This window comes from Leptospira dzoumogneensis (assembly GCF_004770895.1).
GTDB classification, from domain to species: Bacteria; Spirochaetota; Leptospiria; order Leptospirales; family Leptospiraceae; genus Leptospira_B; species Leptospira_B dzoumogneensis.
On the sequence record NZ_RQHS01000005.1, the window covers coordinates 114,121 to 575,493 of the forward strand.

The window sequence follows — 461,373 nt, forward strand, 5'->3', positions numbered from 1 at the left end:
AGTTAAGGACTGGGAACCCTTCTCCGCACGTTTAGAAATATCTTCAAAGGAAACTAAGGTCTCGTCTACTTGCCCTTTCGTTTTTTCGATCGCAGAAGAAAGTTTTTCCACTTCCGAAACCAAATTGCTCATGCTGTTCGCATTCTCTCCCGCGATAGAAGAGATGGAAGTTGCTACTCCTGAAATTTCTTCGATGGATGCGGAGACTTCTTCGGTAGCTGCTGACTGGGATTGTATATTGGAGCCGAAGTCCAAGACTACGGTTCTCATCTCTCCCGAATCTGCAGAAAGAATTTCTGCCGTATTTCTGATCAGTCCGATCAACTCTGACTGTCCTTGTAACATTCTATGAAAACTTTCATAAAAATCAAAAAGTAGATCTTTGGAGTTTGTTTCTATTCTCGCAGTTAAGTCGCCTTTACTGACTTTCTTAAATGAATCTTGTATGGTTTGGAATGTTTTAGCAAGCCAAGTGCCTGAAAAAATCCCCATACATAAAGAAAAGAAAACTCCGACTCCCGCGGAGATGGAGGCTGCCGATCCGAATTTTTCAGCGGGTAGAATTCCTAAAATATAGAATGTTCCGAGTATGGAACCGAGCACCAAAGAAGTGAAAATGGAATAAGAGAAAAAATAATAGAGCCTAAGTTTGAATAACATCGAGATTCCTTTTCTGTATAGGACGGAGATCTTTTTTGGAACCTATTCTAAGTCAGTCTTAAATTGAAAATAGATCCGGATCCAGCGGACCTTCTTCTTTTGTTTTGAAAGTATAAGTGCAGAAGTTTCCCTGTCTGGAAATCCAATTTCCGCCCCTTAAGGGATGGAAATTGCAAATTTTTTCTGTCAGTTGGGCTCTGAGACTGCTTAAAATCCAAAATTCTTGACTTTTTTAGAATATTTCGGAAACTTGAGAGGTATTTTAGCACTCTAACTTGCAGAGTGCCAATAAGAATAGATATGGAACTATCCCAAAGACATAGGATGATCCTAAAGGCCACTGTGGACGAGTTTATCCAAGAAAACCGTCCTGTTGGCTCTAAAACCTTATTCGACAAACATGATATAGGTTTGTCCCCGGCTTCTATACGTACTGTTCTTAAAGAACTGGAAGAGATGGGGTATCTTGCTTCTCGCCATACTTCGGGGGGAAGGATCCCGACAGAGATAGGTTATCGATTCTATGTGGATTCTTTAGTGGTTCTTTATGAGTTAACCATTAAGGAAAAACAAAGGATCCAGGAAGAATACCTGAAGATGCAGTTCAAACTGGATCAGATACTAAAGGCGACTGCGAGTGTTCTTGCTAGTCTTTCCAATTCTGCGGGTGTTGTTTTAGGGCCGGCCAAAAGTCTGGACACTCTCAAACATGTGGAACTGATCCATGTCCATGGGGACGAGGTCCTGATGATCATGGTAATGAGATCCGGAGCGGTGCTGAACCGCAGCGTATTCTTGGATCGGAATTATAGCCAAGAGGAATTATATCAGATCTCGAAATATCTGAACGATAACGCGAAAGGTTATGATATGTTCGAGATCCAGGAGAAGGTGATCCCTTCCCTATTGCTGAGAAAAGACGGACCATTAGATTTTTATAAAGTGTCCGGAGTGATCTCCGCCGCGATGACGCCGGATAATTCCGAAGTGTCTTTGTATATAGATGGTCTCAAGAATTTATACGGAAGATTTAAGGACGAAGACGAAGAGGAAAGGTTGAACCAGGTCCTTTCGCTTTTGGATGATAAAAGATTCCTTACTCGGATGTTCGGAGATTATTCCGAACATGACGGAGTTTATACCGTCATAGGAAAAGACGGAGACGGAAGAATGGGCGGAGTGAGTATCATCACTTCCGGATATAGAATGGGAGAAAAACGGATAGGCGCTATGGGGATCATAGGTCCTCAGCGGATGGATTATCATAGAGCCCTTCCACTTGTGGATTTTACTTCGAAACTGGTTTCGGAGATGATCACGCGTATTAGTAAGTAGTAATGAACCATGCAAGGAAATGATAGAGAGATGAGTCAAGAAGAAGCGGTCGCAACGCCTACCGGAGAAAATTCGGAAGGATCCCAAAAACCGGAAAGCGCAGAGGAAACTTTACGCAAGGAATTGGAAATTGCGAAAAAAGAGATCGAGTCTTTAAAAGATTCTTGGACTCGCGAAAGAGCCGAGTTCCAGAATTATAAAAGAAGATCTGCACAAGAATTCTCTAATATAAAAAGAGAAGCGGTCAAATCTTTGGTAACTGAGTTTTTGAGCCCTATCGATAATTTGGATCGTGTAGGTTCCGGTGCAAACGTTACGGAAGAAGTGAAACCTTTCGTAGACGGAGTAACGATGATCCTAAAGGAATTTTATTCCGTATTAGAAAGATCGAACGTGTTCAGACAATATCCTCAGGGAGAGGCATTTGATCCGACTTTGATGGAAGCATTGTCTTCCGAAGAAGGGGATCAATACAAAGAGGAAACTGTGATCGAAGTATATCAGGCAGGATTCTATATTAAGGAAAATGAAGATAAGTTCTCCTTAAGACCTGCAAGGGTGAGAATCGGAAAACCCAAAGCTTAATGCTTTGGGCCTTAGGCGCAGGTCGCCTTGAGTAAATCGAATTAAATCATGAATAACCGCCGAGGAAGGATCCAGTGGCGGAAGGAGAAACCAAAATGTCAAAAGAGAAGATTATCGGAATCGACTTAGGGACCACAAACTCTTGCGTTTCCGTTATGGAAGGTGGGGACCCTGTAGTAATCCAGAACTCCGAAGGTGCTAGAACTACTCCGTCTATCGTTGCTTTTACCGCTAAGGGAGAAACTTTGGTAGGCCAGTTCGCCAAGAACCAAGCAATTACGAATGCGGTTAATACAATTCGTTCCGCAAAAAGATTTATAGGACGCAGATTCAACGAGATCGAACAAGAGATGAAGCACGTTTCCTATAAAGTGATCAAAAGTGGTAATGACGGATTAAAATTCGAAACTGCCACCGGAGAGTTCACTGCTCAAGAGATCTCTGCTCGTGTTCTTCAAAAGATGAAACAAACTGCAGAAGATTATCTGGGTCAAAAAGTGACCAAAGCAGTGATCACTGTTCCTGCTTATTTCAATGACGAACAACGTCAGGCTACTAAGGACGCAGGTAGAATTGCCGGTCTGGAAGTGGAAAGGATCATTAACGAGCCTACCGCTGCTGCGCTTGCTTACGGTTTCGATAAGAAGAAGAGTAACGCAAAAATCGCAGTTTACGACTTAGGAGGAGGAACCTTCGACGTTTCTATCCTTGAGTTGGGTGACGGAGTATTCGAAGTTAAATCCACTAACGGTGACACTCACTTAGGCGGGGACGATTTCGATATGGTCATCATGGAATGGATGATCGAAGAATTCAAAAAGCAGTACGGGATCGATATCTCTCAAGACAAGAATACCGTTCAACGTTTGAAAGAAGCTGCGGAGAAGGCGAAAATCGAACTTTCCGGAACCATGTCCACTCAAGTGAACCTTCCGTTCATCACTGCCGATGCAACCGGACCGAAACACTTGGATATGAATCTGACTAGAGCTAAGTTCGATCAGTTGACCAGCCGTTTGGTGGAAAGAACTCGTATTCCATGTGAGAACGCTCTACGCGATGCAGGCTTAAAAGCTTCCGACATCGACGAAGTGATATTAGTGGGAGGATCCACTCGTATCCCTGCGGTCCAAGAACTTGTAAAAGGAATTTTTGGTAAAGAACCGAATCGTTCCGTAAACCCAGACGAAGTAGTTGCAATCGGTGCCGCTATCCAAGGTGGAGTTTTAGCGGGAGAAGTTTCAGACGTTCTTCTTTTGGATGTAACTCCACTTTCACTCGGTATAGAGACTTTGGGTGGCGTGATGACCAAGTTGATCGAAAGAAACACTACGATCCCAACCAAAAAATCTCAGGTGTTCTCTACCGCTGCGGATAACCAAAATGCAGTGTCTATCCATGTTCTCCAAGGAGAAAGGGATATGGCTGCAGGTAACCGCACACTCGGAAGATTCGATCTAATCGGAATCGCACCTGCACCTAGAGGAGTTCCTCAAATCGAAGTTACATTCGATATCGATGCGAATGGTATCGTGCATGTTTCCGCAAAGGATCTGGGAACCGGTAAAGAACAAAAGATACGTATTGAATCTTCTTCCGGATTAAGCGAAGACGAGATCTCTAAAATGGTAAAAGACGCGGAAGCACATGCTGCTGCAGACAAGGCCGCTAGAGAACTTGTAGAAGCTAAGAACGAGTTAGATACGATCACTTATTCTTTGGAAAAAGCGGTTACGGACGCTGCGGATAAACTTTCGGACAGCGAAAAACAATTGGCGAATGACGAGATCAAACGTGCAAGAGAAGCGATCGAATCAGGCGATATCGGTCGTATCAACGCTGCGAAAGAGTCCATTACTAAGAGAGCTTCGGAGATAGGTTCCAAAATTTATTCTCAAGGGGCTCCGGGTCAGGAAGCAGGACCAGGACCTAACGGTGCGGGACCAGGAGAAGGTGCCGACAATTCCCAGGCTAAGGGAGAAAAGGTCGTGGACGCAGACTATACCGTAGTGGACGATGAGAAAAAGTAACTAAGACATGAGTGACAAAAGTTACTACGATATCCTCGGAGTTTCCAAATCCGCGACTGATGAAGAGATCAAGTCCGCGTATCGGAAGTTAGCTATTAAATATCACCCCGATAAGAATCAGGGTGATAAAGCTGCTGAAGAGAAATTTAAGGAAGCTACCGAGGCCTACGAAGTTTTAAGGGACGCTAATAAACGCCGCATGTACGACCAGTACGGCAAGGCCGGAGTGGGTGCAGGCGCTCAAGGCGGATTTGGAGGAGGAGCATATACTGACTTCTCCGATATCTTCGGTGATTTCGGAGATATTTTCGGCGACTTCTTCGGAGGAGGAAGAGCTGGAGGCGGCGCTCGCAGATCCGGTCCTCAACGTGGCTCAGACCTTCGTTATAATTTAGAAGTTTCCCTCGAAGACGCTGCTCTTGGCAGGGAATATAAAATCGAAATTCCAAGACTAGAAACCTGTGTAGATTGCGGAGGTTCCGGTGCGAACAAGGGAAGCACTCCTGCTACTTGTCCGGACTGCGGCGGCTCAGGCCAGATACGTAGATCACAGGGATTCTTCTCCGTTGCAACTACATGCGGTACTTGTCGTGGAAAAGGAACAATCATCTCTAATCCATGCAAGACCTGTCATGGACAAGGCCTGGTAGAAAAAAGACGTACCATCAATATTAAGATCCCACCTGGTATCGAATCCGGCAGCAGACTAAAAGTTTCCGGAGAAGGGGAAGCAGGACCTAACGGTGGTCCTCATGGTGATCTATATGTGGTAACACATATTAAGAAACACGAATTATTCGAACGCCAAGCAAACGACTTGATCTTGAATAAAAAGATCAGCCTAACTCAAGCAATCTTAGGCGGGGACATCGAAGTCCCAACCATAGACGGCAAAAAGGTGAAGATGAAAATTCCGGAAGGAACCGAGTCAGGCCAGGTGTTCCGTTTGAAAGGTCATGGAATTCCGTATCTAGGCGGATATGGAAAAGGGGACCAACATGTGATCGTTCGCATCGAGATCCCTAAAAAACTGACTAGACGACAAAGAGAATTGATCGAAGAATTTGCCCGTGAGTCCGGAGAATCCGTTTCCGGTTCCAAGGGTAAAATTTTTACGAATAAGTAATATCCACAAAAAGGAAGTTTCATGACTAACAAAGTCAAGATCGGAGTAATCGGGACAGGCCATATGGGCCAATACCACGTTAACGTGGCGAAAACATTAAGCGATGCGGAGTTGATCGGTATTTACGACTCCGATTCCGAAAGAGCATCTCAGATGGCGGAAAAACATAAAACTTCCGCCTTCTCCACTGTAGACGATCTGATCAAACATACTGATTCTGTGATCATCGCTGTGCCTACATTCTTACATCATGAAATCGGTAAGAAGGCGCTTCTTGCAGGAAAACATGTTTTGGTGGAAAAGCCGATCGCAGAAACTTTAGAACAAGCAAAAGAGCTAGTGGATCTTGCTTCTAAAAACAATTTGGTCTTACAAGTAGGTCACGTTGAACGTTTTAACGGAGCGGTTCTTGAACTCGGAAAGATCGTGACTGAACCTTTATTGATCGAATCCAGAAGACTAGCCCCTTTTAATCCTAGAATTAAGGATGTGGGAGTAGTTCTGGATATGATGATCCACGATATAGATATCGTTTTGAATCTTGTAAAATCTCCCGTCAAATATCTAAGTGCAGTGGGGACCAAAGTGGTTTCCGGTCACGAAGATATTGCATCCGTTATTCTCCATTTCGAGAACGGCGCGATCGCGAATATTTCCGCGAGCAGAAATACACAATCCAAAATTCGGACCCTGAATATCACTCAGAAAGACGTGTACATCACATTGGATTTTAGCGACCAAGAGATCGAGCTTCATAGGCAAGCGACTTCGGACATCCTGCTTAGGACCGGAGAGATCAAATATCGCCAAGAATCCATCGTTGAAAAGATCTTTGTTCACAAGGATAATCCTTTAAAACAGGAACATGAACATTTTGTAAAATGTATCCTGAAAGAAACGGAACCTTTAGTGGATGGAAGATCCGATATCCAAACTCTGGAAATCGCGTACAGAATTTTGAAAGAGATACATAAAAACTGATCGGGTAGTATGGAAAACGGATTCAGCGGGAAAGTATTAATCTCTAATTCATCTATTGTAACGGATTATTTCAATCGTACGGTGATCCTAATGGTGGAACACGATCAATCAGGTGCATTCGGTCTTGTGCTGAATAAGAAGATGGATGTCGCATTGAGCGAAGTGATCCAAGGAATTCCGGAAGGAATCGACGGTTCTTCTCCGATCTATTCCGGAGGCCCTGTTGATCCTACGTTTGTTTCTATTCTTCATGATAATCCTAAATTAAAACAACCCGGGATCGAAGTTATCCCCGGTGTGTTTCTTGCCAGAAGTTTCGAAGCTCTGGTGGAACTATTAGAACATCCTGATAAAACAAAGTTTAACGTATACCAAGGATATTCCGGTTGGGGAGCTTCTCAATTAGAGGGTGAGATGGAACGTAAATCTTGGGTGGTTCACGATCCGAATGCTGAGTGGATCTTTACTGAAGATCCGGAGGCAACTTGGCAGGAAGCCTTAAAGAGCAAAGGTGGATTGTATAAGTATTTCGTGGAACATACTAAAGATCCGATGTTGAACTAAGATGATCTCTTCTTTGATCGGAACGGAAATTTTAGCCGGCATGATCACTCCGGCCGTTTTGATTTCGGCCAGTGCGAGTTTGATCTTTTCTACTGCGAACCGTTTGGGTAGAATATTCGATCGAGTTAATTTACTCAAAAATGAGATAGAAGGTGTCGTGGACGGAAAACTTTCTTTTCCGGAAGAACGACAAGCATATCTAAGAAGACAATTAAAGATCCAAAAGAAAAGAGCGAATCTGATCCAAAGGTCTATGGCTGCACTTTATACTGCGACTTTGTTTTTTGTTTCTTCCAGTTTGAGTCTGGGGATTATAGTAGCTATATCGAGCCCGGCGTCTTGGATTGCTACCGGACTCGCTTTGATCGGCGGGATTTTTTTGTTTATAGCAAGCAGTCTTTTACTGTACGAAAGCCGTTATAATTTGAATTTTATCCAAGGCCAGATAGAATTTGCGGAATTTCTGGAAGATAAAGTGGAGAAGAAGTCCGACAGTCCTTCCTCCAAAAGATAGGAGTCCTATTTGAAAAAGGTTTTATATTCACTTTCTATCATATTCTTTTTAGGCTCTGCCGGATTTATCCAAAATCTTTCTGCAGACGGTTGTTATCTTTGTTCCGTAAATAGTTCGGATGCTTGCAGGGACTATTGCAGATTTTCAGGATCCGATTCCTTCGACACAAGAAAACGTTGTGAGACTAAGGGATGTAAGATCACAGGAACCGCGGCCTGTCCGACCGCTTCTAATTATAAGGTTTGTTCTGTGAGAGTTGATTTGAAACCGGCAGATCTACTTGCCGGTCGGAAATAATTTATTTCATCCTACAGGCGCTTTCTAACTGATGCACCATTCACCACACTACAGGCGCATCCCATACCATTCTGCACCGTTATCTAGTGAACCCGGCCGTTCGATATTCGACGACCGGTCCTAACTTAAACTTCCTTCAGATATAAAGTAGGACTTCTTTTCCATTCGCCTCTTAAGGCACCGAAATACATTCCTACTACTGCGATATTCAGAGAAATATAAAAGATACCTATTTCTAACCAAGGAATACTTGCCTGTATTTCGAATATGATCTCAGACATATAAGAAGAAACTCCCCAAACCAAAACAAAAGCCAACACGAAAGATAGATTCGCTAAAAGTAAAGACTCCGCCAGAAAGTATTTTCGTAAGAATGTTTTGGTTCCGCCAATGATCCGAAGAAGAGAAGTTTCTTCTAATCTTTCCTTTCTACTTAATTCTAAGGAAGAAAGTATCAATAGAAGAGAAGATAGAACGATCAGTCCCGTCATCCAACGGATCGCAAAGGACATCTTTTCTAAAATTCCTAAGAAAGATTGAACTGCCTTTTCGGTATCTACGATCGTAAGATTCGGAAATTCATTCGATAATTCTTTTTGGAGAGAATATCTGGAGTCGGAAGATCCCAATAAAAACGAACTTAAGTAAAACTTAGGAGCCTTTTCCAAAATCCCTTTTGAAAATAGGACCACGAAGTTCGGTCTCATGTCCGACCAGTTGACCGTTCTGAAATTTCGAATGGTTCCGGTGACTTCTACCCCGCCAATGGAAAAGGAAAGTTTATCTCCTAGATCCACTTTTAAGTTTTTAGAAAATTCTTTTTCAACCGAGATTTGATCCTCTTCTCCCTTTCTCCAAAAATCTCCATCTGTAACTTTTTCAGTGGGGTATAAATTCTCCCTATAAGATAAGAAATATTCTCTGGTCCTTGCAGTGGATCTCCAATCTCTTCTGAGAGCGGAAAGTTCCATATCTTCCTTTTTAACAAGTTCTCCGTTTACATGAGTGAGCCTTGCTCCGATCACAGGTGCGGTTAAAAGTTTTTCTACTTTATATTTCTCGGCCGTCTGTTGGAAACTTTCCAGTTGTTCCGGTCGTATATCCAACACGAACATATTCGGTCTTCTTTCCTTATCTTTTGCACCGCTATACTCTAATAAGCTATCGCTTAGAAAAATGCTGAGCAATAGAACGAAAACGGAAGAACCAAGTCCTACAGAAACCCAAGAAAGTCCTGTTCTAGGTCTATCTAGTTTTCTTAATGCCATTCTTACACTTGCGGAGAATTCGGATCTTTGTAATAAAAACCGGATCGCAAAACGGATCCCTAAAATCCCGAGATAAACAACCACAGGTAAGAAGAGTAGAGTTGCACAAAGTATCAACCCTTTGATCCAATCTCCGGTTTCCCACCAAGCTAATACAAAAAATAATCCGAACACTGCAATGAACGAGATGGATTGTTTTAATTTCAGTTTCGGAACGGAAGAAAGTTCATTTGCAAAATCCGATTTAAGAGCATACATCGGACTTAGGTTTCTCGTAGCGGAAAGACTTTCCCAAGCGGAAACCAATGGAACTACCCAAGCTAGAACAAAAGCCCAGAAAAATGCTTTTAGATCCGGGATTAATTTCGGTTCAAAAATGAATTCCTTATCCGCCATATTCGGGATCTGAGTTTGTAAAAAACTTCCGAATAAAAATCCGAATATCGCTCCGATCGTGGATAATATTAGAAGTTCGGAAAGTACAAGACCTAAAACTAAGTTCGGTCCGGCTCCTAAACATTTATACACTGCGAATGTAGAGGATTTTGCTCTTACAACCGCTCTGCTTGTAAGAAGGATAGAGATCCCTCCCAAGAAGAATGCGCATAATGCCAATAAGGAAAAGAAATCTAATGTGTTCGTAAGGAACTTTTGGGATCCTGAATTTGCTTCCGTACTTTCGTATAGGATCAGATCGTTTTTGGCGAATTCTGAAAATTTACTCTTTTTGAATGCACTTGCGTCCGTTCCGTTTGGTAGAAGGATCGGCACCTGGTAACTGATCCTAGAACCTCTCTGCTCTAATCCTGTTTCCGCTAAAGATCCCTTTTTTATAATGGAACTTGGGGCCATGGAGAGAAAATTCCCCGCCATTCCCGGTTCTTTTAAGATACTCCCTTTTAATACGAAGTTACTTTCTCCTAATTGGACCTTGGAGCCTATCTTAAGCTTTAAGTTTTTGATCAGCCCGCTTTCTAAAAGTATTTCACCCGGTTTTAATTTGCGAAAAAGGCCTTTAGGTTCGGTTTCTAATTCGCCAAAATAAGGATAATCTCCTTGGATTGCTTTGATCAAAGATAAGCTGGAATCCTGGGAATCAGGGTTTCGGAGCATAGAAGGGAACTGTACTAATTCGGATAATTTGCTTCCTTTTGGCAATTCCTTCCAAAGAAACGCTGTTTGTTCAGAGGTAAGCGGAGAAGGGCTCGTAACCACCAGATCCGAACCCATGATGTTTTTGGCTTCTCTGATGATAGAAGAGGTAAATTGGTCCCTATAAGAATGAACTGCAAGTACAGCTCCAGTCCCGATTGTGATTGCAAGTATGATCTGTAAGGAAGAAGTCTTTTTAGAAAAGATCTCTCTGAACATTACCCTTAGAAAAAATCTAATATTCATTTTTTCTTCCTAGATACTGTTTTCTTAGAGGAAGTTTTAGGCTTTGCACCGCTCAAAATCACTCCGTCTCTCATTTCTAAGATCCTATCCGCCATGGAGGCAACCTTAGGATCATGAGTAACAACTAACAAAGTGGATTTGCGGTCTCTATTTAGTTGCTTGAGAAGGGACATTATATTTTCACCATTCTTCTTATCTAAGTTTGCAGTAGGTTCATCCGCAAAAAGAAGTTTAGGTTCATGTATAAAAGAACGAGCGATCGCCACTCTCTGCTCTTCTCCGCCTGAAAGTTGGCTTGGAAAGTTATGCGCTCTATGCGCGATACCTACCTTCTCCAGCCAATACATTGCTTTTTCATGTATTACTTTTTCTGAAAGTTTTGTCGTCAGAGCAAGGGGGAGTGAAACGTTCTCTAAGGCGTTTAACGTCTTGATCAGTTGAAAATTTTGGAATACAAATCCTATTTTTTCTCCTCTGATCTTTGCCAATTCGTCTTCCGACTTATCAAATAGAGATATTCCATCCAGAAGTACGGATCCTGAATCGGCTTTATCTAATCCGGCCGAAACGGCGAGCAATGTAGACTTGCCTGAACCGGAAGGACCGATCACTGCAACGAATTCTCCGGACTTTACTTGGAATGAAACATCTTTTAATACATTAAATGTTTGGTCTGCAACTGTGTAAGACTTGTTTAATCCTGATATTGATAACAACTGATCACCTTCCTTTCGTTTTGACTGACCTAAACTCGGCACTTGACAGGAAATTAATTTCTACCTGAAAAAAACCACACTTGAAAATCTATTCCAAATAAAACCGCGCTCAGAATTTTTTTAAAAAAAATTGCAGTCATTTTCACAAACTTCCAACCTAATTTTTTTTGACTCTAGAGTGAGCCGATTTTATAAAGTAACTCTCGACGTACGGAGAGAAGTTCCGAAAGCAAGTATCAATCTTCGGACTTATTTACACTCCGTAAATAAAAAGACATTCGATGGAATTTTCTGGGAGCAAAATGCAATTATTAGCAGTGACGGATTTGAACGAAGAAGAAGCGGAACTTACACAAGCGCAAAGTAAGCAATATACATGCAAGGGATGCGGTAAAGAAACACCGAATCTCTTTCAGTACGACCTATGTCGAGATTGTTTGAACCAAACATTTCGTCGACTTATCAAGGTTATTGACTCAGTACGTAAATAAGTCAGAATCTCATCCAATATTTTTGTCCGTTTTCTAAGCAAGAGCTTAGAATTTCACTCCCAGAGAAAGCCGGTTTCCCTCCGGCTTTCTTCATTTCGGACCCGAATTCAACTCTAAGGTTCCCTAGAATTTAAAAACACTTCTTCTAGTAACAATTTCTAATGCCCTTTTTCTTCCTAAAAAGAAGGAAACCTCTCTTATTCAAGATTTTCAGCTCTAGAATCGCCTTCCAGTATAACAAAAAAGAATTGGATTCTAGGCCTAAGGAAAAAACTTCACGGTATGGACTATCCGTTTCGGAAAATTGAATCAAAATGGCAAGATTATTGGGAAAAGAATTCTTCCTTTCGAACGGATCTACGCTCTTCTAAACCGAAGTTCTATTGTTTAGATATGTTTCCCTATCCTTCCGGTGCGGGATTGCACGTTGGTCACCCGGAAGGTTATACAGCCACGGATATTATTTCTCGTTACAAGAGAATGAAGGGTTTTGAAGTTTTACATCCTATGGGTTGGGATGCGTTCGGTCTTCCTGCGGAAAGATACGCAATGCAGACCGGGATCCATCCTGCAATCACTACTAAGCAGAATGTGGACAATTTCAGAAGGCAGATCAAATTGATCGGTCTTTCCTATGACTGGGACAGGGAAATCTCCACCACAGACCCGAAATATTACAAATTTACCCAATGGATCTTCCTGAAATTATACGATTCTTGGTATGATTTCCAGGCTTCTAAAGCTAAACCAATCGCCGAATTGGTGCAAAAATTCGAATCCAAAGGTTCGGAAGGATTTGAGGACCTCGAAACCTTCTCCGCTAAAGATTGGAAAGAATTTTCAAACGCAAAGAAAGAAATCGTTCTTTCCGGATTTCGTTTAGTTTATCAGGCGGAAATTCCAGTAAACTGGTGCCCAGGTCTTGGAACAGTTTTGGCAAACGAAGAAGTAGAAGAATGGGTTGGTAAAGGTTACGAAGTAGTTCGTAAACCTATGAGACAGTACATGATGCGTATCACTGCATACGCAGAAAGATTATTAGAAGATCTTTCTTTAGTCTCTTGGCCCGGTTCTACTCTTGAAATGCAGAAAAACTGGATCGGAAAGAGTGAAGGTTTGGAGCTTATATTTCCTTTTGATCCTTCTTCTCCTCAAAACGGGATCAAGGTGTATACTACTCGTCCTGATACCGTATTTGGAGTAAGTTATATGGTGCTTGCTCCGGAACATCCTTTGGTGGATTCGATTACTACCAAAGAACAATGGGAGAAGATACAGGAATACAAAAAGGTTTCCGCTTTAAAGAGTGATCTGGATAGAACGGAACTTTCTAAAGAGAAGTCAGGTGTGTTCACTGGTGCTTATGTTCTAAATCCTGCGGATCCTTCTAAAAAGATCCCGGTGTGGATCGGTGATTATGTTTTATATGGCTATGGAACCGGTGCTATTATGGCGGTTCCTGCTCACGACCAAAGAGACTATGAGTTTGCAAAAGCTTTCGGGTTGGATATCCTACCTGTAATCGAAGGAGATCTCTCTCAAGGTGCCTTTGATTCTAAAGAATCGATTTGTATCAATTCTTCTTCTTCCGAAATTTCTATCAATGGTCTGAAATATAAGGAAGCTTTTTCTAAAACTGCTGATTGGGCAGAGAAGAAGGGAATCGGAAGAAGAAAGACACAATTCAAACTAAGAGATTGGTTATTCGCTCGCCAAAGATATTGGGGAGAACCTATTCCTTTAGTCCATTATCCTTCCGGAGTTACAAAAGCAATTCCTGAGTCGGAACTTCCATTAGAACTTCCTAATTTATCTGAATTTAAACCTTCTGGAACGGGAGAATCTCCTCTTGCTTTAGCAGGAGATTGGTTGAAGTATAAAGATCCTGAAACTGGTGAGATCGGGACCAGAGAAACAAATACTATGCCTCAATGGGCAGGTTCTTGTTGGTATTATCTGCGTTATATTGATCCTGAAAATCCGGACAAGTTTGTAGATGCAAATCTTGAGAAGGCATGGATGCCAGTGGATCTTTATGTGGGTGGAGCGGAGCATGCTGTTCTTCACTTACTCTATTCTCGTTTTTGGCATAAAGTATTATTCGATCTAGGTTATGTAACCACTCCCGAACCTTTCAAAAAATTGGTTCACCAAGGTCTGATCTTAGGCGAGGACAAAAGAAAAATGTCCAAATCCTTAGGGAACGTGATCAATCCGGACGAAGTTGTTACGAATTTCGGAGCGGATAGTTTACGTCTTTTTGAAATGTTCATGGGACCGTTCGAAATGGTAAAACCTTGGAGCACCAGAGGTGTAGAAGGTGTATTCCGTTTCTTAAATCGTGTTTGGAGATTATATCATTCGGGTGCAGAAGAATCTTTCCGTTTGGAAGATATCGAACCGAACGAAGACGAATTAAAGATACTTCATAGAACTATCAAAAAACTGGATGATGATATTAATAATTTCTCATTCAATACTGCTATCTCTCAGTTGATGATCTTTGTGAACGAGTTAACTCCAAGCCAACGTAGACCTCGTAAGATCCTAGAGCCGTTCTTACTTTTGATCGCTCCATTTGCTCCTCACTTGGCGGAAGAACTTTGGTCCTTAGCGGGAAAATCAGATTCTTTAACCTACCAAGGTTTTCCAAGTTATGAGGAGAAGTATCTGACGGACGATGAGATATTGATCGTAGTCCAGGTAAACGGAAAGTTAAGAGCAGAATTCAAAGCAGCGAAAGAGATTGCAGGGGATGAAGCAATTAAGATCGCAAAATCCTTAGATAAGGTACAAGTCTTCTTGGATGGAAAACAGATTAGAAAAGAGATCTATGTTCCAGGAAAACTGGTGAACTTAGTAGTCGGGTGATTTAAACTGTCCGGCGCGTGTGTGTTGGAGTTCCAACACGTGGGTCCGCTAATGAATAACAAGTTGTTGGAGTTCCAACACCGAGATTAGAGCAGAATTATCTTATTTCAAAAGAATAAACGCTAGTAATCCGACTAGCAGAACTACTCCGACCAGGATCGCGTAATTTAAAGTATTACTTCCTTCGGATTGTTTTGCACCCATACCTGCAGGACGAGGAGCATTCGCAGCAGTTTTAGGTCTGGCTAGACGAACTGGTCTTTCTTCGAATGCTTGTAACAGGACTCCTGCGGGACCTTTTGCAAAAATATGATATTCATTTTTACCGGAAGCGATCGCTACGAAAGAACCGACCACGGGTTTTACGTTCCCGTCTTTGTCCATTGCTCCTAAAGTTTTAGCTAAAGCTTTTTCTTCGGGAGAAACGGAAGGAAGTTGCAGCAGGATCTTGTCTCCTTCGTTCAGATCATCGAAGTCTACTCCGTTTACCGGGGATAAGATTGTTTTAGCTAGGACCACTCTTCCGAAACCTTTTCGGATAGTTTCGATCTGGCGCATAACTGCAGCTTTTTCCGGATCTAAATTTTCTACCGGAGCAGCACCTTCTGCAGGTTCTTCCGGTGGTTTAGGAATAGATTGGATAATACCTGCAAAAAAACTTTTGCCTCTACATTTCAAACTAGATACGTATTCCACGTCAGCTTGGACACGGATCATATTGATCTTCATACTAGTTTTGATCTGGTTCTCCAGCATATTGACTAGAGCTGCTGTATCATTACGATCCCACATTGGATAATATTGTTCTAATATTTGTTTTGTTAATTTAGTATGAAGAATTCTTCCTACTTGATCGGAAAGACCTGGATCAGGAGCTTCTTGTCTTGCTGCTTCTGCAATATCGTGAGAGATCTGACCGAAATCTTCGAAGGTTCTGATCTTCCGGATCACGGAAGAGTTGGAGAATAAGGAATATAATTCTAAAAATTCGTTTTTATATCTGGATAATAATCCTAAAACTACCCCTGCTTTGTTCTCAACATCGATCCTTAATTTTAAAAGATAGGCGTCTTTGATTTTTCCTTGGATAAGTTCGATTGCTTGTTCTTCGGTATGAACGGATTCCAAGGCAAGGTTCATTTGGTTTGCCTGTTCTTGGAGTTTACTTGTCTGAGGATTCTGTTCCATATTGCTAAAGACCTAACCGTAGTAAGGAGAACTTTAGGTCATGTTAAGCCGCTAGCCTTTTCTTGTAACCATTTTTGGTATCTTTGTCTTCTGGGCACATAATTCTGATCCAAGGGGATTTCGACTCTGGCCACTGTTCTATTTTCGGCCTGGCGGCTATAGATCGTAAACAAATGTCGGTCATAGCCGCTTTGGGCTACTAAGATCTCCACCATTGTGATACCCATACCTGCACCTTCTGTGGTATCACCGTATTTCATATAGTATTCGAATAGATTGTCAAATTCTTTAGAATGAACGAACTTCTCCCGGATCCGTTTCTCTTCTCGGACTGCGAGAGTGAAATTATTTTGTACGAATAGAATGATCCGATCCGAACTGAAACTGAGTGTAACTTTTACAAATAGACCGTGCTCTTTCATTTTCCTACGATAGTAGGGAAACTTTCTGCTGACTAGATTTTCCTTAAAAGACTCCATTCCCAAATCATATTGTGATGGATCTGCAATATTCAGCCCTAGTTCCTTAAATAGAACTCGTTTAATCGCTGCTTTGGTCGCATTTACGATCAGCTCTTTTGCGGAAGTAAATATAAGTTCGGTCAGATCCTCTCTTTTGTATTTAGAAAGGACGGTTTGGATGATATGTTTGAGCTTATTTTCGCCCCTGGTACTCAGGACGTAGGTAATGATAGAAATTGGCTCTTCTTTTTTTACGGCCGTCTCGACCTCGAAGAGGAATTCCTGAGGAAGTTCCTCGATTCCCTCGTACATTTGGATTCTCGATTATATGGACCCCGGCTCGCTTACGAGAAAAAAACGAAAAACGCTCAGGAAAAAAGAACGGGAATTTCCAGTGGAAAATGAAAAATTTTAACCTTTCAATTGTAGAAAACCGCTGATTTCGTCCATGACGGCTCCCACTTCAGGTTTACAGGATCGAATAACGTTAACCAATTTCTGATCCGTACCCTGGATTTTTCCTTCATGGAATTTGAGTTTAAATTCCGTGAATTTTAAACCGTGAGCAGTGGAGATTACGACCACCTGATCACCTTTTGCAATAGTTCCCTTACCCATGAGTTTGTATAAAGCGGCAAGCGCCACCCCGGTATGGGGATCATTGTACAATCCGAATAGATCCGTTTTGGCGGAAGCTTCTGAAAGTTCAGCTTCACTTGCCTGCTCCACAACCCCATTGAATTTTTTTAATGTACGAATTGCCTTTTGGACTGATACGGGATTTCCGATCTGTATTGCAGAAGCAAGAGTAGGCTTCGCATCTACAGGACTGAACTCTTCGAAATTTTTAAGATAAGAAAGATAGAGTGGATTTGCATTCTCCGCTTGGGCTAAAACGATCCTAGGAAGTTTATCGATCAGTCCTAATTCTTTAGCCATCTCGAAACCTGCTCCGAGTGCGGAAACGTTTCCTAAATTTCCTCCCGGAATAATGATCCAGTCCGGAACTTTCCATTCCAATTGTTGAACGATCTCGGGTGCGATCGTTTTTTGGCCTTCGATACGAAGACTATTCATTGAGTTCGCAAGATAGATACCGGCTTCTTTGGTAACTTCTTTCACGATCTTCATACAACCGTCAAAGTCCGTTTCGAGTGCGATCACTTTTGCACCGTTGGAAACCGGTTGGATCAATTGGGCTTGGGAAACTTTTCCTGCGGGAAGAAAAATGATCGCAGGTATTCCAGCCTTAGCGGCGTAAGAAGCGAGTGCCGCAGAAGTATCTCCGGAACTTGCACATGCTACCGCTCTGATCTTAACTCCCTTATTCAACATATGTTTTACTTGAGAGAGAAGAACAGTCATGCCCAGATCCTTAAAAGAACCCGTGTGGGAGATCCCACATTGTTTGATCCAAAGGCCGCCTAAGCCGAAATGTTTTGTAAGTCTTTCCGAGTTGAATAGATGAGAAAGACCTTCGCCTGAGCTTATAATCTCTGAGTCTTCTACATGAGGAAGAACCCATTCTCTTTTATTCCAGATCCCCGAGCTGTTCGGAAATTTTACCGAGCCCAATCTGGAATCGAATAGGTCCTTCCATTCCTTACCTGATTTTTCTTTGAGAGCTCCCATATCATGAGAAACCTGTAGAAGGCTTCCACATTTACGACATTCGTATACGATATCATTCAGATCGTAAGTTGCTCCGCAAGAATCGTTGATGCAGCGGAACTCCGCTTTCAACTTGGTGAAGGTAAGGCTCATACTTTAGATAGAATTTAGAATGTCCTTTTTTTTGGCATCAAATTCTTCCTGAGAAATCAGGCCCTGGTCCAGCATGCTCTTGAGTTTCGTAAGTCTCGCGGTAGCATCGTTCTGGTTGGAATTTCCCCCGGCATTGTTCTGTCCCATCATACCGGCCATCATATTGCCCATATTCATTCCCATTCCGAGTCCCATGCCTGCAGACATTCCTTGCCCTGCATTTCCACCTTCGTTCTTGGCGGCAGCTTCTCCAATATCCAACATTCTTTTTTGTTGGTACATTCCGCCAAGAGCATCGATCTCGAATTTGTCTGTGAGGATTTTCTGGATCTTTTGGAAGTTCGGATCGTTTTGATCGAAGTTGATGGATTGAACAAAAAAATCTAAAACTTCTATCCCATACTTGGAGAAGTCAGGTTGGATCTTTGTTTTTCCGGCGGAAGAAGCTTCTTCCAGATGTTGGTTCAATCGAGTGATCGGCTCTCCTGATTTCAGAACAACTTCCGCCAAAAAATCGCTCAGTCGAGTCACGATCATTGGTCTTAAAAAATTATCCACCTCGTCTTGTGAATAAGCCCCTCTTGCGCCTACTACTCCTACCGCAAATGCTTTGGAGTCTACGATCTTGATATTATAAGCGCCGTTTGCTCTCACTCCTAGAGTGATCGTGTATTTAGGGTCTTCTACTTGGATGGGTGCAGGAGTTCCCCATTTTAATTGGATAAGAGCCTTATTGATATAAACTACTTCCGCAGTAAAAGGAGTCTGGCCTCCGAAAGGAAGGTTCACTAGGTTTTCTAAGATAGGAACGTTCCCTGTTTTTAAAGTATGAGTTCCCGGTCCGAAAATATCCAGAGCCTTACCTTCCTTGAAGAAGATAGCCTCTTGGCTTTCGTTCACTACCAATTGTCCGAAGGTACTGATATCGTTACGGGGAAATTTCCATACGATCTCTCCCGGTTTACCCTCGTATTTTATTACGTCTATTAATGCCATAAGAACTCCTTGGAAATATATTATTCACTACTCGACATCCGGCAAATCAAAAATAAGACTATCGTTTTAAGAAGACATCCTTTCGGCTCTTTAAGGCAGAATCGAACTCATCTAATTCGGATCTAAAATTACTAACCCAATTCCTTATGGTGTCTACTGAAACATCAGCGGGGAAGTTAGTAGATTTTACTTTTGTGGATAATTCTTCAGTATGATGGATCAAAGAATAATCCCATTCCGCCAAAGCTTCCAGCTCCGATTCGGTTGCTTTAAATCCGGTACCCAATCCGTTCAGACCGTAACTTGCTCCAATTATTTCGTTTTTGAGCCTTTCTAAGATGGAATATAAGACCTCAGTAGAACCGATTAGGTCCATTCTTCTCTCTCGGACGAAATTTTCTTCGATCCTGCGAATAGGTTCTTTGAGAGAATCCAATTTTTTGGACAATTCATTTCGAGAGATCCTGTCCGCTTCGTAATATTGATGGTTCTTTAAGACTTCTCCATAAAAAGGAAACGCTGAAAGAAAGGATAAGATCTTTCCCTTCTCCGCTTTGAATCTGGAAATATATTGTGAGACCGGGCTGTTCGAAGTCATGTACAGAAGAATGATCCGGAATTTCTTCCCAAGCAAGACAAATACTTCTCTTTTCGTATCATATCCATGAAATCGTAACTTGAGGTCTTGGGCTCTGCGGATTTATTTCTTGCTAGCAGATACCTGAATAGTTTTTAATTCAATTCGGGAAATAGAATCTCTTCATTATGAAATCCTATATACTGTCTATCTTTGCTTCTAAAAAGGGGGAAATAGAATCATTAAACGGGATCAGAGCGATCGGGATCTTGATGGTAATGACCAACCATCTTTGGGTTTTCTCACGAAAAGCAATGGGAGAAATGCCTTTCTGGTTATCTTGGTTTGCGGAGAATCAAACCACCATCGTGGATGTATTTTTCGTACTGGGAGGCTTTCTGAATTACGGAGGAATACTCCAATCTTATAAAAAAGAAAATAGTTTTCCTTATCGAAAGTTCATTATTAACCGTTCTTTGCGGATACTTCCCGCTTATTACGTAGCATTAGCTTTTTCTTATTATTATTTTTATAAACAATCGGAAAATCTGAAACATATACAAAATCCTAGTCCGGATCTGCTTTGGCTGATAACAAAAGGGCAGAAGGCGCTGGACTATGTTTGGGCGGACGGTATCTTCTTATCCAACTTTTTTCCTAGAGTTTTAGATGTGGGTTGGTATATTTCTTTGGAGCAGCAGATCTACTTTTTAACGGTAGTCTTGGGTCCCTTCTTCTTATTTTCCAAAACTAGAAAAGTCAGAGTTATCATATTATCTATCATATATATTATTCCTTTCTTATCTAGATGTTATCTATATTCAAAGGGTGCCATGAATGCCGAGGCACTTTTTTGGACTGAGAACAGATTCGATTCTATGATTGCCGGAATGCTTTTGGCGGAGTATGTGGACTATAAACCGATAGGAGAAAGTTTAGGAAAACTTAAATATTCCATTATCGGGATCACTTCGATCGTATTCATATTGATCTCCTATTCTTTCGATTGGGAACATTTCATTCGATTGACTCTCGCTAATAATTTTTTCAATATCGCCTTGGCTTTAATTATCTATTTGGCAATCCAGAAAGAAGGTATATTCAAAACTACATTAGGATTACCGATCTTCCGTCCGCTGTCTAGGATTACATTTACGGTGTATCTTTGGAATATACCTTTGATGGGGGTCGCTACCGGATGGGCACTCAGAGGGGAAACAATAATTACTTTGAGTGTGCTGCCTAAACTTTATCTCATCTGTTTTGGTTTTGCGATCTTAGCTTCTTGGCCGATCTTTTTACTGATAGAACAGCCTTTTATCTGGTGGAAAGAAAAACCGAAAGTTTTAGAAAATAAGAACGAGGCTAGGACTGCATAGTCTCGTCCTATAAATACGAAATAGTAATATGAAATTCGATTCAGAAATAATCCGTTCGATCAGGCATTCCGTATTTAGCTGGATCAAACTTTCTTTTCCGATCTTATTTGCAATATTCTTCATATTATATTTTAGGATTTTTGTGATCCAATTCTACCTGATCAGCGGCACAAGTATGATGCCTAGTTATAAAGAAAACGATTGGGTCTTGGTCAAAAAATGGGGCTTTCCTGCTCAGATTGGTCCTTGGGTTCTATATATTTTAGAGCCTGATGTGAATAGATTCGATGTATTGGTTTTGGATGGGATCGGGGCAGAACTAAGTTTAAAAAGAGTAGTAGGACTTCCCGGAGATTTTTTCAGATTTTCAGAAGGTAGGATTTTGATAAACGATTCTTCCTTAGAGGAACCTTTCTTGAATTCAGGCTACAAGACACAGGCGCCATCCGCATCCATTCTACCTGTGATCGGAGTCTCCGGAAATATAGGCATCGGAGATTCAGGAAGGATCCCACCGGGTTATGTTTTGGTCTTGGGAGATAACCGAGAATTTTCCACGGATTCCAGAAATTACGGCCTAATTCCTTTCAAAAAGTTGAGAGGGAAGGTAATCTCCAGCTTTTAACATTCTCCGAACTCGGATTTCACTTGTACTAGAAAAGCTCTTTAATCATTCTGAAAAAGACCGAAATTACTAAAAGCGGTTCACTCATCGATGGATTATAACCTTCTCAATCGAAAAAGATTCACCATCTTATTCGTTCTATTATGCGTATTCTTCTCCGGGCTTTTGGTCCGAGTAGGATATCTAGTCTTCTTTAACGATAGAGAGATCGCATTCAAGAATGGAGAAAGGATCTTAAGGGGAGCCATCTATGATAGAAGAGGAATTGAATTGGCATTGTCCATCGATTCTTCTACGATCGGGATCTATCCGGGAAACGTTTATGATCCGAATTTTACCGCAGTACAAATTTCTCCTCATCTGGACATTCCTCCTGAAAAGATAGAATCATTGATCCGGGAAAAAAGCAGATACTTCCTTTTGAAGAGGGAGATAGATGATACAACTGCAAGTCGTATCATGGAGATGGCACTTCCAGGAGTGAGAAGGGAAAGAGAATTTAAAAGAGTTTATCCTCATGGAAGTCTGGCGGCAAGTCTTGTGGGCTTTACCGGAATGGATGATGATAAGGCTCTTTCCGGTTTAGAATATTATTATAATCAAGAATTAATGACACCTACGGAAGCGGATTCCGCGAGAGGTGCAAATGTACATTTGACTCTGGACGGGCTCATTCAATTCAAATTAGAAAAAGCTTTAGGAAAAAGATTCGAAGAAGCGGGAGCTAAAAGAGCGGTAGGACTCCTGATGGAGATCCATACGGGAAGAATATTGGCAATGGCCAGTTTTCCTTCCTTTGATCCGAATCGTTATTCTTCTTTTGAGGAATATTCCCATACAAACTGGGCGATCCGGCATGTGTACGAGCCCGGTTCCACTATGAAAATATTCCTAGCTAGTATACTTCTTAATGAAAACTTAATACATCCTAATGAAAAATTCGATTGTCCTGGATATGTGGATTATGGAAAGACCAGGATCAAATGTACACATGTTCATGGAAAAGTGAATTTGGAAGAGATACTTCAATATTCCTGTAATGCAGGGATCATCAAGGCGGCAGCGAAGATCCCGAACGATGTACTTTACGAATATATGAAACGACTTCGATTCGGAGATAGAGCCGGACTTTTGCCGAACGAATCCGTGGGCTATATGCCGATATTGAACAAATGGACTCCGACCACTCCAATGTTCATGGCAATCGGCCAAGGGATTTCTGTAACTCCGATACAATTAGTTGCGTCCGCTGCTTCCATCGTAAACGGAGGAAGATTCATCACTCCTAGAGTAGTCTCTCATATTACGGATTCCTATGGAGAAGTCCTGCAAGAATTCCAATCCGAAGAAACCCCGGTTGGTATCAAAGAATATTCCACCGAAAGATTGCTGAAAGCGATGACTAGAGTTGTCCAAGCAGGAACAGGAAAGAACGCATACATACAAGAATATTCCATAGCAGGAAAAACAGGAACAGGACAAAAGGCAGTTTCCGGCCGAGGTTACCAAGACGGATTATGGTCTGCTTCCTTCTTAGGATTTTTTCCTGCGGATAAACCTAAGGTGGTTGGTTTGATCCTATTCGATGAGCCTAGAGGAGACAGCCATACTGGAGGAGGACTCGCCGCTCCCGTATTCAGAGAAGTGGTGGAGAATATCATACCCATCATAGAACAGGGAGAAAGAACGGTGAACGTGAATCTTCCTAAATTAGAAAGAAAACCGCTTACGGGAAAATCGGAACGTATACCTGATCTGGTCGGAAGAAGTAAAAGAGAAGTAGTAGAACTATTGGCTCCTTTGGGAGTTCCTTATAAACTTCATGGAAGCGGTTTCTGTTATGAACAAGATCCTTCTCCCGGTTCTTCTTATGAAGGAAAAAGGATAAACGTATTCTTCCAATGAAAGAATTCAGGTTGGATTTACTCGAAAAAAATTTGGCCTCACTTCGCAGCTTCGCGCCGGAAGCCTCCGAGAGAATTGGATCTTCCCGGATCAATTTCGAGATTATTCCTACAAAAACGGAAGATCCTAGTTTAAAGATCGGTAATGTTCTTTTGCATAGTTCTGTGGATCCCCGCAAAGAAGCGGAAAGACAGCTTGCGGATCTGAAAAAAGGGGACGAAGATAGAGCATTTCTATTTTTCGGAGCGGGCCTCGGCTATTCCATACAATATACATTAGGATTTGATAAAATAATCTGTGTATGGATGGAACCTTTTCCGGAGATTATCAAGGCGGCATTTTCACTTTTCGATTTTTCTCCCATGATCCTTTCAGGGAAGTTAAGAATATTTCTCCCTCCATACGAAGAATCCGCATTTTACGAAGGTTTTAAAGGGATCTCAGGGTATCCGGTGAGTTTTATTCCTCATAGAGGAAGTTTACAATGGAAACAGGAAGAATACCAAGAACTTAGATTTTTGGCCGAGACGTTCTTCCATAAAAAAGATGTAAATACTGCTACATTAACTAGGTTCGAGAAGGTCTGGACCGGGAATTTTATCCGGAATCTTCCGGAACTTGTGGATATGCAGCCAATAAACGAATTATTCGGTTTATGCAAATCCAAAGTGGATGTGGTTGTTTGCGGGGCCGGACCTTCTCTCTATCTTTCTTTGCAGGAACTGAAAGAATATAGGGAAAATTTTATATTGATCGCGGTCGATACCGCTCTTCTCATTCTGCAAAAATCAGGAATAGATCCGGACCTTGTATTTAGTGTGGATCCCCAGCCTTTAAATTCTAAATATTTAGAAGGATATTCCGGAAAAGCAAAATTCATATTCGATCCGACCACTTCCTATCATTCATTAAGAATGCCTTATATAGGAAAAAATCATTTTCTGACTTCTTCTCCTTTTCCTTGGATCAAACTTTTGGAGAATGCATCCGAAAGCGGGTTGGGGGCCGTGGATTTCGGGGGTTCCGTTTCCACCAATGCAGCCAGTCTTGCGGAGAAGATGGATGCAAGATCCATTTTACTTTTAGGACAAGACCTTTCCTTTCCTGGCTCTCAAGCGCACTGCAAGGGAGCGATCTTAGAAGAAAGATTGAACTTTTTGGAATCCAGAACTCAAAGAAGAGAACATCATAATTATAAACAAATGACCGCTTTACCTCCTAAGTGGATCGAGTCCGTAGAAGGAAAAAAGCTCAGGACAAATGAAAAACTTCTGATCTTTAAAAAATGGTTCGAAGAAAGACAAAAAGATCGCCCTTGGGCCAACCTAGGTAAAGACGGAGCAAAGTTAGAAGGTATCCTGAATATTACGTTTAAAGAATGGTTTAAAGAAAATCCTTCGAATACAAAAGAGGTTTCCGGGGTAAAAGAGAAGATCCGGATACTTTTATCCTCCAAGATAGATGGAAAAAAAGTATCGGAAGAATTAAACAAGATCCGCAGAGAATTAAAGGAATTCGGGGTCCAAGTCTCGACAGGAGAAATTATTTCCGAAAAAATATACGGTCTTATTCAAAACGGAGAGAAGGATAAAGAGTCCATTCGAAAAGCATTACATGAGATTTCCTTAATAGACGATCGGATCAGTTCTAAAAAAGGACTCACTGAGTTTTTAGGGATCAGCTTACAAAGAGTGATCTTAGCGATTACTGAAGGATACGATACAGAACTCACATTAGAAGAGAAGAAGAACGAAAGACTTGCAGTCGCAAAAAAGAGCCTTCTTCTCTATTCCGGGCTGAAAAAAAGTACGGAAATGAATCTACAGCTTATCAGCAAAACAGTAAGGCGTTTTTAGTATAAAATTATATTTCGCCGCTTTGTTTTAATTTTTGCACTAATTTGCGAGCAACATAACTCACTACCGTATCTACCGTATCGGAAAGAAGTATACTTTCGACTACTTTTTCCGACCAAATAACTTTTCCGGTATCGGAATCCACACAACGGATGCTAAAATTTATTCTTCCTGAAACGTCGGTGGTTGCGGAAGTTATATTCAGATCTTCGACTAAAATTAACCGATCGGCTTGTAAAAGTTTTCCCAGTTTTGAATAATCACGTCCTTGCGTTATTCCGGTCAAGGAAAGCTGGATTTCATTTATAACTTGATCCAATCTTCTCCTTTCCAATATTGAAATCCCATATTTTATGAAATTCTTATTAAGTTCGGAATAAATACTGGAAACAATCGGATCATCTTTAACGGATTTTGAAGTGACGATTAGAGCGTGATTATACTCATTCGTCGAAAAAAAGCGGGAAGCAAGTTCTTTCGATTCTCGGATGTCCTTGAATAGATCGTATTCGAACTGAGCAAATACGACTCTCATGATCGAATAGGTTTTATCCGATGTAGAGTGATCGAATCTATCCGTAAACGTTGAAAGAATGGGACCCAATAGTATGGGAGCTAAACCGAACAATATTCTATGATTTACGGAATATTTGTATGTTCTTATAGTCTTATGTTTTTCCTGATCATACAATTCGAAAGAGACAGATCCGTAAGTCCTATAAATTGCAGGAAACGTTCCTACAGTGAAGAAAAAACCGATCATGGTCAATAATGGAGGTTTCACGTCATCCACCATGGGAACGATCTTGATTTTTATATTAGAATTTGATGATATTAGGAACTTTTGGCTTTTTTGGAATTTTGAGATAATCTCCGTCGAAAGGTATCCGTCAAATTCATCTGTCGGAGTTTGACTCGATCCTTTATCATGCAGCATTTTAATAACCTCTTCTCTTGTAGGAGGGTTAAAATCGAGTCTGACTGGAAGGATCTCTTTGTTTGAAGGGGTACTATGAAAAATGGATTTTGCCCCATAGATATCTCCTTCAATATTCACATGATGAAGAAAGCAGGACGAAAAACAGAAAAGTATTAATAAGTAAAATAGGGATCTTCTCATTTTATCTGGGCACAATTTTCCAAAATGAGGAAATAAGATCATCTATGTTTTCTGCAAAGAGTTGATTCGGAGGTTAGTAATTGTACATAACCTGTAAATAACCCTGCGTAAATCCTGCTTACACAATGGATTTTATCCAAATCCAAGTAAAAATATGCCATAATGTCGTCCTATTACTCAACCAGACTAAAAATCCAGCTTTGAAATTTTTTTTCGTTTTTTGGTTGACTCTATTTGTGCTACGCACTACAAATGGATTGTGCGCCGCACAACGGTGTGCCAAGGAGCTAAAAATGGAAAAACAAATTCTAGATGTACTGAACGCAGGTCTTGGTTTGGTTAAAAGTGGACAAGAAGGTCTGGATAAAGCGAAAGCAGAATTTACTAAGAGTTTTCAAGAACTCGCAGCTAAAGGCGCTTCCGACAATTCCGAAGCATCTGTTCGCGTTCGTGAGTTCGTAGACAAATTCTTAAACGAAGCTAAAGAATTATCTACTGCTGCGACTAAAACCTACGAAGATTCTCGCGCTAAGGCACTTGAAGTTTATAACCAGATTGCAGAAGAAGCTAAGAAATTAGTTCCTGCTGAACAAATCGAAGCTATCAAGGCAAAATTTAGCGAAGTTACTGAGACAGTTAAGAAAACTGCTGCTCCAACTAAAAAAACTGCTTAATCAAAGCCTTTTGAACCTCCCAATATCGGCGGGAGATTCTTCCCGCCGAAAATTTTTTCCGATCCTTCTCCCTATAAGTTCCCTGTTTTTATTTTCGTGTTACGGTCCTGGTCTTAGCAAAAGATACGTCTGTAATTCTGAAAAAATACACAGTGATTCCCATTTTATATGTTCTTTATATAGGTTGTCGGACAACCCGACTGAAGAGGAAAATCGGCAATTCACGGAATGTATGGTGATAGCTACGATGTATGACGACCAAAAATGTGCTAAGGAATCCGATTTGGAACCTTGGTGGCTATAATTAGAAGTTTATGAAAATTTTATCTACCTTTCGCTAATTTCCTTATAAACTTTATACAATCTCTCTACTCCGAGTTTTGTTTCTTCTTCGGATGCGTTGGAGAAGTTCCATCTAAGATGATTTCTTTCCGGTTTGCCAACGAAGAAAGAAGATCCCGGAACTGCAGCGAGTCCTTTCTCCAAACATTTTTGAAAAAGTAGATCCGTATCGATCTCTTGTGGGAATTCCAGCCAGTAGAACAGTCCACCCTTAGAAATTCGTAATGGAAGTGAATTTCCAAAATTATTCTGCAAACAAACAAATGTATGTTCCGATTTCTTTCGGTAGGTTTTTCGGATCAAAGATAAATGTTTTTCGTATTTAGAAGAAGATACAAACCCGTAAACAAGTTCTTGATTTAGAGTAGGGGAATGTAAGTCCACGGATTGTTTTTGTACGATTAGATCTTTTAGGATCTTCTTAGGTGCCTTGATCCATCCTACTCTTAATCCGGGTGCAAGTGTTTTGGAGAATGTTCCGATAGAGATCGTATGTTCCGGACCAAGTTCACATAAGGAAGTCGGAAGTTTTTCTTCAAAGTATAATTCTCTATAAGCCGTATCTTCTAAGATCGGAACTCCGTTCTCTAAGAGTAATTTTGAAAGTGAATTTCGGATCTCCAAAGAATAAGAATACGAAGATGGATTTTGAAAATCAGGAATACAATAAAAGAATTTCGGTTTTTCGGAAGAACTCGCCAAAGCGTACTTTAATTCTTCGAGATCCGGACCTTCTTCCGTATAATGAATTCCTATAAATGTTGGTGCATAAGAAGAGAATACTTGGATTGCGCCTAAGTAACTAGGCCTTTCTAATAGAATGGCTGAACCTTCGTCTATAAAATATCGACTGAGTAGATCCAATGCTTGTTGAGAGCCGGAAGTCAAAAGAATTTCGTCTGCAGAAGAGCCCGGATAATATCGATCTGCGATCCAAGCACGTAAGTCGGAATGCCCCTGCGTGTCTGCGTATTGGAATAGTTTAGCGCCCTTTTTAGAAACGGAAGTTTCAAAAATATTTTTCAGATCTTCAATAGGGAACAAAGTATCATCAGGAAGTCCGCCTGCGAACGAGATCATTCCCGGTGTATCGATCACTTTTAATATATCTCTGGTCACGGACCCGGGAGTTCTTTCAATCCTTGTTGAAGATCTGAAAATTTCGGGACTATTTTCTAGAATTAACTTGCTCATCTTCTTATTTGGTTTATACATTAAATTAGGATTACCATACAGATACAGAAATCATTTTTATGACCGATACAGATCGACTTATCACTAAATATTCTAAGATCGCAAATTCTTTGATAGGAAGGATAGAATCAGGAGAATTTCCTCCGGGTTCTAAACTGCCTTCTCTTCGTAAGATCTGTTTATTCGAAGAGTGTAATCTCTCAACTGCCGTGGAGGCTTTTGGTATTCTACAAGAAAGAGGTTTTATCAGCGGAAGAGAAAGGTCAGGTTATTTTGTTCTTCCTAGGCCCGAATTGTATCCTAAATATAAATTGGAAAAACCGGTAAGAGTCTCGAATCCATCCGTTCCGGAAGAGGTGAGTTCTTTGATGTCGGAACTTGCGGATCCCGGTTTTATTCCTTTCGGTGCAGCGGTACCTGATCCTCAGTTTTTGCCGTACTCTTCTTTGCAGAAATCATATAAGAAATCCTTAAAGGACTCTCAGGTTTATAAATATTCGGATGCCGCGGGTATTTTAGAACTCAGGAAAAAGATTGCGATCCGTTCTTCCGGTAAGGAGAGAAGGGTCCGTCCGGAGGAAGTGTTTATCACCTTGGGTTGTTCCGAGGCGGCATTTCTGGCATTAAGTCTTTCCACAAAACCCGGCGACAAGGTCGCGGTGGAGAGTCCTCTTCATTTTGTTTTGTATCAAATTCTTTCCGAGTTAAAACTAAAAGCGATCGAGATACCTACGGATCCTTTAACGGGTTTGGATCTTCAATCTTACGTTTCCGTAATAAAGAAAGAATCTCCTAAGTTCCTGATCACCATTCCTACTTTTTCGAATCCTAGCGGAAGTCTTATGCCTTTAGGATCCAAAAAGGAACTTCTGAAAATTTCTTCTAAGTATGGTGTGAAAATTTTGGAGGACGATATCTATGGAGATCTGCAACATAACGGAGACATTCGTCCTTCTTCTTTATTGTCCTTGGATACGGAAGGGATCGTGACTCAGGTTTCTTCTCTTTCTAAATCCGTAAATCCGGGTCTTAGGATCGGTTGGATGATCAGCGATCAAATTAGAGTGGAGAATGCTAGGCGTCTTCGTTTAGTGGAAGCAATTTCTTTACCTGCGATCCCTCAACTTGCCGCTTCTTATTTTATAGGATCTCTAGCTCATGAAAGACATTTGAGAGAATTTAGACGAAGGTTGGGAGGTCTCGTACTTTCTTATGCGGATTCTTTTTTGGAATATTTTCCGAAGGGGACCAAGGTCGCCATTCCGAAAGGAGGTTTTCTTCTTTGGATAGAACTTCCTAAGGGAAAAGATTCTAGAATACTTAGATTCCAAGCCGCTAAGAAGAAGATCAGTTTAGTACCTGGAAATCTTTTTTCTCTTTCAGGTAAGTATGTGAACAATTTTAGGATTAATGCGGGAGTTCTAATGGGGCCGAAGGTCATCTCTGCCATCCAGACTCTCGGAAAAATCGCAAAAGAAATTTAGATTGTGGGGCCGTACAGGCTCGAGTTATTGTCCATTGAGAGTATGAATTTAGAAACAGAAATCCAACAACCTACCATTTTATGCGATCCTTCCGGTAAAGTGAATCGGAATGCGATCGGTTGGTCCAAAACTCCCTTACATAGATGTAATGTAAAAGGCCACTGGCTTCGTAAGAAAAAATGGAATTACTGGTGTTTTTACGATCAAAACTTTTTGGCTTCCTTCACTGTTTCGGATATTGATTACGCAGGTGTAATATTCTGTTATTGGTTGGATAGAAGGACCGGAGAATTCCAGGAAGCGACTGTGATCACCCCTTTTGGAAAAGGCACCTTGCTTGGACAAACTGTTTCCAGTACTGCTCGTTACGAGGGTAAAGAAGGATTTTTAGATTTCCAAGTCGACGAGGAAGGAAATTACAAGATCAAAGTAGATTTCCTAAAAGGAACAAACAAATCCATACAAGCGGATATTACATTAGATATTCCTAATCAATGGGAAAGTCTGAATGTTGTAGTTCCTTGGAATAGAAATCGTTTTCAATTCACTCATAAATTATTCGGATTAGGGGCAAAAGGAAAAGTTACAACTTCTTCCAAGTCATACGAGTTCGAGCCTAAAAGTTCATTCGGAGTCCTGGATTATGGAAGAGGTGTATGGCCTTATTTCAGCAAATGGAATTGGGCATCTATGTCTTATCGTCCTGGTGGAAATGAAATTTATGGAATGAACCTAGGTGGCGGCTGGACGGACGGAACAGGGACCACTGAAAATGCTCTTCTGATCAATGGTAGAATTTATAAAATCCCTTCCGTGATCGCTTTTGAATTCGATAAAAAAGATCCTAAAAAACCTTGGATGATCTATTCCAAGGAAAGTAAAGCGGTAGAGCTTGTATTCACTCCTGATTTTCACAGAAAAGCATATTCCAATATGGGTTTAATCTCTTCTAAAGTGGATCAGATGATCGGAAGTTTTGATGGTGTTTTCCGCATCGGCAAAAGTGAATTTAGGATTGAAGGCGGACAGGGCTGGGCAGAAGATCATATCGCCCGCTGGTAGGTTAGAATGATCCAACTTTCCGAATTTTCCACAGAACCTGACGAAGACCTTTCCAAAGAAAAAGCAGAAGAGCTTCGTCTCAAGGAATTGGAAAGGATAGAAGAGCTGCAGATCCGTCTTTTTGCAGGCAAAAAAAAATCTTTGCTTATCATTTTACAAGGAGTGGATGCATCCGGAAAAGACGGAACAGTCAAAAAACTTTTCTCCGCATTAAATCCTTTGGGCTGTACATGCAAGGCTTGGAAGGCCCCTACACAAGAAGAATTGAGTCGTGACTTTCTTTGGAGGATCCATAAAGAACTTCCTCCAAAAGGCTGGATCCAGATCTTCAATCGTTCTCATTACGAGGATATTTTAGTTCCGTATGTTTATGAAAGTTTATCTAAGGATAGGCTGAGAGATAGATTAGAGTTTATCGATTCATTCGAAGAATTTATATCCGAGGAAAACCATACTCATATCCTAAAATTCTTCCTGCATATTTCCCAAGAAGAGCAGATCAAAAGGATAGAAGATAGATTATCCAATCCTGAAAAAAATTGGAAGTTTGATCCAAGCGATCTAGAGGCCCATAAAAATTTCAAAAAGTACCAAGACGCTTATGAGTGGATATTCTCCCATTCCAAAGATCGTTTTCCCTGGGTGATCGTTCCTTCCGACAAAAAATGGTATAGGGATTATCTGATCTCTAAGGCAGTTCGTAAGGAATTGGAAGATATGGACCTCAAATATCCTAAGTTGGAAGTCCAACCGGACCGGATCTGACCCTATTTTCTTTTTCAATTTTTTCTAAATTTTTGTAATTTAGAGGTTGACCTCTATGGTGCGGTGCAATATGAATGGATTGTGCGCTGCACCAAAAGTGTGGCGGAAAAGGAGAGAAAAATGGAAAAACAACTGTTGGACATTCTTAATGCTGGAATCGGACTTTTGAAATCTGGACAAGAAGGATTAGACAAAGCGAAAGTGGATTTAGAAAAAACCTACGGAGAATTAGTAGCTAAAGGTGCTGCGGACAATTCTGAAGGTTCTGTAAAAATCCGCGAGTCTGTGGATAAACTTTTGAACGAGATCAAAGAAGTTTCCACTGTTGCCGGCAAAAACTACGAAGAAACTCGTGGTAAGATCGTTGAGAAGTACAACCAAATCTCCGAAGAGATCAAAAAACGCGTTCCAGAAGGCCAATTAGAAGCTGTTAAAGCTAAATTGACTGAAGTAGCTGAAACAATCAAAGCTACTGCAAAAGGAAAAGCTTAATTTCCGATCGAGCGGGCGAAGGGAAACCTCGCCTGCTAATTTCTTCCCCTTCCTCATTTTCCACTGCTTGACATTTTCTTTTTTCAGGTGTCTTTGCTAGGGATGTTCTCCCGCATAAATCCGGCCTCACCTTTTTTTCAGATATTAACTGTTCTACTTCTATTCTTTCTATCTTCTCAGGTTTGGTCCCAAACTACGGAACCTTCTCCGGATAAAACTATAGAACAAAAACCAAGTCCCATGAACGGACTTCCTCCGGAAAAAACTTCGAGCGGACCGAGCCAGACGGAACTCAGGGAAAAATTCAAGAACCAGATCAGCGGGTTCGCATTTGCCAGGTCGGAAAAATTTTATTCTTTTCAGATCGCGAGGATGTTGGATTCACAATGGGCGATCGGGATCAACGGTTATACTAACACTTATGTGAACCGTTTTGATAATGATACTGCTTATTCTTATTTTCTTCCACCTCATGATTTTTATGGAAGGTTGAGAAACCACCACGAGAAGTATTGGGGAGGAGCGTTATTCGTCCAAAGGTTCATTGCAGATTCTCCTTTTTTTGTTTCTCTTTGGTTGGGAAGGGAACATTACCAAAAGAACCAAACCGCTCTTTATTGGGAGTCCGCGGGTAATACATATCGTTTTGAAAAAGATTCTTATAGTTCCGGTCCAAGGAATTATGCAGGCTTTGGTGTAGGATTCAGATTCCAAACTATATCCGGTCTGTTTTTCGGCTGGGAAGGTGTATGGAATTGGTATACCCCTTATCATAATTCATTCTCAGTTTCAGATCTTTATTATTCGGACAGGACTGCGAATATTGGAGATCTATTATATAGAAAATATGCGTACCAGAATTCAGAAAGATTGCCGGGCTCTAGCTTCGGCCTGAATCTTTTTGTAGGCTGGGCCTTCTAATGAATTCGGATCCATTCCTTCTTCCTAAACCTTGGGTAATCGCTCATAGAGGAGACAGCGGAGAATATCCGGAAAATACGATGAGTTCTTTTCGAAATGCCTGGGAACTTAAGGCGGATTGGATTGAGCTGGACATCACCTATTCCGCTGACGGAAAAATTGTAGTCATTCACGATGATACTTTGGACAGGACCACGGATCAAAAAGGAGAAGTGAAACTTCTTCCATTTAATATGATCCGTAAGGCGGACGCAGGCTCCTGGAAAGACCAAAGGTTTAAAGGGGAGAAGGTGCCGGATCTTTGGGAGGTCTGGGACTATCTTAGGTCCAAGAATATCGGCCTGAATGTGGAGATCAAGTCCGGAGCCTACGAAGAGATACCGATCGAAACTCCTATAGAACAAGAACTCATAGACTATACAAAACGGAATTCTCTCTTTCATAAAACATTATTCTCTTCTTTCTGCTGGGACTCTTTGGTGAGACTCAGAGAATTATCGGTAGAGGCAAAACTTGGCATCTTGATCGGAGAAGAAACTTCTTCCTGGACGGAAGCCTTGGAGCTAGGTTTCAGATTGAACGCATTCAGTTTAAATCTTTCTGCAAAGGGTTTGGATAAGGAAACTGTTTCCAAGATCCAGAAAGAAGGTTTTAAGGTTTTAGTTTATACTTTGAATACGGAAGAAGAGTTGAAGTTCGGAATTGATTTGGGAGTGGACGGGATCTTCACGAATTATCCTAAAAGAATGAGATCCTTGCTTACTTGATCTCTACTCTTGCAAATTGGTCCAGTTCTACCTGCCAATGATCTATCATATTTTTTAGAACCGTTACTACCTTTTCGGAAGGAACATCGTAATTATCCGAAGAGAATGCGTCAGTCTCTTTGAAACCTTCCACATTTTTTAGATCTTCTCCTTCCGCTCTGAATCTATAGATCTCGAATTCTTCCGCCCCTCTCGCTTCTCCATTTTTGATGAAGAACGGTTTGATCAGGCTCATTCTATATTTTCCGAAACGAAAGCCCTGCAAAGATTGCAGGAATTTATAAGCTCCAAGAGCTAATTCCAATTTCATATGATCCGAATATTTTTCAGAACCTAAGAATGTAAGCGCGGAAGTTCCGCCGAATCCTAAATAGACTTCGAATTTAGATCCCTTTTCGTCTTGTACTTTGACTAGATCGATTTCTTTCAGCCTCTCGCCGAATAATGCGAATGCAGCCATTTTGATCTTTTCTTCTTCGTTTAATTGTGCGTCTGCAAGTATCGTTTTTACTTTTTCTTGAGGCGATTTGGAACAAGAAGTTAGTTGGAAGAAGGCCAGAAGGATCATCAATATATGAACATTTGTTTTCATAATAATTCCAAAACCGATCTGCCACATAATATGACTTATTTTCCGAAAAAAATCTATCGTTAAAAAATGCAATTTTGGCGTTCGAGCCTTCAGGAAACGATTTTTTATATAGATACGATACCCCTTCTTTATCCCTTAAGGCTCGGCTTTTCATCGTTAGCTTAAGTCTTTTTGTTTTACTATAATCGTCTAATGGAACATCCGTTATATGTCAGAGCTTTGGAAATAAATTTCCATATTTATTGAGAATCGGTGTAAAACGACTTAACGTTGCCTCGGGCGAAATAATCGATTATTTTAATTGTTAATCGTTAGCCGAAACAGGTCGTCCCTAAGACGAAGAAATTTATTAAAAAAACAGCAACCTAATACAAGTTTTGTCAAAAAATTTTACGCTGTGTTATACGGAAAATTAAAAACACTTTACTAACTTTGTAAGAATATAACTGTTGTTACGTCAGTTAACATTTATGAAACCAAAGAAAGTCACTAACGATGATTTGGAAAAGATCATCGCCGGGGTAAAAACTCAAGCTGTTGAAGCGATCGGTAATTACCTCTACAAAGGATTTCGCATTCAGGTTAGTAAATACAACCTGTCTGGGGCGGAGAGGGTTCAGCTCCTTTACCAAAGGAGAAGGAAAGAAGGTCTTTGTATCGTCTGCGGCACTAAAGTAGGTAAAAAAAATCCGTCTACTGGCAGGTTGTATCGCCTCTGTGAATTCCACCGGAAGAAAATAGATAAAAAAAAGTAATTCATAAAATCCGGGAAACGACTGATAATCTATATAGAGCTTAGCTCTGGTAGGTACTCTTGTTTTCCGGATTTTATTTTAAGGGCATACATTTTCTCTTTTTCTCGAATGCTTCTTCAAAAGTGTTCTGCCTCTCCCGAATCCTAGTCTTAATCCTTCTTATTTTTTCATTCTCCTTCTCCGCATTCGGCCAAGGGGAAAATCCTTCCAAACAAGGACCTTCCGATCCTGACATTTTGTTTAGGATCGCCGAAGAAGCATATAAGGACCGCCGCTTTTACAAGGCAGCGGAAAGTCTTCGTAACTTCTTGGTTCTCTATCCTGGAAATTCCAAAAAAAATAGGGTACTCGGCCTTCTCAAAGATTGTTTTCTGAAGTTGGATCGTCCCGAGAAAGCTTTAGAAGTGAGTCTGGACCTTTATAAAATGGAACCCACAGGAGAATTGGGGTTAGAATCCTACTTGGAAGCCGGGCGCCTACTGGCCAAGATGGGAGAAATCGACCAGGCGAAGCAGATTTTCTCCTCTATTTGCAGACAATCTTACTCCAGAGCAATGGCAGAAAAGGCCGCCCTGGAATTCTCCGGTATCGATCTACTTTCGGATGGGGAAGAATCTTCTCCGGAAGGGGAATCTTGCCGCGAAAAATAAGGAAATACTCGGATTTCAGTCCGAATTCCCTCATCGCGAGCCGATACTAGTTTGTAGTTGAATTCCCACGGAAGAAATTTTTAATCTCTGGTAAGTATGTCCAACGGCTTCTTTCAAATCGTGAATTACCCGAAAGGGTCCTATGTCATCGTCGAAGGCAAGAAAGAAGCCCATAATTTCTTTATCATCCGACAAGGCAAGGTCAGGGTCACCCGCGAAAACCAAGTAGTAGGTGAGGACCCGAATCAACTTTTGGGACCTGGAGATTTTTTCGGAGTGGTTGCTGCAATGAGCCAGCACGCTCAGATCGAATCCGCGATCGCTCTTACTGATGTTTCCTTAATTCAGGTAAGTTATGATCAGTTCGGAACTCTGATCCAAAAAAATACTCCGGTAGCAATGAAGATCATTCGCTACTTCTCCATGAAACTCAGACAGTTCGACTCAACGATCACTCGTCTGTCCTTCCGTACTGCAGTAGAAGAAGATCCGAATCAGTTGTTTGCGATCGGAGAATATTACTTCAATCAAAAGAATACTCTTCACGCCGCGTACGCTTTCCAAAAATATCTACAGTATCTTCCTAACGGCCAATTTGCCACTCAGGCAAAACTAAAATTACAGACTGTTAACCAACCGGTTGCTCCTCCTCCGATAGATTATACAAAATTCAACCGTTCTTACGGTGATAACGAGATGATCTTTTGCGAGCACGAGCCTGGCAGAGAATTATATATCATCCAACATGGGAGAGTTAAGATCACTAAGATCGTGGACTCTAACGAAGTGCTTCTCGCGGTTTTACAAAGCGGGGACATCTTCGGAGAAATGGCATTATTAGATAATAAACCTAGATCCGCTTCCGCAATTGCTTGGGGAGAAGTTCAACTACTCGCGATTAACAAGGCAAACTTCGAAGGTATGGTTAAGGCCCAGCCTCAATTGGCGACTAGGTTGATCACTCTTCTTTCGGAAAGGATTTGGACCGCTTATAAACAGCTTGCTAACTTGCTTATTTCGGATCCTCAAGGAAGGGTAGCTGATACATTACTCACCCTTGTGGAGAAAAACAGAGTTAAGGTTATTCCTAAGTCCACCTACAATTTCGAGATCGGCACTAAAGACTTGATCAAGATGGTTGGATTGACTTATCCTAAGGATGAGAACCTTGTTCTGGATCTGATCTCCAAAAACAAATTTATCAAATTGGATCAGGGAAAAATTTCCTGCACGGATCTTGTGGAATTAGAAAAATTAGTACAAGCATTCCGCAAAAAATCCCAGATAGACGCTAAGATCAAAAAACGTGCCTAATTCAGATCGAGAGGACCGCTTACGTAAAGCGGTCCTTTGGCTCAAGAAAAAAGATCCTGTCACTCAAAAGATCATACAAACCATAGGGCCCTGCACTCATAAGATGATGGGTAATCCTTATTATGTTTTGATCCGTTCTGTGATCAGCCAACAGTTGTCCGTAAAAGCTGCAAGGACAATGGAGAATCGAGTCAAAGAATATTACGGAAATGGAAAACAATTCCCTAAGCCGGATATTCTTGTGAAACTTACCAAGCCTCAATTGAGAAAGGCAGGTCTTTCATTTGCGAAGATAGATACTGTTAAATTGATCTCCAAGGCATACTTAGACGGAAGTATTTCCGACAGAAAACTTTCTAAGCTAGATGACCAGGAAGTTTTGGAGCTTCTCTGCAGTATTAAAGGTGTGGGACCTTGGACCGCTGAAATGGTTTTGATGTTCTCTTTGGATCGCTGGGATCATTTTTCTTATAATGATCTGATCTTAAGAAAATCTATTGAGAATAATTACGGCATCCCAATGAATTCTAAAAAAGAAATTTTAGAATTCACCTCCGAATATTCTCCTTATCGTACTATTTTTTCTTGGTACTTATGGAGAGCGGCAGTAGGGGTTGAGAATTTATAAGACTTATTTGAAATTTTAAAATACCGAGCCCTGGTAATTTTGTTTGGGGCCCGGCGAGTTCAGATAAGAAAGGTTTATTTTTTAATAAGGAACAAAGTTTTTCCGAATTCACAACCGATATGCATCGGATCCTCTTTATTCGAAACGATCGAATCGAATGAGAGACCTTCCGCGGATTTGATGAATACGATTTTTATTTTTCCGACTTCTTTTAATCCGAAATCGCTGCCGGTGACGTTCGCTATCACTAAGGTATCTTGTTTGTTCGTTTCGGTCTTCCAAGTCCCGGTAATTGTTCCGAATCCGTGGCATAGATTAACTTCCATTTCGAATTTGGAATCCCGATCTAAATAAAGATAGGAAGGATAAAAATTTCCGGAGAGAGCTAGATCCGAAGTGTATTCTCCGATGAACCAATTGTTTTCGTCGGGTTGGATGGAGGATAAATAGCCGTCAAAAACGTATCCTTTAAATTCCTGATAAGAAACTAATACCCAGTTTCCAGTTCTTCGTTCGATTCTTTCCTGATCGTTCGCGATGACTGTTTGTTTGATTCGAGTCACCGGCGATAATGTCGGGATAAGTGTGATCGCTTTCGATTTAATTCCGGGTTTTTCGCGGAGAGTTAATCCTGATTTTGCCGTGACGTAAACGATTTTCGGATCATTCGCAGCCAGTGATCCGGATATCATAAAAAAGAGTAGAACTAAGATCGGCATACGTTTCATCGTGTACTCTTTTTCTTCTATAGGATTTGAAAACTTAGATATTGATCCCGGCTGCTTTACAATCCGCTTTGATCATGATCTCTACTAGTTCTTTGAACTTGACCTTAGGTTCCCAACCTAGTTTTGATTTTGCTTTTGCTGGATCTCCGATCAGAAGGTCCACTTCGGTGGGTCTATAAAAAGAAGGATCTACTTCGATCAAAAGTTTTCCGTCCTTCTTATTATAACCTTTCTCTTGGTCTCCTTTACCTTTCCATTCTACTTGTATGTCCAGATGTCTAAAGGATTCTTCTATAAATTCTCTGACAGTATGTGTCTCGTTGGTTGCCACTACGTAATCATCCGGTTCGGACTGTTGCAGCATCATCCACATCATGTTTACGTAATCGGGTGCGTATCCCCAGTCTCTTTTTGCATCTAGGTTCCCTAAGTGGATCGGTCCCCCTTTTCCGGAAACAAGGCCCGCGACCCCAAGAGTTATCTTTCTGGTTACGAAACCTTCTCCCCTTCTTGGAGATTCGTGATTGAATAAAATTCCGTTAGAAGCATGTAATCCGAATGCTTCTCTATAGTTTACTACCGCCCAGTATGCGTATAATTTTGCGACTGCATAAGGCGATCTTGGATAGAATGGAGTTTTTTCGTCTTGAGGAACTGCCTGTACTTTTCCATACAATTCGGAAGTAGAAGCTTGGTAGAATCTGGACTTTACTCCTGTTTGTTTGATCGCATCTAAGATCCTTAAAGTTCCGACCGCGTCCACTTCTGCAGTGTATTCGGGAACTTCGAAAGAAACTCCTACGTGAGATTGAGCCGCTAGATTATAAATTTCATCCGGTTGGACTTTTTCCAAAACCCTGTTCAGGTTACTAGAATCGGTTAAGTCCCCATAATGTAGAAAAAGGTGAGGGTTTCCTCTTAGATGTTCGATCCGATCCCGGTTTAAAGAACTGGTTCTGCGAACGATCCCGTGTACTTCGTATTTTTTCTCCAAAAGAAGTTCAGTAAGATAGGATCCGTCTTGTCCAGTGATCCCTGTAATTAGTGCCTTTTTCATTCTGGAACCAAAAACCCCGGCTTTGTTATTGGGGCAAGAAGGATTAGATTGCCAAACTAGTCTGAAATCCCGATATTTGCAGTGCTTTTAAGAAGAGGTTTAGACTGTACCTTTTACCCAATTTTTCTTTCTAAATTCATAAATGAAAATCAAGGAAAGTGATGAGATCCATACGAATATCGCAGCCCAGATCCCAAGAGTTCCACCTTTCCATACGATCCCGAAAAGATAAGCCAGCGGAAGCATTACCAAATAGGTAAGAAGAATATAGATCCTAAAGACATAGTTCTGCAAACCAGCTCCTCTCAAAGCAGCGCCGATCACCATATGATATGCGTCCCCGATCTGGATGACTCCCAATAATAAGAGTACAGGATAACATTCCTCGACTAATGCTTGGTCTCTAGTCATAGCATACACGATGATTTTTCCTAAAAAAATAAAACATAAACCTATAAAGCCCATCACATGTGCCGAAATGAATGCGGAACGAAATGCAGAATGATAAGCCAGTTTGTATTTTTTAGCTCCCATTGCTTGGCCTAGGATCGTTGTGGCCGCCACTCCAAATGCGTATCCGGGCAAGAATGCAAAGCTCAAGGTAGAAAATAGAACATTGGATGCAGCAACTGCGAGTATAGAGACCAATCCCTGTATCTTGGAAAAGATCACGAATGCAACATTGACTAATCCTTCTTCAAAGCCCGGAGGGATCCCTACTTTGAAAATTTCAATTAAATGTTGTTTGCTCGGGAGAAGGTTTACTCCTTCGAAATATTTCCCTAGTTTATAATAAAAAAAGAATATAGGAAATACCAATAACCCCGCTAATCCGGCTATGGAAGAAGCAAGTCCGGCTCCTCCTATCCCCATGGGAGAAAATCCTAGGTTTCCGTAGATCAATATCCAGTTAAAGATTATGTTTGCGATCGTAGTTACCGCCATGGAAACAAAACCTGCCTTGGTTAATCCAAGACCATCCATAAATCCTCTGAAACAGAATCCCAGAAAATAAAAACCGCTGCCTATAAATCTAAAATATAAATAATCCGTTCCGAGTGCATTGACCGTTTTTTCAGGGCCGATCCAAAACATGATCCATTCCGAGACCCAAGGTCCTGATATAGATAAGAAACATCCTAAAAGTACGGAAAGATAAAGTGTAGAAACTCCAACTTTTCCGATCTCGGATCTTTTACCTTCTCCAAATCTTCTTGCTACTATGATCTGTACTCCCATCGAAAATCCGATCAGGAATGCAACAAGAGTGTAATAACAAGTTCCGCCTATACCTATGGCAGCGATCGCATTTTGGCCTAGATAACCTACCATAACGGTATCCGTAATCCAAACCAAAGATTGGCTGAGCATTCCGAAGACAACCGGCAATGCTAAGGAAAGGATTTTAACGTTCAATCGGCTGGGGCGATATAGTTTGAGTATTTTTTTATGTAAAGAAGCCAAGTAGTTTCCAGCTTTGAGAGGAGGGTTATGCAAACAACATTTTTTCCACGAAAAACGATTTATCCCGGTAACGATAGAGTTAAGATGACTTAAAAGCGTAGAAGAATACATGGATTCGAATCTAGGATTTGCCGATCTTCATAATCATCTATATGGTAGTCTGAAACCTGAACTTCTCAGGCAGATTGGAATAGGTAATCCTTCTCCTCGTTGGGAAATTTTTACAAAACCTTTCCAAGAACTTTACGGAAAGCCCATCAATACCCAAACATTCTTCGAAGATCATAAGTCTTTGGAAGATTTTAAGAAGATCTATTTATTCAATCATCAGGGACCTTTTCCCGAATTCCAGGCAAAGTTCAATCTGATCATTGCACTTTCTAAATTCGATCCTCAAGAGATCAAATTTGTATCTAAACATATTACCAAAGACCAATACGAAGAAGGTGTTGTCTTCGGAGAATATCGTATCATGTATTCTCCTCTGGATACTTATGAGGGAATTTATTCCAAAACTTTAGCTGCTTGCGAGGGTTTTGAAGAAGCGGAATCGGAACTTTCCGGAAAGGCAAAATCCCGTTTAGTAGTTTCCTTACATAGGGACGGAGAAGTTTTTAAAGAATACGAAATGTTAAAAGAGATGATGGAAAAAGATCCTCTCATCAAAAAGTATCTAGTCGGTTTAGATTTTTGTTATATTGAAGAAGGTTTTCCTCCCAAAGGTAAACGGGAATTCCTAAAAGAAGTCCAAAAAGATAATATTGCGGAAACTTCTACGGCACTTACGGTTCTCTATCATGTGGGAGAATCTTTTCTGGATAAAACCCTTCTTTCCGCATCTCGCTGGGTATTGGAAGCGGCGGAATGGGGAGCACATAGACTCGGACATGCGATTGCAGTAGGTTTGGACCCGAATGCTTATCTTGGAAAAAAAGTTTTAGAGTCTGTTTCCGAAAGAGAAGACACTCTCAGGTTCCAATTGGATCATTGGGAAGAAATTTCCAAATACGGAGAATTACCTCCCAAAAAAAGATTGGAATCCGAATTGGATTCGATCCGACATAAGGAGAAGCTGGAAATTTCCGTTACTGAAAACCTGGTCTCTGAAACAAAGGCATTTCAAGAGTATTGTATGGATCGGATCAAAAATACGAATGCGGTCATAGAGTCCTGCCCTAGTTCCAATGAGTATATTGGAATGGTCCGGGATAAAGCTCATCATCCTTTAGTGAGATTCGCTCGTAACGATCTGAAATTTACGATCTCGACTGATGATCCTGGAATTTTCGGAACTAGTATTAAAGAAGAATATGATAAGGCCGAAAGTTTAGGATTGGATACCGAACTTTTGGAAAAGATCAGAAAGAACTCTTTTCTATATACATCCGAAATTCTTTCCGGAAGGATAGTATCAGAACAAGGAGCAGTCCTCGAAAAATGAGATCTTTTTATAGATTAAACAAGTTCCTTGCTCTTTTTATACTTCTTACATTTTCTTTTCCCGTATTTTCTCAGAACCAAAGTGATTTTTCGGATCCGTACGATTATAATTTAAGAAATTATAAGGATGAAAAATCTCCCGATGGATTCAGGGAATATTCTCTTCCTCCTAAAATGGACAAACCGACATTAGTAAGTCCAAAGAATGTGCAGGTTCCTTTCCAAACAGGTCTACCTACTTCTTCAGGAAGCCAAGGAACCAGAAGAACTACCAATCCGGTGCAAGGAAGAGCAGATGACGGGCTTTTTAATCCGATCACTGGAGAAGTAAATACAGAAGCTTTACAGAGACAACAAGACCAAGCAAGAGATCGCAAAAGAAAATTAGAAGAGTTCGGTCACGATCCTCAACCTTATACCGAATCTAGGCTTCGTCGTTTTTCGATCATATTTTTTATGACATTACCGATTGCGGCGGGTGTAGCCTATGGAGCTTTATCAGCTGCAGAACCGGGTTATCAAAAAACATTCGAGGGAGGATGGATCGTGTTCGGTGTAGCTTCTACCCTGGCTCTTGCAAATGCTTGGTTGGATTTAAGGGATTATGATCGAATGAAGTTGGAGAACCAACCGCAAAGCCCTAGTCCGAATCCTACTGTGCCGGATAAACTTTCCGAAACGATACATCCCAGAGCGATCCCGGGATATGGATTGTATTCCAGAAATTTCGAATATAGAATGGAATTCGAATTTTACAATTCTCGTTTCTAATAGAACATGAGCCCATTTTTAGATCCTCAGGTGCGGATAAAGCTAGTTTCCGAATGGGGAAGGATCTCACTCTTCTTCGAAGAAAATATCAAACCGACTTTAAGATTTATATTTGGCGTATTAGGGATTATTTCCCTTTTTATACTGATCTTTCTTTACGGATTTTATTATCCGCCTGAATGGATCCATCCACTTCGTTTAGTTACCATGACCATAGTTTGGTATTTGGTAATTTATGAACTTTTAAGTTTTATATTCACTTTAACACCGTATAAGGCGTATTTAAAATTTCATAAAATAGAAGCCTTGGTAGTCTTAATCGTACTCTTACAATTCTTCTTTGAGGAAAAAATAGAATCTGTTCTTTCCCAGCAAAAAACGGAAGAAGTTGTACTTTTGTTTTTATCCTTAAGCCAATTGACCCTGGCATTCGGAGGGTTTGCGCATTTTTTAAGAAGGGCCAGGCTTTCACTCGGAAAAATTTCTCCTTCATTGGTGATGACCGGAAGTTTTGCGATCCTCATTTTTTTAGGAACTGCTGCCCTATGTTTGCCTAGAGCGGAAGCAAGACCGATCCAATTAGTGGATCTTTTTTTTACTGCGGTAAGCGCGGTATGTGTCACCGGCTTGAGCACGATAGATGTTTCTCAGGATCTGACCGGGACAGGACAAGTGATCTTGATGGTACTTGTACAACTTGGCGGTTTAGGACTGATGACATTGACGGTATTCTTTGCATTAGTTTTAGAAGGACAGGTTTCCGTTACGGAAAAGCTGATCGTGAAAGACTTATTCAGTCAAGAGTCCATAGGAAGAGCAGGTTCCATCTTAAAACAGGTTGCCTACCAAACATTTGCGATAGAAGGGATCGGTTCTATCTTTCTATACTTAACATTTCCGAAAGAATTGGGGCTTACTCATAGAGAACTTATTTTCCAATCCGTATTTCATTCCATAACAGGATTTTGTAATGCAGGCTTTGCACTTTTTCCCAAAGGATTAGCGGAGCCCTATTTCAAAGAGTCTTATTCGTTTCTTTCCATAATGATGATATTGATAGTATTCGGCGGTTTAGGTTTTCCCACTGTAAATCAACTTTTAAAGAAGATTAGATTTGATGGAGAATCTTTTAGGTATCGTTTTTCCCTGGGCTCAAAACTGATCCTGATCACTACATTATTCTTATTACTCTTCGGTTGGATATCCTACTGGGTTTTAGAAAGGAATTTTAGTTTGAAGGACTTGAACTGGTATGATCAGGCATTTCATTCTTTATTCTACTCGGTCACCACAAGGACCGCCGGATTTAATACCTTGGATATTTCTTCTATGGGGATCCCGATGGTGTTCGTGAGTTTATTTTTGATGTGGGTAGGCGCTTCTCCAAACTCCACCGGAGGAGGGATCAAAACGTCTACATTGGCGCTTTCAGTTTTACAGTTTTATCAATTTTTCACAGGAAAAGAAAGAGTGGACGTATTCGGAAGAACGATCGCGGAAAATTCCCTATCCAGGGCTTCAGTAGCGATCGTACTTTCCATGTTTATAATATTTCTGGGGATCTTATTTCTCATCTGTTTCGAGAAACCTTTTCCTTTTCTGGATATTTGTTATGAAGTAGTTTCCGCGTATGGAACGACAGGTTTAACTCGAGGGATCACTTCTAAATTTGAGACCTCCGGAAAACTACTTTTATGTTTTGTAATGTTTGTGGGAAGGGTCGGCGTTCTAACGGTATTATTGGCTTTTGTTCCAAAACCCAAGCCCAGAAGATATTGGTATCCTGAAGAATATGTCGTGGTCGGTTAAAGGAAGGTTCGGATGAGAAAGAAAAGGATTGCAGTCATTGGCCTGGGAGATTTCGGAATAGAACTCGTAAAAAGACTTTATGAAGACGGGCAGGAAGTCACGGCAATCGATCAGGACAAAAACAAAATAGATCGTATCAGAGAATTTTCTACCTATTGTGTCGCGATAGATTCCACGGACGAATCGGAATTGAAAGAACACGGTTTGGATGAAATGGATGCAGTGGTTTTAGCGATCGGAGATAATTTCGAGAATCTGATCGTGACTGCGGATGCTCTAAAAAAGATCGGTGCAATCAATATATTCGCTCGCTATCAATCCGATCTGAACAAAAGGGTTCTGCAGATGTTGGGGATCGAGAACTTATTCAATCCGGAAGAACAAGCCGCTCATTCTATGGCGGAACAACTTGCAAATAGCAGCGTAAAAGGTGTTACATTACTCGGGCAGGATTATAGAATTTTAGAAGCTATGGTCCCGAAACATATGCAAGGTAAAACTGTACAAGGTGCAAAACTTAGAGAAGATTGGAACCTAAATCTGATCACAGTCAAAAGACCCAAAAAGACCAGAAGAAAATCGGACAAAAAAGACGAAGAAGTTTTAGGAATTCCTTCTCCGAATCTAATACTGTCTGAAGGAGATATTTTAGTTCTATTCGGAAAGGCGGAAGATCTAGAACAAATGATCGGAAAACGTTAAGTAAGTTTCTAAAACTTTTATACAAAATCACGTAAATTTGGATGAAAAGGATCCGATTTGGGAGTAAAATTACGTTCGATCCGGTCGAAAGAATATGATGATGAGAATTCCGATCCTTTTGCTATTATTAGGATGCAATTTTTGTTCTCCTCTCCAAGTAAAGTCCCAGGTAGAGGTAGAAAGATCGGATCATATCCGCTACTACGAAAAGACTTACGCATTCCTTCCATTTTTCGGGCAAGCGCCTCCCATTATCATCCGTGAAAACGAAGATCTGATCCGAGAAAAATTCGCGGAGAAGGGTTACAAAGAGGTGGATATCTCTAGAGCGGATCAATTAATACATTATGATATATTAATATTCCCAAGAGGAAGTGTGATCGATCATAAAACCGACCTAGGAGCTTTCGGGGGATGGACCAGTGCACGTGGGATGAGATATCATTCTTACGGCGGGACTTCCAGTAGATTAGCGGCGGTGCCTATTTTGGGAAGTGTGGGAGGATATTCTCCTTTTGCATTTATGGGAAATTTCGGGAATTCCAGGATTTCAGGCGCTAGCCCATATTACGAAAACTTTTACGATGTGATCTTCAAGCTGGTGATCTATGACGGAAAACGTTATAGGGGACTTCCTTCCAGCGTACTTTTAAAAGCAAATGTGGAAGGGGAAGGCAGATCAGGGCCGATGTTCGATGTGATCCCTTATCTAATCACCGGCTTTTTTAAAACATTTCCTAATTTCGCAGGAGAAAAAAACGAGATCATCTCCGAAGAAGAAGTTTGGAGAGGACATTGATCATCCCATAGGATACGGGATCTTTTTAGAAACTTCGTCTATCTTTTTCAAAATATCATCAGACAAGATTAGATCTGATGCCTTTAAACTTTCTTCCAATTGTTCTACAGTATTCGCTCCTATAATTGTGGAAGCCACATAATCGTGTTGTTTGGACCAAGCCACTGAAAGAGTAGTCACACTGATCCCTGCTTCTTTAGCAATTTCGATCAGTTCTTTTGTGGAAGCGAGAGTGCCTTCATTTAGAAAACGGTTTGCCATTCTTCTTTGTCTTTCCGTAGGAAGTTTTGCATAACGTGTGAATCTCGCGTTTTCAGGAGGAGTAGGTCCGTTATACTTTCCGGTCAATACTCCTCCTGCTAAAGGAGAATAGGGGAGAAGGCTGATCTGCTCTCTTCTACAAATATCGGAAAGAGAGTCTTCGAATCTTCTATTCAGAATGCTGAAATTGTTTTGGATGGATTCATATCTTGCGAGTTTATTCGTGCGGGAAACTTCCAGACTTTTCATGGTTCCCCAAGCAGTTTCGTTGCTACTTCCTATATACCTGACTTTTCCTTCGTCTATCAATTCGGTCAAAGCTTCTAATGTTTCTTCGAATCCGAAATCATGATCAGGCCAATGAGTTTGATATAAGTCTATATAATCCGTTCCTAGTCTTTTCAAACTTCCTTCGATCGCGACCTTGATATTTCTGCGATCTAATGCAGTCTTACCTTCTCTCACCGGAGGAGAGAACCATCCGTGTCCTGGGCCGCAGACTTTTGTAGCGATCAGGATGGATTCTCTCTTTTTTGTCTTTAACCAATTGCCGAAAATTTTTTCAGTAGCATGAACATACTCCGCTTCCGGAGGAACAGGATAGATCTCTGCTGTATCATAAAAATCTATTCCTGAATCGAAGGCCTTGTTTAAAATTCGATGTGCTTCCTTCTCGTCGCAACTGGAACCGAAAGTCATGGTCCCCATACAAATTTCGGAAACCACCATTCCAGTTTTTCCAAGCCTTCTTTTTTTCATTTTTACCTCTTTTATTTTCCTTCCGCCCAGGATTCTTTTCTAGGATCGGCTCCGCCGTATAAAATCCCTGTTTTAGGATCTTTTAAAGAAATACAAGGAGCCCCGAAGTCGTATTCCCATTTTTCTCTTTCTTTGACTTCGTAACCGAGAGCTTCGAGCGCATTTCCTTCTTTTTTATAGATCTCTTCTTCTAATTCTATTCTTCCCGGATAATATTTATGAGGAGAGAATGCATCCGGCCAGTTCAAGGACCTGAACCTAGGCGCGTTGACTGCTTCTTGAGGATCCATCCCGAAAACCACTAAATTTAAGAATACTTGGACCACTGCCTGGGTTTGCATGTCCCCACCCGGAGTCCCGAAGCTCATCCAGAATTTTCCGTCCTTAAATACCATAGACGCGTTAGGCGTAATTGTCGGCCTTTTTCCGGGAACCAAAGCTGACGGATGGTTCGGGTCTAAGCGGAATTGGGTCATTCTAATTCCTAATGTGATGTCACCTTCTATGATCGGGGACTGGGGAAAATCGCTCGGAGTTAAGGATAGAGAATTTCCTTTGGAGTCGATGATACTCAGATAAGTTGTGTCTCTCCCTATTTTTCCGGATTCGGTTCTTTCCCAAAAACCGGGAGTAAGATCAAAGAAAGATCCTTGGTTCATCGCAAGAGAGCCTTCTTTTTGAGATGCGATTTTTTTATCGCTTGCGGGAGATTCAAATAAGAAAGGATTTCCTGAAGGAGGAGTTTTTCCGAACGCTTTAGATTGCAGTAGTTTTCTTCTTTCTGCAGCATATTCTTTGCTGAGCAGGCCCTTCTCCGGAACGGAAACGTAAGCGGGATCTCCAAAATATTTTTCACGATCGGCCATTGCTAACTCGATCGCCTGGATCACAGTGTGAACATATTCCTTTGAGTTATGGCCCATTGATCTTAGATCGATACCGTCTAAAATTTGAAGAACGATCGGAACAACTGCACCTTGGTTCCAAGTTCGATTAGAGAAGATCGTATAAGGCCCATAATTTCCTTGTAATGGAACTTCCCAATCTGCGCTGTATCTGACCAAGTCCGATTTAACCATTGTGCCGTCATGTTCTTCATGAGCTTTTGCGATCTTATCGGCTATCGGTCCCTTATAAAAATAATCTCTTACTGCTTCCAAGGAATCGGCGCGGTTTTTACCGGAAGAAGAAGCGGCCTTCTCCGCTTCTGCCAGCTCTTTCAGTGTAGCGGATAATGCAGGTCTCTTGAATCTTTCTCCCGGATGAAGGGGTTTCCACCATTTGTCCCCCACATAAATTTTTGCATTATAAGGAAGAAGAAATTTAAGGCCTAATCTTTTAAAAACACCTATGTTCAGGTTTCTCATTAAGATCCTATGAACAGGGAAGCCTTCTTCTGCGATCTGTATTGCGGGCTTACTTACTTCTTCAAAAGATTTTGTGCCGTATTTTTTGAGAAGTGCAACGATCACATCCGGAGAAGCAGGAACCAATTGAGAAGAATATTTCAACATTGGAATGGAATCATGTCCTCTAGATCTAAAATATTCTATCGTAGCTTTTGCGGGTGCAGTCCCAACTCCTATATAACTATGGACTTTTTTATCCGCTTGGTCGTAATACAATAGCGGGGCCACTCCGGGAAAAGAAGCTTCTTCTCCTTGGGTCACATTCAGAACTAAAAGAGCTGCCACTCCTGCATCTGCGGCATTCCCTCCCTTTTCCAAAATTTCCAAGGCAGCTTTAGTCGCCAAAGGATGACCGCTTGCTACCATTAATTTGGAACCTCGGGCGGTAGGTCTTTCCGTATGATAAGGATCTTGGAAAGGTATTGTCTCTCCCGGTCGGGAAGTTGCATAATAGAGTATTACGAGAACTAGAACGATTACTAGGATCCCTGATAAAGAATACGTTAGGATTTTTTTCATGATCTCCTCTTCACAGCGAGAGTGATCTTTCTCTCTTACGAAAGAACGAGCAAGATCTTTTTCACTTGTAAGGTTCCGAAAGGAATAAACGGAATTTATAACTTTTAAATAGTTGTATAGTCCAATGATAAATAGGGAATCCGAAAGGATCTCCCGGTCACGGTTATAAGAGGCTTAGATTGAGCAGACGTTTTCCTTTTCATTATGCTTGGATCGTTTTAATCGTTACATTCTTCACTTTGATCGTTGCCGCCGGAGTAAGGTCCATGCCGGGAATTCTGATCGTTCCTCTCGAAAAAGAATTCGGTTGGGATAGATCCGCCGTCTCTTTTGCGGTTTCGGTGAACTTATTATTGTATGGACTTGTCGGGCCATTTGCAGCGGGTCTCATGAATCGTTTTGGTATAAAACGAATTATGGTATTTGCGCTCACATTGCTCATATCCGGAATCCTTCTAACAACGATTATGCGAACAAACTGGGAGCTGGTTGTTCTTTGGGGGGTAATGGTCGGATTCGGTTCGGGAATGGCTGCCTTAGTTTTAGGAGCCACAGTGGTCAATCGTTGGTTCGTTTCTCATAGAGGACTTCTCATGGGAATTTTAACAGCGAGCACTGCAACCGGACAGATCATCTTTCTTCCATTTTTAGCCGCACTTACGGAACAAGAAGGATGGAGAAACGCAGTCTATGCGGTTGCTTCTATACTAGGAATACTTTTACCAACCGTATTCTTCTTAATGAAAGATTCTCCTAAACAATCGGGGCTCTTACCTTACGGGGCAAAAAGTGAAGAAGAAGGTGTCCTACCCGTATCCGGAAATCCATTTATAGAAGCGATCTCCGCATTAAGAGTCGGACTGAGATCTAGGAATTTTTGGCTGCTTGCAGGAAGTTTTTTTGTATGTGGGGCGAGTACAAACGGTCTTGTCGGAACACATTTAGTTCCTGCTTGTTCCGATCATGGAATTCCGGAAGTAAGAGCAGCGGGACTTTTGGCATTGATGGGAATCTTCGATCTGATCGGAACAGTAGGTTCCGGTTGGTTATCCGACAGAGTGAATAACAAAATTCTGTTATTTATGTATTATGGATTAAGAGGTATCTCCTTATTATTATTGCCTCAGGCATTCGATCCTGAATCGAATAAACTTTCTATATTTGCGGTATTTTACGGATTAGATTGGATCGCTACTGTTCCGCCTACTGTTGCATTGACTGCTAAAATATTCGGAAGAGAAAAAGTAGGATTGATGTTCGGTTGGGTGGTTGCTTTCCATCAGATAGGAGCTGCAGTCGCCGCATTCGGAGCGGGATATATTAGAACAGTGCAGGGAGAATACGATCTTGCATTCATGTTCGCGGGAGCATTATGTGTGATCACTGCACTTGGGATATTTGCAGTATCAACTGAAAAGGAAGAAGGGAAACTTTCTGAAACACCTGAATTTGCATCATAATTATAATACAATGTAAGTGCGGAAGTGCGCGGGAAGTTTTAGGGCTATTCTAAAAGTTCTACTTTTCCGGAAATAGGAGTGATAGAGCGGATCTTATCCTTTTTATAATCCAATTCGTATAGGGTATAATTATTATAAGGTCTGTATTCTTGGTCTTTGGATTGTTTTACGAATTCAGGATCTCCTAAAAAATAAACGGATCCGTTCTTAATTACGGGAAAACAACCTACAAAAGAAGAATCATATCTTTGTTTTGTTTTTAGATCTACGACTACGATGTTTCCTAATTTTCCGTCCGCTCTTTCAGTGAAGGACAGGACTTTTCCATCGGGACTAAAGCTGATATTTACTTGTTCTTTGTTCTCTCTCGGTTCTTTGGACTGAGGATTTACGGGAAAAGGATAGAATGGATCCGAAAACTTGATCAATTCTCCGGTTAAAGAAGGAAGTTTATAAAGTCTATTTTCCTTCTCGGTTGCCACACGTACTAAAACTAGATCTTCCGCAATCGTATATACATCAGTAATTTGTAATTTCCCGCTTTCTATCCAAGCTAGGGTTTTTAGTTCGGAAGTTTCGAGAGAATATTTATGGATCGGAACTCTGAGTGAATCCTCGCCGTGTTCAGAGTAACGCACTTCGTTACCGATCAATACTATATTCTTTTGATCCGGAGAAACATAAGGCTGGTAACCTGGAAGAGATTTTATCTCCTTCTCCTTTTCGTAATCGTATAAAACGGTTTCCCATCGATCTCCATTTTTTCTGGAGAAGATCACAATGGATTTATCTTTTAAAAATCCACTATTACCCGGAAATGCATCTCTTGTTCCTTGGATCGTCTTAACTTTGGAGTTCGCTAAATTTAATAGATTTAGATCTTTGGAAGTTTTAAAAAGAATATAGTTCTGTTTTCTAAAAACAGGGATCCCTTTCTCTTGGGTTCCGGTATAAACAAGTCCGGTTTTTCCGTTAATGGAGGAAATAGAGATAAGTCTTAAGATACCTTTGTCTTCTTGGACTGCATAAACAGGACTCATAAATGGAACGGGAGTAGGAGTGACCGAGAAGACAGGGCTTTGTAAAATAGTTATGATAAAGGTAGATCCGAGAATCCGGAAGAGAGCAAGGTTCAGAAATTTATTTTTATATGTATCCTTCGCTCGCATACAGTCATTCTCCGAAAAAATCCAGGTTTCGTCAGTAAAATTTATCCGATCTGCCCGGATTGATTTCCCAAAGGGAATATTAGATCAACGTTTGATCTCAAAAGTCCTAAACGTACCTTTAGCATCTTCCCATTGGATCGTAGCTTCCGTTACTTTTGCTTTAGAAGGACCTCTTTGAACTGCTTTGTACAAATCTTCGATAAAAATTTTGTCTCCTTCTACAACAACTTCTACTTCGCCGGTAGGAAGATTCATAGTGTAACCTTTGAGTCGGCATTCCTGGGCTCTTTGCAGCACAAAATATCTAAAACCAACTCCTTGCACGGTTCCTCGGATCCTAATTTTCGCTCTAGATTCGTTTTTTGCAGCCATTCAGTTATTGGAACTCCTACAACTAAATTATACTCCCTCATTCTTGAGAAGAAGCCTTATTTACCATCCAGGAGGAGAAATCCTGCAAAAACTGCCAAAGTATCTCTTTAGATCCTTCATCTGCTTCCCAGTCTTTTATCGCCTTACGATAACAGGAAAGCCATATCCTTCTAGCTTTTTCGTCGATTGGAAATGGAAGATGCCTGGCTCTCATTTTTGGAGGCCCGTATTTTTGAACATAATAGGGCGGACCTCCGAGAACCTGTACCATAAAGTCCGCCGACTTTATTTTGCTCTCTTCTAGATCTTCCGGAAACATCCAACGAATTTCGCTGACAGCTATTTGATCGTAGAAAACGGAAACAAGTTCCCTAATGGAATTTTCTCCTACTTTTGAGAATAATTCTCTAAGACGAGGACTGGGAGGAGGAGGTCCTCCGGGTGGAGTGTAAAATGGCGCACTCATGTAGAAGGTCCCTTCTTCATAAAATCCAAGATCTTAGGTTCAAACTCTTGTACTAACTTTTGATACACATCTAGCTTAAAGGAGACTACGGTCGAAAGACATTCTTGAAATGGAATGAATCTAACTCTTTCAAACTCCTGCTCATGAGCCGTTAGATCGCAGTCTTCCGCTTTACCATCCCAGTATAGAAGATACCATTTTTGGGTTTGGCCTCTATACTTTTTTAGATTAGAGCTTAGATGTAAGGACTCAGGAAAATCATAGTTGATCCAGCTTGGATATTCATAGATGATCTCAGCGTTTTGAATGCCTACTTCTTCTAAAAGTTCTCTTCGAGCGGCTGAGTTAGGATCTTCTCCATCATCTATTCCACCTTGAGGAAACTGCCAAGAGCCTTTAAAATTTAGTCTTTCTCCTACTAAAACCTCTCCTTTAGAGTTGAAGACTACCATTCCCACGTTCTTTCTATACGGTTTGTCCATCTTAGTAGAGATTTACATCATATATTCGATAGACAAGCCTATAAAAAAATTTGGACCTAAAGTAATACACATTTAGTAGAAAAACATGATAAATCAATTGCGGATGGACAAAGAGAGGGCATAAGATTCTTTGGATTAATATTCCGATTCCAATAGTAGGATGTGTTTCTCACGATGTCGGTCAGATATAAAATTCGCAGACCTCAAGTATTTTCAGAAAAGGATTTCGAAATTAGGGAATCCGAGATACCCGGAATCGGAATGGGACTATTCTCCAAACAAGACTTAGTCAAAGGTGATACTGTCGGATTTTATACCGGTAGAGTGCTTAACGATAAGTCTGCTAACTCTTCTAAATACTGTGAGTCCAAATATTTACTTTGGATCTGCAAAGATCATTGGATCTATGGAGAAGGTAAAGAGTCCAACTATACCCGCTATATCAATCATAGCTCTAAGCCGAATGTAAAATTAGTGGTATCCACTCGCTGGAAGACCGCAAGATTCGAAGCAATGCGTAAGATCAAAGCCGGCGAAGAATTATTCTTCGATTATGGAGACGAATATTGGATCCATATAGACATCTCTCCTGTAGAGCAGAACTAAGTTCCGCTTTGACGCTATCAACTTCCGTTTAACAACGAATAGCACGGTTTTTTTCCCAAAGGAAACAAAAAGTTTCAGGGATCGTTCATTAATTTTAACTCCATTTCCCTCAAAGAGTGGATTCCCCTTAAACGATGAGGAATATTGGAACCTGGGGCGAGGTTCTGAATTTATTATCCGACATAAAGAACGGCGGAAGAACTCCCTATATAGAAAATAAGGCGCTGCCTTATTGGACTTGGATCCTTCCGTTAATCCTGTTTCATTTCGCTTCCAAGGCGTCCTTAGCCTTCCAAGTGGATACTGGGATCTCCATATCCTATCTTCCTATTCCTGTAGGTATCATATTATGTTTTTGGTGGGGACCGGCGCGCACGTTACCTGCAATGTATGCCAACGCATTGTTTAGCGCCAATCTATGGGGACTTCATGACGTGGATAAATATCCTATCTATTGTCTCTGGGAAGTTTTGGCGGTGGGAATTTCCTGGCTCTTCTTCATCAAATTCCGAAAAGGAAAAGTTTGGCTTCCCGATCTAAGAGAAACAGTTCGATTTTTACTTTGGGTAGCATTTCCAGCGGCTCTATGTAATGGGTTCTTAGTGGCGGAATGTCTTGTATTATTCGGAGATCTTTCTCAGGATAAGTTGATCGTATCCTCGTTCCAGGGAATGAGTGCCACATTATTCGACACATTAAGCGTTTCGGTTCCGATCTTGTTATGGGTCACTCCTTGGATGGAGCTTAAAGGCTGGGCAAAAACGGAAGGAGCTTGGGAAAATAGAGAGACAAGCTGGGACAGAACTAGGCTTAGAAATTTAAAACCAAGAAAGGTCGCGGAGATTATCTCAGTATTTTTACTCTGCGGGGTTTTCGGCGCAATTATTCCTACTTTAGAATATTGGTTCGTGTTTGCGTTATTCGTTCTTTGGGCCGCATTAAGATACGGGATCACGATGGCTCTTACCGCAAATATTTGGGTTCAGATCATCACCTTGGTATTTCCCGCTCTATTTGATCGTTCCGAACATTACCAATGGTTTAAAGACGATAAAGAACTTATCTTTTTGATAAACTTAGGCATCTTATGTGTGGTCGCTTTGATCACAGGAAGAGCGACAAGCGATTCCAGAAAAGAGCTGCAAAAAAGGAGAAGGATAGAAGGCAAACTTCTACAGAGCAGAGAACAATACCGAAAATTTTTCGAAGAAAATTTATCCGCGAATTTTATCACGGACCCTTCCGGAAATATTCTGGCTGCGAACTCTTCTTTTCTAAAAATGTTCGGTTTTGAAACGCATACGGAAGTTTCTCTCAAAAATTTTGCAGATCTTTTTCCTTCTTACGACGACTATTCCTTTTTCTTACAGAAAATACAGATCGGTTCCAGGTTAGAAACTCACGAAGAATTTTTTCAGGACAAGAACGGATTGCCTATACATACGACTGGGAATTATTTCGCTACATTCAATAAATCAGGTAGTATAGATTCTATCCGAGGATATCTAATGGATGATACTCTTCGTCGTAAACTGGAAGACCAATTAATAGAATCCAAAAAATTAGAAACGATCGGAACGCTTGCAGGCGGGATCGCTCACGATTTTAATAATATTCTGCAGATCATTTCAGGGTATGCGACTAAAATGCAATTGGAATCTTCCAAATTCGCTTCCCTTATGGACATGTCCCGCTCTATCAATGCAGCGGCGGCAAGAGGAGCGATTATAGTTCGCAGACTTCTTTCCTTAGCTAGAAAGGGAGGAGGAGGATTCAGAAGAATTTTAGCCGATCAATTGGTGAATGAAACTGTAGATCTTTTAGTCCCTACATTCTCCGAAAAAATAAAATTCAGAAAAGAATGTAAAGAAGGGCTTCCTGTGATCGTGGGTGATTATTCCCAGTTGGAGCAGGTGCTTATCAATCTATGTTTGAATGCAAGAGATGCACTTCCTGACGGAGGAGAGATCTCTATACGTACATTTGGGGTACAAGGTGCAAACGTCAGGGAATCTTTTCCACTTTCAGAACCTGCGGAATATCTTTGTATAGAGGTTTCGGATAATGGAGAAGGAATGAGTGAAGAAACCAGAAAAAGGATCTTCGAACCGTTCTTCAGTACAAAGACCAAAAACCAAGGAAGTGGACTCGGAATGTCCATGGTCTACGGGATCATGCAAAACCACGAAGGAATGGTGCAGGTCAGTTCTCAATTGGGAATCGGCACCAGCATTCGATTATTCTTTCCGGTAGCAAAAACCAAAACTTCTCGATTTGTAGAATACGCCGGAAAAAGTTCTCAAACATCTACCGGGATCATGCTTGTAGTGGAAGAATCTCCTTATCTGTCGGAAATTTTACAAGAGCAGATGTCCACGCTTGGATTTAGATTGATCAGTGCGGACAGCGCTAAAAAGGCGCATGAAATATTAAATAAATTTAAATCTTCCGCGGTTTTAACGGTAATCGATTTGGATTTCGAAAATCTTTCTTCTTTGGAATTTCTGGAAACGATCAAAAAAGAATGTCCGGAACTGAAAATTTTCGTCTCCGGAACGGATTTCGGCAATGAAACCAAGGAAAAACTTTCCGCCCTAGGAATAAACGACCTTCTCGAAAAACCATATAAGATCCGAGATCTAATAGAGTTCTTCTATACTAAAAGTTTTTAGAATCTATTTCTTCAAAACACTTTTAAATAAATAGATTCTAAAAACTTAAGCAGCCTCTTTTGTTCTAGCATTCTTAAAGAAGAACGCGAAACCTTGGACTAGATCATAGATCGCAGGGATCTGAGCCAAAGAAATCCCGACATCACCGTGAGAGATCAAAGGTGTTAATACTAATTTAGATTTTTTACGAGGAAGATTTTCTTTTAAGATCACTGCCTCTTTTGCAGGAACCACATTGTCGCCTAAACCGTGAACGATGGAAACATGGCAGTCTAAAAGATGAAGTTTATCTTTTACCTGCAGCTCTTGTAAAAATGAACTTTGGGATCCTGCGTTTGCTACGATCTCTTTCCAGATCTTTTCTCTGAAACTTTTATCTTCCCTAAGTTTAAAGAAAACTTCTTTGTTTTCCGGACTGATATTTTCTAAAACCGTCGGAAGTTCCAACGTCTCTCTGGAAAAACTTCCATCCAGGACACATGCTTTTAACGCGAATTCCAGTTCTTGGTTTTCGGATTTGAGAGCATACTTTACAAAATTATAAAGAAGGATCATCCTTCCGTATTCGTCTCCCTCATCGGAAGTCATCACATAATCCAAAGTGGATTGGACATCACAATAAGCACCGATCGTAAGAATGGAAGAGATCTTTTTTCCTACTTCAGGATCGGAAGCGGCAATGAGCCCCATACTACCCGAAAAAGAAGGAGCGATATAGGAAAGTTTTTGGTCCGGGCAATATTCCTTATCGGAAGAGATATTAAGTATCAGCTCTTTTATCTTTTCAACAGTCTCTTTCCGAATTCGGAACTGAGTAACTTCTACTAATAAAGGCGAAATAACCGTATAACCTACTGCCGCCGCAGATCTGCAAACTGCCGCGAATCTTGGGTCCTTATTTCCCAAGTATGCCAATCCATTTACCGCCAAAATGGTTCCGCAGGATTTTCCTTTCGGAGTGTAAAGGATTGCAGGAATTTCAAATTTTTCCGTTTTAACCGTAATCTCTTGTTCAGAGACTTTAGGAGGAGTAGGTAATTGGCAATGAAGGGCAAACTTGGCAGCCTTCCAGAAATATTTCATATTTGTATCCAACCCCGGACTCGTTAAGATCGGATAACAATTTTATGACGATTTGAAAAGTCGGGGAACAGTCGGGCGACTCACTCGCTTTGCTCGTGACCGCGCTCTACGCTCCAATCCGCTTCGCGGGATTTCCGCTGCGATCGCTGTCGCTTAGAAAATCAATATCTTCCGTGCGGAACGGAGAATCCACGTTCCGCCATACCTTCTCCTCTCCCTTCCGGTAATCACTATTCCGCAAATCAACCGATCGAAATGGCGAATTCTACTTTGCAGGCCTTCTTCAAATTCTCACTCTCCGAGAAAAAAACATATGATCACATTAGGGTATTCGAATGAAAAAAGAGAAAAGAAGCAGAACCAAAATTCTGCCCGAGGACAATCCCGCCTTAAGCAAGGAAGAGATCCGGCTCCTGCTAAACGCATCCAGAACTCACGAAAATCATTACCTCTGGTTTAGAATGTTATACTCTTTCGGGCTCCAACTTTCCGAGCTGGTTTCCTTAAGAGTGGAAGATTTGGATTGGTCCCATCATAAAATATTGATCCATCATTCCCGAACCTTAAACCCCAGAAATCCTTCCATTCCGTATTCATTACGAAGGGACCTATGGTTTATTTCTCAGGGCAAACAGGGGGAGGACTTTTTGTTTTCAGGCAGGATAGGCAAACTTCGCCCCAGGACCGTTCAAAAAATGTTTTCTAAGCTGGAAGAAATGACGGGTCTGCCGATTTCAGTTTTTAGGCTCCGGAAAAGTTTAGCTTCTCACCTGATCGAGGCGGGCTGGGACCTGGAAAGTATCCGGGAACAGTTGGGGCTTTCTTCCCAAAAATCCTTGAAAGACTTGCTAGGCCAGAGACCCAAACAGGTTCCGCTCAAAAAATTTCCATTGGAGGAAATTAACGGATCAGCGGCATAATATTCAAAATTTAGGATTTTCCAACTGTAGGAGAATAGAGGAGATGGGAAAAAATTCTTGTAAAACCCCATTTCCTCACTATTTTAGTCTACGGCGAACTTTCCGTTCCCCTTTTGTAATTAAAAAAGGAAATTTTCTTTGTCGGAATATGATCTTATGGATCGTCGCTCGGAGCCTAGCTTGGAAATTAAAACGAAAAAAGTAGGGAAACATACCCTAGTTCAATTAGATGGCAGGCTGGATATCACGCATTCGGACGAGGTAGAGGCAAAACTTCTAGACGATGTCCAAGCCGGAACCGGTGATATCGTTATTAACTTGCAAAATATTTCTTATATATCTTCTTCCGGGATCAGGATCTTTGTAGGAATGGTCCGGGAACTAGAAAAGCAGAATCGAAAACTCAAACTTTGCAATATCACACCTAACGTTAAAAAAGTTTTCGACGTTGTGGAATTGTTGGATCTTTTCGAAGTCTACGAAACCGAACAAGAAGCATTAGCTACCTTAAAATAATCAGCCGGGGGCGCTTTGTATCATGGGTTCCCCCGCTAGCACAGAAGACCGATCTTCCGAAATTTACGGACTCATCGGTCTTTTCTTTTTATCCATACTTTCACTTCTAATATTTAGGATCTCCGGGTTGGAGTTCCCACCTGTATGGCCTGACGAGGTCTTATTCTATTCCCCCTCTTTAGATTTTGCAAAGAATGGACTCTTTCGCACGGAAGTATCGGAAGGTTTAGTAAAAGGAATGGAAACCAAAACACTTTGGATGCCTCCGGTTTTCTTTTTATTAAACGGCTGGGTCCTGAAATTTTGGGGAGAAGGTCTCGAAGTCCTAAGATTATTCGCTGCGATCTTATCAGTTGCAAGTATCTGGATATTTTGGTTTATACTTAAGACATTCGATTATTCTCCGATTGCAAGGTTGGGCGCTTCCTTACTTTTATTCACTGATCTACTATTCTTGAGAGTGGGTTGGACCGCGAGAATGGAAGCTCTTTGTTTGTTTTGGGCACTTCTATCCTTACTAGTACTTGCAAGAAAAGCAAAATGGAAGGGAGATATTCCTCTCCGACAATACGAAACATTCATATCCGGGCTCTTTTTAGGGATCTCATTTTTATCACATCCATTCGGAGCAATTTTCGGAGTGCCTGCATTACTTCTGATCCACCAAGCAAAAGCATGGAAGGTTTGGATGTTTTGGTTGGGCGGTGTGCTGCCGATCCTTGCTTGGGGAATTTGGATCCATCCTGATTGGGGGATTTTTTTCTATCAGTTCGGTGCGCAGTTCGGACGTAAAAAAGATCTATTCCAATCCTTCTCCCCGATCACAAAGATCAAAGTTCTATTAGGCGGATACGAATCTCCAGGACTCAGACTATTCTTTTATTTGGCATTAGCCTACGGACTCTGGGTGGTAAGAGGGGAAATTAAGGACAAACCGAAGTCAGCATTCTTCTTCTCAGCATGGACGGTTTCTATTCTATTCTTTCTGATCTTATCCACTGAATATTATTATGTAATGTATTTATGTATCCCATTGTCCGCTTTGGGAGGATTCTTTTTTGAAAGGATCAGGAGCAGAAGGGTACAGTTTATCGCAGCTATATTAGTATTTTCCAATATTGCAATTTTAGTGAATGCTTATAAGAGGATTGGATTCGGAAATCCTGAATTCGATCTGAAAGATAGATTTTACGAGGTTTTAGGACCCGAACTAAAAGGTTCTAAAAAGATGTATCTGCAGGCAATTCCGGATCCTTATTTCCATATCCGCAGAGAATATCCGAATCTAAAGGTCCTGGAATTTATTCCGGGAGAACTTCCTATTCCGAAAGAGGATTTTATCCAAACATTGGATTCAATCGATACATTCGTATTTTCAGACCGCCAAAAAAGGAATGAATTCGTTCAATCTTATCTAGAAGAGAATTCTTCCAAATTCAGAAAATCCAAGATCACCGCGGAACCTTCTACACTTAGAAAAGTAGCAAATGTAGAAGCGGAAATATATCGCAGAAGATAATTTACGCAGCCTTTTGGGTCTTAAACCTTTCCGTTATCCTTGATCCTTTTGACAAGATTTCGATTCGACTCTTGTCTTAAGATCGCGTTTTCGTATCTTCTGATCTCGGTTTCCGTTTCCGGTTTTATTTTAGGAATAGGGCAGGGTTTCTTATTCTCGTCCAATGCAACGAATGTGAGATACGCAGTCGTTGCGCGAGTCACAATTCCGGTATAAGGATTTTCCTTAGAAACTTGGACACCTATCTCCATAGAAGATCTTCCGGCATAATTCGCGGAAGCCTTTAGGATCACATGATCTCCCAAAGAGATCGGTTCCAAAAAATTCAGTTTGTCCACACTTGCAGTGACAGCTTCTCTTCCGCAATGTCTTTGGGCTACCATGACTGCAATCGAGTCTATCCAAGACATTAGGGTCCCTCCGAAGAGGGTACCATAATGGTTGGTATGGTCAGGCATAACTATATGTCTGGTCTCTACTGAGGATTGTTTCGGCGTTTTTGTGATTTCTTCGGACATCTATAACTTAGACGGACAATCCTAATATTACGTTCTTATAATCGGCATTGCAGAATAAAATCGTTGAATACCTGAGCGATATAAACTCTTTCCTTATATGTAAGAGCGGTACTTCCTGCTGAGATCAATTCACCTGAGTTGGAAAAAATTTCTCTGATAGAATCATCCTGGGCAATCGTAAATATTTTGGTAGGAGAATGAGCTTCCGGGTTGCCCGCATGTTTCAAGAACTTTATCACGGAAGGATGAGTGACGGTGAAGATGGTCCCTTTTTCATCTATTTCTAAATTATCAGGCCCGCTTTCAAGAACGATCGATTTAGGTTCTCCTAATACGATTTTTCCGTTCTCTCTTTTGATATCGAATTTTAAAACGGCTCCTAATCCGAAACCTGCTCTGTATAGGTATTCTTTTCCGTCCGGTCTTTTTACGTATAGGATCCCGTTTCCATAAAACAAAGGATTTCCTAAAGACGACCAAGTTTTTCCGTCAAAGTAAGCGATCTCCGCTCTAGCGATCCTGAAAAGATCTTGGAATAGATATGTAAAATATCCTCCTTCTCCATGATCATTAGAAACAAAAATTTCGTTTTCGGAAGCGACAGATAGATCGTTAGGACTTGTGATCGATGGATCTTGCAAAGTTTGGACATGTTTCCATTTTCCCGCCTTGGATTTTGCGGAAGGTTTTTCCGTTCTTTCGAAAACTTCTATCGCATGTTCTTTATATAGTGTGATATGAGAGATCACATATAGTCTAGACTTTCCATTTTGGTTTAGAAGGCTCATCCCGTGAGGTCTAAAATTTTTAGGATAATCCGTTTCTAATAGTTTGGGTTCAAGAGCGGAAGAATTCAGATCCAGAAAGTAAAGTTTTCCTTCCTGATCTTTGATCCTTCTTTCGTGGGAAGACACATATAATAATCCGGCTTCTCTATCGATCGCTAGATCCTCCGGGCCGGGCATTCCGGAGATCTTGGAACAGCCTTTTAATGGGATATCTTTGATATCCCCGGAACAATTACTGAAAAACAGGCCTAAAACGGCGAATACTAAGGGTAGAAGATAAACTCGCATGGGGTCCAAAGATCTGCCTCAAATCCGGCACTGGCAACCAGATTCGTCGTTTGAGATCCAATTTTATTCTTGCAATTTTTGTGCAGTGCATAAAAATGGAGTTAAAAAGGAATAGCAAGGCATGGATAACCAAAAACTAAACGATTTAATCAATGCCGGAATTGGGGCCGTCCAAACTTCGAAAGAAATTTTCGATAAACTTCTCGAGGATCTAAACGAAGGTAAGGAGAAGGTGGAGCAGAGATTCGACGAACTCAAAGCACAGGGAGAAAAAGACCTGAGCGAAAATGCGTTGAAATTCAAAGTTCCTCTGGCTTGGGGAATCGTTAAAATAGAAGAGATTCGCGAGAATATCTTAAAACAATTTTTAAAGAAATGATGGGCGGATTTTTCCCCTGAAATAGGAAACGATCATGTTTCAATTTTCAGAGGGAAGGAATTCCGCTCTAGGCCGCTATTTACTCTTTCAACTCTCTTTTCTTTTTTTTCTAACTCCGTTACATTCCCAAAAACTTTCTCCAAAAACCGTAACGCCTAACCCGGAGGAGTTGATCCTTATAACTGAGGTGAGTTCCGGTAAGTCGAAGACTGAAAAAGTTTATGGCGCATCGGAATTCCTGAAAAGGGAATATTCTCCTGCTTCTACCTTTAAAACCTATTTAGTTTTGTCTTTGCTCGAGAACAATATCATCGATCCGAAAGAAAAGATAGAATCTGCGGATAAACATATTCCGAATTCTCCCAGGCTTTTGGATCTGAGAGATGCATTGTTTTATTCTTCCAATGATTATTTCGAAAAAGTTTTTCCTAAATTGGGAAAAGAAAAATTGGATCTTACCTTACGTAAGATAGGTTATTTAGAAAACTCTAAATCGAATTCTAAGCTTGCGGATTGGTGGATCGATCTTGCAGGTTTGAAGCATGGAGGAAGGATCAGATTAACTCCCAAGAGTGTTCATTCTTCTTGGTCCAAAATTTTTGAGAACGGTTATGGGCTGAATAAAGATCTAATGGAAGAATGGAAAAAGGCCCTTTTCTGGTCCAAATGTCAGGAAAGAGAGGCTAACGTGTATGGAAAAACCGGTTCTTGGGAAGGAAGTTTTTGGTTCCAAGGAGCTCTGATAAGATCTGAAAACGATTATGTCATATACACGATCTTAAATAGAAGCAAATCAGGATCCAGAACCGGAACGATCACTAGATTTTATAGGTTAGCTGGATGTAAGGTTCCGAGTTTGGAATGAAGAAAGTTTGAAAAGAGGACTTTCGGAGTGACTGGACTTGAACCAGCGACCCCTTCCCCCCCAGAGAAGTGCGCTACCACTGCGCTACACCCCGGTCCTCAGTTGTATAATTTTTCGAGATAGAGCGCTCTGTAAACCGGTTTTTAAAAGAAGGTCTTCGGTTGAATCAAGTATGAAGATCAACAAAGGAAGTCGGGGGATACGAACCAAATGATCTGCCCCCCTTGGAATTTTTCGCGGGGAATATTCACTGCAAGTGCGGAACCGGGAGTGAATAGAAAAGATTTTCCTACTCCTGAAATTCCCAAAAGAGTTTCTGCAAACACGCTCACATCAGGACTATGGCCCACTAATAGGATCGCATCCGAGTTGGAATTATCTTTAAGAAGAGGACAGATCCTGAAGTAGTCTTCGCCTGGAAGAAGATACTCTGCAGATTCTGTTTCTAATTCCGGCCTTAGGATCTTGGAATAAATTTCCGCAGTAGCTTTAGTGCGAACATAAGGACTATGATAGATCTTTTTGATCTTGAAACCGGTTTGAAAGAACCGGGCCATCTTTTCTATGTCTGTGATTCCTTTGGGAGTGAGAACTCTGGAGGAATCTTTACCGTCTTCCGAATTGGGATCGGCTTCCCCATGTCTGGCTATGATGATCTTCATAGAATAAATATAGAATTATGGATACGCGTTCTAATAAAAAGGATTGCTTCGAAAAGCAATGGAACTATCGTCTCCGGCACCTGGTCTAAGGATTTTTGAATGCCTCAATTTGCAATTGAAATAGAGCACCTACGCAAATTTTATCCGAAAGTAAAAGCATTACAAGGAATTGATCTGAAAATTCCACAAGGCGGGATTTTCGGTCTACTCGGTCAGAACGGAGCCGGCAAAACTACTTTAGTCCGTATACTTCTTGGGTTTTCAAAACAGACCGAAGGTTACTGTAAGGTTTTGGGTTTGGAACCTTCTCCTCATGCCAGAACTAAAATAGGTTATCTTCCGGAAAGAATGGCGGTCCCTACTTATTTGAGTGGGAGAGAATTTTTAGAGGCAAGTTTCAAACTCGCATTACTGCCTTCTTCCGTTGCAAAAAAGAAAAGTACAGAGTTCCTAGAAAAGTTAGGTTTGGCAGAAGCCGCCGATCGAAAAATTTCCACTTACTCCAAGGGTATGTTACAAAGATTGGGACTTGCAAATGCACTTGGTGCCGAGCCTGAACTTTTACTTTTAGATGAACCTGGTACAGGTTTAGACCCCGCAGGTTATAAAGAATTCAGAGAATTAATTTTAGAAGAGAACAAGAAGAGAGGGGTCACAATTCTCATCAACTCTCACCGATTATTAGAAGTAGAACAGATTTGTACCGAGATTGGTATCCTTCATAAAGGAAATCTAATGGCTCAGGGGAAACTGGACGAATTAAAACAAGGTAAGGACAGGATACGTATTCGTTTGGAATCCGCTCCTGAATCTTATTTGGAAGAGATCTCTTTGGAACATAAGAAGGACGGAAAAACCTGGGAAATTCGCCCTAAACCGGAAGTGGATCTGAAAAAACTTCCTGCGGTTTTAGTGGAGAAGGGTGCGGAAATTTTCCTCTATGAAAGAAAGACCGAGTCTTTAGAGGATGTATTCTTTAGGCTCACTCAAGGTTCGGAGAATGTAGGATCGTGAACTCTCAAATGGATTTGAAATTTTTTATCTCCTCCGCATTTCGTCAGATCGGTACTCTGCTTCGGTTAACGTTTGTCCAAGTTCTAAGACGTAAGGCGATATTCTTTTATTTTTCTCTGCTTGGATTTTTTCTATTGGGAGAATGGACCTGCACCACATCCGTAGGAGGAGAGACCAGTTACGGCGTTTCTTCTTATATGTATTTTATCCTGACTTCTTTTTGGAGTTTGGTATTTCTGGTGATCCTGACTTCGGACCTTCTTCGCCAAGACATGGACTCACAGGTCCATACTTTATGGTTGAGTCGTCCGGTGGATCCATTCGCGTATGTGGGAAGTAAGGGACTCGCATTACTAATTTGTGTGGTCCTGTTTGTACTTATAGCCTTCGGGATCAGCTCTTGGTTCTCCTTGGAAATTCCTTGGGAGTTCCTTTGGTATCAGGGAACCATGATGTTAGTGTATTCATTTTTTGTTCTATTGGTTCTTTTGGTGACTCTGTTCTCGAACCAATCCCTCGCGATAGTAAGTTCTCTTGGTCTTATACTTTTCAGCTGCATTTTGGATTTTGTAGCCTATAACCAGAACATCGATATGTCTGCGGAAGCAAGCGATGTCAAAAAATTCATTCTAAAAACGATCTACTGGGTTCTGCCCCAGGTCGGGACTGTTTTTTATCATTCTTTCGCGCTTTTTCTGGGGAAGGCCGATCCTAAAAATTTCTACGGACCTTATTCTTTCGTCCAAGTAGGAGCATGGATCGTCATTCTAAAATCCACTCTGTGGTTGAGCACTCGGCACAAAGAGATTTAGGCCCTAAGGGATTCGGGGAATTTAATCTAGGGTTGACAAAACCTGCTCAGCAGTAGGATATAGCAGGCCCTTCCGCCGAGCGAAAATGAATATAAACTGGTACCATTTCGAAAAGGAAGGATACTATCTGAGCGTTCGAAACGTAAACGAACGCATTGAAAAGCTAAATCCTCTCTATATTCGGTTTACCACTTTGAACAAAAGTGTGGATAAACTACTAAGCGTTCTTTTGGACAGGTACCTTGTCTATTTGGATGCCATCTCCCTGAAAGAATCCGTTTTTTCTATCTTAAGAGAAAGCGCGATGAACGCCGTTAAGGCAAATTCCAAACGTATCTTTTTTGCCGAAAACAATCTGAACATTTCCAATCCCGACGACTACGTGAGAGGGATGGCGAATTTCAAAAAGGAAATGATCAAGGACAAGGAAAGATATGCAGCCTTGTTGGAAAAAGTTAAATTCCATTGTTTGATCACTCTTGCTTTTAATCGAACTAGCTTTTTGATGAGGGTCTCTAATAACGCCCCTATCATTGCGGAAGAATTAAAACGTGTAGAAAATCGGATCGGCAAGAGCAAAGAGTATAACGACTTGGGCGAGGTTTTCGCGGATCACGCGGATGATTCCGAAGGCGCAGGTCTTGGACTCGCAATGTCCTTACTGATGTTAAAGAACGAAGGGATTGCTGCTGATTCTTATAAATTAAAGGCAGAAGGCGGGATCACTTCCGCTTATATAAAAATCCCGTTGGACTTCAAACACCGAAACGTTTCTTACCAACGTACTGTGGAAATTATTGCAGAGATAGATAAACTTCCTACATTCCCGGAAAACTTAAATCAGATCATGAGTCTGATCAATAAGCCTGATTCTTCCATCCAGCAGATCACGGAACAAGTCGGAAGGGACGTTTCCTTATCTACTAATATTTTAAAATTAGCGAACTCCGCTTCTTTTGCACAGGGAAGAAAGGTAGAAACATTAGAAGACGCGATCAAGTTGATCGGTCTATCAGAATTAAATAATATTCTTTTAAGCCTCGGAACTAAAAAGATCCTGGAAGAAAGATACAAAGAGTTCGAGCATATCTGGGAGATGTCCAGTCTTTCGGCTTATATTTGCAGAAGACTCGGAGAAAGAATGGGCTGGAAGAAAACATTCCTGACCAATCTGGTTTGTGCCGCTCTTCTTCATAATATAGGTCTTGTACTTTTACTTTCTTTAGAAGGGGATACGATCGAAAAGTTAACCGATATTTCCGGCAAAAAACTTTTACCTTCTACCCTAGGATTGGAAGAGGCTGCACTCGGTATCACACATACTTCTCTAGGAGGTATGATCTGTGAAAAATGGAATTTTTCGGATACTATCAAAGTCGCTGCCGAATACCACCATAGACCGTTGATGGCCAAAAAGGAATCCAGAGATGTTGTATTTGCGGTCTATTTATCCGATTGGATCATAGATTGTTTAGAAGGAAAAGCGGATCCCGCAGCAATTCACTGGGAAGTTCTTCAACATTTCGGTTTTAAAAAAGACGAGGAATGGCTGGAGTTCGGTAAGAAGGTTATAGAAGAATATAAAGCCTTCCAGAAATATTCTTAACCTACGAATCATTTATCAAAAGAAAAGGCGGGAAAGTTTCCCGCCTTTTAACCTTAGTCAATATATTCTGTACATTGGATTGATTCTTTTGCAACTTCCGTATATTGGGCCTTCGGATTGTCTCTTTGCCTCATTCGATCTATCGTATCCATTTTCCTACCTAGTCGGCTTATTCCGGAAATAAATCTTTTGAATTTTCCTTCCAGTACCCATTCCCCATCAAAGAATTCATATTCGTTTGAAACATGAACTCCTTTCATTAATTCGCCTTTGACGAAATTTCCTTTTTCGAGAGTGGCGCAATTCCGATAGATTCTTTTACCGAATCCGTTTTTACAATCCCCCGTTAGGCATATCCAACCGCTATCGTAGAAATTACCTTCTAAGGTTTTTCCATTGGCTAGGAAAATTTTACCCTTACCCTCCGGTTTATTTTCCTTCCATATAGCTTCAATTTTACTTCCGTTCTTGTAAAAGAAAGTCCCCTTCCCGTTGAGTTGGATATCTTCGTACTTGTCAATGCCGACTCCCCCTTCATAACGATCTCCTGGCTTTCCGGCAGAACCATGAATCGGGGAACCGATTGCATATCCATTAATATAGATATTAAACCATCTGCCTGTGCCGAATTCCACAGAACCTATTCCATCCGGTATACCATTCTTTAGCCCACCATTGTATTTATGCCCGTACTGGCTTATTACCGAACCTTCTTTTATAGCATTGCAAGCATCTCCATCCACACATTTCCACGGGACGGTTGCGCAATTGTTGGCCACAAACCAAAATATAGAGATAATTAGGATCGCTATTTTCTTTCCATTCATTCGGGATTCCTATAGTAAATTTAAATAAAGGATTTGAATATATACGTAATGCAAAACGTGGCAATGAAATTAAATTTCGTCGACATTGATTTAGAATATTAATTCTTGTAATAGCTTCTTAGGTCGTTGTGAAAAAAACTTTACAAGAGAGAGGAAGCTTCTAACTATTAACCTAAGTTTGCATATGATTGCCTGATTGTTTACAACCTTTTCCACAAAGGACCCTCGTATCGCGGGGGAGTTACATGAATTAGTCTTATTGACTACCTATAGTTATAGGTTTGGGCAAAATAAATGGACCAACAACCATCTTCGAATTTATCCGTATGGGATGCGGATAGAGAAAAAGAATTTATCAAAATTTCAGAGGATCTAGGCATCTCCGACCCGGTCCCTGCGAGAATTATAGGAGAACAAGGACAAGAGTTTCGACTCGAATTAGGAAGTATAAAAGAAGAAGGTACCGGGACATTAACGGGTGCACTTCGTTTTAATGCGGATTCTAGTTTGGATCTACCGGTCGCAGGAGATTGGGTCCTCATCACAAAATTAAGCGGAGAAGAATATCTAATCCATAAAGTCCTTCCTAGAAGAAGTTTACTCGTACGAAAAACCAAAGGAGAAACCTTAAAACCGGATCCGATCTGTGCGAACATGGATCGAATTTTTCTACTCCATGGTTTAGATGGGGACTTCCAACCAAGAAGATTGGAAAGAACTCTGGTACAGATCTGGGAAAGTAAGGCGACACCTGTAGTCGTACTTACCAAAAAAGATTTGTATTCGAATAGAGAAGAAGAGTTGAGGGAAAAGATCGACATCGTTCAAAAATCTTGTCCTGGTGTAAAAGTATTCTCTGTTTCCAATCATAAACAAGAAGGTTTGGAAGAACTGGAAACGTTTTGGAAAGATGGGTCTACCTCCGCTTTTATAGGATCTTCCGGGGTAGGTAAATCTTCTCTTCTCAATCTATTGATCGGGGAAAGGATCAGATCTGTAAACGAAGTCAGGGAATCCGATTCAAAAGGAAGACATACCACTACGAACAGATGGATGTTCCGTTTGGATTCCGGCGCTTGGATCTTGGACACTCCGGGTATGAGAGAGATCCAACTCTGGTCCGACGGCTCCGGTTTGGAAGAAACCTTTCCTGAAATTTTCGAGGCAGCGGAATATTGTAGATTCCAAGACTGCTCTCACATTAGTGAACCTGATTGCGGAGTAAAACTTGCTATCGACTCGGGAAAAATTTCGGAAGAAAGATTTAAAAGTTATCTGAAACTCAAAAGAGAATTGGAAAGGACAGCGAATTTAAGCGCTCCAAACTCGATTGAATTCAGAGAACAAAAAGCGAAGTGGAAATCCATCCACAAAGAACAAAAAAGGATGCAACAACAACGAGATCGAGAAAGGTATCGTTAGTTTTCGTAAGAGCAGGGGAGATTCTCCTCTGCTCTTCAATCGATCTGAAAAAGATCCACAATCTTATAAAAATCTTCTGCTTTTAATTCTTCCGGTCTTTTATCTAAGGAAATTCCTGCAGATTCTATACATTCTTTTAAGTTAGATCTTAAATTTTCTTCGGAGATGGGAAGAGGAAGACCATTCGGATAAAAAGAATCTAATGGAGCTTCTTTGATAGAAGAGCCTATCTTTTTTCTTTTCCCCCAAAATAAGGTCCTGCATAAAATTTCTAAAACTTGGTAGGATGTTTTTTTAGAAAATCTTCTGTTCGAGACGAATGTAAGAACGCTTGAATCCACATTAGGAGCGGGATAAAAACATCCAGCCTTGATCGTCTTTTTGCTTTGGAATTTTCCGTAAGCCCCCGCATAGATAGAAAGAGAGGAAATCTCTTTAGTGATCCTTTGTGCGAATTCTTTTTGGACTAAAAAAACTGCTCCCTGTAAATTCGGGAGTTTTTCCAAAGAAAGAAGTATGAGTTCTGAAGTGATATAATAAGGCAGATTACCGAATAGGAAACAGTTGCTATTCTCATGATCGGATAATGTTTCTCTTGCATCTCCTAAAATGATCTCTGTTCCGGGCAGGAACTCGTTTAGCCATTTATAATATACTGGATCGATCTCATACAATCTCAGTTTTTTTCCGAGTCCGTAAAGTATATGAGAAAGCGCTCCAAGACCGGGGCCGATTTCCAAGATCAGTTCCGATCTTTGTAGTAGTTCCGGTTCTGCGCTGGAGAATAAAGTTTTTACTGCGTTTGGATCTATTAGAAAGTTTTGTCCCCATTTTTTAAGAGGAGCGGAAGATCTTTCCGATAAAAATTCCCGGATCATATTTGGTTTATAAAACGGGTATTCCGGGGAGCTCATCACTTCCAATAAACTTCCAACCGGGAGCGATTCCAAGCTGTTTTCTAAATCGATTCCATTCTCTTGGATCTTCTTTGATCCCGAATCTTGGGACAATGAGTATGATCCCTTCTCCGATTTTTGTTTTGTTTGCTAATGTAAGAAGAGAGTCTTTTCCCACCTCGAATCGGATCAGTTTTTGGCCCGGATCCGGTAGATGAAATTCTGCTAATTTAGGAATTAAGATCCAATTCTCAAAACCTGAGACCTTTGGTTTTTCTTTTCCTCCATATTTTAGAGAGAGATTTTGATTTCTTTTCAAACATCCAGAGACCCAGTCTAGGCAGGATTCATGTTCTATATAGATCTCGGCGGTTTTAGAATTTCCACAGAATCTTTCCGGATCTTTTCCCAAGGACTTGTATAGGATTTTGGAACTGTATCTACATTTTCCAGCGAGAACCAATCTGTTTTTTTCTTGGATTAGGAATGTGAAACGATCTCCGAAAAATACATCCGGAAGTTTTATCCAAGTGGAAGAATTCGCTAGTAAAAATTGGAAACTGCAACAGGTACAGAATCCTAGAATCCAAATCTTCTTAAGGAGCACGGCTCTGCGGGTTTTGTGATCCACAGAATTAGAAAGATCTAATTCAAAAATTTCTACTTTTCCGGAAGGGAGGAATTTCCATAAGAATAAAAAACTTACAAATAAAAACCAGATCCCTAACCCGAAATACTTTGTGTTTCCTCTATAATAATGTATCCAATTCCAATCTGATTCTCCCCAATAGAGAGTTGTTTTTTCTAAAATTTCCAAAAGGAATAAAACGATTTGCCAGATAGGCTGCGCGAATATGGAGAGATACATCGACTCTAATACTAAAGAAAAATATAATAAAGGAAGTAAGATCCCGCAGATCGGAACTAATATCAGATTTAAACCGAGAGATCCGAAACTATAGCTCCCGAAATAGTAAATTAAAGAGGGTAAGGTTCCGATTCCTGCGGATAAGGAAACTAAAAGATTTTCTCTCCAAAATCCTATAAATCGATCCACGATCGTTTTGTCTTCCGGTACTGGAGGAAGGCATTTTTGGAAACATGGAAGTAAAAGTAAAATGCCGGAAACCGCTCCGAAGGAAAGTAAAAAGGAAACCCCAAAGGAGCGGACCGGATCCCAAAGATAAACAAGTCCGGCAGAAGAAATTAATAGATCTGCCGGTTTAGATCTTCTAAAAAACAAAGATTGTAGAAGTATCCAAGCGGAAAATATCCAAGCTCTTGCGAGAGAGATCGGAAATCCTAAGCAGGCTAAGTAAATTAGTCCGAATAATACCGGGAGAATTCTAGGAATATAATATCCTAAGAATGGAATTCGTTTCAATATTGCGAACATACATCCAATCAAAATTCCTAGATGTAAACCGGAAGCCGCGAATAAATGTAGAATTCCTCCTTCTCTAGCATTCTTCTTAAATACTTTATCTAAACCTTTTGCATCTCCTAAAACTAAACCTATGGAAATTTCTCTGGCTCTGCCTTCTATCTTTGCTCTGTCCAAGGTTTGATTGATTTTTATAGAGAATTCTTTTTTCCAAGAATTGGATTTTTCTAAAAAAGGAGCGGATCTTTTTGTGTAACCGCAAATTGCTAAAACAAAAAATAGGATCACTCCCCAGGAAAAACTCGGGATCTTTTTTCCGGAGAATAGGAGGGAGAAGAATATTATACTAATTGAATGTATTGCGGTCCATATTAGGACCAGATCCGTAAAGAAAACATCTAAGAATAAAGCGGATAGAAGTCCAAGAATTAGATAGGAAAATAAAGAGGAGGGGATCCAGTCCTGGTAGTTTTGTTTCAAGTATTCGCCCATACGAATACTTGTTTCGGGAAATTAGAATTGTGTGCGGAATTCTAATTCCGCTGCAAAATTTGACTTTAAACGGAAACTTTAGAGATCCCGATGCCTAGTTTTCCTCTTACATTATCTAAGATTTGAGAAGAAGCCTCTCTTGCTTTGTCGGATCCTTTTTTCATGACGGATCTTACATACGCAGGATCTGCTGCAATCTTCTCTCTTTCTTTTCTGTAAGGTCCGAAATAATCTAAGACAGTCTCTAATAATGCTTTTTTAAGATCTCCGTAGCCTGTTCCCGGATTTGTAAATCTGGATTGTAGATCTTTTTTGGCGGATCCATCTAAGAAAAGAGAATGGATCGCATATATTATACTTTTCTCATAATCTTTCGCCTCGTCCACTCCTGCAGAGTCGGTCACGATCCCCATTACTGATTTTTTTAACTTCTTCTCATCATCGAAAAAGTTGATCGTATTTCCGTAAGACTTGGACATTTTAGCGCCGTCCACTCCCGGCACGATCGCGGTCTCTTCGTCTATTTCAGGTTCGGGAAGTTTGAAAGTTTCTCCGTATTGGGAGTTAAACTTCTCCGCTATATCTCTTGCGTATTCCAAATGTTGTTTTTGGTCTTTTCCCACAGGCACCTTATCGCTGTTAAATGCGAGAATGTCTGCTGCCATTAATACCGGATAAAAGAAAAGTCCCCCGCTTGGAACGATCCCCTTAGCGACCTTGTCCTTATATGAATGAGCCAATTCCAATTTAGGAACTGTGATGGACATGCTCAAATACCAGGTAAGTTCGGTGACTTCCGGAACTTCTGATTGGATCCAGAATGCACATTTGTCCGGATCGATCCCTAATGCTAAAAAATCGCAAACAGCATCATAAGTATTTTCTGTTTGGTTTTTCGCGGAACTGAAGGTGGTTAGTGCGTGCAAATCAGCTACAAAACAAAATAGATCGGACTTGTTTTGGTAATCGACTAACTTGCGTATAACGGAGAAGTAATTTCCTAAATGTAATTTACCAGAAGGTTGTACCCCGGTCAATATCCTCATTGTTCCTCCGAGGAAGCGAATCGGTTTTGCGGATCGTCGAAAGTTTTTCCGGAAAGACGTTCATACTCTGCTTTTAAGGCGCTGAGTTCTGCATCCAACTTTCTGTGAGCGGTCAGTTTGTTTACGGTAAACTTGTCTTTATAGATGACCGCATAGTTAAATAATAACTGGGCCATATCCACAAAAACATATTCCAAAGTTTTACTATTCAAACGGTTTCCGGAAACCATCGTAGAATCATAATACGGTATAAATCGGTGAAGTACTTTCACTTCTTCCAATACTTTTTCTTTGGAAGCAAGGACTCTTTCGTTCAATTGTCCTTTGGCTTCATAATCTTTTGCTAATAGATGGTTCTCGACCAATACGTTGATCTTTTCGGCGAATTTTCCCATAAATGCGGAAGCTTCCGAAAGTAATCTTAATAAGTTTACCGTGATCTGGTCTTCTACGGATCCGCCGGAAGTGTTTTGGTTAAAATTGGAGAAGGTATACTGAAAGCTAGGATACTTCTTATTGAATGCATCCAATTGTCTGAGAAGATTATTGATCTCTTCTATCTCAGTTTTGAATAAACCAGGTTGGGTAACCAATACGTCCCTATTATGATTTTTGGTCCCAATCTTGACTGTCCCTTCTAAAATAGGAGTGTAACAAGATTGAAAGTCGCGAAGAAGTATATGGATCAGCTTATGAGGCATTCCTTTGTAGGAAGACTTGAACGCGGCCGAGTTCATATTCTCAGGCATATGATGGGCGAAATAATCGTCCACAACCCCGTTTAAGAAATCGAAAGAGATCTTTCCGTTATCATCTATTTTGAAATAACGTTGTCTTAAGCCGTGCAGCTCTTCTTTCTTATTCATTCTTGTCAGAATATCATCCGACAATTTGATCAATGTTGTTTCCACTTCTTTGGTGATATCGGGAGATCCTTGGAATTTGGTCTCGTTAATCGGAGGAACATTCAAAGAATCTAATATTTCTTCCCAGCCGATCACTTTTTTGTTGGAAACAACATAGAATGCTCGGATCGCGTCCGTAAGTTTAGGTCTTCCGTTTTCCAGATTTAATCCGTAATTCAATCCGGAGATGATGGAAGGAAGTTTTACGGATAATTTTTCGTCCTTCTTCACTAATTCAGGAACATGGCCTAGGATAATATCTCTGGCGTCGTTCCTGGAAAGATGGCGCGCGTAATACATCTGCATCTTCAAGGATCTGTTCAAGAAGATCTCCGGTGAAATTTCATCTATAAAAAGAGAGTCCAAAGAGATGAAATTATTAAAGAATTTATTAAAATTCAAGACCACATTATAAACTAAAGGTCTCCAATGTCTCCAGCCTTGGCTTTCCGCAAGTCTGAGAGCCTGTAATGTGGAGATGATCTGATCTTCTTTTAATGCTTTGAATAATCTCTCTACGGAAGGAGCGATCTTTGAATTTCTTCCTAAGAAACCGACTTCGACTGTTCCGGTGTCTTTTGCAAATTTCGTAATATTCGCATTTCCACCGAATAGGTTAGCGAGAAATCCGAGTCCTGCTCCGGCATCCTGTTGTTTTTTTACGGGCCTAGGTGCTGTCTTGGAAGAAGAGGAAGACTGAGATGTTTTAGAAGACTTGTCCTCTTCTTCCGGTCTTTTGCCTGATTCTTCTTTCTTCTTTTGTTCGAACTCTTCGTCGACTTTTTTCATCAAGTCGATTCGTATAAATATATCGTTCGATTTTTGTATGACTTCGTCTATCTTCTGTTGGTGTTCCGGAGAACGTGTCTTTCGATAGAGGTCTGCGAAAACCTTATGGGCGTCTGTGCGAGAAGTAGACAAACTTATTCCCTCTCGTTAAGCGGGTTCTCCACAATTTGCGCGTTTGCAGGTGCTCCGAAATTGAAGAGAGACGCAGGTAAACCTATACCTGTTTGGACTCCGGAAAAACTTACGGAGGTATATTCTCCGGTGGATCTGCTCTTCATTCTGAGAGAACGAGGAGTATTATCCGGACCTAAGGTGACTACGATCTCTTCGTAAGTCCTTGTCGCGGATTTTAGTCGAAGTGAACCTCCCACTGGAGTTACTTCTTCGTATCCGGAGAGTAGGCCGGCCATTCCGCCGGTCATACCTTTTACGTCTTGTTTTCCTACAATTCCTCTGGAAGGGGAATAAAACCAAAGATAACGTCCGTTGGAGGCAATCACCCTCCCATCGGAAAATTTCACATGTATATGATTCGGTTTTTGATAAGAGAGAGTTCCGGTGAGTTCGTTATTGATCGTAATACTCGCCCGAAAACTGGAAATTTCGGCCATCTTTCCGATGACGCCGCTTAACCTTTCCTTGCCAGGATCGGATAAAATAGAAGTGCCGCAGACCAGTAGAACTGCGGCACCCAAAAAGGATAATATACCCTTGGATGAAGCCATAATCGTTCCTACTATGGCTTCATTAGACGAAATTATCCAAGTACTTTTTTAAACTCGTCGGTCAGAGCCGGTACGACTTCAAAAAGGTCTCCTACGACTCCGTAGGTAGCTACTTTAAAGATTGGAGCGTCTCCATCCTTGTTAATAGCCACGATATACTTGGAAGAGCCCATTCCGGCCAAGTGCTGGATCGCTCCGGAAATTCCGCATGCGATATAGCAGTTCGGGGAAACGGTTTTACCAGTTTGACCCACTTGATGGCTATGAGAAATCCAGCCTGCATCGACCGCAGCACGGGAAGCTCCTAAAGCTGCGCCTAAAACGTCCGCCAAACCTTGGAGAACAGGCCAGTTTTCAGGTCCTTTAATTCCGCGTCCGCCGGATACGATGATAGAAGCTTCTGCCAATTGAACCTTGTTCCCGCCGCTTAGATCGGAAGAAACGATTTTAACTTTCGCGTCTCCTGCGGATGGACTTGCAGCTTCAGCAGCTCCTGCCCCGGCTTTTTGTACTACTTCTTGAGAGTTTGGACGAACAGTGAAGATAGCGATCGGGCTGGTAATTTTGAAATTACCGTATGCTTTTCCGGAATAGATCGGCTTCTTAGCCACTACTTTTCCGCCGTCTACTGAAAGACCTACTGCATCCGCTACGATCCCTGCTCCTACTTTTACAGCTACTCTTGGAGAATAATCTTTTCCTTGAGAAGTGTGAGGAACTAAAACTACAGAAGGATTTTTTTCCTTAATAACTCCGGCTACTAAATTCGCCCAAGTTTCTGCGTTGAAGTCTCCTGCATTTACGGTAACTATGCTGTCTGCTCCGACTGCTCCCAGGTCTCCTGCGAATTTTTCAACTCCGGATCCGATGAGAAGAGCGGTAACTTTTCCTCCGAGTGCGTCCGCAATTTTGCGGCCAGCGGAAGTGATTTCTTTGGAGATCTTTTTGAGTTCTCCGTTTTTGAGTTCGCCTACGATTAAAACGTTGCTCACGGGTGTTCTCCTTAGATAACCTTAGCTTCTTCGCGAAGAGCTTTAACAAGTTGCTCTGCGAAACCTTTTGCGTCAGCTGCTTCCAGCTTACGACCAGGAATACGAGGTGGAGGCGGCTCCAATCCTACTACTTCAATCTTGCTTGCAGGATTTCCTAAATCTGCAGGCGTTTTGGTTTCGATAGGCTTCTTCTTAGCTGCCATCAAACCTTTCAAGTTAGGATAACGAGGTTCGTTTAATCCTTTTTGAGCAGTGATTGCTACTGGTAGGCTGGTTTCCACAACTTGGGTTCCACCTTCTACCTCTTTAGTAGCTTTTACGGAAGTTCCGCTGATCTCTAAACTAACTGCGAAAGAAATATGAGCGATTCCTAATCCTTCTGCAACTTGGATCACTACTTGGGAACTATCGCTATCGATAGATTGGCGTCCGCCGATGATAATATCTGCATTTTCAGCTTTCGCGAAATTTGCGATCAATTCTGCGGTTAAAACGGTGTCGAAAGGAACGTAATTGTCCACTTTGATCTGAACGGCACGGTCCGCTCCCATTGCGTATGCTTGGCGTAAAGACTCTTGAACGCGATCTGGTCCTAGAGAGACTGCAATAACCTCTCCACCATTTTTTTCACGTAATCTAAGTCCTTCTTCAATTGCGAATTCGTCGTACGGAGAGATAATCCATTTAATTCCGGCTTCATTGATGGACTTGTCCCCGACTTTGATATTCGTTTCGGTGTCAGGCACCTGTTTCACTAAAACGATGATCTTCATGAACTTTCGTTCTCCAAATAAATAGGGCTATAAACACGAAATTTCTGAAAAGCTTGAATGCAAACTACTTTTTTGCACGTATTCGGGAAATCTAGCCTATCGAAACAGAATGAGTGTTCTGCTCCAAAAATAGATCCAAAATAATCCTAAAATGATAACCAACACATTCGCATCCGATTGAAGGAAGAAGGTTAGGCCCCAGAAAAACGGTAAAAGGAAAAAGCTGATCAGAAATAAGAACCAGATCCAAGACTTTCCGCTAAAAGGGGTAGCGAATGAGGCCTCGATCTCCGAGCGGATCTCTTCTAAACTTTTGGGAAATTTTCCTAGATTGCGGATCGCTAGAACCAAGGCGAGAAGGCAAATCAAAGTTAATACGACAGAATACAGCATGTTGATCCTCGTTCAGGGAATTCTAGATAATTGCAGGGACTTTAAAACAACTTGTCTGTCCTTTTTGGTATGGAATCTGATCTGTACATCGTCTGTTTCCGGATTTTCCACCGAGAATTCGATCCTCATCTTCTTGGAATCTCCGATTCCCGGAGATTCAGGAAAGATCATAGAAGTAGATTGATTAGCAGTTACACTGAAGGTTGCTTGGTCTAGGATTTCTCCTTCGAATTCAGCCCGAAACCTTCCCTTAGGATCTTTTGGAATATAATGATCGTAAGCTTTCAATTCTTCGTAAATAGTCGGTTGGTTCTTACGTTCCGATTTTACCGTCTTTAACTTATACGTAAATTGAGAAGAGTCTATAAAGATCGATTTCTTATCCTGGGCCGATGTGGAACTTGCTCCTAGTTTATAAACCTGTAAGAATATTCCTCTATATATAAGTGTATCCGGATAACGATTTACGGTATCTATAGGATAATTTCCTTCCAAGCTGATCTTATCTACTTTTTCTAAAGTAACAGGCCCGTCTTCCAAATTGAAGTCTTCATCGATCAGGTATATATTCCAGCCGGATTCGATGAGTTTATTCGCTTTTTCTAAAAAAGGACGGGTCTTGCGGATGAGATATGTTTCCTTTCCGCTTAAATAGTGAAGAGGGCTGGCAAGGTCCTGTTTTTTAGTAAAATAAATCGCCTTTTCACTTGGAAGAGAGGTCGATAGTCTTTCGAATTCTTCCGAGTAGCCGGATAACATTCTTTCAAAGAATATTAATCTGTCTCTGTTATATAGATGATATATATAACCTGCAATAATTACGACGATTAGCGCCGATCTAATTGTTTGTTTTTTGATCGGTAACGAATATAGACCGACGACTCCCATGATACATGCGAATGGAATAGGAAATAATACCCAACGCCTAGATGCCCAGAAATGATCTGGGTAAATACTCGGATCGTAAAAGTAAACGAAGGATAGAAGGGTCCCTAATAATAGAAACACCAAAGAACCGGAAAACTGTTTTCGAAATACTAGTAGATCGTATCCTCTAATTCCGAATAATACCAGGATCAAAGGAACATACAATAAAAAGAATAGGAATCCGTTCTTTCTAAAATATGCAAAATCGCTGATTGTATCCGTATTGCTAATTACGGGTTGGATAGAATGCCCAAATGCAATTAACGTAAAGAAGAAGCAGAAAGAAATAATTCTCAGCAGAGTTTTATTCTTCAGGATCGCATTCTTAAACAATTCGATCGATTGTTTTCCAGTCTTTAAATTGGAAAAGAATAATAAAGCGGATAACAAGATAGAAGAAAAAATACAGAATAATGTTAGTTTTAATAACTGATTACTTTTCCATAGATCGATTATGTAAGGTTTGGAATTGATATAGCCGTAGAGAACTCCCAAAATTGAAATGGCAGAATATCCCAAGAGAAAGTTTAAACCTTTTTGAAGAGATCTCTTTCTTAAAAATAATAAATAACCTACGAAGATCACAATCGCAGGAAAATAAATTAAACTATCTATCCTGTTGAAGCTGCTTAGCCCTAATATACCGCCTGCAAAAACCATCCATCCTTTGTGTTTATGGAAAAAATAAAGAGCTAAATACGAAGAGAATAAGATCAATAATTGACCTAATGGTTCTGATAAAGTTGTTCTTACGTTCCAGAGTTGGGCCGGATTGAATGCGCAGAAAAAGACTGCGACCAATGCTCCCCAAGGCCCAATCCATTTTTTCACGATCAAAAATATAAATACTAAGGATAATACTCCAAATATCGAATTCACTCGGAACATCGCATCTAACCCGAATAAATCGACGGATAAGGCTAAATAAGTAGGGAAGAGAGGATAGAAGCGTGGAGAAAGAGAGCCGATTGGGACCAATGGAGAATGATCGGATTCGATTGCAGGATACCCTTGGATGATATTATTCCCTAAAATTTGGGTCAGCTCCTGGTAACGGAAATTGTTAAAATTTAGACCTCCCGTTTTCTGGATCTGACTTCCAAAAACTATATAAACTCCATGGTCTCTATCTCCCTTAATATACTCGATAGGAAAAAGAGAATACATCGCTCCGGCGCTTAGGAGCAGCAATACAAGAATGATATTAGTAAATAAATTTCCTGATTTGTCCCAGCCGGAGATAGGGTTTAATAGAAGATCGATCTTGTGAAAGAATATATATCCGATGAACGATCCGGAAGCTAAAAGTTGGATCAATGTCACAGAAAGGATTTTGTAAGACTCGAATGAAACTAAAAGAAGGGAAATGGATCCTGCGATTAAAATGGAGAGGGTGAGGGAGACTAAGTTTCTGGATAAGGGTTGTGGGAGTCCTTTTTTATGAAGAATGACCGATATAAAATAAGTATTTAGGATGATGCCTAAAAAAAATAAGAAATTTACCAAGGAAATCACTGCCTAATACGAAATAATATCTTATACTCGATTTGTAAAGCTTGTATTTGCTGATCAAGATTTTGGACTTCTTTAATGTAGTTAAGTTCAGTAACTCGTTGCAATTTACAGTGGGTCTCAAATACTTAAGTTGAAACTGAATAGGGAATTAGAATGAAGGGAATCCAAGAAAAAAAAATAGATCTATATAATCCAACCGATGATCATCTTTCTTTGAGAGAAAATGTAAGCGCTTTCGCGAAAGAAAATTTGGATCTACAAGCAAAGGACCATGACGACGATGAATCCTTTAATAAGGATCTGTTTCGCAGATTAGGGGCCGAATTAGGGATCTTCGGTGTCACTGTTCCTCAGGAAGACGGAGGGATGGGATTAGACCCTGTGGCAAGTGTGATCATACATGAGGAATTTTCCGCCTATGATCCTGGATTTACTCTATCATATTTAGCTCATGAAGTACTTTTCGTAAACAATTTCTATCATAGCGGCAATCCTTCCCAAAGAGCAAAATATATGCCTAAGGTTCTCTCCGGAGAATGGGTCGGTGGAATGGGAATGACGGAGCCTGGAGCAGGGACGGACGTTCTGGGAATGACGACTGTTGCGACTCGTAAAGGCGACAAATTCGTGTTAAATGGCAGAAAGCAGTTTATCACGAACGGTATCGTAGGTCAGGTATTCTTAGTATATGCAAAAACCAGTAAAGACTCTCGCAGGACCACTTCCTTTATAGTAGAAAGCTCTTTTCCAGGATTCGGTTTCGGCAAAAAAGAAGAGAAGATGGGAATGAGGTCTTCTCCTACCACCCAATTGATTTTCGAAAACTTAGAAGTGCCTGCAGAAAATCTGATCGGTGCCGAAGACGGTGCCTTAACTCATATGATGAGAAACTTGGAGATTGAAAGAGTAACTCTCGCCGCTCAGTCTTTAGGGATTGCAAAACGTTGTATTGATGTGATGTGCGAATATTCTATTCTTCATAGAGAAGCCTTCGATAAAAAACTGATAGAGTTCGGACAGATCCAAAGATTGCTCGCAGAGTCTTATGCGGATTACCAAGCCGCAAGAGCATTGGTTTATGATGTTGCCTCTAAGATCCATCCTGAAAACCGCAACTCATTAGGAGCTGCTTCTGCAAAATTAGTATCTACCCAAATGGCGGAAAGAGTTTCTAGGAACGCAATCCAGGTCCTAGGCGGTTACGGTTATTGTAGAGAATACCCTGTAGAAAGATTACATAGAGATGCGATCCTGCTTTCTATCGGAGGCGGAACAAACGAAGCAATGCAAAAGAATATAGCTGCTGATCTGAAGAAGTTATATGCAAGCTCCGGAATGTAATCGAAAATTTTCAGAGTCTTCGGGTCGTTCTTTTAGAAAGACGGCCCGGCTTTAAATCCTCGCTTCGTAAAGTTCTTCCCGTATAAGAGCCGTTTAATAAGTTCTGTCTGCAAGGGCATTAGCGCCCAGGGGATGCAGAAATTTCATGAGAAAAAAAGGACCTAAGACGGTCGTTTTAAACAAAAATAAAAGAAATCTATTCTTAACGGTTTTATTCGTTTGTTCGGTCTTCTATCTTATAGATTGTTCTGCCGGCCAAGGCCAGGGAGATCATTCGGTATTCGGAAGAAAGGCTTCATTAACTAGAGAAGGCCTGCAACTTGCTGCAATCGACACTCCTCCGGCAGATCGTCATCTTCATGCGGAACATTATCCTTCTTCCAATGAAAGAAGATTGGACCTGTTTAAATCCAGAGTAGTGGGTTTAGGCGGCGGTTATATGGGAGTCGGGACGGATCAGAATCTAACTTTGATCGCCTGGGCAAGAAGTGAATTCGCTTATCTTTTCGATTTTGATCCTGTAACAGTTTCTATTAATCGACTTCATCTTCATTTTATAGAAATTTCCCCTACTTATCCCGAGTATGAAAAACTTTGGGATCCTAAAAATAAGAATGATGTCCTTCCCATTATAGAAAAAAGATTTTCGAATGATCCGGAATATCAAGTAATTCTAAAGTCTTATCAAATCGCTCTTAGGAAGGGAGCTGTTCCTCAACGTTTAGGAGATTTACATAAGATCTCTAAAGTATATCCTGAATTTACTTCATTCCATAATGATACAAAGGATTATGACTACTTAAGAAATCTGATCTTAGAAGGAAAAATAATCGCGATCGACGGGAATTTATTGGGAGATAAGACCATAAATTCTATTTCCGAAAAGGCAAAAGAATTAGAGATCCCGATCCGCATTTTATATACTTCTAATGCGGAAGAATATTTCAGATATCCGGAAGGAATGAGAAAGAACTTTCTGAATTTGTATGGAGATTCCAGAACTATAGTGATCCGCACTGTAACTAAAGGCGCTAAGGTGTATGGATTTCCGGATGGGGAGATGTTTCCTGCAGCGTTCCCTTTTCATTATAATATCCAATCTCTGGATAATCTGAAGACTTGGTTAACCAAAGAGAATGTTTTATATACGACTATACTTCTTCGGAACCGCAAACCTATCGTAAAAGGATTTTCCTTGATAGAAGCATTGCCTCCGGAACCTAAAAAATGATCCGAAGCTGTATCTTTTGTTTGGGGCTTACATTTTTTGTAGTCCCTTGTTCTTCTCAGAATGTTAAGACCGGTTCTTCAACTGACTCTGTCAGAGTTGTTGCGGTGGGAGACATCATGTCTCACCAAACTCAGATAGATACAGCTTACGATAAAGAATGTGACTGCTGGAAATTCGACGAAGTATTCCAAGAGGTATCTTCCATGATCTCGGAAGCGGACCTTGCAGTCGGAAATCTAGAGACCACTCTTCCGGGAGATCCAAAACAATATACGGGTTATCCTCAATTCGGAGCTCCGGATTCTCTTGCGAAAGCGATCAAGGATATAGGCTTCGATGTACTTTCTACCGCGAACAATCACTCTTGCGATAAGGGAAGATTGGGGGTCGTAAGAACTCTTTCCGTTTTGGATCAATTGGGTCTGAAACATTTAGGGACTTATAAGGACAAAGAAGAATATGAAAAAAATAGAATATTATTTGTCCCTGTAGGAAATCTGAATCTTGCATTTTTAGATTATACATACGGAACCAACGGCTTGGAAATCCCTGCAGGTACTGTGGTCAATCTGATAGATAAGGACCAGATAGCTTCCGATATTGCTCTGGCAAAAAAATCCAAACCGGATGCAATTATCGTAATGTATCATTACGGAACGGAATATCTGCACCAGCCTGACCCTTTCCAAGTAGAGATGGTAGACCATGCATTTTCTTCCGGAGCGGATATAGTCTTGGGAGGGCATCCTCACACTCTCCAAAAATTCGGTAAAAAAACGATTAAGGATAAATTCGGGATCTCAAAAGAAAGATTTTATATTTATTCTTTAGGTAATTTTATCTCCGGACAGGACAGACGTTATGTGGACGGGGGACTTATCCTAAAGTTCTCCCTATCTAAAGAGAATGATAAATTAAATATTTTTGATATAGCTTACGAGCCTGTTTGGGTTTATATAGACAGGACCGGAGCGAGAACCCAGTTCAGATTATTGCCTGTTAAAAAATATTTAAATAATGATCAGGAAAGAAAACTTCCTGAAACTTCTTACCAAAGAATGAAACAATTCTACAAAGATACCGTAGATCTACTCGGTCCTTAATTACAGTTGCGAGCCGCCGATTGAACCTGGGTCGGCGGGAAATCTCGGACCTTCTTCTTATCTTTTCCTATCACTTTATATAAAAAAGGTTCACTCATAAAGTATTTTCCCGTCTAAGATCCGAGGAAAGAAATGAACCTATTATTTACCGAATATACATTAGGAAAGAATAAGCTAAAAAACAGAGTCGTTATGGCTCCTATGACCCGATCCAGAGCGATCGGAAATATTCCGAACGATTTGATGGCGGAATATTATTCCCAAAGAGCAGGCGCTGGCCTATTGATTACGGAAGGTGTTTCTCCTTCTCCCAACGGTTTAGGATATGCAAGGATCCCTGGAATTTTTTCGGAAGAACAAGTCCAGGGTTGGAAGAAGGTAACTGATGCGGTGCATACAAACCAAGGTAGAATATTCGTGCAGCTAATGCATTCGGGAAGAGTGGGAAATCGTCTCAACTTGCCTAAAGGTGCGGAATTAGTAGGACCTTCCGCAATCGGATTGAAAGGGACGACTTGGACTGACGCAGAAGGGAACCAATCTTATTCTTCTCCTAGAGAAATGACCTCTAAAGATATACAAGCTGCCATCCAAGAATATGTAATAGCTTCGGAGAATGCGGTCAAAGCAGGATTCGATGGAGTGGAACTTCATGGTGCTAACGGATATTTGATAGAACAATTTTTACATCCAAGTGCAAATCATAGAACCGATGAATACGGCGGAAATTGGAAGAATAGGAACAAATTCGCTGTAGACGTTGCCACTGCAGTTGTAAAGGCGATCGGAGCGGATAAAGTAGCGATCAGACTTTCTCCTTACGGAGTTTTCAACGATTTAGAAATTCATAATGAAATAGAAGAACAATACAAAGATCTGGCTGCTTCTCTCGGAAAATTGGGACTGGTCTATATTCATATTGTGGATCATTCTTCCATGGGAGCTGTTAAACCGACTGATTCTGTGGTTACTTCGATCAGAGAATCTTATAAATCCGAAAATCCGAACGGGACTTATATTCTTTCAGGCGGATATGATCCTGAACGTGCGAATTCCGATCTGGAGCAAAAGAACGCGGATCTGATCGCATTCGGTCGTAACTTTATTTCGAATCCGGATCTAGTGGAAAGATTGGAGAAGGGGATCCCTCTTGCAGAGCCGGATGCTTCTACCTTTTATACTCCGGGAGAAAAAGGATATACCGATTATCCTGTGGCTTCTCTTTCTAAGGTTTAAGAAAGATCAAAATCCCGCCGTTTGTATCAGCGGCGGGAAAAGAAGAAGGTTAACAGGCGTCCCCGGCACCCCTCAATAAGAACTGCAATGTGCCGTTCTTTAATTCATACAAGGACTTAACGGAAGCGTCGTAACCTATATCAGTAAATAATAATATAGGAACCGGATCTTCTTCCCTATAGATCACTCCTATCAAATGGAAAGAACCTCCGTAAAATCCTAGTTCTTCCGTGAGTTTTTCGGACTTTTCGTAAGAGATCAGAACTTTGTCCGTTCCGAATTTGCGCCCAAGCAGATAGAGATATCTTCTTTCTGCGCCTTTTTTGCGATAGGTGATCCTGCCGGAGAGAAAGGTTTCTTTTTTATTATTTTTGAAAGAATAAACTTCTTCCATTGTAGAATGAAGCCATTCCGTTTCGGGATATCCTCTCGCTTTCCAAGTTGTTTCCGCTAAATTTTTGAAAAGAGTATAATCGGGATCCGTTTTAGCCAGCTCTTGGAGCGGAATAGATTGTAGTTTTAGATCCGGAGAATATACCAACCAATCTTTTTTGGCTTTCACATCTCCTGTAGGTTTTACTTTTAATGCCGGGAGTTCTTGGCATCCATACGTACTAGGGGATGCCGCAGAGAAAGAAGGTCCCTTATCTCCTTCTAATAATGAAAAAGAAGGAAGAGAAGTATTCACACCACTTCTGAATTTATAATCGAATTCATATTCGTCTTTTGCTTCTTGCCAACCTTTTTGGCTGAAGAATGCGAGTGGAACAAAGATCGGAAGATCCTTTGGATCATATCCGGACCAAACGAACCCGATCAATTTATATTCATCTAATGTGTCCGGCGGTGTGAGTCCTAAATACTTTCTGGAAACAAAACCTGTTTTACCGTCTTCTGTTTTGATCTTGCTCCAATCGATCGAGCCTTTTGTTTCATCGGGAAGGATTTTAACCTTGTTTCCCCTGTTTAACGTAAAGATGATCTTTCCGTTTTCAGGAGTTTCCCTAACGTTTAACACGCCTGATGTGATTAGAACATAGTGATATGGATCTGAGGTCTGAGCGACCAAAGAAAGATACAATGGGGGAAGAAGTAATAATAATAAGATCCGGAATTTAAGCGCCATTGCAGCCACAGCATCGTTTTAAGATCCGGGCCCGCAAGAGCTTTTTAATCTTGGATCAGTCTTTCTATCGTTTTCTCGGATAGCTGCTTCATCTGAATATCTTTGCCGGAAAGGTTTTCGATCGATTTCCGGAAATTTTCAGGGTTCTTAAGCATTCCGACGGAGAGCACATTCTCGGATTCAACTTCGTATTTGCGTATAGAATCCATTAGTTGGTCCTTCTTCACTTGGACCTGTTCTCTCAATTGGTTTAGATCCTGATTTGGGTTCTCCACCAATTCTCTGAACAAAGGAGTTTCACCGAAAAGGACATTGATCAGTTCTTCTTTAGGTGTGTTCTTTTCTTCGCTCAATACTCCGAGTTTCATTTGTTCTTTAGAAAGTTGTTCTTGGAGATTCCCCAAGGTTTCTTGAACTTTCAAGTATCTAGAGGTCAGGCTGCTAGAAAACTCGGTTTTGTCGGCTGCGTTTTGGGCTTCCGAGGGCACTCCCGTTCTTCCTGGAACGGAAGATCTCTTGTCGCGGAGAAGTTTCTCTGCTGATGAGACTAGATTCGTAAGTTGAACGTCCATGTTCTTTACCCTCCTTTCGGTGTATCCGGCGAAAACTTTGGAAAATCGGCAGATAAATCCGATTGTTCATTTTCCAAAGAGTTTATGTCGCATCTAAGCGGTTACTCCCTAGGCATATCTGTACTAAGTATCGGACAAACTTTAGAGAACCAATGAATTTTTTTTCGAAATATTCAGTTTTTTCAGAAAAAAATCCGAATAGGTTCTATTGGATTATTTCACTCTTTTTCCGTTCTGTATCTCTTCGGTCGGATATAAGACTACTTCATCTCCTTCTTGAAGACCTTCCGTTAAAAGGGAAAACTTTCCGCTTCTTGCTTCTATCTTCACGTTAGTCTTCTGTGCCTTACCCTTTACCACTTTAAAAACGGCCCAATTCTCTCCTTCTCTGAATAGAGAGGCGGTCGGCAGGATTAACACATTATCTTTGCTGAAGGAAATAATTTTGGCTTGGACGCGGAAAGAATCCCCTAGTCCCTTAGGAGGGGTAATATCTATAATAGTTCTGACCCTTTGTTCTTCTACGCCTAAAGAGGATATTTTAGTGAAGGCAGCCGGTTCCACCAATTTGACTTTTCCTTGGATGGGTTCTCCTCCCCATCCTTCGATCAAAACCGGGTCTCCCGGGTGGATATGTGTGCTGTCTTGAGTAAGCACGTCGCATACGATCTCAAGAGAAGAAGTATTGCCTATGTCTAAAATAGGCGCTCCCATTGCAATAGGACCTTCACTTTCTCTTTGGATGGATAGAATACTTCCTGTGATCGGCGACTTTATTTTTCTATCATAATCCCACCGAACGACTGCAATAGTTTCTCCTTTATCTACTTTTTCTCCCACATGTTTTTCAATTCTTTGGAGTACTCCATTTACCGGGGAGAAGAGAGTGAATTTTTCTTTTACTCTAGTGGTTCCTTCCTCCTCCACGATCTGTTGGTAAGTTCCTTTTATTACTTTTCCAATATCCGCTTGTACAGGTTTCGGGCGGAAGATCCACCAGCCTATCAGGAGTAACAAAACGCCGACTGCCGAGAACCTGGCGATCTTGTTAGAGTATAAGTTTAATAAGATTTCCTTAAGTTGCATTTTTATTCTCTTACCTTTAATACGGAGATCAGATCTAATGATCTTATTTTAATGTAAAGTATCCAGAAACTAAATACAGACGTAATTATAACTGTAAAGATAGAAATTATATACGTTTTCGGAGAAATGAATAAAGGGATCTTGAATCCCTCCGTTTCCACCGTGCTTAATATCCCGTATCCGGAAAAATAACCGAGCAAACAACCCAGAGGCAAGGAAGCTAAGATCACGATGGTTAATTCTCCGGATAATATTATAAAAACTTCCGTTTTAGTAAAACCTAAGATCCTCAAACTTCCTAATTCGAAGGCCCTTTCTGAAAGCGAGATCAATGCGGTATTATAGATCACCCCGACAGAAATAATACATGCAAAAATCATTATAATCAAGGATGTAGTTAATACGCTTCTGGACATCAATTCATAAAATATTTTTAAGGTTCTTGCTCGGGTGGATACTCCTGAGATCTTCGGATAGGATTTTAATTCGTTCAATAAAGATTCTTCCTTGGAGGAGTCCGTCCAAAGCGCGGCAATATTTACCTGATCTCCTTCCCTTAACAATCGATTTAAGGATTGGATCTCCTTATAAGCTCCCTGTCCTAATATTTCGTTGATGACTCCGGTTACTTCGACTTCTGTTTTGATCCTTTGCCCTTCTAATACTTCCAGTTGTATTTTATCACCTTTATGTATCCCGAATTTTTGAGCCAAACCGGAATTTAAAAGGATCCCATCTTCCGGTACAGGAACATTTTGTCCTCTTTCGTCGATCAATCTTCGGAGATAGGAATTTACCGGCATTCCGGTTAGAACGATCTCCTTACTCGAATTTCCGTAACGGATACGGATAGGTACTGCCCTATAACCTTCCGCCAATAAGATCCCTTCCTTCTTTGTTAATTCCAGAATAGAATCGGACGAGATCGAATTCTGAAAATTTAATGTAACTGTGTCCCTTTGCAGATCTTCGAATTGTATTTTTAGAATGGAAGTCATCGTGTCTCTGGAAAACAAACCCAGGATCATGATCATTACGGAAGAAGAAACTCCTAATACGAATAGTAAGGTCCTTCCCGGCCTTCTGACTAGATTCCGGATGGCGATCCTGTATATTACGGGAAGATCCTTCCAATACTCTTCCAAAAAACTTGTGGAAAAATTTTCAGGAGAGGGTGGTCTCATTGCTTGCGCAGGTTGGAGAGAAGTAGCTTTTCGGATCGATAACAAAGAACCCGCCATTCCCGAAACTATTCCGATCAATACCCCTTGGATCGCCAATACTGGATCAAATAGGAATTTTAAGTTCGGAAATTTGTAATAGTCTCCGTATAGATCCACCATCTGTGTACCCAAATAGTATCCGAATATGATCCCTAAAAAGGAACCTATGAGGCACACAAATAATATTATCTTTAAATAATGCAAAGCGATACTTCGATCACCATATCCCAGCGCCTTTAACGTTGCGATCTGTTCTCTTTGTTTAGCGATCATTCTGGATGAAACTATATGGAGAAGGAAGGCTGCTACTCCCAAAAATACCATTGGAATAGAGAATGCAGTCGTTCTTAATTGTTTGAATTCGTCTCTCAGAAAGGAGTGAGATGGAAGTTTATCCCTGTCATAAGAACCTAAGCCGCCGAATGTGGCGAGTTTCAGATCCACTTCCTTGAGCACCGAGTTTTTTTCGGCGGCGGGAGCAAAATCGAATATGATATCGTTTACTGCTCCGCTCATATCGAAGATCTCTTCTACACTTTCTTTTTTCATCCATAAGATCCCGTAGTGTTTGTCATCCGGTAGAAATCCACCCGGGCGAAAAACATACACGTATTCCGGTGAAAGCGCAATCCCGGAGATGGTCAGTACTTTTTTCTTTCCTTCTAAAACTGCAGTGAGTTTGGCACCTGGTTCCAATCGATTCGCTAAGGAGAATGCCTCGCTGATCACAGTTTCGTCTTTTTCTCGAGGTAGCCTTCCTTGTAATAATGCCAAACGGTTTAAACCTTCCGTTAGGGTGACTATTCTGCCGCCGCTCGGAATAGATTCGGATTCAAAATCTAAAACTATATCTTTAATTATCCTTCCTTCCGCATACGATACTCCGGGTATTTTAGAAATATCTAAAATTACGGATTCAGGCGCCTTATGGAGTGAAACGAAACCCTGGGACAGAGAATATTCCGCATAAAAATTATTTCTGGAGACTAGAAGGGAATCATAGGCGCTTAAGGAAGTTAAATAGACCGCGATGCCGGAAGCGATCACCAATGTGATCGTAATAGCTTGGGATTTCCAGGCCAATAATTCCCTAAGGACTTTTTTGTCTAGGACCTTTACCAATGAAGTTTCTCTGTGGAGACTTTATTTGGATTAGGTTTGTCGGATACTATAGATCCGTCCCTCATTTCCACAACTCTATCCGCTATAGAAGCGATGCTTACATTATGTGTGATTATGATAGTAGTTGTGCCCAGCTCTTTGTTGATCTTAGATATTGCATCTAATACGATCTTTCCGGTTTTAAAGTCCAAGGCACCTGTAGGTTCGTCACAGAGAAGTATTTCAGGGCGTTTGACTATAGCTCTTGCGATCGCGACTCTTTGTTGTTCTCCTCCGGAAAGTTGAGAAGGAAAATGATTTTTTCTATCCATTAAGCCGGCTAGTTCCAACGCTTCGGAAGGGGACATTGGATTATCAGAGATGTCAGTAACTAGTTTCACATTCTCTTCGGCGGTTAGACTAGGGATCAAATTATAAAATTGGAATACGAATCCCACATATTTTCTTCTGAACTCCGTGAGATCTTCGTTTTGCCCCGCTTGCAAAGGTCGTTTGTTAAAAAGGATCTCTCCGGAACTAGGAGAATCTAACCCTCCTAATATATTCAATAAGGTGGATTTTCCGCTGCCACTAGGTCCTAACAGAACTGAAAATTCGGATCGAAAAAATCGAACGTTTATATCGGTCAAAGCAGGAACCTTCACTTGGCCCATATCATAAATTTTGCCTAGTTTTACGGTTTCAAAGACCGGATCTTCCGGATCGTTTTTTCCGAATTTTTTCATAAAAGGATGATTTAGATTTAATAACCTAAGTAAAATAAAATTTTCAGGAACGAAATTGATCTATGTTAATACTTTCTAAAGTTTCCATGAGGATCTAACCCTGTTTTTAGAGGATTGTCGGTCTTTTTTCAGAATGTAATTTATCCTTTTTTTAGGGATCTAAGACTATCCGATCTAAAAAAATTTAGATAACGAAATGAAAACTTTGCAAAATCAGACTGGGTCTTTCCGTAGGAAGCGTTGACTAAAATAACTATATCTTTAATATGCAATAAATTATTCACAAACGGAAATTATTTCCGCGAATGAACAGGTTTCACGGAGTTTAGGAATGAAAAACAGAAATGTATTTAGAGTGATTGCGATTGTTGCGTTTTGTCTCAGTTTATTACCGATAGGTTTGTTTGCGGAAGAGGATGATCATTACATCCAGCCGGACGACTATTTTGTTTCCAGGGAAGAATATAACGACCAAACTTATATCAATGTATATATCGCTAAGGAAATGACTCCCGCCTCTGCCACCAAAACAAAAGGAGAAGGGGAATTCCTACAAGTGACCGACGGTAAGAAGTATTGGACTAAAAACTTCTACATGACCCGACTTGCCACCGACAAAGATCTGAAGTTAGGTGTAAAAGTGATCATGTTCGATATGGGAACGGAAGACGGATATAGAGCCCCTGAATCTAAGGAAGAAGCTAGGACTGGAAGCTGGTTCATGGCAAAAATTACGGATACTTCCGATCTATTCAAAGGGATCGTTACTGTTTCCGGAGGATATAAGATCCAAAAGAGTAATATAAGAGTGATCGTTCCAAAAGCGACAGTTACCCCTAAGGGTGGAAAATAATATTATAAAAATCAAATTTTCTTTTTAAGAAGAAAGTTTAGAAGGCCTTCTGGGATCAGGGGGCCTTTTTATTTGGTTCAGACTTTGAGCCTTTTATAAACTACATATAGTCCGGATAGGAATAACATTGGAGTGATCCAACTCGCAAGCCAGATCGGGATCACTTCGTTCTCTCCTAAAGATTTGAAAGAAGGGTCCATTACCATATAAAGAAGTGCTACTCCAATACTCACACCAAGAGAGGAAACAATCGCCATTCTTTTGGTAAAAAATCCACTGGCACATCCTACTAAAGTTAAGACAACGATTAGCAAAGGTTCGGCAAATAATGTATGTTTTGCTATATCCACATCTCCGTATGATAAGCCTTTTTTGATCCGATTTTCTTTCTCTTCCGAAAGTTCGAAGAAGTTCATCTCTTCCACGGAACCTTTTAACTTTTTGAAATAGTCCGGCTTTTCAGGCAGTTTGTATTCCTTCTCCGTGAATTTTTGAACGGAAACTACTTGCAGTTCTTCGTCGAATTTTGTCTCTTCTACACCTTTTAAGATCCAAACTTCTTTTTGGTAATCGAACTTTGCTCTTTGCGCTACCAGAAGATAATCAGGAGTTTGTTCCTGAGTCAGGCAGATATAATTGAATCCACCTTTGATCTCTTCTTCTTTCGTATCGTAATAATAAATATAATAAAAACCTTCTTGGCCCTTGAAATGTTTTTGGTAGACCACTCCCACTAATGTGTTTTGGTCTCCTTCTTTTAACATCTTATGCTCTTCGTTTGCCCTTGCGTTTAAAGGGGCCACGACGGTTTGTTTTAAGAAGAATGCGGCAAACCAAAGTACACAACTGAATGCAACGATAGGAGTCACAATCCTTCGGAAAGAGATTCCTGCGGCCATCATCGCCACCAATTCTTTATTCGCCGAAAACTGGCCCACGGTAAAGGAAACGGAGAATAGAATTGCGATGTTCATGATGTACTGGATGAGCATCTGGGGGAGTCTGAATAGGATAAAAAGCCAGCCGTGGATCTTCCCGCCTTTGGAGGAAGCCATGTCCCCTTTGATATCGCTGTAGGAAGACATAAGGGCCAAAAATCCTAAAGTGACCAAAGCCCCGATAAATATTTTTACAAACTCCGAGAATACGTACTTATCCAAGATCCTGGGAGGGAAAAATTCCTCCTTAATTCTATGGATCCATTCTTTGGGACGGATTTCGGGAAGACTGAATTGCATTCCGAATCCATCATCAAAAGGCCGAGCGATTCCTACGAACCATTTATTTGGGTTGACGATCTTGGCTCTTAAGGGAAGATTTCTCGGTCACAGGAGGAGATCATGAAAAAAAGCGCCATTACGTTCGCAATACTCGCCACTCTTATTTTTACAGTTTCGGTTTCTGCCGAAAAAAGCACGGAAGATCATATTAAGGCACTTTCCAGTGGATCCGATCAGGAAAAAATCGAAGCTTCTCTTTATTTGGGAAATAAAAAAGAAAAATCCGCAGTTCCGGAATTGATCAATCTTCTGAACCGCTCCAACGATCCTAAAGTTGCAGTTCCTGCAGGGATTGCTTTGGGCCAGATCGGAGAAGCCGGCGATACCACAATCGCTTTGAAAAACAAAGTGATCAGCTCTGATAATGGAGATATCGTTTATACTGCTCTCGTTTCTATTCTGAACATCGTGATCAAAAATGAGAAGGCGGAAGACGCTGCGAAAGAAGCCCTTGAGTTTGCGGACAAAAACCGTAGATCAGACGAGTTTGTTTCCGATTTCTTGAACGTTCTCACTAAAAAGCTGAAGGGTTAATCCTTTTAGGTGTTGAGTCCTGAGGAACTGAGTCGTTATTCTAGGAACATTCTTCTAAACGAAGTTAAACGTAACGGTCAGGAAAAACTCAAAAAATCCGTAGTAACGGTAATCGGAGCCGGGGGTCTTGGATCTCCGGCTTTGTTATATTTAGGGGCGGCCGGAGTTGGAAATATCCGGATCATAGACTCCGACATCGTAGATACCACAAATCTACAAAGACAAATCATATTCAAACATTCTGATATAGGAAGATCCAAATCGGAATCTGCATCCGAAAACCTTAGATCTTTAAATCCTTATATAAATGTAGAAGGTATACAGGCTAGACTAAATGCAGAAAATGCAAAAGATCTACTGAGTGGTTCCGATTTGGTTTTAGAAGGTTCCGATAATTTCGATACTAAGTTTCTAGTGAACGATATATGTGTAAGGGAGAAGACCCCTTTTATCACTGCGGGAGTTCTTCGTTTTGAAGGAATGGTGATGGGAGTTCGTCCGGGAAAGGACGCATGTTTTAGATGTGTATATGAAAACCCTCCGGCTCCGGAACATGTACCTTCTTGTGCGGATGCGGGAGTAATAGGTAGTATGGCCGGGATGATCGGAGCTATACAAGCTACGGAAAGCATTCAATTTTTATTAAGTGATTCCGAGAGAGATTCGGGTTTGTTCGGTAAAATTTTGCAAGTAGATTCAAAATCCATGGAATTCCGGACTATATCTACTGCCAGGCGCGAAGACTGTGCTACGTGCGGAACAGTTCACTGAGTTTCTTTTTTAGAGAAGTCTAAAGAATATCCTGCTCCTACGAAGATTGCCTTTGCCGTGGAATTTCCTGCAAGTCCTTGGGTCAAAGATTGGATCAATACCGTATTCACATAGGCGTCTAGAGGACTTCCATTTAAATCCAAATCCCCTCCGAAATGTTCCATCTTATAAGTGAGTTTAGAATATTGGAATCCTGTCCAAAAGAAGACCGAATCTCTCCAATGATAGATTATTTTTCCGGAAATAATTTGGGAGTTTACTTTCCATTGGTTATTCAGTGCCGCTCTTTCTTCGAAAAAACTTCCTACAAGATAAGCGATTTGGTCTCTCGTATAGATTGAATTTCCGTGTAAGAATTGTTTTTGGAATTCCCACCTAGTTTCCCATTTTTCCTTCCATTTGTATTCTAATGCAGCTCCGATAGAAGGACCGCTTAGATAATCGCTAAAACTGACCCCATATTTTATGGTCCAGTCTATAGTATTCGTATTTGCCGGGTCTTTGGGAGAAATTTCGTAAGTAGAATCGTCTTTTCCTTTCTGCCATATTTTATGATAACCTAATATAGGTCGGAGTTCCAAGCCTGATCTGGAAAATGTGGTATAGGAAATTTGAGCGTTTATCTGTTTATAACTGATTGTATGATAGGGAACACCGGGAGTAAATGCTCCCTGGGAAACTGTGGTCCCGGAAAGGTCCGGATATACGATACTTCCTAAATTGTTTACGGATTCCAGAGAGTTTAAGTGAGGTCCTCCTAAGTCCGCTACGATCCGTTTCCAAGTATATCTTAGATTGATAGTTTTTGCGTTTGAGTCCTTTCTATCGGGAGAATTATATATAAATCCTCCATTGCCTCCTAAAATAGAGCCATATTGTTCTACACTTCTATGGAAATTTGCGACTTGGCTTTCATAGCTGCTTCTTCCTATTCCTCCCAGAATTTCGAAACCGTGGCGATTAGATAGAGCAGGGGTTACTTTTTCTTGAGAGGTTTCTTTTGCCTTTGCGGATTTTTCTTCTTGTTCTTTTTTGAGATTTTCTTCTTCCGTCTTTAATTTTGCCTCTAAGGCCGGATCTGGTTTTTCGATCTTTTCTTGCTTAATAGGATCCTTTATATCAGGATTTTTGAATGTAATTCTGCGGATTGATGCTTTTAATATTTCTTCTTCTTTTCCTTCTGCACTTTTGAATCTGATCTTGAATGCACTTTGATGAAGAACTTCTCCTTTCAGAATTCTCCCGTCTTTCATATAAACATATTGGGTTTCGGAAAAAATATTTACCGGAATAAGTACAACTAAGCCTAAAACGAAAATTCGTTTCAAATAAAACATACCGGAAAAATTAGACGATCTTATTTGTTAAAGTCGTACGAGTAAGTCGCACCAATTTGTATTGTGGTGGATTTTGTTTCCTTGAGTGCTCCAGGACCGATAAGAGATTCGAATAATAATTTTCCTAATGGATAACTTTCTGGATCGACTCCCGAGGAATCTCCATTGCCGACGCTCAAGGCGGTCTCTGACATAGTATAAGTCCAACTCATACTATTCAGCCCCATCCAAAAACTGACTCCGTATTTCCAAGGGTATAAAAATTTCAGATCGATGATCGCTCCTTTAGCGACCCATTTATTGTACACATCTATACTTTCCGATTGGGCTTGAGCACTAATAGGCGCGTACGCATTCAGTTGTCTATCGTAAGTCCCAAAACCTTTCATTTGCAGAATATGAAGTCCGGCACGGATCTCGAACTTTTCGAATTTTACATCGTATTGGATCCCGTAGGAAAAACCTTTTAAAACTTCCGCTACAGAAGTAGGTGCCATTCCGAAATATTGGTCGGTAAAGAGCGGAGCTACTCCTGTTCCTAACGTTAAAGAATTTGAATTTTCAGTTTTTGTCCAGAACTGGTGGTATCCGATCACCGGACGAATATCATATTTAGGATGCGGATATACCGAGTACGAAAAATTTCCATAAACATGTTTCATAGAAACATCATAGTTCCCTTGGATAAATTTTGGGAATGTGCCGCTGCTCGGACCATCTATTCCGATTATACTTTGGGTTGCGGTAGATGTTACGGAACTTGCACCCGCTTCTCCTACAAATCTATTCCAAGAATATCTAATTTCCAAAGAGCGCGCTTTTCCACTTTTAGGTTTTGGTTCGATCGGATATTCGAATTTACCGTTGTCTTGGCCCATACTACTTCCGACCGCAATTACATTGTCGTAATAATTTGCTCCTTGGAAGTTTACGGTTCCGGATCCTGCTCCTAAGAATATATCTAAACGATTTCGTTTTGCTTCTTCGATCTGTTTTTTTCTTTTTTCTGTCTTCTCGTCTAAGACCGCTTGTTTTTTAGAATCTTCTTCTTGTTGTTTTGTAATTTCTTCCGGAGTAGGTGTAGGAGGTCCAACAGGAGTTTTATCCTTAGGCTCCGGAGTTTTGGCTTCTTTGAATGCCACTCTTTTGATGTCTTGTTTCGAAATTTCCTTTGTGGAACCGTCAGGAAGTTTGATCACCATTTTGAATGCTGTTTGGGAAATAATCTCCGCGGTGATCACTCTTCCGTCTTTCATATAGATGACTTGATCGTTTGGATGGACAGAAGTTAGGGAGCAGATCATACATCCGAATAAGATTGCCGCTTTGATTTTATTTTTTAGTCTTAGCATTCCGGATCTGGTCCTATTCAATTTCGAATTCTAGGAAAGAATCCTTGTAATGAAAGTAAGATTCAAGCAATAAATTGACATGCCCGAGAACTAAGAGCGGTTATCGTATAACAAATACTACATTGCGACATTCATAGTTTGAGCCGCTGGTTTTCGGGTAAGATCCCGGCTGTTTTTCGGGAAAAGAAGAAGTCATTTGATCCGCTTAGAGGAAACTGCGGACGGATCTTATTAGCTCGGATTCGTTTTCCAGAGCGGTTTCTAATCTGAGATAAAACCATTTATAAAAATTCTTATCCGTTCCAATAAGAGAAGAGATCTTTACCCCGTCTTTTTCCGTACAGATAATGTAATCTTGGCCGGAAGATTTTTCAGAGATCTGAGTTAGATCTTCTTTTGTATAAGAATAATGATCCGGATAGGATCTGGTTTTTAGCTGGGATGGATTTTGATCTTTTAAAGAAGAATAAAACGAGCCCGGATTTCCCAAGCCTGCAAAGCAGAACACAGATTTTCCTGAAAGATCTTTGACGGAAATTTCGGATCCTGCCGAAGAAAGTGGGATTAGTTTCTGGGGAGAGAATCTAAATCTTAAGGTTTGGGAAGGTCTGTATTTTTTGATCCATTTAGATAGTAAACCTTCATATTCTTCCGAAAACTTGGAAGCGACCAGAAAATTTGCTCTGGAAACAGAAGTATAAGATTCTCTTAATAAACCTAAAGGAAGCACAAATTCCATTTTAGAAAGTTTAGTACAATCCAATAAAACTAGATCCAAATCCCTGTTTAAAGCATGGTGCTGGAATCCATCATCCAGTAATACAAATACCTTTTGATTATCCGGTATTTTGTTCTCCGATCTGAATTTTAGATAAGATTCGTATCTATTGCTTCCTACATATACTTCTGCAAATGAAAGATTCTTTTTTAAAAGAAGAGGTTCGTCTCCGATCTCCAAAGGAGGGGAATTTTCGGTAACTCTTCTGATCCCTTTTCCGGAAGAACCGTATCCTCTGCTTAAGATCACGATTGGAATATTTGGAAAATTAGAATGAAGTAATTTAGCTAAATGTAGAGTGAAAGGAGTTTTGCCTGTTCCGCCTACACTGAAATTCCCGACACTGATCGTAACTGCTGAAGGAAGTGTTCTTTTTGTTTTTAGTCTTCTGTCTAAAAAAAATAAGATCTTATAGACCAGGCTAAGTAGAAATAGAACCGGAAAAAATAGGATCTTTCCAAAAGAGATCATCTTCTTTTCTTAAACCGGAGATTCTGCGAATTGCATCTCGTATAATTTTTTATACTTTCCGTCGAGGCGGATCAACTCCGAGTGAGATCCCGATTCTACCACCTTTCCGCCTTCCATTGTGAAAATAGTATCTGCGATCTGAACCGTGGAGAGTCTGTGAGCGATTATGATGACGGTTCTGTTTTTATATAAGGACTCAAGCGCTTGTTGGACAACTCTTTCCGATTCAGTATCCAATGCGGAAGTGGCCTCGTCCAAGATCAATATTTCAGGATCATTCAATAATGCTCTTGCGATGGAGATCCTTTGTCTTTGTCCACCTGACAGCATTACTCCTCTTTCTCCCACTACAGTATCGAAACCGTCTTCGAAAGATAGAATGAAATCGGTGGCGAATGCGAGTTCCGAAACTTCCCTCATTTTTTCTTCCGTAACGTTCTCTGTTCCGTAGCAGATATTCTCTCGGATACTCCCGTTAAATAAGAATACTTGCTGGTTTACGATGGAGATCTTTTTTCGCAAAGAGGCCAGATCTAAATTTCTGAGATCGGTCCCGTCCCAAGTAATGGAACCTTCACTCGGATCGATCAATCTTGGTACTAGGTCCACTAATGTGGACTTTCCCGCACCGGAAGATCCGACTAACGCAATTGTGGATCCTTTTTGTATGGAGAGATTTAGATCGGAGAGAGCGGAGCTTTTTGCTCCCGGATAAGTATATCCTACCGAATCGAATTTTAATTCTTTAGAAAGTTTTTTAGGGTAGATCGGGTTCGGAGGATTTTTTACATCCGTCTCACTATCCAACATTTCAAAAACTCTGGTTCCTGCTGCCACCGCACTCTGGATGGAGTTGGATAACATTCCCATTTGTTTGAATGGTCTGGTTAAAAATACCAAAGTTAAGAAGAAGATCATAAAATGACCTAAGGTCAATTTTTGGAGTTCGATCAAATAAGCTCCGAAAGCCAAAAATATTACGGCAACTATCGAGCTGGAAAGTTCCACCAAAGAAGGGCCGATCTGATGATAGAAATGTCCTTTAAATGTTTTATCAGAAAGATCGTTATTGATTTCCCAAAATCTCCCCGCTTCCGTCTTTTCCATGGAGAATGCGCGGATGACTCTGATACCAGAGATGACTTCCTGCAAATGTCCGTTTAGTGCGGATAATCTTTCCTGTTGATTGCGTGTTGCTTTTCGGATTCGATCCGCAAAAGAAGTTACAGGTCCCATGATCAACGGGACCACGACTAAAACCGCAATGAACATTTCCCAGCTTAAGAAAAGAAGAATGAGCAAATGTGTGATGATATAGAAAAAATCCACCACTGCATCTTTCAGATCGGAGCTGATCAATTTTGCCAAAACTTCCACATCGTTAACGATTCGGCTCATAAAGATCCCTGTCTTCTCTTGAACAAAATGATTGAGAGGAAGTTCTTGTGCCTTAGAATAAAGTTCTAATCGAAGATCTCGGACCGCTAGATAACCGCCCGAGTTGATACAATACACTGCACCCGTTAAGAATAAAAGTTTTGCTAGATAGATCGGAAATATGAATAAACAAAAAAGTAGAACGAGCTGATCTTTAGGAAGAGTGGTTAAATAAAAGTTGGTCTTGATCTTTATATCTGCGGTTAGTGCTTCGATCTTTTGAATAGCTTCTAATTCTTTTCCTTCTTCCCTTTCTTTTAACGCAGTAAATTCTTTTTTGGTGAGTGAGATTTGAAAGTCGGCTTTTCCGCCCTTTCCGATCGCGTTGAAAATCGGAATAACGCTAGTGAGAGAGGCTCCATTGAGTATGGATACAAAAAAGGATAGTACGACCCCGGTGATTAATCTGTATTTATACTTGAAGGAATACCCCAAGAGGCGTCTATAGACGTTCATAGGTCCGGAATGTTTTATCCTAGATTTCTAGACTCGGTCTCTTCCCGGTTTCAGGTCGGACCGAAACCGACTCTTACCTTTTCCCTGGCTTTCCTTCTTTTGTCCCTTCTTTTTTATGATTGTGGAAAAGCGGAAAGAAGTCCCGAAAAACTGGTATTTTCACTGCCTTCTGATCCGATCTCTTTGGACCCGATCCGATCCACTGACTTATCTTCCAGAATTGTTCTAAAATATATCTACCCTAGACTTTTTGAAATAAATGGAGAAGGTACAATCCTTCCTTCTTTAGTAAGATCATATAAATTGGCAGAAGGTCCGTCATCCAAGATCAGAAGATTGATCTTGGAACTTCGCACTGATCCAAAATCAAATGTAAACGCTCCAACAGTTTTAGGATCTTTAGAAAGATTAAGAAATACTCCTGGGCCAAGAAGAAGCACATATTCTTTTTTAAAAGGTGGAAAGGTTCTCTCCGGTTCCAGTTTGGAAATTTATTTCGAAGGCGGCCTCAGAGAAACTTTAGAAAAACTTTCTCTGCCCCAAGCTTGGATCTATTGCGGTCCGCCTGAATCGGTTTGTGGTGATTTTAAATTAGCGGAATGGAAGAGGAATAATCATCTTAGATTAGTTGCAAATCATCGGAGCGAATTGGGTTCCGAGATTCTATTTAGAGTTCTTCCGCAAGCAAGTACAGGATTGTATTTATATTTCAAAGACGAATTGGATCTGATGAAATTGCCCGTATTCCTTCTCAAAAACTCATTAGTAAAAGAAGATCATATTTCCATTCGAAAAGGAGGCGGGGTACAATACATAGCGATCAACTCTAAGGACGCCTGCTTCGATAAGAACTTTAGAAAAGCGTTAAATTATTCGGTAGATAAACGAACAATCATCCGGGTCTTATTGGAAGGTAAGGGAGAAGTTTCCGTAGGCCCTTTTCCAAAATCCATTTCGGATACCTGGACTTCTTCCGAAGAGATTTATCCTTATGATCTTTCAAAGGCGAAAGAATTACTCTCTCGTTCTGTTTGTTATCCTAAAATTTTAGAAAGAGAATTGGAATTTAGGATGAGAGGAGACGAGGAGAACCAAGCAAATGGTGCTGCCGTAGTCCAAAACTTAAAAGAGCTTGGATTAAGGATTAAGATTCTCCCGATGGAAAAAGCAGCATTATATAAAGAGAATGGAGAGGGTAAGGGAGATCTAACATTACTATTTTGGTATGCAGATCTTCCCGGGCCGTTTGCATTTTTAGATCCGTTGTTTGCGGGAGATAGATTTGGGAATGGAGGGAATAGAGCCTTCTACTCTAACCCCAAAATGGAAAAAATTTTCCAAGAGATCAGATCTACCGACAAAACGGATATAAGCCCTCAGATCAAAGAAGCATTTTCACTTTTATCCGAAGATGCTCCTTGGATCTTTTTGTGGTCCCCTTACGAGTTATATTTAGTAGGGGACCGTTTATCTAAAAATCCTAATCGTCGCTCGGATCTTCCTTAGCTTCGGGAAGTTCTAATTCTACCGCGTCTTCTCCGGAAAGAGCTTCTTCGGAACCGTTTGTGGAAGAGGCTCCTTCCGTTTGGGTAACCGTAGGAGTAGTTGCTCCGCCTCCAGGCTGGTCTCCCACGTAATAATACTGTCCATAGAGAGGATGTTTACATTCTGCCTCGTTAGATAATAGTCCGCCTGTCTCCGCGCAGATATCGACTTTCACATAATCTCCATTAAATGGAGTGATAAGACTATCACCAAAACCTAATGTTCTTGCTACATAAGAAACATATCTAAACCAAATAGAACCGCTTGTACCTGAGCCGGAACCGGGGAATGGAGCGCCTAAATCGTTGCCTACCCAAACTGCGGTAACCAAATTCGGATTCACACCTGCGAACCAAACATCTCTTACACCTTTTCTGGAGCCCCAGCGTTTTTGGGCTTCTTTAGGAGATTGAACCGTTCCTGTTTTTCCGCCGAGCGGGAATTTTTCTCCTTCTTTTAATGCGATCTTGAGTGTGCCTTCTTCAGAGACGACCGCTTCTAATAAGTTTAAGGTCATTGCGCAGGCGACAGGATCTAAAATTTGTTCCGCTTCTTTCGGATCAGGCAGAAGGTTTACATAAAGTTCAGATCCTTCGAAATCGGTGATCCTTAAGATCTCAACAGGCTTCACCTTTTTACCGTTATTCGCAATTGTTGCGTATACCGTTGCAAGTTCCTTAGGAGAAAGTTCTCCGGAACCGAGGGCCAATGTAAGATTATGTTGGAATCTTCTGCTCAACTCAGAACTGTCCAGGTCTAGAATTTTTCCGAGAGTATGGATAAAATCACCTACACCTATCTCGTCCATGAACTTGACGGCGATCGTATTCACCGACTGAGCGAATGCGGTTCTGGTTTGCATTGCACCTCTATGCCCTTTATACCAGTTTTTAGGAGCATAACCTCTGATCTTGATCGGCTCGTCCACAACGATAGAAGTAGGAGTGGCGATCCTTTTTTCGAATGCCATCAGATAAACAAGCCCTTTGATCACTGAGCCCGGTTGTCTAACCGCGGAAACAGCACGATTTAATCTGAATATATTAGAAATTTTGTAACTACCGACCATTGCCTCCACATATCCATTCGCAGGATTGATGGAGATCAAACTTCCGTTCATATTTTCAATGATCTTGTTTTGTTTGGCAGCCTCGTCCGTTTTACCCGCTTTTATATAATTCGCTTTTTCTTCCGAAAGTTTTTTGCGAACCGCCTCAATTCCTTCTCTGAGAGAACGTTCTGCCGCTTCTTGTTTATCATAATCTAATGTGGTATACACATTCATACCGCGGCTTTCCAGATCTATCTCCGAGAAGTTCTCGATCACGAATTGGCGGACCCCGAAATTAAAATCGGAAGCTAGATTGATCGTAAAATCCTTATCAAATCCGTACTTTCCTATTTCGGAAGTGATTACAACCTTATCCTCTTCTTCCTTGGTTTCTTCCACCACGTAGAAGGACCTGAATTTACGGATATTCGCATCCACCTTCTTCTCAAAATCCCTTTCGATCGATTTAGGATTCGGATGAAGGTTTTGGTTTTTCCCCATTACGGTCATGACCATCTTCTGCCTTTTGAGAGCTATCTTAGGATTTCGGACCGCATTATAGTTAGAAGGAGCCGGAATTGTTCCTACAAGCAAAGCCGCTTCTGCAGGAGTTAATTCATATGCAGGTTTATTAAAGTAATAACGGGAAGCTTCTTCGACTCCCGTATTCCCTTCTCCCAAGAAGATACGATTCAGATACATCGCCAAGATCGTATTTTTATCGAATTTACTCTCCAGATAGAATGTGCAGTAAAATTCGGTGAGTTTATTGAATACGTTCCGAGCGCCAAGATCCAAAGTAAGTTTAGCCAACTGTTGGGTGAGAGTGGAACCGCCCTGTTTTTGGAAAGTGGTTAGATTGACTATGATCGCCCTGAGTAATGCCGTAAAATTTACACCATTATGTTCGTAAAAGTCCCTATCTTCGGAGCTGAGCAAGGCCCATATTATATTTCCATGATTTGCTAAATTATCGGTACGGATCGGTCTGAATTTCCTACGGGAAAATTCTCCGATCAATTTTCCGTTTTTGTCCAAGATACGGATCGGTTTGATCTCGTTCGGATCGTATGCATCCGAAACTTCCCTCTGGAAAGTCTCTAAATTGCGGGCGACTTCTTCTTGTTTGGTGAGCCACACAACGTAAGATCCTCCGATCAAAAAGGAAAGGATTACGATCCCGGAAATGACCGAGAATTTGAGGATGGATCTCCAGTTTGTTCTAGAATATTGGAGGAGTGCGGCTAAAATTCCAAGGATACGATCTTTGATGTTCATAAGGTCCGTCGGTAGGTTTTCCGCCGTAAGTTAGGGAAAGAAAAGGACTTTTTTTGCGGATTTTTGTCCACATTCTTCTCTCTTATGTCGGCATAAAACATATCCGAAAGGTTTAGAGTACGGACAAATAAAGAGCGATTCTGGTAGACAGTTCTGAAATTCTATGTCCAATAAAGTTTTGCTTTGGGTAACCGAAGAGCATAGGATCATGGAAGACCTGCCTTACAAAAAAGAAATTTCTCTGCGTTTTCAGTCTTCACCTCCTGCAAAGACTGAGATCTGGCCTAAGGTCAGCCTTTTATTCGGAAGAGAAGGAATTCCCACAGATCTGTCTCATCTTTATTTGAACGAGGATGGAGAATCCTGGGCCAATCTTGGCTATTGGGAGAATACAAAAGAATACGGCGCAGCTTGTGCGAATCTCGCGGAACATCTGGGAGCATTGGCCGGATTGGATCTAGATTCTAAACTATTGGATCTGGGATTTGGATGCGGGGACCAATTTAGGATTTGGGAGAACAACTTCGGAGTAAATGTTTCGAATATATACGGGATCAATATCTCTAAGATACAGATCGAATTCGCAAAAAGACGTTATGAAGGAAGAAGCAGCTCTCCTAATTTAATTTTAGGAAGTGTAGAAGGTTTGGCGGAATTCGAGGATAAAACCTTCGATGTGGTGCTCGCATTAGACAGTTTATATTTTATACCCAATAGAAACAGATTGGTCGGGGAAATTTATAGAATTTTAAGACCAGGAGGAGTATTCGTATCCGCAGAGATACTTCTCTCCGATCGAAAAATTTCTTATTGGGAAACTTTCAAAAGAAATTTGATACTCCGAATGGCAAAAATGTCTTCCGATCTCAAAAAGGTAGAAGGTATAGTATCCGAATATTCCGCCCTAGGATTCAACTTCGAAGTTCTAGAAAGAATAGATCCTTTCGTATTTCCAGGATTTTCCCAATTTATATTAGAAAAAATTAAATCGGAAAAAAAGATCCCCAAAAGGCTCGCAGGAAGATATGAAATGTTGGGAGAATATTTCGGCTCCGAAACGATCAAAAAACATTTCGAGTATTGGATCTATAAGGTCAGAAAACCGGAGTAGATCTTAAGATCTCAGAGAACCTTCTACCCATCTTTTTACATCTAAAGAAGTGGAAACTCCGGCTTCTAAAAGCGGCATTCCGTATTTAGCGTAAGAACCGCAGAGCCATACTTTTTTGCCCGGAAGCTCCTGCAGCTCTTTCAGTTCTTCTAAGATCTTTCTGGAAGCAAGGTCTATTACAGGTCTTTCGAATTTGGATCTGCTGATAAAATCCTTTTCATTCGGTTCTACGAGAGGATTCCAGGTTTGAAAAACCGCCTTACCTTTCATAGAAGGAAGTACTTTGTTCAAAAGAATAGTGGCGGTCGCGGTAGAACTATCCCCCGAAAGAGAAAAACACATAGGCGCCCAATGTCTTTTCTGTTTAGGCATGAACTTTTCGTCCGAATGGACCACTACTTCGGAAGCCTCGTATTTTAATCCGGAAAGCAGCGCCTTCTCCTTTGAATATTCGTCTGGAAGAATGGAGATGGCTTGATTGGCGGGAGCAGCGACTACCACCCTGTCAAAAAGTTCTTCTCCACTTTCGAAGATCAGTTTTACTTTATCTTTTTCTAAAACGATTTTTTTAGGATCAGTACTCAAACGAACGGAAGAAGTTCTTTTGGAAAGTTTTTCGGTAACGTCTCTGGTCCCTTTTTCGGGAGTTAGAAATCTGAGGAACTTTAAACCGCTGGAATGATAACCGATTACTACTTCTGCAGGATAATTTTTTGCACTCTCAGAAGTACAAGTATTGATCGTGGAGAACATGGGGATCAAATACAGATCCTCGAATTCTACGGAATAACCGAACCTACTTAAGAACTGAGAGATGGTAAGTTGTTCTCCATCTAACGATTGTAATTCTCTTTCCGATTCTTCGTAAAAGCGGATTGCGTCCGAAAAAATACGTCTAGAAGTTTTATTGGAAAAACAGACCCAATAAGGGATCGGAACAAAATTGCCTCCGATACCCAAAGTGGAAAAACCGAAATAAGTGGTGCCATCCCCGTAATTTAAGGAAAACGAATAGTCCACGGGTCTTACTTCGATCCCCGCTTCTTTATAAAGATCCAAAAGGCAGGGATAATAATTACGTTTGAAAGCTCTGAAGGGAACATCCACACGGATAGAATGTCCGTTGGAGAAAAGGTCGGTACCGTGAGCATCCATACCGACCAAAGGATGTTTTTCTATAAGAGTGACTTCATGTTCTTTGCCCAAGTACCAAGATGCGCTTAAGCCGGCGATTCCACTACCGATGACCGCGATTTTCATTCCGGATTAGAATCCTTTTTTAAAACAAAAATACAAGGTAAAACCTGAATTTAAGGAAGGAATGCTACAAAAAAGGAACCGAACGAATTCAGTCTACGATCTGTAACACAACTCTTCTATTCCTTTGACGGTCTGAAGCGTTGTCATTGGAAGAAATTGGTTGGCTGTCCCCAAAACCTTGGGTCCTGACTCTTTCGCTATCGATCCCGTGTCTGGAGATCAAATAATCTGCCACCGCTTTCGCTCTGTTTTCGGAAAGTTCCAGGTTGCGCTCTTTTTTGCCTACGTTGTCCGTATGGCCCTCGACGGAGATTTTGAGTTTAGGATTCGATTTTAAGAAGTTTGCTAAACGATCTAATTCAGGTTCGGAATCTTTGGAGATCTCGAATTTGTTTGTCTCAAAAAATAAATTGTTCAGAAGGATTTGCCGACCCACTGCCAAAGCGGGAAGACGAAATTCCACATCCAGCTTTGCATCTTCTTGTTTAGATTCCGTGAGATCGATATTCCTAGAAACGGAAAGGTGGCCCGGCTTCTCCGCGTAAAAGCCGTATTTTTCGCCGTAGGGAAGAACTAAACTGAAGGAACCGGTTTTAGAATCGCTTTTGGCACTTCCTCTTTTTTCAAAACGTGTTAAGGATTCGTAATGTATTTCCGCGCCTAAAGGATTTCCTTCTTCATCCAAAACTTTACCATTGATCACAACAACAGGGTTCGGGCGGAAATCGCGGGGAAGATAGGCCATGTACAGCTGACCTTCTTTACTTACATAAGCCCAGTCGCTGTTTACAGGAATAGAAAAAAAGTTTACACCTTTTAAGTTAGAGGAGACCTCGACAGGTTTAGTCCAATTGTCCCAGCCTTCTCCAATTCTTTTGGTCACATATACTGAAAGACCTTTATGACCGTCGCTGCAGAAATAAAGAGTTCTATCGTCTCCCGCTAAAAATGGAGCGGTTTCCTCGGAAGTGGTATTTACTACTTCACCTAAGTTTTTACCGAAAGAAAAAGAACCGTCCGCTTTTTGAATGCTAACATACAGATCCAATTTGCCGTATGAATCAGGCTGCTGGACGGAATAGATCAGTATCCTTCCGGAAGAAGAAAGAGTGGATCCGCCGAATACGGAAGTATTATTTTTCAGATATATATTCGAAAATTCTGGAAAGTTGATCGCCTTAGGATAAGACCAGTTTCCTTTTTCTTTATAACTTTTATATAATGGAACGGTTGCTTTGTTTTGGAGCTGAGTGAGTTTACGAAGATATTCATAAGCGAGTTGTTCCTCCTTTAAACGGAATTCCATCTCGTCTCTTGTGTTCCTCCTCAACTCTTCTCTTTTTTCTTGGAACTCGACTTGTATCTTATGAGAAGCTTCGTCATCACCGAAAGAGCCGAAAACGAATAATTCATTATTACTCGGAAGGACCGCGATCACGGCAGAGTTCAGATCATTATTCAAAGGAGCAGGCATCTCTTTGCCGTCTCTCCAGAAACCTTTGTCGTCCTTCTCCGCAAACCAAATCCTTTGAGTGCCTGATTTACCTTTGCTGGAATACACAGTCCAGAAGATGGATTGCCCGTCGGGAGTCACGGTCGGATTAAAAGCGAAATAACCTCTGTTCACGTAATTCGGGATTCTTTTTAAAGTCCAATCCGCAAGACCCTTGGATTCCGAAAAAGGATAGGTCTCATAACGTATCGGGTCGCAATTTTCTCCCCTCATCTGGCAGAGAACACGAACGGTTTGGTTATGAAGCCTGGAAAGTTCAGGGCTCAGATCGTTGGAAAGCACCTGGATGAAATCGTTTCCCGTACCTAACATTCTGCCGAATTGAAGAAGTTTACCTTCGATAATCCTTTCTTCCGCAAGAAGATCCGAAGAGAAAAGAAGGAAGATAGAAGAAAGAAAAACGGGAAGAAGACGGTTCATATTATATGTTTCGGAGAATAATATCCGAACCGGAAGAGAGGAAAAGAAAAAATTAAAATAAGGAATAGATCAGGCGATCCAACCTGGAAAAAACTTTCGGATCAGAAAAAGACCGACCGATAGAATGCCAAAATTTAAAATAGAAGAAACAAGAATAAAGACAAGCTTGGCCGGCTCTTTGTCCTGAGGCTTGCGGCGACTTGCAGTAAAAGCCGCCCCAATACTCAAAACTAAGCCGGATATAAAGGAAATCTCAGGCAGATCCTTCTTATCATAAATATAGGCGCTCCAATATTCCGAAACCACCAGCATAATACAAAGAACGATCAAAAATACGAAACTTTTAATGAAACCTAAAACATAAAAAGAAGTCGGATTTTTATTCATAAGCCTGTAATTCTAATTTGGAGTTATAGTTTTTCGGTGATCGACTCGGCAAATTTAGCTTCTTCCGGTTTGCATTCTGTGAAGAATAAAGGAAGGCCTAAAAAAGCAGGTGGTGTCGGAACTTGACACTGCGCGTATACACTCCACTCTTTTGCGTAAGGAATAAGAGATGCAGCATAAAGTCCATATACGAATTCTACACATTGATTAATGGAATCTTCGGTATAGTATTTTCCTTCACTAATAGAGGATCTTAAATAAGGATTGATGAAAAGAAAGTTCATCACGGTGATATCGACTCCGGAAACGTTTCCGATCGTTCCCCCGCTTGTGCGATCCGAATAACCGTGAGATGAGCAATCGACGGGTTCATTCGGGATGTTCGTTGAAAATGCGATATTCTGAAGCGCCTTTTGGATCTTTTTTTGAGAGTCTCCGCCGGAAATTGTCCCGGATCCTCCGGAATAGTTACAGTTGATTATTAAAGAAAGGAAAAACAAAATACAAGAGAGGTAACTTAATAAATTCCGCATAATATATCCTATAATTTCAGCTAACGCTGAAATGTCATATTCTTTATGAAGTTATCCCTTGCTCCGAAAGCTCGGACACCGATTTTTAACAATTTTATTAATATGTAAAAGTATAAGCCCAGTAAATCAGAAGCAACTGCAGCGGAAGTCTCAAAAGTAGAGCCCAGGTAGGAGGATCTTTTCTGGTCCTGGATTGGAAATGATACACGTTAGCCGGAAACACAGCAATCAGAAGAAATACCACTCCCCATGCAGCCAATACTTTGGTTTGAGGAAAAAAAAGCCCAAGCCCCAAGGCGATCTCTGCGATACCGCTGAGTTGGACCATAAGTTTATGATAAGGGATCCAAGGAGGCATGATCCTCATATAAAACTTAGGGATCACAAAATGAAGAATACCGGCGATCGTATAGATTGTCGCCATGATCCAGAGACTGATAGATTTAGCGTCTAGGTTTTCCATGGAAAACCATGATAAGACAACTATGGCGACAAGGTCTGCCTTTTTTCTCTGTTTTTATTACGAAACCTTTTCTGTCTGGAATGAGATGACTTGTTGGCGATTTTGAGGAAGGTGAGATATTTTTCTCTGGTGACGAAGGGGCGATTTCTTTCTCGCTGATCGGTGCGAGGTCCGGGAAATTTCAGCATAGGCTTTACTCCTTGCCGGTAAATTTGCCAGTCATTATAGTAAAGGCGAAGAAAGTACAAGCGAAAAAAAAGGATCTTCAAAAAAATTCCGAAACAATTTATTATAAAAGTTCGGGCGCGTCCCTTGCGGTGCAAGGGTCGGTCTTTTACGGACTCGCGGAGTCCCGCTCGGTCCTTCGGACCGGCTTCGCCGTCCTGCAAAGACCTCGCGCGTTAGTTAAAAAGAAAATTAAGGAATAGGGAGCCCTAATTCTTTTTTGATTAATTCATATACCTGGGCATGAGTCGAATGATGGATCTTCTTGCTCTGGCAGCTTGTTATCAAAAATTCCTTCACTTTCGTCTTATCGTTAGGGTAACGACCGGCAACATAGTTGATCTCATGCTCTTGTCCGCAATTGAATAATTCATGATCTGAAGGCATTTTACTCACCTCATAATGTGTTTAAAACGTCATGACTTTTGAACATTTAAAACGAACGGTCAATAAGATTTCGAGCGGATATAGATTGAATATTCTTTATTTTTAAGAAACTGCATAACGTTTTAAATCAATTCTAAGTTGGGAGTCGGCCTTTTCTACGAATTAAATATTTATATTCCGAAATATCTTAGTTCAAAATCATCCGGTTCAAATGCCTCCACTTTAGGGATTAAGAATATAGAGTCTGAGTCACAAGGGAGGATAAGTAAGGAAGTATATAAATGTTCAATGTCTTTTTTTCTATAATAGACGGAGCTTGAACAGGCTCCATTGCAGCCTAGATAGTTTGTGTAATTTGAGATATTGAGTTGAATTACGTCGCTCGGATCGCTTTCGTCCAGGCATTTTACGAATCTAATCAAAGAGGCATTTGAGATTTTATCTAGAGCTTCTTTTCGAGGGATTAGGTTTGTTTGTAGATTGGCTTCGATGTCGATCAAGATGCAGTTTGATAGGAGGAAGAAAAGGCCATACGTTAGGTGAAATTTGAGAATATATTTAATAACGGAAAATGAATTCATTTTCCATAAATAACCGAGATCAATTTTCATTTTGACAAATTCACTTGACACAATATTGAAATACTTCGTTCTTATTCCAAGAAATAAATGAAGTCATGTTTCTTTCTTATTGATGATGAAACACATTATATTATTCATTTCTATTAGTCTGCTAAATTCCTGTGAAATTAGAGAGAGTAAATTGATCTCTGATGATCCTAACTCGGGAATTTTGGTCTTACGTTTAATTGATAATTCTGAAGATAAAGAGTGGTCTCAAATAAAAATCCGGACAGGCTGTTTTCAGGAAACGTATAATGAAGATATATTAGAAAATGAATGTTTGGGAGAAGAATTATTTAGCCAGGCAAGTATAGGCATAGAAAACCGGTTAGAATTTAAAATAAGACCTGGGAAATATTCCGGAAGGATTGTAATTCAGGAAGAAACTTTTTTTTCAGGAAAGACGGTGATTTCTATTGGTCTGTTTAATGAAAAATTTACTCCTCAAAAAAATTGTGATTACCTTTCGAAGAAGATTAACGGGATCACTGCAGATATTTCTCAATGTCCAAATATTATAATCCAATCAGGTAAAAGAACTATTATTGATTTGATTGTAACTAATGAGAAAGAGTCATATTTTTGGAGAGCATTTTGGTCAGGCTTCTTTTCAAGAGGGCTTTCGGCAGGGAGCCGCCAATTTTCCATCAATCATTCTAAATTTATAATGCTCAATGAATAGTTTATGAAATTTTACCCAGCATTTATTAAAAATTGCGCTCCCTGTTAAAATTAGTGGGGATTAATGATAGTCGCTGAATCACGAAATGGGCTTCGAGAATAAGATCTTAGGTATTTATTAAAAAAGAGGAACTGAATGAACATAAGCTTAAAAAACAGAATTCTATTATCTTCAGTTTTAATACTACTTTCCTGTTCCCGAGAACCCTACATAAAACAAATTCCGGCAATTTCTCCTGGAAAAGAAGTAACCCTGAAAATTGATTTTGATAATTCTTTAATGCCAGAATACGGAGAAATGGTGATAACTAAGTTTTGTTTGGGGAGGACTGAGCAAGACTTGGACAGGAATTGTGAGATAGATCCAATCATAAGTTATTATCCTGTTAAATCAAAAGAACCAATGCGTTTAATAATTCCGGAAGGTTACTATCCATATGGGAAAATGACATTTTGGGCGAGGAGCTCCTCCTTCGGCTCTCGGAGTTCGATGGCAGTAGCTTATTTTTCAAAGGATTTTGAAAAGACTTTAGATAAGAAAGATTGCAAATTAAAAGGAGTCTCCTTAGAAGGAAGTGTAAGCATTTTGCGATATAATTGTAAAGGGCTGATATTTAGGAGCAAAGAAGTTCACCTAGTAACATTTCGAGTAGTTGATGAATCCTATATGGATGGGTTAATACTATATACTGCTTTTACTCCTATTCCTTTAGGCGGAGATTATCAAGCCGCTGAAATTAGCTATTCGATACAGAAATAATAAGAGCGATTGCTATATATTTTTCCGAATACGTATTAGCTCCTAACCATCTGTACTTTTAACTTAATCGCCTTCTTAGACTTAGTCGATTTTTTCTTAGAAAGAGAAAGTTTAGAGTAAGTCATCTCTAAAGAATCGGTAACATCTTCCCAGGTGCAGGAAGCGGCGATCTTTCTTGCGGCGAGACCAAGTCTGGCTGCTAACTTTTTATTCTCCGCTAAGAGGCAGGACTGTTCTATAAATTCTTCTTCTTTGTCGAAACCGCAGAGCAGGGCTGACTTGCCGTGTTTGAGATGTTGGTTGGCGGCCGCGTAGTTATAGGCAACGATCGGAAGTCCGGATGCCATTGCTTCTACGATCACGTTCCCGAAAGTTTCTGTGAGACTTGGGAATAAGAATAGATCGCCGGTCGCGTAATGTTCTGCCAGTTCTTTTCCTTTTCTCATTCCTCTGAATATAAAATCAGGATTTTCCTTTTGTAGTTTTTCTTTAGAAGGTCCGTCCCCCACTAAGATCAATTTTGCATTCGGAACTCTGGATTGGAGCCTGCGGAATGTTCTTACTAATAGATCTAAATTTTTTTCCGGAGCTAATCTTCCTACGTATAGAACTCCAAGTTCGGAAGGTTTTAATCCCCATTCCGTCTTTAATTTCGTATTTCTACGAGCAGGATGGAATAGATCCGAATCGATCCCTCTGGAAACCACTTGCACATTCGTGTATCCTTGTTCTGTTAACTGTTCTCTGATCTGAGCAGTCGGGACCAAGGTCATCTGTGTTCTATTATGAAGCCCTTTTAAGTAATTATGGACCAGTTTTCCTGCGAACCCGAATTTATAATATTTCGCGTATGCGTGGAAATTCGTTCTAAAATCGCTGATGATAGGAATTCCGACATGTCTGGCCGCCCTGACTGCCGACCAGCCTAGAGGACCTTCCGTAACAACATGTACTATATCAGGTTTTTCTAATTCGATTAATCTGCGGAGAAGGTATTTTTCAGGAAATCCGAATCTTAGATCTTCGTATAAAGGGATTTTTGCCCCTCTTACCAAGACTTCTCTGTAGTTATTGTTTGCTGTGGCATAGTCGTTATGCCCTTGTTTTGGACGGACCAGAATGACCTCGTGACCTCTTTGTAAAAGATCTCCCAGCATTCTATGAAGCGTTTTGGCGACTCCGTTGATTTCCGGAGGAAATGTTTCGGTCACCACTAAAATTCGAAAGGGACCTGCTTTAGGATAAGAACTTATATATGTCGATGGAAGCATCGACTTTTGATCATCTTAAATTTTTGTATCTACTACGTGAAGAGAGCGTTACTTTTTCATTACAGAGTGCGGACCAAAGTACAGATTATTGTTCGATCCCGGTGGCGAATGCTTTTCTCAAAAGCCTTCCACAGTACACCGATTCCGCATAAGCTAAGCCGGATGTGGAATATCTGGAGATAATCCCATAAGTAGTGACTGTCGGATCTATCCAGGGATAAAATCCGAACTTGCCGGGACTACTGAAAGCGGAATCATTTCCGGAAGAATCTTCTACCCAATGCCCGTAAGAATAATGTACATCTTCAAAAACAAAAGGTGAATACTTAGCTTGCGCCGGATGCGCAGAAGGTAATGTAGGCACCAAGTCCGCGCCTAAATAAGTTCGGATCGTTAAATTGGAATTTAAGATCCTTCTTAAGAATTGTGCATAAACGGAGGCGGAAGTCCGAACTCCTCCCGCAGGCTGGGGAACTGCATAATCAATTCCGGGATTCGATCCTCCGAATAATGTATTCCCTATCTCCGTTGCTAATTGGGCACGAGTGTAATTTGTAAGTGCCGGAGTTAAACCGCTCGGATTCAAGGCGGCATACGCCTGGAAGTGTGCCCCGTTATAATAAAAATAATTTAGATCAACTGAATTATAGTAATTATTATTGTTTGTTCCATCTCTTCCCGGGCCGTTAGTGAAACATGAATTTACTGTAAGAGCCAAGTTACACTTGTTATCATCCAGGTTATCGTAGCCGGATCTCATTCTGAGATAGGATTGTTCTATCGTTGTTGGAGTTCCAACTTTCTGCAAAACATAAGCTCCCCAGATCCATTTAGAAGCGGAAGCGATCAAAAGAACTGTGGATCCATTCACAGAACCGTTTACGGAAGAATATCCATAAGCACCGTTTACATCTCCTATCTCCCAATAAAAAGCACCTAGTTTAGTACAAGTGGAGTTTTTCGTTGCAGTAGCTTCTACCGCATCTAGTTGGGATTGTTTTGTGGAATCTACTACGGTAAATTCCGCCGGGACTTGTATATTCGATAATGCTAATGTAGATATTAGGGAAGAAAGTGGATCTTCGCTGGGCGGAGGAGGGCAGGCAAATAAAAGGGAAACAGGCAGAAGATACAAATAATTTCGCATATAACTCTCTAACTCAATTCGACGTTATCATCCTAGGATAACTGCCGAGTTTAATTGATTTTTCGCTTAAGTTGATTTATTTTTTCTTTTTTGGTTTAGCTGCCGGCGGAGGATTACGCAGCTCATTCAATTTGTCAGTCAGCCATTTTTCGGACTCTATTTCTTTTCCGTCAGGGAATTTGATCTTATACGGAGTCCCTGTGATTGAAGACTTGCTTGCTAACCCTTTGATAAAATCTTCAGTGCTGCTTATCTTACTTTTGGCTGCATCGTATTTTCTAAGTAAGTGAGCCTTTGCCTCATCCAACTTATGTTCCGAACCGTTTCTTATAAAAACACAACCCTTGCAAGAATCTAAGGAAGAAACCAATGTTTTGATCTCTTCCTCCGGCTCTGCTCCGAAAACAAAACTGAAAAAAGAGAATAGAAGAATGGATGAGATTTTTTTCATAGATCGTCACGGAGAATTAAATTGGGTCTGCTTACTTATGGCAACCAAGTATTCGAAATTCTATAATTTTCTTAGGTTCCTTTTTTTCGTGACCGTAAAGATCCACTTCACGTATTATTCCTAAAAGGAAGACTTGGGTGAAAAAATTCGTCTTATTTTGTATATTCTTCTTTGGGTTTACCTCCCTTTATTCTCAAGAACAGACGGCTTCTCCAGAAACAAAAGATAGATCTCGTTGGGATTTGGTTTGGAGAAGTGCCGTTCTTCCAGGTTGGGGACTTCTTCATGCAAAAGAATACAGAAAAGCTAGATTAACTATGGTGATCACTTCTGTCTTAGTTCTTTCTGAATTGAAAGGGCATAAAGAAGAAGTGGAAAAAAAAGAAGAGTTCGAAAATGCCAGGAACCTATTTCTTGTGTATTCTAATTTTTATCCTCAACCTGATCCTGGGATGGTTACTTTGCTAGCAAATTACCAACATAGTAAACGTGATGATCTGGAAGGAGTTCGTAATAGGAATGATCTGAGATTGGGACTTTTAGGTGCAAAATATATTCTTCAATTGGCTTATACGTATTGGAGAGGGATCCAGTGGGAAGGAGATAATTCTGCAGGATTTGATTTTAATATTCGAACTTACGCGCAATCAGATGCAAGAGACCAAGTCAGAGATCCATTCGGAATGGATTTAAGTTATAAATTTTATTTTTAGGACCTTCGTCTTGCCCTTCTATTTAATATCAGGAGAAAATCTTTGCCATTGTTTTCCTTCTTTCCAGACCTGAAATTCTCCGGGTAAAAACTGGGTCCAAATTTCATTTTGGGTCAAAGGACTTGTGGCTAATACTGTAACTATATCTTTTGGATTCGTATGTTTACTAAAATCTATACTTAGATCCGCATCTATTAGTTTGGCTTCCCCGAATGGAGCATGTCTCGTGATATAAACTAACTTTGTGGAACAGTATGCGTATAAATATTTGGAATCCGAAATTAGGATATTCGAAACTCCTTTTTTGCCAAGTCTGGACAATAGTTTTCGGATCTCTCGGGCGAGTAGAGTTTCATTCTTTGGTCTACTTTTAAACTTCTTCTTTAATTCGGAAAGCACCCAACAAAAAGCATATTCGCTGTCCGTGGTCCCGACGGGTGCAAAATCTTTTAACGGTTCCTTCTTCACTCCTTTCAATTGTCCGTTATGAGCGAATGTCCAATAATAACCCCAGAGTTCTCGAACGAATGGATGAGTGTTTTTCAGATCCACCTTACCACGATTTGCCTTTCGGATATGTGAAATGACTAAATTACTTTTGATGGGGAATGTGCGGACTAGTTCCGCGAGCTGTGAATCTGCACTTGCCTGAGGATCTTGAAAGACTCTGCAGCCTTTGCCTTCATAAAATGCGATCCCCCACCCATCTTTATGTGGTCCTGTTTTTCCACCTCTTTGGACAAGACCGGTGAAACTGAAGCATATATCTGTAGGAACATTTGCGCTCATTCCCAAAAGTTCACACATTCTGGACCTCCTCCGTTATATTGGAATAATTGTCGCTAAGACGAATTGTCCTTGTCCAGGACTTTTTTCCTAAAAAGAAATGGCGGAACTCTTGCAGAATTCGAGCCAGAACCCCAATTTGATCGGGTGATTCTTCATATCGACACGGAAACCGGCTGGAGAGGAGGAGAAAGGCAACTTTTTCTTCTCGCAGAAGGTTTAAAAAAACACAAAATCCCTCAGCTCATTCTTTGTAAACCAGGCTCTGCATTAGAGACTCGTGCAAACGATGTTGGACTTCCAACAGTTACTCTCCCTTTAAAAGGAGAATGGGACTTCGGTTCCGTAAAGGCACTCCAAGAACTCATCGTATCTAAAGGGATCAAACTGATCCATGCTCATACTGCAAAGGCACATTCTATCGCTTGGATGGCGAAAGCAAAACATCCTCAAGTGAAACTTGTAGTTTCCAGAAGAGTGGATTTTAGACTTAGAAAGAATTGGTTCAGTAAACGTAAGTATGTTTCCGACAGAGTGGATCTTTATTTAAGTGTTTCGAATCGTATTCGTGAAATTCTGATCATGGATGGAATCGATCCTGCTAAAGTTGTGACCGTATACAGCGGGATCGATCTAGGCGTTTCCAAAAAAGCGAGTGATATATCATATCTTAGAAAAGAATTCAATCTTTCTAAAGATGATTTGATCATAGGAAATATCGCTGCGTTAGTCGATCATAAGGACCAAAAAACATTACTGGATGCTTTGTCCAAAGTGGAGACGGATAAAAAGTATAAGGTCCTAATCGTGGGCGAAGGCGAACTCAGAAAGGAACTGGAGAAGATCGCTTCCGAAAAAAGACTTTTGGATAAAGTGGTCTTTACAGGATTCAGAACGGATATCTCAGAACTTCTTTCCTTATTCGATATCTTCACGTTAACTTCCAAAGAAGAAGGACTCGGGACTTCCGTTTTAGACGCGATGGCATCCGGCTTGCCGATCGTAGCAACAAACGGTGGTGGCATCGCGGAAATGTTAACGGAAGGCAAAGGTGCATTCGTTTCTCAAGTAGGAGATTCGACTTCTCTTGCTTCTTCTTATAAAACTTTATTAGAAGATCCTAAAATTCGAAAATCTATGGGAGCATTTAATAAAGAATCCGTAAAAAGATTCTCCGTTAAAAATACCATCAAGAAAACCGAACTAGCGTATTATAGTTTATTAGGCGAAGAAATTTATTCCAGCTCGAAAGGAAAATCCGGGGAAGCAGCATGAAAAAATTACTCATAGTAGACGGTCACGCGTTCGCATTCAGAGCATATTATGCTTTTGCAGCTTCTAACCTGAAAAATTCCAAAACAGGACAACCGAGCGGTGCAGTCTTCGGGTTTTTTAGAATGTTATTCAAACTTTTCGAAGATTATTCTCCCACTCATGTGGCGATGACATTCGACCCTGGCGGTCCCTTGGAAAGAGGTGCTACATTTGCAGAATATAAGGCAAATCGTAAACCTATGCCGGAAGATCTTCGTCCTCAATTGAACGAGATCATGGAAACCTTAAAGGTTCTGGGTTTTAGGATCCTGAAGATAGAAAAACATGAGGCGGACGATATTATCGGAACACTTGCGGAAAATTATAAATCTTCTGCAAAAGAGATACTGATCTTCTCCGGGGATAAGGACTTATACCAATTATTAGAAAAAAAGAATATTAAAATGCTCAGAGGTAAAAAGGGAGTCACTGAATTTGTGGAAATCGACTCCTCCTGGGTAAAAGAAGAACTAGGTGTGGACGTAAAACAGATCCCTGACTATATGGGGATCGTTGGAGATACTTCTGATAATATTCCTGGTGTAAAAGGGATCGGAGAGAAGGGCGCCACTAAGCTGATCCAAGAATATAAAAACTTGGAAGGGATCTATAAAAATATAGAGAAGATCAAAAATCCAGGCTTAAAAAACAAACTGATCGAACACAAAGACAACGCGTTTATGTCCAGACAATTGGCTACGATCAAAAGAGATTTGGACCTTGGGATCAAGGATGATGATCTTAAACTTCCGGATTATGCTTCCGACGAAGGTATCCGTTATCTAAAGAACCAGGGATATAATGTTCTATCCCGTGACTTAGCTAAATCAGTAGGAAAAGAACCTCCTAAAGATGAACCGGAAGAATCTGCTTCAGGATCTGAAAAAGGTCCGGCGGCCAAAAAAGGAATTTATAAACGAGTAGAAAGTATAGAAGAATTAACCAAACTCGCAAGAGCCTGGAAAAAATCTCCCATCCTTTCTGTGGATACGGAAACCACGTCTCAATACGCTTTTGATGCGGAACTTTTAGGGATCTCTTTGTGTAACCAAGAAGGAACCGGTTTTTATATCCCGGTCACTCATACACAAGAGGGTTTATTCACCAATAAAGATCAACTTCTTCCTTTGGATCAGGTCCGAGAAATATTGGGACCAGTATTAGCAGATCCGAATATTCCAAAAGTTGGTCAGAATATTAAATACGATCTGATCGTTCTCCAAAACCACGGATTCGAAGTGGCAAATATCGTTTTTGATACTATGATCGTGGCCTATATTCTGGCGCCTGAAAGCCGCAGATTTAATATGGACGATCTTGCAGAAGATCTTCTGAATTATAAAACGATCACTTATGCGGAACTCGTAGGAACAGGTAAGAATAAAAAAAATCTTTGGGAAGTGGATCTGGACAAGGTCTCCGAATACGCGGCGGAAGACGCGGATATTACTTTAAGATTATATAATGTTCTTCGCAAATCCTTAAAACAATCCGGTTTAGAGAGTGTGTTCAAGGATATTGATCTACCTTTGATCCCTGTTTTAACTCAAATGGAGAAGGCGGGAATCGCAGTAGATTCGAAATATTTTGCAGAACTTTCCAAAGATTTTCAGAGAGAAGTAAAAGATCTGGAAAAAGGGATCTATAGGGCTGCAGGAAAAGAATTCAATATCGCTTCTACAAAAGAACTCCAAAAGATATTATTCGATGAGCTTCAGTTGAGAGTTGTTAAAAAGACCCAAACGGGCTATTCCACAGACCATGAGGTTTTGGAAGAATTGCTCGGAGAACATCCGATCATCGAAAAACTTTTGGATTATAGGAAATATACGAAGTTGATCTCTACTTATGTGGACACTCTTCCTAGTATGGCTTCTCCTAAAGATCAAAGAATTCACACCAGCTATAATATGACGATCGCTGCGACAGGAAGACTTTCTTCTACGGATCCGAACCTGCAAAATATTCCGATCCGAGAAAAAGAAGGAAGGCTGATCCGAAAAGGATTTATTTCCGGTCATAAGGATTTTGAGATCTTAAGTTTGGACTATTCTCAGATAGAACTCCGGATCATGGCACATATTTCTAAAGATCCTGCTATGATGGATGCCTATAAAAAAGGCATCGATATCCATAAAAGAACTGCCGCTGCAATCTACGGAGTTCCGGAAGATCTGGTCAGTCCTGAAATGAGGGATAAGGCGAAAGTAGTTAACTTTTCCGTAATATATGGAGTCACCCCTTACGGTCTTAGCCGGAATCTCAGAATTCCAAGGGATGAGGCTAAAAGTTTTATAGATAGATATCTAACTCAGTATCCAGGTGTCCAAAAGTATATGGATGATACGATCGCCTTCTGTGAAGAGAAAGGTTATGTGGAGACCATGAAAGGAAGAAGGAGACCTGTTCCGGATATTACATCCACTCATCGTCAGGCAAAAGAGGGAGCCAAAAGGGTAGCGATCAACACTCCTATCCAAGGTACTTGTGCCGATATGATCAAGATTGCGATGATCCAGATCCAAGAAGAGATCGAAAAAAGAAAATGGAAATCCAAACTTCTACTCCAAGTACATGACGAATTGGTATTTGAAGTCTATAAATCGGAAAAAGACGAGTTCCTGAAGGTTTGCAAGAGCCTAATGGAGAATGCACTTCCTCTGGATGTTCCGATCAAGGTAGAAGGAAAATTCGGGCAAAACTGGGACGAGGCTCATTGAAATACTATATTTATATATAGTATTTCTGGGTATTTTCGCACATAAGACTTGTCATATATCGTATATTTCTATAAAATATGATATATGGTATCCTTTCATCCTGAGATTCCTTACGATTTGCCTGAGCTTCCTCCGGCTTTGGACTTGGAGGCTCCGAACTTTCTAAAACTGATCGCGAAAGCTAGGACGGAACTTGGAGAATTGAAAGGTTTCGCATCCGCGTTACCAAATCCGATGCTATTACTTTCCCCGGCCATTATTAAAGAGTCTGTAGCCAGCTCGAATATAGAGAATATTAATACCACCGTTTCTCATGTTTTGCAGCAGTCTCTATTTCCGGAATATGAAAGGAACGACTATGATAAGGAAGTTTTAAGATATAGAAATGCAGTGGAATTAGGTTTTTATGAATTAAGGCGTTTTCCAATTTCATATAGACTGATCGAAAAAGTTCATAAGGAACTGATGTCCGGCAAGGAATCCGGATTTCGAAAATTGCAGAATAAGATCGTAAACTCCAATACTGGAGAACCGATTTACACACCACCTATAGCTTCTAAAATTCCGGAATTGCTCTCAAATCTGGAAAGGTTCCTGAACGAAGACAAAGACGGGATCGACCCTTTGTTAAAGTGTGCGATCTCACATTACCAATTCGAAGCAATCCATCCTTTTTTAGACGGGAACGGGCGTACAGGAAGGATCTTAATGGTACTGTATCTAATTCAGACTAAGATACTTTCACTGCCGATCCTTTATATAAGCGGTTATATTAATAATAATAGATCGAAATATTATGAATTACTTTCCGACGTTTCTCGGAATGGAAATTGGGAACAGTTTCTGGAATTCATGTTGAACGCTTTTTATCTACAGGCAAGATCCACTAAAAATCTATTGTTTAAGATAATTGAGCTCTATCAAACATACAAAACTGAAATTTCTGCGGATCGTCCTAAGTTGGCAAAAAGCGGGATAGTGGAAGCTATGTTTTCTTCACCAGTACTTTCGCCTGTTAGTTTGGCTGAGCGTATTAACGTTCATTATACCACTGCTACACGGTATTTAGCGGAACTTAAAGATGCGAAGTATTTAGTGGATATGAATTATGGAAAATATCATCTATTCATAAATAAAGTCTTGTTGGATCTTCTACAAGAAGACAGCTTTTCGGATGGATCGGAATAGTTAGGATCCTTTTAAGATTAATCTTATCGAAAATCCGATATGATTCGATTTTTGAGTTGTTTGAGAGAGATTTTCTCTTAAAATTCGGCCTCTTAGGGAGAACTTAATGGAAAACTCTTATTCCAGAAAAAAGTTCCTGAAACTTTTAGCGTTATTCGCCGCAGGTATAGGTCTTTCGGAGAATTTGATCTCTCCGTTATTCTCCCAAACGTCCGGAGCTTCTAAAATGTTAAAACGTAAGATCCCAAAAACTGGAGAAGAAATTCCTGCAATCGGTTTAGGCACTTGGCAGACTTTAGATGTGGATCCGGATCCTTCTTCTTTGGCTCCTTTAAAAGAAGTTTTGTCGGAGTTCCTACATACCGGCGGAGGTGTAGTGGATTCTTCTCCCATGTATGGTCGCTCCGAGGAAATTTTCGGGATCTTATCCAAGGATTTTTCAGACGCGGAGAAAAAGAAATTTTTCTTAGCCACAAAAGTTTGGATCAGGGGAGAAGCAGCCGGAAAATCACAGATAGAATCTTCTTTCAAAAAAATGAAAGCTGAGAAAATCGATCTATTCCAAATCCATAATTTACTAGACACTCAAACTCATCTTAAAACATTAAGAGGCCTGAAAGAAAAAGGAAAGATCCGTTATATAGGTCTGACCCATTTTACTACTTCAGCATTTTCCGAAATGGAAAGAATTTCCGAAAAAGAAAAACCCGATTTCTTGCAGATACCGTATTCTATCCAAACAAGAGAAGCGGAGAATCGAATTTTACCTTTTGCACAAGAACATGGAATTGCAGTTTTGATCAATCGTCCTTTCGAAGAAGGTGGACTTTTTAGAAATACAAAAGGTAAAACATTGCCTGAGTATTTTAAAGAATGGGATTGTAATTCATTCGCGCAGGCTTTCTTGAAATATATTCTTTCTCATCCGGCAGTGACTTGTGCGATCCCTGCTACTTCTAAGATCTCTCATCTCAAAGATAATATGGGCGCAGGGCTTGGTAGATTTCCGGAAGGCAAAGAAAGAAAAGTTTTTCTATCCAACCTTCTAGACGCAATGGATTGAAATTTCCTCCTCGTTATTGATTTTACACTTCCCATTCCGAAAGCAGGGAGTACAATATTGCTCCTTCTGGAGGAGTCTATGTCGGAACCGCTTTGGAGAACCCACCCTTTGGCCTGGAAGGCATCGGGGGCTTTCTTTGAATGGAAAAAAAGGAAACTATTCTATCGGATAGGTGGAGAAGGAGAAGCACTTCTTCTTTTACATGGATTTCCCACTTCTTCCTGGGACTGGAAAGATGTATGGGAAACTCTTACTCATCAGTACAAAGTTCTGACCTTAGATTATCTAGGCTTCGGTTTTTCTGAAAAACCTAAAGACGGACATTATTCTATTTTTGAATACGCGGACCAGGCTGAGTTCTTCCTACAAGAGCAAGGTATCAAAAAGGTGCATATTCTCGCTCACGATCTGGGAGATACGGTTGCACAAGAATTGGTCGCAAGGTTCAGGGAAAAATTATCCGGGCAGAGGATAGGCGGTCCAGACTTGGAGTCGGTGTTCTTCTTAAATGGTGGGATCTTTCCGGAAACCCATAGGCCTAGAGCAGTACAGAAATTATTGAACGGTCCACTCGGATTTTTATTCTCCCGTTTAGTGAACAAGACATCCTTCCAAAAAAGTTTTTCAGAAGTATTCGGGCCGAATACTAAACCTGCTCAAGAGGAGTTGGATGGTTATTGGGAATGTGTAAACAACGGAGGGGGGAAGTTGATCTATCACAAGTTGATAAGATACATGAGAGAAAGAAAAATTTTCAGAGATAGATGGGTGGGAGCAATACTCGACTGTCCAATTCCTTATGCGTTGGCAGATGGTCTGGAAGATCCGGTCAGCGGCAAACACGTGGTGGATCGACTCCGAGAAATGAGACCTGATGCGAAAGTGTACGAACTCCCAGGCATAGGACATTATCCTCAGACAGAAGCTGCAGACCAGGTTTTGAAAGCGTACTCAAACTTCAGATCTAATCTTTGATATTTCTCAGATAGTTTGGTGACCGGATTTATTTCCTTGAAAAAAGGAAGAAACCTGCCAGACTGTAAAGAAAGCGAAAGATTAGATGGGTAAGGTTGCATACAATAATCCGCGTTTTTTTGATTTTGTATACGACGACTTTTTATGTGCGGCGGTGGACTCTCACGTCGCTCAATCCGGAGTTCTATTTCACTCTTTGACCAAAGAAAGTGTTTGGGAGCTTTTCGAGATCACTGGGGTTCTGGCAGAACTCAAAAAAAGAGGATACGATTCCTTCCAATTGGATCTTTCCGGAAGTGATGATACCTACCAAAAATTAATTCTCACTTACCAGAACGAAATTTTAGTACATCTACGTTTGAGCATCCAAGAATATAGGATACGTCTCAACGATTACTTCTTCAAAGAAAAATATCTGGTTGTGAATTGGCTCCAGACACGTCATCCGAAACAGGTAGGAAGGGATTCCGCTCGTTTGTACCCGGGACAAGATGTTCCAGGTCTTGGGATCTTTACCGAGATGGCCGACCTGATCGGATTTCTGATCATCTCACTTAGATTGAATGGAGCCGTGATACGTCCCGAATATTTTCATGATGCTGTACTCTTCTCCCGTAAATTCCATTTTTTAGAAGCGGACTCAAAAGCGCTCTATCAAGCTTTAAGAACCGCATTTCCGAAACATTCTATCCGAGCCATCTCCACTCTTTTACAACATGGAAAGATCGTGGATGCAAAACGAGGAGTGATAGAATGGAAACCGATCGAGATGATCTTCTTCTTAGAAAAATCTTTGAACTTCTTCGTATTCAATCGCAAGTTTGAGAAGAAGGTTTCCAAGATACTTTCTACCTACAAACTCTCTCTGGTAGAGGGTGCAGAGGTAGAGTTGGGACTAAATACTTAGCACTATTTTGAACGAGTGTTACGCGATTATTTTTCGGTAGAAAACCGTTTTCTTCTCCCGTCTTATCCATTTATACTATAGGTTTGGCCATTATTCTAGTATCCGGAGGGTCCTCGGATGGAGAAAAGAAAACAGGTGAGGGTAGTACCTTTCCCTAAACAACCAGTTCAACTCCAATTGATGGGAAACGGTTTTTTAGACATTCTTGTCGCCCAGGACGTCAGCGAGGGAGGGATCGCGGTTCGAGTTCCTCATAAATTCGATGGATGTGATATACATTCCAGCGTGGAAATAGTGGTTTCTCTGCCCGGATACAAACCATTTAAAGCATTAGGTAAGATCAAACACTTGAGTGCTTCCAAGGAAGCACAGGGTCTTTTCGGGCTCCAATTCACCCAAATCGACGTAAAAGGGAAGGAATTCCTGCTCGATTATGTCAAAAAACTAGCCTCACTCCGCAGAATGGCAGGATAATCGACCAAGTCCAGTCATCGGAATTTCTTTCCAGCGTAATCCGACTGTAACCATTTAGGATGATAGATAGAAGCATCCTAACAAGGAAAAGAAGGACGACAATGGGATCAGGAACAGTCCAAAAAAAGCAAAAATTAGAACGTAAGCTTGAAGTAAGGATCGCAGAGAACCAACTCGAGATCGAAAGAACTTTAGCTCTTCGTTATGACGTATTCAATCTGGAGCTTGGAGAAGGTTTACCTCAATCCGCTGCTACACGTAAAGACAGAGACGAGTATGATTTATTTTGCGACCACCTTATCGTAGTAGATAAGAACAGAAATGATATGATCGTCGGAACTTATCGTATCCTACGAAGAAGTGTCGCTAAGGCAAACCTCGGATTTTACTCCGACAACGAATTCGATATTACTAAAATTTACGAATTAGAAAGAGAACCTGCAGAGATCGGACGCAGCTGCGTTCATCCTGAATACAGAGACGGATCCGTAATTTCTCTTCTTTGGGGCGGACTCGCTCAATATATGAAGAAGAACAATATCGGATACCTTTTCGGTTGCGGTTCCGTTCACAGCACCGATGCACAATCTGCAAACGATGTTTACGCGTTTTTGAAAGATAAACAAGCTCTTGCTGGAGAAGCTTTCGACGTAAAACCTCTTCCTGGATTCGAAATGCCTGGTTTCGACCAGAACTATTCTCCGGAAGATATGAAAGAAGTTTCTAGAAGGATCCCTGCATTAATTAAAGGGTATATTAGAGCAGGATCGACGATCTGCGGAATTCCTGCATTGGACTCCGTTTTCAAGACTACTGACTTCTTTATCATCTTCGATATCAAAGACATCGAAGCAAGATACAGCAAACATTACTTAGAGTAGAACTTAGGGCTCCCTGAGTTTTCTTAAGGACGGGTCTCATAGAGGCCCGTTTTTGTTTTTAGCCCCTTTTCGGCACCTAAATACGGACCGATACACCTTGACCGTATGAGCTTCTCCTTTTTTTCTATACTAAATTAATTCTAAACAAGCGAAAGCCCAGTTTGGGTGACTCATGAATCAAATCGATTTCCAACATCCCTCTTTTAAGGACCAGATCCGATTTTATGTATTGGTATTTCTGTCCTTTTTGGTCATGAGCGTAGGTTATTATTTAGGGATTTCTTCTTATATTCTTGGTTGGTTCGCTTTCTGTATCTCCGCGTTTTCAGTAGCGGGCAACGATGCAGTCCAAACCGTAGGGACATTTATAGAAAGTAAAAAGTCGGTGCACTGGTTCCCGAAACTTGCAGCATTGGGTGGGCTTCTTGCTTTAGTGTTCGGATACGCTTGGTGGTCTGCAAGCGGAGAAGTTCATTTTCACAGACTGGATAATTTTACTCCTCCCGCAGAATATAATTTTCTGCAGCTCATCGCACCTATCGTTCTAGTCATCATCACTCGGCTGAAATCTCCGATCTCCACTACGTTTTTGATCCTGGGATTATTCGGCGGACAGAATATAGAGAAGATGCTGACCAAATCCTTTTTAGGATACATGATCGCATTCATCACTGCTCTGGTGGTCTGGGGAATTTTAGTAAAAGTAGATCCTAAAGAATATTATGACGATCATATGCCCGATCCAAGAACCGAAAGAAAATGGGCGATCTTACAATGGTTCTCCACTTTATTTTTATGGGCCGCTTGGCTGGCGCAAGACGCTGCCAATATAGTCATATATCTTCCTAGACAATTGAATTGGATGGAACTTGTTGGAGCGGTCTCTATTCTGATCGGTGCTCTTGGTATCATATTATATACCAACGGCGGGACGATCCAAGAGATTGTTACGGAGAAGTCCGACATCCAATGGTCCAAGGCGGCCACTATCGTAGATCTGGTATATGCTAGTATTTTAATATTCTTCCAGAAGATCAGCAATATGCCTATGTCCACCACTTGGGTATTCCTCGGAATGCTTGCGGGAAGAGAGATCGTGTTAAATTTCCTTACCTACAGGGACGCTCCTTATTTGGAGACATTCCGCAAAGTAGGTAAGGATGTTCTTCTTGCGTCTATAGGAATTGCAGTGAGTATTTTTATATTCTTACTCGCTTCTCAGTTTTATCCCGAAAAGACTTCCTTTATTCCTAGATTCTTAAAGTAATCTAAACTTATACTGCATTTTCTATTCTATAGATACATGCTTTCGAAATAGCGGTGCTATCGATTAGATATGCTCTGCAATCTTTCGCCCAACGATCGAATTGATCTGTTTGTTTTAGTTTGGCTACGGCTTTCTCATACAACATACTGCATAGATATCTTGAAGTGATGATCATTAGATTTTCCGCGACCCTTTCTTTGGCCTGATCGTCTTCGATTGATTTGAATTTCGAAATTGCGTCTTCGAAGATTTGAGATTGTTCATTTAGATATTTAGAAGGTGATTCAACCTCTGCTTTGATAGATTCTAGATATTTTTTGAAATTTCCTTCTCCACTCATTCCGGCTACAATCGCACCGACTGCAATTCGAACATGGATCTGGCTTGTTCCTTCGTAGATCGTATTGATCCGGGAGTCGCGAAATATTCTGGCTACATCGTAATCTTCCGTATAACCTGCTCCACCGTGGATTTGGATTGCAAGACCTGCACATTTATGTCCTTCTTCCGAACAATAATATTTAGAGATAGGAGTAAGTACTGTGGCAAGATTTCCCCATTTTTTGACTCTTTCGTCTTTGCGGATCTCTCTATCTTCTTTATTCGCTTTTTCCAAACGGATTTGATGATGCTGGTACATATCCACAACTCGAGCGGTTTCAAATGTGAGAAGTCTCATCGCATTCACTTCTCTTTGGATTTTATGAAGCATTTCTGCTACTGCTGGAATTTGTTCGATCGGTCTTCCGAACTGTTGTCTTTCTTCCGCATACTTTCGGGATTCATAATATGCTCCGGTTGCACTTCCTGGACCACAAGCCGCACTGCCTAGTCTCATGAAGTTTGTCATACCGGTAGTGTATCTAGTAAGGCCGAGACCTTCTTGCCCTAAGAGTTCACCATGGCTATTCTCATATACGATTTCGCAGGTAGGAGATGCATGGATTCCCATTTTTGTTTCGATTCCTGCAACAGTTACATCTTCACTTTTTACCAGGAATACGGATAATCCTCTAGCTCCTCCATTTCCTGTTCTTGCAAGAGTTAATAGACTAGATGGATAAGGGCCGAGTCCGCAGCCTTGGGATATAAAACGTTTTGTTCCGTTTAGACGGTAATACCCGTCTTCCATTTTTACTGCGGTAGTTCTGACGTTATTTAGATCGGATCCGAAATCAGGCTCGGTAAGAGACATTGCAAAAAGGGTCTCTCCGGTCGCTGCTTTTGCTGCAAAGTTTTCTATTTGTTCTTCCGTTCCATATCTAGAAACGATTTGAGCTAAATTGAGTAGTGCGACAGTCATACAAAAAGAAACATCTGCTCTTGCCATGACCATTCCGTAAAATGCGCTAATGGTTCCCGGCATTCCGAGTCCTCCTGCTTCTCTCGAAATGGAGAATGGCATGAGTCCCGTATCTCTGAATTTTTCGTAGATCAATGTGGTTTCTTCCGGAAAAATCACTTTTCCGTTTTCGTAACGTAGATGTTTTTTATCCATTACGCTGGAAAGTTGAGATACATCTCTTCCGAAAAATTCTCCCAAGGATTCAAGACTTGATCTGTATAATTCTACCGCTTCCTCAACGCTAGAAGGAGCCATTTCGTATCTTGGGTTATTCGTTTTTTTATAAATTTCGTGTTCGAAAAATTCTTCGCCTTCCGTTGATTTTACGATAGAAGCCCAATCGATTAAATGTTCGAAAATTAGTTTTAGATCTTCGTCGTCTGTAAAATAATTATTAGCTATCATATATTCCCTTATTTATGCGTTCACAGTAATTTTGTCTTCTTTTCCGATACTATAAGCGGCGTTCAATCCTTCTAAAAACGCTCTCTCTGCATCAATTCCTTTAGAGTCCTTTGCTCCACCTATAACGAATATCTGCTTTTGAGGGTGTAAAGATTTGTAGGTTTCATAAAGAGAACTTTCTTTTTCCTGTCCTACACAAAGTACTAAAGAATCGCATGGATAAAGAACCTCTTCTCCATTTTTCAAAGTAATCTTTAGGCCTTCTTTAGTGATTTCCTTATAGTTGAGTCCTTGGAAAAATTCTACACCGGATGCTTCCAATTCCTGTTTGAGAGCCCAAAAAGTAGTGGGTCCCAAGCCGGCACCATGTTTTCCGCTTCTTCTAAAAATCGCAACATCTCTTTCCGATTTATGAGGTTGAATAACAGCATTCGTATACGAATCGATATTATATTTTTTTGAATAAGATTCTAGATTCGGATCGTTTTCTTCGGTCAGTTTGTGAGCCACATCAACTCCGATCCCTCCTCCACCGATCACCGCTACTTTTTTTCCCGCTTTGAATTTCCCAGTCAGATAATCCGTATAATTTCCGACTGGAAGGTTCTCGATACCAGGCAGCGTAAATTCTCTTGGTTTAACACCTGTCGCAAATATGATCGCATCCGGATCTAATTCTTCAAGCAGCTTTAGATCACAATTTGTATTTAAACGAATATCAACCCCAAGCGCTGGAAGTTCGTTCTTAAAATAACGGATCGTCTCTTTGAATTCGGATTTGCCAGGAATATTCGAAGCAAGTTGGAACTGCCCTCCTAACTGATCGGATTTTTCGAGTAATATAACCGCGTGGCCTAAAGAAGCACTTGCTCTTGCTGCTTCCAGACCTCCTGGTCCGGATCCGATCACCACAACTTTTTGAGGTTTCACATTGGAATCTATTTTGTATTCCAATTCATTCACAGCTTGTGGATTCACTAAACAGGAAACCGATTTATCTATGAAAGCATGGTCCAAACAGGACTGGTTGCATGCAATACATGTGTTGATCCGATTCGATGCACCTGTCCGGATTTTTTTTACGATAAACGCATCTGCAAGAAATGGCCTCGCCATAGAAATTATATCTGCTTGATCCGTATCAAAAATTCTTTGCACTGTGCTTGGATCGTTTACTCTGTTCGATGCGATGATCGGAATACCGGGAGTTTTTTCTTTGATCTTACCAGCAATGTTTGCCCAGGCTCCTCTCGGAACTAATTGGCTTATAGTAGGAATTCTTGATTCATGCCATCCGATCCCTATATTCAAAGCAGATACACCTTCTTGCTTTAGTGTTTGAGCTAGATCGCATACTTCTTCGAAAGTCGGATTTCCTGGAATTAGATCGATCCCTGACATTCTGAAAATGATCGGGAAACCTTCCGGAAGATTTTTTATGACTGCTCGTAAAACTTCTACAGCCATATTCATTCTTCTTTTGGGATCTCCTCCAAAATGATCGTCCCTATGATTTGTTACAGGAGAGAAGAATTGGTTGATGAGATATCCTTCACTCCCCATAATTTCTACCGCCCCGAATCCTGTTTCTTTCGCGAGCTTTGCTGCGATCCCGAAATCTTCCGCAGTTTTCCAACATTCTTCTTCCGTGAGTGCTCTTGGAATATATCTATTGATTGGAGCGCGGAGCGCAGAAGGGCCCACGCAGTTTCTATCGAACGCATATCGTCCTGCGTGAAAAAGTTGTGCGCACATAGTTCCGCTTCCATTTAGAAGACCATTCATCTTCTTTAATTCGGATGCGTGTTCTTCATTTTGTATATTAAAGAAGTGTTTGGATCCTCTTCCTTCTTCATTCACGCTGATCCCGCCGGTGACTATTAAACCTACTCCGCCTTCAAAACGTTTTCCATAGAATGCCGCCATTCTTTCTGCGGTTCCGGTTTTTCCCTCGAGTCCCAGGTGCATAGATCCCATTACAAACCGGTTTGGAAGGGAAAACTTTCCTATGTTTATGGGTTGAAATGCCTTTTCCATTTATAAATTCTCCGCTGAATTCCGTATTAGAGCTATTATTTACCAATGGTAATATAAATAATATAGGATTCAAGAAATAAATTACCACTGGTAAATATGTTCTTGCAAAGAATTGGAAATAGAAAGAATCGTTAGTATGCCTGTAAATAAGAAACGCCGCCAACAGCAGGGTCCGGGAAGGCCGTTTAAAAATGATAAGATCACTGTCAGGGAAGATCTTATATCCGCGGGTACTGAATTATTAAAGACTACTCCTCTAGAAGAGATCTCATTACGAAAAGTTGCGTCTCTTGCAGGTGTGAGTCATGCGGCGTCTTATCATCACTTCGAAAACAAAAACGCTCTTCTTGCTGCGATCTCAGAAAGAGGGTTTCAGAAATATTTCTCAGAGTACCAAAAGGAACTCGAAAAAACGGAAAACGATTTTTTGGGACGTTTCCGTGCTCTTGGCTGGACCTATATTCAGTTTATATTAAATAACCAGCAATTTGCGAGGATCATGTTTGGCGGGATCGATATAAATTTACACCCAACATTGTCCGCAGTTTCTAGAAGAACGTATAGACAACTGCATGAAATCATACGTATGGGCCAAAGACTGGGAGCGATCAAGCCTGGTCAAACACGGGAGAAAACTGTAGCCTCCTGGTCTATGATCCACGGAATAGCGATGCTTTTTTTGGAAGGTAGAATAAAACCCCAAAAGAACAAAGAAGATATGAAAAAGTTTATCTTATCCGTGATTGAATGCGCATATACCGGGATGACTCTTCCTCCACCTGCCTCAAAATAAAAATGAGACTTTGTCCTTCAGAGTCATCCGAGCCAGTATCTATTCTTCAAGCGGAAAGAATTTCATATTCGGACAGATCGATCTTTCTGGTTCTATAAGAATATTCGTAAGTATGACCAGGCCAATTATTCGTGTTCTTACCGGAAGCATTGATATACCAGTTCGTACATCCGGTGTCCCAAACGAATTTATCGAATTTTTTATTTAAAGATGTGTTATAGTTTTGCATACTTCGAGCTTTAGGGATCAATGCTTGGATCCCTTTTTTATTCATTTCGTTCAAGGCAGAAATGAGATAACGCACCTGAGATTCGATCATGTACACGATAGAATTATGAGCAAGGTTCGTATTCGGTCCGTATAGAATATAAAAATTCGGAAAGCCTGCAACAGTTACACCTAGATAAGCCTCTGCACCATTCTTCCAAACCTCATTTAGATCTCGGTTTTTAGTACCTTTTACTTTCATGGGAGAAAGGAACTCGGTAGCTTTAAATCCGGTCCCAAAAACGATCGCATCGAATTTTTTGAGGCCATCCTTGGTCACGATCCCTTCCGGATTCGCTTCCTGAATGGATTCGGAAAGTACTTTTGTATTCGGTTTTGCTAATGCTTCATAATAATCATTCGAAAGAAGAATACGTTTACATCCTGCAGGATAATCAGGAGTTAGGATCTTACGTAGTTCCGGATCCTTGACGAACTTTTTCATATGAGAAAGGCTCATCCATTTTACGATCTTGTTCGCATGATTATTCTTTTGGAATGCGATCATTCTGATCTCGTTCCACATATAGATCTGAAATCTATGCAATAACCTCAACCCAGGAAGATATTTGAATAAGAACTTTTCAAAACCGAAGTATTTACGATCCGGTTTAGGGACCACCCAAGGTGCAGTTCTTTGAAAAACGGTTACCTCCGCTCCTTGGTTTACGATTTGAGGAATGAACTGGATTGCGCTAGCACCTGTTCCGATTGCTGCTACCTTCTTCCCTGAAAAATTGTAAGAAGGATCCCAATTTGCAGAATGGAATATCCTACCCTTAAAACTTTCTAAACCTTTGATAGAAGGTAGAGCAGGGCGATTCAATTGTCCTACCGCAGAAATAAAAACGTCATGCTCTAATGTTTCATTTTGAGAAGTTTTGATCTTCCAAACTCTGGAAGTATCGTCCCAATCAGCGGATTTGATCTCGATCCCGAAACGAATATGAGGAAGAATTCCGTATTTTTCCGCACAATGTTTTAAGTAAGAAAGTATCTCAGGCTGAGCGGAATATTTTCTAGGCCAATCTGGATTCGGTTCGAAAGAAAAAGAATAAAGATGAGAAGGAACGTCGCATGCTGCTCCAGGATAAGTATTTTCCCTCCAAGTTCCTCCTACCGAATTTGATTTTTCGTAAATTACGAAATTATGGAATCCATTCTTCTTAAGTTGTATTGCAGCACATAAACCGCCGAAACCTGTACCTACAATCGCGATAGAGATCGATTTTTCTTTTTTATTTTGTGACTGCATGTTTTACAAACTCCGGATAAATTATATGAACAAATGTTCACAAGGTTTGGGTTTTTAGGTTTCTACTTAAGCGCATCATTGAAAGGAAAATCATTCTAGCAAGTCGATTTTTAAGACTATAATTGTATCGAACCTTGTTAAATATCAACTCAAGGCTTTATATTTGGGAAGAAGGTAGAAAGATCCGAATCATTGCTTCTTTGGAATTTGGAAATTCCAATGTTAAAGAACCTTGGAAAATTCTTAATAAAGCGCTGTGTATTTTCAATCCTTGGCCGGAAGAACGCACCGATATAAGATCCTTTCCTATTTCGTTTTTGATCTGAATGAATAAGCCGTTCTCATATCGAATGGCGATCTTGATTCGTGATTTTGATTCTCCTGAATATTTTACCGCATTACGTAAGGATTCTCTGAACGCATAATATAGAACTTCCTGCACTTCAGGAGGATAGTTTTCCGTTTGAGAATTTATATTTGGATCTATTTCCCAAATTAACGAAGAATCTTTTGCTTCAGAATCCTGAAGTTTTTGCAGCATCGGAATAAGTCCTAATCTGGAAATTTCCAGACCGGTATCGGACATTTCTCTCAATAGAGAAGATATCCTTTTGTGAAGTTCGGTAAGAGAATTTGCATGTTGAGAATCGAGATTTCCCGACTTATCGTTTGAAATTTCTAAAATAAGAGAATGGATTTCAGGAAGTATTTCATCATGAAGGATTTGTCTGGTCTTTTGGTCGGAAAGTCTTTGTTCTTGGATTTTCTTTCTTTGAAGTTCTTCTAGAATATTTCCAGTTTCTTCTAAAAATAAAGAATGTACGAGCCAGGTGCCCGTGACCTGTGCGATCTCAATTTCCTCTTCTGCGAATAATCCTCCGTTTTCCTTTTGACCCAGGATCAAATATGCATCTCCGGTAAGAACACTTTCAATTTTTACTCGGATCACAAAATCGGAAAACCGATCCTTATCTAAGTATTGGATATTAGGATTTTCCGGATTCGGATCTATTTTAGAAAAATCAAATGTTTCCGTCGGAGTATTTTCCGGGTAATATATATTTGTGTCAGATATGTACGGGATCTTTCCTTGGAAAATCAACGCTGCTTTAGTCGCTTCCAATACATCCTTGCATAAATATCCGAAGGAAAGTTTTACTGAACCGGAAGATAAGATCCTTTTTAATACTTCGTTTTGATCGGAACTTACCTGTTTGTTCTTTCGCATCGTAAAAAATCGGGAGAGAAAGAAGGAATAAGAGAATACGATAGGTATTTCCGCTCTTGGATATCCAAGTTTTGCGAAAACAAAATATAAAGAAGAAAGTGCAAAAGATGTATAAACGGAATTTTTCCACTCTTGTTTTAAACTGATCTTAGGCAATATCCTTCCCGTGAGTATTTCGTAAGATGTTAATGCCCAACCTAAAACTAAAATGGAAATACAGATCAGTAATTGGATACATAGAACGAATCCGTAAAAATATTCGGGTTCCTTTTCCGCTTTTAAGATCAAATTTTCTATGATCCCGAATTCTTCTCCTACGAATAGAACAGAGACTAACGATACTACTCCTAATAGGGAAAACCCGATAAGTTTTAAGAAGGGGATCGCTTTTTGTCTTCCTAGTTCAGAGAGACTATTATCTGAAATTTGAAATAAGAACAAACAAAATAATGAAAGGAAAACACAGGCGAAAATATAGACCAAATAAGCGAATTTAAAGGAAAATGGTACAAATTTCCAATATTCAAATAAACTGATATTCCAGGTTTTTCCCGGATTATAGATGAGTAGAATGGTGATTGCGACTAATTGGCAAAAAGCTAAAATATAAAACAAAAAAAGAAAGATCCCTTTCTTTTTCAAAAATCCAAAGAACCAAACGATTACTACGAACCATCCAAATGGGATAAGTATCAGAAGGATCAGTCCCGGGAAAAAATATAAGATAGGAAAAGAAGATACTACTAAGAATCCGTTTTGACCAACGATCGCAGAAAAAGAGAATAATAAGGAAGATACGATTAAAGTAAAAATACTAAAATAGGAAGCTGCGTTTTTTCTTTCTAAATTTGTTCCGGTTGTAGAGCCCAACCAAAACAAATTTGTGGAAAGAAAGATAAAAACGGAACAGATGAATATTTCAAGATCTGTTGTCAATATTAGGCGTCCATGGAATCCTTTCCCCGGAAGAATTCCTGTAAAAAATTTTTTCGTCTTCTTCCCATTCTAAAAAACGATTGGATAATACGATGAGCGCTGCTCTTGTGCGGGCCACTTTTTCGTCGGAGTTTGTTTCGTTCAGTCCCCAAGCGGAATAGATCTGACCGTTGATCCTGCTGATCGTTCTTTTGTCCTTGAATCCGAAACGTTGTGCTATCTGTTCGTTACTAAATCCTTTGGCTAACATTTCCGCTACGGATCTTTCGTTCGGTTCTAATACTGCAAGAGGAGAATTTTCATCCTTCTCCCTTACTTCGGTGACTCTGGATTCGATTTCAGGATCTATAAAACTTTTTCCGTCATACGCCAATCTGATAAGTGGAACCACCATTTGAGGAAGAAGATAGTTTGATTTTCGGACGTACGCATAATGGCTTAAGATCCCGGAACTTCTGAAAGTCCTAAAATATTCATCGCTGTCTTGTATGGAATAAATGACTACGGGTTTACGCGGGAATTCCTTTCGAATGGAAATGATCGTCTCTATTCCGTTCAATTTTCCTGCGAGTCTCACATCTAAAAGAAGAACGTCTGTTTCTCCTTCTAAGCAGTAACGGATCGCATCTTCTCCTGAGTCACAGTCGAATACGGATTTTATTTTTCCGGATCCTTCCATGCCGGAGATCATCGCTTTTCTGAGTTTCAGATTGTCTTCCGCAACTAGTATTTTGAGAGGCTCGGCCATGTGTTCCGGAATTTTAGAATAAGAAGAAGTCGGAGGTCAAGCACTTGAGTGCTTGGACTTATGCACTCGGAAGGTGGGTTTGTTTTTGAAAATTCGATATTCTGGGAGCCATGAAACGAATTTTAGAATTTTCTCTGGCTTTGATCGCATTGTTTGTGTTTTCCCCGGTTTTATTCGGGATCTTTTTATTGATCTCCATCCTCGATCCTGGTCCGATTTTCTTCCTACAAGAAAGATTGGGTATAGGAAAGAAGTTATTTCGGATCTGGAAATTCAGGACCATCAAAGACGGGGCCCCTACTAGGATAGGATCCTTTTTGAGAAGTACCGGTTTGGATGAACTTCCTCAGATCTGGAATATTGTAAAAGGAGACATGAGTATCATAGGTCCCAGACCTTTAACGGAACAGGACGTTTTCAGATTAGGTTGGGGAGAAGAAGGTCTTAGGCGCAGATGGTCTGTTCGTCCAGGAATTACCGGACTTTCTCAATTATACTCCGGAAGAGGATCCAAATATTCACTTTGTTTCGATCTTTCTTATCTTAAAAGAAGAAGTTTCATCTTAGATCTTAAGATCGTAAGTTTAACATTAGTAATGAATCTTTTCGGTAAGAAAAGAATTAGAAATTTATTATGGAGTCTTCTTCAAAAAAGAGACCGAGGATCCTATTGGGGAAATTGGGTAAAACATTTTCGAAAGAATGCAGATCGCCCTTATCCGATTGTCCAGGAGCAAGTCATAGGATTTATTCCTCAAAAGCGACTTCCGGTAGCTAAATCACTTGCAATCTTTCAGTTGGGAGAAGCTGGGGAAGGCAGGATCGCAAAAGATATAGACCATGTAAATATCTACGGAGTGGATCCAAATTATAGAGAAGCGCTTAAACTTTTTGTAAAAGAAGAAGGCAGGCATGCACGTATCCTAGGAGACTGTGTCCGTGCATTAAGAGGAGAACTGATCCAAAACAATTGGACCGAAAAACTTTTTCATTTTGGAAGAAGGCTTTTAGGAACCAGACTCAAACTAATGGTACTTCTCGTCGCAGAAGTGATCGGGATCTGCTTTTATAAAAAGATCGCAGAGAAAATTCCATTCGGCTCCGTAAAAAATGCACTCTTACATATTGCAGAAGATGAAGAAAAACATCTGATCTTTCATTGTACTTTTTTTAAGATTCGTCTTAAAAACCCGATCACTCGATTTTTATTTAAGATCATTTGGAGATTTCTTTCTTTTGCGGCATGTATTTCGGTTTTAATGGACCATCGTAAAACTTTCAAGGCCTTGGAAATTCCGATCAAAGATTGTTATCTACAGTTTAAGAATATTTCCCGGAATACGGAGAGAAAGATCCTACAAACTTTTTTTGTTTGAGAGGTTCTTTCTATGCATATTGTTTTAGTGTTTAGGAGAAAAATTTTGGGTTACGGTTTCGAATGTGAAGAAGTGAAACTAACTCATGAATTGGACCGTATCCAAGATCGTTTGGATCGATATCTATTAGAGAATCATATTCGAAAGAAATGTTTTTCTGCGAAATTAGAAAATTCCGGAAAAATATTCAAAGGGTTTATGGGTTTTCTTTCGGAAGATATTTCTGATTGTCCTGGGGATCTGGAAGAAGTAGAAATTGAAACAGGAAAGTATTTGAAATTCGGGAACTTGCCTGTGAGTGATAATATTACTTCAAGGCTTGTCGTTGATAAAAAAGTCCGGACTTTCCTGGCAGAAAATAATATTAGGACTGATTGGGTGAGATTTTCTTCCGGAAAAAATTCGTATCTCAGAATTATTAATTAGATAATTATAATATTTAAGCAGCTACTTGATCAAGTCTACGAATTAATTATCCTATACGAATGGAATGAAGAAGATATAATATATGAAATCGCCAATTGCTAAAATTGCTTCATAAAAGTAGCCTTGAATTTGGCGGCTTTCATTTTTGATAACTATGCTATTGACGCCTTATCTTGGATTCCAATATAAACTTGGTATTCAGCATCGTTTATCGGCTTATTTAAAATCTGTCGAAGGTGCTGAGTAGAAATTCGATAGGTTTCATTGATTTGTCCAATACCTGTTCTAAGAATCGTTATTGCGCAAAAATATAAGATCGCTGCGATTGAAAATCCGATTAAAGTAGGCGAAGTGAATATCATATAGCGAGCGACCGTTACTTCGTACTTTCGAAGCATAACTTTAAGTTTCTTTTTTAAAGTTTCGTCACTTTCAGCATGTATGCGTTCTCGAAGACCTGAATATAGTCTGTTCTCTACAACTTTACCAGGATAATCTTTTTCCACGCTAATCCGAAATATTAGAGAACTAAGAAAGCTAATTCGATGAGCATATCGAATTGTCCCATTTAGGATAATTTCTAGTTCCTTATATACTTGATCCTCAAAGGAAAGTTTTTTATCTAATGCAAGATCAAATAGAGAATCTCGAATATTAAATAATTCTTCTCGTAAGATGTCCAGACGCAATGGCTTCCAAAGAAAATGCCACATTGCCCACATTATTAATAGACTAAAAAGCGTTGAGATTGCTTCTCCCATTGTTATTCGTCTCCTTGTCTAGTGTCCCCGGTCGGTGTCAAATGGCTACTACTGCGACGAGGGTTAATTTCGTGTTCAAGTTTAGAGATACGTGTACTGCTCCTTTTCACATGTTTCTTGCGTAAATTTCGTTCATATAGACCGAATCCTATCCCCGCTGCTCCGAATATATATGCAAACCATTGATTAGCATTAAGATCGGCTAAAAAGTTGAAAACGACATTATAATTTGTAGTCGTTCCGGCAATGGCTTTAACCGAGTCTGTAATAAAGTAGGTGATAGTAATAGGAACTGTATATTTGCAAATCGTAAGAACATTCCGAGATATTGCTTCTGCCCAAATGGCCTTCGTATTCAAACGCTCTTGTACTTTTAATTCACTTTCGGAAGGGCGAGTCCTTAAGTTTCCTCTCGGCGTGTTATTGCGAGACATAACTTATTTTGTTTCCTGGCTGTACATATTATACAAGTAATTTTCATAAATTTATAAGAATACTCATTCCAGAGGTATAGTGTATCTAACTTAACTCCACTTGCTAATTCAAAAGGAAGAATTTTCATCAGTACTGCGCAACGGATCGCAGCGGAAATCCCGCGAAGCGGATTGGAGCGTAGAGCCGGGTGCTCGCCGCATGGCGAGCATGCGCCCTTATTTTTAATTCCAGCTAAAAGAACCGGATTTGTCGAATTTGAATGGGACTTGTCCTGTTCCGATCTCCGGGGATTCGGTGGTTGCTTTTCCGCTCAGTCGGAATGCAGCGGATCTTTTGGAGACTGCGTTTGCGATCCCTTGTGTGACCGTTCCGAGTGGGAAGGAGGTGCGAACGCTTAGGATGGATTCTTGTCCTTGGTTTTCGATCCGAACCGGTTGGCCTGTTAAGAATTTTTCTTTTTCGAGAGTGAGCTCAAACTCAAATTCAGAAAATTGTAATCTAGATGTGGCTCTGTTTTTTAATACGATCTGGAATTCGGTATCTACTTTTAAGTCGAGCGCTGATAATCCAGCGGCGACTGCCGAGCCTGGGGATTTTTTCTGAGGACCGAGTAACGTGTCTAAGAATGTTGCGGCTTTTTTTGCCAAATCTTCCGTTCCTGCGGAGCTTAAGATTGTAGAAGGATCCGGTTTGATAATTTTGAAATTTCGGATCTCTATGTCGGGAAGGACTGCTGGGATCTTTCTTTCTTCTTCGAATGGAAAGTCGAGTGACGCAGCTCCCGCGATAGATCTGTATTTTTCAGGAATAGGAAGTGAAACTACTCCTTGTACTTTGACTACTAAGTCTATCTTTCCAGGGACTTTCTTGTAAAGTTCTGCAAGGTCATTATACGCGAATGTTAGGTCGACCGGGACAGGTTTGTTGGAATTCCCACCTACTGTTGGGATCTTGGTTTTTGCCTTTGTGAATTGTTGTCCTTCGATCAGGATATTCATCTCTAAATTGGTCGCAGGCAAAGCGATCGGATACGGATTTTTTACTTTCGAATCCACTCTAAGTTTGATCTCGGATAAATTGATCTCGGCAATCGAAACTTTTTCTAAGGTAAAAGAAGGTCTATCTAGGTCTTCGATCTTTTCTTTTACTTTTTTTAAATCAACTTTTTGTAATTGAGCACAACCGAATAGAAGGTTTGCTGCGAGAGTAATTCCGATATAAGCACGCAAGGAAGTTTTTTGGATCATAAACTCCTCCTGAAGGTGAAGTCTTTATTTGGGATTTATGGATTATTGGGAACTAAGTTTTGGAGGCTTGGAAATAAAAAATGGAGTTTTGGGATGAAAGAATGCGGTTTTAGCAATTGAAATTTTACACTAAGGCGATGTTGGAATTCCAACAAAGTACGGGTTGGAAAATGGTTTGAAGAGAGGAAGGTTTTGTGATATGGGATTTTTTTGAAAGAACGGGCTGCGGGTACCACCGGCCGGCCCCCCTTCGCAGCGACAATAGGAGCGAGAAGACGACCGTCCTCGACGAGTCGGTGACCGAGAGAATCGAGGTCAAACGAGACTGGAAATTAAATCAAAACGATACGATCGCATCGAACGTTTTTCGCGGGTACCACCGGCCGGCCCCCACCCAATGAGGGTGGGGGCTAAAATTTACTGCATCGATACAAATTTGACTTCGCTTTGCTCAGTCACCCTACGGGAATCTCGCTCCCTACGGGTCGCTCGATTGGGTGGGGCCCCTTACAAAACTACTTTTTCTTCTTCGAACTAGTTCCCTTCTTAGGTTTGGACTCCACGTCTTGGGCCCATTCACTCAAAGAAGATTGATTATGATTCGTCGAAATCGCAGCGGTTCCGGAATGACCTGCTTCGCTGTGAATGGTCGCTGTCATATCAGGACGGAACTTGCCTTCTATCCATTCTCTGAACTTATCGATACCACCGAAGATAGAAGGAACCACGATCAGAGTAACTAACGTGGAAAGGATCAAGCCTCCTATGATCGCGATACCCATTGCAGTTCTGGATTTCGCAGCTTCTCCGAGACCCAATGCGATCGGAACAGTTCCCATGATCATCGCGATGGATGTCATCAAGATCGGACGTAATCTTACAAGACCTGCTTCGAAGATCGCTTCATCTCTTGTGATACCTCTTTCTCTCACTGCTTGCATTGCATAGTCCACGAGTAAGATCGAGTTTTTAGCGACGAGCCCCATGAGCAGGATGAGTCCGATCATGGAGAATATATTCAACATTTCTCCCGTTAAGAAAAGAGCGAAGAATGCCCCGGAAATTGCAGGAGGGATCGCGAATAAGATCGTGATCGGTGTGATGAAAGATTCATAAAGAGAAGCAAGAACCAAATAGATGAATACCAACGCCAGACCGAATGCCACGATGATGTTCAAGAATAGTTCTTTTAAGTCTTCCGACTGACCTTGGAAATTAAAACGAACTCCCGGTGGAGGAGGGATTTCCTTGGTCAAAATTTTAGTCGCTTCTTCCATCGCAGTTCCGATCGCACCACCCGGTGCAAGGTTTGCATTTACAACAACTGCTCTTGCTCTATCGATACGATTGATACGAGAAGGACCTAAGTTTTCTTTACCGCTGCTGATCGCAGCAAGAGGGATCAATCTGTTTGCGATATTCGGGACCTTGGTTTGTCCATAAGCAGCTCTCAAGTTCCTTTGGTCAGGTTTAAGCCTCATACGGACCTCGTACTCGATCCCTTTATCGTAAAACTTACTAACCTGATCTCCAGCGATCTGGTATCTTAACTCTGAACCTGCAACACCGGGAAGAACTCCTACCAATTGCATTCTGGAATTATCCAAAACGATTTGGTATTCAGGTTTTCCACCTCTAAAGTCGGAGTCGATGTCAGCGAGATCTTTGATACCCTTCAGTCGTTCTATTACTTTTTTGGAATATGCTTCCACTTCTTCCAAATTATTCCCTTTGAGAACCAATTGGAACGGATACTGGACCCCGCCTCCCACTGCGGAATAATCCGAAACCGCAGGCCTTGCATAATCATAGGCCTTTAACATTTTACGGATATCTTCTTTGACAGCGGTAGTGTCCCTGGATCTTTTTTTGGAAGAAACGAGTGCAATCGCCAGAATCGCAGTGTTCGGCTCTCCACCATCCGGTTTACCGATAGTGATCGCGATCTTATCCATTTCAGGGAATTTTTGGAGTTCCGCCAAAACTTGATCGGAAACATCTTTAGTTCCTTGTAAGCTGGTGCCTGGAGGAAGATCCAAAGTCACCATAAACTCACCCTGATCATTCGCAGGTAGGAATGTTTTCTTTACGAAAGCACAACTTACGAAGGAAAGAATGAATATTAAGAAAGTCAAAAGTATGATCTTACCCGGATGGGCCAACGCGTAATGCATTGTGATCTTATAAATTTTTTCCAACCAGTTTTGGAAACGATCGAATGCTTCTACTGCGGCGTTCCTTTTATCATGGGTAAGTTTACCCGCGAAGTAAGCGGACAACATCGGTGCCACAAAAAGACCGTCGAAGAGCGAAATGATCATGGCAAAGACCACAGTCAATCCGAACTGTTTGAAGAACTGACCTACGATCCCTGATAAAAATCCGACAGGGAAGAATACAGCGATCACAGTTAAAGAAGTTCCGATAACCGCAAGAGCCACTTCCATGGTTCCTTTTTCCGCGGCTTCCATCACGGTTGCACCTTCTTCCAATTTACGGAAGATGTTTTCCCGGACCACGATCGCGTCGTCGACGAGTAGTCCTACCGCGAGGGATAAGGCCAAGAGAGTCATAACGTTAATCGTGAATCCCATGATCCACATGATGATGAATGCACCCAATAAGGAGTTAGGTAACGCAAGACCGGTGATGATCGTAGATCTTAAGTTCCCTAAGAAGAAATAAACAGTGATTACCGCGAGTAAGATACCTAGAACGATCGCTTCCGTAACGTCTTCTACGTTGTATCGGATCCATCTGGAACCGTCGCGGATCAATCTGATCTTAGGTTTTCCTTCCAAAGGTTGGATATCCGCATTTAATTTATCGATCCTTTTTAAAACCTCGTCCGCAACGGATACTGTGTTCGCTCCGGATTGTTTATATACATCTATAAATAAAGCGGGTTTAAGTTCTTTTTCTATAACGGCATTTTTATCACCGCCGAAAAGTCTTTTGACTCTTTTTGGAAATTGAACTGTCCAGGTGATAGGATGAGTCAGAAATCCTGCGTCTTCTTCCTCAACTTCGTCACTTTTGGAAGCCCAAAGATAACCTAATGTTTCTTCGTCTTCCGTTCCGTCTCTTACGGTTCCCAATTCTTTTATGAGTACCGAGTTACCAACGTCTCCACCGAAGGAAACGATAGTGTTCTCGATTTGGGAAAGAGTTTCATATCTTCCTAAAGTTCTATAAGAAGTTTCTTTTGCACCAGAATCGAATTTACCAACCGGAACGTTTAATCCGGCGGTCTTTAACCTATTGGCGATGACTACCATAGGCATTTGATAAGAAACTAATTTATTTCTATCTAATTCGATTTGGATCTCTCTTCTAGTTCCACCGACTAACTTAACGGAACCGACACCGGCGATCTGCTCTAACTTAGCCTTAACGGTTTCTTTCGCTAAGTCGTACATTTTTGCCTGATTCAGATCTGCAAACACTGCCAAACGAATGATCGGTTGGTCCGCCGGGTCGAAACGAACTACTTTAGGTTCTTTAATACCGTCAGGAAGTTTAGGACGAACAGATGCGGTTTTATCTCTAAACTGTTGTTCCGCGTATTTGATATCAGTGGAAAGAGTGAATTCGCCTAAAACAACGGAAACACCTTCTTGGTTACGAGAAGTGATCTTCTTTAAACCTGCAATGGAAGAAAGTTCTTCTTCCAAAGGTTTAGAGATCAACTCTTCGATCTCTTCCGGACCTGCTCCGGGGTAAATCGTAGTTACGGTCACTACCGGAATATTCACATCCGGAAAGAGATCCACTCCCATCTTACTAAGGGAGAAGATACCGGTGATCAACATAAGGATCACAATACTGGTAATAAAAATGGGACGTTTAATAGAGAGGAGCGCGATATTCAAGTTGCCTCCGGAGAATCCAACATTTCGAAAATCGAATGAAGGATCTGCTCAGAGGTCCATTGCTATCCATTCCTGAATTTTCGAAAACAAATTCGCAAACTCGATTTAGGAAATTTGGGTGAATGGTTTTGGGATCGGACTAAGTCAGGTTGCGAAAAGAAAAAAATCGAGCCGGACTGGGGGCGGGCCGGAACGAACGTCATACTCTATTGCTAAAACGATTCTAAAATTCATTGGACTGCAGTCGGTTGTGCGGCCGACCCAGCTTTGCTGGCCGGGCTGCTCCGGGTTCGCTATCGCTCATCCCTTCGGGACTTCGCCCTCCGCATCCCTGTCGGTAGCTCTCCTGTAAAACAATATCCTGATTTAGGATACAGGAATGAATCTCTATTCTCCTGACTTAAAATTTTTGAATGGATCTAATAATAGAAAAGACTCCGCTAAAAAATCCGAATTCAAATTCAGAAATCATTTTTAAAAAAATATGATGAATATCAATTCGGAATAAATATTCTAATATAATAAAAATAGAATGTAAATTTTTCATTGACGATCCTATGAGTTTGTTGGCCTCTTCGTATGAAATATAACGAATGGGTGTATGACGTTATGCGAAAAATTTTTTTCACCTTTGTATTTTGTTTTTCTATCCTATTTGGGAGTTCTCTCCAAGCTGATACAGACAGTAGTGGTTCTTCTCTCATTTCAAGTTTTTTGGATCTATTTGGAATTAACTCTTCTGCAGCGAGCTTTCCTTATTCTTCGGAATCCGGATCTGATTACAGTGGAACGGATGCGAATAAGAATGTGAAAAAATATTGGAATCTTAGAAATAAACTCCGAAAGAATTTTATAAAACTTTCCACCGATAAGGGTGGATGCCTTCCGATGGAAGAAGTTAAAATTTCCCTAAACGATCCAAATTATCGTTTGGGAAAATGGGGAGATTCCACAATTAAACTAGGCTGGTATTTGGGTGTACTTGGCTCGGAGTTACATATGCTATCTCGCCCAGACAGTTATCCAGGATACGGAGAGGTGAATGATATCCAAAATACGATACGAGAACTCTTTTGCGCATTTATTACTTTAGAACGTCTTGATCGTTTTGGGGAACAAAGTATCTGGGAAGTGCATCCTGTGAATGTTGCAAAATATCCGGGGACAGAAGGTTATCAATGGCCGGATACACCTGGTTTTTTTGTGAGAGATGATGTTCCTTTCAATGTGATGAGAGATTTAGGTCTAAACGGAGCCGAAGGAGATTACCAAACATGGATTGGGGACCAAGTTTTTCCCACTCCTCCTTATAATCGAGAGATGAGCCAGGACCAAGTAGTTCATTTATTATTAGGTTTAGCAATCGTAAAACATTTGGTACCATTTACATATTCCTACCAAGGAATGAATTTTCAACACCAAGCTCAAATATATGCACGTAGATTAGTGGACTATATGTATGCGGGCCAAAACCAAACTTATGAAATTTTGGGGATTCCCGTAGGCGAAACGAACGTTTCCTGGTTAATCGTAAATCCAGTCTCACCCAAGGTAAATTGGTTCGGATCTTGTCCACTATGTATGGGTTGGTTTGATCCGTTTCATCCGGTCGATCCGGATCATATGGGACAAGTGACTAGAGGGGCGGATGCTCGATTTTTTTCAGCAGGTTTCAATCTTGCCGGAAGTTGGATATCAGGTAAAAGTTGGAATGTCAACCCACAATATTTAGTGGCATGGGGAGGGTTATCCCAATCTGCAGTTTTTACTACGCCGGATAACGCGCATATGGTTATGGCCTTAGCTTCTATCGGAAATGGTTGGGGGCAGGCTACACAAGACCTTCTAGTTGCGCAAGCCGCTCAACATGACTTTTATCTATATCCTCTCTTGCATTCTATTTTGCATTATGGTGGAAGTATCTCAGCATTTTTAGAGAGTAAAACTTTATCCTTTTTAAACTCTGCTCCGTGGAGCGGAACAGGAACCGAGTTTGGATCGGATAGCGGTTGGGCTTCGGAAAACCGATTCATTCGAAATAAAGATATTCATAATCAAAAATCAATATTCCCAATAGAAAGTCATGGGTTAGATTATTTACTTTTGCATAATCTTTTCTTTATAGCAAAACCGAATCAATATTACGGAGTGACTCCAAATCAGCAACCGAACTCAGTTCCGGACTTTTCGGTTCCGAACTGGCCTGTTCCACCTAGTTATAAACTGCCACCGATTGGATATACGGTAGCCGGAACACCTACCTATCTAAATACTTGTACTGCTTCCACGAGTGTGGATATTCCGATCACGATAGAATGGGATGATCCGCATGGAAACAGAGAGTCCGTGGCCATATTATTGGATGCCCAGCCTAGTTCTGGCAATGGGATCGTAACTTCAACCGGAACAAAAAATCGTTTCATTTACCATGGCAAATTCTGGGGCCAATGGTGGTGGGAAGATACTGTCCGATTTAGACTTTTGGATGAAGACGGAAATTCTACTTACTTAACTGCTTTGATCGGTTATCCTGGAGCTATTGCCGCTCCTCCGAATCTCGGAGCGGTCGGATCACCCACACGAGTTGTAGTCAACGGATGGTTTGCAGGAGTTCCATTGTATGGAACCATTGAAATGGAATTCCAGGTCTATGCGATTGACCCGAATTGTACTCCGCCGAAACCTAGTGCTTGGATTATTTCGGGAGTGAGAAATGCGGTCGCCTATCCGATTTCTCCCCTAAGATTTAAGGCAATCGTTGGCTGGACAATTTTGTCTCTCCACGGAAATGCAGGAGTCACTTTACAAGCGGCGACAAGCGTAGGAACAACCGGCACCCAAGAAGTACAAATCAATTGGTAAAGGAATTCATAATGCGAAGGTTGATAACAAAAAACATAACTTTTAACTTAATACTCTTCCTTTTATTAAGCTGCGGTGAAAGGGCTAATCAGAGAGGGGATCGTGATGAATGTAAGGAACAGCTCCATAATTTATATCTATTTTACGGATCTTGTTTGAAAGATCCCCCTGCAGAAGGATGTGATCGGTGGTATTTAGGGGCATTATTGTATCAAGACCACCAATGCACCGGAATGAAAGTGAATGCACCTTTATAATCTAAAATTGCCGGACAAACGGAACTTATAAGTCTGTTTCGCAAAACAATCTCATATCATAAACAAGGGATTATAAAATGAAACGTTTTCTTTATATTTTATTTTTAGGGAGCTTATTCGTTTCGAATTGTTCCTTACTAAAGGCCCCTCGATTTTCTAAAGAAAAATTGGATTCTTATATTTCCACATTCCGGGAATTAAAAGAATCCAACCCATCCTTCGGAGAATTGATCTCCAAACCTAGTCCCGCCTTAATTTTCGAACTTCCTTCGGAGATAGATCCCAAACAAGCGGATACAATCGCGAAAAAAAACGGATTTACCGACTATCGGGAATTTGCACTTTTACATTTTCGTATTAAGGAATTTTACGACCTTTGTAATTCCGAAAAATTCATCGAAGATATGAAGGAAGCTCAGGAAAAATATACGGAGAGCTTTCAGGTCTTCTTAAATGATCCATCTATGCCGGATACTGCGAAGGACCAAATCAGAGAATCTATCCGAAAGGCGAAAGAACTCCAGGAAGAAAATTTTGCTAAGTCAACAAATCAGTTCGAAACTTTACGACTGACCCAAGATTCGGCTTATATCTTTGTAAAAGAGAAGGCCAAAGAATTAAAGGAATTGTATACGATCCAGACCCCTGGAGAAAAGAAAAAAATCTAAGTTTTAGTAAATTCTACGGATTGCCTGAGAGATCCTTTGCACATTATCCTTAGTTAAATTCGGATAGATCGGAATACAATGACCTCTTTGGTACAATCTTTCCCCGTTCGGGAAATCAGAATTAGAAAGTTCAAGAATATGATGGATCGGTTCCGCAACAGTTCTGCGGGTACCAATTTGTAAAGAACGGAAGTATCTTTCTACCTGCTCGTAATTGCCCGGGGCAATGATCACAAAACGATTGAAAGTTTCGGAATTCGGATCGTTAAAGTGGGAACCGACTTGGGAGCCTTGGATGGATTGCAAATAAACTTGAGCGATCTTTCTTTTTCTTTCTAAGATCACACCAAGATTGGATAATTGTTCGATCCCTAAAGCGGCTTGGTAATCGATCATATCGTAATCTAATCTAGGCTGGCCTTCTTTACGTGGATAAGGATCTTTACCTTCTTTTCTGGCTCTGATCTTTTTCGCTAAAGAATCATCATCAGTACAGATCAAAGCTCCATTACCTGTAGTGATCAGATATTCGATCGAAAGGCCACAAATGGAAATTTTACCCTGTTTCCCTGGAGTGAACGTTTCAGTTCTTGCACCGACAGTTTCCGAAAAATCTTCGATTACCGGGCGATTCTTAAAATCGTATTTGGAGAAGTCTGCCAAAGAACCGAAAGTATGATCTAAAACCACAGCCTTAACGGATTCGTCTTCCAAAGCGGAAGATAATCTTTCAGGACAAACATGGAAAGAATGTTTTCCCATATCCACAACCAAAGGTTGCGCTTGCATTAAGAAAATTGCATCTAGAGCGGCAAGAGGAGCGAATGTGGAGATAGCGATTTTATCTCCCGGTTGGATCTCCAACGCCAATAAAGACAGATGGTACGCAGCAGTTAAACTGTTTGCGGAAATTACTTGTTTGGTCCTGAAGGTAGAAGAGAATGCCTTCTCAAACTTATGAGTCACAGAACCGGAAGCTAAATGGTCTTCTACCAACGCCTCTAAAACTGTTTTCAGGTCTTCCCGAGAAAGAGTCGGTTTATGGAATTCGATATCGGTTTTTTTCCGGCTTGGTTTCTCTAAAACTTCGGTTTCCGCGCTCATCTTCCCTTCTCAGGTTCCAGTAATTTTATTATGTCGCATTGTAACCCATGTACTTGGCCCGTAAAGATTTTTTTCAAAATCTTCGGGGCCTAGGACCAACTAGGACATTCAATGCAAATAATCAGAATACCAGCGGAAATGTCTAGACGTTTTCGTACAAGAAAAAAAGGGGGGATCAATCTCCGAAAATTTTCTTACGGATCCCGATCCAGATTTCAGGCAAATACGCCCCAATAATGATCAAAATCAGACCTGTATAGGTCCATTTATTAAAATAAGACTCACCGGCGAAACGAAGAGTGGCTACATTGATGATAGTTGTCCACCATCCGAGTAAAATAAGAATAAGACCTATAAAATTCGGAAAAAGAAAACCTATGATTTTACCCATAAAAACCTCTAACAAAAAGGGACTAAGACGAGAGAATTATCGATATCGGATCTTACTCATCAAGTTGTTTTTTGGGACTTTCTCCGAATTCAAAAACAAGGCAGAGATTTTTCCTTGCCCAGGGACTTTACAAAAACCAAAATTTAGAAACGAGCCATGAAAGAAGAACTAGACAAAGATATAGATCAGGAAATCGAGCCTAGGGAGATGAATCCCACAGAATACAGGCTTCTCACATTATTATTCAATTTTTTCAGATTTCCGGATGGGATCACATTAAGCTCCTTAAGAAAGATCATGGAAGGATTCTATGATAACGAAAACAGAGACTCAGACAGAAGAAAATTATCCAGAGATATAGAAGAGTTAGGCGCCCTAGGATTTCATATTAAATATTATCCACAAAAGAACGGAAAAGATTTCGTATACGTACTCGTAAAAGATCCGCTTTCCAAAACTCTTGAGTTTACCGAAGAAGAACTCAGAGAAATTTCCGCACTTTTATTAAAAGGATACTCGGAAGCTCCAAAATACGAACTCTATACGGCTGCCAGAAAAATATTCGCGGGAGATCTAGAATACTTTCCTGAAATAGCCGAGAGCCCTGAGGAAAATTCGGAAGATTTGGGAGAAGTTGCATTTCAGATCTTGGAAGCGCTCAAAAATCATACACCGATCCGGATCAAATATTACAAAACCTTCCCCGAAGATTCTTATTCGAAAGAAGCGGATCCGATCCGATTGATCCGAAAAGGCGGCCAAGATCATTATCTGCTTGCTTACGATAGAGAAGAAAAAACCAAAAAAAGATTCGTTCTGCCAAAGATCTTATCTGTGGAACTCCTACAAGGAGATCCGCTTTACCAGGCAAGAGGAGCCAAAAAGGAAACGGAAGAAGATCTGATCATACATGCAGGATTATTCCCGGTCCACGAACCCAAAAATGTGGAGTGGATCTGCAAAGAAGAAGGTCTCGTAAAAGCAAAACTATTCCTAACGGGGATCAAATATGCCGAAGAGAAAAATAAACTCAGTTTCCAATCCACCAACCTGGAAGGTCTATTACCATTCTTGTGGAGATGGCCGGATGCAATCGAAACAATTCTTCCTGAAGAATTGAATCATGTATTCAGAAACTCGGTAAAACAGATCTCAGAACTTTACGAAAAAGTATAAAACACTACATGAAACTAAAAAACATCCTATTCTCTTTATTTTCCCTACAGATCTTGCTCACACTCGTAATGAAATATTTCTCCTACCAAGGAGATCTATCCCCGGAACTACATGAAAGAATTCTAAAGTATTTTACCCAGGAAGATATAAACTCAGGGATAGACTACGAAAGAAGAGGATTTTTTGTCTCTATCATAGGTTCCTTGCTGGACTTCGCATTGGCAGGAGCATTTGTATTTTCTCCGATCTCAGTAAAGTTAGAAGAATATATCCGCAGAAAAACGGGAGAGAGGTTCTATCCTACTGTATTTCTATTCTTCGTATCCTTTTATCTTCTAGAATTTATCATTTCATTGCCGTTCAGCTATTATTTCGGATACGTAATAGAACACGAGTTTCAATTCTCCAATATGAATCTAGGAGATTGGATCTTATTTAAGGCAAAATCTTTCGGACTTGGATTTCTATTTGGCGGATTAGTTGTTCTTGTAGTTGCATTCGTGCTTAAAAATCTACCGCGTGCTTGGAAATATATACTTCCAATCTTATCACTTGGCTTCGGGCTACTCATGTCCGTATTGTATCCGATCGTCATCACACCGATCTTCTATGATTACGGTCCCATCCAAGAAGGAAGTTTAAAAACAAAAATCCTAGCACTCAGTCAAAAAGCAAATATCCAAGTAGAAAATATCTATGTGATCAACGAGAGTAAATATTCGGGTCACACAAACGCATACTTCACCGGCTGGGGAGAAAGTAAAAAGATCTTCTTATACGATACACTCATCAATAACCACACGGAAGAAGAAGTAGTAAGCGTACTCGGACACGAAATCGGTCACTGGGTCCACAACCATCAAATGATAGAGATTGCGCTCAGCACTTTGGAAACTTTCCTTTTATGTTTCTTATTAGGATATATATTCCAAAAAGTAAAAGAAGAAGGATTGGTACCATTAAAGGAATTTTATTCTCCTTCTTCTTTACCATTTCTGTTTTTGATATTGTCTCTTGTTGGAACAATACTCGGGCCGTTTTCTGCTACGCTCTCCAGAGTCCTGGAAACCCAAGCAGATAGAGAAGCACTCGTACTGACCAACGATAAAAAATCATTCATCAGCACGGAGATCAAACTGGCAAAAGATAATAAATCCAGGCTGAATCCTCACAAACTGGAAGTGATCTTCGAACATTCTCATCCAACCACAATCGAAAGGATAGAATTCGCAGAAGGCTGGAAGTAGATCTAAAATCTCCATTTTAGTATAAAAATACTTGTATAGATCCGATTTCCGGTAATCATTATTCCGCTAACCCTTAAAAAATGCTCTTTACGACATATGTCTTTTAGCGCATTTTTCGGAAATGTGAAAAATTATCCAATCTCCTGAGTTCGAAGCTTGGTTTCTTCGCCAAGAACCGGGTTTGCAGGAAGATATATTCGCAATATTGAGAGTATTGGAGCAAAAAGGTCCATCCTTAGGCAGGCCTTATGTGGATACTCTTAAGGGAAGTGAAATTACGAATTTAAAAGAATTAAGAGTCCAAAGTAAAGGAAGTCCGATACGAATTTTATTCGTATTCGATTCCGAAAGAATGGCGGTTCTTTTAACGGCTGGAAATAAGCAGGGCGATAAAAGGTTTTATAGTAAATTGATTCCCCTAGCTGAAAAAATTTATGATGATTATTTAGGAAATATCCAATGAGATCTAAAAGACAATATTCTGATTTTTTTACAAACGCTAAAAAGTCTATGAATTTAGAAAGCGTTCGAAGAGCAGAAAGGAAAGCAGAGAACATTCTATTAAATTTGAAACTAGCGGATCTGCGTAAAAAGATCGGTTTAAAACAAACAGAAATCCCTGGTTTTAGCCAAACTAGTATTTCCAGGATCGAGACTAGAGAAGATCTAAAATTATCCACTCTGATCGGTTATATAAACGCATTAGGAATGAATATAGAGATCCGGGCAATTTCCAAATCTGGAAAAAGGAAAAAGGAAAAAGACCGGAATATTCTAATCCTCAAATCATAATCTTTTCTATTTCCGCCAAGGATATTCCATCTGCAGAGCCACGAAAGCAGCTGTGTTTGTTCCGTATTTGGATTCAATCTCCGAAAGATTTTTATCATAAGCAGTCACTGCGGCTATTCCATTCAGATTTTCTAAAATAGAATCCAAGCTTGCGGCTTCTGCTTGTGTTTTATCCACATGTAATAACAAGCCACTTTTGGTTCGGATCTGTTTTTGGTCCGAAACAGAAAATACTTCCGATCTATACGTTCTGGAAAAAGAATCGGCTTGCAGGGCTAATACAACCTCGTCTGTTCCATCCGAAACTCGAACACCCAAGTTTTCATAATTCCAAAAGCCCAGATAATTTTTTGCAGCAGCATACATGTCTTTTCCGCTCAGATAAAAATCGGAACTTTTATGAATGGGTTTCCAATCCTTGGCTCCTAAGCTGATCGCAATTTCTGAGGCCTTTTCTTTTCCTGAAATCGCTTCGATTAGAGCCAAGGAAACCGGAATAGAAGCAGTGATCCCGGTAGTAGTGATGATCTTTCGATCTGCAATGTACCTTCTATCCTTGATCCATGTAGTTTCGGGAAATTCTTTCTCTAACTTAGAAAATGAAAACCAATGACCGGTTGCCTTATGATCTTTCAGAACACCCGAATTTGCAAGGACCCAAACTCCATCGCATACACCTACGATCGTAGAACCTTTTGCAGATTGTTTTTGTACAAAAGATAAAAGACTAGGATCATCCGAATAATGTACCGCAGGCACGATCACATAATCCGCACCTTCAGGATATTCTGAATCGAAAAGATCAAAAGACTTCTCCGCTTCTATTTTTAATGCGGGAAACATTTGGACCGGACCGGTTTTGGGAAAAACAGAGATCACCCTTGCGATTCTCGCAGAAGTTAAAATTCCGTATGGGATCATAAAATCAGTCAGCTCTGTCATTCTGTTCTCGCCGATCACTGCGATGATTGGCTGCTTTCTGCCGAATCTGGATTGATAGGCCGGGATTTTGGAAACTTCTTCTTGGATGGGGACTTTTGAGATTTCGGAAGATATTCCGTATTCTAGAGTTCCGAATAAGAGCAATAGAGCCAAGCTCCCAGAGAAGAATTTTACAAAACGATTTGTTTGGAGGCTAAGATGTTTCATACATTCAGAATACGATCTTTTTCGAAAACGATCGTCCTTCCGTATCCGGACGGACTAAAAAAAGAAAAATCCTGAAAAAATCTGGACATCCAATTCTGATCGGACTCTTTCACTTTATGGATACGTTTCTGGCGTTTGGAGCAGGACTTTCATTCTTATTGGCCGTTTCCGAATTTATCCGAAAAGATAAGGGTCCAAAAATCCAGGGCTTGCGTTCCGGATCCGAAACTAAGTCCATATTTTACCAGCCGATCTGCTTCTTCTTCCTATCTCTTTCTGTAGTGCAATTCCATTTGTATCTGGAATTATCCAACCAGTTAAAGGATTATCTTTGGTTTGCAGAGATCCATATCCCTTTCCTATTTTTCACCGGGCCTCTCGCGTATTTGTATTTTAGAAGATTAGGCGGCTTCCGAGCGAAAGCGCTCAACCTGGTGCATTTTGTTCCTGGACTTGCGGCGTTTTTGTTCCTTCTACCTTTTGTTCTGTCCGATCCGAATTCCAAATTAGAATACGTAAGTGTATTTCCACCTAGAAACATTTATTTCCAGTTCTTATTCGGTCTTTTGGTTTTAGGAACAATTTCCAATTTAGTGTATCCACTTTTGCTGATCGGAAAGATCCGCAAATGGAAAACGTTCGTCCAAAAAGAAGAAGGTAGGGCATTCTCCCCGTTTCTCGCGCTCTTCTATGCGAGTATATTTGTGATCTTCTTGTTTGTGATCGCTCAGATCTTCTTCATGCCTTTGTTTACTGTTGCGGCTGCGGCTCTAACTTTGATCGTATGTTGCGTTTTTCTAAGTGCTTCTAGTTCTCCTGATCTGATCGTTTCTTTTGAAAAAACAGCAAAGGAAGCAGGATACAATGAGACAAGGCTCCAAGGTTTGGATGTGGATTCAGTTATTCGTAAGATGGAAGAACTGATGAGGGATAAAAAACTCTATCTGGATGAGGAGCTTACACTTCCACTTCTTTCGGAAGAATTAAAGATCAAAACCCACCAATTATCAGAGATACTAAATGATAAAATGAGTATCGGCTTTAGAGAATATGTAACCGGATTTCGTTTGGAAGAAGCTTCCAAATTATTAAGAGAAGAGCCTCAAAGATCTGTGCTTGCAGTCATATACGCGGCAGGATTCAAATCCAAATCCGCGTTCCATAAATTATTCCAGGAGAAATACGGATGTTCTCCCGGAGAATATCGTTCTTCTTTTTCTAAAAACTGATTCTTACCATTCTCCGGTATTACTCATACTCTTCCAAGGTTCAGCAATTTCTAAAGATTTTCCCTTTTGGAGTAACTCAATAGAGATCAAATCGGGAGAACGAATGAATGCCATTCTTCCATCTCTAGGCGGGCGATTGATAATCACTCCTTTAGCCTGAAGATTCGCACAGGTTTCGTAAATATTATCCACTTCGAAAGCAAGATGACCGAAATTCCTTCCGCTTGTATAGGCGGAATCTTGATCCCAATTATAAGTTAATTCTATTTCAGGAGAATTCTTATCTAACTCTGATAAGAAAACAAGAGTGTATCTTCCTTCCGGATGATCATGTCTTCTTGTTTCTTTTAATCCTAACTTATTGCAGAAAAAATCCAATGCTTGATCCAGATCTTTTACTCGGATCATTGCGTGTAAGTATTTCATTTTGTGTCCCTTGGAGCGAATCTTCTCTAAAAAGAAGATTTATTCCTTCTTTATCGGAAGGTATTCTGCGGATTTTCCCTATGACAAGCCCAAAGCAAAGGTGAAAAATCGAACAAATTGGAAAATTCCACCATATTGGATTTTTTCGATTTACCCCCAAAAACACCCTTTTTGACCCCATTTTTGCTCACCCGAAAGGCAAAACGCTTAATTGTTGTGCTCAAAAAATAAGCATTTTCCGAATTTGTAATAAAGAATCGGCTTGAAAAAAACAGCCCTCGGGTCGATACTTGTACTATATTCGAGCAGCGGCATGAGAAATCATCCGATTTCGCTTCTTTTTTATTCAATATGAATGGATAGGAGCTAGTTGAAACAAGGTGCTTAGAAAATTAGATAATTCTAATAAATGTAAATGTGATAAATGGTTCTTCGAGTTCGTTTAACAAAAATTTTTAATTTTTTCTTTGTATAAAAATTTTTTTGTTCCATTCGCCTATGCGAGTAGGTCATATGGATATAAGCGAAAACAAGAACAGAAAATATAAAAAATAACTTGAGGTTTCAATTTTATGAAAATCAACAAACTCACTTCTCTTCTATTGGTAGTAGGCTTCTTAGCAGGATCTTCCGTTTTTGCAGTTTCTCAAGATACTGAAGATCGTCTTTTAGAGCAAGCTTTGGTATCCGCTGCGGTTACTAAAGAGCAAAAAGTTGCAGTAGCTACTTACTTAAAAGCAATCGCTCAACAAAAGAACGAAAGAGCTGAAGAGTTAAGAGCATTGGCTAAACGTTCTACTGGCGGAAAATTCCTCGCTAGCAACGCTCAGTCTGAAAAATTCTTAAGACAAGCAAAAGCTCTTGAAGCAGAAGCTGCAAGAACTCAAGAATTTCTAAACAATCTTTAATTAGTAGTCACAAATCCTAAAAATCCATCGACTGCAGGGCGCCCAAAAGGCGCCTTTTTTTGTTATTTAGATACCTTCTTCTCTTTAGGAAAACAACTCATGCTGAAACCTTCTATCATATAACAAATAGCGTCTTTGGTTTCGCATCTCAATGCATCGTTATAAGTAGTACTTTGGATTTCCAGGTCCATACGTTCGCAGACCATTTTTTCTCTGGTAGAAGTTTGGGTATTTGTGTCCTGGCCGAATAGGACTCCGGCGAATAAGAAACAAATTATAAATAATACCGATTTTTTCATCATACTCTCCGGAGAATTCTCTGATTCTATGACCCTTTCAGGTTTCCTCCCTTGAGTCAATCGATTTGGGAATAGGTAAATCTTCGAAAAAAGATTGTGAGACGGTTCGAACCTTCTAATTTGCCCTGATGAGTTTCCCGGGCGGAAAGATTCACTCTAAATGGGCAAAGTTCACGTTTTGTTTTCTATTCCTTCTTCCTTTATTATATCCGTTCTTATTAAAGCCGGGTGAACAATTATACTCGGACCATTTGGGCAAATTTATATTAGGAGAATCCGTGGGAAGAAACGGATTTCTCTCGGGCAATTTGGTTTTACCTTCTCGAAACTTGGACCCGGAAGGAAATTATTGCCCCACTGAATGTATCCGTATCGGTGAAGAACTGATCAGTCCATTCCCCGCAGCATTGGGTTATGTATATGCGATATTTCTTCCTTGGAGCGGGATCGTAGGTGTATATGCCGCGACTGCAATCTTAATACTTTTATCTTTTCTGTTCCTTTCTATTTTATGGGATTGGGATCCGATCTATTTGGGAGTTTTGGTCTTAGCCTCTCCGTTTTTGGTAAACGGATATTTTTTCCCGGATGTGGGCATCGCTTCCTTTTTATTTTTAGGTGGAAGTTTTTTATTTTTAAGATCGGGCCCTTCTACTTTCCGGTTGAGGTTTGTTTTAGCAGGCTTCATTTGTGCTTCTTCAGCTTGGTTTAGGATAGAAAGTATCGTATTCCCGTTAGCATTTATCTTTTTCTTAAGTATATACAAGTTTTCTAATGTAGAAGAAAAAAATAAGATCTTCGCTTATTCGTTTGGCTTTTTGGTAGGAGTAGTACTTTTACTTGGAATTCAATATGTTCTATACGGACATCCTTTAGGTCCAAGATTCTCATTTAACCAACCTACAATGTTCCTGCTTCCCTGGAAGAAATGGAAAATTTACTCGGGACTATTGATCGCAAACCCGAACCGGATCGGTTTTTTCGGTTACACTCCCGGGTTTTTGATCGTTCTGTTCTTCTTTGTATATTATATTTTCTTTAATAAGAGTCCTTTTAAAAGAAATGCCACATCAGAGATCTCGAATCGAGATCTATTTGTTTTTTCCGGCATTACTGCGTTTTTGGCATTGGTAGTTTCTGCTCCAAATGATGGGATCATAGATTTTGGTTCTAGGTATCTTCATTTGAGTCTGCCTGCTTTTGCGGGAATGTTTTTGATCTTGCTCGAGAATATAGGGGAGAAGTTCCGTAGGATCGTAAAAATTGTTCTGTATGCGATCCTTCTCTATTCAGTTTATATCAGTTATTCTTATACTCAGATCCTGGGAAAATACGGAAGAAAGACCACTAAACTGAATGCGATCTATTTGGAGCAAAAGCCTGATCTGGTTGTGGTCCAGATCAGAACATATTCTCAGATTTTGGGTAAATACTTTTTCCAAACTCCTTCCGTATGGCTCATGAGAGAAGTTGATATTAAGAACTTCTTCTCCAAGAATCATCCTAAACAATTTAAGAAAATATTATTCGTTCAAACAAAAGCTTCTATCATGGAAAGTTTGAATGATGCAGATCCTTTTTTGAGAAATAAATATTATGCAAGTATTTCCCAAGCTTTGGGTCCTGATTTTATAAAAGTTTGGTCGGAAAATAAGGAAGATGTTTTGCTCTTTTCTTTGGAAAGAAAGTAAAATCCGGGAAGCGTGTGAGAGATGGAATGTTTTACTCTGCTTCCAGGATGGAAGCAGGTAACCGAAGTGTCGCCTTGTCCAGTCTTACTCGTTCAAAAAGAAGAAGAAAAAGAATCCTGCTGCTTGCGCTCTAGGAATTCCTACTGCACTTCCGATCAAGGAACCATTTTTTCGTACGTCGCCATTGCTATCAATGCGTCCGATCAAACTTCCGTTCTTGCGTACATCTCCGCTGGAATCGATTGAACCCACTAACGATCCATTCATTCGAATATCTCCGTTGGATTCGATTTTACCGATCAGGCTTCCGTTTTTCCGAACGTCCCCGCCGGATTCAAATCTTCCCACGAGAGACCCATTCAGCCTTACGTCCCCACTGGAGTCGATACTGCCGATAAGAGAGCCGTTCTTTCTTAGATCACCTGCCTGTAAGCCCAAGCCGGCGCTTAAAAAGAGGACCGCAGTTATGAGTTTTAAAATTGATTTCATTCTTATATCTCCGTTTTCTTACTCATTTGTATGCCTAAGCTAACAGGTATGAAAATATTTTTTGCGGAATTATTTTCCTGGAAATGTATCGTTCATTCCTTTTGCAGAAGCCGAATCGTAACGTTATTCTCTATTCTATATCCTCATCCGATTCTATTTCCAATTCGCAAAACTTAGAATAGTATTTGGACTGTATCTCTTTTCTTTCTTTTACTATGCCGGAGATTTGAATATAAAAACTGGATTTAAGTCCGTACAATCTTCCATAAACTCCATCTCCTTTTTTATAGGAAACTCTGGAATCTATACGAAATTGTAAGATCCTCTTTCCTATAATTTGAGCTGCGGCCAAGAACACTTGGTCGGAATCAAATAACTCCAGATAAAATTTAGGAAGAAGTTTGAATGTATTTTTTAAAAAAGACGTTTGGGTCATATAAGCGCATTCTATCGGAAAGACCGGACAAATAGGTATCATCCGTCTTAAAATCCCGTGTTTTCGGTTACGATTCTGTAAAAAGAAGGGCCTGAAAAAATCCTTCTCAAATGATACGTATTTTTGATTGTCTGGGAATTTCCCGAAAGAAAGAATGTCCGGCATGAATCCAAGTACGAAAAAACTCCAAACCAAACTAGCGGTGATTCATCTTTTGCAGGAAAACAAAAGAATGAGTTTGGAGGATCTTTCCAAGTATTCAGGTATAGACGATATAAAAGATCTTAAAAAAGAACTCGGAAAATTGTACATGGTGGGTTCTTATCCATATACTCCGGATCAATTTGTGGAATTGGATTATGATGGAGAAACGATAGGTATTCGTATGCCCATAAGCTTGGAGCAGGGTTTGGTCCTAAGCGTTAAAGAGTGGGCTACGATCCGAAAATTATTTTTGGAAGAAGGTGAAAAAGAAACAGTTCCTTCCAGAAAAAAAATACTGAAATCTATATTAGATAAAATTCATACAATTCTTCCTTCTGCTGGGATACCGAGCGAGAACGAGTTAAGGAAGAATATCGAAGACTCCATCTCCGAAGGTAAATCCCTAGAGATCAAATACCGCGCCCAGGGAGAGGCTGAGCCGGGATCCAGGAAAGTGGATCCTTGGGCTCTCTTAAGTTTTAGGGAAGAATATCTGATCGGATATTGCCATTCTAGAAAGGCGCCTAGGACATTTAGATTGGATTCCATTCTTCAATTGAATAGGACCCAGGAGAATGTTGCGGAAATCCCGGACGAAGAGAGAAAGAATGCAATCTCCAAATTGAAAAATTTTGTCCAAGGGGGAGAAGGGGACTCTAATTTCGCAGAGATCTATCACACTGCAGAAGTATATTTTAACCTACATTCCCGTTTACATTTGGAAAGAACTTCTACCAAAAAGCGGATCGGAGATACTACATATTATCTTTCTAAGGCAAGGATCAGGAACCAGGATTGGTTCTTGTCCGTTCTGAAAGGTTTTGGTCCGAATGTAATTCTTCATAATCCACCCGCATTAAAGGAAAGAATGACTGCGTATTGGGAGACAATTTCTTCCGGTTCATGAAATTAGGAATCGATTGACTCTTCTCTCTTTACCATTGATTCAGGATATACCTTGCTTTCTCCCGCAAAGATCAATTTAGGATTAGAGATCCCTTACAAAAGGCCTGACGGATTTCATGAGATCCGAAGTGTATTCTTACGTTTGAATTGGGGAGACGATATCCGGATAGAGCCGATCACTCCGGGTGCTTTTGAGTTGGTTTCCGATAATCAGATCATTTTAGAAAAAAGACGTTTGTATGACGAGGTTTCCGAGAAAGGAGACCTAAGTAAGAATATTCTTTTCAAAACATTTTCCAAGATCAGAGCCCATTACAGAGAACTTCCGGGTGTGAGAATACATCTTACTAAAAAAATTCCACCTGCTGCGGGGCTCGGAGGCGGATCTACAAACGCAGCATCACTTTTCTCTTTTTATTTTGGTCTGAGTCCTGAGTTTAACTCGGATCATATTTTTAAACTGGCGGCTGAGATCGGAGCTGACGTTCCCTTCTTCTTATCCGAAAATCATTGTTTGGTGTCCGGAAAAGGTGAGATCCTAAAGGACATACAAGTGCATCCCGGGCAGGGAATTCTGGCCTTAACTCCTCAGGTGCTTTCGACGGCCGAAATGTACGCAGGTCTCAAAAAGCCTTTACAAGCCGACCCTCCCTCGAAAAGATGGATTTCTCTAGGCAATGACGTCGAGTTTTCTTTAAAAGAAGGAAATTGGGCGGCTTTGAGAGAAAAGCTCGTAAACGACTTCGAGCCTCTTGCCTTCCAAAAGTTTCCCGAACTAGGGAAATTAAAGGAAAGTTTTTTGGCGAATGGAGCTAGTTACTCCTCCTTAACCGGATCAGGATCTTGTATCTATGGTTTGGTGCAAGGATTGGAAATACGGGAAGAGCTGTTAGCCAAAATGCAAACGGAATTTCCCGACCTTACGTTTGTAAGCTTTAATTATTAAAGAACGAAACTGGGCCGTCGCCAAGTGGTAAGGCAGCGGTTTTTGGTACCGCCATTTCATAGGTTCGAATCCTATCGGCCCAGCCACTGTTTGATTTCACCGGATTACTGAATGGACGCCAAAAAGGAAGCAGTCGCCGTAGTATTAGCTGCGGGAAAGGGAACCCGCATGAAGACGGAGCTCCCAAAGGTGGCTGTTCCTTTAAATGGAAAGCCGCTCTTAAACCATGTTATTGATCACCTCAAAGAAGCAGGTATCAATGACATAGTCATAGTTGTAGGCTATAAAAAAGAAGAAGTCCAAGCACTTTGCGCTGGGATTCCCGGCATTCGTTTTGCCGAACAAAAAGAGCAATTAGGCACAGCTCACGCAGTATTAAGCGCCGAAGAATTTGTTAAATCCCATAAAGGTCCTATCCTTGTAGCTTGTGGTGATGTCCCAATGATCACAGGGGACACATTCGCTTCTCTCGTTTCCACTCATGTCCAAAATGAATTCTCCGCTACTCTTCTTTCCGCAAAAGTAGATATTCCTACCGGTTACGGAAGGATCGTTCGTAATTCTTCCGGAGAAGTAACCGCTATCGTTGAAGAAAAAGACGCGGATGCGGAACAGAAAAAAATAAACGAGATCAACACCGGAACTTATGTATTCAGTTCCGAAATTCTTTTCGAATCTCTTAGAAAAATAGGAAACAGCAATGCTCAGGGAGAATATTATCTTCCTGATCTAGTAGAGTTGTACAAAAAAGAAGGAAAAAAGTTGGGCGCAGTAATTCTTAAAAACAGCGGAGAAAGCCAAGGTGTGAATTCTCCTGCAGACTTGGAAAACTTAGCGGCAGTTTTAAATGGAGCGGTTGCAAAATGAGCGGCTCTAATATCGCGGTTTTTTCAGGATCTTCCAATCGTACGATCGCAAATGAAATTTGCCAAGAGTTAGGAATAGCTCCGGGCAAGATCAATCTTCGCAAATTTTCCGACGGAGAAATTGCGGTTAAGATAGAAGAGAACGTAAGAGGAAGAGACGTATTCGTAATCCAATCTACTTCTGCTCCAGCAAACGATAACTTGATGGAATTACTTTTGATCATGGACGCACTCAGACGTGCTTCTGCAAAAAGTATTTCAGTAGTTGTTCCTTATTACGGTTACGGACGCCAAGATAGAAAAGCGGAACCAAGAGTTCCGATCTCCGCAAGAGTTGTAGCAGATCTAATCGAAACATTAGGACCGACAAGAGTGATCGTAATGGATCTTCATGCGGACCAGATCCAAGGTTTCTTCAAAGTGCCTGTGGATAATTTACATTTTAATCCAGTACTGGTAGAATACATCTTAAGCAAGAAATTCGATGACCTAGTCATCGTTTCTCCTGACTCTGGCGGCGCGGAAAGAGCCAGATCCTTCGGTAAAAAAGTGAACGCAACTTTAGCGATCATAGACAAAAGAAGACCGAAGGCAAACGTTTCCGAAGTGATGAATGTGATCGGAGAGATAGAAGGTAAGAATTGTATCCTTCTGGATGATATGATCGACACTGCAGGCACAATCTGCAAAGCGGCCGACGCTCTATTAAAGAATGGAGCTAAGTCTGTGTATTGTGCGGCTACTCACGGAGTTCTTTCCGGAGAAGCTATCGATCGTTTGAACTCTACTCCTTTCACTGAGGTCGTATTATCCAATACGATCGAGATCCCGGAGTCCAAAAAGATCACTAAGTTAAAAACTCTTTCGGTAGCTCCGTTATTCGCAGCTGCGATCCAGAGAATATCGACCAATCAATCGGTCAGCGACCTATTTATATAAGAACAAGGGTAAAGACAATGAGCCACAAATTAGCTGTTAAAAAAAGAACTGAAACCGGCAAGAACATAAACAATCGTCTTCGCGAAGCTGGACAAGTTCCTATTAACATTATCGGAGGCGGAAATGCCGCATCCGGTTCCGTAAACGAGAAAGAACTTGAAAAACTAGTTCATTCCGGGATCCGTCAATCCACTCTGATCGAGTTGGAAGTAGAGGGAGAAGGGATCCAAAAGGTTTTCGTTAAAGAAGTACAACGTTTTCCTGAGATCGACAGAATTCGCCACGTAGACTTCTACAAAGTCGAGCCTGGTAAGAAGATCGTTACTAAGATCGGAATTCGCACCGAGGGAACTGCAAAAGGTTCTAAGATGGGTGGTCAGTTCGACCATTTGATCCATGAGATCCGTGTGAAAACGGTTCCTGAGGATCTGCTTGAGACTCTGGTCCTAGATGTAACCGATCTAGATGTGGGCGATTTTATCAAAGTTAGTAACTTAAAAGTTCCTGCAAGCTGGGAAATTTTAGTTAACGGAGATCCGATCGTAGCAGCAGTTCTAAAAACCAAAGCTTTACTTGCTCAAGAAAGAGCGGAAGCTAAGGAAGCTGCTGGAGCGAAGCCGGGAGCAAAAGCCGGAGCTAAAAAAGGGAAATAATTTCCCCGTCCCCGAGATCTAAAAAATTGGAGTACGTTATTGTATGAAGCTAATCGTCGGACTGGGTAATCCCGGAGACAAATACAATAATAACCGAGCTAATATCGGCTTCAAAATTTTAGACGTGATCGCCAATAATATCAACGTTGAGATCAAGACTAAAAAGAAAAAGTCTTTGATCGGGCGAGGCGATTTCGAAGGAGAAGAGGTCGTATTATTAAAACCTCAGACCTTCAGCGATCTATCGGGAGAGTCCGTTCTATACATAGCTTCCTTCCTGAAAATTCAGGTACAGGATATTCTTGTAATCCACGAAGATTTAACCTTACCCTTGGGTAAAATTGTAGTGGATAAGGGAGCTAACGGGAACGAAAATCCTGGGATCAAATCAGTGATCCAATCCTTACGCTCTCCAAATTTTATCCGCATCCGTATCGGGATCGGTAACGACGAATTTGACGGCACAAATCTGGACGGATTTTTGAAGGAAGATTTCCAACCTTTAGAAAACTTAAGTTTAATCCAGATCATCAACGACGCGGAAGCCGCAATTCGCTCCATCAGTTTGGGCGATATTGAAGACGTGATCGAAAAATACAGATTGTAAAAATCCTTTACTTTTCCGGAAAAAAAGGGACTCTGATTATGGGGAACTTTTTCACTCGAAACGGTTTCCAAATAGTATCCGGTTTACGATTCCGGCAGGTCCAATGCCTGTTTCCTTTAGTCTAAACTACGGGAAGAATGTGGCTCCGAAGAGATGGCGGAGCTTGGGAGTTACACATGAATAACAATAATAAAGGTCTTAGATTACTTATACTTTTTATCTTAGTAATCCTAGGATTAGCACTTCTCGTACCGCAGATCCAAACTGCTCTGGGTAAGCCCAGAATATTACCGTTCTCTCAATTTATGAACATGGTAGAACCGGATGCTTCTTCCAAACCGAAAGGCAAACTGGTTAAGACCACAGATTCCAATTTCCCTGGCTGCGACAAGTTAGTCATGGAAGGAGACATGATCAAAGGTTGTTACGAACCGTTTGAAGAAGGAGCAGCAAAGGCCCCTGTTCGTTTCGAGACCAGGATCGCTCCTATCGACAAAGAATTCCTTTCTTCTTTAAGAAAAACGAATATTGATCTGGAAGTAGTTCCTTCCGAAAACGGACACGGATTCGGAATGTTGAGTTCCTTCCTTCTGATCGCAGTGATCGGTATTTTCGTATTTTACTTTTTCATTATGCGCCAAGTTCAGTCTACAGGCAATAAGGCTTTCTCTTTCGGAAAATCTAAGGCTAAGATGACTGTGGATCCAAAGGTCAAAGTAAGTTTCGCAGACGTTGCAGGATGTGAAGAAGCCAAAACCGAATTGGTCGAAATTATAGAATTCTTAAAAGACCCTAAAAAATTCCAAGCTATGGGTGCAAGGATCCCAACCGGAGTTCTTTTAGTAGGTCCTCCGGGAACCGGTAAAACTCTACTTGCTAGAGCAGTTGCGGGAGAAGCTGGAGTACCATTCTTCAGTATCTCCGGTTCTGACTTCGTAGAAATGTTCGTGGGTGTGGGAGCTTCTCGCGTTAGAGATCTTTTCGAACAAGGTAAGAAAAATTCTCCATGTATCATCTTTATTGATGAGATCGATGCAGTGGGAAGATTGAGAGGAGCCGGATGGGGCGGTGGTCATGACGAAAGAGAGCAGACCCTAAACCAAATGCTGGTTGAGATGGACGGTTTCGAGAAGAACGAGGGTGTGATCGTAATGGCAGCTACTAACCGTGCTGACGTTTTAGATCCTGCGTTACTCAGACCGGGACGTTTCGACCGCCAAGTGATGGTAGATCTTCCTGACTTAGTAGGAAGAGAGCAGATCCTAAAAGTGCATTCTAGAAAAGTTCCTTTAACCAGCGATATCTCTTTGAATTCAATCGCAAGAGGAACCCCTGGATTTACAGGTGCGGATCTTTCTAACCTGATCAACGAGGCTGCTCTACTTGCTGCACGTAAGAATAAAAAACGTGTAACTCAAGAAGAATTAGAAGAGGCTCGCGACAAAGTGATGATGGGCCCTGAGCGTAGATCCTTCTTCATTTCCGAAAAGGAAAAAGAAGTGATCGCGTATCACGAAGCGGGTCACGCGATCTTAGGAACACTTCTGGCTTATACGGAGCCGGTTCACAAGGTTACCATCATTCCGAGAGGAAGAGCATTAGGTCTAACCCAGTCTCTTCCTACGGAAGACAAACATATTCATACTAAAGCGTATTGGCTGGATCAGATCGTAGTTTGTATGGGCGGGTTCATTGCAGAAGAGTTTAAGTTCAAAATGACTTCTACCGGTTCCAGCAATGATATCCAACAAGCTACTAATATCGCGAGAAGAATGGTCTGTGATTGGGGAATGTCCGAAAAACTGGGCACTATCAATTATGGAAGCGGCCACGAAAGTCCTTTCTTAGGAAGGGATATGGGCCAAAGTAATAAGGCTTATAGCGAAGAATTTGCCGCAATGATCGACAAAGAGATCAGAGGGATCGTTCAGACCTGCCTAGATAAGGGAAGAGAACTGGTCCGTAAGAACTCCACCAAGTTCGAAAATCTTGCTAAGGCACTTCTTGCAAAAGAAACGGTTTCTCACGATGAGTTGATGGCGATCGTTCATCCTGCTCACGAAGAAACTAAAAAGAAAACTGAACGTTCTAGCAAAAAGGAGAAGGCGGGAGAAATTCCTAATAAACCCGCATATTCTACCGGCATTGAATGAAATTCTGGCTTTTTAAGACCGAGCCCGACGTTTTTTCCATAGACACTTTGGCTTCTTCTCCCGGCAAAACAGCGCCTTGGGAGGGAGTCAGAGGTTACGGAGCGAGAAATTACCTAAGGGATGAAATCAAAAAAAAGGATCTCATCCTATTCTACCATAGCAGTACTAAACCTCCTCATGTAGCAGGACTTGCGGAAGTAGTCAAAGAAGGTTATCCGGATCATTTTGCTTTTGATAAGAAACATAAGTATTATGATCCAAAAAGTGATCCACAAAAACCGACCTGGTTCATGGTGGATGTGAAATTTAAGGAAAAATTTTCTCGCCCAATTTCGCTAGAAGAATTAAGATCCCACGGGCAACTAAAAGGAATGGTGCTTTTGCAGCCGGGTGGTAGACTTTCCATCCAACCGGTCAGCGAAGAACATTTTCATTATATTTGTAAATTGGCCGGGGCAAAAAGTCTTCCCGGTTAGGGAGATTTTGGTGAATATTTTCCGAAAAATTCGGAATATCAGCTTCATTCTGCTGATCCTCATCCTAGGTATAGGTTCTCTATACTCTCAGGAAGATGTTCCTGTTTTTCCGATCTCCGGTTCTATGTCCGGAACTCCCATAAATAAATTTACTTTTATCCGTAAGATCCGTCCGGGAGAAGTGAAAACTCCTACCGATTTGGAAACAGGTGACTGGACTAGAATGGATAAAGACAGTTTATCTTTCAGTTTCACCGATGATCAGTTTTTAATAAAGTTCAAGATACAAGCTCCTCCTAAAGAAGGAACAATCTCCTGGTATTTAGTTTTGAATAACCCGGGAATGGAAAACCTTACTGTCTTCAAAAGAGTATCGGGACCGCAAGGATGGGCCTGGTCCGAACTTTCCAGGGATATGAGGATGTCCTATATCCAACCTGCATTCTTAATAGAAACTCCTCCCAATAAACAGGAAGAATTTTTAATCCACGCTTCTACTAGAAGATCTCTGGTCCTGAATTTCCAAGCCTGGGCTCCTAAAGAATTCGCTGCTCATATCCAAATGGAGAATTTGTTCTTAGGGATTTTCTTTGGAGCGATCGGGATCATGCTAGTGTATAACGGATTCCTTGCATTTGTGGTAAAGGACTCCAGTTATTTCTTCTATGTTTTGTATTTATTGTTCTATGGACTTTGGCAGATGGCAGTCACTGGAGTCGGCGCTCAGTATCTGATCCCGGCTCCTGCAACTTCTTGGAATGATTATCTGACAGGTTTTGCGTTCTTGTCGGTTGCATTCTCTCTTTTATTCACTCGTTCCTTCTTACATATGGAAAGAGAGACCGGCTGGAAGAATTACGCATTCTTAATATTGTCTGCATTTGCGATTTTAGGATTTATCGCTTCTTTATTCTCCAGTATTTACGGGCCGATGATCTGGGCTGTGTCTTGGTATCCTTTCCTGGCTGCGGTTTTGGTGATCTATTCCGCTGCGATCCGTCTGAGAAGGGGATATCGACCTGCCCGTTATTTCCTATTGGCCTGGTCTGTTCTGATCCTTTTTGTTCTGATAACTGCTCTGAGGAACTTATCCATTATCCAGGATACGGAACTCACTCATTGGTCCGCTCAATTCGGTTCTTTGGTAGAGATGACACTTCTTTCTTTTGCTTTGGCGGATAGGATCAAAACATTAGAGAAGGATTCTCTTCAGGCTCGATTGGAAAATTACGAAAGCCAATTGAAGTTAACCGAGATAGAGCAGGAGCTTAAGATTGCGAGAGAATTACAAGAGTCCATTCTTCCCGATCGCCTGCCTGAAGTAAAAAATCTAAAACTTTCGGTAAGAGGGGAGTTCGCCAGCTCAGTGGGCGGAGACTTCTACGATTTCCAATATTTGGAATCCGGCAAGTTAGGTATCTTTTTATCAGATGTTTCCGGTCATGGTGTTCCTGCCGCGATCATTTCTTCCATGGTCAAGTTGGCATTCTCCATTGAATCCAGAAAGAATGAAGATCCTGCAGAAGTTTTAAGAAGTATTAATAGATCTTTAAGCGGTAAGTATGGAAAACATTTTATTACCGCGGCCTATCTTATAATCGATCCTGCAAATGGAAAGGTGACTTATTCTAACGCGGGGCATCCTCCGATTGTTGCAATAGATAAAGAATCAGGAGAGACCAAGGAAATATTTTTACCCGGCTGGATCATGGGAATGGATCCGAATCTAAAAAACTCCGTGGTTGAATTCCAAATGAAACCTGGAGATCGTTTGATCGTTTATACCGATGGGATCACGGAAGCCAGAAGTAAAAGTGGAGAAATTTTCGGGTTCCAGAGATTTTATAAATTATTAAGCGATCATATGCAATCGCCCGGGGAAAAACTCGGTGAGGATCTGTTTGCTACTGTGAGAAGTTTTACGGGGAATCGAAAACATTTCGAAGACGATCTAACTTTTCTCGTCCTGGATTATTTGCCGATCCCCGATGAGAGCGGGATTAAGGAAATTACTTCGAGCTTTTCAAAAAGCTGATCAGCTCGTTTGAAACTTGGATAGGACGTTTTCTGTAGCTCTTCTTATATTCTTTTTTATATTCTTTATGACAGTTTTTGCAGGATGATTCCAGATCTCCGGAAGCAAGAGCGGTGTCAGTGATCTCTTTCCATTTTGCTTTTTGTTCGTCCAAGGCCCAGTTCGGAACTTCTTTTAAGATCCTTTCGAGAGCCGCCTTATCACCTTTTTTAGCTTTTTTGGAAGCAGGTTTGGTATAATCTTCCATGAAATCGTGTAACGTGGTTTCTGTTGTCCCGGATTGTGCGTAGGAAGTAGAAACGCCTAGTAAGAATAATAAAACGATGCAGATACTTTTAAGTTTACGGTTCATCTAAGAAAGTCCTCTTTTTCCTCTATTTTTAAGTCTTAATAAGTTTAGGGAAGTTCTTTCCGTTTTTTTAGAAAAGAATCCTAGTTTAGAAAAATCAATACACCTTTGAAATTTTGGGAACCTATGAAAAGGTAGAAGTTCGGGATCTTTTAATCTAAGATACGATTCCACTCTTGGTCGTAATAACGTACAAGGCTTTGGTTATCCAATCGATTCGGTTCCGTAGGTACCTTGGACATATCTTGTGGAAATTCCGAAATAGATCTGAGTTCCGTTTCATTCAGGAATTTTAATCCTGCAGGAAGATCTTTTCTGTATCCTCTTAAGTTTCCAACACTTCCTAAAATAAATCCCCATTCTCCGAAAGAAGGAACATATACATGCAATGCCCTGGTATTAAATCCGGATTCCTTGAGAGTGGCTTCTACACACCAAAAGGACATTCTGGCGAATAGAGGAGAAGTGGATTGTATCTCTACGATAGAAAATTCGTTTAGCCTTCTTCTTAAACTTCTGTAAAATGCGGTGCTGTATAATTTCCCGATGGAGAAGTTACTTGGATCCGGAAAATCTATCAGTACCACATCGAATACGGAACTTGATTCTTCTAACCATAAAAATGCGTCCGCGTTCTGTACTTTTACTTTAGGATTTTTTAAACTAGATCCGTTGATCTCCGTCAGGATGGGTTGTTCCGAGAAGATGCGTGTCATCTCAGGATCAAGATCCACCAAAGTGATGGATTCCACACTTGGATGTTTTAAGATCTCTCTAACTGCTAGACCGTCTCCTCCTCCTAAAACCAATACTCTTTTCGGATTCGGATGGGAGAGAAGTGCCGGATGTGCCAATGTTTCGTGGTATCTATACTCGTCTCTGGAACTGAATTGTAAATGTCCGTTCAAAAAAAGTCTGAGTTCACTTTTATATCTGGTGACAATGATCTTTTGGAAATTGGTTTGTTTGGAATATATGATCTCGTCTGAAAATAGATTTTCTTCACTATAATAAGTGATCATCTCCGAAAATGCAAAGCCGAGACCTAATAGAGTCAGTACTAAAGCGGATTTTGCTCTCAATAGGTTTTTGTGTTTTTCGGATAATGGAAGAACGAATGTGCCCCATAAAGCAGTTCCAGCATTCAATAGTCCGAAAAAGAAAGATGTTCTCACCATTCCCAATTTAGGAGCGAAAAAGATCGGAAATGCCAAGGAGGCCAAAAGTGCACCTGCGTAATCCAAGCTGAGCACCTTGGAAACCATATCACGAAATCCTAATTTATTTTTTAGGATCCGGAGAAGTAGCGGTATCTCCATTCCTACAAGGGTCCCGACGGCTACTACGATACTGAATAGCGGGATTTGGAAAATTCTAGTTTGTCCAAAACTTAAGAACAGGATTGCTGCACTGAATCCGCCTAATAATCCTAATGCGAGTTCCACATCCAAAAATTTAGGGATTAGATCTTCTATTAGGTATCTGGAAAGCCAGCTTCCGATCCCCATGGAGAATAAATAAACTCCGATGACTAATGAAAATTGGGTAACTGTTTCTCCAAGCAAGTAGCTTGCTACGGTGCCTGCTAGTAGTTCATATACTAGACCGCAGGAAGAAAGGATTAAGACGGAGATTAATAAGGCTCTCTGCAGTTTATTTTCCCCCCGGGAAATTTCTGGTGAACCATGCGTAATGAGAGCGATAGATCCCAGGATTCTGTCTGACGGTTTTAGGGACCTGATTTACTTCTTCGAAATCAGTGGTGGCTCCGCCTTTTGTGTATTCCGAAAAAAAACCAAGTCCTAAAGACGCTGCGAAGAATGGATAAACAAGACCTTTTAAAAAATTCCACATAATAGATCCTTAAACTCTTTTGGATTCGAATGAATAACTTCTAAAAAAAGTATAGATCAAAGGGAGCCATAAGAAGATAGAAAATAAGAAGAATGGAGCGGGACTCATCACATCTCTTACTATTTTCACGCTGTATTCGGAGCCCCAGCCCACAGGAAAGTCGGATTGGCTTTCTAATCTAAGATAATATCTTCCTGGAGGGATCTCCGCTAAAGATTTAGAATCGGATTTGGATCCTTCCGACCAAGATTCTCCATCGTCTACTCCATGATAATAACTGGTCTCTATGGAAGTATCGTAAGCGGTATCCGTATCTTCATTGATCAGCGCAGCGGAGAAGTATAGATACTTATTGTCCAGGTTAGGAGCTTCGATCTGGATCTCCACATTCTCGTTTGCAGAACCTTTTAGTTCGAATACATCCGTTACGAAAGAATTATCTCTAAAATTAGTACTGCCGATATCCGTATTCGGCACGGAAGTTTGGACGTATCTGAATTTTCCTTGGTATACTACTTGGTTTTTAGCCTTGATACATCCGTAAACTTGGAACACGAAAAATACGGCGGTGAGTGCCGCGGCCACCCATAGATTTCGTTTTAATCTGCTCTTGAACGGATTCGGTTCGCATACTCCGACTATTTCAGGTTTTCTTAATTTAGAAGCGGTGTCCAATGGAACGGAAGACTTCATCGTATCGAAAGGGATAAATACTCCCTTGGACCAGAAAATTTCCTTATCCGTTCTTTCGGAAGAGATCATATAAGGAGGAGAAATAAAATCCTCCATGTAAGCCTTCTCCCCGGCCGAAACTTTCCAATAGAATTCGCCCAATGCGAAATCCGTTTGTGCATCAGTGTTCGCGAACCACTTATAGGATCTTTTCTGGAAGATACGTTTTAGTCCGGGAGCCCATTTAGGAACTCCTTGCAAAGGTTCGAAATAGGTCCAATTGTCCCCATTTTCATTCAACCAAGCGTATCCTCCTCTGTATCTGAGAAGATAATCCGTCCAAGTATAAGTCTCATCATCCACTTCAGTGGATTTTCGTAATACTCCGATTACCTTGGATTCAGGAAGATCCGGCAGCTTGATAGGAGTTCCCAAAGGAAGAAGAACATTATCTCTGGAAACCTGATCGAATTTAGCGATGATCTTTAAGTCCGGGCTTTCAGTATCCATTACGGATCCGCAATATTCGCAAGCCAAGGATTTGGAAAAATCAGGACTGAATTGATTGAGAGAAGCCCCACAACCTTTGCATTCGATCGATTTCGCAGGGATTTGTGCTTGGTTGTATGCTACTTCTTCTTGTCTGAGTCCGGTTAAATTCAATTCTTCTAATGTAGAAAAATTTCCGGAGAATAATAATGCGGGAGATTCGGAATAGTCCAAGGTTCCGAACAATCCGTCTTCACTTGCAAGATCCAATAAGACTGCTTCGTATCCTGTTTGGAATCCGATGGGGAGTTCACCTTCTCCACCTATGCAGGTAGCTTTCATGATCTCTTTTAGGGTCCAGTTTTCTCCTAAGTAAAAACTGTCTCCCGGAGTGATCTTTTCTCTTCTGCCGGATGCGATTACGATCGGATCTTCGTCTCCTTCTAAGCTCGGGATCTTGTCTGTTGGAATTCCGACATTTAGTTTTGTATAATAATAAGAACCTTGTGCTTCTCCCAACCAGGCGGAACTTCCGTCTCCTTCCATGAGATGCCATTCGTTCCAGAAGCCTAATTCGAATTTAAGTTGGATCCTTCCTATGACTCTGAAAGGAATACCTTTGTAATTACCCTGGGTCCCGAGTTGTATGATGGAATGGTCGTCAGAGAGTTCTCCCGCTGTGCCTATCTTTTCCAGATTCACGTCTTTTTTAAGGGAGAGAGTTTTGCAGCTGGAGCAAACCGCATAAACGGAAGCCTTATTGATGATGGGGACTGGGGCTCCGCAATTAGGACAACTTAGTTCGGACACAAAGAAAGGTGATAACTTCGGGAGGATACTCTGTCAATCCTGGTTTTAAGGGGCCGAAAGAAATTTCCTGAATTTTTAAGGGATGACGGAGCGTTTCGCCATTCTTCTTGCCCGATCGCTGGCGGGGTCTATATCTCCCAAAGCTTTTTCCAATTCCTGCAGGCCTGGATTTTCCCAAGTAGCTTCGTATAGATTCGGGGAATTGAAAATATGAAAATGGTTATCGAAATGGATCCGATTATAATAGTCCGCCTTGCTGAACATTGCGCGGTTGATCTCATTATAAATTTCCTCGAATTCCGTGGTTTGGAGATCCGGTTCGAAGTCGGAAAGAAATTTTAGGGAAAGAAGAATGACGTATTCCCTGGATTGTTTTAATAATTTCAGAGCCTCATACAGGTATTGGGTCTTGATCCCGGGTAAATAAGGTCTTGTATTGTCTGCGATCGTTTTCTTTTGGTTGGAGGCTCCGTATTCTCTATAGCCCATTTCCAAATGATGTCTTGCTTCCGCGTCTTTTGTTCTGAGTGCATATTTGGATAAAAAATCCAATTCTCTTCTCACACTTGCGGCGGATGCTTCTACAACCTTCGCATATAATATCACTAATAATCTTTGGGTTTGGCGCATTTCATCGTAAGAATGTGCAAGGTCGAATTGTAAATACAAAGTGAATGTTTCTATATGATGCTGCAAACATCTGCGGAATAATGCCTTATCTTCTTCCGTTCCATAATTGGAGATCGTACTATTGATAGCTTTTAAATGAAATTCGTTTTGTTTTAATCCTCTTTCTACTCGGACTAAAGCTGTCGCTCTGTTACTGTCCAAGTCCGCTTTTGTCTGCTCGAAAGGAAGAACTAAAAATGCGAAAAGAAGACTGATATATATAAAATTTCTTTTCGATCCCATATTAGGATTTTCGGAAATAAGAGGGGTCCAAATTGAACCCCGTTATAGGATAAATTTTACTGAACGATTTTTTGTTTTATGTCCTTTTCCTAAGTCGGAGTGCATTTAGGACCACGGAAACGGAACTAAATGCCATCATAGCGCCTGCAATCCAAGGAGCTAATAGTCCTGCCGCTGCGATCGGGATCCCAAGAGTGTTATAGGCTAATGCCCAGAAAAAATTTTGTCTGATATTTCTGGTCGTTGCCTTTGCGATTAGGATCGCTTCCGCAATTTTTTCCAGATCTCCTTTTACCAAAACCACTCCTGCGGTTTCGATTGCGACTCCTGTTCCCGTACCCATTGCAAATCCTACATCCGCCTTTGCCAATGCAGGTGAGTCGTTGATCCCGTCTCCTGTCATTCCCACCGTTTTCCCCTTGGATTGTAGGTCGGAAAGTATCTCAGCTTTGTCTTTGGGAAGAAGAGACGCATGCACATTTTTGATCCCGACTTTAGAGGAAATATTTTCCGCTACGGACAAATGGTCTCCGGTTAAGAGTAAGGTTTCGATCCCTAGAGAATCTAATTTTTCTAATGCGGATTTTGCATTTTGTCGGATCGTATCTTCAATTGCGAAAATGATCCATGTTGGAGTTCCAACATCGGTGCCAACAGTAAGATCCGCGGTGGAGCTAACGGTTACTGTATTACTGTCGACTGCTATGCCTCTATTAGAGTTGGCATTTTTCTCATTCTCCGATCTTGCCCAAACTACAGTTTTGCCTGCCTTCTCCCAAGAATTAGAGATTTCTAATAGATCTTTAGGTAAACTTTCTTTCTCTTCGAAAAATTCCAACTTTCCTATCTTGATCTCGTTTTGGTTTACTTTAGCAGTGATCCCAAGTCCGGGAACAGTCTGTAAATTTTCAGGAGAAAGTATAGAATGGCCTTTTGATCTTACAAAAGAAACGATCGCTTTTCCTAATGGGTGAGAAGACGCGGATTCTGCGGACGCGGAAGAAGAAAGTAGATCCGATTCTTTCCCTACGAATTTATATTCTGTTACGGAAGGATTTCCTTGGGTAATGGTTCCGGTTTTATCGAATGCGATCAGATTGAGAGAAGCGGTGGTTTCTAAAACTTCCGAATTTCTGAATAAGATCCCTTGGCTTGCCGCTTTTCCTGTTCCTACTAAAATTGAGATAGGAGTGGCAAGACCTAAGGCACAAGGACATGCGATCACTAAGATAGCGATCGATTTTTCCAAAGCGGAACCTAATTCTCCTGCTTCTAAAAAGAAGAACCATAATAAAAAGTTAAATAAAGAGATCAGGATCACAGCAGGAACGAATACTGCGGAAATTTTATCCGCGATCTTTTGGATGGGAGCCTTAGAACTTTGGGCTTCTTCCACTGTTTTGATGATGGATGCGAGTACCGTTTCGGAACCGACAGAGGTTGCTTGTACGATTAGGTTTCCGTTTCCGTTGACTGTTCCTCCGAATACCTGGCTGTCTTTCTTTTTGTCTAGAGGAAGACTTTCTCCTGTTAACATGGATTCGTCTACCGAGCTGAAACCTTCCGTCACGATCCCATCTACCGGAAATTTTTCTCCCGGTCTGACTTGCAGGATATCCCCTTTTTTTACGTACTCAGTCGGGATCTCGGACCAAACTTCTTCTTTTTTGATACGGGCCGTTTCCGGTTTTAATTCCAGTAGGGTTTGGATTGCGGAAGAACTTTTTCCTTTCGCTTCCGCTTCCATCCATTTTCCTGCGAGTATAAAAGAAAGTAATACTGCGGATGTTTCGTAGTATAAAGGCGGAAGTGAATGTATATGCGCGCCTTCTGCCCAGAAAGAGGAGAAGAATAGATCTCCTTGTTGGAGCCCTTGTAATAGGGAAAGTATAAAGCTGTATCCGAATGCTGCAGTGGTCCCTAAGGCAACCAATACATCCATGTTTGCACTTCCGTTCTTGATGGCCCTAAATGCACTTTTATAAAATGGAAATCCGATCCAGAATTGTACTGGGAATGCTAATACAAATTGTACCCAAGGATGCATGAGAGCTTTCGGATTCGGCAGGAACCCCAAAAATGAAAAATGGGAAACCATCGAATAGAATAAAGGAGCCGCAAATACGAGAGAGATCAGAAATCTAGATCTTAATTTGGATCTTTCTTTTCTATGCAGCTCTTCCGTTTCTTTATAATTATTTTCTGAATGCTCTTTTGCGGAATAACCTAATGATTCTACTTTAGAAAATAGTTCCGAAGAATTTACGGACTCATTGAATCTTACGAATGCGGTCTCTCTTCCGAAATTGACCCGAGCCTCTTCTACACCTGGGACTTTGTTTAAGCCTGTTTCTATTCTTCTTGCACAGTTAGCACAGGTCATTCCGAAAAGATCCAAAGTGATCTCTGATGTTTTATCGTCGGTGGAGAAGGTTTTGACTTCTTCTCTAATTTCTGTGTTCATCACTTTACTCCTGGTTGATGGAAACCACAGGATAACCTTCTTCTTCTAATATTTTAGGAAGAGAGGAAATATCCTTTTTGGTCTCGAAACGTGCGGTCTGGGAGTTTAGGTCTACTACAGGTTTAGACTCCGGATCGAAAGATTGGATTGTTTTAGATACTGTCCTTACGCAATGATCGCAGGTCATTCCTGATAATTTGATCTCGTACATTTTAATTCTCCTTGGTCTATAATCCTATTGTCAACCTTCCAATAGTGGGAAGGTCAAGGCCCAAATTCGAAAAAAATCCGGTTTTTCAGAAAAAATGGTCTTTTCTAACCTTCTAATCATTGGAAGGTTATGATTTTATGAATATCGGAGAAGTCGCCAAATTGTCCGGGGTAAACCCGAAATTAGTCCGACATTATGAATCTATCGGATTAGTGTCCAAGCCCATTCGCGCAGATTCAGGATATAGACTGTATTCGGAAAAAGACATACATACATTGAGATTTATCAAAAGAGCAAGAGGTCTAGGATTTTCTTTGCCTGAGATCAAACAACTATTGGGGCTTTGGAAGAATAAATCCAGGGCAAGTGCTCAGGTGAAATCCCTGGCCTTATCACATGTAAAAGAAATGCAGGCCAAAATTTTGGAATTACAATCTATGTGCGATACTCTCAGTCATTTGGCAAAACATTGCCATGGAGATCATAGACCGGACTGTCCTATCTTAGAAGAGTTAGAAGGAGAATAAGCTGTTTTTACGCTTCTAACTTGTTTAAGGAAAGTCGGATAAAATAGAATGATACAAATATAGAGACCAGAGCCGAGATAAGGAACATACTTTTAGGTCCTGAATAAAACCAGATCAATCCGCCAAGATTACTTGCGATCAAAGCGGCAATACTATTCAAACCAGCAAATGTCCCGATGGCGGAAGCGGAATCCGTTTTAGGAATAATATTCGTGATCAACGCCTTGGAAATACCTTCCGTGCTGGCAGCATAGATCCCGTATATGAAAAATAAGGAATAGAAATGGATCGTATTTTCTGCAAATGCCATTCCTCCGTATACGGAAGCAAATGCAAATAACCCGAAGACCAATGTGGGTTTGAGCCCTATTTTGTCCGCTAAGATCCCTGCAGGAAGAGAAAATAAGGCATACACTAAATTATAAAATATGTATATTCCAATCACCTGGGAATCTTCTAAACCTTTCGCTTTTACCATTAAAAGAAGAAAAAGATCCGAACTATTGATCAGCCCAAAAGCCAAAAGGCCGATCACTAGTTTTTTATAAGAGATCGGTGCATTCTTCCAATAGATAAAATGAGATAGAAAGTTCGATCTTTCTTGTATTATAAGTTTTTCTTTCTTATTTTCTTTTAGAAGACCCGAGATCAGAAATGCGGAAAGTCCCGGGATCGCAGCGATAAAAAATAGAATGGAATAATTCTCCGGATAAAAATGCAAAAATACTAATGCGAATGTCGGGCCGAGCACCGCACCTAAAGTATCCATGGAACGATGGAATCCGAAAACAGTACCTTTGGTTTCAGGTGTTGCTTCGTCGGAAAGTAATGCGTCTCTTGCACCTGTTCTGATCCCTTTTCCCAATCGATCCATTGTCCTGGATAAGAAGATCCAAAGTGGGAATGTGAAAAATCCCATGATCGGTTTAGAAACTGCACTTAATAAATATCCGAACTGAACGAATGGAACTCTCTTGCCGTTTTGGTCTGAAAGTTTTCCGAAATAACCTTTGCTAAGTCCTGCGATCGCTTCCGCAAATCCTTCTAAGACTCCGATAAGGACCACGGAGAATCCTATACTCTTTAAATAAAGAGGCATGATAGGATATAACATCTCGCTGGAGACATCAGTGAAAAGACTGATGAAAGAAAGGATCCAGACTGCTTTGGTGATTTTTTTCAGGATAAAGGTTTTTTGTCTTTGTCGAAGAACTTTTTATGGATCAGGTCTTGGATAAGATCCTTGTCTTCTTCTGAAAGGTTGATGAAGATTACGTTCGCTTTTTTTCCGGAGACTCGGATCACTTCCGACTCTAGTTCCATATTTTTACCGTTTATATTTCCAAACAGGATGATCCTGTCTCCTTCGAAAACGGAAGTGCGGGTCTCAAGGCCGGCTCCTCCAGTTCCTATATCAACAATGAATACCGGAAATCTTTGGGTTTTGCCTTTGACTATAAAATCACCGTCGATGGTGATCTTTACGCGAGCGTTCTTCCTCTTCTGTTGAGAAGGGTCCCGGTATTCGTATTTATCGTCGAAAAGGGAATTAGTGCCCGCCATACGACAATCATGCAGAAGTTCGAAATTCAGTCAAAGTGAAATTGTAATCTTCTTCAGGTCCGTCTTCGCAAGGCTGAGAATTCTTGTAAGAGAAATAAACAGAAGCTCCATCCAAAACGATTACCGTTCTGGACACGGAATGTGCGTCTCTTCTGTGCATACAAGGCGATAGAGCGCCTTGCTCGGGTAGATGAGAAGATAAGAATGACTTTGCTATATTTGTAAATCCCGTGGCATCCGGAAGAGAAGAAGGACGAAAATTCGCGTCGAAGGTTTCCCGTCGTGCGACTTGGGCCTTGGGTCCTTGAGTAAAGGAACTTCCGAAGACCGCAAATGTTTCGGAATCCGTTTCCGTTTGGTAAGATTTTCCGTCCCAGATAAATATTTCAGTCTTCTCCTTGTTTGCTTTGAATAATTTGAATGGATAATATTTTTCCAACTCAGAGTCCGTATAAGATTCAGGAGTTCTTTCTCCGAGTAGAATAGAGCGAACTAGTAGTCCTCTGCTTACAGGATTGCGGAGCAATTTTAAGGTGGCTTCGTAGTAGTTTACTAGGCAGATAATCTCTCCTCTTTGTGTGACTCCGATCCAGGTGCCGCCTGCTTCTCCGTCGATCGGTGCGATCGCTTTTCCTGAATTTGATTCTAGCAGTTGAGGGGAGAGAGAAGGTTTTCTTTTGGTGGATTCGTCCCTGTTAAATCCTACTCCAAGTATTCCTTTGCTTGGATCTCTATAGATCAATGAAGTGCACATTTTATTTTCCTACGCTTAGGAAGAAATCCACTCTTTCGTTCCGATCCACTTCGTATGCTCCGTTGCCTGGGATCAAAGGTAATGTTTCTCCATAACCTCTGTATCTATATCTTCCGAATTCATAATCTTTTCCGAATAAGGATTGGAATACTTTTTTAGCCTTCTCTTCGGAAGCTCTTAGATTGTATTCGTCATCTCCTCTATGAGAAGTATGGATCTGTAATTCCGCTTTGTATCCTGGAAATTTACTTAAGACTGATTTTAGTTTAGAAGGTAGAGTCCACCATTTGTCTTCGTAAATACGATTCGGGACGGAGAATCTGAATCCTTCTTTTTCCTTTACGACTAGGATATCTGTTTTGATATCTCCTAATTCTAATTCTTCTTCTCCGCCGAATACGTCTTTGTAAGAAAGAACAAATCTAAGTTCAGCGAGAGATCCGATCCTTCTGCCCTGATCGTCCAGTCCGTACCAGATCAATTTATCAGGCCCGTTCCCGGTTCCGTTCCAGCTTCGGACGATCCTTTCTTCTTGTTTGTCCCCATCGTAATAGGATTCCATAATATTGATCTTCCAGGATACGATCGGAAGTCCCTTGGATCTTAGACGGATCTCGACTAAGTCTTTTTGCCAATCTCCATCAGGTGTGAATCCTCCTGGAGAAACATCGTAGGAGAATTTTGGTCTCTGGTCTGAAAGTTGGAATTTTTTAGGGACGCTAACGTACTTATCGTATCTATTATAAATCGTTAGACGGTATAGATAAGTTCCCGGACCTAAATGTTTGTTTTCCTTATTTTTAGGTTCCCAGACGAGTTCCGCAGGAGGTTCTCCCAATGATTTTTGGGAGAAGACTAGATTATCCTCTTTTGCTTCATTCTTAAAAATTTCCAGCTCATAAGAATCCGATTTCAGTTTAGAAGAAACGTATGAGGAAAATTTAATACGATTTAATGGATTGTTCGGATCGGAAGGAAATAGATCTCCTTCTACATTTAGATCCACTCCTGAAGATTCATTTTTAACCGTAAGATTTTCGATCTTGTCTATGGATTCGTTACCTGCAGGATCTCTTCCTGTGAGTTTGTAAGTATATAAACCGGGGGGAACGGATCTGCCATTGGAATCGGTCCCATCCCATACGAGTTGATAAGGAACTTCTCTATTTCTCCAAGTATAAGCTTTTAAGGACCTTCCTTCGAAGTCTAAAAATTCTCCGATGAATATGTCTGCGGATTCTCCGGAGGTTTTTTGTTGTATGATGATCTTGGATAAATTCCTGTCTTCGCTTAATAATAACTTGGTTTTACAATTTGTCTCTACTTTGGGAGGTCTTGCATCCAAGTAAAATGTGGACTCTTCGGAGAGTATTCTTTCCTTGTTTGCGGTCAGTAAAAATAACTGATAAGTATAATATCCGTCGCCAACAGGAGTTCCGTTCTCATTCTCCCCGTCCCATTCCAGGATAGAAGGCAGATAAATATCTTCTGCTGCGAATTCATTCTCGTCTGAAAATAATGTGAATCCTTTTTTGCGGATCTTTCCTGCTTCGAATTTTCGAACGGTTTCTCCTGAGGCGCTTCTGATTGTAAGCTCCCAGTCTTGTAATTTTGGCAAAGAAGAAGTTTGTATCTTGAATCTGAGAATATCGGAGACCCCGTCCCAGTTCGGAGAGAAGGAGCCGGATTCAGTGCTGATAAGAGAATTTGCGGAAATCGAAAAGGAGAATAGAACTCCCAGAAAACCTAAAAAAGGAAAAAATTTTCCGAACATGCTACTAGAAAATTCCTTCCGAGAAAAAATGCACTTATGTTTTATCCTCTAGTTTTCTATTACGGATCGAACCCATATGAGTTCCCGTGTTGGAAGGTTCCGATCTTTCGGTATAACGTTTTAATGCAAACGTGACGGAGGCAAATGCAATCTCTTCCCAAGGAATTTCTTCCGGAGAGAATAGTTTTACCTCTTCCGATTCAGGACTTTCCGAAAAAACTCCATCGATCAAGTTTGCAAGAAAGAACATGTACACCTGGCTGATATGAGGAATGCTGTATACGGAATGAAGTCTGACGATATCTATCTTTGCGTTCGCTTCTTCCGAAGTTTCTCTTGCAGCGCCTTCCTCTACCGTTTCTCTGTTCTCTAAAAATCCCGCGGGCAGGGTCCAGTATCCTTTCCTAGGTTCGATCGCACGTTTGCAGAGTAGTATTTTTCCTTCCCAGATGGGAATGGTCCCGACGATTACCTTTGGATTTTGGTAATGTATGGTCCCGCAATTCTCACAAACATATCTTGTGAGACTGTCTCCTTCCGGGATTTTTTGGACTACTTCAGAGCCGCAAACGCTGCAAAATTTCATGCTTTAGAAAACCTTCTCCAAGCCAGGACCGCTTCTAATAATAACCAAACGGTTAGAAAGATCAAAACTCCTCCGACTGCCGCGAGTAAATAACTAGGGGATTTGGAGAATAAGAAATCGTAGAAGTTGATCACCATTGCCCAAAGTGTTGCGCCTAATACGAATATCATCGGTATAAAACTGATCCAGGTCTTTTTCTTAGAATACAATAGATAGATCGTGATTACAAGCAAAGCTAAACCGGCTAATAACTGATTTGTTGTCCCGAATAGTTTCCAAAGTGCCAAACCTGCAGTGGTCTTTTTGCCTCCTTGGTCGATCTGTAAGAATGCAAAAAATCCGATCGCTACACATGCAATAATACTGGAAACATAACGATTTCCTAAAGTTTTTCGGATCGCCTCCGATCCGAAACTTTCTGCGATCTCTTCTATATTATATCTTAATAATCTGGTTGCCGAATCCAATGAGGTTAAAGCGAAACTTACTACTACAAGCGCGATAAAACCTTGGGCAAAACCTTCGTCAAAACCGAGCTGAGAGATAAATCTCCCCGTTCCATAGATATAAGCTCCCACGGAAGGTGCCAGACCTTGGATACCAGACCAGGATTTATAAAAAGAAGACCATTCTCCTGCGGATGCAAATCCGATCGTGCATGCGACTACGGATGTAAGACCCAAAAGGGACTCGCCGATCATTCCACCGTATCCTATCACTCTTGCATCTATTTCTCTATCCAATTGTTTTGCAGTGGTTCCTGAACTTACCAAAGCATGGAAACCGGAAACGGCTCCACATGCGATCGTGATGAATACGAATGGAATAATATCCATATCCACTTTTTCAGTGCGGATCGCTTCCGCATTAAAGGAAGAAAATTCTCCGAGAAGACTTCCTTTTACGAAACCGAAATAGATCGCGATAATTCCCAGATATAATAAGAAGGAATTGATATAGTCCCTGCTTTGGAGAAGCAGCCAAACCGGAGTTACGGACGCCAAGAAAGCATATGCAAGAAGTATAATTTTCCAGATCGGAACTCCCGGGGATTTGTCTATATCGTTCAAACCTATCCAGGTTAGAATGGAGTCGTTCATCCCGAGCACCATGACTACTAAAGTAAGTGCCACGGATGCGAATGTGAGAGGTCCAAGCTTCATTCCTTTTTTATAATGAAGCCATCCTACCAAGATCGCAAACACCATGATCCCTGCAGTAGGGATCACAGCTTCCGGGAAATGACTTCTGAGTTTGATAGGAGAAGACGGGGTTTCTACTCTGACTTCTGAAGGATGGACATGATCCTTGATGCTCGGACTAATTTGTGTTTGTTCGATTTGTGGAGGCGGAGTAACCGGTACCTGTTTTAATTTAGGATCCGCTGAGAACATTTCCGCAAGAACGATCACGAACACACCCATTGCCAGAGCGACTAAGAAAAAAATGATCGCATGAAATAAACTTCTGGCCCTTGGTCCTAAAAGGTCCTGAGCCACTTGCCCGATCGATTTACCTTGGTTACGGACCGAAACTACGATTGCTCCGAAATCATGGACACAACCTATAAAAATTCCTCCGAATACCACCCAAAGCATTGCAGGCAGCCATCCCCAGATCACTGCAACTGCAGGTCCTAAGATAGGAGCGAGTCCCGCGATGGAAGCATAATGGTGTCCGAATAAAACTGCAGGTTTTGTCGGAAGATAATCCACCCCGTCATTCAACTTATGAGCAGGGGTATCACCTACAGTGTCTTTGAGTTGGAAGATGGACTTGGATAAAAATCCGGAGTAAAACTTATAACCTAAAAAATAAAGAGTGAAACAACCGAAAACCGCGAGAAGGGGTAACATGTGGGAAAAATCTCGTTTTATGCGGTCCGGATCAAATCTTTTTTCTCGGGAAAATGAATAGACAAACTCAGTTACGGGCAGAGGGTCTAAGTATAGGTTCTCACTTTGAACGCCCGCAGTTTCGATCAGGTCAAATCATCCTTAGAAGACGTAATTTTCGAATTACAGTCCGGGAGTAATGATTGTGAGTGGTTCATTTCCTCCGAAAAACTGATCGAAATTTTGGAGATCCGGCGAGAGGATTATTTTAAACTCCTATATACTCTCAGAGGAGAAAGGGAATATTCTTCCAAAGGTTCCCAAGGATTTACCCAAGATAACGCGGATCTTCTGATCTTATTATTGGAGAAGGTCCTAAAGATCGAAGGCCTCTCCTACGAATTCGCAAAAGCCGGAGTATATTTTGACGATGTTTATCTGGATGAATTCCGCGCTTATTTAAAAGAGATCGTTCTTTCCAAATTAGAAAGACATGATCTGGATAAGGAACTTTTACTTTTACTCATCTCTTCCACCAAAAAATTCGAAGACGCATTCGATTCTTACTTCGATGATAAATTCGATGTACAAAGATTAGTGGACAATGGGATTACCGAATTTTTGGAAAAAAAGGGTTTTTCCGGGGATTATGGAGCCGACGTATTCTTAAGAAGTTATTTCTTTCAGATCTTAAACACAAAGTTATTTCCGATCCGGACCATCACTTCGGAATATAGAGACCGGGCGTATTATGAAATTTTCGGAAGATTCAGGGAAGAAGAAAAAGAAAAGACTAAAAAGAAAAAATCAAACTTCCGCAGAAAATTCTCCTCTAGATCATTTTACGAGGACGAAGATGCGGAGACTCGAGAGCATCGAGAATTTTTAGGACTCTCCGAAGATTATTCGAAAGCGGAATTAAAAAACAAATACAAAGAGATGATCAAAAAATACCATCCGGACGTAAACAAAGACGGACTGGAAATGACACAAAAGATCATCGCTTCCTATAATTTTTTAATAATGAAAGACCGTTAATTAAGGATTTGTTTCCTTTCTAGGCAGGATCTTCCACTGGTTGTCCGCTTTGTTAATATTTCCGGGAACATCTCTTTCCCAGAAACCGTGGACCTTTTCGTTATAGTTCAGATATAATTTGCCGGATACAATTTTCCAAGCCTTAGGATCCGTTTCATAAGCTTCTCCGTCTCTCATTGCGTAAGCGCAATAACCTCCATATTGAGGAGCGAAATTTTCAGGAGACTTCTTAAAGGATTCCAGATTTTTTTGCGAAGAGAATCTCCAGTCTGCACCTTTCCAGCGAAAACTGAATTTAGGATTTCCTTCCTTAGGTTTGGATTCTGTAAAATAAGAAACCGGATCGTAACCGTTGATTGCGGTTTTTCCATCCGGTTTAAAAACAGGCTCCACAAGTTGTCTGCTTCCGCAGTCCAAAAGAAGTAAAAATAAGATCGGTAAAAAATACGACTTGTTCATGTATCCTTCTTCGGATCGAATCGAAATAGGTTACATCGGAGAATATATGTCTTCCATAGGAGTAGGGCTCAGAAAAGAACATTATCCTTATTTAAGAAAGGGAGAACCTGTCAGAATTTCTTGGTTCGAAGCAATCACTGAAAATTATATGGATACCCAAGGCCGTCCCTTGGAAATGTTGGAGTCCGTCCGCAAAAATTTTCCTGTGGCCTTACACGGAGTTTCTTTGTCCATTCTGGGAGGTACCTTCCCTGATAAAAAATATATACAAAGATGGAAGGAATTGATCCAAAGAATAGATCCATTTTTGGTTTCGGATCATCTTTGTTGGACAGAACAATCCGGAAATTATCTGCATGATCTATTACCTTTTCCATTCACAAAAGAATTTTTGGAATTTGCTATAGAAAGAGCCGAACAAGTCCAAGAAATTTTAGGAAGAAGGATCTTACTGGAGAACGTTTCCACGTACTTGAGCTTTCCTCAGAGCGAAATGTCCGAATGGGAATTTATTTCCGAACTTTCCAAAAAAAGCGGATGCGGGATCTTATTAGATATTAATAATATATATGTAAATTCGATCAATCACGGATTTTCCGCATCAGAATATCTAAGTTCGATTCCTTGGGAGAATGTCGGCCAGATCCATATTGCTGGACACACGGATACCGGAGAATTTTTATTCGATACTCACTCTAGACCGGTTGCAAAAGAAGTTTGGGATCTATTTTCTTCTTTTTCAGATCGGATCCGTGGAATTCCGATCCTATTGGAATGGGATGAGGACATTCCCAGCTTTCCGGAAATGGAAGAAGAAGCACTCAAAGCAAAATTTATCCTGGGATCTTTGACAAAATGAGACCGGAAGAATTCAGAAAACTTTTTTCGAGTGTACTTTTAGGAAAAGAAGAAGGTCCGCTATTGTCAGACCATATACTGCCTGGCGGAAAATTGGACACTGATTCAGCAATTGCAGTTTATCAAAACGCTTATAGTGCCAGATTTACGGATGCACTCGGGGAAAAATATGAGACAGTCTGGCGAGTCCTAGGAGACGAAGACTTTTTCGAAACAGCAAGGAACTTTATTCAGGAGAATCCATCACATTCTTATAATTTATCCGATTATGGAGAAAAATTCCCCGATTTTTTAAGAGAGAATTTTCAGGAACATTCCGTACTGAGTGAAATCGCGGATTTTGAATATCAAGTTTTTAAAATATTCCATCTTCCTAAAAATACTAAAGAAGATCTGCCAAATGATCTCGCGCAGGGAGAAGTAGAAGACCTAAAAGTTACATTTCATAACTCTATCCTATTTTTAGAATATTCTTATCCGGTTTATGATCTTTGGAAAACGGAAGATCAGGAAGAACTTCCGAAATATTTAAACGAAAGAAAACAATATCTGGTCTTAGGAAAAAAGGGATCGGATCTATTCGTATCCGAACTAGAAGAATGGGAATGGATTTTTGGTAAAAGTTTGCAGGAAGGAAAAACTATTTTAGAGTCTTTGGAAATTGCGGGAAATCCCCCGAAAGGACTCGGATCTATTTCGGAATTCCTATCGGGGATGACCGGAAACGGTTTGGTAATTCAAGTTAGCTCTTGAATGTACCTTTTTTAGAATCACATTCTTTTTTAGTAAGAGAGATCCAGCCTTCTCCTTTGCAGGAATTTTTTCCGGCACAGCTATGACCTTTTCCTCCGCAGTCTCCGGTTCCTTTACAAGAATTGATCCCGTGGCATTCCCCCTTAGGTTCTTCCGTTTTTGCTTCTTTCTTTTCCGCCATAACTCCTGTGGTAAATAAGCCGGTAAGAGCTGCGCCTATGATCATACTTTTAGTCAGATCGTTCATGTTTTCGTTTCTCCAGACGAATCGGTCTAGATCGGATTTGTCATTCGATCTGTTTTTATTTCGTTGGATGGATTGGATGGTTACAGAGGAAAAATAAAAGATGAAATATCGGGACCTTCTTTCGAAAGCCCCGATTGAACAATATGGATTATTCTGGAAGTGCTTCGCCTTCGATACGGATAGAAACTTCTTCTCCGATCAAAAGTCCGCCTTTTTCCAAAGGTTTGTTCCAAGCGATATCGAAGTCTGCTCTTTTGATCTTTGTTTCAGCTTCGAAACCTAGGTGAGTGTTCCCCCACGGGTCTTTTGCAGAACCGGTAAATTTAACTTCAAGAGTAACCGGTTTAGTCACTCCTTTAATAGTCAATTCTCCTTGGATCTTAGAAACTCCGCCTTTTTTAACGGTAGCTTTTTTTGCTTTGAAAGTAAGAGAAGGATGATCGTCTACATTGAAAAAATCTTTTCCTTTCAAGTGTCCGTCTCTTTTTTCATCGTTAGTGTGAATAGAAGCAGCTTTGATGGTTACGTCTAGGTCGGTAAGAGTGCCGGTAGCTTCGTCGTATGCGAATTTTCCGCTGAAGTCTTTAAAACTTCCGGATACGTTAGAAATGGTGAGGTGTTTGATCTTGAAGCCAACGCCTGTATGAGCGTTATCTAATTTGAAATTTCCGGCTTGAAGGCTGCCGAAAGTTAAAAGCACCAGAAGGCTAGGGATCAGATAAAGTTTCGTTTTCACGAGTGATTTTCTCCTTTGAGAATGTTTGGATTTTAGACTGATCTCCCGGTGTAATTATCAAAATTACAAGTAAAAATACAAAATTTATTTCGAAAAACGAAAGTGCAGGTGTTTGTACCGGCAAGAATTCGTTTCATAAATTAGGGGGTGGGGGATGCTTGCCTTCGATCATGAAAACAACTGGAATTTCAAAAGGGTTCTTTCTATTTAGCGCAATTTATTTCGGGATCCTAATTTTATTAAAACCTTGGGAGGCACTTTTTTCGGATCAGTTCTTGAAATATCACCAAGCATATTCCATGTTCCAATCCGGTTTCAGCACCGAAAATCTAATCTATCCTTCCCTGGATCTGGATCCGACTTACAGTTATTTTCTTTGGAAAGCACCGATGGTTTTTCAGATCGGAGATAGAATGATCGGTCAATATCCGATCTTTCTCACACTTCTAATCGCGCCTTTTTTAGTTTTTGGCTGGGTTCCGATCGTTTCCATCTTGATGGGAGTCTTTAATCTTATCTCTGCTTATATTTTGAGAAGGTTCTGGGATCTTTCCTGGTTCTGGCTCGCTTTCACTTTTTTCGGAACATATATCTTTTTGATGGGGCCCGAACTTTCGGAACATCCTCCTCTTCTTCTTTTAGAATTACTCGGACTCACTTTCTTTTATAAGACTGAAGATAAAATTTCGAATAAGCTCATCGGAGGGATCGCTCTAGGGCTTGGTGTTTGGCTAAGATTAGAAGTTCTGATCTTCTTTGTGGTATTCTGGTCTGCAGGTTGGATCGATTTCGGGAAAGATTGGTGGAAAAAATCTTTTTGGTTCTCCGTATCTTTTTCAGTAGTAGTACTTTTACTATTTTTATTCCATACATTGGATTACCAACATCCAATCGGTCCTAGATATTTCCAAAATTTTAATACTGGAGAAGACCAAGGAACAGTTCTTTCTAGAGCATTCACTATTCTGATCGGAACATATTCAATGCCAGGACTTTTGGTCTATTTACCGATACTTCTTCCTTTAGTTTATTTTTTCGGTAAAAAAGCCAAAGAAGGAAAGATCCAAGCTTCTTTCTATCATTTAGGGATCAGCGCTTATGTGTTTATCATTCTGATCGCATTCCTGGCTCCGAATGATGGTGTTTCCAATTGGGGACCAAGATATGTAGGGCTTGCATTGATCCCATTCGTTTTGGTTTTGAAAGAAGTGACGGAGGTTTTGGAATTAAAACTGGGAAAATCTGGTAAAAACTTAACGTTTTCTATTTTAGTAATTTATTCTTTCGGAATGACTCTCGCTGGATTCGTAAATTACCAAAGAAGTTCCAAAGAGATCAGATCCATTCGATCTATTTATGTGGACTCCCAGGCTTCTAGTTTATTGTTTTTGGACGATGTTCTTTGTGGGTCTATAGGACCTTCTTATTTCCAGAAAAGAGTATTATGTATTCATAATGAAACTTCTGCGCAAGGTATGGATACTATCGTGTCTTTCCTTTCTAAAAAACATCCCGGAGAAAAGGTAGGATTTATTTCCTATTCCGACGCTGTGGTGGAATATGCGGCAAAACTTCCTGAATCGAATAATATTCTAATGCATAAATACAGAATGAAAGTATTGGCAGAGGCGGCGATCCGTCCTGTTTGGCTGGAATTATTCGGTCATGCTTGGAAGGAAAAGGAAGTGAGAACGAAAGGTCTTTGGGAATATCGAGAATACGAAATTCCCAAAGATCCGAATGGAATATTAAGAAAATAGATTGTATCTTAGGATACAGTAGATGGCTCTGAAGCCGTCTTTCCAACCTATCTTTTTACCTTCTGCGTAAGTGCGTCCATAATAAGAGATCCCCACCTCGAAAATACGAATGTCCGGGATCTTTGCGATCTTTGCAGTGATCTCAGGTTCGAATCCGAAACGATTCTCTTTAATATCTATTCCTTGGATCACTTCTCTACGGAATGCTTTGTAACAAGTTTCCATATCAGTCAGATTAATATTAGTGAACATATTAGAGAGAGTAGTTAGGAATAAATTTCCGAGTCTATGCCAGTAGTATACGACTCTATGGGCCCTTCCCCCCATGAATCTGCTTCCGAAAACAACGTCAGCCTTTCCTTTGTAGATCGGATCGATTACATCCGGAATTTCAAACGGATCATATTCCAGGTCCGCGTCTTGTACGATGACTATATCGCCTTTGGCAGCTTTGAATCCGGTCCGGAGTGCTGCACCTTTTCCCTGGTTTTTCTCGTGGAATACGAGTTGGTCCACCAACTTCTTAAAAGGAGCGGTTTGTAGGAGTTCCCTCGTTCCGTCCGTGGAAAAATCGTCCACAAGGATGATTTCTTTATCCTTGTATGGGACCTTCTTTACGGTTTCTAAAATGTTTTTGATGGTCTGTTTTTCGTTATAACAGGGAATTACAATGGAAAGTTTCATTTAGCGTCCAGACCGACTAAGTCGCTCATCCGGAAATCCCGGATGATATTTTCGGCTTTAACGATTATTTTTTCCAATGCGATGCCGAAAAGTAAATTCTTATATGCTTCCGAAGCTTTCGGATAGTCTCTATCGCTGACTTGTACGGTCATTCTGTCGCTGACCCTGTTTTTCTCCACACATTCCAATGCGGTCTTTCTAAGCCCTGCGAGCGCGATACATACTTCTTTCAGAATGGTCTGGGAATCCCTTTCCATTGCGGATTGATTTCCGTTCGCATCTAATAATGCCTTAATATGTTCGGAGATACGAAGAGAAGGCATCCCTCTTTTAGTGACACCGACCCTTTCGATCATGGAGATACTATCTTGGAAGGCGGAATATTCGGGAGTTCCTCTGAATATATGGATCAGTACAGGAAGGTCGGTTTCTGCAAATGCAGTCATAGCCCCGTAAAAATATCTCATTTCCGGTCTGGCTAACGGATGGAAATCCACCCTTTGGTATTTGGAAAGTTTTTCCTCTTGTTCGTCCAGGATACGATTGATCGTTTCTCCCTTGGAGGCGTTCCTTCTTTCCGTAAGTTCTTTATGTTTAGTTTTGATCTTTTCCAGAAAGTCCACTTCGTCTTTCAGGAAATTGTCCAGGTTTCCCCTATGTTTTAGGGTTTGGATATAACGATCCTCGAAACCTTTGCCGTCGAAAATTTTAGGACTTTGTTTGGCCCCTTCCCGGTATTCGGTTCGGAGTTTTTCTACGATTGTTTTTATCTCTTGATCGCTAAGTGCCATGCAAAAGGTTTCTATCCTTCGCTATCGGCCCATTTTTGCAAGGAGATAAGTAGTCCACCTATGTCTTCCGAACAATATAATAGGGCGCTTCTGGCATCCTTATACATCTGTTGTTGGTTATAGGCTACTTGTTTTAGGTGGTTTTCGTTTTTAGTATTTAGTACGTTCAATGCATTTAGGACCATTTTTTTGAGTTTTCTGGTCAGATCTAGGAGAAGTTCCTGCATTTCCCAACGGATCACTAGTTTTAGTTTTTCCACGTCGGAAGTTTTGGACTGCAATGCCTGTTTACGATGAGACTCGTACTTTGCTATATAATAGGTAATGGATCTAGGGTAAGAAGTCAGCTCTTTATGATAATTTAATATCTTATCCAATTTCTGGAAGAATTCTATATCGAATTCTCTTGATAGATTTCCCACTATGTTTTTGTTCTCGGAAGGATCCCCGGTCGCTTCGAAAATTTTGGAATTTCGAATATTATTCAGTACGGATTCAATTCTTTCTTTGATCCTCTGGAATTGCTGCACGCTATCTTCGATATATTTCGTTTCTCTATTGGAGCCTGCTTCTATATTCTCTATAAAAACCGGAATATCTTCTTTTCCTGCGTTAGAAGAAAGTCCTGCATCCGAAATATTCAGATCCACTTTAGAAAGATCGAATATATCATTTTGAACGGAGTTCATTCTTGCGGATAGATCCGGGCCTTCTGAACTAGAAATATCTAATTCTTTTTGAGTGCCCGGAGTGTAAGCGGGTTTTTCCGAATTTGCGGAGCTTGGCTTAGTATGTTTTGTTTTTTCCGCCAGGTTTTCTACCCAGTCGGCGCTTGGATGTTTTGTACTTTTAAGAAGATTGGATAATTTCTCTAGATCTAAAGGATTGGATCCAGACTTAGGATTTACTCTGCCTAGTTTAGGTTTATTCGCTTCTGCTTCGGAAGCTTTTTGAAGAGTGATACGAATGATCTCTGCCTTTCTACTTTCTTTATTGAAACGAACAGCATAACGGTTTCCGTTCCTGTCCAAATACTTGGTTCCCAATTGAGCCAAAGAAAGTTTATTAGGATCGATCTCGTCGATCGAGTTTACAATGATATAGTCTTGTGCTTGTCTAGATATCATTTGAAGGCGTCCTGGGTCTGCTTATAGGACGTATAATTAATTTCCAATCTTTCGGATTACAAAAAATAGAAGTAAAATCCTTCGAAGCATAGCAAAATTTTTTCCTCGACTTTAGTTTAGTAAATTTATTTCAAACATACCTCGTTTAAGGTATAAGTCAGGTTTAACGCAAATTCCGGATGGCAAATAACGCAATCGTCAAATTCGAAGTCCGCACTCAGAGAGGATAGTGGCCTTTCTTCTTATCCGCCGAGACTTGGGCGGATCTTTACGCGACAGCGATCGCAGCGGAAATCCCGCGTAGCGGATTGGAGCGTAGAGCGCGATCGATCGCAAAGCGAGCGAGTCGCCCCTACACTTGAACAAAAGATATAAAAGCTCGTTGACAGGCTGCCTAGGTACGAAAATCTGGGCTCAATCCCTGAATAGGAAGTAGAGATCCTTGGCGAATATTAAATCTTCAGAAAAAGATATCCGTAGAACGAAACGCAGAAATGCGGCAAATTCTCAAAACAGGAATCGCCTTAGGACCCAAGCTAAAAAGATCCTAAAAGCGCTCCAAGACGGAGAGAAAGACTCCTTAAAATCTTTGTTCGGACAATATTCTTCTCTTCTGGACAAAGCTGCGAAAACCAACCTGATCCACTCTAAAAATGCAGACCGCAAAAAGAGTCGGATGGCATTGCGTATCAATCAGGCTGCAACCGCATAATAACCGTTTTCATAACGGGCGATTAGCTCAGCTGGGAGAGCGCCTCCCTTACAAGGAGGATGTCGGCAGTTCGATCCTGTCATCGCCCATGTTCTCATCCCAATTTAAAAAACATTCCTCGGAATCATGGCTCTAAATCCTCAAAAACCGGTCTTCCAACACCCGGATTTGATGGTTTCAGTGTCCGGAATCCGGGGAATCATTCCCACCGGATTAAGTCCCGACGTAATTTTCCATTCACTCATGGCCTTTGGGTCTAGACTCAAAGGAAATACCGTAGTCATCGGAAGAGATTCCCGTCCTAGCGGTGCTTATATAGAAAATATCGCGATCGGGATCATGCTAGGCATGGGCAAAAATGTGATCCGTTTGGGGATTGTTCCTACTCCTACCGTCAAGGCAGTGGTGGCTCAGTCAAATGCTGCAGGCGGGATCATGATCTCCGCATCTCATAATCCAGTTATCTGGAATGCATTTAAGTTCATAGGGCCCGGCGGATTTTTTACCAACGCGCAAGACTTAGAAGGTCTTTTAGATCTGGTCCGAAAAGAAGATTATAAACCTTTCCAATTCAAACCCAATACCGATGTAGAAGATGGAACCGACAGGATCCAAGCTCATATTGATTCCGTTTTGGCAAGAGTGAATGTTTCTGCGATCAAACGTAAGAAGTTCACCGTATTTTTGGATGCGGTGAACGGCGGGGGAAGCTTCGTTTTACCCGAATTGTTAAGTCGCTTGGGTTGTAAGGTCATTTTACAGCATTGTACTCCTGATGGAACATTTCCTCGTCCACCGGAACCTACTCCTGATGCGCTCAAACAATCTTCCCGTCTGATCAAAAAATCCAAGGCGGATATCGGTTTTGCTTTGGATCCTGACGCGGACAGGCTCGTAGTTCTATCTCCTAAAAAGGGAGCTATCTCGGAAGAATTAACTCTTCCTCTCAGCTTTATGTCCTACCTTGCTTCTAACTCTATTCCGAAGAAGGCATCCATCACCGTAAACCTCTCCACTAGTTTTGTGAACGATTGGGTCGCGGACTCTGTTGGAATTCCGACTTATCGCTCTAAGGTGGGAGAAGCGAACGTTGTGGCAGAAATGATACACCGTAAGTCTGTTTTCGGCGGAGAAGGAAACGGAGGAGTCATCGATCCGGCGATCCCTTCTTTCGGAAGAGACTCTCTTTCCGGGGTGGCCCATATACTGAATCTGCTTGCCCTAAAGGGGGAAGATGCTGAAACTGTGATAGGTAGTCTTCCTGCGGTCCATATGCGCAAGATCGCCTACAAGATCGCGGGTCAGAAGACGGAGCAGATTTATTCTAAGTTTCGCAGCGCCTTCTCCGAATATAAAGAAGATTCGAGAGACGGTTTACGTTTAGCAAATCAGGACTCTTGGATACATATTCGACCTTCGAATACCGAGCCGATCCTCCGGTTGATTGGAGAGGCCAGAACCAAAAAGGATCTGGAATCCCTTTTAAATAAAGCCGGAAAGATCATGGAGAATTCATAATATATGTGTGGAATCGTAGGATACGCTGGCGATAAGAACGTAGAATCCGTACTCATAGTAGGGCTCATCGGTTTGGAGTATCGTGGATACGATTCGGCCGGGATCGCGGTCCTAGACAGAGGAGAGATCCAAGTCCGCAAACAAAAAGGCAAAATTAAGGATTTGGAAAATTACCTAAAGGAACATCCGATCCGAGGCAATGTCGGGATCGGTCATACCCGCTGGGCGACTCACGGAGAGCCGAACCAGATCAACGCTCACCCTCATACCGATTCCAAATCTACCGTAGCGGTAGTTCATAACGGAATTATAGAAAATTATTCCGAGCTAAGACAAGAGCTCAAACAAAAAGGTTTCGTATTCCATAGTATGACGGATACGGAAGTCATTCCTAATCTTTTAGCCGAGAGCAGAAAAAGAGGCAAATCCAATAAGGAAGCTTTTTTAGAATTATTTAATAGAGTTCACGGTAAATGGGCGGTTGCAGTCGTATTCGATAACGAGCCGGACAGAGTGTATTTCGCGCAAGACGGAGCACCTTTACTTTTAGGAAAAGGAAAAGAAGAATATTACTTAGCTTCCGATATTTCCCCTCTGACTAGGAACTGTAGAGAAGTTTATTATATCAACTCCAAGGAATGGGGATATTTTACAAAAACCGAATGTAAGATCTACGGATTCGACGGTTCCGAAAAGGAATTCGAATTTAAGACCCAAGATATTAAATTCGAGGACGTGGATAAAGGCGGTTATCCTCATTTTATGATCAAGGAGATCCACGAACAACCCGGTATCTTCCGTAGGATCATCCAATCCCGTATTTCCGAGAGCGGTGAGATTGAATTCCCTGAAAGTACGATCTCTAGAGAAATGATGTCCAAGGTAAACCGTATTATCATCCAAGCTGCAGGAACCAGCTATTACGCAGGTATGCTTGGAAAACATTATCTGGAAAATTTCGCAAAGATCCAAACTGATACGGAAACTTCTTCTGAGTTCCGTTATAGAAACCCTGTGGTCGAAGGTGACACACTCATCGTAGGAATTTCTCAGTCCGGAGAAACTGCGGATACTCTTGCTTCTCTTTTAGAAGCGAAAGCAAAGTTCATCAAAGTTCTTTCTTTGGTGAATAATGTGAACTCAACGATCGCAAGAGAATCCGATTCATTCATCAGAACGGATGCAGGTCCTGAGATCGGTGTCGCGAGTACAAAGGCGTTCACTGCACAGGTAATCAACCTTCTTCTTTTTTCATTATACGTAGCTCGTTTGAAATGGATCGTTTCCGACGAAGAATTGAAAACACTCTTAGAAGAGATCCGACTTTTGCCCGGCAAAATGGAAAGAATTTTGGCTCAGGCACATATCCTGGAAAACTGGGCAGCGGATTTTACTAAAACCAAGGATTTTGTTTTCTTAGGCAGGACCTATAACCATCCGGTTGCGTTAGAAGGCGCTCTGAAATTAAAAGAGGTCTCTTATATCCACGCTTCCGGTTACGCGGGCGGGGAATTCAAACACGGACCGATCGCACTGATCACGAACGAAGTGCCGGTTGTATGTATTGCGACCAAATCCGAAATTTACAGCAAAATGCTTTCTAATATCCAGGAAATCAAGGCCAGAAATGGGATCATGATCTCCATCGTAACCGAAGGGGATAAGGAGGCAAAAGAGCTTTCAGACTACTGTTTTGAAGTTCCGGACTGTCCGGAAATTTTAAGTCCGATCCTGAATGTTCTTCCTCTCCAACTTCTAGCCTATTATTCTGCCGTGGCTAGGGGTTGTCCTCCGGACCAGCCTAGAAACCTAGCGAAGTCCGTCACAGTGGAGTAGTGTAGTGGGCAGAATTCAGAGAATTTGGATCGATGAGAGGGAAACTCCTCCCGGTTTGGGAGCTTTAACCAGGATTCGGTCTTTCTCCGAGATTCGAGACGGGGTTTTGACTCCACTCCAACGTTTAAAAGAGCAGTATCCTGACGCTAAGATACTGTATTCCCACGCAAGTCCTGCATTCGAAAAAACATTCTTCGAAAGAAATCCTAAAATTTCAGAGTACGACGGCAAGGATGTAGACCTGATCATCCGCCCTGAGGAATTTCTACCTTGGAAATCCTTGGATTCAGTCGGCAAAAATATAGACCAGGACTTGGAAAATCATAAGGACCTACGCAAATGGGCACGCAAGCTCAAGGTAAAGTCAGGTGATTTCCAAGTAGTGGGAAAATCCAAACACCTTCATATCCATCCTTCCGCTAAAATTTATCCTGGTGTGGTCATAGACGTAACTTCGGGACCTGTGATCATAGACAAGGATGTAAAAGTAACTTCTTTCAGCTTTTTAGAAGGTCCCTTATACATAGGCCAAGGCACTCATGTGGACAATGCCCGCATCACCGGGAATACTTCCATCGGGAATGTGTGCAGGATAGGCGGAGAAGTAGGCGACAGTATTATATTAGATTTTACGAATAAACATCACGAAGGGTTCCTAGGACATTCTGTGGTGGGAAGTTGGGTCAATCTAGGTGCATTATCCACCACTTCCGATCTAAAAAATAACTACGGCGTGGTCAAGATCAGAGAAGAACATACCGAGATCACAACAGGTTCCATCAAATTCGGTTCTATTATTGGGGATTTTTCCAAGATAGGCATCGGAGTGATGTTGAACACAGGAACTGTGATAGACTTCGGATGTAATGTGGTTTCTTCCAAGGCGAGCGGATATCTTCCTCCATTCTTATGGGCCGATGGACAACCTTATATCTTAGATCTATTCCTTCGTGATTCACGCAAGATTATGGCAAGAAGGAACAGAGAACTTTCTCATTCCGAATCGGAACTTATCAGAATTTTATACGAAACCAAGGTCCGGAAATAAAAAAGGACCGGAGGCCCCATGGAAGTTTTGGAATCGCGTATTAGTACGTCTTCCCCTGAATATAAAGAGAATTTCAAAGACCTTTCAGAGAAGGTCGCTGATTTACGTAAACTTCTCCAAAAAGCCGGACAAGGCGGAGGAGAAAAATCCATCCAGAAGCATAAGAGCAGAGGAAAGCTCACCGCGAGAGAAAGGATACAAGGTCTGATAGATCCAAATACTCCTTTCTTGGAATTCTCCGCTTTGGCCGGGGAGAAGGTTTACACTGACGATGTTCCTTCTGCAGGTATTGTAACCGGGATCGGTAAAATTTCAGGAACTCCTTGTGTGATCGTTGCAAACGATGCAACCGTAAAAGGTGGGACTTATTATCCACTCACTGTAAAAAAACATATCCGTGCACAAGAGATCGCATTAGAAAATCGTCTTCCTTGCGTGTATCTTGTGGATTCTGGCGGAGCATTCCTTCCGATGCAGGATGATGTATTTCCTGATAAATGGCATTTCGGTAGGATCTTTTATAACCAAGCAAATCTTTCCAGAGCGGGGATCCCTCAGATCTCCGTCGTAATGGGAAGTTGTACCGCAGGTGGTGCATACATTCCTGCGATGTCGGACGAATCTGTGATCGTAAAAGGAAACGGAACCATCTTCTTAGGTGGGCCTCCACTTGTAAAAGCGGCAACTGGAGAAATTGTTACTCCGGAAGAATTAGGCGGTGCTGATGTTCATTGCAGGATCTCAGGAGTTACCGACCATTATGCGGAGAATGATCCGCATGCACTCGAGATCGCTAGACATATCGTTTCCAGTCTAGGAGCAAGAGCCAAAAAGTTAGAAGAACAAATATCTTACGAAGAACCTCTTTATCCTTCCGAGGAAATTTACGGGATCATCCAAAAAGATATTCGTAAACCTTATGATGTGAGAGAAGTGATCGCGAGAGTGGTAGACGGCTCCAGATTCCAAGAATTCAAAAAATATTATGGAACTACCATAGTCACGGGTTTTGCGAATCTTTACGGAAAGACTGTAGGTATTATCGCAAATAATGGAGTTCTATTTTCCGAGAGTTCTTTGAAGGCGGCTCATTTCATCCAGCTTTGTAACCAAAGAGAGATACCTTTACTCTTCCTCCAAAACATCACAGGTTTTATGGTAGGGAAGAAGTATGAAAATTCAGGGATCGCTAAAGACGGCGCCAAAATGGTAAATGCAGTCTCTACTTCCGTGGTTCCAAAATATACTGTGGTGATCGGAGGCTCTTATGGAGCCGGAAATTACGGAATGTGCGGTCGTGCATTCGGTCCTAGATTCCTTTGGATGTGGCCGAACGCTAGGATTTCCGTAATGGGAGGAGAACAGGCAGCAAATGTTCTTCTTACCGTAAAACAGGAACAATTGGAGAAGGAGGGAAAATCTCTCTCCGAAGCGGAACAGGCCGAATTCAAAAGACCTATATTAGAAGATTATGATAATCGTTCTTCTTGTATCTATTCTACCGCAAGACTTTGGGACGATGGAGTCTTAGATCCTGCCCGTACTAGAGAAGCTTTAGGTTTGGCGTTGTATTCTGACCTTTCTCCTAAAGGTATTGAACCTTCTTACGCAATCTTCCGGATGTAATTTTCCTCCGGAAGATTGATACCTAAGTATAGTTTTCACTTCTAAAATTTTATTTTTCCGGCAGATCCCAAAAATCTGCCTATTAAGTACGCAAACTGCTAGGCTGGATCTGGGAAATTTCTTCCAGAACTAGGGAAAAATCTGCCTAAGATAAAAATTCGGGAGCTTTTTGCTAGACAAAACCACTTTTCAGGCCTCTAGGATTCCTATTCTGTTTTTTTAATCTTTTTTTGGACTAATTTTTAACTCAGGTACTCTTCTTGCATTAATTGGATTAAACATATTTTCGAGATGAGATTTGAGAAAATGAAAATTGCCCAAAAACTTATCGCGCTCTTGATCCTAATCGCTCCAGTACTGATCTGGGGTCAAGACGCTACACCAGCACCAGAAGCCGCACCTGCAGCTCCCACTTTGGACAAAGGGGATACCGCATGGATGATCGTTGCTACCGCTTTCGTGTTCTTTATGATCCCAGGACTCGCGCTGTTCTACGGCGGTATCGTAAGATCTAAGAACGTTCTGTCCACAATGATGCACAGTTTTGTCGCGATTTTAGTTCTCACTCTTCAGTGGACTATCTTCGGATACAGCCTTGCATTTTCAGGAGACAATCCTTTTGTAGGGGATTTCCAATTGGTTCTTTTGAACGGGATCACGGATGATACGTTGGAAGGAACAATTCCGAAATTCATACACTTCCTGTTCCAAGGAATGTTTGCGTTGATCACTCCTGCTCTAATTTCCGGTGCAATCGCGGAAAGAGTGAAACTTTCAGGTTATATCGTATTCATTCTAGCATGGGCCACTTTGGTTTATGATCCGGTCGCACACTGGGTCTGGTCCGCAGACGGATGGTTATTCAAAAAGACCGCACTTGATTTTGCAGGTGGAACAGTGGTTCACTTACTTTCAGGTATTGCAGGTCTTGCCGCAGCAATCGTATTAGGAAAACGTAAAGGTGAAGGTCCTGCACTTATCGCTCCGAACAACTTGACCTACACCCTTATCGGTGCCGGCTTCCTCTGGTTCGGATGGTTCGGATTTAACGCAGGTTCCGGTCTTGCTACCAACGGACAAACCGCTAGAGCGTTTTTGGTGACCTTAGTCGCCCCTGCTACTGCAGGCGCAGTTTGGTTACTGATCGAATATCTTCATACTAAGAAAGCCACCGCTCTGGGAGCAGCTTCCGGGATCGTTGCAGGTCTGGTTGTGATCACTCCTGCTGCAGGATTTGTGGACGCTTCCGGCGCATTGATCATGGGAGCAATCGTATCTCCTATCTGTTATGGAGCTATCCTTCTAAAAGGTAAACTTGGATATGACGACTCTCTGGACGCTTTCGGGATTCACGGCGTTGGTGGAGCTATCGGAGCGATTCTCACCGGAGTATTTGCGCTTGCAGTTTACATTCCGGAGGGAGTGACTCGCGGAGACCAGATCATTGTTCAGCTAATCAGTGTGATCGCGACAGGAGCTTATTCCTTCATCATATCCCTGATCTTAGTGTTCATTATCGATAAAACGATCGGATTCAGAATTTCCGAAGAGAAAGAAATTGCTGGACTCGATTCCGAGATTCATGGAGAAAAAGGTTATATTATATAACCTTGAATTTATACATTAAGTAAAGGAGAGCATATGAAATTAATCGTAGCAATTATCCAGCCCCATAAACTGGAAGAGGTTAAAGCGGAGCTTACTAAGAATGAAATTTACAGACTTACCGTAAGCGACGTGCAAGGCTACGGGCAGCAAAAAGGTAAGACTGAAGTATTCCGCGGACATGAATACCAAGTAAACCTTCTGAGAAAAGTAAGATTGGAGATCGCGGTAAACGACGAGTTCGTAAAACCTACCGTTGATGCAATCTTGAAAGCTGCCAAAACCGGTGACGGAAAGATCGGAGACGGAAAAATTTTAATTCTTCCTCTCGAAGACGTGATCCGTATTCGCACCGGAGAAAGAGGAAGCTCAGCGATTTAATTCTTCCCCAATACGAGTCGAAACTAGCTTCGGGGTCGGTGGATTTACCGGCCCCATTTTTATTTCAGGACTTAATATCGTCTGTTTTTTGTTAGACGATCTGATCTTAAAAGTGTATATCTAATCGGTGCGTCTTATGATTAGATCTCTAAAATACTTCGCTGTAACATTTTACATGACATTCTTATTAGGATGTTTTTCTAATTATCAATCCGCATACGTAAATAACGGCGCAGGACTTAGGATACGTTCCGCTCCAAAACTTTCTTCCGAAAAGACGGGAACAGTTCCCTATAAAGGTGAAGTAAAGATCCTGGAGAAGGACCAAAGGTTGGCCCATATAGACGGATTCGAAAACTATTGGTACAAGATCAAAAGTGAAGAAGGAGAAGGATGGGTTTTTGGAGGATACTTAAGTTTTAAACATCCGGATCTTCTGCCGCCCGGCTCCAATTCGTATACCGGACTGGTCTATCATCATCCAATTCAATCTATAAAACTGATTCGTACTCATATCATAAACGAGGAGCTGTACTTAAATATTTACCAAGCAGATCCAAAACATATCTTCGCATTTTTAGAAAGAAAGAACCAGATCTCTCAAAATCTAACCGAATGGAGGATCTTACACGCGATCACTCTGGACATTCCCCAAAAAGACGAAGAGATATTAAATAGAGTTACTGCTCAATGTTATACTCCCGGGCTGGATGCAAAAGAAGTCATACTCGCGATCTTAAAAATCCAAATGCGCAAGACAGGAGTTACGATCGGAAATCATTATGAGTTGGCTCTGGATAAATTGAGAATTCGTAAAGCCTGGACCCTGAGTGAGGATGAGTTATTTTTGCAGCCTGTTCTGAAAACGAAGGGAATAGAATGTACGATTTTCGATCCTGGGAATCAGTTGAAGGCGATCTCGGAGTGAGGGGAGCGCAACCGAAACGTTGATGTTCAGCATTTTCGCGTGTTAATTCTAAATCTTTAATCTAACAAAACTATCTCTACCGGAAAGATCCTTTTTCAGATCCGCCTCTGCATAGCCGAGAGATAGTGCAGTTTCTTTTAACCAAGCGGAGTATCTCGGATGAGTCTCTAAATACAATCTACCTTCCGGTTGTAGTTTTGATTTTGCTTCTGTTAAGATCTTAGTGTGAAATCCCTGAAAGTCAGATACAAATAATGCAAGATGAGGTTCGTATTCTAACACGTCAGGCATGATTGTAGATTTATCTGCTTCAGGGATATAAGGCGGATTAGAGACGATCAGGTCGAATTTGGTTTCACTCGGGATAGAAGAGAATAGATCTCCTTGATAAATTTCGAAACTTCTTTCTGTATTTAAGATTTCTTGAATGTTCTTTTTGTTGATTTCTAAGGCTGTTTCGGATGCGTCTGTGAAGGATACATTCCATTCTTTTCTGGCCTTGGCTAGGCTGATCCCGATACATCCGCTTCCGGAACATAGGTCCAATACTTGCAGGTTGTTTTCTTTATTGGGATATTCTTCTAATACCCAGGCGACTAGTTCTTCCGTTTCCGGTCTTGGGATAAGTACAGATTCGTTTACATGGAATTCAGAATCGAAGAATGCCTTCTTCCCAATGATATAAGCAGTAGGCCTGAATTTGGATCTTTGGACGATCCTTTCTCTGTATTCGTCTTTTTCGGATAAGGAAAGTGGTCTTTCAAAATCTATATAGAGTTTGACCCTTTGGATCTTGAGTAGGTCTGCGAGTAATAACTCTGCGTCCAATCTTGCGGAAGGTATGTTTTTCTTTTTTAGAAATTCTTCCGATTTTTTGAGTAGGTTCAGAACGTTGTCTTGGGAATCTGCCATGATTTGATGGTGGCCCCGAGAGGATTCGAACCTCCGACCAAAAGTTTAGGAAACTTCTGCTCTGTCCACCTGAGCTACGGGACCTTTATCTTTAGAACGCGAGTATTCGATTAAGAAGGTTTGCGCTTCTGGGAGACTATTCTCTGGAAGTCGTTAATATTGTGAATTACGATTTTGTCGGAGTATATCTCGATTTTACCGCTTTTAGCGAATTGGTTCACTACCTTCTGGACTTCTCCCACCGGTTGGGCGCACCAATCTGCTACGTCTTCGACGGTAACGTTGAGCACTACCTCTTTGAATTCTGTATGTGTATGCATCTTTTCATACAACATTAAGAATACGTCGGCTACTTTTCCGATGATATCATCCAGTAATAGGATGAGTAATCTTCGTTTTGCGTCGTAAATCCTGACGGAGAATATTGTGAGGATCTTGAGCGCAAGTGTAGGGTTCTTGGTCATCAATAGTTCGAAGTTTGCCCTATTGAAGTTGAGAACTTTTACTTCTGAGATCGCGATCGCGGTCGCACTTCTGGGTTGTTCTTCTAAGATCGCCATCTCTCCGAAGATATCTCCTTGTTCTAAGATATCTAAGGTCTTGATGGAATTCCCCACGGTTTTAGTGATCTTTACCTTTCCGGCTTGGATCAGAAAGAAATCGTTTCCTGGTTCGTTTTCGCAGAATATGATCTGGTTCGGTTCGAAAGTTTTTCCGAACTTTGAGAACATCGACTCGAGCATTAAATCCATTTAGGCGCTGAGCTCCTTGGCTTTTTGGCGAGCCTTCTGGGAGAGACTGTCTCTTTCCGGAGGAAGTAATGCTACCTTGCCGAATAACATTCCTGCTCTTTGACGATCCCCTTGTTGTTCCGCGATCTCTGCCAAATGAAATAAAGACTCTTTTACAGATTCTCCGGATGGATGCTTTTTAATATAAGCGGAGAAGGTATTGCTAGCCGTATCCAAATTGTTCAGCTTTAGGAAACAAACTCCCATTTGGAAAAGTGCATTGTCCACAAGCTTCTTCTCGCTATCGTATTTGAAATCAGTGCGGACCATTAGATCTTTGAAGATTGCTGCCGCTTCTTCGAATTTTCCTACGTTCAAGAATGTATGAGCACGGTTATAGAGAGAAGTAATCGTATTGTCCGTGCCGGCACCTAGATTCGTTTTCTCAGCGGCAGGTTTCATAATATTCTGCAGATTTTCTTGGGACATAGGCGCTCTGGTAGAAGCAGCGTCGTAAACCAGAGGAGGCATATTGATAGGGTAGGGTGTTCCCTTTCTTGCTAGATCTTGTAGCTCGGTCGCTCTTCCTGCATAAGGTCCGCTAGGATAATGTTCTAGGTATTTTCCGAATCCGTAAGCAGCGTGTTCGAAGTTATTGTTTTTATAAAATACTTCGGCTACGTTCATGAGCTCGAATGCAGGGTTTCTAGCTTCTGCCTGACCCAAGATCTCTCTCAATTTTTTGTGAACGAGTCGCAATTGGCTGGAGAATACCTTCATCATCTTTAAGATGAGATGGGTCTTTTCCGCTACGAATGTTTCGAAGTCTGAAAGTTTGAAAACTAAGACGGTTGCTCCGCCTACAACTTGGGCGGTCTCTTCTCTAGGATACTTTCCGAGTGCGGATTTGACTCCGAAAAATTCTCCCAGTCGTACGTCTTCTTTTACTTCGTAACCGGAATCGATCGCGGTGTACGTAAGAACGACTCGACCTTGTCTGAGGACATAGATATCCTCCGATCGATCTTTCTCGAAGTAAATAATAGAACCGCCTTTATAAGTTCGGATTATGGGCCCAGCCAAGACCGTTACCTTCCACTCTAAATCTCACCCGACAGGAAAAAATGCCAAATCCTTTTTGTAACCAAGGGCCCGGGTGACCGATTCTAGCAACCCTAGGGGGTCTCCTGCAAGGTATTTATCGGTTCCGGCGATCTTAATTTCGCGCCCTGTTACACCAGTTTCGTCAAAAAAATCTTTCAAAGAAAGGTCGCCGTAGGAAGGTTTCCCATCTTTCACCACCAAACGTACGGACTTAAGATCCGCAGAACAAAGTGTTTGGTAAGCGTCTTCTTTTTCGGAAGAAAGAACTAAAAGATCCGCCTTTTTTCCGATTTCCAATTTGCCCAGATCGTTCTCTACCCGAAGAGCCTTTGCTGGATTTTCAGTGACCATCTTAAAAACAATTTTAGGATCCAATTCTTTTCCATATTCTTTGGCAAAAAATTCTCGGGCGGATTTGATCTCTTGGAAAATATTTATGGATCCCGACATCGGAGAATCCGTGCCCAAACTCACGTTGATCCCTGCTTCCAGGATTTCCCGGATAGGTGCGGTTCTGCCGAACATGAACAGATTGGATTCGGGACACCAAACCAAGTTTGCCTTTGTTTTGGAAACCGTTTTGATATCTTCTCCATCGAATGCGATCCCATGAACGAGTACTGTGTTTTCTCCCAAACAACCCAGAGAGTTTAATTCTTTTAGGGCGTTTTTGGATTCTTCGTCGAACCCTTCGGAGATATGGGTTACGAAAGGAAGATTCCCTTCTTTTGCTCTTGCATATTCTATCTGAGGACCATCTCCCCAGCCGAGAGAATAAGAACAGATACTATGAGAAAGAGTAAAACGTTCCAGGATACGAACCGGAGATCTGTCCAAAAAAGGTTTTTGGACGAAGTGGGGAATATGATCCAAAACGGAAGTCACTCCGCTGATCAGATTTTTATAGGAACCTAATAGATATAGCTGCTCCGGCTCGAGCTGTTGTCTTTCCGCATATACAACGGAAGATTTGAGATCATTGTCCCAAGGAAGCCAATTCAAATAAGGACGGTTTGTTCCAACCTTAGGAAGATACGTCCCGAGAAGATGGTCGTGGGCATTGATCAGTCCTGGATAAACGAAATTCCCTCTTAGATTGATACGGATAGGTAGAACATCTTTAGGAATGCCCGAAGAGATAGAAGAGATCCTTCCATCCTTGATACGGATAGTTGCATTCTCCATTACCCCTTGAGGAGTAACGGCCTTAGAATTTACGATTTCCCATTCCATTTAAGTGCAAAAACCTAATATACTTAATAGCCGCGATCAGTATTTCAAAAGTGGGATCGGATCCACTGCTTTGGTGCCTTGGTTGATCTGGAAATAAAGTCCTTTACCTTCTTCCAATTCACCTAAGGAATCTCCCGCTTTTACCGTTTCGCCTTCTTTGACGGAAACGGATCTGAGATTTGCATACACGCTGGAGTATCCGCCTTTATGCTCTAAAATAATATATTTCCGGTAACCGTCCATTTGGTCCAGTACAACTACTTTACCGGACCGGATCGGATGTACATCCTTATGTCTGCTTGCCTTGAACAGAACTCCCTTGTTCGGATAATAAGATAGATTAGAATAAGGAAGTGAAACAGGAGGAAGCACTTTTAATGGAGAATGGAATTTAGGACTTCCGGAAGAAGATACGTCCTCAGGCAAATTTTTTTCGATCTTAGAAGAATGGGACAGGTTTTGGGGGATTTTCAGTTTTTCTCCCACCTTCAAACCTTCATTCTCTTTTTTACCGTTCCATTCTAGGAGCATTCTCCAATCCAATTTGTATTTTTGGGAGATAGAAAATGCAGTCTCCTTGGATTGGACAGTATGGATCTTTAATTGGGTTCCTGCGGAATTGATTTGAGAAGGAAAAGAAATGAGGAACATTCCGAAACATATCAGACGAATGAAATGGAACTCCCGCATACTCTAAAATATCGGCAAATTTTGTTCTCCACCAAAAAGAAAAGGGAGCCGGATTGGCTCCCTTTTTTCCAAAAATAGAATGTTCTGAAAGATCAATCTTCTTCTTTGGAATTCGGTTTGTACTTTTTCATCAATTCTTCCGCTACGTTTCTTGGAACAGGAGCGTAACGAGAGAATTCCATGGAGAACTCCGCTTTTCCTTGGGTAGAAGAACGGATCACAGTAGAATACCCGAACATGTCGGAAAGAGGAACTTCCGCTTCCACTTTGCAATATCCGTCTTGCTCCGTGGTGTTTAAGATCATTCCTCGTCTTTGGTTCAGGGAAGCAAGGATTGGACCTTGGAATTCCGCAGGACCGTCAACTTCTACTCTCATGATAGGCTCGAGGATCTGAGGATTTGCTTTGCTGAAACCTTGGCGGAATGCATAGCGTCCTGCGATCTGGAATGCCATATCGGAAGAGTCCACATCGTGGTAAGAACCGTCGTTGATGGTCAGTTTTACCCCGATGATAGGGAATCCGATCATACTTCCACGATCCAAACAACTCTTGAATCCTTTATCTACGGAAGAGATAAATTCGCGAGGGATCGCTCCACCCACTACGCTGTTTACGAATTCGTAATTCTTATCTTCTTCCAATGGGATCGGCTCGATGAATCCGGCAACACGACCGAACTGACCTTGACCACCCGTTTGTTTTTTGTGGGTATAGTCGAAGTCCGCGCGGCTTGTGATAGTTTCACGATACGCAACCTGAGGAGCACCGGTGATCAGCTCCACTCCGTATTCCCTTTTCATCCTTTCGATATAAACTTCGAGGTGAAGTTCTCCCATCCCTTTGATGATGGTTTGTCCGGATTCTTGGTCTACGTGAGTTTGGAACGTAGGATCTTCCTTGGTAAAGCGGTTGAGAGCTTTTGCAAGGTTGTTCAGGTGTTTAGATTCTTTAGCTTCGATTGTAAGAGAGATTACCGGAGCAGGAACGAACATGGATTCCATGGAAACGTTCATTTTTCCGTCGGTAAAAGTATCCCCGGAAGCACAATCGATACCGAATAATGCGATGATATCACCGGCTTCTGCATAGTCGATATCTTCCATCTCGTCTGAGTGCATACGACATAGACGACCAACGTTATGTTTCTTGTTGTTCGACATGTTGTAGATGGTCATACCCTTTTGGATCTTTCCCTGGTAGACGCGAACATAGGTCAACTGACCGTAACGTCCGTCCTCGAGTTTGAACGCGAGGCAAACGAGCGGTTTGTCCTTATCAGAAGGTAATACGACTTTCTCGGATTCGTTTTTAACGTCCAGAGCGGAGTTAACAACGTCCACAGGAGAAGCTAGGTAATCCAAAACTCCATCCAGAAGTTTTTGAACTCCTTTGTTCTTGAAAGCGGAACCCATAAAAACCGGGGTCAGTTTTAAAGAGATCGCTCCGTTACGGATCGCAGTTTTGATCTGCTCTACTGTAGGTTCTCCCTCCAGCATAGCTTCAGTCAATTCGTCCGAGAACATAGAAGCTGCGTCTAAGAGTTCTTCTCTCTTCTTCTGAGCAAGTTCTTGTAATTCAGCAGGAATCTCTTTTTCAGTGATTTCCATTCCGTCTTTTCCTTCGAAATAAACGGCTTTCATGATCACTAGATCCACGATCCCTACTAAGTCTCCTTCGAGACCGATTGGTATTTGAACTGGAACAGCGTTATGTTTTAACTTCTCGCGTAATTGGTCGATCACGCGGAAAGGGTTCGCTCCTGTACGGTCTAGCTTATTAATAAAAGCTACACGAGGAACATTATAACGACGCATCTGTCTGTCCACAGTGATGGACTGAGATTGAACCCCGGAAACTCCGCAAAGAACTAAGATAGCGGAATCCAGAACCCGTAAGGAACGCTCTACCTCAACGGTAAAGTCCACGTGGCCCGGAGTATCGATAATGTTAATAGTATGGCCTTTCCACTGGCAGTAGGTAGCTGCGGATTGGATGGTGATCCCTCTCTCGCGCTCCAATTCCATACTGTCCATTTTCGCACCGACTCCATCTTTACCACGAACTTCGTGGATCGCATGGATACGGTTAGTATAGAATAGAATCCTCTCGGTCAGAGTGGTTTTCCCTGAATCGATATGGGCGGAAATACCGATGTTCCTAGTTTTTAGGAGTTTTTCGGTGGGTTTGAAGTCCGCAACTGCAGTGCTCATTAGAGTCCTCTTTAAAAGTTCACACGGAAAACTTCACTATACCCTTTCAGAGAGTAGAATAAAAACCTTACGTGGATACTAATCTGACTGGGTTCCCTAGGTAAAGGAACCCTAATTCTTACCAATTTTCGGAAAGGGCCGCGTTTGTAAAGATCGTTTCCAAGAATGGATTGCCGATCCTGGCTTGTATAACCTGTTCTTAGATAAAATATAGATTACAGTTTTATTCTGATTTCGGAACCGATCCACGTTTGTTTCTAAGACTAGGAAATTCATTGCCCGGGTTTGCCAGGGTCAAAATAGTTTCTGGAAGGGGTAGTTTTGCCCTTATACATGGGCTCATTTAAGTTCCTCAAACGAAACGTAAACCGAATCGCCAGGGCGTTTTTGCTATTATCGGTAGCAAGGATCCTTTGTCTAGCATTTGCAGGAGCGATCTTGGTTGGGTCCTTTATGATCTTTGCTTCGGAGGAAGGCAGGATCTCTTACGCGGATTCATTCTATCTGGCCGCTTCATCCATCTGCGTAACTGGTTTGACCACTGTTACCATCAGTGAGTTAGCATTCTCCACCCAAGTCATTATCATGTTCTTATTCCAGATCGGTGGATTGGGGATCATCACATTTACGGTTCTTGTAGGGATCTTAGTGGTTCGAGGACTTTCCAGAAGTACTCGAATTGCCGCATTCGTATTCGAGGCGATCGACTCTCACGAATCTGCGGATGGAAAGAGCACAAACGCTCCTTATGTTCGAAGGATCTTATTATCTATTTTGAATATATCCGTTTCGATAGAATTGTTGGGCGCATTTTTATTGTATTGGGCAATGCCGGAAGATCTAAACGGATTGCCTGGAGATCCGAATAGAGTTTTCTTAAGTTTATTTACTTCAGTTTCCGCATTCAATAACGCGGGATTTTCCATAGTAGACGATCTTACGTTCTTATCTAAAGAGCCTCTTTCTCTTTTGGTGGTAGAAAGTTTGGTGGTGATGGGAGGTATTGGCTTCCCGGTCATCTTATTCTTTGAAAAAACATTACTCGAAGCATTCAGGAACGTAATGCATAGGGTAGAAGTAGTCATGGAAACTTATCTAATGTCCAGAGCATTAGAAGAAGGTAAAGAACCTTCTTGGATCTATCTTATACTGATCCGTATGTCTTTCTGGGCGGAGGAAAGGCTTGCTCTTTACAGAAAGGCTCTCAAAGGAGAAGCAAATAGGATCCAGATGAAACTTCTACTTTATGGAACCATAATATTGGTCCATGTGGGCGGGATCGGGGTGCTATTGTCGGAATGGGACAATCCTGAAACGATAGGAAAATTCGACTTCGTAGACAAACTATTCAACTCCTTCTTCCTTTCCGTATCCTCTAGAACTGCAGGATTTAATACATTCGATCTTTCTGAAATGAGAAGCCCGACATACGTTCTTCTTTGTTCTTTGATGTTCGTGGGAGGCGGTCCTCAAGGTGCCGCGGGCGGTATCAAGATCACAACCTTTGTGATTCTATTAATGTATTTAAGGAATGTGATCAGCCCTCAGGCAAGAGTGACCATTATGGGAGAAGAAGTTTCTAAAAATTCGATCGCGATCTCTACTCGGATCTATTTTTTAGCAACGATCTCCATAGTATTCTTTATGTTGTTGATCACGATCGCAAACGGACATAGACATGGAATAGAGGAAATATTTTTCGAAGTCATGTCCGCATTCGGAACGGTTGGATTAACAAAAGGATTAACTCCTTATATCACCGGAGTGGAAAAGTTTTTATATCCTTGTATTATGTATGTGGGAAGAGTAGGAGTATTCACTCTACTGATCGCATTTACAGGTCATTCCGGATTAGGCACCTTAGGCGCCCAGGACGACGGAGTCAAGATCCAAGTAGGATAATCTACTTTCAAGAGAGTTGGTGAGCTTCTGCCAACTTGAAATAATAAATATAACGATCCATTTTTAGATCATGAACTACTGTAATGAGTTCAAAACCTATTGCTCCTAACGGATCGAATGCGTCTTGTGTTAGAGGTTCCTTACTTTCTACGATCTTGTATGTGATTTTCCTGCTGTTCATAGTGGAAATTTGATAAGCTAACAATGAGTAATCGTAAAGCTTAAAATTAAAATATGAGTATCCGGATTTTAATCCTTTCAGACTAGTTTTTTGTTTTTGTCTCTTGTGGAACGAAAGCCGATCGCCTGCCCAAATCCTGAGAAATCTCCTCCCATTTTAGAGCCAAAATTCCCTTGCAAGCCTTCTGTTTCAGATCAATCTGGCCCCTAAAGCGAACTGATTTCTGGAGAGAGAATGTTATTTTCCTATATAAAACTTTTAAGACCCCACCAATGGATCAAAAATATTATCCTATTTGCTGGGATCATATTCGGGAAAAAATTAGGAGATCTGGAATCGGTAGAAAGAGCGATTTACGCGTTTTTTCTATTTTCACTTACCGCAAGCTGCCAATACGTTATAAACGATTTTCTGGATAGAAAAGAAGACGCACTTCATCCTGAAAAAAAACACAGACCCTTAGCTTCCGGAGCGATCTCTCCTACTATAGCACTTTTACTTACAGCAGTTTTACTTTCTATAACCCTGGTGTTTTCCTTCAAACTGCAGCCTGATTTCTTCTATTGGGTCGCGGGTTATCTGATCTTTAATATAGTTTATAGCCGCTTCTTAAAACATATGGTCATCCTAGATGTGATGAGCATTTCTTTCGGATTCGTAGTGAGAGCGATCGCAGGTTCCATCGTTGTTGGAGTGAGTTTCTCTTCTTGGTTACTTCTATGTACGTTCATGTTAGCTCTTTATTGGGGCTTCGGAAAAAGAAGAGGAGAGCTTATCATCTTGGAAGAAGGAGCCAAAGGCCACAGAAAGATCTTGGAAGAATACTCCGTTAACTTTCTAGACTTGATGATGGGGATTGTCGCAACCATGACCCTGGTTACCTACGTTATGTATGTTACAAGCACTCATACTATCGAAAATTTAGGCACGGATAAAATGGTGTATACGATCCCGATCGTAGTTTATGCGATCTTTAGATCTTTGTACATTATTTATATCAAGAACATGGGCCACAATCCGACTAAGGCGATTTTGACGGACTGGGGTGTCCTTGTGGCGGGATTTTTATGGCTTTTACTGGTTGTTTGGATAATGTATTCAGGTTCGGGACAAAGTCTTCCTTTTCACTTATAGTCTAGGTCTAACTAAGGCATGAACAAAAATGTAAAAGCGGGATTTCAGTATGGAGGAGCATTGGCCCTTCTGCTTTCCGCGACTTTTTTTCTGGCCTGGTTTAGAGCCTTGGACACGGAACCTGTGGTAAGTTTGGATGGAAAAGAATTCAGAACTCCTATAGGTGAAAAGGCGAATATAAAAGGCAAGACCACAGTAGTATATTTTTGGGCGACCTGGTGCGGAGTCTGTAATACGAATCTTCCTCTGGTTAAGTGGTATGCATCCACACTCAAAGACGAAAATCATTTCGCATTCATCAGTGTAGAAGAAGGAGAAAATTCCTCCGCTCTCAAAGACTATCTAGAAAAACAAGCTGTGGATTTTCCTGTGATCGTAGGGAATCCGATGTTACTCAGAGATTGGGGGATCAGAGGTTATCCTAGTTTTTATATTTTGGATGGAGAAGGAAGGGTAAGATTCGCAGAATCCGGAATTATGAGTCCTTTGGGAATGTTCCTAAGGCTGGTCTGGGCAAGAATTTTATGGTCCTGATCGTCTAAAAATACCTATCTTACTTCGCAACTTTGAATTTCAGGCCTCTCCTTTCCGATAATCAATCCGATGGACTCGTACAAACCGAAACCACTCCTAAACAAAACGGAACTGAAACAGATCAAACGTTCCAGGACTCGGGTTCACGGCCAAAAAGTAATCACAGACGACGTCAAAAAATTAAAATCACTTAGCGTCACTCCTGACTTACCGGAAGAAGAATTAGTAAATTATTATAAAGAACCTATTTGGATAGAGTATTATATCCCGAGAGAATCCAGATTTGCCTACGAGATCAAATATCTTTACGTTTATCTTGTAAATTCGGAAGCAAGACCTTCTCCATTGGATTCAATTTTAAGAGAAGCACTGAAGAACGATCAGTTTGTGGATCTTGTGGATATAGCAAGGCTTCATCCTGAAAAAGAAAAGCTGATCCGAACTTCTTACACGAATTCTTGGCCGTTCTTCGAATCCATTTCCAACGGATTCAAACAGTACCAACAAACCAAAGATCCTTATTACTTAAGAGTTCCTCTTTATCATACTGAAAATCTAATGAAAAGAGAACCTTCTCTATCTACCCTAGAGTTCACAGGGAATTTTTTTATCCATAATCTGAATTGGCTGATCCGCAGAATGAACAGAGGCGGAAAAGAATTCTCACTTGAAGACGAGACAATCTCCATACTGATCAAAAGAAGGAACGAATACTGGGAGAAAAAAAATCTACCGGCAGACGAGGACTTCGATCTATTTGCCGCATTATTCTATGAGCAGGCATTTCCGAATCGCGGTTTGGAAGAAATAGAAGCGGCAGAACTTCTGGACGAACAATAATTCATCTTCTTCCCGCCAAAAAAAGAATGCGATTTTAGACAGCCCTGTAAGTCTAAGAATTACAGGAGAAGGCATTGGAAACTAGTATCTCAATTTATTCGGACGTAGTTTGTCCTTGGTGCTATATAGGTAAAAAAAGATTAGAGAAGGCGATAGAATCTTGGGAATCAAATCATCCTGAAGACAAGATCATCGTAGAGTGGAAACCTTTCCAATTAAATCCTGATCTACCCGAACAGGGAGAAGATAGGGAAGCTCATATGGTCCGAAAATTCGGTTCCTTGGACCGGGTAAAAATGATGACCCAAAGAGTTTCGGATATCGCAAAAGAAGATGGATTAGAATTTTCTAATATTTTGCAAGGCCACCAGCCGAATACTTTTCTATTACACGCTCTCATTCGTAAGGCCAGAAATTACGGGAAAGAAGCGGAGCTTGCAGAAGTATTCTTCCGAAAGTTCTTCTCGGAAGGAAAAAATCTTTCGGATGATTCTATTATCCAAGAAAGCCTAACTCAAGTTGGAGTTCCTACATCAGAATTAGAAGAAGTCCGCAAAGACCCTTCTCTTCTTTCCCAAATAGAAACGGAAGAAAATGAAGGTAAAATGCTGGGAGTAACCGGTGTGCCTTTTTATATTTTTAACGAGAAATATGCGGTTTCAGGCGCTCAACCTGTAGATCTATTCTTGCAGGTGTTTGATAAATTACAATCAGAGGCGGGAGCTTAAGCGGAGATCTCAGTTCCTCGATTGGCTCCTTCTCCCATCCATAAAAATAAACGGCGGATCCTGTACAAATAGGCGGCTTCCGCTCTTTCTAACATTCCATCCGGAACATTCGGAAACTCGTATTCTCTGATATTTCTGGGACTTCCGGACCAATCGATTGCTTGGAAAAATGAATCCTTAGGAGGGGCGGCAAGCGCCAGTCTGTCCCTTAAAAAAAGTAGAAGGTCCTTAGGTTCAAAAAACGCCTTTGCGATGTCCTTTAGGCCCGTAGCCAAATTTTGGTACACATTTTCCTTATTAAAATCTATCAAACAAAAGCTAAGAGGAAAATAAGGAGTTCCTAAAAGACCTTTCATCTTAGGAACAAGTTCTCTGATAGAAAATGATTCCGAATCCAAGACCAGAACTCCCGGCTTGGTCTCTTTTAACATATTAGGAAGTCCTAATATATCCTTGCACCAATGAGCATTTGAGCCGCAGGCTCTGAGAAGAGATCTGTATTTAGAAAAAAGATCCGAACTTTGGGTGAGTACAACCATCTCCGGATGTAAAGGTTTTGAAAATTTGAAGAATGGGAATTCTTCCAGCGCAAAAGAATTCAGATCATAGATCCGAGTCGCTCCTGCTCTGATAAACGAATTCTTTTCTTCCGAATCGAATCTTCCGATCAGGGAAACTTCTCTGGACCAATCATGAGCGGAGCGGACATCCTCAGGACTCGCATCCTTCTTCCAAACTAAAACTTCTTTAGTGGAAGAGGGGAACCCGGAACTTCTTACCCACTCAAGATGATCTATCCCTTTCCACTTTAACAAAGCGACTAGGAACTCTTGTTCATCCGAGCTGAGTCGGTGGAGAAGTAAGGCATCGGATAGTAAGTTCATCTCTTTGCAAAGGAAGGGTTTTTTCCTTGACCTTGGGGATTTTCGTCCGATCCTAGAATTGGTGCATTGCGGAAAACCCGCAACTAGAAAGGGGAATCGGAAAGAAAAACAAGTTTGCCATTCGGGCGAACTGCTTATGCGGGCTTGTCCTGAAAGCGTTGATTACGAGCAAAACCAAGAATGAAAGTTCTGAAAAGATACGCAAACAGAAGGTTGTACGATCCCGAAACCAGTAAAACGATTACTCTAGAAGATGTCGCCGAGATGATCATCGCAGGCGAAGAGATCAAAGTGATCGATAATATGAGCGGTCAGGACATCACTCCTAAGATCCTAGGCCAGACCTTTCTTAAAGTAAGTTTGGGTCAAAGAAACGAAGAATTCTCCAATTATATGCTTTCCGCCCTGATCCGGGAAACCGGTAAAGATATCAGTGCATTATTCGGCCGTTTGGTCCTGGGAGGGATAGGTCTTGCCTATCTAACCAAGGAAAAAATGGACAGGATCCTGCAGAGTATGGTGGCCTTGGGCGAACTTCGATTGGAAGAAGTGAAAAGTTACCGAGAAGACCTACTCACCCATTTGGCACAAAGGGCCAGCGAAAACAGCGAACAGATCCAGGAAGACCTCAAAAAAGTGGGTCGAGAATTGGAAGAAGGCGGCGAAAAGGAATTGGCTGTCGAGGATCTATCGGAGAAAATTCGCAAGATTGCGGAAAGAGTCAAGGAAACCGAGCCCCTCTAAGGGATTTGCGGCCTCCTAAAGTTAAGATCGACCTTACCAAATCCGATAAACAACATAGGGGGAACCCATGTCGACCGTAAGAATCCTAATCCTCGGAATCATATTATCACTAACTGCTCAGATCTCCGCAAAGGAACAAATCTATGAGAAGTTGGACCAACTATTTTACGACCAAGTCGAAAAATTGCAGAGCGGGAACCTGGAAGAAAGGATCCAGGCAGCGGATTATCTAAAATTCGTAAGCAGCAAACTGGCCGTTCGCCCTCTTCTGAAGGCTTTAAAAGGAAATGCGAATGTTCCTAAGTCGGAGGAAAATTCCCCTACCTTAAAATTCACGATCGCACAAGCATTGGGAGCAATGGAGTCCGATATCGCAGGACCAGGAATGGTGGAAGAATTTAAAAAGATCTCCGCAACCGTTCAAGAAAGTGATTATCCTGCATTCAGTTCACCGGATGGATATAATATGGTGATCGCAACGGGAGAATTGATCCGAAATGTGGGACTTCTTCCTTATACAAAGGAAAACCAAGAAGCGATCGTAAACGCTCTCAACCATCCGAATTTTTACGTAAGAGCTTCTGCGGCGGACGGATTGAAAAATCTAAACCGTAAGGAAACACTTTCCCAATTGAGTTCCGCGATCGATAAGGAAAAAAATCCATTTGCGAAAGTTGCGATCCTAAACGCGATCGTATACATCAATCGTATCGCAAACCAAAAGTTCTATGATCTATGCGCATTCTTAAAAGACGAATCTCCAATGGTCCGTTATAGAGCTTCTATCGCAGTGGGAGAAGTGGACCTGAAAGCTGGAGAATATTCACTCAGAGAAGCGTTACTCGTCGAGCATGATAAAATGGTAAGAGAGCAGATCAAAAAGGACCTGGCAAGTGTGACAGGATTCAAGATGCCTGCGAATCTTCCTCTTTTCTTGAAAGACTGATCTTTTTCTTATACTGTTAAGAGTGAAAAGCCTCCGAGTTCGGGGGCTTTTTTGTTTTTAGGGGTTCTGGGAAGAAGGGTGTGAGTAAACCCTGGGAGATACTGGGATCGAACCAGTGACCTCTACCATGTCAAGGTAGCGCTCTAACCAGCTGAGCTAATCCCCCGGTAATCGTCAGTATTTAGGCCCAAAGCTCAGCGTAAAGCCTTTGTTATTCCTAAAGCTTCCAAGAAGAAGTTTCCATCTTCCCCAAAATAATACTCATCTCTTCATTTTTAAAAAAAGAAGAAGGTCCGCTTTTGCTGAAATTTACCCGCTTGGCCGAGGTTTTTTTGTTAAACAGGTGTTATAAAAAGAACTTTCTGGAAGAAAATTCCTTCTTTTTCTGGCCGATTTCGAAATCGGCAAGGGTTTTCCGGGATCGGCGGGCGGATCCGTTTGGAAAGGTTTATAGTAAGCCTCACGAAACCCGAAAAAAACAGGGGAGATAGAAATGTCAGTGAAGGCAGAAAAAAAAGAACGGACTATTAAACCGATCAATGGTGATTCTCCAAGCGTTCGTAAAATGGACTTCGAAGGGTTGGACCAATTATCTGATTATTACGTGGCGGGAAATTCTTTCCTAACCCATACGGTAAACGCATACCATGTGATCTTTCCGGAAGGAGAAAGATTTTTTATTAAAAGTGTAAAAGCTTTCGCGGATCAAGTAAAGGATCCTGCATTACAAAATAGTATTAAAGGTTTTATAGGACAAGAAGTACAACACGGAAAAGAGCATGAGAAAGCGCTTGAGATGTTGGAAAAACAAGGACGCCCGGTCTCTAGGATCCTAAATTTTTATAATAAGACTGCTTACGGATTTTTCTGGCCTGTTTTAGAATTTATCTTCGGTAAAAAGTTGAAACTTGCAGTGACCGCAGGTTTGGAACATTACACCGCTTCCTTGGGAGAAGTTACTCTAAGATTCGGACTCCATGAACAAGCAGAAGGAGAAATGAGAAATCTACTTCTTTGGCATGCATGTGAAGAGATAGAGCATAAGTCCGTTGCTTATGATGTTCTCCAAACAGTTTCCAAAAATTATATTTTAAGAACTTTCGGTTTTATCGTAGCTTCCATCATGTTCTGGGGATATGCATTCACTCTTCAGCATATGTTTATCTTTGCAGATCCTAATATAGGATTCAAAAGATATTTTTCTGATCTTATTTCTGCTCGTTCTTACGCAAGATTAGTGGTTATAGAAGTTGGAAAACTGGCATTCTTATATTTCAAACCCGGTTTCCATCCCAACCAAACCGGCGGTTACGACCTGGCTAACGCTGCATTAGCGACTATTTAAGAGGAGAATACAATGAGTAATCAAACTAAGAAAGGAAATCTAAAATCAATAGATGCAAATTCTCCTACAGTTCGTAAGATGAATTTCGAAGGTCTGGAAAATTTACCGGACCATTATATCGCAAATAACTCGTTCATGACCCACACAGTGAATGCGTATCATATCCTATTTCCGGAAGGAGAAAGATTTTTTATCAAGAGTGTAAAAGCTTTTGCGGACCAAGTAAAAGATCCAGGTCTTTCTTCTAGAGTGAAGTCATTTATAGGGCAAGAAGTACAACACGGAAAAGAACACGAAAAGATCCTAGAGATCTTAAAAGGACAAGGAAGACCTATCACTCTTATGGAGAAGGTCTATAAATGGACTGCTTTTAGTTTCTTCTTACCTGTGTTTGAATTTTTCTTCGGTAAAAAACTGAAACTCGCAGTGACTGCAGGTTTGGAACATTATACGGCTAGTATGGCTGAAATTTCTATCCGCAATAATTTTCATGATGATGCATACGGAGAGATGAGAAGCCTTCTTCTTTGGCATGCCTGCGAAGAGATAGAGCATAAATCGGTTGCGTATGATGTTCTTCAGACGGTTTCCAAAAGTCATTTCCTAAGGATCATGGGATTCATAGTGGCATCCTTCATGTTCTGGGGATATGCTTTAAGTCTGCAGCATTGGTTCTTACTCACTGATAAGAAAGTGGGATTCCGCAAATATTTCCAAGACATGAAGTCCGCACGCAAAATAGGAAGGATCTTATATCCTCAACTTTTCAGCGCGGCGCTTCTATATTTCAAAAAAGATTTTCATCCGGACCAAACAGGCGGATACGAGCTTGCAAACGCGGCTCTGATAACTATCTAGCACCCATCCAATCACTTTGCTCCCCGCTTCCCGCGCTCCGAAAGGAGTCGGGAGGCGGTTTTTTTCTTCAGCCTTCGATCCAGCTTTTTAGGAATGTCTGGTGTTTTACCGGATGGAACTCGGTGTATTTATAATTTGCATAACCTAGTTTTGCGAAAGGATCTCCTTTCATTGTTTCGCTGATCTTTTCCAAAGAGATGGATTTTGCGATGATCATTCCGCCGTTTCTTGGTTCTTTCGGTCCGGAAAGAAGAAGGGTCCCAATATCATATAAGGTTTGTAAAAACTCTCTATGAGCCGGGACCGCTTGGTCTAATTTTTCGAGTGGTACTAAATATTCTAATTCGATCAGGAAAAACTTCATTCTGAAAATCAGACTTGCCGGCTTACTTTAAAAATCAATTCCCAATCGAATTAAATGGAAATTTTTAAGTGGCCGCTTCTAATTCAGGCTCCGACTCATCCTCATCGTTGAATGCTTCGGAATAGGTCATCCATCTTTTAGTGTCCGGATCCATAAGTTTACATTTGGATGTGGACTCCATATAGTCTTTCCAAACTGATTTTCTTTCCACCACATAAGCTCCGTAATGTACTTTGATCTCTTCCAAAGCTTGGCCCAATTTATAGAAAGGAATTTTCATATGAACATGATGAGGGGAGTGGATGAAAATATTATGCATAAAAAAGTTCAGGAACTTAGGCACATGATAATTTACGGTTCCTCTCATTTGTCCGTAAAATGGGGTCCATTCGTCCGCTTCTTTCCAAGGGACTTCAGGACGGATATGATGCACATATACGGTAATTCCGATAAAATAATTCCAAGAGATAAAAGGAAGAAGCCACACTTTTAGGAAAAACCATGTCCCTAACCCAAGATCAAATCCGTTAGGAGTGTTTCCTCCGAAATAGAAAACCGCCGCTCCGGAACCGAATGCAAAGGTGAGCATAAGTAATTTATCTCTGAGAGCTTCTTTCATAGGAGCTGTGAAAAGGACCATACCTTTCAGCCAGATCTCCACCAGATAATAGATCCCTCCTCCTAATGCGGACCAGGAAAGTCTATGAAATGCCTTTCTGAATATTCCAAAATTTTTATATTGTTCAGGAGTTACAGGATGCCATACGAAATCACCTTTGATCTTGATCGTATGACCGTGATGGACCCTATTATGTCCGTATCCCCATTGATTATAAGCATGCAATGAAGGAAGCATTGCGATCTGTCCGATCCAATAAGCGAGTCTTTCACTTTTGAATAAGGCTCCGTGACATGCGTCATGGCCTATAATAAAAAGAGAAGCGATGCTTAAACCCGCAAATACCCAAAGAAAAGGAAGATAATACCAAGTTTCAACGTTCCAGAGCAGGAACATGGTGACCGAGAAGAAGAAAAGGTCCCGGATAAAATAAGCGATCCCTAGATAACTAGGATTGTCGAAGCTGCTATCGGAGATGATCTCCCTTACACTTCCAAGAGTTTCTTTCAGTTCTGTATTCTTTTTCATCTTTTTATCCTATGTTTCCTGAATAGGAGGTTTTTATTAACGGATTGTTAGATGAGAGCGAACCATGTTCGCTTTGTTGCAGAAAAATATCAGGATCTAAAATAAATTTCCGTTTCAAGATTTGAATAGCTGAAGTTCTCTCTTAAAATAAGAGAAAAATAAGTCTTCGGCGGTTTCTCTGCCTGAGCCTGTCTTTTTACCTAAGATAATGAGACAATCCTTGGCTCTGGAAAGCGCAACATATAGAACTCTATGTTCTTCTTCCCTGATCCTTTCCGGAGAATCTTTCCTGAGATTCCAGCCGTCGGCCAAGTCCACGATCACAGTATGAAATTCTAAACCTTTTGCAGAATGGATCGTAAGTAATAACTCCGGTGGAACTCCCGCATGCAAATATTCTCTGATCCTATGATTAGAACGGCATAATATTTTTAATTCTCCTCCGCTTCGTTTATACAATTCTCCCAAAGAAGGAAATAATTCCTGGATCTTATCTATTTTGATCCTGGAAACGAGAGCTTTTCCTTTACGATGGGCGATTACATTCTTCTCAATTTTGTTCTTATTTTTGGAGATAGGTATGGAAGAAGTCTCCACGATCTTTGGCAGAGATCTATAATTCGTGTTCAGGAATTTTCTGGTGCAAGGTTGGAACATCTTAGGGAAATCCAAAAAATTACTTAAATCGGTACCCCTGAATGAATAAATGCTCTGACTATCATCTCCAACTACCAGGATTTTGGATCGTTCCGATAGTAATTTTAAAAATCTAAGTTGTTCCGGGTCTGTGTCTTGGAATTCGTCCACTAAGATCCTTTTTAAACTTCTCTTCGGGATTTCAGTCCAAGAGCCTCCAGTCTCTAAAGAATCTAAAAACATTGTGACTAAATCGTCCAGATCCAGTTTTCCTTCTTTACGTTTGAAGTTTTTATAATCTTCTAATAATGGGCTTTTCCAAGTTTGAGGAAAATTAGAAGGTAATGCGGAACCTCCGATCAGCAGCTCGTACGGAATTCCACCTATGAGATCCGATTCTTTGCGGAACCATTCTCTAAAAAATAAATTCTTTTCCGTAGAAGTAAGGATAGAAGGTCTCCTGTTTTTAAAATCAGGATGCCAGGTGATCAAGGCTCTCAGGCAGAATGCATGGAATGTATGAACTCTTACCGAGTCTATATTAGTTTTCGTTTTAATTCTTTCTCTGATCTCACCTGCAGCTTTTCGGGTAAAACTTAAGACCAGTATTTCTTCTCCACTTGTACCTTGAGAGAGTTCGTTTTGTACTACTCCTACTAAGGTGCTGGTTTTTCCGGAACCTGCTGCGGCGATTACTTGTAAAAATCTAGACCGATCTTGTATGATCTCTTGTTGGGCTTGGCTGAATTGGGAAAGGTCCATACAGGACCGTTTCCCAAATTTTATTCGGCGCGCGTATTTTTTTGGGCGAGCGGACCTTCTTCTTTATTTATCCACTGCAGGAGGAAGATCTATAGCCTTAGGACCGTCCGAAGGAGTATTTATGATCATAGGAAGAGAATCTTTCCCTGTCGGAACGAATAGAAGTTTTGTATTAGGATTTTCGAAAGCTTTTAGCTGGATATATTGTTTTGTCAACTGAGCAGCGATCATCTTCTGGGCTTTAGCTCTTGCTTGTGCTTCGATCACGGTTGCTTGTGCGGTCCCTTCCGCTTCAATCACCGTGGATTTTGCTTTAGCTTCTGCGTGGATCACAGTGATTTCCGCGTCCTTCTTCGCTATATTAATCTCGAATTTCATCTGTTCCTGCTCTTGCTCTTTGGTAAGTTTACCTTCGATCGCAGTTAGGATGGGACGGCTGTATTCTATATCGTCTATGATCACATCATCTATTTCTACATGTTTTCCTCTTAATTTTTCTCCCAAGGCTTGGCGGATATCCTGAGATACCTTAGGTGTTTCTTTAGAAATTTTGATCATACTATAAGCGGATAATGCGTTACGAACAGATGTCCTGAATTGAGGGCGTACCACTTTTTCGTAATAATCCGGACCAATCTCTATTTGAAGATTATAAATTTCTCCAGGTACTGGTCTTAGGATAACTGCTGCCACTACATTAATGGTCAAATCATCCCTGGTAAGTACATCCACCTTTTCTTTGTAGGAGGTCCATTGGGTTTGGTACAATACCACATCGTTCCATGGAGCGTAGAAATAAATTGCATTCGTCAATAGGTCCTTTTGTAACCCGCTTGTCAAAGGATGATATCTGAGTCCTGCTTCTCCCGGCCGAATGTTCGTGTAACAACCTGTTCCCGCGAGCAAGCTCAAGGAAAGAAGGGCAGACAAACTCAAACTTTTTGTTAATAATTGAAACCTGGTCATATAAATCTCCGTAGGACCTGTGTATAGTTGGACCAGGTTCGGATTAGGAACGTTTCCCGATCGCTCAAAATCGGAATGGGCGACAATGAAAAACGAATGTACGAAACTGTTCTTTTGATTTGAATTGGTCTAACGGATTCAGGGTATGGAAGAAGATCTCCAAAACTTGCCTAAGATCAGGACCAGATTCAGAGGGATTGTGGAATCTATTTCGACGGATCCCAATCCGGAAAAAGCAAGGATCTTGATCAAAGACATAAAACTGCTGGTTTCAGGCAGAAAGGTTATCTATGCTCAGGACTTTTATTATTCTTTTCGTTTCAGAAAACAAAATCTGAAACAGGGTGATCCTGTAGAATTCGATGCCAGGATCAGACCCGACAAAAGAGGAGTTTCCTCCGGAAAAATCCGTTTAAATTATCCTACAAAAATTTATAAACAGGGTCCGGACCAAGCAGGTCTATTCCCGGAAGTACGCTCTAACATTTGACTTCCCCGCTGGACCCTTGAATCTGACTCTCGGAGCTTAAATTGGAAACTATCAAATATCTTTTAGACTTCTTCTTGCATCTTGAAAATCATTTGGATGCATTGATCATCGCTTACGGCACTTGGATCTATCTGATCCTATTCTTGATCATCTTTTGTGAAACCGGTCTTGTTGTAACTCCTATACTTCCGGGAGATAGCTTGCTCTTTGCTTTGGGCGCATTTGCAGCCAGAGGGAGTTTGGATCTTACTACCTTACTCGTACTTCTTATTATTGCCGCGATCCTAGGTGATACAGTCAATTATGCGATCGGTCATTTGGCAGGGGAGAAGATCCTTGCAAAGGAAAAGGTCCCTTTCTTAAATAAAAAACACCTGGAAAAGGCTCACCAATTCTACGAAGAATACGGTGGAAAAACGATCATCATTGCAAGATTTATCCCTATCGTTAGGACGTTCGCTCCTTTCGTAGCTGGGATCGGAAGTATGACTTATACTAAATTCATTTTGTATAATATAGTCGGCGGAGTGGTTTGGATCGCTATTTTCTTATTCGGCGGTTATAAATTCGGGAACCTGGAGTTCGTTCAAAGGAACTTCAAGATCGTTATTCTAGCGATCATTGTCATTTCAGTAATGCCTGCGGTGATAGAGTATATTAGAGAAATGAGAAAAACTAAGGCTTCCGAAAAATAATCGAAGCCTATTGGCTGCAATCCTTGGTCTGATTTAAACTTTTGACCAAGGGTTTGTCCTTATAACGTTTAAATGGAGGAGGTTCCATATCCCTTGCGATATCCGAATCTCCACCTCTTCCTCCGGGACTGATTCCCACAGGTCCGAAACTAGAAGCAGGATAAAAACAAACCGGAAACTCTTTTGCTTCTTCTAATTTTTTAGATTTTTCATTCGTTTTAAAAACTTGGTCTTGTACTCGAACGTAAAGAAGGTTCGAATTCTCCGACCAACGTATCCTGAACTCGGGAGTTTCTTCCCATTTAGCCAAAGGAAATTCGAAATAAGATCTATCGTAAGAAGAAGATTGTCCGTTTACATCCGCTATGATCAGCATGGGAGATTCTATCTCCAGATCAGATTTCAATTTTCCTAATATAATTGCCGCTTTTCCTCCGTCTGGAGAAGGTACGAATTGAAAGATAGTTTGGTTTTCTTTTTGGAAATTTTTAGGTTCGAAAGAATGAAATCCTTTCGGGGACCAAACTGCAGGAAAACGAATCGATCCGCCGTATTCGTCATTTGTGCCTTGGATCCAAAATAATCGGTTGGTTGCGGAATGAAAATAGACCGATCCCGGCAATGTCCAAGATCCAACTTCGTAAGAATAAATGGGGGGATCTCCGGAATCGTTACCGGGTCCTGATATTTCATAAATCCTGAATTTAGTTCTGTAATTCTTTTTGTGAGTGGTTCCATTCAAAGGATTCCATGCATCCTTCTCCTCGTAGATCACTTCAGTTTGAACTATATTTTTGCCGGTCTCAGACCAGCCTCTTTCGACCGCAAGGCTTGCGGGTCTCCATTGTATTTGTGAGCAGTGGAAGATTAATAAGGGGAGTAAAACGGTTAAAATTTTCATAAACGATAGCGCGCCGGTTTTTCGACGCGCTATTTTGGATTGGATTATCTCCAGCCTTCGTTTTTCAATTCACTGTGGTTCAAGTATAATCCGGAGGATCCTACGGAAGGAGCTCTCGTGTGACCTTGGAACTGAGTATAGGTTACGTTCGAGTTGAACGGCCAAATACCTTCGCTCTGAGTCAACGATGATTGGCAAACGCTAACTCCGCCCGACTTGTTATAAGCACAGGAAGAATGGAAAGCGACTGCGTAATCGTCCTCGCCCGGAAGAATCAGGGATGCACCAGCCATACCTTTATAACCTGGTACTTGGTATACAGTGATACCTGCAGTGTTGTTGTGGTTGTAAGCGCCGCGAGCAGTTCCAACGATCAGGGATTTATCCATTGCGTTACCGCCGAATCCGAATGTAACACCATTCAGAGCGGAAGCAAGCTCGGATCCACCGGATGCAGAAGCTAATGCAGTAACTTTAGTTACGTTATAACCTTTGCTAGAAGTGGTTCCACCTAAGTTAGATAACCAATACTCAATCGCATAACAACCAGCGCTATGACATACGATCTTGCAGGAGTTAGAACCCTTGCAATATGTATTCAAGCCTGTAGTGATATTGGTCTGAGCTCTTGCCGATCCATAATTTCTTGGGTCAGAAGTTCCGTCGTAACCAACGAAAATTTTGCTTCCGGACACAGAGTTCGGTGCACTTCCCCAATAATTATTCACGTCAGTAGTTCCCACTCCGTTGTGGTTGCTGCCAGACTTTCCGTGAATGAAAACCGTATAGGTTTGCGCAGAAAGCGACCCAACAAATAACGATGCGAAAACACATCCCAATACCATACTTTTCCAATTTTTCATCTTCTCTATTCTCCGATCTTTTGGGAAAACCAAAACCATAGCTTTTGATTTTCCCGGTCTACAAGTATGGGGTAAGTGGTCTCTTACGTCAAGTGATTGGACTTTTTTTAACATAACGGGTAGAATGTAAAAATGAATACAAATAGATAACTGTATTATTAAATTATAATATATAACGTACGCTACAATACCGTGCAGTGTTAGTTACAATTTATTTCCAAACAATTGTTACGATGATTTGTAAGTAAGAAATAAGAAGATTGGCAAACCAAACAATAAGACCGAAAAGAATCTGTTCTAATAAAATTAGTCCAAAAGGATTATCGAATTTCTCCTTTAAAGATCCTTAAAATAAAGGTTGAGAAAGGCCTCGCATTTCGTATATAGGTGAGCCTGTACTGGGCATTGAAAAATTAGAGATGAGTCAAAAAAAAATTTTTATCTACCTCGGCCTTGCGATTGCAGCCGCCTTGGTTTTCTATCTATTAAGGGATGAGGCTGAAGAGAACGGTTGGTTTCTATCAGAAGAAGAGAAAAAAGCGAAAGCGGAATGGATGGCGAAAGGGAGTCCTCCTGGTGGTGGTTCTGCATCGGACAATCCGGACTTTTTAGGAAGTTTGGATGAGTCCATTCCTCCTGAAAAAGTTTTAAAAGATTATTTAGAATGGTCCGAATATCCGCCTAACTCAAGACCTTTGACCAAATACAACGAAGACCTAACAAATCCATATTTTATCCAACTTTCTCCAATTGCGATGGTGGATAAGCCCGAGGATAAAAAACCAAACGGATATTCCTGCAAATTACAACCTTTACAATGGGCAGCGATAGGTGTGAAAGATCCTCTTCATATCACCTTAGAATGTTTTAATACGAGCAATTTCGAGAAAGTTCCATTAAATATTCGTAATGTAAAACTATGGAAAGAGTTCGATGGCAACAAATTCGTAGCCCTTCCTCCCGACGGAAATGACAAGGGAATAGACGGGGATGCTCACGCTAAGGACAATGTTTTTACATTCGAATGGAGACCCACTTACAAGGACTGGGGAGACATGTTCATGGAAGTGGAGTTCGAATACGCAAAGGAGAAGAAGCAGGGTAAAGTTCTGTCCTCCTTCTTCTCTTCTCCCTACCAACCCGCAGAATGGAGCGGATACTTCTTGGATGTTCCGAGAGACGGTTCTTTGAGTGTAAAGACCGGAGTGAATGTATTCAAAGCAGGTACCTATCATTTAGAAGCCAACCTTGTAAATTCTGGAAACGGGGACCCGATCGCTTGGGCAAGCTTTGACGGCAAATTGAATGCAGGAAGGCAAGAGGTGGAGTTTCTATTTTTCGGTAAATTGATCCGAGAAAGTGGATACGAGGGGCCTTATGCTTTGACCCAATTAAGAGGTCATAGGGTAAATCTTGCAGTGGATCCGGATTGGTTCGGGCAAGGGGAAGAAGGAATGAGAAGGATCCTGGCAGCAAAAACCACAGAGCCTGATAAAGAATTAGTCGGTCCTTATAATAGGGACAACTATACTACTAAGGAATATAATCTGAATACTTTCTCTTTAAAAGCTTATGAGTCTCCGGAGAAGGACCAGAAGGTAAAACAGTTACAGGACCTGGCGCGTTAATGTATAAATCCGTTTTGCAGTTTTTCGTAGGAAGCCGAGAATAATCTCATTGAAAAATCGAAAGCTCGATTTCCATTTGTGGTATGGGTGTTACTAAGACAGAGTTATTCAACAAAAAACAGAATCGTATTGCATCTTATGCAAAAGCTCTCGGTCACCCTGCCAGAATTGCAATTTTGGAAGCGATTATCAAAAGAAAAGCCTGTATTTGTGGAGATTTAGTGGAAGAGCTCAATTTAGCCCAAGCAACAGTATCTCAACATCTAAAGGCTTTGAAAGAAGTTGATATTATCAAAGGGACAATCGACGGTCCTGCGGTATGTTATTGCATTAACGAAAAATCTTGGGGAGAGATTCGAGATTATTTCGGGCATTTTTTTGCCCAAAACCTAGATAGCAAAAATTGTTGTTAAAATTCAATTGACATTAATCGTAATATTGCAATATAGTAATTATAATAAAACTCCCTATTACGGTTAATTATGAAACTATCGGAAATCAAAAATATTTTACCGAATCTGACTAATATCGAATTTCAATTGGAAAACGGCGCATTTGTGCCGGAACATTTCCATGTTACGGAGATCGGCTTTATCACAAAACATTTCATTGATTGTGGTGGAACTATCCGAGACGAGAAAGTTGTCAATTTTCAGCTATGGAATGCAAATGATCACGATCATAGATTAAAACCTAAAAAACTCTTAAGTATCGTCAAATTATCCGAAGAAAAATTGGGAATCGAGGACGCAAAGATCGAAGTCGAGTATCAAGTAGATACGATCGGAAAATACGATTTAGATTTCAACGGAACACACTTCATTTTAAAGAACAAACAGGCCGCATGTTTAGCAAGTGACTCCTGCGGTAGTTCTTCTACAAAACCTAAGATACAAATCTCCGGTACAAGTAGTTCATGCTGTGCTCCTAAATCTGGATGTTGCTAAAAGTTGATCGGCAGATGAAGCAAACGATGAGTTTGCTAAAGTGTTTTGATTCCACGCTATACAAGAAGGGCTTCGACTTAACTATAAAAAACATACCTGAAAGAGCCCGTTTTGGCGGTAGGGCGCAAATTTTCTCACTGATTTAGTTTTTCCTTAAAAAGTATAAAAAGCTTGACTTTATTTCTTTATATAACTATATGATTATATAATTAAGTAACTATGCAAAATCTCGACTCTACCTTTGCCGCACTCGCTGACCCGACTCGCCGCGCGATACTCATGCGTCTGGCTAAGAGCGATTCAACGGTCATGGAGCTTGCTAAACCCTTCAAAATGAGCCAGCCGGCTATTTCTCGGCATCTCAAAGTTTTGGAGGAAGCAGGTCTTATCTCGACCACGATCCGCGCACAGGAACGGCCGCGCAGACTTGAAACTGCACCGCTTAAAAAGGCCACGGACTGGATTGAGAAGTATCGCAAGATATGGGAAGAGCGCTACCAAGTGCTCGATGGGCTACTCGAAGAATTGAAGACGATGCAGACAATAGGAGACGAATAGAAATGAGAGCAGATCAAAAAGAATTGAAGGTAGAACTTCGAGGCGATAGAGAACTTGTCGCAACACGTTACTTCGCCGCACCACGCAAATTGGTATTCGATTGTTTTACTAAACCCGAGTTAATGCGTCGTTGGCTAACTGGTCCGGAAGGCTGGACTCTTGAAACCATTAAGAACGATCTTAAGGTCGGCGGTAAATATCTGTATGTTTATGCGGACCCGAAAGGAGCCAAAATGGGTCTTTATGGAACATTTACAGATGTAATCATATCCGAGAAAGTTGCGAATACTGAAAATTTTGCAACTGACTTGTCAACGTTCGATCCGGATGCTCCGGAAAATCCGGATGCTACTACCGAGTCTCGTACCTTCACAACTGAAGGAGAACTAACTCTTATGACTCATGTATACAGATTTGCTTCTTCAGAAGCTCGTGAGTTGGAAAGAGGCGCAATGGATGGATGGGTGGCATTATGCGAAGCACTCGATAAGTTATTATTGGAGCTTGCAGCAGTTTAGATCTAAGGTATATCATGTACGGCCCATTTACGGGGCCTGGTTGCATTTGTGCATGGGCGCATGTTCGCCCATGCAGCGAAACTCGCCAGCTGAGGACCCGACTAATTATGGCCTTCTACCATTCCAAACAAAATGATTCGCTAAACTGATCCTCTTAATATTTTTTCCATGGCCTTTCCTTTGGCCAGTTCATCGATCAACTTATCTAGATAACGGATCTTCTGCATAAGTTTATTTTCTACATTTTCCACGCGAACACCGCAGACAACACCTTTGATCAGAGAAACATTATCATTGAGATGAGGAGCCTGATCGAAAAATTCTTCGAAATTCACTTCATTCTTAAGTTGTTTTTGAAAACTTTTAGGATCGTATCCAGTGAGCCAAAAAATGATTTTATCTACTTCTGCCTTTGTTCGTCCTTTTCGTTCCGCCTTTTGAACATACATAGGATAAACACTTGAGAAGGATGTGGTAAAGATTCTATGATTTTCCATTTGATTTCAGTGCCTTATCGATTAAGCAAATTTCGTTTAACAATAAAAGATCTATTTCAATTCCTCTGCCAGTGCGATAATGAATCCTTCGGGGGTTCTCAAATAACATAGAAGGTAACTATCTTCATACTGTTCTAACTTACCGACTAGTTTCACTCCATGTTTTTCGAGTCGAGTCACTGTATCCTTGATATCATCTACTGCAAACATTACTCGAAGATAACCTAAAGTGTTGGAAGGAGCATTTTTCGGTTCTCTGCTTATTACCTTTGGTCTGATAAACTTAGACAATTCCAATCGACTGTGTCCATCCGGTGTTTTCATCATTGCCATATCGACTTGCATTCCTTCAAGTCCTACAACATGGTCCGCCCAGGATCCTTCTACTCTCATTTGGCCTTCTAACTCTAAGCCTATCTCTTTGAATATTGCGATCGTAGCCGGAAGGTCTTCCACAACAATACCGACATTATCCATTCGTTTCACTGCCATTTTCTCGGATCCTCCATTTGGCTAGTATAGGCCCCATATTTACTTGGGTGGTCGATCCATTTATTTATTTACTCTCCGGTAATTTTTTCAATATTCTAATTGACATGCAGGCAAATGCCTGCATATTATTTTCTTACAAACGCAACGAATGGACGCTGATAATGTTTTTAAGGCGCTGGGAGACCCTACACGCAGAAAACTTCTCGATCTTTTATATGAGAAGAACGGCCAAACATTGGGCCAACTTTGCGAGCATTTGGATATGGCCCGCCAATCGACTACGCAACATATCGGGATCCTTGAGGCGGCCAATCTGATAAGCACGGTTTGGCGCGGCCGGGAGAAGTTACATTTCATTAATCCTGTGCCGTTGCATGAGGTCTATGAACGCTGGGTTCGAAAATTCGAACACCAGAGACTTAGCCTGCTGCATGACCTGAAGAAGGAACTTGAAGGAGAGAATAATGAGTAAAGAAAAGACTAGCTTTGTTTATGTGACCTATATCCGCTCGACACCGGAAAAAGTTTTCGAAGCAATCATGAAACCTGAGATCACTCGACTCTATTGGGGGCATGAGAATATCTCCGACTGGACGCCGGGAGCTTCCTGGGAGCATGTACGTGCAAACGATCGTACAGTGAATATTGTAGGTAAGGTTGTGGAAGTTGTCCCGCCGACTCGTTTAGTTATCTCTTGGGCGAGCCCTGCAAATGCTGCCGATCCGGATAGTTATAGTCGAGTAACTTTCAGTATAGAAGAATATAATGATATGGTAAAGTTGACTGTCACTCATGATGAACTTGAAGCAGGAAGTGGAATGGCTAAAGGGATACAGCAAGGTTGGCCGATCGTTCTTTCCAGTCTGAAATCTTTATTGGAAACAGGCAAGGGTATAGATGTATTTGCTAAGCCTAAATCGGTTTCGAGCGGAAGTCTCTCATGACCAAACCTTATACCGGCGGATGCGCTTGCGGAGCGATCCGCTATTCCACCAAACATGAACCAGTCTTTCAAAACCATTGTCAGTGTCGTGACTGCCAACTTAGAAGCGGCACTGGGCATGGATCCTATCTAACTTTTCCTGCTAGAGCAGAGATGGAAATTACAGGGGAGGCAACTCATTGGGAAGTCGCAGGTGACAGCGGTAATATGAAGATCCATTCCTTCTGCCCAACATGCGGGACTCCTGTTTATCTTCGCTTTGCTGCAATGCCGGATATGATCGCAGTTCATGCAGGAAGTTTAGATGAGCCTGGCCGATTTGCTCCCCATGTGCTTACTTATAAAGTTTGTGGGTTGGCCTGGGACAAGATTGATCTTGGGTTGAAGGCGTTTGAGAAGATGCCGACTGGTTGAGGCGGATGGGTGAATGTTCGCCTATCCCGACTTGGGGCGGTGCATAGGCGTTGATTCGTATATGCATTTGAAACGCAGTGAATAGGCGCACGTTCGCCCATGTGGTCGTTAGGCGAAATAGCAAAAAATACTGATCATTAAATTCAAAAATAGAGACGGAAACAAAGAATCATCAAAATGGATGAAATAGACTCAGAGTTTTTTAAGAGAGCAGATGAACATATAGGTTTAGCGAATCGACAAATAGAGGCAGGTTTAGGACGGGGAAAGGTGAGTGCATCTCTTTTATATTCTGCGGCGCGGTTTAATGCTTGGGTTGCTGCGTGTGCCGCGAGTGATGAACAAGATCTTTCGAATGATAAGCCAGAGATATTAGAATATTTTGTAGAAGAATACAAAAAAATGTTAACAGAAAATATAGATGACTATATTAATAATTTTAATAAGTATATGAAATCCTAAAATCAGGTTATTAATTCAGTATTTTGAAATAGAAATAGATGTCGAACTATTCCGTATTAAGTTGGCTTCTTATCGCCTTGACTGAATTTGATAAGAAAGATGATCCAATTGCTCCTCTTTTAAAATTGTTCGATTTATCAGTCGGGGCACTCGAAAACATACCTCATTCTGAAACGAATGAAAAGGGTTATAGGTTACGTTTCAATTTAGAACATCAGCATTATTTGATGTCTGAGGGATTTGAAACGAAGCTTGATGGTGCTATTGAAGAATCAGTTATATGGGTCAAATCCCTTATGGAAAGATATCCTTAAGAGATTTGACCACTACGCATAACTACCGCCTCAGCCGCTGCGCTTCGGGCTGCTTTCGCACCCTCGCTCCGGCCTTGCGGCACATTTGCGTCTGTCACTTCGTTTGCAGAGCAAACTCGTGCCATCGCAAACGTCGGCTAGGCTTGGTCGTTATGCGTAATGTCTGGAAATTAATAGGAAAAGAAAATGGTTCAATATGAAGTAGATCCAGAAATAAAAAAGCAGGTAGCTGCTCAGCAAAGACTTTTGCGAGTTAAATTTTGGTTAGAGATCCTATTTTGGCTTATCTTGAACATCCTTTCGTTTACCTATGCAGAAAGATTATTGGTTAATTTTGGTTATACATCAAACTATTTAACATTAGTTAAATGGACTACGAACATAGCGGTCCTGTTCTTTCCTCTTTTTTCATTCTTTACTTTTGCGAATCCTCCATTTGCAGCATTAGGTGATCAAATACAAAGTCTTCTGAAAGGAGGTAAATCTATCTATAAGGCCATTGGAAATGACTTTGTTACTCTTGATGTAAAATATAAAGATTCACTGTTGTATAACGTGGCAAAGGAATCGAAGTATCTTTCAGAATGGATTTTTAAGAGGGCCGGCGCGTATTTATGGGGCGGTATGAGTATAAGTATATTTGGGTTGCTGTTTTTAATTTTTTCGGCGCAAGATATATATATACTGGGGATTTTACGGCTTCGAAGATAGCGAGTATTTTGACATATAGAGTAATACCATTTATCTTTATAGAGGCTATTGCCATATACTTTCTTAATCAGCACAGGAATACGATGGACGATTTTCGTTATTTTGAAGCTATAAAGAGAGAACGTGAGCATAATCTGATTATTTTTAATATGTTTACTGATAAAACGATTAATAAAGGGGAAGACATTCTCAAATATTTACAGACGACAGTAACAGTTCCAAATGCTGACAAAGAGAGATCATCGATTTCAAATCGAGATATTTTGAGATCTGTAGATTTTGTCTCTCGATTAATAAGGAAAATAGACAAATAGAGCCAGACACTACGCATAACTATCGCCTCTGGCGTTGCGCTTCGGGATGCTTCGCACCCTCGCTCCAGGCTTCGCCACATTCCGCTTTGTCACTCATCTTGCAAAGCAAGCTTCGTGCCAAGTGCTTACGCACTCGCGGAACGTCGGAACACCTTGGTCGTTATGCGAAACGACCGCAAATATTTCTTAAAATGAGAATTATTTGGAAATTAGCTCCGGAAAACCTTAAAAAGCAATTTGACATATGAATTATTATGCTATATATTGAATAAAATTGCAGGTATAATTAGTATGTCCAAGACAATCACATTGCGAATTGAAGACCCGATTTACGATATATTTAAGAAAGCCGCTGACGGAGAAAGACGTACGATTTCGAATTTCGTAGAAAATGCAGCAATTCAGTATCTTACGAATGAGTTTTATGCATCTGATGAGGAGATGGATGAAATTCTTTCAGATAAGCAATTAATCACATCCTTGAAAAAAGGTATGAAAGAAGTAGCTCAAGGAAAGTATAAAGTTGTCCGCTGAATATAAAATAGCGGAAACCGAGCAATTTCAAAGTAAACTTAAAGATCGTCAATTCTCACATCTTCAAAAGAAGCTAACAGATTATGTATATCCGATTCTTAAAAAGAATCCATTCTTTGGTCCTAATGTTAAAAAGCTAAAGGGCGAATTTGATGGTCTTTACAGATATCGCATTGGTAAGTATCGTTTATTCTATTTGATAAAAGATAAGGAACTATTAATTATTTTCGTTGATGTAGATCAAAGAAAAGATAGTTACAAGTAGAGGCGGTCGCATCGCCTAACTATCGGTGCTTCCACTCCGTTCGTGGATCGCTAGCGCGACCACTCGCTCGGGCTACGCCACATTCGCGTCCATCACTGCGCTTGCAGAGCAAACTCGTGCCGTCGTAAACGTCGGAACACCTTGGTCGTTTAGGCGAAATGGCAAAATTCATAATATCGAACTAAGTTCATTTTTTAGGAAAGTAGCAATATAGATAGTTTATTAAAATAAGATTTGACAATGCATATAAATTAGTCATTTTATGCATATTGTGAGAACTACCGTAGATATTCCTGAAGAATTGTTTTTAGAAGCAATGAGGTTAACTCATTTAAAAACTAAGACTGATGTAATAAAAGAGGGACTTACTTCTTTAATTAGAAGAGAAAAGTTAAAAGATCTCAAAAAGTATAAAGGATCCGTTAATCTCGAGATTAATTTAGATGATTTACGGAAACGATGAATCGCATTCTATTAGATTCGTCAGTATGGGTTGAATATTTCAGGCATAATAATTCATCAATTTCGAAGGAAGTTGACGAATTGATTGATAGAGAAAATATTTATACTAATGATCTCATTTTGGCGGAATTAATTCCTTTTCTTAAACTACGAAAGCAATCAAAGATAATTGCTTCTTTAGAGGCTATTGAACGATTTCCATTAGATATTGATTGGGAACAGATCATTGAATATCAAACTTCAAATCTTAAAAATGGAATTAATAAGGTTGGAATTCCAGATTTGATAATTGCTCAGAATGTGGTTCAAAATAAGGCAGTGCTTTTTACATTGGACAAACATTTTAAGTTAATGAGTAAGAGTATTAAACTAAAAATTTACTAAAAGAGCCACTACGCATAATTGACGGTGCTTTCGCACGCTTCGGTCGGCAAACTTTTAATATTTATCTACTAACGATATTATTCAAATAATCCAAAGCGTAATTCTCAGCTTCGGATAAGTTTTTGATTTCAGAATTATAAAGTGCTGATCTTAATTCTTTATACAGCTTAACTGAGTTCAGTATGCTGTCTTTAATCGATTTAAAATCGTAACCTGGAATTGTTAATTTTAGTTTTTCAAGATCGTTTGGATCGATAATGAATTCTAATTTCCTGACTCCTCGAGGAAGAGATTTATTTTTAAGATGAAGAAGAGGACCTAAAACCGTATTTCTGAGGAATGATAAAAAATCGATCGTCTCAAAATACTCTCCTCTTCCTAATTTAGTTCCGGCGTAATGTATCCAAACCCAAAATCTATCTTCAATCCATTGGAAATCCGGATTTGGCCATTCTGCCTTTGTCGATTCGAGGATCAAAGGGATCTGTTCATTATTCTTATAGATAAAGACAGGGTTTTCGATTCGGTTATTCAATTCTGAAAGCTGGATAAATTTGAAATCAACATGAAGGAATGGATCCTCATACAGGCAAATTAAGAGCCTTCTCTCTCCGACATGTTCGCCGGTAAACGCTGATAGTAAGGTCCCGAAATTATTTGCGAAATCGAGCATCTTATTTTTCTGATATTGAATTCCATCTTTTAAGACTATGACAAAATCAATATCGGAGTATTCATCAAGTTCCTTGGAAATGAATGATCCGGCTATTGCAATACCTTCTATTGCTTCTATACTCGAAGCAAATTTATGTACTTTATCAATAAATAGATCTATCTTTTCCATATTGTCTTAATTGTTGTATGGCGAAGTATCGAGCGACGCGGAAATACCGAAAGCTATGTGTAGTTTCCCCGCCGGTTATTCTTTTTATTTTACTTTAACTCTGAAATTATTAATTTCTTTTGTTTAAATGTGTTCATCATTGCTTTTCTGCTTATTACAGGATCGCTATTATGAATGAGGTCAAAATACTCGGTCGGAACTACCTGCCAAGATAAACCGTACTTATCTTTACACCAACCGCAAGGTCCTTCCTCACCACCATTAGTAGTTAAGGCATCCCAATAGTAATCTACTTCAGCTTGGTCTTTGCAATTAATTACAAGAGATATTGCTTCATTAAATTTAAATAATGGACCTGCCGCTAATATACTAAATTCAACACCTGCTAATTCCATTACAGCTGTTTCGAATTCGCCTGATAAATCATCACTATCAGGGTTGCCGTCTTTTGGCATTTTGGTAAATAAGCGATAATCTTTTAATTTACCATCCTTAAATATAGATAGGTAGTATTCGACTACGGCTTTTGCGTCTTTTTCTACCCACAAACAAGGGGTGATTTTTTGTTGTATCATATTTTTTCCCTGCGTTATTTCATTCGTTCTTTGATTTAAAGCAGACTTCTAAAACAAGAAAACAATTTTTCATTGTTTTCTTGATTGTTGTGTTTTATTTATACCAATAATCTTTATTTAATGTTATTTATATTCAAGTAGGTTTTACAATTACTAATTCTTCAGAGTTTACACCTTCATGAACAAATAACTCTGGTGTATTCTCCTCAGGTATTCCTTCCATCATCAGGAGAGCTTTGGCCTGATCGAATGATTTTTTCACGGACAAGCCAAAACCTATGGAAGAATAAAACTGAGATGAAAATATCCTAGCCGCTTCATCGCCTATACTTGTATTCATTCCAATAGCAGCATCAACATATTTTACGACACTCTCCGCTTGATTTCTTGAATAGCAAGTGTTAAAGAAAACTAATCTGATCGTCTCGGAAGACGCCATCATCGTTTGGACAAGCGCCTCCTTACTTACTAATTTTGTATTTCCATTTGAGTCCTGAAATACAATTTCATCTTGATTAGATCCATGCCCACTGAAATGGACTATTGTTGGACTAAACTCGTTAATAGCTTGTAGTAGATCCATTGGGCGAATAGCCCAACGGGATTCGAATTTAACGGAATCTCGATGCTTTGATTTTTGAATCATTTCTGTTATACTTCTAGCTTCTTCATCTAATCTCAATTGCTCTTGATCTATTGGATTAGCGGCTAAAAATAAGACTATAATCTTATCCGGTAGATCTTGCAATCGAAGAAGAGATGCTTGTGTAGCAGCGTGAAGCTGGTTATGTTTACTCAAAGTTTTATCGATTTGAGTAATTTTCTGATTATATGCGAGTTTAGTTTTCTCCATTTCTTTAGATCGCTTCTTATATTCATTTTCTTCTTCTCTTGCTATTTTCTTATCTTCATCAACAATCTCCTTCTGCTTTTTAGCTATCGCTGTTTCAATAGCCGATATTTTTTTCTCAACATTCGTCTTCTCTCTTTGGTAACGTTCTATTTCTGAATATTTGGACCTAATAGTACTTGCAGAATTAGTCCTACTAATACTGTCTGTTACCCTTTGTATTTTCGAACTTAACTCAGGAATTTTTTTTGATTCATTTGCCTTATTAGATTGAAGCCTAGTTAGCTCTTCTCGTTTGTTTTGCAAATTTCTTCTATACGAATCGAGTAATGACATTTCTGGGCCTTTGGAATATTTATAGAATTTGTTGTCGGACATGGCGCATAATGGATTGTTTTGCGAACATTCGCCTATGCTGATTGGTTGCGAACAGGCGTTAGTTCGCCTATGCGCGCAAGAATTGTTTATGGGCGTCGATTCGCATATCCGTCCGAAAGGTAACGCATTGCCGTCGGTTCGCCTATCCACCTAAAAAGCAACGCAATGGCCGCGCGTTCGCCCATGCACACACACTGTATATCTGAATCCCGGCAATTTAAAGCAGACTTCTCGCCGACCTCAAAAAGGGGAGAAACCTCCCCTTATCTCAATGAGTCTGTAACCAGTTCACTAAATCTCCCAAAACCTTTGCCTTGTCCGCTGGAAGTTCATTCATGGTTTCATGATACAAGCCGTCATAAATTTTCATGGACTTGTCTGAAGAAGGAATGACTTTGAACGCTTCTTCCGTTCCTACGGAAAGTGCGATCGAATCTTCTTTTCCATGGAATAGATAAACCGGGAAGTTGATACGAGCCGCTTTTTCTAAAGCTTTTTCTTTGGAATTCAAAAGGAAGTCTCCTAAGTAGGCTCCAACAGAACCGTGAACTAAAGGATCTTTTTTGTAAGCTTCCACAACTGACTTGTCTCTGGATAATGCGTTTACATCTAATCCGGTTGGAACAGTAAGAGTGGGGAATGCTCCTGCGAGTAAACTTCCTGCGCCTTTTTTGATATTCATTACTAAATCCGTTTTTACTGAGATAGGCAATCCGCTCAGAACAAGTCTGTCTAAACTTGCTTGGTGGGAAGGTTCTCCGGCGTAAAATAATGAGATCAATGCTCCCATGGAGTGTCCCATTAGAGTGACTTGTTTCACTCCTTCTTTTTGTTTTGCAATGCTGATCAGTCTGTCCAGGTCCGCTAAAAATTGGTTAAAATGAGTGACTACACCTCTGCTTCCACCTGATTTTCCGTGGCCGCGGGCATCTATTAGATAAACATTATATCCTTTTCCGGAAAGAGCTTCGAGTAGGTTGTCGTATCTTTTTCCGTGTTCTCCGATCCCGTGATGGACCACTAAGGTTCTAGGATTGTTTGCGTCTTTTGCGCGGTAGGCTCTATAATAGATGGATACGTCGCCTGCTCCTACGAAGGTTCCGTCTTCCAGATGGTAGTTTTGTTCCCAATTCATTCGGTAAATATCCGATCTGTCTGAAAAATGGGGAAGGAAATTTCTATCCAATCTGCTTCTTTCTTTCTACTATTTCGAACGAACGTAATGGCTGTGGTCTTCGTTACAGTCCTTATTCCGGAAATAGGCCCGGTAGGAATTCCTCATGTTTTTTCTTTTTCAGAAGATAACGAGAAGGAACTGCAAATAGATCGGTCCTCAATTCTCTTCTTTTTGTGAGCCCGAACCTTTTGATGCAGATCGAAAATCTTTTTTGGAGAAGTTCCGCATAATTTCCTTCTCCTTTCATTCTTTCTCCCCAGGTTGCTTTGTATAATTTACCTCCTCTTGCTTCCGAGATTATTTTCAGGACTTTTTCTTTTTTGAGAGGGAAATGTCTGGTAAGCCAATCTTCGAATAAAGGCGCTACTTCGAATGGAAGTCTCACGAATACCATTCCGGCAGCTTCTGCACCTGATAAAGATGCCTGTTCCAATAGATATTCCATTTCGAAATCGTTTATAAAAGGAATTACAGGAGCAAATAATACCCCTGTTGGAATTCCAACATCTGTGAGTTTGCGAAGAGTTTCCATTCTTCTTGCGGGAGCAGGGGCCCTAGGTTCTAATTTGGACCAAAGCTCTTTGTCCAAAGTGGTGATAGAAAGAAATACTTTCAAAATTCCTAATTTTCCCATTTCGGAAAGAATGTCTATATCTCTTTGTATAAGAGAGGACTTAGTGATGATTGCAGTAGGTTGTTTGAATTCCAACATCACTTCTAAGAGTGATCTTGTGTTTTTATAGGTCCTTTCTCCAGGTTGATAAGGATCTGTGGCCGTTCCTATCGTGATAGGTGAGACTGCCTGCTTTTTCTTTCTTAATTCTTCCGCTAAAAGTTTAGCTGGGTCCTTTTTTACGAATATTTTAGTTTCGAAATCCAGTCCTGGTGAAAGATCCACATACGAATGATTCGGTCTTGCGAAACAATAAATACATCCATGCTCGCAGCCTCTATAAGGATTGATACTTGCATCGAATGGAATATCAGGTGATTTGTTTCGAGTCAGGACTGATTTGGAATCTTCCCAAAAGAATTGGGTAGAAGGAGAGGTGTCCTCTCCTAGATCTATCCTATCTTCTAGCCAGACTTCTCTTTGGGTCTTATCAAATCTACTGGGAGGGAGTTCTTCTGTTCCTCTTTTCTTAGAATTCATACGTTTGAATCTTAAGAATTACTAAACAAAAAACAAGCAAAATTATGTTTGCATTTCGTTGGAGGTCCTACAAAATGATCTTGCTTAGTTGATCTCTAATTTAGCTCCTTCTCCCCAAGATTTGTAAGAAGGTAAACTGGAGATTGTCTCCACATACCCGCTTGCTTTAGGCCCGAGTTTTACTCCGTATGTTATGAATCTGGAAACAACCGGGGCATAGAATGCATCAGCAATGGAGAAGTTTTTACCGAATAAGAAAGGTCCTCCGTAGGAGCTCAAACATTCTTCCCAAAGAGTTTGGATCCTATCTATGTCCTTCTTTGCATCTTCCGGAACGGAGAAGTCGGACTTTCTGCCATGAAAATTCATGCTTAGATTGGATCTTAGGCCTGTGAATCCTGAATGCATTTCCGCAGTTACGGATCTTGCCTTGGCTCTTGCGATTTGATCCTTGGGCCAGAGTCCCTTCTCCGCATATTTTTCTGCCAAATATTCCGCGATGCTAAGACTGTCCCAGACTCTTAGGTCTCCGTCGTTTAAGACAGGGACTTTTTTAGAAGGTGAGTACTTATCGATTATGGCTGCGTATTCAGGTGTGAATAGTTTTAAGGAGATCTCTTCGAAAGGAATTTCGAATTGAGTGAGTAGGATCCATGGACGGAAAGACCAGGAGGAGATGTTTTTATTTCCTATTACAAGTTTCAGATCGCTCATAACTTAAGATCTCCTAAGGCGGGATGATTCTGCAAGAAAGTAATCCTTTCGAATTAGTAACTTGTAGAGATCGATACAGAGGCTTGGACTAGTTTGACTTTCTTTTGCAACAATTAGCTTCCGGAATTTTCATGATCAAGTGCACATAATCCTAGGAAAGTTAGAGGTCTTCATTTAACAGCGAGGTGTCTTCTTAGTATTCTAGGAATGGTTTGTAGGATTTTTTTGAAAATCCATGTCTTAAGTTATTAATAAGAGAGAAATCCTTTCGAAAAGAATCGAGCGGTTTCTTAGATACAAAACAAATCGGATGGATCTAAGCTTGGAAAACGTTAAAGAAATTATTCAAACACAAGAAAGTATGCCCGATATTTTGTTAATTTGCGATTCGAGCGGAAGGATCCTTCATATTAACGAGAATGGAAGGAAGATACTTAGTATCGCCTCGATAGAATCCGCTAAGAGTATGAGTATTACAGATCTTCTTTCCGAGACGGATCAAAAATATTTCGAAACAGTTATACTACCTAATGTAAGCAAGTCCGGAGAGTTTGAAGGAAGAGGACTTCATTTAATGAAGAAGGACGGAAGTTTCCTTCAAACAAAACAACATGCTTATCTAATGCCGGAGAAATCTTATCTATTCGTATTTACGGAAGATAAAGAATCGGAGGCGGGGAAGAAGGAAGCCTTATACAAAGCGTTCCAACAATCCCAGAACGGAATGTTCTTAACCGATAAGGAAGGTGTGATCCTTGCGGTGAATAAACAATTCGAAAAAATTTCCGGCTTAAAAGAGAATGAACTCATAGGAAAAACCCCTAAAGCATTCCAATCCGGAGCGGGGGCATCCAAAACTTTTTATGACGAGTTTTGGGAATCCGTTTTGCAAGGTTCGGTCTCTATCTCTAATTCGAATCTCAAAAATAGTTTCGTAAAAGATTGGAAACAAAATGTTCTTCCTATCAAAGATCGTAATGGAGAAGTTTCCAGCTTCTTAAGCACTATACTTGCGAATCCTGAACTTTCAGAATCCGGAGAAGCAAAGAATAATTCGGATTTTGCAAAATCTCCATCCGATACTTTCAGAAAATACGAAGGTATGGATAGAGAAGCCCTTATCGGAATTTTAAGAGATAAAACTAAACTCACCAAAAAAGAAACAGAGATCTGTGCGGGAATCGCTTCCGGTAAGGATAAGAGTCGTATCAGCGAAGACTTGGGTATCCATCCAGGGACTATGAAAAACCATCTTAAATCGATTTATAGAAAAACTATCGATCTAGAAAAAGAGATCCCAGGCCCGGAGCGAGATAAGCTTCAGAGACTTACGATCTATTTATTCCGTCTACTCGGGGAATAAGACGCAGAGTTTGTAAGAGACACCGAGTTTCTAAGAGTCGCAGGATTTTCTCACGCAGAGGCGCGAAGACGCTGAGGTAACGCGTTTAAAAAATCTCTCTGCGGCTCGGCGACTCTGCGTGCAAATATCTTTGTGACTTTTCTATCTCTGCGACTTTTCTCCCCAGGTTTTGATCACATAATCTTCTCTTCCGGAACCCTTTCTGTATTGTTTATAATGCGCAGGGTTCTTTTTATAATAGTCCTGGTGATATTCCTCTGCAGGATAAAATTCTGATGCTTGTAATATTTCTACCGCGATAGGAGAGGAGAATTTTTTAGAAGCTCCTATTTTATCCTTAAACTCCTGGGCCAATTTTCTTTGCACCTCATTCTTATAATAGATGGCTGCTTTGTATTGGTTGCCTCTATCTGCGAATTGTCCCCCTGAATCCGTTGGATCTATCTGTCTCCAATACGTGTCCAAAAGTTTTGCATAATCGATTTTTTTAGGATCGTATGTGATCAGGACTGATTCCCTATGTCCTGTTCTCCCGTATCCTACATCTTCGTAAGTGGGGTTGATTTCTTTTCCGCCGGTGTAACCTGAGATTACGGATATGACGCCCGGCAGTTTTTCAAAAGGTCCTTCCATACACCAGAAACATCCGCCTGCAAAAATGGCTGTTTCTGTTTTGGGAGTATCTTTGGAATAAAGAATATTCGAAAAACTAAATATTACGAATATTATAAGTATGGATTCTAATCTTATAAGTTTGAACAAATTCGTTCTCATTAGGTTCCTCATTGTTTCGTTTTTTTATGAATTTTTAATCTATCTATTCTTGCTGATCACTTGTTCGTATTTTGATTTTTTTCAAAAAATCCTGGTAACGAGAGACGAATCTCGTTTAATGGAGTCTATTAGATGCTTTCGACTGACGTCGGAAAAAGTTACGGATTTATCAACCGTTTCCAATTCTGGGTTTTAATTCTTAATAGAATATTCCCGCCCGTACGAGTATCAATTGAATTTAAAGACAAAACAATTTCTTTCCAATCTTCCTTACGATCTTTCCTCAAGTATCGCAGTTTTTCTAGTAGCTATTCCTCTTTGTTTGGGGATTGCTCATGCGTCCGGTGCTCCCTTATTTTCTGGGATTATCTCCGGTTTTATAGGCGGGATCGTAGTAGGAACCTTCAGTAAATCCGCCTTAAGTGTCTCAGGGCCCACGGCAAGTTTGACTGCGATCGTTCTTTCAGGTATAAGCGACCTGGGGAATTTCGAAGCATTCCTTCTCGCACTTCTAATTGCGGGAATGATCCAAACTTTGCTTGGGATATTGAGAACAGGGGCATTATCCGCTTATCTTCCTTCTGCAACAGTAGTCGGAATGTCCGTCGCGATCGGTTTACTTTTAGTCATCAAACAACTGCCTCACTTGATCGGTTACGATGTGGAGGAATTCGGAGTAGAAGAATTCGATATCACCAAAGAAGACGTGAACGAATCCTATCACGATCCTCATGAAGCAAAAGAAACAAACTCACTCATGCTACTTGTGCATGCCTTTCGGAATTTACAAAGTAATGTATTGACGATCGGGATTATTTCTCTTCTGTCCTTCTGGGTCTGGGATAGATACTTCGCTAAAAAATTCAAATATATTCCCGCATCTTTAGCGGCGATCATTCTAGGAACAGGTGCGAATTTACTTTTAGGTCATCTTCTTCCCGGAGGAGCTTTAAGCCAGGACCACTTGGTTACTCTTCCGGTTTTTAAAAATCCTTCCGAATTATTTGCTCATTTGGACTTTCCGAACTTCTCTTATTGGGACCAGGGCACTGTATGGACCTTGGCATTGACGATCGCGTTTGCTTCTTCTTTAGAGTCCTTACTTTCCGTCGAAGTGGTGGATAAACTAGACGAAGAGAATCGTAAAACTCCAATGTCCCAGGAATTGATCGCACAAGGTTTGGGAAATATGGCCTGCGGGCTCGCGGGAGGGATCCCGATCACAAGTGTTGTGGTCAGAGGTTCGGTAAACGCTTCTTCCGGTGCAAAGACCAAATTTTCCGCGATCTTTCACGGGGCTTGGATAGGGATCAGTGTATTACTTTTTCCTAAATTTATGAATACCATTCCTTTGGCCTCCCTTGCTGCGATCTTAACTTTTACGGGTCTTAAACTCGCAAAACCTGCGATGTTCAAGTTGATGTTCCAAAAAGGGTATTCTCAGTTCCTGCCGTTTTTGGCCACCGTAGTCGTCACATTCTTCACAAATGTTCTGATCGGAACATTCTGCGGTATATTGGTATCTTTGGTTTTCGTTCTATACGAAGATCATAGGACTGCGATCTATAGAGAAGAACGTCATGGTAAGTTTAGAAGGATTATTCTAGGGGAAAACTTAGGCTTCTTCCATAAGGCAAAGATCAAGACTGTTTTAGAAAGTCAACCTTCCGGGATCACCTTGGAGATAGACGGAACTAGAACACTTCATATGGATCAGGATATTAAAGAGCTGATCCACGAATTCAGAAAAAATGCCCACCGTAAAGGGATAACGGTGATCCTAGGAGGGATACCGAATATGGAAAATGATATCGAATCCTTGAAAAAAGAAATGAGCGAGTCTTATCAAAAATTATTGAAGAATAACCAAGAATGGGTAGAGGAGAAGACTTCGGAAGATCCTGAGTTTTTTGCAAGAAACGCGGAAGGCCAGGCTCCTCAAACATTATTCATCGGATGCAGCGACTCTAGGGTTCCTGTAAATGTGATCACTAAAACAAATCCCGGGGAAATTTTCGTAACCAGGAATATTGCTAACGTGGTTTCCGTGGACGATATGTCCCTATTCAGCGTGGTCCAGTATGCGATAGATGCATTGAACGTAAAACATATCATTGTTTGCGGACATATTGGCTGCGGCGGGGTGAGGGCGGCTTTGCAAGGAAAGGCCACAGGTCTAATAGACAACTGGATCACTCATATTAAGGATGTGTATCTAAAACATAGAGATGAATTGGATGCTCTTCCCGAAGACAAAAGAGAAGAAAGACTGATCCACCTGAATGTCGCAGAGCAGGTAGTGAACTTATACAAGACCGGAATGATACAGAATGCTTTGGCTAAGTATGGGTTTCCGGAGATACACGGTTGGGTTTACGATATCCGAAACGGACAGATCAGCGAGGTGGATTATAAGGACATTCTCTCCAAGGAACTTGGAGGATTGTACGGTTATCCTAAATAGCAGCCGGTTGGTAAAGTAGTTCTTGGACTCTTAGGTATTTGTCCATTCCGTTGATCTCCCAACGGACTACTTCTCCCACTCTAGCGCCTAAAACTGCGGAACCATGAGCGGAGAATAAGGAAAGTTTGCCGTTCGCAGGGGCATTTTCAGTATAATCGTCAGGGTATACTAGAGTAAATTGGAATGCTTCTGCGTTGCCCAGGTCTTTGAGCACGAATTTGGAATTCATAGTGATCAGATCTTGGGGGACTTGGTTCTGATCTATTTTTTTGGCTTTAGATAGCGTCTTACGTATAATTTCTAAGATACTTGGCTGGACTGCTGCTGCTTGGGCGGAAACTTCAAGGGTGGAAAGGATCCTTTGATGATCATTCTTAGAAAGAAATCTTTTACCACTCATAACGCAGTACCTCCCCAATAAAACAAATCCGAAACTTACATATCCGCATAATGTACTCAAGCGTTTTTCCTTTTCTTGAATTTTACAAAAATTGCATTCGTTTATGCGACATAGAATTTCTTCTTTATTATAAATTATACTAAACGAAAGATAAGTTTGGTTCGACATAAGAAGAAGACATGTTCCTGACTTTGTTCCAGCCGACTAGAAATAAATCCTTCGCATTAGTTAAGTACCTGTTTCGTTTGGTCCGCAAAGACGTTCGACCTATACTTATCCTTCCGAAAGGAAGTTTGGGTCTCGAAGATGGACTCAGTTTCGGAAAAATGATCTCCAGAATTTCCAATCATCATTCTTCCGCAGTCTTAGGCTTTGCGGAAAATTTTTCCCAAGCGATTCACTTCTGCAAAGAGATCCGGTCCGGTACCCTTGGTCATGCCGGGAGAGAACTTCCCATCTTTGTGGACGCTACTCGACTCGCTCTAGGTTCAAACTCGGAAGATCTAGAAGAAGCCATCCTAGGTTTGGGGGAAAATTGGAGCAGGATTTTTCCTCTGACTTGTTTTCTAGAAATAGGAAGGGACAGTTCCAGATTGGAAGAGGCAAGCGGCCGTACATCTCTATTCAAAATTTCTTCTTTAGTCATGGAAAGAAAGGGAAAGAGCTGGAGGTCTCTCAAGAGTGAGAAGAAGGATGAGGATCCGTACGGGGACTGGACCTACGAACTGATCTCCGATCTTCTTCCTGATCGAGGCGTTTGAAATTTTTTTCCAATTATGATTAAGACCCGTCAGGACCGGTCTTTCTTTTTTAGGGGCCGAGCTAGGGGGTATTTCATATTTTTAATTGAAGTTTTTTCGATCTCGGTCTTGACTGATAAAAATTTTGCCCCTAATGGGGAAGAGCAGGTTGATCTTGCATGATCGAAAGACGCACGAACAAGTTCGGGGAAAACGGAATCTTCGCCTCTCAACCAATCGCTAAGGGAACTTTACTGTTCAGCTATAGCGAGTGGATCGAAGATGAGGAATTCGGATGGAAAGTACTCTCCGTCTCGGAAGCAGATGAGCTTCCTGAAGAGGAGAAGGAAATCTTCATGAAATACGGCTATGACGTAGACTTCGGCCTAGTCACCGGCCCTTCCGGACCTGAATTTGTTATCAATCACTCCAACTTTATGAACCATTCCTGCGATCCGAACATGTGGTACGATCAAATGGACAATATTATAGCCAAAAGGGATATAGAAGTTGGGGAAGAGCTGAACATAGACTACGGTAACTTCGTGGTGAACTTTGACCAGACTTTTGAATGTGCCTGCGGGTCTTCCAACTGCCGTAAATTCATTCGTAAGGATGATTGGAAAGTTCTACTACCTCAGTACAATCTTAATTTCCCAACCTTTATGCATAAGGAAATCAAGAAGATCTTAGTAAAAGTCCCTGCCTAAGGGACTTATTTGTTTTTGAATCCAGGATCATTTCCTGATCCTGGATTGCCTTCTCCATAGGATGCGGGCAAAACTCTCTCCTTCCTGTCCGGAAGTCTTCCATAGTTCCGGGTCGCTTGTCTTACGAGCATTCTCAATCGTATAAAAGGCACCGGGTGCAGTATCCTTTAGTATTCCAAGCACAATGGGTATATCCTTTCTTCTTAATAAGGATAGAATGACTTTAACCGGTCCTCTGGCTCCTTGCGCTTCCAGTGTGGTGCTGCGGTAGCCTGCTTGGGCCAGGTTTTGGACGATCTCTTCTCCTTTTTCCGGAACGATGATGCGGATGAGTGAATGTCCTAGGGCGAGTTTTTCTTCGACCACCATTCCTAGAAAAGTGCCTGTAGCAAATCCACCTGCGTACGCTATATAGCAGAATACATTGCTTAGGTTTCTCATGATCTGAGTGATTACGATCAACCAGAGAAGCACTTCTACAAAGCCAAGCATTGCTGCCAGGATCTTTCTTTCTCTGGAGATTAGAATGATACGGACTGTACCTATGCTTACGTCCGTCATTCTGGCTAAATAAATTCCGAGGGGTAAAACTAGATAATCGAAGGCCCAGTTAGGCATTCGATTATTCTGGAAGATCCTAGGCGCTTGACCAGCAATTTACGGTTTGCAGTACACTTCTACTGTTTTGGTAGTATAGAAGGGACCGATCAGTGTATGAATGACCAGGTCCACAAAACCGGTCTTTATGATCACTTCCGGATGGTTCCTATCGCAGCTTGCTTCCATAGGAGCGGTGGTAGAATAGATCCCGAAAACTGTACTTCCTTGTTTTGCTTTTTTGTCCGGACCCGGAGTTTCCTTTGCAAGCGCATACGGAGTTTCTCCACTTTTATGGACTACGGTGGTTGTATGGCAGCCTGCAGAAAATCCTAGAACCAAAACTAAGATCAGGATTTTGACTATTTGTAACATTCTATCTCCACTGTTTGGGGGGAATAGATCGCAAGAGTGATCTGCTCCCAGAATCCGTTCCAGAAACTTGTGTATTGATGAACCGATCTAGGTCCTTCTGCGCAGTACTTAGAAGTGTCTAATACCAGATTTCCAGGATAAAGTCCGAAGAAGTAGTAGGTATGCTGGACCTTATGAACTTCTCCCCCTTGTTCCGCTTGAGCCGATCTTAGATCCAAGGCACGTTTACATTCCCTTGAGGTTGGATAGATCCTGCATGCTTCCGGAGGAGCTTGTGGATAGCGGACCATTGCATGCCTGCAAGATTCTCCGAATCCTAAACTTAAGAATACGATTACGAGTATGGGTAGGATTTTATCTGCGCGCAACTTCTTCCTCCCAAATTACCGAGGCATAACCTGGGCCGTGCACCGCGGCAAATATTCTATAAGAAAGAACTTCCGATGGATCGGAAGAAGTATGGTTTAACACCAAGGAATAATCTCCTTTTTCTGGATTGTTGATTTCAAGTTTGCAGGGAGAAAGTTGGCTGATCTTCTCTCCACATTTGATCTTTGAGTCGAATAAGATCCCTTTTCTGGATAATAAAACTCCCAGATCGGGTTTATCCGTTAGAACTTCCACTATAAGAGAAACTCTATCCGCTTGTTTTATCCTAAATCTATATTCCCAAGAACCTTCCAGAATGGTCCCGTCCACCTGAGCCTGGAAAGCGGAGGCTTCGGCCTTGGTGACTTTTTCGAAACGTAAAGGCTCGTGTCTCCGGTCTTCCTTACAATTATAAAGAAAGACCAGAGAAAATAAGCCGGATACAAAACAGAGATTTAAGATCTTTCTCATAAGTTCTGTTGTCTGTATACTCTCACTGGAGTATTGTTTTTACCAACACTCACATAGAGATAATAAACCCCGCCGGTATTGACGGACACAGCGGAGAAGATCTGCTGCACGTTGGCTGCGTCTGTGAGTCCACCTCCCGCAACTTGTGTCCACACATTCGAAGCGGATCCTGGGTTTGCGGTATTCGTGCGATAGATACGGATACCGTTCGGGTTATCGAATCCTACATATAGATAAGATCCGTTTTTAGCCACCATGGTGATCGTCTTATTGGTGGAATCCCCGAAGTTGGTGATTCCGTTCCCATCGTCTCCCACTACAGTCCAGTCGCCTGCATCACATTCTGTGTTGCCTGCTGTAAGAGTAGGATCACATTTCCAAAGTTGTGCTCTGCGGTTCGTATCTGTTCCGTCAGTACATCCTGCAACTGTTCCTGCGGCAGTGCGGATAGCGCTTGCTTGGGTTCCTTGGATACAGATGGTCCGTGTCACATAGAGTTTATCGTTAAATTCGGCAAACTGAGAGAATGCTCTGTCGGCAGGGATCAGATCGTAAAATTTTGCAAGTTCCAAAGAGAACCAATTGTTCGTAGTGCTATTATGCCATTTCGTATTGGTTCTTGGTCCTACTTCTGTCCAATCCGTGCAAGTGTTCTTGGTAGAACAAGCGGCAGTAGGACTGGAAGAAGTGGAACGGATGATAGATCCGTTATGTCCTACTGCATGTAGGCCGCCATTTGCAGCATAGATCCTGTTCTTGAATACGATGGAGGAATCCACACCTATATAATATGCCCAGTTCGGACTTGAATTTACGCTTCCCGTTCCACCGTTAGATGGTCCTCCGAAGTAAGGCATATAATCGATACGTATCCTTCTTCCATTTGTTCCGTCGGTTGCGTCACAATTAGAACCTGGGGCACAGAATCCTGTGGTCCCTGATCCTGTATCCGAGGAATTGAAGCTGATAAATCCGAAGTCGGGAGCGTTTAATCCGCTTCCTAATCCGCCGCTATTGCTAGGTTTTGCAAAACCTGCAAAGACCCTATCATTCATAACGGTAATGGAAGAAGTTCCCGCAGTCGCGGTTCCGGTAATCGTTCCCATATCGATGTATTTGTAATTCAGGTTGGTGGAGGTATCGTTCGAATAGTAGATATAATCGAATAGATAGTTTCCACTTCCATCAGGAATTGTTCTTGCTGCGGCGATAAAGATATATGGGTTACTTGATAAGGAACCTGTTGTGAAAATTCCTCGACCACTTTCATTATCCGGACCACAACCATTTGCAAGTGTAGCGTCATTTTGGGTACAACCGGAGTGCCCTAAGGTTACGTAAGGCGGAACTGCAATGCCGTTTTCTCTCGTTGTAGCAGTGCTGGAACTTGTATAAGTAGAGTCTTGCCCGCTAAGCTGTATTGTATCCTTAGTAAAGGAGAACTGAACGGATTCAGGGTTTGCTCCATCATAAGCGAAACGTAATGCTCCGTTGCCTGCGTTGTTCGGACCTGTATAGATCTTGCTGTTAAAATCCGCCAAATAACCGAATGTAGAACCGTTCGGGTCGATGGAAATAGGTCCGTCCCCAAAGTTTACAGGAGAAGTTCCACAACCTAGGAAGGAAGCCCTGTCCCTCGGAGAAGATTGGACATTCTCTGAATCGCCTGAATCACGAATGGATCCCCAAGAGGTATTATCGAATCCGTCCCCGTTCACGTTATTTGCAGCTATGATAGAATATTGTGCTCCGGTTTGTAATAAGCTATGGGTCACACAAACTTTTGCAGAGTCCGCAGTCGCTCCGCCGCAGACAACACCATCCAAAATTTTAGCGGAACTAATCGTTCCTAAATCTGTGGTTCCTACGAATGCGTAACGGTTTCCGCATTCTGAAGTGCTGCTACATTCTGCGGAGCCGCTTACATTATTACCCGATTTGATCGGTTTGGAGAAGTTGATGATCACGGTGCTTGTGCTTGCGCAGGAAGCGGAGCTTACCTTCAACTGCTCTTGTCCAACGAAGTCTCCATAGTTCGCACAACCTAAATTGTTCGGAACTCCGGAAAGATCTTGGATACCGCTCTTATTCACGATCACTGTATAGTTTGTTCCGGAAGTTTGAGAAGAAGCCAAGGTCAGGGTATAGATCGCACCACTTCCGCTTACCGAAGAAACAGGGATATTAGAAGTAGAGGAGAAGTTGCTATTATCCGAACAAGCACCGCTTACAGCAGAGGTAAGAGCTAATTTATAATTAGCAGCAGTGGTTGCCTGAGTTGTATTCACGGATTCGGAGAATGTCACCCTTACCGTAGTCGGGCCCAAAGAGACCACGTTAGATACAGTCGGAGGAGTAGTATCCAAGAACACAACGGTCAATTGAGTGTTTCCACTCACTGAACCGCTGGTTGCGGAGATAGTAACAGTTCCTGCCGCAACGCCGGTTGCCTTACCTTCCGTTCCGGAAGCGTTACTAATCGTAGCCTTGCTTGTATCTGAAGAAGCCCAGGTAACGGATGTGGTCAAGTTCTGAGTCGTCGAGTCGGAATAAGTTCCAGTTGCAGTGAAGTCCTTAGTCTGGGTCGTATACACATTACTATTCGTAGGAGACACCGCGATAGAAACTAATACCGCGGCCGTAACAGTGAAGTTGGTAGAAGAGGATATGGAACCTAAAGTAGCCGAGATCGTGCTTGTTCCGACCGCAACCGCAGTTGCCACACCTTGGTTTCCATTCGCATTACTGATCGTAGAAGAAGAAGTATTGGAAGAAGCCCAGGTCACTTGAGCGGTAATATCCAATGTGGTAGCATCCGAATACACACCGTTTGCAGTGAATGGAGTAGTATATCCTTTCGCCAAACTTGAGTTAGTTGGAGTGATTGAGATACTATCCAAGACGGCGGCTGTTACTGTTACCACAGTATCCGTGCTGGTTATTGAGTTATAACTTGCGGAAATCTGAGTACTTCCTTCTTGGAGAGCGGTCAGTTTACCGTTCGTTCCGGAGGTATTGCTAACAGTTGCTTTAGTTTGATCGAAGGAACTCCAAGTCACCTGAGTCGTCAGATCCGAAGTGGAACTGTCGGTATAATGTCCGGTCGCAGTGAAGTTTTGAGTGCGTCCCTTCGCTATACTTAAAGTAGGAGAAGGAGCGATCGTAATACTTGTAAGAGCCGCAGCAGTCACAGTCAATACGCTCGCAGGAGAAGTCACCGAACCTAAAGTCGCAGTGATATTTGTGGTCCCCGTTGCAAGAGTAGTTGCCAGACCTTTACTTCCCGCAGCATTACTGATCGTAGCCTTGCTTGTGCTGGAAGATACCCAGGTAACCGAAGTTGTAAGATCCTGAGTGCTTGCATCCGTATAAGTCCCGGTCGCAGTAAAGTTTTGGGTCAGACCTTTAGCGACACTTGGATTAGTAGGATCCACTTGGATAGAAACCAATGTCGCAGCAGTCACAGTCAGATTTGCGCTTCCGCTGATACTTCCCAAGGTAGCGGAAATATTAGATGTTCCTAAAGAACCATTATTAGGAGAAGTTAATGTCTTTTTAGGTGCGGCAGTCAAAGCTCCTAATTGGATGATAGAAGTCTGAGAACTATCCCAAACCACTTGGTCAGTGATATCCTGAGTGCTTCCATCAGAGTAGGTTCCTGTCGCTTCTGCAAGTGTAGAAGTTCCTTTTGCGATAGAAGAATCCATAATATGGACCTCAAGAGAATCCAGAACCGCAGAAGTTACCGTAAATGTGATCGAGTTAGATACGGAGCCTGAAGTCGCGGTGATTGTCGCTGTTCCAACAGCAACACCTGTCGCTTTTCCTTTAGTCCCGTTTGCGTTACTCACACCCACAGTCGAGTTACTGGAGCTTGACCAAGTAACTGAAGTTGTAAGATCCTGAGTGGAATTATCAGAGTAAGTTCCTGTCGCACTTAAATTTTCGGATCTTCCTTTTGCTACACTTGGGTTAGAAGGAGTGATCGTAATCGATTGTAAAACCGCAGCGGTCACAGTCAGTGTGGTAGAAGGAGAAGTAATCGTTCCTAAAGTCGCAGTGATATTCGTAGTTCCAACCGCAGCGGCACTAGCTTTACCTTCCGTTCCGGAAGCATTGCTGATAGTTGCCTTGCTTGTATCAGAAGAAGCCCAGGTAACGGATGTAGTCAAGTTCTGAGTAGAACTGTCCGTATAAGTTCCAGTTGCGGTAAAATCTTTGGTTAATCCTTTCGCTACGCTTGGATTTGTAGGAGTTACTGCGATGGAAACCAATTTGGCGGCAGTAACGGTAATATCCACAGTGCCGCTGATACTTCCTGAAGTTGCGGTGATTGTAGAAGTTCCGAGCGTTCCGTTATTCGGAGAATTCACTTGTTTTTTAGGAGTAGCAGTTAAAGTTCCCAGTTGTAGTACGGATGTTAAAGAGCTGCTCCAGGAAACGGAACCGGTAATGTTTTGAGAAGTTCCGTCGGAGTAAACACCTGTCGCTAAGATAGTAGTACTTGTTCCTTTTGCGATAGAAGAGTCATCCGCAGTCAATTGGATGGACTCCAATTCAGCGGCAGTTACGGAGAAGGATACTGTTTCTTCTATCCCGCCTATTTCCGCAGTGATGTCCACTGTTCCGACTGCTATCCCGGAAGCTCTACCTTCAAATCCTGAACCGTTATCCACGGTTGCGATAGAAGTGTCTTCACTGGACCAAGTTACTTGGTCTGTGATGTTCTCATTATGACCATCCGAGAAAATACCTGTAGCAACTAAATTTAAGGTTCTTCCCTTAGGGGTACTTGGGGTAGGAGGAGTGATGGAAATACTTTCCAATACCGCAGCAGTCACAGTAACATCAGTGTTTCCTCCGATAGAATTCAGAGTCGCAGTAATGGTAGAAGTCCCCATATCTTCTGTGGATAAAAATCCTTTGGATCCGGCAGTATTGCTGATAGTAGCGACTGCCGTATCCGAAGAATTCCAAGTTACTGAATTTGTAATGTCTTGGTTAGAATTGTCCGAATAAGTTCCAGTCGCAGTGTATTGCTGATTTTTTCCCAATGCCAAAGACTTATTAGTAGGAGTTACCGCGATAGAAACTAAAGCGGCAGAACTAACAGTTAAAGATAAATTAGAAGCATTTAATGAATTATAAGAAGCTTTGATCGAAGTAGTGCCGGCATCTATCGCAGTCACAAGTCCTGTAGAATCAATAGTTGCAATAGCGGAACTTACTGTGCTCCATACGGTATTCGGATCATTAGTCAAGTCTTGGTTAGAGCCGTCCGCGAAATTACCCGTTAAAGTACATTGTCTAGTGATCCCTTTAGGCAAACTATCCGTTTGATTCACGCAAGAAATAGAAATTGTGTTCAAAGGAGCGGAGGTAACTGAAAGAGAAATTTGTGCGGTTTTGTTCTCATAAGTGATGCTGATATCTGCAGCTCCCACTCCTGTTCCTGTGGCTTGCCCACCCGCAGCCATAGAAATAATATTAGGATCGCTGGTGCTCCATACGGCATCCGCAGTAATATCTTTATGAGTTCCGTTAGAATACGCAGCAGTCGCCACCAATGACATGCTTGTAGTTTTTGCAAAACTGGAATTCGGAGAAGAGATCTCTACTCTACTTAATGTAGGAGTTCCTCCGCCGGGAAGGAAGAATAATCCGCCTCCTCCTTTTTTTCCTGCCGCGAGCCCGACAGCTCCTGTTAATAAAGGCCAGGCGACGCATCCTTGGAAAAGAAGAAAGGAACACGCCAACGCGGCGTAGAATTTTTTGGTGGGGTTGATTCCGGAGCTCATATATATCTCTTTAGTTCGACTTTCGCTGTAGATTTTACTATCGACCTAATTCTATCGGACGATATAGATCTAACGACTATTTCAAGAAAAAATAAATAATATGGGTTAGTTTTGTAAGTAAATGCTTACATAAACCAAGGAAGAAGCTTGGAGAATCTTTGAGTATGCAGAACTTGTTTTAATTATCGGAAAGTATCACTTGAGTAGGTGAAAACTTTCCGAAAGCATTTTCTGCTATTTACTTCTAGGAATGTTTACTCTGAAAAATCGGAAAATCCGACTAGCAACTTTAAAATATAGATCAAAAATAAGTAAGTAAACGTGCGATTACATTTGAAGACTCAAAACAGAACATATCTGTACCTTTTCCAAGTTAATTTACTAAACTCTTTGACCCGGATTTTACACAGATACAAATATTGTTTCCACGCTCGATGATAACTGGAACAGATTCGATATTAGAACGAATTTCGGTTAACGTTATAAATTTCAGGAATCGATCTCTTATGTCGCTATTGACCGAAATTATTCCCGTTTAAAATGCGCAAAGGCCTGCAATATACGATTACTGTCTCGGTATTGTAGAATGGGCCGATAAAAAATGTATCAAAGAATCTCCGGTCGTGGTGACTAACTTCACCTCCGCAGGAATATTATTTAAAGTCCGGAAGGATCCAGTCCTTATGCAAAAAATCATCCTTCACCTTCATCAAGTCCCGATTCGGATCGATAAATGGGAGGCTTTTTTTGCCGTTTAAGGAGACTCTTACTTCCGCATAGACTGCGACATCATCGCCGGTTCTTTTCTTTTCTCTATCTCCTAAGAAATGAGCGAATTGCAGGATCAGATCCGGTTGAGTGCTCATCATTGTTTTTTGGACTTCGTTCAAATAAGACTCGGGCAAGACGTATTGTATCTCTCCCGTTCGCAAATTAACCACTTGGAAGCTTGCGATCCCATTCTTCTGGATGAGCATGATATGCCATGCGAATCTAAAACCTTGTTCCGTCCATAGATGATTCCCAGGATATAAAAAATGCCTAAGAGGAAAAAGTATCTGGATCAAAACATATAAGGTCGCCGCCGAAATTCCGAATCTGGAGACAAAACGAGAGGTAAATCCCTCTAATCTGATCTCGAAATTTTTTCCCCATACATTCGGTTTTTCTAAAGTGCGTAAAAGTATAAGCAAAAATTTTGCGGAAAGAAAACGGAAGGGTACCGGAAGTTTATTCCAAGCAGTTTTGAATAAGTTCCTCAGTTCTCCATAAGGGAAAATCCCCCTTCTTTTTAAAAATCCTCTCGCTTGAACGGGCCAGGTTGGAGGAAAAAATATTAAAGTGGAGAAGATCATGATCCAAGGAAACATTCCTATCGGAAAAAGTCTCCAAGTCAAAATATGAAAGACCAAAACAAAACTATATGCCCAAGGTCTCAGATTTTTTTTCAGAAGACAAAATGGAACGAATAGGTCGAAAAGTAATCCCGCATAACTGAAAACATAACCTGCGATCGGATAAGAAAAAAATCCACCGATCACCGGAAAATCAGTATTTCGTACTAACCAAATCCTGAGAGGTTGAGCGGAAAATAACCAGTCCGGAACTAATTTTGCTAAACCTCCGAAAAAATATACGCAACCGATTTGAAATCTTAGGATCCATAAGGACCAATTCGGGATTTTAGGAATGCTCCATCTTCCGTTTCGATAAGCTTCCAAAAAGTGAGATAAAGAAAAACAACGATCTGCAGGGATCCAAAACAAAAGAAAGAGTAATAGGAAAATTAAATAATAGTGATTCAGGTAAGTGGAAACATCTAAAAGATTAAAATAAGTAAACCCCACCCAATAGATAAAAATTGAGGTTCTATAGAGGACCCCTAAGGAGACAAAGATCGCTGCAATACATAATATTATAAAAACAGAATATAATAAAGGTCCTGGAATGACTCCTACCCAGAAAAATCCAAAATGTTTAAAATGAAAACCAGGTTCTAAAAAATATTTTTGCACCCAACCATACTGAAGATAACGAGCTGAGATAAAAAATAAAAGAATACCGAACCCGAATCTGAAAAATCCTAAGGACCAAGCGGGAGATTGTTCGGATAGTTCGGACTTATACCGATTCCAAAGAGACAAGTTAGATTCCTTTTTCTATTTGTTGAACGGATCGAATGAAACCGTTTCCTAGATCGATCCAATTACCATTCAATTTGTTTTTTCCCAATCGAGCAAGCATTCCGGGAACTTCTTCGAAGTTAGAAGGGAGAATTTCTTCCAAATGAAAAATTCTCTCTCCATACTTTTGACAATTATCAAATGAGACAGGATTTGCCCCTTCAGAGAGTAATTTTTTTCCACCTTGGTTTTGGGTCTGTAATGGATGATCAAAAACAAAAATATCTCTGTCTTGGGAAATTGCATTTGATGCTGAAGATAATGCTCCACTTTTAGAAGGTGCTTCCATTACTAAAAGAGAAGGTGAGATCCCTGTGATAATCCTGTTTCTTTTTGGAAATGCATATTTTCTGACTTCAAAACCAGGAGGACATTCAGTGATCACTATACCGTTGACGGAAGATTTCATTCTTTTGTACAAATTCCTGTTTTCGTAAGGATATTCTTTTTCAGGACCGGTTCCCATGACTCCAATTACCGGGATCTCTTGGTCCAAAGCTTGCAGCATCGCCGCCTTATCCACTCCTAATGCTAAACCGGAAACAATACCGTCTAATCCGAGAGAGCTTAGGAAATCCGGAATTAGTTTAGAATAATATAATGTGATTGGGGAAACTTTTCTGGTTCCGACTACAGCTAGATAAGAAAGTTTTAGAAGAGAAACATTGCCGAAGCAGAATAAATTCGGGGGAGGATCATAAATTTCTTTGAGGAGAGAAGGATATTCCGGATCAAAATAAGAAACGATCTCCGCTCCAAGCTTTTTTAAAGAAGAAGAATAATATTTAGAATCGAATTCCGCCTTCTCTTTTAGATCCTTTGGAAGTATTTTTTGCAGTTTTTCCAGAACCTCCGATTTAGAGAGGCTCTGGGGTAAAAATCCGGATCTGGTTAGGATTTTATATAAGCTTGGAGAAGAAAGGGAAAGAAAATCCATATAGGATCCCCGATTAATTCTCGGAAGATTCCATTTTATTCAGATTATTAATTACGTTTTTATAAGATTCGTTCTCTTTCAGATCTTCTTTTATGAATCCGTCTTTTTTCAGACCTTCTATCGTATTTTTTAAATGTAAATAGATATCTTTTGCTTCTTGCGCCTTTCCGGATCTATACAGAAAATTCCCTTTTGCAAATAACACAGGAACATTGCGAGGTTCTTTTTTTAGGATAGAATCCAGAAGGGTGAATGCCTTTTCCTGGTCTTGGAAACCCGCATTGATCCCTTCCCAAGAAGAATCCGCCATGGAAGAATCAAAATAGATCAAAGCCAATTGGTATGGAAATCTAGAATCTCTCGTGTCCTGTCTGGAAAGTGACTGGAATATCTCGATCGCGATCTGTCTTCGTTTAGGTTCCCAGCCCCTGTCCTTGGAAGCGTTTGCATAAGACAATGCAGTTTCAAATAGAAGCTGCTGGTCCACAGGCATTAGAAGTTGTGCCTTATCAAAGTATGGTAGAGAAGATTCAAAAAAATGAACATCGGCGCCGATCACTTCCGTTTTTCCGGAACCTTCTTCCTGGATTGCTTTATTATAATATTTGGATGCTAGATCGTAATCACCGATCTTCATATATCCTTGAGCGATCTTCCAGCTAAGAGCACCTGCAGATCTTGTCTTGGAAGCCATTTCTCGGATCTTCTTCTCTAATTCAATGATCTCGGATTCATCCATATTCAAACGGCGTTTCCAAGCTTCCAGATCCTCGACTGTAGGAGGTTTTGTATTCTTTCCTGAAAATTTACTTAGGTTCTTACAATCGGAAATCAGAAATACAAAAAGAAGAAGGAGTATAATCCTCATTTGATTCCACCTCGGGAAGAAATCGTATATGAAATACCATGTCCGAGAACTATACGAATGGTCCACGGAAAATCCTGAAAATAGTATTTTTTTGAAAAGAAAAAAGGAAAATTAAGAGGGAAGGGAGAAGGTATAGATCCTTCTCCCTTTTGAAATTAAGCGTTGTCTCTGGAAATTCCAGCGATTACTAAAGCTCCACCTAAAAGACCCAGATCTTTCAAGGTATTGATAGTGGAGGACATATCTCCTTTGATTGCTCCCGGTAAGTGTAGAAGAACAATGTAAATTCCTAAAAGTACGGCTAATAGGATCATCGCGAGTTTGGTTTTTTTATTTATAAAAATGCTGACCGAAGCTGCGATCATTGCTGCTCCTGTTACATAGATCCAAATAACTCCGCCCGGAACAGGGACCATTCCGCCCATTTGGCTTCCGGCTATGAAGTGATTGATCCCAAAAAGTAGGAACGGGACAGCATATACATATTTCCCGATTGTTTGCATAAAAATTTTCTCCTCGAGTTTGATCGAAAATTGCTTTCGCAAAGCGACCGCTAATTAGTATGGAAGATCCCGCCTCACGCAAGGAGAAAATGGATTGGGTCTAAGAAAAAAAAATGATCTTCCCCAAGGTTGGAGAATGGTCCGGTCTGAAGATTTACAAATTCTGATCCAAATGGAAAAAACGGTTTTTGGAAATTCTTCCTGGTCCAATTATTCCGTCCAAAGTCATATCGAAAATCATCCTGCTTGGATCAAAGAAGATACAGGCTTCATATTTTATATGGATCTAATTGATTTTTCGGAATTATTACGAATAGGAATACTTCCCGAAAAACGTAAAAAAGGAGAAGCCGAGTCCGTTTTAAAAACTTTATGTGATCTTTTTCCAAAAGTTATTTTAGAAGCTTCTAATTTGAATACTTCCGCTATTTCTTTATATACTAAATTAGGTTTTATGGAATCAGGAAGAAGGAAATCTTATTATGGTCCGGGAGAAGACGCAATCTTAATGGAGAAGTTCCGCTAAAATGGAAAAGACTTTTTGATCACTCTGATCTGCACTAATTGTTGATTCGAAAATAAAAAGTATAATCTCACTCTGACCGGAAAAGGTTTTTTCCCAAATCTGAATTCTTTCAAATTCACATACATTCCCAAATTAACTTCAGTATAACTATTCTCAGTCGGGATCCAATGGAATGCGTTGGATTGGACTGTTCCTTTTTTGGTGAATACCATGATATCTGAAACATATTCCGGATCATCCGGAAATTGTCCCTGATGAAAACCGACCAGATCAAGATTTTTTCTTTTGATATAATCCATTACTCTTCTTTTAGAACTTCCGAGCGGTAATTCTTCCATTACTTCTCTTCTCAATAGATAAGAAGAAGTTTCTAAATACGGATCTTTTAGAATATATAAGAATATCGTAATGAATACGAATAAAACTGCGGTCCATTTGATCGCGATTTTATGAGAAGGTTTTAATTTTTCTGCAAAAGTACCACGCAACTTGCGCCCAATCCTTCGGTTCTGCCCAAGGCTCCCATTTTTTCGGTAGTAGTCGCTTTCACGGAAACACAATCCTCGGGAAGTCCTAATAGATTAGAAAGAGAAGATTGTATCTTGATCCTATGCGGGGCAATTTTAGGTCTTTCTCCGATCAGAGTACAGTCGATATTCACCAGACTGAAATTTTTCTCTTTAGCAAGATCTAAAGTTTTTTGCAAAATCAATTTGGAGTCCATATTTTTGAGAGAAGGATCTGTATCCGGAAAATATTGCCCTATATCTCCGAGGCCCATAGCTCCTAAGATCGCATCGGCTAACGCGTGTATTACGATATCCGCATCCGAATGACCGATGAGCGCGTATTCCGAATCGATTACAGCCCCGCCCAAAATTAACGGGCGGGTTTCGTTTGTTTCCAGTCTGTGGAAGTCTAGTCCTTGTCCTATTCTGAACATTTAAGTTACTTGTAACTCACTTCCAGCATTTTTTGGACTGCCATTCTTCCTTTTTCCACGATCTCAGGATCTAACTTGATCTCGAATTGTTCGTATAGAAGTGCATCTTTAATTTTTTCTAATGTGATTCGTTTCATATGAGGGCAGGTCCTGCAGGAAGAAACAAATTGTCTATCAGGGAACTCGGATCTTAGATTATCTCCCATAGAACATTCCGTAACTAAGAACACATCCTTAGCTCCCGAGTCACGGATATACTTGGACATCTGAGAGGTAGATCCTGCGAAGTCGGAAACTTCTACCACGTCCGTGTTACATTCAGGGTGAGAGATTACTGTGACCCCGGGCCATTGTCTTCTGACGGAAAGAATATCCTCCGCAGTGTACATCTCATGTACCATACAACGTCCGGGAAAGGAGATGATCTTTTTATTGGTTTGTTTTTGCACATTCCCCGCAAGATATTCATCGGGAAGAAAAATAACGGTATCACTATCCAAGGAATTTACGATCTGGACAGCGTTTGCAGAAGTGCAGCAAATATCGGTCTCAGCTTTGACTTCTGCAGTGCAATTGACATAGGTCACTACTGGAACTCCAGGATATTGGCTTTTTAGTTTTTTAACATCTTCTCTCGTAATACTTTCCGCGAGAGAACAACCTGCTTTTAGATCAGCGATGAGCACCTTCTTCTCCGGAGACATAAGCTTCGCAGTCTCCGCCATAAAATGGACCCCGTTAAAAAGAATAATGTCTGCATCCGTTTCTGCAGCAGCCTTACTCAAATAAAGTGAATCCCCAAGTATGTCCGAAACTCCGTGAAAAACGTCCGGAGTCATATAATTATGTCCTAAAAGTACTGCGTTTTTTTCTTTTTTGAGACGGTTGATCTCCTGGATGAGAGGAAGTTTTTCCTCTATCTCATGTTCCATGTAAGTGGATTCCAGGGATTTTCGAATATCCTCTATGGTTTTCATTAGGCCCCCCGGCCAGTTTAGGCGGTTCTATCTCTTTTTTAATTTCGACTCCTAGATCTCGGAGTCCGGCAACCTAAATGTAAAATTGCGAGAAGAACTAGGTTTTGCAAGTGTTTATAATCCGTTTTTTTCCGGCTAACCGACGGGTTCTTAAAATAAATTGACAGAAAAAGAAATACCGCGACAAATACGAAGTTATTCCTAAAAATCATCCATAAAGGATTGGTATTAACCCAATGAAAAAAATTTCTGCTCTGCTCCTCGCTGGGGCATTGGCACTTTCGGTTTCCAACTGCGGCGAAAAAGTTGAAGTCGAATACCCTGTTTTTCCTAAATCAAAAGAGGGACGCCAGCTTCAAAAATTCTTAGGCTCTATCCGCAACGTAGGTTTAGCAGTCGAAAAACCCCAAAAAAGTCTTTGGGAAACAGTTTTCGGAGCAGGTTCCAGCTTTATCGATCAAATGCCTTCTAAAGTTTTCGAAGCTTTCGACAAGGAAACTTATTACAAACTGATCGACCTTAGCAAAAGAGCCGACTCTATCAACGAGGCTTCTTTAACTCTTACCGGAATTACTAAAAGCCGTGTGAAACTCGGAAACCAATTAGGTGCTGAGGCAATTCTTCATATCGGTTATCAAAAACCATACACTGAGTGTGGAAGCGAGATGATGGTAGATTATGGCGCGGCTGCATTGAAAGGTGTGGGAGCAATCGCTTCTATCGCAACTGGAAAAAATGTTGATACCGGAGGCGGATCCGTTAGCAAACAAACCGGTATCCGTTATATGTTGATCCCTCTAGATGCTACTTTGATCAAAGTAGAAACTGGAGAAGTTAAAAAAGCCGTAGTTTCTAACCCTGCTAAAGTTGATGCAGGAGTCGGTAACTTAGATTGCCCTTCCGTTCTTGACTCTTTCGGAAAAGCTTTAGACGAAGCCGCTCTTTACATCAAAGACAGACTTTCTCCAAAAGTTAAAACCGAGTATATCAAAGTATTCAAAGACGACGAAGATCCTGAAGTTGCAGGATACCTTGACGACGGATACCAAGAGATTACCGGAGAAACTCCTAGCTTCAAAAAAGCGAAAGAGAACTGGGAAAAAGCGGATAAAAAAGCTGGTGGAAAGTCTTGGGGAGCAAAAACAAACCTAGGAACTTACTACTTCCAAGCAGGTGACTTTGAGAAAGCGATCAAGCTTTACGAAGAAGCAATGAAACTTACTGGAGCTGACAAGAACTACGTAAGAGAACTTCGTAAACGTGTAGAAGCGGCTGCTGCCGTTGATGACACTGAAAAATAAGAAAGTAAAACTTTCTTTCGGTTTCGAGAAAAGCGGGCGGATAACGTCCGCTTTTCTTTTATGTGGTGCATTCTTCTTGTCGGATTGCAGCAGAACGAAACCGAATTTGGAAGAATGTTCTGATGCACAGATCCATATTTCCAAATTGATTGCAAACGACGAAACAATGGAAAAAGGTGTGCAGGCGTTGATGTTAAGATCGGTGCTAAAGCCTGAAACCAGCGAAGCGATCATCAAAAGTTGTGTGGAGAATAAAAGTTTACTCCAAGTACAATGCGAACTTTCCAAGGAGAAGTTTTCCGATCTTCAGGAATGTAAAAAACACGCTCCTAAAAGAGCTGAGACCGAAGGTTGATCGTGCATGGATCTTTAAATTTCAGATATATTCGTTATTCATAATGTATTATGAACTAATTATGATCGGGGGCGAATGAAGTTTTTCCATATTTTGATCAAAGCTGTTCCGATCATATTTTGTTTCAATTGTTCTTTGGATCAGTTCGTTTACCACGATGAGAAGATATTGGAACGAAATAATTTAGGCACAATTTCGTTTAAATTCGAGAATGATACATATATTCCGATCGGTTATATCGAACTTTCTCGCGTATGTTTTTCTCAAAGAAAATATTTCTTAGAATTTGGATCGAACGTTTGCGAAACCTTGTATTCGGACTCGGATGGAGATTTTGGATCCGATATGAAGTATTTCATTTATCTTTTTCTAAATAATAAAACGGATAGAAATAAATTAGTCAAAATTGAGATCCCAAATAGTGATAGAATCCATTTTTGAAGAGTGTTGAAAAGTTCCACCTTTGTATCAGTGCCTACGGTTCTTTGTTCTAGTTCGGCTATCCTGGACCTGAGCCCGTCCTTAAGTTGATTTGTTAATTCTAATATTTCTGGATCAGCTAATACGATTAATGTGTTTTTATTCTGAGGTTCCGAGAAGGATCGCCCGGTTTTATTTCTGAAGTCAGCTTTAGGTCGATCTACAAGCTTCTTTCCTTGAAGTTCCGCTATTCTATTTCGAATAGTTGGATGGCTTGCCCAGGTAGTTTGAGCTTTTGTAAAGTATTCAAATGCTGTCTTTAAATTTCCAGAATCGTAATTTTCTTCGCCTTGGATGATCCAAATCTCTGTTTGATAAAGATTCAGTGTAGGATTATCTGGCTCCGACTCTAATAGCGGTTTAAGGGCTTCTTGAGCTTCAACTATTTTGCTTCGATTAATTAATTCACGGATCTGGGAATAATTTGTTTCAGCTGATTCTGAAAATATATTACTAGAAGATAAAGAAAGTAGGATGAAAAGGACTGTTCTATATGCTTTTCCCATACTTTTACCTGCTTATTATTACGGCCGAATGACCATATCTTGCGACCGGCATTTCTGAAGTAATACTTGTCCAAGGTCCTGCAACCGGATTTCCCAAATCGATCGAATAAACTGATTTACTTGGGATATTTAAAGCAGTAGCTCCACCGAAAACGAGAGCCGTTCGAAGATCATAAGAAATTTCTACTGCGGGAAAATATGTGGCCGCGGGCAATACAGGACCTGCTTGAAAGTTCGCAGAACTCGTTCCCAGTCTATAAAAATCATAAAGATTTGTCGGCGTAACTTGTGTGACAGGTTGGAATAAATTACCGGCAGTAGAACCTCCTACAATCAAGACTCCGGGACCATCTCCAGGATTTGGATCACTCGGAATTGGACGATAACAAGCAGATCCCATCCCGTGACGAGCGGATGTATTAATAGACGGCTCTCCAATAGAAGTGGTTGAGTTTGAAGCGGGGATATAAGCATCGGAGTTAAACGATGAAGCGGAACCGTCTGATGCCAATCGTCCTCCAGTATAGAAAATACTACCATTGATCCCACAACCTCCCATATCAACTCTAGGAAGAATTTGAGTTAAGGAAGTAAAGAGAGGGGACCAAGTTCCTTGTGTTCCTATTTCTGGGAAAAATTTGTAAACACGACTCGTCGGGTATCCTACAGTTACATTAGTATCTAACGCATTTGCGATGATAAAAATTTCATTTCCAACGGTAGCTGGAATTCCGCTGTGAATCGCGTCCGGGGCAGAATTATAGGTTGTCCAAGCTCCCGTAAATGGATCGTAAGCTTCAACTACGGCCGAAACCGAAAAAGTTGACCCGGATTTTGTTAAACCTCCGATTACGAAAATTTTTCCTTTAAAATTTACTACTGAAGCAAATGTTCTAGGAGTCGGAACTTTTGTAATAGAAGGATACCAGCGGTTTTCTACAGGATCATAAAGGTCTACTTGTGCGACCGGATTACTATCCGCTCCAACTCCGCCTATTAACCAAATACCTCTCGTCTTAATCGGATCATCGCTAATCCAAGTTTTGAAAGGAACCATCATCATTCTTCTATCTTCCGGTTTTCCACATCCTAAATATGCTGTGTATTCTGAGTTTGGAGTAAGGTTTGTTATAGGAAGTAAATGGGTTTTTCCTTCTCTCGGGCTGATTATAATATTCTGAGAGCCGCTACCATTGGAATAAAGAATATATCCTTCTGCTGATTCGGAGCAAGTCCAAGTGAATTGCACTTGTTTCGATCCATTTGAAAGGTGAAAAAACTTTACAGAAACATTTTCTAATCCGCCTCCTTCATTCAAAGGAGAAGTATCGCAGTACCAGAATGAAAATAGGATAAAGATAAAGAAAAAACTTCGCAGCCAACTATTCATATTCTGTACCCTAAGGAAATTTCTAATCCGCCCATACAGACTGTTCCTCTCGATTCAAAATAACAGTTAGCTCTGAGTCCTGATCGGAGAACCAAGTTTCCTAACTTCCATCCTTGGTATCCAAGCTCTAGATAACCGATTGGATCTACTCCGGAGACTTGTGTTTCTCCTCTTCGGTATCTAACAGAGCCAAATCCTGCTCCTAAAATTCCATACCAGTTCTTCGAATCCCCCGTACCAAAATCTTTTTTAAGATAAGAATAAGCGTTTAGAAAGGAATAGTTAGAAGTTCCAGGTGAAACAAGATACTCGACCTTAAATCCAACTTGATATTTTTCAGATAAAAATAAATAAGCTGGTTCTACGAAAAATCCCGCGCCTCCAGTCACACTGTGAGCAGGTGTAATCGGAGAAGTATTTGCTAAAAAACTAAAACTTCCTCCAAAGATAGTTTCAGGTTGTTTGGTTGATTCAGTTAAATATTCATTAGGAAGATCCGGAGAAGAATTTCCTCCATTATCCAGGTCTTGGATTTGTGATTTATCTATTTCTAAGAAGCCGACATCGGTTCTGATCGTATAACCTTTATCCCTTTCTTCTGCGATTACCCCTCGGATTTTACTTCCATCTTTTAGCACAAATGTAGAGTAGCGATGAGAAGATTGACTTCCTTTTTTAGAATAATCTAATTTCTGAATTTCCTTCTTTGGAATAGTATAAACTCGCCCTTTCCAGTTTACTTGGACATTTCGTTCATCTTCATGAACTACATCTAATAAGAATGAGTTCCCATTCTTTAAGAGTAGTTCTGCCGCTGTGATTTGATAAGAAGTGAGGATAAATAGAAGCAGGTAGAAAATAATTCGCATCAAATATCAGCCTTTAGGGAAATCCTATATCACCAAGTTGGATCACTTTTGCTTGTTCCAATTTACAGGCATTGCCAAGCATGATGTTTCTATCTATAGTAACAGTTTCTTTGCCGCACTGTGTTGCTTGGCGTTTTGCTTCTGCATTATATAATGTGATCATTGGGCCTTTTTTCTTTATCTCTGAAAGACAGGAATCTACGGATTCTTCAGTATATGTTTTAGAAGAATCTATATGTTCCGTGCTAAAGAAGATGTAACTCGCCAAAAAAGAATTATCGGACAAGTTTGAGGAACTGGAAATATCCGGAGCACTAGGAGGGATTGGCGTTTTATCCGTGACTAAAATTGCATATGTCTGCCCGGTTGTGCCTGTGCATCTAATGAAAATTTCATCATTACCGCTACTTGAAGTAGGATCGGAACCCATGAAAGCTGATCCGAGAGTGACGGGAGAGCCGAATCCGGCATCTTCCGTTGTGTTATTATTGTGATAAACTAAGCCGTAAAATATTCCGCAAGAGGCTGTTCCTATTGTTTTAGAAATATCGAATAATGAAAATTGATTACTATATACATAAATAAAATCATATTCATTATCTGAATCAATCATTCCCGTATAAGTAATTGTCGATCCGTTAATTCCAGGAACTAATACTTTATTTTGGCTGGATAGATACGCTTCCTGAAAAGTGTCATTACCGTTAGATTCATTCTCAGATAGATTTTGATTAATCGCACCGCTTCCACAAGTTCCACCGCTACTTATTCCGGAAAGATTCAGAAAAGTCGCAATCGACGCCTGTGAAGATATTGCTGCTTCTAATTTCCTTTTTGCTTCTGCGCCCGTAACCGTTCCCCAGCCAGAAACAGGTATGTATGAGCAAGCGTATAAAAGCGGAATGAACGTTCCGTACATTAGATGAAGTTTTAGATTATTTTTAAAATATAAAAAGAGCGCAGATATGAGCGGATGACGTGGATCAATTTTCATTTTGACAAATTCACTTGACACAATATTGGAAATGTTTCGTTTTTATTCCAACAAATAAACAAATTTTAGAATTTCCTTATAATGCAATGTTTTTTTAAGGAATTTTATAAGTGGAAAAGGGTGTTTAAGGATGATTATAAAAAAGAAATATATCCAATTTGGGGTAATAATGCTTTTTGTAGCGGGGACTACGTTAGGTTTCTCCTTTGCGCCGCTTTCTAGATATTTTTCTTCTGCACTACGAAGCCTAACGCAAGAATCTGAGATTCCAATCGATTTGCCTGTTTTGGATGTAGATTTCCGAGGAAAAATCGGAGCAAGCTTTCCGATTGAATTGCCTCCTGCTCGTAAAGATTGGGGACCAAGTTTAAACATTTCGTATTCAGGCGGATCGGGAGAAGGATTACTCGGCGAAGGTTGGTCTCTTTCAGGGTTTTCCGGAATATACAGAGAAGCTTCTTCCGGAATGACTTACGGCTCGAATGACATTTTTACAAGCGATTTGGCCGGTCGCCTTATTGATGTTAGTGGAAATGGGACAGAATATAGATCCAAGCCCGAAAGTTTTTTTAGATTTCAAAAACAAGCAGGTTGTAATGACTCTTCTTGCACTTGGACAGTAAAAGATCCTTCAGGAAATATTTATACTTTCGGAGGCTCATCGGATTCGGTTCTGACAAGTGTAAATGGAGTTCCAGTTATTTGGGGTTTGCGTAAAGCTGAGGATCGATTCGGGAATGTTTACAACTTTACCTATGTTCCGAATGTGAAAAGACTCTATCCTCAGACCATTACCTACCAAAATAAAACGATTTCGTTTGCGTATGATGATTCCGGCTCTAACGTTATGTCTTATTCCGGGGGATTACAAGTCGCAGGCAGCAAACTACTTTCTGAAATTCAGATCTTGATCGATGGGTCACAAATACGCTCCTATTCTTTTGGTTATGAGTCCGGCGAGCAAGGAAGAAAAAAACTAGTATCGATAGATCGGGAAGAGTCTCATCCTCAATTCGGATCGGGAGCTTTTATACCGGTTAACTTCCAATATTCCGCATATGGAAATTATTCTCTGGATCGAAATACGGATTGGGACATTGCGGGTAAACAGCTGAAATTTTGGTCTCGAACTCCCATGTATGATAAAACACGCTGTGTGGAAGGCGCTTATGCTTGTACTGTATTCGGGACTACAGATTGTTCCTATTTAGCAGCGGAGCCTGCAGCCTATACTGCATGTGAGAATACAAAAGCTACCTGGTTCTTAGCGTGTAAGCTTTATGTTGAGGCATACTTTGATCCCTGTAATAATGGAATTAAATCTCCTCGATCATTAGGTGCATGGGGAGATGTAAATGGAGACGGATATCCAGACTATATCCGTCTTTATGGTGACCAGGACGGAACAGTAAAAATTGGAATTTTATCGAATCAAAAAACAGGTGATTTTGTTCTTAGTAATAGCTTGATTGATCCGCAGGCAGAGGGGACGAATTTCAATACGCTTAGAAGTGTTTCCTTTGGTGATATAGATGGAAATGTAAAATCAGATTTAAGTATTTCTAGTGGATCTAATCTAAAGATCTTTTTTTCTGATGGGACAAAATTCATACTTCCTATAAACGATTTTTCATACTCCGTAGATTCCCCCACATATTTAATAGATGTTCCCCAATTTTACACCTTAAGTTGGCTTTATGATTTGAACCAAGACGGAAGATCCGACCATCTTCGCGTCACCGGATCCGATGAAATTAGGGTTCGATTTTCTAACGGGTCTAACTTTACAAATGAGAAAGTATACTCAGTTCCTGGCGTAACTTCTAATCCCGGAGAGTTCTTTGATATAAATTCTGACGGAATACCTGAATTTGTAAGATACAATTCTTCAAATGGAATTGAAGTATACCGGTTCAGTTCCGATTTAAACAGCCTGATATTAAACACTTATACGGTTGGAAATAATGGTCAATCTGCTAATTTTAATCCTGATGCGGGCAGCTTATCGACTAGATTCTGGGGAGATCCGAATGGGGACGGATTACTAGATTTTATAACTTATAAAAATGATACCCTTGAGATCTATTGGAACCAATTCGATTCCTTTTCAACGAGTCCCACAACGGTCAGTGTTCCAGGTTTAACATTTAATAATGAAGGAAATAAGTTTAAAGGGTATAGATTTGCGGATATAAACGGAGACGGTTACGACGACTTTATCGCTGGAGACGGTTCAAATATTAGGATTTTCTTATCAGATGGGACAAAAATACTGTCAAGTCCCGTAAAAACTATAGCGGCTTCGGATGAGTTTGATCTGGTAGATTTAAACTCTGACGGTCGTTTAGATCTAATAGTTTATAAAATTCCTGATAATAGTATAACTGGCGGTTGGGAGGCCTATATCTCTAAAACAGGATTACCTGGTAACATTCTTACTAAAATTACCGGAGCATATGGATTAGAGAGCAGCATCTCATATGTCCGTAGGAATGATCCGAGTGTCTCTAATCTAATTTTACCTTCGAGCAATTCCTATCCTATCATTGCAGATAACGGAGGAGACTTAATCGTTTCTTCTATAACCAATAAAATAAGCGATTCGGTATCAGAAACGATCTCTTATATTTATGAAAATGGGAAAATCGCGATCGGAGATCCGTATTCAGGCGGATATTTAGGCTTTTCCAAAATTACTACTACAAATTCGAGAACGAACATAAAGACTATTGAAGCCTATAATCAATCTTCGTATTTATTTTCTGGAAACAAGATCTCGGAGGAGATGAGATACATTAATGGAGCACAGGAAAGTACAGTTACACAAAAGACTTATGCATACGAGTCGGCTAGTTTCAATTCTTTCCCTTATAGCCGTCTGAGTGCTTCATCCGAGACAACGTATTTAGGAGGAGTTCAAGTAGCTTCTTCTTCCTCCACTTATACCTATGATCCATGCGGGAATCCTCGAGTTAGCAGTGAAATAGGAACTTCCGGAACGATTACTCGGACTCAAGTTTATTCCTGCGATACGAATAATTGGGTTTTGAACCAACCTGTATCGGATAAAACGGAACACAATGGTGTTCTTACGGATAGTAAGGTATATACGTATGATGATAAAGAGCTTAGGACAATCACGGAATTTCCGAATACATCGGTAGCAAGAACTCGAACTTTTATCTATGATACTTATGGAAATCCTATCACAGTGACAGACTCAAAAGGGAGAGAGACGAATGTAGAGTATGACTCGTCTACTTCTACATTTGTTACCAAGACTACTAACCCTTTAGGTCATGTTACTTCTATGGAATATGAATCTATATATGGATTGGAAACAAAAGTAACCAATACAAATGGAGGCGTTGAGACCCGAGAATTTGATGCATATGGACGAATTTTGCGGAAGATAAAACCCGGTGAATCCGATTGGTCGGAAGAATATGAATATGGAAACACAGGAAAACCAAATGAGGAATATACTCAAAAATCTGTAAGAGACGATTCCTATGGAGAGCTTCGTTATAAAGAATACATCAATGTATTCGGTAATGTACGCAGAAAGGAAAGTACTTCGATCCAGGGATCTCTCTTGGTTGAAGAAGCAGAATACAGAGCGGATGGAAAACTTCAAAGACAGTCCGTTCCATTTATCCAGAATATAACACCGAGCGATTGGGTAACTTATGAATATTCAGGTCCCGAAGGAAGAGCTAGTTTAATCTCTTCTCCAGATGGGAAAACCGTGAACGTAACGTACAACGGTCTAACTACGACTTCGATCATTAAGAAAGGATCGGAAACTTTAAGCACTGAAATTGAAACTAAAGATACCTTTGGTAATACAATTTCTAAAAGCTCCAACGGTGTTGCCATTTCTTACGAATATGATGAAGCAAATCGCCTGACTAAGATCCTCGATCCCGCTCAAGGAGAGACAAGCTTCACTTACGATTTATTCGGAAACAAGAAAACAATCTCCGATACTTCTACCGGACTTTCTTCTCATGAATATGATTCCGAAGGAAATTTGATTCGAACAGTGGATGCTCGGGGTAGATCGATTCGAAACGAATACGATAATATGAACCGGATCACTCGTACATATACCGACGGAAGTGAGACCCAGATTTTATATACATATGATACTTCTTCAAACGGTATAGGGAGACCGGCTTCTATTAGTGATGGCTCCGGAACTACGAACCTGGAATATGATATTAAAGGGAATATTATTCGAAAAGTTAGAGCAATCGACGATTTAACTTTCGTATTCCGATATACGTATGATAATCAAGACAGGCTGTTGGACTTTACTTATCCTGATGGAAGTGTAAGTCATTATTTTTATTCTGAAATGGGCATTATGACCGGAATAACTATGGATATGCCGGACTTAGGAAGTTATAACCATCCTGTTGTAAAATATGAGGGTCCGTTTCCAGGAATTTCCGGAAACTATAGAGTGTTAAGAACTTTAGGGAACGGGATTCAAACAGATATTACATTTGATCCTATCTTAAAACGTCCTACCGGACTTAAAACTACTTTGAAGAATGGCTCTCTATCTCAGAATCTAACATATGAATATGATTCGAAAGATAATATCCAAAAAATAACCGATCTACTTCGGCCGGACAGAACCCAAAATTTCCAATTTGATTCCTCAAATCGTTTGGTATCTGCAACAGGAAAATACGGTGTAGAGAATTATACTTATGATTCAAGAGGAAACTTAAAACAAAAAGGTGATTCGACCTTAAGCTATTCGGATGCTTCAAAACCGTATAGAATTACTTCGGCAAATTCCTCTTTAGCAGGAACTACTACTTATAGCTATGACAATTCCGGAAACATAGTAGATAGAGGAGGAGATGCTCTAACTTACGATGCATTCGGCAAGCTAATAGATATTCAGCCTTATGGCGGCGGGGATCGTATTCGAATGACCTACGGCTTTGATGGGGCTAGAATTAAAAAAGTAAGGGACGCAGATGCATCCATTGAATATTATCCGGATCCAAGCTATGAGGTTGTTCGTAAACCAGGTCAGCCGGATACTCATACTCTGTATATAAGAGGACTTTCCGGGGATTTAGTTTCTCAGTTAGCTAGACAAGATGCTAATCTAATTTCTGCAGCAGAAGTATCTAATCCGAATATTTTAGCAAAAGCAAATTGGAAGCCGGGGTTTGATAAGTTAGTAGGTATAAGCAAAGCAGGCTTTCATACTTTTATGTATGATTATAGTGGGAAACTTTCCCTTCGTTACGATTTGTTAGTTTGGACATTCATACTGATCACCGCATACTATTGGCTCTGGAAGAATAAAGAGAAGATCAGAGAATTATCAAGTCTTCGTCTATCTTCAGTCGCTCCTATCGTATTAACAATGATGATCTTTTCTACAGTTAATAATTGTGGGATATTTATTCCGAATCAAGGTGAAGAAGGTATTCCTCCTTGGGCTTTAATTCCAGTCGGAAATACCGACGGGACTCCTTCAATTGATTCACCAGGTAATGGATCTGGAGGAGGCTCCGGTTCCGTAGGAGGAACTCCAATACCCGGAATGATATTCTTCCATCCCGACCATTTAGGTTCTATTTCAATGGTTTCTAATGGAGAAGGAAGTATTCTGACAGGAGGAGATCTTGGTGGAGCTAGTTTAATTTCATACAAGCCTTACGGCGAAATAGATCGAACTAATTCCTCGGGACCAGATATCTTCCGCTACAAATATACGGGACAACAAGAAGATAGAGAATCGTCTTTGTACTATTATAAAGCAAGGTTCTTCGATCCGAAAATCGGAAGATTTTTACAACCTGATTCTGTGATCGCTTCCGCGAAATCACAGGGAATGAACCGCTATATGTATGTAAGCGGGAATCCGGTAAACTTTCGAGATCCTGGCGGGCATAACGAATATGTTCACATGTTTAATGAAATATTGAAAACAATGTTCCATCATGCAAACGGAGCCATGGCCTATGCGGGCAGAAGTGTCGATCATATGTGGAGAAGTTTTTTCCGAGAGGTGGATCATTCATTTAAACAATACATGCATAATATAGATCATCAATGGAGGGGACATTTCCGCAGAATAGATCACGCAATAAGAGGTCCATTAAGAACGATCGATCATAGCTTAAGAGGATATGCACGAGAAATAGATCATAGTGTAAGAAGCTATTTAACCGCTTTAGATCATGGTGTAAAAACTCATTTCCGAAGGGTGGATGATGGTTTTAGAAGGGCCATGAGAGGAATTGATAGAGGCTTTAAAGCTGCCGCAAGAGGTGTGGATCAAACGGCCAGAAGAATTGGAGAAGCGTTCGAACAAGAGGTTCTTGGAAAACGGCATACTGATGGTGATAGATGGTCAAGATTGGCTGATAGAGTTTTGGGAACATTTGCTTCCGGTGGAATGAGTTGGTTAATTGGAGACTTGGGAAAAGATTGGATTTTCAGAGGATTTAATATTTATACTTTTGGTTTCAGCTTAGGAGTTGATTTAGCGATTTGGTCAAGTTATGAAACTAGAGGCTTTGGAATATATGAAAAGCTTAGTCCCATAGGTCTGGTCGGATTGTTAGTTGTCTATAATCAATGGGGTTTTGATGAGAATCCGATTTTTAGAAATATCATGACAATGTATATGTATAAAAAATACGGGCTTTCACCGGGAGCCTGTATGGTTGGAGGGCAGGAGTTCTATGATTGTGATTAAAGCCTGGCCTTGGATATTGGGCATTATTCTTTTCTATAGCTGCGTTAATGATCAATACATTAAGAATTATTCAGAGCAAGAAATTGGAAGGAAAAAAATCATTGTTGAGATCTCCGTTTCTCATGGTGATCATTTACCGGATAAAAGTGTGATGATAAGGCGATTTTGCATTGGAAGCGATCTGAATAAATTGGAACAAAACTGCGAATTGGATCCGATTATTTTAAATTACACTATTACTACTAAGGAACCTATTCGAATCAGTATTCCTGCACAGCAACCGATTGTTGCTAAAATTTTATTTCAACATGTAGGTCATTGGGAATCGGCTAAAGCTGCAGCATATTTTACCGACCAGAATAAAATTTCATCTTCTACAAATTGCGCGATGTCCGGCGTATCTGTGGAAGGATTCCCGAAATTTCTTTGCAATGGTTTTAAGAATACAAATCAAATCCATAAGATCCAGCTTAAATATTTGGGTAAAAAAGATCTAGAGAAACCAGGAAGTGGAGGGGATGTTATCGATAAGATTATCTTGGGTCCGATGTTTATTCCTGCTGAAGTTGTGTATGAATTGGCTCCACCATAAAATATTTGGATTTTTTCTTGGCTATTTCAAATCAAAAATGAATAACTTCCGTGGAGCTAGATGAAAATACGAACAGTAATTCTAATCTTAACCTTATCATTAACCTCTTGTTTGAGTGTTTTAGAAAAGGAATACCCTGAGTTATCAAACAAAGAGAAAGGAAAATTATTGATCTCTTGGGTGGATGATTCTGGTAAAGATCTTTCTAAAATTAGAATACGACATTTTTGCTTAAATGAAAAAGAAATAAAAGATCCTCGTGCTTCCTGCGAGGGCATTGAGCTAGTATGGCAATATAATTTAAACAGGAATGATCAGATCGAAATGTCTATTCCTGAAGGTAATTATTCTGCTCGTTTAACTGTTAGGGAGAATTCCGGTAATTCTGACTACTCCTTTGTCACCTACTTTGGTTTTGGGATACCCACCCAACCTAAATGTTTGATTTCTTTCGTTCAGAGTGATTTTCTTCCGTATAATAGATTTGATTGCCCGAAGCTTGAAATTAAGCCGGGTAAAACCACGAAAGTTAAAATAAAAGTAACAAGTAAACAAGAAACTTGGAAGACCGAATCGATATTAGTAGCGATCTTCTCCTTAGGTTTAATTTCTTCTCCTTCTCAGCTTACACATTTGGATATGGAATACATTCCGCCAAATAGGTGATTTGGTTTTGTATTAAGGTTAATGGTATTCTTTAATCAATATGAATTATAGAAATTTTATGACTGTAATTAAAATTGGGACTTACGCATTAATCTTTTTCTTAAGTTCTGCCTGTGTTAATGATCAATACATTAAAAATTATTCAGAGCAAGAAATTGGAAGAAAAAAAATCATTGTCGAGATTTCCGTTTCTCATGGTGATCATTTACCGGATGCGAGTGTAAAAATCAAACGATTTTGCATTGGAAGCGATCTGAATAAATTGGAACAAAACTGCGAATTGGATCCGATTATTTTAAATTATACTCTTACTACTAAGGAATCTATTCGAATCAGTATTCCTGCACAGGAACCGATTATTGCTAAAATTTTATTTCAACATGTAGGCATCTGGTCTTCTGCTGATGCCTCCGCGTATTTTACCGACCAGAATAAAATTTCATCTTCTACAAATTGTGCGATGTCCGGCGTATCTGTGGAAGGTTTTCCGAAATTTCTTTGCAATGGCTTTAAGAATACAAATCAAATCCATAAGATCCAGCTTAAATATTTAGGTAAAAAAGATCTAGAGAAACCAGGAAGTGGAGGAGATGTTATCGATAAGATTATCTTGGGTCCGATGTTCGTTCCTGCTGAAGTTGTGTATGAATTGGCTCCTATCTAAACTAATACTAACATTTGTTGTCGTATTCCTTTCTTGTGCAAAGAATGAATATTTAAAAGATCAATTCTTCTCGAACAATGCCGTCCCATCTCACCTTACGATCTCACTCTCCGACAATTCTTCCGAGAATTATGGATCTCTTTTAGTAGATCTATTTCAGTTGAATGATCAAGGATCGAATACTTCCTTAAATGAAGTTAGGAATAAAATATTAGAAGTTTCGCAGGAAGGCGTAAAAGTCCCTTTATCTCCAGGCAAGTATAATGGTTCTCTAAGATTAAGAGGAGGTAATTGGGAAAATATCAAAACAAATATAAGTTTTGATATTACCGGACTAGGCTTATCTTCCGGAGTAGTATGTCACTCCGAAGAAGTAACGGTAGGATATACAGTGTATCAAAATATCGTTTGTCCTCCTGTCATAACTGCGCCCGGCAAGAATCCTATCTTGAAAATTGAGATTTCGCCTGACTATAGATCATACTTAGAAGCATCTATAGTACTCTTCCTTTTCTTTCGAAATCCAACTCAGGCAAATCTAAGGTTTTTAAAGGTTTCATTGATTCCCGGTTGAATGGCTGATTGACTGCGAAGTGAATATTCACCCAGCTTCTATTTCCGGATTGTAGAAACCGGAGAAGTCTAAAGTTTTGTAACCAAGACTTCTTATGGCAAAGTTAAAACTAGTACAATTGCCTGTTCCTCCTCCTACGGCCTTTGCCGCTACCGGAAATGTTCCTTTGGCCGCAGGCTGTCTGGCTGTTTCCGCACGGGAGAACGGCCTGGAAAAGAAAGGCCTGGAGCTGGAAGTTTTAGATCCTGATATTACCGATAAAGAAGGTGATAGCCAACTAGCGGACAGGATCGCTAAAGATGAACCTGAGTTCTTGGGCTTCTCACTTTATCTTTGGAATACGGAAAGAAGTCTTCATCTCGCTAAAGAAGTAAAAAAAAGATCGCCGTCCACTAAGATACTCATAGGTGGACCCGAAGTAAATCCGGACAATCCGTTCGTTCTTTCCGAAACAGGCTATGATATAGCAGTCTCGGGAGAAGCAGAGCATACATTTTTCGCTCTAATGGACACACTTCTTAAAAAAGAAGATCCCAGGAAATTACCTAATATCGCAGTCAGAGAACTAGATGGAAAGATGGGAATGTTTTCCAAAGAGGAAAATGCTTCCTTTCCGCTGACTAGTTATCCTTCTCCTTATCTGCAGGGGTTTGTGCCTGTGGATCCGGCAAGATCCACCTATTTGGAAACCGTAAGAGGATGTAGATCCCAATGTACTTATTGTTTTTATCCGAAGAGCAGTAATGTATTAAGAACTTTGGATATACCGGAGACGATCAAACTTCTCTCTAACTTAAAAGACAAAGGCGCCAAAGAATTAGTATTCTTAGATCCGACATTCAATCATAGACCCGGCTTCGAGGAATTTTTAGACGCGATCATAGATGTGAACTCGGATAGATCTATGACAATGTTCGGAGAATTAAGGTCCGAAGGAATTACGGAGAAGATCGCGGACAAACTTGCGTTAGCAGGTTTTAATAGAATAGAACTCGGAATGCAATCCATCAATAAGGAAACCTTAAAGCGTGTAAAACGTTTTGGAAGTCCTGAGAAAGTAGCCGAGGCCGCAAGAATGTTGGCGGATAGAGGAATTGAACTCTTATTAGATCTGATCATCGGACTTCCTGGAGATACTCCGGACGATGTGATGGAAGGAATAGAATTTTTTTACGGGCATGGGCTGGGAGAATGGGTGCAAGTATTCCCATTATCCATTTTGCCTGGAACTGCAATGAGAAAAGATGCAGAGTCGGAAGGTTTGGTTTATCTCCCTAAACCTCCTTATAGAGTGATCCGAACTCCTAATTTTAGTCCGGAAGCTCTTAGCTCTACATTATTCCGTTCAGAAGATAGATTGGATAGAAGGTTGGACGAAACTCCTCGAAGTCTATTATCCGATCCTGATCCTGCCGTTTTAGATACGTTTTCCTTTTCTCCAGGACTTACCGAAAAATTCGGATTAGAAAATTTTTCCATCTCAGGCGCGAGACATGTTTCTGTTTGGTGGAGAGGCGATAATTTAGAAAAATCTAAAAAAGAATTCTTTGATAGATTGAATTATAGATTTATTAAAGATCCCTTTGCGGTCACCGATATTGTTTTATATCCGAAAACTTCTTTTGATCCGGAATTGATTACCGAGATCATGGAAGAATTTTCCAGGGTCCCTGCATCCTATCTTTCTCGCACACTCGCTCATAGAGGAGAGAATATGCTTCATAGGATCGTTCTTATTCTTCCTCATGGGGTTTCTTTTCCATTGGAATGGGTTTCGGAGATCAGGGAATATATTCCTGTTTTTCAAGAAATGGAATGGGAAGAAGCAGTTCAAAAATCGGCGGAACTCGGAGGAGAATTTCCGGGAGCAAGGATCATTTCTAAAAATGAAAACTTAAGCGCCTGGAAAATCCTAAAAGAAAATGCAGATCCTGAATCCGTAACATTTGCGGATAGAGTTTTAGAAAAACGCTGGTGTTGGGAAGTTTTGGGTTATTCGGAGAAGTAGAATTTATAATAGATAATCCGATTTATACAATACTTTGATCCATCCGCAATTTTTTCAAATTTTCAGATCCCCTGTATAAAACTCAAATCCTGACGATTTTATACAATTTTTCCAAAGAGTTTACGGTTAGGATCTCTCCATTACTGGAGAATGAAATGCAGAACAACCGTAAAAAAGTATACGATTTCCCTCATAAAGCCATCCGTTATGGGATCTCGAAATTAGTACAAGAAGCAGGCAGGACTGATTACCAAAGCGCGTCCGAAGTTCAGGAACTTTTCGAATTAGGAAAAGAAGTTTTTCAAATGTTAAAGATCCACGCAAGAGATGAGGAAGCGGTAAGCTTGAAACATTTAGAAAAAAAAGATCCACAAACTTCTCATAAAGACAAAGAAGAACATAAATATCTGGAAGAGAAGATAGAAGAATTGGGATCTATCTTAGATCGGATCAAAGAAGATATTGAACAGGTACCTATCATCTCCGAAGAATTTTATACAAAACTAATTCGTTTCCAAACTGATTATTTCTCTCATATGACTAGAGAAGAAGAGGAAACCCAGATTAGATTACATTTGTTCTTTTCGGATACGGAATTGGAGGATCACCAAAAAGAGATCTTGGGTTCTTTGGGTGGGGATGAATTCAAAATTTGGGCAAAATATCTGATCCCAAATGTTCCGACTCCGATCAAAAATAGATTCGAGGAAATGTTAAAAACCTTCTCCTGAACTGCGGTATCGGTTTATTATAAACCAATTAACTCACTTGATTTTTGGACCGACTTCCTATAAGATCTTTTTATGAAGTCGGATAAATCCGAGGTATTAAAAGAATTTCGCACTCTTCCCGGAGTGGGCAAAGTAATTGCCGAAGATCTTTGGAATTTAGGAGTTCGCAGTAAGGTAGAACTTGCAAAACTAGATCCTGAAAAATTATACGAAAAAATTTGTGAATACCAAGGTACTAAAGTAGATCCATGTATGCTGTATGTATTTCGTTGTGCGGTATACGTCTCCGGGACTTCTAATCCTGAACCGGAAAAAATGAAATGGTGGTTCTGGAAGGACAAACAGCTTGTCTGATTTGATCCGAATTTCCTGGAGCCATAAAGAATCTCCCGATACTTATACAGTTCTTCCGGGAGAAGAATGTGTAATTGGAGTCCAAACCAAAGGAAGAATTTCTTTAGGTTCCGGCAAACAATCCAAAACTCTTTCTAAGGCGGGGATCACCGGGATCTTAAGAGGTCCCAGGACATTCATCTCCGAAAAGAATACAAAATCACTTTTAGTTTATATTTCTCCCTTACTTCTTTCCAGGATGATCCCTGTGCCGATGGATCAGATCAGCGACTCCAGTTTGTCTTTAGAGGATCTGTTTTCTAAAGAGGCAATCTCCGGATTGATTGCAGACTGCGAAGAAGCGGATTGGAAAGGGCAGGAGGCCTCTCTGACCTTGGAGAAATTTCGGCGCCTTCTTCCTTTAAAAGAAGAGAAGGAAAAGTTTTTGCCCCAGGCGATTTTGCGGATCAAAGGCTCTTTAGGAGAGATCGGGATCAAAGGTTTGGCCTCTGACTTGGGTGTGAGCCAAAGCAGTTTAGAAAGAGGTTTCAGATCCAGAGTGGGTTTAAGTCCTAAGGAATACGCAGGACTTGTTCGTTTCGGAAATATATTCAGATTTTATAATTCTTCTTCCAGCCTGACCGAACTGGCTTTAGAGGCAGGTTATTATGACCAGGCACATTTTATACGAGAATTTAAGAAGAAAACAGGCTTTAGTCCGAAACAATGGTTTCGCCAAAATGCGAACCTAGGATTAGATTCTAATTTTTAGAAAAGAATTCTCTTTTGATCGAGGGATGTTTTCGGATCAGATCCAATGATTTTGCGATCAGTATTTTAGCTTCTGGAGAATGATTCCAAACATTTAAGCCGGAAGGATGAGGCAAAGGGATCCAATCCAGTTCCACTCCATAATAGTTTTTTTTGAATTTTTTACCTATGATCTCGTCTAGCTTGTATTTTTTATCTTCCACCAATTGATCGATTGCGAGTTTTCCTATTGGAATGATGAGTTCAGGTCGATTGAATTCCACTTCGAAGCGTATATACCTGGAACAATTTTCTACTTCGGAAGGATTCGGTTTTCTATCTCCACTTTTTGCTTTGCCTGGAAAACATCTGCAAACCGCGGCCATATTTACTTTAGATCTGTAGACTTCTTCTTCTATTCCTATGGATAAAAACCATTTGAATAAAGTTTTGCCTGCTGTGTATGCGAATGGTCTTCCGAATTTTTCTTCGTGGATACCTGGAGCCTGACCTATACTCATAATTTTTGCGCCGGGAATACCACCTTGCACAGGATTGCCGACCATGTCAGGACAAAGTCTGCAATGAAGTAATGTCTCTATATGTTTTTTGAATTTTTGGGAATCGTTCATCCGAAACGGATCAAGGCGCTAAAAGTTTCCAAGCCTCTTTGGAAGTGCTTCCTACTCGGATCAGACTTTTTAATTTAGTAAGTTCTAAAATTTTATTCACTTGAGAAGAAGGGGAGAATACCGCGATGCCACCCTTGCCGCTTTTGACTAGTCTGGAATGTGTCGCCATAAAAACTCCCAGTCCGGAAGAATCTATATACTTCACATTTTCCATATTCACTAGAAGGTAAATGAATCCACGATCGAGTAGATGAAAGAATCTTTCTTTCATGATCTGGGCAGAGTATAAATTGATCTCGCCGGAAATTTTTACAACCACTGCTTCCTTGGGAAGACCATCCGGAATATTGTCCTGATCTAGAAATACACCTAACTCGGGTGCATCATGATCGAAGTCTTTACTGTCCAGGTTCCAAGGAGTATCTGCCATAGTGATTGGTCGCTTATTTTTACCGATTGCGAAGACTATCGAATTACTAGCCGTTTCTGCAAGGATTTTATCCCGTTTTTTCAACGATCTAAGAGTCTTCTCTTACTCCTTCAGAGATAGAGAATTTATAGATCTTTGCATTTAGTCCGAATTTTTGGGAATACTCCTTTTCCAATTTGGAGAATAAGTAAGAAGATCTACCTTCTTTGTCTAGGACTAGTACACAACCTCCGAATCCTCCTCCTATCATTCTGGCACCTAATACATTTTCAGAACGGAACCATTCCACAATAAAATCCGTCTCTTCACAGGAGACTTGAAAGTTTTTAGAAAGTGATTCATGGCAAGAGAAGAGTTCCTCTCCGACTTCTTTCGCATTTTTATCCTTTAAGGAGCGGATAACGTTTTGGGCTCTGGATCTTTCTCCCAGAATATGAACGGCTCTTTTGAATTCGGAAGGAGTCAGTCCTGCTTTTTCAATTAGAAAGAAGTCTGCCTGGCTTAAGGTCTTCACTTCGGGAGAAAGTTTATTACATTTTGAAGTCGCAGATTCTACTTCCTTTCTTCTGTCGTTGTATTCACTTTCTTTTAGGCTATGTTTTACATTAGAATCGATCAGATAGAATTCATAACCCGGAAGATCCAAACTATGGTAAGAATATTCCAAACTTTCCGTATTTAAAGAGATACAAGAAGAAGGTTTGGCTACCGCGATCACGAACTGGTCCATGATCCCACAATTGACTCCTACAAAATGATTCTCTGCTGCTTGAGCGAGTAGAGCGATCTTTTCTTTTGTAATGTCCCAGTCGAAAATTTTGGAAAGTGCAAATGCTACCCCAACTTCTACGGCGGCCGAAGAAGAAAGTCCGGCTCCTTGGGGAATGTTTCCTGTAAATGCAAGATCGAATCCTTCTACCCTTAAACCTAATGAACGAGCCTCCGATACGACTCCTAGGATATAATTTGCCCAAGGTTTTTCTTCGGAGTAGATTACATCTTTTGTTACAAATTCGGACTGGAAATCTAAGGAGTACAATCTGAAAGTCCCGAGTCCATTTGTTCGGATCGCAAAGTTGGTTCTGAAATCGATTGCCGCGGGAAATACTAGACCGCCTGCATAATCCACATGTTCTCCGATGATATTTACCCTGCCTGGAGCGGAGAAAAAACGAATTGGACCGAGGCTAGACGCGCCCGGAAAAATATCGGATAGAGAAGAAGAAAGATTCTCTCGGATAGAAAGAGTCATTCTGGAAAATAAAATCTAAGACTAAATACTTACAAGGGATTTTGGAAAATTAGAACATTGAATTATTTCGTTTTTCCTTGCTATTCCAATTAACATAAGTAATTTGTCTCGGATGTCCGATTTTGAGGAATACCGATGGCCTTTTCTTTAGAAATAAACGATAGATTTGCCTCGGAGTTTGCAGATCCCAAAACCTATGAGCTCTTATTAAAAGAGTCCGGTCTAGCATTACAAAATCTTCTCTCCGGAAAATCCCCGGGTTCCGAATTTTTAGGCTGGGTCAGACTTCCTAATGAGATCCAAAAATCTGAATTAGAAAAAATTCATTCAGAAGCGCAAAGATTCAGAAAACAATCGGAGACAATAGTTGTGATCGGGATCGGAGGTTCCTATTTAGGAGCCAAGGCGGTCATAGAGGCTTCCAAATCTTATTTTAAAACTCCAGGTTTAGGATCACCCGAGATCCTATATGCGGGACATCATTTAGATGCACGTTATCATTCGGAACTTTTAACATATTTAGAGAACAAAGAATTTTCGATCAATGTCGTTTCCAAGTCCGGAACTACTACCGAGCCTGCTTTGGCATTTCGTTTACTTTGGGATCTTGCCAAAAAAAAATACGGGGCAAAAGCAAAAGATAGAATAGTCGCAACCACAGACAGCTCCAAAGGTGCATTACGAAAAATGTCGGATGAGTTAGGATTTACGACCTTCTCAATTCCGGATAACGTAGGTGGGAGATATTCGGTTCTGACGCCTGTCGGACTTTTCCCGATTGCTGCCGCTGGAGTGGATATTTTTTCTTTTTGGGAAGGGTTCTCCGAAGCTGCCGATTTTCTGATCTCGGAAACTTCTCCGCTTAAAAACCCTGCATGTGTTTATTCCGCTTACAGAAATCTATTTTATAGATCCGGAAAGAAGATAGAAGTGATGGCGAATTATAATCCTTCTATCCGTACTCTTACCGAATGGTGGAAACAATTGTTTGGAGAGAGCGAGGGCAAACAAGGTAAGGGGATTTTCCCTGCTTCCGTAGAACTAACGACTGACCTGCATTCTCTCGGGCAATATCTGCAAGAGGGAGAGCGTAATATTTTCGAAACCGTACTTTATACCAAGAATAGCGAAGCTAAGGTTTTGGTTCCAAAGGATACAGATGATCTGGATGGACTGAATTTCCTAGCGAGCAAAAACTTGGAGGAAGTAAACTTACAGGCTTTTCTTGGCACTTTAGTAGCACATTCGGAAGGCGGGATACCATGTTTGGAGATTTTGTTTCCGGATACTGGACCTAAAAGTTTAGGCCATATTATGTATTTTTTTGAATTAGCCTGCGGGGTTTCCGGGAATGTATTGGGTGTAAACCCATTCGATCAGCCTGGAGTAGAGGCTTATAAGAAAAATATGTTCGCATTACTTGGAAAACCGGGTTTTGAAAATTTAAGAGAGATTCTTCGCAAAAAAGGAGTCTAAGCAAAAAGATCCTTTTTCGCTTATCATTTCGAAAAGGTTTTTCTAAAAGCTTGACAGAGATTCGTTCAGGTTTCGGATTAGATTCAGTATGGTCTTAAGAGGAAAAAAACTAAGGTTCGTTTCGGCTTCCTTAGCCTTATTTACTCTATTATTCTTTATCCATTCAGGACCATCCAACAGCCCTTATCCCGGGAAGAAGTCCGACCAATCACAAATAATCATCGGACAAGAGACCGATATAGAAGAATTAAGCGATCTCGCCGAAACCTCCGATCCATCGGAAACGGTTTGGGGAGATTCTTTAACTTCTGAGATAAACACTCCAGGTCTCTCTGACTCAAACCCTTCCCGCCAGGATAGGTTTCAATTCCAACACAATAAATTATTATCCCAGCATCTGCTGAATATTCCTCCACCATCTATCTCCTAATCTAAAGCTTCGGAAGCCTGGCATGGCTCTAGCCGTACTCTGCTTTCTTCAGCTAAGCGTCGTATAGTTTCGCGCTCAAAATAGAATTTTTGGAGATCACATCGTAATATTTTCCCATCCAATATAGCACCAATTTAACCGGTCCCAGGTTTTGGGCCAAACCTATTGCCTGGGGCCGGTTTCTTTTTCAATCCCAGATCTATAAAAAAAGGCAGACAGAGACCCTAATCTCCCGATACTTTTGCGGGGAGCCAGAACTCCGTAAGCGGATGGAAATAGAATTAGCCAAAAAGGAACGTTTGATCCGAGGAATGGAACTCGGAAAAAAGATCGTCCTTCATGGAGTGGTACTTTCCCAATATTATAAATCCAACGTGGAGAATTATCTACGGTTCTGTTTGGAATATTACCAAAAGACGGATATTCTTCCTCCTTCTCTTTCTCTCATTTATTCCCTATTAGAAATGGCCTTCAAAGAGAATTGTAGGAATTCCTACTATATGGAGAAGGGCTGGGATCCTCTTAGCTCCGAATCATTCACCGAAAGAGAAGCGGAATTCGAAACAAACTGGGACTTCTCGGACCCGTTAAAATTAAGGAATAGATTAAAAGAAGAAGGTTCCGTACTTAGGACCACGATCCACCACTCCGGTTCCGGAGTTTCCTTAGAGATCGCAAATTTAGCTCCGATCACTTCGGAAGCGGAAGAAGCATTAACTGAATATCTTTCCAGAGCAAAGTCCTACCAAGATCTTTCGGAATACTACGAAGATTATCCTTTCGATGAAGAAGGAAGAGAGATCGGGATAGCATTAGCTATATTACAATTTAAGGAAATAGGTTTGGATCCGAATCTTCTTAGATTCGATACTGTGGAAGGAGAGCATGTCTTCCGATTAGAGATCGGTTTTGGTGACGAATATCTTTCTCTTAGGACCAAGTTGGAAAATGACGAAGATGTTCGGCCTTTTCGCTTCCATTCCCAAGCGGAGAAGGATGGAGAAACCATTTCTCCTTGGAAAATTTCAGTCTGTAAAATATGCGGAAGAACCGTGGACGATAGGATTTTCTTCCATACGGTTCCTGCAGACGTGGTCGCAAAAGCGAAAGACCTTCCGTTTACGGAAGAAGTTTGCGCCTGGTGTTTGTCCGGCTATTTGAAGTTGTAGATCGGGCCGACAATTCCAATTATATTATAAAATTATGATACATTCTACTTATTATCCACCTAAACCTATAACTCTTTCCGGAGATCGTGTGGAACTTGTCCCTCTTGGCTTAGAACATACTGACGCCTTGACGGAAGCTCTCCACGACGGAAAACTCTGGGAGTTATGGTACACGAATATTCCGGAACCGGAAAGAATGAGTGCCTGGATCCAAAAAGCACTCGAAGAACAAGAGGCGGGATTCTCTCTTCCGTTTGCGGTCATCAGAAAGGAAAATTCGAAACTTTTAGGGACTACAAGATATTTGAATATAGAAAAGGATGCCCGAAGATTGGAGATCGGAGCGACTTGGTATCCTAAATCGGTCCAAAAAACTTTCGTGAATACTGAATGTAAACTTTTGTTATTGGAGCATGCTTTCGAAACTTTGGGCTGTATCGCCGTCGAATTCAGGACCCATTTTATGAATTTATCGTCTAGAAAAGCCATTGAAAGATTGGGAGCAAAACTGGACGGGATCTTAAGAAACCATCGTATCAGTAAAAACGGCACCCTAAGAGATACCGTCGTTTACAGCATTACGAAAGAAGAATGGCCTACAGTCAGGGGGAATCTTTTATTTAGACTAGGAAAACCTCAGGTCTAAACAAACTTAATATTATTTCCAATTCTCCAAAATACCGTCTATCACACCGTAAATTTGTGCCTCAGTCGGAGTGAGCCATAGATCTCTATCGGTATCTCTTTCCACGACTTCCAATGGTTGTCCTGTTCTTTCGGAAACGATACGATTGATCTCCTTCTTATCCCTTTCTATCATAGAAGCAAAAATCCCGATATCGGTCGCCTTTGCCTGATACGTTCCTGGAACATGAGGTTGGTGTAACATGATCCTGCTGTGAGGGAATGCGAATCTTTTCCCTTTTGTTCCCGAAAGAAGAAGTAGTGCTCCAAAACTTGCAGCGAGTCCCATACATACGGTGCTTACATCGTTCGGGATCAGATCCATTGTATCCAAAATAGACATACCGGAAGTGTTCGCGCCTCCGGGACTATTGATCACAAGAGTGATATCCTTTTCAGGATCTTGATTAGAAAGATATAATAAACGTTCCACTACATGTTTCGCAGAAGGATCATCCACCTGTCCCCAAAGAAAAATTTTCCTTTCTTTGAGCTGGTTGTCCTCCAAACGGAGCCCGGGAAATTGGATCGGTTCTACTAAAGTATCTGTCATTCTATTCTCCAATCAGGAAGCGATCGCCATAGGTCCATGTAGGACTTCCAACCAATCTTTTCTGTCCGATTTATTCAAAAGTTGTCTGCGTAATAATTCTCTGCTTCTTCTCAAACGGTTTTTCAAATTACCGATCGGGATCCCCGTTTTTTCGGTGATCTCTTCGTAGCTCATCTCACCGAAATATCTCAGGTTTAGAAGTTGTTTCTCTTCGTTAGGAAGTTCATCCAACGCTTCTAAAACTTCCGTTCTCCAAGTATCTCCAGAACGTGGAGCCGCCTTAGTGATCTCAGGATTTAATTCAGTCCCGAGCAGATCTTTTTTTCTTAAGATACGATCCGAATGTTTCAGCACCAACCTTCTGAGTAAGAACGGAAATGCCTCCGGCTGCCGCAGCGTAGGAAGAACTTTCCAAGCTTCTAAAAATACTTCTTGGCTCAGATCCTCTGCCTTGGATTGGTCCCGGATCCTTTTGATAGCCTGACTACTGACGTATTTTTCGAAACGGGTCATCAACTCCGTCCAAGCCGGTTCTTCTCCTTTGGAAGCTTCTGTGACTAGTACTTTAAAATCGCGCATATCTGTTAGAGGGTCCCAGTTTGCATTTTGGGGTGTACGGATCTAAACTATTTTTGCATTTTCGGGACCCCTGACCCCGGTCTAGATTTTGGAAATTCAGTTATGGACCGCGATATCGTGATGTAGGAACTCCTACAAGGCATTCACTGACCGGATGTTGGAGTAGGGGGAAGTATCCCCCTCGCTTCAGCCGCGTAAACGCGTCTTCCGCTACCCCCTCTCCGGGGAAATTTTTTGTTCGGAACCCCGGACCCGATTTTGTTCTTTGATTTTGCTCACGCAGAGCCGCGAAGGCGCAAAGATTTGGTTCACGCAGAGACCGCCGAGTTCACAGAGGGTTTAATAACGTGCCAAACTCTGATCCTTTGTGCCTCTGTGTGAAAAAAGAATGAACCAATATCATTTTTCTAAAAAGTTAGAAGTATTAACTTGGGGCTTAGAAAAAGTTTAAGAAGAAATTCTATTTCTAAATTCGACCCAATCGTTCGAAAGCCGATCCGAAAAATCAGTGTCCTTATATTTCTCGTAAAACTTTTTTTCCCCCAGATCCAAAAATGTACCCGGGAAAATTTTTCCACCCAGACGATTCTGAGAAGAAAGTTTGCGAAATGTATCCGCTAGATCATATGGTTTGTTCGGTTCTAGATCGGAAAGACATTCTGCCTTCATCCAGGAAAGTCCAAGATAAAAATATCCTCCAGCTTCGAATCCGACTAGATCTTCTTTTAGGCTAAGTCCCGTATAATTTGTATTTTCGGGAATTTTAGATAAATATAATATACAATCGAATTTCTCTTTGTCCTTCTCGTTTGGCCAAGGACTAAACTCTGATTCCGGGAAAAGGATAAAATCCGGATTTAAAACTAAAAAGTCATTTTGCAAATTCCAGAATCTTTCGATTCCAGTGCGAATTCCTCCGCCGGTCCCTAAGATTTCTGGAGTTTCTGAAGAGAAGTGTAGTTGAAAATCATTAAAACCTTTTAACTCTTTCTGTATTTTTTCGCCGAAATAATGCAGGTTTAAGATCCCGTCATTTACTCCCCAGGATCTAGCGTGAAATAGAGAATAATAGATGAGAGGAATATTATTGATTTTTAAAAGAGGTTTAGGAAGAAACTTGGTCCATTCTCCCATCCTGGTGCCGAAACCCGCGCATGGAAAGAATGCTTTCATTCTAGAGTTTTTCCAAAAATAAAGTATTCTCGGATAATTCTTTTTTCAATAAATGAAAGAATAAGAATAATTGGTCCGGGAAAAGTCCCACTTGCACGATCTCTAAAAGATTATCCAAACAGTTTAATACACTTTGCCTGTATTTGTCCTGTTTTTTCTCCGCTACCAACATAAAATAAGAACCGAGCGCCTTATAAGATCTCTGTAAACATTGTAGATAATAACATTCCCTTGGTTTTTTGAATCTATTATCGCTTAGTTTTAAGAAGAGAAGAAAAAGCCCCTGTCTCATCGCAAACGGGATCGGTCTATACGCATCATATAACAGACTGGAAATATCATAAAATGGGGTTCCCATTCTTGCATCTTGGAAATCGATCAGGGTCAACTCTCTAGTAGGGGAGAGCATGATATTTCTAGCATGAAAGTCCCGGTGGCAGAATACCTTCTCCTTATATTCCGCTAAAAACCCGGATGCCTCCTCCAAGAAAAAAACAACTTCCGGTCTGAGTTTGGTTTTGAGTTTGAACATCTCTGAGAAATTAGTATATGAAGAAAATGTAAACTTATTCTCGAAATTCAACTTTTCATAATCGAATTCACGAACGGAAACAGGAGGTTCCGGTCTGGTTTTCTGAAGAGAGACCAATAATTCCAAAGATTTTACTAAGAAGGTCCTGTATTCCGCATCATCTTGGATGGAACTTAGATCGGAATCTCCTTCGTCGGAAAGGAGCATAAGTTTATTGAATACATCTGTTTTATATATTTTAGGGACCTTGAAGCCGTGGTGTTCTAAAAAATGTCCCACTTCTTGAAAGTCATGCTGAAAGACTTGGTCTTTGCATAAGATCTTTGTGGCGCCGTCAGGATACGTTGCACGGTAATATCTTCGTGCGGAAGCTTCCGGATTGAGTGAGTCTATTTTTTCAGGAAACTTTCCGTCTATCGCAAGGAAGCGAAAATCTATCTCACTTAAAACTTCGTTCATAGCCGCGTATGGCTAGTTCTACAATTTGTCCGGAAAGACCAAGCGGAATTCGGTGCCTTTTTCCGGCTCTGAATCGATTTCTATTCGTATCCCGAATACGTCAGCTATCTCTTTTGCAACGAACATCCCGAGTCCTGTACCTTGGCCGGTCTTTTTAGTGGTGAAGTAAGGTTGAAAGATCTTATTCAAAATATCTTTGCTCATCCCGACCCCGTTATCCCTGATCTTAACCATAGGATGATGATTTTTTTCTCCCACGGAGATCTCTATTCTTCCTTTATTCTCCGTAGCGTCCGCAGAATTTAAAAAGATATTAGAGAATAAAAGGCTCAATTGGTCCGCGTTAGAATGTACAGACGTTTTTTCAGGACTTCTATCGAATACAATCTCACAATATTTTAAACGAGTGGTCTTTCTGAAAACTTCTATGACGGATTCGACTACTTCGTTTAGATCCAGATCTTCTTTGTCTCTGCCTGAATCTCCCGGTTTTCCTAGCTGTAATAGGTTGAAAGTCAGGTTCTTTAATTTTGTGATCTGATTCCAAGTAACTGAAATTGCCTTATCTTTGATGGGTTCATCCGCATCTGGAAGTCTTGCCACTTCTATAAAACCTTGTATGGCAGTGAGTGCATTATTGATCTCATGGCCGATACTAGAAGCGATCGTAGTTAAGAACGCTCTTCTTTCCGCATCGATCAGCTTTTCGGAGATGATATTTTTTTGGGTAATATCTCTTGCTATACCGGTATAATACGTTTTACCGTTTAGTTCGTACCTACATACTGAAATATCGAAATTGAATTTTTCTCCGCTTCTGCTGATCAGTTCCGCGTTATGTAATCTGGCGATATTATGATCCGATTTACGGCTCATCAAATGAGCGATTCTTTCCAGATATGCGCCTGTATTCTCATCAGAGATCAAAAGTGTGATCTTTTGCCCAACAATCTCGTTTTCATCATACCCGAAATTTCGGATCGTGGCTTCGTTTGCGCCTCGGATAAGTAAATCCTCGTCTAGGGTGATTACGCAGTCTCCGGTAGTTTCTAAAATTAAACTATTACGATAATTTAGATCTTTGGATTGTTGCGCGAAATGGGTCTTTTCACGGACTGCTTTTATGATCTTTTTAGATTTTCTGTCCCTATCTTCTTTTTCTTTGCGGGCGTTCTCCAATGCAGTTAAGATATTCTGCCTGCTGACTGGTTTGGAAATATAATCGAATACTCTGTTCCGAAGAGCTTCTTCCGCAGTATGAAGTTGAGGGTTTCCTGTTATTAATATGACCGGAATATTAGAATTGTATTTTTTAATTTCTCTCGCGACTTCGATCCCGTCTTTGCCGCCCATTAGAATATCGGAAATTACTATATCTACCGCATGATCCCTAACGATTGTCATTGCGGATTCGAAATTTTCCGCAAGAAAAACATGATAACCTTCTCTTGAGATGACACGCTCTAAAGCGGTCCTGATTTCCGCTTCGTCGTCAATGATCAATACGTTGGGACTTTTTTCCCTCGTCATAAAGTTTTACAGAATAAGTTCATCATACCTTTCCTACAGGCACTCGGACGGTAACCTTGGTACCTTGTCCCGGATTGGATTCCAACTGTATAGTCCCGCCGTGATCAGTAATGATACGTTGAGAGATAGTCAATCCAAGTCCAGTCCCTTGCTTAGTTCTCCTAGTCGTATATAAAGGTAGAAATGCCTTTTCTGCGACTTCGGCGTTCATTCCTGGACCGTTATCTTGAATGGTAAAACTCACCATCTCTCCGTTCAAATATAATTCTTTTCGTGCGGAAACTTGTATCAATGGGATCGCCGGTTTATGTTCCATTTCGGAAATCGCGTTAACTGCATTTACTAGACAGTTGATCAATACTTGTTCGATTTCCTGCCAAGCGACATGGATCTGAGGAAGTTCAGGATTAGTAACCCGTTTCAATTCGATTCCATTCTTTTTACAACTAACTTCGATCAGCTCGCAGGCTCTCAGAAGAATGAAATAAGGAGATACCAATTCTTTCTTTCTCGGGGCCCTTCTTCCCAGATCCAAAAGACCTTTGATCAGGTCTCTGATCCGTAAGGCAGCGCCTTCTATTCTTTTATAAACTTTTTTTCTTTCGATCGGATCCGGATCTTCGTGTTCTAAAAGATCTTCTAAATATAATAAACTGGATTGAAGGGGATTATTTACTTCGTGAGCGATACCCGCCGCGATCTCTCCGATAGATGCGAATTTTGCGGTCTCATATAATTGTCTGTCCAAAACCTTGGTTTGGGTTACATCGGAGAAAATTAACATAGCCGCGACAGGGAAATCTTGGTATTTTTTGAGCGGAAGGAACTTTATGGAAAAGTAATTTTCCTCTTCTCCTAATAATACCATGGAAAAGTCCAAATAGGCCGCTCTTTGAGTGCGGATACATTCTTCCAATTTGACCAAGATCCCTTTTTGAGCTTCTTCCGGAAAAAGAGAAGGGAATTCATCGTCTACATCCACATTCAAAAATTGGAATAAGTAAAATTTCAGAATAGGAGCTACTTCCAAAACTTTTCCCTGAGGATCTAAAATTACGATCCCATTGTTCATGGAGGCGAATAAGTTCCGGAGTTTCATTTCGGAAGCGCGGATCAACTCTTCATTCTTCTTCTGTTCCGAAATATCCAAAAGAAGTAAGATGGTCCCGATCCTATTACCGTAATCATCTTTCAGGGAAGAAGAAGCCAATAAGAACGGGACCTCGTGCCTGCCTCGGATCGTGATCCTTGTCTCCGCCCTAGAGCCTAAAAGGATCATATCCATAGCTTCCGGTTCTAATTTTAGAAGTTCTCTTACTTGGACCCCGATAATCTCTTCTTTAGAAATTCCTAATAGAGAGCTGATATTATTATTCACATAAGTGATAAATCCTTCGTCGTCAGTGGATAAAAGCGGGACTTCCAAAGAATTCAAGAGTGCGCCTTGGAATTGCAGGATCTTTGCGGTCTCTCTTCTTTGTTTTTCTATCCTTAAATATTGAAGAGAAGAAAGAAGATCTTCCACTATCTCGAAATACAGATAGTTCTCTCCGGAATCGAATGCCATATTCTCCCTGGAGATGATCTGTATACCGCCTATAATTTTACCTTCTTCTCGAATGATCAGACTTAAGGATCTTCTGAAATCTTTTGCTACTAATGCTTCTTCCCATTCAGGATAAACATTAGAGCCGAATTCATAAATATGGAATTGTTCTTTGCCGTCTAAAAGAGTTTCAAAAGGAGATTTGGATTTTTTTTCTTCCCAAGCGGTTTCTAAATTTTTTCTCCATTTAGAATCCAAGTCTGATTGGATCAGTATTTGATCCGTTCCATCTTCTCTTCTATAAAAACCCCAAACCAAACTATAATGAGGATTTTCTTTGAGAGTATCGCAGATCTTTTGGAAAAGAGTACTCTCGGAACTTAAGCGTAAAGATCTAAGATTTAATTTTAAAAGTCTAAGAGTCCTTAAGATACTCTGCAGATAATACAATCTGAGTTCTATCTCTCTGATCTCCGATCTTTGGTAGATATGAAAAATTAAAGGTGAATTAGGAGTTTCCGAGAATGCGTTGATCGTAAAGTCTGCAAGAAGAAGTGATCCGTTACGCTTTCTCAAATTCCAAAGAAGAGAGATGCCTAATTCTTCTGCTCCGCCTCCGTAATTTCCGATGCTGTCAGGACGAGCGAGTAAATTGCTTAGACTAAGAGTTTTTAGTTCGTCCGGATCATAACCTAAGATAGAGCATGCCTTAGGATTCGAACCGAGTATACTATAGCTCCCAGGCTCTAAGATCAGAATTCCTTCCTGGGCGGGAAAGAAGGCCTTTTCTAAGAGTAGAACTAATTCCCGATTCTTCATGAATTGTATATAATATCGGAATTCCGCATCGTAAAATTGATTTGGATTCCTTGCTAGATTCGACTAGAGAGGGAATCATTGACCCAATCTATGGATTTTGTATACGAACTTTTTCTTCGAAATTATACCAGGCAAAAAATTAAGTTTATGGAGAAGGAGCTGGGATTTCAGCGTCTGCAGCTTGACCTCGGTGGACACAAAATTTTCTTCTTGAAGAGACCTTCTGCCCAAGGATCGAACAAAACTCTTTTTTTCATCCATGGACTTCTGGATTCTGCCACAGGTTTCAGGAGACTGGCTCCCTTTTTACGAAATGACTTCAATCTTTTGGTCCCGGACATTCCCGGTTTCGGGTTAAGTCCTCTTCCTAAAGTGAAATATTTGTATCAGGTAGATGTATTTGCCGACCTTCTTTACAATTCGATCCGCAAACTCGCGTTAAACGACGTAGTTTTGGCCGGACATTCTATGGGATCTTTGATCGCGATGATGATCGCAATCCGTGATTCCGAAAAAGAAAAGAGGGTCCAAAGACTTGTGCTTCTTGCGCCGGGAGGGATCCCTCATCCACAAAGAGACGAAATGAGGAAGTTACTTTTTCCTTCCAAAACGGAAGAGATAGAAAGGCTTCTTACCGCATTGTATCAGGAGAATGTCCCGGAATTGGGCGGTATCGCCAAAAAGGCCCTGCTCAGTCAGTGGAATAATTTAGCTCACAAGTTTTTAACGGAGAATACTTTGGACAGAGAGAAAGAGATTTTTCTAGGTAAAAAACTTTCCGCAGTTTCTCAAAAATCTCTGATCATATCCGGGACAGAAGATCCGATCACGGATCCTCCTATGGTGAAAAAATTACATTCATATTTAAAGAAGAGTAAACTGGTCTGGATCCCAAATGCAAAACATGCTCTCCACATGGAAAGACCTAGAGAAGTCGCGGAGAAGATCAATTCTTGGCTTTGAGGATCTATATCTGTTTGGATCATTCCCTTGAACAGGGGAGTCTGTTTGTTAAACGAATTTTAGATGATTTGGAAATAAATTATTTATAAATAAAACATAATACGTTTTTTATCTATTTCTCTCATCTGAAATTTTATCTCAGAAATATATAAGACAGACACACAAAATAAAAAAAATGTGAAAAAATTTCGCATAATATTGTTCCGGAAAACAAGGATCGAATCTTGATCTGGACCATATTTTATAAAATCTAAAAAAATTTTCCCACCATCGTCCGAGTTTTTTGAAAAACGAATATAGAAATTAGAATCAAAAAACCGTAATACAAGGAGCCGATTGGCGGGTGAAAATGGAAAAAGTAAAAATTGCTATAGTTGAAGACAATCCCGAGTTTGCTCAGAACTGTGCAAACACTCTCTCAGTGATGGAAGAAGTTGATCAAGTAGAAGTATTCTCCTCTACCGAAGACTTATCACAAAACCACCGGGATAAATTCGATCTTGTATTTATGGATATCGTTCTTCCTGGTAAGTCCGGGATCGATTATATAAAAGAAAGATCCGATTTTGATAATGATCCTAAGTATATTATGCTTTCCACGTTAGATACCGACGATGCTTTGATGCAAGCAATGCAGGCCGGTGCGGTCGGATTCGTTCTTAAAAAAGATCTGAAAGATATAAAAGAAGTAGCGAGAATGGTAATGAGAGAAGGAGGAATACTTTCTCCTGGTGCTGCCGCTAAAGTGATCTCCTTTTTCAGAAAACCTCCAACCAAGGAGACACATTCTTTAACTCCTAGAGAAAAAGAAATTTTGAATCACATTATAAACGGTTATAGAACAAAGGAAATAGCGCGTAACTTTGGAACGAAAGAAGGTACGGTTAGAATTCAGATCAAAAGTATCTTCAAAAAATTGCAGGTGAATTCAAGAGTGGATCTGGTTCGTAAGTATTCTCGTTTCTGAAAATTTCACTAAGCCAAAGTATCTAATTTTACTGTGACAGTACACATTAGTTTTTACGACATGGAAAGATTAGTTTTATAGGAGTTTGTAATAAAAACTTAGTTGATTTAAAATAATAAGGAAACTTGTTTTCATCGAATTGTTACTAGTGTATGGTATATGGCATGATGGAGATCCGAGAAACGGAATGGTCCGAAGCTCTCGCTCGTCTCGCTGCGGTAGTATCCACTTATAAACATGTTGGAAGTACTACGGATCAAGTCTTTCTGGCTTGCGAGTCATTATGGGCGGATTGGGACGACTTTGAGCCTACTGGACCTGATTGGTTGCAGGGTTTTGAAGAATCCATGGACGAAGGAGAAATGCGATATGCTGCAAACTCCTTCTCTCAAGTAAGATCTTTATTGAGAGAAAAATTAGACGAAGTCAATCGTACATTCGAGAACGGAGATGATTCCGCAATCGGCGGTTTGATCTTAGAATTGTCTGACGGAATATATTCCTTATTAAACGGACCTGAAGAGCCGGATAAAACCGTAGAATCCATACTTATAGAAGCGGAAAAACTTTTAGAAATACTTCTAGAATCCAATGATCTCAAATTTCCCGAGGATGAAAATTTATCTTCTGTCGATTTGGAATTGATCTCTGATCTAGGAGAAAGAGAAATTTTAAGAGAATTGATCTCCGCTTTCGAATCTGCGGTGGAATCTAACCAAAACGGGAAGGCGTTATATCTTTTGATGTCCAGGATCTTTATAGTTCATTGGAGTTTTTACAGATTAAGAGCGGCTTGATCGGAAAATATTAATTCTACTTATACTTTTCTTTTCGCTTCGCGTCCGATGCCAGTCGAACTTCTTCCCTTAAATTTTCCGCCTCTTGCTGGGAAATCCCTACTTGATCCAGCATAAACGTTTCGAATTTTTTTCTCCATACTTCCAGTTCGTCATTTCCGCTCAGTTTTGGGACGTAAAATGGTTCTGAAATAAAAAACTCCGCTTTAGAGAATAGTTTAGGGACCGGAGTTCTGTCCCAGCTTTGTACGATCGTATAATGATCATATTTAGCGTAATAGGATAATATAGGGAACCCTGTCATAGAAGCTAACTGAATGATCCCGGGTTTGAGAGTATAAACCGGGCCGGTAGGACCGTCGGGAGTGATCAAGCTGATACTTCCTTTTTTCGCGTCTTGCACCAAGGCCTTTAATGCGGCGGCTCCTCCTCTTTTGCTGGAACCTCTTTTTGGTCTCATTCCAAAATGAGAGATCACTCTTGTGGCCAATTCTCCATCCTTGGATTGGGATGCCATTGGGATCACTTCTAAGTCGTAACGTTTTACATAAAATTTATACGTAAAATCTATAACGAATGGGATTTGATTATGCCAAAGTGATAGAACGAATCCTTTTTTTTGGAGAAGTAACTCTTCTGACTTTTCCGGGACATTAATTCGAGTCCAGCGAACAGTTATATAAATAATTTTTAATATTGTAGTGGCAATAAAGGAAAAAAATGCGATCTTCATGACCGATTTCTTCCTTGAAAAAAAGGTAATAAAAAGAGCCAGATGGAGGATAATGCGAGTCCCATGCTGTCTTTGAAAACTTCCGAATCAAGATCCGGTTTAGGATTATCTAAGAAATTATAAAATCCCCAAACAAAATATCCTATACCGATCGATTTTCCTAAACCTGCGACTAAGATCCTTCTGCCTTGATCGTGAAAGTAAGAAGACCATTCCGTAGAATACAAAAGGCTCACTGTTAGATAAGTCGGGATCCAGACCTCAGGTTCCGATCTTATATAACTTAAGCCCGCAAATACGATCCAGGTAATTACGGTCAGAAACCTAAAAAAACCGGATAGTTTCTTTTTCATGGCTTTAAGGGAGTATCTTCCCCGGATTCAAAAGATTTTTCGGGTCCAGAGATTTTTTGATCATTCTCATCACTTCTATCTCGGCAGAAGAACGAGAGAAATGTAAAAAATCCTTTTTCAGGAGGCCGATCCCATGTTCTGCACTAATGGATCCATGATGTTTTTGTAATAGTTCGAACATAGAAGGATCTACCTTCTTGCATTGAGAGAAAAACTCCGCATCGGAAAGATCCTTAGGTTTCACTATATTCAAGTGAAGGTTCCCATCACCTATATGACCGAAAAGTGCGATCTCAAAGCCTGGATATTTAGAAGAAAGCAAAGCTTGCATATCTTCCAGGAAAGGATTCATGTTCCGAAGAGGAAGAGATATATCGTTTTTGTGGACTGTGTAATCTATAGAGATGGATTCACTGATCCCTTCTCTGTATTTCCAGAAGGTTTCCGCTTGTCTGGAGTTTTGAGCCAGGCTTCCGTCGGAAACATAACCTTTTTCCATAATAGTCTCTAAAAAGGAGAATAATTTCTCATCGTCGGATTCTTCAGTGATCTCGAATTCCATTAAAACATAATATGGACTCACTTCTGAAAATGGATCAGGAACATGCAAGTGGTCCATCACCTTGTCTAAACAATATTTGGTCAAAAACTCGAATGCCAAAATCGGCAGAGACATATTATGAGTTTCTTTAAATAATTCTAATATAGAAGGAAAATCGGGGACTGCCGTGAAAAGTATACGATTGTCTGCAGGCTTTTTGGTAAGTTTAAGGGTACATTCGGTGATGATCCCCAATGTCCCTTCCGAACCTATGAACAGATGTTTAAGATCATAACCGGTATTATTTTTCAGGATCTCTCCGTTAAATTCCAGGATTTCTCCCGTTCCCGTAACTACTTTTAGGCCCAAAACCCATTGGCGGATCAGACCGTAGTGGACTACCCTTACTCCACCTGCGTTAGTCGCGATATTTCCGCCTATATGAGAGGAGCCTGTGGCTGCGAAATCCACGGGGAAATAAAAACCTCTTTCTTCCGCTTCTTTATGCAGATTTTTAGTGATCATTCCGGCCTGCACAGTTAAGGATCCGAAGAACGGATCGAAATCCAAAACTTGATCCATCTTAGTAAGAGAGATAACTATTTCTCCGGACTTAGCTACTGCTCCGCCTGCATAGCCTGTTCTTCCACCGGAGGGAACGATCTTGATATCATTCTCGAATGCGAATTTTACGATTTCCGAAACTTCTTGGGTGTTTTTGGGGAATGTTAGAATTTCATAATCCGGAACATATACTTTTGTTCTGTCCGTTCCGAAAGAAAGGAATGTCGCCTGATCCATCTGGGTTTCATCTTTGAAAAAAACCCTGTCTTCTCCCAATAGGGATTTGAGTTTATTTTTATTTTCCTGGCTAATACTCATATTTATTCCGTGAAGTTCATTCTTTCGATCTGGCTGTCCACAGGTTTTTCACCTTCGGCTCTTTCTCTTTTGCGATACACTCCGTCGGAAGAAAGTAGTCTGGCTTTTACGTTGTCCCTGATCTGAACGTCTAAGATCTTTTTGATCCTATCTTTGTTCTTTGTATCCAGTATCGGAAATAAGACCTCGATCCTTCTTTCGAAGTTTCTAGGCATACAGTCTGCGGAAGCAAGGAAGATACTTTCTTCTCCGCCTGAAAGGAAATAATAGATACGTGTATGCTCTAAGAATCTGCCTACGATGGAGATTACCGTGATATTTTCCGAGATCCCGGGAAGTCCAGGTTTTAAACAGCAGATCCCTCGAATGATCAGCTCTATGATCACTCCGGCACGGCTCGCATTATACATTGCTAATATAATATGAGGATCGACTAAACTGTTCATTTTGAAAATGATACGTGCAGGTTTCCCTGCCTTTGCGTTTTCAGTCTCTTTTTCGATCAAAGCTAAAAATACGGTTTTCAGGTTATGTGGAGAAGCAGCCAGCTTATGCAAGAAAGGCATCTTCGCATAACTAGTGATCGTGTTGAATATAGTGGAAACATCTTCCGTAATATCTTTATTAACCGTAAAGAAGCTTAGGTCCGTATAATATTTACTGGTTGTCGAGTTATAATTTCCGGTCCCAAGGTGCACGTAACGTACTAGATGTTCTTCTTCTCTTCTTACGATCAGGAGCATCTTGCTGTGGATCTTAAGTCCTACCACTCCGTATACTACGTGGACTCCTCTTTCTTCCAGTTTTTGGGCCCATTTGATATTTCGTTCTTCGTCGAATCTTGCTTTCAACTCCACAAGTACTGTGACCTGTTTTCCGTTTTCAGCGGCCTGGCCTAAATATTGGATAATAGGAGAATCCCCGCTCGTACGATATAGGGTCATTTTGATCCCTAGAACTTTAGGGTCTTCGCTGGAAATCCTGAGCAGATCTTCGATTGCACCGAAAGATTGATAAGGGTGATGTAATAATCTGTCTTTCTTTTTGATTGCGTCGAAAATTTTCTCGGGAGATTCGAACTTTAAAGTGGTCTTCTGTTGGAAGAATGTATATTTGAATTTAGAAGTATGTTCTAGTCCGTAAAAATACATTGTATCACTAATATTTAATATAGAAGATACATCAAAAATTTCATGGTCCTGTAGTTCCATAAGCTCTTTCAGGGTATTTCGTACGAAAGAAGAAGTTCCTTCGTAGATGTCCATCCTTACCGCGTCTCCCCAGATACGGTTTCGGATCTCTTTTTTCATAGTAATGAGCAGGTCCTTCACGGAAGCTTCTTCGTCTATAGAGATGTCCGCATCCCTTAGGATCCTGAAAGGATAAACTTCTTTTACAGTCATTCCATAGAATAGGTCATCCACATGAAGTTTGATGATCTCTTCCAGAGGGAAAAATCTTCTGGTTTTACCTTCTCCCTTGAGTTGCAGGAATCTCGGTAAGACCGAAGGTACTTGAACTACTGCAAACAGATCTTTTTTAAGTCCTGTTTTTTCGTCGTCCGCGGTAAGAACGATCGCTAAGTTTAAGGATTTATTAAGTATATGAGGAAACGGGTGAGATGGATCTATAGAAAGTGGAGTTAAGATAGGAGAAACATCTTCTTTATAATAATGTTTGATGTCTTCTATTTCGTTTTTATTTAATTCATCCGGATTTAAGATGAGATGGATCCCATTCTCTTTCATTTGTTCCAGAGTATGTGTTAGGGTTTCGTATTGAACATTTACGAAATTTCTTACCTTATTGGACAACTCGGTTAAGATCTCGGAAGCTCTTTGCCCGTTTAGGCTTTTTTCGTCATTACCTTCCGCTAGTAGGTTCCTTACTCCTGCGACTCGGACCATATAGAACTCGTCCAGGTTAGATTCAGTAATACATAAAAATTTCAGACGTTCCAGAAGAGGATTTTCAGGATCGTTCGCTTCTTCTAAGACCCGCTTGTTAAAGTCCACCCAGGAAAGTTCACGGTCAAAAAAGATATCGGAGTTACCGATATGGATCGGTCCCTTGTTTCCATTTCCTCCACTTCCTAAGTTCTGGGTTTCGGGAGATTTTATCTTTTGGGCCACTTATTTAGTCCTACTTTCTTCTGGTTTAAAATGGACGGGCCGAGAGTCAAGTCTGCTTTCAGGGGGAAAGAAGCGGAAGATCCCTCTAACCGCTTCTTCCTGATTTTGTTAACTTATCAGTTTTCCTGCTTCTCTTTCATCGATTAAATAAGGATTTCGGACCTCATTTGTTTTAGAGATCCAAACCTTCCCGGTTTTAGGACAGAGGAAGGAATAGAATTCGAACTTGGGCGCTACTCCTTTTAAGGAAGAACATAATTCCGAATATAAAAATTCCTGCTCTTCTCTCGAACCTGCCTTTTCCAATAATTCTGCAAAGGTCAACGACTTAGCGTATTTAATCCTTTCTTCTCCGGAACTTTCTTTTGCTCTGCGGATCATGCCCGAGAGCCCTTTCGGATTTGTTCTTTTATCATCACTGGAAAGTAATTGTTCATGAAATACCGAGAGTCTTTGAAATAATCTCAACTCGGAAGATTCCGCCGCTGCTGGAGCGGAAACTGAAACGACGGATGCCGCGGCTATGTATGCGAATACGTTGCGCATAAAATTCTCCTATATTATAAAAATTAAATATATGTGGAGAAGTTACTAAATGATGAGTCTGATCGTATATAAATTTGAATCGAATGCGGAGATATATAAGGGCGCCTCGGAATCTAAGAAAGAAAGTATGGATTCCGAATAAGAGAATAGGCCTAAACTTTTCCAGTATTTAGAAACTGCCTCTGTCTCTATTCTTTCGGATTCTTTTTCTAAAACTACTAAGTTAGAAAGAGCGGAATGAGAAAGTTCTAAATGAAAACTTTGTTTGGGGTTTTTTGTCCCGGCAAAAGATATTACTGTTCCGTTAGCGGATACTGCCAACGAAAAACAGAATACGAGTGATCCTATGAAAGCCCGGGCAAACATTTAAGATTGGACCACGAATCTAATTGATAGGTTTCCTTTTTATTTTGAAGGGATATGGATTGTTTTCAAATTTTAATATGTATTGACCTATTTAGATCATTGCTCAAAATTTCAGCATGATAGATCCGGAATACTGTGTCGCTTTGGCAGAATACAATCGTTGGCAAAACGAATCCTTATTAAATGTTTCTGAAAAATTAAAATCGGGCGAATTGGAGGAAGATAAAAAACTATTCTTCGGTTCGATGGCAAAGACCTGGAATCATATCATTATGATGGATCTTTCTTGGCTGGATAGGTTTCATTCTAGGCCGATCCAAAAATTGGATTTCCAAGAGATGCAATTTTCCAATCTGACAGAACTCAAAAAACTTAGAACTGAATTAGATTCGACGATTTCCGAATGGGTAAAAACCATAACCTCAGAGTGGCTTACACAAGACCTGAAGTTTTACAGTTACATGTACAAAAAAGAGATTACATTGCCGATCTGGCTTTTGGTCACTCATTTTTTCAATCATCAGACCCATCATCGCAGCCAAATCTCTACGGCTTTATTACAAAGTGGATTGGATTACGGAGTCACGGATATTCCTTGGAATCCTTTTTATCCAAGATCAAGATAATATATTCGGGAAAACAAATGAAACGGATCTTTGCATTCTTTTTGACTTTCATCTCTCTTTTAGTTTGGAACTGCGCCTCGGTAGAAAAGGTAGAACCTCGTAAGATCGAAAAGATCATGAAAGTTCATGCTGGAGGAGGTCTTCGTTTAAGGATCTCTCCTAATATAGAAGCTAAAAAAATAGACCTGGTCCCTGACGGTGACGTTGTGGAAACTTTCGGCGAGACCGGAGAAGTAGAGATACAAGACGGTAAACAAGGCCGTTGGGTCAAAGTGAAGTGGAAGAAAAAAGACGGATACGTATTCGGCGGATTTTTAGAATTTATCAACGTCAAATAATTTATACTTTTTGAATATTCTCCTGTTAAGGAATTCCATTGAGAAGATTAAGAAACCAATTTATAGATATTATTTCGTTCCAAAACGCGGCCGGATATTTCGCCGCAATCACATTTTTTGTGAGTTTATTCTCCTTATTGATCGATCCTAAGATCGGCGTATTGACTCCCGACATGTTGGACGGAGGAAGATGGTGGAATGCGGGATTATTCGTTTTTCATCTGCTTTCTCCCGCGGAGATACAGGCAGGGACTTATATGCCTTGGATCTTTTTGATCTTCTATACGTATCTCGTATTTTCAGTCGGCAAAATTTTGGAAGAGGACATGGGCTCTCTCCGATTTAATCTATTTTTGTTTTCCCTAATGTTCTTCATTACGATAGGCGGGGTTCTTTCCTTATATTACCCGTTGTTTGTCGAGACTAAGATGATCTACGATTGTCTTTTGTTGGCTCTCGCGATCCGAATGCCTAATTTGGAATTTTTTATCATTCCTATCCGAATGAAATGGATCGGCATTGCTTTATTCGTGTATCTTTTCTGGGAAAGAGGGGACGAGATGAGAATGTTCAACTCTATCCTGCCTTGGGCCGGATTATTTTTCGGATTCTCAAGCTTGGTATTGTTTTTCGGAAGAGATATCTTAGGGACCAAGATCCGGGAGCACAAAACTTCCACTTGGAAAGCCAAACAATCCGAGGTATTCACAGTTCATAAATGTTATGTTTGTGGAGCGACCGAGGCCACGGATCCTCAATTGGAATTCCGTTATTGTGTGGATTGTGAAGATAAGGAATATTGCGAGAACCATCTTCACAATCATACACATTCTTAAAACGAACGGAGCCGGCCCTATCCCTTAAGAAGGATTTTTGAATTCTTCCCGTTTGCAAATTATTCAATTTTTTTTAAACCGGATTGACTTTCTTCCGCTTTAATATGAGATTTTCCGGCACTCCGAAATTCTCCCTGGTCGGAAGGGAATTTTGCAGGAAAAATCTTCCGTGAATTCGATCGTCTACTGGTTTGAAGAATTATTCGCCTCCCTCCCTTTGTCCTTTATAGACATTTGGGGCAGATTCGGCTATATAGTCGGGATTTTTTTAATGATCTGCGCCTACGGAGGTTTTACTTTTAATCCCGGAGGAAAATTCGGTTTCGGTCGCCGAAAACAAAGTTGGGATACCCAGGCTTTTTTAAGCATTCCATTCACATTCGTTTTTATTTTTATCACAGGTTATATAGGTTCTTTTATCGTTTTGGTCCCGGGGGCCCAGACCTTTGAATCTTTAAAGGATCTGACTGTTTTTCTTTGTATTCTTTTGTTCGGTTATCCCGCACTTCTCGCGGTTCCTTTTGCCTACGGACTTTCGGATCTGATAGAAGGAGTTCCTCCCGATTTTTTATTCGATTGGCTTTTAGGTTATTTTATCAATCCGGCCTGTTTCTGGGTGGCTTATCAGTTGATCGGAAGAGACCCGGATTTTAAAAAACTGAAAACCTGGGCATTATATTCCATTTTCGTAATTATATTCATGAGTATAGAACCTCAACTTTGGGGATATATCTGCTCGGAACAATTCACTAGAGAGATCTCTTACCGGAATATCACTCCTGCACTTTTTTTTACCACCGGGGTAACTTGGGTAGTCGCTCCTTTTGCGATGTTGATTGCGTTACCTCTCGCCAAGAAGTACGGATTGTTTTGGGCGGAGATCCCTGGCCATACAAGAGAACTGATCTTAAGTTATAAGGAATGGTATTGGCAGGAAGAAAAATTCGGAAAAGACGGAATTCCTTTGGGACAAGGTCTTCCTATCCGGATGTTCTTAGTTACTCCATTCATTCTTTTGGTTTTGATCATGGTGGCTGCCACCGCTTATTTAACTTTAAGAAGTTCGGAAGCTGCATCCGGAAAGTTAGCTTCTAGATTACATCAGGAGATCTCGGAGAATATCAATCTCAGGCTGGACGATTATCTGGCTCATTCTATCCGGAAAAAACCGGAAGAGATCTCTCTTTTATTAAAAAATACGAATATAGCCAGACATGGCAGGGCCTTTATTATAGACAGAGAAACTAGGATCATCGCTTCATCCGATTTGCGTTTTAGCAATATCGGATCCGCCTCGGAGAGCGGGGATCCTGTAATACGAAATTCCGTTCTTTCCGTTCTTAAAGATTACGGAGATCTGTATTCGATCAAGATGGCATTTCAATTCAGGTTTGATATTGTAAATGCAAAACCTGTTTCCAGAGAGACTTGGCTCACTCAGGTGACTCCTTACAGGGACAATGCAGGAGAATACGATTGGGTAGTGATCACTGCAATGCCTGCTTCTTATTATTTGGAAGGTGTGCAGATTGGTAACAGTGAGTCTGCAAAAGTGTTCGCGGTAGCTTTGACACTTTCTCTTTTGATCGCTGCATTTCTTGCAGGGATCGTTACATCACCGATACGTAATATATCTCAGGCAACTAGAGCTATGGCAGAGGGAGACTTCTCCCAAAGGGTCCCTTCCAGCAAATTAGAAGAGATCGGGACTCTTGCATTTTCATTCAATCATATGGCGGAACAATTACAGGAAGCATTCCGTAGAACAAAGGCAAGCGAGGAACAATACAAAGATCTTGTGGACACTACGCCCGGCGTAGTTTGGGAAGCGGATGCTATCACTTTTGATTTCACATTTGTGAGTAAACAAGCGGAGGATTTACTAGGTTACTCCGTAGAAGAATGGAAAACCCCCGGATTTTGGGCGGACCATATCCATCCGGAAGATAAGGACTATGCGGTAAATTATTGCGTGGCCTGTACCGGAAAATTAGAAGCACACGATTTCGAATATAGGTTCTTAAAAAAAGACGGAACTGTCGTTTGGCTCAGGGATATGGTGAAAGTAATTGCGGAGGGGAATCGGGAAAAATGGCTTCGTGGAGTGATGGTAGATATCACTGAGCGTAAAAATATAGAAGAGAAGTTCTTAGAAAGGAATAGATTTGTAGAATCCATTTTGGATATCAGCCCGGATATATTATATATCTATGATATTAAAGAGAGAAGGAACGTATACAGCAATATCGGCGTAGAAAGGTTATTGGGATATTCAGTGGAAGAGATCCAGAAAATGGGGGACTCTTTTCTAAAGGACGTGATGCATCCGGACGATTTTCAGGAATATTTATCCAAGATCATTCCGAAATATTTAAACGCACTGGATAGGGATGTATTAGAGCACCAATATAGGATGCGCCATAAGGACCAAAAATGGCGTTGGTTTGTTTCCAGGGAATTGATCTATAAAAGGGATCAGGATGGAGTGCCGACACAGATTTTCGGTATCTCCAACGATATCACTAAGGGTAAAGAAGCGGAAGAAACTATTCTGGATCTAAATGCGAATCTGGAACGTAAGATCGATCAAAGAACGGAAGAATTAAAAAGATCGAATGAAGATCTGAAAGAATCTTTGGAATATCAGAAAAAGATCTCCAAAGAGCTGAATGAAACACAAAGCCAACTTCTTCTTTCCGAAAAATTAGCCGCCCTAGGACAACTTGCCGCCGGAATGACCCATGAGCTAAACACTCCTTTGGGAGCGATCGTTTCTTCGAATCGTGCAATTTTGGATATTTTGTACGAAGAGATCAGGGATATACCTGACCTTCTTCTTAGCTTGAACAAATCGGAAGTTGAACATTTCAAATTCCTGTTGGATGAAAGTTTAAAGGAAATTTCCCAAGCGGAGATCTTGCCGAATCGTTCTCTGAGAAGGGAGCTTGTGCGTATATTCAAAGAGGCTTCCGTTTCGGATCCGGAGAATGCGGTGAATATGGTCCTGGAATTAGGGATCCATAGATTAGGAGAAAAACTTCCGGATCTTTTGAAGACCGAAAATTCCCTGAAAATACTGGAAGCGGTCTCTTCTATTGCTTCCGTCGTGAGATTCAGTAATGTGATCTCCATCGCTACAGGAAAGGCGTCTTACGTTGTGGACGCTCTCAAAAATTATCTGAACCCTGGAACGCATAACGGAGATGAGGAGCTTGTTCCAGTCGATGTAGAGGTGGAACTGGAAACGATCATCGCTCTATATCATAATAAGATCAAGTACGGGGTAGAAGTAGTTAAACATTATCGGACTAATGAACTTTGTTTGGGAGATCCGGACAAGTTGAATCAAGTGTGGATCAATCTGTTAAATAATGGATTGCAGGCCATGAACTATAAGGGTAAAATCGAAATTTCGATAGAGAAAAGAGAATCCTGGATTATAGTCTCCTTCTCGGATTCCGGTATCGGGATCCCGAAAGAGATACAGGACAAAATTTTCGATCCATTCTTCACTACTAAAAATCCGGGAGAAGGTATCGGCCTTGGACTGGATATCTGTAAAAAGATCGTGGAGAAGATGGGCGGAAAAATAGAGTTTGAGACGGAACCTGGACGCACTAAGTTCGAAGTTTGGCTGAAACCTGCGAACCGTAAAAAAGAGGAATCTATTGGAAACTGAAACATCACAGAATGCGATCCTATGTGTGGATGACGAAGCAATCATCTTAATCACCTTACAAAAGGAATTAAAGAAACAGCTGGGAAATTTATTCCAATACGAGACCGCCTTAAACGCGGAAGAAGCTATGGAAGTTATAGATGATCTGGTAAGTGCAGGCGTGAACGTGATCTTGATCCTTTCCGATTGGTTGATGCCTGGGATTAAGGGGGATGAGTTCTTAATTTTAGTTCATCAAAAGTATCCTAAGATCCGATCCATTCTGATCACTGGACATGTGGATGCGGCCGCAGTGGATAGGGTTAAAAAAGAAGCAGGGACTTATACTGTGATCCCAAAACCTTGGGACGTGAACAAACTAATGGAAGCTGTTCGTGTTTGTTGTAATTTGAATTAGAGCGAACGTTACGAAAATCACCTCAGGAATCGCCATAACCTATTTTGATATTTTGCCCATCAAACTAACACCGGTTCATTCGAATGCTCCCATCTTGAAAACGAATTGACCTTTCCTTTTCTAAGAAGATACTTTATTATCTCCTAAAGGAATCTTCTGATCATGCTGCAAAACAACTACTTCAACGATGTATCCGACCTAAGGTTACATTTCGATCATATTATCAATTGGAAGGAAATCGTGGATTCCTACGAGGGCGGATTTACCGATGCCGCAAAATATAAGGCGGGAGACGAAAGATTTTCTGCTGCACCTTCTTCTCATGAAGAAGCATTAGAATATTATAAAACCTTACTGGATTCAGTGGGAGAATTCGCGGGCAAGGAAATCGCTCCTTATGTTGCCGAACTGGATAAAGTGGGAGTAAAATTCGAGAACGGAAAAGTAGTATTCCCGGAAAAACTATTGGAGATCGTCCGAAAAGCAAGAGATGCAGGATTGCAGCCTACAGGTTTTTCCAGAAAATACGGCGGTTTAGGAGTTCCTTGGACTGTCAGAGCGTTCTTTAGCGAAATATTATATAGAGTGGATGCATCCGTTTGTATCTCCATAGGTTGTGTGAACTTAGCGGAGATCGTAGAAAAGAACGGAAGCGAAGAATTAAAAGACGAATGGTTGCCTCGTTTAGCCGCGGGAGAATTTGCATGTGCAATGGGACTTACGGAGCCAGATCACGGTTCCGATCTACCTGGACTTCGCACTAAAGCCACTCATAAAGAAGGAAATATTTATCTATTAAACGGAACCAAAAGATTTATCACACAAGGATGCGGTACTGGAGAAATTCCAGCGATCCTTCTTCTTTTAGCCCGAACCGGAAATCCCGGAAGCGGAGCAAGAGGACTTTCCTTCTTCTTGGTTCAATCCAAAGACGTACAAGTTGCAGGAATAGAAAAGAAGATGGGGCTACATTGTTCTCCGACTTGTGAGATCGTTTTAGAAAATACTCCGGGTATCTTGATCGGAGAAGAAGGTCACGGACTTATCAAACATACGATGGGAATGTTGAACGGTGCCCGTATGGGAATTTCCCAACAAGGAGTAGGGATCGCACAAGCGGCGTTAGCCGAAACTAAAAAATATACTTCGGAAAGGATACAATTCGGGAAACCGATCGGTACAATTCCTGCAGTTCGCAAAATCCTTCGCAGAATGGAAAGAGAAACTATGGCGATGCGCTGTTTAATGTTGGAAGGCGCCCGTGCAATGGACCTATATTATTTCAGAGGAGATCATCTGAGAGAAAAGGGCGCCACAGAAAGGGATCTGAAATCTGATGTTGTTCTGAAGTATTGGGAAAAGTTAGCCGGAATACTCACACCTATTTCCAAGTTTTATTGTTCCGAGTCCTGCGTTAAGATTGCAGGTGACGCAGTCCAACTTCATGGAGGAGCAGGCTTCACCGAAGATTATGATGTCTCTAGAATTTATAGAGACTCGCGGATCACAACCATCTACGACGGAACTTCTCAAATCCAAGTCAATGCGAGTATAGGTGGGATCGTTACAGGAATGAGCGGTCACGGTTTCTTGAGAGAATATATAGACAACGAATGGACTCATTTCCCTACCGAAGAGACCAAAGTTCTTTCGGATGTTTGGGACGGTTTCCAGGAATCTGTCGCTATGTATAAGGATCTTGCGACTTCCGAGGAAAGAGAAGAAACAGCGGACGAGATCGTATGGGCAAGTGCCAGACTTCTTTCCGGTCTACTATTCTATCGTTCTACGCTTCGTATTCCGGAAGAGCTTAGAGCGGATCGACTTTCTCATGTGGATGAATATAATCTGGATAGTCTCGGTTATATGGAAGGTCTGAAGGCGAAGTTAAAGGTAAAACTTTCCGCTAGACAAGCGGTTTAAGATTTAGGAACCGCCAGGGATGCGAAGGGCTTGTCACGAAGTGACGAGGGCGAATGCCCGAGCCCGTAGCAGCCCGGTCCGAACGAAGTGAGGAGGCGGCCAAACAATCGAAAAAAAGCGTTTTTGTCCTTATACTTTTAGGAAATCGGTCGATGGAATTAGAAGGAGGGGACTATGCCCGCATTCTCTATTCCGGGATTGAGTTCCGGCCAGGATACGAACCAAATCGTAAAAAAACTGGTAGAGCTGGAAGCAAAGCCGATTCGCCGTTTGGAAAAACAAAACGGTTTCAATCAGGCTCAGGTCAAGGCATGGTCCGATCTTAAAACTCTCACTACAGACCTCCAGAACAAAACACGAGAAATTATTTCTTTCACGGCGCCATTTGCAACTAAGTCGATCGTTTCCGATCCGGAAGGTGTGATCACCGGGGACGCTGCGCGTTCTGCAAGCAGTGGAAAACGTAAGATAGAAGTGAAAGAACTTGCTACATTTCATCAGATCTCAGGCGATCCTATCGATTCAGAGAGAAAGATACCCGCAGGGACTTTTAAAGTACTTTCAGGAGAGATAGAGAAGGAGATCGAGTTCCAAGGCGGAACTATCCGAGATCTTTATCTTACGATCCGCACCGCTGCTGCGGGGATCGTTCAGCCTACTATCGTAAAAGTAGACCAGGATAAAACGGTTTTAACGTTAGCTGCTTCTCAATCCGGTAAAGATAATCAATTAAAGTTTGATGACCCGAATGGAGTTCTTAAGGCGGCTTCTCTTGTAGGAGGAATGCTTCCTCAGGACCCGCCTCAATCTTTTTATCTTCCTTGGGAAGCGAGCCAGACGAATCCATTTCAACCGGATAAATACGGTATGACTGCGGATTCTAAGCCTACATTTATCGCGGCAGATCCCGAAAAAAAAGAACCTTCTAAGATCAAATTGAGTTCCAAACAAGCATTCCAATTTCATGTGGATGCGAAAGAAGGGAAGAAGGGAGCAAGGATCGAGGCTACTCTTTCCGAACCTTTGGAAGAAGGAGAGACAATCTCCTTGGGTGTGATCTACGACCAAGACGAGCAGGACAAAGTATTTTTAGAAACTGCCTATCACAAAGAAGGAAGGGTCCGAGTTACTTTTAAATCCAATATGGATGGAAAGAAGATCCATAAGGTAATCGTGATCAACCAAACCGGAAAGGAGAAGGAATTCTCTAATTTCAGATTTGTTCTTCCCGCCGAGTTCAACGGAGCTAAACCCGCAAAGACGATTGTAGAAGCTAAGGATGCGGTCTTTTTAGTGGACGGAATCGAGATCACTCGACCTAAAAACGAAGGTCTGACCGACGTGTTGGATGGAGTTCTTCTGAACCTGAACAAGAAGAGCGAAGGTGGCCCGGCTACAGTAGATATCAAAGTGGATTCCGCAAAAGGGATCCGAATGATCAAAGAATTTATAGAAGCATATAATAATGTTCTAAAATACTCTAAGGACGCCACTGCCGTTAACAGAGAGAGTGGGATCAGCGATTCTAAACTGGAAGATCCGGACATTACCAGATCCTTCTGGGAAGGAAAAACTAAAACAGGTATTCTTGCCGGAGAAAACTCTGTCATCCGTTTGGTCGCGGGTATGAAAACAGTGACCACTTCTTCTTTTCCTGCGTATCCTAATTCAGAGATCAGAACTCTTTCCGATGTTGGGATTTCAACGGGAGAAGTGGGAAGTAAATGGGCGGATATCCAGGAAGGTTTTCTCGCTCTGGATGAGGCAAAACTCGCGGCAAAACTTGCGGAAAACCCGGACGCGGTCCGTCATTTATTCGCACAGGATACGAATTCAGATGCCAGAATGGACACCGGAGTTGGTGTAAATCTGGTAGAACATTTGAAACCTTATACTCAGTTCGCCGGCGGACTGGTTACAAGCAAGATCAAATTATTAGAAGAGCAAGTCTCCGATAATAACAAGAAGATCAAAAACTTCGAATCACACTTAATGAGTTACGAAAAAAAGCTCAAAGAGAAGTTCCTATATATGGAGCAGGGTGTGGGTAGAAACAAGGCCGTCGGTTCCTATCTGAATAATAATCTCAATAGGGGACAGGGCGGAGATGATAAATAAAGGAATTATAATATAAACGGAGGAATCACCGTGGAAATATTCGTAAACGAGCAAAAATTGGAAAGCGTCATCGAAAATGAAAAGAACCTGGGAGAGGTTTTCGACGCGGTACGTCGCTGGGTGGAAACTAACGGCAAATTTTTATTATCCTGCGTTGTGGACGGGGAGGAATTTACCCAAAACACAATGCGTGATTCTTCCATTTCAAAGGCTTCCAAGATGGAATTTTTTGTAGGAGAAGAACTGGATATTCTGATCAGTTCTCTCCATGAGTTGGATTCTTATGTGGATAAGGTAGGAACTACTTTGCTCGGCAGAGATTCTCTAACTGAAAAAGAATCCAAGGAACTAGGAGACGGAATAGAATGGATCCGTAGTCTTTTGGAATCCGCAGGTAAACTTTTAAAACTAAAATACGATCAGATCAAACCAATGGGTACAGGTTCTACAGTAAGCGATATCCTGGATGAATTGAGCCGCAATTCTTCCAAACTGGATGGGACTACTGCAATCGAAGAGTTTTTGGAATATCTAAGAGATCTGAAATTATTCGTGATGGATCTGGTAGCAAGAGCTTCCGTTCTGGATCTGGAACTTCCCACTTTGAGAGAAATTTTAGATACTTTTATCAAGGCTGTTCCCGCTTTAAAAGAAAGTTTCGTAAAAGTAAACGAGAGTTATCAGGCCGGAAAAGACGAGGTGGCAACACATCTTCTTACCCAATCCGTTTCTCAGATCAATGTTCTTCTGACTTCGTTTATCACTTTAAGACAAAAACTTCCCGGTATGGATTTCTCTAAGATCCAGATCGCAGAAAGGACTTTTGAAGAAAAAACAAACGACTTAAACGATACACTTGCTTCCGTTGCTTTGGCTTTGGAAGAAAAAGATATTATTCGTGCAGGAGATATTATAGAGTATGAGATCCCTGCTGTTCTGGATGAATTTCTTCCATTCTTGGAAAAAGTAAAAGAGCAGGCGGATTCTCTCGCAGTCTAAAAATCTGCGCAAGCGACTATAGCTGCTTTTTCTTTGGCCCGCGTAGCTTGCGGGTCGCGCTAACCGTTAATTTCTAAACAGAATAAGGTTAGATCGTCCGTCATGATCCCGTCTCCGAAGGATTCCGAATAGGATACTAAGGAGCGGATCAGGCTGTCCGAATCCTGGTAAGAAAGTTTTTTTACCGCTTCCACAAGAGTTGCATTTCCCATCGGAATTCCTTTAGATCCCCTGACCTCGAATAAACCGTCGGAATATAATAATACCCTGTCTCCAGGTTTTAGTTGTATCTGAAAATCCTCCAAGATAGGGGTCCCTACGGCGAGTAAGACCCCTCCTTTTCCTTGTAAATCCAAGGTTTGTCCGTCTCTAAGAAGAAGCCCAGCATGGTGACCTGCATAACTATATTCTAATATTCTTGTGTTAGGGTCGTATTTAAGGAAAACCGCGGATATAAAATGTTGTGTCACTACGGAAGAAAGCAGATCATTCGTGAATAATAAACCTTCCTTAGGTTTGTTTCCTTTTCTGGAAAATACGTTAAATGAGATGGATGCCATTGCAGCTACCATCGCAGAGGAGATCCCATGTCCTGAAACATCCGCGAATAGGATCTCCAGACTTCCGTCCGCACTTTCGGAACAATTCAGAACATCTCCTCCTACTCTATCGTAAGGGCGGAAATAGGAGAATATCTTAAACTTATCCGAGCTCGGAAAATCCCGAGTAGTGATCGTGTTTTGGACTTCTCTTGCTATATCTAGATCTCGGATCACCCTGGAGTAGAGCATATTGATCCTTTCCGAAGCTTCTTTCTTTTCGGTAATATCCCGAAGAACGTACACTTTGCCTAAGTCTCTTCCTGAAATTGGGATTTCGGATTTGGAAACTTCTAGATAAACCGAATCGGAAGAGGGGAACATATCTTCTTCGGAAGAGATCTTTTTTGTTTCCGAAAACTTTCTTTTGAAGTCCATTCTGGAAAATGGTCTTCTTGTAAATCCTTCTAAAAATTTTCCTAGATCCAGCTTTTCGGGTGTGGGAGTCGCTTTAGGAAAACCTAACATTTCTTTTGCACTTTCGTTCCAATATAACAGGTCATCCGAAGCGGATAATAGGATCACACCTTCTCTTAGCTTTGCATATAATTGGAGTGCGATCTTTTCCAATCGGATCTCTAAAAATCCGTATTTTGCGATCGCTATAAATACGCAGGCGGATTGGATCACACTTACACTTCCGCTCAAAGGAGGATAGTTTAGATCTCCTTTGGATAAGATCCTAGGAAGTACGGTGGTCAAAAATCCAAGCACGGATGATAAGAATGTTCCGAATGCCAAAAGGTAACATTGTTTTCTGAATCCTATCTCTTCTTTCCTGGATTCGAAAATCAAAAGAAAGATAGCATATACCGGAGGAGAAACCGTAAGTAGATTGATCCCATATACATAAAGAGGACCTTGTATAAGCATATCCCCCCAATATTTTCTTTCTACTCCTACTATGATCCAATCCGTGGTTAGCGTGATCGGAAAGATTGCGAGAGCTAGTCCTCTTAAAAGATATAGAACTATATTCGGATTTTTTGATAAGAATGCGAATACGAACTCTAAAAATAAAGGACCGACCAATAACCAGGAAATAGAGCTGATCTTAAAGATCCATATCATCCAATGGAACGGTAAGAAGGACCAATATAGGATAATAGAAATGATCCAGAGGCTCAATGCGCCCGAATACAAAAGATATAAATGAACTACTTTATGTTTTCCTTTTAGAGCTAAAACATAAGTGAACAGCCATAGATTGATGAATAATGCGAATAATGGAAGGATCAGATACGGGTTCATGGTCCGATCTCCAAGGCCAACATAGCCAAGTCGTCATTGTGTTTTCCATTCCCGAATTCCAACGCTTTTCTGTGAGCTGCTTCCAATAAAGAGCGGGTGTCCCTATCCGCCATTCCTTGGATCCAATCTAAGAATTCTTCGTAACCGAAAATTTCTCCCAGATCATTCTTCACTTCGTATAAACCGTCCGAATAGAATAATAATCTATCGGAAGTTTGCAGGTCGAAATGATAATCGTTCAAATGTAATTCTTTGACGGCGAGTAAGATCCTGCCTTCTCCTTCCAGAGGGTAAATTTTACCTTCTCTGAAAACGAGCATAGGATGATGCCCCGCGTAAGAGAATCTTACTCTATTTTCCTGAGGATAAAAACTGGCATAGACTGCAGAGATATGATGATGCAATACTACCTTAGAAAGCATTTCGTGGATCTCGGACAAACTTTCTTTGGGAGAAAGTTTTTTATCCGATACGATCTGGAACGCGATGGAAAGCATTCCTCCCACCATGGCTGAGGCGATCCCATGACCTGAAACATCCGCGAATAATATATCCACCCTTTCTCCGGGATGTTCAATCACTCTCAACATATCCCCGCCTACCTTGTCTATCGGTTGGAAAAAAGAATGTATCCTATAGGAACCTTTGTCCGGAAATTTTTGGGTAATGATAGAAGCTTGAGTAACGCGAGCAATCTCTAGGTCATTTACGATTTGTGAATATAATTGGTGGATCTTCTCTTGTGCTGCTTTTTTTTCAGTGATATCTCTTAAAAGATAAAGAGTTCCCGATTCATTCTCCGTGATCCTGATCTCCGAAACCGTAAGTTCTATGAATTGTAAGACCGAGTTACCTATTAACTGATAGTCTCTAGGAATATGATCCTGCTCTTGTCTATAGTTTGCAAAATGCCATTCAGGTTTGAACAGACCTTCTCTGGATGGAGAACCGTCTAAGATCGCGATCGCTGCCTGGTTCGCAAAAAAGAACTCATGGTTCTCTTTTGTAAGAACGATCCCATCGTGAATGTCTCGGAATAATTCGACTGCGATCCTTTCTAAACTGATATTTAAAAATCCGTAACGTGTGATCGCCACAAAAATGAAAAATGCCTGTATACTGATCGCTGCAGGGCTTAATGGAACGAATAAAAATCTACCTTGTTCGTCCAGATTAAATAATTCGGTATAAGCGCTGATCCCGAGTGCGATCGTGGTGCCCCAGATCCAAAAATTCAATTGTTGTCTGATCTTTCTTTGTTTTGTCCTGAATCTTTCTTTTAAAAGAAGATACAGTCCCCAGATCGCAGGACCACTGACCGCAATCGTACTAAATGGAACGAATAAGATCCCCGGTTCTAATTCGTAACCCCAATCATATAGAATAGAACCTTTGATGATCCAATCCGTAGATGCGGTTAAGAAGATAGTGAGAACCACGGAAAAACGGAAGAATGGGAGTAGGATTGTCGAACGAATGTTTAAAAATCTATGTACTGTTTCTAAGAATAAGAGGCCAACAGGGATCCAGGTAAAACAAGAAAGTTTAAAAATAGGAGTCATCCATTCGGGGGGAAGCATGCTCCAATATAAAATATAAGAAACCAGCCAAAGATTTAAGAATAGAACGAATCGCAAAAAGTCCCGGATAACTGCACTTCGGAACCTTCTCGCGAAAACATATGAAATAAGAAGAGTATTTATGATTAGAGCGCTTATTGGCAGAAAAAGGTAATAATTCATAGGCCTGACGCTTCGAGGCATCCTAACCGGGTCCTAATTCGGAATCAATCCCGAATGACTTGTCGACGGACCTTTTTTAGGCCTGAAAACCGCAGTTTTTGCGGAGTTTAAAATCCAGGAAACAGGATTTGTTTATTAAGAAAATAGATTGCGTTAGACGACATTGTATATAGAATTGACGCGACTAACGCTCCGTCGCGGCCTAAGAGGGAAATCGAATGAGTGGACTGGATCCGGTAGGAACGATGGAACCTAGCTCCGATTATTTGATCCAAGAATCAATATCCTATCCTTCAAAAGAGGCTCCGATACTTTCCTTTAAAGGAGTAACTCTTACTCCGGTATGTATTTGCCCTGAATGCGGGGTATCCAGTAAAACTCCATGGTACAAGTCCAGAGGAAGGCTTAGAGATTGGGCTGCATTTTTGGAAGAAGTCAGATATATTATCTGTTCCAACGAGTCCTGCCGGACAAAATACTCTCAAAAATACCTTTTAGATTTTCCGAAAGGGACCAGTATTTTAAATAAATCGAATTTACTTCATTCTTTAAAAACTTGGTTCGAAGAGTTTTCAGGGAAAGAGATCGTTTTGGTAGAAGAGGAGGGCTTGGGCGGCTTATCTTGGGATCCGTTCTTTCAATCCGTGCCGAATTGGGCGGATCATATTCCTACTCATTTATTTGCAAATATCCTGCGATATACTCCTCCAAAGGATTTGGAAGGTATTCTTTTGGGAAGAAAAGGAATTCTTATATTCGGCGGATTTAAATTTTAAGAAAACCTGATATGAAGCGACTATCTTTCTTGCAGTATTTTTCTGGAAAGAGTCTCGTCCTTCTTCAATTGAGAGACCAGGGCGTCTACTCCCGGGAATTTGATCTCTTCTCTGATCTTTTTGGTAAAGATCACATGGACCTTCTTCCCATAGATATCATCAGAAAAATCGAATATATGACTTTCTAATGTGACTGCTTGGTCACCGAATGTAGGATTGTTCCCGATATTGATCATAGAAGGATAGGTTTTGCCTTCTACCTCGGTCCTTCCCGCATAAACTCCTACACCGGGAAGGATCAGCTCAGGCAATGCTTGCACGTTTGCAGTAGGAAATCCGATCGTTCTTCCTCTTTGGTGGCCTTGTACGACTGTTCCGGTAACTGAGAATTCTCTTCCAAGGCATTCTTCCGCTTCTTCTACCTTACCTTCTCTCAATAAGGAGCGAATATAGGAGCTGGAAAGTTTTGTAGCGCCTAAAAAAACGGGATCCAATTTTTCCAAATCGTATCCGTATTCGGAGGAGTATTTTTTGAGAAGTTCATAATCTCCTCTTCTACCTTTTCCGAAACAATGATTGAATCCTATCAGAATGGATTTTGCTCCTAGTTCGTTGATTAGGATTTCTTTTAAGAAGGTTTCCGCCTCGATTTGGGCGAATTCCAAAGTGAATGGGACAACGACTAGCCAATCGATACCGTATGATTCTATTAAATTTTCCTTATCTGCTTGGGTGGTAATCCCTCCCAGGTCCTTGTCTTTTCCTAAAACAAGAGCAGGGTTGGGATGATAGGTGATAACGCAGGAGGGGAGACCTTTTTCCAGGGAAATTTCCTTGGTTCTTTCTAAAAGAGCCTGGTGGCCCAGATGGATCCCGTCAAAATTCCCCAAAGTTACGACTGTGGAAGTCTTTAGGTTGCTTTTTAAGTTCTCCAGACTTCTAAGAATTTTCAAGTTTCTCTCCAAAGGACGGTCGATATTCTAAAAAGATGGACTGGCGCCGAATTGCAATTCTCTTATTCTTAATTCTTGCCGCTGCCGGACAGGGTCCGATCGGTCAGGAAAATCGGAAAACGAAAAATTTTGAGAATTTCTCCAAACCGATGGGGGGAGAAAACTATATTTCCGAGGATTATAAAACCTTTCCCGAACTTTCGATATGGGCCTATCATAACGGTTTGAAATTGGCTCCGGATAGAAAGGATCCTGCTCCCGGCGCCGGGACGGGACGCCTATTCGATAACCAATGTAAAATGGTCCCGGAAACTGGGTTGGATATCCTACTCATCGCCGATCCGAACAGAAAAGACATTATCTACGTTTATTTTGATCTCACACTATTCTCCAAAACGGAAAATGCGGCGATTTTGCCGGATAGGGAACTCAGGATTTCCGCAAATGGGATCCTAAAAAGAACGATCCGCTTTCCGGACGCGAATTTATACTCAAAGTCCATCTATGCAGTAACTCCTCCAGTCTATATCACTGTAGATCCGTCCGAGTTGAGAGAAGGCAGACTGAATTTGAATCTTACACCGCTGGCGGGAGAAAAGGGTAGGTTTTGGGGAGTTTGGGACGTGTTTTTGTCCTACACCGCCCCGGAATATCCATGAAGATCAGGGAAACTGGCTAGTGAACTCGGACTCTGAAAGAGTTTGGAAATAAGAAGTCAATCCCGCTACTTTGAAAACTTTTTCGATCGCAGGTTTCATGTTCGCGATGAAAAATTTTCCGCTCAATTCTTGGACATAATTCAGTTGTTTAATCAACATCCCGATCCCGGAGGAATCGATATAGTTTAACTTTTCCAGGTTGATCACAACGTTATTGTTGGTTCGATCAATGTTCTGTTCGAAAAAGTTTTTGAGATCTATGGACGTATAGATGTCCAGGCTCCCGGAGAGGCTGATTATATTTGTTTCGCTGGATTTTCTAATGCTGATTTCCATATCCGTCCCTTCCCTTTTCGTAGAATCCGGCCGGAATTCAACGAATTTTTAGGAAAAATCCGGGCTTTTTGACGGAATGGACGACACTAATTATAGGAAATCGTCCGGAATCATACGAATGAAGAAACCGTTCATCTTACTTCTTTTGATCTTCTTATTCAGTTGGGAAATATTTTCTCAGGACTTCGAGAAGGACGGTCAGATCAAAATTCTTCCTTACGAACCTTTGCAGGTCCGTGACATAGAAGGACTCACAAAAGATATCAAGGATTTCCATAAAAGGATCGAGGATATGCTCCCTTTCCTGAACAGTCGGAAAAAAATTATTGATAATGAGTATTTCCAGTTTGTTCCTGCGATGGAAAATTTTAACTTCCCGGTCCGCGACAGATTTTTAGTAGATAAAAAGTTTTATTTAAAAGTTTCAGGGGGAGAAGGTTCCCTAAAACTAGATGGAGTCCGCTTCATCACCCGAAAATCACTGGTTACTAAACTCAGACCGATCAACGACGAGATCGGAGAGTTAAAAAACGAGAAGGTTATAGCCTCCGATATTTCTAGCATTGTTTTAGTCGTAAAAAGAAAAACGGATGCGGGAACAAAAGAAGAAGTATATAATCTAGGAAATATCAGAAGCCCGTACCAAAGAGTCAAGTTTGTACGTTCCTATCGAGACAATCTTGCAGAAGTGGTCCAAGCAATAGACAAATATGTGGAAGGAACGATCCGAGCAGACAGAAAGGATGTGGATACCATGCTGGACGGTTTGGAAGGCGGCGGTTCCTACCAGGAATATAATTCGAATCGTTAAACCGATTTTAGAGTCTAAAATTTTACCATGAGTTCGGCCTGGACAGATCATTATCGGGTTCTGGGCCTGAACTACGGTGCAAGCCTTGAATCTATCAAACATAGATATAGGGAGCTCGCCAAAATTTTCCATCCGGACAATCGGCTCACAGGCTCCAAACCAGTATTCTTGAAAGTTTTGGAATCGTATCAGGTACTTTCCAAACCGGAAGAACGTTCTCGTTTCGATCAAGAATTTAAGATCCGAAAGAAGGAAGAACATGCAAAAAACGGAATATATCTTATTCCGCCTTCCAGGATCTTATTCGCTACCCAAGCAGTTGAATTTGCAAGAAGGGGCCTTCTTCGCGCCGGAATGAGAAGCAGGGATCGCAAAAAATACACCGGCATCTATCATGATATTCGGATCTGCCTCAAACCGGAAGAGTTATTGGGTAGAATATTCGCAGCCATTCCTTTAGTAGTCAGATCCATTTGCCCGGAATGTAGAGGTTCCGATCTGAACTGCGCTTCTTGCGGCGGAAAGGGATCCTATAAAAGTTATAGATACCTAAAATGGAGTCCGGAACCGGGGAGTTTGATCCCCGGCAGGATCTATACTTTGGACTTATCCGGATTTCGCCCAGACGTATTTACTCATTTCAAGAAGAGAATCTTAAAAGTTAAAATTGAACTCTTCCAGGGTCAAAAAAAATAGGCATATATGCAGAAGGTTTTCAAATTCGAGCCTATCTATAAGGAAAAAGTCTGGGGCGGTAGAAAATTAGAAACCGTATTGGGGCGATCCATCCCTTCGGGTGATATTGGAGAGTCTTGGGAGATTTCGGATTACGGTTCGGATCTTTCCAGAATTACGAACGGAGAATGTTCCGGAAAAACTTTCAGAGAGGTATATACTTCCGATCCAGACTTAGTTCTCGGAAAACCTTTTAAAGGACAAAGTTTTCCTTTATTGATCAAATTGATCGATGCTAAAGAAAAATTATCAGTACAAGTACATCCGGATGACGCATATGCGGAGAAGTTTGATCCTGAAAGTGCAGGCAAAAAAGAAGCTTGGACAGTTTTACAAGCAGACAAAGGCTCCAAACTAGTTTGTGGATTTTCTAAACAAACGAATAAAGAAGAATTTTCCGAATACGTACAGACAAATCGTGTAGAGGAAATTTTAAACGAAGTAGAAGTAAAGGAACTGGATTCTTTTCTTCTGAACCCGGGAAGGATTCACGCAATAGGCGGTGGAATTCTTTTGATGGAAGTCCAACAATCTTCCGATTCCACTTATAGAGTGTATGATTACGGAAGACCAAGAGAGTTACATCTTAAAAAAGCGTTGGATGTTTTGGATTTTTCTTCCGCAGATCCTAAGGACAGACTTGTTCCTAAACAAATTGATTCTTTCGAATTCTCTCGTTCCGTTTTGACTGCGAATGATAAGTTCAGAATGGAAATTTTAGAGATAGATTCTAATAAGAAATTTTCTCTTCCTTCTTTTTCATCCGAGCCGGTGTTCCATGTTTTGATGGTATTGAGTGGAGAATGTAAATTAGAAGATCTGGATCTGAAAACTGGAGATACCGTTTTAGTCACAGCTTCAGGTATTAAAGAAGGAGTCACTTGCGAATCCAAATCTTCTTTCTTACGTTTGGCTTGGTCCGGTCCGGGTTCCGACTGGATCCAGTATTCTTGAGTATGAACGGCCCAGGAGAATATTCGGAAGAGCCTCTGCTTTGGGTCAGCGAATCCGAGATCAAAAAACAAAGACAGATCGCAAAAGAATTACGCAAAACTCCCTGGTGGAGAAAGAAAAAAGCGGACGGGATCTGTCATTACTGCGGTAAAAAATTTCCACCTGACGAACTCACTATGGATCATCTGATTCCTTTGGCAAAAGGTGGAAAGTCTATCAAAGCGAATTTGGTCCCTGCTTGTAAAGACTGCAATAATTCCAAAAAGAATAAACTTCCTTTCGAAGAATTCTGATCTTCTCACCAACAATGTGTGTGGTATACTGCTTCTAAAAGATATAGATCGCAGACTGTCTTATTGTTCTGATCGGCCAAACAACCGGTTTGCAGCATCTCTGAGGTCTTTTTGTCGCTTGGAGTTGCTCTTCTGCAGTCCTGTTTTCCTCCGGAATTACAGTCGTAAGATCCGAATAGAACAATTAATATAAAAATAAAAAAGAATATATTACGCATTTTGAATGAATTAGTCCGCAGGTTTAGGTCTACTCTGTACATATCTTTCTAAAAATAGGATCCAATCCCTTTTGAGAGAAGGTTTTTTGAGATAAGAATCGAATCCTGAACTTTCGAAAAATTCTTCCGAGCCCGGTAAAGCGTGCGCTGTCCAAGCCACCAAATAAGGAGGATGAGCGAAAGTTTCCTTAATTTTTTTGGAAACTTCTAAGCCGCTGATATCCGGAAGATCTATATCTAAAAGTATGATCTCATAGTTTTCTCTGTCCAGTTGAGTGAGCGCATCTTTTCCCATTCCTAAAGAATGTACTTTCATCCCGAGTTTAGTGAGAATGTCGAATGCAACTCTCCTGGAAAATTCTTGGTCTTCCACGAGTAAAATTTTGAGCGGAGGTAGAACGATAGGCGGAGTTGTCTCTTCTTCCAATTCTTGTTTTTCAGGTTCTTCTTGAGGGAATGGAAGTAGGAAGGAAAATTTGGATCCCTTTCCCGGGGAACTCGTGATACGGATACTTCCTCCCATAAGTTCTACCAATTTTTTGGAAATGGTCAGGCCGAGTCCGCTTCCGCCGAATTTTCTAGCGACGGAAGAGTCCGCTTGCACGAAAGGTTCGAATAATACTGCCGCTTGTTCTTCTGCGATACCTACTCCGTCATCTTCTACCCAGAATTCCAATACTCGGGAGAAAAGATCTTCTCCATAAAAACGAACTCCAAGGCAGACCTTTCCTCCGGAGCCTGTGAATTTGATCGCGTTACTCAAAAGATTTAAGAGTACTTGTTGGATCCTTCCTTCGTCCCCTAAAAAGATCCCGGGATGATGTTCCGGATAAGATATATCTACTAAGACCCTTTTTTCTTCCGCTCTTGCTTTCACCACTCTGGAGGCTCTTTGCAGGACCGCAAAAGGATCAAAAGGCAGGATCTCCAACACGAAACGATGATTTTCTATTTTAGAAAGATCTAATAATTGGTTCACTAAATGGAGAAGGTTCTCTCCGGATGCTTGTATAATTTCCGCGTACTCTTTTTGCTCTTGGGTCAAAGAAGTTTCAGAAAGAAGATTAGAAGTTCCCAAAAGTCCGTTCAAAGGAGTGCGGATCTCATGACTCATGATCGCCAAGAAATCGTATCTGTATTTCGCTTCCCATTCCGCTTTTTCCTTTGCGGCGGTAAGTTGTACTGTTCTGGACTCTACCTTATTTTCCAGTTCCGTTTTGAGTTCATTCAGGTTCTGGTTTGCGATCTGCAGCCCCTTCTCCGCTTCCATAGAAGTTCTTAAAACTCTGGAGAAGGAGAATGAAAATCCTAAACTATGGAAGAATATGAACAAAAAGATCGCCGGGGCTAATATATAATGGTTATTTAATATATAATTAGAGGATAGAATATCGTTTATTCCTGCGATGATTATAAAAGAGATCCCAACTAAGAAAAATCTGGAACCCGGTCTTGCATGAATGACCGCTCTGGCGCATCCCAATAAAGTATAAGCCCCGCCTATTAGGATCGTAAATTGGAAAGGGAAGAGTAATCTTGCATAATATTCTGCAGGCAATACCAGAGTAGGAATTGCGAATAATAACATCACGATCAGAGAGATCTTTTCCGTTTTTGGGTGGAAATCCTGTTTAAATGCAGTGGCAGAATAGGACAAAAATCCTGAACATAGAACATAGGTGCTTAGATATTCTAATCTATAACTGATCTCCCAAGGAACCTCAGGGAATATATAATTGAATAATCTATTTCCGGTCAGGAAAAAACGGAATACCGAAGCTAAGGAGAATAGCGCAAAATACAATTGGCTTTTTTCTTCTCTTGTTCTGATAAAAGCCATGATCTGATAGATCGCAAGCACCAAAACCGCAGCGGAACTTGCAATATCCACCGCTTGGCTAGAATGCAATTTTTTTAATATAAGAGAAGGTATTCCTATCTCAGGAGTAAACCAAAGGCCTCCATTGATATGGGCGAAGTTGGAGATCTCGAAATCCAATCTTTTCAGATTTTGGGGAAGAAGAACCAGTGAAGTTTGCAGGAACGGAACCGAAGTCTCCGGAGTTTTTCCCACTTTTCCAACGGTTTCTAAAAGTTTTCCATCCGCGTAAATTGAGTAAGATGTTCCTAGATCCGGAACTTTTAACATCAACTCAGGGCAATTTTCAGGAAGTTGTATCTGAAGAGAATAGGTCCCAAAACCTTTTCCATTCGGAAATAAAAGTTTACCTTCTTTTGCAAATTCGTTCCAGATCTGGGGAACTGGTGCGTAAATTTTCTCTTGGATTTGTTGGGACTCAGGTTCCGAAGCCAAAAATTTTCCCGGAACCAATTCCCATTCTCCCCTTAGAGAAAGAATTTTTTTGTTCGGGTCCCAAGTTTTTGGATCTAGTTTACCTTCTCGAATTTCTCCCAGATCATAATCTGCCCTTCCACAATTCCAAAAGAATAGAAGGCAGAGAATAAAAATCGGGAAAATTACGCGATTCGAATACATAAATGACGGAATTCCATCCTATAAATGACGCATTTTCGAGTTTGTCCACCTTTTACGGCATAGCTGGATCCTTTTTTGGGCCGATCTTTACGGTAAGGAAAGACTCTATGCTGGAATCTTACGATAAGGAAACCGAATCTACGGAGCATGAGGAGCTGGGCGACGAGCTTCTGCACTTATTGGATGAGGACGGAAATCCGTATTCTTTTATTGTGGGAGAAGTAGTAGAGTTAGACGAGCACCAATATTTTTTACTCATACCTTCCTCCGAAGATGAAACAGACTTCATCAATCTGGATGTAGGGTTTTTAAAGGGAGAAGAAAGTTTCGGATACTTTGCCGTGAAGATAGAGGCGGACGAATTCGGAGAAGACAGATTGGTAGAAGTCACGGACTCCAGAGAGTTGGAAGATTTATTGTACGAACTGAACTCAGACGTAGTCTAATGGGTCCAATGGTTTTGATTTTTGTTTTGAAAATAGTTTTTTTCATATAAAAAGAAATCGCATAATTTTCAAAGGATTAGAATCTATCGTAGTGGAATTGAACGCTCTTAATTTCGAGTTTCAAATTTTAGCTCTTTCGAGCCTTATCATCTTAAGCATAGGTCTATTGCGCGTTTCCACAAAATTTGGAATTCCTTCTCTACTTATATTCTTAACGATCGGAATGTTGGCAGGTTCCGACGGCATTCTAAAGATCTGGTTTAACGACGCGGATCTGACCCGCAAGGTCGGTTCCATTGCACTAGCATTTATCTTATTCTCCGGAGGTCTGGAGACCGACTGGGTCAAGGTAAAACCCATACTCGGGAAAGGAATTTCTCTCGGGACATTGGGAGTACTTCTCACCTGCTTGTTCGTAGCCGTATTCGCAATTTTTGTAATGGGGTTCGATCCTATTATAGGATTTCTTTTGGGTGCGATCGTATCATCGACCGACGCTGCAGCTGTATTCAACGTTCTTAGAACCAGCAATATAGGTATGAGAAAAGGACTCACTTCTCTTTTAGAATTGGAGTCGGGAAGTAACGATCCACTCGCTGTTTTATTGACCACTTCCGTTTTAGGATTTGTGGGAACTTCTTCTCCTTCTTGGGATGCTTTAGCCTGGACTATCTTTCAACAATTCAGTTTAGGAATTATCTTAGGTCTACTTTTAGGATATTGGATCTATAGAGGTATGAACCGTATCAAACTGGATTATGAAGGTTTGTATCCGGTATTACTTTCAGCTTCCGTTCTGTTTGTATATGCTGCAACCGATTTGATCGGAGGGAACCCGTTCTTAGCGGTATATATCGCAGGGATTATTATAGGAAATAGATCCTTCGTTCACAAACGAAGTAATGTTCGTTTTATGGACGGGATTGCATGGTTGATGCAGATCGTGATGTTCCTTACCCTAGGACTTCTGGTATTTCCTTCTAAAATTCCTTCCGTTGCCGCGTTAGGAATCGCGTTTTCCGTTTTTCTAACCGTGATTGCGAGACCCGCGGCAGTGTTCCTGGCTCTCACTGGATTTAATGTAGATTGGAGAGAAAAACTTTTAGTCTCTTGGGTGGGATTAAGAGGTGCTGCTCCGATCATTCTCGCGACATTCCCTTTTGCAAAACAACTCCCTGAATCGGAGATGATCTTTCATATAGTCTTCTTCACCGTATTAACTTCTTTGTTATTACAAGGATCTACGATCCCGTTTGCAGTCCGAATTTTAGGACTCGAGGCAGCTTTGGAGCAAAGAGCTTCTTATCCATTCGAATTCGAGAACAAGGACAAGAGCGATACCCAACTACTGGAGTATATCGTTCCGTACGGTTCTGCATCGGTAGGTAAGTTCGTATACGAATTGGATTTCCCGGAAAACTCTTTGATCACCTTGATTTACAGGGGAGATTCTCACTTGGTCCCGACCGGTAAAACCAAGATGGAAGACGGAGATGTTCTTTTAGTTTTAACTCCTGAAGGTGCGGAAGATAAGATCCGTGAAATTCTTTCCAGAATGGGAGAGAGAAAGGAAGTATAATTTAGTGAAATTTTTGGAAAGAATCAATTCTATTCGATATTCAGACTTAATTTTAGCGATCATCTTTTTTTGTTATCTTTCTTACCAGCATGCATGGATATCTGATGATGCATTTATTAGCTTTAGGGTAGTGGATAACTTTGCTAACGGATATGGGTTACGTTGGAATATTGCTGACAGGGTCCAAGTATTTACAAATCCTCTTTTAGTTTTATTATTACTTTTTCCTTATATTATTTGGAACGATATAGCATCTCTTTCCTTTATAACTTCATTTTTCTTCGGGATAGGGACTTTATTATTTCTTAAAAAAATAGCCAGGTCTAAGACATCGTTTCTAATCTCAGTCGCTTTTCTTTTTTCTTCTAAGGCCTTTTTTGACTACATGTATTCAGGATTAGAGAATTCTCTAAATTACTTGATCCAAGCGGCTTTTTTTTACTTTTTCTGGAAAGATTATAGGTCCGAAAAAGAATCTAAACTTCCCATCCTAACTTTTTTGGTGTCCTTGGCTATTATCTCTAGGATGGATTTCGTTTTAATTTTTGTAATTCCATCTATTTATTGTTTTTGGAAAGAGTGGAAAGAAAGACGTATTACTCAAAAAACCGTTACAATTTCCTTTTTAGCTTCTATTCCCTTGATTTTGTGGTTTTTATTTGCTGCAGTTTATTACGGTTCTCTACTGCCGAATACGTATTATGCAAAAACAAATATTACGGATTCTTTAAGTCAAGTTTTTCAACAAGGTTTCTTGTATTACTATAATCAGATCATTTGGGATCCTATTTCACTCATTTTTCTTCCATTTGTGTTTGTTCTGACTTTATTCTTTAAGAATAAACAGAACGGATTACTGATCGGCTTTCTTTTTTCTCTCCCATATTTAATTTATATTCTTTTAGTGGGCGGAGATTTTATGGCGGGACGTTTTTTTACTTACGTTATTTTAATGTTCGGATTAGTCATAGCTAATGCTACTGAATTTGGTAAAAAAGAAGTTATTGGTGTAGCCGGATTATTATTGTTTTATAATTTATTATTTTTGCCTTCGCCGATACATTCTATGCCTAAATCTCCTTTAGATTATGTACAGAATGTGGATGGTGACGGTATTGTTGACGAAAAGCGCTACTATTTTCATAGAACTGGATTTCAGAAAAGAAATGAGCTCGCATCTTTGCTTAAGAGGCTTAAAGAAAAATCTCCCATTTATACTGTGAAGGAAAGAATTCCGCGGATTAGCAATATCGGCTTTATCGGATTTTCTTTAGGGCCAAAATATCATATCGTAGATCACTGGGCCTTACCCGATCCTTTACTATCTCGCTTAAAAGGAAAGGGACGGATCGGTCATAAGATCAGATGGCTTCCAAAAGGTTATATGGAAAGTTTGGAATCAAATTCTAATATGATTACAGAAGAGCCATTGCGAGAATATTACGAAGGAATTCGAATTCTGACTATAGGTTCCATTTGGGATCGAAAAAGATGGGACTTATTTTGGAAATATCAATTCGGTTCGTTTAGAAAATATCCAGCGGACGATTATGTTGTGGATAAGGATAAGTCCGAGAATTCCGAAATTGAATTAGTTTTACCTCCGGATATCTTTAAAGACTTTGTTCGCTGAATATTCAGCTATGAAGTGGAGAAATATTCTCTCGAGATCTTCGTACGCAGAATCCGTATTAGTTCTTATTATCTTCTCCTATATTTCTTACCAAAACGCATGGTTAAGCGACGATTCGTTTATCAGCTTTAGAGTTTTAGATCATTTTGTAAACGGATTCGGTTTACGCTGGAATGTGGCGGAACGTGTGCAGGCATTTACGAATCCACTTTTGATCTTACTTCTTTCTCCTTTTTATTATATGTATCAGAATATAGTATTCTGGTCTTTTTTTAGTTCATTTGTTTGGGGACTTTCCGCATTTTATTTTTTGAGAAAGATCTCAGTTTCTAAAGTTTCATTTTGGCTTGGATTCGGATTTCTTTTATCTTCCAGATCTTTCGTAGATTATTCCTATTCAGGCCTGGAAAATTCTCTGAACTATTTAATCGAAGCGATCTTCTTCTATTTATATTTTAAAAAAGAAGAAGAGGGTGATCCCAAATTACCCGGCCTGGTCTTTCTTGCCAGTCTTGGTATAGTCTCCAGGATCGATTTTATTCTAATCTTTATAATTCCGCTTCTGATCGTTTTTGTCCAGGACTGGAAGAAGGGGAAAATTAATATTTCCTTAAGTTCTAAGATCCTCCTTTGCAGTTTGCCTGCGGTTCTTTGGTTTCTATTTTCCGCTTTGTACTACGGTTCTCTTTTGCCGAATACGTATTATTCCAAAACGAATGTAGAAGATCCATTTATCCAGATACTTTCGCAGGGATTACAATATTATCTTTATGAACTGAAATGGGATTCAATAGCATTTGTATTTCTTCCGATCGTGGCGGTTATTCGGGCATTTGTGCGGAAGAATTCGAGTTCTATTTTAATATCTTTGATCTTTTCTTTGCCATATTTAGTATATATTCTCTTTGTAGGCGGGGACTTTATGGCCGGAAGATTTTTCACTTATGTGGTCTTTCTTTTCGGGATCTCATTGGTTCGCCTGGAAAATATAGAGAAAAAAGAGATCTATATCTTGGGATCTACTTTAATTCTTTATAATATTCTTTTATTCTCTACTCCTATTCATCCTGTTAAACAACAAGTGAGTAAAAATCCTTGGGTTTTAGATAAAATAGGGATTACGGACGAGAAGTTTTGGTATTACGTCAGTACCGGCCTCTCTTGGTACGATAGAGACGGCTCTATTCTTTCCAACCTGGCGAGTAAAAGACCTTTTTTCCCTCCGACCGATCAGAAAGTATTCATAAAATATAATACAGGAGTAGTCGGATTTTTTCTTACGGATCAGTATATCATAGATATAATTGCATTAGGGGATCCTCTTCTTTCCAGGATCCAAGGAAAGGGGAGGGTGGGTCATAAGGTCAGGCATTTACCCGCAGGATATTTTGAGTCCGTAGGATCCGGAGAAAATAAGATCCAAGACCCTAGACTAAAAGAATATTATGATTCTTTGAACTTACTGACAAGGGGAGAGATTTTCGATCCCAGGAGATTGGATTTGTTCTGGAAGTTTCAATTCGGCTCTTTTCGAAAATACAAGGAACCATATTTAATAGACGAGGCTCGCGAAAAGAAAATATGGGCAGAAGAGAGCCGCGAAAAGAATGAAGGGAACTAATTCATTATAAATTGATAATCTTGCTTTAATATGTAGGAATTCCTACAAAATTTCACGCTTGAAAAACTGATTGTAAAAATTAGGATTTTGTGATATAGGGAGCCAGGCTTCTCCCACGGGCCCTCCTCCTCCGCCCGAACTCGGGCGGGGGCCGCCTTCCCTTGTAGGACCTCCTACAAAAACGGCGCCATTCTCTCTACAAGGATCCTTCTGTTGTCTCCTGTTTGCAGAGAAATAATCCCTCTAATAATTGCCTGTCTTCTTCTGTCTCTAGAAAATGCCCAAGTCCTAAGTCTATTCGCCAACGGAAAGTAAGCTAAGTTTGCAAACGCGATCCCGTAGAAAGTTGCGATGAATGCAGTGGCGATCCCTTCTCCAAGAGCTCTTGTTCCGGCTCCCAAATTTTCCAGCACACTCACGAGTCCCATCACAGTTCCGATGATCCCGATGGTAGGAGAAAATCCTCCCGCGGTTTCTAAAATTTTTGCGGAACGAGTTTCCTTATTCTCCAAACCTTCCGCTGCTTCGAATAAAATTTCTTCCACTGCTCTTGGATCTGTTCCGTCCACGATGAGTTGGATCCCTTTTCTTAAGAACGAATCAGGTACACCTGCTAGTTGGTCTTCCAACGATAATAGTCCGTTCTTGCGGGCCTTCTCTGCGAAGTCCAAAAATACGTCTGAGAGGGAAAATTCTCTTTTAGGAAAAAGAGATTCTCTCAAGTGAATGATCAAGTTTGCAAATTCTTCCGGAGTATAACTTGCAAACGTCGCGCCCGCAGTTCCACCCAAGATCAATACGAGCGCGGATAGTTTGAGAAAGGAAAGAAAATGCGCTTCTTCCAATAAGATCGCTAATAGAACGGAAGCAAATGCGGCAATTAAACCTAAGATAGCCGAACGCATGGGAGCAAATTAGGTAGATTATGTCCAAGAGACAAGTCTTTTTGAACCCTTTGCGTCTTTGCGACTCTGCGTGAGCATCAGAGGGGGTAGCGGAAGACGCGGGACGCGGCTGGAGCGAGGGGGAGACTTCCCCCTACAAAAAAATAAGGGACGGTTTCGTCCATCCCCTCTACAAGAAAGTGAAAATTCGCAGTGGATTGGCTTTAACCAGGGAGGTTAAAGGTCCATCCGATTTAGAATATCGGATCTCAAAGTTGGGACCTTAGGGGTTTCGCCCATTTTTTCCGGAAGAGGGTCAATTTAATTCAGGAGCGAAAAAGTTGGCTTTGAATGTTGCGCTGCAAAATCCATTGACTTTTTAGGTATTTCCAAAATTTTTGTCCCAAATGCTCACTGTAGTCACCGTTCTGTTTTTGGGAATTTACGCCCTGGATATTCTAGGATTATTTTTCTTTGGAATTCACACATATATCATGGTGTATCTGTACAAAAAGTACAACACCAATTGTGATACAGACCCGAGCAGAAACCTTTCTCTGGACGATCCAAGCCTTCCAGTAGTTACCGTTCAACTCCCTATTTTTAACGAGTTTTACGTAGTAGATCGTTTGATCGACTCCACAATTGCACTAAAATACCCTAAAGATAAATTAGAGATCCAAGTTCTGGATGATTCTACTGACGAGACCATCCAAAAAGCTGCGTCCTTAGTAGCAAAATACAAGGCCCAAGGTTTCGATATCCATCACCTTCACAGAACCAACCGTGTAGGTCATAAGGCCGGTGCCCTGGACGAGGGGATGAGAGTTTCCAAAGGGGATTATATCGCTATCTTCGATGCGGACTTCATGCCGGATCCCGACTTCCTTCTCAAAACCATGGCTTACTTTGACGATCCTCAGATCGGAATGGTACAAGCACGTTGGGGACATATCAACGCGGATTATAATATTCTAACCAAAGCTCAAAGTTTCGGTATCGACGGTCACTTCATGATCGAGCAGGTAGCAAGAAACGGTTCTAAACTTTGGATGAACTTCAACGGTACTGCAGGTACTTGGAGAAAGAAAACGATCGAGGATGCCGGCGGTTGGGAGCATGATACTCTTACCGAAGACTTCGACCTTTCTTACCGCGCAGAGCTAAGAGGCTGGAAGTTCCGTTATTTTAAAGATGTGGTTTGTCCTGCAGAAATTCCTGCGATGATGTCAGCATACAAGTCCCAACAGTTCCGTTGGTGCAAGGGTTCCATCCAGACTGCAGTGAAACTTCTTCCTCGTATCTGGAAAGCGGACCTACCTTGGAAAACCAAGGCTGAGGCTGTGACCCACTTGATCAATTATTCCGTTCACCCTCTTATGATAGTGAACATTCTATTCAGCGCTCCGTTATTATTAATGGAATACTGGTCAGGTTTCAGCTTCTACGATCTACCGTTGGAAGTATTGTCCGGAACTGCAGCGATCCTTTCTATCGGATCAGTTGGGCCTCTATTCTTCTACGCATACTCACAGAAGACATTATACAAAGATTGGAAAAAGAGATTATTATATCTTCCAATCCTGATCATGATCGGAACCGGGATCGCGATCGTAAACACCAGAGCTTGGCTCGAGGCTGTTTTGGGGATCCAATCCTCCTTCAAAAGAACTCCTAAATTGAGAATCGAAAACAACTCGGACTCTCTGAAAGAAAGGCTGAAATACACAGTTCCTTTGGATTTCCATGTAGTTCTTGAGTTCTTGCTAGGTTGTTATTGTGTGTTTTCCGTTGTGCTATCTTTCTTAGTGGGACGTCCTTATATCGTGGGCTTCCTATTGATCTATGGGATCGGTTTCTTCTTCGTAGCTTTTAAATCTTTCCAAGAATTTACTTGGAAATATAAAGAAGCAAGAAACGCAGCTCAGGAAGAGATCCCTCAGGAAGCCTGACACAGCTTCCGCCATACAAAAGGCGAGGAAACGGGTTGACTCCCTGTGCCCTCGCCTAAATCTGTCAAATACCCCAGGAAACAGGATAACCGATGAGTGAGAAAGTCTATTGCGCCAACTGCCTGCATTGTGTAACCGTCAGACAGTATGAATCCGAGGCGGACAAATACATCCTCCGGGTCAAATGTACCAAGAAAAAATGGTCCAAACGTTCCGGCGAAGAGAAGTTATACAAATACTTCACAGTGGCTCGCCGTATGCAGACTGATTGCGAATTCTACGAGCCAATGGGAGAAATCCTTCCTTATATCAAAAATTTAAAGAAAGAACTTCCCATTAAAGATGAAATCTACATGGTGAAGTCGCCTAACTAAAAAGGGCATTGTTCTCAAAACCGTTCCTCCTCCAACCCAGGACCGTAAAAGAAACGGGAAATCGCAAGACGGTCCTGGACGAACCCTACACCCTCTTCCCGGATAAAGACGCCTTATTACTTAAGGATTTTCCAGTCCGGGTAAGTGTAGGAGATCCCCTCTACAAACAATCCTCAGGTTCGGTCCTTTCTCCTGTAAATGGGATCGCTTCCTTAGAACATAGCGAAGAAGGATCCAAGATCCGTATCGTTCAAGACGGGAATTTCATAGGTTCCAAACCTTGGATCCCAAAAGCTCTCAAAAAAGAAGAAGTGTTGGAATCAATGGACAGACTTGGTTTGGTCAGTCTGGACTTTCCGGAACATTCTCTTTTATCTTATTTTAAATCCAGACAGAAAACATCCCTAATTATCTTAGCTCCGTTCACGAGGACGCAAGATGTGGATTATCTTCCTGAGTTAAGAAAGAACTCTGAATGCCATACTCGTTTTTTGGAAGTTTTAAAAATCCTTTTTCCGGAAGCTCAGATACGGGATTATATTTCGGGTTTGAGATCTCCCGTTAAAAATTATGCATATCCTTGGGGAATTCCCGAATATTTCGTTTCTCAGACCGAAAAAATCCCTTTTTCTAAAATTAAAGAAATCTTATATTTAGGTCCTGAAACATTATATAATCTTTATAGAGCTTTATTTGCCGATTTCCCTTTTATAGAAAGAGAGATCGCTCTTTATTTTTTAGGAAAGAATGGAGGGCTTAGAAAGACGGATTCTACGGTTCGTATCCGTAACGGACAGAGCTTAAAGTTTTTATTTGAAGAATACGGCCCCAAATATTCCAATTTTACCCTAAATTCCTTTTATGAAAAAAATCCGGTCAGAGATATCAAAAAGGGATTCTATTGGGATATCAGACAGAATTATTCCTTAGTCTTTCTGACTAAACATGATTCCCAAAGAAGGGAATTCCCATGCGTAGAATGCGGAGAATGTTCTTATAATTGCCCTACACAAGCAAATCCGATGGCCTTGGTTTCCAGCTTCGGCAATTTTAATTCTTCTCTATGTATGGAATGCGGGATCTGCACATTTCTTTGTCCTTCTACCATTTCTTTAAGAACTAAGATCAGGACTTGGAAGGAGGCAAATCATGGCTTTTAGTTATGTTCTCTCCACCCAAAACGGTTTTTTCAGAAGAAAGGATCTTCTTTTACCTGATATACTTTTTGCGATTTTGGCGATCGGGCTTTTGGTTTTAGGGTCCGGCGGATCTTATTATCCCATTATTCCAGCGGGTTTCGGACTTCTATTCGGAGCAGGAGCTTACTTTCTTCTCACCGGTGGGAAGTCCTACCCATTGTATTGGGTGAATCATGCTTTGAGTTTTGCACTTCTTCTTCCCAGAGATCCAAGATACTCTTTGCACGCGGTTCTTGCTTTAGGGATCGGATTAGGTCTTTGGTGGGTGTTGGAACAGAGATTTAAGATCCGTTTCCCTTTGGCATTACTACAATTTTTGCTTTTTCTAATATTCTACTTTTTACCCGGGATAGACAGCTGGGCTTCAGAACCTTCTTCCGTGTTTAGAGGATCTTCTTATCCTGATATTTATACTCCCGGATTTTTTACGGAAGGCAGCTTGCCTGCGTTTCGTTACTCTTCTTTGGAAGCTTGCGGCGGATTCGGAATACTTTTAGCAGTACCTTTACTATTAAGAAGAAGTTTGGCTCTTCTTTTACCTCTCGGATTTTTTATCCTTTTATCCGTTTGGATCCATATCGCCAAAATTCCAGCTTGGGAAACGGTCTCCGGTCCGATTTGGCTCGGAACTTTCTCCTTCATTTTACTTCTAAATTTACCGGGAAGAAATACTGGCTCACTTTTGCCTCTTTCTTTTTTGAGTTTGGCGCCTCTTGGGTTGGCAATTTTTTTCCTTCCCCCGGTATTTGTTCCTACATTCCTGTGGGTCTCATCGTTTTTTTTCATTGAATCCATCCTGATTCGTATTTTCCTAGGAGATAGGACAGAGGCATGAACCAGCTCCTTGCTTTACTTAAGCCAGAGACTGTAATTTTTGAAATAGAAGGTTCCTCTAAGGAAGAAGTGATCAATCAACTTCTCCAAAAGGCCGTCGACTCTACGCTAATCGCAAGAGACGATAGGGATCTTGTGTACGAATCTCTCATGGCGAGAGAAAAATCCATGTCAACAGGTATCGGAAGCGGGGTAGCAATCCCGCATTGTTCGGTCAATCTGGTGGATGAGCTTAAATGTGTGATGGGTCTCTCTCGAAAGGGAATCGATTTTGATGCAATCGACCATCTTCCCGTTCATATTTTTATTCTTCTAATCGTTCCCAAATCCAAATTCCAAGAACATATCAAAACCCTGGCGCAGATCGCGAAAACCCTCAACGTAAAAGAGGATCGCGAAAAACTGATCCTTTCCAAAAATTTCGAAGAGATCCGGAAAGCTTTCTCCGCGTGAGAGGGTGGAAGTTTGTTAGAAGAAGCGAAACGCTTTTTGATCTTTGCGGTTTTTCTTTCCGCGATTTCAGTATTTTTCTCCCAACTCAGATCTCTAAATAAGGAATTTTTGGAGGCGGATTCAGGCATCCAAGTCCAGGATTCAGTGGAGATATCGACTAATACTAGTTTTACGAAAGAATATCTTCAGTTCTGGAAAGGGCTTATTCGTTTCGATATGGGAGAAACTGAATCCGGAGATCCTGTCCTTTCTCATATTCTCTCCAGATTTTGGCCCACATTACATTTAGCAGGATTTGCAGTTTTAACAGGTACATTCTTCTCCGTTTTTCTGGCCTTGGTTTCTTTACTTCCACGTTTCGGTTTCTTGGGAGAAGTTTTCGGATTTATCAGCCAGCTCATCTTATCTACTCCTGTATTCGTAGTTTCCGTATTTCTATTGGTGTTTTTTTTTCTAATACTCGGATGGCTTCCTCCTGGAGGTTATGAACCTGGAAATACAGCTTACGTGATCTTGCCTGGAATTGCATTGGGATCTAGAGTATTTGCCAGGCTTTTTATTTTTGCCCACCAATTGGCCGGGACCGAAAAAAAATCCGCTTATACAAACGTTTTGAAAGCCAGAGGATATTCGGAAAATCGAATATTATTTAGGCATATTCTGCTGAAAGTTTCGCCCGTACTTCTTATCTTGATCTTATTGGATCTAAGTTCTTTGCTTTCAGGTGCAATCGTAGTAGAGGAGATCTTTTTCTTTCCTGGTATAGGAAAATCAATGTACCATGCGATCCGGACTATGGATTCTGCATTACTTTCCGCACTTTTATTTTATAGCGGGACAGTGTTTTATATTTTGACCAGAGTTTCTGAAAGAGTAAGAGATAGTCTTTTGGGTTGGGAGGCAGGCGCCGCTTGAAAACTCTAAACCTGCTTCGTTATGGCACAATCTCTCTATATCTAGTTTTAGTAATATTCGGGATATTATTCAAACCCGCTCCTACCGATTTAAATTTAAAGGAATCTTTTCTTCCTCCTTCTTTTGATTTTCCGTTTGGTAAAGATAGATTGGGAAGAGATGTGTTCTCCATGTTTGCATATGGAAGTTTAGCGACTTTCTTATTTGCATTTCCTGCAAGAGTTTTTACGTTAGCAGTGGCTTCTTTGATCGGTTTGGCTTCTTATACTAGTCCATTTTTTAAGAAGAACGTATTTTCTCCTTTATCTTCCGTCTTTGTTTCTCTTCCTTCTCTACTTTTAGCATTACTCGTAGTCCAAGTTTTTGGAGCTGGGCCGATCCCTTTATTTTTAGCAATCGTTCTGGGAGATTGGGCACAAGCTTATGAAACAGTTCGAGCTAAAATAGACGAGGTAAGCACAAGTGGATATGCATTGGCTGCCTCTTGTTTCGGTGCAAGTAAGTCTTATATTTTTAGGGCGCATCTTCTGCCCCAAGCGTTCCAAATATTAAGAGTACTTTTGTTTACAGGACTTCCTGCCGTAGTAATGACTCTTGCAATATTCGGATTTTTAGGAATTTCAGCGGGCGGAGAAGTATTCGGTCCGGGCCTTGGAGAACAAATTGCGTTTTCCAAAGATTACGCACAGAATGCTCCTTGGTCTTTGGTGTTCCCTACATTGGGAATTTTAGGTTTAGTAATGACTGTGGGAGGAAAACGTTCTTGAAACTATTATTCTTCCGAAAATTATCCGCCTTCGTTTTACTCATCTGTTTGTCTCCATTATTTGTCGGAATTCCAACGTATGCGATAGACGAGTATTATCGTTTTCCTGAATATTCTTCTCCTGAAAAGCTGCAGTTCGAGAAGGAAAGAAAACTTTGTATTTTCCCTCTTCGGAATTTAACGGGAGATACTTCTCTGGATTTTTATTCTTCCGGTTATGCCTCCGTTCTATATTCCGGCTTAAAATCCTTAGTTCAGATCTATGACGAATCTTTGATCCCAAAGTCCATCCAGTATGCTTTTGGTCCGAATCCTTCCGGTGTTACTTCCAATCTAAGAGAAGGAGAATGGGATTATGCAGGGCTTGAGAAATTAAAGAAAGGAGAACTTTCTTTAAACGTATCCAAAGATCCTAGATATTTAGTTTTAAAAGTCCAACCTTACGAATCGGAAACCGCTCCTGACGAGGGTTTTCTCATCCCAATCTCCAGGAAATACGACTGTTTTTATTCTACTTACGGAGAATTTGAGAAGAAGGGAGAAGAGATCCGAATTAATATCCGAATGAGATCTTCTAAAGACGGGTCTAAAAAAGAATTTTCTCATAAAACGAGCGTTAGGCGATCCTATCAGGAATTTGGTCCGATTATAGAAGAGATCCGAAAAACACTTTTGGGGAAACATACTAAAACTCTTTCCGTTAAAACGGGAAACCAATATGATTCACTCGTATTTTTGGATGGGAATTATATAGGTAAAACTCCTTTAAAAAGAAATGATGTTCTATCCGGGATCCATGATATTCGTATCACTAAAAACGGATATTCGGATTGGTCGGGTCAGGTTGATCTGAGGGAATCCTCTAAAGATCTGGATATTGTATTAGAAAAAGATAAAAAAGAAGGTTTTATCTCCGCCGATTCAGATCCTCAAGGTGCCAAAGTATATTTAGGTTCCGAATATTTAGGAGTTACTCCGCTCGTAAAAGTTCCGGTCAAAGTCGGCTGGAATAGATTGAGATTCGTTTTGGCTGATCATGTGGATCAATTCAAAGGAGTGGAGATCAAAAAAGGAGAAGTATCCGAGATCAAGGCCAAGCTGAAAGAAGGTGAATCCGTTTCTTATTATAGAAATAAGAAATATTTATTCTTGGATCATACCTATGATGATTTCGCGATCTATTCACTTTACGGAAGTTTGTTCTTTTACGCAGGGTATTATTATTTCAATTTAAGAGCGGATCAGGCTTTAGAAAACGCAAGGCCAATGGTACAGATCACGAATTTTGTGACTCTTCAGGAATTGCAGCAGTCTTCTCCAAATGTGCAGACATTCGCACTTTCGTATTTTTATCAGGAAAGTATCTATAACGATGCTAAGAATAAGTCCGACTATTTCAGATCTATCTCCGGAAGATTCGGAAAACACCAAGGGATCCAAGGCGGACTCATGTTGTACGGGATCGGCACGATGTTGATCTTATCTGCGACTTTTTATGCTCTAGGATTGGATTCCGAAACCTTGGAAGTAGGAGTGGCGCCTGTCAAAACTATGCCTACATTCGTAAGAGGTATAGAAGGGCAGTATGAAACTGAATCTTACGCGAAGTTTAATATGAGATTTTGATATATTCATAATAAGATTATAAAAATAAAAAAGAAACCGGAAACGGCCTATGAACTTGGGAATATCAAGACTTCCTGCAACGGGACGAGCAGGTAATGTATGAATGAAACTTCTTTAAAGACGGTGGAAATTAAAGTATTTCTACCCGCAAAAAATTTCGAAATTTCCAAAAGATTCTACGAGGAGATAGGATTCACTAAAAGATCCGAAGGCGGAGGAGTCGCATACTTCTGTGTGGATCATTGCAGTTTTCTCCTCCAGGATTTTTATAACCAAGAACTGGCCGAAAATCTAATGATACATCTTTTGGTAGAAGATGTATATGCTTGGCATAAAACTTTAAAAAGTAAAAATATAGAAGATAAGTTTCAGGTAAAATTAACGGACCCGGAAGAACAGCCTTGGAAGATGATCGATTTTATTCTAATGGATCCTTCCGGAGTTCTCTGGCGTATAGGACAGAATATTTAGAACTTATTTCGTAAAACAATCCAGAAGTTCGATTCTAAGTTTTAAGATAAGAATATAATCTAAAACTTCCTAAAACTAAGATCCCATCTTCATTGCCGGAAGGTTTTAAAATTTCAGAGAGCTTTTCCGGAAGGATAGAATAAGATCCATATCCTTCCGGAAGTTTGAATTCTTTTGAATCTAAAAAATACAAATTTGACTTTTGGGTTTTTGTATAATCCAAAAGTTTTTCCGCCATGGATTCTCCTTCTTTGTCCGGTAAAAATCCGGCTATGATTGAAAATCTTTTATCAGGAAATGCAGAAGATAAGGATGAAAGTGTGACTTTGATCGCATCCGGATTATGAGCAGGATCGAATACGACCATTGGAGAATCAGAGATGATCTCTAATCTACCGGGTGGACGGCGCAGCGGTCTGGTAATTGCGTTTTCCGTTCTTTCGATCCGGATCTTATTTTTAGAGATGATCTCTTCTAATCTATGAACAATAAACTTTACGTATTGTTGATTATGGTCCAGATAAGATCTTCCTTCCGGCAAAGAAGGATACAGATATAATTCCAAATTTTTTTCGGAACAAAATTCTTTAAGTATTTTTAATAGAGAAGGTTCCGGTTCTAACGCGAATACTGTCTTAGTTCTTTCGGTCACGATCCCAAGTTTTTCTCTTAAAATTGCTTCTTTTGTATTTCCTAAGACCGCCTTATGATCTTCTCCGATAGCGCAAACGACGAGTACATCCGGATCCGAGAGTTTTGTGGCGTCTAATCTTCCCCCTAAGCCTGCTTCGTATACTTGGACAGAAATATCCTTTTTCTCGAATAAAACAAAAGATCCTAGAGTAAACCACTCGAACCAAGATAGAAAAGAAAGCTCTTCTGCTGAACTTTCCGTGAATAGTATATTAGAGATCTCTTTTAGATCTTCTTCATTTATCGGATCAAAATTCGGGCTAAGACGGATCCTTTCTTTTGGGTCGAATAGATGGGGAGAAGTATATAAGCCAGTTCTGTACCCTAAGTTCGAAAAACTTCCCGCTAAAAAATGAGAAACGGAACCTTTTCCGTTTGTTCCTACTACGGAGATCCTAAGCCTTTCTTTTTTCCTGTTTCTCCAACCGTGAAAATCTATAAGATTACGGAATGGATCCAGGGAATAATCCCCAAATACGTTAAAATTCCTGGTCTTCTCTAAATTGGTTAATTTGGATCCGAATTCTAAAAAATCTGGGTGAGACATTTAAAACTTTCTAATATTCTTCTCAGGCGTATCCAAGCGCTTTTAGCAGTCTGGATCTTCCTTTTTGGATCAGTTCGGGACTTAAACTCACACCTGTGAATAATCTGAATTGTTCCACCGCTTGGTAAAGGAGCATTTCTGTTCCCGGCACAACCTTTACACCCTTCTTCTTAGCCCCTAAAACCAAAATGGTTTCCAAAGGATTATAAACAATATCGAATAAAACTTGTCCTTCTCTAAAACAAGACTCCGAGACGGCAGGCCCCGGATCTTTTCCTTTCATTCCTAGAGGAGTTGTGTGAATGATGAGCGAATATTCTGAGAAATTCTTTTGTACTTCGTTTAGATCAGAAGATTGTATCTTAGCGGAAGAAATATTAGAAAGTAATCCGATCAATTCTTCGGAAGTTTTGGAATTTCTTGCCGCAATAGTAAGATCTTTCACTCCCGCTTCTTGTAATAAAGTGAAAGAAATTCCTCTAGCGCTTCCTCCACTTCCGATCAATAACACTTTTCCTTTTAAACTTTCCGGAAAAGATTCTTGGATAGATCTGACTGCACCGATCCCGTCCGTATTATGCGCGCTAATCGATCCGTTCTCAAAAACTAAAGTATTACTTGCTTTAACTGTTTGGGAAGTCTGGTCCGTTTTATCTGCGAGAAAAAATGCAGTTTCCTTATGAGGAATTGTGACCGACAAACCTCTGACTCCGAACTTGGACAAAGAAAGAAGTTCCTTTTTTTCCAAAGTTTCCACTGGAAAAACCAAATAGCCGCAGTCCAGACTCAGGTCTTCATACCAAGAGCTATGCAGCAAAGGCGATAAGGTATGAGATAAGGGGTGACCTACGATCCCGAAGTATTTTGAGCTGTCTCGAAAGATTTTCAATGGGTCCCGCTTCTTTTTTACTAAAATTCTCGACTTTATCCGAAAACCCGGAAAACCTGTAATCAGATGGGAATCCTGGCCTCGCTCAACGATTTTCTCCCTTTACTCGGCACTCAACCCTTTTTAGTTTTAGCTTCTTCTTCGGGTTGGTGGACGACATTCACGGATATACTGTTCGTTCTTTCTATTAGCGGCGGTTTAGCCTGGTATTTTTATTATTATAAAAGAAAGGATCTTTTAGGCGGATACTGGGTGGCGTTTTTAGTCGCCATTCTGGGATCTCTGATCATTCTTTCTATTTTCCAAGACCTGATCCGAGAAGTGGTGTATTGGTTAATCTCACCAAAGATCGGGATCTACCAGGTTGCAAATGTGAATTTGATCGCGGTGATCTTGGGCGGATACTCCATGCTCTATATCATGAACCGTATCAATCATAACAAAGAACGCAGAGATTAATTTAAGGGCGACTCACTCGCTTTGCTCGTGATCGCGCTGCTACGTGCTGCGCGTTCGCTCCGGTCCTTCGGACTTCCACTTCGCATCGCTGTCGCGTACTAAAGACAAAAACACTACTATAGAGTGTAAATTCCCGGTTTTAGTTATCGTTCTTTTTATTTTTTTCCGCCAAAGACATTTCGAATACTTTGGTGTACTTTAGAAAATTATAATAGAAGCCCATAATCGCGAGGATTAGTCCTCTTCTGCCGTCCAAAAATCCTAGTCTTACAAAATACATCCAAAAGGATTTGTATCCTGCTTCTAAAAGAGCTAAGAATAATCCGCTGCGTTTTCCTTTTCCGAATTTTTCAGTGGCTGCGAGTTCGGAGTATCTATTGATAAAGCTGACATGATCGAATAGGTTTTCGTACGAATAATGGAAGACCGGATGTTTTAACTTCTTTCTTTTTCCGGACAATTCCACCGCTTCATGGACCTTTCCGCCTACAAACTTTCCTTTGGATTTTAAGAATAGTCTGGCTCTATAATTCGGATACCAGCCTCCGTGTCGGATCCATTTTCCCATGTACATCGTAAGTCTTGGGATGATGAATCCGTCTTCTTCCGGTTCTCCATTCTTAAATAAACTTTTGATCTCTTCTTTTAGGCCTGGAGAAAGTTCTTCGTCCGCATCCAGAGTGAGTATCCAAGGATTTTCAGCTAAAGAGATTACATGATTCTTTTGGGAAACGTAATCGTCGAATTTCCGTAGAACTACTTTGGCTCCCTTCTTCTTTGCGATACTTTCGGTTTTATCCTTGGAACCGGAATCCAATACTATGATCTCGTTTACGAAATCAAGAGAAGACAGACATCTTTCGATATTATCTTCTTCGTTTAATGTGATGATACAGGCTGAGATTGGTAACATCAAGCGCGGGAAAAATCCTGGTCTCTTACGGATTTAAAATTAGACGAAAGAGGAACTTCCAATCTGGCGATGGTTACGTCTTTGCGGATGATGATCCTGAAAAAGGAAGGATCGATACCTTCTCCTTTTAGCATGATTAATATCAGTGCGAGTCCCAATCCGGCTCCTTCCGTATTGTCGGCGTTATCTAAATAGAATTGGGCGATGTCTCCGTACTGCATTCCTTTTTCTAATTTTTCGCGGAGGGATTTTTCTTCTTCAATAGTAACCGGTGTATTGTTCGTGACTTCTACCCGAATTCCATCCATGGAATAGTCGAAAGTGATCAGACAAAAATATCCCTTCTTTTTGGATTTGTTTCCGTATTCTTCCGCCATACTTTCGGAGAATAATTCCCTGTATTCGGAGACTCCTTTTTTGTACTGGATCGGATTTTCTATATCGTATCCTTTTTCCTCGAAGAAGATCCTTTTTTGATTTGCCTTGCAGGCGTTGATCGATAATTCTTTTACGATAGTGTAAATCGTTGGAACAAGGGTGGGATAAGTGACCTTATCCAAGATGAGCTCGATCGCTTGTTGGATATGTTCCTCGACCGATCTGGTGATCCGATGGGTCTTTAGAGAGAGGATTCTTCCGTCCTCCACCGTAAGCCGGATATTGTCTGATATATCCCGGATTTCCTGACCCATTAACCTTGAACTTTTCGGAACTCGATTTGTTTGTCAAGAGACTCATTCTAATAGCTTTAAAAAAGGTCCGTTCTAATCCGGCCCGAATTTTGCCGAAATTCTTCCCTTATGTTTTAGGGAGCCTTCTATTTTCTTGGAACATTTATGCCGATTCCTGGTCTTGGAGCGGGGCTTATCTCATCCAACCGGAAACTTTGGAGTATTCCGGGCCGGTCCAGATCCAAGTGAAAGACGGTTTGGTGGAGAAAATATCTTCTTCCCCGGCATCTAAGGAACCTCTGTTCATTTTACCTGGATTCTGTGATTCTCATGTAACCTTGGGGGCAAATTCTCTAGGAGGTTGGAAGGATCGTTCAGAATTAGAATCCGATCTGAAACAATTTCTGCTACATGGGTTCACTCATATCCAGAGTATCGCAGATCCTCCTTGGGCTTCCGAACTTTCCGAGATCAGAAAAAAGAATTCTCAGTATCCTCGCATTTCCGTTCTTCCACCTGTTTTGCTCGCAGAGTCCAAAGAAATTTCCGCATCCAAAGTTTCAGGTTACAAGATCCTAAAATCACCTGAAGAAGCGATGTCTTCCGTTTCCGGTAAAAAAGGAAAGATCCATTTATTCTTAAGGCATAATGAAGGAGAAACTTTCGAAGTGGATGGAAAACTTCTCTATCGAATGAGAACTGAAGCGGAGAAGAATGGATTAGAATTATCCGTTTCTACCTTCGGGGAAGAATTCGCAAATTGGGAAGCATTGTCTTCCGAAACGAAGGTGCTCTATCATCCTATTCCGGAAACTTCTTCCATTCGTCCAGTTGCTCATAATTTGGTAAAACAGATCTGGGCTCCACTTTTCGGGATCTATTTTACAAGAAAGGGGATAGGTACTTCTTCTTTTGCGGAAGAATGGGAAAAATGGACCCAATGGAGTCCGACTTTTAAAGAAAGAGCACTGTCTAAAGAAGTACTCTCGACTATGACTGCACTTTCCGGATCGGAAAGAGAAGAAGCGGAGAAAGAATACGAATCCTATCTTGCTTTCTTGAGGGCCCGCAAGAATCTGACCCTAAGGATCTTACTCGGTTCGGGCGCGGGTCACCAACTACAGTTCCCTGGAATTTCCGGCTGGAAGGAACTTAGAATTTTATCCGAACTTCTGGGACCCAAAGAAGCATTGAGAGCGGCAACCGAAACCACCTGCCAATATTTGGGGGCGGCTCATGAGGGGAAGATCCGAGTAGGAAAACCGGCTCATCTTTTGATTTTTAGAGAAGACCCTCTCCAAAATTGGGATAAACTAAAAACATTAAGAACGGTCGTGACGGAGAGAGTGAAAACCGAGATCTCTTCTCCTGAAAAAAAGAAAACCGAAAGGCGGAGACGATGAAAGAAGATCAAAAAGAACTGTTTCAAAAATTACTGGACGAAAGTTTCAGAAAAAAAGCGGCCTTAGAGCCTGGAGCAAAAGTTTCTGCGTTAGTCACTAGTTCTAAATCGGATTACGTTTTTATAAAGATCCAAGGAGCAGGTCTCTCCGGGATCATCGCCGCGGATGAATTTACGGAAGCTCCCCCTAAGCAGGGAGAAACGATCGAGGCATATTTTTTACAGGAATCTTCCGGAGACCAATACTTCACCACTTGTTTGAACGGGGACACAATCTCTAAGGATATGGTATCAGTAGCCCATACTGCTGAGATCCCGGTTTTGGGTCATATCGTCGGGGAGAATGATGCAGGCGTAGAAGTCAAGTTAGGCGAACAAACAGGTTTCTGCCCATTCTCCCAATTAGATCCTGAGCTTAAAAAACAGAATAACGGAGTCGGCAAAAGGGTCCGTTTCCTCATTTCAGAAGTGGGGAATAAGGGAAAGATCATCGTTTCCCAAAAGAAAATCGCGGATAAGGAAAGAGAGGCCAAAATTTCAGTTCTAAAAGGAGAATTGAAACCCGGTATGTTCGTTACCTGCAAGGTCAAATCGGTCCATACTTTCGGATTGATCGTCGAAGCTGACGGACTTACCGCACTTGTTCCCGCTTCCGAGGCGACTTTCAAAAAGGGAGCGGATCTTACTAAAGATTTCCATCCTGGACAAGTACTGAGAGCAAAAGTTTTAAAATTAGATTGGGAAGAAGGAAAACACAGCTTTACCGTTAAAGATTTCCTAAAAGATCCTTGGGCCCAAAATGTTCCTTTCAAAGAAGGTGATCTAGTCACAGGAACCGTAGAAAGTGTAAAACCTTTCGGAGTATTCGTAAAATTGAATGAACAATTTTCCGGACTGGTCCCTAACAGAGAAACCGGATTACAAAATCGTACACCTGCCGCACAACATTTCAAGATGGGAGATTCTGTTTCCGCATTTGTAACGGAAGTGAATATAGGCAAAAGACAGATCTCACTTTCTCTTGTGAAAGCGAAAGAAGTTCAGGAAAGATTGGATTATAGCGGATATCTTTCCGAGGAAACTTCTTCCACCGGATCTTTCGGCGCTATTCTTGCAAAATCCTTAAACAAGGGACAGAAAAAAGGATAAATGGCTCTCCGGATCGCATTGTATCGACCGGAGATACCTCCCAATACGGGAAATATCGCCCGACTATGCGTCGCTTTAGGAGCGGAGCTGCATATCGTAGGAGAACCTGCCTTCGAGTTGTCTGAAAAAGCGGCAAGAAGAGCAGGGCTGGATTATTGGGATAAACTAAAACTCACTCTTCATTCCGGTTGGGAAGCTTTCTCAAAGACCTTAGACACTGATTCCAAATTATATTTAATATCTACTAAAGGTAAAATTTCTTATACAACTCCGGAGTACGGGGAGAATGACGTATTTTTATTCGGAAATGAAACATCCGGACTCCCTCAGGAAATTTTTGGATCAGAGATCCCTAATGGGATCCTTAGGATCCCGATGGAAGAAGATTGCAGATGTTTAAATTTGAGTAACGCAGTCGCGGTAATCGCATACGAGGCATTGCGCCAAATTCGTCGTTGGTGACTCGGAAACTGTCTTCCGAAAAAAATCGGATTTACACCCCTCGAAAAAAACAGTCCTATGGAAAAATATGGGAATGTCCTTTTCCCTAGGAGAGATAGAAGCCCGCATTCGGGAACTCCTAGCAAACGGTTTAACAGGTAATTCCCAGGATTTCCATGCGTGGATCCGTATGGACACTCTTCGAAAATTCAGAGAAGAGCCTTCTTTCTCACCTGACTGGGTTCCCACTACTCTAGATGCGCTTGTTACATCAGGAGAAGCAGCAAAAAGTAAATTAGATCCTAGAGAATATACTCTCTCTGCAGAATCCTCTCTCCGCAAAAAACCTTCCAAAAACGAAGAATACCTTCTACTCGGCCGCACCGAATTCCAACCGATGCAATATGTAAGAAGCAGAATGGAATCTTTCCTGAGAGCCAACGGAATTGACGAGGACCTGATCGTGGACCTGACAATCGGCTCCATCGAAGCAGTGGAGAATGCTGTCAAATATGGTGACGGCGGAAATGTAGAAGTCGCCTATACAATCGAAAAAAGTGGAATTTTTAAGATCCGACTGGTGAACAACCTAAGAGAATTGAATATCGAAGAAGATATAGAAAGAGGAAAATTTTCTTCCACCGCCACTCTAATGAGAGGGATGATGGTAATGCAAAAATTATTCGATAAAATGGATCTGGAAATCTTAGAGGATAAAAGACAGGCATTATTTATGGCCGAAAAAGTCCTTCCGAAGTAAATTCCGCGGCTTTTTAAGTTTTACACTTCTTCTATTTTCGGGTCTTTCTTTCTAAGAGTATGTCTTCGATTTTTAAAATACATTCCAACTATAAAGCGGCCGGGGACCAGGTCCAAGCCATAGAAAAAATAGGCCAGGCATTCAATAAGGGAGAAGATAAGGTCACCCTAGTGGGTGTGACAGGCTCCGGAAAAACATTCACTATGGCCCAGGTGATCGCAAATATGGGACTTCCTACCTTGGTTTTGTCGCATAACAAAACTTTGGCGGCACAGCTTTTCAGGGAATTTAAGGAGTTTTTCCCGGAGAATGCTGTGGAATACTTCGTTTCCTATTATGATTACTACCAACCTGAGGCTTACGTACCTTCTTCCGATACGTTTATAGAAAAAGATATGTCCATGAACGAGGAGATAGACAAGCTCAGACTTCGTGCTACTTCTTCTTTATTGGAAAGAGACGATGTAGTGATCGTAAGTTCAGTCTCTTGTATTTACGGTTTGGGATCTCCGGAAGAATATGTGAACTCCGTTGTCGCATTGAAAAAAGGAGATATTATAGATAGGGATCAGGTCATTCGCAAACTTCTTCATATACAATACAATCGTAATGATACTGATTTCTCCCGCGGGAATTTCAGAGTAAGAGGGGACTCTATCGAAGTTTATCCTGCGTATCATACGGACGCATTCCGGATCGAATTTTTCGGAGACGAGGTGGATTCGATTTCCAGGATCCATCCGGTTACCGCTCAAGTGATCGCAAAACAGGAAAAATGTTTTATCTATCCTGCAAAACACTTCATCATGTCTCCTCCATTGATAAAGGACGCTGTCAAAAGAATCAAAGATGAGATGGCGGAACAGGAGATCAAGTTCACCAAAGAGAATAAATTTTTAGAAGCACAACGTATCGTATCCAGAACGAATTACGATATGGAAATGCTGCAAGAGATGGGATATTGTAACGGGATCGAAAATTATTCACGTCATCTTACGGGAAGGAAAGAAGGAGAAAGACCTGCCTGTCTTATCGATTATTTCCGCGGAGATTTTTTACTCATAGTGGATGAGTCTCACGTTACAATTCCTCAGGTGGGGGGAATGTATGCAGGAGATAGAGCCCGTAAACAAACTCTGGTGGATTTCGGATTCAGATTACCTTCTGCCCTGGACAATAGACCTTTAAACTTTGCGGAATTTGAATCCTTAACTCCTAAAACTCTTTATGTATCCGCAACACCTGCGGATTACGAATTAGAAAAGAGTAAATCAAGAGTTGAACAGATCATTCGTCCTACGGGGCTTTTGGATCCGAATGTAGAAGTTCGGCCTACCAAAAATCAGGTAGAAGATCTTCTTATAGAGATCCGTAAAAGAATCGATCTGGGAGAAAGAGTACTCGTCACCACATTGACTAAGAAGATGTCTGAGGATCTTTCCGATTATTATAAAGAATTAGGACTCAAAGTCTCTTATCTACACTCCGAAGTGGATACATTAGAGAGGGTGGAGATCATCCGAGATCTTAGGAAGGGAATATATGACGTTCTAATCGGGATCAATCTTTTACGAGAAGGATTGGATATTCCCGAGGTCTCTCTGGTTGCTATTTTGGACGCGGACAAAGAAGGTTTTTTAAGAAATTATAAATCCTTAATACAGACGATAGGTCGGGCTGCGAGAAATATCAACGGAACTGCAGTGTTGTACGCGGATAAGATGACAGATTCTATGACCAGAGCCATAGAAGAGACCAAAAGAAGAAGGACCATCCAGGAAGAACATAACCAGAAATACAGGATCTCTCCTCAAACGATCAAAAAAGAAATCGCAGATATGATCGAAAGGACGGAAAAAGAACTGGCTCCCGAGGAATACGCTGCGGAAGAGATCAACAAAAAGTTCAGAGAGAAAAACTTCTCTTCTAAAGAGGAAATGAAAGAGAAGATCAGAGAAGAAATGTTAAAAGCAGCCAAGGAATTGGATTTCGAAAGAGCAGCACTTCTCAGAGACAAAATGCTTTCCATCAAATCGACTCCTACAGAGGAAAAATGAGATTAGACATTACACTTATCACTATAATAGTCACAGGAGCCATAAGCCTTTATACATTATATGTGGATCAGAACCTTTTAGACAAACTGATCCTAAGACCTTTCCGAGATTCTAAAGAAGGGAATTATTATACATTAGCCACCAGCGGATTCGTTCACGCTGATTTTACTCATCTATTATTCAATATGTTGACCCTTTATTTTTTCGGAAGGCATGTGGATATGGTGCTCGGTCCTTTAGGATTTATGGGGCTGTATTTAGCTAGTATCTTAATTGCAAATTTGGTTTCTTTCCAGAAAAATAAAGCGGACGCGAATTATGCGAGTTTAGGAGCTTCCGGTGGGACTTCCGGGATCGTATTTGCTTCTATCTTATTCTATCCTTATTCTAAAATTTTCTTTTTCTTTATACCGATCCCTATACCTGGACCTTTATATGCGATCTTGTATTTGGCATATTCTTATTATGCTTCTAAGAACAGGCAGGATGGGATCAATCACGATGCACATTTTTACGGGGCGCTGACTGGACTTGCGGTTGCGATCTTAGTACAACCGCTTTCATTGATTGCGTTCGTCCAATACGTGCTGAGTGCATTTATATAATAATTTTTTAAAATGCGAAAGGATCAGCCACCTTTCGCGATTTTGTCCTTTATAAAAGCCTTAAACTTATCCGAGCCGAAACTAACATCCATTTTGATGATCTCAGGAGCGAGATACGGATGTTTTTTCATAATATATTCTTCGATTGCGGCATACTTATCCGCTTTCGCTTTTAGAAGGATTTTGTTCTCGGAATCGATCGTGAGTTTACCTTCCCATTGGTACAAAAGAGCCACTTCCGGAAAAATGGTGCCGCTTACTATGATGCCAAGTTGGAGCATTTCCGCGATATACTCTTCCGCTAAGTCACGATCCGCCAGAGTAGTGAAGACTAAAATTTCTTGAGATGAAGACATGGTTCCTCCGAGAAAAAGGAGAATAAGAAGTATTCATTCTTTGTCCAGTCTTTCTTTGGGAAGATCGTATCAGTATCTAGGAGCGTTCGGATCCGAATAATTTCCTTTGCCCGAATTAGGCATAGAACCTCTGGAGCTAGAAGGAGTATAATCATCGCAAAGATTACTGCATTTTCCGATACAATCTTCTCTCTTTCGATCCACAGTAATTGCGGTAAAAACAGTCTCTACTTTAGGAATAGGATATTGGATCCAACATTGGCTCTTGCAGTTCCCATACTTGGCGGCACAATTCCGAGCGGTATTCTGATCGGAACCTGCGGAGATCATCATATCGAAAAGTTCCTGCTCTTCTCTGGTCTTGAATTCTCCCTTTTTGCCTCTTTTGGACAATTCTTGTTTGCTTAAGTTAGCATCTCCCGCTTCCGGAAAATCCTCCGCTGAAGCTTTTCCTTTAATTTTGCCGGATTCGTCGGAGCTCCAATCCACTGTGAAAAAGCAGTTTAGAATAAAGAAGAATAGTAATATTCCGAATTTAATTTTCATCAGATCTTTAAAAAACTAAACCTTTGGGATTAGGATTTACCAAATATTTTCGTCGTTTAACAAATAAATACATCATTTTTGCACTCTTTTACATTGAAATCGGCTGGAAAAAAATTTCCAAACCAGGTCTCAATAGTATTGAATGTAGGATAACCTACAATAGAGTCTGTCTAAGTAGTACTTAAGACCTAAGAAATCGATTGGAGGGTCTTTTTAGTGAGTAGTTTTTTTACAAGTACATCAGTAAAACGTTTCTTTCTTCTCTCCTTACTTATTCTTTTTATTTCAAATTGTAGCGCCCTGGACTGGGGTTGGGTAAGACTCCCTTCCGGGCTTGCCTGGGACCAAAACGAAACCTTAGATAGAAATCCTGTAGAAGGCTTTCGAGTGGAATTTCCGGAAGAATTGGGACTGGATTCCAGACCCTTAGTGGAATTTTCCAAAAAACTCAGGAAAGAAAAAACGGAGGTCCGTTCTCTTCTCATTTTGAAGGAAGGGAACCTGGTATTCGAAAGATATGCAGGTGGGATCTCAAGAAATCATAATCATAATATGTACTCCGTGACCAAATCAGTGGTCTCCCTATTATTAGGGATCTGTTATACGAATGATTGTGGAGTGGACTTGGAAGATAGCCTTTCTTCGGCAGAGTCCGGTTTACCTGGCCTTCTTCCCTCCGAATTGAAAGGAAAAGAATCCATCCGACTTAAAGATGCATTACGTATGAGTTCCGGAATGGGCTGGGATTCCTTTCCTAAAAAAGAAGATATCAGAACCGACGCAGACCCGCTTGCGATCGCTTGGACCCCAGTGGTATCTTCCGCACCCGGAACTAAATTCGAATATTCTAATGGAGATACCCAATTAGTTGCTGGTTATCTGGAAGCCAAAACAGGCAAAACATTATACGAATACTCTAAGAGCACTGCATTCTCCTGGTTAGGTTTTAAAGGAGAAGAATGGAATACATCCAAATCGGGCAGACAGACCGCAGGTTTCGGACTTCGACTGAGACCTATCGATATGGCTAAGTTAGGACAACTTTATCTGGATGGAGGAAAATGGTATGGACGTCAGGTATTAAAACCTGAATGGATCGCCATGACCTTAGAGCCTGGAGTAGAAAAAAGATACGGACTTCAATTCTGGCTGCATGAATTCGAAGGAAAGCCTAGCTTCATGGCAAACGGAAAAGGTGGTCAGTTCATCTATGTGATCCCTCATCGTAAGATTGTTTTAGTGATGACCAGTGCAATTTGGGACAAGGCACCCGATCTAGTTTTAAATTCCGCTTTGGATGCGATCAAGGCATCTTTGGCATCTACGGATAAGATCCCTTCTCCGGACAGGGAAGAAGCGCTTCTTAGAGAGTTAAAAATATCCGCCAGAACTTCTTTAGACCCCAAGCTTAAAGAAGGGGCGGATGAAACAAGGATTGCAGCAGAACCGGGGATGAAACAAAATCATCCTTAAATGAAGACCGTTCTAATCCCGATCCCTCAAATCGATTTCGATCCCACAGAAGTATCCGTACCTTGGAAGGTCCTAAAAGAAAAAGGATATAAGATCCTATTTGCAACTCCAAGCGGAACCTCCGGAGAGGCGGATTTTAGGATGGTAACCGGAAAAGGTTTAGGTATTCTTTCTCCGGTTTTAAGGGCGAAAAATGATGACGTTCTTCTGTATAGAGAATTAGAAAAATCGAATGAATTCTTAAATCCCAAAAAGTATGAATCTGTTAAATCGGACTCCTTTGATGTACTGCTTCTTCCCGGAGGACATGCAAAAGGAATGAGGGTTTATCTGGAATCGGAACCTTTGCAGAAATTGGTGGGAAATACATTCGCAGAAGGAAAACCAGTGGCTGCGATCTGTCATGGAGTGCTTCTAGCTGCAAGATCCAAAAATCCTAAAACGAAAAAGTCCAGCTTATACGGATTCAAAACTACAGGACTTCTCAAGTCCCAGGAACTTCTGGCTTGGAATTTAACTAGAGCTTGGCTTGGGGATTATTATAGAACTTATCCTACGCCGTTGCAGGACGAGGTAATTTCCTTTTTAGAATCCAAAGTGGATTTCCAAGAAGGGCCTATGCCTATTGCACGAGATAGTTTTTCTAATATTAAACCGGGGTTCAGTGTTTTAGATAAGTCTTATCTTTCCGCTAGATGGCCCGGAGATGCTCATAAGTTTGCCTCTGAACTTCCCGAATTCTTCGGATAATTGTGGTTTTTGATTTTCCTTTAATATAGTTTAGGCATATTGACTAAAGAGGGATCCCTCCGCCGATAATCATGAGTTCCAAAGAACATTACATTTTTCTGGATGTAGGAGACACTCTCCTTACAATGAAAAAGCCCGCAGGAGAAGTGTACTTCGAAGTTCTAAAAGAATTCGGATTGGATGGTTCCAAACATCCAAACGGTTATATGGAAAGAGCGTTTCGTAAGGCATATGCTCACATGACGCGTCATCCACTTCCTGACTTCAGAGATAAGTTCCATGCTCATACAGATGGAAGCGAAGGCTGGTGGAGAGAGTTACTCGGCTTCTTCTTAAAAGAAATAGGATCCGATCTGGAACCGGATCCTATTTTCCAGTCCATATTCAAACGTTTTGATGAACCTTCCGTTTGGGAAATAGACCCAGGCTTTTTCGAATTGGTAGAATTTGCAAAACAAAGAGGTTCCGGTCTTGGGATCATTTCCAACTGGGATCATAGACTTAAACAATTGTTAGCAAGCGTAGGTGTTCTGGATTATTTTTATCCGGTAATTGTTTCCGCAGAATTCGGATACGAAAAACCTTCTCCCTTGATCTTCCAAGAAGCGGAGAAGATCGTGGGACTTTCTCCGGACAAATTGGTCTACTGCGGAGACAAGGTGGAGTTGGATATCCTGCCGACACGTTCTAGGGGATGGACTGCGTTTCATAAACATGTGGAAGGAGATATCCGTGATCTGGGAGAGCTGACCTCTATACTAAAAAAAGTGTAGTTTATTCCCTTTCGAATTCTTTTCTACCTCCAAACAAGTCTAACCGAATACAAAAAAAAATCGAGTTAGAATAAAAATGAAAGTGCTCGCAGTCTCCGGAAGTTTAAGAAAAGGATCTTCCAATACAGCCTTATTACTCGCAGCAAAAAGGATCGCAAATGATTCTTTGCAAATCACACTCGCAGATCCGATAGATCGGATCCCTCACTTCAATCCCGACTTAGATACGGATTCTCCTCCTAAAGAAGTTATAGAATGGAGAAAAGAACTGAAAGAAGCGGACGCCATTCTTTTTTCGAGCCCTGAATATGCGTTTGCGATCCCGGGAGTTCTGAAGAATGCACTGGATTGGATCGTATCCAGTGCGGAACTTTATGGAAAGCCTGTCGGGCTGATCAATGCATCTCCCGGCTATGGAGGAGCTTCCAAAGCCCAGGAAGCTTTTTTACATTTATTGAATGTACTTACGGTTAAGATAAACGATGATTGTGTTCTAAGTATTCCTTCCGTGAACAAGAAGGTGGATCCGGAAGGAAATATCATGGACGAACAAACGGAGAAAGAACTTCGGATTTGTTTGGAAAGCCTGGAACGTTTGGTCCAAGATTCTAAACTTTCCTGAATCTCCCAGAACCTGCCCGATGTCCCCAGGCGAATATCCCTAAAAGGATGTAAAATCGTTAGAAAATGGAAGAAAAGTTCGTAAAATTCTGTTTTATTGTTATAAATCCTATATTTTAAATAAATAATCCGTTATAGCGAATAAAATCCTTGCAATATTCTGTGAAGTTAACCATAACTGAAATCAGGAGTATCGATTATGGCACTTAGATTAGGTGATGTGGCCCCGGATTTCCATGCAGAAACTTCCGAAGGACCGATAGAATTTCATAAATATTTGGGAGAAGGTTGGGGAATCTTATTCTCTCACCCGAAAGATTATACTCCCGTTTGTACTACAGAACTTGGTTACGTTGCGAAGATTAAACCGGAATTCGAAAAGAGAAATGTTAAGGTTCTCGCGTTGTCTGTTGATCCAGTAGACTCACATAAAGGTTGGATCGGAGATATCAACGAAACCCAAAACACTACTGTAAACTATCCTATCATAGCGGATGCGGACAAAAAAGTTTCCGGTCTTTATGATATGATCCACCCGAATGCAAGCGAGACTACTACAGTTCGTTCCGTATTCGTGATCGGTCCGGATAAAAAAGTGAAACTGACCTTAACGTATCCTGCATCTACTGGAAGAAACTTCGATGAACTTTTGAGAGTGATCGATTCTCTCCAATTGACTGCGAATTACAGTGTTGCTACACCTGCAAACTGGAAACATGGAGAGGACGTAATCATAGTTCCTTCTGTTTCCGACGAAGATGCTGAGAAAAAATTCCCGAAAGGTTTTAAGAAAATTAAACCTTATTTGAGATATACTCCTCAGCCGAATAAGTAAGAAAGGAACAAATGCCTGTTTCAAAAAGGAGTCTTCGGACTCCTTTTTTATTATATTCTATTTTTATAAAGTACTTCCGGAATATTAATTCCGGAAGCGATATTCCGATAAAAAGTACGCGCGGAAATCACTATTCCGCACCTGAGCCTCATAGCGGGGAAATTTGAATTGCAAGCTTCTCCGTAAGGAGCATAATTATGGCAATGCCTATGTTTCGCAGGGTACCGCGAAAATTGGAAGAAGTATTAGGTGACGAAGGAGCGGATGAATTTGTGGATTTTATCAACGATTCTTTCGCGGCTAATAAGGAGATTGTAATGGAACTCGTTTTCGAAAGATTTGAGAAGAGACTCTCGGAAGAATTGAACGTATTTCGAGCCGAATATAAAGCGGAAATTGCAGAACTTCGAATAGATATGCATAAACTCATCGCTTCTCAGACAAAATGGATGGTAGGCGCGATCATAGCTTTGACCGGAATTTTTTCGATCATAGTTAAATTATAATTTCACGAAAGAGTTTCAAGATTTGGAAAGTCTTTGGATAGACCTTGCAGCGATCTCTTTTCTAAGATCTTGGGCCTTTTTCTTAGATGCCCTAGTTTCTGAAACTAGGTCCGCGTTGGCTGTTTTAGGATGCCCGCTTAAAAAAGGAGGTTCGGGGTTGTATTCGATCATAAGTTGGATTTCTTCTGCGGCGTTTTGGCCCTGGATCTCTGCTACCACCTGGAGCGCAAAATCGATCCCTGCAGTGACTCCTCCTCCAGTGATTCGATCTCGATCGATGATTACTCTATCTTCTTTCACATCGATTTGGGGAAAAAGTTTTAGCACATCCAAGGAGAGCCAATGTGTGGTGGCTTTGTATCCATTTAATAAACCTGCTGCGGCAAGAACCAAAGAACCGGTGCATACAGAACTAATGTATTTGGAGGATTTAGATTTTTCCCTCAGCCAGTTTAGGATCTTTTCGTTTTCCATGAGTCGATTCACACCGAGTCCGCCTGGAACTAAAACCAGATCCAAATTTAAGTTTTCTTCCAGACTTTTGTCCGGAAGAATGAAAAGTCCTCTTTCAGAAGGAATTGGTTCTTTGGTTTCTGCAATTACGTAAACTTTGGAATTTTTCATTCTGGAAAATACTTCGTAAGGACCTACAAAATCCAGAGGAGTTAAATCAGGAAAGATAAGTAATCCGATATTGAACGATTCTTGCATAGATATATGGGATATGATTCGGGAGAGTCTTCAAGTCGAATTCGAAGGAAAATTTTCTTCCTCTGCCACTCTAATGAGAGGTGGATGAAAACCTTTTTTAGGAAATTCAAATGAAGGGGAGAAGTTACACTAATTGATAAATATCTGGGATATTCGGGGAATATCTTCCCAATATCCTAATTTGGTATATTCCGAATTGGGAAGTAGAATTAGTTTTGCTTGGCTAAAACAATCTACACCGAAGAATATAAGATTTTCCAAAAGTTGCTAAAGAAAGCGCGGGAAGAAGCGGGCCTGACCCAAGTGGATGTTGCCGAAGCGCTCAAAACACCACAATCTTTCATTTCAAAAGTAGAGGCTGGAGACAGAAGGATAGACGTTATCGAATTCTGGAACCTGGCAAAACTATATAAAAAGCCGGTGGATTTCTTCTTCAAGTTTGATGATAAATCAGAACTTAAATCCAAGAAAAAGTCTCTCAAAGCTGCAAGCTCTACTAAAAGAAAGTCCAAATAACTTATATCAATCGATCCGTTGGACTTCCAACCAAATATCTTTCTTAGAAAAGAATAGCCAAGAACCGCGGTTCTTGTAAAAAAATCCAATTGCCTTTTAGGCAAAAAGCTAAATGAAATCGAATCGAATCTTATATCCCTGGGCCTATTGGGTCGTACTGATCTTTATTGCATTTTTTTCCTTTTGGGCAGGAAGATTCGGTTTAGAAAATATGGATATTCCCTTTTCGGATATTGGTTCTGAAAAGGAAAATGTCTCCGATTTACATGAGTTTGCAAGGCCCCGTTTAATTCTTAAAAACGTTCGATTTTATTGGCAGAAGGATATATTCGTAGATGCCGATCGTCTTTCTCTCGAGGCAATTCCTAAAAGCGGAGAAATCCTTCCTTTCGATCGACCTGAACTTTTTACGCTCAAAATCTTAAACGGAAATATCAAGATCTCATTTGAGAGTTTGGAAAAACTGATGAACGGAAGATTATTCTCCTTTCCGGAATCCACTCTTCGTAAAATTAAACTTCGTCCGATTTTTCATAATGGTGTTTGGAAACTTAAAATTTCGGGAGAGGTCAAACTTGTGGTCTGGGTTTCCTTTGAAGGGATTGCTACAGTCAAGATCGATCCCGAATCCGGCAGGATCTTGGTGGAGAATGAATCCGTTAGAGCATTGTTAAATCCTTATACAAAAGAACTTTTAAATACTGTCGGTGTATCCATCGAGGACCTGGTCCGCTTTCCTAAAGGGAAAGGTTTGGTCTTTTCAGGAAACAAAGTGTTTTTTGAACCTTTTTCAGTTTTTCCCGACCCTGAAGTGGAGGGCAAGATCAAGGATCTCAAATTGGATGAAAATGCCTTAGGTATCGAGTTCATCGCGGAACAAGAGGTTCCCTCTCCTAAAACAAATTCCAAAAATTATATTTATGTTACCGGTGGAAAATTACTCTTCGGAGGGATTCAAGTCCACCAGGGCAGGGTCTTACTCCTAGACAGGGAAGAATCCTCTCTGTTCGAGTTCTGCTTTTCGGAATATAAAAAAGCATTGTCTCTCTCCAATGTAAAAATGGAGGAAGACGGACGTATCCTTATCTCTATGCCTGATGTTCCTCCTCTTGAATAATTCTTTTTATAAATAAAATATTTCCAATTTCGCAAAAATCCCTAAAATCCGGAACGTTCTTCTCCGAACTCGGTCCTCTTGTTGAAGAGGATGTTTATGGATCTTTTCACTTCCAAACTTAGATTTGTTCTTTTTTACGTTAGTAGTTGTTTGCTTCTTTTTGGGATTTTTTTAACGAGTTGTATCTCTCCTCAATTTGCAATGGGCGGCGGTGGGATGAGTCCTTATCCTTCCGATTTTGTTTATAAAGGAGACCTGTTCGGTTTACAAAATTGTTTGAGAGCAGGTTATTCAGTAGATACAAGGGATCCTTTTACTCGGAATTTTACTCCTTTGATGATCGCGGCGAGAGAAGGTGAAGTAGAGATCGCAGAATTTTTAGTTCGGAACGGCGCGGATATCAACGCCAAAACTAGGGACGGTCACACTGCACTCATGATGGCTGTTTATAATCGGAACCTGGATATAGTTAAACTTCTTCTGAAGAATGGTGCGAATGTTCATATCAAAAGTAAACAAGGTCACACTGCGTTTTCGGAAGCTAGTTTAGAAGAATCCATTCAGATCAAGGAACTACTTCTTCCGTATGAGATCGGTCCAAAAAGATGAAATCAGCATTTCAGATCGTTCTGGTTCTTTTATTTCTTGAATCTTGTATGAATGATGATCGCTGCACTGGGGATTGTGATAAAAATTTTTCTATGTGCCTTCTAGTGGCAAGTAATGAAAATTCTTTGGGGATTGCGGTCGTCTGCCAAATGATGTGTGATACTTGTAAATCCAATTGTCATACTGTGACTTCTTCTTCCGGAAGGACAACCAGCACTTCAAGAGGAGGTTCCTCCGGAGGCGGCGGTGGGGGAGGAGGCTCAGGGGGAGATGGAGGCGGTGGCGGCCATGGTGGTGGAGGCCACGGCGGCAGCGAGATCATAGTCTTCTAAAATATTTTCAAAATATTCTAAACAAAAAAAGAAACCGAGTTTTCTCGGTTTCCAATTTATGAGCTATTATGAAAAACTTATATAGATCTACTTTGCAAATCCTATCTCGGAGCCAACGGGGGTTTTTTCGTAATCTTCCTTCTTCCCTGCTACCTCATCAAAATAAGTTTCGTAATTCGGGAAATTTGTTCCCATAATCCTGTCCCAGAAATTGAAATAGAGGCTATAGTTTCCATGAAACTTTTGGTGATGAAGGTTATGATGTGTGGAAGTGTTGATCCATTTTGTGATCGGATGACTTGCCCAGCCTTTTGGGAGAAATTCATATCCTAGATGCCACCATATATTCATGATCATCGCATAGAATGTATGGAAAATAAACACTCCGAAATGGATCGGGACTAAACTGATGAATGGAACTATATAGATCGCTTCTAAAAATGCTTCCGCCCAATGGAAATTATAAGCAGCTAAAGGAGAAGGATTTACGGATTTATGATGGATTGCATGTACGAATGTATAAACTTTTTTGTGATGCATTAACCTATGAGCCCAATAGAACCAAGTCTCATGCCAGACAGTGATCAAAATATAACTTAAGATCGCGTAAGCCCAGCCTCTTTCGGAGATATCGAAGTAAAGCGCTCTAGGAAGGTATCCTAATTTTTGAAGGCTGAAAGAAACGACTGCAACCAAGCTGAACATTACCATCGTAACAGCGGATTGTTTGATCTCGAATACTACCTTCTCCCATTTTGGAAAATTTTTCTGGATCCTATACTTTTCAAAGTAACCCTTTTTCCAAACCCAGAATATAAAGAATGCAAGTCCTGCTAAAGGATAGTATCTAATGAAGTTCATAGAAAGTTGGAATAGTCCGAAATTCCGAACGCATTCCCAACCGAAATCACAAGCGTTGATTGCCATTTTTCCTCCGATTTCTGTATTCAGTTTACGGCGGAATGAATAAGAAATCGTCCTCCCCGATCGGAGCGGAATAAAATATACGTCCAGACCGATCGAAACGGACTATTTGGACTTATTTTTGCGGATCTTGTTTCTGTATTCGGAGGGTGTAAATCCGGTCTCCTTTCGGAAAACCTCGTTAAAAGCGGATTTGGAGCCAAATCCTGAGGAGTAGGCTATGGACAATAAAACTTCGGCAGGATCTGATTCTATTTTCTTTTTGGCTTCTTTTACCCTGTATTCGTTCAGTAATTGAAAGAAATTTTTTCCAATTTCATTGTTCAGATATTCAGAAAGTTGGTGCGTACTGATCTCTAATTTGCCCGCCAAAAATCCAAGGGTCAGATCTTCCTTTAAGAATACCTTCTCCTTTTGAAATAGGTCCTCTAAGTTTTGTTTGATACCTTCTAGGTCGAGGCCGCCGAGTTGGGAGGCTCTGTATTTTTTCTCTTCCTCTACCACTCTTTGTACTTCTAAAAAAAATTCAGGGAATCCTTGGCGTAGAATGTACAAAGAACATAAAAATATCCCAACTAAAGAACCGACTCCTTCTAAACCTCTGATAGATCCTAAAATTACGGAAATGGATCCGTATAATAAAATGATCAAAATACAGACGCTTACTCCTAAGATAGTAAGCATTCTTGCGTCCTTGTATATTACTGAAAGTCTGAAACCCCAAAACAAACGAAAGAATGTGGAAAGTAAAAATGCGAACATGACTCCCATTGTACTTAAGACTGGGATTTTTAAAAATAATGGAAGGCCTGTTTCTTGTAGGCTTTTGAGTAATTCGATCTTTTCAGGACCTCCTGAAAAATAAAAAGGAGACATCCATAAAAATATCACAATAGCAGGGATCATCTTCAGATAAAATATTTTTTTGGATTCAGGAGTATTTCCCATGGCAAGGAGAAGATAACGTTCTATAAAAGGCCCCATGAGTCCCGAAACAGGAAGATGTGTTAGATACAGACCCGGAAAGTAGACGATCATCTTGCAAGTGAGTAAGAATGCGTGAGATAGAAAGATACCAACTAAGAAAAAAATAATGGCGAGTAAGTTTTGTTTTTCTCCTCTGGGAGAAGAAAAAACTTCTCCCAAAGAAAATAGAAATGCGAGTCCGATCGAAAAGACTAAGAATAAGGAAGTATAAGATTGGATTCCGAACTCATTCATACCGTAATTTCCGAGATGCCAACCTTCTCCGCGACCTTTACTAAAGATAGGTCCGCAGAATATAATTTTGCACTTCCTAATACGCAACTTGCAAGCAAATGTGCGTCTATCCAGCCGATTCCGAGTCCCGCCAATGAATTTCTTTCCGAAAATATCATGGCCTCTTTATGGTTTGCGATCGGAACTTCTTTCAATTGAGCATATTCAGTTAGGAAAGAATTCTTATTCTTAAAATTTCCCAAACTGAGTTCTCCCTCTACCATGGGATGACGTCTGACTAAGCCCAGGCGCAGAAGTTCTACCAGTTTGGGATCCGACTTACGTATATGATTGATCCAAACGGAAGTGTCTACGAGCACCGCCGTCATTTAGGAGATTTTTTGCGGGTAGGGCCTTCTGCTTTTGGATCGGTTCCGCCTAAGAGAGCCATTCTTTCTGCGGATTTTTCTCGAATCAATGCACGCAATCCTTCTTGAACGAGACGTGTCTTTTCAAGGATCCCGGTATAGTCTTGGGCGGTGGAGATCAGCTCGTCTGGAATGTATAGGGTGGTTTTGACAGCTAACATATATGGTAATATATGGCGAAAGAGGCCATATGTCAAGAGGATGGGGGCGGAAAATTGATTATTGGGAGGAAATGTTGTTCCGCATTGAGACTGGCAGGGAAAATTTAGAAAGTACGTTACCTTCTCCCTAAATGAATCGTATACTTATGTCGCATATCGTGAGTCTTCGCTAACAGCGGGGAGCAAAAATCCTCCTTCCTTGCATAAATAATGCCATCTGGCTGGGAATCTTGGCTAAAACCTTGACCAGGGACCCTGGGTAAAAATACTGTGTATTTCTAGCTCCTCTTCCGGGAGCGGGTAAAGAGACATGCCCTCTTAGCTCAGCGGTAGAGCACTTCCATGGTAAGGAAGGGGTCACCAGTTCAAGCCTGGTAGAGGGCTAAGTTCGAATAGGTCTGTAGTTTAATGGTAGAACAAGGATCTCCAAAGTCCTTGGTGGGAGTTCGATTCTCTCCAGACCTGGAGTTTTTCCGCAGGTTCTTTGAGATTTAGGAAGGATTTATAGTGAAGTTTGGCGCATTTATACAAGAATGTAGAGAAGAACTAAAAAAAGTTCAGTGGCCGAATAGACAAGAGGTGATGCAGTCCACCATCGTAGTTCTAGTCACAGTGTTATTTTTCTCTGCTTTCCTATTCTTTTCGGATACTGCGTTTGTGAAGCTTCTTACCGGATTCTGGAATCTGTAAGAACTTAGGATTAGTGTGATTATGATGGCTGATTTGAAATGGTATGCGTTACAGACTTATTCCGGTCACGAGAATAAGGTCCAGAAAAATCTGGAAAAGCTGATCCAACAGCGCAAGCTGGAGGAAAAGATTTCTCAAGTGCGTATTCCTACCATGGAAGTCGCCGAGATGAAGAACGGCAAAAAGAAGGTCACTAAGAAGAAACTTATGCCGGGCTATGTTCTTGTTGAGATGGATATGGACGAGGACCTTCGATTCATGATCCAAAGTCTTCCTTCTGTTTCCACTTTTGTGGGATCAAAAGATGGAGGACCTGAACCTCTTTCCGTTGACGAAGTGAAAAATCTTTTCGCGGAAACCGGAGAGTTCCAATCAGAGGAGCCAGTTACTCCTCGATTATTGTTTAAAGTGGGAGACAGCCTGAAGATTATCGACGGCCCTTTCGCGAATTTTACCGGAGTCGTAGACGAGATCTTCCCGGACAAAGGAAGACTCAGAGTGAAGGTGGAGATTTTCGGACGCTCTACCCCTGTGGAATTAGATTATCTACAGGTCAAAACCGAACCCTGACCGGTGGGAGAACCGGGAGAAACAAATAAGGTGTTTCGCCAATGGCAGCAAAAAAAGTAGTAAAGCAGATTAAGCTCCAGGTTGAAGCCGGTAAGGCCAACCCTGCTCCTCCAGTCGGACCGGCTCTCGGTCAGGCAGGATTGAACATCATGGAGTTCTGCAAGCAGTTCAACGAAAGAAGTAAGTCCCAAATCGGGTACAAACTTCCTGTTGTAATTACAGTATTCTCCGACAGGAGTTTTACATTCATTACCAAGTCTCCTCCGGCAGCTCTTCTTGTTAAGAAAGCGATCGGATTAGAGTCTGGTTCCGCAACTCCTCATACCACTAAGGTAGGGAAGATTTCTCGTAAGCAATTAGAAGAAATTGCTAAAACCAAAATGGAAGACTTAAACGCGAATGATCTGGACGCAGCTGTTCAAATTATCGCCGGAACTTGTCGTTCTATGGGCGTTACGGTAGAGGGTTAATTCATGAAACGCGGAAAAAAATATCGCGCGGCTAAAGAGAAAGTCGACGCAACTAAAGTTTATCCGATCGATAAAGCTGTAGAATTGGCTCAGGCTACTTCTTATTCTAAATTCGATGGAACAATAGAAATCTCTACGAAAGTAAATTATAAATCTCTCCAAAACGTGAGGGGAACTATTTCTCTTCCTCACGGAACCGGTAAACTGGTTCGGGTCCTTGTTTTCTGTAAGGGAGACAAACAAAACGACGCGAAAAACGCAGGTGCGGAATTCGTGGGCGATATGGACCTGATCGAGAAAGTTGCCGGCGGTTGGACCGACTTCGACGCTTGCGTTGCTACTCCCGATATGATGAAGGAAGTAGGTAAGCTGGGACCGATCTTAGGACGTAAAGGTTTAATGCCTAAGCCTAAGGCTGGAACAGTTACTAACGATGTAGCTAAAGCAGTCGGCGAACTGAAATCAGGACGTATCGAATATCGTCCGGACAAAGGCGGAGTCGTTCACCTAGGTGTTGGTAAAGTCAGTTTTGATCATACCAAACTAGTAGAGAACATTCGTACAGTAGTTCAAACTCTTCTCCGGGATAAACCTTCGGATGCAAAGGGTGATTATCTGAAAACTTTCTCCGTTTCCCCGACTATGGGTGCAGGCGTGAAAGTAGACGTTAAGGAACTGGTCAACACATCCATTTAAGGATGTAGTAGACGGGAGTAGGAACAATGCCCAGCCAGGAAAAAATTGAAGCAGTTGCCGAGTTAAAAGGCAGATTAGAAAAACGTAGCGACTTTATCCTAGCCAGCTACAGCGGACTTACAGTAGAAGAGATCACAAATCTTCGCGCGAAACTTCGTAAAGAAGGATCCGAGATGAAAGTGATTAAGAACAATCTCTTCCTACTCGCATTAAAAGAATCCGAGAAGCATAAGGATAAGAACATCGCCTTTGGATCCGAATACCAAGGACCTCTAGCGGCGATTTTCTCCGATGCGAATCTTCCGAACGCAGCGAAGATCCTAAAAGAATACGCTAAGACGAATAAAAATCTTATTCTGAAAGCGGGTTACTTAGACGGATCCGTTCTGAACGCGGATGATGTGGAAGCAATCGCAGGTCTTCCGTCAAGAGAGCAACTCTTGGCTCAGATCGCAGGCGGTATCAACGGTCCGGCAAGAAGCATCGCTTCCGGTCTGAACCAAATTATCGCAGGACTTGCAAGAGCTATCCAAGCTGTCGCAGAGAAGAACAATCAGTAAGAACCAATTTTAGTAAGTAAGTAGTTTAAAGGACCAAACGGAATCAAAGGAGCACCAAATGTCTACCACTGAAGCGTTATTAGAGCAACTCGGCAAACTTACCCTTGTGGAAGCAGCCGATCTAGTTAAAAAAATGGAGGAGAAGTTCGGAATTTCCGCAGCGGCTCCAGTAGCAGTAGCAGCTGCAGCACCAGCAGGTGGCGGAGCAGCGGCAGGAGCAGATGAGCCTGCTTCTTTCAACGTTGTATTAAAAGGTTTCGGCGATAAAAAAATCGAAGTTATCAAGGTTGTTCGCGAGATCACTGGTCTTGGCTTGAAAGAAGCAAAAGATCTAGTAGAAGCTGGCGGAAAGTCTGTTAAAGACGGCGTTGCGAAAGCAGAAGCTGACGACATTAAAAAGAAATTAGAAGCTGTCGGAGCTCAAATCGAACTTAAGGCTGTCTAATCAGGGAGCCGAGGCTTTGTCTCCTCGATATCTGATTACAATCCTTTCACTCAGGCAAGGAGGCCAGCGTACTTCCTTGCCTTATTGCATTTTTTCGCGCAGTTATAATTTTCCATCATCCCAGGGAGCACACGAATGTACGGTCAAGTAGAAAGAAAACGGGTAAACTTCGGTAAGATCACCAATTTGGATTACCTTCCTAACTTGATTCAGATTCAGAAGAAGTCTTTCGATTGGTTTCTTCAATCAGAAGTTAAGGATCCCACTAAAAGAAAAAATCAGGGATTAGAAGCGGTTTTTAGAGAAACCTTCCCTATTGAAAGTCCGAACAACGACATGGTGATGGAATACAGTCACTATGTTCTAGGAGACGCTAAAAAATCTCCTCAAGAATGTAAGGACACAGATGCTACTTTTGCTCTTCCTTTAAAAGCGGTTATTCGACTCATCATCAAGGAAACCGGAGAGATCCGCGAGCAGGTCGTCTATATGGGCGATCTTCCTGTAATGACTGAGCAGGGAACTTTTATCATCAATGGAGCCGAGCGTGTTGTAGTTTCTCAGCTTCACCGTTCCCCAGGTATCTTCTTCTCTTATGATGAAGAAAGAGATACTTACTCCGCCAGAGTGATCCCTTATCGCGGATCCTGGTTGGAATTCGAAATGGACAATAAGGGAATTTTGGTCGCTAAAATTGACCGTAAGAAAAAATTCCCTGCGACTCTTCTTGTTAAGTCTTTAGGACACGGAACAAACGAAGAGATCTTGCGTCTTTTTTACAAATCCTCCAAAGCAAAAATCGGAGGAGCTTCTACTAAGGAACTCAAACGTCTGATCGGACGTAGAGTGATCGCTGATGTGATCAATATGGAAACCGGAGAGGTAATGCTCGATGCCGGTTCCAAGATCAACGAAGATAATATCTCCATCTTAAAAGAGATGAAGGTGAAGGAAGTTGAATTAGTAGAATATCCTAAAGACAAGGATAATCCTGTTTTAGTGAACTGCTTGGAAAAAGACGGAGTCAACGATTACGAAGACGCAGTTCTGAAATTCCACGGGATCATGAGACAGGGTGAACCTTCTACGATCGAGAACGCAGAAGCAGAATTGAATCGTCTATTCTTCTCTCCTAAATCTTTCGATTTGGGTGATGTAGGTCGTTACAAGATCAATAGCAAATTCGAATTCAATAATCCTAAAGAATTCACAAGTGCAACAGAAAGAGTTCTGCGTCCTGCGGATATCATTGAGACAGTACGTTACCTTCTCAACCTGATCTCTGAAACAGAGAATTACTATCCGGATGATATTGACCACTTAGGAAACCGTCGTATTCGTTCTGTTGGTGAGTTGATCGCTAACCAATTGAAAGTCGGTTTCACTCGTGTTGAAAGAGTGATCAAAGAAAGAATGACTGTCCAAGAAGTTGGAACTCAAACACCACAACTTCTGATCTCAATCAAACCAATCACTGCAGTTATCAACGAGTTCTTCGGATCCAGCCAATTGTCCCAGTTTATGGATCAGACAAACCCTCTGGCAGAACTCACTCACAAACGTCGTTTGAACGCTTTAGGACCTGGAGGTCTTTCCAGAGATAGAGCAGGATTCGAGGTGCGTGACGTTCACTATAGCCACTATGGCCGTATGTGTCCGATTGAAACTCCTGAAGGTCCAAACATCGGACTCATTCTCTCCATGTCTTCCTATGCGAGAGTGAACGATTATGGATTTTTGGAAACTCCTTACAGAGTAGTAAAAAACAGCAAAGTATCCAATAATATAGAATACTTAACCGCAGATAAGGAAGAATATCATTCTATCGCGGTATCTTCTTCTCCTGTAGATGAAAAGGGAGAGTTTAAAAATAAACTGATCTCTACTCGTCACAGATCGGATTACCCTTTCCGCAACCCGAACGAGATCCAATACATGGACTTAGCTCCAATGCAGGTGGTATCCGTTTCTACTGCGCTGATCCCATTCTTAGAGCATGATGACGCGAACCGCGCACTCATGGGTTCTAACATGCAACGTCAGGCGGTTCCTCTTCTTAGACAAGAAGCTCCGTTCGTTGGAACGGGAATGGAAACTCGTGCAGCTTACGATTCTCGTATTTGTATCATCTCCAGACATGAAGGTGTGGTTACATACGTAGATGCGGAGAAGGTGGTAATCGAGCGTAAAGGCGGAAAAGAATCCGACACTTACGATCTTACTAAATTCAAAAAAACCAACCAAGGTACTTGTTTCAACCAAACCCCGGTAGTGGGAGTGGTTCACTCAGAGATCGACGGTAAAGTTACTAAAGTCAGCAAAGAGAAAATCGAGGTGACTGCGGATAACGGAAACGTTCGCGAGTATAATCTGATCTCCGGTAATAAACAATACCAACCGATCGTTTCTAACGGCGAAGAAGTTCGCAGAGGAACTACTATCGCAGGACAAATCGTTTCCGGCGAAAGAATGGATGAGAATGGTAACATTCTACAAAAGGGGACTGTTCTTGCGGACGGTCCTGCGGTAGACAATGGAACCCTCGCACTTGGACGTAACGTTCTTGTGGCATTCATGCCTTGGGAAGGTTACAACTTCGAGGATGCGATCCTAATCTCCGAGAAAGTTGTAAAAGACGATATTTTCTCTTCTATCCACATCGAAGAGTTCGAGATCCAAGCGAGAGAAACCAAACTTGGACAAGAACAAATCACAAGAGATATTCCGAATCTTTCGGACAAGGCTTTCCGTGATCTAGATGAAACCGGTGTGATCCGTGTCGGTGCGGAAGTAAAACCGGGAGATATCCTGGTAGGTATGGTGACTCCTAAGGGAGAAACAGATCTAACTCCTGAATACAAACTTCTTCACTCCATCTTCGGTGAGAAGGCGAAAGAAGTAAGAGATTCTTCTCTTCGTATGCCGAACGGTTTCGAAGGAACTGTAATCGATATCAAACGTTTCTCACGCGAGAAGGGAGATGAACTTCCTGCCGGTGTAGAAGAAATGGTGAAAGTTTTCGTAGCTCGTAAACGTAAACTTCTGGTCGGAGATAAAATGGCAGGACGCCACGGTAACAAGGGTGTCGTTGCACGTATCATGGCGGAAGAAGACATGCCTTACATGGAAGACGGTACTCCAATGGATATCGTTCTGAACCCGTTAGGTGTTCCTTCTCGTATGAACCTCGGACAGATTTTCGAAACCCAACTAGGACTTGCTGCAAGCAAACTAGGGATCAATTTCGAAACTCCGGTTTTCGACGGAGCTACTGAAGCGGATGTAGAGAAGTATTGCAAAGAAGCAAATCTTCCTCTCAGCTCTAAATTCAAATTATACGACGGACGTACCGGATTACCTTTCATGAACGAGGTATTCTGCGGTTACATCTACATGTTGAAACTCGCTCACTTGGTGGACGATAAGATCCACGCTCGTTCTACCGGACCTTACTCTTTGGTTACTCAACAACCACTCGGAGGAAAGGCTCAGTTCGGTGGTCAGCGTTTGGGAGAGATGGAGGTCTGGGCTCTCGAAGCTTACGGCGCTTCTCATACTCTTCAGGAACTTCTTACCATCAAGTCGGACGATATGCTCGGAAGAGCAAGAATCTACGAAGCTATCGTTAAAGGGATCCATTCCATTAAACCTGGAATTCCGGAATCCTTCAACGTATTGGTGCAGGAACTCAGGGGACTTGCATTGGATATCGTCATCACCGACTCGGAAGGTAACAGCGTTGATATCTCCGACTACGAAGACGAATATTCCAAGAGCAAGAAGAAGATTAAGTTCGAAACGATCGAGAACGCCTAAGGGAAGTAAGGTAGCATGAGATCCAATAACGATTTTGAATCAATAACAATCAGATTAGCGTCTCCGGAAAGGATCAAGGAATGGTCTTACGGAGAAGTCAAAAAGCCTGAGACAATCAACTACCGTACTTTAAAGCCGGAGAGAGACGGTCTTTTCTGCGAGAAAATTTTCGGAACTACTAAGGACTGGGAATGTTACTGCGGAAAATTCAAGTCCATCCGTTACAAGGGTGTGGTTTGCGATAAGTGCGGTGTTGAGGTAACTCACTCCAAAGTTCGTCGCGAGCGTATGGGTCATATTGAACTTGCGGCTCCGGTTTCTCATATCTGGTACTATCGTTCCGTTCCTTCCAGAATGGGACTTCTCTTGGACATGACCATCAATCAGCTCAAGAGTGTTCTTTATTTCGAAAAATATGTGATCATCGATCCGGCTGATACCGGAAGAAATCGCGGTGAGTTGATCGACGAAGAAGAATATCACGCATACCTAGACGAATACGGCGATAAGTTTGTTGCCGGTATCGGTGCAGATGCGATCAAAGAACTTCTTTCTCGTATCGATGTGGATGCGGAAGCTCGTATCATCCGTCAAAAGATCCAAGAAAAAGAAAAGATCTCCGACAAAAGGATCCTGAAACGTTTGGAAGTTCTCGAAGCTTTCCGCGATTCAGGAAACCGTCCTGAATGGATGGTCCTTGATGTGGTTCCGGTCATTCCACCTGAACTTCGTCCAATGGTTCAGTTAGAAGGTGGACGTTTTGCTACTTCTGACTTGAACGATCTATATCGTAGAGTTATCAACAGAAACAATCGTCTTAAACGTCTTCTTGCGTTAAAAGCTCCTGAGATCATCGTTCGTAACGAAAAACGTATGCTCCAAGAAGCGGTTGACGCGTTATTCGATAATAGCCGCCGCAAACGTACCGTAAAAGGTAAAGGTAACAGACCTCTAAAATCCATTTCAGACATGCTGAAAGGAAAACAAGGTCGTTTCCGCCAAAACCTACTCGGTAAACGTGTGGATTATTCCGGCCGTTCGGTGATCGTAGTCGGTCCTGAACTGAAATACCACGAGATGGGCCTTCCTAAGAAGATGGCTCTCGAGCTATTTAAACCTTTTATCATGAAACGTTTGGTGGACTTGGACTTAGCTCCTAACATCAAATCTGCTAAGAAAAAAGTAGAAGCAGAAGAAAAAGAAGTTTTCGACGTTCTGGAAACAGTAGTGAAAGAGCACCCGGTTATGTTAAACCGTGCTCCTACTCTTCACCGTTTAGGGATCCAAGCATTCCTTCCGGTCCTTGTAGAAGGAAAAGCGATCAAACTTCACCCGTTAGTATGTCACGCGTTCAACGCCGACTTCGACGGGGACCAGATGGCGATCCACGTTCCGCTGACTCCAAAGGCTCAGTTGGAAGTATGGATGCTTATGCTTTCTCCTCACAATATCTTGAACCCTGCGAACGGTCACCCGATCTGCGGACCTACTCAGGATATCGTACTCGGAATTTATTATCTAACTTCTGAACTTCCAACCGAAGCGGGAGTTCCTCTTAAATCATTCGCGAACCTGGATGAGGTTACTTACGCGATCGATAGAGGAGTGATAGAATATAGAACTAAAATTTCCGTTCTTCACCAAGGAAAGATCCTGGAGACTACTGCAGGTCGTTTGATCTTCAATACAGTTCTTCCGGAAGGATATCCTTATGTGAACCGTGCACTCTCCGATAAAGAGACCAACAGGATCATTGCGGAAGTTTATGAGAAATACGGACCGGCTCAAACCGTTCTGATGCTGGACGATATTAAAAAATTAGGATATCGTTATGCTACTATTTTCAGCCCGACTATCTCTATCGAAGACATTAGAGTGTCTCCGGGTAAAGTTACTCTTGTTGGCGATGCTAACAAAGAAGTAGAGAGAGCCGACGGAGAATATCGTAAAGGTATTATCACTAACGAAGAACGTAAGAAAAAAGTGATCGAGATCTGGACTAAAACCAATGACCTCATCACCGACTCCATGTTCAAAGAACTCGAGAAGGACAAGGGCGGATATAACCCTGTGTTCATCATGGCTGCTTCCGGTGCTCGTGGATCTAAACAACAGATCCGTCAGTTGGCCGGTATGCGTGGTCTGATGGCGAAACCTTCCGGTGAGATCATCGAACTAGCGATCCGTTCCAACTTCCGCGAAGGATTGAGCGTTCTTGAATTCTTCATCTCTACTCACGGTGCTCGTAAAGGTCTTGCGGATACCGCGCTAAAAACTGCGGACGCGGGTTATCTGACCCGTCGTTTGGTGGATATTTCCCAAGACGTGATCGTCGCTGAAGAAGATTGCGGAACCGAAGAATGTATTACTCTCGGAACCGTAAAAGAAGGTGAGAACGTTATCGTTTCTCTTAGCGACCGTGTATTCGGACGTTATACTTCGGAAGATATCGTAGACCCAGTTTCTGAAAGTGTAGTTTATCCTAAAGGATCTTTGATCACTAGAGAAGTAGGACAAAAACTGGAGAACCTCGGTTACGAGAAGATCAAGGTTCGTTCTCCTCTAACTTGCGAAGCTCGTTGGGGAATCTGTATTAAATGTTACGGAATGGATATGGCTCGTCTGACTCCGGCAGAGATCGGAGAAGCAGTCGGAACCATCGCGGCTCAGTCCATCGGACAACCTGGAACTCAGTTGACGATGAGAACATTCCACATCGGTGGTGCCGCTTCCGCGAAAGTACAAGAGAAGGAACACAAAGTTGGATATCGTGCAGTCGTTAATGCGATCAACGGTAGAACTTTGCAAACGAATGATAGAGGTTTAATCTTCTCCCGTCGTGGATCCATCGTAGTTCAAAGATTGATCCAACAGTTCAATTCTTCCGACCTAACCAACCTTAGAGTTGAGAACGGACAGAAAGTGGATAAAGGAGAGTTGGTTGCAACTCTTGCTTCCGGAGAGAACGTAACTTCGGAAGCACCAGGAACGGTAAAAATCGCAGACGGACTCTTCAGAATTCTGGGAGAAGAAGCGGTTGTTCCTGTAAAAACTTCCACTACTCTAAACGTAAAAGTTGCACAGATCACTGAGCCGAACCAAGCGTTAGGAGAATTCGACCCGTTCAACGAGATTGGAGTTACCGAGATCGAAGGAACCGCCGCTTGGGTGGATCTGGAAGTAGGTAAGAACGTTCGTAGGGACGAGGACGTTAAGACATCTAACGTTAATTATAAAGTAATCGAGCAGCGTAGGGAAAAATTGATCCCAAGGATCGTGGTAACTTCCGGCGGAAGTAAAGAAGAATATCTGGTTCCTGTGGATGCGATCATCTCCGTGCAAAACGGAGACAAAGTGAAAGCGGGAGATATCCTCTTCAAGATCCCAACCGTTGCGGAAAAAACCCGGGATATTACCGGTGGTCTTCCAAGGGTAGATGAACTTTTCGAGGCTCGTCGTCCTAAAGACGCAACCACTCTTGCAGAAACTGACGGAAGAATAGAAGATAACGGAGAGATCGTAAAAGAAAAACGAGTTCTCTATATCGTTCCTGATAACGAAGAGCTGGATAAAGTAAAAGTAACCATTCCGATCGGAAAACAATTACGTGTTCGTCACGGAGACTTCGTAAAACGCGGAGATCAAATGGACGATGGAAACTTGGATCCGCACGATATCTTGAGAGTAAAAGGTGTTACCGCACTTCAAGTATATCTTGTGCAAGAGGTCCAGGAGGTTTACAGACTGCAAGGGGTGCATATCAACGATAAGCACATCGAAGTAGTTGTTCGCCAGATGATGCGTAAGGTGTTAATCACCGATTCCGGAGACACGTCTTTCGTGAACCAACAACAAGTAGATCGTTTCGCTTTCTTGGAAGAGAACAAGAGAGTGGTAGCTGAAGGAGGATCTCCTGCTCAGTGTGTTCCGATCTTGTTAGGTTTAACGAAAGCATCTTTGAATACTGAGTCGTTCTTCTCTGCTGCTTCCTTCCAGGAAACAACTAAGGTGTTAACCGACGCTGCAATCAAAGGAAAAACCGATAACTTAGCGGGACTGAAAGAGAACGTTATTATCGGTCACATGATCCCTGCGGGAACCGGAATGAGAAAATATCGCGATGTCGCGGTGTTCAAAGAAACTTACGGGGATCTAGATCGTCCTCTGGAAGTGGAAGAGGAAGAAATTCCGATGGCCATACCGGAAGACAACGAGAATTAAAGGAAAGCTTTACAATAGAGCAGGGTCGGTAGAACTGGTAAAATAGGTCACCGGCCTGCTAAAAAGAAGAAACTCATGCCTACAATTAGCCAACTTATACGTCACGGCAGGAAGAAACAGGTTAACAAATCTAAATCTCCTGCATTAAAAAGTTCCCCACAACGTCGGGGAGTTTGCACGAAGGTGACTACCTTCACACCGAAAAAACCGAACTCGGCTTTGAGAAAAGTTGCAAGGGTTCGTTTAACAACCGGTATCGAAGTGACCGCTTATATTCCCGGAGAGGGACATAACCTGCAAGAGCACAACGTTGTTCTGATCCGCGGGGGAAGGGTAAAAGACCTTCCAGGGGTTCGTTATCATATTATCCGTGGTACCTTGGATACTCTCGGTATCGATAAACGTCGTAAGAGTCGTTCTAAATACGGAACGAAAAAACCTAAGGCGTAAGGGAGTTAGGAATGTCTAGAAGAAGAGGAAAAGTAGAACCACGCAAGATCCAACCGGATTCGGTTTATGGAGATGCAAACATCGCGAAGTTTATCAACTGCTTGATGTTGGACGGAAAAAAATCCGTAGCAGAATCTTTATTTTACGATGCTCTGGATCTGATCCAAAAGAAGACAGGAAACGATCCTTACGTTACTTTTAAAGAAGCATTAGAAAACGTTAAACCACAAGTGGAAGTAAAATCCCGCCGCGTGGGTGGTGTGACTTACCAAGTTCCGATCGAAGTTCGTCCGGAAAGACGTTTAGCTCTCGGGATCAGATGGTTGATCCGTTATTCCAGGGACAGAAACGAAAAAGGTATGGCTAACAAGCTTGCTGCGGAATTTATCGAGGCTCAAAAAGGCACCGGAGCAGCAATTAAGAAGAAAGAAGATATCCGTAAAATGGCAGATGCTAACAAAGCATTCAGCCACTATCGCTGGTAAGAATCTTTTAACTTATAGTTCGCGGTTGCATGAGACCGCGGACAAGTTTGATGAAGGGACTCCTAAAGAGTCCCTTTTTTATTTTAAAAATCCAGTTTTCGATCAGATCTGTGGAATTTTTCAATCCGGAATCCGATCGTTATAAAAACCAAAAGTAGTAAGTACCATATTAATGATCTTATTTCGGTCCCATTTACAAAAAAGGAATAATAAAGAAATTTAAGATCTATACCTGTTTTGCTAAAAATAAATTTGCACATGATAAATCTATGATCGAAGTGGGTATAATAATTATCCGGTACATTTATGAAAGTCCATGTCTGAAGCAGAGATAAACCGGCTATAAGCCCTATTAAAAAATTCCAGCCGTATTTCTCCCATTGTTTTGATCTTTTTTCCTCTATATAATCAAAGGTCTGCCTAATCCCTAAAAAGGAAAAGTAAGCGATTAACGGATAAACCGCTATCCAGTATCGTCCGACCGGACAGGAGCCTAACCAGAATACCGTGTGAAATAAATTTGGGAGATGTCCTGCGAAGATCAAAGCTAATGGAAAAATTGATCGGAGAAAATTTTTTTTGAATAAACGAGTGATCTCTATCAACGAAAAAAGAAGAAGAGGATTTAAGGCGAATATACCTCGATCCGTATCGAAAAGATATCCTGTATAACGTCTGATTAAATCGCTTAAAAAGAAATCCCTGGATTGATAAGGGGAGATCGACCCGAAGGTATATCGATTATAAAAAATAAATCCAATTAAACCCAAGCCGTATACGATCGTTCCAGTTACCAGTTTAGTTTTTTCTTTTCGGAAGGTATAAATCCAATACAATATTATAATAACAGAAACTGCTAAGAACTTGATGTGCAAAAAAGGAAAGATAACTAAAACTGCCGGAATATAGGTTTTGAATCGGCCGAATTTATTTTCATAAAGAGAATAAAAGGAAACGAAAAGCAGAATGGAGATCAATACTTCGGGAAATATCTGGCTGGAATAAGCAATATAAGGCATTCCGAATACTGTAGAAACTATAATTACCGATTCGAATTTGGATCTGATCTCGGACAGAACGATCGTTAACATTAGGGCGAAAAAACCGGAGAAAGCGATCGTAATTAATACTTTTGCAGTCAGTACCGGAACGGGTTTGATAATTCCCTGCTGATTTGCGAATGCAGGAGAAATGAACAGGGCCAAAAACGGGTAGTGTATCGAATATTCTATTCCGTTTTTCGAAATGCTGTGATCCCTGAAATCTCCGAATAATAAGGATGGTTTATCTGTTCTAGATTGGTTATTTAGTTCTAAATCAAGATCCTCGATCAATGATTCGCCTAGGACCATATAATGAGGTTCATCTCCGATAAATGGGACTGACAAATTTGTAAAAGAGATATAGAACAGAGAATAACATATTAGAAAAAATGAAACAAAGAGTAATCTGGATTTTTGTCTGATATTGTCGTAATTTAGGATCAATATTAAAAGGGAGACGATTAATGAAAAAACCATCGCCTTATAATATAATTTATATTCGGTAGTTTTTACCTGAAATAAATATAGATTGGATTCCGGCGTAATGGGTTCTTTTAGGGCGAATTTTAGATTGGCAATACTGTTTTTAGTCGGGATCTCTATGCTGGTGTATCCGCTTATAACGGTCCATTCTCCGACTTTAGATCCATTATCAAAAATTGATAAATGAAATTTTTTTTCCGAAGAATTCCCTAAAGAAAATTTGAAATTTTTATCTATTCCTTTGACAAAACATCCCGAAAAAAATCGATCCTTTATAGTATACATATCGCCCTCTTGAACGAGTCCGGAAGGCGATATTGTACAAACCGAATTACCTTGGCTTAAAAAGACTAAAGGTATAAGGTTTGATAAAAGAAAAAAGGCTATCGATATCCATATAGATCTTATGGAACGAAAAAATGCGCAAATAGATATCATATCGAGATTATACGATTCATTTTTATCCTTTAGATATTGTAGAAAAGGATAATATTTGTTATTTGAAAATTTCTTCTTAACAAGAATAAAAGAAATTGTTAATACAAAACCCTAAACGCTCCCTTGGTTCCCGCAGGAACATCTTTGATCGCTTCGAATTTTAAACCGGTTTCTTGAGCGTTATCAAAAACGGTTTGAGTGATCAGTATCTCTCCCGCTTCGGCGGTATCTTCTCCTAATTTGCTTGCTGTGTTCACTTCCGAGCCGAAAACGTCCGAATCTCCTATTTTCAAAACTTTTCCGTAGCCTAGTCCGACACAAAGAAGTATCTTTTCTTCCGGGATTTTATCTTTATTATATTCTAATAATTCTTTTTGCATTCTGATGGCTGCTTGGAGTCCTTTCCCGACATTTCTAAAGATCACTAAAAAACTATCTCCTTCCGATTTGAGAAGTATCCCGTCATGATCCTCTATAATCGGCACTAACACTCTTTCGGATTCGTGGATGGTTTGTAGAAAATGGATGATCCCGAATTTTTCAACACCGCGAGAAAATCCGGAAAGATCGGTGAACATAATACACCAAACTTCTCCGAATAAGTCCCAAATGCGGGCGTCTATTTTTTCCTTGTCCGCTCCAGGTTTTAATCTTTCTAAAACTAGGTTTTCCAATCTATCTTCGGATGCGCTTGCGAATATACTTCTCTTGAATGCCATAAGAATCGATTAGTGAAGCGTTTTTGTCCGGATCCGTCGACCTATTTTTTGAAAGACTAAATCTTTAAAATCGGTTATTCTGAATGGGGAAGGTTGGAATGAGATTCGTTTGTGAATTAAGTTGGGAATATTGTGTATCCGGCTTTGCTCTTTATCAATTAAAGATGAATTTCCTGCGTTATTATCCGATTGCGGGCCTTGCATTTCTGGTTTTTTGGGTTTGGAAAAAGGATTTTTTTCAAAAGTTTAGGATCCAAAAAGATTTTCCTAAAAAAGAAAGGGTAATCTTTGAATTAAAACAATCCGCAATTACTCTTATCATGTTTAGCACGATCGCAGTTACCGTATATGTTCTAGGAAAATTGAAGATACTTCATATAAAAACATATAAGGACTTTGCCGAATACGGTTTAGGTTATGCGATATTCAGTTTTGTATTACTTACAATTTGGCATGAAACCTGGTTTTATTGGGCTCATAGGATCATGCATCATCGAAAAATTTATCATTATATACATTCTGTGCATCATAGATCCGTAAATCCTTCTCCCATGGCGGCTTATAATTTTCATTGGTTGGAAGCTTTTTTAGAAGGTGTATATGTTGTTCCCGCTCTATGTATCCTTCCTCTCCATTTTTATGTATTTTTGATACATACTTTCTATGCGATGATCATGAATATTTGGTGGCATCTTGGATATGAGCTCTTTCCTAAAGGCTGGACTACTCACCCTTTTTTAAAATGGATCAATACTTCTACTCATCATAATCTTCATCACCAGAAATTTCATGGGAACTATAGTCTCTATTTTAATTTTTGGGATAGAATAATGGGGACAAATTTTAAGGATTATTCCGAAATTTTCGAGAATAATGCAGGCGCGGAGAAGAAGGAGCAGATCTCCGTTATCTCCTCCACCTATTTGCAGAAATCTTAATTTATTCTTTGATCCTTACTTTTAATAATCTTCTTCTGAGACGTATTTCTTCGTCTAAAGACTTGGATAAGGCTCCGAATTTTTTGTTTTGGAGATCTATATTCTCCACCAATGTTTCGTACATCGGGTTGGTTTTCCCGTCCGGAACTAAGAAGTTTGGTTTTATTTCTCCTTCGGTATAAACCTTAAAGGAAGCTACGTTTGCATCTTCGTCTATGAATAATACTGCTCCTCCGTGGGAGGACATCGGTTGGATCGTATCTACCACCCAGCCGCCTGTATTAAATACTTCTTTGCCTGGAATTTTTAAACCTAAGTCCTGGGTTTCGACTGCAAACGGTTTATGTGTATGACCGAAAATGAATGTATAATCGTTCGGGAATTCTCTTTTGGTTTTTTGTGTTTCCGCTTTCCATTGTGCAGGAAGGGTTTCTCCCAAATAAGAATCCATATTATGGACTACTTCATCACTTAGAACCGAATCAGACATCCCTCTCTCTGCCTGTCCCACTTTGACTACGACCTTAGTAAGAATGGACTTAAGTACCCATGCAAAAATAGTTTTGAGAAAGAGAGCGACTTTTAGATTTCGAACCGCATAGTCCGCCACATTCTTCGCCAATCTGCTTACCGCTTTTTCGTCTTGCAGCATATCGTAAATGAGTCCGATACCTGTCCCTACTTTTCCGGATCTTCCAAGTGTAGACCAAAAGAAGTCGATCCATGCGAAGTTCTCCCTTTCTAACACGTAGATAGATGTGGGATTCGGGACCTCTTTCTGTTTTCGGAAAGGGATATAATTCCCCATCTTTGCCCAGACAGATTGAGCGGACTTTGGTTTATCCTTGTCCTCATCTATTTCAGGTAATAGAACTCTTTGGACAGTGCTCATCAAAGAATAGATGTTTTCTAAAAAATGCCCGTGGGTTAAGAACACGGAACGTTTTCCGTCTTTAGAAGGGATTTCCAAATTTGGATAAGCGATAACCGCTTCCGCCTTCTTCAACTTTTTATTCCTTCTTAAAATTCCAGTCAGCAGATCCGATTGTATGAAATCCGGATTCACCATCTTAGTGGTATGCCAAGTTTGATTTATATACTGATTCGGCTTTAGGTTCGCTATATATTCCATATACTGCTTTTCTCTTGCAGTTTCCCAAAGGTGGTGATCGTGATTGCCGGGGATATATAGAATACTTTCCGAAAAATGATGTTTTGTTTCCTTATATGCGATCTCCAAAAATCTTTCGAAGGTCATGGATGCTTCGTTAATATCACCTAATGCTAACTCAAGCACGTCGCCTAATAATATGAACTGAGGCGGCTTGGAAGAACCGTTTACCGAGTGAACGATATGTTTTAAGCAGTTTAGAAGTTCTGCAAGTGCAGGGGAAGTCTTCTGAGGATTTACTTTGAATCTATCCGAATCTTTTACTGGATCCGGAAACTCTTCGATGTATGTAAGTAAACTGTTATATGCTCCCAGGTGAATGTCGGAGATAACGATATATTTAATTTTACTCTTAGGCATTTAGGAAGTGAATCATTCAAAAAACGTTAATAAAATCAATTAATTATTGCTATTTTTAGGTAAATGCGGCAAATAAGTAGATTTTTCGACGTTAGGAGGTCTACTTGAAATCTTACGAGGCTATAATAATCGGAACCGGATTCGGCGGTTCGATCAATGCCTGTCGTTTATCTAAAAAATGGCCGGGCAAAGTTTTAGTACTCGAACGAGGGAAAGAATATCCTAAAGGTTCTTTTCCTAGATCTCCGGAGGGAATGTCCAAAAATTTCTGGAACATTCCGGAAGAAGGTCATATTCCTAGATCTTCTAAGTTTAAAAAAGCAGGCAGACAAACTGGATTATTCGATATTCGTAATTATCCAAAACTAGATGTGGTCCTTTCCGCCGGTTTAGGCGGGGGTTCTTTGATCTATGCAAACGTGTTTTTAGAACCGCCTGATCATATTTTCGATCATCGCTGGCCTGAAACTATTAAAAAGAAACATTTAAAACCTTATTATAAAATAGTAAAAGATATCTTGGGCTCAAGACCCATTCCGAATACTGGAGAAGATAGACGTAAAGTAGTTCGCACCGAATTATACGAAAATTTTGCTAAACACGAGTCCAGAGTTTCTAAAAGAGCGGACATCAACGTATTTTTCGGTAACGATTTTAAAAAGCCTACTCCTATAGGAGTCCAGGAAAAAAACCGTTTTGGGGCAGTCCAAACTTCCTGTACGTATTGTGCAGAATGTGATGTAGGATGTAATACCCATTCTAAGAATACTCTGGACCTAAATTATCTTTTTGTAGCTAGAAATTCCAATAAGGCTGAGATCAAGACGGAACATCTTGCTACTAAAATTGTTCCTTTGAATAACAAAGGAGAAGAAGATCCTTCTCAATCGGGTGAATACGGTTATAGAGTTCATTATTTGAATTTGCAAAACGGACAAAGTTCTGAGTCTTTTGCGGATACTAAACGTATCGTGGTCTCTGCAGGAACTTTGGGGTCTACGGAACTTCTACTTAAATGTAAAACAAAGTTCAAAACCTTAACTAAGATCTCCGATAAACTAGGCACACAATTCTCTGGGAACGGAGACTTCCTTTCTTTCGCTGCTAAAGGGAAGAAGCCTGCGGATCCGAATTATGGTCCGGTAATCACTCAGTATACGGATTATAATCTGTTCTCCGGTTTCGATTCTAAAAAAGCGTTCTTGCTGGAAGATGCAAGTTATCCTGTATTCGCTTCTTATTTTGTTTCAGGCGCGATCCCTGTCATTTTCAGATTAAAGTACGTTTTCCATTTTATCGGAGAGCTATTCAAGAGTATCATAAGCGGAAAAATTTTCGGCAGGATCGGATTTCTTTTGAGTGAAGCTCTGAAAGGGGATCTTTCTTATACTTCCGCAGTCCTTCTTTGTATGGGGATAGATACTTCCGATGGAAAGATGTATCTGGATAAAAAAGGAAATCTTCAGATACAATGGCCTCAAAAAGAGAACTTAACGCTTTATAATACCATAATGGACGTGAACAAAAGGTTCGCGAAATTCACCGATGCAAAAACAAGATTCCCGATGCCGACATATTCTTGGCCGGTCCGTAATAACGTTACCGTTCACCCTTTGGGCGGATGTGTTTTAGGACCTTCCGCGAATTTGGGAGTTTGTTCTTCGGATCCTAAAACTTTCGGTAAGGTTTTCGGTTACGAAGGTTTATATGTTGCGGATGGCAGTTTATTGCCTACCGCAGTGGGTGCTAACCCTTCTATGACCATTTCCGCTCTTTCGGAAATGGTGGCGGAAGGAATTACGGGCAAGAAGCCGAATGCAAGTTTAAGGTAGGATATTCGATTGGCTACAGCGACGAAAAATAAAGCAAAGAAAAATGCCGGCAAATCTAAGTTAGGCAAAACAGGAGTCAATTCACATCCGGTTAGTTTGGAATTTACCGAGGAAATGAAAGGTTTCGTTTCCATGCCTGGATCTTTTAATTATCAAGAGGATTATTCTGCGGGGAAGAAGGCCGGAAACTATCTAATGTTCCACCTAACGATACGTGTGAACGACACTCAGTTCTTTGTATATGATCCTAATGAAACTGGAGAAGCTATCGGCTGGGTAGAATGCCAGCCTTTAGGAGGAAGATTCGAAGTAGAAAAAGGTATCTTCAATTGTTTCGTGGATTATGGAAAACCTTCCGCCAATGAAAAACATATGAAGTACCGTTTGTTCCTGAAGAACAAAGCAGGTAAGAAGATCACCTTAAACGGTTTCAAGAAGGTGGTAGACGACGGTATTTTAAATATCTGGAGAGATACTTCTACACTTTATACGACCGTATACGAAGGATATGTGGATGAAAAAGCGGAACCTAAAGCAAAGGTTCTCGCAAAAGGTATCCTTCATATATTAGAAAAAGATTTTATTAAGCAGATGACGACTTTCAAGTCCAATGGTCGTACTTTTTCGGAAAGAAAGGACGCTTTATTCAGATTCGGCGAATTATTCATGGGGAATCTCTGGGAAATCTACGGAGCCCAATTCAGGAAAGCGGAACCTGAATTATGGAGAGAAAGGGATATTCCAGTATTCACTCTGGACGGAGTCAAAAATTCAAAGATCACTTTTCATCCATTCACTACGGATGATAAAATTTCCCTGAATCTGGTACGTTTTCAGAAGAAGGAGAGTAAGGATGTTGTAGTCCTTATGCACGGACTCACTACTTCCACGGATATGTTCGTTATGCCTGAACATAAGAACCTTGTTACATATCTGCATGAGAACGGATTTACAGATGTTTGGAGTTTTGATTGGAGAGGAAGTTTACGTTTTAATTATAATCTTTTTCCTCATAGATATACTTTGGATGATATAGCTCTTTATGATGTTCCTGCTGCTTTAAAAGTAATAAAAGACGCAGTTGGCGCCGGGAAAAGGATCCACTTTGTCGTACATTGTGTAGGATCCATTTCCTTCTTCATGAGTTTGTTCGGAGGAAAGATAGACGGAGTCACTAGCGTAGTCTCCAATAGCGTTTCCTTGACCCCTAATGTGCCTACTTGGTCTAAGATCAAATTGGCATTCTCTCCTTTTTTAATGGAGTCTGTTTTCAGATTCCCGAATGTGAATCCTCGTTGGCATTATCTTCCGGGATTTGCTTCCGGCAAAGTTCTCGCAAAGTTCGTGAGTTTATTCCATCACGAATGCGACGAGCCGGCCTGCCATATGCTGAGTTTGATGTGGGGAACCGGATGGCCTGCTTGTTACGAACACGCGAATCTTCCTGACATCACTCATAGAAGGGTGGGGGATTTGTTCGGTGCAACTTCTATGAACTATTATAGACATATCAGAAAAGCCGTAGGTCGTAAGGCTATGATCAAGTATACTCCTACGGATACTCGCTATGAATCTCTTCCGAATAATTATCTAGATAAGGCATCCGAGATCAGAACTCCGGTCTTATTTATGACAGGGGATCAGAATAAAGTATTCAAAGATTCTAATATTATTGCTTACGAAACATTAAATCGTTTGAATCCGGGAAATAAAAACGAACTGTTCATCGCCGAGGGTTATGGCCATCAGGATACTTTGATGGGGAAAAAGAGCGATAAGGACGTGTTCCCAAGGATAGTGGAGTTCCTGCGCAAGAATTCCAACGGAGTGAAAAAAGGATAAATATGTCTAAGGAAAACCGCCCAGTCGTTTTTCTAACAGGAGCAGCAGGAGGGATCGGCAGAGAGACTGCGTCCCTTCTCTCGGAAAAAGGATATCTTCTCTTTTTGACGGATCTGCAGAAACAATCCTCGGATCTAAAAGAGTTCGCCGATACATTAGGAAAAGATCATATTGTTTTTCCTTGTGATATCTCTAAGGCTGTTGATTCAGAAAAAGCGATCAAAGAATGTATAAAACAATTCGGAAAGATCGATGTTCTTGTGAACAATGCGGGGATCATGAGGCCTTCTAAATTCGAGAACCTCTCCCAAGATGAGATAGATGAGCAAATAGAGATCAATATCATCGGAACCATTCGATTGACTAAATTGGGAATGCCCTCTCTTAAAAAATCGCAGGGTAAATTAGTGATCTTATCTTCTTTAGCGGGGATTGTTCCTGCTCCGCATCATTCCATTTATAGTGCGACTAAATTTGCACTTAGAGGATTCGCTTTAAGTTTATATTTGGAATGGAAAGAGATAGGCATAAGAGTTAGTTCCATTCTTCCAGGAACGATCCAATCTCCTATGACCAAATATATGGCATCTAGGGACAGTTCTCCTATGGCTTATATAAATCCACCTTTACCACCTTCTGCGGTCGCAAAGGCAATTTGGAAAGCGATCCAAACGGATAAAGCTGAGATCTATGTTCCATATTCTCAAGGGCTACTGGCTAGAATTGCGTTATTATTTCCTTCTTTATTATCTTTGATCTATCCGATCATGGCGAAAAAAGGAGTTCGAAATTTCGAATCATGGAAAAGAAAAGGGGTTTTTGATTGATAAGCGAATTAGAAATTATCTTCGCTTAACTCTTTTAATTTTTGATTCATTTTTATATGTGAATTACGCACTGCAGTTTGGATATGCGAACTAAATACACTAGGCATAATTCCGGTTAAGATCGCAGTGTGACTGAATTTGGTGCGACCGGGGGTGATCTTTTCGAAAGTGAAACGATGATCTCCGGCAAACATGTATTTGAAAAAGAGCGGAAAGGCACCTTTCCAAGATATGGATTTAGAATCGGTGAGTTCGTATATCAATGCCTTGGTGGGTAGATACACTCCCGTAAAATAATAATCGAAAACAATAATCGTTCCGCCTTGCACCGGTTTGCCGAGAATCCTTTTTAAGAAAGGATTCCAGGAAGGAAACTTGGAGAAGTCGGTAAAAATACTCCAAATTTTTTCAGGAGATGCCTGGATTTCTATCGAGGTGACGATTGTTTGAGGATTCATTCGTCACATATCTGATGTTCTATCTGAAAAATGTCTATCTAATAAATGTTTAAAATTCGGTAATTTATGAATTGTAAAAGTTTTATTCTCCATATCATCTTCGCCGCGTTATTCGCGAATTCTTCTTTATCAGCAGAAGATAAAATACACGTTAGTAAGGATATCGAAAGGCTGCCGTTAGGAAAGTCAGTCTATTATCTGGAAGATCCGGAGAGGAAATTGACATTCGAAGATATTTCTAAGCCGGATGCTGGATCTAAATTCATTAAATCCGATAAAAATTCATTAGATTTCGGACAATTAAATTATAATTATTGGTTTCGGCTGACTTTCGAGAACGATACTCCCGAGTTAGTTTCTAAACTTGTAGAGATCAATTACAGCAATATTGATATAGTACAATTTTATAAACCGAATTCCGACGGCACTTATTCTAAAGAAGAGAGCGGGATGCTTTTTCCCTTTTCTGCTAGAAGTTTTAAGAATAGAAACTTCGTTTATCAGATAGAGTTAGGGCCAGGACAGCAAAAGACTTATTATTTAATGACTTGGACCAGCGGCGGTTTGAATATCCCGCTTACCCTTTGGGATAAGGAAACATTCTCCCAGTATAATGCGGACGTTCAACACGGTTTAGGTTTATATTATGGAGTGATGATCGTAATGATCCTCTATAATATTTTCATCTTCTTCTCCGTAAGAGATGTGAGTTATTTTTACTATGTATCCTATATTCTTGGATTCTTAGGAATACAATTAGTTCTTACCGGTCATGGATTCCAATATTTGTGGCCTGCGTTTCCTTTTTTACAAAGGAATTTTTATGTGGTCTTTACAGGGATCTCTATCGCTTCCGTTTTACTTTTTACCAAAAGATTCTTAAATACTAAGGAAAATGTTCCGAAGTGGTTGGACAAATCCATGAAAGTGACGGTGGTAGCCCATGGGTTACTGTTATTTACTCCATTGGTTCTGCCACCTGAAGTTACCGTAAAATTAGCGTTGGTTCTCACTCTGCCGGCACTGATCTTAATACCGATGGCGACTATAATCAGCTTCTTGAAAAAATTTCGTCCCGCACGTTATTTTCTCTTGGCGTTCACAGTTCTTACGGTTTCAGGAACGGTCGTAGTTCTTCGTTTTATTAACGTTTTGGGTCCCGGTTTTCTTGCGGATTACGGTCTGTATCTCGGCTCTACGATGGAGGTGATCCTTCTTTCCATCGCCTTAGCGGATCGTATCAATATTATGAAGAAGGAAAAAGAAGAAGCCCAGGCGAAAACCTTGGAGATGCAAAAGATACTCACGGAGTCTTATGCTAGGTTTGTTCCAAAAGATTTCTTAGCCAATTTGGGAAAAGACTCCATCTTAGATGTCAGGCTCGGGGATCAGATCCAGAAAGAGATGGCGGTTCTATTCAGCGATATTCGTTCTTTTACCACATTGTCGGAACAGATGACTCCCGCTGAGAATTTTAATTTTATCAATTCTTACTTGAGCAGAATGAGCCCGATTATCCAAAGACATAACGGGTTTATAGATAAGTTTATCGGTGACGCGATCATGGCATTATTTCAAAGGAACGTAATAGATGCCGTATCCGCCGGTGTGGAAATGCAAAGGTATTTGAAAGAATACAATGAACATCGGCATCGCCAAGGGTATATTCCTATTCAGATCGGAGTCGGAATACATTCAGGTTCTTTAATGCTCGGAACAATTGGAGCGGAAGAAAGATTAGAAGGTACAGTAATTTCAGACACGGTCAACCTGGCTTCTAGGATTGAGAGTCTTACTAAAGTGTATGGTTCCAGGATTGCAGTCAGTGAAAGTACGATTGAAGAAGTGAAAAAAGACGGCAAATTCCATTTCCGCTTCTTGGATAGAGTAAAAGTAAAGGGTAAACAAAGACCTGTTTCCGTTTATGAAGTGTTCGATGGGGACGAACCTCAACACCAGGATCTAAAACTAAAGACCAAAGAATCCTATGAAAAAGGTGTGAAGGCATTTTATTCCAACTCATTCGAGGAGGCAAAACAACAATTCGAGAATGTAATCTCGATCTTCCCGGATGATAAAGCGACACAACTTTACTTAAAACGTTTGTACCCTGTAACTCATGATCGGAAGTTGGAAGAAGTAGAAGAATAGCCCGGTGCCGAACGGCATCCGGTACTGACAAATCATCCGCTATTGGGAACTTGAAAAGGCTATTTTATTCTTTCCTAAAGAAGGGAGGAGTAAAATATTCCTACAAACGTATTCCAATGTACCTATTCAAGGTTTTCGTTCTAATTTTATGTTTTTCGGCCTCGTCTTTGTTTTCTGAGGAGGCTATTCCTTTATCTTCCCAAGTAGAACGCAAAAGAATTAGTACCGAGGTCTATTTTTTAGAAGATCCTAATAAGGGTCTTGGAATAGAGAAGGCCTCTTCAGGAGAATATTCCGGAAAATTTAAAAAATCGGATATGGATCCTCTGAACTTCGGACAGACTAACTTCGATTATTGGATCAGGATTACCCTTAAAAACCCAGAAAAGACACAGATCCGAAAAATTTTAGAAATAGATTATACGAATATAGATCGAGTGGATTTTTTTGCGGAGGATATATCCGGCAAACAGGAGTTAATCAATTCCAGTGGAATGGCTTTCCCTTATCCTGTTCGAAAAGTAAATCACAGAAATTTTATCTATACTTTGGATTTTAAGCCGGAACAGATCCGCACTTTTTATCTGAAGCTGAATACGAGCGGTGGTTTGGTTTTTCCTCTGATCTTATGGAATCCGGAAACATTCTATCATCATAACGCTGATATTCATTTAGGTCTTGGATTGTATTACGGGATCATGTGTGTGATGATCCTTTATCATTTATTGATATTCTTATCCACTCGTGATATCAGTTATCTATTTTTTGTGACCAATATTTTCGGATTTTTCGGGATACAATTGGTCCTTACCGGTCATGGATTCCAATACCTATGGTCGGAACATCCGGATCTGCAGAGGAATTTATACGTAGTCTTTACCGGAATATGTATGTCATCCTTGGTCTTATTCGCCCAAAAGTTTTTGAATACGGAAGAGAATATAAATCGTTATCTGAATTATTCTCTTCATTTCACTTGGGGACTTCATACTTTTCTAATATTTTCTCCTCTATTTTTGCCTCCTGAACTTACCGTAAAAGTAAGTCTCGCTTTAAGCATTCTTGCTCCTTCTTTGGTTTTAATCGCCGCTTCTATCTGTTTTTTCAAGAATTATAGACCGGCCAGATACTTTCTATTGGCGTTCAGCTTCTTATGTATCTCCGGAATGTTCGTGGTCTTAAAATTTGCGAACTTAGTTGGAGTTTCTAATTGGGCGGATGACGGATTATATATCGGATCTTCTATGTCCGCATTGTTATTTTCATTTGCATTGGCCGATAAGATCAATATCCTCAAAAAAGAAAAAGAAGACGCACAGCGTAAGATTTTCGAAGCACAAAAAGAAAATCTGGAAATGCACAAAACTCTGAACGATTCTTTGGAGACCTTGGTGATTGAAAGGACCAAGACGATAGAAGAGCAAAAACTGGATATAGAAGCTAAGGCAAAATTGATCGAAAAGGATCTCGCCATTGCCGGAAAGATCCAATTTTCACTTCTTCCTTCCGTTCTCCCAAAAGCGCATAATGTAAGGATCGCGTATAGATGTATCCCCATGCTTCATGTGGGAGGAGACTTCGTGGATCTGATCTCCGATAGAACAGGAAGAGCTCTGGGAATATTTATCTGCGATGTGACCGGACATGGAACAGGTGCCGCAATGGTCGCTGCAATGGTAAAGATGGCTCTTGCGGATTGGTCCGACTATTTAAGCGATCCGGGATACATGCTTGCGAAAATGAGAGCACAGCTCATGGGAAAACTGAACGGAAATTTTGTGACCGCTACCATGATCACATTCTATCCCGAATCAGGAAGGATCTTAATTGCAAATGCAGGTCATCCGGAAGCGATATTGATCCGTAAATCTAATGGAAAACATGAGACCTATCGCCCTTCCGGAATCGCGATCAATGAGTTCTTATCCACTCCTAATTACCAAACCTTAAAGACCGAGCTGACTAAGGGAGATAAACTTATCCTTTATACGGACGGTCTTCCTGAAGCAAGGTCCAAAGAAGGGGACTTTTACGGAGACGATAGATTTCTGGATCTTCTTAAAAATTTTTCGGAATTAGAGCCTGAACTTTTTTGTAACTCGGTGATCGGAAAGATCCAACATTTCACCCAAGAAGAACAAAGTTCTCATGATGACATGGCAATGGTCGTTTTGGAATATCTGGGTTAAATGATTACAACTCTGACTTTAATCGATCCGTCCGTATAAGGATAGATCGACTAGAGATACTGATTTCGAAATTACTTGACCAACTAGCAAATTCTGCTAAAAAGCACGGGCTGAAATAGGAGATTTTATGTTACCGGTAATACCGTTAAATTATTTAGCAATTTTGGTTGGAGTTCTTGCAAACGTAGTGATCGGATTTCTTTGGTTCGGTCCGATCTTCGGTAAAGTCTGGGCGAAAGAAATGGGCTTGGACAATAAGGAACCCGATAACAAGATGATGATAAAATCCATGATTATCATGATCATCGGTTCTTTTCTAACGGCGTATGTTTTAGCTCATAGTTTATTTGTTTGGAAACCTTCTTCTTGGAATCTTCCTGGAGATGGGCCTGCTTGGATGTATGGAGCTTATGCCGCATTCTATACTTGGCTAGGATTTTACATACCGATGCTTTTAGGTTCTGTGGCCTGGGAATCGAAATCATGGAAATTATTTTTTATCAATGCAGGGTATAATTTGGTTTCTTTAGCGGCTATCGGTCTCATCCTAGCTGTTTGGCCGGCTTAATAAAAAGATCCGCATTCTTAATTTATAAAAAAGGGATTCCAAATCGGGATCCCTTTTCATATCCTAAGCTAAAATCAGAAATTTCTTTCCGAAGAATATCCGGAAGTTCTCTTGAAAAGTAAGCATAACGTATTAATTTTTATTCCTTCATTAATTGGGACTTTAGTCCTATTCGGATGGTTATTGGATATCGAGATCTTGAAACGGCCTAGGGTTTCTATGGTTGCGATGAATCCAATGTCAGCGCTTTCTTTTGTATTTATTGGATTTGCGCTTTATCTCAACTTAAATCGCGCCGATTCCAGCAAGTCTCGAATTGTCGTTCGTTCGATCGCGTTATTTGTTCTTTTCGTAGGTCTTACTAAATTGTATTCCATCATCAGTGGATTTGATCTAGGAATGGATAAGGTCCTTTTTTCGGATAAGATCGCAAAAGATATTATAAGAGGTATTCCGAATAGAATGGCTCCGAATACTGCTTTCGATTTTGTTGTGCTTGGTTCTGCCGTTTTTTTGAGTTCCTATAGAAAGGAAGTTTTAAGTTCTATTTCTAATTATTTATGTATTTTAGTGCTTTTGATAGGACTATTTTCGGTAATAGGTTATGTATACCAGGTCCAGGAATTTTATGGAATTCTTTCCTATATTCCTATGGCAATTCACACTGCCGTTAGTTTTATTTTCTGTTCTTTCGCTCTTCTTTTGATCAATGGACATTCAGGATTTATGAAAGTGTTCACGAGTAAAAGTTCTGGAGGGATCTTAGCTCGCGTTTTAATTCCGTTTTTGATCATTGTTCCCGTTTTGTTCGGCTATATTCGGATCTATCTGAACAGATTAAATCCTGTCAGTTTGGAACTCGGAGTAGGGTTCTTGATGACAGGGATTATACTTACTTTTTTCGTTCTAGTTTGGTTCGTTGCTAACCAATTGGAAAAATCGGATATAGCAAGAACGGATGCGGAAAGAAAACTTTCGGAACTGAATCATGAATTGGAGAGATTGGTCAATTCCAAAACTATGGACCTATTCAAAAGTGAGAACAGGTTCAGAACTATTTTAGAACAATTTCCTTATCCCGTATTGACTTATGATCCCCAAGGTGTATGTACCGGGACAAACTTCGCATGGGAAGAAATGTGGAATACTAGGAGAGATGTATTAGTCGATTATAATATATTGAAAGATCCTCAGATAAAGGAAGCCGGGTTTTTCCCTTTTGTGGAGAAAGCATTCGGCGGAGAACCTGCAATTTCAGAACCTTTTCTCTATGATCCTAAGTTAATAGGAAGTTCGGGAAGGGACCGCTGGTTACAAATGGTACTTTATCCCGTTAAAAATACCGCCGGGAATATATTAGAAGTGATCGTGGTTCACCAAGATATCACCGCAAGTAAAGAAGCGGAGAATGAGATCCGCCTATTGAATAATGAGCTGGAAGAAAGAGTAAAAGTCCGTACGGAACAATTGGTTTTGGCAAATAAGGAATTGGAATCCTTCTCCTATTCCATCTCTCACGACTTAAGAGCCCCTATCCGAGGGATCAGCGGTTTCACTCAGATCTTGATGGAAGATTACGGAGTGAATTTCGATGCGGAAGGAAAAAGGATCATCGGCAAGATCATAGAGAATGCAAAGCAGATGGGTCAGTTAGTGGACGATCTTCTGGAATTTTCCAGGTTAGGAAGGACCGAGCTTGCCGAAAGAGAAATTTCAATGAAGGAATTGGCCGTTACGGTATATAAAGAATTAATAAACTTAGAATCAGGCAGAGAGATCCGTTTTGAAATACAGGATATTCCGAATGTAAGAGCGGACCAGCCTGCGGTGCGTCAACTTTGGGTGAATTTGATCTCGAATGCGATCAAATATACTAAAAAAACAGGATCACCTCTTATCCAAATCGGTTTTACGGAATCCAAAGAAGGAACCGTCTTTTATGTAAAAGACAATGGCGCCGGTTTTAATATGCAGTATTATAATAAATTATTTGGGGTCTTCCAAAGATTACATTCCAATGCGGACTTTGAAGGCACAGGAGTGGGCCTTGCAATCGTCAAAAGGATCGCTTCTCGTCATGGAGGAAACGTATGGGCTGAGTCCAAAGAAGGAGAGGGGGCCACTTTCTATTTCACTCTACCTGGGCAGGATCCTAAATTAAAGTGATTCCAGAAATTTAACTAGCTGCTCTCTTTGAGAAGAGGAAAGTCCTAATACGTATTGTCTGCTTCTTTCCGCTTCTCCTCCATGCCATAGAACTGCTTCCATAAAACTCTCAGCTCTTCCATCATGCAATAATTGTAATGTTCCATTTACTTTGGGAACTAGGCCGATCCCCCAAAGAGGAGGAGTTCTCCATTCTCTTCCTGAGGCTAAATGATCCGGTCTTCCGTCTTTTAGACCTTCTCCCATATCATGTAATAGAAGATCCGTATAAGGCCGGATTGTTTGTGCTGAGATCTCGGGAGCACCGGAAATATTACCGGTTACTAATTTAGAAATATGGCAAGAATTACATCCCGCCTGAAAGAAGATCTTTTTTCCCGCAATAGTTTCGGAAGAAGAAGGGGATCTTCGGGCAGGAACGGCGATCAACTTCATGTATTTTACCATCATATCTATTTTCGCGGGATTTAATTCCGGCAAGCTGCCATGCGGAGAAGAATCACACGCTGTTTGAGCGGATGTGCAGTTCTTAAAAGGAAAAAGAGGACTGGTCACTCCTATATCTTCTAAAAATGCACGAGAACCTTGTTGTTTTAGATTGGGTTCATTTGCTTTCCAGCCGAATCTTCCTATTTTGTTTGTTCCTGTTGCAATATCCGGGATTAGGTTGATCCTTCCTGAAATTCCATCTAAATTTACATCGGATTCATCTTGTAGAGAAAGTAATGTTTTGTCCGGGATTGCTTCTAATAATCCCATTCCGATCACCTTGGAAGTGATTCTGAGGGAATATATTTCTCCGTCCGAGGCCAATGGTCCGTAATTCAGATCGGAAAATTCTACTTTAGGCTTTCTTAATGTATAGGAAGTTCCATCCTTGAAAACTCCCGATACTTGGGAATAAGAGACCGATACCTTTCCTTCTGCGGGAACGACGCTTAAAGAGAACGGTTGGAATTGTCCTCCATAATTCGGATCATCGCTGAGTCTTACGAGTGCAGTGAACATGGTCTCTTCCGGTCCGGAGGGAATATTTCCTATTCCATTTCCTATATGGCAGGCCAAGCAGGAATTTGCATTGAATAGAGGCCCAAGCCCTCTTCTGTCTATTTGGCCAGAACTGGAATTTTCCCAAGGAACCTCGAAGACTGATTGTCCCACCGTAAAATCTGAAATTTTATCCAGAGGAAGGCCGGGAGGAAATTGTAAATATGCCCTGGAAGTAAAATCGTAGGAGGTCATACCTTTACCTCCGGACAATTCCTCTCCTTCTTCGTATTCCCAGGAATCTAGTTGGCTCCCGGAAGCGGAAACCAATGGATAGATCTCGGAGAATCCGCAAGACAGTTCCTGTGATATACACCCGTTCCCGAAAACCTGTCTTCCGAATTCGGAACATCCTATTAGAAAAACAGAAAATAGGAATAGGGATCTTTTTATAGTAAATTCCACTATTCTTATGGAAATGTTAAAGCGACAGGAGTTTTAGCAGCCCAGGAATCTTGTAGATCCGGTCTTCCTAATGAACCTCTAAAATTCCATCCCCAGCCATAGACGGAACTATCCGGTAATAATACGAATCCGTGGAGAGCTCCTATCCCTAAGCTGGATCCTTTTGCAATTCCGACCACGCTTAAGTTCGGTTCAGTAACTTTAGTAGCTGCATCCGGATTTCCTAGATTGCCTTGTCCATTTTCTCCCCAGCCTTGGATACTTCCGTCGGAGAGCAGGGCAAAACTTTGGGTCCCGCCTGCGAATACTCGGATCGCATTCGTTATATTATTTACTTGTAATGGAGAATTTTTAGGACTGTCTTGGTTTCCTATGCCCAATTGACCGCTTGCGTTTAATCCCCAGGCAAAAACCGTCCCGTCGCTTTTCAGTGCAAGAATATGATCCCTTCCGTTCGCGATATGTTTTATATCGGTTAAACCTGGAACCTTTGTCGGAGTAGAAGAGATCGCAGTCGAAGTGGATGTAATTCCATTTCCTAAATTCCCATACTGGTTTCTTCCCCAAACATAAACATCTCCGTTTGAATCTAAAGCGGCAGAATGTTGTGAACCTGCGATTACTTGGATAATATTCGTAAGCCCAACTACATTTACTGGATTGGAAGAAACAGTAGTACTGGTAATGGCCGGATCCGCATTTCCTAATTGACCCACATTATTTTGTCCGAATGCGACTACTGTTCCGTCGGACTTAAGGATTACCGCATGATTGAAACCGAATGCTCCCATAACCGCGTCGGTGATCCCAGGGACTTCAGTAGGAGGCGTTTGTGCAGCAGGATTTCCTGCGGTTCCGACTGTAGGTTCAGTTGTGTTCCCGAGTCCTAACTGTCCCTGGGCATTCGCTCCCCAGGTGTAAACTTTTCCGTCTTCTTTGATCGCTAATGAATTATTTTGGTTATATGAAATGCTTACGATCCCGGAGATGGAAGTGAGTTTAACTATATTAGGGTTGCTCGTATCTCCTTCTGAAAATCCGGTCCCAAGTTGGCCTTTATTATTTCTTCCGCAGGAATAGATAAAACTGTCTATTATAAATCCTGAATGTGATCCACCCGCGGTCAGTTTATTCCCGAAATAGAAGGAGACGGATTTTTCTAGTACGTTACCTTCTTCATTTGTTAAAACTACTTTGAGTGTGTTTTGTCCTCTTTTCGGTTTGAGTTTTGTTATTTGGAACTCAGCGGTCTCACCCACGACTTCCGTTTCTTTACTTTCGTTCAGGAAGACTTCGTAGGTTCCGGAGCTTGCGCCTGCGACACCTAAGTCGAACTGGTAAACGGATAAAACCTCTCCTTCGGAGGGGGAGGTGATCTCGAAATTGGAGCCGGTAGTGGAGGCAGTCCCGCCTAAAAGTCCCATTGGGGTCTTGGAGGAAGAATCAGAGCAGGTCCATACGAATAGAAAAACTAGGGGTAATAGGCGTTTCATGGCGTTCTCGCTAGATAATGAATCTAAGTCTCAATATCAAAAATACCAAAGTCGAAAAAATCTCATTTTGGTCAATCGATTAAAAACACGAATTTTAGAAGGGCTAGAAGGGAAGAAGTGCCTGGTTTAGGTTTGGGGCTCCTTCTTCTTCCAAGTGACTGCATCTATCCTCTTTTGGGTTTGAGAGTTTGAGATAAGGAGTTCCAACTTTTCAGTCTTGTTTCTTCTCTTTTGGGACTGATCACCCACCAAATGGAAGTTCACCGGTAATAAGGGGCTTGGGTATCATTTGGAATTTCTACTTGGCAGAAGTTTTGAGTGTATATAACTTTATGAAAGTTATTTTCGGTAGGTAGCATGAATATAAAAGATTCTAGGTCCGGGTTTTTTAGTCTTTTGACTGCGGTCTTATTATTGCAGAACTGTCTGACTTCTTCTGCAAATATCCAGGACTATAAGGAACATTTTATAGGTAATGATCCCAAGGATCTTTCTTCTGAGATACCAAAAGGAAAAGTAAGAGCGGTATTTTTGGGGACAAGCTCCATTCTACTGGATGATGGAGAGACCCAGATCTTGACGGACGGATTTTTTTCCAGGCCTTCACTTTTTAGGACCATATTCTCAAAAATCCATTCGGATGAGCAAGAGATCAAATACGTTATGCTTCTTGCAGGAATCAAACGTTTGAAAGGGATCCTCGTATGCCATTCCCATTACGATCATTCTATGGATTCTCCTTTTATCGCGAAGGAGACCGGAGCCAAGTTATACGGTTCTCTCTCCACCATCCAAATTGGAAAAGGGGGAGGGTTACCTGAGGAGCAGTTGGCATTATTTCAACCTGGCAAGAAGATCCAAATAGGTAAATTTAAGATCACTGTGCTGAATTCTAAACATACTCCTCCTTTTAAAATTTTAGGAAAAACGAATGCTGCTGATCCAAACAGACCGGATTTAACGGAAGCACTGTCTCAACCTGCTAAGGCAGAGGATTATATTGAGGGTGGGACCTACGACTTTCTGGTAGAACATGGAAAACATTCCATCTTGATCAAAGGAAGTACGAATTATATAGAGAATGCTTGGGATGGTTTAAAGGCGGACGTTCTATTCTTAGGGATTGCGATGCTCGGCAAACAAGAAGAAGGATTTAAGTCAAAGTATTACGAAGAAACCGTGACCAAAACTTCTCCCAAGATAGTGATCCCTGTGCATTGGGACAATTTTTTCAAACCGTTAAGCGAACCATTGGAGCCTAATTTAAGTTTAGGAGACGATGTGAAAACCGGAATGGAATTCATGATACAAAAAACTTCTCAAGACGGGATCCAATTCAAGATACTAAGAGGATTCGAGAGCATTCTGTTATTTTAATATATCAGTTCGTACGGAATCGAGGCGGCTATGCTATATGGAAGAAGAGGATACGATGGAAAAAGTTTTAGAATATTTAGAACCTTTTGGCCCGGATCTTAAAAACGGACTAAGCAATCATGCTCCTATGGCCTGTGAAGCATTGCTCACAATGGGAAAAAGAGAAAGTGTATTCCCTTGGTTAGAAAGATATGGAAGCCAATTCCTAGAGAAAAAGAAACCTAGAAACAAGATATATAGCGGTGACTGGAAAGATTTTTTAGGGGTACCTGAAACATATCCGGAATGGGAAAACTTTTTTAATGCAGAGTTGGAAGAAGGTCCCTGGCAGAAAACCGTCTCAGAATGGGCGGTCAAACTTGCTCCAGGAATTTGTGCAGACGCTACCCACGGAGTGATCCGCACCGGACATGCAGTCAGAAGTTTAACCAGAAAGGAATCAAGACGCAGGAAGAGAGAACTCGCTTCCGGATTAGCGGTTTGGGCTTCCTCTTATTTGGAATTGCCTACTTCTTTCGATTCTTTGCTCGGTCTACAACCGGAAGACGCTATACAAAAAGTGGACTTTGTCCCGGAAGAATTTAAAAACTTTTCAGGCACGATCGTTTCTTCTCTACAGGGATTAGGGGATTATGATCATTTTTCTCCAGTAATCGGATATCTAAACGTTTCTAAACAACCTGAGGAGATTATCTCTGGTTTGTCGGAAGGATTTTCCAGAGTGGTGTTGAATAATGTGGAAGATAATCTATCCGCGATCGTGTTTATACATTCCGTGACGAGTGTTTCCGCCCTCAGGAGTATATTACCTTTTCTGAATGAGCATGAAAAAAAATCCCTTTTGAGATATTCCTGGCAGTCTGGAGCCGCATTATTATCCGCCTTCGGCAAAAAATTGGACCTGGATATTCCCGAAAAATTAGAAAAGGAATCCAGAGAGGAAATGATAGATAGGGCGATTGAACATGGAGACGAACACGCGATCAAATTTACGGAAGTATGTTTGAAAGAATTTGAATTTAATCCTTCTCCTGCCTATTATGCGGCTGCGAGTTTGGCTAGAAAGTTTTTAGAACCCCTGTCTTAATAACGCATTGTTCTAAAAGTTAGATTAATTCTGGGTTGTTTGATCGATTTGGTTTTAGGAAGACTATGCAGCCAGGACTCTTGGGCACTTTGCATGACCAATAAACTTCCATGTTCTAAGATCAAGGAAATCCGTTCCTTAGTGGACTTATGTTTGAAGTAGAACTTTCTTTCCGCTCCGAATGATAAAGAAACAATTGTGGAATTTTTCCCCAATGCTTTTTCATCATCGCTATGCCAGGCCATTCCTTCTTCTCCATCATTGTATAAATTGAGTAAACAGGAATTAAATTTGGTTCCGGTAATTTTTTCCGTTAAACTTTTTAGCTCTGAAAGTTCTTTTGTCCAAGGCAGAGCTCTTTTGGTAGTGTTTGAATATGTGTATTCGTAATCCGAATCTCCATACCAGGCCACTTTTCTTTTGGTAATGATATGTTTTCCGAAAATAATCGCCTCGTCGTTCTTCCAAGGGATCTCTTCGAGTAAAATTTTGAGAAGACTATCCGATAAATTCCCGGAAAGGATCGTTCCGTAATAAGTAACAGTCCCATCATACGGAAGTAAGTTTCTCTGTCTTTCTGATTCAAACAGTTCCATGTTTAACCTGAGATCTATAATAGTCTTTTGCTCCTTTGACAGGGAAAAAATCGGTAGTGAATAGGATCATATCTCCTCTTTCGGGAGGGAAGACTATAGGTTTAGATTGGGCCCTTTTCCTTGCATAAATTTTGAAAAATCCTGACTCACAGATCATTCCTATTGACCAGATCCGTCTTAGCAGCTTCCCAGCCGATCATCGCAACTTTACGGGAATCTCCCCAATGATATTCTCCGAATTCTCCGGAAGAACGGATGACTCTATGACAAGGGATTAGGAATGCCACTGGATTATTTCCGATCGCAGTTCCTATGGCTCTTGTCGCCTTAGGATTTCCCATTTGTTCTCCGATCTGTCCGTAGGTGGAAAGTTTTCCCATAGGAACTTTCAAAAGAGTTTCCCATACCTTGAGCTGGAAGTCGGTTCCTTTCAGGTGCAATTTGATCTTACTCAATTGGCTCCAATCATGAGTGAATATGAACAAAGCATTTTGCTGGATCATATCCACCGTTTGGTTATAGGTTGCGTTCGGAAAGATGGACTTCAGTTCTTGGAATACCTTCTTCTCATTTTCAAAAAATGAAATATAACAAATTCCTTTTGGAGTAGAAGCCACAAGTAATTTCCCGAAAGGACTTTCCGCATAACTATAGTTAATCGAAAGATCCTTCCCTCCATTCTTATACTCTCCGGGAGTCATTCCTTCTATATTGATAAACAGATCGTGTAATCTGCCTGTTCCGGAAAGTCCTGAGTCCAGAGCCGTATCCAACAAAGAGGAGCCATTCTCTTTTAATAAACCTTTTGCGTATTCCAAAGTAGTATATTGTAAAAACTTTTTCGGACTTACTCCTGCCCAATCCGTGAACATTCTTTGGAAATGATGAGGGCTGAGTTTTAATTTACCCGCCACATCTTCCAAACTTGGTTGTGTTTTAAAATTTTTACGAAGATAGAAGATTGCGTCCGCAATCCTATCGAAGTCTGTGTTTTGTTGTCCTTTCATGGTTTTGGAGTATAGATAAGAAAGAGATAACTAGAAACCCGATACTTGCTATTTTTACAGTAAAAAAGTTTCGATCCGGATCTTAAGGGCATAAAAATAAAGGTATATCCATTTTTCTAGAGATCCTGAATGCGGAATTCATCAGCCCCACGTGACTGTAGGCTTGGGGGAAGTTTCCCCATTGCGATCCGTTTGCCGGATCCACATCTTCCGAAAAAAGTCCCAGATGATTGGTATAGGTCAGAAGACTTAGAAAATACCTTTTAGCTTCCTCCAGTCTTCCTACACAGGCTAATGCGTCCACATACCAGAAGGCGCAAACAAGAAAAGCAGTTTTAGGAGCTCCGAAATCGTCGTTATGTTTATAACGAAAAAATAATCCTTCTTTCGTTTTTAACTCAGATTCCAGAACTGCCAAATGCCGGTTCGCTTTTTCAGGATCTTCTTTCAGATAACCCAAGCTGATCAGTTGTAATAAACTGGCATCCAAATGTTCCGAGCCTTCCGCTTGCGTATAAACCCCTCTTTTTTTATCGTAACATGCTTCAATATTTAGAGCGGATCTTTCCTTTAAAAAAACCGCTAAATCGCATATTTCTCGGTCGTTCAATTTTTGCCCTATCTTCTCCGCGGCAGCACTTCCCGCCCAATGGAATAAAAAAGTATAACAATGTTTCTGTTGAAGGTTCCTGAATTCCCATAAACCCGCATCCGGTTCATCCATAGTTCTTTCGATATGTTTAAGAAGATTTAATATGGACTGTCCGGAAGAGGATTTACTTTTTTTATGGAACCTCGCATCGAGATAAAGAGGCATGATAGAAAGTAAGATTTGTCCATAAACATCGTTTTGAATATGGGTGAATGCCTGATTGCCTATACGAACCGGTTTATTTCCCAGATAACCGTCCAGATCTAAGATCTTTTCCTCCAGGATTTCTTCTCCCAAAATGGAAAATAATGGCTGTATTCTTTCTCTTTTAGTGGAGGCGATATTCTCTAAGAAATGAGAGTAATGTTCCATTTCCTCGAAATGCCCGATTCCGTTCAAAGCACTCAGTGTATAATAAGCGTCCCTGATCCAACAATACCTATAGTCCCAGTTTCTACCGCTGGATGGAGATTCTGGAAGACTTGTAGTTCCCGCGGCGATGATCGCGCCAGTGTCCTGGAACTGGTGGAGTTTGAGAGCTAAAGCGGAACGAACCACTGCCTCCTGTTGGAATTCTCCTATGGAGCAGTGTTTTACCCAATTTCTCCAATATTCTCTAGTTCGATCCAATAAGTCTTGGATCTTTCTTTCCGACGGATTTTCGAGATGGTCTCCGTAACTTAACACTAGGTATTTTGTTTCGTTCAAAACAAAGGACGTATTTTGAAGAATATAATGAAGAGATATATTCGTCGTTAGGCGAAGATCCGACTCCATGCCGGAAAATAGGATATGATTGCTTGCAAGGCTTGCCTTAGGCAGAAAACTTCCGTAAGAATCCCTAGGGTCGCAAACTATATCGATTTTAGGTGAATTCTCTATCGGCTCGATCTTACGAATTAATATTAAAGGTTTATAATGCGTTTCTCCTTTGAAAAATCTCGGCGCGAAATCCGTTACTAAAAAAGTTCCGTCGTGACAAGTTACTTTAGTCCGGATGATATTCGTATTTTCCTCGTATTTTTGTTCGAAGCTTGCATTTTGATCGTCCGGAACGATACGAAAGGAACCTCCTTTATCCCGATCTAAAAGTGATCCGAAAATAAAGGAAGAATCGAACTTTGGCCAGCATAACCATTCTACTTCGGTATTCTTAGAGATATAAGCTAAGAAGGAACAATTTCCGATAATCCCGGAGGAATAAGTGTGTTTATCCAAAATTTTTGTCTCCCGGAATAGGCTTAAGTAATGATTCGATTAAGTTTAATACCTGCTCGGAGGATCTGAGATAGTAGCGCGCTTCCGTTGGACCGATCCCGACCTTTATAGAATACGTATACTTGGGAAGTTCACGGAACATATCCTCGTCCGTCCAATCGTCTCCCACTGCTAAGATAAAATCTGCGGAAATTTCCGCGGCGATCTGTTTAGAAGAAATTCCTTTATTAACACCGGAACATTTTACTTCGATCACCTTATTTCCTTTTAGGACTTGCACATCTAAATTTCCGGTATAGTTGACCAGATCGTTCAGAAGTTCCCGGGACATGGGATCTGCCGCGTCGTTTTCGGCTCCGCGATAATGCCAGGCTAGTGAGAATTCCTTCTCTTCGATAAATGTTCCGGGAAGGCGTCTGCAGTATTCTTCCAATATTGGGTAAAGATCCGATTTCCAGGAGGAGGAAAGTTCTCTGAATAATTTCCAATCCCCGTTTACTTTGTACCATACTCCATGTTCCGCGATAAAATTTAAGCCAAGGCCTGAAAGAGTTTTGTCCAACCAATGCCTATCTCTTCCGCTGACTATATAGACGGTATTTTTAGGATCCGAGGAAAGACGTAATAATAGATGTCTTAACCTGAACTCAGGGATCGCTTCCGAAGGATTCTTCGCAAAAGGTACTAATGTGCCATCATAATCTAAAAATAATACTCTTCTGGATGAATTTTTGAATCTAGTTAGGATCTCTCCTTGGATCCTACCTTCGATAATCTTTGCGGAAAGGTCCTTAGCATTCTTCTTAGTTTCTTCCAAGCGGGTCAAAAAATCCGAGGCCCATTTTATCACGTCATAATTATGTATACGTTCCACCATTGGAAGGTTCCGTGCTATCTGCTCTTCCAAAGAACTTGTGAGTGCTTCCTGGATTGCGTCACTTACATCTTGGGGGTTATTCGGATTGATTAGGATGGCCTCTCCTAATTCTTTTGCTGCCCCGGTCATTTCGGATAAAACAAGCACGCCGGAAAGGTCCGGTCTGGAAGCGAGAAATTCCTTTGCGACCAAATTCATTCCGTCTCGAAGAGGAGTGACTAACGCAACATCCGAAATGCCGTAAAATGCGACTAACTCTTCGAAAGAAAAATACTTATAACGATAAATGATCGGTGACCATTCCATGGTGGCATAAAGGCCGTTGATCCTACCCACCATTCTTTCGATCGATTCTCTCATCTTGCTGTATTCTTCCACTTCTGAGCGAGAAGGAACGATGATCATTAAGAGCACTACTTTTTCTTTCCATTCGGGATGTTCTTCCAGAAATAATTGGAATGCCTCCAGCCGTTTAGCTATCCCTTTGGAATAATCCAGTCTGTCCACAGTCAGTAAAAGTTTTTTATCTTTGATCCCTCTTCCTAATTCTTGTCTTAGAATTTCGCAGGAATCGGTAAGAGAGAATTGCCTGAATTTTTCGAAATCGATCCCCATCGGGAAAGTTTCCACTTTAATGAATCTATCTCCGTGATTAATCAGTCCGAAATGATTATCTAATCCTAATATTCTAAGAACGGATCTTAAAAAATATTGAGTGTAATCATGTGTATGGAATCCGACCAGATCACTTCCCAAAATCCCTAGAAGAAGTTCTTTTCTCCAGGACATCGGCAATAGCCTATAAACTTCGAAATGAGGGAAGGGGATATGTAGAAAAAAACCGATCTTAATATCCGGAACGGTTTCCCTAAGAATGGCGGGTAAAAGAAAAAGATGATAATCGTGTATCCACACGGTATCTCCTGGTTCGTAGATCTGAAGGACTTTCTCTGCGAATCTTCGATTGATCTCTTTGTAAGATAGCCATTCTTCCTGGGAATAATTCGTATAACTGGGAAAGTAATGGAATAAAGGCCAGATAGTACGATTGCAAAAACCGAAATAGAATTGTTTGATCTCAGGTTCAGAAAGATAAACGGGAAAATATCCGAATCCTTCCTCGAGAGTTTTGTTTACCTCTTCTAACTTCGTTTCGGCAACAATGCTGCCCGGCCAGCCGACCCAAACGAATTGATTATCCGGACCTAGTTTGTCCAAAAAAGAAGAGACACCTGTCGCTAGACCTCCCGCACTTTTTCGATAAGAGTATTTACCTTTACGGAGTGTAAGATTTAGGGGGAGTCGATTCGATACGATGATTAGTTTGTTCTTTTGAAGTTTCATAGCTTCATTTGGAACTAATTCCCACCTTGAGAGCTACGAAGAACAAATTAATATTTCATAATATACTCAAGATCAGTTCATTCGATTCGGGAATTATAATACAGAATAGGGATCTGTCCGGAGCTTAACAGTACTTTTTTACAAGAGGTCCGAAAATGGAACTATTCATATGTCTATGCGAAGAATCCCAATTATTTCCTAAAATTCGCAGGGAGAGATTAGAATTGTGGGAAAAATTGTACAAATGACTTGACTCCCTGGATTTACTGTTTAGAAAAATGTCACAATATGTGACATTTTGGAACGAGGGGATGTGGGAACAAGGGAGCAAACCAAAGAGCTAGTCTTAGAAGCCGCAGAATCCCTGTTTTTGGCCAAAGGACTCCTAGATGTTTCCATGGAAGATATTGCCGCAAAAGTATCTTGTACCAGGCGAAATCTATATCGTTATTTCGATACGAAAGAATCGCTTAGCATTGCAGTTCTTAGAAAACTTCTCGCACCTTGGAATGATTTTCAGCTCCAAACTTTTGAAAAGCTTAGATATTCTAATCTTTCCGGAAAGGAAGAACTTATTTCCTTTCTCAAAACTCTGGCTAAATATTTAGAAACTCATAAACCTTTACTTCGTTTTACTGCAGAGTTCGATTTTGTATTCAGAGATCGCGGCTCTTTTCAATTGGATGCTAGTTCCGAAGAGTCTTTATTCGCGGAGTTTCTATTCACCGAAAAACTTATCATACAAATTTTAGAAAAGGGAGAAGTAGATGGGAGTCTCAGAGCCCCTTCTTCCTTAGCAATACTGGTTCCTACGATCACAACGGTTCTTTGGAGCCTTGGGCAAAGAGTTGCTCTTAGAGAAACCTTGATCCCTAGAGAATTCGGTGTGAACGGTATGGAACTCGTACAAACACAAATTGATCTATTGGTACTTGCTTTAGAAACAAAAGAAGACCCCGGAAAAAAGAAGGAGAATTAACATGTCTAAAAGTTTCGAACTTCCTAAAGATTTTTTATTGGGTTCTGCAACCGCAGCCACTCAGATAGAAGGTGGAGACATCTACAATAACTGGTATGCTTGGTCCCTTATCGGAAAAGTAGGAAATGGGGAATCTTCCATCACAGGCGCAGATCATTACCGCAGATATGTAGAAGATATAGAACTTCTTTCTCAACTTCACCAAGAATGTTATCGAATGAGTATAGAGTGGAGTCGTATAGAACCCAAACAAGGAGAATGGTCCACGGAAGGAGTGGAACATTACAGAGACGAATTCCAAAGACTGATCCAGGCAGGGATCAAACCGCTTGTAACTCTTCATCATTTTTCCTGTCCTCAATGGTTCCAAGAAAAAGGAGGATGGCTTTCTGAGAATGCGGTAGGGGACTTCATACGATTCGTGGACTTCTCCGTTAAAAGTTTCGGGGACCTGGTTTCGGAATGGTGCACTATCAACGAGCCGAATGTATTCGCAAACGATAGTTATATGGATGGAAAATATCCTCCAGGAAGCCACGGCGATATTGCAGCCTATATGAAGGTTACTAAAAATCTGATCATCTCTCATTTAAGAGCTTACAAACTCATTCATAAGATCCGTAAGGATCATGGCTTTTCAGGAGAGACAAAAGTAGGATTCGCTCATCATCTTGCTATATTCGAACCTTTTAATTCTCATCCTCTTGCTAAATTAGGCTGTTTCCTGAGCGATTATCTATTTCACGAAATCCATATGAAAGGTTTTGTAGAAGGTAAACTTTGTTTTCCCGTAGGCTTCGGTTATCCGGAAGGGAAGGGGATCTTCTGCGATTTTATAGGGATCAATTATTATTCCAGACATCTATTCAAGGCCAGTTATAATCCAGGCAATCTATTCGCTACTCCTCTCGTAGATCCAAGTATTGCGGATTCGGAGAAGAATGATCTGGGCTGGGAAATTTATCCGGAAGGCCTTTACAAGGTTTGTCATCGCGCTTGGGACAAATACAAACTTCCTATCTATATCACTGAGAATGGGATCCCGGACGAGAAAGACGAGAAGAGAGAAAAATATATAGTAGATCATCTCTATCAGATAAAACTTCTGATAGACGAAGGTGTCAAAGTGGAGCGCTATTATCATTGGTCCTTTCTAGACAACTTAGAATGGAACGACGGTTATGGCCCTCGCTTCGGCTTGGTAGAAGTGGATTATGCCACGATGAAAAGAAAACCTAGACTGAGTGCACTTCGTTACGCGGAGATGTGTCGTACGAAAAAAATCCAAAGCCGCTGAGATTGAAAAGAGTCGCGGAGTTTATTCTCACGCAGAGACGCGGAGCCGCAGAGGGTAGGAGAAAGGGTTGGAATAGAAAATAAAAAACCTTCTTATCTTTGCTATGTAGGAACTCCAACATTTGAAAATCTTTGCCCCAGTTCTCTGCGTCTTAGCGACTCTGCGTGCCATGCCCCCGCGACTCTGCCTTCTCTGCGCCTTTCCTTTGGGAATTGACTTAGAGTCTCGCAAACGCGCGAATGGTGTTTCGCGGCGCTTCTCTCATGTCAGTACCATTCTTAAATCCGGGAATATTCGCACATATTGATGCGGGCAAAACCACACTCTTAGAAAGGATCTTATTCGAGACCGGCAAAATTTCCGCGCCGGGTAGAATTGAAGAAGGTACTACGGAATCCGATTATCTTCCGGAAGAGATAGAAAGGGGAATTTCTATCCAGTCCACAGTGGCAAGAATCCCTTACCCAAATCCAGAAAAGCCTCGTGTCATTCTGCAGTTCGTGGACAATCCAGGGCATTTGGATTTTCAGTCCCAGGCAAACGCTTCTCTGCTCGTTTCCGATTTCGGTCTTGTCCTGATAGATTCTTTCGAAGGATTAAAATCCCAAACCTTCCAGAATGTGGAGGCACTCCGAAAGTCCGGAAAACCAATATTATTTTTTCTAAATAAACTAGATCGTCCGGGAGCTGACATTCTTTCTCCTTTAGTGGATCTGGAAGTTGCACTTGGAAGAGAGCCCATCTTATTATTCGGAGAAGACGGTAGTATTCCCGTATTAAAGGGAGAAGGCCAGGAGTCTGAACTCCTGCCATTGATAGAATGGGACCACGCACTCTCCGAAGAATATTTGAAAGATCATGATCTTCTTCCCAAGCTTGCTCTTCAGGGGTTGGTAAAAGGATTCTGGGAAAGTAAAATTTTTCCGGTGTTGGGAGGTTCTGCACTCCAAGGACTCGGAGTAAATGAAATGTTAGCACTCTTAGAGGCGCTTGCATTAGGGAAGCCTGCTTCTACTTCTTCCAAAGAACAAACAGGAGTGGCTTTTAAAAGAGAGATCCATCCTGAACTTGGGAAACTTCTTCATTTCCAAACATTGGCACCCATCAAAGTCGGGGACTTCTTCTTTCATGGAGAAAGAAGACATAAGATAGAGAACTTATACCAAATTTCGGCAAGGGACTACGAAGAAGTTTCGAAAGGAGAAGCAGGAGAACTTCTTGCAACAACTTCACTCTTGGATTGGATCCCAGGAGAAGTTCTTTCGAGACATAATACAAAAACTGCGGTTACAAACCTACTTTCTCCCATCCGAAAACAATTTCAGATCTTAATAGAGCCGGAAAAAGAAGAAGATCGACAGGAACTTTGGGATCGTCTGCAGGATCTTGCCTGGTTGGATGAAGCGGTGAGTGTGGATATTCTCTCAGAAACAGGACAATTTCGCTTATCAGGCACAGGTGAACTGCACTTAGAGATCTCACTTTCTCGTTTGAAGGAGTCTTTTACGAAAAGATTTCAAACAAGCGGAATCAAGGTTGCAAGATTTGCTCTATGGAAAAATTTGGTTCAAAAGGTCGCATTTCAGCATACCGCGTTCGATCAAAAGATCTCGAGCGGTCAGGTGCTCGCGTCCTTGGAAAGTTCTCACAACTTTTCTAAGGGAGTGCGGTTTAATGTTCAGCTAGCTGATCCAATCAAAGAGGCGATAACATCCGCGTTTACGGAAGTCACCGCCCGGGGAATAGACGGAGAAGAAGTTCTCGGTCTTCAAATGATTGTCGAAGGTTACGAGTCTCCGAGTGAGACAAAGTCTTTCGATCTTTCTTCCCTGATCAAAGTAGCTGTCATCAAAGGTTTAAAGGACATAATTCCGGATCATTCGGATTTCATTGGTCCCCTTTCCGAGTTGGAGATTCTTACACCGAATCAATATCTTGGAGATATATTAGCTAGTTTGGCTAAGAGGGACGCGAAGATTCGTAAGGTCACTGAGTTGACCGAAGGGCGTCATTTAATCCAGGCAAGCGCTTCTACGCAAAACTTGCTTGGCTTTAGCGGTGTCCTTAGAAATATGGCACAGGGAAGGGGCGTCCTGTCTTTGGACACCCTTTTCGACTTTGATAACCATTCTGTATTGTTTTAACAAACAAGTCTGTATTCAGATTTGTTAATAAAGTAAGGAGTTAAAAACGCTATGGCTAAGGAGAAATTCGACAGGTCCAAACCACACTTAAACGTTGGTACAATCGGACACGTTGACCATGGAAAAACCACGCTAACGGCAGCAATCACCACTACGCTTGCAAAAGTATTGGGTGGAAAAAACAAAGCCGTAGCGTACGACCAAATCGATAACGCACCTGAGGAAAAAGCTCGTGGTATCACCATCGCTACTTCTCACCAAGAGTATGAGACTGCGAACCGCCACTATGCACACGTAGACTGCCCAGGTCACGCTGACTATGTTAAAAACATGATCACCGGTGCCGCTCAGATGGACGCTGCGATCCTAGTTGTTTCTGCAACTGACGGACCAATGCCTCAAACGAAAGAGCATATCCTGCTCGCTCGTCAGGTAGGTGTTCCTTACATCATCGTATTCATCAACAAAGCTGACATGCTTGCTGCTGATGAGCGTGAAGAGATGATCCAAATGGTTGAGATGGACGTTCGTGACTTGTTAAACAAGTACAGCTTCCCTGGTGATGACACCCCAATCATCTACGGATCCGCTCTTAAAGCTCTTGAAGGCGACGAGTCCGAGTTAGGAGCTCCGTCTGTAGTGAAACTAATGGAAGCTCTGGACACTTACGTTCCGAATCCAAAACGTATTACTGACAAACCGTTCCTAATGCCGGTAGAGGACGTATTTTCTATCACCGGTCGTGGAACTGTTGCAACTGGAAGAGTAGAGCAAGGAACTTTGAAAATCAACGACGAAGTTGAAATCGTTGGTGTTCGTCCTACTACTAAAACAGTTGTTACCGGTATCGAGATGTTCCGTAAACTTTTAGATTCTGCAGAAGCTGGAGACAATATCGGTGCTCTTCTTCGTGGAACTAAAAAAGAAGACATCGAAAGAGGACAGGTTCTTGCTAAGCCAGGATCAATCACTCCTCACAAAAAATTCAACGCGGAAGTTTACGTTCTTACTAAGGACGAAGGTGGACGTCACACTCCATTCTTCAATAACTACCGTCCACAGTTCTATTTCAGAACTACCGACATCACTGGCGTTTGTAACCTGCCTAACGGTATGGAAATGGTAATGCCTGGTGACAACGTTACGATGAGCATCGAGTTGATCCACCCGATCGCTATGGACAAAGGTCTTAAATTCGCGATTCGCGAAGGTGGAAAGACTATCGGTTCCGGCGTAGTGGCTGAGATCACCGAGTAAGAGTAAGGGAATGGCTGGCCAAAAGATCAGAGTAAAGCTTAAAGCTTTCGATCATAAGTTGATCGACCAATCAACTTACGAGATCGTTGCGACTGCCAAAAGGACCGGAGCTACTGTCTCCGGTCCGATTCCTCTTCCAACGAAGAAGGAAATATACACAGTCCTCCGTTCTCCACACGTAAATAAAAAATCAAGAGAGCAGTTTGAGATGAAAACTCACAAAAGGCTCATAGACATTCTGGACACCAACGAAGACACAGTTGAGGCTCTGATGAAGCTACAACTTCCTGCAGGTGTTTCAGTGGATATTAAATCCTAAGGGAAGAAGAAATGGCAAAGGGATTAATCGGTAAAAAGATAGGGATGTCCCAAATCTTCGACGAGCAAGGAAACATGATTCCTGTAACCGTCTTAGAGGTAGGTCCCTGCGCAGTTTCCCAAGTCAAGTCCGCAGCTACGGACGGTTACGACGCGATACAATTAGCTTTTCAGGATGATAAAGAAAAACACCTGACCAAATCTGAAGTAAAACATTTGGCAAAAGCTGGACTAACTCCTAAGAGAGTGTTGAAGGAATTCCGGAATTTCGGCGAAGAGCCGGCAGCGGGAGCTGAGATCAAAGCACAAGATGTGTTTGCGGTTGCGGATATTGTAAAAGTTACAGGAACCAGCAAAGGTAAAGGTTTCCAAGGTGTTATCAAAAGATACGGACACCATGGTGGACCAGGAGCTCACGGTTCTCGTTTTCATAGACATCCAGGATCCATGGGATCCAACACCACTCCAGGTAGAGTATTCAAAGGTCGTAAATTGCCGGGCCGTATGGGTTTTGATACAAAGACTGTATTGAACCTGAAAGTGGTTCGTATTCACGAAGCAGAAAATTTGGTTTTTGTAAGCGGATCCGTTCCGGGACCTGCAAATTCCATCATCACTATTGAGAAGATATAAAGACCGCGGTTAGTCATGAAAGCACAGAAGTATTCAAAAGAAGGAAAACTGCTCTCGGAAATCGAACTTCCTGCATCGTTGTTCGAATCCAAATATAGCAGTGGCGCGATTTACGACGCCATCAAAGCGGAGAATGCTAACCTTCGCTCCGGGAATCATCATACCAAAACCCGCTCGGAAGTTTCCGGGGGTGGTAAAAAGCCTTGGTCCCAAAAAGGAACCGGTAGAGCTCGTCAAGGTTCTATCCGTGCTCCTCACTGGGTGGGCGGTGGTACTGTTCACGGACCTCGCAAGAGAGATTATTCTTATAATGTTTCTCCAAAAGTGAAACGCAGAGCGGTTCTTTCCGTTTTGAATAAGAAAGCTCAAGACGCGGTCATTAAAGTAGTAGAAGATCTGGATCCGAAAGAATTCAGCACAAAGGCTTTCTCTACTTTATTCAATAATATCGGATTAAAGAACACCGGAGTGATCGGATTTTTAGTAGGCGGAGAGAACGACTTCCTTAAAAAGTCGGTTCGTAACATCCCTACCGTAAAATACATCAACTCCAAACGTATCGCGGTTCGTGACATTCTTTATAATAGAAATCTTGTAATCACCGAAGGTGCTTTGGGAGAAATTCTCAAACATTACGGAGAAGGAAAATGAATCTTAACGAAGTGATCTTATCTCCGATCATCACCGAGAAGTCCCAAGACCTGGAGACTATCGGTGAGAAAGCCGGTAAAAGAACCGTAAAATACACTGTGGAAATCCATCCTAGAGCGAACAAAACTCTAGTGAAGGAAGCTTTCCGCAAAATTTACAACGTAGTACCTTCTTCCGTAAACATCCAAGTGTATCGCGGAAAGATAAAAAGATTCCGTCATCTACCTGCTCCTAAAGCTCATTGGAAAAAAGCAATCGTGACTTTCCAAGACGGAGCGAGCATCGACTTCGGAAAGGAAGCATAAGAAATGGGAATTAAAAAGTTTAAACCCGTTACTGCCGCCAGCCGTTTTAAATCGGTATTAACCTTCGAGGAAATCACCGAAACAGAACCGTACCGCCCTTTAACGATCAGCTTAAATTACAAAGCAGGTCGCGGAGAAGGCGGTAAAATTGCGGTTCGTAGAAAAGGCGGAAGAGTAAAACGCAAATATCGTATCATCGACTTCAAACGCCGTAAAGTAGGGATCCCGGCTACGGTTAAAACTGTAGAATACGATCCGTACCGTTCGGCGTTTATTTCTCTAGTTAGTTACTCTGACGGAGAATACGCTTATATCCTAAATGCTGAAGGCATGAAAGTTGGGGACAAAATTTCCAACGGAGAAGCGGCTGAGATCAAAGTTGGAAACGCACTTCCACTCGGAAAAATTCCTCCAGGCACTAACGTGCATAACGTGGAATTGAAAATCGGAAGAGGCGGACAAATCGCAAGAACTGCAGGATCTTTCGCTACTATCGCAGGTAGAGACGGAGAATACGTTCTTCTTAAACTTCCAAGCTCCGAAGTTCGTAAAGTTCACCAGAACTGTTACGCTACTGTAGGAATTTGCAGCAATAGAGATCATAACCTTGTTTCCATCGGTAAAGCCGGTAGAAACAGATGGTTGGGAAAACGTCCTAAGGTCAGAGGGGTCGTAATGAACCCGGTTGATCACCCACATGGTGGTGGTGAGGGACGTACTTCCGGAGGACGTCACCCAGTGACTCCTTGGGGTATTCCAACCAAAGGATACAAAACTCGTCGTAGGGCTAAACCTTCCGACAAGTTCATTATCCAGAAGAGAAAGGGAAATAGGAGCAGGTAATCATCATGAGATCTTCTAAAAAAGGTCCGTTCATCGACAGTCACCTCATGAGCAAGGTGATCAAGCTGAACTCTGAAAACCAAAAGAAACCGTTTAAGACCTGGTCTCGTAGAAGTACGATTTTCCCGGACATGATCGGTCACACCATCATGGTTCATAACGGAAACAAATTTATCCCTGTTTTCATCAATGATAACATGGTAGGACACAAGTTGGGAGAATTCGCTCCGACTCGTACTTATCGTGGTCATGGAAACACCGATAAAAAGGCGGCTAAGAAATAATGGAAGCCGTAGCAATCGCAAGATTTATCAGAATGTCCCCTCGTAAACTTCGTCTAGTTGCGGATGAGATCCGTGGATACGAAGTTGCTGAGGCTTTGGATATTCTTAAATATACTAATAAGAGAGCAATCGAGCCTATCTTCAAACTTATCAAATCCGCTTCTGCAAACGCAGTTGTGAAAAGTGATAATGCTGATCCAGGCAAGATGTTCATTAAAAAGATCCTAGTGGACGAAGGCCCAATTTTGAAACGCTTCCGTCCTCGCGCTCGCGGTAGAGCTGCAAGGATCCGTAAGAGAACCAGCCACGTTACTGTGGTAATCTCGGATTAATAGGGGAAATCATGGGACAGAAAGTTAACCCAATCGGACTTCGTATCGGAATTACCCGCGGATGGGATTCCATTTGGTTCTCGCAAGCCGACTACAAAAAGAACCTGCACGAAGATATTAGAATTCGTAGATTTATCCAAGGCCGTTTCAAAGAAGCTGGCGTTGTAAAAGTTGTAGTGGAGCGTTTTCCTGAGAAGATCAACGTGAACCTTCACACTGCTAAACCGGGTGTGGTAATCGGTAAAAACGGAGCGAATATCGAAGCCGTTAAAAAAGTCCTTAAGACTATGACCGAAAAACCTCTGAATCTTAACATTATCGAAGTTAAGAAGCCTGAGACTATCGCACAATGTATCGCTGAGTCTATCGCGATCCAAATCCAAGAGCGTCAACCGTTCCGCCGCGTGATGAAACAAGAGCTTCGTCGTGCGATGAGAGGTGGAGTAGAAGGAATTAAGATCCTTATCTCCGGACGTTTGAATGGAGCGGACATGGCTCGTCGCGAAGGTTATCGTGAAGGAAGAATTCCTCTTCATACCCTTAGAGCGAAAATCGATCTAGGATTCCGTGAAGCAAGCACCACTTTCGGACAAATCGGAGTGAAGGTTTGGACTTACACTGGAGACTTCATCAACAGTAAAGAAGAGTCCGAAGAAGATAAATACGCCGTTAAAAGAAGGACCAACTGATCGTCTCCGATGATCCAAAGGTAAAAAACGATGTTATCACCTAAAAGAGTTAAGTTCAGAAAAAGACAAAGGGGCCGCTTGAAAGGAAACGACGAGCGTGGTTCCAAAGTGTCCTTCGGAGAGTTCGGTTTGAAAGCCGTTACTTCCGGACGTTTGACTGCAAGACAGATCGAAGCGGCAAGGATCACTATCAACCGTCAGGTAAAAAGAGGCGGGAAACTTTGGATTAGGATCTTCCCTCATCTACCTATTACTAAAAAACCAGCGGAAACTCGTATGGGTAAAGGTAAAGGTAACCCTGAGTTCTGGATCGCAGAGATCAGACCTGGTAGAGTTTTATTCGAAATGAGCGGAATCGATGAAGCGACCGCTAAAAAAGCTTTGGATTTGGCTGCTTATAAACTGCCTGTTCAAACTGAATTCGTGAAGAGGTCTACGCTGTGAAAAAGATCAAACTCGCAGAGTTGAAAGACGCAGAAATTTTAGCACAATTGGAAGATGCTTACAAAATCATTCGTACAGCACGTTTCCAATACGGAGTGGCTCGTTCTTTGGAGAACCCGAAGGTGATTACTAACGCGAAGAAAAAAATCGCACGCCTTCTAACTATCCAAAAGAACAGAGAGTTGGCTGCGAAGTCCGGCACTACTAAGGCTAGACGTTATTCAAGAGCTACCCGCAAGGTGCAAGCTCTGGCAAAAGCAAACGCTTCCGCTAAGAAAGCAGCTAAGGGAACGAACTGATTATGGAAACTGCAAAGAAGCATATAAAAAAATCACTTCTTAGCGAAGGTAAAGTAGTGAGCACTGCTATGGACAAAACCCTAGTGATGCTTGTAGAGGCTCGCAAAACTCACCCTAAGTTTAAGAAGATCGTTCGTAGAACCGTTAAAATGAAGGTTCATGACGAAAGAAATGAGTGCCAAGTAGGAGATAGGATCCTGGCGATTGAAACCAGACCTCTATCCCGTGAAAAGCGTCACCGTCTATTTAAGATCGTAGAAAAGGCAAAGTAAGATGATCCAACAGGAAACCATCCTCCAAGTCGCCGATAACTCCGGAATCAAAAGAGTTATGTGTATTAAAGTCTTAGGAGGCTCTAAAAAACGTTACGCCTCCGTAGGAGACGAGATCATCGTCGCCGTTAAAGACGCACAACCTGCTTATGGGTTAAAAGATTCCACGGGGAAAAAGGTCCATAACAAGGCCGTTCAACGCGCAGTAGTCGTCAGAACTAAAAAAGAGATCCGTCGTCCAGATGGTTCTTATATTCGTTTCGATGATAACGCAGTCGCAATTATCGACGACAAAGGAAACCCGAAAGGGACCCGTATTTTCGGGCCAGTAGCTCGCGAACTTCGCGATAAAAAATACGCTAAGATCATCTCCCTAGCGCCGGAGGTTCTATAATGTCTAAGCTGACGTATCGGGGATCCGAATATACAAAATTCAAATCCGTTCGCCTTCACAAAGATGACGAAGTAGTTGTCATCGCTGGAAAAGAGAAAGGAAAAAGAGGCAAGATCCTAGTAATCGATAAGAAAAGGGATCGTGTAGTAGTAGAAGGACTGAACAAACGTAAACGTTTCTTAAGACCTACCCAAGAGAACCCTCAAGGTGGTGTTGTTGAAGTAGAAGCTCCAATGCACATCTCCAATGTAATGTTCTACGACTCCAAGAAGAAGAAGGGAGTTCGTGTGGGCTACCAAGAGAATAAAGGTAAAAAAGTCCGCGTTTCTAAGCCGGAAGGGAAAGAGATCTAAGTCATGGCAGCAGCTAGATTAAGAGATAAATACGGGAAAGAAATCGTTCCCGCTCTTCAGAAACAATATAACTTCAAGTCCATTATGCAAGTTCCTCGTTTGGAAAAAATCGTTCTGAACGTGGGAATGGGTGAGGCTCATACCAACCCTAAAGCATTGGAAGCGGCAGTAGAAGAACTCGCATTGATCACTGGACAACGTCCGGTTAAAACCAAGGCTAAAAAATCCATCGCGGGATTCAAACTCCGCGAAGGTATGAGCCTCGGTACCACAGTTACCTTACGTGGAAACTACATGTATGAGTTTCTAGATCGTTTGGTGAACGTGGCTCTTCCAAGGGTGCGTGACTTTAAAGGAGTTTCCGAGAAAGGTTTCGACGGACGCGGAAACTACAACTTCAGCATCAAAGAACAAATCATTTTCCCAGAGATCAAAGTGGATAAGATCAACACTCTCTACGGAATGAACCTGACCTTCGTAACGAACACCAAGGTAGACGCAGAAGCTTATAGCCTTCTCGCTGCTTTCGGTATGCCGTTCCGGAACCTGAGATAAGGAGCCCGCAATCATGGCTAAGACCTCTTTAATCGAAAGACATAAGAAAAAAAAGAAATTCAAAGTAAGGGTTCACAATCGTTGCCCACTTTGCGGACGCCCTCGCGGTTACCTAAGAAGATTCGACATGTGCAGAATTTGCTTCCGGAAGCTTGCTAGCCAAGCTCAAATCCCGGGAGTAGTTAAGGCATCTTGGTAAGGAGGACATTATAATGAGTTTATCTGATCCAATTGGTGATATGCTGACCCGTATTCGTAATGCTGGTCGTGCGAAACATGAAAGTTGTGTGATTCCAGGAAGTAAGATCAAACGTTCTATTCTGGAGTTATTAAAAGAAGAAGGATTTATCAACGGCTATGAGCCGGTGACTAACGGAAGTTTCGAAGATTTCAAAGTTGCTTTGAAATACGATGTAACCAAAAGACCTGTGATCCGCGAGTTAGTTCGTGTATCTAAACCAGGTCGTAGAGTTTACATGAAAAGCGAAGAGATCCGCCCGTATAAAAACAATATGGGAACTATGATTCTCTCCACTTCCAAGGGAGTTATGACCGGCAAAAAAGCTCGGAAATTACGCGTAGGAGGAGAGGTTATCTGTAAACTCTCTTAAGAGTGACGGAAACTTATAAAGACCTATGTCCAGGATTGGAAAAGCAGAAATCAAACTTCCGGATAAAGTGGAAGTAAAACAGGACAGCACCGTAATTAAAGTGAAAGGTCCTCTAGGCGAGTTACAAACTCCTATTTTTGCAGGAATCTCTCTGAAAAACGAGGGCGGAACTGTGAAACTAGAAAGATCCAGCGAAGAGCAAAACGTAGTAGCTCTTCACGGATTAACCCGTGCTCTTCTTATGAATAGCGTAAAGGGTGTAACCGCCGGTTGGGAAAAAAACCTGGAGATCACAGGGGTTGGTTATCGTGCTGCTAAGCGCGGTGAAGATCTGGTGATGAACCTTGGATATTCCCACGAGGTTGTTTACAAGGCCCCTAAAGGAATTAAGATCGAAGTCATTGAACAAGTGAAGATCAAAATTTCCGGGATCGACAAACAACTAGTCGGACAAGTTGCGGCAGATATCCGTTCTAAGAGACCTCCTGAGCCTTACAAAGGTAAAGGGATCAAGTACAACGACGAATTTATCAAGAGAAAGGCCGGAAAAACCGGTAAGAAGTAAGGCCATGATTAATAAACTGAAAAAAATCGCAGCCAAACGCAGAAGAGCAGAGCGTTCCAGATTCAAACTGAGACAATCAAGCTCTCGCCCTAGATTGGTATTCAATAAATCCAATCGTTATCTTTCCTGCCAGATCGTAGATGATGGCCAAGGAACAACTTTGGTAGCTGCTTCTACTTTAGAAGCTACCTTTGCAGGTAAAAGCCGCAAAGACAAAGAAGCTGCTAAGGCTTTGGGAAAAGCGATCGGAGAGAGAGCCGCTTCTAAAGGTGTTAAGGTAGTTATGCTGGATCGTTCCGGAATGATCTACCACGGAAGAATCGCGGCTTTCGCGGATGCGGCTAGAGAAGCCGGGTTGGAGTTCTAATAATGGCGTACGAACAAGATCAAGAACAGAAAGAGTTTAACGAGAAGGTCGTAAAGATCGATCGCGTTGCTAAAGTTGTAAAAGGTGGACGTCGTTTCTCCTTTAACGCTCTAACAGTAGTTGGAGATGCAAAAGGTAAGGTAGGGATTGGATTCGGTAAAGCGAACGAGGTTCCGGATGCGATCCGTAAATCCATCGAGTCCGCTAAGAAAAATTTGGTGAAAATCCAATTCAGAGGACATACCATTCCTCACGAAGTGATCGGAAAATTCAAATCGGCAAGAGTGATCCTGAAACCGTCTACTGCGGGAACCGGGATTATCGCCGGTGGATCCGTTCGTTCCGTAGTGGAGAAGGTTGGGATCCAAGATATTCTTAGCAAATCTTGGGGTTCTTCGAATCCAGTAAACATCGTAAAGGCGACTCTGGACGCTCTTCAACAATTGGAGACTCCGGTATTAGCGGCTCGTAAAAGAGGGATTACTCTGGCTCGTCTTTTCGGAAACGACGTAGGATAATAAACATGGAAACCGTAATCGTTACTCAGATCAAAAGTAATATCGGGATTAAAAAAGGCCAGAAGCTAACTCTGGCTGCTTTGGGACTCCGTAAAACCGGACAACAAAGAAAACATACTCTAACTCCGCAGGTGAAAGGAATGATCAATGACGTTCAACACCTGGTCCGAGTCGAAAAGGCGTAATTAGGTAAGGGAAATGAGTAAAGAAAGAATTAAGGCTGCCCTGGCGTTCGGAAAAGAGCGCACTGAAAAAGGAGACAAGCCGGCAGGGAACATCATTCCAGTTCCAGCAGGTTCTACTAAGAACAAAAAACGTTTAGGTCGTGGTATCGGTTCCAAAACCGGTAAAACGGGAGGACGTGGTTCTAAAGGACAGTATGCTCGTAATACCGTTCGTAGAGGATTCGAAGGTGGGCAGATGCCTATCCACAGAAGACTCCCAAAACGCGGATTTACTTCTATTTTTCATAAGGATTTCTTCCCAATCAACCTCAGAGACATCGAGAAAAGCGGTTTGACCGGCAACATAGATGCCAAAATTATGGTTGAATCGAAGATTCTTGATAAAGAGAGCTCTCTTTTTAAGATTCTGGGAACCGGTGAGATCACAAAAGCCGTGCATATAGTGGCGGACGGATTCTCCGCTTCTGCTAAGGAAAAGATAGAGAAAGCAGGCGGTTCCATTAAACTTCGCTCAGAATTGGCTTCTAAAGAAGCTTAATCCGAGTCGTTTTCGACCGTTTGGAAGACCGATTCTTTTATGTTTATTAGAGGGACTCATATTGAGTCCCTTTTGCCCGAAAAGGGAATGACCAAGGACTAAGGAAAGAGAACAAAGCCGCATGCTGACTTCGATTGCAAATATTTTCAAAATTCCAGAGTTGAGGAACAAGGTTTTCTTTACTCTTGGCATGCTCTTACTCTTCCGTCTTGGAACTCATATTACTATTCCTGGTATTGATCCTAAAGTAGTTTCCGCAATCGCTTTGGATGCAAACGCAGCCGAAGGTCTTGTGGGGATGTTCGATATGTTCGCGGGAGGAGCTCTTCTGAACTTCTCCATTTTCGCGTTAGGGATCATGCCTTATATCTCTTCTTCCATCATTATGCAGTTAGTGATGGTTCTTGTGCCTTCTTTACAAAAACTCCAAAAAGAAGGAGAAGAAGGTCGTAAGAAGATCAGCCAATACACTAAATACGGAACGATCCTGCTTTGCGGAGTTCAGTCTTTAGCTGTGATCCGTTTGGCTCAACGCTGGTCTTATGGAGCGGACAATGCACCCGCTCTTCACCCAGGTTTGATCCATTCTTCTGTTGAATCTTGGTTCTTCTTTATTGCATTATTATCCATCACCACCGGAACAGTTCTTTTGATCTGGTTAGGTGAGCAAATCACTGAGAGAGGGATCGGTAACGGTATTTCTCTTTTGATCTTTGCAGGTATCGTAGGACGTCTTCCTGTTTCCGTAGCTCAGTTGTTCCGTGAGAACTTCGTAGACGGACTGAATATTATCATCCTTCTTCTTTTATTCATTCTACTCATCGCGTTAACTGTTCTTCTTACTCAAGGTGTCCGTAAGGTTCCTTTACAGTACGGAAAACAAATGGTGGGAAGAAAAATGGTCCAAGCTAAGTCTCAAAGCATTCCTTTTAAAGTGAATGGCGCGAGCGTAATGCCGATCATATTCGCTTCTTCTTTATTACTTTTTCCTCAAACGATCATCCAACAGATATCCGAGCTTCCTAACTGGGCGGGTTGGGTACTTCTATTGGATTATCTGAACCCATTCTCTCAGACTTGGTATCACGCTGCGTTTTACTTCTTCGTATATATCGCGCTGATCGTATTCTTCGCTTATTTTTATACTGCGATCCAATTCAATCCTGGAGAACTTGCGGAAAATCTTCGTAAGTATAATGGATTCATTCCTGGGATTCGTCCAGGTTCTCATACTAAGGAATATATCGAGAAGGTCCTTAATAGGATTACTCTTCCTGGTGCGGTTTTCTTAGCAGGCTTGGCACTCGCTCCTTATATCATTATTCGTTTCTTGAATTTAGGAACAAACTCCGGTGGTGGATCTTTGGTTTACACTTTCGGTGGAACTTCTCTACTCATCATGGTAGGGGTGGCTTTGGAAACTCTGAAACAATTAGAGTCCCAATTGCTTATGAGAAACTATGATGGTTTCTTGAAAAAAACTAAAATTAAGGGAAGGTCTTAAGAAAATGAATTCTATCATTTTCATGGGCCCTCCGGGTGCTGGTAAAGGTACCCAAGCAAAGATCCTTTGCGACACTTTGGGAATTCCTCAGATCTCTACAGGAGATATTTTGAGAGCTGCCGTTAAAAACGGAACCCAAATGGGATTAGAAGCAAAGAAATACATGGATGCCGGAGACTTAGTTCCGGATTCGGTTGTTATCGGTATTATCAAAGATCGTCTTGTAGAGCCTGATTGCAAAAACGGATTTTTATTGGATGGATTTCCAAGAACCGTAGAGCAAGCGGATGCTTTGGATAAGATCCTAAGCACGGAAGGTTTGAAGATCAAAAGAGCGATCAATCTAGAAGTTCCCGATCAAGAACTTCTGGAACGTTTATTAAAACGTGCAGAAATCGAAGGTCGTTCCGACGACAACGAGACTACGATCAAGAGTCGTTTGGAAACTTATAACAAGAAGACTCTTCCATTATTGGACTACTATGCTGCAAAAGGAAATCTCTCCCGTGTAAACGGAGTGGGGAACTTGGATACAGTCACAAAACTGATCGAGAAGGAGTTAGCTTAACTTGGCGAAAGAAGATGCAATCACCGTGGACGGAACCGTTTTGGAACCTCTCCCAAACGCAATGTTCCGCGTTGAGCTGGAAAATGGTCATAAGGTTTTAGCCCATATTTCCGGCAAAATGAGAATGCATTATATCAGGATCCTTCCAGGCGACAAAGTCACCGTGGAACTTTCTCCTTACGATTTGACCAAGGGTAGGATTACCTACCGCAAAAAATAGGAACACGTTATGAAAGTAAGAACTTCCGTAAAAAAAATCTGCACTAGCTGCAAAGTTATCAGAAGAAAAGGTGTGATCAGAGTGATCTGCACCAACCCTAAACACAAGCAAAGGCAAGCATAATCATGGCTCGTATCGCAGGTATCGATCTTCCAAGAGAAAAAAGAATCGTTGTTGGTCTAACGTATATTTACGGAATCGGCCGATCCACTTCTCGCAAACTTCTCGCGAAAGCGGGAGTTGATGAGGCAATCAGAGTGAAGGATCTAACTGACACTCAAGAAGCTGCTCTCAGAAAAGCGATCGAAGAAAGTATCAAGGTAGAAGGAGATCTTCGCTCCGAAAACCAACTCAATATCAAAAGATTGATGGATATCGGATGTTACAGAGGCCTGCGTCATAGAAGAGGTCTTCCGGTTCGTGGTCAAAGAACCAGAACGAATGCCCGTACTCGTAAGGGTGTTAAGAAGACCGTTGCCAATAAGAAGAAGGTGACTAAGTAATCATGGCTGAAGATAAAAAAGGCAAAAAAGAGAAAAAGGTTAAGAAGAAGGAGAAAAAGGTCGTTCCTCGAGGAAAGGTCTATATCACCGCTTCTTTTAACAATACCATCATCACCATCACTGACTTGGCAGGAAACACTCTGTCTTGGTCAACCGCTGGTGCTATGGGTTTCCGTGGATCCAAAAAATCCACTCCGTATGCGGCACAGATCGCAGCGGGAAATGCTGCCGAGAAAGCAATCGACTCTACCGGTTTAGCCGAAGTGGATGTTCTGGTTTCCGGCCCGGGTATCGGACGCGAATCTGCGATCCGTTCCTTAGTTGCTAGAGGACTTTCCATTAAAATGATCAAAGACGTTACACCTTTACCGCATAACGGTTGTCGTCCGCGCAAGAGAAGAAGGGTTTAAGGTAGGAATAATATGGCAAGATATAGAGGACCTGTCGTTAAACTAATGAGGAGAGAAGGTGTTAACCTTTACCTCAAATCCAGTTTTACTTTCAATAGAGATAAGTTCCATAAAAAGGGACCTCCTGGAATGCAACCTAAACGGAAACCGAAAATTTCCGAGTACGGTTCTCAGCTTCGTGAAAAACAGAAGTTGAAAAGAGCTTACGGACTTTTAGAAAAACAATTCCGTAGCCTTTATGAAGAAGCATCTCACGCTCACGGTGTAACCGGTGAAATCCTTCTTCAACTTTTAGAAAGAAGATTAGATAACGTTGTATATCGTTTAGGTTTCGCAGTGACTAGACGTCAGGCGAGAAACTTCATCGCTCACAACCATATTTTGGTAAATGGAGAGAAAGTGGATATTCCATCTTTCCGTTTGAAAGTAGGCGATAAGATCGAGATCAAACCTAAATTCAGGACTTCTGGTTTTATTACCCAGAATATCCAACTGGCTCAATCTCTGAATAATATTCCTTCTTGGGTGTCTTCTGATTTCATTCAGTTCTCAGGAGAAATTCTGTCTTTGCCGGAACGTCATCATATCGACATTCCAGTAAAAGAGCAGGTGATCGTGGAGTTGTACTCCAAGTAATTTTATTGGGAAGGGTTTTTAAGTGTCTCTAAAAAGTTTACTCAAAGGATTTAAACGTCCCAAAAAGATCGAATTTACTACGGAAGCGAATACTCCGAACTACGGAAAATTCGTAGCGGAGCCTTTCGAGCGCGGTTTTGCGACCACAATCGGAAACTCTCTTCGTAGAACTCTAATGTCTTCCATCGAAGGTGCGGCTATCTCCGCTCTTCGTATCGAAGGTGTGAACCATGAGTTCTCTTATATCGAAGGAGTCGCTGAAGACGTTACTCGTATCATCCTAAACCTCAAACAAGTTCGTATCAAATACGAGCCTGAGGATAAGGACCAAAGCAAAGTTATCCATTTGGAATTGAAAGGTGCAGGATATTTCAGAGCCGGAGATCTGGCTGTGGATTCTTCCATCGAGATCATGAACCCGGATCTACATATCGCAACTTTGAATGAAGACGCGAACCTTGTATTGGATCTGGAAATCCAAAGAGGAAGAGGATACGTTCCTGCAGAAGATAAGAAGAAGGATATAGAAGTTCTTGGAACTATCCCAATCGACTCTATCTTCTCTCCGGTCCAAAAAGTAATTTTTGAGATTTCCGAGACCCGTGTGGCTCAGAGATCCGATTATGAAAAATTGACTCTGGAAGTTTGGACAGACGGATCCATTTCTCCCGAGGATGCAGTCGCTCAAGCGGCTAAAATCCTTAAAGAACACCTTACAGTATTCATCAACTTCGAAGAAGAATTAGAGGAAGAAGAAGACGAGTTAGACGAAGCAGACGAGAAATTGAAAGCTTCCCTTTCCAAACATGTGGAAGAACTCGAACTTTCCGTACGTTCCCTAAACGTTCTTCGCAGTCTGGAGATCGACTTCGTTGGAGATCTGGTAAAAAGATCCGAAGAAGAGATGTCCAAATCTAAACATTATAGCGAGCAAGGTCTCGCGGAACTTAAGTCTAAACTTGCCGGTTTGGGACTTTCGTTCGGAATGAGAGATTTCTAATATGAACAAAAGAAATAAAGTAAAACATCTCAACCGCGAAAAAGGTCATAGAGACGCTCTGATCAATAACATGATCACTAGTCTTTTTAAATACGAGAGAATCGAATCCACTCAAGCAAAATTGAAAGTGGTTCGTTCTCACGCTGAGAAGATCATCACCAGAGCGAAAAGAAATCTTGCGACTGATATCGCTCCTGCGGTTGCACTTCATAATAAACGTGAAGTTCTAAAAAGAGTAAAGGATCGTAATATCGTTACGAAACTTTTCGAAGATATCGCAGTTCGTTATGCGGCTGTAAACGGCGGATACACTAGGATCCTGAAAAAGATCAACAGAGCTTCTGATAATTCCGAAGTAGGAATTTTAGAGCTCACTAACAGAAAAGATCGTTCCTCTCTTATCCAAGAGATCAAAGATAAGAGAGAAGCTATTTCCGACGCTAAAAAGGAAAAAGCGGCGGCTCCTGCTCCGGCTAAAAAGGAAAAAGCTCCTAAAAAAGAAGCTGCTCCTAAAGCTAAAGCAGCTAAGAAGCCTGCAGCTCCGAAAAAAGCGGTTAAAAAAGCCGCTCCTAAGAAGAAAAAATAATATATATAATCCCCGAAGAGATGGGAGATATGTGGGCCCCGGTGTTGGAAACAGCATCGGGGTTTTTTCTTTTTATAAGAGAATAAATGTATTCTTGCTCACTCGGTAAAGTTTTTTAGAAGTATCTAATATGCTGTCAGGAAAGAGCATTGCCGGTCGGATAAACGAAGTTTTCCAAAAACTATTAAACCGATTGGATACGTTCCCCTATTGGGATCTTGTCTTATCCATAATCACTTTTATCTATATTTCTTATCATCATGCCTGGCTTTCCGATGATGCATTTATCAGTTTTCGGGTGGTCGATAATTTTGCGAATGACTTCGGCCTTCGCTGGAACGTTGCGGAGAGGGTCCAAGTTTATACAAATCCTCTCCTTGTTTTACTTCTTCTTCTGCCGTACATTCTCTGGAAGAATATTGTAGCGCTTTCATTTGTTTTTTCTTTTTTGTTCGGGATCCTTTCCTTATTTTTCCTGAAAAAAATCTCTTCCTCTAAATTCTCTTTTTTTATAGCGGTAATCTATTTATTTTCCTCTAGAGCATTTATTGATTATACCTATTCCGGATTGGAGAACAGCCTGAATCATTTGATCCAAGCGGTTTTCTTTTTTATACTTTGGAAAGTCCCTGCAGAGCCGAAAAAAAGTAAATTACCCGCACTTACCTTTTGGGTTTCTATCGGTCTGGTTTCCAGATTAGATCTTATACTCGTTTTGTTTATTCCCTATCTGGTTTTATTCTTTTTAGAATATTCAAAGGGTTTGATTGATTGGAAAACCATTTTACGATCCGCTCTTTTTGGCTCTCCGATCATCATTTGGTTTTTATTTGCAGGGATCTATTACGGTTCTTTTTTGCCGAATACGTACTATGCAAAGACGAATATCACCGATACATTTTTGGAAACCGCCCTTCAAGGTTGGCATTATTATGAACGTCAGCTATTTTGGGACCCGATCTCTTTGTTATTTTTTCCGACAGTGATCCTGATCGGTTTCTTTTTTAAGAGATTCAATAGGTCGGCACTTTTGAGCCTTGCTTCTTTATTACCTTTTTTTCTATATCTGATCTGGGTTGGCGGTGATTTTATGGTGGGAAGGTTTTTTACTCCTGCTATATTTTTGTTCGGCCTTTCGTTGGCAAAGGAATTTACCTTCGATAAAAAAGAAGCCGTATTCCTGCTAGGTTCATTGGCTATTTATAATATTCTATTTCCTTTAACCCCTTTTTCTCCGATGCCTAAACAGATTTCCTACTATAAGGAGGCTCGTTCGTTCGAAACCGGAATGCCATATCATATAACGGACGAAAAAGGATTTTATTACTTGGATACCGGGTTGGCATTCCGTAAATATCCATCCTCATGGCTGGCGAATTTGGCAAGTCGAACAAATGTTTTCGATGTAAAGGAATCTGTCGTAATACTAGGAATGATAGGAAGATTCGGTTATGTTTATGGACCGGATCATTATATCGTGGATCAGTTCGCTTTGGGCGATCCACTTTTGGCAAGGCTTCCCGGCTCAGGAAGGACAGGACACAAAAAGAGAAGAATACCGGAAGGTTACATAGAAGGTCTGAAAAAGGGGGAGAATGGGATTCTGGACCCGGACTTGAAACAATATTATGACGGTATCCTTATATTGACTCGTGGACCTATTTTTACTATAGAACGATGGAATTTGTTTTGGAAATTTCAATTCGGTGAATATAGAAAATATACAAAGGAATATAAATAAGATCGGGAAGGGCTATTCTATCAAAATCCCTTCGATTTTAGGAACTCGTCTAACTTACCTACGAGTGCACTTTCTCCATCTAACTCTTTTGCTTTTTCCAATACCGATCGTGCGTCTTTGAATTTATTCAAAAGTCTATAATTATCCGAAAGATTGATCAGGTTCGCTAGACGATGAGGTTGGGTTTGCCGGACCTTCTCCGCTGCGTCTGCTGCACGTTGGAATTCTTTCATATGTTTATAACATAAGGACAATAAGAACCAGATATTATGGGATTCTTGGTCCAAATTCAAATAACGTTCTAACCATTTGGATGCTTTAGTGAATTCTTTTTTGTCGTAATAGATTTGTCCGATCAGTCTTGCTGATTCTTTAAAGTTTGGAGCTAAGTTCCAGGATAATTCTAGAAGTTCGAGAGCTATTGGTACTTCTTTGTTCGCTATATGTTGTTTCGCTTGGTTGTACTTTGCTACCGCATCGTTATATTTAGGATGTTCCGGATCTATTAGTTCTTTGTAACCGATGCGGATAAGAGAAAGATCATCAGCAATCGCTCCTACTCCGTGTAGTTTTCCTGCGATCGTGTCCAGATCACCTTTCGAATCTTCTACGATACGAACGAATAAGTTCTCATCCTCGTTCATCTTCCAATTGATCCCGTCTGAACTGATATTTATATCGTCTCTTCCGTCCGAACCTAAAAATAGAACGTCTCCAGGTTGCAGATAAGACTCATGAATTTTAATATTTGCTCCGAATGGGGATCCTAATTTCCATGAGGAAAGTTCGGGAGCTAAGAAAGAAGATCTATCATCTCTGAATAATACGGGCCAAGGATGTTCTGCGTTCAGTATGAATATTTTTCCGGTTTTATCATGTATCAATCCAAAGATTGCGGAAGCCATCATTGTCCCGTCGAATGTTCTGAATATTTCATCCAACTCTCTGTGAGTTTGTAGCATCCAAGCTTCCGGGTTGATATCGATCGTTTTTCCGTGACTTGCAGAACGGGATAGTATATTATTTACAGCAGTTCCTAGTACGATCGCTCCTCCTGCACCCTGCAGGGATTTTCCCATCGCATCCCCATTTAAGAAGAAGGTCCATTTTTCCTTTTCAGATCCGAACAGTAGATTCCCGCTGATACAAATATCTCCACCCAGTTCGGATTCCCTGTTCTTGAATGTGAATTTCTTCTTTTGTTCTATATAGAAGATGGTACTCACATCTTGGGAAGTATTCCAGTTCGTCATGAGTGGTTTACTCAAGAGAGAAGTAAGATAATAATCCCCGTCTTGCTGGACCTTGAGAGCTTGGATCTCCTCCATTCTTTTGGTGACTTCCGTGGTTCTCTCGTCTACTTTTTGCTCTAAAGTGTTTGCGTATTCTTCTTCCACCGCGCCGATCCTGCGGAAGATCAGGATCACACTTCGGGTAATATAAGATACTACTGCTAAAAATACTAACTTTAAGGATTGTTCCGAAATGGATGCATATCCTGGGGAAATAACTTTGAGTTCATCTTCGGTGAATTCTACTCCTCTGAAGATAGTGTTTAAGATCACGAGCCCTTGTCCGACTACGCTGAATATTCCTGAAAGTTTTGCAACAGTTGGAGATAATAGTAATACTGAATACACGATGAAGATCATATTGATCGCGTATAGAATGATCTGGCGGATCACTCCGGATGCCATGTTCCTGTCCGTCCAGGAGGCTACAAACATGACTACGGATAAGATAGTGATGTCAGCGAGCACGGAAACTTTACCGACCATAGACGGGATCTTTCCATATTTCTTATTACAGTAATGGTTATAGTAAGCATAACCAAGCATGGAGCCTGTTCCGATCAGATACGCTGCATTTTGAACTGCTGAGCTCTGGGTCCAGGCGGCAGCGAGGGAGAGCAAGAATAGTCCTGCTAAACCGAATCGGATCCGATTGATCGTCAGCGGTCCGGAGGCTATAATTCTCTCCGTGATGAGTTCCTTTTTTTCTTCCATCCCTAATCGGCCTCTTTCGGAAATCGCCTATATAGTATTTGGATTAGTGAATATATTTTTGAACGTATCAGCTACAAATTTTTTATAGAATGTAGGATAGTTGTAAAAATATAATCTCGCCTCCAAATACTTAAGACGGAAAAAAATAAGAGAAAAGTAAGTGGCTCCTTTAAAAAGAATCTCGCAATTTAAAACTTTCTCCTATTGTTCGGCCGGATAACCGCCATAAGTCATTTTGCCGGTTAAGTAAATTGGACTCTTCTTTTCGTTTAGTATCCGAATATTTAGTCCCGCTTGCAGAGTTTGCAATGTTTGGATATCAAACGTTGCGCCTAATCCGTCCACCAATAGTGCATAATGTATACTCTCATTCAGATCTTCTTCCGGATCAAGATCGTCCCAAACCAATGCAAGGTTTCCGGAGCCACTTTCTCGATTTCTATCGTCCGTTAAGATTGCTTCATTCGATTCCTGTAATAGAGTTCCCGGAATTTGCTTATTGTAGATACGTTTTTCAGTGATTAAAACGGTATCATTTTTATTAAAATGAGGAGGTAGATAGATTTCCGTAGGAGCATCCGAACTTCTACCTTTCCAAATTACTAGGATAAATCTTTTGTCTCCGAAGTATTTTGTTCCATTCTGTACTGTCTTGATCGCAGCCCAGGCAAATACATTATTCCAAGTATCGTATCCGATCGCGTTATAATGTGAGCTTACGGCTCTTCCTTGGATCCTTCTCACATAAGCCCTTTGTGTCACATGATAGTCCATATTGAAGGTCGTTCCATAATTTCCGATCACCGAGAAGTCTTCGTTATTCCAAGCATCCTTGGTAGTGATAAGTTTTGAACTATTACCGTTCATATATTCATTATGTTTGTCATAATAATAATCCCAATGCCATTGGGTCCCGGATACGATCGGGTTGTAGAAGTCTGCGAATCTTGTTTTGGCAGTCTGAGCCTTATCTGAAATTTCCATGGCTTGGTAGACCGCGTTGATCATTCTAGGTGTATCTTTTGCTCCCACACCTTTTAGCCACATTCCGAATTCACTTAAGAAAGATGGAATATTCAAATACCTGGCTTCTTTTCGGATCTCGTCCAGATATTTGAAATACGTGGCGTTGTCTATTCCTGTCAGATCTGTTCCCATTCTTCCCGCGTCATAAAAGTGGGAATTGAATGCGAATCCTTCTCCAGGCAGCGTAGTTAGATGTCCTCCTCCGGTTGCAGGGGCTACAACTCCTACGTTTGTGTTCCAGAAGACCAAAGGCTCCGCAAATACTAGCTTATTTTGCCATCCGTTTTGGGTCAGAGCCTCTCTCACCTTTCTATAAAAAGGCCAAAGTTTTTGGTTATCCCATTGTGCGGGACTTAATCCTTCCATTCCACCATCTACAGGTTCATTGAATGGGTCCAATCCTACGATATAGTCGAATTCTTCTGAACTTAACTTTTCTTTAATATAGGCTGCAGTCTTTCCGATCTGCCAGAGATATTCCGTCTGAACATATCTGGTCCCGGAAGATGTGGAAATAGACGCATTATTCCAGAAATTGCGAAAACCTCTTCGAACAGCTTCGTTTGTGAGATTATTCTGGCTCCAATTAGCGCAGATGATCCCGCAATATTCGGATGGATAAGAACTTCCGGAGATAATCCATGAAGGAGCGCCATTCCCGGTATGCCAGGAATTCTTATTAAATAGATGTCTTGAATAAAGATCTTGGTGGTAATCGAGTAGAATATACATCTTTTTGGAGATCGCCTTTCTCATCTGAGAAATAACAGCATCCAAATAAGTATAATTGATCGTGTTCACAGAAGGATGAGTTCCTTCCCAAGCAATTGTGAATCGGATCATATTGGAGCCGGTGGTCTTTCCTAATCTGCTAAATGCGGTTTCCGCATCTGAATCGTTTGCAAAAGGTTTGAAACCGTGTTGAACAAGTTTTACATTTCCGGAGATATTGAACCCTCGGAAGGATACTTCTCTTCCTAAACCATCTAAGAAAATTTTATCAGTGACCCCATTATAGGTTTTATCTCCAACTAAGATCTTGCGTTCTAATTCGTTATTTGTATAATCCAGGCTATGAGGGGCAGGAATGTTCGGATTAGATCCCGAAATGGAATATTCGGATTTAGAATTTAGATTGGATCCGTTTCCAAGCAGGCCTATTAATTCAGGAGAACTATTTTTTTCCGGGCTGCAGGCGAAAATGCAGATAACACCAAGGGCGATTATATATTTTTGTATTCTCTTCATGGGCGAGCAAGATAGTTATCTCGTTCGGAGATCCAAGTCTTATTTAATAAAGTGAAAATTTATGGACTTTCTATATTTTTGATCTTACTAAATAACTATACTCAAATTAAGTTTTTTGAAATTGTTTTATAATTAAGAAAGTTTATGAATACTTATATTTCACTTAGTCGATTTGAAAGGAGAGTTCGATGAAAATTGTTTGGATCATTCTGTTTAGCTTAGTCGGTTTTATGGTTTTAATTGTGCTTTCCGGATATTTACTTCCGAAAGATCATATTGCAAGTGTGGAAAAAGATCTTCCTTCTTCTCCTGAAAATATATATAAGATCATACGTGATGTTAGTGAATATAAGAATTGGAGAAGTGGCCTAAAATCTGTGAATATTGAATCCGATACGATCTGGATAGAGTCGGATTCTCACGGAAATAATATTCGTTTCGGGATTATAGAAGAGCATTCCCCTAATTATCTAAGAACTAAGATACTAAATGAGGACCTTCCTTTTGGTGGAGGTTGGGAATTCGAAATTAATCAGAATGGCCCGATTACTAAACTAAAAATTACAGAGAAAGGTTTTGTGACGAATCCTCTGTTTAGAGTTCTTTCTAAGTTTGTATTCGGTCATGACGCGACTATGAAAACTTTTTTGGAAGATCTTAGTAAGAAGTTGGAAGCACCGGGAAAGTGAGAAGCGGCTATCTAAATGAGAGAAGGCTGTAAATAGAAATTCTTCTTTGATTTTGTTGGAATTCCAACAAGGTGAGGGGTGGCAAATTCTGCTTGTGGAAGATCAGATTTTGTGATAAGGGATGGGAGTGTGAGATTTCGGGTACCACCCACCGGCCCCCACCCAAAGAGGGTGGGGCCACCCTAAATCAAATCCAGATCTACAGAAGATCCAACTTAGAACAAAAAAACTTCTATCCCCTGTTCTTCTCAGCTTGTTTAGAATATTTCCTTTGATAAACAAATCGGATAGCTTCTGCTTCCAACCAAGGGACTGGTTTTCCGCCGCCTAGGATCCTAGATTCTACGAATGCCTTACTTGCTTTTTCCAAAACCATACAGACTGCATGAGCATCGTCCAAACTTTTGTGAGCGCATAATGCACCCGCGTTCTGAAGATATACTGCGTTCCTTCTTCCTATGGCGGAGACGATCTTTTTTAGACCTTTTTCGTCGGACGCGTTAGGCACAACCTTTGCGTTAGGTCCTACAATCTGGGCCATGTCATCCAAATAAGGACGAACTGTTTCTCCTGCCATGGAGCAGGTCATTACATTCTCTTGAGTAGAATGAAAAATAACGGTAAACTCAGGTCTCGCTAAATAGAGGGAAAGATGTTGTATTGCTTCGTCAGGAATGTCTTTCGGAAAGATTTGATTTTCTTCCAAAGGAATTTCCAAAAGAGCAGTCTTAGCTTTTTTGCCGATCGTATTTAGATCCGCTTTTTTAGGAGTGATCCAAATACTTTTTCCAATCTTAACACTTGCACATCCGTTCTTCGCTAAAATTCCTTCCTTCACTAACTGAGGAAGGAATTTCTGAAGATCCATCGGGCTATCTGGAGCTTTCATGCTGATTTTACCAGTCCGTAGTTTTTGAGATACCAAGAGCGGATAGAATCTCTATCTCCTTTTTTATAGCCTGAAACTTTTAAGAATTCTTTTTCAATGAATAGTTGGCATACTCTTTCCAATTCAAGTGCGACTTGAAAAGCATCTTCCATATCTTTTCCAACGCATAGAGTTCCATGGTTTGCTAAAAGAACCGCTTTACTTCCTGATTTATCCAATGCATGGATAGCCATTTTGATCAGCTTTTTGGTTCCAGGTAAAGAATAGTCCGTGCAAAGCACCGGCCCTCCGATGATCTTTTTCATCTGAGGATTTAGAACCGGAACATCTTTCCTTGCAGCCGCAACCACTGCCGCTTGCAATTGGTGGGTGTGAATTACTGCACCTATATTCGGACGAAGTTTATAAGCCGCAGAATGAAGCCCTTTTTCATAAGAAGGTTTGATCTTTCCGATATGAGTAAGGTCTTCGATATTTACTTGTACAATCTCTTCCGGAGTTAGATCATCATATGTCCTGCCGGTAGGAGTGATCGCAAAATAATTTTCATCGATACGTTGGCTGATATTTCCCCAAGTTCTTGCGATCAAACCGGACTTCAAAAGTCGGATACCGGCATCTCGAACGGTTTTTTTTGCCTTATCTATTTCCATGTTCTTCTCCTATTCGGCGGACTAAAAGGTTATACACCTTCGACTTTTTGGAAAACTCTTTCGAATCTTTTTAAAGCGTCATCGATCACTGCGTCAGTGTCTGCAGCGCTTGTATATAAGCGGCTTCCTGCAAGAGTAACGATACCTTCTGCCATGTAAGCTGCGCCCATTTCTTCCATCGCTTTTTTGCGAGTATGGGCTTCGTGGATTGTGGACTTGATCTTCCAGAATTTTTTGATATCGATCTCTAAAAGCATGGTTCCAACTGTTTCCAAGTGGCAGATAGATCCTTGGTTGAACGCCACGAAAGGTAGATTATACTTCTTAATTAATTTTTGTAAACCTGCAGTGATCCTATCTCCCGCTCTTCCTGCTTTTTCGCAGGCCTTTTGTTTTTCGATCTCAAGAAGAGTATAATAACCTGCTGCAGAACTAAGAGGGTTTGCAGCCATGGTCCCGCCGATCAGGGCCTTTTTCACACCTGTTTGAAGTCCTGCAGAAAGATACTTCATGTATTCCTTCTTTCCGCCCAAACCACCGGCAGAAGGATAACCACCGGCAACAACTTTACCGAATACGGTTAGATCCGGAGTAACACCGTAATAACCTTGTGCACCGCTTAGGCCTATACGGAATGCAGTAACAACTTCATCAAAAATCAGTAATGCTCCGTACTTGTCGCAAAGTTCTCTGACTCCTTTATTGAAGTCCATATCGATAGGGCGAGTTCCACTTTCCGGTCCGATCGGTTCCAGTATAACTGCAGCGGTACCGCCTCTCCAACGATTTCTTTTTAAAGTTCTTTCTAATGCGTTCAGATCGTTCGGATAGAATTCTTGAGTGTATTTAAAAACATGTTTAGGAATTCCGTGAGACTCAAAATGTCGGGTGCCAGGTAGGCGAAGTCCATATGCAAGCTGATCACTCCAACCATGATATGCTCCACCCATCTTTACTATATTTTTCTTTTTGGTAGCAAGTCTTGCGACACGGATAGAAGCCATACAAGCTTCTGTTCCGGATCCTAACATACGGAACATTTGCACCGAAGGCATATGTTCCACGATCTTCTCCGCAAGTCTTAACTCATACTCATGGAATAAACCGGTCACCGGTCCTGTGGTTTCCAGAAGTTTAACAACCTTCTTACGAATACTAAGAGGGTTACTTCCTAAAACTGTAGGACCTCCAGCTTGCAGGAAATCTATGTATTTGTTCCCATCCAGGTCGAATAAATGCGCCCCGGAAGCCTTGGTGAAAACAAGAGGGAAGGGATAATTGAATGCTAAGTTATGCTGCACTCCGCCAGGAATGTATTCGGAAGCTTCTGCGATCATAGTCTTCGATTTAGAGCACTTCTTCTCAAAATATTCCTGAAGGTACTTCTCCATCTCATTCTTCTTAATGGAGCGAATTGGCTGGCGAATCAGGTCATGAAGTTGTTTATAAACCCCTTTTACGTCTGGGTATTGAGAAATTGCGAAGCCGGTAGACATATCTTTTTCCTTTTTTTACGGAATATAGGTTGACAGTGAGTGAATACTCACTCACTGTCAACTAGAAAATACAGAAAAGATTCTTCCGGAAAAATTTTCCGTATTCCGGAGCTTAGGAACCGCTTAGGTAGTAAATATAGGAAGTACTGTGGCCGAATTTACCTCTTCAAAATACAATAGAGATACTTTTGATAAGATCCCGGAAGAAAAAAGGACCAGGATACTTTCAGTTGCGATCGCGGAATTTGCAAACCGAGGTTTCAATAACGCGAACACTAATATTATAGCGAAGAAGGCCGGCATCAGCGTCGGTTCCTTATACAAATACTTTGATACAAAGGAAGATTTTTTTCTTACCGCAGTAGGTTACGGGATCCATCAATTAGAAAAAACTCTCGAAGAAGTCTTAAGCGAAGACAGTGATCTTTTCGGTAAAATTGAAAGAATACTAAGAATTATCCAAAAACATTCCAGAGAAAATAGGGATATCATTCGTTTATACAATGAGATCACTGCAGAAGGAAATTCTGAATTGATCCGAGGACTCTCTTCCGATATGGAAAGTGTTTCCGCTAAAGTTTATACTTCCTTATTGGCGGAAGCGAAAAAGTCCGGATCTGTCGGCAAAGATATAGATGAGAAAGTTTTTGCTTTCTGCATCGATAATCTTTTTATGATACTCCAATTTTCTTACGCGACCGAGTATTATCGTGAAAGAATGAAAGTTTATCTTGGAAAAGATTTTGATAACGACGAGAAGGTCGTAAAAGGTATAATGTCTTTTATTCGCAGGGCGTTGGAGAAGAAGTAGGACTCAATTAACTTTATTCTCCTGCACATCAAAACATTTCATTAAACCGATTTCTATAGATTCGGATCTAGAGCTTCCAACATAAGGAGGACCTAATGTTTTGAGGAAAATCTGTGATACAGCTGATTGTACTGGATCAATAAGTTCTGTTGAACTTCTATCTAAACTTATTGATTCTAAATTATATTTCCAATACAAGGATTGAAAACCTGCCCAAATAGAAACATCTTGCAAATGGAATATTAGCTTATAGCTTATATATCTTGCAGTAGCTTTCCAAAATGTATTTTCTGAAAATATGGAAGCTTTAGCGGGCTCGCCCGGTGGGCCTGATACTTCTTGGTAGAATAAACTTGCATTATGGTGTCTTTCTCCAGAGAGTAATGCGGAATAAAATTCGAATCGATTTTCGATACCATGACTAGCTTTTATCGAAAGTTTTATTCCAATAAGGGGGCCTTTCATAGACTCGAACATATTATTTTTTTGGAGGCCATTTATATAAAAAGAAAATGAGTATATTGGATTCATAACAGAACTATGTTCCGGGCTTTTGGCCCAAGTTTGCAGATACCCCAATGATGGGCGAATTTGGAACATGTCATCCGAATAAATTAGGTAACTTATATCTCCTTTTATAAATGTCTGACTATTAACGAAAGGGTGCTTTGCCGCCGTATTCAAATTTAAATTAGCATTTAAAATATATTGATTAAAATCTCGGGCTTCTCCTGTAAACATGGAGCCGGATAATGACGAAGATATTTTCTTCCAATAGTAATTCAATTCGTACGACGCTGCTAGTCCCGGTTTATTATTCCTATTTCCATTTACGTAAATATTATTTTCTTCCCCGTATAATCCTACTTCTCCCATGTCTCTAAGTTTGAAGGCTGTCAGATCCCGGGTGGATTGAAATGATCCGTATCCGATTCCAAGGCTGACCTCGAATTTATGCTTTAGTAGATTGACTTTTTCATTTTGTGGCTTAGAGGACTTTTCGATAATTTCATTTGTTTCAGATATGTCTTGAATATTTGTCCCAAACATTTGAACATCAACTGAAGAGTTTTCCTGAGAGTTTCCGTTTTTATCCTGATCTTCAGTAGAATTTGAGATTTGAGGATTTTTTTTCGCAACCTTTTGTTCTAAGTCGGAAATATTTTCAATGAACTTTTTTTCTAATTTGCCAACGATACCATTTGCAGTTTTGATCTTAATATATTCTTCTGTTTCTTCCAAAACTTCTCCGGCAACTACGATTCCTCCCTTTAGATAAATCGTTTTCTCCGCGTTATATGAAAAGGGAAATAGAAATAATATGAATGCGGTCAATAATAGACGTTTATAATCATTCATACTGGGAATTTGCTTTTAAGAATTATTTAGGACAACTATTATTTAAGCTAGAGTTCTATAGAGGGTAGTTCTTTCGCAATTAGATTACAAAAACTCAAACCTCTTCATCAATCCGAACTCTAAGATCGCGGATCTACTTTCTAAATTGATCGTTTTACCTATTGTTTCCATTAACTTTTGTTGTACAAGATAAGCATTCGGATTGCTTAAATCCACCCCAATCAACCCGTCCTTGGATGAATAAAGATATTGGAAATCCGAGTTTAGATTATATTTCCATTCATAAAACTGAAATCCTGCGTAAACCGAGATAGTGGGAGTCACTCTATAAACTAATCGATACAGAAGGTGGAAACCGTTCGCATTCCAAGATAGATTCTGGCCTTGTCTGTAAAATGCTACCTGAGATAAATTCGCTGGAACAAACGCAGACACTATACTTCCATCCTGGTTTCCGGATAGAGTTAGATTATGATATTCTAATCTATTTTCCCATCTTTCTCCCATTCGGATCGTTGCCTTTAATCCGATCGTATATCCTTTTAGTGTTTCGTTAAACTTCATTACACCTTGCGAATATAGATATAAACCGCTGTCTATATAATAGGATGTGGATAAATTTGTATCTTGAGATTGTCCCCAGAAGTATTGGTATCCGATTGTAGGCCTTAGATCGAATCTTTCGTTCGTAAATGCAAGAAAGGAGAATTCGCTTTTCAAAGAACTTTGTCTTTCCGGAAAACTTCCAGTGCTATGGATCATACCACTTCCATAGGAATGGCTGTCGTATGTGCTTCTGTTCCCTAAATGAGATCCTGTAATTCCTCCTGACCATCTTCTCCAAGTGTAAATAGCTCCATACGTTTGAGATAATTCGGGAGAATGTGTAGGTTTATCGATTATGGTAGGAAGAGTTCCGGAGAGTAATCCAACTTTGTTTTGGATCAGCACAGGTAATTCTTGGGTTTCAGGAGAATATCTTCCTGCTCCTAATCCGAAGTAGACCTCTAGATCATTTCGCTTTAGCTGATCTATATGGAAATTTACGATAGGCTTTGGGACTTCCGCAATTTGAGGAGTCGGAGTTTGTTCTGCCTGAATCGGTTTTTTCTCATCCTGAGGGATCTTGACAGGTTCATTGAAGGTAACCGTATTAATCTCGGACTTGTTTAATTGTATCGTTTTTCCTTCCGTAGTTTTGATCGTCATATTGGTGGCTGTCTGTTGTAATATTTCCGCGCGGATGACTTGACCATTTTTGAGATAAATGGTTTTCATTTCCGCAAACAAAGAAACAGCAGGGATCAATAAGGCGAATGGTAGAAGGAACCGAAAAAAATACAATTTCATCTACGGCGTATTCTGTATCTTAAAAGGTTGGAGGCAATAATTTAATGCTATTGATTATAGCTCGTAAATAAATTTCAATCATTGAGAGAATTCGAATCTTTTCATTACTCCGAATTCTAAGGACGAAGCCTTGCTTGTGGCCGGTGTCATTTTTGCCGTAGAAGTTAACAGAAGGTTTATTAATACCAATTCTTCCACCGGGCTAGGATTGCCTATATTGGCTAAACCATTGAAAGATTGATCAAATGATTTTAATGAATATTTCCATTCGAATGCCTGGATCCCAACCCAAAAGGAAAGAGTAGGCGTCCATTTATAGAGTAGTTTATAAGAAAAATTGAATCCTTTCGCATCCCATTGTATACTATCTTGAATTATTCCGTAATCGAAAAAATTCGGAGTGTTGAGCATTGTCAAACTACCGTTACCGTATTGGGCCCCGGAAAGAACTAGATAATGTAGTTCTACCCTATGTTCCCACCGTTCCCCTTGTCTGATCGTTGTTTTTAATCCGATAGACGGTCCTTTTAACTTTTCCAAAAAGTAATAATGATATTTGAAAAAAGAAGTCAGTTCATTTCCGCTATAGTTGGTTGAGATCGTATTATTATCGTCTGTCTTTCCCCAAAACTGAGAATAACCGAAACTAGGCCTTAGATCGATCCTGTGATTCGTGTAAGCAAGAAATGAGATATCTGCCTTTAAGGAGCTTTGTTTTTCCGGAAATGTTCCGGCGATCTCCTGTAGATTTGCGTTATTAGAATAGACCTTTAACCTTTCGGAAGTTTGTCCGCTGAAATGATTTCCGCTCAGACCGAATGCAAACTTTTTCCAATAGTATATAGCACCCATACTATATGCTAATCCTCTTTTATAACTGGGGGTATCGTGGTCCGGAGGGATTTGTCCAGTCAGAGCATTTGCTTTCACTGAGGCTTCATTTAAAAAGGATTCAGTAGGAGGGCGATACGTACCAAGGCCTGCTCCAAAGAACAATTCTATATCTTTTCTTTTGGCTTGGTCAATAGAGTAAGGACTGGCAGCTTTGTCTAATTCAGGTTCGGACTTTTTACTCGGTTCTGGAGCAGGGGGAGGCTCTTCTATAACTGCAGTTTGTTGTTTTAATTTTTCCTCGGATTCTTTTTTTTCTTGGATAGTAGGTTCTTTATAACTGACTCTTTGGATCTCTTTCTTATTGAGTTGTTTGATCTTTCCATCTTCCATTTTGATCTGCATTGAGGTCGCGGTTTGCTGAATGACTTCTCCGCGCAGGATCTGTCCGTTCCTCATATAGATCGTCTGTAGTTCGGCAAATAGTTCGACTATAGGGGAAGATAATAAAAGGATCAATAAGCAGATTCTTATGTTGGAACTTCCCATAACGTGGGCTATTAGAACGAATATTTACCCGATAGGCAATAACTTATTAAACATATATGAATAAAAATACGCGCGGTAAAAAGTATTTAACACCCGCCTATTTTATGAGACCTTTATTCTTTTCTCGGCTTTTGGATTTCTTCTTTCCTTTACTTTGTGGAGTTTGCGGTGGAGAAGACTTCTTTTCCCTGAAAATCGGCCTTTGTAAAAGGTGCACCTATGCTGCTAAAACTTCTAAGCCGGCATATCGGTGTAATAAATGTTCTTCTCCCTTAGCTTTACCCTTCTCAGTTTGTGGATTCTGCGATTCCAGGAATATATTCTTTACGAAAGTTTTTAGCCTAAGGGATAGAAACGATCTTTTGGGAGAATTATTGAACAAACTGAAATCGAATAATGAATATCCCGTTTCCATTTTTCTATCTTTGGGGATCAGGAAAGTTTTGAGAGAGTTGAATACATTGGATTTGGATGCTTGTATCCTTCTTCCTAGCTATTCCAAGAATAGGATTTTCAATTCGGATCTAAAGCCATTCTCCCCAAGCAGCAGATTGTATGAAGAAACAAAAAGAATATTAAAAATTCCTTTAATAGATCCATTGATGAAGACAAGCGCGGAAAGGCAGGCAGGCAAAAGTTTTTCTGAAAGATTTTTCCATGCGTATTCCGCCTGGGAAATCAAACCGAATTGGAAGGATCGTTGTCCCTCTAAAATATTATTATTGGACGATGTTTTTACTACCGGAGCAAGTGTGAACGAAGCGAGTAGGATTTTAAAGAAGAATGGTACGGAGTCGGTCTATGTTTTAACCTATCTTAGGGTCTCGGATTAAACTTGACCTCTCTATATATCCGTATAGTATAGATGGGGCAAGATGATCCGAAAAATTCTACATGTGGACATGGATGCATTTTATGCTTCTGTAGAACAAAGAGATAATCCGAGTTATCAGGGCAAACCTATCATTGTGGGAGGCCCTCCCGATTCTAGAGGAGTGGTATGTGCTGCAAGTTATGAGGCGAGAAAATTCGGAGTTCGTTCCGCAATGCCTTGTTCCCAAGCGGCAAGACTTTGTCCTTCCGGGATTTTTGTAACTCCTCGTTTCGAAGCATATAGAAAAGTTTCCTCAACGATCAGACAGATATTTTTAGAATACACAGACCTCGTGGAGATGCTTTCCTTGGATGAGGCATTTTTAGATGTCACTCAAAATAAGAAAAATATTCCGTATGCAAGCCAGGTAGCCAAAGAGATCAGGGAAAAGATCTTCGAAGAGACTCGGTTGACTGCATCCGCAGGAGTTTCGATCAATAAGTTTTTAGCCAAGATCGCTACGGATCAAAATAAACCGAACGGAATGACGATCGTTCGTCCGGAACAGGCCGAAAAGTTCATAGAATCCTTGGATGTTTCCGTTTTCCCAGGCATCGGAAAAGTTACATTAAGAAAAATGCATGCACTTGGGATCAAAAAAGGAAAAGATCTAAAAGAAAAAAGCCTGGAGATGCTCGGTCAGAATTTTGGGAAATCAGGCCGTTGGTTCTACGCAGTATGCAGAGGTTTGGATGATAGACCGGTGGAACCTTTTAGAGAAAGAAAATCCTTAGGTGCGGAATCTACTTTTGCCAAAGACCTAGAAAATAGTTCCGAAATATTCAGGGAACTTTCTGATATCGCAGAGGAATTAGAAAGAAGATTACTACAAAAACCTTTTCCGGGAAAAACGATCACTCTCAAGGTAAAATTTTCAGACTTCACCCAAAAGACTAGAAGTATTACCGAAGATTATTCCTATCTGGATAAAAACGAACTGTATCGGATCGGATCCAAACTTTTGGAAGAATTCATATTAGAATCCGGTAAAACAATTTTTCCGATCCGTCTTTTGGGCTTGAGCATTTCTCATCCGGAAAACGTTTCCAAAAATTCTCGGATCAAAGTTGAAGATGAGGAGGATCTGTTTCCTTCTTTATTCTAAATTATTTAGAAGTATCCCCTGAATCAATCCCCGAAGGCACTAAATTCGCGATTCCCTGCCTTAAATTAGCCCATTCTTGCCTGCATTTTTTGTCCGCATCTTTTTCTTCGTTGTAATGCAGCATGGATCTTCCTGCCGCAAGTCCTGCTAGTTTAGAATTATCGAATATTTTCCACGCTATGCTTAAGATAAATAATCCGACAAACGGGAGTGCTATCTTTAAGATCCCATGATGTTTGGAGTCCATAATAGAACCCAAAAAAGTACAGATCGAACCTATACTGAACAGATACCAGCCTATATAAAAATAATCTTCCGCAATCTCGGAGGCATTATTGATCATATATCTGCAAAAAGACCCGTCCATCTCTACCAATTCTTTTTTACCGGAAGGAAGAAGGTTCTCTATAAAAGGTTTTTCTAATCTAGACTTTCCTAAATAAGGCTGGATCTCCAAGAATAGATTGATCCCTAAATATAACATCCCGATGAAGAAGATTATAAAAAACGGTCTGTATAAAAGTTTGGTCCTTTCCGTAGATCTGTATAATTCCAATTCGGATTCAGGGACTCCCATCTTCTTAGAGATCCTGTCCTTGTATTGTTGGAAAGCCAAGTTATCCATAAAAGGAATATAATCCGTGGCAGGAAGAGAATCCTTTGTATCCTTACTTTGGAGCCAGGCATTCACTTCGTTTAAGGCTTTGGTCTTGGAAACCTTGAAATACGGAAAGATAAGGCGGATCAAAAACATATCATTTTCCTAATGTATAAGATCGACGAACGGATTGGCTGGTCAGATTAGGAAATCTTTAAGATGTAGGCAAGGCGATTTTTAGGATGAAAAAGGCGAAGAAGCTTAAAACTTCTCTAAAATAGCTAAAATTTCTTTCCCATATTGTCTAACTTTGGCTTCTCCCATACCTTTGATCGCCATCAGATCGTCTAGGCTTTCCGGTTTTTGGGAGGCGATCCTTGCAAGCACCGGATTTTGGATCACCATAAACTTCTTCCATTTATTACGTCTCGCGATCCTGTCTCTGAAGTTTTTGAGTTCGTTTAGGATGAGTTTGTCCCCGCTAAGTGGTATTTTTTTGCGAGGTTTTTCAGTAACATCAAAAGATGTTTTAGGTTTTCCGAATGCAGTTAGATAAATTTTAGGATATTTGTCCCCTTTGACCGAAAGTTTTTTGGTCTTCTGCCAATCTTCTAAAAGTTTGAGAATGGATTCCTCGGGAACATGTTTTAAAGAAGAATAATATTGGGATTTATCTAATCTTCTACGAAGTATATCTTTTGATCTTGCTCCTCTTAATGTCCCTGCGATGATCTTTTTTCCGAATTTTGCAGGATATTCCGAGATAAGACCTTCTACCGATTTGATCTCGTCCGGATCGAAGATATGGGACTCTTTCTCCTTCTTCTTCTCCGCTTTTAATCTTTCTCTTTCCGTATAAGCAAGTCTTGCAGAATGAGAAGATGAGGAGTCTGCACAAGTATCGCAGGATCCGCAGTTGGAGATCTCTTCTCCAAAATAATCGCATAAGATCTTTTGTCTACAGTCAGGAGAGCTTACATAAGATTTTACATGAGAGAGTAACGTTTCTCCTCCCTTATAATTCGCTTCCTTGGATAAAAGAAAACTTTGGACACTTAAGTCGCCGGGTAAGAAGAATAATATACAATCAGAATTTTTGCCGTCTCTTCCAGCTCTTCCTGCTTCTTGGTAATAACTTTCTAAGGAAGAAGGTACCTGATAGTGAAGGACCAATCTCACATTCGGGCTATCCAATCCCATTCCGAATGCGTTTGTGGCTACTAGTATATTCGTTTTTCCGGAGGAATATCCTTCTTGGGTTTTTTCTCTGCTGGAGTCGGTTCTTCCGGCGTGATACTTTCCTACTTTGTACCCTGATTTGCGGAGAAGTTCGTAAATTTCATCCACTTTGGCTCGAGTAGAGCAGTATATAATCGCCTTACCTGAAACTGATTTTTGAAAATTACCCTTTTCTAATATTTCTAAGAGTAAATTTTCCTTTTCTCTTTCCGAGTCCGGATAAACTACCGAGAATTTCAAATTTTCTCTGGCATATGTGCCCTGCACATGCAAAGGAAGTTTTAATCCTAAACTGTCGGAGATATCTTTTTTGACTCGATCGGTTGCTGTGGCAGTGAGGGCTACCCAAGGAGTTCCTTCTTGTAAATAAGAACGTAATGTATGAAGTTTTCTGTATTCAGGACGGAAATCGTGACCCCATTGAGAAACACAATGCGCCTCATCCACTGCCATCAAACTCACCGGAAGTTTTGGAAGTAGATTTAAAAAAGAACGAGACACCGCTCGTTCAGGAGAAATATATAATATTCTAATTTTCCCTGTGGCCGCGGAGGATAATACTCTTACTTGTTCCAGATCATCCTGGGTGGAATTACAATATGCTGCTTGGATCCCTCTTGCTTTTAATCCATCCACCTGATCTTTCATAAGAGCGATCAATGGAGAGATTACGATGGTAAGAGAATTTGCCTCCGCAAAAGAAGGCAATTGATAGATGAGGGATTTTCCACCGCCGGTAGGAAGAATAGCGAGCACATCTTTTCTTCCCAATAACGCCTGAACAGCTTCCCATTGGCCTTGCCTGAATTGGGGAAATCCGAAATTGGTATATAGGATCTTTTTCCAATCCTCTATCGAAGAGGAGACTGTTCCAGTGTTTGCAGACAAGTTGAAACTTCTTCCTTAATCTAGATTTCGGATCTTGCGGTATAGAAATCTTGAGGGATGCAGAGAAGAGTACAAGCTATTTTCAATAGATAAAGGTTCGTTTAAAAGAATCTCCGCCAAAATTTCCCCTCCCAATAGGGAAGTCAAAACTCCCCTGGATCCCAAACCGCCGAACACAAACAGGTTTTTTTGCGGTTCTAAAAAAGGAAATTCTTTCTTTCGATTTTTTGTGAGACCCATACCTGAGTATATTTTTCGAAAGGGTTCCGGAGAATGGACCGGGCCAATGATCGGAAATCGATCCGGAGTTTGGGACCGTATACCAACAAAGTCGGAACGAATATTGATCTGTTCCCAGTTTAAACCTAAGAATGTTTTTTGAGAATATCCTAAAATTTCTTCCCTATCTTTGGTCCTTGCGTTCGGATCTAGATCGAATTCATCGAATGTGGAACCGTTCACTCTGATCCCATTTTTGGAAGGAGTCAGATATTTATCTCCCACTTGGATCGGATCTTTTTCGGATTGTGTATTATGATCTTCTAATATTTCTAATTGCCCTCTAACGGATCTAAGGGAGAAGGGCGACTCTCCCCATAAATTTTGGAGTAAACTTTCTATACCGAAAGAATTTGCTAAAATTAAAACTTCCGTTCTACTTAAAATTTCTTTGTTCTCTGAGAATAATGTCCATTCTTCCTTTTCGAAAGTGATCGAGCTTATATTTCCTTGTTTCAGAAGAATGTTCGGGTGATCTAAAAGTTTTTCCGTTAATACGGGTGTATCCGTCCAGAAACCGGAAGGATAATAGATACCTTTTGCATCTTCAGGGTAGTTTTCTCCCAGTTCCGGTTTGAGTTCCGCTAATTCTTTGGATAAGGAATGTGCCTTGGTACCTTCTTCCAATCGAACCCAAGGAAGATCCTCTCCTGAAAGTTGTAATGTGCCGGAGATTTGGTAAGAATCTTTAGGAAGAAGGTCGGAATAACGACGGATAGAATTTCCGAGACAACGCAGGGTCCATAAACTGGTGGGAGTTTCCCCCTTGGTAATATGGGGATGAGAAACTGCCATAGGAACGGAAGATGCGCGTAACGCGTTATGGTCATCCCAGACTTCTACCCGGATCCCTCTCCATGCCAATGCTCTTGCAATACTTGCTCCCGCAAGTCCAGCTCCGAGCACCGATACTCTTTCAGGGATCTGATCGGATTTCGCTCTTCTTAAAAACGGAATTGGATTTAGATCCGGTTCTGGTTCGGATCCGTAAACTCCGACAAGCATTTCTCTTTTTCTTCCATAACCTGGAATTTTGGAAAGGGAGAATCCTGTATTGCTCAGACAATCTTTCACAGACCTTGCTACAGTGAATGTGGCAAGGCTTGCATTCTTGTTAGAAAGTCTTTTAAGCTGAAGTGAAATATTTTCTCCCCAGAGTTCCGGGTTTTTAGAAGGAGCAAATCCATCTAAGAAGAATGCGTCGAATTTTCCGGATGTTTCCGGAAGAAGTTGAATTGCATCCCCTATCCATAGATCCAAAATCAGATTTTCTTTTTCGAATAAGAAGGTATTACATCCAGGGATAAGCAGCTTATATTTTTCTAAAAATAATTCCAGTAGTTCCGAAAGTTCCGGGAAAGCGGAGATTGCTCTTCGTATATCATCTCTTTCTAATGGATATTTTTCGAAGGACGTGAATCGGAGGGCTCTGTGACCGGACTTATTTTTACAATTTCTCCAAAGCTGCCAAGCGGCGAAAAAATTTAAGCCGGTCCCGAATCCTAATTCTAAAATAGAAAAGGTATGCTGAGTTCCGGAATAAGATAATCTTTCTTCTAATTTGTTGCCTTTCAAGAAAACATGTTTGGTTTCTTCCAACCCGTTCTCGGGGGAAAAATAAATGTCGTCGAATTCTCTGGAAACGGGAGTGCCGTTCTCTTTCCAGTCTATCATCCTGGATTTTCCGTATCGGTTTTGGTATCTTCTTTAGGAGGAAGGCCTGCGGACGGCAGGTTCCGCAGCGGAGGATACGCCGGTCCTTCTTCTTTTTTATGAGGCTCTTTAGAGAGTTGTATTTCCTTTCTGATTCCCATTCTGTAAGTAGTCATATTCATATAAAGAGAAGGGGCGGGCAGCCCATTGGCAGTTGCGACCTGATTTTTGATATTCAAACCTTTTCCATCCAAGTCTCCGAAACTTGTGACTTCTAAAAACAGATACGCATTATAAAGGATAGTATCCGGAAAATACTGGCCTATATTATATTCTAATAATAAACGAAGCCCTTTTAATTCTTGTAGTTGGTTCTTAACGCTGGAGATCCTTTGTTCTTTTTCTATAATGTCCATTCTGTAGACCGCAAGGCCGTATATCGGGCCCACGCCAAAGTTCACATTTTTCCCTTCGTAATAACCTAAATAAAGTGTGAAATACATCTGATAATCTTCGTAAGTGTATTCCATATTTCTTCCTAACTGAGGAGGAAGGGGAAAAAGCTGGTTGGAAACGTATTCGTCGAATGCAAGATAACGTCTCCCGTCATCCGGATAATTGATCAGATTTCCTCTATAAGTCCTTGGAGAAGTTAAGTTGAAGGACCAGGCAAGTCCGCTTAAGAAAGAGAAAAATCCTTTGATATCTCTTGTGCCCGGTATCCTGCTTGGAACGGATCCGATGGAGTAGAATGCGCGAGTAGTTGTAGAATCCCTGCTAACCACGCTTGTATCCGTGTCCGAACCGGGAGCGCTGAACTTACTGATAGGTATTCCCTGGACATTGGAAGGATGTGTAAAAAAATCCAAGGCGGTATATTCGGCACCTGCATTGATGATGATAGAATCCAGGATCCCGCTCATACTTTTACAAGAAGAGAGAATTAGAAATAGGCAGCATGCCGTTGCCTTGCGGAAAAGATCCGGATTTAGTCTCTTTGAATCCATCGTTCAGAACCAAATTGAAACGGTCGGAAATCAAACCAAGTCCATTTCATGGGACTTGACTGCTCACACCGAAAACTGAGGATCGTATTAGTCGAAGTATATGTCTTTCGAAAAAAAACAGCCGATCTTATACCCCGTATCTGTAGCCCCCATGATGGACTGGACGGACAGGCATTTTCGTTTTTTCTTAAGACTGATCACTAAACATTCACTATTATATACGGAAATGGTGACAACAGGCGCCATCTTAAGAGGGGACAAACATAGATTCTTACGATTTTCTCAGGAAGAATCTCCTGTTTCTTTGCAGTTAGGCGGGGACAATCCTTCTCAACTTGCAGAATGTGCTAAGATTGGAAAGGAATACGGATACTCGGAGATCAATCTGAATGTAGGTTGTCCAAGCGATAAGGTGCAAGAAGGAAATTTCGGAGCCTGTTTGATGAAGGATCCGAACAAAGTCGCTGATTGTATCTCGGAAATGGATTCTAAAACTTCTATTCCTGTTACCGTAAAATGCCGAATCGGTGTTCGAGGAAAAGAAACATTAGAAGATTTGCATGAGTTCGTGAGAACAGTAAGCGCAGCAGGCGCGAGAAGGATCACAATACATGCAAGAATTGCAATATTAGAAGGTTTAAGTCCGGCCCAAAATAGGACCGTTCCCCCATTACGTTATGAGGATGTATATTCTATCAAAAAAAGTTTTCCGGATCTGATCATTGAATTGAACGGAGGAGTTAAAACTATTTCGGATATTCACTCTCACTTAGATAAAGTGGATGGTATTATGATCGGAAGGGCAGCCTACGAAAATCCTTTCTTATTCTCCGAAGTGGATTCCGAATTTTTTGGAGCAGAACCTTTAAATTTGAGCCGCAGGGAGATCTTCGAGTCCATGCAGGAGTATGTTTCTTCCCAAACTGCAGAAGGTGAAAAACCAAGTCGTATCTTAAAACATTTGCTTGGAGCGTTTCATGAGATCAGAGGAGCTCGCTCTTATCGTAGAATTCTCACGGAAAAAATGTATTCTAACCCGGATCCTAAACTACTTTTAGAAGCATTACGATCTATCCCTGACGAGTATCTGGATCGTAAATTCCGAAATCTAAAAATCGAGACCAAAGAGGCCGCTCATCCGGTGGTTTAATCGGAGAACACTCGTCTAACTACTGCATAATATTTGCGGAGAAACTTTTGGACAAGATTCGAACCATAGATTGCGGATATGTAGAAGCAGGACTCGCCTGCGCCTATCTGATCGTGGACGGGGACAGGGCTATATTCGTAGAAAATAATACGAATCATGCGGTCCCTCTTCTGTTGGAAGCATTGAAGGAAGAAGGGCTCACTCCTGAATCGGTGGATTATATTATAATCACTCATGTTCACTTGGACCACGCGGGTGGGACTGGTAAACTAATCTCCCTTTGTCCAAATGCGACAGTACTTGCTCATCCGAAAGCGGCACCTCATGTAATAGATCCTACTAGACTCATCAAAAGTTCCATCCAGGTATATGGAGAAGAGAATTATTATAAGTTATACGGTGAGATCCTTCCTGTGCAGAAAGATAGGGTCCGAACCATGAGTGATGGAGAGGAGCTAGTCTGGCAAAAAAGAACATTCAAATTTCTGCATACAAAAGGACATGCAAATCATCATTTTTGTATTTATGATCCTTTAACGAACGGGATCTTCACCGGAGATACTTTCGGGATCGGATATACTTTATTTAGAAAGGGAAAAGATTCTCTATTATTTCCTTCCACAACTCCTACTGATTTTGATCCGGAAGAAGCGATACTTTCCATAGACAAGATACTCTCAACCGGTGCAGACAAAGCATATCTTACACATTTCGGAGTCTGGGAGGATATCTATTCCGGAGCTTCTCAAATGAAAGAAGGTCTTAACGTTATGAAAAACGTTCTGATCTCTGCGGAAAAGACAGGTTTGGAAGGAGAATCTTTAGTCGGTTTCTGCGAGGGTAGAATTCGTTCTTATTTGGAGGACCAAATTCATATCCGAAATCTTCCTTTTGGAGAAAAAGAGGAAAGATTTATAGGTTTCGATTCTCAGATCAATGCGCAAGGCATCGCATTTAAAATAGAAAGATTTAGAAAGAGCAGGAAATAAGTTTCCATCCCTTAAGTATATGTTTTTAATTCTTCTAAATCTTATAGATGAGAACCCGAAATAGTCTAGTGCTGCTTAGGCGAAGTTTTTCATTTGCTTTCCCCGTTTCGAATTTTTTGAATATACAAGTGGGCGTAATATCGGATGGATCTAACAAAAAAAGAAATCTAGTATTCCTCCTCTGTGCCTTCTTTCTTTTACTCTCTTGCTCCACGAAAACTTCCGAAAAGACCCCTTTAATTTATAAGGGAAGTATAGACATGAATACAGCCAGTCCTTGGGGAGAAATTTACCCCCTAAAAGGAGACTGGGAATTCAGCTGGGGAAATTTATACTCGCCTAATATGGGTTATGTGGCAAGCGGACAATACTTTCCTGTTCCGGGAATTTGGAGGGATTATTCTCCGGAGTTTACATTGCAAGGACATGGCTCTTATCGATTAAAGATCCATAAAACTCCTGAACAAAAGAATCTAGCGATCTATGTGCCTAGGATCCCGGGAGTATATTCGGTATATTTCGGAAAAAGAATGATCTTTGCCAATGGGATCAACGGAACTAATAGGTTCGATACCGAGTTCTTAGTGCATCCGAATTCTCAGATCTATCTTTTGGATTCCTTGGATACCGAGCTGATCGTAAACGTTTCGAATTATAGAGGAAATTTCCTAAAAGGCGGGATACGAAATCCATTCTTGATCGGAGATATGGACTCTTTAAAATCTAAAGTGATCCGAGAAATGATCTGGGAAACACTTTTAGTCGCGATCATCTTTTCAGTAGGTTTGTATCACCTGATCTTCTTCGCATCCTATAGAAAAGATTTGGTGCCTTTATTCTTCTCATTATTCTGTTTTTTAGTCGCCTTCTATTCTTTCGTAACTTCGGGACTTCAATACATTCTTACACCTGAACTCACTTTGGATTTGCGTATCAGAATGGAATACTTCTGCGAAGCATGTTTGGTTCCTTCCGTTTACATGATCTTAAAGACAATGTATCCGAAACAATTCGGGGCAAAATGGATGGCGATCTTAATGAGCACAATGTCCATTTTCGTCCTTTCTGTTTTTGTATTGGGAGAAGAAGAACTTATCTATCTGTATTCCTTCTTCATGCATGTCCCTCCATTTTACAGTTTGGTCCTATTGGTAACATTAGGATACGCTTGGTGGCAAAAAGAAGACAGGGCCAGGACGGTATTCCTTTCGGGGATCATACTTGCGATCTCTATGGTGAATGATGTGATCTGGGGCTTATACGAAGTTTACTTTCTAATTCCATATAGTTTCCCTGCTGCGCTCGTAGGATTTATAGCATTCAATTCTTATATTATATCATTAAGATTTACTAAAGATCTGGAAAAGGCAGAAGCCTTTGCCGAATTACAATCCAAATATAACGAACAACTCAGATTAAGCGCCGAGGAAAAGGCAAAGTATGCCACCTTAGTGGATCAATCCATGGATAAAGGATTTCATTCTCTGATCGATCAGCTCGAATCCAAGGAAAGTTCGGACAAGTCACTTTCTAAACTTAAAAACGAACTCAACCAAACTCTCTCAGGTGTCAGAGATATTTTGGACCTGATGCACCACCAGGGTGGAAAAGAAGAACTGGTAGAAGAGGAAATGAGAAGGTTCGTCTTGAAAAACCCGTTATTCTCTCATTCAGAGATCCAAAAAGTTTCTCAGTTTTTACGAATAGACGAATGCCTCCAGGTCCAAAGGATCTTCTCCGACGCGGTAAAAATAGGAGCGAGAAGGTCAGGTGAATCCAAAATTTTCTGGGGAAAAGAAGGAGACTCTATATTACTTAGGTTACAGGCAACCGGAGCCGTAGAAACAAAAGAAGAACCTTCTTCTCTTCTGGAAGCGGACCTAAAAGTGAGGGCCGAAAAGTTGGGAGCAAGATTTTTCCTATTGAGTGAGCCTGGAAAATTCGAATTCGAGCTTAGATTACATTCATAATCGAAAAAAGAGTTGTCTCTAATCCTCGTTCCGGGATTCTACACAAGATTAGAATGATTCTAATCTGTGGTGATGAAAAATGAAGAATACACAAATACTCTGCTTGGGTCTAATTTTGGCCCTGGTCTCGGCATGCGGTCCATCCGAGAAAACAAAACAGCTTATGCAAGACGCGAAGACTTCCTTCGGGATCCTTCCGGAAAAAATGCCAGGTTCCGAAAAGGATACTCCTGCTAAGATTGCTTTAGGCGAAAAACTCTATTTCGAAAAACGTCTTTCTATCAACGATTCACAGTCCTGCAGTTCCTGCCACGGAACTCTTGGCAAGACCGCTGGAGTGGACAATCTTCCTACTTCTCCGGGCGCACTTGGAAAAAATGGAGATCGTAACTCTCCTACATCTCTGAACGCGGGATTCCATTTCGTTCAATTCTGGGACGGAAGAGCGGCTGACCTAAAGGCTCAGGCAAAAGGACCGATCCTAAACCCAGTGGAAATGGCTATGCCTTCCGAAGCTGCGGTTGAGAAAAAACTCTCTGAAATCGCCGAATACGTGGACCTATTTGCAAAGGCTTTCCCCGATCAGGACAAAAAGATCACTTATGACAATTTGGCAGAGGCGATTGCTGCGTTCGAAAGAACTCTGATTACCAGGGACCGTTTCGACGAGTTCCAAGCTGGAAATCACAGGGCTTTAACTTCTGAAGAGCAGAAGGGACTGGAAACTTTCCTAAGCGCTGGATGTATCCAATGCCATAACGGACCACTTTTGGGTGGAAATAGCTTCCGTAAACTAGGACAGGTGAATCCTTACGAAAACACAACCGATGTGGGAAGATCTGCAGTAAGTAAGAACGATGCTGAAAAGTATTTCTTCAAAGTTCCGTCTCTTAGAAATATAGCCTTAACCGCTCCTTATTTCCATGATGGGAAAGTAGCAACCCTGCCGGAAGCGGTGAAAAAAATGGCATATTTGCAGCTTGGAAAAGAGCTTTCCACCGAAGAGGTAGATTCTATTGTATCTTTCCTGAAGGCATTATCGGATAAAAATCGGTCTAATTAATTAGATCTCAGATCAAACGAACTTACAGAATTGAAACCTATTCAGACCGGCTCCGAAAGGAGACGGTTTTTTTTTGCCTTCGGAGACGCGGAGGTTTAAGAGGCAGCAGGGAGAAATCTCACGCAGAGACGCAAAGTCGCAGAGAGTGGATTCAGGGGGGATTTATAAGAAGATAAAAGGACCCATGTAGGAGCTCCAACATTGTATTTAAACTATATGCCAAATAAACCCTCCGCGGCTCAGCGCCTCTGCGTGCCATTAAATCTCTGTGACTCCTCTAACTCTGCGTCTCCTCACTTGACAAAAGAAATTTCAGCTATAAGATCAATCGCCTTCCGGGTGTTATATGAGAAGTTTTTGGGTCTGTATACTTCTTCTTTTCCAATGCTCTTATTTGGATAATGATCAAAAAATGAAGAAGGAATCGAGAGAGGATGATCTTACCCGGGACGCTTACTTGGCAGTTTGTGCTAAGTTAGACGATCCGGGGGATCCAGAGAACCCGAGTGCAATCGTTTGTGCGCTTTTAATCTGCGACAAGTTCGATTGCAACTGAGGTCTTTAGGAGAAGTTTATCTTTCCAGGATCTGTCTGTATTTTCTGTGAGTCTCACCTGTGAAGATCTGACGTGGACGAACTTTATGAGAAGCGTTTACACCGGTTCTTTGTTCTCTCCAGTGAGCCAACCAACCGGGAAGTTTACCGATCGCCTGCATTGCAGTGAAAAGTTCTTTAGGAATTCCTAAACTATGGAATAGGATCGCGCTATAGAACTCAAGGTTCGGATACAGATTTTTTTCCAGATAGAATGGATCTTTACTTACGTAATCATCCACTTGGAGTGCGATCTCTGCAATTGGATCCAACTTCTTCTGTTTGTAAAATTCTAAGAACAACTTTTGAGCGATTGTAGAACGTTTGCTCTTCGCCTTATATGCGTCGTGGCCGAAACATGTGGAGTGAAGTTGGAATTCCCCTTTTTTCAATCTTTCGAAAAATTCAGGAACTGAAAGTTTAGATTTGATGATATCTTCAATTAACTCTACTGCAGCAATTTGTCTTCCGCCTTCTCTAGAACCCCAAAGTGCATTGATCGCAGAAGATACGGAAGCGAATATATTTGCTTGGGTAGAGCCGATCAACTGAACAGTAGTGTTCGAAACATTCTGCTCATGATCCGCATACAGGATCCAAAGTTGGTTTAAGATCCTATCATGCTCTTCGGAAGGCTGGTATTTAACCGACGGAATGGAGAAAAGCATATATAAGAAATTTGTACAATACGGATGGCGATCTACCGGATAAACGAAAGGTTGTCCGATCATCTTCTTATAAGAGAATGCAGCAATCGTTCTGATCTTTGCTAAAAGTCTGGCTGCTTGGTCGATCCCTCTGTCCAGATATTCTTCGTATTCGTCTTGGTAATAACTGGATAAGGAAGAAACCATTACGGAAAGAACCGCAAGCGGGTGAGCCCTTCCTGGGAAGCCATCGAATAGATTGATCATGTCTTCGTGGATCAAACTATGTTTGGAAAGTTTCATGGAGAATTCTTTCAGCTGCTTTTCGCTGGGAAGATCTCCGTAAATCAGCAGGTAACTAGTCTCTACAAAAGTGGAATAATGCACTAATTCTGCGACATCATAGCCTCTGTATTGTAAATCTCCAGTAAGAGCGTCCCTTCTGGAAATTTTACTTTGGGCATAGGCAGTATTAAAAAAACCGGGATCGTAAGAAGTAAGTCCCGTCTTAGTATGCAAATCTCTAATATCGATTCCTTTATTCCCGTCAGTTCCGGTGATTACCGGAAGGCGGTGGACCTGGTCTCCGAATTTCAACTCTACGAAATCGCTCATACCGATAGGAAACAGGGGAAGGGCAGAAGAGTCAAACCTTCCTTCGTGCTTGCGGTAATTTTCCCTTTCGGCTGGACAAAACTTTCGCCTTCGATTTACTCTCCCGAAGTTTCGAAGGAATTTTGTTTTGGAGCATCTGCCCGGTTTTTTTCTTCATTTTTGGATCCAATTTGGAACCGCACTTTGCCTACTTCTCGCGGCGATGGAGCTCGCTAAAAAAAGGGAAACTGCGATGCCTGGTGGGATCTTCTATTTAGCCATCATTCTCGCATTGGTAGAGAGTCGATTGGGCTTAGGTCTGCTGCCATGGGCCGCGGATCATATCTGGTTTTGGCCTGCATTCTTCCCCGCAGTCTGGGCAGTGGGACCGATGTTACTTTTGGTCTCTAAAAATATGGTACAATTTGCCTTAGATAGAGAGATCCAGATCGGAAAACATTTTATCCCTGCAATTCTACTCTTACTAGGAGAGTTAATCGCTTATATTATTCTACCTGCAGAAGAACTCAGAGAATATATTCGAAATGCAATGTTCGGCTCCAAGGTGGATATTCTGACCGGGGTCACAATCTTCGGTTCCATCCACCAAACTGTGTATTCTATTTTTCTTTGGGTATTGTTCAGAAAGGCATCTAAAGAAACCGAGATCCCGCTTTCTTCTCTAGTTTATACGATCCTGTTTGTAGTCTTTACTACGATCCAACTTTGCTGGTTTGGATACTTTCTGAAGAATCAGTTTTTATTGGCGGCGGGATCTAGTTTCCAAACTTTGGGGATCGTTCTCATCTTTTTATTCTCCGCAAGGTATCCGAATTTTTTCATTTCTTTGAAGTCGGAGATCCAACAGAAAAGATATGAGAGAACCCAACTGAATGGATTGGATCTGGACCAACTTCATACTCGTATCAAAGAGTTGGTAGAGACGGATAAAATATATAAAGAAGAAAGCCTGAAAATCCAAGACTTCGCCGAAAAACTTTTGGTATCTCCTCACCAACTTTCCCGGATCTTAAACGAAACCTACGGCAAAAATTTCAATGAATTCCTGAATTCATTTAGGGTAGAAGAGGCCAAAACTTTACTATTAGAGGACCTGGACCGCACTGTTCTCTCCATCGCTTACGATGTCGGATTCAATACTAAGTCCACATTTAATGCACAGTTTTTGAAAATCACCGGAATGACTCCTTTAGAATGGAGAAAAAAGGGTAGCAAACTATAAGTTCGGACGATTGTTTTTCGCATATCGGTTAGGATAAAACCTTCCTGTCGAATCCCGTAAGGAAGGAGAAGAGACCGATGTCCCGAGAAACATATCCTAAAGAAGAACTAGAATCCTACCGCAAAGTACAAGCCTTAGCTTATGAAGCGGTGGAATCCGTACGCAAGGAACTCTATCCTGGGATCACCGAAAAAGAAGCAGCTCGCAAAATTGACGATTATATCCGAAATGCGGGAGGTACTTCCTTCTTCCATTATGGATTCGCGTGGTTCGGAGACAGAACTGCATTCAGAGGATTCAAACGTCCACTCTCTCTCAATTATTTGAGAAAAGGAGAAGGTCTACTTCCTCACTTCGGAGGAAAATTCCAACCTTCTAACCGTAGATTAGAAGAAGGTATGGCGGTCATCCTAGACGTAGCTCCTACGTTTGCAGGAAGAGCAGCAGATGTTGGTTACGCATTCTCATTCGGCAAAAATCCGGAACACGATAAGGCACTCGTAAATTTAGAAGAATACAGAGAGTTAATTTTAAGAAGAGTTCTAGAAGAAAGGACCTTATCCGAAATTTATCTGGAAGTAGACGCAAGGATACGCGCATCCGGATACGTTAACTGTCATTCTATCTATCCTCAGGGAGTTTTAGGTCATAAAGTGGGAAGACTTCCTGCTTATAATTTTCCTGGTGGAAGAGTGAATGGATTTCCATTCCAAACATTCGCCTACTTATTCCCTCAAATGATAAAAGATCTGATCCCAGGAGTTTCAGGACATTCTCCATTATGGGGAGAAGGTTCCGACTTCAGAGCGGAACCAGGACTCTGGGCTGTAGAACCTCATATTGGTAAAATATATTCAGGCTCAAAAGAATCAGAATCTTTCGGAGCAAAATGGGAAGAGATCCTAGTAGTTACTGATTCCACTGCGTATTGGTTGGATGAAGATCTTCCTCATGTTCGTCTTTGGAAAGAAAAGAAAAAATCTAAATCTTCCAAGCCTGCTGCTAACTCCAAAGCTAACACTAAAAAACAAAAAGAAAAGGTTCCGGCTTAATATCGGAATCTATGCAAGAATTACAATATTTGAATGAGAAGGAATTCCATGAGCAGCGAAATTTTACAGGATAAGGATTTTCATTTTTATCCGGTCAGAAAACCTAAATTCGAATTTAGCGAGAACGGTACTAGTAAACATTGGATGGACGGTTCCGCTTATAAAACCCATATTTTGAATACCTGGACCCTATTCTTTCCTGACGGAGAAAGATTTTTTATCAGAAGTATCCAGAAATTCCTGCCAAGTATAAAAGATCCAAGAGTTCTCCGGAATGCAAAGGCGTTTATGGGCCAAGAAGCACAACATGCTGGAGAACATAAAAAAACCTGGAAAATCCTGGAAGACCAAGGCTTTAAGATCAAGGCATTCACCGATTTTGTGAATTCATTCTTCGTGAACTTTGTGGAAAAAGTCCTATCAGCTAAGTCTTGTTTGGCGGCAACCGCAGGCGCAGAACATTATACTTCCTTGGTCGCTACAATTGGTCTACAAATCAAGGCATTGGATCAGGCAGAATCGGAGATGAAACGCCTTTGGGAATGGCATGCAGCGGAAGAGATAGAACATAAATCCGCGGCTTACGATGTATTCTTAGACATCAGCGGAAATTATTTCAGAAGAATGATCACTTTCCTTGGAGTAACAATCGTATTCTGGGCGGCAACATTTATAGGAGCTGAGATCCTTCTTTGGCAAGAGGGATTAACTTTTAAATGGAAAACCAGAAAAGATGCTTTCCGTTTTATCTTTATAGACGAAAAGGTCTTCTTCCATGCGACGGGTGCATTCTTCAGATACTTCCGTCCTGGATTTCATCCGGAACAAGAAGATAATCTGGAATTAAGCAGGATAATCTTCGAATCTCCAGAGCATAAATACAAGGAAATTGCATGAGCAGACTAAGCGGGAAAAACATCTTAATCACCGGAGCAAGCGGTGGTTTCGGTAAAGAATTAACCAAACAATTATTAAAAAAAGGCGCTAATCTTGTACTTACGGATATGAAAGCACCTGAAACCAAGGCAGAATTTTATTTAGAAAATTCTAAACCGGTTTCAGGAAAAATACTCGGTAGTTTTGCGGCTGACTTAAGCAGCGAATCAGGTTGCGAAAAAGCTTATAAAGAAGCGATCAAGATCCAACCTAAGATAGATATCCTAGTTAATAACGCAGGTTTAGCATTCGGCGGAAGACTGCTGGATGTTCCGATGGACAAATGGAAATTGATCCTGGATGTAAACTTATACGCTCCAATCTATCTTTCTCGTTTGTTCTTACCTGCAATGTTGGAAAGAAAATACGGACAGATCGTAAATCTATCTTCTTGCGCCGGGATCACCGCTCCAGGTGAGCTAGTGTATTATTCCGTTTCCAAATTCGGGATCAGAGCCTTGGGAGAAGCGTTGGATTCAGGTTATAGGCATCAGGGTATATATACGACTAACATATATCCTTTCTTCGCGAATACTAATATTCTACATTCTCAACAATTCGGAACGGATAAACCTAAAGTAGTTCCTTCATTGATCGTAGACAGTCCTCAGATGGTCGTTAAAGCCATAGTAAGAGGAATTGAAAAAAGAAAGATGCATGTCTTCCCGGGATTCACTGCGAAGTTATTGCGATTCTTGACCAGACTGTCTCCAGGTTTCTTAAGGGGAATGGAAAGACTCGGACAAAAATTTTCTTAAACGAAAAGAGGCGAAAAATATGGCGGCTACCCAACTGGAAAACGGAGTGAAAAAAGAAAGGACTGAGGCTTTTAAAGAAACCTTTGTCCATAACGGCGATGTTTCTCTGTATGTGAAGTACAATCATACAGCGAAAGAAAGACCCAACAGACCAACAGTTCTATTCGTTCATGGATATCCTGACGATCATAGGGTTTGGTCCTACCAGATGGAATCTTTGAAAGAAGATTATAATGTGGCCGCTCTGGACCTAAGAGGTTCCGGAAAATCGGACAAACCTAAAAAGCAAAAAGCATATAATGTTCGTAGAATATTCGAAGATTTGGAAGCAGTGATCCGATTTGTAGGTAATGATAAACCTGTACATCTAGTGGCTCATGACTGGGGATCTTTGATCAGTTGGGCATTCGTTGCCGACGAACAAAAATCGGTTTGGGCAAAATCTTATACTGCGATGGGAGGGCCTCATCCTGTGCTTGGGCGCAGAAGTGCTTTCCAAATGGCACTTTCCGGAAATCCACTTTCTTTGTACAAGGCACTTTCTCAGCTTAAGAGATCTTGGTACATTCTATATTTCCAAATTCCTTTTCTGCCTGAATGGATCTGGAGAACTTTCAGTAAATTTTTCTGGAAGTATACGATGAATGCCGGAGGAGTTCCTAAGAATGATACTCTTAGAAATAAATCCAAAGAAGAGATTGTTGCGACTGCCGTTTCTAATGTGAATTTGTATAGAGAACTTCTTAGAGGGGAGAAGTATCCGGAACCTAAACATATCAAGGCTCCGGTCCAGGTTCTAATCCCTCTCAAAGATTTTGCGATCCGACCGGAGTTGTACAGACTTCATGAAAGGATCTGTGATTCTTATAAAGAATATACTTACGATAGCAATCACTGGATCCAAAGAACAATGCCTGATATGGTCAGCGAAAAGATCAGAGAATTTGTTTGGGAGATCGGCTGAAAAATAGTTTAGGCCCGAGGTCGGGCGCTCTATCTGAAGGGATCAAAAAAAAGAAACCGATTCCGTTTTAAAAGGGTCAGATAAGCATGATCTTGAACGGAATCCGAAAAATTCTAGTTTTATGGAAAGAGAAAGTTCTCCCGAACTCGGGAGCGCTTTCTTTTTTGATCATACCTTTCTTTGCACTTGTACTCGTTGCAGACCAAGCAAAATCCTTATCCGACAAAGAAGTTCATAAATACTTTTACGAAACTTGGAAATTAGAGATAGATCCCAAAGATAATTTGGAATTGTTCAAAGAAACCCAGCATTGGATAGGAACTCCTCATAGGGACAATGGAAAAGATGAGTCCGGAATAGACTGCTCTAGTCTCGCTGCAAAGCTGGTGAAAAAAGCATATTCTAAAACGATTGCAGGTTCTTCCGAAAGTATTTCCAAGCAGGTAAAAAAGATCTCAGAATCGGATCTGCAAGAGGGAGATTTAGTATTTTTTAATATATACGGCGAGAAGATCAGCCATGTGGGAGTCTATCTCAAGGATCGAAAATTCGTACATGCTTCCGTGGTCAAAGGTGTAACAGTCAATTCCTTGGATGAGAATTACTATAAGACCAGATTCGTGTTCGCCGGAAGATTATAATTGTTTCGTTCCTAAAGCCTGTTACTTAGTATTGATTGACACAAAGCTTAAGGGCAGAAATAAACTCTTGCATGAGAGCCCGCAGTTTCGGTCTGATCTTAATTCTGCTTACCTTCTTCCATTGCCAAAAACCTCCGGTCCCAAAATTAGAAGAAAGTCCGCCGCCTTTAAAGATCGAAAATGGATTAGTAAACGTAAAAGATATAGATCCGAATATAGAGATCGATTTGCGTTATTCTACTCCGGAAAATTTCACAGGCTCCATCATCTATCCTTTCCAAACCTGTTTGCTTAGAAAAGAAACTGCAGAAAAATTAAAAGCTGCCAACTCAGAATTCCAAACCTACGGATACAGGATTAAGATCTGGGATGGATACCGTCCTACGTACGCGCAAAGGATTTTATGGGAGAAGGTCCCAAATCCAAGATATGTTGGAAATCCTACAAAAGGAGGTTCCGTCCATAATAGAGGCGGAGCGGTGGATCTAACACTTATAGATTCGGAAGGAAACGAATTAGAAATGCCAAGTGCTTACGACGAATTCACATATAAAGCTTCTCCATTTCGAAAAGATCTGGAGCCAACCGTTTCTAAAAATCTGGAAGTTTTGGTCGGAATTCTAACAAAGCATGGATTCAAACAGATCAGTTCTGAATGGTGGCATTATAACGACGGGGATGCAAAAGTTTATCCCTTAGTAGAGGTGGATCCAAAACTTTGGGAGAAATGAAACGACCTTTCTCCTTTATTTGAAATCCCCCGGAATCAATATTCTAGTTTATAGCTTGCTTCAATTCGGTATTTTATTTTACATTGGTTAGCATAAAAGCTAACCTTCGAGCCGAATGAGTCGGATCGAATTCTTTAAATTAGAAAACGGTAAATGCCTGGTTTTGGTTTTTGGGCAACAAAGAACACCTTAATTTTAACTCATGGATTTCAAAAGAAAACTCAGAAGACTCCTGCTAAAGAAATCGAAAGAGCAGAAAAATATAGAAATAATTATTTTGATAGGTTAAATTGATGAGTGATCTAAATAAGTATATTAACAAACGAAAGAAAAAAGATCCAAAATTTGCAGAGAATTATGAAACTGGATTTACTGATTTTAAAATTGGACTGTATTTAAGAGAGCTTAGGATTAAAAAAGGATTCACCCAGGAAGATCTTGCAACCCGACTAAAAACCAAAAAGAGTGTAATTTCTCGTATGGAAAACCATGCAGAGGATATCCGTTTATCAACTTTAGAAAAGGTTGCTAAAGTGTTAGGTAAAAAACTACATATAAGCATTCGATAAGTTTAATATATATGAAACATTTAGAAATGTTCTTCAATCGCCTGACTAGGATGTCCAAACACTGGAAAAAATGGGCGAGAAGAAGGGGGATCACCTGCTTTCGGATCTACGACCGCGATATCCCTCAGGTTCCGATCGTAAT

General features: G+C 41.0%; 451 protein-coding genes and 7 tRNA genes (2 of these 458 cut by a window edge). 267 read left to right on the forward strand and 191 right to left on the reverse strand.

Going from position 1 to position 461,373, the window contains the following annotated elements; all coding sequences use genetic code 11:
- Positions 1 to 660, reverse strand: partial view of a methyl-accepting chemotaxis protein gene (locus tag EHR06_RS01835; protein WP_135755457.1) — the beginning only. Its footprint begins 1,035 nt before the window's first position; only the first 660 of its 1,695 coding nucleotides appear in the window; the start codon lies at positions 658 to 660; its stop codon lies beyond the left edge, outside the window.
- A 300-nt stretch (positions 661 to 960) separates the two neighbouring features.
- Here EHR06_RS01835 and hrcA point away from each other — a divergent pair, with 300 nt between their 5' ends.
- From hrcA to EHR06_RS01875, 8 genes are all read left to right on the forward strand, one after another.
- The gene (gene hrcA / locus EHR06_RS01840; RefSeq protein WP_135755458.1) at positions 961 to 1,995 is read left to right on the forward strand and encodes a heat-inducible transcriptional repressor HrcA; all 1,035 of its coding nucleotides are present in this window, start codon (positions 961 to 963) and stop codon (positions 1,993 to 1,995) included.
- Between the two features lie 9 nt (positions 1,996 to 2,004).
- Positions 2,005 to 2,580, forward strand: coding sequence for a nucleotide exchange factor GrpE (gene grpE / locus EHR06_RS01845; protein ID WP_425269473.1), 576 nt, complete (start codon positions 2,005 to 2,007; stop codon positions 2,578 to 2,580).
- A gap of 95 nt (positions 2,581 to 2,675) precedes the next feature.
- Positions 2,676 to 4,610, forward strand: coding sequence for a molecular chaperone DnaK (dnaK, locus tag EHR06_RS01850; protein ID WP_135755460.1), 1,935 nt, complete (start codon positions 2,676 to 2,678; stop codon positions 4,608 to 4,610).
- A gap of 7 nt (positions 4,611 to 4,617) precedes the next feature.
- Positions 4,618 to 5,736 carry a molecular chaperone DnaJ gene (gene dnaJ, locus EHR06_RS01855; RefSeq protein ID WP_135755461.1) on the forward strand — a complete coding sequence of 373 codons (1,119 nt, stop codon included), beginning with the start codon at positions 4,618 to 4,620 and terminating at the stop codon, positions 5,734 to 5,736.
- 21 nt (positions 5,737 to 5,757) lie between these two features.
- Complete coding sequence (locus EHR06_RS01860) at positions 5,758 to 6,717, forward strand: Gfo/Idh/MocA family protein (protein ID WP_135755462.1); 960 nt, start codon at positions 5,758 to 5,760, stop codon at positions 6,715 to 6,717.
- Between the two features lie 9 nt (positions 6,718 to 6,726).
- Complete coding sequence (locus tag EHR06_RS01865) at positions 6,727 to 7,281, forward strand: YqgE/AlgH family protein (protein WP_086447857.1); 555 nt, start codon at positions 6,727 to 6,729, stop codon at positions 7,279 to 7,281.
- A 1-nt stretch (position 7,282) separates the two neighbouring features.
- Positions 7,283 to 7,795: a DUF2721 domain-containing protein gene (locus EHR06_RS01870; RefSeq protein ID WP_135755463.1), complete on the forward strand. Its 513-nt coding sequence runs from the start codon at positions 7,283 to 7,285 to the stop codon at positions 7,793 to 7,795.
- Positions 7,796 to 7,804: 9 nt separating this feature from the next.
- Positions 7,805 to 8,092: a hypothetical protein gene (locus EHR06_RS01875; protein ID WP_135755464.1), complete on the forward strand. Its 288-nt coding sequence runs from the start codon at positions 7,805 to 7,807 to the stop codon at positions 8,090 to 8,092.
- 125 nt (positions 8,093 to 8,217) lie between these two features.
- Here EHR06_RS01875 and EHR06_RS01880 read toward each other — a convergent pair whose 3' ends face one another.
- Positions 8,218 to 10,758, reverse strand: coding sequence for an ABC transporter permease (locus tag EHR06_RS01880; RefSeq protein ID WP_135755465.1), 2,541 nt, complete (start codon positions 10,756 to 10,758; stop codon positions 8,218 to 8,220).
- A complete protein-coding gene (locus EHR06_RS01885; protein WP_135755466.1) occupies positions 10,755 to 11,474 on the reverse strand; it encodes an ABC transporter ATP-binding protein in 720 nt (239 codons plus the stop codon). The genes EHR06_RS01880 and EHR06_RS01885 overlap by 4 nt, the downstream gene beginning before the upstream one ends.
- Positions 11,475 to 11,776: 302 nt before the next feature.
- Between EHR06_RS01885 and EHR06_RS01890 the strand changes: the two genes are divergently transcribed.
- Positions 11,777 to 11,965 (forward strand): PIN domain-containing protein, encoded by a 189-nt coding sequence (locus EHR06_RS01890; protein WP_033271995.1) that lies wholly within the window; start codon positions 11,777 to 11,779, stop codon positions 11,963 to 11,965.
- Positions 11,966 to 12,247: 282 nt separating this feature from the next.
- A complete protein-coding gene (leuS, locus tag EHR06_RS01895; protein WP_135755467.1) occupies positions 12,248 to 14,836 on the forward strand; it encodes a leucine--tRNA ligase in 2,589 nt (862 codons plus the stop codon).
- Positions 14,837 to 14,938: 102 nt separating this feature from the next.
- Here leuS and EHR06_RS01900 read toward each other — a convergent pair whose 3' ends face one another.
- The 5 genes from EHR06_RS01900 to EHR06_RS01920 form a co-directional block, all read right to left on the reverse strand.
- Entirely contained in the window at positions 14,939 to 16,024 is a 1,086-nt protein-coding gene (locus EHR06_RS01900; RefSeq protein WP_135755468.1) for an LIC10486 family protein, read from the reverse strand.
- 38 nt (positions 16,025 to 16,062) lie between these two features.
- Positions 16,063 to 16,797, reverse strand: a complete 735-nt coding sequence (locus tag EHR06_RS01905) for a hypothetical protein (RefSeq protein ID WP_086447865.1) — start codon at positions 16,795 to 16,797, stop codon at positions 16,063 to 16,065.
- A 99-nt stretch (positions 16,798 to 16,896) separates the two neighbouring features.
- On the reverse strand, positions 16,897 to 18,249 hold the full coding sequence (gene thrC, locus EHR06_RS01910) for a threonine synthase (protein ID WP_135755469.1): 1,353 nt from the start codon (positions 18,247 to 18,249) through the stop codon (positions 16,897 to 16,899).
- Between the two features lie 3 nt (positions 18,250 to 18,252).
- On the reverse strand, positions 18,253 to 19,245 hold the full coding sequence (locus EHR06_RS01915; protein WP_135755470.1) for an SPFH domain-containing protein: 993 nt from the start codon (positions 19,243 to 19,245) through the stop codon (positions 18,253 to 18,255).
- Between the two features lie 58 nt (positions 19,246 to 19,303).
- Positions 19,304 to 19,843, reverse strand: coding sequence for an LIMLP_15305 family protein (locus EHR06_RS01920; protein WP_135755471.1), 540 nt, complete (start codon positions 19,841 to 19,843; stop codon positions 19,304 to 19,306).
- A gap of 167 nt (positions 19,844 to 20,010) precedes the next feature.
- On the opposite strand from EHR06_RS01920, the gene EHR06_RS01925 reads away from it, so the two are divergent.
- From EHR06_RS01925 to EHR06_RS01940, 4 genes are all read left to right on the forward strand, one after another.
- Complete coding sequence (locus EHR06_RS01925) at positions 20,011 to 21,201, forward strand: acyltransferase family protein (protein ID WP_135755472.1); 1,191 nt, start codon at positions 20,011 to 20,013, stop codon at positions 21,199 to 21,201.
- Between the two features lie 28 nt (positions 21,202 to 21,229).
- Complete coding sequence (gene lepB, locus EHR06_RS01930) at positions 21,230 to 21,826, forward strand: signal peptidase I (RefSeq protein WP_135755473.1); 597 nt, start codon at positions 21,230 to 21,232, stop codon at positions 21,824 to 21,826.
- A 90-nt stretch (positions 21,827 to 21,916) separates the two neighbouring features.
- Complete coding sequence (locus EHR06_RS01935) at positions 21,917 to 23,731, forward strand: penicillin-binding protein (protein ID WP_135755474.1); 1,815 nt, start codon at positions 21,917 to 21,919, stop codon at positions 23,729 to 23,731.
- Positions 23,728 to 25,587 carry a motility associated factor glycosyltransferase family protein gene (locus tag EHR06_RS01940; RefSeq protein ID WP_135755475.1) on the forward strand — a complete coding sequence of 620 codons (1,860 nt, stop codon included), beginning with the start codon at positions 23,728 to 23,730 and terminating at the stop codon, positions 25,585 to 25,587. The genes EHR06_RS01935 and EHR06_RS01940 overlap by 4 nt, the downstream gene beginning before the upstream one ends.
- Before the next feature lie 7 nt (positions 25,588 to 25,594).
- Here EHR06_RS01940 and EHR06_RS01945 read toward each other — a convergent pair whose 3' ends face one another.
- Together EHR06_RS01945 and EHR06_RS19335 are read right to left on the reverse strand one after the other, a co-directional pair.
- Positions 25,595 to 26,371 (reverse strand): hypothetical protein, encoded by a 777-nt coding sequence (locus EHR06_RS01945; protein WP_135755476.1) that lies wholly within the window; start codon positions 26,369 to 26,371, stop codon positions 25,595 to 25,597.
- 374 nt (positions 26,372 to 26,745) lie between these two features.
- Entirely contained in the window at positions 26,746 to 26,868 is a 123-nt protein-coding gene (locus tag EHR06_RS19335; RefSeq protein ID WP_279633352.1) for a hypothetical protein, read from the reverse strand.
- Positions 26,869 to 27,000: 132 nt separating this feature from the next.
- Here EHR06_RS19335 and EHR06_RS01950 point away from each other — a divergent pair, with 132 nt between their 5' ends.
- Positions 27,001 to 27,381: a phasin-related domain-containing protein gene (locus EHR06_RS01950; protein WP_086447874.1), complete on the forward strand. Its 381-nt coding sequence runs from the start codon at positions 27,001 to 27,003 to the stop codon at positions 27,379 to 27,381.
- Positions 27,382 to 27,708: 327 nt separating this feature from the next.
- Here EHR06_RS01950 and EHR06_RS01955 read toward each other — a convergent pair whose 3' ends face one another.
- Positions 27,709 to 28,917, reverse strand: a complete 1,209-nt coding sequence (locus EHR06_RS01955) for an aminotransferase-like domain-containing protein (protein ID WP_244288466.1) — start codon at positions 28,915 to 28,917, stop codon at positions 27,709 to 27,711.
- A gap of 59 nt (positions 28,918 to 28,976) precedes the next feature.
- Between EHR06_RS01955 and EHR06_RS01960 the strand changes: the two genes are divergently transcribed.
- The 6 genes from EHR06_RS01960 to EHR06_RS01985 all read left to right on the forward strand — a co-directional run bounded on the left by EHR06_RS01960 (position 28,977) and on the right by EHR06_RS01985 (position 34,408).
- Entirely contained in the window at positions 28,977 to 30,401 is a 1,425-nt protein-coding gene (locus EHR06_RS01960) for an aminotransferase-like domain-containing protein (RefSeq protein ID WP_135755478.1), read from the forward strand.
- 42 nt (positions 30,402 to 30,443) lie between these two features.
- Positions 30,444 to 31,463, forward strand: a complete 1,020-nt coding sequence (locus tag EHR06_RS01965) for a DUF2804 domain-containing protein (protein WP_135755479.1) — start codon at positions 30,444 to 30,446, stop codon at positions 31,461 to 31,463.
- A gap of 6 nt (positions 31,464 to 31,469) precedes the next feature.
- Positions 31,470 to 32,228, forward strand: coding sequence for a PPK2 family polyphosphate kinase (locus EHR06_RS01970; protein ID WP_135755480.1), 759 nt, complete (start codon positions 31,470 to 31,472; stop codon positions 32,226 to 32,228).
- 120 nt (positions 32,229 to 32,348) lie between these two features.
- Complete coding sequence (locus EHR06_RS01975) at positions 32,349 to 32,720, forward strand: phasin-related domain-containing protein (protein WP_086447879.1); 372 nt, start codon at positions 32,349 to 32,351, stop codon at positions 32,718 to 32,720.
- A 102-nt stretch (positions 32,721 to 32,822) separates the two neighbouring features.
- Positions 32,823 to 33,641, forward strand: coding sequence for a hypothetical protein (locus EHR06_RS01980; protein WP_135755481.1), 819 nt, complete (start codon positions 32,823 to 32,825; stop codon positions 33,639 to 33,641).
- Positions 33,641 to 34,408: a glycerophosphodiester phosphodiesterase gene (locus EHR06_RS01985; RefSeq protein WP_135755482.1), complete on the forward strand. Its 768-nt coding sequence runs from the start codon at positions 33,641 to 33,643 to the stop codon at positions 34,406 to 34,408. Before EHR06_RS01980 ends, EHR06_RS01985 begins: the two co-directional genes overlap by 1 nt.
- Here EHR06_RS01985 and EHR06_RS01990 read toward each other — a convergent pair.
- Positions 34,401 to 35,000, reverse strand: a complete 600-nt coding sequence (locus tag EHR06_RS01990; RefSeq protein WP_135755483.1) for a hypothetical protein — start codon at positions 34,998 to 35,000, stop codon at positions 34,401 to 34,403. The two genes, EHR06_RS01985 and EHR06_RS01990, sit on opposite strands and share 8 nt — an antisense overlap.
- A 470-nt stretch (positions 35,001 to 35,470) precedes the next feature.
- On the opposite strand from EHR06_RS01990, the gene EHR06_RS01995 reads away from it, so the two are divergent.
- The 4 genes from EHR06_RS01995 (at position 35,471) to EHR06_RS02010 (ending at position 38,347) form a co-directional block, all read left to right on the forward strand.
- Entirely contained in the window at positions 35,471 to 35,755 is a 285-nt protein-coding gene (locus EHR06_RS01995) for an LIC10235 family protein (RefSeq protein ID WP_010513869.1), read from the forward strand.
- Between the two features lie 122 nt (positions 35,756 to 35,877).
- Positions 35,878 to 36,405 (forward strand): tetratricopeptide repeat protein, encoded by a 528-nt coding sequence (locus EHR06_RS02000; protein ID WP_244288467.1) that lies wholly within the window; start codon positions 35,878 to 35,880, stop codon positions 36,403 to 36,405.
- 96 nt (positions 36,406 to 36,501) lie between these two features.
- Positions 36,502 to 37,719 carry a Crp/Fnr family transcriptional regulator gene (locus tag EHR06_RS02005; protein WP_100705154.1) on the forward strand — a complete coding sequence of 406 codons (1,218 nt, stop codon included), beginning with the start codon at positions 36,502 to 36,504 and terminating at the stop codon, positions 37,717 to 37,719.
- Entirely contained in the window at positions 37,712 to 38,347 is a 636-nt protein-coding gene (locus EHR06_RS02010) for a DNA-3-methyladenine glycosylase family protein (protein ID WP_135755485.1), read from the forward strand. The genes EHR06_RS02005 and EHR06_RS02010 overlap by 8 nt, the downstream gene beginning before the upstream one ends.
- 74 nt (positions 38,348 to 38,421) lie before the next feature.
- Here the strand turns inward: EHR06_RS02010 and EHR06_RS02015 are convergent, their stop codons facing one another.
- From EHR06_RS02015 to EHR06_RS02025, 3 genes are all read right to left on the reverse strand, one after another.
- Complete coding sequence (locus EHR06_RS02015; protein WP_135755486.1) at positions 38,422 to 39,075, reverse strand: SH3 domain-containing protein; 654 nt, start codon at positions 39,073 to 39,075, stop codon at positions 38,422 to 38,424.
- Positions 39,076 to 39,109: 34 nt separating this feature from the next.
- Entirely contained in the window at positions 39,110 to 40,132 is a 1,023-nt protein-coding gene (gene gmd / locus EHR06_RS02020; RefSeq protein WP_135755487.1) for a GDP-mannose 4,6-dehydratase, read from the reverse strand.
- 99 nt (positions 40,133 to 40,231) lie between these two features.
- Positions 40,232 to 41,596: an MATE family efflux transporter gene (locus EHR06_RS02025; protein WP_208757732.1), complete on the reverse strand. Its 1,365-nt coding sequence runs from the start codon at positions 41,594 to 41,596 to the stop codon at positions 40,232 to 40,234.
- A 109-nt stretch (positions 41,597 to 41,705) separates the two neighbouring features.
- Here EHR06_RS02025 and EHR06_RS02030 point away from each other — a divergent pair, with 109 nt between their 5' ends.
- From EHR06_RS02030 to EHR06_RS02050, 5 genes are all read left to right on the forward strand, one after another.
- Complete coding sequence (locus EHR06_RS02030; RefSeq protein WP_135755489.1) at positions 41,706 to 43,037, forward strand: amidohydrolase family protein; 1,332 nt, start codon at positions 41,706 to 41,708, stop codon at positions 43,035 to 43,037.
- Positions 43,034 to 43,807, forward strand: a complete 774-nt coding sequence (locus EHR06_RS02035; protein WP_135755490.1) for a hypothetical protein — start codon at positions 43,034 to 43,036, stop codon at positions 43,805 to 43,807. Before EHR06_RS02030 ends, EHR06_RS02035 begins: the two co-directional genes overlap by 4 nt.
- A 6-nt stretch (positions 43,808 to 43,813) precedes the next feature.
- Positions 43,814 to 45,616: a TrkH family potassium uptake protein gene (locus tag EHR06_RS02040; protein WP_135755491.1), complete on the forward strand. Its 1,803-nt coding sequence runs from the start codon at positions 43,814 to 43,816 to the stop codon at positions 45,614 to 45,616.
- A gap of 12 nt (positions 45,617 to 45,628) precedes the next feature.
- Positions 45,629 to 46,318: a potassium channel family protein gene (locus EHR06_RS02045; RefSeq protein WP_135755492.1), complete on the forward strand. Its 690-nt coding sequence runs from the start codon at positions 45,629 to 45,631 to the stop codon at positions 46,316 to 46,318.
- Positions 46,319 to 46,418: 100 nt separating this feature from the next.
- Positions 46,419 to 47,117 carry a DUF4136 domain-containing protein gene (locus EHR06_RS02050; protein ID WP_135756076.1) on the forward strand — a complete coding sequence of 233 codons (699 nt, stop codon included), beginning with the start codon at positions 46,419 to 46,421 and terminating at the stop codon, positions 47,115 to 47,117.
- On the opposite strand, the gene EHR06_RS02055 is transcribed toward EHR06_RS02050, so the two are convergent.
- Both EHR06_RS02055 and EHR06_RS02060 read right to left on the reverse strand, forming a co-directional pair.
- Positions 47,118 to 48,137, reverse strand: a complete 1,020-nt coding sequence (locus tag EHR06_RS02055) for an aldo/keto reductase (protein WP_135755493.1) — start codon at positions 48,135 to 48,137, stop codon at positions 47,118 to 47,120.
- Between the two features lie 11 nt (positions 48,138 to 48,148).
- Positions 48,149 to 50,065, reverse strand: a complete 1,917-nt coding sequence (locus EHR06_RS02060) for a gamma-glutamyltransferase family protein (protein WP_135755494.1) — start codon at positions 50,063 to 50,065, stop codon at positions 48,149 to 48,151.
- A 179-nt stretch (positions 50,066 to 50,244) separates the two neighbouring features.
- Between EHR06_RS02060 and EHR06_RS02065 the strand changes: the two genes are divergently transcribed.
- The gene (locus EHR06_RS02065; protein ID WP_135755495.1) at positions 50,245 to 51,525 is read left to right on the forward strand and encodes an MFS transporter; all 1,281 of its coding nucleotides are present in this window, start codon (positions 50,245 to 50,247) and stop codon (positions 51,523 to 51,525) included.
- Between the two features lie 44 nt (positions 51,526 to 51,569).
- Here EHR06_RS02065 and EHR06_RS02070 read toward each other — a convergent pair whose 3' ends face one another.
- The 4 genes from EHR06_RS02070 to EHR06_RS02085 form a co-directional block, all read right to left on the reverse strand.
- Positions 51,570 to 52,694 (reverse strand): TolB-like translocation protein, encoded by a 1,125-nt coding sequence (locus EHR06_RS02070; RefSeq protein WP_135755496.1) that lies wholly within the window; start codon positions 52,692 to 52,694, stop codon positions 51,570 to 51,572.
- 84 nt (positions 52,695 to 52,778) lie between these two features.
- Positions 52,779 to 53,066, reverse strand: a complete 288-nt coding sequence (locus EHR06_RS02075) for an acylphosphatase (protein ID WP_100722065.1) — start codon at positions 53,064 to 53,066, stop codon at positions 52,779 to 52,781.
- 37 nt (positions 53,067 to 53,103) lie between these two features.
- Positions 53,104 to 53,532 (reverse strand): globin domain-containing protein, encoded by a 429-nt coding sequence (locus EHR06_RS02080; protein WP_135755497.1) that lies wholly within the window; start codon positions 53,530 to 53,532, stop codon positions 53,104 to 53,106.
- Positions 53,529 to 54,014 carry an RNA pyrophosphohydrolase gene (locus tag EHR06_RS02085; protein WP_135755498.1) on the reverse strand — a complete coding sequence of 162 codons (486 nt, stop codon included), beginning with the start codon at positions 54,012 to 54,014 and terminating at the stop codon, positions 53,529 to 53,531. Before EHR06_RS02085 ends, EHR06_RS02080 begins: the two co-directional genes overlap by 4 nt.
- A 174-nt stretch (positions 54,015 to 54,188) precedes the next feature.
- Here EHR06_RS02085 and EHR06_RS02090 point away from each other — a divergent pair, with 174 nt between their 5' ends.
- Together EHR06_RS02090 and EHR06_RS02095 are read left to right on the forward strand one after the other, a co-directional pair.
- The gene (locus EHR06_RS02090; RefSeq protein ID WP_135755499.1) at positions 54,189 to 54,620 is read left to right on the forward strand and encodes an SET domain-containing protein; all 432 of its coding nucleotides are present in this window, start codon (positions 54,189 to 54,191) and stop codon (positions 54,618 to 54,620) included.
- Positions 54,621 to 54,754: 134 nt separating this feature from the next.
- Positions 54,755 to 57,292, forward strand: a complete 2,538-nt coding sequence (locus EHR06_RS02095) for an ATP-binding protein (protein WP_244288468.1) — start codon at positions 54,755 to 54,757, stop codon at positions 57,290 to 57,292.
- A gap of 45 nt (positions 57,293 to 57,337) precedes the next feature.
- On the opposite strand, the gene EHR06_RS02100 is transcribed toward EHR06_RS02095, so the two are convergent.
- Positions 57,338 to 58,375, reverse strand: coding sequence for an alpha/beta hydrolase (locus EHR06_RS02100; protein ID WP_135755500.1), 1,038 nt, complete (start codon positions 58,373 to 58,375; stop codon positions 57,338 to 57,340).
- A gap of 335 nt (positions 58,376 to 58,710) precedes the next feature.
- On the opposite strand from EHR06_RS02100, the gene EHR06_RS02105 reads away from it, so the two are divergent.
- From EHR06_RS02105 to EHR06_RS02115, 3 genes are all read left to right on the forward strand, one after another.
- Positions 58,711 to 59,295, forward strand: coding sequence for a tyrosine-type recombinase/integrase (locus tag EHR06_RS02105; RefSeq protein WP_135755501.1), 585 nt, complete (start codon positions 58,711 to 58,713; stop codon positions 59,293 to 59,295).
- A gap of 180 nt (positions 59,296 to 59,475) precedes the next feature.
- The gene (locus EHR06_RS02110) at positions 59,476 to 59,811 is read left to right on the forward strand and encodes an STAS domain-containing protein (protein WP_020769420.1); all 336 of its coding nucleotides are present in this window, start codon (positions 59,476 to 59,478) and stop codon (positions 59,809 to 59,811) included.
- 22 nt (positions 59,812 to 59,833) lie between these two features.
- Positions 59,834 to 61,330 (forward strand): glycosyltransferase family 39 protein, encoded by a 1,497-nt coding sequence (locus EHR06_RS02115; protein ID WP_135755502.1) that lies wholly within the window; start codon positions 59,834 to 59,836, stop codon positions 61,328 to 61,330.
- Positions 61,331 to 61,350: 20 nt separating this feature from the next.
- On the opposite strand, the gene EHR06_RS02120 is transcribed toward EHR06_RS02115, so the two are convergent.
- Both EHR06_RS02120 and EHR06_RS02125 read right to left on the reverse strand, forming a co-directional pair.
- Positions 61,351 to 61,848: an acyl-CoA thioesterase gene (locus EHR06_RS02120; RefSeq protein WP_135755503.1), complete on the reverse strand. Its 498-nt coding sequence runs from the start codon at positions 61,846 to 61,848 to the stop codon at positions 61,351 to 61,353.
- Positions 61,849 to 61,883: 35 nt separating this feature from the next.
- A complete protein-coding gene (locus EHR06_RS02125) occupies positions 61,884 to 62,924 on the reverse strand; it encodes an SMP-30/gluconolactonase/LRE family protein (RefSeq protein ID WP_135755504.1) in 1,041 nt (346 codons plus the stop codon).
- Positions 62,925 to 63,045: 121 nt separating this feature from the next.
- Between EHR06_RS02125 and EHR06_RS02130 the strand changes: the two genes are divergently transcribed.
- Together EHR06_RS02130 and EHR06_RS02135 are read left to right on the forward strand one after the other, a co-directional pair.
- A complete protein-coding gene (locus EHR06_RS02130; RefSeq protein ID WP_008595605.1) occupies positions 63,046 to 63,303 on the forward strand; it encodes an LIMLP_16025 family protein in 258 nt (85 codons plus the stop codon).
- 169 nt (positions 63,304 to 63,472) lie between these two features.
- Positions 63,473 to 64,168 carry a penicillin-binding transpeptidase domain-containing protein gene (locus EHR06_RS02135; RefSeq protein WP_244288469.1) on the forward strand — a complete coding sequence of 232 codons (696 nt, stop codon included), beginning with the start codon at positions 63,473 to 63,475 and terminating at the stop codon, positions 64,166 to 64,168.
- Positions 64,169 to 64,190: 22 nt separating this feature from the next.
- On the opposite strand, the gene EHR06_RS02140 is transcribed toward EHR06_RS02135, so the two are convergent.
- A tRNA-Pro gene (locus tag EHR06_RS02140) sits at positions 64,191 to 64,262 on the reverse strand.
- Positions 64,263 to 64,347: 85 nt separating this feature from the next.
- Positions 64,348 to 64,830, reverse strand: a complete 483-nt coding sequence (sixA, locus tag EHR06_RS02145) for a phosphohistidine phosphatase SixA (RefSeq protein WP_100722053.1) — start codon at positions 64,828 to 64,830, stop codon at positions 64,348 to 64,350.
- 99 nt (positions 64,831 to 64,929) lie between these two features.
- On the opposite strand from sixA, the gene EHR06_RS02150 reads away from it, so the two are divergent.
- From EHR06_RS02150 to EHR06_RS02160, 3 genes are all read left to right on the forward strand, one after another.
- Entirely contained in the window at positions 64,930 to 65,844 is a 915-nt protein-coding gene (locus EHR06_RS02150) for an ABC transporter ATP-binding protein (RefSeq protein ID WP_135755506.1), read from the forward strand.
- Between the two features lie 8 nt (positions 65,845 to 65,852).
- Positions 65,853 to 66,656 carry an ABC transporter permease gene (locus EHR06_RS02155; RefSeq protein ID WP_244288470.1) on the forward strand — a complete coding sequence of 268 codons (804 nt, stop codon included), beginning with the start codon at positions 65,853 to 65,855 and terminating at the stop codon, positions 66,654 to 66,656.
- A gap of 85 nt (positions 66,657 to 66,741) precedes the next feature.
- Positions 66,742 to 68,262 carry an HDOD domain-containing protein gene (locus EHR06_RS02160; protein WP_135755508.1) on the forward strand — a complete coding sequence of 507 codons (1,521 nt, stop codon included), beginning with the start codon at positions 66,742 to 66,744 and terminating at the stop codon, positions 68,260 to 68,262.
- 53 nt (positions 68,263 to 68,315) lie between these two features.
- Here EHR06_RS02160 and EHR06_RS02165 read toward each other — a convergent pair whose 3' ends face one another.
- Positions 68,316 to 69,089 carry an MORN repeat-containing protein gene (locus EHR06_RS02165; RefSeq protein WP_135755509.1) on the reverse strand — a complete coding sequence of 258 codons (774 nt, stop codon included), beginning with the start codon at positions 69,087 to 69,089 and terminating at the stop codon, positions 68,316 to 68,318.
- Between the two features lie 294 nt (positions 69,090 to 69,383).
- Here EHR06_RS02165 and rsgA point away from each other — a divergent pair, with 294 nt between their 5' ends.
- Entirely contained in the window at positions 69,384 to 70,511 is a 1,128-nt protein-coding gene (gene rsgA, locus EHR06_RS02170) for a ribosome small subunit-dependent GTPase A (RefSeq protein WP_135755510.1), read from the forward strand.
- 35 nt (positions 70,512 to 70,546) lie between these two features.
- Here rsgA and rsmA read toward each other — a convergent pair whose 3' ends face one another.
- From rsmA to EHR06_RS02215, 9 genes are all read right to left on the reverse strand, one after another.
- Complete coding sequence (rsmA, locus tag EHR06_RS02175; protein ID WP_167492262.1) at positions 70,547 to 71,425, reverse strand: 16S rRNA (adenine(1518)-N(6)/adenine(1519)-N(6))-dimethyltransferase RsmA; 879 nt, start codon at positions 71,423 to 71,425, stop codon at positions 70,547 to 70,549.
- On the reverse strand, positions 71,397 to 73,283 hold the full coding sequence (locus EHR06_RS02180) for a ComEC/Rec2 family competence protein (protein WP_135755511.1): 1,887 nt from the start codon (positions 73,281 to 73,283) through the stop codon (positions 71,397 to 71,399). Before EHR06_RS02180 ends, rsmA begins: the two co-directional genes overlap by 29 nt.
- A gap of 65 nt (positions 73,284 to 73,348) precedes the next feature.
- Positions 73,349 to 74,329, reverse strand: a complete 981-nt coding sequence (gene trpS / locus EHR06_RS02185) for a tryptophan--tRNA ligase (protein WP_135755512.1) — start codon at positions 74,327 to 74,329, stop codon at positions 73,349 to 73,351.
- Complete coding sequence (locus EHR06_RS02190; RefSeq protein ID WP_135755513.1) at positions 74,326 to 76,155, reverse strand: hypothetical protein; 1,830 nt, start codon at positions 76,153 to 76,155, stop codon at positions 74,326 to 74,328. The genes trpS and EHR06_RS02190 overlap by 4 nt, the downstream gene beginning before the upstream one ends.
- Positions 76,156 to 76,157: 2 nt before the next feature.
- Positions 76,158 to 76,748 (reverse strand): LolA family protein, encoded by a 591-nt coding sequence (locus tag EHR06_RS02195; protein WP_135755514.1) that lies wholly within the window; start codon positions 76,746 to 76,748, stop codon positions 76,158 to 76,160.
- A gap of 32 nt (positions 76,749 to 76,780) precedes the next feature.
- Positions 76,781 to 77,740, reverse strand: coding sequence for an electron transfer flavoprotein subunit alpha/FixB family protein (locus EHR06_RS02200; protein ID WP_135755515.1), 960 nt, complete (start codon positions 77,738 to 77,740; stop codon positions 76,781 to 76,783).
- Positions 77,741 to 77,751: 11 nt separating this feature from the next.
- The gene (locus EHR06_RS02205) at positions 77,752 to 78,513 is read right to left on the reverse strand and encodes an electron transfer flavoprotein subunit beta/FixA family protein (RefSeq protein WP_100722042.1); all 762 of its coding nucleotides are present in this window, start codon (positions 78,511 to 78,513) and stop codon (positions 77,752 to 77,754) included.
- 96 nt (positions 78,514 to 78,609) lie between these two features.
- Positions 78,610 to 78,906 carry an LIC10362 family protein gene (locus tag EHR06_RS02210; RefSeq protein WP_100708960.1) on the reverse strand — a complete coding sequence of 99 codons (297 nt, stop codon included), beginning with the start codon at positions 78,904 to 78,906 and terminating at the stop codon, positions 78,610 to 78,612.
- Positions 78,907 to 78,918: 12 nt separating this feature from the next.
- Positions 78,919 to 81,348 (reverse strand): glycosyltransferase family 39 protein, encoded by a 2,430-nt coding sequence (locus EHR06_RS02215; protein ID WP_135755516.1) that lies wholly within the window; start codon positions 81,346 to 81,348, stop codon positions 78,919 to 78,921.
- A 153-nt stretch (positions 81,349 to 81,501) separates the two neighbouring features.
- Between EHR06_RS02215 and EHR06_RS02220 the strand changes: the two genes are divergently transcribed.
- The 4 genes from EHR06_RS02220 (at position 81,502) to EHR06_RS02235 (ending at position 86,259) form a co-directional block, all read left to right on the forward strand.
- Positions 81,502 to 82,689 carry an acyl-CoA dehydrogenase family protein gene (locus EHR06_RS02220; RefSeq protein WP_135755517.1) on the forward strand — a complete coding sequence of 396 codons (1,188 nt, stop codon included), beginning with the start codon at positions 81,502 to 81,504 and terminating at the stop codon, positions 82,687 to 82,689.
- A gap of 145 nt (positions 82,690 to 82,834) precedes the next feature.
- Positions 82,835 to 83,920, forward strand: a complete 1,086-nt coding sequence (locus EHR06_RS02225; protein WP_135755518.1) for an LIC_10091 family lipoprotein — start codon at positions 82,835 to 82,837, stop codon at positions 83,918 to 83,920.
- A complete protein-coding gene (locus EHR06_RS02230; protein WP_135755519.1) occupies positions 83,917 to 85,023 on the forward strand; it encodes a CapA family protein in 1,107 nt (368 codons plus the stop codon). Before EHR06_RS02225 ends, EHR06_RS02230 begins: the two co-directional genes overlap by 4 nt.
- A gap of 132 nt (positions 85,024 to 85,155) precedes the next feature.
- On the forward strand, positions 85,156 to 86,259 hold the full coding sequence (locus tag EHR06_RS02235) for an alkene reductase (RefSeq protein ID WP_135755520.1): 1,104 nt from the start codon (positions 85,156 to 85,158) through the stop codon (positions 86,257 to 86,259).
- A 49-nt stretch (positions 86,260 to 86,308) separates the two neighbouring features.
- Here the strand turns inward: EHR06_RS02235 and EHR06_RS02240 are convergent, their stop codons facing one another.
- From EHR06_RS02240 to EHR06_RS02260, 5 genes are all read right to left on the reverse strand, one after another.
- Positions 86,309 to 87,394 carry an SH3 domain-containing protein gene (locus EHR06_RS02240; protein WP_135755521.1) on the reverse strand — a complete coding sequence of 362 codons (1,086 nt, stop codon included), beginning with the start codon at positions 87,392 to 87,394 and terminating at the stop codon, positions 86,309 to 86,311.
- 35 nt (positions 87,395 to 87,429) lie between these two features.
- A complete protein-coding gene (locus tag EHR06_RS02245; RefSeq protein ID WP_135755522.1) occupies positions 87,430 to 87,957 on the reverse strand; it encodes an LIC10415 family protein in 528 nt (175 codons plus the stop codon).
- 213 nt (positions 87,958 to 88,170) lie between these two features.
- On the reverse strand, positions 88,171 to 89,043 hold the full coding sequence (locus EHR06_RS02250) for an efflux RND transporter periplasmic adaptor subunit (RefSeq protein ID WP_135755523.1): 873 nt from the start codon (positions 89,041 to 89,043) through the stop codon (positions 88,171 to 88,173).
- 2 nt (positions 89,044 to 89,045) lie between these two features.
- Positions 89,046 to 91,388 (reverse strand): ABC transporter permease, encoded by a 2,343-nt coding sequence (locus tag EHR06_RS02255; RefSeq protein WP_135755524.1) that lies wholly within the window; start codon positions 91,386 to 91,388, stop codon positions 89,046 to 89,048.
- Positions 91,382 to 92,113 carry an ABC transporter ATP-binding protein gene (locus EHR06_RS02260; RefSeq protein ID WP_135755525.1) on the reverse strand — a complete coding sequence of 244 codons (732 nt, stop codon included), beginning with the start codon at positions 92,111 to 92,113 and terminating at the stop codon, positions 91,382 to 91,384. Before EHR06_RS02260 ends, EHR06_RS02255 begins: the two co-directional genes overlap by 7 nt.
- Before the next feature lie 331 nt (positions 92,114 to 92,444).
- On the opposite strand from EHR06_RS02260, the gene EHR06_RS02265 reads away from it, so the two are divergent.
- The gene (locus EHR06_RS02265) at positions 92,445 to 92,966 is read left to right on the forward strand and encodes a hypothetical protein (RefSeq protein WP_135755526.1); all 522 of its coding nucleotides are present in this window, start codon (positions 92,445 to 92,447) and stop codon (positions 92,964 to 92,966) included.
- A gap of 77 nt (positions 92,967 to 93,043) precedes the next feature.
- Here the strand turns inward: EHR06_RS02265 and EHR06_RS02270 are convergent, their stop codons facing one another.
- On the reverse strand, positions 93,044 to 94,204 hold the full coding sequence (locus EHR06_RS02270) for an LptF/LptG family permease (RefSeq protein ID WP_135755527.1): 1,161 nt from the start codon (positions 94,202 to 94,204) through the stop codon (positions 93,044 to 93,046).
- A gap of 102 nt (positions 94,205 to 94,306) precedes the next feature.
- On the opposite strand from EHR06_RS02270, the gene EHR06_RS02275 reads away from it, so the two are divergent.
- Entirely contained in the window at positions 94,307 to 94,780 is a 474-nt protein-coding gene (locus tag EHR06_RS02275) for a HEAT repeat domain-containing protein (protein WP_135755528.1), read from the forward strand.
- Between the two features lie 9 nt (positions 94,781 to 94,789).
- Positions 94,790 to 95,551 (forward strand): HesA/MoeB/ThiF family protein, encoded by a 762-nt coding sequence (locus EHR06_RS02280; protein ID WP_135755529.1) that lies wholly within the window; start codon positions 94,790 to 94,792, stop codon positions 95,549 to 95,551.
- Here the strand turns inward: EHR06_RS02280 and EHR06_RS02285 are convergent.
- From EHR06_RS02285 to EHR06_RS02300, 4 genes are all read right to left on the reverse strand, one after another.
- Positions 95,545 to 96,888 (reverse strand): LA_0442/LA_0875 N-terminal domain-containing protein, encoded by a 1,344-nt coding sequence (locus tag EHR06_RS02285; RefSeq protein WP_244288471.1) that lies wholly within the window; start codon positions 96,886 to 96,888, stop codon positions 95,545 to 95,547. The genes EHR06_RS02280 and EHR06_RS02285 overlap by 7 nt on opposite strands.
- Before the next feature lie 20 nt (positions 96,889 to 96,908).
- Positions 96,909 to 98,240: an LA_0442/LA_0875 N-terminal domain-containing protein gene (locus EHR06_RS02290; protein WP_135755530.1), complete on the reverse strand. Its 1,332-nt coding sequence runs from the start codon at positions 98,238 to 98,240 to the stop codon at positions 96,909 to 96,911.
- Positions 98,241 to 98,445: 205 nt separating this feature from the next.
- Positions 98,446 to 99,489, reverse strand: a complete 1,044-nt coding sequence (gene lpxK, locus EHR06_RS02295; RefSeq protein WP_135755531.1) for a tetraacyldisaccharide 4'-kinase — start codon at positions 99,487 to 99,489, stop codon at positions 98,446 to 98,448.
- 9 nt (positions 99,490 to 99,498) lie between these two features.
- A complete protein-coding gene (locus tag EHR06_RS02300; protein WP_167492263.1) occupies positions 99,499 to 101,382 on the reverse strand; it encodes an ABC transporter ATP-binding protein in 1,884 nt (627 codons plus the stop codon).
- Positions 101,383 to 101,391: 9 nt separating this feature from the next.
- On the opposite strand from EHR06_RS02300, the gene EHR06_RS02305 reads away from it, so the two are divergent.
- Positions 101,392 to 102,888 (forward strand): ABC transporter substrate-binding protein, encoded by a 1,497-nt coding sequence (locus EHR06_RS02305; protein ID WP_135755532.1) that lies wholly within the window; start codon positions 101,392 to 101,394, stop codon positions 102,886 to 102,888.
- On the opposite strand, the gene EHR06_RS02310 is transcribed toward EHR06_RS02305, so the two are convergent.
- Positions 102,863 to 105,256, reverse strand: a complete 2,394-nt coding sequence (locus EHR06_RS02310) for a transglycosylase domain-containing protein (RefSeq protein ID WP_135755533.1) — start codon at positions 105,254 to 105,256, stop codon at positions 102,863 to 102,865. The two genes, EHR06_RS02305 and EHR06_RS02310, sit on opposite strands and share 26 nt — an antisense overlap.
- A gap of 163 nt (positions 105,257 to 105,419) precedes the next feature.
- Here EHR06_RS02310 and EHR06_RS02315 point away from each other — a divergent pair, with 163 nt between their 5' ends.
- Entirely contained in the window at positions 105,420 to 106,367 is a 948-nt protein-coding gene (locus tag EHR06_RS02315) for a class I SAM-dependent methyltransferase (protein WP_244288472.1), read from the forward strand.
- A 3-nt stretch (positions 106,368 to 106,370) separates the two neighbouring features.
- Here the strand turns inward: EHR06_RS02315 and EHR06_RS02320 are convergent, their stop codons facing one another.
- The 6 genes from EHR06_RS02320 to EHR06_RS02345 all read right to left on the reverse strand — a co-directional run bounded on the left by EHR06_RS02320 (position 106,371) and on the right by EHR06_RS02345 (position 111,555).
- Complete coding sequence (locus EHR06_RS02320; RefSeq protein WP_135755534.1) at positions 106,371 to 107,627, reverse strand: FAD-dependent oxidoreductase; 1,257 nt, start codon at positions 107,625 to 107,627, stop codon at positions 106,371 to 106,373.
- Between the two features lie 88 nt (positions 107,628 to 107,715).
- Positions 107,716 to 109,560 carry an OmpA family protein gene (locus EHR06_RS02325; RefSeq protein ID WP_135755535.1) on the reverse strand — a complete coding sequence of 615 codons (1,845 nt, stop codon included), beginning with the start codon at positions 109,558 to 109,560 and terminating at the stop codon, positions 107,716 to 107,718.
- 69 nt (positions 109,561 to 109,629) lie between these two features.
- The gene (locus EHR06_RS02330) at positions 109,630 to 109,947 is read right to left on the reverse strand and encodes a hypothetical protein (RefSeq protein WP_135755536.1); all 318 of its coding nucleotides are present in this window, start codon (positions 109,945 to 109,947) and stop codon (positions 109,630 to 109,632) included.
- A gap of 23 nt (positions 109,948 to 109,970) precedes the next feature.
- The gene (locus EHR06_RS02335; protein ID WP_135755537.1) at positions 109,971 to 110,480 is read right to left on the reverse strand and encodes a TIGR04452 family lipoprotein; all 510 of its coding nucleotides are present in this window, start codon (positions 110,478 to 110,480) and stop codon (positions 109,971 to 109,973) included.
- Positions 110,481 to 110,577: 97 nt separating this feature from the next.
- Positions 110,578 to 110,943, reverse strand: a complete 366-nt coding sequence (locus EHR06_RS02340) for a DoxX family protein (RefSeq protein WP_135755538.1) — start codon at positions 110,941 to 110,943, stop codon at positions 110,578 to 110,580.
- Between the two features lie 417 nt (positions 110,944 to 111,360).
- On the reverse strand, positions 111,361 to 111,555 hold the full coding sequence (locus EHR06_RS02345; protein WP_135755539.1) for a hypothetical protein: 195 nt from the start codon (positions 111,553 to 111,555) through the stop codon (positions 111,361 to 111,363).
- A 762-nt stretch (positions 111,556 to 112,317) separates the two neighbouring features.
- Here EHR06_RS02345 and EHR06_RS02350 point away from each other — a divergent pair.
- Together EHR06_RS02350 and EHR06_RS02355 are read left to right on the forward strand one after the other, a co-directional pair.
- Positions 112,318 to 112,860 (forward strand): hypothetical protein, encoded by a 543-nt coding sequence (locus tag EHR06_RS02350; protein WP_135755540.1) that lies wholly within the window; start codon positions 112,318 to 112,320, stop codon positions 112,858 to 112,860.
- Positions 112,861 to 112,995: 135 nt separating this feature from the next.
- Positions 112,996 to 113,619, forward strand: coding sequence for a hypothetical protein (locus EHR06_RS02355; RefSeq protein ID WP_135755541.1), 624 nt, complete (start codon positions 112,996 to 112,998; stop codon positions 113,617 to 113,619).
- A 35-nt stretch (positions 113,620 to 113,654) separates the two neighbouring features.
- On the opposite strand, the gene EHR06_RS02360 is transcribed toward EHR06_RS02355, so the two are convergent.
- The 3 genes from EHR06_RS02360 to EHR06_RS02370 all read right to left on the reverse strand — a co-directional run bounded on the left by EHR06_RS02360 (position 113,655) and on the right by EHR06_RS02370 (position 116,488).
- Positions 113,655 to 114,890: a glycosyltransferase family 4 protein gene (locus EHR06_RS02360; protein WP_135755542.1), complete on the reverse strand. Its 1,236-nt coding sequence runs from the start codon at positions 114,888 to 114,890 to the stop codon at positions 113,655 to 113,657.
- 85 nt (positions 114,891 to 114,975) lie between these two features.
- A complete protein-coding gene (locus EHR06_RS02365; protein WP_135755543.1) occupies positions 114,976 to 116,037 on the reverse strand; it encodes a hypothetical protein in 1,062 nt (353 codons plus the stop codon).
- 76 nt (positions 116,038 to 116,113) lie between these two features.
- Positions 116,114 to 116,488 (reverse strand): DUF5329 family protein, encoded by a 375-nt coding sequence (locus EHR06_RS02370; RefSeq protein WP_135755544.1) that lies wholly within the window; start codon positions 116,486 to 116,488, stop codon positions 116,114 to 116,116.
- A gap of 137 nt (positions 116,489 to 116,625) precedes the next feature.
- Here EHR06_RS02370 and EHR06_RS02375 point away from each other — a divergent pair, with 137 nt between their 5' ends.
- Positions 116,626 to 117,201, forward strand: a complete 576-nt coding sequence (locus tag EHR06_RS02375) for a hypothetical protein (RefSeq protein ID WP_135755545.1) — start codon at positions 116,626 to 116,628, stop codon at positions 117,199 to 117,201.
- 18 nt (positions 117,202 to 117,219) lie between these two features.
- Here EHR06_RS02375 and EHR06_RS02380 read toward each other — a convergent pair whose 3' ends face one another.
- Complete coding sequence (locus EHR06_RS02380; RefSeq protein WP_135755546.1) at positions 117,220 to 118,008, reverse strand: class II glutamine amidotransferase; 789 nt, start codon at positions 118,006 to 118,008, stop codon at positions 117,220 to 117,222.
- Positions 118,009 to 118,134: 126 nt separating this feature from the next.
- Here EHR06_RS02380 and EHR06_RS02385 point away from each other — a divergent pair, with 126 nt between their 5' ends.
- The 9 genes from EHR06_RS02385 (at position 118,135) to EHR06_RS02425 (ending at position 128,776) form a co-directional block, all read left to right on the forward strand.
- On the forward strand, positions 118,135 to 119,262 hold the full coding sequence (locus EHR06_RS02385) for a glycosyltransferase (RefSeq protein WP_135756082.1): 1,128 nt from the start codon (positions 118,135 to 118,137) through the stop codon (positions 119,260 to 119,262).
- Complete coding sequence (gene polA, locus EHR06_RS02390) at positions 119,259 to 122,021, forward strand: DNA polymerase I (protein WP_135755547.1); 2,763 nt, start codon at positions 119,259 to 119,261, stop codon at positions 122,019 to 122,021. Before EHR06_RS02385 ends, polA begins: the two co-directional genes overlap by 4 nt.
- An 84-nt stretch (positions 122,022 to 122,105) precedes the next feature.
- The gene (locus EHR06_RS02395) at positions 122,106 to 123,209 is read left to right on the forward strand and encodes a Fic family protein (RefSeq protein ID WP_135755548.1); all 1,104 of its coding nucleotides are present in this window, start codon (positions 122,106 to 122,108) and stop codon (positions 123,207 to 123,209) included.
- Positions 123,210 to 123,315: 106 nt separating this feature from the next.
- Positions 123,316 to 124,272 (forward strand): aldo/keto reductase, encoded by a 957-nt coding sequence (locus EHR06_RS02400; RefSeq protein ID WP_135755549.1) that lies wholly within the window; start codon positions 123,316 to 123,318, stop codon positions 124,270 to 124,272.
- A 78-nt stretch (positions 124,273 to 124,350) separates the two neighbouring features.
- The gene (locus EHR06_RS02405) at positions 124,351 to 125,247 is read left to right on the forward strand and encodes an alpha/beta fold hydrolase (RefSeq protein ID WP_135755550.1); all 897 of its coding nucleotides are present in this window, start codon (positions 124,351 to 124,353) and stop codon (positions 125,245 to 125,247) included.
- 85 nt (positions 125,248 to 125,332) lie between these two features.
- On the forward strand, positions 125,333 to 126,154 hold the full coding sequence (locus EHR06_RS02410) for a histone deacetylase (RefSeq protein ID WP_135755551.1): 822 nt from the start codon (positions 125,333 to 125,335) through the stop codon (positions 126,152 to 126,154).
- A 117-nt stretch (positions 126,155 to 126,271) separates the two neighbouring features.
- Positions 126,272 to 126,628 carry a PilZ domain-containing protein gene (locus EHR06_RS02415; RefSeq protein ID WP_135755552.1) on the forward strand — a complete coding sequence of 119 codons (357 nt, stop codon included), beginning with the start codon at positions 126,272 to 126,274 and terminating at the stop codon, positions 126,626 to 126,628.
- Positions 126,629 to 126,729: 101 nt separating this feature from the next.
- A complete protein-coding gene (locus EHR06_RS02420; RefSeq protein WP_135755553.1) occupies positions 126,730 to 127,509 on the forward strand; it encodes a GNAT family N-acetyltransferase in 780 nt (259 codons plus the stop codon).
- Positions 127,510 to 127,681: 172 nt separating this feature from the next.
- Complete coding sequence (locus tag EHR06_RS02425) at positions 127,682 to 128,776, forward strand: hypothetical protein (RefSeq protein ID WP_135755554.1); 1,095 nt, start codon at positions 127,682 to 127,684, stop codon at positions 128,774 to 128,776.
- Positions 128,777 to 128,783: 7 nt separating this feature from the next.
- Here EHR06_RS02425 and EHR06_RS02430 read toward each other — a convergent pair whose 3' ends face one another.
- Positions 128,784 to 130,526, reverse strand: a complete 1,743-nt coding sequence (locus EHR06_RS02430) for an acyl-CoA dehydrogenase family protein (protein WP_135755555.1) — start codon at positions 130,524 to 130,526, stop codon at positions 128,784 to 128,786.
- 12 nt (positions 130,527 to 130,538) lie between these two features.
- Positions 130,539 to 132,563, reverse strand: coding sequence for an oxidoreductase (locus EHR06_RS02435; protein WP_135755556.1), 2,025 nt, complete (start codon positions 132,561 to 132,563; stop codon positions 130,539 to 130,541).
- A 136-nt stretch (positions 132,564 to 132,699) separates the two neighbouring features.
- On the opposite strand from EHR06_RS02435, the gene EHR06_RS02440 reads away from it, so the two are divergent.
- Entirely contained in the window at positions 132,700 to 133,356 is a 657-nt protein-coding gene (locus EHR06_RS02440; RefSeq protein WP_135755557.1) for a TetR/AcrR family transcriptional regulator, read from the forward strand.
- Positions 133,357 to 133,402: 46 nt separating this feature from the next.
- Here EHR06_RS02440 and EHR06_RS02445 read toward each other — a convergent pair whose 3' ends face one another.
- The 3 genes from EHR06_RS02445 to EHR06_RS02455 all read right to left on the reverse strand — a co-directional run bounded on the left by EHR06_RS02445 (position 133,403) and on the right by EHR06_RS02455 (position 137,790).
- On the reverse strand, positions 133,403 to 134,878 hold the full coding sequence (locus EHR06_RS02445; protein WP_135755558.1) for a flavin-containing monooxygenase: 1,476 nt from the start codon (positions 134,876 to 134,878) through the stop codon (positions 133,403 to 133,405).
- Between the two features lie 157 nt (positions 134,879 to 135,035).
- On the reverse strand, positions 135,036 to 137,042 hold the full coding sequence (locus tag EHR06_RS02450) for a sensor histidine kinase (RefSeq protein WP_135755559.1): 2,007 nt from the start codon (positions 137,040 to 137,042) through the stop codon (positions 135,036 to 135,038).
- On the reverse strand, positions 137,026 to 137,790 hold the full coding sequence (locus EHR06_RS02455) for a response regulator transcription factor (RefSeq protein WP_135755560.1): 765 nt from the start codon (positions 137,788 to 137,790) through the stop codon (positions 137,026 to 137,028). The genes EHR06_RS02450 and EHR06_RS02455 overlap by 17 nt, the downstream gene beginning before the upstream one ends.
- A gap of 110 nt (positions 137,791 to 137,900) precedes the next feature.
- Here EHR06_RS02455 and EHR06_RS02460 point away from each other — a divergent pair, with 110 nt between their 5' ends.
- Together EHR06_RS02460 and EHR06_RS02465 are read left to right on the forward strand one after the other, a co-directional pair.
- Positions 137,901 to 139,166 (forward strand): sugar transferase, encoded by a 1,266-nt coding sequence (locus tag EHR06_RS02460; RefSeq protein WP_135755561.1) that lies wholly within the window; start codon positions 137,901 to 137,903, stop codon positions 139,164 to 139,166.
- A gap of 45 nt (positions 139,167 to 139,211) precedes the next feature.
- On the forward strand, positions 139,212 to 139,592 hold the full coding sequence (locus EHR06_RS02465) for a hypothetical protein (RefSeq protein WP_244288473.1): 381 nt from the start codon (positions 139,212 to 139,214) through the stop codon (positions 139,590 to 139,592).
- A 152-nt stretch (positions 139,593 to 139,744) separates the two neighbouring features.
- Here the strand turns inward: EHR06_RS02465 and EHR06_RS02470 are convergent, their stop codons facing one another.
- The 4 genes from EHR06_RS02470 to EHR06_RS02485 form a co-directional block, all read right to left on the reverse strand.
- Positions 139,745 to 140,353: a hypothetical protein gene (locus EHR06_RS02470; RefSeq protein ID WP_135755563.1), complete on the reverse strand. Its 609-nt coding sequence runs from the start codon at positions 140,351 to 140,353 to the stop codon at positions 139,745 to 139,747.
- Between the two features lie 2 nt (positions 140,354 to 140,355).
- Positions 140,356 to 140,787, reverse strand: coding sequence for a hypothetical protein (locus tag EHR06_RS02475; RefSeq protein ID WP_135755564.1), 432 nt, complete (start codon positions 140,785 to 140,787; stop codon positions 140,356 to 140,358).
- A gap of 222 nt (positions 140,788 to 141,009) precedes the next feature.
- A complete protein-coding gene (locus EHR06_RS02480; RefSeq protein WP_135755565.1) occupies positions 141,010 to 142,035 on the reverse strand; it encodes an LEA type 2 family protein in 1,026 nt (341 codons plus the stop codon).
- Positions 142,036 to 142,550: 515 nt separating this feature from the next.
- Entirely contained in the window at positions 142,551 to 145,907 is a 3,357-nt protein-coding gene (locus EHR06_RS02485; RefSeq protein WP_135755566.1) for an efflux RND transporter permease subunit, read from the reverse strand.
- A 579-nt stretch (positions 145,908 to 146,486) separates the two neighbouring features.
- Between EHR06_RS02485 and EHR06_RS02490 the strand changes: the two genes are divergently transcribed.
- Positions 146,487 to 148,769, forward strand: a complete 2,283-nt coding sequence (locus EHR06_RS02490; RefSeq protein ID WP_135755567.1) for a hypothetical protein — start codon at positions 146,487 to 146,489, stop codon at positions 148,767 to 148,769.
- A gap of 334 nt (positions 148,770 to 149,103) precedes the next feature.
- Positions 149,104 to 149,694, forward strand: coding sequence for a hypothetical protein (locus EHR06_RS02495; RefSeq protein WP_135755568.1), 591 nt, complete (start codon positions 149,104 to 149,106; stop codon positions 149,692 to 149,694).
- A gap of 3 nt (positions 149,695 to 149,697) precedes the next feature.
- On the opposite strand, the gene EHR06_RS02500 is transcribed toward EHR06_RS02495, so the two are convergent.
- Together EHR06_RS02500 and EHR06_RS02505 are read right to left on the reverse strand one after the other, a co-directional pair.
- On the reverse strand, positions 149,698 to 150,798 hold the full coding sequence (locus EHR06_RS02500; protein WP_135755569.1) for a DegT/DnrJ/EryC1/StrS family aminotransferase: 1,101 nt from the start codon (positions 150,796 to 150,798) through the stop codon (positions 149,698 to 149,700).
- Between the two features lie 175 nt (positions 150,799 to 150,973).
- The gene (locus EHR06_RS02505; protein ID WP_135755570.1) at positions 150,974 to 151,189 is read right to left on the reverse strand and encodes a hypothetical protein; all 216 of its coding nucleotides are present in this window, start codon (positions 151,187 to 151,189) and stop codon (positions 150,974 to 150,976) included.
- Between the two features lie 156 nt (positions 151,190 to 151,345).
- On the opposite strand from EHR06_RS02505, the gene EHR06_RS02510 reads away from it, so the two are divergent.
- The 4 genes from EHR06_RS02510 to EHR06_RS02525 all read left to right on the forward strand — a co-directional run bounded on the left by EHR06_RS02510 (position 151,346) and on the right by EHR06_RS02525 (position 154,404).
- On the forward strand, positions 151,346 to 152,365 hold the full coding sequence (locus EHR06_RS02510) for a helix-turn-helix transcriptional regulator (protein ID WP_135755571.1): 1,020 nt from the start codon (positions 151,346 to 151,348) through the stop codon (positions 152,363 to 152,365).
- 8 nt (positions 152,366 to 152,373) lie between these two features.
- Positions 152,374 to 153,612, forward strand: coding sequence for a M48 family metallopeptidase (locus EHR06_RS02515; protein WP_135755572.1), 1,239 nt, complete (start codon positions 152,374 to 152,376; stop codon positions 153,610 to 153,612).
- A 133-nt stretch (positions 153,613 to 153,745) separates the two neighbouring features.
- Positions 153,746 to 154,075: a type II toxin-antitoxin system RelE/ParE family toxin gene (locus EHR06_RS02520; protein ID WP_279633353.1), complete on the forward strand. Its 330-nt coding sequence runs from the start codon at positions 153,746 to 153,748 to the stop codon at positions 154,073 to 154,075.
- Complete coding sequence (locus EHR06_RS02525; RefSeq protein WP_135755574.1) at positions 154,072 to 154,404, forward strand: XRE family transcriptional regulator; 333 nt, start codon at positions 154,072 to 154,074, stop codon at positions 154,402 to 154,404. The genes EHR06_RS02520 and EHR06_RS02525 overlap by 4 nt, the downstream gene beginning before the upstream one ends.
- A gap of 6 nt (positions 154,405 to 154,410) precedes the next feature.
- Here the strand turns inward: EHR06_RS02525 and EHR06_RS02530 are convergent, their stop codons facing one another.
- Positions 154,411 to 155,553 (reverse strand): DJ-1/PfpI family protein, encoded by a 1,143-nt coding sequence (locus EHR06_RS02530; protein WP_135755575.1) that lies wholly within the window; start codon positions 155,551 to 155,553, stop codon positions 154,411 to 154,413.
- A gap of 116 nt (positions 155,554 to 155,669) precedes the next feature.
- Between EHR06_RS02530 and EHR06_RS02540 the strand changes: the two genes are divergently transcribed.
- Positions 155,670 to 156,782 carry an AraC family transcriptional regulator gene (locus tag EHR06_RS02540; RefSeq protein WP_208757733.1) on the forward strand — a complete coding sequence of 371 codons (1,113 nt, stop codon included), beginning with the start codon at positions 155,670 to 155,672 and terminating at the stop codon, positions 156,780 to 156,782.
- Positions 156,783 to 156,785: 3 nt separating this feature from the next.
- Here the strand turns inward: EHR06_RS02540 and EHR06_RS02545 are convergent, their stop codons facing one another.
- Positions 156,786 to 157,208 carry a VOC family protein gene (locus tag EHR06_RS02545; protein WP_135755577.1) on the reverse strand — a complete coding sequence of 141 codons (423 nt, stop codon included), beginning with the start codon at positions 157,206 to 157,208 and terminating at the stop codon, positions 156,786 to 156,788.
- A gap of 572 nt (positions 157,209 to 157,780) precedes the next feature.
- On the opposite strand from EHR06_RS02545, the gene EHR06_RS02550 reads away from it, so the two are divergent.
- Positions 157,781 to 158,116, forward strand: coding sequence for an LIC10421/LIC12816 family protein (locus EHR06_RS02550; protein WP_008595389.1), 336 nt, complete (start codon positions 157,781 to 157,783; stop codon positions 158,114 to 158,116).
- Between the two features lie 62 nt (positions 158,117 to 158,178).
- Here EHR06_RS02550 and EHR06_RS02555 read toward each other — a convergent pair whose 3' ends face one another.
- The gene (locus EHR06_RS02555; RefSeq protein WP_135756083.1) at positions 158,179 to 158,415 is read right to left on the reverse strand and encodes a hypothetical protein; all 237 of its coding nucleotides are present in this window, start codon (positions 158,413 to 158,415) and stop codon (positions 158,179 to 158,181) included.
- Positions 158,416 to 158,543: 128 nt separating this feature from the next.
- Between EHR06_RS02555 and EHR06_RS02560 the strand changes: the two genes are divergently transcribed.
- Positions 158,544 to 160,106, forward strand: coding sequence for an LA_3751/LA_3752 family putative glycosyltransferase (locus EHR06_RS02560; protein WP_135755578.1), 1,563 nt, complete (start codon positions 158,544 to 158,546; stop codon positions 160,104 to 160,106).
- A gap of 84 nt (positions 160,107 to 160,190) precedes the next feature.
- Here the strand turns inward: EHR06_RS02560 and EHR06_RS02565 are convergent, their stop codons facing one another.
- Entirely contained in the window at positions 160,191 to 160,595 is a 405-nt protein-coding gene (locus EHR06_RS02565; RefSeq protein ID WP_135755579.1) for a 5-fold beta-flower protein, read from the reverse strand.
- A 130-nt stretch (positions 160,596 to 160,725) separates the two neighbouring features.
- Positions 160,726 to 161,031 (reverse strand): hypothetical protein, encoded by a 306-nt coding sequence (locus tag EHR06_RS02570; protein ID WP_135755580.1) that lies wholly within the window; start codon positions 161,029 to 161,031, stop codon positions 160,726 to 160,728.
- 163 nt (positions 161,032 to 161,194) lie between these two features.
- Between EHR06_RS02570 and EHR06_RS02575 the strand changes: the two genes are divergently transcribed.
- The 10 genes from EHR06_RS02575 (at position 161,195) to EHR06_RS02620 (ending at position 170,816) form a co-directional block, all read left to right on the forward strand.
- Positions 161,195 to 162,142, forward strand: a complete 948-nt coding sequence (locus tag EHR06_RS02575) for a helix-turn-helix transcriptional regulator (protein WP_135755581.1) — start codon at positions 161,195 to 161,197, stop codon at positions 162,140 to 162,142.
- A gap of 51 nt (positions 162,143 to 162,193) precedes the next feature.
- Complete coding sequence (locus EHR06_RS02580) at positions 162,194 to 163,087, forward strand: 4-(cytidine 5'-diphospho)-2-C-methyl-D-erythritol kinase (RefSeq protein ID WP_135755582.1); 894 nt, start codon at positions 162,194 to 162,196, stop codon at positions 163,085 to 163,087.
- A gap of 10 nt (positions 163,088 to 163,097) precedes the next feature.
- A tRNA-Gln gene (locus tag EHR06_RS02585) sits at positions 163,098 to 163,173 on the forward strand.
- Positions 163,174 to 163,198: 25 nt separating this feature from the next.
- On the forward strand, positions 163,199 to 163,954 hold the full coding sequence (locus EHR06_RS02590; RefSeq protein ID WP_135755583.1) for a sugar phosphate nucleotidyltransferase: 756 nt from the start codon (positions 163,199 to 163,201) through the stop codon (positions 163,952 to 163,954).
- Positions 163,951 to 164,892: a ribose-phosphate diphosphokinase gene (locus EHR06_RS02595; RefSeq protein WP_135755584.1), complete on the forward strand. Its 942-nt coding sequence runs from the start codon at positions 163,951 to 163,953 to the stop codon at positions 164,890 to 164,892. Before EHR06_RS02590 ends, EHR06_RS02595 begins: the two co-directional genes overlap by 4 nt.
- A gap of 17 nt (positions 164,893 to 164,909) precedes the next feature.
- Complete coding sequence (locus EHR06_RS02600) at positions 164,910 to 165,545, forward strand: 50S ribosomal protein L25/general stress protein Ctc (protein ID WP_100709022.1); 636 nt, start codon at positions 164,910 to 164,912, stop codon at positions 165,543 to 165,545.
- 43 nt (positions 165,546 to 165,588) lie between these two features.
- Positions 165,589 to 166,152 carry an aminoacyl-tRNA hydrolase gene (gene pth, locus EHR06_RS02605; protein ID WP_135755585.1) on the forward strand — a complete coding sequence of 188 codons (564 nt, stop codon included), beginning with the start codon at positions 165,589 to 165,591 and terminating at the stop codon, positions 166,150 to 166,152.
- Between the two features lie 176 nt (positions 166,153 to 166,328).
- Complete coding sequence (gene ftsH, locus EHR06_RS02610) at positions 166,329 to 168,305, forward strand: ATP-dependent zinc metalloprotease FtsH (RefSeq protein WP_135755586.1); 1,977 nt, start codon at positions 166,329 to 166,331, stop codon at positions 168,303 to 168,305.
- On the forward strand, positions 168,302 to 168,781 hold the full coding sequence (locus tag EHR06_RS02615; RefSeq protein ID WP_135755587.1) for an EVE domain-containing protein: 480 nt from the start codon (positions 168,302 to 168,304) through the stop codon (positions 168,779 to 168,781). The genes ftsH and EHR06_RS02615 overlap by 4 nt, the downstream gene beginning before the upstream one ends.
- Before the next feature lie 10 nt (positions 168,782 to 168,791).
- Positions 168,792 to 170,816: a PP2C family protein-serine/threonine phosphatase gene (locus tag EHR06_RS02620; protein ID WP_135755588.1), complete on the forward strand. Its 2,025-nt coding sequence runs from the start codon at positions 168,792 to 168,794 to the stop codon at positions 170,814 to 170,816.
- Here the strand turns inward: EHR06_RS02620 and EHR06_RS02625 are convergent.
- The 7 genes from EHR06_RS02625 to EHR06_RS02655 all read right to left on the reverse strand — a co-directional run bounded on the left by EHR06_RS02625 (position 170,791) and on the right by EHR06_RS02655 (position 178,577).
- Entirely contained in the window at positions 170,791 to 171,168 is a 378-nt protein-coding gene (locus EHR06_RS02625; protein WP_135755589.1) for a hypothetical protein, read from the reverse strand. The two genes, EHR06_RS02620 and EHR06_RS02625, sit on opposite strands and share 26 nt — an antisense overlap.
- Before the next feature lie 149 nt (positions 171,169 to 171,317).
- Positions 171,318 to 172,817 (reverse strand): polyamine aminopropyltransferase, encoded by a 1,500-nt coding sequence (locus EHR06_RS02630; protein ID WP_135755590.1) that lies wholly within the window; start codon positions 172,815 to 172,817, stop codon positions 171,318 to 171,320.
- Between the two features lies 1 nt (position 172,818).
- Complete coding sequence (locus EHR06_RS02635) at positions 172,819 to 173,019, reverse strand: hypothetical protein (protein WP_135755591.1); 201 nt, start codon at positions 173,017 to 173,019, stop codon at positions 172,819 to 172,821.
- Between the two features lie 9 nt (positions 173,020 to 173,028).
- Positions 173,029 to 174,990, reverse strand: coding sequence for a DUF4178 domain-containing protein (locus tag EHR06_RS02640; RefSeq protein WP_135755592.1), 1,962 nt, complete (start codon positions 174,988 to 174,990; stop codon positions 173,029 to 173,031).
- A 75-nt stretch (positions 174,991 to 175,065) separates the two neighbouring features.
- Positions 175,066 to 175,902: an adhesin OmpL37 family surface protein gene (locus EHR06_RS02645; RefSeq protein WP_135755593.1), complete on the reverse strand. Its 837-nt coding sequence runs from the start codon at positions 175,900 to 175,902 to the stop codon at positions 175,066 to 175,068.
- Positions 175,903 to 175,978: 76 nt separating this feature from the next.
- Positions 175,979 to 178,366: a heavy metal translocating P-type ATPase gene (locus EHR06_RS02650; protein WP_135755594.1), complete on the reverse strand. Its 2,388-nt coding sequence runs from the start codon at positions 178,364 to 178,366 to the stop codon at positions 175,979 to 175,981.
- Between the two features lie 4 nt (positions 178,367 to 178,370).
- On the reverse strand, positions 178,371 to 178,577 hold the full coding sequence (locus tag EHR06_RS02655; RefSeq protein WP_135755595.1) for a heavy-metal-associated domain-containing protein: 207 nt from the start codon (positions 178,575 to 178,577) through the stop codon (positions 178,371 to 178,373).
- Positions 178,578 to 178,714: 137 nt separating this feature from the next.
- Between EHR06_RS02655 and cueR the strand changes: the two genes are divergently transcribed.
- Complete coding sequence (cueR, locus tag EHR06_RS02660) at positions 178,715 to 179,104, forward strand: Cu(I)-responsive transcriptional regulator (protein WP_135755596.1); 390 nt, start codon at positions 178,715 to 178,717, stop codon at positions 179,102 to 179,104.
- Between the two features lie 7 nt (positions 179,105 to 179,111).
- Here cueR and EHR06_RS02665 read toward each other — a convergent pair whose 3' ends face one another.
- Genes EHR06_RS02665 through EHR06_RS02690 form a run of 6 tightly spaced genes read right to left on the reverse strand, consistent with a single transcriptional unit; the run spans position 179,112 to position 185,637 of the window.
- Positions 179,112 to 180,287 carry an MFS transporter gene (locus tag EHR06_RS02665; protein ID WP_135755597.1) on the reverse strand — a complete coding sequence of 392 codons (1,176 nt, stop codon included), beginning with the start codon at positions 180,285 to 180,287 and terminating at the stop codon, positions 179,112 to 179,114.
- Positions 180,284 to 180,667 (reverse strand): PilZ domain-containing protein, encoded by a 384-nt coding sequence (locus EHR06_RS02670; RefSeq protein WP_135755598.1) that lies wholly within the window; start codon positions 180,665 to 180,667, stop codon positions 180,284 to 180,286. Before EHR06_RS02670 ends, EHR06_RS02665 begins: the two co-directional genes overlap by 4 nt.
- 7 nt (positions 180,668 to 180,674) lie before the next feature.
- Entirely contained in the window at positions 180,675 to 181,421 is a 747-nt protein-coding gene (locus EHR06_RS02675) for an NRDE family protein (protein WP_135755599.1), read from the reverse strand.
- A gap of 1 nt (position 181,422) precedes the next feature.
- A complete protein-coding gene (gene lsa66, locus EHR06_RS02680; protein WP_135755600.1) occupies positions 181,423 to 183,195 on the reverse strand; it encodes a fibronectin-binding adhesin Lsa66 in 1,773 nt (590 codons plus the stop codon).
- 34 nt (positions 183,196 to 183,229) lie between these two features.
- Positions 183,230 to 183,781, reverse strand: a complete 552-nt coding sequence (locus EHR06_RS02685) for an NUDIX hydrolase (protein WP_135755601.1) — start codon at positions 183,779 to 183,781, stop codon at positions 183,230 to 183,232.
- Positions 183,778 to 185,637: a carbon starvation CstA family protein gene (locus tag EHR06_RS02690; protein WP_135755602.1), complete on the reverse strand. Its 1,860-nt coding sequence runs from the start codon at positions 185,635 to 185,637 to the stop codon at positions 183,778 to 183,780. The genes EHR06_RS02685 and EHR06_RS02690 overlap by 4 nt, the downstream gene beginning before the upstream one ends.
- 105 nt (positions 185,638 to 185,742) lie before the next feature.
- Here EHR06_RS02690 and EHR06_RS02695 point away from each other — a divergent pair, with 105 nt between their 5' ends.
- On the forward strand, positions 185,743 to 186,654 hold the full coding sequence (locus EHR06_RS02695) for a DnaJ domain-containing protein (protein WP_135755603.1): 912 nt from the start codon (positions 185,743 to 185,745) through the stop codon (positions 186,652 to 186,654).
- Here the strand turns inward: EHR06_RS02695 and EHR06_RS02700 are convergent, their stop codons facing one another.
- Positions 186,655 to 187,113: a YHS domain-containing (seleno)protein gene (locus EHR06_RS02700; RefSeq protein WP_135755604.1), complete on the reverse strand. Its 459-nt coding sequence runs from the start codon at positions 187,111 to 187,113 to the stop codon at positions 186,655 to 186,657. It abuts the gene before it with no gap.
- A gap of 46 nt (positions 187,114 to 187,159) precedes the next feature.
- Between EHR06_RS02700 and bufB the strand changes: the two genes are divergently transcribed.
- Both bufB and EHR06_RS02710 read left to right on the forward strand, forming a co-directional pair.
- Positions 187,160 to 187,972: an MNIO family bufferin maturase gene (gene bufB / locus EHR06_RS02705; RefSeq protein WP_135755605.1), complete on the forward strand. Its 813-nt coding sequence runs from the start codon at positions 187,160 to 187,162 to the stop codon at positions 187,970 to 187,972.
- The gene (locus EHR06_RS02710; RefSeq protein WP_135755606.1) at positions 187,969 to 188,724 is read left to right on the forward strand and encodes an HvfC/BufC N-terminal domain-containing protein; all 756 of its coding nucleotides are present in this window, start codon (positions 187,969 to 187,971) and stop codon (positions 188,722 to 188,724) included. Before bufB ends, EHR06_RS02710 begins: the two co-directional genes overlap by 4 nt.
- Here EHR06_RS02710 and bufA2 read toward each other — a convergent pair.
- Entirely contained in the window at positions 188,714 to 188,971 is a 258-nt protein-coding gene (gene bufA2, locus EHR06_RS02715; protein ID WP_086448012.1) for a BufA2 family periplasmic bufferin-type metallophore, read from the reverse strand. The genes EHR06_RS02710 and bufA2 overlap by 11 nt on opposite strands.
- A gap of 148 nt (positions 188,972 to 189,119) precedes the next feature.
- On the reverse strand, positions 189,120 to 189,707 hold the full coding sequence (locus EHR06_RS02720) for a YceI family protein (RefSeq protein ID WP_100722773.1): 588 nt from the start codon (positions 189,705 to 189,707) through the stop codon (positions 189,120 to 189,122).
- A gap of 170 nt (positions 189,708 to 189,877) precedes the next feature.
- Here EHR06_RS02720 and EHR06_RS02725 point away from each other — a divergent pair, with 170 nt between their 5' ends.
- Entirely contained in the window at positions 189,878 to 191,467 is a 1,590-nt protein-coding gene (locus tag EHR06_RS02725) for an LA_3751/LA_3752 family putative glycosyltransferase (protein WP_135755607.1), read from the forward strand.
- Here the strand turns inward: EHR06_RS02725 and EHR06_RS02730 are convergent.
- Genes EHR06_RS02730 through EHR06_RS02740 form a run of 3 tightly spaced genes read right to left on the reverse strand, consistent with a single transcriptional unit; the run spans position 191,456 to position 194,069 of the window.
- Positions 191,456 to 192,151, reverse strand: a complete 696-nt coding sequence (locus tag EHR06_RS02730; RefSeq protein ID WP_135755608.1) for a glycosyltransferase family 2 protein — start codon at positions 192,149 to 192,151, stop codon at positions 191,456 to 191,458. The two genes, EHR06_RS02725 and EHR06_RS02730, sit on opposite strands and share 12 nt — an antisense overlap.
- Positions 192,148 to 192,942, reverse strand: coding sequence for a hypothetical protein (locus EHR06_RS02735; RefSeq protein ID WP_135755609.1), 795 nt, complete (start codon positions 192,940 to 192,942; stop codon positions 192,148 to 192,150). Before EHR06_RS02735 ends, EHR06_RS02730 begins: the two co-directional genes overlap by 4 nt.
- Positions 192,943 to 192,953: 11 nt before the next feature.
- Positions 192,954 to 194,069, reverse strand: coding sequence for an LIC_10450 family protein (locus EHR06_RS02740; RefSeq protein WP_135755610.1), 1,116 nt, complete (start codon positions 194,067 to 194,069; stop codon positions 192,954 to 192,956).
- Between the two features lie 442 nt (positions 194,070 to 194,511).
- On the opposite strand from EHR06_RS02740, the gene rpsT reads away from it, so the two are divergent.
- The 9 genes from rpsT (at position 194,512) to EHR06_RS02790 (ending at position 203,723) form a co-directional block, all read left to right on the forward strand.
- A complete protein-coding gene (rpsT, locus tag EHR06_RS02750; protein ID WP_086458106.1) occupies positions 194,512 to 194,781 on the forward strand; it encodes a 30S ribosomal protein S20 in 270 nt (89 codons plus the stop codon).
- A 16-nt stretch (positions 194,782 to 194,797) separates the two neighbouring features.
- A tRNA-Val gene (locus EHR06_RS02755) sits at positions 194,798 to 194,870 on the forward strand.
- A gap of 37 nt (positions 194,871 to 194,907) precedes the next feature.
- Positions 194,908 to 196,299: a phosphoglucosamine mutase gene (gene glmM, locus EHR06_RS02760; protein ID WP_135755611.1), complete on the forward strand. Its 1,392-nt coding sequence runs from the start codon at positions 194,908 to 194,910 to the stop codon at positions 196,297 to 196,299.
- Positions 196,300 to 196,302: 3 nt separating this feature from the next.
- Positions 196,303 to 198,135, forward strand: coding sequence for a glutamine--fructose-6-phosphate transaminase (isomerizing) (glmS, locus tag EHR06_RS02765; RefSeq protein WP_135755612.1), 1,833 nt, complete (start codon positions 196,303 to 196,305; stop codon positions 198,133 to 198,135).
- Between the two features lie 4 nt (positions 198,136 to 198,139).
- On the forward strand, positions 198,140 to 199,183 hold the full coding sequence (locus EHR06_RS02770) for a GlmU family protein (protein ID WP_135755613.1): 1,044 nt from the start codon (positions 198,140 to 198,142) through the stop codon (positions 199,181 to 199,183).
- An 18-nt stretch (positions 199,184 to 199,201) separates the two neighbouring features.
- Positions 199,202 to 200,809, forward strand: a complete 1,608-nt coding sequence (locus tag EHR06_RS02775) for a carboxyl transferase domain-containing protein (RefSeq protein WP_135755614.1) — start codon at positions 199,202 to 199,204, stop codon at positions 200,807 to 200,809.
- A gap of 306 nt (positions 200,810 to 201,115) precedes the next feature.
- Entirely contained in the window at positions 201,116 to 202,417 is a 1,302-nt protein-coding gene (locus tag EHR06_RS02780; protein WP_135755615.1) for an ammonium transporter, read from the forward strand.
- Between the two features lie 33 nt (positions 202,418 to 202,450).
- Positions 202,451 to 202,795: a P-II family nitrogen regulator gene (locus tag EHR06_RS02785; RefSeq protein WP_008595143.1), complete on the forward strand. Its 345-nt coding sequence runs from the start codon at positions 202,451 to 202,453 to the stop codon at positions 202,793 to 202,795.
- 136 nt (positions 202,796 to 202,931) lie between these two features.
- Positions 202,932 to 203,723: an SH3 domain-containing protein gene (locus EHR06_RS02790; protein WP_135755616.1), complete on the forward strand. Its 792-nt coding sequence runs from the start codon at positions 202,932 to 202,934 to the stop codon at positions 203,721 to 203,723.
- Positions 203,724 to 203,771: 48 nt separating this feature from the next.
- Here EHR06_RS02790 and prmC read toward each other — a convergent pair whose 3' ends face one another.
- The 7 genes from prmC to fusA all read right to left on the reverse strand — a co-directional run bounded on the left by prmC (position 203,772) and on the right by fusA (position 210,606).
- On the reverse strand, positions 203,772 to 204,635 hold the full coding sequence (gene prmC / locus EHR06_RS02795) for a peptide chain release factor N(5)-glutamine methyltransferase (RefSeq protein ID WP_135755617.1): 864 nt from the start codon (positions 204,633 to 204,635) through the stop codon (positions 203,772 to 203,774).
- A gap of 7 nt (positions 204,636 to 204,642) precedes the next feature.
- Positions 204,643 to 204,719, reverse strand: a tRNA-Arg gene (locus tag EHR06_RS02800).
- Between the two features lie 26 nt (positions 204,720 to 204,745).
- Complete coding sequence (locus tag EHR06_RS02805; protein ID WP_008594423.1) at positions 204,746 to 205,387, reverse strand: Crp/Fnr family transcriptional regulator; 642 nt, start codon at positions 205,385 to 205,387, stop codon at positions 204,746 to 204,748.
- Complete coding sequence (locus EHR06_RS02810) at positions 205,388 to 206,449, reverse strand: tetratricopeptide repeat protein (protein WP_008595801.1); 1,062 nt, start codon at positions 206,447 to 206,449, stop codon at positions 205,388 to 205,390.
- 24 nt (positions 206,450 to 206,473) lie between these two features.
- Positions 206,474 to 207,703, reverse strand: coding sequence for an amidohydrolase family protein (locus EHR06_RS02815; protein ID WP_135755618.1), 1,230 nt, complete (start codon positions 207,701 to 207,703; stop codon positions 206,474 to 206,476).
- A 36-nt stretch (positions 207,704 to 207,739) separates the two neighbouring features.
- Positions 207,740 to 208,393, reverse strand: coding sequence for an LIC_10271 family cell wall hydrolase (locus EHR06_RS02820; RefSeq protein ID WP_425269474.1), 654 nt, complete (start codon positions 208,391 to 208,393; stop codon positions 207,740 to 207,742).
- A 92-nt stretch (positions 208,394 to 208,485) separates the two neighbouring features.
- Positions 208,486 to 210,606, reverse strand: a complete 2,121-nt coding sequence (fusA, locus tag EHR06_RS02825; RefSeq protein ID WP_135755619.1) for an elongation factor G — start codon at positions 210,604 to 210,606, stop codon at positions 208,486 to 208,488.
- Positions 210,607 to 210,939: 333 nt separating this feature from the next.
- Here fusA and EHR06_RS02830 point away from each other — a divergent pair, with 333 nt between their 5' ends.
- Positions 210,940 to 212,508: a TrkH family potassium uptake protein gene (locus EHR06_RS02830; protein ID WP_135755620.1), complete on the forward strand. Its 1,569-nt coding sequence runs from the start codon at positions 210,940 to 210,942 to the stop codon at positions 212,506 to 212,508.
- 7 nt (positions 212,509 to 212,515) lie between these two features.
- Here EHR06_RS02830 and EHR06_RS19100 read toward each other — a convergent pair whose 3' ends face one another.
- A complete protein-coding gene (locus tag EHR06_RS19100; protein WP_167492265.1) occupies positions 212,516 to 212,689 on the reverse strand; it encodes a hypothetical protein in 174 nt (57 codons plus the stop codon).
- A gap of 234 nt (positions 212,690 to 212,923) precedes the next feature.
- Here EHR06_RS19100 and EHR06_RS02835 point away from each other — a divergent pair, with 234 nt between their 5' ends.
- From EHR06_RS02835 to EHR06_RS02850, 4 genes are all read left to right on the forward strand, one after another.
- Positions 212,924 to 213,823 carry a decaprenyl-phosphate phosphoribosyltransferase gene (locus EHR06_RS02835; protein ID WP_135755621.1) on the forward strand — a complete coding sequence of 300 codons (900 nt, stop codon included), beginning with the start codon at positions 212,924 to 212,926 and terminating at the stop codon, positions 213,821 to 213,823.
- 18 nt (positions 213,824 to 213,841) lie between these two features.
- The gene (locus EHR06_RS02840) at positions 213,842 to 214,357 is read left to right on the forward strand and encodes a TlpA family protein disulfide reductase (RefSeq protein WP_135755622.1); all 516 of its coding nucleotides are present in this window, start codon (positions 213,842 to 213,844) and stop codon (positions 214,355 to 214,357) included.
- 69 nt (positions 214,358 to 214,426) lie between these two features.
- A complete protein-coding gene (locus EHR06_RS02845; RefSeq protein ID WP_135755623.1) occupies positions 214,427 to 215,197 on the forward strand; it encodes a hypothetical protein in 771 nt (256 codons plus the stop codon).
- Between the two features lie 74 nt (positions 215,198 to 215,271).
- Positions 215,272 to 215,925: a DsbA family oxidoreductase gene (locus tag EHR06_RS02850; protein ID WP_135755624.1), complete on the forward strand. Its 654-nt coding sequence runs from the start codon at positions 215,272 to 215,274 to the stop codon at positions 215,923 to 215,925.
- Here EHR06_RS02850 and EHR06_RS02855 read toward each other — a convergent pair.
- On the reverse strand, positions 215,922 to 216,809 hold the full coding sequence (locus EHR06_RS02855; RefSeq protein WP_135755625.1) for a hypothetical protein: 888 nt from the start codon (positions 216,807 to 216,809) through the stop codon (positions 215,922 to 215,924). The two genes, EHR06_RS02850 and EHR06_RS02855, sit on opposite strands and share 4 nt — an antisense overlap.
- 180 nt (positions 216,810 to 216,989) lie before the next feature.
- On the opposite strand from EHR06_RS02855, the gene EHR06_RS02860 reads away from it, so the two are divergent.
- Positions 216,990 to 217,553 (forward strand): polyhydroxyalkanoate synthesis regulator DNA-binding domain-containing protein, encoded by a 564-nt coding sequence (locus EHR06_RS02860; RefSeq protein ID WP_135755626.1) that lies wholly within the window; start codon positions 216,990 to 216,992, stop codon positions 217,551 to 217,553.
- A 67-nt stretch (positions 217,554 to 217,620) separates the two neighbouring features.
- Complete coding sequence (locus tag EHR06_RS02865) at positions 217,621 to 218,499, forward strand: HEAT repeat domain-containing protein (protein WP_135755627.1); 879 nt, start codon at positions 217,621 to 217,623, stop codon at positions 218,497 to 218,499.
- A 92-nt stretch (positions 218,500 to 218,591) separates the two neighbouring features.
- Here the strand turns inward: EHR06_RS02865 and EHR06_RS02870 are convergent.
- Positions 218,592 to 218,665 (reverse strand) — tRNA-Val (locus tag EHR06_RS02870).
- Positions 218,666 to 218,992: 327 nt separating this feature from the next.
- Here EHR06_RS02870 and EHR06_RS02875 point away from each other — a divergent pair.
- A complete protein-coding gene (locus EHR06_RS02875) occupies positions 218,993 to 219,844 on the forward strand; it encodes a metal-dependent hydrolase (protein WP_135755628.1) in 852 nt (283 codons plus the stop codon).
- Between the two features lie 12 nt (positions 219,845 to 219,856).
- Positions 219,857 to 220,702 (forward strand): metal-dependent hydrolase, encoded by an 846-nt coding sequence (locus EHR06_RS02880; RefSeq protein ID WP_135755629.1) that lies wholly within the window; start codon positions 219,857 to 219,859, stop codon positions 220,700 to 220,702.
- Between the two features lie 67 nt (positions 220,703 to 220,769).
- Here the strand turns inward: EHR06_RS02880 and EHR06_RS02885 are convergent, their stop codons facing one another.
- The 4 genes from EHR06_RS02885 to EHR06_RS02900 form a co-directional block, all read right to left on the reverse strand.
- Positions 220,770 to 221,066, reverse strand: a complete 297-nt coding sequence (locus tag EHR06_RS02885; protein ID WP_135755630.1) for a YciI family protein — start codon at positions 221,064 to 221,066, stop codon at positions 220,770 to 220,772.
- A gap of 64 nt (positions 221,067 to 221,130) precedes the next feature.
- A complete protein-coding gene (locus EHR06_RS02890) occupies positions 221,131 to 222,213 on the reverse strand; it encodes a fatty acid desaturase (protein WP_135755631.1) in 1,083 nt (360 codons plus the stop codon).
- Between the two features lie 114 nt (positions 222,214 to 222,327).
- Positions 222,328 to 223,611 (reverse strand): UvrD-helicase domain-containing protein, encoded by a 1,284-nt coding sequence (locus tag EHR06_RS02895; RefSeq protein WP_135755632.1) that lies wholly within the window; start codon positions 223,609 to 223,611, stop codon positions 222,328 to 222,330.
- A gap of 63 nt (positions 223,612 to 223,674) precedes the next feature.
- Complete coding sequence (locus tag EHR06_RS02900; RefSeq protein ID WP_135755633.1) at positions 223,675 to 224,577, reverse strand: prohibitin family protein; 903 nt, start codon at positions 224,575 to 224,577, stop codon at positions 223,675 to 223,677.
- Positions 224,578 to 224,722: 145 nt separating this feature from the next.
- Between EHR06_RS02900 and EHR06_RS02905 the strand changes: the two genes are divergently transcribed.
- Entirely contained in the window at positions 224,723 to 225,067 is a 345-nt protein-coding gene (locus EHR06_RS02905; RefSeq protein ID WP_135755634.1) for a hypothetical protein, read from the forward strand.
- Positions 225,068 to 225,108: 41 nt separating this feature from the next.
- Positions 225,109 to 225,762 (forward strand): DedA family protein, encoded by a 654-nt coding sequence (locus EHR06_RS02910; RefSeq protein ID WP_135755635.1) that lies wholly within the window; start codon positions 225,109 to 225,111, stop codon positions 225,760 to 225,762.
- A gap of 7 nt (positions 225,763 to 225,769) precedes the next feature.
- On the opposite strand, the gene EHR06_RS02915 is transcribed toward EHR06_RS02910, so the two are convergent.
- Together EHR06_RS02915 and EHR06_RS02920 are read right to left on the reverse strand one after the other, a co-directional pair.
- Positions 225,770 to 226,663 (reverse strand): hypothetical protein, encoded by an 894-nt coding sequence (locus EHR06_RS02915; protein WP_135755636.1) that lies wholly within the window; start codon positions 226,661 to 226,663, stop codon positions 225,770 to 225,772.
- Between the two features lie 44 nt (positions 226,664 to 226,707).
- Complete coding sequence (locus EHR06_RS02920; RefSeq protein WP_135755637.1) at positions 226,708 to 227,526, reverse strand: hypothetical protein; 819 nt, start codon at positions 227,524 to 227,526, stop codon at positions 226,708 to 226,710.
- A 419-nt stretch (positions 227,527 to 227,945) separates the two neighbouring features.
- On the opposite strand from EHR06_RS02920, the gene EHR06_RS02925 reads away from it, so the two are divergent.
- The 5 genes from EHR06_RS02925 to EHR06_RS02945 all read left to right on the forward strand — a co-directional run bounded on the left by EHR06_RS02925 (position 227,946) and on the right by EHR06_RS02945 (position 231,177).
- The gene (locus EHR06_RS02925; protein WP_135755638.1) at positions 227,946 to 229,154 is read left to right on the forward strand and encodes a DUF4785 family immunoglobulin-like domain-containing protein; all 1,209 of its coding nucleotides are present in this window, start codon (positions 227,946 to 227,948) and stop codon (positions 229,152 to 229,154) included.
- 83 nt (positions 229,155 to 229,237) lie between these two features.
- Positions 229,238 to 229,567, forward strand: a complete 330-nt coding sequence (locus EHR06_RS02930; RefSeq protein ID WP_135755639.1) for an ArsR/SmtB family transcription factor — start codon at positions 229,238 to 229,240, stop codon at positions 229,565 to 229,567.
- Between the two features lie 69 nt (positions 229,568 to 229,636).
- A complete protein-coding gene (locus tag EHR06_RS02935) occupies positions 229,637 to 230,101 on the forward strand; it encodes a DUF6428 family protein (RefSeq protein WP_135755640.1) in 465 nt (154 codons plus the stop codon).
- Between the two features lie 219 nt (positions 230,102 to 230,320).
- Complete coding sequence (locus tag EHR06_RS02940; protein WP_135755641.1) at positions 230,321 to 230,659, forward strand: ArsR/SmtB family transcription factor; 339 nt, start codon at positions 230,321 to 230,323, stop codon at positions 230,657 to 230,659.
- Positions 230,660 to 230,661: 2 nt separating this feature from the next.
- The gene (locus tag EHR06_RS02945) at positions 230,662 to 231,177 is read left to right on the forward strand and encodes an SRPBCC domain-containing protein (protein ID WP_135755642.1); all 516 of its coding nucleotides are present in this window, start codon (positions 230,662 to 230,664) and stop codon (positions 231,175 to 231,177) included.
- A 140-nt stretch (positions 231,178 to 231,317) separates the two neighbouring features.
- Here EHR06_RS02945 and EHR06_RS02950 read toward each other — a convergent pair whose 3' ends face one another.
- Both EHR06_RS02950 and EHR06_RS02955 read right to left on the reverse strand, forming a co-directional pair.
- A complete protein-coding gene (locus EHR06_RS02950) occupies positions 231,318 to 231,674 on the reverse strand; it encodes a DUF2200 domain-containing protein (RefSeq protein ID WP_135755643.1) in 357 nt (118 codons plus the stop codon).
- Positions 231,675 to 231,725: 51 nt separating this feature from the next.
- The gene (locus tag EHR06_RS02955; RefSeq protein WP_135755644.1) at positions 231,726 to 232,166 is read right to left on the reverse strand and encodes a VOC family protein; all 441 of its coding nucleotides are present in this window, start codon (positions 232,164 to 232,166) and stop codon (positions 231,726 to 231,728) included.
- Between the two features lie 148 nt (positions 232,167 to 232,314).
- Here EHR06_RS02955 and EHR06_RS02960 point away from each other — a divergent pair, with 148 nt between their 5' ends.
- From EHR06_RS02960 to EHR06_RS03010, 10 genes are all read left to right on the forward strand, one after another.
- Complete coding sequence (locus EHR06_RS02960) at positions 232,315 to 232,638, forward strand: ArsR/SmtB family transcription factor (protein WP_135755645.1); 324 nt, start codon at positions 232,315 to 232,317, stop codon at positions 232,636 to 232,638.
- Entirely contained in the window at positions 232,631 to 233,110 is a 480-nt protein-coding gene (locus EHR06_RS02965; protein ID WP_135755646.1) for an SRPBCC family protein, read from the forward strand. Before EHR06_RS02960 ends, EHR06_RS02965 begins: the two co-directional genes overlap by 8 nt.
- The gene (locus EHR06_RS02970; protein ID WP_135755647.1) at positions 233,107 to 233,523 is read left to right on the forward strand and encodes a GFA family protein; all 417 of its coding nucleotides are present in this window, start codon (positions 233,107 to 233,109) and stop codon (positions 233,521 to 233,523) included. Before EHR06_RS02965 ends, EHR06_RS02970 begins: the two co-directional genes overlap by 4 nt.
- Positions 233,524 to 233,700: 177 nt before the next feature.
- Positions 233,701 to 233,985: a DUF3144 domain-containing protein gene (locus EHR06_RS02975; RefSeq protein WP_086445645.1), complete on the forward strand. Its 285-nt coding sequence runs from the start codon at positions 233,701 to 233,703 to the stop codon at positions 233,983 to 233,985.
- A gap of 38 nt (positions 233,986 to 234,023) precedes the next feature.
- Entirely contained in the window at positions 234,024 to 234,299 is a 276-nt protein-coding gene (locus tag EHR06_RS02980; RefSeq protein WP_135755648.1) for a hypothetical protein, read from the forward strand.
- Positions 234,300 to 234,485: 186 nt separating this feature from the next.
- Entirely contained in the window at positions 234,486 to 235,010 is a 525-nt protein-coding gene (locus EHR06_RS02985; RefSeq protein ID WP_135755649.1) for a hypothetical protein, read from the forward strand.
- Positions 235,011 to 235,615: 605 nt separating this feature from the next.
- Positions 235,616 to 235,858 (forward strand): CopG family transcriptional regulator, encoded by a 243-nt coding sequence (locus EHR06_RS02990; RefSeq protein ID WP_135755650.1) that lies wholly within the window; start codon positions 235,616 to 235,618, stop codon positions 235,856 to 235,858.
- The gene (locus EHR06_RS02995) at positions 235,848 to 236,123 is read left to right on the forward strand and encodes a type II toxin-antitoxin system RelE family toxin (RefSeq protein WP_135755651.1); all 276 of its coding nucleotides are present in this window, start codon (positions 235,848 to 235,850) and stop codon (positions 236,121 to 236,123) included. Before EHR06_RS02990 ends, EHR06_RS02995 begins: the two co-directional genes overlap by 11 nt.
- A gap of 262 nt (positions 236,124 to 236,385) precedes the next feature.
- Complete coding sequence (locus tag EHR06_RS03005; RefSeq protein ID WP_208757734.1) at positions 236,386 to 236,586, forward strand: type II toxin-antitoxin system VapB family antitoxin; 201 nt, start codon at positions 236,386 to 236,388, stop codon at positions 236,584 to 236,586.
- Positions 236,583 to 236,969: a PIN domain-containing protein gene (locus EHR06_RS03010; protein ID WP_135755654.1), complete on the forward strand. Its 387-nt coding sequence runs from the start codon at positions 236,583 to 236,585 to the stop codon at positions 236,967 to 236,969. The genes EHR06_RS03005 and EHR06_RS03010 overlap by 4 nt, the downstream gene beginning before the upstream one ends.
- A gap of 61 nt (positions 236,970 to 237,030) precedes the next feature.
- On the opposite strand, the gene EHR06_RS03015 is transcribed toward EHR06_RS03010, so the two are convergent.
- The 6 genes from EHR06_RS03015 to EHR06_RS03040 all read right to left on the reverse strand — a co-directional run bounded on the left by EHR06_RS03015 (position 237,031) and on the right by EHR06_RS03040 (position 242,660).
- Entirely contained in the window at positions 237,031 to 237,813 is a 783-nt protein-coding gene (locus EHR06_RS03015; RefSeq protein ID WP_135755655.1) for an aminoglycoside 6-adenylyltransferase, read from the reverse strand.
- Positions 237,814 to 237,902: 89 nt separating this feature from the next.
- On the reverse strand, positions 237,903 to 238,388 hold the full coding sequence (locus EHR06_RS03020) for a VOC family protein (protein WP_244288475.1): 486 nt from the start codon (positions 238,386 to 238,388) through the stop codon (positions 237,903 to 237,905).
- Between the two features lie 133 nt (positions 238,389 to 238,521).
- The gene (locus EHR06_RS03025; RefSeq protein ID WP_167492266.1) at positions 238,522 to 239,544 is read right to left on the reverse strand and encodes a CHAT domain-containing protein; all 1,023 of its coding nucleotides are present in this window, start codon (positions 239,542 to 239,544) and stop codon (positions 238,522 to 238,524) included.
- Positions 239,545 to 239,884: 340 nt separating this feature from the next.
- On the reverse strand, positions 239,885 to 240,751 hold the full coding sequence (locus EHR06_RS03030; RefSeq protein WP_135755657.1) for an alpha/beta hydrolase: 867 nt from the start codon (positions 240,749 to 240,751) through the stop codon (positions 239,885 to 239,887).
- A 112-nt stretch (positions 240,752 to 240,863) separates the two neighbouring features.
- On the reverse strand, positions 240,864 to 241,946 hold the full coding sequence (locus EHR06_RS03035; RefSeq protein ID WP_135755658.1) for a PA0069 family radical SAM protein: 1,083 nt from the start codon (positions 241,944 to 241,946) through the stop codon (positions 240,864 to 240,866).
- Positions 241,947 to 242,030: 84 nt separating this feature from the next.
- Positions 242,031 to 242,660, reverse strand: a complete 630-nt coding sequence (locus tag EHR06_RS03040) for a glutathione S-transferase family protein (RefSeq protein ID WP_135755659.1) — start codon at positions 242,658 to 242,660, stop codon at positions 242,031 to 242,033.
- Positions 242,661 to 243,021: 361 nt separating this feature from the next.
- Between EHR06_RS03040 and EHR06_RS03045 the strand changes: the two genes are divergently transcribed.
- Complete coding sequence (locus EHR06_RS03045) at positions 243,022 to 244,023, forward strand: PAS domain-containing protein (protein ID WP_244288507.1); 1,002 nt, start codon at positions 243,022 to 243,024, stop codon at positions 244,021 to 244,023.
- 141 nt (positions 244,024 to 244,164) lie between these two features.
- On the opposite strand, the gene msrA is transcribed toward EHR06_RS03045, so the two are convergent.
- Positions 244,165 to 244,797: a peptide-methionine (S)-S-oxide reductase MsrA gene (gene msrA, locus EHR06_RS03050; RefSeq protein ID WP_135755661.1), complete on the reverse strand. Its 633-nt coding sequence runs from the start codon at positions 244,795 to 244,797 to the stop codon at positions 244,165 to 244,167.
- Between the two features lie 232 nt (positions 244,798 to 245,029).
- Between msrA and EHR06_RS03055 the strand changes: the two genes are divergently transcribed.
- Complete coding sequence (locus EHR06_RS03055) at positions 245,030 to 247,261, forward strand: SulP family inorganic anion transporter (RefSeq protein WP_135755662.1); 2,232 nt, start codon at positions 245,030 to 245,032, stop codon at positions 247,259 to 247,261.
- Here EHR06_RS03055 and EHR06_RS03060 read toward each other — a convergent pair.
- Complete coding sequence (locus EHR06_RS03060; RefSeq protein ID WP_100721910.1) at positions 247,254 to 247,661, reverse strand: GreA/GreB family elongation factor; 408 nt, start codon at positions 247,659 to 247,661, stop codon at positions 247,254 to 247,256. The two genes, EHR06_RS03055 and EHR06_RS03060, sit on opposite strands and share 8 nt — an antisense overlap.
- Positions 247,662 to 247,840: 179 nt before the next feature.
- Here EHR06_RS03060 and EHR06_RS03065 point away from each other — a divergent pair, with 179 nt between their 5' ends.
- The gene (locus EHR06_RS03065; RefSeq protein ID WP_135755663.1) at positions 247,841 to 248,422 is read left to right on the forward strand and encodes a hypothetical protein; all 582 of its coding nucleotides are present in this window, start codon (positions 247,841 to 247,843) and stop codon (positions 248,420 to 248,422) included.
- A gap of 158 nt (positions 248,423 to 248,580) precedes the next feature.
- The gene (locus tag EHR06_RS03070) at positions 248,581 to 249,111 is read left to right on the forward strand and encodes an SET domain-containing protein (RefSeq protein WP_100721908.1); all 531 of its coding nucleotides are present in this window, start codon (positions 248,581 to 248,583) and stop codon (positions 249,109 to 249,111) included.
- Between the two features lie 27 nt (positions 249,112 to 249,138).
- Here the strand turns inward: EHR06_RS03070 and EHR06_RS03075 are convergent, their stop codons facing one another.
- The 9 genes from EHR06_RS03075 to EHR06_RS03115 form a co-directional block, all read right to left on the reverse strand.
- On the reverse strand, positions 249,139 to 249,729 hold the full coding sequence (locus EHR06_RS03075) for a DUF2179 domain-containing protein (RefSeq protein ID WP_135755664.1): 591 nt from the start codon (positions 249,727 to 249,729) through the stop codon (positions 249,139 to 249,141).
- A gap of 39 nt (positions 249,730 to 249,768) precedes the next feature.
- Positions 249,769 to 250,083: an LIC_10461 domain-containing protein gene (locus tag EHR06_RS03080; RefSeq protein ID WP_135755665.1), complete on the reverse strand. Its 315-nt coding sequence runs from the start codon at positions 250,081 to 250,083 to the stop codon at positions 249,769 to 249,771.
- Entirely contained in the window at positions 250,071 to 250,451 is a 381-nt protein-coding gene (locus EHR06_RS03085; RefSeq protein WP_135755666.1) for a Bor/Iss family lipoprotein, read from the reverse strand. The genes EHR06_RS03080 and EHR06_RS03085 overlap by 13 nt, the downstream gene beginning before the upstream one ends.
- Positions 250,438 to 250,923, reverse strand: coding sequence for an LIC_10463 family lipoprotein (locus EHR06_RS03090; RefSeq protein ID WP_135755667.1), 486 nt, complete (start codon positions 250,921 to 250,923; stop codon positions 250,438 to 250,440). The genes EHR06_RS03085 and EHR06_RS03090 overlap by 14 nt, the downstream gene beginning before the upstream one ends.
- Positions 250,920 to 256,721, reverse strand: coding sequence for a beta strand repeat-containing protein (locus EHR06_RS03095; protein WP_135755668.1), 5,802 nt, complete (start codon positions 256,719 to 256,721; stop codon positions 250,920 to 250,922). Before EHR06_RS03095 ends, EHR06_RS03090 begins: the two co-directional genes overlap by 4 nt.
- Positions 256,722 to 257,374: 653 nt before the next feature.
- Positions 257,375 to 258,865: an HTTM domain-containing protein gene (locus EHR06_RS03100; RefSeq protein ID WP_135755669.1), complete on the reverse strand. Its 1,491-nt coding sequence runs from the start codon at positions 258,863 to 258,865 to the stop codon at positions 257,375 to 257,377.
- Position 258,866: 1 nt separating this feature from the next.
- The gene (locus EHR06_RS03105; protein WP_135755670.1) at positions 258,867 to 259,841 is read right to left on the reverse strand and encodes a DNA-processing protein DprA; all 975 of its coding nucleotides are present in this window, start codon (positions 259,839 to 259,841) and stop codon (positions 258,867 to 258,869) included.
- 13 nt (positions 259,842 to 259,854) lie between these two features.
- On the reverse strand, positions 259,855 to 260,709 hold the full coding sequence (locus EHR06_RS03110) for a tetratricopeptide repeat protein (protein ID WP_135755671.1): 855 nt from the start codon (positions 260,707 to 260,709) through the stop codon (positions 259,855 to 259,857).
- 155 nt (positions 260,710 to 260,864) lie between these two features.
- Positions 260,865 to 261,212, reverse strand: a complete 348-nt coding sequence (locus EHR06_RS03115) for a DoxX family protein (RefSeq protein ID WP_100709109.1) — start codon at positions 261,210 to 261,212, stop codon at positions 260,865 to 260,867.
- 94 nt (positions 261,213 to 261,306) lie between these two features.
- On the opposite strand from EHR06_RS03115, the gene EHR06_RS03120 reads away from it, so the two are divergent.
- Positions 261,307 to 261,738 carry a GNAT family protein gene (locus EHR06_RS03120; protein WP_135755672.1) on the forward strand — a complete coding sequence of 144 codons (432 nt, stop codon included), beginning with the start codon at positions 261,307 to 261,309 and terminating at the stop codon, positions 261,736 to 261,738.
- Here EHR06_RS03120 and EHR06_RS03125 read toward each other — a convergent pair.
- From EHR06_RS03125 to nadA, 3 genes are read right to left on the reverse strand one after another with little or no spacing between them, the layout of a single operon-like run.
- Positions 261,735 to 262,226, reverse strand: a complete 492-nt coding sequence (locus EHR06_RS03125) for a hypothetical protein (protein WP_135755673.1) — start codon at positions 262,224 to 262,226, stop codon at positions 261,735 to 261,737. The two genes, EHR06_RS03120 and EHR06_RS03125, sit on opposite strands and share 4 nt — an antisense overlap.
- The gene (gene ispF / locus EHR06_RS03130; RefSeq protein ID WP_135755674.1) at positions 262,199 to 262,681 is read right to left on the reverse strand and encodes a 2-C-methyl-D-erythritol 2,4-cyclodiphosphate synthase; all 483 of its coding nucleotides are present in this window, start codon (positions 262,679 to 262,681) and stop codon (positions 262,199 to 262,201) included. The genes EHR06_RS03125 and ispF overlap by 28 nt, the downstream gene beginning before the upstream one ends.
- A gap of 5 nt (positions 262,682 to 262,686) precedes the next feature.
- A complete protein-coding gene (gene nadA, locus EHR06_RS03135) occupies positions 262,687 to 263,658 on the reverse strand; it encodes a quinolinate synthase NadA (protein ID WP_135755675.1) in 972 nt (323 codons plus the stop codon).
- A 236-nt stretch (positions 263,659 to 263,894) separates the two neighbouring features.
- Here nadA and EHR06_RS03140 point away from each other — a divergent pair, with 236 nt between their 5' ends.
- Together EHR06_RS03140 and lep are read left to right on the forward strand one after the other, a co-directional pair.
- On the forward strand, positions 263,895 to 264,959 hold the full coding sequence (locus EHR06_RS03140) for a lipoprotein LipL41 (protein ID WP_135755676.1): 1,065 nt from the start codon (positions 263,895 to 263,897) through the stop codon (positions 264,957 to 264,959).
- Positions 264,943 to 265,314 (forward strand): LipL41-expression chaperone Lep, encoded by a 372-nt coding sequence (gene lep, locus EHR06_RS03145; protein WP_135756086.1) that lies wholly within the window; start codon positions 264,943 to 264,945, stop codon positions 265,312 to 265,314. The genes EHR06_RS03140 and lep overlap by 17 nt, the downstream gene beginning before the upstream one ends.
- A gap of 359 nt (positions 265,315 to 265,673) precedes the next feature.
- On the opposite strand, the gene EHR06_RS03150 is transcribed toward lep, so the two are convergent.
- Genes EHR06_RS03150 through EHR06_RS03165 form a run of 4 tightly spaced genes read right to left on the reverse strand, consistent with a single transcriptional unit; the run spans position 265,674 to position 269,553 of the window.
- Complete coding sequence (locus tag EHR06_RS03150) at positions 265,674 to 266,300, reverse strand: tetratricopeptide repeat protein (RefSeq protein ID WP_135755677.1); 627 nt, start codon at positions 266,298 to 266,300, stop codon at positions 265,674 to 265,676.
- A 4-nt stretch (positions 266,301 to 266,304) separates the two neighbouring features.
- A complete protein-coding gene (locus tag EHR06_RS03155; protein ID WP_135755678.1) occupies positions 266,305 to 267,690 on the reverse strand; it encodes a kelch-like protein in 1,386 nt (461 codons plus the stop codon).
- Entirely contained in the window at positions 267,687 to 268,559 is an 873-nt protein-coding gene (locus EHR06_RS03160) for an LA_3334 family protein (protein WP_135755679.1), read from the reverse strand. Before EHR06_RS03160 ends, EHR06_RS03155 begins: the two co-directional genes overlap by 4 nt.
- A gap of 13 nt (positions 268,560 to 268,572) precedes the next feature.
- Positions 268,573 to 269,553, reverse strand: a complete 981-nt coding sequence (locus EHR06_RS03165) for a hypothetical protein (protein ID WP_135755680.1) — start codon at positions 269,551 to 269,553, stop codon at positions 268,573 to 268,575.
- A gap of 286 nt (positions 269,554 to 269,839) precedes the next feature.
- On the opposite strand from EHR06_RS03165, the gene EHR06_RS03170 reads away from it, so the two are divergent.
- The 9 genes from EHR06_RS03170 (at position 269,840) to EHR06_RS03210 (ending at position 282,629) form a co-directional block, all read left to right on the forward strand.
- Positions 269,840 to 276,289, forward strand: a complete 6,450-nt coding sequence (locus EHR06_RS03170) for an RHS repeat-associated core domain-containing protein (protein WP_167492267.1) — start codon at positions 269,840 to 269,842, stop codon at positions 276,287 to 276,289.
- Positions 276,276 to 276,881 (forward strand): hypothetical protein, encoded by a 606-nt coding sequence (locus tag EHR06_RS03175; protein ID WP_135755682.1) that lies wholly within the window; start codon positions 276,276 to 276,278, stop codon positions 276,879 to 276,881. The genes EHR06_RS03170 and EHR06_RS03175 overlap by 14 nt, the downstream gene beginning before the upstream one ends.
- Before the next feature lie 60 nt (positions 276,882 to 276,941).
- A complete protein-coding gene (locus EHR06_RS03180; RefSeq protein WP_135755683.1) occupies positions 276,942 to 277,547 on the forward strand; it encodes a hypothetical protein in 606 nt (201 codons plus the stop codon).
- Between the two features lie 58 nt (positions 277,548 to 277,605).
- Positions 277,606 to 278,211, forward strand: a complete 606-nt coding sequence (locus EHR06_RS03185) for a hypothetical protein (protein WP_208757735.1) — start codon at positions 277,606 to 277,608, stop codon at positions 278,209 to 278,211.
- Positions 278,192 to 278,785, forward strand: a complete 594-nt coding sequence (locus EHR06_RS03190; protein ID WP_135755685.1) for a hypothetical protein — start codon at positions 278,192 to 278,194, stop codon at positions 278,783 to 278,785. The genes EHR06_RS03185 and EHR06_RS03190 overlap by 20 nt, the downstream gene beginning before the upstream one ends.
- Positions 278,786 to 278,879: 94 nt before the next feature.
- Complete coding sequence (locus tag EHR06_RS03195; RefSeq protein WP_135755686.1) at positions 278,880 to 280,793, forward strand: B12-binding domain-containing radical SAM protein; 1,914 nt, start codon at positions 278,880 to 278,882, stop codon at positions 280,791 to 280,793.
- Positions 280,794 to 280,948: 155 nt separating this feature from the next.
- Entirely contained in the window at positions 280,949 to 281,524 is a 576-nt protein-coding gene (locus tag EHR06_RS03200) for a hemerythrin domain-containing protein (protein ID WP_135755687.1), read from the forward strand.
- Between the two features lie 72 nt (positions 281,525 to 281,596).
- A complete protein-coding gene (locus EHR06_RS03205) occupies positions 281,597 to 281,878 on the forward strand; it encodes a helix-hairpin-helix domain-containing protein (protein ID WP_135755688.1) in 282 nt (93 codons plus the stop codon).
- Entirely contained in the window at positions 281,871 to 282,629 is a 759-nt protein-coding gene (locus EHR06_RS03210) for a helix-turn-helix domain-containing protein (protein ID WP_135755689.1), read from the forward strand. The genes EHR06_RS03205 and EHR06_RS03210 overlap by 8 nt, the downstream gene beginning before the upstream one ends.
- Here EHR06_RS03210 and EHR06_RS03215 read toward each other — a convergent pair.
- The 3 genes from EHR06_RS03215 to galK form a co-directional block, all read right to left on the reverse strand.
- On the reverse strand, positions 282,619 to 283,239 hold the full coding sequence (locus EHR06_RS03215) for a uracil-DNA glycosylase family protein (RefSeq protein WP_135755690.1): 621 nt from the start codon (positions 283,237 to 283,239) through the stop codon (positions 282,619 to 282,621). The genes EHR06_RS03210 and EHR06_RS03215 overlap by 11 nt on opposite strands.
- Positions 283,240 to 283,249: 10 nt before the next feature.
- The gene (locus tag EHR06_RS03220; RefSeq protein WP_100767446.1) at positions 283,250 to 283,669 is read right to left on the reverse strand and encodes an STAS domain-containing protein; all 420 of its coding nucleotides are present in this window, start codon (positions 283,667 to 283,669) and stop codon (positions 283,250 to 283,252) included.
- Positions 283,670 to 283,757: 88 nt separating this feature from the next.
- Positions 283,758 to 284,921: a galactokinase gene (gene galK, locus EHR06_RS03225; protein ID WP_135755691.1), complete on the reverse strand. Its 1,164-nt coding sequence runs from the start codon at positions 284,919 to 284,921 to the stop codon at positions 283,758 to 283,760.
- A gap of 135 nt (positions 284,922 to 285,056) precedes the next feature.
- On the opposite strand from galK, the gene EHR06_RS03230 reads away from it, so the two are divergent.
- From EHR06_RS03230 to EHR06_RS03245, 4 genes are all read left to right on the forward strand, one after another.
- Positions 285,057 to 286,397, forward strand: coding sequence for a glucose-6-phosphate isomerase (locus EHR06_RS03230; RefSeq protein ID WP_135755692.1), 1,341 nt, complete (start codon positions 285,057 to 285,059; stop codon positions 286,395 to 286,397).
- Positions 286,398 to 286,485: 88 nt separating this feature from the next.
- Entirely contained in the window at positions 286,486 to 286,827 is a 342-nt protein-coding gene (locus EHR06_RS03235; protein WP_135755693.1) for a hypothetical protein, read from the forward strand.
- Between the two features lie 269 nt (positions 286,828 to 287,096).
- Positions 287,097 to 287,996: a hypothetical protein gene (locus EHR06_RS03240; RefSeq protein WP_135755694.1), complete on the forward strand. Its 900-nt coding sequence runs from the start codon at positions 287,097 to 287,099 to the stop codon at positions 287,994 to 287,996.
- A 34-nt stretch (positions 287,997 to 288,030) separates the two neighbouring features.
- Positions 288,031 to 288,642, forward strand: a complete 612-nt coding sequence (locus tag EHR06_RS03245; RefSeq protein WP_135755695.1) for a GNAT family N-acetyltransferase — start codon at positions 288,031 to 288,033, stop codon at positions 288,640 to 288,642.
- Positions 288,643 to 288,654: 12 nt separating this feature from the next.
- Here EHR06_RS03245 and EHR06_RS03250 read toward each other — a convergent pair whose 3' ends face one another.
- The 6 genes from EHR06_RS03250 to EHR06_RS03275 all read right to left on the reverse strand — a co-directional run bounded on the left by EHR06_RS03250 (position 288,655) and on the right by EHR06_RS03275 (position 295,871).
- A complete protein-coding gene (locus EHR06_RS03250; protein WP_135755696.1) occupies positions 288,655 to 289,233 on the reverse strand; it encodes an ATP-dependent Clp protease proteolytic subunit in 579 nt (192 codons plus the stop codon).
- A gap of 12 nt (positions 289,234 to 289,245) precedes the next feature.
- Positions 289,246 to 289,812: an RNA polymerase sigma factor gene (locus EHR06_RS03255; protein ID WP_135755697.1), complete on the reverse strand. Its 567-nt coding sequence runs from the start codon at positions 289,810 to 289,812 to the stop codon at positions 289,246 to 289,248.
- 447 nt (positions 289,813 to 290,259) lie between these two features.
- The gene (locus EHR06_RS03260; protein WP_135755698.1) at positions 290,260 to 290,985 is read right to left on the reverse strand and encodes an NTP transferase domain-containing protein; all 726 of its coding nucleotides are present in this window, start codon (positions 290,983 to 290,985) and stop codon (positions 290,260 to 290,262) included.
- Position 290,986: 1 nt separating this feature from the next.
- Positions 290,987 to 291,976: a phosphotransferase gene (locus EHR06_RS03265; RefSeq protein ID WP_135755699.1), complete on the reverse strand. Its 990-nt coding sequence runs from the start codon at positions 291,974 to 291,976 to the stop codon at positions 290,987 to 290,989.
- An 18-nt stretch (positions 291,977 to 291,994) separates the two neighbouring features.
- Positions 291,995 to 293,506, reverse strand: a complete 1,512-nt coding sequence (locus tag EHR06_RS03270; RefSeq protein WP_135755700.1) for a hybrid sensor histidine kinase/response regulator — start codon at positions 293,504 to 293,506, stop codon at positions 291,995 to 291,997.
- A 22-nt stretch (positions 293,507 to 293,528) separates the two neighbouring features.
- A complete protein-coding gene (locus EHR06_RS03275; protein WP_135755701.1) occupies positions 293,529 to 295,871 on the reverse strand; it encodes an ATP-binding protein in 2,343 nt (780 codons plus the stop codon).
- A gap of 90 nt (positions 295,872 to 295,961) precedes the next feature.
- On the opposite strand from EHR06_RS03275, the gene EHR06_RS03280 reads away from it, so the two are divergent.
- From EHR06_RS03280 to EHR06_RS03290, 3 genes are all read left to right on the forward strand, one after another.
- On the forward strand, positions 295,962 to 296,834 hold the full coding sequence (locus EHR06_RS03280; RefSeq protein ID WP_135755702.1) for an alpha/beta fold hydrolase: 873 nt from the start codon (positions 295,962 to 295,964) through the stop codon (positions 296,832 to 296,834).
- 349 nt (positions 296,835 to 297,183) lie between these two features.
- The gene (locus EHR06_RS03285) at positions 297,184 to 297,801 is read left to right on the forward strand and encodes a response regulator (protein ID WP_135755703.1); all 618 of its coding nucleotides are present in this window, start codon (positions 297,184 to 297,186) and stop codon (positions 297,799 to 297,801) included.
- A gap of 164 nt (positions 297,802 to 297,965) precedes the next feature.
- Positions 297,966 to 298,598 (forward strand): hypothetical protein, encoded by a 633-nt coding sequence (locus EHR06_RS03290; protein ID WP_135755704.1) that lies wholly within the window; start codon positions 297,966 to 297,968, stop codon positions 298,596 to 298,598.
- Positions 298,599 to 298,614: 16 nt separating this feature from the next.
- On the opposite strand, the gene EHR06_RS03295 is transcribed toward EHR06_RS03290, so the two are convergent.
- The 6 genes from EHR06_RS03295 to EHR06_RS03320 all read right to left on the reverse strand — a co-directional run bounded on the left by EHR06_RS03295 (position 298,615) and on the right by EHR06_RS03320 (position 304,151).
- Positions 298,615 to 299,331 carry a lysophospholipid acyltransferase family protein gene (locus EHR06_RS03295; protein ID WP_135755705.1) on the reverse strand — a complete coding sequence of 239 codons (717 nt, stop codon included), beginning with the start codon at positions 299,329 to 299,331 and terminating at the stop codon, positions 298,615 to 298,617.
- Positions 299,328 to 299,684 (reverse strand): hypothetical protein, encoded by a 357-nt coding sequence (locus tag EHR06_RS03300; RefSeq protein ID WP_135755706.1) that lies wholly within the window; start codon positions 299,682 to 299,684, stop codon positions 299,328 to 299,330. Before EHR06_RS03300 ends, EHR06_RS03295 begins: the two co-directional genes overlap by 4 nt.
- Before the next feature lie 4 nt (positions 299,685 to 299,688).
- Positions 299,689 to 301,107, reverse strand: a complete 1,419-nt coding sequence (locus tag EHR06_RS03305; protein WP_135755707.1) for an FAD-binding oxidoreductase — start codon at positions 301,105 to 301,107, stop codon at positions 299,689 to 299,691.
- Between the two features lie 2 nt (positions 301,108 to 301,109).
- Entirely contained in the window at positions 301,110 to 303,227 is a 2,118-nt protein-coding gene (gene ppk1 / locus EHR06_RS03310) for a polyphosphate kinase 1 (RefSeq protein ID WP_425269477.1), read from the reverse strand.
- Positions 303,228 to 303,347: 120 nt separating this feature from the next.
- The gene (locus tag EHR06_RS03315; RefSeq protein ID WP_135755709.1) at positions 303,348 to 303,785 is read right to left on the reverse strand and encodes an LIC13259/LIC11441 family protein; all 438 of its coding nucleotides are present in this window, start codon (positions 303,783 to 303,785) and stop codon (positions 303,348 to 303,350) included.
- Between the two features lie 45 nt (positions 303,786 to 303,830).
- Positions 303,831 to 304,151, reverse strand: coding sequence for a hypothetical protein (locus EHR06_RS03320; RefSeq protein ID WP_135755710.1), 321 nt, complete (start codon positions 304,149 to 304,151; stop codon positions 303,831 to 303,833).
- Positions 304,152 to 304,267: 116 nt separating this feature from the next.
- Between EHR06_RS03320 and EHR06_RS03325 the strand changes: the two genes are divergently transcribed.
- From EHR06_RS03325 to EHR06_RS03360, 8 genes are all read left to right on the forward strand, one after another.
- A complete protein-coding gene (locus tag EHR06_RS03325; protein ID WP_135755711.1) occupies positions 304,268 to 304,777 on the forward strand; it encodes a DinB family protein in 510 nt (169 codons plus the stop codon).
- 17 nt (positions 304,778 to 304,794) lie between these two features.
- Positions 304,795 to 305,115, forward strand: coding sequence for an SH3 domain-containing protein (locus tag EHR06_RS03330; protein ID WP_135755712.1), 321 nt, complete (start codon positions 304,795 to 304,797; stop codon positions 305,113 to 305,115).
- Between the two features lie 38 nt (positions 305,116 to 305,153).
- Positions 305,154 to 305,951 (forward strand): hypothetical protein, encoded by a 798-nt coding sequence (locus EHR06_RS03335; RefSeq protein WP_135755713.1) that lies wholly within the window; start codon positions 305,154 to 305,156, stop codon positions 305,949 to 305,951.
- A 169-nt stretch (positions 305,952 to 306,120) separates the two neighbouring features.
- Entirely contained in the window at positions 306,121 to 309,630 is a 3,510-nt protein-coding gene (locus EHR06_RS03340; RefSeq protein ID WP_135755714.1) for a PAS domain-containing protein, read from the forward strand.
- Entirely contained in the window at positions 309,620 to 310,027 is a 408-nt protein-coding gene (locus tag EHR06_RS03345) for a response regulator (RefSeq protein ID WP_008595443.1), read from the forward strand. Before EHR06_RS03340 ends, EHR06_RS03345 begins: the two co-directional genes overlap by 11 nt.
- 162 nt (positions 310,028 to 310,189) lie before the next feature.
- Positions 310,190 to 311,950, forward strand: coding sequence for an acyl-CoA dehydrogenase family protein (locus tag EHR06_RS03350; protein ID WP_135755715.1), 1,761 nt, complete (start codon positions 310,190 to 310,192; stop codon positions 311,948 to 311,950).
- Positions 311,951 to 312,124: 174 nt separating this feature from the next.
- Positions 312,125 to 314,068 carry a flagellar filament capping protein FliD gene (gene fliD, locus EHR06_RS03355; RefSeq protein WP_135755716.1) on the forward strand — a complete coding sequence of 648 codons (1,944 nt, stop codon included), beginning with the start codon at positions 312,125 to 312,127 and terminating at the stop codon, positions 314,066 to 314,068.
- Positions 314,069 to 314,098: 30 nt separating this feature from the next.
- Entirely contained in the window at positions 314,099 to 315,067 is a 969-nt protein-coding gene (locus EHR06_RS03360) for a hypothetical protein (protein ID WP_135755717.1), read from the forward strand.
- Positions 315,068 to 315,126: 59 nt separating this feature from the next.
- Here EHR06_RS03360 and EHR06_RS03365 read toward each other — a convergent pair whose 3' ends face one another.
- Together EHR06_RS03365 and EHR06_RS03370 are read right to left on the reverse strand one after the other, a co-directional pair.
- Positions 315,127 to 316,917, reverse strand: a complete 1,791-nt coding sequence (locus EHR06_RS03365) for a SpoIIE family protein phosphatase (protein ID WP_135755718.1) — start codon at positions 316,915 to 316,917, stop codon at positions 315,127 to 315,129.
- Positions 316,914 to 318,659, reverse strand: a complete 1,746-nt coding sequence (locus EHR06_RS03370; protein ID WP_135755719.1) for a SpoIIE family protein phosphatase — start codon at positions 318,657 to 318,659, stop codon at positions 316,914 to 316,916. Before EHR06_RS03370 ends, EHR06_RS03365 begins: the two co-directional genes overlap by 4 nt.
- Positions 318,660 to 318,877: 218 nt before the next feature.
- On the opposite strand from EHR06_RS03370, the gene EHR06_RS03375 reads away from it, so the two are divergent.
- Positions 318,878 to 319,435: a hypothetical protein gene (locus EHR06_RS03375; protein ID WP_135755720.1), complete on the forward strand. Its 558-nt coding sequence runs from the start codon at positions 318,878 to 318,880 to the stop codon at positions 319,433 to 319,435.
- Positions 319,436 to 319,455: 20 nt separating this feature from the next.
- On the opposite strand, the gene EHR06_RS03380 is transcribed toward EHR06_RS03375, so the two are convergent.
- Positions 319,456 to 320,388 (reverse strand): bifunctional riboflavin kinase/FAD synthetase, encoded by a 933-nt coding sequence (locus tag EHR06_RS03380; protein ID WP_135755721.1) that lies wholly within the window; start codon positions 320,386 to 320,388, stop codon positions 319,456 to 319,458.
- Positions 320,389 to 320,423: 35 nt separating this feature from the next.
- Here EHR06_RS03380 and EHR06_RS03385 point away from each other — a divergent pair, with 35 nt between their 5' ends.
- Complete coding sequence (locus tag EHR06_RS03385; protein WP_135755722.1) at positions 320,424 to 321,047, forward strand: LIC10729 family protein; 624 nt, start codon at positions 320,424 to 320,426, stop codon at positions 321,045 to 321,047.
- A 3-nt stretch (positions 321,048 to 321,050) separates the two neighbouring features.
- On the opposite strand, the gene EHR06_RS03390 is transcribed toward EHR06_RS03385, so the two are convergent.
- Complete coding sequence (locus EHR06_RS03390; protein WP_100769555.1) at positions 321,051 to 321,383, reverse strand: STAS domain-containing protein; 333 nt, start codon at positions 321,381 to 321,383, stop codon at positions 321,051 to 321,053.
- Between the two features lie 118 nt (positions 321,384 to 321,501).
- Here EHR06_RS03390 and EHR06_RS03395 point away from each other — a divergent pair, with 118 nt between their 5' ends.
- From EHR06_RS03395 to EHR06_RS03410, 4 genes are read left to right on the forward strand one after another with little or no spacing between them, the layout of a single operon-like run.
- Positions 321,502 to 322,194, forward strand: coding sequence for an LIC_12936 family protein (locus EHR06_RS03395; protein ID WP_135755723.1), 693 nt, complete (start codon positions 321,502 to 321,504; stop codon positions 322,192 to 322,194).
- Positions 322,195 to 322,221: 27 nt separating this feature from the next.
- On the forward strand, positions 322,222 to 322,890 hold the full coding sequence (locus EHR06_RS03400) for a J domain-containing protein (RefSeq protein WP_135755724.1): 669 nt from the start codon (positions 322,222 to 322,224) through the stop codon (positions 322,888 to 322,890).
- A 6-nt stretch (positions 322,891 to 322,896) separates the two neighbouring features.
- On the forward strand, positions 322,897 to 323,883 hold the full coding sequence (locus EHR06_RS03405) for a type I phosphomannose isomerase catalytic subunit (RefSeq protein WP_135755725.1): 987 nt from the start codon (positions 322,897 to 322,899) through the stop codon (positions 323,881 to 323,883).
- Positions 323,884 to 323,885: 2 nt separating this feature from the next.
- Positions 323,886 to 324,176, forward strand: a complete 291-nt coding sequence (locus tag EHR06_RS03410) for an HNH endonuclease (RefSeq protein ID WP_100721849.1) — start codon at positions 323,886 to 323,888, stop codon at positions 324,174 to 324,176.
- A 5-nt stretch (positions 324,177 to 324,181) separates the two neighbouring features.
- On the opposite strand, the gene EHR06_RS03415 is transcribed toward EHR06_RS03410, so the two are convergent.
- Both EHR06_RS03415 and EHR06_RS03420 read right to left on the reverse strand, forming a co-directional pair.
- The gene (locus EHR06_RS03415; RefSeq protein ID WP_135755726.1) at positions 324,182 to 324,394 is read right to left on the reverse strand and encodes a hypothetical protein; all 213 of its coding nucleotides are present in this window, start codon (positions 324,392 to 324,394) and stop codon (positions 324,182 to 324,184) included.
- 10 nt (positions 324,395 to 324,404) lie between these two features.
- The gene (locus EHR06_RS03420; RefSeq protein ID WP_135755727.1) at positions 324,405 to 326,891 is read right to left on the reverse strand and encodes an ATP-binding protein; all 2,487 of its coding nucleotides are present in this window, start codon (positions 326,889 to 326,891) and stop codon (positions 324,405 to 324,407) included.
- Between the two features lie 107 nt (positions 326,892 to 326,998).
- Here EHR06_RS03420 and EHR06_RS03425 point away from each other — a divergent pair, with 107 nt between their 5' ends.
- From EHR06_RS03425 to EHR06_RS03440, 4 genes are all read left to right on the forward strand, one after another.
- On the forward strand, positions 326,999 to 327,337 hold the full coding sequence (locus EHR06_RS03425) for a DUF1292 domain-containing protein (RefSeq protein WP_100709161.1): 339 nt from the start codon (positions 326,999 to 327,001) through the stop codon (positions 327,335 to 327,337).
- Between the two features lie 97 nt (positions 327,338 to 327,434).
- Positions 327,435 to 328,916 (forward strand): potassium/proton antiporter, encoded by a 1,482-nt coding sequence (locus EHR06_RS03430; RefSeq protein ID WP_425269475.1) that lies wholly within the window; start codon positions 327,435 to 327,437, stop codon positions 328,914 to 328,916.
- The gene (locus EHR06_RS03435) at positions 328,876 to 330,549 is read left to right on the forward strand and encodes a hypothetical protein (RefSeq protein WP_244288477.1); all 1,674 of its coding nucleotides are present in this window, start codon (positions 328,876 to 328,878) and stop codon (positions 330,547 to 330,549) included. Before EHR06_RS03430 ends, EHR06_RS03435 begins: the two co-directional genes overlap by 41 nt.
- Positions 330,550 to 330,559: 10 nt before the next feature.
- Positions 330,560 to 332,170: a hypothetical protein gene (locus tag EHR06_RS03440; RefSeq protein ID WP_135755729.1), complete on the forward strand. Its 1,611-nt coding sequence runs from the start codon at positions 330,560 to 330,562 to the stop codon at positions 332,168 to 332,170.
- 173 nt (positions 332,171 to 332,343) lie between these two features.
- On the opposite strand, the gene EHR06_RS03445 is transcribed toward EHR06_RS03440, so the two are convergent.
- Positions 332,344 to 333,075, reverse strand: a complete 732-nt coding sequence (locus tag EHR06_RS03445) for a motility protein A (RefSeq protein WP_135755730.1) — start codon at positions 333,073 to 333,075, stop codon at positions 332,344 to 332,346.
- 386 nt (positions 333,076 to 333,461) lie between these two features.
- Here EHR06_RS03445 and EHR06_RS03450 point away from each other — a divergent pair, with 386 nt between their 5' ends.
- The 9 genes from EHR06_RS03450 (at position 333,462) to EHR06_RS03490 (ending at position 341,644) form a co-directional block, all read left to right on the forward strand.
- Positions 333,462 to 335,006, forward strand: a complete 1,545-nt coding sequence (locus EHR06_RS03450) for a cellulose synthase family protein (protein ID WP_135756088.1) — start codon at positions 333,462 to 333,464, stop codon at positions 335,004 to 335,006.
- Between the two features lie 92 nt (positions 335,007 to 335,098).
- Positions 335,099 to 335,380, forward strand: coding sequence for a hypothetical protein (locus tag EHR06_RS03455; RefSeq protein WP_010414765.1), 282 nt, complete (start codon positions 335,099 to 335,101; stop codon positions 335,378 to 335,380).
- Between the two features lie 8 nt (positions 335,381 to 335,388).
- Positions 335,389 to 336,540, forward strand: a complete 1,152-nt coding sequence (locus EHR06_RS03460; RefSeq protein WP_135755731.1) for a 4Fe-4S dicluster domain-containing protein — start codon at positions 335,389 to 335,391, stop codon at positions 336,538 to 336,540.
- On the forward strand, positions 336,530 to 337,414 hold the full coding sequence (locus EHR06_RS03465) for a hypothetical protein (protein WP_135755732.1): 885 nt from the start codon (positions 336,530 to 336,532) through the stop codon (positions 337,412 to 337,414). The genes EHR06_RS03460 and EHR06_RS03465 overlap by 11 nt, the downstream gene beginning before the upstream one ends.
- Positions 337,411 to 337,866 (forward strand): PTS sugar transporter subunit IIA, encoded by a 456-nt coding sequence (locus EHR06_RS03470; protein WP_100705620.1) that lies wholly within the window; start codon positions 337,411 to 337,413, stop codon positions 337,864 to 337,866. Before EHR06_RS03465 ends, EHR06_RS03470 begins: the two co-directional genes overlap by 4 nt.
- A gap of 12 nt (positions 337,867 to 337,878) precedes the next feature.
- A complete protein-coding gene (locus EHR06_RS03475; RefSeq protein WP_135755733.1) occupies positions 337,879 to 338,781 on the forward strand; it encodes an ABC transporter permease subunit in 903 nt (300 codons plus the stop codon).
- Positions 338,778 to 339,548, forward strand: coding sequence for an ABC transporter permease (locus tag EHR06_RS03480; RefSeq protein WP_135755734.1), 771 nt, complete (start codon positions 338,778 to 338,780; stop codon positions 339,546 to 339,548). Before EHR06_RS03475 ends, EHR06_RS03480 begins: the two co-directional genes overlap by 4 nt.
- Entirely contained in the window at positions 339,545 to 341,173 is a 1,629-nt protein-coding gene (locus EHR06_RS03485; protein ID WP_135755735.1) for a PEGA domain-containing protein, read from the forward strand. Before EHR06_RS03480 ends, EHR06_RS03485 begins: the two co-directional genes overlap by 4 nt.
- A gap of 99 nt (positions 341,174 to 341,272) precedes the next feature.
- Entirely contained in the window at positions 341,273 to 341,644 is a 372-nt protein-coding gene (locus EHR06_RS03490; protein ID WP_135755736.1) for a VOC family protein, read from the forward strand.
- Positions 341,645 to 341,678: 34 nt separating this feature from the next.
- Here the strand turns inward: EHR06_RS03490 and EHR06_RS03495 are convergent, their stop codons facing one another.
- Positions 341,679 to 342,884, reverse strand: a complete 1,206-nt coding sequence (locus EHR06_RS03495) for a bifunctional folylpolyglutamate synthase/dihydrofolate synthase (RefSeq protein WP_135755737.1) — start codon at positions 342,882 to 342,884, stop codon at positions 341,679 to 341,681.
- A gap of 22 nt (positions 342,885 to 342,906) precedes the next feature.
- Positions 342,907 to 343,773, reverse strand: a complete 867-nt coding sequence (gene aroE, locus EHR06_RS03500; protein ID WP_135755738.1) for a shikimate dehydrogenase — start codon at positions 343,771 to 343,773, stop codon at positions 342,907 to 342,909.
- Positions 343,774 to 343,839: 66 nt separating this feature from the next.
- On the opposite strand from aroE, the gene EHR06_RS03505 reads away from it, so the two are divergent.
- Positions 343,840 to 344,232 (forward strand): hypothetical protein, encoded by a 393-nt coding sequence (locus EHR06_RS03505; RefSeq protein WP_024863917.1) that lies wholly within the window; start codon positions 343,840 to 343,842, stop codon positions 344,230 to 344,232.
- Positions 344,233 to 344,371: 139 nt separating this feature from the next.
- Here the strand turns inward: EHR06_RS03505 and EHR06_RS03510 are convergent, their stop codons facing one another.
- Entirely contained in the window at positions 344,372 to 345,148 is a 777-nt protein-coding gene (locus EHR06_RS03510; RefSeq protein ID WP_167492268.1) for a glycosyltransferase family 2 protein, read from the reverse strand.
- Entirely contained in the window at positions 345,145 to 345,837 is a 693-nt protein-coding gene (locus EHR06_RS03515) for an ATP-binding protein (protein ID WP_135755740.1), read from the reverse strand. Before EHR06_RS03515 ends, EHR06_RS03510 begins: the two co-directional genes overlap by 4 nt.
- A 26-nt stretch (positions 345,838 to 345,863) precedes the next feature.
- Between EHR06_RS03515 and EHR06_RS03520 the strand changes: the two genes are divergently transcribed.
- The 6 genes from EHR06_RS03520 to EHR06_RS03545 all read left to right on the forward strand — a co-directional run bounded on the left by EHR06_RS03520 (position 345,864) and on the right by EHR06_RS03545 (position 352,230).
- A complete protein-coding gene (locus EHR06_RS03520; protein WP_135755741.1) occupies positions 345,864 to 347,219 on the forward strand; it encodes an amidohydrolase family protein in 1,356 nt (451 codons plus the stop codon).
- Entirely contained in the window at positions 347,216 to 348,367 is a 1,152-nt protein-coding gene (locus EHR06_RS03525) for a S1 RNA-binding domain-containing protein (RefSeq protein WP_135755742.1), read from the forward strand. Before EHR06_RS03520 ends, EHR06_RS03525 begins: the two co-directional genes overlap by 4 nt.
- Positions 348,368 to 348,829 carry a tRNA (cytidine(34)-2'-O)-methyltransferase gene (locus EHR06_RS03530; protein ID WP_135755743.1) on the forward strand — a complete coding sequence of 154 codons (462 nt, stop codon included), beginning with the start codon at positions 348,368 to 348,370 and terminating at the stop codon, positions 348,827 to 348,829.
- 73 nt (positions 348,830 to 348,902) lie between these two features.
- Positions 348,903 to 349,568, forward strand: a complete 666-nt coding sequence (locus EHR06_RS03535; RefSeq protein WP_135755744.1) for an ATP-binding protein — start codon at positions 348,903 to 348,905, stop codon at positions 349,566 to 349,568.
- Between the two features lie 59 nt (positions 349,569 to 349,627).
- Positions 349,628 to 351,625 carry an excinuclease ABC subunit UvrB gene (gene uvrB / locus EHR06_RS03540; RefSeq protein WP_135755745.1) on the forward strand — a complete coding sequence of 666 codons (1,998 nt, stop codon included), beginning with the start codon at positions 349,628 to 349,630 and terminating at the stop codon, positions 351,623 to 351,625.
- Positions 351,622 to 352,230 carry a rhomboid family intramembrane serine protease gene (locus EHR06_RS03545; protein WP_135755746.1) on the forward strand — a complete coding sequence of 203 codons (609 nt, stop codon included), beginning with the start codon at positions 351,622 to 351,624 and terminating at the stop codon, positions 352,228 to 352,230. The genes uvrB and EHR06_RS03545 overlap by 4 nt, the downstream gene beginning before the upstream one ends.
- Positions 352,231 to 352,253: 23 nt before the next feature.
- Here EHR06_RS03545 and cutA read toward each other — a convergent pair whose 3' ends face one another.
- Positions 352,254 to 352,586: a divalent-cation tolerance protein CutA gene (cutA, locus tag EHR06_RS03550; protein ID WP_008593982.1), complete on the reverse strand. Its 333-nt coding sequence runs from the start codon at positions 352,584 to 352,586 to the stop codon at positions 352,254 to 352,256.
- Positions 352,587 to 352,655: 69 nt separating this feature from the next.
- The gene (locus EHR06_RS03555) at positions 352,656 to 353,132 is read right to left on the reverse strand and encodes an LIC_10730 family protein (protein ID WP_135755747.1); all 477 of its coding nucleotides are present in this window, start codon (positions 353,130 to 353,132) and stop codon (positions 352,656 to 352,658) included.
- A gap of 216 nt (positions 353,133 to 353,348) precedes the next feature.
- Between EHR06_RS03555 and EHR06_RS03560 the strand changes: the two genes are divergently transcribed.
- The 6 genes from EHR06_RS03560 (at position 353,349) to EHR06_RS03585 (ending at position 358,090) form a co-directional block, all read left to right on the forward strand.
- Complete coding sequence (locus tag EHR06_RS03560; protein ID WP_135755748.1) at positions 353,349 to 354,605, forward strand: serine hydrolase domain-containing protein; 1,257 nt, start codon at positions 353,349 to 353,351, stop codon at positions 354,603 to 354,605.
- Positions 354,606 to 355,355, forward strand: coding sequence for a type 1 glutamine amidotransferase domain-containing protein (locus EHR06_RS03565; RefSeq protein ID WP_135755749.1), 750 nt, complete (start codon positions 354,606 to 354,608; stop codon positions 355,353 to 355,355).
- Positions 355,356 to 355,426: 71 nt separating this feature from the next.
- Positions 355,427 to 356,128 (forward strand): HAD-IA family hydrolase, encoded by a 702-nt coding sequence (locus EHR06_RS03570; protein ID WP_135755750.1) that lies wholly within the window; start codon positions 355,427 to 355,429, stop codon positions 356,126 to 356,128.
- A gap of 76 nt (positions 356,129 to 356,204) precedes the next feature.
- Positions 356,205 to 356,750, forward strand: coding sequence for an NADPH-dependent FMN reductase (locus EHR06_RS03575; protein WP_135755751.1), 546 nt, complete (start codon positions 356,205 to 356,207; stop codon positions 356,748 to 356,750).
- 198 nt (positions 356,751 to 356,948) lie between these two features.
- A complete protein-coding gene (locus tag EHR06_RS03580; RefSeq protein ID WP_135755752.1) occupies positions 356,949 to 357,584 on the forward strand; it encodes a peroxiredoxin in 636 nt (211 codons plus the stop codon).
- A 209-nt stretch (positions 357,585 to 357,793) separates the two neighbouring features.
- Positions 357,794 to 358,090, forward strand: coding sequence for an LA_3696 family protein (locus tag EHR06_RS03585; RefSeq protein ID WP_425269476.1), 297 nt, complete (start codon positions 357,794 to 357,796; stop codon positions 358,088 to 358,090).
- Between the two features lie 15 nt (positions 358,091 to 358,105).
- Here EHR06_RS03585 and EHR06_RS03590 read toward each other — a convergent pair whose 3' ends face one another.
- Positions 358,106 to 358,801 carry a DJ-1/PfpI family protein gene (locus EHR06_RS03590; protein WP_135755754.1) on the reverse strand — a complete coding sequence of 232 codons (696 nt, stop codon included), beginning with the start codon at positions 358,799 to 358,801 and terminating at the stop codon, positions 358,106 to 358,108.
- A 219-nt stretch (positions 358,802 to 359,020) separates the two neighbouring features.
- On the opposite strand from EHR06_RS03590, the gene EHR06_RS03595 reads away from it, so the two are divergent.
- The 4 genes from EHR06_RS03595 to EHR06_RS03610 all read left to right on the forward strand — a co-directional run bounded on the left by EHR06_RS03595 (position 359,021) and on the right by EHR06_RS03610 (position 361,375).
- Entirely contained in the window at positions 359,021 to 359,317 is a 297-nt protein-coding gene (locus EHR06_RS03595; RefSeq protein WP_135755755.1) for a helix-turn-helix domain-containing protein, read from the forward strand.
- A gap of 112 nt (positions 359,318 to 359,429) precedes the next feature.
- Positions 359,430 to 360,434, forward strand: coding sequence for a hypothetical protein (locus tag EHR06_RS03600; RefSeq protein ID WP_135755756.1), 1,005 nt, complete (start codon positions 359,430 to 359,432; stop codon positions 360,432 to 360,434).
- 96 nt (positions 360,435 to 360,530) lie between these two features.
- The gene (locus EHR06_RS03605; RefSeq protein ID WP_135755757.1) at positions 360,531 to 361,043 is read left to right on the forward strand and encodes an ankyrin repeat domain-containing protein; all 513 of its coding nucleotides are present in this window, start codon (positions 360,531 to 360,533) and stop codon (positions 361,041 to 361,043) included.
- Complete coding sequence (locus EHR06_RS03610; protein WP_244288479.1) at positions 361,040 to 361,375, forward strand: hypothetical protein; 336 nt, start codon at positions 361,040 to 361,042, stop codon at positions 361,373 to 361,375. Before EHR06_RS03605 ends, EHR06_RS03610 begins: the two co-directional genes overlap by 4 nt.
- An 87-nt stretch (positions 361,376 to 361,462) precedes the next feature.
- Here the strand turns inward: EHR06_RS03610 and EHR06_RS03615 are convergent, their stop codons facing one another.
- The 4 genes from EHR06_RS03615 to EHR06_RS03630 form a co-directional block, all read right to left on the reverse strand.
- On the reverse strand, positions 361,463 to 362,302 hold the full coding sequence (locus EHR06_RS03615; protein WP_135755758.1) for a sterol desaturase family protein: 840 nt from the start codon (positions 362,300 to 362,302) through the stop codon (positions 361,463 to 361,465).
- Between the two features lie 102 nt (positions 362,303 to 362,404).
- A complete protein-coding gene (locus EHR06_RS03620) occupies positions 362,405 to 363,520 on the reverse strand; it encodes a helix-turn-helix domain-containing protein (RefSeq protein ID WP_135755759.1) in 1,116 nt (371 codons plus the stop codon).
- Positions 363,517 to 363,888, reverse strand: a complete 372-nt coding sequence (locus EHR06_RS03625; RefSeq protein ID WP_135755760.1) for a type II toxin-antitoxin system VapC family toxin — start codon at positions 363,886 to 363,888, stop codon at positions 363,517 to 363,519. The genes EHR06_RS03620 and EHR06_RS03625 overlap by 4 nt, the downstream gene beginning before the upstream one ends.
- Positions 363,885 to 364,088, reverse strand: coding sequence for a type II toxin-antitoxin system VapB family antitoxin (locus tag EHR06_RS03630; RefSeq protein ID WP_135755761.1), 204 nt, complete (start codon positions 364,086 to 364,088; stop codon positions 363,885 to 363,887). Before EHR06_RS03630 ends, EHR06_RS03625 begins: the two co-directional genes overlap by 4 nt.
- Before the next feature lie 312 nt (positions 364,089 to 364,400).
- Here EHR06_RS03630 and EHR06_RS03635 point away from each other — a divergent pair.
- The 12 genes from EHR06_RS03635 (at position 364,401) to rpsG (ending at position 376,491) form a co-directional block, all read left to right on the forward strand.
- Positions 364,401 to 364,472: transfer RNA gene (locus EHR06_RS03635), tRNA-Thr, on the forward strand.
- A 10-nt stretch (positions 364,473 to 364,482) separates the two neighbouring features.
- Positions 364,483 to 364,553: transfer RNA gene (locus EHR06_RS03640), tRNA-Trp, on the forward strand.
- Between the two features lie 42 nt (positions 364,554 to 364,595).
- Positions 364,596 to 364,778, forward strand: coding sequence for a preprotein translocase subunit SecE (gene secE / locus EHR06_RS03645; protein WP_008595351.1), 183 nt, complete (start codon positions 364,596 to 364,598; stop codon positions 364,776 to 364,778).
- 24 nt (positions 364,779 to 364,802) lie between these two features.
- A complete protein-coding gene (gene nusG, locus EHR06_RS03650; RefSeq protein ID WP_020770487.1) occupies positions 364,803 to 365,348 on the forward strand; it encodes a transcription termination/antitermination protein NusG in 546 nt (181 codons plus the stop codon).
- Between the two features lie 41 nt (positions 365,349 to 365,389).
- On the forward strand, positions 365,390 to 365,818 hold the full coding sequence (gene rplK / locus EHR06_RS03655; protein ID WP_100709196.1) for a 50S ribosomal protein L11: 429 nt from the start codon (positions 365,390 to 365,392) through the stop codon (positions 365,816 to 365,818).
- A gap of 3 nt (positions 365,819 to 365,821) precedes the next feature.
- A complete protein-coding gene (gene rplA / locus EHR06_RS03660) occupies positions 365,822 to 366,514 on the forward strand; it encodes a 50S ribosomal protein L1 (protein WP_100709197.1) in 693 nt (230 codons plus the stop codon).
- Between the two features lie 26 nt (positions 366,515 to 366,540).
- On the forward strand, positions 366,541 to 367,074 hold the full coding sequence (rplJ, locus tag EHR06_RS03665; protein WP_086448168.1) for a 50S ribosomal protein L10: 534 nt from the start codon (positions 366,541 to 366,543) through the stop codon (positions 367,072 to 367,074).
- A 58-nt stretch (positions 367,075 to 367,132) separates the two neighbouring features.
- Positions 367,133 to 367,519, forward strand: coding sequence for a 50S ribosomal protein L7/L12 (gene rplL / locus EHR06_RS03670; protein WP_008595726.1), 387 nt, complete (start codon positions 367,133 to 367,135; stop codon positions 367,517 to 367,519).
- Positions 367,520 to 367,654: 135 nt separating this feature from the next.
- A complete protein-coding gene (gene rpoB / locus EHR06_RS03675; protein WP_135755762.1) occupies positions 367,655 to 371,335 on the forward strand; it encodes a DNA-directed RNA polymerase subunit beta in 3,681 nt (1,226 codons plus the stop codon).
- A 15-nt stretch (positions 371,336 to 371,350) separates the two neighbouring features.
- A complete protein-coding gene (gene rpoC / locus EHR06_RS03680) occupies positions 371,351 to 375,556 on the forward strand; it encodes a DNA-directed RNA polymerase subunit beta' (RefSeq protein ID WP_135755763.1) in 4,206 nt (1,401 codons plus the stop codon).
- A 75-nt stretch (positions 375,557 to 375,631) separates the two neighbouring features.
- Entirely contained in the window at positions 375,632 to 376,006 is a 375-nt protein-coding gene (gene rpsL / locus EHR06_RS03685) for a 30S ribosomal protein S12 (protein WP_008596375.1), read from the forward strand.
- An 11-nt stretch (positions 376,007 to 376,017) separates the two neighbouring features.
- Positions 376,018 to 376,491 carry a 30S ribosomal protein S7 gene (rpsG, locus tag EHR06_RS03690; protein WP_008594381.1) on the forward strand — a complete coding sequence of 158 codons (474 nt, stop codon included), beginning with the start codon at positions 376,018 to 376,020 and terminating at the stop codon, positions 376,489 to 376,491.
- A gap of 83 nt (positions 376,492 to 376,574) precedes the next feature.
- On the opposite strand, the gene EHR06_RS03695 is transcribed toward rpsG, so the two are convergent.
- Together EHR06_RS03695 and EHR06_RS03700 are read right to left on the reverse strand one after the other, a co-directional pair.
- Complete coding sequence (locus EHR06_RS03695) at positions 376,575 to 378,302, reverse strand: hypothetical protein (protein ID WP_135755764.1); 1,728 nt, start codon at positions 378,300 to 378,302, stop codon at positions 376,575 to 376,577.
- Between the two features lie 251 nt (positions 378,303 to 378,553).
- On the reverse strand, positions 378,554 to 379,174 hold the full coding sequence (locus tag EHR06_RS03700) for an adenylate/guanylate cyclase domain-containing protein (protein WP_135755765.1): 621 nt from the start codon (positions 379,172 to 379,174) through the stop codon (positions 378,554 to 378,556).
- Between the two features lie 98 nt (positions 379,175 to 379,272).
- Here EHR06_RS03700 and EHR06_RS03705 point away from each other — a divergent pair, with 98 nt between their 5' ends.
- Positions 379,273 to 380,112: a sterol desaturase family protein gene (locus EHR06_RS03705; RefSeq protein ID WP_135755766.1), complete on the forward strand. Its 840-nt coding sequence runs from the start codon at positions 379,273 to 379,275 to the stop codon at positions 380,110 to 380,112.
- A 1-nt stretch (position 380,113) separates the two neighbouring features.
- On the opposite strand, the gene EHR06_RS03710 is transcribed toward EHR06_RS03705, so the two are convergent.
- A complete protein-coding gene (locus EHR06_RS03710) occupies positions 380,114 to 381,643 on the reverse strand; it encodes a metallophosphoesterase (protein WP_135755767.1) in 1,530 nt (509 codons plus the stop codon).
- Between the two features lie 104 nt (positions 381,644 to 381,747).
- On the opposite strand from EHR06_RS03710, the gene EHR06_RS03715 reads away from it, so the two are divergent.
- Genes EHR06_RS03715 through EHR06_RS03725 form a run of 3 tightly spaced genes read left to right on the forward strand, consistent with a single transcriptional unit; the run spans position 381,748 to position 386,144 of the window.
- The gene (locus tag EHR06_RS03715) at positions 381,748 to 383,475 is read left to right on the forward strand and encodes a GMC oxidoreductase (protein ID WP_135755768.1); all 1,728 of its coding nucleotides are present in this window, start codon (positions 381,748 to 381,750) and stop codon (positions 383,473 to 383,475) included.
- Between the two features lie 9 nt (positions 383,476 to 383,484).
- Positions 383,485 to 385,317, forward strand: coding sequence for an alpha/beta hydrolase (locus tag EHR06_RS03720; protein WP_135755769.1), 1,833 nt, complete (start codon positions 383,485 to 383,487; stop codon positions 385,315 to 385,317).
- A 2-nt stretch (positions 385,318 to 385,319) separates the two neighbouring features.
- Positions 385,320 to 386,144 carry an SDR family NAD(P)-dependent oxidoreductase gene (locus tag EHR06_RS03725; protein WP_135755770.1) on the forward strand — a complete coding sequence of 275 codons (825 nt, stop codon included), beginning with the start codon at positions 385,320 to 385,322 and terminating at the stop codon, positions 386,142 to 386,144.
- Positions 386,145 to 386,152: 8 nt separating this feature from the next.
- Here EHR06_RS03725 and EHR06_RS03730 read toward each other — a convergent pair whose 3' ends face one another.
- Positions 386,153 to 386,602, reverse strand: a complete 450-nt coding sequence (locus tag EHR06_RS03730) for an SRPBCC domain-containing protein (RefSeq protein ID WP_135755771.1) — start codon at positions 386,600 to 386,602, stop codon at positions 386,153 to 386,155.
- A gap of 66 nt (positions 386,603 to 386,668) precedes the next feature.
- Here EHR06_RS03730 and EHR06_RS03735 point away from each other — a divergent pair, with 66 nt between their 5' ends.
- The 4 genes from EHR06_RS03735 (at position 386,669) to EHR06_RS03750 (ending at position 393,676) form a co-directional block, all read left to right on the forward strand.
- On the forward strand, positions 386,669 to 388,753 hold the full coding sequence (locus EHR06_RS03735; protein WP_135755772.1) for a 7TM diverse intracellular signaling domain-containing protein: 2,085 nt from the start codon (positions 386,669 to 386,671) through the stop codon (positions 388,751 to 388,753).
- 167 nt (positions 388,754 to 388,920) lie between these two features.
- Positions 388,921 to 390,942: a 7TM diverse intracellular signaling domain-containing protein gene (locus EHR06_RS03740; protein WP_244288480.1), complete on the forward strand. Its 2,022-nt coding sequence runs from the start codon at positions 388,921 to 388,923 to the stop codon at positions 390,940 to 390,942.
- A 127-nt stretch (positions 390,943 to 391,069) separates the two neighbouring features.
- Positions 391,070 to 391,510 carry a DUF1761 domain-containing protein gene (locus EHR06_RS03745; RefSeq protein WP_135755774.1) on the forward strand — a complete coding sequence of 147 codons (441 nt, stop codon included), beginning with the start codon at positions 391,070 to 391,072 and terminating at the stop codon, positions 391,508 to 391,510.
- Between the two features lie 111 nt (positions 391,511 to 391,621).
- Positions 391,622 to 393,676, forward strand: a complete 2,055-nt coding sequence (locus tag EHR06_RS03750; protein ID WP_135755775.1) for a sensor histidine kinase — start codon at positions 391,622 to 391,624, stop codon at positions 393,674 to 393,676.
- On the opposite strand, the gene EHR06_RS03755 is transcribed toward EHR06_RS03750, so the two are convergent.
- Both EHR06_RS03755 and EHR06_RS03760 read right to left on the reverse strand, forming a co-directional pair.
- The gene (locus EHR06_RS03755) at positions 393,668 to 394,918 is read right to left on the reverse strand and encodes a di-heme oxidoreductase family protein (RefSeq protein WP_135756090.1); all 1,251 of its coding nucleotides are present in this window, start codon (positions 394,916 to 394,918) and stop codon (positions 393,668 to 393,670) included. The genes EHR06_RS03750 and EHR06_RS03755 overlap by 9 nt on opposite strands.
- Before the next feature lie 215 nt (positions 394,919 to 395,133).
- Entirely contained in the window at positions 395,134 to 396,621 is a 1,488-nt protein-coding gene (locus EHR06_RS03760) for an RCC1 domain-containing protein (RefSeq protein ID WP_135755776.1), read from the reverse strand.
- A 357-nt stretch (positions 396,622 to 396,978) separates the two neighbouring features.
- Between EHR06_RS03760 and EHR06_RS03770 the strand changes: the two genes are divergently transcribed.
- Complete coding sequence (locus EHR06_RS03770) at positions 396,979 to 397,998, forward strand: MBL fold metallo-hydrolase (RefSeq protein ID WP_135755777.1); 1,020 nt, start codon at positions 396,979 to 396,981, stop codon at positions 397,996 to 397,998.
- A 37-nt stretch (positions 397,999 to 398,035) separates the two neighbouring features.
- Entirely contained in the window at positions 398,036 to 399,085 is a 1,050-nt protein-coding gene (locus tag EHR06_RS03775; protein WP_135755778.1) for a questin oxidase family protein, read from the forward strand.
- Here the strand turns inward: EHR06_RS03775 and EHR06_RS03780 are convergent.
- From EHR06_RS03780 to EHR06_RS03800, 5 genes are all read right to left on the reverse strand, one after another.
- Entirely contained in the window at positions 399,082 to 399,681 is a 600-nt protein-coding gene (locus EHR06_RS03780) for an alpha-ketoglutarate-dependent dioxygenase AlkB family protein (protein ID WP_135755779.1), read from the reverse strand. The genes EHR06_RS03775 and EHR06_RS03780 overlap by 4 nt on opposite strands.
- A complete protein-coding gene (locus tag EHR06_RS03785; RefSeq protein WP_135755780.1) occupies positions 399,668 to 399,838 on the reverse strand; it encodes a 2OG-Fe(II) oxygenase in 171 nt (56 codons plus the stop codon). The genes EHR06_RS03780 and EHR06_RS03785 overlap by 14 nt, the downstream gene beginning before the upstream one ends.
- Positions 399,828 to 400,688 (reverse strand): bifunctional helix-turn-helix domain-containing protein/methylated-DNA--[protein]-cysteine S-methyltransferase, encoded by an 861-nt coding sequence (locus EHR06_RS03790; protein WP_135755781.1) that lies wholly within the window; start codon positions 400,686 to 400,688, stop codon positions 399,828 to 399,830. Before EHR06_RS03790 ends, EHR06_RS03785 begins: the two co-directional genes overlap by 11 nt.
- 82 nt (positions 400,689 to 400,770) lie before the next feature.
- On the reverse strand, positions 400,771 to 402,558 hold the full coding sequence (locus EHR06_RS03795; protein WP_135755782.1) for a glycoside hydrolase family 15 protein: 1,788 nt from the start codon (positions 402,556 to 402,558) through the stop codon (positions 400,771 to 400,773).
- Complete coding sequence (locus EHR06_RS03800) at positions 402,551 to 404,779, reverse strand: bifunctional alpha,alpha-trehalose-phosphate synthase (UDP-forming)/trehalose-phosphatase (protein ID WP_135755783.1); 2,229 nt, start codon at positions 404,777 to 404,779, stop codon at positions 402,551 to 402,553. Before EHR06_RS03800 ends, EHR06_RS03795 begins: the two co-directional genes overlap by 8 nt.
- A gap of 313 nt (positions 404,780 to 405,092) precedes the next feature.
- On the opposite strand from EHR06_RS03800, the gene EHR06_RS03805 reads away from it, so the two are divergent.
- From EHR06_RS03805 to EHR06_RS03975, 35 genes are all read left to right on the forward strand, one after another.
- Entirely contained in the window at positions 405,093 to 405,758 is a 666-nt protein-coding gene (locus tag EHR06_RS03805) for a TetR/AcrR family transcriptional regulator (protein ID WP_135755784.1), read from the forward strand.
- A 1-nt stretch (position 405,759) separates the two neighbouring features.
- A complete protein-coding gene (locus EHR06_RS03810; RefSeq protein WP_135755785.1) occupies positions 405,760 to 407,055 on the forward strand; it encodes a glycoside hydrolase family 1 protein in 1,296 nt (431 codons plus the stop codon).
- A 263-nt stretch (positions 407,056 to 407,318) separates the two neighbouring features.
- Positions 407,319 to 409,199: an elongation factor G-like protein gene (locus EHR06_RS03815; RefSeq protein ID WP_135755786.1), complete on the forward strand. Its 1,881-nt coding sequence runs from the start codon at positions 407,319 to 407,321 to the stop codon at positions 409,197 to 409,199.
- Positions 409,200 to 409,250: 51 nt separating this feature from the next.
- Positions 409,251 to 410,456 carry an elongation factor Tu gene (gene tuf / locus EHR06_RS03820; protein ID WP_135755787.1) on the forward strand — a complete coding sequence of 402 codons (1,206 nt, stop codon included), beginning with the start codon at positions 409,251 to 409,253 and terminating at the stop codon, positions 410,454 to 410,456.
- Positions 410,457 to 410,466: 10 nt separating this feature from the next.
- Positions 410,467 to 410,775 carry a 30S ribosomal protein S10 gene (gene rpsJ / locus EHR06_RS03825; protein ID WP_008593919.1) on the forward strand — a complete coding sequence of 103 codons (309 nt, stop codon included), beginning with the start codon at positions 410,467 to 410,469 and terminating at the stop codon, positions 410,773 to 410,775.
- An 11-nt stretch (positions 410,776 to 410,786) separates the two neighbouring features.
- A complete protein-coding gene (gene rplC, locus EHR06_RS03830) occupies positions 410,787 to 411,407 on the forward strand; it encodes a 50S ribosomal protein L3 (RefSeq protein ID WP_135755788.1) in 621 nt (206 codons plus the stop codon).
- A 15-nt stretch (positions 411,408 to 411,422) separates the two neighbouring features.
- Positions 411,423 to 412,058: a 50S ribosomal protein L4 gene (gene rplD, locus EHR06_RS03835; RefSeq protein ID WP_135755789.1), complete on the forward strand. Its 636-nt coding sequence runs from the start codon at positions 411,423 to 411,425 to the stop codon at positions 412,056 to 412,058.
- A complete protein-coding gene (locus tag EHR06_RS03840; RefSeq protein ID WP_086448201.1) occupies positions 412,055 to 412,363 on the forward strand; it encodes a 50S ribosomal protein L23 in 309 nt (102 codons plus the stop codon). The genes rplD and EHR06_RS03840 overlap by 4 nt, the downstream gene beginning before the upstream one ends.
- 3 nt (positions 412,364 to 412,366) lie before the next feature.
- Positions 412,367 to 413,206 carry a 50S ribosomal protein L2 gene (gene rplB / locus EHR06_RS03845; protein ID WP_135755790.1) on the forward strand — a complete coding sequence of 280 codons (840 nt, stop codon included), beginning with the start codon at positions 412,367 to 412,369 and terminating at the stop codon, positions 413,204 to 413,206.
- A 2-nt stretch (positions 413,207 to 413,208) separates the two neighbouring features.
- The gene (gene rpsS / locus EHR06_RS03850) at positions 413,209 to 413,490 is read left to right on the forward strand and encodes a 30S ribosomal protein S19 (protein WP_024863921.1); all 282 of its coding nucleotides are present in this window, start codon (positions 413,209 to 413,211) and stop codon (positions 413,488 to 413,490) included.
- Positions 413,490 to 413,822, forward strand: a complete 333-nt coding sequence (rplV, locus tag EHR06_RS03855; RefSeq protein WP_086448203.1) for a 50S ribosomal protein L22 — start codon at positions 413,490 to 413,492, stop codon at positions 413,820 to 413,822. Before rpsS ends, rplV begins: the two co-directional genes overlap by 1 nt.
- Before the next feature lie 11 nt (positions 413,823 to 413,833).
- Positions 413,834 to 414,511 (forward strand): 30S ribosomal protein S3, encoded by a 678-nt coding sequence (rpsC, locus tag EHR06_RS03860; RefSeq protein ID WP_086448204.1) that lies wholly within the window; start codon positions 413,834 to 413,836, stop codon positions 414,509 to 414,511.
- A 30-nt stretch (positions 414,512 to 414,541) separates the two neighbouring features.
- Positions 414,542 to 414,955, forward strand: a complete 414-nt coding sequence (rplP, locus tag EHR06_RS03865) for a 50S ribosomal protein L16 (RefSeq protein WP_008593851.1) — start codon at positions 414,542 to 414,544, stop codon at positions 414,953 to 414,955.
- On the forward strand, positions 414,952 to 415,254 hold the full coding sequence (gene rpmC / locus EHR06_RS03870) for a 50S ribosomal protein L29 (RefSeq protein WP_135755791.1): 303 nt from the start codon (positions 414,952 to 414,954) through the stop codon (positions 415,252 to 415,254). The genes rplP and rpmC overlap by 4 nt, the downstream gene beginning before the upstream one ends.
- Positions 415,255 to 415,256: 2 nt before the next feature.
- Positions 415,257 to 415,526, forward strand: a complete 270-nt coding sequence (gene rpsQ / locus EHR06_RS03875; RefSeq protein WP_100710925.1) for a 30S ribosomal protein S17 — start codon at positions 415,257 to 415,259, stop codon at positions 415,524 to 415,526.
- A 1-nt stretch (position 415,527) separates the two neighbouring features.
- Positions 415,528 to 415,920 carry a 50S ribosomal protein L14 gene (rplN, locus tag EHR06_RS03880; RefSeq protein ID WP_008596038.1) on the forward strand — a complete coding sequence of 131 codons (393 nt, stop codon included), beginning with the start codon at positions 415,528 to 415,530 and terminating at the stop codon, positions 415,918 to 415,920.
- Positions 415,920 to 416,273, forward strand: a complete 354-nt coding sequence (gene rplX, locus EHR06_RS03885) for a 50S ribosomal protein L24 (protein WP_135755792.1) — start codon at positions 415,920 to 415,922, stop codon at positions 416,271 to 416,273. The genes rplN and rplX overlap by 1 nt, the downstream gene beginning before the upstream one ends.
- Before the next feature lie 3 nt (positions 416,274 to 416,276).
- Positions 416,277 to 416,828: a 50S ribosomal protein L5 gene (gene rplE, locus EHR06_RS03890; RefSeq protein ID WP_008594895.1), complete on the forward strand. Its 552-nt coding sequence runs from the start codon at positions 416,277 to 416,279 to the stop codon at positions 416,826 to 416,828.
- 13 nt (positions 416,829 to 416,841) lie between these two features.
- Positions 416,842 to 417,027 (forward strand): type Z 30S ribosomal protein S14, encoded by a 186-nt coding sequence (locus tag EHR06_RS03895; protein WP_010513640.1) that lies wholly within the window; start codon positions 416,842 to 416,844, stop codon positions 417,025 to 417,027.
- 13 nt (positions 417,028 to 417,040) lie between these two features.
- Positions 417,041 to 417,439 (forward strand): 30S ribosomal protein S8, encoded by a 399-nt coding sequence (gene rpsH, locus EHR06_RS03900; protein ID WP_008594088.1) that lies wholly within the window; start codon positions 417,041 to 417,043, stop codon positions 417,437 to 417,439.
- A gap of 25 nt (positions 417,440 to 417,464) precedes the next feature.
- Positions 417,465 to 418,004, forward strand: a complete 540-nt coding sequence (gene rplF, locus EHR06_RS03905) for a 50S ribosomal protein L6 (RefSeq protein WP_020770319.1) — start codon at positions 417,465 to 417,467, stop codon at positions 418,002 to 418,004.
- 4 nt (positions 418,005 to 418,008) lie between these two features.
- Positions 418,009 to 418,371 (forward strand): 50S ribosomal protein L18, encoded by a 363-nt coding sequence (rplR, locus tag EHR06_RS03910; RefSeq protein ID WP_135755793.1) that lies wholly within the window; start codon positions 418,009 to 418,011, stop codon positions 418,369 to 418,371.
- Between the two features lie 2 nt (positions 418,372 to 418,373).
- Positions 418,374 to 418,889 (forward strand): 30S ribosomal protein S5, encoded by a 516-nt coding sequence (rpsE, locus tag EHR06_RS03915; protein WP_020770439.1) that lies wholly within the window; start codon positions 418,374 to 418,376, stop codon positions 418,887 to 418,889.
- A 5-nt stretch (positions 418,890 to 418,894) separates the two neighbouring features.
- Positions 418,895 to 419,074, forward strand: a complete 180-nt coding sequence (rpmD, locus tag EHR06_RS03920) for a 50S ribosomal protein L30 (RefSeq protein ID WP_008594182.1) — start codon at positions 418,895 to 418,897, stop codon at positions 419,072 to 419,074.
- Positions 419,075 to 419,087: 13 nt separating this feature from the next.
- Complete coding sequence (rplO, locus tag EHR06_RS03925) at positions 419,088 to 419,612, forward strand: 50S ribosomal protein L15 (RefSeq protein WP_135755794.1); 525 nt, start codon at positions 419,088 to 419,090, stop codon at positions 419,610 to 419,612.
- A gap of 121 nt (positions 419,613 to 419,733) precedes the next feature.
- Positions 419,734 to 421,116 carry a preprotein translocase subunit SecY gene (gene secY / locus EHR06_RS03930; RefSeq protein WP_086448211.1) on the forward strand — a complete coding sequence of 461 codons (1,383 nt, stop codon included), beginning with the start codon at positions 419,734 to 419,736 and terminating at the stop codon, positions 421,114 to 421,116.
- 4 nt (positions 421,117 to 421,120) lie between these two features.
- A complete protein-coding gene (locus EHR06_RS03935; protein WP_135755795.1) occupies positions 421,121 to 421,684 on the forward strand; it encodes an adenylate kinase in 564 nt (187 codons plus the stop codon).
- A gap of 1 nt (position 421,685) precedes the next feature.
- A complete protein-coding gene (infA, locus tag EHR06_RS03940; protein WP_008595303.1) occupies positions 421,686 to 421,904 on the forward strand; it encodes a translation initiation factor IF-1 in 219 nt (72 codons plus the stop codon).
- Positions 421,905 to 421,913: 9 nt separating this feature from the next.
- Positions 421,914 to 422,027 (forward strand): 50S ribosomal protein L36, encoded by a 114-nt coding sequence (gene rpmJ / locus EHR06_RS03945; protein WP_008594142.1) that lies wholly within the window; start codon positions 421,914 to 421,916, stop codon positions 422,025 to 422,027.
- 2 nt (positions 422,028 to 422,029) lie between these two features.
- Positions 422,030 to 422,407, forward strand: a complete 378-nt coding sequence (gene rpsM / locus EHR06_RS03950; RefSeq protein ID WP_100769642.1) for a 30S ribosomal protein S13 — start codon at positions 422,030 to 422,032, stop codon at positions 422,405 to 422,407.
- A gap of 2 nt (positions 422,408 to 422,409) precedes the next feature.
- Positions 422,410 to 422,817: a 30S ribosomal protein S11 gene (rpsK, locus tag EHR06_RS03955; RefSeq protein ID WP_008595617.1), complete on the forward strand. Its 408-nt coding sequence runs from the start codon at positions 422,410 to 422,412 to the stop codon at positions 422,815 to 422,817.
- Positions 422,818 to 422,829: 12 nt separating this feature from the next.
- Positions 422,830 to 423,453: a 30S ribosomal protein S4 gene (gene rpsD, locus EHR06_RS03960; RefSeq protein WP_100710932.1), complete on the forward strand. Its 624-nt coding sequence runs from the start codon at positions 422,830 to 422,832 to the stop codon at positions 423,451 to 423,453.
- A 22-nt stretch (positions 423,454 to 423,475) separates the two neighbouring features.
- Positions 423,476 to 424,453, forward strand: coding sequence for a DNA-directed RNA polymerase subunit alpha (locus tag EHR06_RS03965; RefSeq protein ID WP_008593478.1), 978 nt, complete (start codon positions 423,476 to 423,478; stop codon positions 424,451 to 424,453).
- 1 nt (position 424,454) lies between these two features.
- The gene (gene rplQ / locus EHR06_RS03970) at positions 424,455 to 425,039 is read left to right on the forward strand and encodes a 50S ribosomal protein L17 (RefSeq protein ID WP_135755796.1); all 585 of its coding nucleotides are present in this window, start codon (positions 424,455 to 424,457) and stop codon (positions 425,037 to 425,039) included.
- A gap of 130 nt (positions 425,040 to 425,169) precedes the next feature.
- Positions 425,170 to 426,780, forward strand: a complete 1,611-nt coding sequence (locus EHR06_RS03975) for a hypothetical protein (protein ID WP_135755797.1) — start codon at positions 425,170 to 425,172, stop codon at positions 426,778 to 426,780.
- Positions 426,781 to 426,800: 20 nt separating this feature from the next.
- Here EHR06_RS03975 and EHR06_RS03980 read toward each other — a convergent pair whose 3' ends face one another.
- Together EHR06_RS03980 and EHR06_RS03985 are read right to left on the reverse strand one after the other, a co-directional pair.
- On the reverse strand, positions 426,801 to 428,786 hold the full coding sequence (locus EHR06_RS03980; protein ID WP_135755798.1) for a PP2C family protein-serine/threonine phosphatase: 1,986 nt from the start codon (positions 428,784 to 428,786) through the stop codon (positions 426,801 to 426,803).
- Between the two features lie 201 nt (positions 428,787 to 428,987).
- Complete coding sequence (locus EHR06_RS03985; protein ID WP_244288482.1) at positions 428,988 to 431,060, reverse strand: glycoside hydrolase family 5 protein; 2,073 nt, start codon at positions 431,058 to 431,060, stop codon at positions 428,988 to 428,990.
- 188 nt (positions 431,061 to 431,248) lie between these two features.
- Between EHR06_RS03985 and EHR06_RS03995 the strand changes: the two genes are divergently transcribed.
- Positions 431,249 to 431,749: an LIC10604 family protein gene (locus EHR06_RS03995; RefSeq protein ID WP_135755799.1), complete on the forward strand. Its 501-nt coding sequence runs from the start codon at positions 431,249 to 431,251 to the stop codon at positions 431,747 to 431,749.
- A gap of 232 nt (positions 431,750 to 431,981) precedes the next feature.
- Here the strand turns inward: EHR06_RS03995 and EHR06_RS04000 are convergent, their stop codons facing one another.
- Genes EHR06_RS04000 through EHR06_RS04010 form a run of 3 tightly spaced genes read right to left on the reverse strand, consistent with a single transcriptional unit; the run spans position 431,982 to position 434,787 of the window.
- Entirely contained in the window at positions 431,982 to 432,638 is a 657-nt protein-coding gene (locus EHR06_RS04000) for a class II aldolase/adducin family protein (protein ID WP_135755800.1), read from the reverse strand.
- Complete coding sequence (locus EHR06_RS04005) at positions 432,635 to 433,291, reverse strand: class II aldolase/adducin family protein (protein ID WP_135755801.1); 657 nt, start codon at positions 433,289 to 433,291, stop codon at positions 432,635 to 432,637. The genes EHR06_RS04000 and EHR06_RS04005 overlap by 4 nt, the downstream gene beginning before the upstream one ends.
- A 29-nt stretch (positions 433,292 to 433,320) precedes the next feature.
- Positions 433,321 to 434,787 carry an aspartate aminotransferase family protein gene (locus tag EHR06_RS04010; protein WP_135755802.1) on the reverse strand — a complete coding sequence of 489 codons (1,467 nt, stop codon included), beginning with the start codon at positions 434,785 to 434,787 and terminating at the stop codon, positions 433,321 to 433,323.
- Between the two features lie 148 nt (positions 434,788 to 434,935).
- Between EHR06_RS04010 and EHR06_RS04015 the strand changes: the two genes are divergently transcribed.
- Positions 434,936 to 435,598, forward strand: a complete 663-nt coding sequence (locus EHR06_RS04015) for a TetR/AcrR family transcriptional regulator (protein ID WP_135755803.1) — start codon at positions 434,936 to 434,938, stop codon at positions 435,596 to 435,598.
- A 3-nt stretch (positions 435,599 to 435,601) separates the two neighbouring features.
- Here the strand turns inward: EHR06_RS04015 and EHR06_RS04020 are convergent, their stop codons facing one another.
- The 3 genes from EHR06_RS04020 to EHR06_RS04030 all read right to left on the reverse strand — a co-directional run bounded on the left by EHR06_RS04020 (position 435,602) and on the right by EHR06_RS04030 (position 439,657).
- Entirely contained in the window at positions 435,602 to 436,840 is a 1,239-nt protein-coding gene (locus tag EHR06_RS04020; RefSeq protein WP_135755804.1) for a hypothetical protein, read from the reverse strand.
- Positions 436,841 to 437,041: 201 nt separating this feature from the next.
- Positions 437,042 to 438,307, reverse strand: coding sequence for an LA_0442/LA_0875 N-terminal domain-containing protein (locus EHR06_RS04025; protein ID WP_135755805.1), 1,266 nt, complete (start codon positions 438,305 to 438,307; stop codon positions 437,042 to 437,044).
- 78 nt (positions 438,308 to 438,385) lie between these two features.
- Entirely contained in the window at positions 438,386 to 439,657 is a 1,272-nt protein-coding gene (locus EHR06_RS04030) for an LA_0442/LA_0875 N-terminal domain-containing protein (RefSeq protein WP_244288483.1), read from the reverse strand.
- Positions 439,658 to 440,061: 404 nt separating this feature from the next.
- On the opposite strand from EHR06_RS04030, the gene EHR06_RS19250 reads away from it, so the two are divergent.
- Together EHR06_RS19250 and dinB are read left to right on the forward strand one after the other, a co-directional pair.
- Positions 440,062 to 440,520, forward strand: a complete 459-nt coding sequence (locus EHR06_RS19250) for a ComF family protein (protein WP_244288484.1) — start codon at positions 440,062 to 440,064, stop codon at positions 440,518 to 440,520.
- A gap of 42 nt (positions 440,521 to 440,562) precedes the next feature.
- Positions 440,563 to 441,666, forward strand: a complete 1,104-nt coding sequence (gene dinB / locus EHR06_RS04040; protein ID WP_135755807.1) for a DNA polymerase IV — start codon at positions 440,563 to 440,565, stop codon at positions 441,664 to 441,666.
- Position 441,667: 1 nt separating this feature from the next.
- On the opposite strand, the gene EHR06_RS04045 is transcribed toward dinB, so the two are convergent.
- The 4 genes from EHR06_RS04045 to EHR06_RS04060 all read right to left on the reverse strand — a co-directional run bounded on the left by EHR06_RS04045 (position 441,668) and on the right by EHR06_RS04060 (position 447,330).
- Complete coding sequence (locus EHR06_RS04045; RefSeq protein WP_135755808.1) at positions 441,668 to 442,420, reverse strand: hypothetical protein; 753 nt, start codon at positions 442,418 to 442,420, stop codon at positions 441,668 to 441,670.
- Between the two features lie 105 nt (positions 442,421 to 442,525).
- Positions 442,526 to 444,391, reverse strand: coding sequence for a RecQ family ATP-dependent DNA helicase (locus EHR06_RS04050; RefSeq protein WP_135755809.1), 1,866 nt, complete (start codon positions 444,389 to 444,391; stop codon positions 442,526 to 442,528).
- A 15-nt stretch (positions 444,392 to 444,406) separates the two neighbouring features.
- Positions 444,407 to 446,344, reverse strand: a complete 1,938-nt coding sequence (gene mnmC1 / locus EHR06_RS04055; RefSeq protein ID WP_135755810.1) for an FAD-dependent 5-carboxymethylaminomethyl-2-thiouridine(34) oxidoreductase MnmC1 — start codon at positions 446,342 to 446,344, stop codon at positions 444,407 to 444,409.
- Positions 446,341 to 447,330: an LIC10647 family lipoprotein gene (locus tag EHR06_RS04060; protein WP_244288485.1), complete on the reverse strand. Its 990-nt coding sequence runs from the start codon at positions 447,328 to 447,330 to the stop codon at positions 446,341 to 446,343. The genes mnmC1 and EHR06_RS04060 overlap by 4 nt, the downstream gene beginning before the upstream one ends.
- A gap of 100 nt (positions 447,331 to 447,430) precedes the next feature.
- Between EHR06_RS04060 and dusA the strand changes: the two genes are divergently transcribed.
- The 4 genes from dusA to EHR06_RS04085 all read left to right on the forward strand — a co-directional run bounded on the left by dusA (position 447,431) and on the right by EHR06_RS04085 (position 452,502).
- The gene (dusA, locus tag EHR06_RS04070) at positions 447,431 to 448,480 is read left to right on the forward strand and encodes a tRNA dihydrouridine(20/20a) synthase DusA (RefSeq protein ID WP_135755812.1); all 1,050 of its coding nucleotides are present in this window, start codon (positions 447,431 to 447,433) and stop codon (positions 448,478 to 448,480) included.
- A 47-nt stretch (positions 448,481 to 448,527) separates the two neighbouring features.
- Entirely contained in the window at positions 448,528 to 449,469 is a 942-nt protein-coding gene (locus EHR06_RS04075) for an MBL fold metallo-hydrolase (RefSeq protein ID WP_135755813.1), read from the forward strand.
- A 260-nt stretch (positions 449,470 to 449,729) separates the two neighbouring features.
- Positions 449,730 to 451,439, forward strand: coding sequence for a 7TM-DISM domain-containing protein (locus tag EHR06_RS04080; protein ID WP_135755814.1), 1,710 nt, complete (start codon positions 449,730 to 449,732; stop codon positions 451,437 to 451,439).
- A gap of 79 nt (positions 451,440 to 451,518) precedes the next feature.
- Positions 451,519 to 452,502, forward strand: coding sequence for a cytochrome-c peroxidase (locus tag EHR06_RS04085; protein ID WP_135755815.1), 984 nt, complete (start codon positions 451,519 to 451,521; stop codon positions 452,500 to 452,502).
- A 572-nt stretch (positions 452,503 to 453,074) separates the two neighbouring features.
- On the opposite strand, the gene EHR06_RS04090 is transcribed toward EHR06_RS04085, so the two are convergent.
- Positions 453,075 to 454,358, reverse strand: a complete 1,284-nt coding sequence (locus EHR06_RS04090; RefSeq protein WP_135755816.1) for a citrate/2-methylcitrate synthase — start codon at positions 454,356 to 454,358, stop codon at positions 453,075 to 453,077.
- Between the two features lie 127 nt (positions 454,359 to 454,485).
- On the opposite strand from EHR06_RS04090, the gene EHR06_RS04100 reads away from it, so the two are divergent.
- The 10 genes from EHR06_RS04100 to EHR06_RS04145 form a co-directional block, all read left to right on the forward strand.
- Positions 454,486 to 455,580 carry an AraC family transcriptional regulator gene (locus tag EHR06_RS04100; protein ID WP_135755818.1) on the forward strand — a complete coding sequence of 365 codons (1,095 nt, stop codon included), beginning with the start codon at positions 454,486 to 454,488 and terminating at the stop codon, positions 455,578 to 455,580.
- Positions 455,581 to 455,657: 77 nt separating this feature from the next.
- Positions 455,658 to 456,632 (forward strand): M24 family metallopeptidase, encoded by a 975-nt coding sequence (locus EHR06_RS04105; protein WP_135755819.1) that lies wholly within the window; start codon positions 455,658 to 455,660, stop codon positions 456,630 to 456,632.
- Positions 456,633 to 456,680: 48 nt separating this feature from the next.
- The gene (locus EHR06_RS04110) at positions 456,681 to 457,529 is read left to right on the forward strand and encodes a metal-dependent hydrolase (protein WP_135755820.1); all 849 of its coding nucleotides are present in this window, start codon (positions 456,681 to 456,683) and stop codon (positions 457,527 to 457,529) included.
- Positions 457,526 to 458,326, forward strand: coding sequence for an SDR family NAD(P)-dependent oxidoreductase (locus EHR06_RS04115; protein WP_135755821.1), 801 nt, complete (start codon positions 457,526 to 457,528; stop codon positions 458,324 to 458,326). Before EHR06_RS04110 ends, EHR06_RS04115 begins: the two co-directional genes overlap by 4 nt.
- A gap of 19 nt (positions 458,327 to 458,345) precedes the next feature.
- Complete coding sequence (locus tag EHR06_RS04120; protein WP_135755822.1) at positions 458,346 to 459,290, forward strand: alpha/beta fold hydrolase; 945 nt, start codon at positions 458,346 to 458,348, stop codon at positions 459,288 to 459,290.
- Between the two features lie 86 nt (positions 459,291 to 459,376).
- Positions 459,377 to 459,931 (forward strand): C40 family peptidase, encoded by a 555-nt coding sequence (locus EHR06_RS04125; protein ID WP_135755823.1) that lies wholly within the window; start codon positions 459,377 to 459,379, stop codon positions 459,929 to 459,931.
- 71 nt (positions 459,932 to 460,002) lie between these two features.
- On the forward strand, positions 460,003 to 460,662 hold the full coding sequence (locus EHR06_RS04130) for a M15 family metallopeptidase (protein ID WP_135755824.1): 660 nt from the start codon (positions 460,003 to 460,005) through the stop codon (positions 460,660 to 460,662).
- Positions 460,663 to 460,815: 153 nt separating this feature from the next.
- Entirely contained in the window at positions 460,816 to 460,956 is a 141-nt protein-coding gene (locus EHR06_RS04135) for a type II toxin-antitoxin system RelE/ParE family toxin (RefSeq protein ID WP_135755825.1), read from the forward strand.
- Positions 460,956 to 461,231 (forward strand): helix-turn-helix domain-containing protein, encoded by a 276-nt coding sequence (locus tag EHR06_RS04140; RefSeq protein ID WP_135755826.1) that lies wholly within the window; start codon positions 460,956 to 460,958, stop codon positions 461,229 to 461,231. Before EHR06_RS04135 ends, EHR06_RS04140 begins: the two co-directional genes overlap by 1 nt.
- Positions 461,232 to 461,242: 11 nt before the next feature.
- Positions 461,243 to 461,373, forward strand: the beginning of a protein-coding gene (locus EHR06_RS04145; RefSeq protein WP_135755827.1) for a class I SAM-dependent methyltransferase. It continues 820 nt past the right edge of the window; only the first 131 of its 951 coding nucleotides appear in the window; the start codon lies at positions 461,243 to 461,245; the stop codon falls past the right edge of the window.

Bases quoted from the DNA above. Each gene is read 5' to 3' on its own strand.
- EHR06_RS03180 (WP_135755683.1), top strand. From the start codon at position 276,942: ATGAAAATACGAACAGTAATTCTAATCTTAACCTTATCATTAACCTCT.
- prmC (WP_135755617.1), bottom strand. From the start codon at position 204,635: ATGGCAGATTCCCAAGACAACGTTCTGAACCTACTCAAAAAATCGGAA.
- rpsE (WP_020770439.1), top strand. From the start codon at position 418,374: ATGGCGTACGAACAAGATCAAGAACAGAAAGAGTTTAACGAGAAGGTC.
- EHR06_RS03150 (WP_135755677.1), bottom strand. From the start codon at position 266,300: ATGGGAAAAGCATATAGAACAGTCCTTTTCATCCTACTTTCTTTATCT.
- EHR06_RS02340 (WP_135755538.1), bottom strand. From the start codon at position 110,943: ATGGAAAACCTAGACGCTAAATCTATCAGTCTCTGGATCATGGCGACA.
- EHR06_RS03080 (WP_135755665.1), bottom strand. From the start codon at position 250,083: ATGTTACAAATAGTCAAAATCCTGATCTTAGTTTTGGTTCTAGGATTT.
- EHR06_RS04120 (WP_135755822.1), top strand. From the start codon at position 458,346: ATGGCGGCTACCCAACTGGAAAACGGAGTGAAAAAAGAAAGGACTGAG.
- pth (WP_135755585.1), top strand. From the start codon at position 165,589: ATGAAGCTAATCGTCGGACTGGGTAATCCCGGAGACAAATACAATAAT.
- msrA (WP_135755661.1), bottom strand. From the start codon at position 244,797: ATGAGAACGAATTTGTTCAAACTTATAAGATTAGAATCCATACTTATA.
- EHR06_RS02235 (WP_135755520.1), top strand. From the start codon at position 85,156: ATGAACCTATTATTTACCGAATATACATTAGGAAAGAATAAGCTAAAA.
- EHR06_RS03570 (WP_135755750.1), top strand. From the start codon at position 355,427: ATGAGTTCCAAAGAACATTACATTTTTCTGGATGTAGGAGACACTCTC.
- cueR (WP_135755596.1), top strand. From the start codon at position 178,715: ATGAATATCGGAGAAGTCGCCAAATTGTCCGGGGTAAACCCGAAATTA.
- dnaK (WP_135755460.1), top strand. From the start codon at position 2,676: ATGTCAAAAGAGAAGATTATCGGAATCGACTTAGGGACCACAAACTCT.
- EHR06_RS04060 (WP_244288485.1), bottom strand. From the start codon at position 447,330: ATGGATTCAAAGAGACTAAATCCGGATCTTTTCCGCAAGGCAACGGCA.
- rplX (WP_135755792.1), top strand. From the start codon at position 415,920: ATGTCTAAGCTGACGTATCGGGGATCCGAATATACAAAATTCAAATCC.
- rplE (WP_008594895.1), top strand. From the start codon at position 416,277: ATGGCAGCAGCTAGATTAAGAGATAAATACGGGAAAGAAATCGTTCCC.
- EHR06_RS01920 (WP_135755471.1), bottom strand. From the start codon at position 19,843: ATGACTTCGAACAGCCCGGTCTCACAATATATTTCCAGATTCAAAGCG.
- EHR06_RS02475 (WP_135755564.1), bottom strand. From the start codon at position 140,787: ATGTCTCGCAATAACACGCCGAGAGGAAACTTAAGGACTCGCCCTTCC.
- EHR06_RS04115 (WP_135755821.1), top strand. From the start codon at position 457,526: ATGAGCAGACTAAGCGGGAAAAACATCTTAATCACCGGAGCAAGCGGT.
- EHR06_RS03375 (WP_135755720.1), top strand. From the start codon at position 318,878: ATGAGTGGACTGGATCCGGTAGGAACGATGGAACCTAGCTCCGATTAT.
- EHR06_RS02275 (WP_135755528.1), top strand. From the start codon at position 94,307: ATGAAAAAAAGCGCCATTACGTTCGCAATACTCGCCACTCTTATTTTT.
- rplK (WP_100709196.1), top strand. From the start codon at position 365,390: ATGGCAGCAAAAAAAGTAGTAAAGCAGATTAAGCTCCAGGTTGAAGCC.
- EHR06_RS02035 (WP_135755490.1), top strand. From the start codon at position 43,034: ATGAGATCTTTTTATAGATTAAACAAGTTCCTTGCTCTTTTTATACTT.
- EHR06_RS02575 (WP_135755581.1), top strand. From the start codon at position 161,195: ATGAATCCAAGTACGAAAAAACTCCAAACCAAACTAGCGGTGATTCAT.
- EHR06_RS02260 (WP_135755525.1), bottom strand. From the start codon at position 92,113: ATGAAAAAATTCGGAAAAAACGATCCGGAAGATCCGGTCTTTGAAACC.
- EHR06_RS03695 (WP_135755764.1), bottom strand. From the start codon at position 378,302: ATGTATACTATAAAGGATCGATTTTTTTCGGGATGTTTTGTCAAAGGA.
- galK (WP_135755691.1), bottom strand. From the start codon at position 284,921: ATGACTCTTTCTATCCGAGAGAATCTTTCTTCTTCTCTATCCGATATT.
- rpmD (WP_008594182.1), top strand. From the start codon at position 418,895: ATGGAAACCGTAATCGTTACTCAGATCAAAAGTAATATCGGGATTAAA.
- rpsH (WP_008594088.1), top strand. From the start codon at position 417,041: ATGAGTTTATCTGATCCAATTGGTGATATGCTGACCCGTATTCGTAAT.
- EHR06_RS03515 (WP_135755740.1), bottom strand. From the start codon at position 345,837: ATGGGTCAGGAAATCCGGGATATATCAGACAATATCCGGCTTACGGTG.
- EHR06_RS02220 (WP_135755517.1), top strand. From the start codon at position 81,502: ATGAAGGGAATCCAAGAAAAAAAAATAGATCTATATAATCCAACCGAT.
- EHR06_RS02285 (WP_244288471.1), bottom strand. From the start codon at position 96,888: ATGTTTTATTTGAAACGAATTTTCGTTTTAGGCTTAGTTGTACTTATT.
- EHR06_RS02360 (WP_135755542.1), bottom strand. From the start codon at position 114,890: ATGCTTCCATCGACATATATAAGTTCTTATCCTAAAGCAGGTCCCTTT.
- EHR06_RS03255 (WP_135755697.1), bottom strand. From the start codon at position 289,812: ATGCGCGATTTTAAAGTACTAGTCACAGAAGCTTCCAAAGGAGAAGAA.
- EHR06_RS03400 (WP_135755724.1), top strand. From the start codon at position 322,222: ATGAGTTCGGCCTGGACAGATCATTATCGGGTTCTGGGCCTGAACTAC.
- EHR06_RS02835 (WP_135755621.1), top strand. From the start codon at position 212,924: ATGTTATTTTCCTATATAAAACTTTTAAGACCCCACCAATGGATCAAA.
- dnaJ (WP_135755461.1), top strand. From the start codon at position 4,618: ATGAGTGACAAAAGTTACTACGATATCCTCGGAGTTTCCAAATCCGCG.
- EHR06_RS02915 (WP_135755636.1), bottom strand. From the start codon at position 226,663: ATGAAAATTTTAACCGTTTTACTCCCCTTATTAATCTTCCACTGCTCA.
- EHR06_RS04135 (WP_135755825.1), top strand. From the start codon at position 460,816: ATGCCTGGTTTTGGTTTTTGGGCAACAAAGAACACCTTAATTTTAACT.
- rsmA (WP_167492262.1), bottom strand. From the start codon at position 71,425: ATGAGCTCCCCGGAATACCCGTTTTATAAACCAAATATGATCCGGGAA.
- EHR06_RS03985 (WP_244288482.1), bottom strand. From the start codon at position 431,060: ATGAAGAGAATACAAAAATATATAATCGCCCTTGGTGTTATCTGCATT.
- EHR06_RS03200 (WP_135755687.1), top strand. From the start codon at position 280,949: ATGCAGAACAACCGTAAAAAAGTATACGATTTCCCTCATAAAGCCATC.
- EHR06_RS03205 (WP_135755688.1), top strand. From the start codon at position 281,597: ATGAAGTCGGATAAATCCGAGGTATTAAAAGAATTTCGCACTCTTCCC.
- EHR06_RS02515 (WP_135755572.1), top strand. From the start codon at position 152,374: ATGAAACTAAAAAACATCCTATTCTCTTTATTTTCCCTACAGATCTTG.
- EHR06_RS03285 (WP_135755703.1), top strand. From the start codon at position 297,184: ATGGAAAAAGTAAAAATTGCTATAGTTGAAGACAATCCCGAGTTTGCT.
- EHR06_RS03330 (WP_135755712.1), top strand. From the start codon at position 304,795: ATGAAACGGATCTTTGCATTCTTTTTGACTTTCATCTCTCTTTTAGTT.
- EHR06_RS02370 (WP_135755544.1), bottom strand. From the start codon at position 116,488: ATGAAAAAAATCTCATCCATTCTTCTATTCTCTTTTTTCAGTTTTGTT.
- EHR06_RS02525 (WP_135755574.1), top strand. From the start codon at position 154,072: ATGAGATCTAAAAGACAATATTCTGATTTTTTTACAAACGCTAAAAAG.
- EHR06_RS04010 (WP_135755802.1), bottom strand. From the start codon at position 434,787: ATGTCTACCGGCTTCGCAATTTCTCAATACCCAGACGTAAAAGGGGTT.
- rplB (WP_135755790.1), top strand. From the start codon at position 412,367: ATGGGAATTAAAAAGTTTAAACCCGTTACTGCCGCCAGCCGTTTTAAA.
- EHR06_RS02105 (WP_135755501.1), top strand. From the start codon at position 58,711: ATGAAAAAAGAGAAAAGAAGCAGAACCAAAATTCTGCCCGAGGACAAT.
- EHR06_RS02945 (WP_135755642.1), top strand. From the start codon at position 230,662: ATGAGAGCAGATCAAAAAGAATTGAAGGTAGAACTTCGAGGCGATAGA.
- rpmJ (WP_008594142.1), top strand. From the start codon at position 421,914: ATGAAAGTAAGAACTTCCGTAAAAAAAATCTGCACTAGCTGCAAAGTT.
- rpsG (WP_008594381.1), top strand. From the start codon at position 376,018: ATGTCTAGAAGAAGAGGAAAAGTAGAACCACGCAAGATCCAACCGGAT.
- sixA (WP_100722053.1), bottom strand. From the start codon at position 64,830: ATGAAGATCATCATAGCCAGACATGGGGAAGCCGATCCCAATTCGGAA.
- EHR06_RS01975 (WP_086447879.1), top strand. From the start codon at position 32,349: ATGGAAAAACAACTGTTGGACATTCTTAATGCTGGAATCGGACTTTTG.
- EHR06_RS02395 (WP_135755548.1), top strand. From the start codon at position 122,106: ATGGTATCCTTTCATCCTGAGATTCCTTACGATTTGCCTGAGCTTCCT.
- rpoB (WP_135755762.1), top strand. From the start codon at position 367,655: ATGTACGGTCAAGTAGAAAGAAAACGGGTAAACTTCGGTAAGATCACC.
- EHR06_RS02600 (WP_100709022.1), top strand. From the start codon at position 164,910: ATGAGCCACAAATTAGCTGTTAAAAAAAGAACTGAAACCGGCAAGAAC.
- EHR06_RS02210 (WP_100708960.1), bottom strand. From the start codon at position 78,906: ATGCTGTATTCTGTCGTATTAACTTTGATTTGCCTTCTCGCCTTGGTT.
- EHR06_RS03760 (WP_135755776.1), bottom strand. From the start codon at position 396,621: ATGAAACGCCTATTACCCCTAGTTTTTCTATTCGTATGGACCTGCTCT.
- EHR06_RS01955 (WP_244288466.1), bottom strand. From the start codon at position 28,917: ATGAGCAAGTTAATTCTAGAAAATAGTCCCGAAATTTTCAGATCTTCA.
- EHR06_RS19335 (WP_279633352.1), bottom strand. From the start codon at position 26,868: ATGGCATATTTTTACTTGGATTTGGATAAAATCCATTGTGTAAGCAGG.
- EHR06_RS02950 (WP_135755643.1), bottom strand. From the start codon at position 231,674: ATGGAAAATCATAGAATCTTTACCACATCCTTCTCAAGTGTTTATCCT.
- EHR06_RS03220 (WP_100767446.1), bottom strand. From the start codon at position 283,669: ATGGCAGATACTCCTTGGAACCTGGACAGTAAAGACTTCGATCATGAT.
- EHR06_RS02040 (WP_135755491.1), top strand. From the start codon at position 43,814: ATGAGCCCATTTTTAGATCCTCAGGTGCGGATAAAGCTAGTTTCCGAA.
- EHR06_RS02900 (WP_135755633.1), bottom strand. From the start codon at position 224,577: ATGACCAGGTTTCAATTATTAACAAAAAGTTTGAGTTTGTCTGCCCTT.
- rplJ (WP_086448168.1), top strand. From the start codon at position 366,541: ATGCCCAGCCAGGAAAAAATTGAAGCAGTTGCCGAGTTAAAAGGCAGA.
- EHR06_RS03075 (WP_135755664.1), bottom strand. From the start codon at position 249,729: ATGCCTAACTGGGCCTTCGATTATCTAGTTTTACCCCTCGGAATTTAT.
- EHR06_RS03295 (WP_135755705.1), bottom strand. From the start codon at position 299,331: ATGAAGATCGCATTTTTTTCCTTTATTGCCACTACAATATTAAAAATT.
- EHR06_RS02615 (WP_135755587.1), top strand. From the start codon at position 168,302: ATGAAATTCTGGCTTTTTAAGACCGAGCCCGACGTTTTTTCCATAGAC.
- EHR06_RS02095 (WP_244288468.1), top strand. From the start codon at position 54,755: ATGAGGAATATTGGAACCTGGGGCGAGGTTCTGAATTTATTATCCGAC.
- EHR06_RS02400 (WP_135755549.1), top strand. From the start codon at position 123,316: ATGGAAAACTCTTATTCCAGAAAAAAGTTCCTGAAACTTTTAGCGTTA.
- EHR06_RS02595 (WP_135755584.1), top strand. From the start codon at position 163,951: ATGAGCGGCTCTAATATCGCGGTTTTTTCAGGATCTTCCAATCGTACG.
- EHR06_RS03470 (WP_100705620.1), top strand. From the start codon at position 337,411: ATGAACCAGCTCCTTGCTTTACTTAAGCCAGAGACTGTAATTTTTGAA.
- EHR06_RS02960 (WP_135755645.1), top strand. From the start codon at position 232,315: ATGGACGCTGATAATGTTTTTAAGGCGCTGGGAGACCCTACACGCAGA.
- EHR06_RS02935 (WP_135755640.1), top strand. From the start codon at position 229,637: ATGAAACTATCGGAAATCAAAAATATTTTACCGAATCTGACTAATATC.
- EHR06_RS02330 (WP_135755536.1), bottom strand. From the start codon at position 109,947: ATGAATAAAAATCCGACTTCTTTTTATGTTTTAGGTTTCATTAAAAGT.
- EHR06_RS03300 (WP_135755706.1), bottom strand. From the start codon at position 299,684: ATGAAAAAGAAACTATCCGGTTTTTTTAGGTTTCTGACCGTAATTACC.
- ispF (WP_135755674.1), bottom strand. From the start codon at position 262,681: ATGTTCAGAATAGGACAAGGACTAGACTTCCACAGACTGGAAACAAAC.
- nusG (WP_020770487.1), top strand. From the start codon at position 364,803: ATGGCTGATTTGAAATGGTATGCGTTACAGACTTATTCCGGTCACGAG.
- EHR06_RS01990 (WP_135755483.1), bottom strand. From the start codon at position 35,000: ATGAAAACAAATGTTCATATATTGATGATCCTTCTGGCCTTCTTCCAA.
- EHR06_RS03615 (WP_135755758.1), bottom strand. From the start codon at position 362,302: ATGGCAATCAACGCTTGTGATTTCGGTTGGGAATGCGTTCGGAATTTC.
- EHR06_RS01915 (WP_135755470.1), bottom strand. From the start codon at position 19,245: ATGGCATTAATAGACGTAATAAAATACGAGGGTAAACCGGGAGAGATC.
- EHR06_RS03010 (WP_135755654.1), top strand. From the start codon at position 236,583: ATGAATCGCATTCTATTAGATTCGTCAGTATGGGTTGAATATTTCAGG.
- EHR06_RS03190 (WP_135755685.1), top strand. From the start codon at position 278,192: ATGAATTGGCTCCTATCTAAACTAATACTAACATTTGTTGTCGTATTC.
- EHR06_RS01870 (WP_135755463.1), top strand. From the start codon at position 7,283: ATGATCTCTTCTTTGATCGGAACGGAAATTTTAGCCGGCATGATCACT.
- EHR06_RS03775 (WP_135755778.1), top strand. From the start codon at position 398,036: ATGGAAGAAGAGGATACGATGGAAAAAGTTTTAGAATATTTAGAACCT.
- EHR06_RS03465 (WP_135755732.1), top strand. From the start codon at position 336,530: ATGGCTTTTAGTTATGTTCTCTCCACCCAAAACGGTTTTTTCAGAAGA.
- EHR06_RS03755 (WP_135756090.1), bottom strand. From the start codon at position 394,918: ATGACCTCCTACGATTTTACTTCCAGGGCATATTTACAATTTCCTCCC.
- EHR06_RS02625 (WP_135755589.1), bottom strand. From the start codon at position 171,168: ATGAACCGTAAACTTAAAAGTATCTGCATCGTTTTATTATTCTTACTA.
- EHR06_RS02195 (WP_135755514.1), bottom strand. From the start codon at position 76,748: ATGGCTTCATCCAAGGGTATATTATCCTTTTTGGGTGCCGCAGTTCTA.
- EHR06_RS02845 (WP_135755623.1), top strand. From the start codon at position 214,427: ATGGACTCGTACAAACCGAAACCACTCCTAAACAAAACGGAACTGAAA.
- EHR06_RS03610 (WP_244288479.1), top strand. From the start codon at position 361,040: ATGAAATCAGCATTTCAGATCGTTCTGGTTCTTTTATTTCTTGAATCT.
- EHR06_RS02980 (WP_135755648.1), top strand. From the start codon at position 234,024: ATGTCGAACTATTCCGTATTAAGTTGGCTTCTTATCGCCTTGACTGAA.
- EHR06_RS02460 (WP_135755561.1), top strand. From the start codon at position 137,901: ATGAAACGAATTTTAGAATTTTCTCTGGCTTTGATCGCATTGTTTGTG.
- EHR06_RS02590 (WP_135755583.1), top strand. From the start codon at position 163,199: ATGGACGCCAAAAAGGAAGCAGTCGCCGTAGTATTAGCTGCGGGAAAG.
- EHR06_RS02830 (WP_135755620.1), top strand. From the start codon at position 210,940: ATGGGCTCATTTAAGTTCCTCAAACGAAACGTAAACCGAATCGCCAGG.
- EHR06_RS02015 (WP_135755486.1), bottom strand. From the start codon at position 39,075: ATGAAACGTATGCCGATCTTAGTTCTACTCTTTTTTATGATATCCGGA.
- EHR06_RS02685 (WP_135755601.1), bottom strand. From the start codon at position 183,781: ATGAAATTTTGCAGCGTTTGCGGCTCTGAAGTAGTCCAAAAAATCCCG.
- EHR06_RS02690 (WP_135755602.1), bottom strand. From the start codon at position 185,637: ATGTTACCCCTTCTCGCGGTTTTCGGTTGTTTCACTCTTTATTTTTTA.
- EHR06_RS03195 (WP_135755686.1), top strand. From the start codon at position 278,880: ATGGCAAAGTTAAAACTAGTACAATTGCCTGTTCCTCCTCCTACGGCC.
- EHR06_RS03215 (WP_135755690.1), bottom strand. From the start codon at position 283,239: ATGAACGATTCCCAAAAATTCAAAAAACATATAGAGACATTACTTCAT.
- EHR06_RS02675 (WP_135755599.1), bottom strand. From the start codon at position 181,421: ATGTGCACTTCATTGATCTATAGAGATCCAAGCAAAGGAATACTTGGA.
- EHR06_RS02300 (WP_167492263.1), bottom strand. From the start codon at position 101,382: ATGAACGTCTATAGACGCCTCTTGGGGTATTCCTTCAAGTATAAATAC.
- EHR06_RS02805 (WP_008594423.1), bottom strand. From the start codon at position 205,387: ATGGATTTAATGCTCGAGTCGATGTTCTCAAAGTTCGGAAAAACTTTC.
- EHR06_RS03165 (WP_135755680.1), bottom strand. From the start codon at position 269,553: ATGAAAATTGATCCACGTCATCCGCTCATATCTGCGCTCTTTTTATAT.
- EHR06_RS03230 (WP_135755692.1), top strand. From the start codon at position 285,057: ATGGCCTTTTCTTTAGAAATAAACGATAGATTTGCCTCGGAGTTTGCA.
- EHR06_RS03260 (WP_135755698.1), bottom strand. From the start codon at position 290,985: ATGAAAGCATTCTTTCCATGCGCGGGTTTCGGCACCAGGATGGGAGAA.
- EHR06_RS04025 (WP_135755805.1), bottom strand. From the start codon at position 438,307: ATGAAATTGTATTTTTTTCGGTTCCTTCTACCATTCGCCTTATTGATC.
- EHR06_RS04005 (WP_135755801.1), bottom strand. From the start codon at position 433,291: ATGGAAATAGATAAGGCAAAAAAAACCGTTCGAGATGCCGGTATCCGA.
- EHR06_RS02985 (WP_135755649.1), top strand. From the start codon at position 234,486: ATGGTTCAATATGAAGTAGATCCAGAAATAAAAAAGCAGGTAGCTGCT.
- EHR06_RS02445 (WP_135755558.1), bottom strand. From the start codon at position 134,878: ATGCAGTCACAAAATAAAAAAGAAAAATCGATCTCTATCGCGATTGTA.
- EHR06_RS02710 (WP_135755606.1), top strand. From the start codon at position 187,969: ATGAGACCGGAAGAATTCAGAAAACTTTTTTCGAGTGTACTTTTAGGA.
- EHR06_RS01890 (WP_033271995.1), top strand. From the start codon at position 11,777: ATGCAATTATTAGCAGTGACGGATTTGAACGAAGAAGAAGCGGAACTT.
- EHR06_RS03600 (WP_135755756.1), top strand. From the start codon at position 359,430: ATGAAATCGAATCGAATCTTATATCCCTGGGCCTATTGGGTCGTACTG.
- EHR06_RS02560 (WP_135755578.1), top strand. From the start codon at position 158,544: ATGAGTTTCCCGGGCGGAAAGATTCACTCTAAATGGGCAAAGTTCACG.
- EHR06_RS03065 (WP_135755663.1), top strand. From the start codon at position 247,841: ATGTTCCTGACTTTGTTCCAGCCGACTAGAAATAAATCCTTCGCATTA.
- rplN (WP_008596038.1), top strand. From the start codon at position 415,528: ATGATCCAACAGGAAACCATCCTCCAAGTCGCCGATAACTCCGGAATC.
- EHR06_RS02955 (WP_135755644.1), bottom strand. From the start codon at position 232,166: ATGGCAGTGAAACGAATGGATAATGTCGGTATTGTTGTGGAAGACCTT.
- EHR06_RS03410 (WP_100721849.1), top strand. From the start codon at position 323,886: ATGAACGGCCCAGGAGAATATTCGGAAGAGCCTCTGCTTTGGGTCAGC.
- EHR06_RS02905 (WP_135755634.1), top strand. From the start codon at position 224,723: ATGGAAGAAGATCTCCAAAACTTGCCTAAGATCAGGACCAGATTCAGA.
- EHR06_RS02085 (WP_135755498.1), bottom strand. From the start codon at position 54,014: ATGGACAAACCGTATAGAAAGAACGTGGGAATGGTAGTCTTCAACTCT.
- rplQ (WP_135755796.1), top strand. From the start codon at position 424,455: ATGAACAAAAGAAATAAAGTAAAACATCTCAACCGCGAAAAAGGTCAT.
- nadA (WP_135755675.1), bottom strand. From the start codon at position 263,658: ATGAAAACCATAGAGGATATTCGAAAATCCCTGGAATCCACTTACATG.
- EHR06_RS02890 (WP_135755631.1), bottom strand. From the start codon at position 222,213: ATGAAAAAGAATACAGAACTGAAAGAAACTCTTGGAAGTGTAAGGGAG.
- rplD (WP_135755789.1), top strand. From the start codon at position 411,423: ATGAAAGCACAGAAGTATTCAAAAGAAGGAAAACTGCTCTCGGAAATC.
- EHR06_RS03175 (WP_135755682.1), top strand. From the start codon at position 276,276: ATGATTGTGATTAAAGCCTGGCCTTGGATATTGGGCATTATTCTTTTC.
- trpS (WP_135755512.1), bottom strand. From the start codon at position 74,329: ATGAGGATATTGACCGGGGTACAACCTTCTGGTAAATTACATTTAGGA.
- EHR06_RS03275 (WP_135755701.1), bottom strand. From the start codon at position 295,871: ATGAAGAATCGGGAATTAGTTCTACTCTTAGAAAAGGCCTTCTTTCCC.
- lepB (WP_135755473.1), top strand. From the start codon at position 21,230: ATGAAATTCGATTCAGAAATAATCCGTTCGATCAGGCATTCCGTATTT.
- EHR06_RS01940 (WP_135755475.1), top strand. From the start codon at position 23,728: ATGAAAGAATTCAGGTTGGATTTACTCGAAAAAAATTTGGCCTCACTT.
- EHR06_RS01925 (WP_135755472.1), top strand. From the start codon at position 20,011: ATGAAATCCTATATACTGTCTATCTTTGCTTCTAAAAAGGGGGAAATA.
- EHR06_RS02545 (WP_135755577.1), bottom strand. From the start codon at position 157,208: ATGAAATACTTACACGCAATGATCCGAGTAAAAGATCTGGATCAAGCA.
- EHR06_RS01865 (WP_086447857.1), top strand. From the start codon at position 6,727: ATGGAAAACGGATTCAGCGGGAAAGTATTAATCTCTAATTCATCTATT.
- EHR06_RS02050 (WP_135756076.1), top strand. From the start codon at position 46,419: ATGAGAATTCCGATCCTTTTGCTATTATTAGGATGCAATTTTTGTTCT.
- EHR06_RS01900 (WP_135755468.1), bottom strand. From the start codon at position 16,024: ATGGAACAGAATCCTCAGACAAGTAAACTCCAAGAACAGGCAAACCAA.
- EHR06_RS03815 (WP_135755786.1), top strand. From the start codon at position 407,319: ATGTCAGTACCATTCTTAAATCCGGGAATATTCGCACATATTGATGCG.
- EHR06_RS02555 (WP_135756083.1), bottom strand. From the start codon at position 158,415: ATGAAAAAATCGGTATTATTTATAATTTGTTTCTTATTCGCCGGAGTC.
- rpsL (WP_008596375.1), top strand. From the start codon at position 375,632: ATGCCTACAATTAGCCAACTTATACGTCACGGCAGGAAGAAACAGGTT.
- fusA (WP_135755619.1), bottom strand. From the start codon at position 210,606: ATGAGCACTGCAGTTGCGGACTTCAAACCCACCGAAAAACTCCTAAAA.
- EHR06_RS02345 (WP_135755539.1), bottom strand. From the start codon at position 111,555: ATGCCTTCAGATCATGAATTATTCAATTGCGGACAAGAGCATGAGATC.
- rplL (WP_008595726.1), top strand. From the start codon at position 367,133: ATGTCTACCACTGAAGCGTTATTAGAGCAACTCGGCAAACTTACCCTT.
- EHR06_RS03155 (WP_135755678.1), bottom strand. From the start codon at position 267,690: ATGAATAGTTGGCTGCGAAGTTTTTTCTTTATCTTTATCCTATTTTCA.
- EHR06_RS03530 (WP_135755743.1), top strand. From the start codon at position 348,368: ATGGCTCTCCGGATCGCATTGTATCGACCGGAGATACCTCCCAATACG.
- EHR06_RS03305 (WP_135755707.1), bottom strand. From the start codon at position 301,107: ATGAGTATTAGCCAGGAAAATAAAAATAAACTCAAATCCCTATTGGGA.
- EHR06_RS03800 (WP_135755783.1), bottom strand. From the start codon at position 404,779: ATGAAACTTCAAAAGAACAAACTAATCATCGTATCGAATCGACTCCCC.
- EHR06_RS03405 (WP_135755725.1), top strand. From the start codon at position 322,897: ATGCAGAAGGTTTTCAAATTCGAGCCTATCTATAAGGAAAAAGTCTGG.
- EHR06_RS02335 (WP_135755537.1), bottom strand. From the start codon at position 110,480: ATGCGGAATTTATTAAGTTACCTCTCTTGTATTTTGTTTTTCCTTTCT.
- gmd (WP_135755487.1), bottom strand. From the start codon at position 40,132: ATGAAAAAGGCACTAATTACAGGGATCACTGGACAAGACGGATCCTAT.
- rplP (WP_008593851.1), top strand. From the start codon at position 414,542: ATGTTATCACCTAAAAGAGTTAAGTTCAGAAAAAGACAAAGGGGCCGC.
- EHR06_RS02435 (WP_135755556.1), bottom strand. From the start codon at position 132,563: ATGGAAAAGGCATTTCAACCCATAAACATAGGAAAGTTTTCCCTTCCA.
- EHR06_RS02125 (WP_135755504.1), bottom strand. From the start codon at position 62,924: ATGCGAGTTTATCTTCTACCCTTAGTATTCGCCGTTTTAGGCCTGTTT.
- EHR06_RS02530 (WP_135755575.1), bottom strand. From the start codon at position 155,553: ATGAAACATCTTAGCCTCCAAACAAATCGTTTTGTAAAATTCTTCTCT.
- EHR06_RS03840 (WP_086448201.1), top strand. From the start codon at position 412,055: ATGAATCTTAACGAAGTGATCTTATCTCCGATCATCACCGAGAAGTCC.
- rpsQ (WP_100710925.1), top strand. From the start codon at position 415,257: ATGGAAACTGCAAAGAAGCATATAAAAAAATCACTTCTTAGCGAAGGT.
- EHR06_RS02925 (WP_135755638.1), top strand. From the start codon at position 227,946: ATGAGTCAAAAAAAAATTTTTATCTACCTCGGCCTTGCGATTGCAGCC.
- EHR06_RS04090 (WP_135755816.1), bottom strand. From the start codon at position 454,358: ATGAGCGATTTCGTAGAGTTGAAATTCGGAGACCAGGTCCACCGCCTT.
- EHR06_RS02290 (WP_135755530.1), bottom strand. From the start codon at position 98,240: ATGCTAAGACTAAAAAATAAAATCAAAGCGGCAATCTTATTCGGATGT.
- glmM (WP_135755611.1), top strand. From the start codon at position 194,908: ATGGCTCTAAATCCTCAAAAACCGGTCTTCCAACACCCGGATTTGATG.
- EHR06_RS02320 (WP_135755534.1), bottom strand. From the start codon at position 107,627: ATGAAAATCGCGGTCATCGGTAGTGGAATCGCCGGCTTAAGCGCATCT.
- EHR06_RS03730 (WP_135755771.1), bottom strand. From the start codon at position 386,602: ATGAATCCTCAAACAATCGTCACCTCGATAGAAATCCAGGCATCTCCT.
- EHR06_RS01950 (WP_086447874.1), top strand. From the start codon at position 27,001: ATGGAAAAACAAATTCTAGATGTACTGAACGCAGGTCTTGGTTTGGTT.
- EHR06_RS02510 (WP_135755571.1), top strand. From the start codon at position 151,346: ATGAAAGAAGAACTAGACAAAGATATAGATCAGGAAATCGAGCCTAGG.
- EHR06_RS02075 (WP_100722065.1), bottom strand. From the start codon at position 53,066: ATGGCTGCAAAAAACGAATCTAGAGCGAAAATTAGGATCCGAGGAACC.
- EHR06_RS02700 (WP_135755604.1), bottom strand. From the start codon at position 187,113: ATGAACAAGTCGTATTTTTTACCGATCTTATTTTTACTTCTTTTGGAC.
- EHR06_RS02080 (WP_135755497.1), bottom strand. From the start codon at position 53,532: ATGAGTGCGCCATTTTACACTCCACCCGGAGGACCTCCTCCTCCCAGT.
- EHR06_RS02410 (WP_135755551.1), top strand. From the start codon at position 125,333: ATGGGTAAGGTTGCATACAATAATCCGCGTTTTTTTGATTTTGTATAC.
- EHR06_RS02225 (WP_135755518.1), top strand. From the start codon at position 82,835: ATGAGAAAAAAAGGACCTAAGACGGTCGTTTTAAACAAAAATAAAAGA.
- EHR06_RS02895 (WP_135755632.1), bottom strand. From the start codon at position 223,611: ATGGACCTTTCCCAATTCAGCCAAGCCCAACAAGAGATCATACAAGAT.
- EHR06_RS03455 (WP_010414765.1), top strand. From the start codon at position 335,099: ATGAGTGAGAAAGTCTATTGCGCCAACTGCCTGCATTGTGTAACCGTC.
- EHR06_RS02940 (WP_135755641.1), top strand. From the start codon at position 230,321: ATGCAAAATCTCGACTCTACCTTTGCCGCACTCGCTGACCCGACTCGC.
- EHR06_RS04130 (WP_135755824.1), top strand. From the start codon at position 460,003: ATGAGAGCCCGCAGTTTCGGTCTGATCTTAATTCTGCTTACCTTCTTC.
- EHR06_RS03445 (WP_135755730.1), bottom strand. From the start codon at position 333,075: ATGCGTTCGGCTATCTTAGGTTTAATTGCCGCATTTGCTTCCGTTCTA.
- EHR06_RS01985 (WP_135755482.1), top strand. From the start codon at position 33,641: ATGAATTCGGATCCATTCCTTCTTCCTAAACCTTGGGTAATCGCTCAT.
- EHR06_RS03745 (WP_135755774.1), top strand. From the start codon at position 391,070: ATGTTACCGGTAATACCGTTAAATTATTTAGCAATTTTGGTTGGAGTT.
- EHR06_RS03030 (WP_135755657.1), bottom strand. From the start codon at position 240,751: ATGAATTGGGAACAAAACTACCATCTGGAAGACGGAACCTTCGTAGGA.
- EHR06_RS02990 (WP_135755650.1), top strand. From the start codon at position 235,616: ATGTCCAAGACAATCACATTGCGAATTGAAGACCCGATTTACGATATA.
- glmS (WP_135755612.1), top strand. From the start codon at position 196,303: ATGTGTGGAATCGTAGGATACGCTGGCGATAAGAACGTAGAATCCGTA.
- EHR06_RS02920 (WP_135755637.1), bottom strand. From the start codon at position 227,526: ATGAAAAATTGGAAAAGTATGGTATTGGGATGTGTTTTCGCATCGTTA.
- EHR06_RS02455 (WP_135755560.1), bottom strand. From the start codon at position 137,790: ATGGCCGAGCCTCTCAAAATACTAGTTGCGGAAGACAATCTGAAACTC.
- EHR06_RS03415 (WP_135755726.1), bottom strand. From the start codon at position 324,394: ATGCGTAATATATTCTTTTTTATTTTTATATTAATTGTTCTATTCGGA.
- EHR06_RS03095 (WP_135755668.1), bottom strand. From the start codon at position 256,721: ATGAGCTCCGGAATCAACCCCACCAAAAAATTCTACGCCGCGTTGGCG.
- dusA (WP_135755812.1), top strand. From the start codon at position 447,431: ATGTCTTTCGAAAAAAAACAGCCGATCTTATACCCCGTATCTGTAGCC.
- EHR06_RS03935 (WP_135755795.1), top strand. From the start codon at position 421,121: ATGAATTCTATCATTTTCATGGGCCCTCCGGGTGCTGGTAAAGGTACC.
- EHR06_RS03780 (WP_135755779.1), bottom strand. From the start codon at position 399,681: ATGGAACTGTTTGAATCAGAAAGACAGAGAAACTTACTTCCGTATGAT.
- EHR06_RS03565 (WP_135755749.1), top strand. From the start codon at position 354,606: ATGAAGACCGTTCTAATCCCGATCCCTCAAATCGATTTCGATCCCACA.
- EHR06_RS03070 (WP_100721908.1), top strand. From the start codon at position 248,581: ATGATCGAAAGACGCACGAACAAGTTCGGGGAAAACGGAATCTTCGCC.
- EHR06_RS03235 (WP_135755693.1), top strand. From the start codon at position 286,486: ATGGTCTTAAGAGGAAAAAAACTAAGGTTCGTTTCGGCTTCCTTAGCC.
- EHR06_RS02155 (WP_244288470.1), top strand. From the start codon at position 65,853: ATGGATTTGAAATTTTTTATCTCCTCCGCATTTCGTCAGATCGGTACT.
- lpxK (WP_135755531.1), bottom strand. From the start codon at position 99,489: ATGATCTCTTTTGGAAAGATCCTATTTTTTCCGGTTCTATTTCTACTT.
- EHR06_RS03370 (WP_135755719.1), bottom strand. From the start codon at position 318,659: ATGAATTATTACCTTTTTCTGCCAATAAGCGCTCTAATCATAAATACT.
- EHR06_RS03785 (WP_135755780.1), bottom strand. From the start codon at position 399,838: ATGATCTGTGAGTCAGGATTTTTCAAAATTTATGCAAGGAAAAGGGCC.
- EHR06_RS03975 (WP_135755797.1), top strand. From the start codon at position 425,170: ATGCTGTCAGGAAAGAGCATTGCCGGTCGGATAAACGAAGTTTTCCAA.
- EHR06_RS02970 (WP_135755647.1), top strand. From the start codon at position 233,107: ATGACCAAACCTTATACCGGCGGATGCGCTTGCGGAGCGATCCGCTAT.
- EHR06_RS03005 (WP_208757734.1), top strand. From the start codon at position 236,386: ATGCATATTGTGAGAACTACCGTAGATATTCCTGAAGAATTGTTTTTA.
- EHR06_RS03770 (WP_135755777.1), top strand. From the start codon at position 396,979: ATGAATATAAAAGATTCTAGGTCCGGGTTTTTTAGTCTTTTGACTGCG.
- EHR06_RS03525 (WP_135755742.1), top strand. From the start codon at position 347,216: ATGAAAGAAGATCAAAAAGAACTGTTTCAAAAATTACTGGACGAAAGT.
- EHR06_RS03110 (WP_135755671.1), bottom strand. From the start codon at position 260,709: ATGAGGATTATACTCCTTCTTCTTTTTGTATTTCTGATTTCCGATTGT.
- EHR06_RS02365 (WP_135755543.1), bottom strand. From the start codon at position 116,037: ATGCGAAATTATTTGTATCTTCTGCCTGTTTCCCTTTTATTTGCCTGC.
- EHR06_RS03365 (WP_135755718.1), bottom strand. From the start codon at position 316,917: ATGAACCCGTATCTGATCCTTCCATTATTCGCATTATTCATCAATCTA.
- EHR06_RS03185 (WP_208757735.1), top strand. From the start codon at position 277,606: ATGACTGTAATTAAAATTGGGACTTACGCATTAATCTTTTTCTTAAGT.
- EHR06_RS02480 (WP_135755565.1), bottom strand. From the start codon at position 142,035: ATGATCCAAAAAACTTCCTTGCGTGCTTATATCGGAATTACTCTCGCA.
- EHR06_RS02930 (WP_135755639.1), top strand. From the start codon at position 229,238: ATGGGTGTTACTAAGACAGAGTTATTCAACAAAAAACAGAATCGTATT.
- EHR06_RS03575 (WP_135755751.1), top strand. From the start codon at position 356,205: ATGAAAGTGCTCGCAGTCTCCGGAAGTTTAAGAAAAGGATCTTCCAAT.
- EHR06_RS02230 (WP_135755519.1), top strand. From the start codon at position 83,917: ATGATCCGAAGCTGTATCTTTTGTTTGGGGCTTACATTTTTTGTAGTC.
- EHR06_RS02405 (WP_135755550.1), top strand. From the start codon at position 124,351: ATGTCGGAACCGCTTTGGAGAACCCACCCTTTGGCCTGGAAGGCATCG.
- EHR06_RS03555 (WP_135755747.1), bottom strand. From the start codon at position 353,132: ATGAAAATTAAATTCGGAATATTACTATTCTTCTTTATTCTAAACTGC.
- EHR06_RS04045 (WP_135755808.1), bottom strand. From the start codon at position 442,420: ATGTTTTTGATCCGCCTTATCTTTCCGTATTTCAAGGTTTCCAAGACC.
- rplO (WP_135755794.1), top strand. From the start codon at position 419,088: ATGAGTAAAGAAAGAATTAAGGCTGCCCTGGCGTTCGGAAAAGAGCGC.
- EHR06_RS03495 (WP_135755737.1), bottom strand. From the start codon at position 342,884: ATGTCTCACCCAGATTTTTTAGAATTCGGATCCAAATTAACCAATTTA.
- EHR06_RS02165 (WP_135755509.1), bottom strand. From the start codon at position 69,089: ATGAATGGAAAGAAAATAGCGATCCTAATTATCTCTATATTTTGGTTT.
- EHR06_RS02495 (WP_135755568.1), top strand. From the start codon at position 149,104: ATGAAACGTTTTCTTTATATTTTATTTTTAGGGAGCTTATTCGTTTCG.
- EHR06_RS04085 (WP_135755815.1), top strand. From the start codon at position 451,519: ATGAAGAATACACAAATACTCTGCTTGGGTCTAATTTTGGCCCTGGTC.
- EHR06_RS03395 (WP_135755723.1), top strand. From the start codon at position 321,502: ATGAAGAAACCGTTCATCTTACTTCTTTTGATCTTCTTATTCAGTTGG.
- EHR06_RS02355 (WP_135755541.1), top strand. From the start codon at position 112,996: ATGAACATAAGCTTAAAAAACAGAATTCTATTATCTTCAGTTTTAATA.
- EHR06_RS02305 (WP_135755532.1), top strand. From the start codon at position 101,392: ATGTTTTATCCTAGATTTCTAGACTCGGTCTCTTCCCGGTTTCAGGTC.
- EHR06_RS02415 (WP_135755552.1), top strand. From the start codon at position 126,272: ATGGAGAAAAGAAAACAGGTGAGGGTAGTACCTTTCCCTAAACAACCA.
- EHR06_RS03490 (WP_135755736.1), top strand. From the start codon at position 341,273: ATGAATGAAACTTCTTTAAAGACGGTGGAAATTAAAGTATTTCTACCC.
- EHR06_RS02570 (WP_135755580.1), bottom strand. From the start codon at position 161,031: ATGACCCAAACGTCTTTTTTAAAAAATACATTCAAACTTCTTCCTAAA.
- EHR06_RS04000 (WP_135755800.1), bottom strand. From the start codon at position 432,638: ATGAAAGCTCCAGATAGCCCGATGGATCTTCAGAAATTCCTTCCTCAG.
- EHR06_RS02740 (WP_135755610.1), bottom strand. From the start codon at position 194,069: ATGATATCTAGACAAGCACAAGACTATATCATTGTAAACTCGATCGAC.
- EHR06_RS03590 (WP_135755754.1), bottom strand. From the start codon at position 358,801: ATGCAAGAATCGTTCAATATCGGATTACTTATCTTTCCTGATTTAACT.
- EHR06_RS02875 (WP_135755628.1), top strand. From the start codon at position 218,993: ATGTCAGTGAAGGCAGAAAAAAAAGAACGGACTATTAAACCGATCAAT.
- lsa66 (WP_135755600.1), bottom strand. From the start codon at position 183,195: ATGTTCGGAAAATTTTTTCCTTTTTTAGGTTTTCTGGGAGTTCTATTC.
- lep (WP_135756086.1), top strand. From the start codon at position 264,943: ATGACACTGAAAAATAAGAAAGTAAAACTTTCTTTCGGTTTCGAGAAA.
- cutA (WP_008593982.1), bottom strand. From the start codon at position 352,586: ATGTCTTCATCTCAAGAAATTTTAGTCTTCACTACTCTGGCGGATCGT.
- EHR06_RS03280 (WP_135755702.1), top strand. From the start codon at position 295,962: ATGGATTTTGTATACGAACTTTTTCTTCGAAATTATACCAGGCAAAAA.
- EHR06_RS02635 (WP_135755591.1), bottom strand. From the start codon at position 173,019: ATGTGGAATTTTTTAAAAGGTCTTGTTTATCCATTCTTCGCAGCGTCT.
- EHR06_RS02650 (WP_135755594.1), bottom strand. From the start codon at position 178,366: ATGAACACAGAAATTAGAGAAGAAGTCAAAACCTTCTCCACCGACGAT.
- EHR06_RS01995 (WP_010513869.1), top strand. From the start codon at position 35,471: ATGAAACCAAAGAAAGTCACTAACGATGATTTGGAAAAGATCATCGCC.
- EHR06_RS04140 (WP_135755826.1), top strand. From the start codon at position 460,956: ATGAGTGATCTAAATAAGTATATTAACAAACGAAAGAAAAAAGATCCA.
- EHR06_RS03810 (WP_135755785.1), top strand. From the start codon at position 405,760: ATGTCTAAAAGTTTCGAACTTCCTAAAGATTTTTTATTGGGTTCTGCA.
- EHR06_RS02310 (WP_135755533.1), bottom strand. From the start codon at position 105,256: ATGAACATCAAAGATCGTATCCTTGGAATTTTAGCCGCACTCCTCCAA.
- EHR06_RS02500 (WP_135755569.1), bottom strand. From the start codon at position 150,798: ATGAGCGCGGAAACCGAAGTTTTAGAGAAACCAAGCCGGAAAAAAACC.
- EHR06_RS03725 (WP_135755770.1), top strand. From the start codon at position 385,320: ATGTCTAAGGAAAACCGCCCAGTCGTTTTTCTAACAGGAGCAGCAGGA.
- EHR06_RS02790 (WP_135755616.1), top strand. From the start codon at position 202,932: ATGATTAGATCTCTAAAATACTTCGCTGTAACATTTTACATGACATTC.
- EHR06_RS02725 (WP_135755607.1), top strand. From the start codon at position 189,878: ATGAAAACAACTGGAATTTCAAAAGGGTTCTTTCTATTTAGCGCAATT.
- EHR06_RS02655 (WP_135755595.1), bottom strand. From the start codon at position 178,577: ATGTACGAGATCAAATTATCAGGAATGACCTGCGATCATTGCGTAAGG.
- EHR06_RS02270 (WP_135755527.1), bottom strand. From the start codon at position 94,204: ATGCAATTCAGTCTTCCCGAAATCCGTCCCAAAGAATGGATCCATAGA.
- EHR06_RS03325 (WP_135755711.1), top strand. From the start codon at position 304,268: ATGATAGATCCGGAATACTGTGTCGCTTTGGCAGAATACAATCGTTGG.
- EHR06_RS03580 (WP_135755752.1), top strand. From the start codon at position 356,949: ATGGCACTTAGATTAGGTGATGTGGCCCCGGATTTCCATGCAGAAACT.
- EHR06_RS02880 (WP_135755629.1), top strand. From the start codon at position 219,857: ATGAGTAATCAAACTAAGAAAGGAAATCTAAAATCAATAGATGCAAAT.
- EHR06_RS03440 (WP_135755729.1), top strand. From the start codon at position 330,560: ATGAAGTGGAGAAATATTCTCTCGAGATCTTCGTACGCAGAATCCGTA.
- EHR06_RS02005 (WP_100705154.1), top strand. From the start codon at position 36,502: ATGTCCAACGGCTTCTTTCAAATCGTGAATTACCCGAAAGGGTCCTAT.
- EHR06_RS02975 (WP_086445645.1), top strand. From the start codon at position 233,701: ATGGATGAAATAGACTCAGAGTTTTTTAAGAGAGCAGATGAACATATA.
- EHR06_RS03270 (WP_135755700.1), bottom strand. From the start codon at position 293,506: ATGACGAGGGAAAAAAGTCCCAACGTATTGATCATTGACGACGAAGCG.
- rpsD (WP_100710932.1), top strand. From the start codon at position 422,830: ATGGCAAGATATAGAGGACCTGTCGTTAAACTAATGAGGAGAGAAGGT.
- EHR06_RS03315 (WP_135755709.1), bottom strand. From the start codon at position 303,785: ATGCGCAACGTATTCGCATACATAGCCGCGGCATCCGTCGTTTCAGTT.
- EHR06_RS02030 (WP_135755489.1), top strand. From the start codon at position 41,706: ATGGATTCGAATCTAGGATTTGCCGATCTTCATAATCATCTATATGGT.
- EHR06_RS03790 (WP_135755781.1), bottom strand. From the start codon at position 400,688: ATGAAAGGACAACAAAACACAGACTTCGATAGGATTGCGGACGCAATC.
- EHR06_RS03320 (WP_135755710.1), bottom strand. From the start codon at position 304,151: ATGTTTGCCCGGGCTTTCATAGGATCACTCGTATTCTGTTTTTCGTTG.
- tuf (WP_135755787.1), top strand. From the start codon at position 409,251: ATGGCTAAGGAGAAATTCGACAGGTCCAAACCACACTTAAACGTTGGT.
- dinB (WP_135755807.1), top strand. From the start codon at position 440,563: ATGATCCGAAAAATTCTACATGTGGACATGGATGCATTTTATGCTTCT.
- EHR06_RS02440 (WP_135755557.1), top strand. From the start codon at position 132,700: ATGCCTGTAAATAAGAAACGCCGCCAACAGCAGGGTCCGGGAAGGCCG.
- EHR06_RS03505 (WP_024863917.1), top strand. From the start codon at position 343,840: ATGGGAATCCTGGCCTCGCTCAACGATTTTCTCCCTTTACTCGGCACT.
- bufB (WP_135755605.1), top strand. From the start codon at position 187,160: ATGTCTTCCATAGGAGTAGGGCTCAGAAAAGAACATTATCCTTATTTA.
- EHR06_RS03090 (WP_135755667.1), bottom strand. From the start codon at position 250,923: ATGAGAAAGATCTTAAATCTCTGTTTTGTATCCGGCTTATTTTCTCTG.
- EHR06_RS04125 (WP_135755823.1), top strand. From the start codon at position 459,377: ATGATCTTGAACGGAATCCGAAAAATTCTAGTTTTATGGAAAGAGAAA.
- EHR06_RS03700 (WP_135755765.1), bottom strand. From the start codon at position 379,174: ATGGCATTCAAGAGAAGTATATTCGCAAGCGCATCCGAAGATAGATTG.
- EHR06_RS03160 (WP_135755679.1), bottom strand. From the start codon at position 268,559: ATGCGAATTATTTTCTACCTGCTTCTATTTATCCTCACTTCTTATCAA.
- mnmC1 (WP_135755810.1), bottom strand. From the start codon at position 446,344: ATGATAGACTGGAAAGAGAACGGCACTCCCGTTTCCAGAGAATTCGAC.
- EHR06_RS02490 (WP_135755567.1), top strand. From the start codon at position 146,487: ATGAAATATAACGAATGGGTGTATGACGTTATGCGAAAAATTTTTTTC.
- EHR06_RS02315 (WP_244288472.1), top strand. From the start codon at position 105,420: ATGTCCAATAAAGTTTTGCTTTGGGTAACCGAAGAGCATAGGATCATG.
- rsgA (WP_135755510.1), top strand. From the start codon at position 69,384: ATGGACCAACAACCATCTTCGAATTTATCCGTATGGGATGCGGATAGA.
- rpsC (WP_086448204.1), top strand. From the start codon at position 413,834: ATGGGACAGAAAGTTAACCCAATCGGACTTCGTATCGGAATTACCCGC.
- EHR06_RS02420 (WP_135755553.1), top strand. From the start codon at position 126,730: ATGGGATCAGGAACAGTCCAAAAAAAGCAAAAATTAGAACGTAAGCTT.
- EHR06_RS03605 (WP_135755757.1), top strand. From the start codon at position 360,531: ATGGATCTTTTCACTTCCAAACTTAGATTTGTTCTTTTTTACGTTAGT.
- EHR06_RS02565 (WP_135755579.1), bottom strand. From the start codon at position 160,595: ATGAAATCAATTTTAAAACTCATAACTGCGGTCCTCTTTTTAAGCGCC.
- EHR06_RS02120 (WP_135755503.1), bottom strand. From the start codon at position 61,848: ATGTCCGAAGAAATCACAAAAACGCCGAAACAATCCTCAGTAGAGACC.
- EHR06_RS03290 (WP_135755704.1), top strand. From the start codon at position 297,966: ATGATGGAGATCCGAGAAACGGAATGGTCCGAAGCTCTCGCTCGTCTC.
- EHR06_RS03105 (WP_135755670.1), bottom strand. From the start codon at position 259,841: ATGGATTTTCTTTCCCTTTCTTCTCCAAGCTTATATAAAATCCTAACC.
- EHR06_RS02055 (WP_135755493.1), bottom strand. From the start codon at position 48,137: ATGAAAAAAAGAAGGCTTGGAAAAACTGGAATGGTGGTTTCCGAAATT.
- EHR06_RS01965 (WP_135755479.1), top strand. From the start codon at position 30,444: ATGAATTTAGAAACAGAAATCCAACAACCTACCATTTTATGCGATCCT.
- EHR06_RS02425 (WP_135755554.1), top strand. From the start codon at position 127,682: ATGAATCAAATCGATTTCCAACATCCCTCTTTTAAGGACCAGATCCGA.
- uvrB (WP_135755745.1), top strand. From the start codon at position 349,628: ATGTCTTCGATTTTTAAAATACATTCCAACTATAAAGCGGCCGGGGAC.
- EHR06_RS02470 (WP_135755563.1), bottom strand. From the start codon at position 140,353: ATGGGAGAAGCAATCTCAACGCTTTTTAGTCTATTAATAATGTGGGCA.
- EHR06_RS02250 (WP_135755523.1), bottom strand. From the start codon at position 89,043: ATGCAACTTAAGGAAATCTTATTAAACTTATACTCTAACAAGATCGCC.
- EHR06_RS02180 (WP_135755511.1), bottom strand. From the start codon at position 73,283: ATGGGCGAATACTTGAAACAAAACTACCAGGACTGGATCCCCTCCTCT.
- EHR06_RS02325 (WP_135755535.1), bottom strand. From the start codon at position 109,560: ATGAACCGTCTTCTTCCCGTTTTTCTTTCTTCTATCTTCCTTCTTTTC.
- EHR06_RS02670 (WP_135755598.1), bottom strand. From the start codon at position 180,667: ATGGCGGGCACTAATTCCCTTTTCGACGATAAATACGAATACCGGGAC.
- EHR06_RS03265 (WP_135755699.1), bottom strand. From the start codon at position 291,976: ATGAACGAAGTTTTAAGTGAGATAGATTTTCGCTTCCTTGCGATAGAC.
- EHR06_RS02860 (WP_135755626.1), top strand. From the start codon at position 216,990: ATGAAAGTTCTGAAAAGATACGCAAACAGAAGGTTGTACGATCCCGAA.
- EHR06_RS03040 (WP_135755659.1), bottom strand. From the start codon at position 242,660: ATGAGCGATCTGAAACTTGTAATAGGAAATAAAAACATCTCCTCCTGG.
- rplA (WP_100709197.1), top strand. From the start codon at position 365,822: ATGAAACGCGGAAAAAAATATCGCGCGGCTAAAGAGAAAGTCGACGCA.
- fliD (WP_135755716.1), top strand. From the start codon at position 312,125: ATGCCCGCATTCTCTATTCCGGGATTGAGTTCCGGCCAGGATACGAAC.
- EHR06_RS02840 (WP_135755622.1), top strand. From the start codon at position 213,842: ATGAACAAAAATGTAAAAGCGGGATTTCAGTATGGAGGAGCATTGGCC.
- EHR06_RS03705 (WP_135755766.1), top strand. From the start codon at position 379,273: ATGAGATTCGTTTGTGAATTAAGTTGGGAATATTGTGTATCCGGCTTT.
- EHR06_RS02150 (WP_135755506.1), top strand. From the start codon at position 64,930: ATGCCTCAATTTGCAATTGAAATAGAGCACCTACGCAAATTTTATCCG.
- EHR06_RS02090 (WP_135755499.1), top strand. From the start codon at position 54,189: ATGTCGGTCAGATATAAAATTCGCAGACCTCAAGTATTTTCAGAAAAG.
- EHR06_RS03045 (WP_244288507.1), top strand. From the start codon at position 243,022: ATGCCCGATATTTTGTTAATTTGCGATTCGAGCGGAAGGATCCTTCAT.
- rplC (WP_135755788.1), top strand. From the start codon at position 410,787: ATGGCAAAGGGATTAATCGGTAAAAAGATAGGGATGTCCCAAATCTTC.
- EHR06_RS04105 (WP_135755819.1), top strand. From the start codon at position 455,658: ATGTCCCGAGAAACATATCCTAAAGAAGAACTAGAATCCTACCGCAAA.
- EHR06_RS02865 (WP_135755627.1), top strand. From the start codon at position 217,621: ATGTCGACCGTAAGAATCCTAATCCTCGGAATCATATTATCACTAACT.
- EHR06_RS03545 (WP_135755746.1), top strand. From the start codon at position 351,622: ATGAGATTAGACATTACACTTATCACTATAATAGTCACAGGAGCCATA.
- EHR06_RS03425 (WP_100709161.1), top strand. From the start codon at position 326,999: ATGCTGGAATCTTACGATAAGGAAACCGAATCTACGGAGCATGAGGAG.
- EHR06_RS01980 (WP_135755481.1), top strand. From the start codon at position 32,823: ATGTTCTCCCGCATAAATCCGGCCTCACCTTTTTTTCAGATATTAACT.
- EHR06_RS03620 (WP_135755759.1), bottom strand. From the start codon at position 363,520: ATGAATGAGTTCGGAATCCAATCTTATACTTCCTTATTCTTAGTCTTT.
- EHR06_RS03995 (WP_135755799.1), top strand. From the start codon at position 431,249: ATGAAAATTGTTTGGATCATTCTGTTTAGCTTAGTCGGTTTTATGGTT.
- EHR06_RS02115 (WP_135755502.1), top strand. From the start codon at position 59,834: ATGGGTTCCCCCGCTAGCACAGAAGACCGATCTTCCGAAATTTACGGA.
- rplF (WP_020770319.1), top strand. From the start codon at position 417,465: ATGTCCAGGATTGGAAAAGCAGAAATCAAACTTCCGGATAAAGTGGAA.
- EHR06_RS01935 (WP_135755474.1), top strand. From the start codon at position 21,917: ATGGATTATAACCTTCTCAATCGAAAAAGATTCACCATCTTATTCGTT.
- EHR06_RS03035 (WP_135755658.1), bottom strand. From the start codon at position 241,946: ATGAATTCTAAGAAAAGAGGAACAGAAGAACTCCCTCCCAGTAGATTT.
- EHR06_RS03240 (WP_135755694.1), top strand. From the start codon at position 287,097: ATGGAAATAGAATTAGCCAAAAAGGAACGTTTGATCCGAGGAATGGAA.
- EHR06_RS03585 (WP_425269476.1), top strand. From the start codon at position 357,794: ATGTTTCGCAGGGTACCGCGAAAATTGGAAGAAGTATTAGGTGACGAA.
- EHR06_RS04110 (WP_135755820.1), top strand. From the start codon at position 456,681: ATGAGCAGCGAAATTTTACAGGATAAGGATTTTCATTTTTATCCGGTC.
- polA (WP_135755547.1), top strand. From the start codon at position 119,259: ATGAAAAAATTACTCATAGTAGACGGTCACGCGTTCGCATTCAGAGCA.
- EHR06_RS02160 (WP_135755508.1), top strand. From the start codon at position 66,742: ATGAATATAAACTGGTACCATTTCGAAAAGGAAGGATACTATCTGAGC.
- EHR06_RS03245 (WP_135755695.1), top strand. From the start codon at position 288,031: ATGATACATTCTACTTATTATCCACCTAAACCTATAACTCTTTCCGGA.
- EHR06_RS02780 (WP_135755615.1), top strand. From the start codon at position 201,116: ATGAAAATTGCCCAAAAACTTATCGCGCTCTTGATCCTAATCGCTCCA.
- rpoC (WP_135755763.1), top strand. From the start codon at position 371,351: ATGAGATCCAATAACGATTTTGAATCAATAACAATCAGATTAGCGTCT.
- EHR06_RS02045 (WP_135755492.1), top strand. From the start codon at position 45,629: ATGAGAAAGAAAAGGATTGCAGTCATTGGCCTGGGAGATTTCGGAATA.
- EHR06_RS01905 (WP_086447865.1), bottom strand. From the start codon at position 16,797: ATGTACGAGGGAATCGAGGAACTTCCTCAGGAATTCCTCTTCGAGGTC.
- EHR06_RS03450 (WP_135756088.1), top strand. From the start codon at position 333,462: ATGCTCACTGTAGTCACCGTTCTGTTTTTGGGAATTTACGCCCTGGAT.
- EHR06_RS19100 (WP_167492265.1), bottom strand. From the start codon at position 212,689: ATGAACAGCAGGAAAATCACATACAAGATCGTAGAAAGTAAGGAACCT.
- EHR06_RS03020 (WP_244288475.1), bottom strand. From the start codon at position 238,388: ATGATACAACAAAAAATCACCCCTTGTTTGTGGGTAGAAAAAGACGCA.
- EHR06_RS03385 (WP_135755722.1), top strand. From the start codon at position 320,424: ATGGACTGGCGCCGAATTGCAATTCTCTTATTCTTAATTCTTGCCGCT.
- EHR06_RS02855 (WP_135755625.1), bottom strand. From the start codon at position 216,809: ATGAACTTACTATCCGATGCCTTACTTCTCCACCGACTCAGCTCGGAT.
- EHR06_RS02885 (WP_135755630.1), bottom strand. From the start codon at position 221,066: ATGAAGTTTTTCCTGATCGAATTAGAATATTTAGTACCACTCGAAAAA.
- EHR06_RS02265 (WP_135755526.1), top strand. From the start codon at position 92,445: ATGAAAAACAGAAATGTATTTAGAGTGATTGCGATTGTTGCGTTTTGT.
- EHR06_RS02380 (WP_135755546.1), bottom strand. From the start codon at position 118,008: ATGTGTGAACTTTTGGGAATGAGCGCAAATGTTCCTACAGATATATGC.
- EHR06_RS03710 (WP_135755767.1), bottom strand. From the start codon at position 381,643: ATGCCTAAGAGTAAAATTAAATATATCGTTATCTCCGACATTCACCTG.
- EHR06_RS03115 (WP_100709109.1), bottom strand. From the start codon at position 261,212: ATGCAAACAATCGGGAAATATGTATATGCTGTCCCGTTCCTACTTTTT.
- EHR06_RS02100 (WP_135755500.1), bottom strand. From the start codon at position 58,375: ATGAAATATTTCTGGAAGGCTGCCAAGTTTGCCCTTCATTGCCAATTA.
- EHR06_RS03625 (WP_135755760.1), bottom strand. From the start codon at position 363,888: ATGACGGCGGTGCTCGTAGACACTTCCGTTTGGATCAATCATATACGT.
- EHR06_RS02060 (WP_135755494.1), bottom strand. From the start codon at position 50,065: ATGAAAAAAATCCTAACGTATTCTTTATCAGGGATCCTAGTAATCGTT.
- secY (WP_086448211.1), top strand. From the start codon at position 419,734: ATGCTGACTTCGATTGCAAATATTTTCAAAATTCCAGAGTTGAGGAAC.
- EHR06_RS02540 (WP_208757733.1), top strand. From the start codon at position 155,670: ATGGATACGTTTCTGGCGTTTGGAGCAGGACTTTCATTCTTATTGGCC.
- EHR06_RS03250 (WP_135755696.1), bottom strand. From the start codon at position 289,233: ATGACAGATACTTTAGTAGAACCGATCCAATTTCCCGGGCTCCGTTTG.
- ftsH (WP_135755586.1), top strand. From the start codon at position 166,329: ATGAATAACAATAATAAAGGTCTTAGATTACTTATACTTTTTATCTTA.
- EHR06_RS02820 (WP_425269474.1), bottom strand. From the start codon at position 208,393: ATGCGGGAGTTCCATTTCATTCGTCTGATATGTTTCGGAATGTTCCTC.
- rplV (WP_086448203.1), top strand. From the start codon at position 413,490: ATGGAAGCCGTAGCAATCGCAAGATTTATCAGAATGTCCCCTCGTAAA.
- EHR06_RS01970 (WP_135755480.1), top strand. From the start codon at position 31,470: ATGATCCAACTTTCCGAATTTTCCACAGAACCTGACGAAGACCTTTCC.
- EHR06_RS02430 (WP_135755555.1), bottom strand. From the start codon at position 130,526: ATGATAGCTAATAATTATTTTACAGACGACGAAGATCTAAAACTAATT.
- thrC (WP_135755469.1), bottom strand. From the start codon at position 18,249: ATGAGCCTTACCTTCACCAAGTTGAAAGCGGAGTTCCGCTGCATCAAC.
- EHR06_RS02505 (WP_135755570.1), bottom strand. From the start codon at position 151,189: ATGGGTAAAATCATAGGTTTTCTTTTTCCGAATTTTATAGGTCTTATT.
- EHR06_RS02205 (WP_100722042.1), bottom strand. From the start codon at position 78,513: ATGAAGATCATCGTTTTAGTGAAACAGGTGCCTGACACCGAAACGAAT.
- EHR06_RS02815 (WP_135755618.1), bottom strand. From the start codon at position 207,703: ATGGAATGGGAAATCGTAAATTCTAAGGCCGTTACTCCTCAAGGGGTA.
- leuS (WP_135755467.1), top strand. From the start codon at position 12,248: ATGGACTATCCGTTTCGGAAAATTGAATCAAAATGGCAAGATTATTGG.
- EHR06_RS03535 (WP_135755744.1), top strand. From the start codon at position 348,903: ATGTCCTTTTCCCTAGGAGAGATAGAAGCCCGCATTCGGGAACTCCTA.
- EHR06_RS02245 (WP_135755522.1), bottom strand. From the start codon at position 87,957: ATGGACGTTCAACTTACGAATCTAGTCTCATCAGCAGAGAAACTTCTC.
- EHR06_RS02965 (WP_135755646.1), top strand. From the start codon at position 232,631: ATGAGTAAAGAAAAGACTAGCTTTGTTTATGTGACCTATATCCGCTCG.
- rpsJ (WP_008593919.1), top strand. From the start codon at position 410,467: ATGGCTGGCCAAAAGATCAGAGTAAAGCTTAAAGCTTTCGATCATAAG.
- EHR06_RS03735 (WP_135755772.1), top strand. From the start codon at position 386,669: ATGAATTGTAAAAGTTTTATTCTCCATATCATCTTCGCCGCGTTATTC.
- grpE (WP_425269473.1), top strand. From the start codon at position 2,005: ATGCAAGGAAATGATAGAGAGATGAGTCAAGAAGAAGCGGTCGCAACG.
- EHR06_RS02730 (WP_135755608.1), bottom strand. From the start codon at position 192,151: ATGAAACTTTCCATTGTAATTCCCTGTTATAACGAAAAACAGACCATC.
- EHR06_RS03350 (WP_135755715.1), top strand. From the start codon at position 310,190: ATGCTGCAAAACAACTACTTCAACGATGTATCCGACCTAAGGTTACAT.
- EHR06_RS02550 (WP_008595389.1), top strand. From the start codon at position 157,781: ATGAAAATCAACAAACTCACTTCTCTTCTATTGGTAGTAGGCTTCTTA.
- EHR06_RS01960 (WP_135755478.1), top strand. From the start codon at position 28,977: ATGACCGATACAGATCGACTTATCACTAAATATTCTAAGATCGCAAAT.
- EHR06_RS03420 (WP_135755727.1), bottom strand. From the start codon at position 326,891: ATGTATTCGAATCGCGTAATTTTCCCGATTTTTATTCTCTGCCTTCTA.
- EHR06_RS02735 (WP_135755609.1), bottom strand. From the start codon at position 192,942: ATGGCACTTAGCGATCAAGAGATAAAAACAATCGTAGAAAAACTCCGA.
- EHR06_RS02785 (WP_008595143.1), top strand. From the start codon at position 202,451: ATGAAATTAATCGTAGCAATTATCCAGCCCCATAAACTGGAAGAGGTT.
- EHR06_RS03060 (WP_100721910.1), bottom strand. From the start codon at position 247,661: ATGAGTGGTAAAAGATTTCTTTCTAAGAATGATCATCAAAGGATCCTT.
- hrcA (WP_135755458.1), top strand. From the start codon at position 961: ATGGAACTATCCCAAAGACATAGGATGATCCTAAAGGCCACTGTGGAC.
- rpsM (WP_100769642.1), top strand. From the start codon at position 422,030: ATGGCTCGTATCGCAGGTATCGATCTTCCAAGAGAAAAAAGAATCGTT.
- EHR06_RS03015 (WP_135755655.1), bottom strand. From the start codon at position 237,813: ATGGAAAAGATAGATCTATTTATTGATAAAGTACATAAATTTGCTTCG.
- EHR06_RS03980 (WP_135755798.1), bottom strand. From the start codon at position 428,786: ATGGAAGAAAAAAAGGAACTCATCACGGAGAGAATTATAGCCTCCGGA.
- EHR06_RS03630 (WP_135755761.1), bottom strand. From the start codon at position 364,088: ATGTTAGCTGTCAAAACCACCCTATACATTCCAGACGAGCTGATCTCC.
- EHR06_RS02775 (WP_135755614.1), top strand. From the start codon at position 199,202: ATGGAAGTTTTGGAATCGCGTATTAGTACGTCTTCCCCTGAATATAAA.
- rplR (WP_135755793.1), top strand. From the start codon at position 418,009: ATGATTAATAAACTGAAAAAAATCGCAGCCAAACGCAGAAGAGCAGAG.
- EHR06_RS02070 (WP_135755496.1), bottom strand. From the start codon at position 52,694: ATGCGAGCGAAGGATACATATAAAAATAAATTTCTGAACCTTGCTCTC.
- EHR06_RS01860 (WP_135755462.1), top strand. From the start codon at position 5,758: ATGACTAACAAAGTCAAGATCGGAGTAATCGGGACAGGCCATATGGGC.
- EHR06_RS01880 (WP_135755465.1), bottom strand. From the start codon at position 10,758: ATGAATATTAGATTTTTTCTAAGGGTAATGTTCAGAGAGATCTTTTCT.
- EHR06_RS03390 (WP_100769555.1), bottom strand. From the start codon at position 321,383: ATGGAAATCAGCATTAGAAAATCCAGCGAAACAAATATAATCAGCCTC.
- rpsK (WP_008595617.1), top strand. From the start codon at position 422,410: ATGGCTGAAGATAAAAAAGGCAAAAAAGAGAAAAAGGTTAAGAAGAAG.
- bufA2 (WP_086448012.1), bottom strand. From the start codon at position 188,971: ATGAACGATCTGACTAAAAGTATGATCATAGGCGCAGCTCTTACCGGC.
- EHR06_RS02645 (WP_135755593.1), bottom strand. From the start codon at position 175,902: ATGGGATCGAAAAGAAATTTTATATATATCAGTCTTCTTTTCGCATTT.
- EHR06_RS02130 (WP_008595605.1), top strand. From the start codon at position 63,046: ATGGATAACCAAAAACTAAACGATTTAATCAATGCCGGAATTGGGGCC.
- EHR06_RS03895 (WP_010513640.1), top strand. From the start codon at position 416,842: ATGGCTAAGACCTCTTTAATCGAAAGACATAAGAAAAAAAAGAAATTC.
- EHR06_RS03140 (WP_135755676.1), top strand. From the start codon at position 263,895: ATGAAAAAAATTTCTGCTCTGCTCCTCGCTGGGGCATTGGCACTTTCG.
- EHR06_RS04080 (WP_135755814.1), top strand. From the start codon at position 449,730: ATGAATACAGCCAGTCCTTGGGGAGAAATTTACCCCCTAAAAGGAGAC.